Annotated in this window: 435 protein-coding genes, 4 tRNA genes, 2 pseudogenes and 1 riboswitch (2 of these 442 only partly in view); of the genes and pseudogenes, 225 read left to right on the plus strand and 216 right to left on the minus strand. The window is 67.5% G+C overall.

All coding sequences use genetic code 11. The features are described from left to right. Positions 1-270, plus strand: the 3' portion of a protein-coding gene (locus tag AB0M15_RS07600) for a DUF892 family protein (RefSeq protein WP_363815037.1). The gene continues 219 nt to the left of window position 1, outside the view; the window shows 270 of its 489 coding nt (coding positions 220-489); its start codon lies beyond the left edge, outside the window; it ends in the stop codon at positions 268-270. A 106-nt stretch (positions 271-376) separates the two neighbouring features. On the opposite strand, the gene AB0M15_RS07605 is transcribed toward AB0M15_RS07600, so the two are convergent. Further along, a complete protein-coding gene (locus AB0M15_RS07605; RefSeq protein WP_203590735.1) occupies positions 377-520 on the minus strand; it encodes a GPGG-motif small membrane protein in 144 nt (47 codons plus the stop codon). Positions 521-745: 225 nt separating this feature from the next. On the opposite strand from AB0M15_RS07605, the gene AB0M15_RS07610 reads away from it, so the two are divergent. Further along, positions 746-1534: a sigma-70 family RNA polymerase sigma factor gene (locus AB0M15_RS07610; protein WP_363815039.1), complete on the plus strand. Its 789-nt coding sequence runs from the start codon at positions 746-748 to the stop codon at positions 1532-1534. Here AB0M15_RS07610 and AB0M15_RS07615 read toward each other — a convergent pair. Beyond that, complete coding sequence (locus tag AB0M15_RS07615; RefSeq protein WP_363815041.1) at positions 1515-3614, minus strand: alpha/beta hydrolase-fold protein; 2100 nt, start codon at positions 3612-3614, stop codon at positions 1515-1517. The genes AB0M15_RS07610 and AB0M15_RS07615 overlap by 20 nt on opposite strands. A 109-nt stretch (positions 3615-3723) precedes the next feature. Here AB0M15_RS07615 and AB0M15_RS07620 point away from each other — a divergent pair, with 109 nt between their 5' ends. The 5 genes from AB0M15_RS07620 (at position 3724) to AB0M15_RS07640 (ending at position 6869) form a co-directional block, all read left to right on the plus strand. Then, complete coding sequence (locus AB0M15_RS07620; RefSeq protein WP_343970160.1) at positions 3724-3897, plus strand: CsbD family protein; 174 nt, start codon at positions 3724-3726, stop codon at positions 3895-3897. A gap of 21 nt (positions 3898-3918) precedes the next feature. After that, positions 3919-4797, plus strand: coding sequence for a hypothetical protein (locus AB0M15_RS07625; protein ID WP_363815043.1), 879 nt, complete (start codon positions 3919-3921; stop codon positions 4795-4797). Between the two features lie 43 nt (positions 4798-4840). Further along, the gene (locus AB0M15_RS07630) at positions 4841-5743 is read left to right on the plus strand and encodes a Ku protein (protein ID WP_363815044.1); all 903 of its coding nucleotides are present in this window, start codon (positions 4841-4843) and stop codon (positions 5741-5743) included. Positions 5744-5812: 69 nt separating this feature from the next. After that, positions 5813-6352 carry a hypothetical protein gene (locus tag AB0M15_RS07635; RefSeq protein WP_363815046.1) on the plus strand — a complete coding sequence of 180 codons (540 nt, stop codon included), beginning with the start codon at positions 5813-5815 and terminating at the stop codon, positions 6350-6352. Then, the gene (locus AB0M15_RS07640) at positions 6336-6869 is read left to right on the plus strand and encodes a hypothetical protein (protein WP_363815048.1); all 534 of its coding nucleotides are present in this window, start codon (positions 6336-6338) and stop codon (positions 6867-6869) included. Before AB0M15_RS07635 ends, AB0M15_RS07640 begins: the two co-directional genes overlap by 17 nt. Here AB0M15_RS07640 and AB0M15_RS07645 read toward each other — a convergent pair. Further along, entirely contained in the window at positions 6837-7712 is an 876-nt protein-coding gene (locus AB0M15_RS07645; RefSeq protein WP_363815050.1) for a LysR family transcriptional regulator, read from the minus strand. The genes AB0M15_RS07640 and AB0M15_RS07645 overlap by 33 nt on opposite strands. A gap of 73 nt (positions 7713-7785) precedes the next feature. Here AB0M15_RS07645 and AB0M15_RS07650 point away from each other — a divergent pair, with 73 nt between their 5' ends. Next, complete coding sequence (locus tag AB0M15_RS07650; protein ID WP_363815052.1) at positions 7786-8448, plus strand: type 1 glutamine amidotransferase domain-containing protein; 663 nt, start codon at positions 7786-7788, stop codon at positions 8446-8448. Here AB0M15_RS07650 and AB0M15_RS07655 read toward each other — a convergent pair. Further along, positions 8445-9146 (minus strand): hypothetical protein, encoded by a 702-nt coding sequence (locus AB0M15_RS07655; protein ID WP_363815054.1) that lies wholly within the window; start codon positions 9144-9146, stop codon positions 8445-8447. The genes AB0M15_RS07650 and AB0M15_RS07655 overlap by 4 nt on opposite strands. An 85-nt stretch (positions 9147-9231) precedes the next feature. Here AB0M15_RS07655 and AB0M15_RS07660 point away from each other — a divergent pair, with 85 nt between their 5' ends. Together AB0M15_RS07660 and AB0M15_RS07665 are read left to right on the plus strand one after the other, a co-directional pair. After that, positions 9232-9699, plus strand: a complete 468-nt coding sequence (locus AB0M15_RS07660; RefSeq protein WP_363815056.1) for a GNAT family N-acetyltransferase — start codon at positions 9232-9234, stop codon at positions 9697-9699. A 73-nt stretch (positions 9700-9772) separates the two neighbouring features. Next, positions 9773-11878, plus strand: coding sequence for a thiamine pyrophosphate-dependent enzyme (locus tag AB0M15_RS07665; protein WP_363815058.1), 2106 nt, complete (start codon positions 9773-9775; stop codon positions 11876-11878). Positions 11879-11977: 99 nt separating this feature from the next. Here the strand turns inward: AB0M15_RS07665 and AB0M15_RS07670 are convergent, their stop codons facing one another. Both AB0M15_RS07670 and AB0M15_RS07675 read right to left on the minus strand, forming a co-directional pair. Continuing rightward, the gene (locus AB0M15_RS07670) at positions 11978-12466 is read right to left on the minus strand and encodes a DUF1992 domain-containing protein (protein ID WP_363815060.1); all 489 of its coding nucleotides are present in this window, start codon (positions 12464-12466) and stop codon (positions 11978-11980) included. A 73-nt stretch (positions 12467-12539) separates the two neighbouring features. Further along, the gene (locus tag AB0M15_RS07675; protein WP_363815062.1) at positions 12540-13118 is read right to left on the minus strand and encodes a hypothetical protein; all 579 of its coding nucleotides are present in this window, start codon (positions 13116-13118) and stop codon (positions 12540-12542) included. A 119-nt stretch (positions 13119-13237) separates the two neighbouring features. Here AB0M15_RS07675 and AB0M15_RS07680 point away from each other — a divergent pair, with 119 nt between their 5' ends. Both AB0M15_RS07680 and AB0M15_RS07685 read left to right on the plus strand, forming a co-directional pair. Beyond that, on the plus strand, positions 13238-14782 hold the full coding sequence (locus AB0M15_RS07680; RefSeq protein WP_363815064.1) for an aldehyde dehydrogenase family protein: 1545 nt from the start codon (positions 13238-13240) through the stop codon (positions 14780-14782). Next, positions 14782-15930 (plus strand): FAD-binding oxidoreductase, encoded by a 1149-nt coding sequence (locus tag AB0M15_RS07685; RefSeq protein ID WP_363815066.1) that lies wholly within the window; start codon positions 14782-14784, stop codon positions 15928-15930. The genes AB0M15_RS07680 and AB0M15_RS07685 overlap by 1 nt, the downstream gene beginning before the upstream one ends. On the opposite strand, the gene AB0M15_RS07690 is transcribed toward AB0M15_RS07685, so the two are convergent. From AB0M15_RS07690 to AB0M15_RS07710, 5 genes are all read right to left on the minus strand, one after another. Continuing rightward, complete coding sequence (locus AB0M15_RS07690; protein ID WP_363815068.1) at positions 15931-16488, minus strand: dihydrofolate reductase family protein; 558 nt, start codon at positions 16486-16488, stop codon at positions 15931-15933. A 195-nt stretch (positions 16489-16683) separates the two neighbouring features. Beyond that, the gene (locus tag AB0M15_RS07695; RefSeq protein WP_363815070.1) at positions 16684-17328 is read right to left on the minus strand and encodes a hypothetical protein; all 645 of its coding nucleotides are present in this window, start codon (positions 17326-17328) and stop codon (positions 16684-16686) included. 150 nt (positions 17329-17478) lie between these two features. After that, positions 17479-18105 carry an FMN-binding negative transcriptional regulator gene (locus AB0M15_RS07700; protein WP_363815072.1) on the minus strand — a complete coding sequence of 209 codons (627 nt, stop codon included), beginning with the start codon at positions 18103-18105 and terminating at the stop codon, positions 17479-17481. An 11-nt stretch (positions 18106-18116) separates the two neighbouring features. After that, positions 18117-18431 carry a hypothetical protein gene (locus AB0M15_RS07705; protein ID WP_363815074.1) on the minus strand — a complete coding sequence of 105 codons (315 nt, stop codon included), beginning with the start codon at positions 18429-18431 and terminating at the stop codon, positions 18117-18119. A 4-nt stretch (positions 18432-18435) separates the two neighbouring features. Beyond that, positions 18436-19449 carry a LacI family DNA-binding transcriptional regulator gene (locus AB0M15_RS07710; RefSeq protein ID WP_363815076.1) on the minus strand — a complete coding sequence of 338 codons (1014 nt, stop codon included), beginning with the start codon at positions 19447-19449 and terminating at the stop codon, positions 18436-18438. 155 nt (positions 19450-19604) lie between these two features. Here AB0M15_RS07710 and AB0M15_RS07715 point away from each other — a divergent pair, with 155 nt between their 5' ends. Genes AB0M15_RS07715 through AB0M15_RS07740 form a run of 6 tightly spaced genes read left to right on the plus strand, consistent with a single transcriptional unit; the run spans position 19605 to position 25631 of the window. After that, on the plus strand, positions 19605-20483 hold the full coding sequence (locus AB0M15_RS07715; protein ID WP_363815078.1) for a 5-dehydro-4-deoxyglucarate dehydratase: 879 nt from the start codon (positions 19605-19607) through the stop codon (positions 20481-20483). Then, the gene (locus AB0M15_RS07720; protein WP_363815080.1) at positions 20480-21745 is read left to right on the plus strand and encodes a glucarate dehydratase family protein; all 1266 of its coding nucleotides are present in this window, start codon (positions 20480-20482) and stop codon (positions 21743-21745) included. The genes AB0M15_RS07715 and AB0M15_RS07720 overlap by 4 nt, the downstream gene beginning before the upstream one ends. Beyond that, positions 21739-22869, plus strand: a complete 1131-nt coding sequence (locus tag AB0M15_RS07725) for a hypothetical protein (protein ID WP_363815082.1) — start codon at positions 21739-21741, stop codon at positions 22867-22869. The genes AB0M15_RS07720 and AB0M15_RS07725 overlap by 7 nt, the downstream gene beginning before the upstream one ends. Then, positions 22869-23858: a hydroxyacid dehydrogenase gene (locus tag AB0M15_RS07730; protein WP_363815084.1), complete on the plus strand. Its 990-nt coding sequence runs from the start codon at positions 22869-22871 to the stop codon at positions 23856-23858. The genes AB0M15_RS07725 and AB0M15_RS07730 overlap by 1 nt, the downstream gene beginning before the upstream one ends. Next, the gene (locus AB0M15_RS07735; RefSeq protein ID WP_363815087.1) at positions 23855-24817 is read left to right on the plus strand and encodes a D-2-hydroxyacid dehydrogenase; all 963 of its coding nucleotides are present in this window, start codon (positions 23855-23857) and stop codon (positions 24815-24817) included. The genes AB0M15_RS07730 and AB0M15_RS07735 overlap by 4 nt, the downstream gene beginning before the upstream one ends. 46 nt (positions 24818-24863) lie before the next feature. Next, positions 24864-25631, plus strand: coding sequence for a polysaccharide lyase family 7 protein (locus AB0M15_RS07740; RefSeq protein WP_363815089.1), 768 nt, complete (start codon positions 24864-24866; stop codon positions 25629-25631). A gap of 54 nt (positions 25632-25685) precedes the next feature. Here AB0M15_RS07740 and AB0M15_RS07745 read toward each other — a convergent pair whose 3' ends face one another. From AB0M15_RS07745 to AB0M15_RS07755, 3 genes are all read right to left on the minus strand, one after another. Continuing rightward, positions 25686-26411, minus strand: a complete 726-nt coding sequence (locus tag AB0M15_RS07745; protein WP_363815091.1) for a YsnF/AvaK domain-containing protein — start codon at positions 26409-26411, stop codon at positions 25686-25688. A gap of 85 nt (positions 26412-26496) precedes the next feature. Next, positions 26497-27900: an aromatic amino acid lyase gene (locus AB0M15_RS07750; protein WP_363815093.1), complete on the minus strand. Its 1404-nt coding sequence runs from the start codon at positions 27898-27900 to the stop codon at positions 26497-26499. A 1-nt stretch (position 27901) separates the two neighbouring features. Continuing rightward, positions 27902-28915 carry an ornithine cyclodeaminase family protein gene (locus AB0M15_RS07755; RefSeq protein WP_363815095.1) on the minus strand — a complete coding sequence of 338 codons (1014 nt, stop codon included), beginning with the start codon at positions 28913-28915 and terminating at the stop codon, positions 27902-27904. A gap of 134 nt (positions 28916-29049) precedes the next feature. Here AB0M15_RS07755 and AB0M15_RS07760 point away from each other — a divergent pair, with 134 nt between their 5' ends. Next, entirely contained in the window at positions 29050-29772 is a 723-nt protein-coding gene (locus AB0M15_RS07760) for a hypothetical protein (protein ID WP_363815097.1), read from the plus strand. A 30-nt stretch (positions 29773-29802) separates the two neighbouring features. Further along, complete coding sequence (locus AB0M15_RS07765; protein ID WP_343970236.1) at positions 29803-30189, plus strand: pilus assembly protein CpaE; 387 nt, start codon at positions 29803-29805, stop codon at positions 30187-30189. Between the two features lie 83 nt (positions 30190-30272). Here the strand turns inward: AB0M15_RS07765 and AB0M15_RS07770 are convergent, their stop codons facing one another. Both AB0M15_RS07770 and AB0M15_RS07775 read right to left on the minus strand, forming a co-directional pair. Then, a complete protein-coding gene (locus tag AB0M15_RS07770) occupies positions 30273-30644 on the minus strand; it encodes a hypothetical protein (protein ID WP_363815099.1) in 372 nt (123 codons plus the stop codon). Positions 30645-30670: 26 nt separating this feature from the next. Then, on the minus strand, positions 30671-31372 hold the full coding sequence (locus AB0M15_RS07775; RefSeq protein ID WP_363815101.1) for a M15 family metallopeptidase: 702 nt from the start codon (positions 31370-31372) through the stop codon (positions 30671-30673). 175 nt (positions 31373-31547) lie between these two features. Between AB0M15_RS07775 and AB0M15_RS07780 the strand changes: the two genes are divergently transcribed. Both AB0M15_RS07780 and AB0M15_RS07785 read left to right on the plus strand, forming a co-directional pair. Beyond that, complete coding sequence (locus tag AB0M15_RS07780; protein ID WP_363815103.1) at positions 31548-32888, plus strand: histidine kinase; 1341 nt, start codon at positions 31548-31550, stop codon at positions 32886-32888. Further along, positions 32885-33622, plus strand: a complete 738-nt coding sequence (locus tag AB0M15_RS07785; protein WP_363816571.1) for a response regulator transcription factor — start codon at positions 32885-32887, stop codon at positions 33620-33622. Before AB0M15_RS07780 ends, AB0M15_RS07785 begins: the two co-directional genes overlap by 4 nt. A 286-nt stretch (positions 33623-33908) precedes the next feature. Here AB0M15_RS07785 and AB0M15_RS07790 read toward each other — a convergent pair whose 3' ends face one another. Next, on the minus strand, positions 33909-34250 hold the full coding sequence (locus AB0M15_RS07790; protein ID WP_363815105.1) for an MmcQ/YjbR family DNA-binding protein: 342 nt from the start codon (positions 34248-34250) through the stop codon (positions 33909-33911). Positions 34251-34485: 235 nt separating this feature from the next. After that, on the minus strand, positions 34486-35001 hold the full coding sequence (locus tag AB0M15_RS07795; protein ID WP_363815107.1) for an ester cyclase: 516 nt from the start codon (positions 34999-35001) through the stop codon (positions 34486-34488). 145 nt (positions 35002-35146) lie between these two features. On the opposite strand from AB0M15_RS07795, the gene AB0M15_RS07800 reads away from it, so the two are divergent. From AB0M15_RS07800 to AB0M15_RS07810, 3 genes are all read left to right on the plus strand, one after another. Next, complete coding sequence (locus AB0M15_RS07800) at positions 35147-36184, plus strand: alpha/beta hydrolase-fold protein (protein ID WP_363815109.1); 1038 nt, start codon at positions 35147-35149, stop codon at positions 36182-36184. Positions 36185-36440: 256 nt separating this feature from the next. Beyond that, positions 36441-37187 (plus strand): alpha/beta hydrolase-fold protein, encoded by a 747-nt coding sequence (locus AB0M15_RS07805; RefSeq protein WP_363815111.1) that lies wholly within the window; start codon positions 36441-36443, stop codon positions 37185-37187. An 11-nt stretch (positions 37188-37198) separates the two neighbouring features. Continuing rightward, the gene (locus tag AB0M15_RS07810; protein WP_363815113.1) at positions 37199-38431 is read left to right on the plus strand and encodes a hypothetical protein; all 1233 of its coding nucleotides are present in this window, start codon (positions 37199-37201) and stop codon (positions 38429-38431) included. On the opposite strand, the gene AB0M15_RS07815 is transcribed toward AB0M15_RS07810, so the two are convergent. The 3 genes from AB0M15_RS07815 to AB0M15_RS07825 are packed head-to-tail and all read right to left on the minus strand — an operon-like array spanning position 38428 to position 40365. Beyond that, positions 38428-38760, minus strand: a complete 333-nt coding sequence (locus AB0M15_RS07815) for a hypothetical protein (RefSeq protein ID WP_363815115.1) — start codon at positions 38758-38760, stop codon at positions 38428-38430. The two genes, AB0M15_RS07810 and AB0M15_RS07815, sit on opposite strands and share 4 nt — an antisense overlap. Further along, complete coding sequence (locus AB0M15_RS07820; RefSeq protein WP_363815117.1) at positions 38757-39788, minus strand: serine hydrolase domain-containing protein; 1032 nt, start codon at positions 39786-39788, stop codon at positions 38757-38759. The genes AB0M15_RS07815 and AB0M15_RS07820 overlap by 4 nt, the downstream gene beginning before the upstream one ends. A 10-nt stretch (positions 39789-39798) precedes the next feature. Continuing rightward, positions 39799-40365, minus strand: a complete 567-nt coding sequence (locus AB0M15_RS07825) for an ArsR family transcriptional regulator (RefSeq protein WP_363815119.1) — start codon at positions 40363-40365, stop codon at positions 39799-39801. A 61-nt stretch (positions 40366-40426) separates the two neighbouring features. On the opposite strand from AB0M15_RS07825, the gene AB0M15_RS07830 reads away from it, so the two are divergent. Next, on the plus strand, positions 40427-41296 hold the full coding sequence (locus AB0M15_RS07830) for an amidohydrolase family protein (RefSeq protein WP_363815121.1): 870 nt from the start codon (positions 40427-40429) through the stop codon (positions 41294-41296). Here the strand turns inward: AB0M15_RS07830 and AB0M15_RS07835 are convergent. Beyond that, positions 41282-42067 carry an epoxide hydrolase N-terminal domain-containing protein gene (locus AB0M15_RS07835; protein WP_363815124.1) on the minus strand — a complete coding sequence of 262 codons (786 nt, stop codon included), beginning with the start codon at positions 42065-42067 and terminating at the stop codon, positions 41282-41284. The genes AB0M15_RS07830 and AB0M15_RS07835 overlap by 15 nt on opposite strands. A 198-nt stretch (positions 42068-42265) precedes the next feature. Here AB0M15_RS07835 and AB0M15_RS07840 point away from each other — a divergent pair, with 198 nt between their 5' ends. Continuing rightward, entirely contained in the window at positions 42266-44071 is a 1806-nt protein-coding gene (locus tag AB0M15_RS07840) for a sugar-binding domain-containing protein (protein WP_363815126.1), read from the plus strand. Positions 44072-44075: 4 nt separating this feature from the next. On the opposite strand, the gene pqqB is transcribed toward AB0M15_RS07840, so the two are convergent. The 6 genes from pqqB to AB0M15_RS07870 all read right to left on the minus strand — a co-directional run bounded on the left by pqqB (position 44076) and on the right by AB0M15_RS07870 (position 48434). Next, complete coding sequence (gene pqqB / locus AB0M15_RS07845; protein ID WP_363815128.1) at positions 44076-44945, minus strand: pyrroloquinoline quinone biosynthesis protein PqqB; 870 nt, start codon at positions 44943-44945, stop codon at positions 44076-44078. After that, positions 44942-46006, minus strand: a complete 1065-nt coding sequence (gene pqqE / locus AB0M15_RS07850) for a pyrroloquinoline quinone biosynthesis protein PqqE (RefSeq protein WP_363815130.1) — start codon at positions 46004-46006, stop codon at positions 44942-44944. The genes pqqB and pqqE overlap by 4 nt, the downstream gene beginning before the upstream one ends. Next, positions 46003-46254, minus strand: coding sequence for a pyrroloquinoline quinone biosynthesis peptide chaperone PqqD (gene pqqD, locus AB0M15_RS07855; protein WP_363815133.1), 252 nt, complete (start codon positions 46252-46254; stop codon positions 46003-46005). Before pqqD ends, pqqE begins: the two co-directional genes overlap by 4 nt. Then, positions 46251-46940, minus strand: coding sequence for a pyrroloquinoline-quinone synthase PqqC (gene pqqC / locus AB0M15_RS07860; RefSeq protein ID WP_363815135.1), 690 nt, complete (start codon positions 46938-46940; stop codon positions 46251-46253). The genes pqqD and pqqC overlap by 4 nt, the downstream gene beginning before the upstream one ends. 130 nt (positions 46941-47070) lie before the next feature. Then, the gene (pqqA, locus tag AB0M15_RS07865; RefSeq protein ID WP_343970293.1) at positions 47071-47169 is read right to left on the minus strand and encodes a pyrroloquinoline quinone precursor peptide PqqA; all 99 of its coding nucleotides are present in this window, start codon (positions 47167-47169) and stop codon (positions 47071-47073) included. Between the two features lie 110 nt (positions 47170-47279). Further along, on the minus strand, positions 47280-48434 hold the full coding sequence (locus tag AB0M15_RS07870; protein ID WP_363815137.1) for a putative sulfate exporter family transporter: 1155 nt from the start codon (positions 48432-48434) through the stop codon (positions 47280-47282). Positions 48435-48521: 87 nt separating this feature from the next. Between AB0M15_RS07870 and AB0M15_RS07875 the strand changes: the two genes are divergently transcribed. Together AB0M15_RS07875 and AB0M15_RS07880 are read left to right on the plus strand one after the other, a co-directional pair. Then, positions 48522-49298, plus strand: a complete 777-nt coding sequence (locus AB0M15_RS07875) for a GntR family transcriptional regulator (RefSeq protein ID WP_363815139.1) — start codon at positions 48522-48524, stop codon at positions 49296-49298. A 64-nt stretch (positions 49299-49362) separates the two neighbouring features. Beyond that, complete coding sequence (locus AB0M15_RS07880) at positions 49363-50229, plus strand: oxidoreductase (protein ID WP_363815141.1); 867 nt, start codon at positions 49363-49365, stop codon at positions 50227-50229. 58 nt (positions 50230-50287) lie between these two features. Here the strand turns inward: AB0M15_RS07880 and AB0M15_RS07885 are convergent, their stop codons facing one another. Further along, positions 50288-51211: an MBL fold metallo-hydrolase gene (locus AB0M15_RS07885; RefSeq protein WP_363815144.1), complete on the minus strand. Its 924-nt coding sequence runs from the start codon at positions 51209-51211 to the stop codon at positions 50288-50290. A 117-nt stretch (positions 51212-51328) separates the two neighbouring features. Here AB0M15_RS07885 and AB0M15_RS07890 point away from each other — a divergent pair, with 117 nt between their 5' ends. Further along, on the plus strand, positions 51329-52210 hold the full coding sequence (locus AB0M15_RS07890) for a LysR family transcriptional regulator (RefSeq protein ID WP_363815146.1): 882 nt from the start codon (positions 51329-51331) through the stop codon (positions 52208-52210). Then, a complete protein-coding gene (locus AB0M15_RS07895) occupies positions 52207-53079 on the plus strand; it encodes a serine hydrolase (RefSeq protein ID WP_363815148.1) in 873 nt (290 codons plus the stop codon). Before AB0M15_RS07890 ends, AB0M15_RS07895 begins: the two co-directional genes overlap by 4 nt. Here the strand turns inward: AB0M15_RS07895 and AB0M15_RS07900 are convergent, their stop codons facing one another. The 3 genes from AB0M15_RS07900 to AB0M15_RS07910 form a co-directional block, all read right to left on the minus strand. Further along, a complete protein-coding gene (locus AB0M15_RS07900; RefSeq protein WP_363815150.1) occupies positions 53080-53475 on the minus strand; it encodes a RidA family protein in 396 nt (131 codons plus the stop codon). It lies immediately after the preceding gene. Between the two features lie 8 nt (positions 53476-53483). Beyond that, positions 53484-54620 carry a hypothetical protein gene (locus tag AB0M15_RS07905; protein WP_363815152.1) on the minus strand — a complete coding sequence of 379 codons (1137 nt, stop codon included), beginning with the start codon at positions 54618-54620 and terminating at the stop codon, positions 53484-53486. A gap of 141 nt (positions 54621-54761) precedes the next feature. Then, positions 54762-55418, minus strand: coding sequence for a flavin reductase family protein (locus tag AB0M15_RS07910; protein WP_363815154.1), 657 nt, complete (start codon positions 55416-55418; stop codon positions 54762-54764). A gap of 65 nt (positions 55419-55483) precedes the next feature. On the opposite strand from AB0M15_RS07910, the gene AB0M15_RS07915 reads away from it, so the two are divergent. Then, the gene (locus tag AB0M15_RS07915; protein ID WP_363815156.1) at positions 55484-56191 is read left to right on the plus strand and encodes a helix-turn-helix domain-containing protein; all 708 of its coding nucleotides are present in this window, start codon (positions 55484-55486) and stop codon (positions 56189-56191) included. A gap of 62 nt (positions 56192-56253) precedes the next feature. Next, positions 56254-56493, plus strand: coding sequence for a hypothetical protein (locus tag AB0M15_RS07920; RefSeq protein ID WP_363815158.1), 240 nt, complete (start codon positions 56254-56256; stop codon positions 56491-56493). A gap of 186 nt (positions 56494-56679) precedes the next feature. Here AB0M15_RS07920 and AB0M15_RS07925 read toward each other — a convergent pair whose 3' ends face one another. The 4 genes from AB0M15_RS07925 to AB0M15_RS07940 all read right to left on the minus strand — a co-directional run bounded on the left by AB0M15_RS07925 (position 56680) and on the right by AB0M15_RS07940 (position 59175). After that, positions 56680-57222: an ANTAR domain-containing protein gene (locus tag AB0M15_RS07925; protein ID WP_363815160.1), complete on the minus strand. Its 543-nt coding sequence runs from the start codon at positions 57220-57222 to the stop codon at positions 56680-56682. Positions 57223-57533: 311 nt separating this feature from the next. Next, positions 57534-58196 (minus strand): zf-HC2 domain-containing protein, encoded by a 663-nt coding sequence (locus tag AB0M15_RS07930; RefSeq protein ID WP_363815162.1) that lies wholly within the window; start codon positions 58194-58196, stop codon positions 57534-57536. Next, a complete protein-coding gene (locus AB0M15_RS07935) occupies positions 58193-58702 on the minus strand; it encodes a sigma-70 family RNA polymerase sigma factor (protein ID WP_164600137.1) in 510 nt (169 codons plus the stop codon). The genes AB0M15_RS07930 and AB0M15_RS07935 overlap by 4 nt, the downstream gene beginning before the upstream one ends. A 50-nt stretch (positions 58703-58752) precedes the next feature. Beyond that, positions 58753-59175 (minus strand): DoxX family protein, encoded by a 423-nt coding sequence (locus AB0M15_RS07940; RefSeq protein WP_363815164.1) that lies wholly within the window; start codon positions 59173-59175, stop codon positions 58753-58755. 215 nt (positions 59176-59390) lie between these two features. Between AB0M15_RS07940 and AB0M15_RS07945 the strand changes: the two genes are divergently transcribed. The 4 genes from AB0M15_RS07945 to AB0M15_RS07960 all read left to right on the plus strand — a co-directional run bounded on the left by AB0M15_RS07945 (position 59391) and on the right by AB0M15_RS07960 (position 62421). Further along, a tRNA-Lys gene (locus AB0M15_RS07945) sits at positions 59391-59463 on the plus strand. A 968-nt stretch (positions 59464-60431) separates the two neighbouring features. Further along, positions 60432-61019: a tetratricopeptide repeat protein gene (locus AB0M15_RS07950; protein WP_363815166.1), complete on the plus strand. Its 588-nt coding sequence runs from the start codon at positions 60432-60434 to the stop codon at positions 61017-61019. Next, positions 61012-61395, plus strand: a complete 384-nt coding sequence (locus AB0M15_RS07955; protein ID WP_363815168.1) for a hypothetical protein — start codon at positions 61012-61014, stop codon at positions 61393-61395. The genes AB0M15_RS07950 and AB0M15_RS07955 overlap by 8 nt, the downstream gene beginning before the upstream one ends. A 168-nt stretch (positions 61396-61563) precedes the next feature. Then, positions 61564-62421, plus strand: a complete 858-nt coding sequence (locus AB0M15_RS07960) for a hypothetical protein (RefSeq protein WP_363815170.1) — start codon at positions 61564-61566, stop codon at positions 62419-62421. Positions 62422-62480: 59 nt separating this feature from the next. Here the strand turns inward: AB0M15_RS07960 and AB0M15_RS07965 are convergent, their stop codons facing one another. After that, positions 62481-65267: a LuxR C-terminal-related transcriptional regulator gene (locus tag AB0M15_RS07965; protein ID WP_363815172.1), complete on the minus strand. Its 2787-nt coding sequence runs from the start codon at positions 65265-65267 to the stop codon at positions 62481-62483. 179 nt (positions 65268-65446) lie between these two features. Between AB0M15_RS07965 and AB0M15_RS07970 the strand changes: the two genes are divergently transcribed. From AB0M15_RS07970 to AB0M15_RS07980, 3 genes are all read left to right on the plus strand, one after another. Beyond that, positions 65447-65746, plus strand: a complete 300-nt coding sequence (locus tag AB0M15_RS07970) for a hypothetical protein (RefSeq protein ID WP_363815174.1) — start codon at positions 65447-65449, stop codon at positions 65744-65746. Between the two features lie 492 nt (positions 65747-66238). Further along, positions 66239-67462: a hypothetical protein gene (locus AB0M15_RS07975; protein ID WP_363815176.1), complete on the plus strand. Its 1224-nt coding sequence runs from the start codon at positions 66239-66241 to the stop codon at positions 67460-67462. Positions 67463-67525: 63 nt separating this feature from the next. After that, positions 67526-68506 carry a serine hydrolase domain-containing protein gene (locus tag AB0M15_RS07980; RefSeq protein WP_363815178.1) on the plus strand — a complete coding sequence of 327 codons (981 nt, stop codon included), beginning with the start codon at positions 67526-67528 and terminating at the stop codon, positions 68504-68506. Here the strand turns inward: AB0M15_RS07980 and AB0M15_RS07985 are convergent. After that, positions 68503-69165 (minus strand): hypothetical protein, encoded by a 663-nt coding sequence (locus AB0M15_RS07985; protein WP_363815180.1) that lies wholly within the window; start codon positions 69163-69165, stop codon positions 68503-68505. The two genes, AB0M15_RS07980 and AB0M15_RS07985, sit on opposite strands and share 4 nt — an antisense overlap. Positions 69166-69296: 131 nt before the next feature. On the opposite strand from AB0M15_RS07985, the gene AB0M15_RS07990 reads away from it, so the two are divergent. The 3 genes from AB0M15_RS07990 to AB0M15_RS08000 all read left to right on the plus strand — a co-directional run bounded on the left by AB0M15_RS07990 (position 69297) and on the right by AB0M15_RS08000 (position 72624). Then, a complete protein-coding gene (locus AB0M15_RS07990; protein WP_363815182.1) occupies positions 69297-71231 on the plus strand; it encodes a histidine kinase in 1935 nt (644 codons plus the stop codon). Next, on the plus strand, positions 71222-71872 hold the full coding sequence (locus AB0M15_RS07995; RefSeq protein ID WP_363815184.1) for a response regulator transcription factor: 651 nt from the start codon (positions 71222-71224) through the stop codon (positions 71870-71872). The genes AB0M15_RS07990 and AB0M15_RS07995 overlap by 10 nt, the downstream gene beginning before the upstream one ends. A 62-nt stretch (positions 71873-71934) precedes the next feature. Continuing rightward, positions 71935-72624, plus strand: a complete 690-nt coding sequence (locus AB0M15_RS08000) for a hypothetical protein (protein ID WP_363815186.1) — start codon at positions 71935-71937, stop codon at positions 72622-72624. A gap of 49 nt (positions 72625-72673) precedes the next feature. Here AB0M15_RS08000 and AB0M15_RS08005 read toward each other — a convergent pair whose 3' ends face one another. The 3 genes from AB0M15_RS08005 to AB0M15_RS08015 form a co-directional block, all read right to left on the minus strand. After that, positions 72674-73591, minus strand: a complete 918-nt coding sequence (locus AB0M15_RS08005) for a hypothetical protein (protein WP_363815188.1) — start codon at positions 73589-73591, stop codon at positions 72674-72676. Between the two features lie 86 nt (positions 73592-73677). Beyond that, on the minus strand, positions 73678-74841 hold the full coding sequence (locus AB0M15_RS08010; protein ID WP_363815190.1) for a hypothetical protein: 1164 nt from the start codon (positions 74839-74841) through the stop codon (positions 73678-73680). Positions 74842-75007: 166 nt separating this feature from the next. Next, positions 75008-75580: a TetR/AcrR family transcriptional regulator gene (locus AB0M15_RS08015; RefSeq protein WP_363815192.1), complete on the minus strand. Its 573-nt coding sequence runs from the start codon at positions 75578-75580 to the stop codon at positions 75008-75010. A 78-nt stretch (positions 75581-75658) separates the two neighbouring features. Between AB0M15_RS08015 and AB0M15_RS08020 the strand changes: the two genes are divergently transcribed. The 3 genes from AB0M15_RS08020 to AB0M15_RS08030 are packed head-to-tail and all read left to right on the plus strand — an operon-like array spanning position 75659 to position 78168. Continuing rightward, positions 75659-76639, plus strand: coding sequence for a saccharopine dehydrogenase (locus tag AB0M15_RS08020; protein ID WP_363815194.1), 981 nt, complete (start codon positions 75659-75661; stop codon positions 76637-76639). Then, entirely contained in the window at positions 76639-77139 is a 501-nt protein-coding gene (locus AB0M15_RS08025) for a hypothetical protein (protein WP_363815196.1), read from the plus strand. The genes AB0M15_RS08020 and AB0M15_RS08025 overlap by 1 nt, the downstream gene beginning before the upstream one ends. Positions 77140-77175: 36 nt before the next feature. Beyond that, complete coding sequence (locus AB0M15_RS08030; RefSeq protein ID WP_363815198.1) at positions 77176-78168, plus strand: cation diffusion facilitator family transporter; 993 nt, start codon at positions 77176-77178, stop codon at positions 78166-78168. 10 nt (positions 78169-78178) lie between these two features. Here the strand turns inward: AB0M15_RS08030 and AB0M15_RS08035 are convergent, their stop codons facing one another. Further along, the gene (locus AB0M15_RS08035; RefSeq protein ID WP_363815201.1) at positions 78179-79096 is read right to left on the minus strand and encodes a LysR family transcriptional regulator; all 918 of its coding nucleotides are present in this window, start codon (positions 79094-79096) and stop codon (positions 78179-78181) included. 129 nt (positions 79097-79225) lie between these two features. Between AB0M15_RS08035 and AB0M15_RS08040 the strand changes: the two genes are divergently transcribed. The 3 genes from AB0M15_RS08040 (at position 79226) to AB0M15_RS08050 (ending at position 80765) form a co-directional block, all read left to right on the plus strand. After that, positions 79226-79936, plus strand: coding sequence for an SDR family oxidoreductase (locus AB0M15_RS08040; RefSeq protein WP_363815203.1), 711 nt, complete (start codon positions 79226-79228; stop codon positions 79934-79936). A gap of 19 nt (positions 79937-79955) precedes the next feature. Next, complete coding sequence (locus AB0M15_RS08045; RefSeq protein WP_363815205.1) at positions 79956-80315, plus strand: hypothetical protein; 360 nt, start codon at positions 79956-79958, stop codon at positions 80313-80315. A gap of 69 nt (positions 80316-80384) precedes the next feature. After that, on the plus strand, positions 80385-80765 hold the full coding sequence (locus tag AB0M15_RS08050; protein ID WP_363815207.1) for an ester cyclase: 381 nt from the start codon (positions 80385-80387) through the stop codon (positions 80763-80765). On the opposite strand, the gene AB0M15_RS08055 is transcribed toward AB0M15_RS08050, so the two are convergent. From AB0M15_RS08055 to AB0M15_RS08065, 3 genes are read right to left on the minus strand one after another with little or no spacing between them, the layout of a single operon-like run. Further along, the gene (locus AB0M15_RS08055) at positions 80766-81170 is read right to left on the minus strand and encodes a VOC family protein (protein WP_363815209.1); all 405 of its coding nucleotides are present in this window, start codon (positions 81168-81170) and stop codon (positions 80766-80768) included. Between the two features lie 11 nt (positions 81171-81181). Then, entirely contained in the window at positions 81182-81895 is a 714-nt protein-coding gene (locus AB0M15_RS08060) for an SDR family oxidoreductase (RefSeq protein WP_363815211.1), read from the minus strand. A 12-nt stretch (positions 81896-81907) separates the two neighbouring features. After that, positions 81908-82771 (minus strand): DUF427 domain-containing protein, encoded by an 864-nt coding sequence (locus AB0M15_RS08065; protein ID WP_363815213.1) that lies wholly within the window; start codon positions 82769-82771, stop codon positions 81908-81910. A gap of 120 nt (positions 82772-82891) precedes the next feature. Here AB0M15_RS08065 and AB0M15_RS08070 point away from each other — a divergent pair, with 120 nt between their 5' ends. The 4 genes from AB0M15_RS08070 to AB0M15_RS08085 all read left to right on the plus strand — a co-directional run bounded on the left by AB0M15_RS08070 (position 82892) and on the right by AB0M15_RS08085 (position 86578). After that, positions 82892-83485 carry an ABATE domain-containing protein gene (locus tag AB0M15_RS08070; protein WP_363815215.1) on the plus strand — a complete coding sequence of 198 codons (594 nt, stop codon included), beginning with the start codon at positions 82892-82894 and terminating at the stop codon, positions 83483-83485. After that, positions 83482-84303, plus strand: coding sequence for a pyridoxamine 5'-phosphate oxidase family protein (locus AB0M15_RS08075; RefSeq protein WP_363815217.1), 822 nt, complete (start codon positions 83482-83484; stop codon positions 84301-84303). Before AB0M15_RS08070 ends, AB0M15_RS08075 begins: the two co-directional genes overlap by 4 nt. Before the next feature lie 2 nt (positions 84304-84305). After that, complete coding sequence (locus tag AB0M15_RS08080; RefSeq protein ID WP_363815219.1) at positions 84306-86009, plus strand: MOSC and FAD-binding oxidoreductase domain-containing protein; 1704 nt, start codon at positions 84306-84308, stop codon at positions 86007-86009. A 65-nt stretch (positions 86010-86074) separates the two neighbouring features. Beyond that, positions 86075-86578 (plus strand): tetratricopeptide repeat protein, encoded by a 504-nt coding sequence (locus AB0M15_RS08085; RefSeq protein ID WP_363815221.1) that lies wholly within the window; start codon positions 86075-86077, stop codon positions 86576-86578. A 30-nt stretch (positions 86579-86608) separates the two neighbouring features. On the opposite strand, the gene AB0M15_RS08090 is transcribed toward AB0M15_RS08085, so the two are convergent. The 3 genes from AB0M15_RS08090 to AB0M15_RS08100 all read right to left on the minus strand — a co-directional run bounded on the left by AB0M15_RS08090 (position 86609) and on the right by AB0M15_RS08100 (position 89722). After that, positions 86609-87064: a rhodanese-like domain-containing protein gene (locus tag AB0M15_RS08090; protein WP_363815223.1), complete on the minus strand. Its 456-nt coding sequence runs from the start codon at positions 87062-87064 to the stop codon at positions 86609-86611. Positions 87065-87159: 95 nt separating this feature from the next. Next, positions 87160-89082 (minus strand): Na+/H+ antiporter NhaA, encoded by a 1923-nt coding sequence (nhaA, locus tag AB0M15_RS08095; protein ID WP_363815225.1) that lies wholly within the window; start codon positions 89080-89082, stop codon positions 87160-87162. Beyond that, a complete protein-coding gene (locus tag AB0M15_RS08100) occupies positions 89075-89722 on the minus strand; it encodes a TetR/AcrR family transcriptional regulator (protein ID WP_363815227.1) in 648 nt (215 codons plus the stop codon). Before AB0M15_RS08100 ends, nhaA (AB0M15_RS08095) begins: the two co-directional genes overlap by 8 nt. Positions 89723-89787: 65 nt before the next feature. Between AB0M15_RS08100 and AB0M15_RS08105 the strand changes: the two genes are divergently transcribed. From AB0M15_RS08105 to AB0M15_RS08120, 4 genes are all read left to right on the plus strand, one after another. Next, the gene (locus AB0M15_RS08105) at positions 89788-90108 is read left to right on the plus strand and encodes a hypothetical protein (protein ID WP_363815229.1); all 321 of its coding nucleotides are present in this window, start codon (positions 89788-89790) and stop codon (positions 90106-90108) included. Positions 90109-90231: 123 nt separating this feature from the next. Continuing rightward, the gene (locus tag AB0M15_RS08110; protein ID WP_363815231.1) at positions 90232-90936 is read left to right on the plus strand and encodes a GAF and ANTAR domain-containing protein; all 705 of its coding nucleotides are present in this window, start codon (positions 90232-90234) and stop codon (positions 90934-90936) included. Between the two features lie 129 nt (positions 90937-91065). After that, positions 91066-92145: an ROK family protein gene (locus AB0M15_RS08115; protein WP_363815233.1), complete on the plus strand. Its 1080-nt coding sequence runs from the start codon at positions 91066-91068 to the stop codon at positions 92143-92145. Between the two features lie 39 nt (positions 92146-92184). Beyond that, positions 92185-92817 carry a GNAT family N-acetyltransferase gene (locus AB0M15_RS08120; protein WP_363815235.1) on the plus strand — a complete coding sequence of 211 codons (633 nt, stop codon included), beginning with the start codon at positions 92185-92187 and terminating at the stop codon, positions 92815-92817. Here the strand turns inward: AB0M15_RS08120 and AB0M15_RS08125 are convergent. After that, the gene (locus tag AB0M15_RS08125) at positions 92810-93280 is read right to left on the minus strand and encodes a carboxymuconolactone decarboxylase family protein (protein ID WP_363815237.1); all 471 of its coding nucleotides are present in this window, start codon (positions 93278-93280) and stop codon (positions 92810-92812) included. The two genes, AB0M15_RS08120 and AB0M15_RS08125, sit on opposite strands and share 8 nt — an antisense overlap. A gap of 83 nt (positions 93281-93363) precedes the next feature. Then, a complete protein-coding gene (locus AB0M15_RS08130) occupies positions 93364-93933 on the minus strand; it encodes a CGNR zinc finger domain-containing protein (protein WP_363815239.1) in 570 nt (189 codons plus the stop codon). A gap of 203 nt (positions 93934-94136) precedes the next feature. On the opposite strand from AB0M15_RS08130, the gene alr reads away from it, so the two are divergent. The 8 genes from alr to AB0M15_RS08170 all read left to right on the plus strand — a co-directional run bounded on the left by alr (position 94137) and on the right by AB0M15_RS08170 (position 103427). Next, a complete protein-coding gene (gene alr, locus AB0M15_RS08135; protein WP_363815241.1) occupies positions 94137-95264 on the plus strand; it encodes an alanine racemase in 1128 nt (375 codons plus the stop codon). Beyond that, positions 95261-96232, plus strand: a complete 972-nt coding sequence (locus tag AB0M15_RS08140) for a D-alanine--D-alanine ligase family protein (RefSeq protein WP_363815243.1) — start codon at positions 95261-95263, stop codon at positions 96230-96232. Before alr ends, AB0M15_RS08140 begins: the two co-directional genes overlap by 4 nt. After that, positions 96229-96882 (plus strand): M15 family metallopeptidase, encoded by a 654-nt coding sequence (locus tag AB0M15_RS08145; RefSeq protein WP_363815245.1) that lies wholly within the window; start codon positions 96229-96231, stop codon positions 96880-96882. Before AB0M15_RS08140 ends, AB0M15_RS08145 begins: the two co-directional genes overlap by 4 nt. Positions 96883-97009: 127 nt before the next feature. Beyond that, positions 97010-97447 (plus strand): NAD(P)H-dependent oxidoreductase subunit E, encoded by a 438-nt coding sequence (locus AB0M15_RS08150; RefSeq protein ID WP_344845361.1) that lies wholly within the window; start codon positions 97010-97012, stop codon positions 97445-97447. Next, positions 97444-99021, plus strand: a complete 1578-nt coding sequence (locus AB0M15_RS08155; protein ID WP_363815247.1) for an NADH-ubiquinone oxidoreductase-F iron-sulfur binding region domain-containing protein — start codon at positions 97444-97446, stop codon at positions 99019-99021. The genes AB0M15_RS08150 and AB0M15_RS08155 overlap by 4 nt, the downstream gene beginning before the upstream one ends. 76 nt (positions 99022-99097) lie before the next feature. Further along, positions 99098-101911 carry a formate dehydrogenase subunit alpha gene (fdhF, locus tag AB0M15_RS08160; protein WP_363815249.1) on the plus strand — a complete coding sequence of 938 codons (2814 nt, stop codon included), beginning with the start codon at positions 99098-99100 and terminating at the stop codon, positions 101909-101911. Then, on the plus strand, positions 101908-102132 hold the full coding sequence (locus AB0M15_RS08165) for a formate dehydrogenase subunit delta (RefSeq protein WP_363815251.1): 225 nt from the start codon (positions 101908-101910) through the stop codon (positions 102130-102132). Before fdhF ends, AB0M15_RS08165 begins: the two co-directional genes overlap by 4 nt. Then, on the plus strand, positions 102129-103427 hold the full coding sequence (locus tag AB0M15_RS08170) for a molybdopterin molybdotransferase MoeA (protein ID WP_363815254.1): 1299 nt from the start codon (positions 102129-102131) through the stop codon (positions 103425-103427). Before AB0M15_RS08165 ends, AB0M15_RS08170 begins: the two co-directional genes overlap by 4 nt. Here the strand turns inward: AB0M15_RS08170 and AB0M15_RS08175 are convergent. From AB0M15_RS08175 to AB0M15_RS08200, 6 genes are all read right to left on the minus strand, one after another. Beyond that, on the minus strand, positions 103424-103903 hold the full coding sequence (locus AB0M15_RS08175; RefSeq protein WP_363815256.1) for an SRPBCC family protein: 480 nt from the start codon (positions 103901-103903) through the stop codon (positions 103424-103426). The genes AB0M15_RS08170 and AB0M15_RS08175 overlap by 4 nt on opposite strands. Beyond that, positions 103900-104421 (minus strand): hypothetical protein, encoded by a 522-nt coding sequence (locus tag AB0M15_RS08180; protein ID WP_363815258.1) that lies wholly within the window; start codon positions 104419-104421, stop codon positions 103900-103902. Before AB0M15_RS08180 ends, AB0M15_RS08175 begins: the two co-directional genes overlap by 4 nt. 38 nt (positions 104422-104459) lie before the next feature. Further along, entirely contained in the window at positions 104460-104633 is a 174-nt protein-coding gene (locus AB0M15_RS08185) for a hypothetical protein (protein WP_363815260.1), read from the minus strand. Between the two features lie 104 nt (positions 104634-104737). Then, positions 104738-105754 (minus strand): hypothetical protein, encoded by a 1017-nt coding sequence (locus AB0M15_RS08190; protein ID WP_363815262.1) that lies wholly within the window; start codon positions 105752-105754, stop codon positions 104738-104740. Between the two features lie 58 nt (positions 105755-105812). Beyond that, positions 105813-106250, minus strand: a complete 438-nt coding sequence (locus tag AB0M15_RS08195; protein ID WP_343970451.1) for a MerR family transcriptional regulator — start codon at positions 106248-106250, stop codon at positions 105813-105815. 22 nt (positions 106251-106272) lie between these two features. Continuing rightward, positions 106273-107319 carry an aminotransferase class V-fold PLP-dependent enzyme gene (locus AB0M15_RS08200; RefSeq protein ID WP_363815264.1) on the minus strand — a complete coding sequence of 349 codons (1047 nt, stop codon included), beginning with the start codon at positions 107317-107319 and terminating at the stop codon, positions 106273-106275. A 42-nt stretch (positions 107320-107361) separates the two neighbouring features. Between AB0M15_RS08200 and AB0M15_RS08205 the strand changes: the two genes are divergently transcribed. Then, positions 107362-107667 (plus strand): GNAT family protein, encoded by a 306-nt coding sequence (locus tag AB0M15_RS08205; protein WP_363815266.1) that lies wholly within the window; start codon positions 107362-107364, stop codon positions 107665-107667. Here AB0M15_RS08205 and AB0M15_RS08210 read toward each other — a convergent pair. The 3 genes from AB0M15_RS08210 to AB0M15_RS08220 are packed head-to-tail and all read right to left on the minus strand — an operon-like array spanning position 107651 to position 109278. Continuing rightward, positions 107651-108211 carry a hypothetical protein gene (locus tag AB0M15_RS08210; RefSeq protein ID WP_363815268.1) on the minus strand — a complete coding sequence of 187 codons (561 nt, stop codon included), beginning with the start codon at positions 108209-108211 and terminating at the stop codon, positions 107651-107653. The two genes, AB0M15_RS08205 and AB0M15_RS08210, sit on opposite strands and share 17 nt — an antisense overlap. A gap of 9 nt (positions 108212-108220) precedes the next feature. After that, complete coding sequence (locus AB0M15_RS08215; RefSeq protein WP_363815270.1) at positions 108221-108679, minus strand: Rieske (2Fe-2S) protein; 459 nt, start codon at positions 108677-108679, stop codon at positions 108221-108223. 14 nt (positions 108680-108693) lie between these two features. Beyond that, positions 108694-109278, minus strand: a complete 585-nt coding sequence (locus AB0M15_RS08220; RefSeq protein WP_363815272.1) for a DUF6529 family protein — start codon at positions 109276-109278, stop codon at positions 108694-108696. A 130-nt stretch (positions 109279-109408) separates the two neighbouring features. Between AB0M15_RS08220 and AB0M15_RS08225 the strand changes: the two genes are divergently transcribed. Then, complete coding sequence (locus tag AB0M15_RS08225; RefSeq protein ID WP_363815274.1) at positions 109409-110464, plus strand: aldo/keto reductase; 1056 nt, start codon at positions 109409-109411, stop codon at positions 110462-110464. Between the two features lie 150 nt (positions 110465-110614). Here the strand turns inward: AB0M15_RS08225 and AB0M15_RS08230 are convergent, their stop codons facing one another. After that, the gene (locus AB0M15_RS08230; protein ID WP_363815276.1) at positions 110615-111682 is read right to left on the minus strand and encodes a peptidoglycan-binding protein; all 1068 of its coding nucleotides are present in this window, start codon (positions 111680-111682) and stop codon (positions 110615-110617) included. A gap of 162 nt (positions 111683-111844) precedes the next feature. Then, positions 111845-112270, minus strand: coding sequence for a MarR family winged helix-turn-helix transcriptional regulator (locus tag AB0M15_RS08235; RefSeq protein ID WP_363815278.1), 426 nt, complete (start codon positions 112268-112270; stop codon positions 111845-111847). Between the two features lie 62 nt (positions 112271-112332). On the opposite strand from AB0M15_RS08235, the gene AB0M15_RS08240 reads away from it, so the two are divergent. Continuing rightward, a complete protein-coding gene (locus AB0M15_RS08240) occupies positions 112333-112737 on the plus strand; it encodes a VOC family protein (RefSeq protein ID WP_363815280.1) in 405 nt (134 codons plus the stop codon). A gap of 5 nt (positions 112738-112742) precedes the next feature. On the opposite strand, the gene AB0M15_RS08245 is transcribed toward AB0M15_RS08240, so the two are convergent. Genes AB0M15_RS08245 through AB0M15_RS08255 form a run of 3 tightly spaced genes read right to left on the minus strand, consistent with a single transcriptional unit; the run spans position 112743 to position 115116 of the window. Further along, positions 112743-113126, minus strand: coding sequence for a hypothetical protein (locus AB0M15_RS08245; RefSeq protein ID WP_363815282.1), 384 nt, complete (start codon positions 113124-113126; stop codon positions 112743-112745). Between the two features lie 56 nt (positions 113127-113182). Next, positions 113183-113809 carry a response regulator transcription factor gene (locus AB0M15_RS08250; RefSeq protein ID WP_363815284.1) on the minus strand — a complete coding sequence of 209 codons (627 nt, stop codon included), beginning with the start codon at positions 113807-113809 and terminating at the stop codon, positions 113183-113185. Further along, positions 113806-115116, minus strand: a complete 1311-nt coding sequence (locus AB0M15_RS08255) for an ATP-binding protein (RefSeq protein WP_363815286.1) — start codon at positions 115114-115116, stop codon at positions 113806-113808. Before AB0M15_RS08255 ends, AB0M15_RS08250 begins: the two co-directional genes overlap by 4 nt. Before the next feature lie 85 nt (positions 115117-115201). Here AB0M15_RS08255 and AB0M15_RS08260 point away from each other — a divergent pair, with 85 nt between their 5' ends. Beyond that, the gene (locus AB0M15_RS08260) at positions 115202-115819 is read left to right on the plus strand and encodes a TMEM175 family protein (RefSeq protein ID WP_363815288.1); all 618 of its coding nucleotides are present in this window, start codon (positions 115202-115204) and stop codon (positions 115817-115819) included. 1 nt (position 115820) lies between these two features. Here AB0M15_RS08260 and AB0M15_RS08265 read toward each other — a convergent pair whose 3' ends face one another. The 3 genes from AB0M15_RS08265 to AB0M15_RS08275 are packed head-to-tail and all read right to left on the minus strand — an operon-like array spanning position 115821 to position 117978. After that, positions 115821-116705 carry a hypothetical protein gene (locus AB0M15_RS08265; protein ID WP_363815290.1) on the minus strand — a complete coding sequence of 295 codons (885 nt, stop codon included), beginning with the start codon at positions 116703-116705 and terminating at the stop codon, positions 115821-115823. Between the two features lie 36 nt (positions 116706-116741). Next, positions 116742-117218: a GNAT family N-acetyltransferase gene (locus tag AB0M15_RS08270; protein ID WP_363815292.1), complete on the minus strand. Its 477-nt coding sequence runs from the start codon at positions 117216-117218 to the stop codon at positions 116742-116744. A 40-nt stretch (positions 117219-117258) separates the two neighbouring features. Further along, on the minus strand, positions 117259-117978 hold the full coding sequence (locus AB0M15_RS08275; RefSeq protein ID WP_363815294.1) for a siderophore-interacting protein: 720 nt from the start codon (positions 117976-117978) through the stop codon (positions 117259-117261). A 101-nt stretch (positions 117979-118079) separates the two neighbouring features. Between AB0M15_RS08275 and AB0M15_RS08280 the strand changes: the two genes are divergently transcribed. Both AB0M15_RS08280 and AB0M15_RS08285 read left to right on the plus strand, forming a co-directional pair. After that, the gene (locus tag AB0M15_RS08280) at positions 118080-120680 is read left to right on the plus strand and encodes a GNAT family N-acetyltransferase (RefSeq protein WP_363815296.1); all 2601 of its coding nucleotides are present in this window, start codon (positions 118080-118082) and stop codon (positions 120678-120680) included. Between the two features lie 133 nt (positions 120681-120813). Continuing rightward, positions 120814-121461, plus strand: coding sequence for a helix-turn-helix transcriptional regulator (locus AB0M15_RS08285; RefSeq protein ID WP_363815298.1), 648 nt, complete (start codon positions 120814-120816; stop codon positions 121459-121461). Between the two features lie 471 nt (positions 121462-121932). Here the strand turns inward: AB0M15_RS08285 and treZ are convergent, their stop codons facing one another. The 8 genes from treZ to AB0M15_RS08325 form a co-directional block, all read right to left on the minus strand. Then, on the minus strand, positions 121933-123651 hold the full coding sequence (gene treZ, locus AB0M15_RS08290) for a malto-oligosyltrehalose trehalohydrolase (protein WP_363815300.1): 1719 nt from the start codon (positions 123649-123651) through the stop codon (positions 121933-121935). Between the two features lie 4 nt (positions 123652-123655). After that, positions 123656-126061 (minus strand): malto-oligosyltrehalose synthase, encoded by a 2406-nt coding sequence (treY, locus tag AB0M15_RS08295; RefSeq protein WP_363815302.1) that lies wholly within the window; start codon positions 126059-126061, stop codon positions 123656-123658. Next, complete coding sequence (gene glgX / locus AB0M15_RS08300; RefSeq protein WP_363815304.1) at positions 126058-128175, minus strand: glycogen debranching protein GlgX; 2118 nt, start codon at positions 128173-128175, stop codon at positions 126058-126060. Before glgX ends, treY begins: the two co-directional genes overlap by 4 nt. 63 nt (positions 128176-128238) lie before the next feature. Continuing rightward, complete coding sequence (locus AB0M15_RS08305) at positions 128239-128985, minus strand: hypothetical protein (protein WP_363815306.1); 747 nt, start codon at positions 128983-128985, stop codon at positions 128239-128241. Beyond that, entirely contained in the window at positions 128982-138041 is a 9060-nt protein-coding gene (locus AB0M15_RS08310) for an RHS repeat-associated core domain-containing protein (protein WP_363815308.1), read from the minus strand. The genes AB0M15_RS08305 and AB0M15_RS08310 overlap by 4 nt, the downstream gene beginning before the upstream one ends. Before the next feature lie 190 nt (positions 138042-138231). Further along, positions 138232-139905 carry an alpha-amylase family protein gene (locus AB0M15_RS08315; RefSeq protein WP_363815310.1) on the minus strand — a complete coding sequence of 558 codons (1674 nt, stop codon included), beginning with the start codon at positions 139903-139905 and terminating at the stop codon, positions 138232-138234. Continuing rightward, on the minus strand, positions 139902-140870 hold the full coding sequence (locus tag AB0M15_RS08320; RefSeq protein WP_363815312.1) for a TIGR03885 family FMN-dependent LLM class oxidoreductase: 969 nt from the start codon (positions 140868-140870) through the stop codon (positions 139902-139904). The genes AB0M15_RS08315 and AB0M15_RS08320 overlap by 4 nt, the downstream gene beginning before the upstream one ends. Positions 140871-140906: 36 nt before the next feature. Beyond that, the gene (locus tag AB0M15_RS08325; protein ID WP_363815314.1) at positions 140907-141611 is read right to left on the minus strand and encodes a GAF and ANTAR domain-containing protein; all 705 of its coding nucleotides are present in this window, start codon (positions 141609-141611) and stop codon (positions 140907-140909) included. Positions 141612-141880: 269 nt separating this feature from the next. Between AB0M15_RS08325 and AB0M15_RS08330 the strand changes: the two genes are divergently transcribed. The 8 genes from AB0M15_RS08330 (at position 141881) to AB0M15_RS08365 (ending at position 151033) form a co-directional block, all read left to right on the plus strand. After that, positions 141881-142666, plus strand: a complete 786-nt coding sequence (locus AB0M15_RS08330; RefSeq protein WP_363815316.1) for a serine protease — start codon at positions 141881-141883, stop codon at positions 142664-142666. 148 nt (positions 142667-142814) lie between these two features. Continuing rightward, on the plus strand, positions 142815-144395 hold the full coding sequence (locus tag AB0M15_RS08335) for an FAD-dependent oxidoreductase (protein ID WP_363815318.1): 1581 nt from the start codon (positions 142815-142817) through the stop codon (positions 144393-144395). Further along, on the plus strand, positions 144392-145045 hold the full coding sequence (locus tag AB0M15_RS08340) for a Rid family hydrolase (protein ID WP_363815320.1): 654 nt from the start codon (positions 144392-144394) through the stop codon (positions 145043-145045). Before AB0M15_RS08335 ends, AB0M15_RS08340 begins: the two co-directional genes overlap by 4 nt. Positions 145046-145076: 31 nt before the next feature. Further along, positions 145077-145829 carry a MerR family transcriptional regulator gene (locus tag AB0M15_RS08345; RefSeq protein WP_363815322.1) on the plus strand — a complete coding sequence of 251 codons (753 nt, stop codon included), beginning with the start codon at positions 145077-145079 and terminating at the stop codon, positions 145827-145829. After that, entirely contained in the window at positions 145826-148261 is a 2436-nt protein-coding gene (locus tag AB0M15_RS08350) for a VIT domain-containing protein (RefSeq protein WP_363815324.1), read from the plus strand. Before AB0M15_RS08345 ends, AB0M15_RS08350 begins: the two co-directional genes overlap by 4 nt. 39 nt (positions 148262-148300) lie before the next feature. Beyond that, positions 148301-149752 carry an amino acid permease gene (locus AB0M15_RS08355; protein WP_363815326.1) on the plus strand — a complete coding sequence of 484 codons (1452 nt, stop codon included), beginning with the start codon at positions 148301-148303 and terminating at the stop codon, positions 149750-149752. Further along, positions 149749-150651: a universal stress protein gene (locus AB0M15_RS08360; protein WP_363815328.1), complete on the plus strand. Its 903-nt coding sequence runs from the start codon at positions 149749-149751 to the stop codon at positions 150649-150651. The genes AB0M15_RS08355 and AB0M15_RS08360 overlap by 4 nt, the downstream gene beginning before the upstream one ends. 4 nt (positions 150652-150655) lie before the next feature. Continuing rightward, positions 150656-151033: a cupin domain-containing protein gene (locus tag AB0M15_RS08365; RefSeq protein WP_363815330.1), complete on the plus strand. Its 378-nt coding sequence runs from the start codon at positions 150656-150658 to the stop codon at positions 151031-151033. On the opposite strand, the gene aceB is transcribed toward AB0M15_RS08365, so the two are convergent. From aceB to AB0M15_RS08380, 3 genes are read right to left on the minus strand one after another with little or no spacing between them, the layout of a single operon-like run. Beyond that, entirely contained in the window at positions 151015-152583 is a 1569-nt protein-coding gene (gene aceB / locus AB0M15_RS08370; protein WP_363815332.1) for a malate synthase A, read from the minus strand. The genes AB0M15_RS08365 and aceB overlap by 19 nt on opposite strands. A gap of 13 nt (positions 152584-152596) precedes the next feature. Then, positions 152597-153460 (minus strand): LLM class F420-dependent oxidoreductase, encoded by an 864-nt coding sequence (locus AB0M15_RS08375; protein WP_363815334.1) that lies wholly within the window; start codon positions 153458-153460, stop codon positions 152597-152599. Then, positions 153457-154053 carry a TetR/AcrR family transcriptional regulator gene (locus AB0M15_RS08380; protein ID WP_363815336.1) on the minus strand — a complete coding sequence of 199 codons (597 nt, stop codon included), beginning with the start codon at positions 154051-154053 and terminating at the stop codon, positions 153457-153459. Before AB0M15_RS08380 ends, AB0M15_RS08375 begins: the two co-directional genes overlap by 4 nt. A 103-nt stretch (positions 154054-154156) precedes the next feature. On the opposite strand from AB0M15_RS08380, the gene AB0M15_RS08385 reads away from it, so the two are divergent. Together AB0M15_RS08385 and AB0M15_RS08390 are read left to right on the plus strand one after the other, a co-directional pair. Then, positions 154157-155206: a glycosyltransferase gene (locus AB0M15_RS08385; protein WP_363815338.1), complete on the plus strand. Its 1050-nt coding sequence runs from the start codon at positions 154157-154159 to the stop codon at positions 155204-155206. Then, positions 155190-156371: a hypothetical protein gene (locus AB0M15_RS08390; RefSeq protein WP_363816573.1), complete on the plus strand. Its 1182-nt coding sequence runs from the start codon at positions 155190-155192 to the stop codon at positions 156369-156371. Before AB0M15_RS08385 ends, AB0M15_RS08390 begins: the two co-directional genes overlap by 17 nt. Here AB0M15_RS08390 and AB0M15_RS08395 read toward each other — a convergent pair. Beyond that, entirely contained in the window at positions 156368-156943 is a 576-nt protein-coding gene (locus tag AB0M15_RS08395; protein ID WP_363815340.1) for a TIGR03086 family metal-binding protein, read from the minus strand. The genes AB0M15_RS08390 and AB0M15_RS08395 overlap by 4 nt on opposite strands. Before the next feature lie 127 nt (positions 156944-157070). On the opposite strand from AB0M15_RS08395, the gene AB0M15_RS08400 reads away from it, so the two are divergent. Both AB0M15_RS08400 and AB0M15_RS08405 read left to right on the plus strand, forming a co-directional pair. Further along, positions 157071-157700, plus strand: a complete 630-nt coding sequence (locus tag AB0M15_RS08400) for a hypothetical protein (protein ID WP_363815342.1) — start codon at positions 157071-157073, stop codon at positions 157698-157700. A gap of 117 nt (positions 157701-157817) precedes the next feature. Beyond that, on the plus strand, positions 157818-158438 hold the full coding sequence (locus tag AB0M15_RS08405; protein ID WP_363815344.1) for a hypothetical protein: 621 nt from the start codon (positions 157818-157820) through the stop codon (positions 158436-158438). Positions 158439-158513: 75 nt separating this feature from the next. Here AB0M15_RS08405 and AB0M15_RS08410 read toward each other — a convergent pair whose 3' ends face one another. From AB0M15_RS08410 to AB0M15_RS08460, 11 genes are all read right to left on the minus strand, one after another. Continuing rightward, the gene (locus tag AB0M15_RS08410) at positions 158514-159509 is read right to left on the minus strand and encodes an NADPH:quinone reductase (RefSeq protein WP_363815346.1); all 996 of its coding nucleotides are present in this window, start codon (positions 159507-159509) and stop codon (positions 158514-158516) included. Then, the gene (locus tag AB0M15_RS08415; RefSeq protein WP_363815348.1) at positions 159509-159787 is read right to left on the minus strand and encodes a hypothetical protein; all 279 of its coding nucleotides are present in this window, start codon (positions 159785-159787) and stop codon (positions 159509-159511) included. The genes AB0M15_RS08410 and AB0M15_RS08415 overlap by 1 nt, the downstream gene beginning before the upstream one ends. Before the next feature lie 162 nt (positions 159788-159949). Then, positions 159950-160318, minus strand: coding sequence for a GNAT family N-acetyltransferase (locus AB0M15_RS08420; RefSeq protein ID WP_363815350.1), 369 nt, complete (start codon positions 160316-160318; stop codon positions 159950-159952). Beyond that, on the minus strand, positions 160315-161160 hold the full coding sequence (locus AB0M15_RS08425; protein WP_363815352.1) for a formyltransferase family protein: 846 nt from the start codon (positions 161158-161160) through the stop codon (positions 160315-160317). The genes AB0M15_RS08420 and AB0M15_RS08425 overlap by 4 nt, the downstream gene beginning before the upstream one ends. 23 nt (positions 161161-161183) lie before the next feature. Beyond that, positions 161184-162341 carry a VWA domain-containing protein gene (locus AB0M15_RS08430; protein WP_363815354.1) on the minus strand — a complete coding sequence of 386 codons (1158 nt, stop codon included), beginning with the start codon at positions 162339-162341 and terminating at the stop codon, positions 161184-161186. Beyond that, complete coding sequence (locus AB0M15_RS08435; protein ID WP_363815356.1) at positions 162338-164515, minus strand: DUF5682 family protein; 2178 nt, start codon at positions 164513-164515, stop codon at positions 162338-162340. The genes AB0M15_RS08430 and AB0M15_RS08435 overlap by 4 nt, the downstream gene beginning before the upstream one ends. After that, the gene (locus tag AB0M15_RS08440) at positions 164512-165591 is read right to left on the minus strand and encodes an AAA family ATPase (RefSeq protein ID WP_363815358.1); all 1080 of its coding nucleotides are present in this window, start codon (positions 165589-165591) and stop codon (positions 164512-164514) included. The genes AB0M15_RS08435 and AB0M15_RS08440 overlap by 4 nt, the downstream gene beginning before the upstream one ends. Further along, positions 165588-166982: a DUF5691 domain-containing protein gene (locus tag AB0M15_RS08445; protein WP_363815360.1), complete on the minus strand. Its 1395-nt coding sequence runs from the start codon at positions 166980-166982 to the stop codon at positions 165588-165590. Before AB0M15_RS08445 ends, AB0M15_RS08440 begins: the two co-directional genes overlap by 4 nt. Then, positions 166979-168331, minus strand: coding sequence for an SWIM zinc finger family protein (locus AB0M15_RS08450; protein WP_363815362.1), 1353 nt, complete (start codon positions 168329-168331; stop codon positions 166979-166981). The genes AB0M15_RS08445 and AB0M15_RS08450 overlap by 4 nt, the downstream gene beginning before the upstream one ends. 282 nt (positions 168332-168613) lie before the next feature. Then, a complete protein-coding gene (locus tag AB0M15_RS08455; RefSeq protein ID WP_363815364.1) occupies positions 168614-170977 on the minus strand; it encodes an MFS transporter in 2364 nt (787 codons plus the stop codon). A 279-nt stretch (positions 170978-171256) separates the two neighbouring features. Continuing rightward, positions 171257-172123 (minus strand): LysR substrate-binding domain-containing protein, encoded by an 867-nt coding sequence (locus AB0M15_RS08460; protein WP_363815366.1) that lies wholly within the window; start codon positions 172121-172123, stop codon positions 171257-171259. 75 nt (positions 172124-172198) lie between these two features. Here AB0M15_RS08460 and AB0M15_RS08465 point away from each other — a divergent pair, with 75 nt between their 5' ends. After that, positions 172199-173101 (plus strand): TIGR03564 family F420-dependent LLM class oxidoreductase, encoded by a 903-nt coding sequence (locus AB0M15_RS08465; RefSeq protein WP_363815368.1) that lies wholly within the window; start codon positions 172199-172201, stop codon positions 173099-173101. On the opposite strand, the gene AB0M15_RS08470 is transcribed toward AB0M15_RS08465, so the two are convergent. The 5 genes from AB0M15_RS08470 to AB0M15_RS08490 all read right to left on the minus strand — a co-directional run bounded on the left by AB0M15_RS08470 (position 173075) and on the right by AB0M15_RS08490 (position 177561). Further along, positions 173075-173977, minus strand: a complete 903-nt coding sequence (locus AB0M15_RS08470) for an amidohydrolase family protein (RefSeq protein ID WP_363815370.1) — start codon at positions 173975-173977, stop codon at positions 173075-173077. The genes AB0M15_RS08465 and AB0M15_RS08470 overlap by 27 nt on opposite strands. A gap of 2 nt (positions 173978-173979) precedes the next feature. Further along, on the minus strand, positions 173980-174870 hold the full coding sequence (locus AB0M15_RS08475; protein ID WP_363815372.1) for an SDR family oxidoreductase: 891 nt from the start codon (positions 174868-174870) through the stop codon (positions 173980-173982). Then, complete coding sequence (locus tag AB0M15_RS08480) at positions 174867-175616, minus strand: SDR family oxidoreductase (protein WP_363815374.1); 750 nt, start codon at positions 175614-175616, stop codon at positions 174867-174869. Before AB0M15_RS08480 ends, AB0M15_RS08475 begins: the two co-directional genes overlap by 4 nt. Positions 175617-175718: 102 nt before the next feature. After that, positions 175719-176648, minus strand: coding sequence for a LysR family transcriptional regulator (locus tag AB0M15_RS08485; protein WP_363815376.1), 930 nt, complete (start codon positions 176646-176648; stop codon positions 175719-175721). A gap of 43 nt (positions 176649-176691) precedes the next feature. Beyond that, positions 176692-177561, minus strand: a complete 870-nt coding sequence (locus AB0M15_RS08490) for an alpha/beta hydrolase (protein ID WP_363815378.1) — start codon at positions 177559-177561, stop codon at positions 176692-176694. A gap of 71 nt (positions 177562-177632) precedes the next feature. Here AB0M15_RS08490 and AB0M15_RS08495 point away from each other — a divergent pair, with 71 nt between their 5' ends. Further along, positions 177633-179387 carry a BTAD domain-containing putative transcriptional regulator gene (locus tag AB0M15_RS08495; RefSeq protein WP_363815380.1) on the plus strand — a complete coding sequence of 585 codons (1755 nt, stop codon included), beginning with the start codon at positions 177633-177635 and terminating at the stop codon, positions 179385-179387. 4 nt (positions 179388-179391) lie between these two features. Continuing rightward, a complete protein-coding gene (locus AB0M15_RS08500) occupies positions 179392-180483 on the plus strand; it encodes a serine hydrolase domain-containing protein (RefSeq protein ID WP_363815382.1) in 1092 nt (363 codons plus the stop codon). On the opposite strand, the gene AB0M15_RS08505 is transcribed toward AB0M15_RS08500, so the two are convergent. Both AB0M15_RS08505 and AB0M15_RS08510 read right to left on the minus strand, forming a co-directional pair. Next, complete coding sequence (locus tag AB0M15_RS08505; protein ID WP_363815384.1) at positions 180484-180657, minus strand: hypothetical protein; 174 nt, start codon at positions 180655-180657, stop codon at positions 180484-180486. It lies immediately after the preceding gene. Between the two features lie 291 nt (positions 180658-180948). Beyond that, a complete protein-coding gene (locus AB0M15_RS08510) occupies positions 180949-181320 on the minus strand; it encodes a VOC family protein (protein ID WP_363815386.1) in 372 nt (123 codons plus the stop codon). A gap of 114 nt (positions 181321-181434) precedes the next feature. Between AB0M15_RS08510 and AB0M15_RS08515 the strand changes: the two genes are divergently transcribed. The 6 genes from AB0M15_RS08515 (at position 181435) to AB0M15_RS08540 (ending at position 185171) form a co-directional block, all read left to right on the plus strand. Further along, a complete protein-coding gene (locus AB0M15_RS08515; RefSeq protein WP_363815388.1) occupies positions 181435-181869 on the plus strand; it encodes a phage holin family protein in 435 nt (144 codons plus the stop codon). Then, positions 181866-182237: a DUF3618 domain-containing protein gene (locus tag AB0M15_RS08520; protein ID WP_363815390.1), complete on the plus strand. Its 372-nt coding sequence runs from the start codon at positions 181866-181868 to the stop codon at positions 182235-182237. Before AB0M15_RS08515 ends, AB0M15_RS08520 begins: the two co-directional genes overlap by 4 nt. After that, complete coding sequence (locus tag AB0M15_RS08525; RefSeq protein ID WP_363815392.1) at positions 182234-182506, plus strand: DUF4235 domain-containing protein; 273 nt, start codon at positions 182234-182236, stop codon at positions 182504-182506. Before AB0M15_RS08520 ends, AB0M15_RS08525 begins: the two co-directional genes overlap by 4 nt. 256 nt (positions 182507-182762) lie before the next feature. Further along, a complete protein-coding gene (locus tag AB0M15_RS08530; protein WP_363815394.1) occupies positions 182763-183626 on the plus strand; it encodes a LysR family transcriptional regulator in 864 nt (287 codons plus the stop codon). Positions 183627-183771: 145 nt separating this feature from the next. Beyond that, positions 183772-184584, plus strand: coding sequence for a SigB/SigF/SigG family RNA polymerase sigma factor (locus AB0M15_RS08535; RefSeq protein ID WP_363815396.1), 813 nt, complete (start codon positions 183772-183774; stop codon positions 184582-184584). An 83-nt stretch (positions 184585-184667) separates the two neighbouring features. Continuing rightward, positions 184668-185171: a DNA polymerase ligase N-terminal domain-containing protein gene (locus tag AB0M15_RS08540; protein ID WP_363815398.1), complete on the plus strand. Its 504-nt coding sequence runs from the start codon at positions 184668-184670 to the stop codon at positions 185169-185171. Here the strand turns inward: AB0M15_RS08540 and AB0M15_RS08545 are convergent. Genes AB0M15_RS08545 through AB0M15_RS08555 form a run of 3 tightly spaced genes read right to left on the minus strand, consistent with a single transcriptional unit; the run spans position 185152 to position 186736 of the window. Continuing rightward, on the minus strand, positions 185152-185460 hold the full coding sequence (locus tag AB0M15_RS08545; protein ID WP_363815400.1) for an AzlD domain-containing protein: 309 nt from the start codon (positions 185458-185460) through the stop codon (positions 185152-185154). The two genes, AB0M15_RS08540 and AB0M15_RS08545, sit on opposite strands and share 20 nt — an antisense overlap. Continuing rightward, a complete protein-coding gene (locus AB0M15_RS08550; RefSeq protein WP_363815402.1) occupies positions 185457-186143 on the minus strand; it encodes an AzlC family ABC transporter permease in 687 nt (228 codons plus the stop codon). Before AB0M15_RS08550 ends, AB0M15_RS08545 begins: the two co-directional genes overlap by 4 nt. Then, on the minus strand, positions 186140-186736 hold the full coding sequence (locus AB0M15_RS08555; protein ID WP_363815404.1) for a CGNR zinc finger domain-containing protein: 597 nt from the start codon (positions 186734-186736) through the stop codon (positions 186140-186142). Before AB0M15_RS08555 ends, AB0M15_RS08550 begins: the two co-directional genes overlap by 4 nt. A 159-nt stretch (positions 186737-186895) precedes the next feature. Here AB0M15_RS08555 and AB0M15_RS08560 point away from each other — a divergent pair, with 159 nt between their 5' ends. After that, on the plus strand, positions 186896-190054 hold the full coding sequence (locus tag AB0M15_RS08560) for a glycoside hydrolase domain-containing protein (protein WP_363815406.1): 3159 nt from the start codon (positions 186896-186898) through the stop codon (positions 190052-190054). A 1-nt stretch (position 190055) separates the two neighbouring features. Here the strand turns inward: AB0M15_RS08560 and AB0M15_RS08565 are convergent, their stop codons facing one another. The 6 genes from AB0M15_RS08565 to AB0M15_RS08590 form a co-directional block, all read right to left on the minus strand. Next, a complete protein-coding gene (locus tag AB0M15_RS08565) occupies positions 190056-190700 on the minus strand; it encodes a nitroreductase family protein (protein ID WP_363815408.1) in 645 nt (214 codons plus the stop codon). A gap of 12 nt (positions 190701-190712) precedes the next feature. After that, positions 190713-191684 carry a penicillin-insensitive murein endopeptidase gene (locus tag AB0M15_RS08570; protein WP_363815410.1) on the minus strand — a complete coding sequence of 324 codons (972 nt, stop codon included), beginning with the start codon at positions 191682-191684 and terminating at the stop codon, positions 190713-190715. A gap of 288 nt (positions 191685-191972) precedes the next feature. Further along, entirely contained in the window at positions 191973-192593 is a 621-nt protein-coding gene (locus tag AB0M15_RS08575) for an L-threonylcarbamoyladenylate synthase (protein WP_363815412.1), read from the minus strand. Positions 192594-192788: 195 nt separating this feature from the next. After that, a complete protein-coding gene (locus AB0M15_RS08580; protein WP_363815414.1) occupies positions 192789-194156 on the minus strand; it encodes a S41 family peptidase in 1368 nt (455 codons plus the stop codon). A gap of 70 nt (positions 194157-194226) precedes the next feature. After that, on the minus strand, positions 194227-194802 hold the full coding sequence (locus AB0M15_RS08585; RefSeq protein WP_363815416.1) for a class F sortase: 576 nt from the start codon (positions 194800-194802) through the stop codon (positions 194227-194229). 62 nt (positions 194803-194864) lie between these two features. Next, positions 194865-195698: a DUF4397 domain-containing protein gene (locus AB0M15_RS08590; protein ID WP_363815417.1), complete on the minus strand. Its 834-nt coding sequence runs from the start codon at positions 195696-195698 to the stop codon at positions 194865-194867. 198 nt (positions 195699-195896) lie between these two features. Between AB0M15_RS08590 and AB0M15_RS08595 the strand changes: the two genes are divergently transcribed. Then, the gene (locus tag AB0M15_RS08595; RefSeq protein ID WP_363815419.1) at positions 195897-196628 is read left to right on the plus strand and encodes a hypothetical protein; all 732 of its coding nucleotides are present in this window, start codon (positions 195897-195899) and stop codon (positions 196626-196628) included. Positions 196629-196659: 31 nt separating this feature from the next. Next, the gene (locus tag AB0M15_RS08600) at positions 196660-198156 is read left to right on the plus strand and encodes a DHA2 family efflux MFS transporter permease subunit (RefSeq protein WP_363815421.1); all 1497 of its coding nucleotides are present in this window, start codon (positions 196660-196662) and stop codon (positions 198154-198156) included. Here the strand turns inward: AB0M15_RS08600 and AB0M15_RS08605 are convergent. The 3 genes from AB0M15_RS08605 to AB0M15_RS08615 all read right to left on the minus strand — a co-directional run bounded on the left by AB0M15_RS08605 (position 198143) and on the right by AB0M15_RS08615 (position 201612). After that, entirely contained in the window at positions 198143-200155 is a 2013-nt protein-coding gene (locus AB0M15_RS08605; protein WP_363815423.1) for a neutral/alkaline ceramidase, read from the minus strand. The two genes, AB0M15_RS08600 and AB0M15_RS08605, sit on opposite strands and share 14 nt — an antisense overlap. Before the next feature lie 84 nt (positions 200156-200239). Beyond that, a complete protein-coding gene (locus AB0M15_RS08610; RefSeq protein WP_363815424.1) occupies positions 200240-200971 on the minus strand; it encodes a DNA alkylation repair protein in 732 nt (243 codons plus the stop codon). Continuing rightward, positions 200971-201612: a DUF305 domain-containing protein gene (locus AB0M15_RS08615; protein ID WP_363815426.1), complete on the minus strand. Its 642-nt coding sequence runs from the start codon at positions 201610-201612 to the stop codon at positions 200971-200973. The genes AB0M15_RS08610 and AB0M15_RS08615 overlap by 1 nt, the downstream gene beginning before the upstream one ends. Positions 201613-201705: 93 nt before the next feature. On the opposite strand from AB0M15_RS08615, the gene AB0M15_RS08620 reads away from it, so the two are divergent. From AB0M15_RS08620 to AB0M15_RS08645, 6 genes are all read left to right on the plus strand, one after another. Further along, positions 201706-203073, plus strand: a complete 1368-nt coding sequence (locus AB0M15_RS08620; RefSeq protein ID WP_363815428.1) for a hypothetical protein — start codon at positions 201706-201708, stop codon at positions 203071-203073. 140 nt (positions 203074-203213) lie between these two features. Beyond that, positions 203214-203603, plus strand: a complete 390-nt coding sequence (locus AB0M15_RS08625; protein ID WP_363815430.1) for an STAS domain-containing protein — start codon at positions 203214-203216, stop codon at positions 203601-203603. 175 nt (positions 203604-203778) lie between these two features. Next, a complete protein-coding gene (locus AB0M15_RS08630; protein ID WP_363815432.1) occupies positions 203779-204567 on the plus strand; it encodes an ATP-binding protein in 789 nt (262 codons plus the stop codon). Positions 204568-204701: 134 nt separating this feature from the next. Continuing rightward, positions 204702-205739: a LacI family DNA-binding transcriptional regulator gene (locus tag AB0M15_RS08635; protein WP_363815434.1), complete on the plus strand. Its 1038-nt coding sequence runs from the start codon at positions 204702-204704 to the stop codon at positions 205737-205739. Positions 205740-205761: 22 nt separating this feature from the next. Next, positions 205762-206346, plus strand: a complete 585-nt coding sequence (locus AB0M15_RS08640; protein WP_343970708.1) for an SIS domain-containing protein — start codon at positions 205762-205764, stop codon at positions 206344-206346. 190 nt (positions 206347-206536) lie between these two features. Further along, entirely contained in the window at positions 206537-207265 is a 729-nt protein-coding gene (locus AB0M15_RS08645) for a polyprenol monophosphomannose synthase (RefSeq protein WP_363815436.1), read from the plus strand. A gap of 13 nt (positions 207266-207278) precedes the next feature. On the opposite strand, the gene AB0M15_RS08650 is transcribed toward AB0M15_RS08645, so the two are convergent. Further along, complete coding sequence (locus AB0M15_RS08650; protein ID WP_363815438.1) at positions 207279-207629, minus strand: metallopeptidase family protein; 351 nt, start codon at positions 207627-207629, stop codon at positions 207279-207281. A 147-nt stretch (positions 207630-207776) separates the two neighbouring features. Here AB0M15_RS08650 and AB0M15_RS08655 point away from each other — a divergent pair, with 147 nt between their 5' ends. The 5 genes from AB0M15_RS08655 (at position 207777) to AB0M15_RS08675 (ending at position 209483) form a co-directional block, all read left to right on the plus strand. Continuing rightward, positions 207777-208025: a hypothetical protein gene (locus AB0M15_RS08655; protein WP_363815440.1), complete on the plus strand. Its 249-nt coding sequence runs from the start codon at positions 207777-207779 to the stop codon at positions 208023-208025. Positions 208026-208087: 62 nt separating this feature from the next. After that, complete coding sequence (locus AB0M15_RS08660) at positions 208088-208969, plus strand: hypothetical protein (RefSeq protein ID WP_363815442.1); 882 nt, start codon at positions 208088-208090, stop codon at positions 208967-208969. 185 nt (positions 208970-209154) lie between these two features. Next, positions 209155-209227: transfer RNA gene (locus AB0M15_RS08665), tRNA-Glu, on the plus strand. Between the two features lie 59 nt (positions 209228-209286). Continuing rightward, a tRNA-Asp gene (locus AB0M15_RS08670) sits at positions 209287-209363 on the plus strand. Positions 209364-209410: 47 nt separating this feature from the next. Further along, a tRNA-Phe gene (locus AB0M15_RS08675) sits at positions 209411-209483 on the plus strand. 304 nt (positions 209484-209787) lie between these two features. Here the strand turns inward: AB0M15_RS08675 and AB0M15_RS08680 are convergent. From AB0M15_RS08680 to AB0M15_RS08690, 3 genes are read right to left on the minus strand one after another with little or no spacing between them, the layout of a single operon-like run. Then, on the minus strand, positions 209788-210891 hold the full coding sequence (locus tag AB0M15_RS08680) for a methyltransferase domain-containing protein (RefSeq protein ID WP_363815444.1): 1104 nt from the start codon (positions 210889-210891) through the stop codon (positions 209788-209790). Beyond that, a complete protein-coding gene (locus tag AB0M15_RS08685) occupies positions 210888-211862 on the minus strand; it encodes an MvdC/MvdD family ATP grasp protein (protein WP_363815446.1) in 975 nt (324 codons plus the stop codon). Before AB0M15_RS08685 ends, AB0M15_RS08680 begins: the two co-directional genes overlap by 4 nt. A 14-nt stretch (positions 211863-211876) precedes the next feature. Continuing rightward, entirely contained in the window at positions 211877-212275 is a 399-nt protein-coding gene (locus AB0M15_RS08690) for a hypothetical protein (RefSeq protein WP_363815448.1), read from the minus strand. Between the two features lie 497 nt (positions 212276-212772). Between AB0M15_RS08690 and AB0M15_RS08695 the strand changes: the two genes are divergently transcribed. The 6 genes from AB0M15_RS08695 (at position 212773) to AB0M15_RS08720 (ending at position 217622) form a co-directional block, all read left to right on the plus strand. After that, positions 212773-213834 (plus strand): hypothetical protein, encoded by a 1062-nt coding sequence (locus AB0M15_RS08695; RefSeq protein WP_363815450.1) that lies wholly within the window; start codon positions 212773-212775, stop codon positions 213832-213834. A 25-nt stretch (positions 213835-213859) separates the two neighbouring features. Further along, positions 213860-214345, plus strand: a complete 486-nt coding sequence (locus tag AB0M15_RS08700; RefSeq protein ID WP_363815452.1) for an SAM-dependent methyltransferase — start codon at positions 213860-213862, stop codon at positions 214343-214345. Between the two features lie 88 nt (positions 214346-214433). Then, positions 214434-215030: a GntR family transcriptional regulator gene (locus tag AB0M15_RS08705; RefSeq protein ID WP_363815454.1), complete on the plus strand. Its 597-nt coding sequence runs from the start codon at positions 214434-214436 to the stop codon at positions 215028-215030. A gap of 26 nt (positions 215031-215056) precedes the next feature. Continuing rightward, a complete protein-coding gene (locus AB0M15_RS08710; RefSeq protein WP_363815456.1) occupies positions 215057-215734 on the plus strand; it encodes an HAD hydrolase-like protein in 678 nt (225 codons plus the stop codon). A gap of 55 nt (positions 215735-215789) precedes the next feature. After that, on the plus strand, positions 215790-216653 hold the full coding sequence (locus AB0M15_RS08715; protein WP_363815458.1) for a hypothetical protein: 864 nt from the start codon (positions 215790-215792) through the stop codon (positions 216651-216653). A gap of 42 nt (positions 216654-216695) precedes the next feature. Next, on the plus strand, positions 216696-217622 hold the full coding sequence (locus AB0M15_RS08720; protein ID WP_363815460.1) for a hypothetical protein: 927 nt from the start codon (positions 216696-216698) through the stop codon (positions 217620-217622). Positions 217623-218003: 381 nt separating this feature from the next. Here the strand turns inward: AB0M15_RS08720 and AB0M15_RS08725 are convergent, their stop codons facing one another. Further along, positions 218004-218702 (minus strand): SDR family oxidoreductase, encoded by a 699-nt coding sequence (locus AB0M15_RS08725; RefSeq protein ID WP_363815462.1) that lies wholly within the window; start codon positions 218700-218702, stop codon positions 218004-218006. A 281-nt stretch (positions 218703-218983) separates the two neighbouring features. Next, positions 218984-219850, minus strand: coding sequence for a phosphotransferase (locus AB0M15_RS08730; protein WP_363815464.1), 867 nt, complete (start codon positions 219848-219850; stop codon positions 218984-218986). Between the two features lie 89 nt (positions 219851-219939). Here AB0M15_RS08730 and AB0M15_RS08735 point away from each other — a divergent pair, with 89 nt between their 5' ends. The 4 genes from AB0M15_RS08735 (at position 219940) to AB0M15_RS08750 (ending at position 222693) form a co-directional block, all read left to right on the plus strand. Then, positions 219940-220437 carry an SAM-dependent methyltransferase gene (locus AB0M15_RS08735; protein ID WP_363815466.1) on the plus strand — a complete coding sequence of 166 codons (498 nt, stop codon included), beginning with the start codon at positions 219940-219942 and terminating at the stop codon, positions 220435-220437. Between the two features lie 37 nt (positions 220438-220474). Next, a complete protein-coding gene (locus AB0M15_RS08740; protein ID WP_363815468.1) occupies positions 220475-221116 on the plus strand; it encodes an HAD family hydrolase in 642 nt (213 codons plus the stop codon). A gap of 85 nt (positions 221117-221201) precedes the next feature. Next, positions 221202-221960, plus strand: a complete 759-nt coding sequence (locus AB0M15_RS08745) for an aminoglycoside phosphotransferase family protein (protein WP_363815470.1) — start codon at positions 221202-221204, stop codon at positions 221958-221960. Between the two features lie 67 nt (positions 221961-222027). Then, positions 222028-222693 carry a hypothetical protein gene (locus AB0M15_RS08750; protein WP_363815472.1) on the plus strand — a complete coding sequence of 222 codons (666 nt, stop codon included), beginning with the start codon at positions 222028-222030 and terminating at the stop codon, positions 222691-222693. A gap of 187 nt (positions 222694-222880) precedes the next feature. Here AB0M15_RS08750 and AB0M15_RS08755 read toward each other — a convergent pair whose 3' ends face one another. After that, on the minus strand, positions 222881-224476 hold the full coding sequence (locus AB0M15_RS08755; protein ID WP_363815474.1) for an alpha/beta fold hydrolase: 1596 nt from the start codon (positions 224474-224476) through the stop codon (positions 222881-222883). Positions 224477-224701: 225 nt separating this feature from the next. Here AB0M15_RS08755 and AB0M15_RS08760 point away from each other — a divergent pair, with 225 nt between their 5' ends. From AB0M15_RS08760 to AB0M15_RS08770, 3 genes are all read left to right on the plus strand, one after another. Then, a complete protein-coding gene (locus AB0M15_RS08760; protein WP_363815476.1) occupies positions 224702-226375 on the plus strand; it encodes an esterase-like activity of phytase family protein in 1674 nt (557 codons plus the stop codon). A 48-nt stretch (positions 226376-226423) separates the two neighbouring features. Next, positions 226424-227011, plus strand: a complete 588-nt coding sequence (locus AB0M15_RS08765) for a DinB family protein (protein ID WP_363815478.1) — start codon at positions 226424-226426, stop codon at positions 227009-227011. 77 nt (positions 227012-227088) lie between these two features. Next, a complete protein-coding gene (locus tag AB0M15_RS08770; protein ID WP_363815480.1) occupies positions 227089-227400 on the plus strand; it encodes a hypothetical protein in 312 nt (103 codons plus the stop codon). Here AB0M15_RS08770 and AB0M15_RS08775 read toward each other — a convergent pair. Then, positions 227381-227968, minus strand: a complete 588-nt coding sequence (locus tag AB0M15_RS08775) for a GNAT family N-acetyltransferase (RefSeq protein ID WP_363815482.1) — start codon at positions 227966-227968, stop codon at positions 227381-227383. The two genes, AB0M15_RS08770 and AB0M15_RS08775, sit on opposite strands and share 20 nt — an antisense overlap. Positions 227969-228238: 270 nt before the next feature. Here AB0M15_RS08775 and AB0M15_RS08780 point away from each other — a divergent pair, with 270 nt between their 5' ends. The 3 genes from AB0M15_RS08780 to AB0M15_RS08790 all read left to right on the plus strand — a co-directional run bounded on the left by AB0M15_RS08780 (position 228239) and on the right by AB0M15_RS08790 (position 230667). Further along, positions 228239-229198, plus strand: a complete 960-nt coding sequence (locus AB0M15_RS08780) for a carbon-nitrogen hydrolase family protein (protein WP_363815484.1) — start codon at positions 228239-228241, stop codon at positions 229196-229198. Between the two features lie 144 nt (positions 229199-229342). Then, entirely contained in the window at positions 229343-229945 is a 603-nt protein-coding gene (locus tag AB0M15_RS08785) for a dihydrofolate reductase family protein (RefSeq protein ID WP_363815486.1), read from the plus strand. Next, positions 229942-230667, plus strand: a complete 726-nt coding sequence (locus tag AB0M15_RS08790) for an aspartate/glutamate racemase family protein (RefSeq protein ID WP_363815488.1) — start codon at positions 229942-229944, stop codon at positions 230665-230667. Before AB0M15_RS08785 ends, AB0M15_RS08790 begins: the two co-directional genes overlap by 4 nt. On the opposite strand, the gene AB0M15_RS08795 is transcribed toward AB0M15_RS08790, so the two are convergent. Beyond that, positions 230642-231772, minus strand: coding sequence for a serine hydrolase domain-containing protein (locus AB0M15_RS08795; protein ID WP_363815490.1), 1131 nt, complete (start codon positions 231770-231772; stop codon positions 230642-230644). The two genes, AB0M15_RS08790 and AB0M15_RS08795, sit on opposite strands and share 26 nt — an antisense overlap. Before the next feature lie 130 nt (positions 231773-231902). Here AB0M15_RS08795 and AB0M15_RS08800 point away from each other — a divergent pair, with 130 nt between their 5' ends. Then, complete coding sequence (locus AB0M15_RS08800; protein ID WP_363815492.1) at positions 231903-232466, plus strand: NUDIX domain-containing protein; 564 nt, start codon at positions 231903-231905, stop codon at positions 232464-232466. Positions 232467-232941: 475 nt separating this feature from the next. Here the strand turns inward: AB0M15_RS08800 and AB0M15_RS08805 are convergent, their stop codons facing one another. Together AB0M15_RS08805 and AB0M15_RS08810 are read right to left on the minus strand one after the other, a co-directional pair. Further along, entirely contained in the window at positions 232942-234261 is a 1320-nt protein-coding gene (locus tag AB0M15_RS08805) for a hypothetical protein (protein ID WP_363815494.1), read from the minus strand. A 92-nt stretch (positions 234262-234353) separates the two neighbouring features. Beyond that, a complete protein-coding gene (locus tag AB0M15_RS08810) occupies positions 234354-235160 on the minus strand; it encodes a hypothetical protein (protein ID WP_363815496.1) in 807 nt (268 codons plus the stop codon). Positions 235161-235418: 258 nt separating this feature from the next. Between AB0M15_RS08810 and AB0M15_RS08815 the strand changes: the two genes are divergently transcribed. Both AB0M15_RS08815 and AB0M15_RS08820 read left to right on the plus strand, forming a co-directional pair. Further along, positions 235419-236507 (plus strand): hypothetical protein, encoded by a 1089-nt coding sequence (locus AB0M15_RS08815; protein WP_363815498.1) that lies wholly within the window; start codon positions 235419-235421, stop codon positions 236505-236507. Further along, on the plus strand, positions 236504-237682 hold the full coding sequence (locus AB0M15_RS08820) for a hypothetical protein (RefSeq protein ID WP_363815500.1): 1179 nt from the start codon (positions 236504-236506) through the stop codon (positions 237680-237682). Before AB0M15_RS08815 ends, AB0M15_RS08820 begins: the two co-directional genes overlap by 4 nt. Here the strand turns inward: AB0M15_RS08820 and AB0M15_RS08825 are convergent. Further along, positions 237672-238157 (minus strand): GNAT family N-acetyltransferase, encoded by a 486-nt coding sequence (locus AB0M15_RS08825; RefSeq protein ID WP_363815502.1) that lies wholly within the window; start codon positions 238155-238157, stop codon positions 237672-237674. The two genes, AB0M15_RS08820 and AB0M15_RS08825, sit on opposite strands and share 11 nt — an antisense overlap. Positions 238158-238303: 146 nt before the next feature. Here AB0M15_RS08825 and AB0M15_RS08830 point away from each other — a divergent pair, with 146 nt between their 5' ends. Beyond that, entirely contained in the window at positions 238304-239149 is an 846-nt protein-coding gene (locus AB0M15_RS08830; RefSeq protein WP_363815504.1) for a biopolymer transporter Tol, read from the plus strand. Here AB0M15_RS08830 and AB0M15_RS08835 read toward each other — a convergent pair. Beyond that, positions 239142-239987: a helix-turn-helix domain-containing protein gene (locus AB0M15_RS08835; RefSeq protein ID WP_363815506.1), complete on the minus strand. Its 846-nt coding sequence runs from the start codon at positions 239985-239987 to the stop codon at positions 239142-239144. The two genes, AB0M15_RS08830 and AB0M15_RS08835, sit on opposite strands and share 8 nt — an antisense overlap. A 70-nt stretch (positions 239988-240057) precedes the next feature. Here AB0M15_RS08835 and AB0M15_RS08840 point away from each other — a divergent pair, with 70 nt between their 5' ends. Further along, entirely contained in the window at positions 240058-240801 is a 744-nt protein-coding gene (locus tag AB0M15_RS08840) for a phytanoyl-CoA dioxygenase family protein (RefSeq protein ID WP_363815508.1), read from the plus strand. A gap of 48 nt (positions 240802-240849) precedes the next feature. Here the strand turns inward: AB0M15_RS08840 and AB0M15_RS08845 are convergent, their stop codons facing one another. Further along, complete coding sequence (locus AB0M15_RS08845) at positions 240850-242277, minus strand: MFS transporter (protein WP_363815510.1); 1428 nt, start codon at positions 242275-242277, stop codon at positions 240850-240852. 91 nt (positions 242278-242368) lie between these two features. Between AB0M15_RS08845 and AB0M15_RS08850 the strand changes: the two genes are divergently transcribed. Both AB0M15_RS08850 and AB0M15_RS08855 read left to right on the plus strand, forming a co-directional pair. Next, positions 242369-243049 carry a TetR/AcrR family transcriptional regulator gene (locus tag AB0M15_RS08850; RefSeq protein ID WP_363815512.1) on the plus strand — a complete coding sequence of 227 codons (681 nt, stop codon included), beginning with the start codon at positions 242369-242371 and terminating at the stop codon, positions 243047-243049. Between the two features lie 91 nt (positions 243050-243140). Next, positions 243141-243323 (plus strand): YegP family protein, encoded by a 183-nt coding sequence (locus AB0M15_RS08855; protein WP_363815514.1) that lies wholly within the window; start codon positions 243141-243143, stop codon positions 243321-243323. A gap of 63 nt (positions 243324-243386) precedes the next feature. Here the strand turns inward: AB0M15_RS08855 and AB0M15_RS08860 are convergent, their stop codons facing one another. Beyond that, positions 243387-243749 (minus strand): YciI family protein, encoded by a 363-nt coding sequence (locus AB0M15_RS08860; RefSeq protein ID WP_363815516.1) that lies wholly within the window; start codon positions 243747-243749, stop codon positions 243387-243389. Positions 243750-243836: 87 nt separating this feature from the next. On the opposite strand from AB0M15_RS08860, the gene AB0M15_RS08865 reads away from it, so the two are divergent. Both AB0M15_RS08865 and AB0M15_RS08870 read left to right on the plus strand, forming a co-directional pair. Further along, a complete protein-coding gene (locus tag AB0M15_RS08865; RefSeq protein WP_363815517.1) occupies positions 243837-244799 on the plus strand; it encodes a threo-3-hydroxy-L-aspartate ammonia-lyase in 963 nt (320 codons plus the stop codon). A 260-nt stretch (positions 244800-245059) separates the two neighbouring features. Further along, a riboswitch (cyclic di-AMP (ydaO/yuaA leader) is annotated at positions 245060-245253 on the plus strand. Further along, positions 245253-246116, plus strand: a complete 864-nt coding sequence (locus AB0M15_RS08870) for an NlpC/P60 family protein (protein ID WP_363815519.1) — start codon at positions 245253-245255, stop codon at positions 246114-246116. Its footprint overlaps the riboswitch before it by 1 nt. Before the next feature lie 124 nt (positions 246117-246240). Here the strand turns inward: AB0M15_RS08870 and AB0M15_RS08875 are convergent, their stop codons facing one another. Beyond that, positions 246241-246897 carry a response regulator transcription factor gene (locus AB0M15_RS08875; RefSeq protein WP_328332927.1) on the minus strand — a complete coding sequence of 219 codons (657 nt, stop codon included), beginning with the start codon at positions 246895-246897 and terminating at the stop codon, positions 246241-246243. Continuing rightward, complete coding sequence (locus AB0M15_RS08880; RefSeq protein WP_363815521.1) at positions 246894-248057, minus strand: histidine kinase; 1164 nt, start codon at positions 248055-248057, stop codon at positions 246894-246896. Before AB0M15_RS08880 ends, AB0M15_RS08875 begins: the two co-directional genes overlap by 4 nt. 167 nt (positions 248058-248224) lie before the next feature. Between AB0M15_RS08880 and AB0M15_RS08885 the strand changes: the two genes are divergently transcribed. The 3 genes from AB0M15_RS08885 to AB0M15_RS08895 all read left to right on the plus strand — a co-directional run bounded on the left by AB0M15_RS08885 (position 248225) and on the right by AB0M15_RS08895 (position 250368). After that, complete coding sequence (locus AB0M15_RS08885) at positions 248225-249112, plus strand: ABC transporter ATP-binding protein (protein WP_343970813.1); 888 nt, start codon at positions 248225-248227, stop codon at positions 249110-249112. 37 nt (positions 249113-249149) lie between these two features. Further along, a complete protein-coding gene (locus AB0M15_RS08890; RefSeq protein ID WP_363815524.1) occupies positions 249150-249965 on the plus strand; it encodes an ABC transporter permease in 816 nt (271 codons plus the stop codon). 214 nt (positions 249966-250179) lie between these two features. After that, positions 250180-250368, plus strand: coding sequence for a DUF3073 domain-containing protein (locus AB0M15_RS08895; RefSeq protein ID WP_020389018.1), 189 nt, complete (start codon positions 250180-250182; stop codon positions 250366-250368). Positions 250369-250663: 295 nt separating this feature from the next. On the opposite strand, the gene purM is transcribed toward AB0M15_RS08895, so the two are convergent. Genes purM through AB0M15_RS08910 form a run of 3 tightly spaced genes read right to left on the minus strand, consistent with a single transcriptional unit; the run spans position 250664 to position 253519 of the window. Beyond that, positions 250664-251743, minus strand: a complete 1080-nt coding sequence (gene purM / locus AB0M15_RS08900) for a phosphoribosylformylglycinamidine cyclo-ligase (RefSeq protein WP_363815526.1) — start codon at positions 251741-251743, stop codon at positions 250664-250666. A gap of 31 nt (positions 251744-251774) precedes the next feature. After that, a complete protein-coding gene (gene purF, locus AB0M15_RS08905) occupies positions 251775-253337 on the minus strand; it encodes an amidophosphoribosyltransferase (protein WP_363815528.1) in 1563 nt (520 codons plus the stop codon). A 29-nt stretch (positions 253338-253366) separates the two neighbouring features. Next, complete coding sequence (locus tag AB0M15_RS08910; protein WP_363815530.1) at positions 253367-253519, minus strand: hypothetical protein; 153 nt, start codon at positions 253517-253519, stop codon at positions 253367-253369. A gap of 100 nt (positions 253520-253619) precedes the next feature. Here AB0M15_RS08910 and AB0M15_RS08915 point away from each other — a divergent pair, with 100 nt between their 5' ends. Then, a complete protein-coding gene (locus tag AB0M15_RS08915) occupies positions 253620-254606 on the plus strand; it encodes a LuxR C-terminal-related transcriptional regulator (protein ID WP_363815532.1) in 987 nt (328 codons plus the stop codon). Positions 254607-254608: 2 nt separating this feature from the next. Continuing rightward, complete coding sequence (locus tag AB0M15_RS08920; protein WP_363815534.1) at positions 254609-255586, plus strand: hypothetical protein; 978 nt, start codon at positions 254609-254611, stop codon at positions 255584-255586. 63 nt (positions 255587-255649) lie between these two features. On the opposite strand, the gene AB0M15_RS08925 is transcribed toward AB0M15_RS08920, so the two are convergent. The 5 genes from AB0M15_RS08925 to AB0M15_RS08945 all read right to left on the minus strand — a co-directional run bounded on the left by AB0M15_RS08925 (position 255650) and on the right by AB0M15_RS08945 (position 260222). Continuing rightward, on the minus strand, positions 255650-255835 hold the full coding sequence (locus AB0M15_RS08925) for a hypothetical protein (RefSeq protein WP_363815536.1): 186 nt from the start codon (positions 255833-255835) through the stop codon (positions 255650-255652). Between the two features lie 215 nt (positions 255836-256050). Continuing rightward, a complete protein-coding gene (locus AB0M15_RS08930) occupies positions 256051-257421 on the minus strand; it encodes an NAD(P)(+) transhydrogenase (Re/Si-specific) subunit beta (protein WP_363815538.1) in 1371 nt (456 codons plus the stop codon). Continuing rightward, on the minus strand, positions 257418-257723 hold the full coding sequence (locus AB0M15_RS08935) for an NAD(P) transhydrogenase subunit alpha (RefSeq protein ID WP_328332908.1): 306 nt from the start codon (positions 257721-257723) through the stop codon (positions 257418-257420). Before AB0M15_RS08935 ends, AB0M15_RS08930 begins: the two co-directional genes overlap by 4 nt. Next, a complete protein-coding gene (locus AB0M15_RS08940) occupies positions 257720-258844 on the minus strand; it encodes an NAD(P) transhydrogenase subunit alpha (RefSeq protein ID WP_363815540.1) in 1125 nt (374 codons plus the stop codon). The genes AB0M15_RS08935 and AB0M15_RS08940 overlap by 4 nt, the downstream gene beginning before the upstream one ends. Positions 258845-258896: 52 nt before the next feature. Then, the gene (locus tag AB0M15_RS08945) at positions 258897-260222 is read right to left on the minus strand and encodes a dipeptidase (RefSeq protein ID WP_328332904.1); all 1326 of its coding nucleotides are present in this window, start codon (positions 260220-260222) and stop codon (positions 258897-258899) included. Positions 260223-260305: 83 nt separating this feature from the next. Here AB0M15_RS08945 and AB0M15_RS08950 point away from each other — a divergent pair, with 83 nt between their 5' ends. Beyond that, positions 260306-261247 carry a hypothetical protein gene (locus tag AB0M15_RS08950; RefSeq protein ID WP_363815542.1) on the plus strand — a complete coding sequence of 314 codons (942 nt, stop codon included), beginning with the start codon at positions 260306-260308 and terminating at the stop codon, positions 261245-261247. A gap of 2 nt (positions 261248-261249) precedes the next feature. On the opposite strand, the gene AB0M15_RS08955 is transcribed toward AB0M15_RS08950, so the two are convergent. Beyond that, a complete protein-coding gene (locus tag AB0M15_RS08955; RefSeq protein ID WP_363815544.1) occupies positions 261250-262731 on the minus strand; it encodes a serine/threonine-protein kinase in 1482 nt (493 codons plus the stop codon). 93 nt (positions 262732-262824) lie between these two features. Between AB0M15_RS08955 and AB0M15_RS08960 the strand changes: the two genes are divergently transcribed. From AB0M15_RS08960 to AB0M15_RS09020, 13 genes are all read left to right on the plus strand, one after another. Then, positions 262825-263910: a hypothetical protein gene (locus AB0M15_RS08960; RefSeq protein WP_363815546.1), complete on the plus strand. Its 1086-nt coding sequence runs from the start codon at positions 262825-262827 to the stop codon at positions 263908-263910. A gap of 64 nt (positions 263911-263974) precedes the next feature. Continuing rightward, a complete protein-coding gene (locus AB0M15_RS08965) occupies positions 263975-265174 on the plus strand; it encodes a hypothetical protein (RefSeq protein ID WP_363815548.1) in 1200 nt (399 codons plus the stop codon). Further along, on the plus strand, positions 265171-266358 hold the full coding sequence (locus AB0M15_RS08970) for a hypothetical protein (RefSeq protein WP_363815550.1): 1188 nt from the start codon (positions 265171-265173) through the stop codon (positions 266356-266358). The genes AB0M15_RS08965 and AB0M15_RS08970 overlap by 4 nt, the downstream gene beginning before the upstream one ends. Next, positions 266358-267500: a hypothetical protein gene (locus AB0M15_RS08975; protein WP_363815552.1), complete on the plus strand. Its 1143-nt coding sequence runs from the start codon at positions 266358-266360 to the stop codon at positions 267498-267500. The genes AB0M15_RS08970 and AB0M15_RS08975 overlap by 1 nt, the downstream gene beginning before the upstream one ends. A gap of 13 nt (positions 267501-267513) precedes the next feature. Next, positions 267514-268752: a hypothetical protein gene (locus AB0M15_RS08980; RefSeq protein ID WP_363815553.1), complete on the plus strand. Its 1239-nt coding sequence runs from the start codon at positions 267514-267516 to the stop codon at positions 268750-268752. Positions 268753-268788: 36 nt separating this feature from the next. Beyond that, positions 268789-269967 (plus strand): hypothetical protein, encoded by a 1179-nt coding sequence (locus AB0M15_RS08985; RefSeq protein ID WP_363815555.1) that lies wholly within the window; start codon positions 268789-268791, stop codon positions 269965-269967. Positions 269968-270027: 60 nt separating this feature from the next. Next, positions 270028-270762, plus strand: coding sequence for a metallophosphoesterase family protein (locus AB0M15_RS08990; RefSeq protein ID WP_363815557.1), 735 nt, complete (start codon positions 270028-270030; stop codon positions 270760-270762). Positions 270763-270779: 17 nt separating this feature from the next. After that, on the plus strand, positions 270780-271910 hold the full coding sequence (locus AB0M15_RS08995; RefSeq protein ID WP_363815558.1) for a histidine kinase: 1131 nt from the start codon (positions 270780-270782) through the stop codon (positions 271908-271910). 10 nt (positions 271911-271920) lie between these two features. Further along, a complete protein-coding gene (locus tag AB0M15_RS09000; protein WP_363815559.1) occupies positions 271921-272670 on the plus strand; it encodes a LytTR family DNA-binding domain-containing protein in 750 nt (249 codons plus the stop codon). 39 nt (positions 272671-272709) lie between these two features. Then, complete coding sequence (locus AB0M15_RS09005; RefSeq protein WP_363815561.1) at positions 272710-273090, plus strand: hypothetical protein; 381 nt, start codon at positions 272710-272712, stop codon at positions 273088-273090. Positions 273091-273102: 12 nt separating this feature from the next. Next, positions 273103-274638 (plus strand): cation acetate symporter, encoded by a 1536-nt coding sequence (locus tag AB0M15_RS09010; RefSeq protein WP_363815563.1) that lies wholly within the window; start codon positions 273103-273105, stop codon positions 274636-274638. Between the two features lie 183 nt (positions 274639-274821). After that, positions 274822-275166 carry a DUF485 domain-containing protein gene (locus AB0M15_RS09015; RefSeq protein ID WP_363815565.1) on the plus strand — a complete coding sequence of 115 codons (345 nt, stop codon included), beginning with the start codon at positions 274822-274824 and terminating at the stop codon, positions 275164-275166. Beyond that, complete coding sequence (locus AB0M15_RS09020) at positions 275163-276809, plus strand: cation acetate symporter (protein ID WP_363815567.1); 1647 nt, start codon at positions 275163-275165, stop codon at positions 276807-276809. The genes AB0M15_RS09015 and AB0M15_RS09020 overlap by 4 nt, the downstream gene beginning before the upstream one ends. 107 nt (positions 276810-276916) lie before the next feature. Here the strand turns inward: AB0M15_RS09020 and AB0M15_RS09025 are convergent, their stop codons facing one another. After that, the gene (locus tag AB0M15_RS09025) at positions 276917-278401 is read right to left on the minus strand and encodes a CYTH and CHAD domain-containing protein (protein WP_363815569.1); all 1485 of its coding nucleotides are present in this window, start codon (positions 278399-278401) and stop codon (positions 276917-276919) included. Positions 278402-278448: 47 nt separating this feature from the next. Then, on the minus strand, positions 278449-278616 hold the full coding sequence (locus AB0M15_RS09030) for a hypothetical protein (protein WP_363815571.1): 168 nt from the start codon (positions 278614-278616) through the stop codon (positions 278449-278451). Between the two features lie 57 nt (positions 278617-278673). Here AB0M15_RS09030 and AB0M15_RS09035 point away from each other — a divergent pair, with 57 nt between their 5' ends. Beyond that, complete coding sequence (locus AB0M15_RS09035) at positions 278674-280335, plus strand: PLP-dependent aminotransferase family protein (protein ID WP_363815573.1); 1662 nt, start codon at positions 278674-278676, stop codon at positions 280333-280335. A 799-nt stretch (positions 280336-281134) separates the two neighbouring features. Here the strand turns inward: AB0M15_RS09035 and AB0M15_RS09040 are convergent. Then, a complete protein-coding gene (locus tag AB0M15_RS09040) occupies positions 281135-281917 on the minus strand; it encodes an ABC transporter ATP-binding protein (RefSeq protein ID WP_363815575.1) in 783 nt (260 codons plus the stop codon). 3 nt (positions 281918-281920) lie between these two features. After that, positions 281921-282793, minus strand: coding sequence for an iron chelate uptake ABC transporter family permease subunit (locus AB0M15_RS09045; protein ID WP_363815577.1), 873 nt, complete (start codon positions 282791-282793; stop codon positions 281921-281923). Positions 282794-282849: 56 nt separating this feature from the next. On the opposite strand from AB0M15_RS09045, the gene AB0M15_RS09050 reads away from it, so the two are divergent. After that, positions 282850-283167 (plus strand): CopG family transcriptional regulator, encoded by a 318-nt coding sequence (locus tag AB0M15_RS09050; protein WP_363815579.1) that lies wholly within the window; start codon positions 282850-282852, stop codon positions 283165-283167. A gap of 7 nt (positions 283168-283174) precedes the next feature. Here AB0M15_RS09050 and AB0M15_RS09055 read toward each other — a convergent pair whose 3' ends face one another. The 4 genes from AB0M15_RS09055 to AB0M15_RS09070 are packed head-to-tail and all read right to left on the minus strand — an operon-like array spanning position 283175 to position 288724. Then, complete coding sequence (locus tag AB0M15_RS09055; RefSeq protein ID WP_363815581.1) at positions 283175-284149, minus strand: hypothetical protein; 975 nt, start codon at positions 284147-284149, stop codon at positions 283175-283177. A gap of 11 nt (positions 284150-284160) precedes the next feature. Beyond that, positions 284161-285885 (minus strand): thiamine pyrophosphate-dependent enzyme, encoded by a 1725-nt coding sequence (locus AB0M15_RS09060; protein ID WP_363815583.1) that lies wholly within the window; start codon positions 285883-285885, stop codon positions 284161-284163. Positions 285886-285897: 12 nt separating this feature from the next. Next, on the minus strand, positions 285898-287415 hold the full coding sequence (locus tag AB0M15_RS09065) for an FMN-binding glutamate synthase family protein (protein ID WP_363815585.1): 1518 nt from the start codon (positions 287413-287415) through the stop codon (positions 285898-285900). Positions 287416-287425: 10 nt separating this feature from the next. Then, positions 287426-288724 (minus strand): MFS transporter, encoded by a 1299-nt coding sequence (locus AB0M15_RS09070; RefSeq protein WP_363815587.1) that lies wholly within the window; start codon positions 288722-288724, stop codon positions 287426-287428. A gap of 62 nt (positions 288725-288786) precedes the next feature. Between AB0M15_RS09070 and AB0M15_RS09075 the strand changes: the two genes are divergently transcribed. The 4 genes from AB0M15_RS09075 (at position 288787) to AB0M15_RS09090 (ending at position 292179) form a co-directional block, all read left to right on the plus strand. After that, positions 288787-289590, plus strand: coding sequence for a hypothetical protein (locus AB0M15_RS09075; RefSeq protein ID WP_363815589.1), 804 nt, complete (start codon positions 288787-288789; stop codon positions 289588-289590). Positions 289591-289672: 82 nt separating this feature from the next. Next, positions 289673-290446 (plus strand): hypothetical protein, encoded by a 774-nt coding sequence (locus AB0M15_RS09080; RefSeq protein WP_363815591.1) that lies wholly within the window; start codon positions 289673-289675, stop codon positions 290444-290446. Between the two features lie 106 nt (positions 290447-290552). Further along, positions 290553-291326: a hypothetical protein gene (locus AB0M15_RS09085; protein WP_363815593.1), complete on the plus strand. Its 774-nt coding sequence runs from the start codon at positions 290553-290555 to the stop codon at positions 291324-291326. A 67-nt stretch (positions 291327-291393) separates the two neighbouring features. After that, on the plus strand, positions 291394-292179 hold the full coding sequence (locus AB0M15_RS09090) for a hypothetical protein (RefSeq protein WP_363815595.1): 786 nt from the start codon (positions 291394-291396) through the stop codon (positions 292177-292179). A gap of 77 nt (positions 292180-292256) precedes the next feature. Here AB0M15_RS09090 and AB0M15_RS09095 read toward each other — a convergent pair whose 3' ends face one another. Continuing rightward, positions 292257-292586 (minus strand): sterol carrier family protein, encoded by a 330-nt coding sequence (locus AB0M15_RS09095; RefSeq protein WP_363816575.1) that lies wholly within the window; start codon positions 292584-292586, stop codon positions 292257-292259. Between the two features lie 136 nt (positions 292587-292722). Here AB0M15_RS09095 and AB0M15_RS09100 point away from each other — a divergent pair, with 136 nt between their 5' ends. Further along, a complete protein-coding gene (locus AB0M15_RS09100; RefSeq protein WP_363815597.1) occupies positions 292723-293301 on the plus strand; it encodes a hypothetical protein in 579 nt (192 codons plus the stop codon). A 5-nt stretch (positions 293302-293306) separates the two neighbouring features. Here AB0M15_RS09100 and AB0M15_RS09105 read toward each other — a convergent pair whose 3' ends face one another. The 8 genes from AB0M15_RS09105 to AB0M15_RS09140 all read right to left on the minus strand — a co-directional run bounded on the left by AB0M15_RS09105 (position 293307) and on the right by AB0M15_RS09140 (position 305143). Further along, a complete protein-coding gene (locus AB0M15_RS09105; protein WP_363815599.1) occupies positions 293307-294701 on the minus strand; it encodes an alpha/beta hydrolase in 1395 nt (464 codons plus the stop codon). A 134-nt stretch (positions 294702-294835) separates the two neighbouring features. Further along, positions 294836-295870: a regulatory iron-sulfur-containing complex subunit RicT gene (ricT, locus tag AB0M15_RS09110; protein ID WP_363816577.1), complete on the minus strand. Its 1035-nt coding sequence runs from the start codon at positions 295868-295870 to the stop codon at positions 294836-294838. Between the two features lie 91 nt (positions 295871-295961). Beyond that, positions 295962-296702 (minus strand): DUF4190 domain-containing protein, encoded by a 741-nt coding sequence (locus AB0M15_RS09115; protein WP_363815601.1) that lies wholly within the window; start codon positions 296700-296702, stop codon positions 295962-295964. An 11-nt stretch (positions 296703-296713) separates the two neighbouring features. Further along, positions 296714-297397, minus strand: coding sequence for a DUF4190 domain-containing protein (locus AB0M15_RS09120; RefSeq protein WP_363815602.1), 684 nt, complete (start codon positions 297395-297397; stop codon positions 296714-296716). 114 nt (positions 297398-297511) lie between these two features. Further along, the gene (locus tag AB0M15_RS09125; RefSeq protein WP_363815604.1) at positions 297512-298681 is read right to left on the minus strand and encodes a DNA polymerase III subunit delta'; all 1170 of its coding nucleotides are present in this window, start codon (positions 298679-298681) and stop codon (positions 297512-297514) included. Then, complete coding sequence (gene tmk, locus AB0M15_RS09130; protein WP_363815606.1) at positions 298678-300714, minus strand: dTMP kinase; 2037 nt, start codon at positions 300712-300714, stop codon at positions 298678-298680. Before tmk ends, AB0M15_RS09125 begins: the two co-directional genes overlap by 4 nt. A gap of 165 nt (positions 300715-300879) precedes the next feature. After that, the gene (locus AB0M15_RS09135) at positions 300880-303828 is read right to left on the minus strand and encodes a glycoside hydrolase family 2 TIM barrel-domain containing protein (RefSeq protein WP_363815608.1); all 2949 of its coding nucleotides are present in this window, start codon (positions 303826-303828) and stop codon (positions 300880-300882) included. A gap of 70 nt (positions 303829-303898) precedes the next feature. Further along, entirely contained in the window at positions 303899-305143 is a 1245-nt protein-coding gene (locus tag AB0M15_RS09140; RefSeq protein ID WP_363815610.1) for a crosslink repair DNA glycosylase YcaQ family protein, read from the minus strand. Between the two features lie 161 nt (positions 305144-305304). Between AB0M15_RS09140 and AB0M15_RS09145 the strand changes: the two genes are divergently transcribed. After that, positions 305305-305766 (plus strand): group II truncated hemoglobin, encoded by a 462-nt coding sequence (locus AB0M15_RS09145; protein WP_363815612.1) that lies wholly within the window; start codon positions 305305-305307, stop codon positions 305764-305766. Positions 305767-306359: 593 nt separating this feature from the next. Here the strand turns inward: AB0M15_RS09145 and AB0M15_RS09150 are convergent. The 4 genes from AB0M15_RS09150 to AB0M15_RS09165 all read right to left on the minus strand — a co-directional run bounded on the left by AB0M15_RS09150 (position 306360) and on the right by AB0M15_RS09165 (position 312302). Continuing rightward, positions 306360-306803 carry a Fur family transcriptional regulator gene (locus AB0M15_RS09150; protein WP_363815614.1) on the minus strand — a complete coding sequence of 148 codons (444 nt, stop codon included), beginning with the start codon at positions 306801-306803 and terminating at the stop codon, positions 306360-306362. Beyond that, on the minus strand, positions 306803-309502 hold the full coding sequence (gene topA, locus AB0M15_RS09155; RefSeq protein WP_363816579.1) for a type I DNA topoisomerase: 2700 nt from the start codon (positions 309500-309502) through the stop codon (positions 306803-306805). Before topA ends, AB0M15_RS09150 begins: the two co-directional genes overlap by 1 nt. Positions 309503-309733: 231 nt before the next feature. Beyond that, positions 309734-310879: a hypothetical protein gene (locus AB0M15_RS09160; protein WP_363815616.1), complete on the minus strand. Its 1146-nt coding sequence runs from the start codon at positions 310877-310879 to the stop codon at positions 309734-309736. 88 nt (positions 310880-310967) lie between these two features. Next, the gene (locus AB0M15_RS09165; RefSeq protein WP_363815618.1) at positions 310968-312302 is read right to left on the minus strand and encodes a hypothetical protein; all 1335 of its coding nucleotides are present in this window, start codon (positions 312300-312302) and stop codon (positions 310968-310970) included. Positions 312303-312606: 304 nt separating this feature from the next. On the opposite strand from AB0M15_RS09165, the gene AB0M15_RS09170 reads away from it, so the two are divergent. The 4 genes from AB0M15_RS09170 (at position 312607) to AB0M15_RS09185 (ending at position 321086) form a co-directional block, all read left to right on the plus strand. Next, positions 312607-316224 carry an NPCBM/NEW2 domain-containing protein gene (locus AB0M15_RS09170; protein ID WP_363815620.1) on the plus strand — a complete coding sequence of 1206 codons (3618 nt, stop codon included), beginning with the start codon at positions 312607-312609 and terminating at the stop codon, positions 316222-316224. A gap of 387 nt (positions 316225-316611) precedes the next feature. Further along, positions 316612-317832, plus strand: coding sequence for a cytochrome P450 (locus AB0M15_RS09175; protein ID WP_363816581.1), 1221 nt, complete (start codon positions 316612-316614; stop codon positions 317830-317832). A 103-nt stretch (positions 317833-317935) separates the two neighbouring features. Next, positions 317936-319489, plus strand: a complete 1554-nt coding sequence (locus AB0M15_RS09180) for a GGDEF domain-containing protein (RefSeq protein ID WP_363815622.1) — start codon at positions 317936-317938, stop codon at positions 319487-319489. A gap of 28 nt (positions 319490-319517) precedes the next feature. After that, a complete protein-coding gene (locus AB0M15_RS09185; protein WP_363815624.1) occupies positions 319518-321086 on the plus strand; it encodes a GGDEF domain-containing protein in 1569 nt (522 codons plus the stop codon). A gap of 244 nt (positions 321087-321330) precedes the next feature. On the opposite strand, the gene AB0M15_RS09190 is transcribed toward AB0M15_RS09185, so the two are convergent. Beyond that, positions 321331-322785, minus strand: a complete 1455-nt coding sequence (locus tag AB0M15_RS09190) for a class I SAM-dependent methyltransferase (RefSeq protein WP_363815626.1) — start codon at positions 322783-322785, stop codon at positions 321331-321333. Positions 322786-322929: 144 nt separating this feature from the next. Here AB0M15_RS09190 and AB0M15_RS09195 point away from each other — a divergent pair, with 144 nt between their 5' ends. Beyond that, on the plus strand, positions 322930-324300 hold the full coding sequence (locus AB0M15_RS09195) for a hypothetical protein (protein WP_363815628.1): 1371 nt from the start codon (positions 322930-322932) through the stop codon (positions 324298-324300). Here the strand turns inward: AB0M15_RS09195 and AB0M15_RS09200 are convergent, their stop codons facing one another. Next, the gene (locus AB0M15_RS09200; protein ID WP_363815631.1) at positions 324301-325176 is read right to left on the minus strand and encodes a class I SAM-dependent methyltransferase; all 876 of its coding nucleotides are present in this window, start codon (positions 325174-325176) and stop codon (positions 324301-324303) included. 14 nt (positions 325177-325190) lie between these two features. Next, positions 325191-325985 carry a DUF2785 domain-containing protein gene (locus tag AB0M15_RS09205; RefSeq protein ID WP_363815633.1) on the minus strand — a complete coding sequence of 265 codons (795 nt, stop codon included), beginning with the start codon at positions 325983-325985 and terminating at the stop codon, positions 325191-325193. Positions 325986-326187: 202 nt separating this feature from the next. Here AB0M15_RS09205 and AB0M15_RS09210 point away from each other — a divergent pair, with 202 nt between their 5' ends. Further along, a complete protein-coding gene (locus AB0M15_RS09210; protein ID WP_363815635.1) occupies positions 326188-327021 on the plus strand; it encodes a hypothetical protein in 834 nt (277 codons plus the stop codon). A 167-nt stretch (positions 327022-327188) separates the two neighbouring features. Here the strand turns inward: AB0M15_RS09210 and AB0M15_RS09215 are convergent, their stop codons facing one another. The 4 genes from AB0M15_RS09215 to AB0M15_RS09230 all read right to left on the minus strand — a co-directional run bounded on the left by AB0M15_RS09215 (position 327189) and on the right by AB0M15_RS09230 (position 332153). Further along, complete coding sequence (locus tag AB0M15_RS09215; RefSeq protein ID WP_363815636.1) at positions 327189-327938, minus strand: ABC transporter permease; 750 nt, start codon at positions 327936-327938, stop codon at positions 327189-327191. After that, a complete protein-coding gene (locus tag AB0M15_RS09220; protein ID WP_363815638.1) occupies positions 327938-328918 on the minus strand; it encodes an ABC transporter ATP-binding protein in 981 nt (326 codons plus the stop codon). Before AB0M15_RS09220 ends, AB0M15_RS09215 begins: the two co-directional genes overlap by 1 nt. 363 nt (positions 328919-329281) lie before the next feature. After that, positions 329282-331585 carry a sodium-translocating pyrophosphatase gene (locus tag AB0M15_RS09225; RefSeq protein ID WP_363815640.1) on the minus strand — a complete coding sequence of 768 codons (2304 nt, stop codon included), beginning with the start codon at positions 331583-331585 and terminating at the stop codon, positions 329282-329284. Positions 331586-331823: 238 nt separating this feature from the next. Then, positions 331824-332153, minus strand: a complete 330-nt coding sequence (locus AB0M15_RS09230) for an STAS domain-containing protein (RefSeq protein WP_343967641.1) — start codon at positions 332151-332153, stop codon at positions 331824-331826. A gap of 206 nt (positions 332154-332359) precedes the next feature. Here AB0M15_RS09230 and AB0M15_RS09235 point away from each other — a divergent pair, with 206 nt between their 5' ends. From AB0M15_RS09235 to AB0M15_RS09275, 9 genes are all read left to right on the plus strand, one after another. Then, a complete protein-coding gene (locus AB0M15_RS09235; protein WP_363815642.1) occupies positions 332360-334666 on the plus strand; it encodes a DEAD/DEAH box helicase in 2307 nt (768 codons plus the stop codon). Between the two features lie 39 nt (positions 334667-334705). Further along, positions 334706-335143 carry a hypothetical protein gene (locus tag AB0M15_RS09240; RefSeq protein ID WP_363815644.1) on the plus strand — a complete coding sequence of 146 codons (438 nt, stop codon included), beginning with the start codon at positions 334706-334708 and terminating at the stop codon, positions 335141-335143. 458 nt (positions 335144-335601) lie between these two features. Beyond that, a complete protein-coding gene (locus tag AB0M15_RS09245; RefSeq protein ID WP_363815646.1) occupies positions 335602-336348 on the plus strand; it encodes a ricin-type beta-trefoil lectin domain protein in 747 nt (248 codons plus the stop codon). Positions 336349-336879: 531 nt separating this feature from the next. Then, positions 336880-338307 carry an extracellular solute-binding protein gene (locus tag AB0M15_RS09250; RefSeq protein ID WP_363815648.1) on the plus strand — a complete coding sequence of 476 codons (1428 nt, stop codon included), beginning with the start codon at positions 336880-336882 and terminating at the stop codon, positions 338305-338307. After that, positions 338307-339230, plus strand: coding sequence for a sugar ABC transporter permease (locus AB0M15_RS09255; protein ID WP_363815650.1), 924 nt, complete (start codon positions 338307-338309; stop codon positions 339228-339230). Before AB0M15_RS09250 ends, AB0M15_RS09255 begins: the two co-directional genes overlap by 1 nt. After that, entirely contained in the window at positions 339227-340048 is an 822-nt protein-coding gene (locus AB0M15_RS09260; protein ID WP_344844384.1) for a carbohydrate ABC transporter permease, read from the plus strand. The genes AB0M15_RS09255 and AB0M15_RS09260 overlap by 4 nt, the downstream gene beginning before the upstream one ends. Beyond that, positions 340048-341139: an ABC transporter ATP-binding protein gene (locus AB0M15_RS09265; protein ID WP_363815652.1), complete on the plus strand. Its 1092-nt coding sequence runs from the start codon at positions 340048-340050 to the stop codon at positions 341137-341139. Before AB0M15_RS09260 ends, AB0M15_RS09265 begins: the two co-directional genes overlap by 1 nt. Beyond that, positions 341139-342386 (plus strand): CehA/McbA family metallohydrolase, encoded by a 1248-nt coding sequence (locus AB0M15_RS09270; protein WP_363815654.1) that lies wholly within the window; start codon positions 341139-341141, stop codon positions 342384-342386. The genes AB0M15_RS09265 and AB0M15_RS09270 overlap by 1 nt, the downstream gene beginning before the upstream one ends. A gap of 218 nt (positions 342387-342604) precedes the next feature. After that, positions 342605-343225 carry a response regulator transcription factor gene (locus tag AB0M15_RS09275; protein ID WP_328332779.1) on the plus strand — a complete coding sequence of 207 codons (621 nt, stop codon included), beginning with the start codon at positions 342605-342607 and terminating at the stop codon, positions 343223-343225. A gap of 60 nt (positions 343226-343285) precedes the next feature. Here AB0M15_RS09275 and AB0M15_RS09280 read toward each other — a convergent pair whose 3' ends face one another. After that, positions 343286-344140, minus strand: coding sequence for a helix-turn-helix transcriptional regulator (locus AB0M15_RS09280; protein WP_363815657.1), 855 nt, complete (start codon positions 344138-344140; stop codon positions 343286-343288). An 85-nt stretch (positions 344141-344225) separates the two neighbouring features. On the opposite strand from AB0M15_RS09280, the gene AB0M15_RS09285 reads away from it, so the two are divergent. Beyond that, positions 344226-345011 carry an SDR family oxidoreductase gene (locus tag AB0M15_RS09285; protein WP_363815659.1) on the plus strand — a complete coding sequence of 262 codons (786 nt, stop codon included), beginning with the start codon at positions 344226-344228 and terminating at the stop codon, positions 345009-345011. Positions 345012-345062: 51 nt separating this feature from the next. On the opposite strand, the gene AB0M15_RS09290 is transcribed toward AB0M15_RS09285, so the two are convergent. The 5 genes from AB0M15_RS09290 to AB0M15_RS09310 all read right to left on the minus strand — a co-directional run bounded on the left by AB0M15_RS09290 (position 345063) and on the right by AB0M15_RS09310 (position 347431). Continuing rightward, the gene (locus AB0M15_RS09290; RefSeq protein WP_363815661.1) at positions 345063-345473 is read right to left on the minus strand and encodes a hypothetical protein; all 411 of its coding nucleotides are present in this window, start codon (positions 345471-345473) and stop codon (positions 345063-345065) included. After that, a complete protein-coding gene (locus AB0M15_RS09295; RefSeq protein WP_363815663.1) occupies positions 345463-345861 on the minus strand; it encodes an Rv3654c family TadE-like protein in 399 nt (132 codons plus the stop codon). The genes AB0M15_RS09290 and AB0M15_RS09295 overlap by 11 nt, the downstream gene beginning before the upstream one ends. Then, positions 345854-346222, minus strand: a complete 369-nt coding sequence (locus AB0M15_RS09300) for a TadE family type IV pilus minor pilin (protein WP_363815665.1) — start codon at positions 346220-346222, stop codon at positions 345854-345856. The genes AB0M15_RS09295 and AB0M15_RS09300 overlap by 8 nt, the downstream gene beginning before the upstream one ends. 78 nt (positions 346223-346300) lie before the next feature. Then, positions 346301-346510, minus strand: coding sequence for a DUF4244 domain-containing protein (locus AB0M15_RS09305; protein WP_363815667.1), 210 nt, complete (start codon positions 346508-346510; stop codon positions 346301-346303). A gap of 102 nt (positions 346511-346612) precedes the next feature. Then, positions 346613-347431: an aldo/keto reductase gene (locus AB0M15_RS09310; protein ID WP_363815669.1), complete on the minus strand. Its 819-nt coding sequence runs from the start codon at positions 347429-347431 to the stop codon at positions 346613-346615. Positions 347432-347540: 109 nt separating this feature from the next. Here AB0M15_RS09310 and AB0M15_RS09315 point away from each other — a divergent pair, with 109 nt between their 5' ends. Continuing rightward, positions 347541-348641 (plus strand): winged helix-turn-helix domain-containing protein, encoded by a 1101-nt coding sequence (locus tag AB0M15_RS09315; RefSeq protein ID WP_363815671.1) that lies wholly within the window; start codon positions 347541-347543, stop codon positions 348639-348641. A 35-nt stretch (positions 348642-348676) separates the two neighbouring features. Next, positions 348677-348976 carry a YciI family protein gene (locus AB0M15_RS09320; RefSeq protein ID WP_363815673.1) on the plus strand — a complete coding sequence of 100 codons (300 nt, stop codon included), beginning with the start codon at positions 348677-348679 and terminating at the stop codon, positions 348974-348976. Here AB0M15_RS09320 and AB0M15_RS09325 read toward each other — a convergent pair. The 4 genes from AB0M15_RS09325 to ssd form a co-directional block, all read right to left on the minus strand. Then, positions 348968-349726, minus strand: coding sequence for a type II secretion system F family protein (locus AB0M15_RS09325; protein WP_363815675.1), 759 nt, complete (start codon positions 349724-349726; stop codon positions 348968-348970). The genes AB0M15_RS09320 and AB0M15_RS09325 overlap by 9 nt on opposite strands. After that, a complete protein-coding gene (locus AB0M15_RS09330) occupies positions 349723-350388 on the minus strand; it encodes a type II secretion system F family protein (RefSeq protein ID WP_363815677.1) in 666 nt (221 codons plus the stop codon). The genes AB0M15_RS09325 and AB0M15_RS09330 overlap by 4 nt, the downstream gene beginning before the upstream one ends. A gap of 176 nt (positions 350389-350564) precedes the next feature. Then, complete coding sequence (locus tag AB0M15_RS09335; RefSeq protein ID WP_363815679.1) at positions 350565-351722, minus strand: TadA family conjugal transfer-associated ATPase; 1158 nt, start codon at positions 351720-351722, stop codon at positions 350565-350567. Then, entirely contained in the window at positions 351719-352930 is a 1212-nt protein-coding gene (gene ssd, locus AB0M15_RS09340) for a septum site-determining protein Ssd (protein ID WP_363815681.1), read from the minus strand. Before ssd ends, AB0M15_RS09335 begins: the two co-directional genes overlap by 4 nt. Positions 352931-353316: 386 nt before the next feature. Here ssd and AB0M15_RS09345 point away from each other — a divergent pair, with 386 nt between their 5' ends. Continuing rightward, the gene (locus AB0M15_RS09345) at positions 353317-355068 is read left to right on the plus strand and encodes a glycosyl hydrolase family 18 protein (protein ID WP_363815683.1); all 1752 of its coding nucleotides are present in this window, start codon (positions 353317-353319) and stop codon (positions 355066-355068) included. Positions 355069-355093: 25 nt separating this feature from the next. After that, positions 355094-356647 carry a cellulose binding domain-containing protein gene (locus AB0M15_RS09350; RefSeq protein ID WP_363815685.1) on the plus strand — a complete coding sequence of 518 codons (1554 nt, stop codon included), beginning with the start codon at positions 355094-355096 and terminating at the stop codon, positions 356645-356647. 51 nt (positions 356648-356698) lie between these two features. Here AB0M15_RS09350 and AB0M15_RS09355 read toward each other — a convergent pair whose 3' ends face one another. Beyond that, positions 356699-357391: a hypothetical protein gene (locus AB0M15_RS09355; protein WP_363815687.1), complete on the minus strand. Its 693-nt coding sequence runs from the start codon at positions 357389-357391 to the stop codon at positions 356699-356701. Between the two features lie 78 nt (positions 357392-357469). Continuing rightward, positions 357470-358360, minus strand: a complete 891-nt coding sequence (locus tag AB0M15_RS09360; RefSeq protein ID WP_363815689.1) for a LysR family transcriptional regulator — start codon at positions 358358-358360, stop codon at positions 357470-357472. Positions 358361-358431: 71 nt separating this feature from the next. On the opposite strand from AB0M15_RS09360, the gene AB0M15_RS09365 reads away from it, so the two are divergent. Together AB0M15_RS09365 and AB0M15_RS09370 are read left to right on the plus strand one after the other, a co-directional pair. Next, positions 358432-359631 carry an MFS transporter gene (locus AB0M15_RS09365; protein ID WP_363815691.1) on the plus strand — a complete coding sequence of 400 codons (1200 nt, stop codon included), beginning with the start codon at positions 358432-358434 and terminating at the stop codon, positions 359629-359631. Further along, the gene (locus AB0M15_RS09370) at positions 359628-360077 is read left to right on the plus strand and encodes a YbaK/EbsC family protein (protein WP_363815693.1); all 450 of its coding nucleotides are present in this window, start codon (positions 359628-359630) and stop codon (positions 360075-360077) included. The genes AB0M15_RS09365 and AB0M15_RS09370 overlap by 4 nt, the downstream gene beginning before the upstream one ends. On the opposite strand, the gene AB0M15_RS09375 is transcribed toward AB0M15_RS09370, so the two are convergent. Together AB0M15_RS09375 and AB0M15_RS09380 are read right to left on the minus strand one after the other, a co-directional pair. Continuing rightward, positions 360074-361000: a helix-turn-helix domain-containing protein gene (locus tag AB0M15_RS09375; RefSeq protein WP_363815695.1), complete on the minus strand. Its 927-nt coding sequence runs from the start codon at positions 360998-361000 to the stop codon at positions 360074-360076. The genes AB0M15_RS09370 and AB0M15_RS09375 overlap by 4 nt on opposite strands. Then, positions 361000-362703: a glycoside hydrolase family 18 protein gene (locus AB0M15_RS09380; protein ID WP_363815697.1), complete on the minus strand. Its 1704-nt coding sequence runs from the start codon at positions 362701-362703 to the stop codon at positions 361000-361002. Before AB0M15_RS09380 ends, AB0M15_RS09375 begins: the two co-directional genes overlap by 1 nt. A 509-nt stretch (positions 362704-363212) precedes the next feature. Between AB0M15_RS09380 and AB0M15_RS09385 the strand changes: the two genes are divergently transcribed. Then, entirely contained in the window at positions 363213-364031 is an 819-nt protein-coding gene (locus AB0M15_RS09385; protein ID WP_363815699.1) for an HAD family hydrolase, read from the plus strand. Between the two features lie 281 nt (positions 364032-364312). Here the strand turns inward: AB0M15_RS09385 and AB0M15_RS09390 are convergent, their stop codons facing one another. Then, complete coding sequence (locus tag AB0M15_RS09390; protein WP_363815701.1) at positions 364313-365095, minus strand: cell filamentation protein Fic; 783 nt, start codon at positions 365093-365095, stop codon at positions 364313-364315. Positions 365096-365120: 25 nt separating this feature from the next. Here AB0M15_RS09390 and AB0M15_RS09395 point away from each other — a divergent pair, with 25 nt between their 5' ends. The 4 genes from AB0M15_RS09395 to AB0M15_RS09410 all read left to right on the plus strand — a co-directional run bounded on the left by AB0M15_RS09395 (position 365121) and on the right by AB0M15_RS09410 (position 371265). Next, a complete protein-coding gene (locus tag AB0M15_RS09395) occupies positions 365121-367352 on the plus strand; it encodes a CDP-glycerol glycerophosphotransferase family protein (RefSeq protein WP_363815703.1) in 2232 nt (743 codons plus the stop codon). Between the two features lie 128 nt (positions 367353-367480). Beyond that, a complete protein-coding gene (gene argS, locus AB0M15_RS09400; RefSeq protein WP_363815705.1) occupies positions 367481-369184 on the plus strand; it encodes an arginine--tRNA ligase in 1704 nt (567 codons plus the stop codon). Between the two features lie 18 nt (positions 369185-369202). Beyond that, entirely contained in the window at positions 369203-370237 is a 1035-nt protein-coding gene (locus AB0M15_RS09405; RefSeq protein WP_363815707.1) for an alpha/beta hydrolase-fold protein, read from the plus strand. A 50-nt stretch (positions 370238-370287) separates the two neighbouring features. Further along, the gene (locus AB0M15_RS09410) at positions 370288-371265 is read left to right on the plus strand and encodes a GNAT family N-acetyltransferase (RefSeq protein WP_363815709.1); all 978 of its coding nucleotides are present in this window, start codon (positions 370288-370290) and stop codon (positions 371263-371265) included. Between the two features lies 1 nt (position 371266). Here the strand turns inward: AB0M15_RS09410 and AB0M15_RS09415 are convergent, their stop codons facing one another. Both AB0M15_RS09415 and AB0M15_RS09420 read right to left on the minus strand, forming a co-directional pair. Further along, positions 371267-371599 carry a hypothetical protein gene (locus tag AB0M15_RS09415; RefSeq protein WP_363815711.1) on the minus strand — a complete coding sequence of 111 codons (333 nt, stop codon included), beginning with the start codon at positions 371597-371599 and terminating at the stop codon, positions 371267-371269. A gap of 10 nt (positions 371600-371609) precedes the next feature. Further along, positions 371610-373106: an MFS transporter gene (locus AB0M15_RS09420; protein ID WP_363815713.1), complete on the minus strand. Its 1497-nt coding sequence runs from the start codon at positions 373104-373106 to the stop codon at positions 371610-371612. A gap of 160 nt (positions 373107-373266) precedes the next feature. On the opposite strand from AB0M15_RS09420, the gene AB0M15_RS09425 reads away from it, so the two are divergent. Next, positions 373267-373836, plus strand: a complete 570-nt coding sequence (locus AB0M15_RS09425; protein ID WP_363815715.1) for a helix-turn-helix domain-containing protein — start codon at positions 373267-373269, stop codon at positions 373834-373836. Here AB0M15_RS09425 and AB0M15_RS09430 read toward each other — a convergent pair. Genes AB0M15_RS09430 through AB0M15_RS09445 form a run of 4 tightly spaced genes read right to left on the minus strand, consistent with a single transcriptional unit; the run spans position 373826 to position 377993 of the window. After that, complete coding sequence (locus AB0M15_RS09430) at positions 373826-374368, minus strand: dTDP-4-dehydrorhamnose 3,5-epimerase family protein (protein WP_363815717.1); 543 nt, start codon at positions 374366-374368, stop codon at positions 373826-373828. The two genes, AB0M15_RS09425 and AB0M15_RS09430, sit on opposite strands and share 11 nt — an antisense overlap. Before the next feature lie 10 nt (positions 374369-374378). Then, on the minus strand, positions 374379-375587 hold the full coding sequence (locus AB0M15_RS09435; protein ID WP_363815719.1) for a DUF2786 domain-containing protein: 1209 nt from the start codon (positions 375585-375587) through the stop codon (positions 374379-374381). 46 nt (positions 375588-375633) lie between these two features. Next, positions 375634-376587 (minus strand): sigma-70 family RNA polymerase sigma factor, encoded by a 954-nt coding sequence (locus AB0M15_RS09440; protein WP_363815721.1) that lies wholly within the window; start codon positions 376585-376587, stop codon positions 375634-375636. Continuing rightward, a complete protein-coding gene (locus tag AB0M15_RS09445; RefSeq protein ID WP_363815723.1) occupies positions 376584-377993 on the minus strand; it encodes a DHA2 family efflux MFS transporter permease subunit in 1410 nt (469 codons plus the stop codon). The genes AB0M15_RS09440 and AB0M15_RS09445 overlap by 4 nt, the downstream gene beginning before the upstream one ends. Before the next feature lie 122 nt (positions 377994-378115). On the opposite strand from AB0M15_RS09445, the gene AB0M15_RS09450 reads away from it, so the two are divergent. The 3 genes and pseudogenes from AB0M15_RS09450 (at position 378116) to AB0M15_RS09460 (ending at position 379926) form a co-directional block, all read left to right on the plus strand. Beyond that, the gene (locus AB0M15_RS09450; RefSeq protein WP_363815725.1) at positions 378116-378397 is read left to right on the plus strand and encodes a hypothetical protein; all 282 of its coding nucleotides are present in this window, start codon (positions 378116-378118) and stop codon (positions 378395-378397) included. A 135-nt stretch (positions 378398-378532) separates the two neighbouring features. Next, positions 378533-379003, plus strand: a pseudogene (locus tag AB0M15_RS09455) (FAD-dependent oxidoreductase); the annotation flags it as partial. Positions 379004-379728: 725 nt separating this feature from the next. Further along, complete coding sequence (locus tag AB0M15_RS09460; RefSeq protein WP_363815727.1) at positions 379729-379926, plus strand: BBE domain-containing protein; 198 nt, start codon at positions 379729-379731, stop codon at positions 379924-379926. 8 nt (positions 379927-379934) lie between these two features. Here the strand turns inward: AB0M15_RS09460 and AB0M15_RS09465 are convergent, their stop codons facing one another. From AB0M15_RS09465 to AB0M15_RS09480, 4 genes are read right to left on the minus strand one after another with little or no spacing between them, the layout of a single operon-like run. Continuing rightward, positions 379935-380681 (minus strand): SDR family NAD(P)-dependent oxidoreductase, encoded by a 747-nt coding sequence (locus AB0M15_RS09465; protein WP_363815729.1) that lies wholly within the window; start codon positions 380679-380681, stop codon positions 379935-379937. Further along, entirely contained in the window at positions 380674-381924 is a 1251-nt protein-coding gene (locus AB0M15_RS09470) for a class I adenylate-forming enzyme family protein (protein WP_363815731.1), read from the minus strand. Before AB0M15_RS09470 ends, AB0M15_RS09465 begins: the two co-directional genes overlap by 8 nt. Then, a complete protein-coding gene (locus tag AB0M15_RS09475; RefSeq protein ID WP_328332703.1) occupies positions 381921-382172 on the minus strand; it encodes an acyl carrier protein in 252 nt (83 codons plus the stop codon). Before AB0M15_RS09475 ends, AB0M15_RS09470 begins: the two co-directional genes overlap by 4 nt. A 42-nt stretch (positions 382173-382214) precedes the next feature. Then, on the minus strand, positions 382215-382409 hold the full coding sequence (locus AB0M15_RS09480) for a hypothetical protein (protein WP_363815733.1): 195 nt from the start codon (positions 382407-382409) through the stop codon (positions 382215-382217). Between the two features lie 201 nt (positions 382410-382610). Here AB0M15_RS09480 and AB0M15_RS09485 point away from each other — a divergent pair, with 201 nt between their 5' ends. Next, complete coding sequence (locus tag AB0M15_RS09485) at positions 382611-385457, plus strand: hypothetical protein (protein WP_363815735.1); 2847 nt, start codon at positions 382611-382613, stop codon at positions 385455-385457. Here AB0M15_RS09485 and AB0M15_RS09490 read toward each other — a convergent pair. After that, complete coding sequence (locus tag AB0M15_RS09490; RefSeq protein WP_363815737.1) at positions 385454-387010, minus strand: family 10 glycosylhydrolase; 1557 nt, start codon at positions 387008-387010, stop codon at positions 385454-385456. The genes AB0M15_RS09485 and AB0M15_RS09490 overlap by 4 nt on opposite strands. An 86-nt stretch (positions 387011-387096) precedes the next feature. Between AB0M15_RS09490 and AB0M15_RS09495 the strand changes: the two genes are divergently transcribed. After that, complete coding sequence (locus AB0M15_RS09495; RefSeq protein WP_363815739.1) at positions 387097-387609, plus strand: GNAT family N-acetyltransferase; 513 nt, start codon at positions 387097-387099, stop codon at positions 387607-387609. Next, on the plus strand, positions 387606-388664 hold the full coding sequence (gene pseI, locus AB0M15_RS09500; RefSeq protein ID WP_363815741.1) for a pseudaminic acid synthase: 1059 nt from the start codon (positions 387606-387608) through the stop codon (positions 388662-388664). Before AB0M15_RS09495 ends, pseI begins: the two co-directional genes overlap by 4 nt. Here the strand turns inward: pseI and AB0M15_RS09505 are convergent. Both AB0M15_RS09505 and AB0M15_RS09510 read right to left on the minus strand, forming a co-directional pair. After that, entirely contained in the window at positions 388645-388959 is a 315-nt protein-coding gene (locus tag AB0M15_RS09505) for a hypothetical protein (RefSeq protein WP_363815743.1), read from the minus strand. The two genes, pseI and AB0M15_RS09505, sit on opposite strands and share 20 nt — an antisense overlap. A gap of 2 nt (positions 388960-388961) precedes the next feature. Beyond that, entirely contained in the window at positions 388962-389459 is a 498-nt protein-coding gene (locus AB0M15_RS09510; RefSeq protein ID WP_363815745.1) for a MarR family winged helix-turn-helix transcriptional regulator, read from the minus strand. Positions 389460-389498: 39 nt separating this feature from the next. Between AB0M15_RS09510 and AB0M15_RS09515 the strand changes: the two genes are divergently transcribed. Both AB0M15_RS09515 and AB0M15_RS09520 read left to right on the plus strand, forming a co-directional pair. Continuing rightward, a complete protein-coding gene (locus tag AB0M15_RS09515; RefSeq protein WP_363815747.1) occupies positions 389499-390452 on the plus strand; it encodes a glycosyltransferase family 2 protein in 954 nt (317 codons plus the stop codon). Between the two features lie 2 nt (positions 390453-390454). Further along, complete coding sequence (locus AB0M15_RS09520) at positions 390455-391939, plus strand: class I SAM-dependent methyltransferase (protein WP_363815749.1); 1485 nt, start codon at positions 390455-390457, stop codon at positions 391937-391939. On the opposite strand, the gene AB0M15_RS09525 is transcribed toward AB0M15_RS09520, so the two are convergent. The 6 genes from AB0M15_RS09525 to AB0M15_RS09550 form a co-directional block, all read right to left on the minus strand. After that, a complete protein-coding gene (locus AB0M15_RS09525; protein WP_363815751.1) occupies positions 391936-393621 on the minus strand; it encodes a hypothetical protein in 1686 nt (561 codons plus the stop codon). The genes AB0M15_RS09520 and AB0M15_RS09525 overlap by 4 nt on opposite strands. Continuing rightward, a complete protein-coding gene (locus AB0M15_RS09530) occupies positions 393614-394444 on the minus strand; it encodes a hypothetical protein (RefSeq protein WP_363815753.1) in 831 nt (276 codons plus the stop codon). Before AB0M15_RS09530 ends, AB0M15_RS09525 begins: the two co-directional genes overlap by 8 nt. Then, positions 394444-396768 carry a glycosyltransferase gene (locus tag AB0M15_RS09535; RefSeq protein ID WP_363815755.1) on the minus strand — a complete coding sequence of 775 codons (2325 nt, stop codon included), beginning with the start codon at positions 396766-396768 and terminating at the stop codon, positions 394444-394446. Before AB0M15_RS09535 ends, AB0M15_RS09530 begins: the two co-directional genes overlap by 1 nt. A 145-nt stretch (positions 396769-396913) precedes the next feature. Further along, a complete protein-coding gene (locus AB0M15_RS09540) occupies positions 396914-397735 on the minus strand; it encodes an N-acetyltransferase (protein WP_363815757.1) in 822 nt (273 codons plus the stop codon). Beyond that, complete coding sequence (gene rffA, locus AB0M15_RS09545; RefSeq protein WP_363815759.1) at positions 397732-398886, minus strand: dTDP-4-amino-4,6-dideoxygalactose transaminase; 1155 nt, start codon at positions 398884-398886, stop codon at positions 397732-397734. The genes AB0M15_RS09540 and rffA overlap by 4 nt, the downstream gene beginning before the upstream one ends. Positions 398887-398897: 11 nt before the next feature. Further along, positions 398898-399887: a glycosyltransferase family 2 protein gene (locus AB0M15_RS09550; RefSeq protein WP_363815761.1), complete on the minus strand. Its 990-nt coding sequence runs from the start codon at positions 399885-399887 to the stop codon at positions 398898-398900. 54 nt (positions 399888-399941) lie between these two features. On the opposite strand from AB0M15_RS09550, the gene AB0M15_RS09555 reads away from it, so the two are divergent. Together AB0M15_RS09555 and AB0M15_RS09560 are read left to right on the plus strand one after the other, a co-directional pair. Further along, positions 399942-402422: a hypothetical protein gene (locus AB0M15_RS09555; RefSeq protein ID WP_363815763.1), complete on the plus strand. Its 2481-nt coding sequence runs from the start codon at positions 399942-399944 to the stop codon at positions 402420-402422. A 49-nt stretch (positions 402423-402471) separates the two neighbouring features. Beyond that, positions 402472-404685, plus strand: a complete 2214-nt coding sequence (locus AB0M15_RS09560) for a hypothetical protein (RefSeq protein WP_363815765.1) — start codon at positions 402472-402474, stop codon at positions 404683-404685. Here the strand turns inward: AB0M15_RS09560 and AB0M15_RS09565 are convergent. After that, complete coding sequence (locus tag AB0M15_RS09565) at positions 404670-405704, minus strand: spore coat protein (RefSeq protein WP_363815767.1); 1035 nt, start codon at positions 405702-405704, stop codon at positions 404670-404672. The two genes, AB0M15_RS09560 and AB0M15_RS09565, sit on opposite strands and share 16 nt — an antisense overlap. Positions 405705-405800: 96 nt before the next feature. On the opposite strand from AB0M15_RS09565, the gene pseB reads away from it, so the two are divergent. The 8 genes from pseB to AB0M15_RS09605 all read left to right on the plus strand — a co-directional run bounded on the left by pseB (position 405801) and on the right by AB0M15_RS09605 (position 413716). Beyond that, positions 405801-406781 carry a UDP-N-acetylglucosamine 4,6-dehydratase (inverting) gene (pseB, locus tag AB0M15_RS09570; RefSeq protein WP_363815769.1) on the plus strand — a complete coding sequence of 327 codons (981 nt, stop codon included), beginning with the start codon at positions 405801-405803 and terminating at the stop codon, positions 406779-406781. 4 nt (positions 406782-406785) lie between these two features. Further along, positions 406786-407910, plus strand: a complete 1125-nt coding sequence (locus tag AB0M15_RS09575; protein ID WP_363815771.1) for a DegT/DnrJ/EryC1/StrS family aminotransferase — start codon at positions 406786-406788, stop codon at positions 407908-407910. Between the two features lie 22 nt (positions 407911-407932). Next, complete coding sequence (locus AB0M15_RS09580) at positions 407933-409285, plus strand: hypothetical protein (RefSeq protein ID WP_363815773.1); 1353 nt, start codon at positions 407933-407935, stop codon at positions 409283-409285. Next, the gene (locus AB0M15_RS09585; protein ID WP_363815775.1) at positions 409285-410115 is read left to right on the plus strand and encodes a hypothetical protein; all 831 of its coding nucleotides are present in this window, start codon (positions 409285-409287) and stop codon (positions 410113-410115) included. The genes AB0M15_RS09580 and AB0M15_RS09585 overlap by 1 nt, the downstream gene beginning before the upstream one ends. Further along, positions 410112-410840 (plus strand): glycosyltransferase family protein, encoded by a 729-nt coding sequence (locus tag AB0M15_RS09590; protein WP_363815777.1) that lies wholly within the window; start codon positions 410112-410114, stop codon positions 410838-410840. Before AB0M15_RS09585 ends, AB0M15_RS09590 begins: the two co-directional genes overlap by 4 nt. 38 nt (positions 410841-410878) lie before the next feature. Beyond that, complete coding sequence (locus tag AB0M15_RS09595; protein ID WP_363815778.1) at positions 410879-411652, plus strand: methyltransferase domain-containing protein; 774 nt, start codon at positions 410879-410881, stop codon at positions 411650-411652. A gap of 82 nt (positions 411653-411734) precedes the next feature. Then, entirely contained in the window at positions 411735-412079 is a 345-nt protein-coding gene (locus tag AB0M15_RS09600; RefSeq protein WP_363815780.1) for a DUF485 domain-containing protein, read from the plus strand. Next, on the plus strand, positions 412076-413716 hold the full coding sequence (locus tag AB0M15_RS09605; protein ID WP_363815782.1) for a cation acetate symporter: 1641 nt from the start codon (positions 412076-412078) through the stop codon (positions 413714-413716). The genes AB0M15_RS09600 and AB0M15_RS09605 overlap by 4 nt, the downstream gene beginning before the upstream one ends. A gap of 142 nt (positions 413717-413858) precedes the next feature. Here AB0M15_RS09605 and AB0M15_RS09610 read toward each other — a convergent pair whose 3' ends face one another. After that, positions 413859-414515 (minus strand): helix-turn-helix domain-containing protein, encoded by a 657-nt coding sequence (locus AB0M15_RS09610; RefSeq protein WP_363815784.1) that lies wholly within the window; start codon positions 414513-414515, stop codon positions 413859-413861. Positions 414516-414579: 64 nt separating this feature from the next. Between AB0M15_RS09610 and AB0M15_RS09615 the strand changes: the two genes are divergently transcribed. From AB0M15_RS09615 to AB0M15_RS09625, 3 genes are all read left to right on the plus strand, one after another. Continuing rightward, positions 414580-415008 carry a pyridoxamine 5'-phosphate oxidase gene (locus AB0M15_RS09615; protein WP_363815786.1) on the plus strand — a complete coding sequence of 143 codons (429 nt, stop codon included), beginning with the start codon at positions 414580-414582 and terminating at the stop codon, positions 415006-415008. Positions 415009-415034: 26 nt separating this feature from the next. After that, positions 415035-416384 carry a hypothetical protein gene (locus AB0M15_RS09620; protein WP_363815788.1) on the plus strand — a complete coding sequence of 450 codons (1350 nt, stop codon included), beginning with the start codon at positions 415035-415037 and terminating at the stop codon, positions 416382-416384. Positions 416385-416608: 224 nt separating this feature from the next. Then, the gene (locus tag AB0M15_RS09625; RefSeq protein WP_363815790.1) at positions 416609-420214 is read left to right on the plus strand and encodes a discoidin domain-containing protein; all 3606 of its coding nucleotides are present in this window, start codon (positions 416609-416611) and stop codon (positions 420212-420214) included. 867 nt (positions 420215-421081) lie between these two features. Here AB0M15_RS09625 and AB0M15_RS09630 read toward each other — a convergent pair. Continuing rightward, on the minus strand, positions 421082-422077 hold the full coding sequence (locus AB0M15_RS09630) for a winged helix-turn-helix domain-containing protein (protein ID WP_363815792.1): 996 nt from the start codon (positions 422075-422077) through the stop codon (positions 421082-421084). 98 nt (positions 422078-422175) lie between these two features. On the opposite strand from AB0M15_RS09630, the gene AB0M15_RS09635 reads away from it, so the two are divergent. Next, positions 422176-423117 carry a superoxide dismutase gene (locus AB0M15_RS09635; protein WP_363815794.1) on the plus strand — a complete coding sequence of 314 codons (942 nt, stop codon included), beginning with the start codon at positions 422176-422178 and terminating at the stop codon, positions 423115-423117. Positions 423118-423125: 8 nt separating this feature from the next. On the opposite strand, the gene AB0M15_RS09640 is transcribed toward AB0M15_RS09635, so the two are convergent. Next, positions 423126-423560, minus strand: a complete 435-nt coding sequence (locus AB0M15_RS09640) for a MarR family transcriptional regulator (protein WP_343967482.1) — start codon at positions 423558-423560, stop codon at positions 423126-423128. A 112-nt stretch (positions 423561-423672) separates the two neighbouring features. Here AB0M15_RS09640 and AB0M15_RS09645 point away from each other — a divergent pair, with 112 nt between their 5' ends. The 4 genes from AB0M15_RS09645 (at position 423673) to AB0M15_RS09660 (ending at position 427213) form a co-directional block, all read left to right on the plus strand. Beyond that, entirely contained in the window at positions 423673-424134 is a 462-nt protein-coding gene (locus AB0M15_RS09645) for a MarR family winged helix-turn-helix transcriptional regulator (protein ID WP_363815797.1), read from the plus strand. Between the two features lie 379 nt (positions 424135-424513). Continuing rightward, entirely contained in the window at positions 424514-426448 is a 1935-nt protein-coding gene (acs, locus tag AB0M15_RS09650) for an acetate--CoA ligase (RefSeq protein WP_363816583.1), read from the plus strand. 97 nt (positions 426449-426545) lie between these two features. After that, on the plus strand, positions 426546-426776 hold the full coding sequence (locus AB0M15_RS09655) for a hypothetical protein (protein WP_363815798.1): 231 nt from the start codon (positions 426546-426548) through the stop codon (positions 426774-426776). Next, a complete protein-coding gene (locus tag AB0M15_RS09660) occupies positions 426773-427213 on the plus strand; it encodes a hypothetical protein (RefSeq protein ID WP_363815800.1) in 441 nt (146 codons plus the stop codon). Before AB0M15_RS09655 ends, AB0M15_RS09660 begins: the two co-directional genes overlap by 4 nt. Before the next feature lie 30 nt (positions 427214-427243). On the opposite strand, the gene AB0M15_RS09665 is transcribed toward AB0M15_RS09660, so the two are convergent. Then, positions 427244-428002 (minus strand): GntR family transcriptional regulator, encoded by a 759-nt coding sequence (locus tag AB0M15_RS09665; RefSeq protein WP_363815802.1) that lies wholly within the window; start codon positions 428000-428002, stop codon positions 427244-427246. Positions 428003-428299: 297 nt separating this feature from the next. On the opposite strand from AB0M15_RS09665, the gene nhaA (AB0M15_RS09670) reads away from it, so the two are divergent. The 3 genes from nhaA (AB0M15_RS09670) to AB0M15_RS09680 are packed head-to-tail and all read left to right on the plus strand — an operon-like array spanning position 428300 to position 430865. Then, entirely contained in the window at positions 428300-429505 is a 1206-nt protein-coding gene (gene nhaA, locus AB0M15_RS09670; protein ID WP_363815804.1) for a Na+/H+ antiporter NhaA, read from the plus strand. A gap of 53 nt (positions 429506-429558) precedes the next feature. After that, positions 429559-429963, plus strand: coding sequence for a phage holin family protein (locus AB0M15_RS09675; RefSeq protein ID WP_363815806.1), 405 nt, complete (start codon positions 429559-429561; stop codon positions 429961-429963). A gap of 53 nt (positions 429964-430016) precedes the next feature. Beyond that, positions 430017-430865, plus strand: a complete 849-nt coding sequence (locus AB0M15_RS09680; RefSeq protein WP_363815808.1) for an alpha/beta hydrolase — start codon at positions 430017-430019, stop codon at positions 430863-430865. Here AB0M15_RS09680 and AB0M15_RS09685 read toward each other — a convergent pair. From AB0M15_RS09685 to AB0M15_RS09715, 7 genes are all read right to left on the minus strand, one after another. Beyond that, on the minus strand, positions 430860-431588 hold the full coding sequence (locus tag AB0M15_RS09685) for a hypothetical protein (RefSeq protein ID WP_363815810.1): 729 nt from the start codon (positions 431586-431588) through the stop codon (positions 430860-430862). The two genes, AB0M15_RS09680 and AB0M15_RS09685, sit on opposite strands and share 6 nt — an antisense overlap. Position 431589: 1 nt before the next feature. After that, complete coding sequence (locus AB0M15_RS09690; RefSeq protein WP_363815812.1) at positions 431590-432105, minus strand: SigE family RNA polymerase sigma factor; 516 nt, start codon at positions 432103-432105, stop codon at positions 431590-431592. A 39-nt stretch (positions 432106-432144) separates the two neighbouring features. Beyond that, positions 432145-433317, minus strand: a complete 1173-nt coding sequence (locus tag AB0M15_RS09695) for a MarP family serine protease (protein WP_363815814.1) — start codon at positions 433315-433317, stop codon at positions 432145-432147. Beyond that, positions 433314-434087: a CoA pyrophosphatase gene (locus AB0M15_RS09700; protein WP_363815816.1), complete on the minus strand. Its 774-nt coding sequence runs from the start codon at positions 434085-434087 to the stop codon at positions 433314-433316. Before AB0M15_RS09700 ends, AB0M15_RS09695 begins: the two co-directional genes overlap by 4 nt. Beyond that, positions 434084-434692 (minus strand): TlpA disulfide reductase family protein, encoded by a 609-nt coding sequence (locus tag AB0M15_RS09705; protein WP_363815818.1) that lies wholly within the window; start codon positions 434690-434692, stop codon positions 434084-434086. Before AB0M15_RS09705 ends, AB0M15_RS09700 begins: the two co-directional genes overlap by 4 nt. Then, complete coding sequence (nth, locus tag AB0M15_RS09710) at positions 434689-435339, minus strand: endonuclease III (RefSeq protein ID WP_363816585.1); 651 nt, start codon at positions 435337-435339, stop codon at positions 434689-434691. Before nth ends, AB0M15_RS09705 begins: the two co-directional genes overlap by 4 nt. A 155-nt stretch (positions 435340-435494) precedes the next feature. After that, entirely contained in the window at positions 435495-436013 is a 519-nt protein-coding gene (locus AB0M15_RS09715; RefSeq protein ID WP_363815820.1) for a PadR family transcriptional regulator, read from the minus strand. Positions 436014-436109: 96 nt separating this feature from the next. Here AB0M15_RS09715 and AB0M15_RS09720 point away from each other — a divergent pair, with 96 nt between their 5' ends. From AB0M15_RS09720 to AB0M15_RS09735, 4 genes and pseudogenes are all read left to right on the plus strand, one after another. Then, entirely contained in the window at positions 436110-436664 is a 555-nt protein-coding gene (locus tag AB0M15_RS09720) for a hypothetical protein (RefSeq protein WP_363815822.1), read from the plus strand. Continuing rightward, positions 436664-438013 (plus strand): annotated as a pseudogene (locus tag AB0M15_RS09725) (carotenoid oxygenase family protein). Before AB0M15_RS09720 ends, AB0M15_RS09725 begins: the two are co-directional and overlap by 1 nt. Continuing rightward, on the plus strand, positions 438006-438473 hold the full coding sequence (locus AB0M15_RS09730; protein ID WP_363815824.1) for a TIGR03618 family F420-dependent PPOX class oxidoreductase: 468 nt from the start codon (positions 438006-438008) through the stop codon (positions 438471-438473). Before AB0M15_RS09725 ends, AB0M15_RS09730 begins: the two are co-directional and overlap by 8 nt. A gap of 170 nt (positions 438474-438643) precedes the next feature. Further along, entirely contained in the window at positions 438644-439321 is a 678-nt protein-coding gene (locus AB0M15_RS09735) for a Crp/Fnr family transcriptional regulator (protein WP_328332586.1), read from the plus strand. A gap of 115 nt (positions 439322-439436) precedes the next feature. On the opposite strand, the gene AB0M15_RS09740 is transcribed toward AB0M15_RS09735, so the two are convergent. The 6 genes from AB0M15_RS09740 to AB0M15_RS09765 all read right to left on the minus strand — a co-directional run bounded on the left by AB0M15_RS09740 (position 439437) and on the right by AB0M15_RS09765 (position 443209). Beyond that, the gene (locus AB0M15_RS09740; protein WP_363815827.1) at positions 439437-440366 is read right to left on the minus strand and encodes a type IV toxin-antitoxin system AbiEi family antitoxin domain-containing protein; all 930 of its coding nucleotides are present in this window, start codon (positions 440364-440366) and stop codon (positions 439437-439439) included. Between the two features lie 179 nt (positions 440367-440545). Next, the gene (gene cynS / locus AB0M15_RS09745; protein ID WP_363816587.1) at positions 440546-440953 is read right to left on the minus strand and encodes a cyanase; all 408 of its coding nucleotides are present in this window, start codon (positions 440951-440953) and stop codon (positions 440546-440548) included. A gap of 3 nt (positions 440954-440956) precedes the next feature. After that, complete coding sequence (locus tag AB0M15_RS09750) at positions 440957-441745, minus strand: MBL fold metallo-hydrolase (RefSeq protein WP_363815829.1); 789 nt, start codon at positions 441743-441745, stop codon at positions 440957-440959. Then, positions 441742-442536 carry an NUDIX hydrolase gene (locus AB0M15_RS09755; protein ID WP_363815831.1) on the minus strand — a complete coding sequence of 265 codons (795 nt, stop codon included), beginning with the start codon at positions 442534-442536 and terminating at the stop codon, positions 441742-441744. The genes AB0M15_RS09750 and AB0M15_RS09755 overlap by 4 nt, the downstream gene beginning before the upstream one ends. Positions 442537-442589: 53 nt before the next feature. Beyond that, entirely contained in the window at positions 442590-443051 is a 462-nt protein-coding gene (locus AB0M15_RS09760; RefSeq protein ID WP_363815833.1) for a RidA family protein, read from the minus strand. Then, entirely contained in the window at positions 443048-443209 is a 162-nt protein-coding gene (locus AB0M15_RS09765) for a DUF4177 domain-containing protein (protein WP_363815835.1), read from the minus strand. The genes AB0M15_RS09760 and AB0M15_RS09765 overlap by 4 nt, the downstream gene beginning before the upstream one ends. Before the next feature lie 62 nt (positions 443210-443271). On the opposite strand from AB0M15_RS09765, the gene AB0M15_RS09770 reads away from it, so the two are divergent. From AB0M15_RS09770 to AB0M15_RS09785, 4 genes are all read left to right on the plus strand, one after another. After that, complete coding sequence (locus AB0M15_RS09770; RefSeq protein ID WP_363815837.1) at positions 443272-444222, plus strand: ArsA-related P-loop ATPase; 951 nt, start codon at positions 443272-443274, stop codon at positions 444220-444222. Next, positions 444219-445340 (plus strand): ArsA family ATPase, encoded by a 1122-nt coding sequence (locus AB0M15_RS09775; protein WP_363815839.1) that lies wholly within the window; start codon positions 444219-444221, stop codon positions 445338-445340. Before AB0M15_RS09770 ends, AB0M15_RS09775 begins: the two co-directional genes overlap by 4 nt. 106 nt (positions 445341-445446) lie before the next feature. Then, positions 445447-447798: an endopeptidase La gene (gene lon / locus AB0M15_RS09780; protein WP_363815841.1), complete on the plus strand. Its 2352-nt coding sequence runs from the start codon at positions 445447-445449 to the stop codon at positions 447796-447798. Positions 447799-447949: 151 nt separating this feature from the next. Further along, entirely contained in the window at positions 447950-450376 is a 2427-nt protein-coding gene (locus AB0M15_RS09785; RefSeq protein WP_363815843.1) for a transglycosylase domain-containing protein, read from the plus strand. Positions 450377-450668: 292 nt separating this feature from the next. Here AB0M15_RS09785 and AB0M15_RS09790 read toward each other — a convergent pair whose 3' ends face one another. Continuing rightward, the gene (locus tag AB0M15_RS09790; protein WP_363815845.1) at positions 450669-450869 is read right to left on the minus strand and encodes a hypothetical protein; all 201 of its coding nucleotides are present in this window, start codon (positions 450867-450869) and stop codon (positions 450669-450671) included. A 182-nt stretch (positions 450870-451051) separates the two neighbouring features. Here AB0M15_RS09790 and AB0M15_RS09795 point away from each other — a divergent pair, with 182 nt between their 5' ends. Together AB0M15_RS09795 and AB0M15_RS09800 are read left to right on the plus strand one after the other, a co-directional pair. Then, the gene (locus AB0M15_RS09795; protein ID WP_363815847.1) at positions 451052-453436 is read left to right on the plus strand and encodes a glycoside hydrolase domain-containing protein; all 2385 of its coding nucleotides are present in this window, start codon (positions 451052-451054) and stop codon (positions 453434-453436) included. A 42-nt stretch (positions 453437-453478) separates the two neighbouring features. Beyond that, on the plus strand, positions 453479-453799 hold the 5' portion of the coding sequence (locus AB0M15_RS09800; protein ID WP_363815849.1) for a hypothetical protein. Its footprint extends 315 nt past the window's final position; only the first 321 of its 636 coding nucleotides appear in the window; it begins with the start codon at positions 453479-453481; its stop codon lies off the right edge, out of view.

Consider the following 453799-nt stretch of genomic DNA (forward strand, 5'->3'; position numbering starts at 1 on the left):
GCCTGGATGGCCGAGAAGCTCTCCCGCCTCAAGCCCAACGGCGAACTACTCCGGCGCTCCCCACTGAGCGACCTGGTCGAGCTGGAGACCCTCCGCATCGCCGTCGAGGGCAAGGCAGCCGGCTTCCGCACCCTGCGCGCCCTGGCCGACGACGAACCCCACTTCGACGCCGCCGAACTGGACAGCCTGCTGACCCAGGTCGCCCAGCAGATCGAAGACCTGGAAGCCCTCCGGATGGCCACCGCCCAGCGGGTCCTCCGCCACCCCTGACACCCGCCAATGGTGGGCTTGAACACCAAGCGGTGACCTTGAACACGTTATTCCTTGTCCAAGGTCACCGCTGAGTGTTCGAGGTCGCCAGTTCTGGCGGCCGGGGTCAGGTGAAGATGCTCACACCGCCGGGGCCCACCAACAGGCCGACGACGATGAGGGCGGCGCCCATCAGGAGCTGACCTCGGACGAGGGAGACGATCCCGGAAATGACGAGGATCGCCGCGATGATCCAGAGAATCAGGAGCATGGTCGTTCCTTCCTCTACGAGCCGGAGCCATCGAGGCGTCCGGCGGCTGATACCCCGTGCGACTACGCACATCAGGTGCCCGCGCCGAACCACCCCAAACGGTGCGAGATTCAAACAGCTGTAACACGAGAGGGGTTGCGTGTGGCCGGTCAGTTTGATCTGGTGGAGGGAGTGGTTCAGCAATGACGCCACCACCGCAGGACCGACACGACGAGGTTTCTCACCGTGACGATCGCACCTGTCCGTAGTACCGACTCGCAGACTCTGATCGCGGACTCCACCCACCAGTTGCTCGCCGAGGCGGACGGCATCGCCGACCCGCGGCGCCAAGAGCTGCTCGACGAGGTGGTCATCCTGAACGCGCCGGTCGCGCGTTCGATCGCCTCCCGCTACCGCCGCAAGGGTGTCGACAGCGACGACCTCGACCAGGTCGCCTACCTGGGCCTGGTCAAGGCCGCCAACGGCTATCGTCCCGACGCGTCGACCGCCTTTCTCTCCTACGCCGTACCGACGATCCGCGGTGAGCTGAAGCGCTACTTCCGTGACTGTGCCTGGGTTGTCCGCCCGCCGCGCCGGGTCCAGGAGATGCAGGGTTCCATCGCCGCCGCCGAGCCCGAGCTGACCCAGCAACTCGGCCATCTCCCGACCGACGAGGAGACGGCCGAAGCGTTGGGCACCGACCCCGGCGAGGTCGCTGAGGCGGCCTCCGTCCGCGGCTGCTTCAACACGCTCTCACTCGACGCGCCCGCCGCGACCGACACCGGCGCACGCCTGGTGGACACCGTCGCCGACGCAGAGGAGGGCTACGAGCTGGTCGAAAACGTCCATACCCTCACCCCGGCTGTCTCCGACCTCGACGACCGGGACCGCCAGATTCTTGCCCTCCGCTTCTGCGGCGGCCTGACCCAGGAAGAGATCGGCAACGAACTCGGCGTCAGCCAGATGCAGGTCTCCCGGCTCCTCCGCAACATCCTCGACCGCCTCCGCACCGAACTCACTGTCCCGCGAGATTGATCCGGAACACGTCGCCGTTGCCGATCGCCTGCTGGTCGGCCGTATCGCCTGCCGTCAGACCGGACACATAAGCCTTGCCATGCTGGGTCGCCACGAACAGGTTGGCCTCGGCAAACGCGTCGGCGCCATCGTCCTCGGTGGTGCCGAACTGCTCCCCCGACGCACGCGTCAGATCGCCTTTGTACCTGACCAGGACCGCATCGAACTTCCCCACCACAGCCCGCAACGCCCCATCCGTGAACCCTGCAACGACAAACCCGGTCTCGTCGCGCGCGATCGCGGCGCCCTTGTCGTTCCCTGTCGTGCCGACTTGGTCCTTCCACACCACCACTCCCGCAGCATCGACTCGCGCAACGATGAGGTCCTTGTCCCCAGCCAAGGCGCCCGCGAAGTCACCTGCCGAATAACCTGTAAGCAGCACACCGCCTGCTCCGTCAGCCGTCATCGCCCAGAACTCGTCCGCCTGCGGAGTCCCCAACTGCTCCACCCACACGCGATTCCCGTCGCGATCGAACCGCGCGACGAACCCATCGACATCCCCGACAGGTGAGCCCAGCGCCCCCGCCGTCATCCCCGCGAGGTACACACCGTCCCCGCTCACCGCCAGCGCCATCCCCTTCTCCTCACCGGCGCTGCCGAACTGCCGCAGCCAAACCTGCTTGCCCTCAGCATCCAACTTGGCGAGGAACACGTCCTTGTCCCCCGCATTCACCCCACCCAGCTCACCCTTCGTATACCCACCCACATAGACCGCACCATCGGCATCCGCAGCCACCGCATACCCGCGATCAGCAGCCGCCGTCCCCAACTTGGTGAACCACCGCTGATTCCCCTGTACGTCGTACTGCGCCACGAACGCATCATCCGACCCACTGCCGGTCGTGTAACCCACCACAGCCGGCCGCCCCAACGCATCCAGCACCACCCCATACGCGCGCTCAGTCCCCGCCGTCCCGAACTCCCGCGTCCACACCCGCGCGCCGTCCGGCCCGTACTTCGTCAGCGCGACGTCCTTGCCCCCGGCGTACGGCTGCCCCTCGATCGATCCCTCGGCGGCGATCGCCTCATAACTGTTGCCCGCCTCGTCGACAGCGACGCCACCCGCGCGGTCCTCCCCCGGCGTACCGGACAGTGCGGCCTTCATCAGCGTCACGGGTGGTTTGCCGATGAACCGGAATACGTACTTCGCCCCTTCGGCGAACGTCGGCCCCCAGACGTCCCAGTCATGGCCGCCGTCGACCACCCGGAACTCACTCGTCAGGCCCGGCACCCGAACCGCCTGGTTGAACACCACATGCGCCTCGAAGTCGAGGTCATGCTGATAGTCCTTCGGCTTCGGGTTCTTGTACTCGTCGTCACCCACGGCGATGAACAGGTGCGACGGCAATCCCTTGGCTGCAAAGGTCTTGAACGCCGCGGGGTAGTTCAGCTTGCGATAGACCGCCTCACTGAAGGCATCCTTTCCCTTGCCATAGGCACCGAACTCCCGTGCACTGGAGTCCTTCGGCGGCTGCGGTGAGTACACCGCCGGACTGAGCACGATCGCGGCGCCGAACAGTTCCGGATAGACCATTGAGTAGCGCAAGGCGCCTGATCCACCCATCGAGTACCCGGCGATGGCGCGCCCGGTCCGGTCGGTGATCGTCCGGTAGGTCGCATCCACCTGCGGCACCAGGTCATGGATCAGCGCCGTCTCGACGGGCCGACCGGGATCCTTGCCCTTGTAGGCCGAGTCGACGTAATAGCTTGCCCGGCTGCTCCAGGGCGCGTCGGGCATGATCGCGATCGTCGGCGGGATGTCACCGGCCGCGATCATCGCGTCGAGTTGCCCCTTCATCTGGGTCCACGCGGCCATTGAGTCGCCGCGGCCGTGCAGTAGGTAGAGAACTGGGTAACGCGCGGTCGAAGCGGCGTACCCGGCGGGCAGATACACGTTGTAGGCGATGTCTTCACCCAGCGTGCTCGAACGGAAGCTCGCGGCGGTGACAGTGCCTGGTTCAGGCGCCTTCGCGGGGCCGGCTGAGGGCAGCAGGAAGTTGACCAGGAGGGCGGCCGCGAGGGCCGGGACAGTGACGCGCATAGCTGTTTTGTAATCGCTTACGTAAACGATTACAAGAGGTCGACGGTTAGCTCTCGGATCGCGGGGCACCGGGGGTGGGTCCGATTCGCAGCGACAAGAGGAGAACCCGATGGGTATCGGAGACAAGCTCAAGAACTCCGCCGAGGAAGCCAAGGGCAAGATCAAGGAGAAGACCGGCGACGCGACGGACAACGAGGACCTGCAGGCCGAGGGCCAGGCGGACAAGTCCGTCGCGGATCTGAAGCAGGCCGGCGAGAAGGTCAAGGACGCGTTCAAGGACTGACCCATCCGGTAACGTCTGGGTGTGGACTTCGACGAAGCGGCCGACGCGCTCTACGCAGCGCCGTCGGCCGACTTCATCTCCCGGCGCAACGAGCTGGCCAAGCAGCTGAAGGCCGATGGCGACCAGCTCGGTTCGACCCGGCTGAAGGCGCTGCGCAAGCCGACCGTCGCCGCCTGGCTGGCCAACCTGCTCGCCCGGGAACTGCCGGACGACATCGACGATCTACTGGCGTTGGGTGACGAGTTCCGGCAGGCGACGGCTGATCTCGACGGTGAGAAGCTGCGGGAGCTGACGCCGAGGCGACACAAGCTCCTCGATCAGCTGTCCAAGTCGGCGGCCGGGCTGGCCGAGCGCGAGGGACAGAAGGTCAGCGCCGATGTCGGGCAGAAGCTCCGCGAGACGCTCGACGCAGGCTTGGTCGACCCGGCCGCCGGTGAGGCAGTCCGCGAGGCTCGACTCAGCAGCGCGCTGCGGCACGTCGGGTTCGGGGTCGTCGACGAGAGCGGCGAGCCGTCCAACGTCACGCCGCTGACCGACGAGCGGCGCCAGCGCGCTCAAGACCGCCGCCGTGCGCGGGCCGAAGTACCGGAGCCTGAGAAGGAGACGGAGTCGGCCGCCGCGAAGGCGAAGCGGGAGAAGGCCGAGCAGGAGCAGGAAGAGCGCGAGGCTGCGGAGAAGGCGGCCGCCAAGAAGGAGCTCGACGACGCGGTCGCGGCGGCTGAGGCAGCCGAAGCTGTTGTCGCGGACCTCGACACCCAGCTCAGCGATGCCCGGGATGCGCTGGTCGAGGCGCAGGAGGCCGTGCACCGGGTCGGCGAAGAGCTGGACGAAGCCCGAAAGGCCGCCCGCGCGGCGCAGAAGGACAGCCGCGAGGCGAAGAAGCGATACAACCGGCTCTGATCGGGTACCTGGCACCCAACTGGGTGTTGCGAGAAGGGAACCGATGATGGCGCGCGCGATCTGGAGTGGGTTCATCAGCTTCGGTCTGGTCTCGGTACCGGTCGGGTTGTACTCCGCGACCGAGGAGCATCATCTCGACTTCCACCAGTTCCAGCGGGGTACGTCGGACCGGATCCGGAACAAGCGGGTGAACGAGCGCACCGGGCGAGAGGTCGACTACGAGAAGATCGTGAAGGGCCATGACGTCGGCGGTGGCGAGTACGTGATCGTCGAGCAGGAGGAACTGGCCGACATCGCGCCCGGGCGGTCGCGCTCGCTGGAGATCACCCGGTTCGTCGACCTGGACGAGATCGATCCGATCCACTTCCAGAAGAGCTACTACCTGGCACCCTCGGATGCCGAGAACGCTTCGTCGTACGGACTGTTGCGCGACGCCCTGGCCAAGACGAACCGGGCCGGCATCGCGTCGTTCGTGATGCGCAGCAAGGAGTACCTCGCCGCGATCCGCGCCGACGGCAAGGTGATCGTGCTGGAGACGATGTTCTTCGCCGACGAGATCCGCGACCCCGCCAAGGAAATCGGCGACCTGCCCGCCAAGTCCTCCACCGGCAAGCAACTCAAGATGGCCGTCGACCTGGTCGAGGCGATGAGCGGCAACTGGCGCGCGAGCGACTACAAGGACAGCTACACCGAACGCGTCAAGAAACTCGTCGCCGACAAACGCAAGGGCAAGGAGATCGTCATCAGCGACGAGGCCCCCGAGGCAACCACCACCACCGACCTGGTCACCGCCCTCCGAGCCAGCGTCGAAGCCGCCAAGTCCCGCCGCGCCGCCGGCAAGAAGACCCCGGCCAAGAAGTCCACGGCAAAGAAGGCCGCAACGAAGAATACTGCGGCCAAGAAGACCACCGCCAAGAAGACCGCAGCGAAGAAGAAAGCCGCCTGACCGCTGCAACAACCTGCAATCTCAGGCACGTCGCGCCCTCGAATCGAGCGTGGTGGGTGATCCTTGGGTGTGCGTGAACGACTGGGGAGAATCCCCACCTGGGCGTTGGTTCCGCTGATGGGCGTGCCGGTCGGGGCCGCGATGGGGATCTCCGTCACGAAGGACGGGGGAAGTACCGGGTCCGCGATGCTCTCCGGGATCCTGCTCGGCCTGTTCTTCGGCCTGGCGATGACCTTCGCGCTGAATCGACAGCGCCCTCTCGTGCGCCAGGCTCTGGGCACGAACACCTCACCGGCTTTGCGCCGCGCCGCGATTCGCGCCGTACGGTGGGGGCCGGTCCCCGCCGATCCGGAGGTCCGTGCGGCAGCGATCCGCTTGGCGGAGTACCAGCTGAATCTCCTGCGGGGCCAGCGCAGGGTGTTGCTGATCGTCTGGCCGCTGCTGCTGGCCGCCACCATCGCCAGTACCCTCGCCTACGACAACGCACCCTGGCCGATTGCGCTGGTCGCAATCTACCTGTCCCTGATCGGCTACCAACTCCTCCGCCCGAAGATCCTGCGCGCCCGCATCGAGGAGCTGACGAAGGGTTCCGATGAGAACGTTTCTTAGCAAGCCGCCGGCCTGGGCTGTCGGTCTGGTGTCCGGTGTTCCGTTCGGGATCGGGATGGGGTTCTTCATCAAGAGCGACGGGGACAGTCTCAGGGCCAGCATGATCTCCGGCACAGTCCTCGGGGTGGCCTTCGGGGTCGCGATGGCCTTCACCCTGCGGCGGCAGCTGCACCTACTGGTACGGACCGTGGGCTCGGAAATCTCGCCTGCCGACCGGCGGGCCGCAGGGCGCGCTCTGCGGCGCGGACCGGTTCCGGCCGATCCCAGGATCCGCGCGGCCGCGATCCGGCTGGCCAGGAACCAACTGGAGCTCCTCCAACGCTGGCGGCTGCGGTCACTGGTCATCTTTGGCCTTCTCCTGGCCGTCAGCATCACCGGCGTCTTCGCCGGCTCGCACTGGGGCATCACGCTGGTCGCGCTTTATTTGTTCGGCCTCGGCTATCAGCTCGTCCGGCCGCGGATGCTGCGGTCGCGGCTCGACGAGTTAACCCAGGGATTCGAGGAGCACGGTTCTTAGCAGGCTGGCTGGGCTGCGGGGGCCGGCGTCGGAGCGGATGGCTAGGTAGCCGGTGTTGAGGGGTGGGAGTTCGGGGTCGGCTAGTAGGCGGAGGCGGCCGGCAGCTAGGTCTTTCTCGCAGAGGTACAGCGGTAGGACGCTTGCTCCGGCGCCGGCTAGTACGGCGGTGAGGACGCCTCGGAGGTCGGGGACTACGAGGCCGACGTTTCTTGTCAGGCGTACTCCGAAGATGCTGCGCCAGTAGCGGCGGAGGATTGGAGCCTCCTCGGCATAGGCGACCAGGGGGATGTGGCGCAGTTGGTCGGGGGTGGTGACCGGCGTACCGGAGTACCAGCGGGGTGCGGCTACTAGCGCGAAGGTTTCGTCGTAGAGCGGTGTGACCTGTACGCCGGGGCGGCGCGGCCGGGTCGAGCTGATGACGACGTCCAGGGAGCGATCCAGCAGGCCGGCGATCAGCTCGTCCGGGAGGCCGAAGCGGGTGCGGAGTTGGAGGCCGTCGGCCAGGCGGCCGGCCAAAGCGGGTAGGACCTGATGGCTGATGTAGTCGGCCGGGCCGCCGAGGTGGACCGTGGCCGCGACCGGCTCATCCAGTTCGTCGACGACCAGGCCCTGGAGCGTGTCGATCGGGTCGGCGATCCGGCGGGCCAACTCGTCACCCGCGGCGGTCGCCAGTACGCCGCGCGCCCGCCGCTCGAACAGCGGTCGCCCGACCGCCGCCTCCAGCGCCTTGAGATGCGCCGTCACGGTCGGCTGCGACAACCCCAGTTGCTCCGCGCCGGCCGTGATCGACCCGGCGCGGTGGACCGCCAGGAAGCTGCGCAGCAGGTCGAGCGAGATCGTCACATCAGGAATCCTATGCCTCGCCCAACGAATGCCTATTGGTCCCCGATGGGTCGACCTGGTCATGATGGACCACATGACACGCGTACTGATTGCCCTCACCAGCCACTCCCAGCTCGGCGACACCGGCCGGAGTACTGGTTTCTATGCCGGCGAGGCCGCCGAGCCGTGGACCGTCTTCAAGAACGCCGGCTATGACGTCGAGCTCGTCTCGGTCGCCGGTGGCAAGCCGCCGGTGGACGGCGTCGACGACGCCGACCCGGACCAGAAGCAGTTCTTCGCCGAGGCCGACCTCGATCACACCAAGACGGCCGCCGAGCTGACCGCCGGCGACTACGACGCGATCTTCTACGCGGGCGGGCACGGCGCGATGTGGGACTTCCCCGGTGCCAAGGACCTCGCCTCGCTCGCGGCCGGGATCTACGAGAACGGCGGCGTCGTCGCGGCCGTCTGCCACGGTCCGGCCGGGCTGGTCGAGCTCAAGCTCTCCGACGGCAAGTACCTGGTCGACGGCAAGAACGTCGCCGGATTCACCAACTCCGAGGAGAACGCGGTCGGCCTCACCGAGGTCGTCCCGTTCCTGCTGGCCGACGAGCTGACCGCCCGCGGCGCGATCCACCACCCGGCCGCCGACTTCACCGACCAGGTCGTCACCGACGGCCGACTCGTCACCGGACAGAACCCGGCGTCAGCCCGTAGTACCGCGACTGCTGTGACTGCAGTACTCGACAAGAACTAAGGCAGTAGGTAGACGCCGGGGTCCGCGGGCGCCCCGGCGTCGAGCCAGCGCTGGAAGCCGTCGGGGTTGCGCCGCTCGAACTCGTCCAGGCAGATCCGTCGCACCTCCGCGACCGCCTGCCGATCCCGCGGCCCGGCACCTTGCGCGAGCGTCGTGGTCGTCTCGCCCCAGACCCCGCAGAGCTCCTCGATCGTGAGCGGGCACTGGAGTGAGGCGATCAGCTTCTCGTCCTCGAGGTGGTCCGCGTGGGTCGGCTCCATCAGTCCGCCGTACTCCGCGTCCCGCCGCCGGCGACCCGACAGCCGTCCACCCGGCCGACCGCGACCCGACCGCCGGCGCCGCGGCCGTCGCTCGCGACGGGTGTCCGGCAGCGCCAGGTCGACCAGCACGAAGATGACCGCCGCGATCATCGCGATCACGAACCCGAGCGCTCCCCAGCTGAGCAGCCGGATCAGGCCCGGCACCGCGAGGACGGCCCCGGCAGCCGCGGCCGCGACGATGAGCGGGGACTGGTACGGCGTCTCGTCGGCGAGGTACTTGATCACCGCCGCCAACGGCCAGATCAGCGCGAGCACGACGGCGAGCAGGATCGACGCGGCCAGCGGGCCGAGCATGATCACACCGGCCAGCAGTCCGGACGTGCCGATCCCGACGCCGGCGGCCACCGCCGTACGCCGAAGCCAGAGGGGTACGCGCATCTCGCCTCACACGGAGAAAACAACCTGTCTTCTCAACGATTTACCGCGTGGATCGGTTCCGGTCCAGCATGAAAGCATGCTCAAAATGACGAGCACTCTGATCCGCGCCCGCACCGCGGCCGACCTCGACGACTGCGTCCGGCTCCTCGCGGAGGTCCACAAGATGGCCGGCTATCCGGTGAACTGGCCGGCCGATCCGGCCGGCTGGCTGTCACCCGAGGGAGCGCTCGGTTGCTGGGTGCTCACCCTCGACAGCGAACTCGCGGGCCACCTGATCATCACCGCAGAACCCCCGGGGGAGGCGTTGGTGGAGCGGTTGTTTGTGGATCCTCGGCGGACTCGGGCGGGGCTTGGGCGGCGGTTGCTGGAGCATGCGATCGACTTTGCCGCGGAGCAAGGTCTGCGTTTGATGCTCGACGTCGTCGACAAGCCCGACGGCGCGGTCGACTTCTACCGGCGTACCGGCTGGCGCGAGGCCGGGCGGATTCCGATCGACTGGGGAGGCGCCGAGGCGTCGGAGATGCTCCGGTTCGAGGCGCCGGCCAGGGCCTGAACGCGCCCGGTCCGTGGGCAAGGCTGTGGATTCGGCCGACTTCGCGGATCATGTTGCGGGTGAGGATCAACCTGTGACCGCCGTCGACGAGCTCTTCGCCGACCGGGTCCGCGCGCTCAAACCGGTCCCCTCCGATCACCCGGCCGACGTCCTGCTCAGCCTGTACGACGCTCAGCTCGGCAGCCGGCACGCCGACCTGGCCGCCCGCTGGCTCCAGTCGCAGGGGCACGGGTACTACACGATCGGCTCGGCCGGACACGAGGGAAACGCGGCCGTTGCGGCGGCACTCGAGCCGACTGACCCCGCGCTGCTGCATTACCGGTCGGGCGCGTTCTACCTGGCGCGCGCGGCGCAGTACCGGGACAAGGACGGGCTGCGGGACATCCTGCTCGGCGTCGCGGCGGCGACCAGTGAGCCGATCTCGGGCGGCCGGCACAAGGTGTTCGGGCGGCACGACCTGGCGATCATCCCGCAGACCTCGACGATCGCGTCGCACTTGCCGCGCGCCATGGGGGTCGCCTTCTCGATCGCCCGGGCCGCGAAGCTCGGCGTACCGTCCCCGTGGCCGGCCGATGCGGTGGTGGTGGCCAGCTTCGGCGACGCCTCGGCGAACCACTCGACCGCGACGGGCGCGATCAACGCGGCGCTGCACGCGTCGTACCAGGGCATCCCGATGCCGTTGCTGCTGGTCTGCGAGGACAACGGGATCGGCATCAGCGTGCGCACGCCGGACGGCTGGATCAAGCAGGCCTACGGGCAACGCCACGGTCTGCGGTACTTCGATGCCGATGGCACCGATCTGGCCGCGACGTTGACGATGGCGACCGAGGCGGCGACCTTCGTACGCCGGAACCGCCGGCCCGCGTTCCTGCGGCTGCGGACGGTCCGGCTGATGGGCCACGCGGGATCGGACGTCGAAGCGGCGTACCGGACTCCGGCCGAACTGCTCGCCGACGAGGAACTCGATCCACTGCTCGGTACTGCGCGCTTGCTGCTGGCAACCGGTTACGACGCCGACGACGTGATCGAGCTCTACGAGAACAAGCGAGCCGAGGTGCTCGGAATCGCCCACGAAGTGGCCGGCCTCCCGCAACTGTCCTCGGCCGCCGCCGTGGCCGCGCCGTTGGCCCTTCCGGACCAGGCGATCGTCGAGGAGTCGTTGCCTCGTCGCTCTACCGGCGCTGAGCTGCTGACGCTGAGCCAGTCGATCAATCGGGGGTTGGGTGATGTGCTTGCGGCGTACCCGGAGGCGCTGGCGTTCGGTGAGGACATCGCACGTAAGGGCGGGGTCTACGGGGTGACTCGGGGGCTGCAGAAGTCGTTCGGGGCGGCTCGGGTGTTCGATACGTTGCTTGACGAGCAGTCGATTCTCGGGCTCGCGCTGGGGGCCGGCGTCTCGGGGTTGCTGCCGTTGCCGGAGATCCAGTACTTGGCGTATCTGCACAATGCCGAGGATCAGTTGCGGGGGGAGGCGGCGTCGCTGAAGTTCTTCTCGCAGGGGCAGTACCGCAATCCGATGGTGCTGCGGATCGCGGGCTATGGGTATCAGAAAGGTTTTGGCGGGCACTTCCACAACGACGATGCGATCGGGGTGCTGCGGGATATCCCGGGGCTGGTGATCGCGTCGCCGTCGCGGCCGGACGATGCCGCGGCGATGTTGCACACGTGCGCGGCGGCAGCTCGGGCGGAGGGCACGGTGTCGGTGTTCCTGGAGCCGATCGCCCTGTATCACCGGCGGGATCTGCATGCGGACGGCGACGACCAGTGGCTGGCGCCGTATCCGACGGGTCATGTGCCGATCGGGCGCGGGCGGACGTACGGCGAAGGTCGCGACCTCACCATCGTCACCTTCGGCAACGGCCTCCCGATGAGCCTCCGCGTCGCCGCCCGCTTGCCCGGCGTCCGCGTCCTCGACCTCCGCTGGCTGGCGCCCCTCCCCGTGGAAGATCTGTTGCGCGAAGCAACAACCACCGGCCGGGTCCTGGTCGTCGACGAAACCCGCCGCTCCGGCGGCGTCTCCGAAGGCGTCCTGGCCACCCTCATCGACGCCGGCTACACCGGCACTCTGTACCGAGTAACCAGCGAAGACTCCTTCGTCCCCCTAGGCAACGCCGCCCGCGCGGTCCTCCTCAGCGAGGAGACGATTGAAACAGCCGCCCGCAAACTCCTCCAGAAGTAGCGCGTCGTCCAGCGCCTCCGGCGCTGGACGATGCGGATGGGAGGCGGCGAGCACCGCAGGTGCGGGGTGGGTGCGCACCGCAGGTGCGTGGTGCGGTGGTCAGCTGAAGAGGCGTTGCCAGATGCTGCGCTTCGGCTTCGGGACTGGTTCGGACTCGCGGAGGCGGGCTCGGGCTGCTTGGCGGGCTTCGTGGGCTTCTCGCCAGGTGGTGAGCATTCCTTCTTCGTCGACGGGGCCGACGGGGACGACCACGCCGGTGGCGTCGCGGATCTGGATGAGGATTCGGCGGTTGAGGTCCTGGAGGTAGTCGCGGGCCTCGGTCTCGGTACGGAGTACCGACAGCTTGTCCTGCAGCGCCTGCTTCTCCTTGCGGAGTTGCACCGACGGGGGCAGCAGCGCGTCGGTCTCGATCTTCTCGCGGCGGATGAAGTCCTTCACCCACCAGTCCGGATCGTGCGGGTCCGCCAGCTTGGCCAGCGGTTTGCCCTCGCCGGCCAGATCGTCGAACTCACCCCGCGCCTGCGCCTGCTTGATCTGCGCCTCGACCCAGTCCTCGGTCTTCATCCCGGGCGGCTTGCGCTGCGTCATGTACGCCTCCAGTCAACTCCGACTTGGTTGCTGTACGACGCAGTTTACCGGCTTGTGATTGCATTCACAAGCCTCACCGCTTCGGCACCGTCCGATCCGCCCACAGCTCCGGCAACGGGATCGGCACCCGCCACATCCGGGTGCCCGGCTCGACCAGCCCGTGCCGGGTGGCGACGATCCGCATCAACCGCAGCGGCCCGGCGATGAACACGATCGCGAGCGGCAGTTCGATGATCAGCGCGCTGAGCACCGCCTGCATCAGGTCACCGCCCGGCTGACTCGTCATCACGTCGAACCAGGCGTCGCAGATCAGCAGTACGCCGGACGCGAACGCCGTCGGGAACACCAGCTGCCGGCGCCGCCACCCCGCGATCGCGGTCGCCGTCAGCATCACCATCAGCAAAATGTCGAACCCGACCCAGGTCGCGACCCAGTGCCGGGCGACGTACCGGCTCGGCAGGGTCACCGCGAGGTAGACCGTCCACGGCACCAGCACCGCGACACAGAGCACCAGCAGCAACATCCGCCACTTCCGAAGCCGCTGAAGCGTCCGCCGCTGCGGCCCCACCGGCGACTCAGGCAGCAACCGCCGAATCAACTCCTGCCGCTCCGCCCGCGACATCCCCGCGATCTCTTCATCACTCAAACTCACCCCAGCACTCTCACACACCAGCCGCTTACGCGGGTCGGGCGCGCGGAGTGGGGTTGGCAACGAAGGTGGGATGGCTGAGGGTGGGAGGCACCGAAGCGTTCGAGCGAGAGGACCCACCTGTGTCGTCTGTCATCTTGTCCGTGGTCAACGGGGAGCGGGTTACGGATCCGGTACGGACCGCGCCGTCGACCAACCCGGCGGACACCGCCGACGTGGTCGGCACCATCGGCGTCGCCGGGCCTGACGTCTTCGTAGGGGCCGCTCAGGCAGCCAAGGACGCGCAACCAGGCTGGGCCGCCCTGCCCGCTCCGCAGCGCGGTCAGGTGATCGCCAACGTCGGCCGGCTGATGACTGCCAACAAGGAGCGGCTCGCCGCGCTCGTCACCCGCGAGATCGGCAAGCCGCTGGCGGAGGCGCTGGGCGAGGTACAGGAGATCATCGACACCTGCGACTTCTTCATCGGCGAGGGTCGCCGGCTCTACGGCCAGACCGTGCCGTCGGAGATGCCCGACAAGCAGCTGTTCACCTTCCGCCGGCCGGTCGGCGCGGTCGCGGTGATCTCGGCCGGCAACTTCCCGGTCGCGGTCCCGTCCTGGTACATCGTGCCCGCGCTGCTGTGCGGCAACACGGTGGTCTGGAAGCCGGCGGAGTACTCGGCGGTCGTCTCGGAGGCGTTCTACGAGATCTTCGCGCATTCCGGCGTACCGGCCGGGGTCTTCAATCTCGTGTACGCCGATGGCCCCGACACCTTCGCTGGGCTGGAGCAGGCGTTGCAGGCCGGGCTGATCGACAAGGTCGGCTTCACCGGGTCGAGCGAGGTCGGCACCCGGATCGGCGAGCTGTGCGGCCGCCACCTGCAAACCCCGTGTCTGGAGCTCGGCGGCAAGAACCCGATGGTGATCACCGAGGACGCCGAGCTCGCGCTGGCCGTCGAAGGCGCCCTCTTCTCCGGCTTCGGTACTGCGGGTCAGCGCTGCACTTCACTGGGAACGGTGATCGTGCACGAGTCGGTGCACGACGAGTTCGTGGCCCGCTTCAGTCAAGCCGTCCGCGAGGCTGCGATGGGCGATCCGACCCAGGACGTGTTGTTCGGGCCGTTGCTGGACGAGAAGTTCGCAGCCGGGTTCGAGAAGTCGCTCGGCTGGATCAGCGCCCACCACACCGTGATCGGCCCCACCGGCCGGGTCGGCGCGGACAACCCGCGCAAGGGCTTCGTCGGCGATCCCGCCAAGGGCCTGTTCTATCACCCGGTGATCGTCGACAAGGTCCAGCCGGACGACGAGTTGTTCCTGAACGAGACGTTCGGCCCGATCGTCGGCATCACGACGTACCGGACGCTGGACGAAGCGATTGCTCTGGGCAACAAATCTGGCTACGGCCTGTCCAGCTCGATCTACACCACCGATCCGAACAAGGCGTTCCGGTTCGCGCAGGGCATCTCGGCGGGCATGGTCAGCGTCAACAACTCGACCTCCGGCGCCGAGGCGCATCTGCCGTTCGGCGGCAACGGCAAGTCCGGCAACGGCTCGCGGCAGAGCGGGATCTGGGTGCTCGACCAGTTCACCCGCTGGCAGTCGATGAACTGGGACTACTCGGGCAAGCTGCAGAAGGCCCAGATGGATACCGTCACCGTTGAGGCGGACTACGACTTCCGTCTGCCGTGATGCTGCCCGCCAAAGCCGAGGTGGTGATCGTCGGCGGCGGGGTGATGGGCACGAGTATCGCCTTCCACCTCGCCGAAGCCGGCGTCGCCGACGTGCTGCTGCTGGAGCAGAACGAGCTCGGTTCGGGTTCGACCTCGAAGGCGGCCGGTGGCATCCGGGCGAACTTCTCCGACGAGCTGAACATCGCGCTCGGCGCGCGCAGCCTGGAGGCGTTCGCCCGGTTCGGCGAGCGTCCGGGGCAGGAGATCGATCTGCATCGCGTCGGCTACCTGTTCCTGCTGTCGACGGCCGAGCAGATCGAACTGTTCGAGGAGAGCACCCGGCTGCAGAACGCGGCCGGTCAGCCGACCCGGATGCTCGACGTCGCCGAGGCGGTCCGGCTCGCGCCGATCCTCTCACCCGACGGTCTGGTCGCCGCCTGCTTCTCCCCCAACGACGGTCACTGTACGCCGGAGTCGGTCGTGCTCGGCTACGCCACAGCTGCCCGCAAGCTGGGCGCGAAGCTCGTCACCGGCTGCGAAGTCATCGGCATCGATGCCATTGGCAACGAGATCCGGGCGGTCCGGACGAGCCGCGGCACGGTCGCCACCTCGACCGTCATCTGCGCGGCCGGTGCCTGGTCCGAACCACTCGCGGCGATGGTCGGCGTCGACCTCCCGGTGACACCGTTGAGGCGTCAGATCGTCGTGACAGAACCGATTCCCGGTCTGCCGCGCGACATGCCGATGACGATCGACTTCAGCAGCACCTTCTACTTCCATGGCGAAGGCCCCGGCCTCCTGGTCGGCATGTCCGATCCCGAGGAGGAACCCGGGTACAACCTCACCAACTCACAAGCCTGGCTCCCACGGCTCACCGAAGCGATGGAGCAACGAGCCCCTTCACTCCTGGAGGTCGGCCTGGCCAGCGGCTGGGCCGGCCTCTACGAGAACACCCCCGACCACAACGCCCTGATCGGCGAGTCCCCTGACATCAGCCGTTTCCTCTACGCCACCGGATTCTCCGGCCACGGCTTTCTGCAGGGCCCGGCCATCGGCGAGATACTCCGAGACCTGTACCTCACCCGCCAACCCTTCGTCGACATCTCCCCTCTCGACGCCAACCGCTTCCAGACCTCGGGCCTGCGCGCCGAACAGAACATCGTCTGACTAGAGCCGCTCCCCGACGCGGTAGTCGAGCAGGACCAGGCGGTCGTCGACGGTTTCGGTGCCGACCAGGTCCAGCTTCACGTCGGGGAGGCCGGCGAAGACGGGGCCTTCGCCGGTGCTGCCGTGCAGCGTCGGGAAGACCATCACCCGGACGCGGTCGACCAGGTCGTGCTGGAAGAGGCTGCGGACCAGCGTGGCACTGCCCATCGTCCGCATCGGCAGGTCGTCGAGCGCCTTCAACTCGGGGATCGCGGTCTCGATCGGCTCGCTGATCACCGTCGTGTTCGGCCAGCTGAGCGGTGGGGTGAGCGTCTTGGAGAAGACGAGCTTGGGCAGCTCGGCCATCCGCGCGAAGCTCGGATCGTCGTCCTGCTGAACGATCTCGGCCATCGTCCGGTACGTCGTGGCGCCCATCACCGTGACGTGCTCGACGGCGAGTTGCCGCTCGATCCACGCGTCCAGCCCCGGGCCGCCATAACCCCAGTACGGCGCCGACTGCGGCCCACCGCCGCCGTACCCGTCCAGCGTGCTGAACATGTCGACCGTCAATTCCCGCACCACAGACCTCCTAGCTGACCCACCGCCCATCCCGGCACGGCACTTCAGCCCATGCTTACGCCTCCCGCCAACACGGTCACGCCAAGGCGAGTCGCCCCGAGCGAAACGAGCGCCGCCTGGCGAGCGGAGCGGAGCTAGCCGGAGCGGGGCTGGGCGGAGCGGGCGGGGCGGAGCGAGGAGCGGCGGGGCGAGGGGTTAGGGGCCGTCGGAGTCGGGCCAGTTGTCTGGGTCGCACCAGGCGGGGTCGTAGCCCTGGGCGGCGCAGTACGCCTGGATCATCTCTTCGCGGGTCAGCCGGTGAGTCGGCGTGGGCCGGGTCGGCTTGGCTGTCGTCGGCTTCGTGGTCGACGGTTTGGTCGTCGGCGTCGGGTCGCGGTCCTCGCGCTGACGCTTCTTCGTGGTCGTCTTCGTCTTGGTCGGCGTCGGGGTGGCCGGCCGGGTCGTCTTCGCGACCGGCGGCGGCGCGGACGTCTCGGCGGTGGTGGTCTTCGGCACCTGCGGCGGTGTCACCGTGGCCGATGGCGTGCCGCTGCGATCGTCGACCGGCGGCATGGCCTGCGAGTCCGACGGTCCACCGTCGAACAACCCGATCGCGGACAACGCCCAGAAGTTCACGGCCAGGAACAGCACCAGGCCGACCGAACCGAGCGCCACCACCCGCTGCGAGGGACCGCCATACCGGCCGACGGGCCCGCGCACCGCGTTGCCCTTGCCGTCGACCCAGAACTTCCAGTCCTCGGGCGCGGCCGGCCAGGAGGGGTCGGGGCGCCACGTCTTCGGTGGCATCCAGCTACGGCGGGGCGGCGTCGGCCAGTTCGGCGGTACTACGAACCGCTTCACGCAATCCTCCACGTCGCCGACTGAAAACCCGCCCCAGGCTAGACGATCGCCGGGCTCAACCAACAGCCCGGTCCGCGATCCGCCTCGGCCCGTACGTTTCCCCAACGACACAACCCATCGACAAGCTACTACCCGATCGGCGTGTCGCCTTTATTTCTCGGGCTTCGCCGCCCGAACCGCCTCGGCCGACGCCAGGTCACCCCGCGCGTCGAGCGACTCGACCACCCCGTCGATGTCGGCGCCGGACCGGTTCTGGCTGAGCTTCGCCTTCACCTCGATCCGGCTGATCACCAGCTCGACCCCGACGATCGCGCGCAACTGCCCGGCCACATAAGCCTCCGGCGCATCGTCCACCGACCACTGCTCGGCGAACGGAGCCTCATGCTTGTCCGTCAACCGCCGCACGAGCCCGTCCAGCCACGCCGGATCGTCGTGAATCACCAGCTCGCCATAGACGTGGGCTATCACGTAGTTCCAGGTCGGTACGACCCGCCCGTTCTCCTGCTTCGAGGCGTACGCCGACGGGGAGATGTACGCGTCCGGCCCGGTGATGATGGCCAGCGCCTCCCCTAGTACCGGCGTCTTCCACTGCGGGTTGTTGCGCGCGAGGTGCCCGAGCAACGCACCCTGCTCGCCGACGGAAGGGTCGTAGATGAACGGCAACAGGGTCGCGAGCAGACCGTCGGCCGTGCTGGTGACCAGGTCGCCGGCGCCATGCACCACCAACAGATCCCGTACGACGGACTCGTCCGCCGCGAAGTGCTTGGGAACGTACATCTACTTGGCAATCAGCAACCGCCGACCACCTCGCTGCAGTAGTACTCCTTCTCGATCCCGCCATGCGCCTCACTGAACTTCTGCGACAGCGCCGGGATCAGCCAGTTACCCGCGTCGCAGGCCAGCTGATCGGTCGACGCCGCGAGTTGATGCGCCTGGACGAGATGCCGGAAGGTCGCCGGCCCGTTGGTGGCCGCCTGGTAGAGGTCCGGATACCGCGCGGCCGACTCCTCACCGGCGGCATTCGTCGGTACGGACGCCAGCGCGGGTGCGGTCTCCTGAAAGGCCTCAGGCGCAGGCAGCGGCTCGGGCGGCAGCGAGTTCATGCGCCTACCGTACGGCGGGCAGACCGCTCGTGTCGCGAACTTGCAGCGTCATCGGCAGGTACAACGGCTCCTCGCTGTAGTCGTTGACCAGCAGCCGTTCGAGCATCTCGCCGGCCCGTCGGCCGAGCTCGTCGCGCGGTACCGACACCGTGGTCAGGTCGGAGTGCGCGACCCGATCCAGCGAGATGTCGTCGAAGCCGATCACCGACAGCTCGTCCGGTACGCCGACGCCCAGCTCGCGCAGCCGCGCGATCGCCCCGAGCGCGACGAGATCGTTGTACGCCAGCACCGCGGTCGCATCCGATGCGAGCACGGCCGCGACAGCGTCGTACCCAGCCTGGCTGGTGGAGCCGCCGCACTCGACCACCGTCACCTCGAGCCCGAACGCCCGAGCCGCCTCGAAGGCGCGGACGCGTTCATCGTTGCCCCATGAGGCCGGCGGTCCGCCCAGGTACGCCGCCCGCCGGTGGCCGAGCTGCGCGAGATGCCCGCAGACCTGCGTCATCCCACCGGTGAAGTCGACCGAGATGGACGGTACCCGGGCGCCGGCGACCACGCGGTTGAACAACACCATCGGATGGTCGCGCCCGAGCAGATCGACCAGCTCGGCGCGTGGCATCCGTGGCGAGGCGAGCAGGACACCGTCGCAGCACCGCATCAGGTCCTCGACCAGCTCGTACTCCAGTGCGGGATCCTCGTCGGATTCCATCACCATCATCCGGCGGCCGTGGGCGCGGGCGACGGCCGAGACCGCTTTGAGCACCTCGGGGAAGTACGGATTGGCCAGGTCGGGTACGAGGACGCCGATGGTGCCCCACTCGCCGCGGGCGAGGCCTTGGGCGGCGGCGTTCGGGCGGTAGCCGAGTTCGCGGACGGCGTCGTGCACGCGGTCGACGAGCTGCGGGTCGACCTTGGCGGTGCCGTTCAGGACGCGCGAGACCGTCGCGGCCGACACCTTGGCCGCCGTACTGACGTCGCTGATCGTGATCCGCGGCGACCGGCCCGGGCGGTTCTGCACGCAGCTCCTCCATCCTGAGAAAACGCTTGCACAGCGTCGCGCAGTACGGTCCATTCCGCAACCACAGGCTGAGAAACCGCTTTCAAGCGAACTCTTGCCAGTGCCTCGAAGCCGGACTAAGGTCCGATGGCAAACGCTTACCGAGAGGCCTTCCCATGCAGCTCGACCGACTCTCGTCGTTCCCCGTCACCGCCTTCGACGCCGACGGAGCGCTCGCGCTCGGCGCGTACCGCGAGCACCTGCGGCACCAGATCGACGCGCGGCCGGCCGCCCTCTTCGCGGCCTGCGGGACCGGTGAGTTCTTCTCGCTCACCCTCGACGAGTACGCCGCCGCGGTCCGCGCCGCGGTCGAGGAGGCGGCCGGCGCGCTCCCCGTCTTCGCCGGCACCGGCTACGGAACCGCAGTGGCCAAGCAGTACGCCGCTGCCGCCCGCGAGGCCGGCGCGGACGGCCTGCTCGTGTTGCCGCCGTACCTGATCAAGCCGTCACAGCAAGGCCTGCTCGATCACTTCCGCGCTCTCGCCGCGACGGCCGGCCTGCCGTTGATCGCCTATCAGCGCGACAACGCGATCTTCACCGCGGACAGCGCCGCCGAGCTGGCGCAGATCCCTGGCGTGATCGGCTTCAAGGACGGCTTCGGCGATCTCGACCTGCTCCAGCGGATCATGGCGGTCGCCCCGAACCTGACCTATTTCAACGGACTTCCCACCGCCGAGGTCACCGCGCGCTCGTATGCCGCAATCGGAGTGCGGGCCTACTCCTCAGCCGTGCACTGCTTCGCCCCCGAGATCGCGCACGCGTACGAAGCCGGCCTCGACGAATTGCTGCCCGTCTTCTACCTCCCGCTCGTCAAGCTGCGCGACAAAGGCGCCGGGTACGCCGTTTCGCTGGTCAAGGCAGCCGTGCGGAGACGCTTGACCGATGTCGGCTCGGTCCGCTCGCCACTCACCGATCCGCTGCCCGAGCACCTGGAAGAGTTGGATCACCTGCTGGAACAAGGTCTGACCCTCGTCCGGAAGAAGGCTGCCGCATGAAGATCACCGAGATCGTCATCACCCCGATCGCGATGAAGGACCCGCCGCTGCGCAACATCCAGGGCCTGCACCAGCCCTACGCGCTGCGCTCGATCCTGCAGGTCCGGACCGACGAGGGCCTGACCGGGCTCGGCGAGACGTACGGCGATCTGGCGGTACTGACCAAGCTGCGGCAGGTTGCGCCCCGACTGGCCGGGCTCGACCCGTTCGACCTCAACGGGCTGGAGCGGATCGCCACCGAGACGCTCGGTTCGGCGGCCGGGCTGGCGAACCACGGGCTGGTCGGCGAAGCGAGTGACGAGAAGACGCTCGCGACGGTGCTGTCCGCCTTCGAGATCCCCTGCTGGGACCTTCAGGGCAAGGCGCTCGGGCGACCGCTGGTCGAGTTGCTCGGCGGCAAGGTGCGCGACACCGTACCGTACAGCGGCTATCTGTTCTTCAAGCCCGCCACGCACACGCCGCCGCCGGACTACGAGCCGGACAGCTGGGGCGAGGCGATGGACGCCGACGGCATCGTCGCGCAGGCCCGCCGGCTGGTCTCGGAGTACGGCTTCAAGTCTCTGAAGCTGAAGGGCGGGGTGCTTCCGCCGTTCGGCGAGGTCGACGTCATCCTCGCCCTGCGCGAAGCGTTCCCGGACCATCCGCTGCGGCTCGATCCCAACGCGGGCTGGACCGTCGAGACCAGTGTCGCCGTCGGCAGGAAGCTCGATGGGGTGCTGGAGTATCTGGAGGATCCGACCGCGACGATCGACGGGATGGCCGCGGTGGCGCGGGAGGTTTCGATGCCGCTGGCAACCAATATGGCAGTGACCGCCTTCAGCCATCTGCCGCCGTCGATCCGGGTCGACGCGGTCCAGGTGATTCTGTCCGATCATCACTTCTGGGGTGGACTGCGCCGGTCGCGCGAGCTGGCGGCGATCTGCCGGACCTTCGGCATCGGTTTGTCGATGCACTCGAACTCGCACCTCGGCATCAGCCTCGCCGCGATGACCCACCTGGCCGGCGCGACGCCGGAGCTGACCTACGACTGCGACACGCACTATCCGTATCTGGTCGAGGACATCGTCGTGCCCGGTGTGCTGAACTTCGCCGACGGCGCGGTGAAGGTGCCTGACGGCCCGGGTCTTGGGGTTGAGCTGGATCTCGATTCGCTGGCGCGGTTGGGCGAGCAGTACGAGAAGTGTGGGTTCGACACCCGCGACGACATCACACCGATGCGGGCAATCGAGCCTGACTGGGATCCAGTGATTCCGCGATGGTGAGGCATGGCGCCTTCGCTTATACGTGGGATCTGGTCGGCGATCCGTCCGCGGCTGCTCGCTTCGCCGACCTCGGCATCGACACGGTGACGCTGCAGGCCGCGTATCACTCGGTGCGCGCGACGACGGCCTGGCATCCGGCGCATCGGGTCGTCCACGCCGACCACGCGGCGGCGTACTTCCGGATCCGGCCCTCGCGGTGGCGCGGATTACGCCCACTGGCGCCTAGTTGGGGAGTCGACGACGAGGACCGCTTCGGTACTGCGTCCGCCGCGCTCGCCGCCGCTGGTCTCCGCACCGAGGCCTGGGTGGTGCTCACGCACTCGTCGGCGCTCGGACGTTCTGCGCCGTCGTTGGCGGTGCGCAACGCGTACGACGAGGTGTTCAGCTATGCGCTCTGTCCTGCGCAGCCGGCTGTCCACGACTACGCGTTGACGATCGTGCAGGAGCTGTGCGAGCAGTACGACGTGCCTGCGCTGATGTTGGAGGCTTGTGGGTGGCTCGGGTTCGAGCATGCGAGTCAGCATGAGAAGACCTCGGGTGCGGATCTCTCCGCCTGCGCCCGGGATCTCCTCTCGATCTGCCTCTGCTCTGCTTGTGCGGCTCGTCTTTCGCTGGATGTTCCACAGCTTGCCGCCGACATCAGGTCGGTCGTCGATCGTGAGTTGCAGCAGGGGATCAGCGCGGGATCGAACCTGGCCGACGCGCTTGGCGCTGAGCGGGCGAGCGCTGTCTATCGGCATCGCCAGGAGGTGATCGCCGGACTTGTGCATGAGGCTGCCGGGTTGGCCGGGTCGCGGGAGTTGTTGCTGATGGCGACGGATGATCCGCAGGTGACCGGGCCGGATGTGGGGGTCGACCTGGCTGGCGTCGACGCAGCGGCCTTCGTGTTGAAGTGTTGGGACGATGAGGAGGCGGCCATCGCTCGGGTGAAGGGGGCTGCCGGGCGTACCGGCGTACCGTTGGTTGCCAATGTCAACGCTCTCGGCGAACGGCCGTCGGAGTTGCCTGCTCTTGCGGCGCGACTCGTCGCGGCGGGTGCGTCGGAGGTGCGGTACTACCATGCGGGGCTCGCGTCGCCCGCGCGTCTGGCAGCCATCCGCGCAGCCGTTCAGGAGGTGGCCTGATGCTCAACGGGCTCTACGTCATGGACCTCGACCGCTTCCCTGATGTGTACGGCGAACAGGAACGTCTCGCGATCGAGAAGCACCTTCGGATCACGGCGCCGCCGCTCACACCGACTGAGCTGACGCCGTCGCTGCTGGCCGACGTCGACGTGCTGGTGACCGCGTGGGGCGGGCCGCAGCTCACGCCCGAGTTGCTGGAATCCGCGCCACGGCTGGCGCTGATTCTGTATGGCGCTGGTTCGGTGCGGTCGATCGTCACGCCGTCGTCGTGGGCGCGGGGCTTGCGGGTGACGACTGCGAACTCAGTCATCGCCGCGTCGGTGGCCGAGTTCACGCTGGCTCAGGTGCTCTATGCGTTGAAGCATGGTTGGCGGTATGTGCTGGGTGCTCGGTTCGGCGCCAAGTCATTGCCCAGGGCTTCGAATGAGCCGGGCGCGGCGGGGTCGGTGGTCGGGCTGATGTCGCTCGGGGCGACCGGGCAGGCGACCGCGCGATTGCTTGCCCGGCATGATCTTGTTTTGCAGGCTTATGACCCGTACGTCGATCCCGCTGTGGCATCCGCGCTGGGGGTTCGGCTGGTCTCGTTGGAGGAGTTGTTCGCGACCTCCGATGTCGTCTCGCTGCATGCGCCGGTGCTGGATGAGACGCGCAAGGTGGTCAGTACAAGGCTGCTGTCGTCGATGAAGCACGATGCGACGTTGATCAACACCGCGCGGGGAGCGCTGATCGACGAGGACGCGTTGGTAAGTGTGTTGCGGGAGCGGGCGGATCTGTTCGCAGTACTGGATGTGACGGATCCGGAGCCGCCGTTGCCGGGGTCGCCGTTGTTCTCGGCGGCGAACATCGTGGTGACGCCTCACCTGGCCGGCACACTGAACGTCGAGCGACGGCGGCAGGGGCAGTTGATGGCCTCGGAGTTGGCGCGCTATGTCGCCGGGGAGCCGTTGGAGCATGAGATCTTCGAGTCGGGGCAGGCGAAGTCCGCATGAGCCCGACCTTGGTGATGGTGCCGCCGCAGCGGAACAGTACTGCGAACTGGGCCGAGCGGTTGATGACTTCGGTGCCTGGACTGACGGTGTTGCGACCTGGCTTGGACGGTGCGGCTGAGGCGCTGCGGTCGGCGGATGCGGCGTACGGAGTACTACCGGTGGAGTTGCTGGCGGCAACTACTCGACTGCGGTGGTTGCAGGCGCAGCAGGCTGGGCCGCCGCCTGGGTTCTACTATCCGGAGCTTGTTGAGCATCCGGTTGTCGTCACCAACATGCGGGACACGTACACCGACCACGTCGCGTCGCACACGCTGGCGTTGGTACTGGCGTTGTGTCGCGGGTTGCCGCGCTATGTCCGCGATCAGCAGGACGCCTTGTGGAATCCGGACTGGGATCCGGAGGCGATCGTCTCCTTGTCTGAGGCGACGGCTCTGGTGGTCGGCGTCGGCGCGCTGGGCACCGAGATCGGGCGGCTGCTGCGTGCCTTCGGGACTCGGGTGACGGGGGTCGATGTTCATCCTGGGGATCGGCCTGGGTTTGCTGAGGTGTTGCCGGTCGAGGCGTTGGACGAGCAGCTGCCTGGTGCCGATCTGGTGATCCTGACCGTGCCGCATACGCCGGACACGGAAGGGATGATCGACGCGCGACGGCTGAAGCTGCTCAAGGCGTCGGCGTTCTTCGTCAACGTCGGCCGTGGTCCGACGGTCCAGCTCGACGCGCTCGAGGCGGCGTTGTCTGCTGGACAGTTGCGTGGGGCGGCGCTCGATGTGTTCGAGACCGAGCCGTTGCCGCCGGGGCATCCGTTGTGGCGGCGTCCCGAAGCACTGATCACTCCGCATGTCGCAGGAGTCGGGCCTCACGAGGCGGAGCGGCGATTCGCCGTCCTGCTGGAGAACGCCCGGCGATTTGTTGCCGGCGACCCCTTGATCAACGTCGTCGACAAGTCGAAATGGTTCTGAGAGGAACACCAGATAGCTCTACTTCCGCCCCCGAAGGAGTTCGACCATGCGTGGTATCCGCCCCCTTGCTCTTTTGTCGACTGTTGTCGCGAGCGCTGCCCTGCTGACTGCCGGCGCCGCGTCCGCAGTACACGCTGCTTGTACTTATCCGGCGCAGGTTCTGGACCTCACCCGGTGGAAAGTCCAGCTGCCGATCGACGACCCGGCGCAGTCGGGCACCCAGATCTTGCAGGTGACCCGGCCGCGGCTGAACACGTACGTCCTGTCGCCGTGGTTCAAGCCGACGACGTCGTGTGACGGCGTGCAGTTCCGCAACGCGGTGAACGGTGTGAAGACGCCCAACACCACCTACGCACGCTCCGAACTACGCGAGATGAAGACCGACGGCACCACCGAGGCCATCTGGTCATCGAACGTCGGCACCCACACGATGGTGATCGACCAGGCGATCAACCACCTGCCGAACACCAAGCCCCAGGTGGTCGCCGGCCAGATCCACGACGGCAACGACCGCTCGACGTTCCGCCTCGACGGCAAGGCCCTCTACATCACCCGGGACAACGACACCCACTACAAACTCGTCAACAGCAACTACGTCCTCGGCACCCGCTTCCAAGCCAAGTTCGTCGTCAGCAACGGCTCGATCAAGGCCTACTACAACGGCGTCCTGCAGACCACGATCCCGGTCATCTTCACCACCGGCTACTTCAAGGCCGGCGTCTACACCCAAGCCAACTGCGACAACTCCTCCCCCTGCGACACCACCAACTACGGCCAAACCACCATCTACGGCCTATCCGTCAGCCACAGCTAGTCCGGATGCCGGCGCCGCAGCACCTCGGTGGGTGCTGCGGCGCCGGCCGCTCTGTCAGTGCTTGCGGCGCTTGGTGGTGTCGTCCACGTCGACCCGTTCCTTGCGGACGGTGTCCTTGATCTGCTGTTCCTCGTGGACTGTCTCGGTCTCCAGGCCGACGCGCTCGACGGCGATCGTCTCCTTGGCGACGACCGGGCGTTCCTCGTGGAGAACCACCTCGCGCTCGTCCTCCTGGATCTTGCCGGTGCCGGGATCCGTACCGGTGACAGGCTCACGGACGACGCGAACCTCCTCGTGGCTGACGGGAACGGTGATCTGTTGCTCCTCGGTCACCACGTGCTTCTGCAACCGCACCCGACCCGTCTCGACCGTCTCGGTGCCCGCCCGCAACTGCTCCTCCGACCGAACCATCGACTCCTGACCGGCCATGCCCTGCTCCATACCCGGCTGGGCCATGCCCGGCGTACCGGCCTGCAGGTTGTAGTGGCGGTAGAGCTCGGCCGCCTCCGCCTCGGTCAGGTGGCCGTTGTCGTCGATCCGCGGCGCGTCCTTGATCACGTCCTTGTGCGCGCCGACGTGCAACCCGTCCTGCTCGGTGTGCGCACCCGTCAACGGGACAAAGGATTCCTTGCCGCCGAACAGTCCGGTCTTCACCGTCACCCACTCCGGCGCCCCGGACACATCGGAGGCGTAGAGGTGGGACGCCGTACCGACCTTGTGGCCCTCGACGTCGTACACGTCCTGGCCCATCGCCCGTTCCAGCTCCTGCGTGGTGCTCATCGGAAACCATCCCCGTTCTCGTTGTCTACGGCAACTGCCTTCGACCGCCGAGTACCCGGAGCGACGTTCGGCAAACAAAGAGTAGTCAGACGACGTGTTCGAGCAACCGCGCCAGATCCACTCCGAAGGGGCGGTCGGCAACTATCGGCGGTACCACGTCCGCAACCTCACCGAGAAGCTCTTGTAACCCTTCCGGGACAGGCCGTTTCGACAAAGCGAAGGCCTGATGCACGGCGAGCAACTCACACGCCACCACCTCGCGCGCCAGCCGAATCGCCTCACCCAGAACTCCCACCGCCTCCCAGCTGAAGCTCTGCACATCCTCTTGTCCGTTGGAAGTCTCCATCACCCCCACCGCCGAAGGGACTGCCAACCGCCGGAGGTAGTGGCAAGTAGCAACGGCCCTCTTGTGGACAGTCACCAACCCGGCTTGCGGGCCTGGCTCGGCCGCCAACTGCGCCGGCAACCCCGTCACCGCTGGATCCAGCAACCGATGGATCCGAGCCGTCGACACCTCCGCCGCGTGCGTCAACGCAGCCACCAGCTGATCGCAATGCGCCGCCAGATCAATCCCATGAAACCCCGCAGTACCAACAAACTCCCCTGCCAAGAACGCCGGCGAGTCCGTCACCCCGCTGAACGCCCGCTCCACAGCCTCCTCAAGCCGCCCCACCGCCCGCCGCACCTGCGCATTGACCTGCCCCACCACCCGAAACGAAACCGGCGCCTGCAACCCACGCGGCTCCACCTCAGGACCAGCCACCGCCAAAATCCGCCCAAGCTCCTCGGCCAGCACCTCATCACCCCTTCCACACAAGGGGTTGTACGGATCACGGTTAGCCCCCACCACCGCAACCGCCCCAGCCCCAGCCAAAGTCAGCTTCTCCACCAACCGCCGAGCATTCCCCACCTGCAACCAGGCCCGCCCAGTAGCCCCAGGAATCCCAGCCAGCAAAGAGATCCCTTCCTTCGGCCCGAGCTCGAACGGAGGCAGTTTTCCTTCTGCTTGCACCGTGGTGCCGTCCACGAGGAGGGAGCCGATGCCGACGAGCGGACCGAACGCGTGGGCCAGGGGGATGATCTCGCCTGCTGAACCGGCACCGGCTGCCGGGATTGCGGGAACCATGCCGCTGTCAAGGACAGCAACGAGTTGCAGGCAGAGCTCGGGTGATACGCCGGCATCTCCCGTGAGGAACGTCTTCAGACGGGCGACGACGACGGCGCGCGCCTCGGCGGGTGGGAGCCAGGGGGCGCCGCCGGCGGCTCGGGCTTGGAGGAGGTTGTGTTGGTGGGTGCGTTGTTCGGAGTCTGTCAGGCGGACTTTGCTCAGGGCGCCCATGCCGGTGTTGACGCCGTAGACGGGGGCGCCGGTGGCCAAGGTTGAGAGGACAGCCTCGCGGGTTACGCGTAGGCGTTCCAGCAAGGCGGGTGAGAGTTCCAAGGGGTCGGGGCTGGCTAGGTCGAGGTCTGCGGCGGAGTTGATGAGCATGTCAGTGGAATCTCAGCATCGTGCCGACATCGGCTGACTCGGCTCGGCGGAGGATCAGGTGGGCTATGGCTACGTCCAGCAGGGAGAGACCTCGGTGCCAGAAGAGGGTGCGTTCGGCATCCGATTCGCGGCCGGGTTTTTGGCCGGAGACGATTTGGCCGAGTTCGGCGTACAGGGTTTCTGGGGAGAGGCGGCCGGTGTCTACGTGGCGGCGGAGGGAGCCGAAGCGGCCGGATTGGGCCTCGCGCCAGTCGTCGACGACCACCTTGTCCATTACGTCTAGGAGGTCCAGTTCGACGGCGCTGACGGTGCCGTAGGGGACGACGAAGGCACCAGGACGCACCGCGGCCGTACGGAGGAGGGGCTCGGGCTCCGTCAGTCGGGTGGCTTCGACGATGACGTCGGCGCCGTCGAAAGCTTCCTCGGCGGTCGCGAAGACGCGTACCGGCGTGGAGAGCTCCGCGGACAGGTCAGCGGCAAACTTCTCCCGGGACTCCGGTCGCCGTGAGGTCACCCGGATCTCGTCCAGGTCGAAGAGGTCGTCGAGCATGGTGACGTTCCACCACGCAGTACCGCGGGCGCCGGCATGCGCCAGCACCTTGCTGTCCCGCCGGGCCAGGTACCGCGCCCCCACCGTCGTCATCGCGCCCGTCCGCGCCGCCGTGATCATCGTCGCGTCCAGCACAGCCAGCGGTACGCCGGTAGCCGGATCGAACAGCGTCGCCATCGCCAGCTCGCTCGGCAGCCCGACCTGGTAGTTCGGGACGAAGTCGCCGACCACCTTCACCCCGCTGATGCCGTGCTCACCCAGCCGGTTGAGATGCCCGCGCAACACGTTGAAATGCCCGATCCCACCGTTGTCCGGCATCAGGTGTACCCGCGGCTCGAAGCTCGTCTCGCCCTCGCCGTGATCGCGCACGGCCGCCTCGACCGCGTCGACGATCTCCAGCCTGGTCAGCCCGAGGGAGTCGATCTCGGGACCGGACAGGAAGCGCAACCAGATGCCGTCAGTCATGTCCAGCATCGTGTCATCCGGGCCTGAACCCGCCGGAAAACGACCAAGGAACGGGCAACCGGCTACCAAAGTCACCCCGTACCAGGCTCCCGCGCTGCTAATTTCGGGGCCATGCGGCCGGAACGGAGCGGGAGATGAGCACGGATTCGTCCACCAAGACGGTGATCGGGCACTCCGCCGCCGACAAGCTCCTGCTGTACGGCGGCCTGCCGCTGGTCGGGCTGGTACTCGGCTTCTTCCTGCCCCGGATCGCGGACTGGGCGGCCGACCTGGAGTGGGTGCCGTTCCAGGGGCCGCTCGAACTCATCTCGCGCTGGGACGGCTGGTGGGTGGTCGCGATCTGCCTCGCGCTCGGCCTGATCGGCGGCGTCCTGCTCGCCGCGATGGCGCTGGAGGACACGCTCAAGACGACGGTCGGCACCACCGAGGTCGAGTTCCTGAAGAACCAGCGGACCACCCGGGTACCGCGGGAGAAGGTCGCGCTCGCGTTCCTCGACGGCAAGGAGATCGTGCTGCAGGACAGCCGGTCGGCCGAGCTCGCCCGGGAGAAGCACGACGAGCTGGGCGCCGCCGCGAGGACGAAGATCCAGGCCGCCTTCCGCGCTCACGGCTACCCGTGGTCCGACGCCGGTGATCCGCACGAGGGCGAGTTCCGCCGCTGGGTCGAGGACGACCCGGACCTGTCGCCCGCGGCCAACGCAGTACTGAAGGCCCGTTCGAAGGCGTTCGACCAGGGCGACAAGGGCAAGGCCGACCTCCGAGAGCTCCGCCAGGAACTCGGCAAACTCGGCTACGTGGTCCGCGATCGCGACAAGAAGCAGTACTGGCGGTCCGTCAGCAGACACCCCCAGATTTGATCCCTCGGCATCCAGAGGGACGATGGAAGCGTGATCACGGTTGAGCAGGCGCGGAGGTTGCGGAAGGCCGGGGCGATGTGGGTGCCCGGTGCCGGCGACCGGTTCGTCGTACCGGACCGGGAGATGGACGACGACGTGTTCGTCGTCAGCGACATGACCGTCGAGGTGCACGACTACCCCGGCGGCAAGGTGATCGGCTTCAACGGGACGACCGAGTGGGCGCTCGACAGCATCGAGCAGCGCGAGGTGATCTGGCTGCCCCGTGAGGAGCAGCTGCGCGCGTTGCTCGGCCCGCATTTCCAGCGCCTCGAGGCGGTACCGGGTGGTTATGCCGTCGTACTGACCGACGGCCGCTACCCCTCCGACGATGCCGAGCAGGCGTACGCCGAAGCGCTACTGGCCCTCCTCAACGGCTGAGGGGGTTGCGCCACGACGGTGCACGGCGGCACAACCCCCTCCTTTCAGTGATTTCGTTGCGGTACCTACCTGGGAGAAAAGTCTCAGCGGGCCAGTGCCGTCCGCAGTTCGGCTGCGCGGTGGGCGACCCGGTCGCGCGAGGCGATGCTGAAGCCCTGCGTCTGCAGCTCGAGGATCGCCGTCGCCTGCAACTGGCTGACGCCCAGCAGCTGGCGGACCCGGAACGCGGCGGTCAGCCGGTCGGAGGCGCCCTCGATCGTCCGCAGTACCTCGGTACGCCGCTCGAACGCGGTCAGCACGCCCTCGTAGATCTCCAGCTGGGTGTGCGCCGACCGGTCCGGCTCGACCTGCTCGTCCTTCGCGGCGCCCCGGACCACCTGACGCCACAGCGTCGGTACGGTGTGGCGGTTGCGGTTGGCTCGCCGGGTGATCGGCAGTGCATATGTCATCGTCATCAGTTGCGCTCCTGATTCGGTGGTGGTCAGCCGCGCTCGGCGGGTGAGCTGTCTTGGAGTGGTGGGCACTTCTTGCCCGGCGACCGCAGTGCCTCGAAGTGCCAGGGCTCGTTGTCGTAGATGCGGCAGATCCCGTACTTCCAGCCGACCCGCTCCAGCCACGCCATCGCCGACTGCGGGGCGATGTCGACCGCCCGGCCCTGCACGTGCTCCGACTTGTCCGGCGGCAGCACCCAGCGGGTGGCCTCCTTGTACGAGCCGTACTTCTTGATGGCCGCGTCGAACAGCCGTTGCTGCTTGGCGGCGCTGCGACGGCCGGAGTTGATCCGCATCGGTACTCCGGCGGCGTGCGCGTCGGCCATCGCCTCGCGCAGCCGGCCGCGGAGCACCGGGGCCAGGCCCTCGATGCTCTCCTCGGAGTACTTCTTCTTCTCGTCGGTGGACTTGGTCGCCTTGGGCGACGGCGTCTTTTTCGGCTTGGACTCTTCCGACGGCGTCTCGACCGGCGCCGAGGTCTTGCGCACCGGCTTGCGGGCCGGCGGCGGTGGCGGCGAACCGTTGGGTCCGCTCACGACCACGGGCTGCTTGTCGCCGCTGGAGTCGAAGGACAGCAGGTCGATCACCTGGGCGTGCCAGATCAGCAGCGAAGCGACGACGACCACCCCGGTGACAGACAGCAACCGGACCCGCACCGAGAACGGGCGGCGCGGCGGCAGGTCGTTGGTCATGGGGTACAGCCTCTCGGGTCGGCGGGTTCGCCACATCGGTCCCAGGGACCGTCTCGGACCGCCTTAAGTCGGACCTGGGTATCAGGTCCGACGCCCGGTCTCATCCAAAAGTTGGAGAAAACCACCCCTCCTGGCGCAGGAGCCGAAAATTGTCACCCACGACTACGCTCAGCAAGTGAGCTCATGGCGACGGATGGCGGCGTGGCAGCAGGACATCCTGTTGGCCGCGCTGGTCGGCGTTGTCTGGTTCGGGGGACTCGCTGTGATCAACAGCAGCGATCTGCGGCCGAAGAATCCGAGTGTCTCCGTGGTCACCGGGATGTTCCTGGTGATGACGATCGCGATCGCCCGGATGGTGCCGCGGCTGACGCTGCTGCTGGTGTCGATCTGCTATCCGCTCGTCTACGCGGCGGCGGAGACCGGGCTGGCCGAGCAGATCGGGCTCAGCATCTTCCGGGCGCCCGCGATCAGCGACGCGGCATTGCAGTCCGAGCTTCACCTCGCGCCGCTGCTGGTGATCGGGTATCTCGCGGCAGCGAGCGGAGTACGGCGGTTCACCTGTCTGTTCTTCACCATGGGCAGCCTGGCGGCGCTGATGATCGGTCTGCCGGCCGTCGTCGCGATCGTGATGAGCCATGCCCCGCCGAGCGTCTACCGCTACGGCGAGCGCTACGCGAACCTCCCCCGCGACCCGTACAGCCTCTACGGCTACATCGACCTGTCCCTGTTCGTCTTCGCCGAAGCCCTGATCTGCGGCATGGTCCTGCTCGGCGCCAACGCACTGCGCCGCCGCAAGAGCCTGCTTGTGCTGGAGCAACGCAACACAGCCCTGGTACGGCTCCAGGCCATCGAGGCTGAGCGCGCGGCGGCGGCCGAGCGGACCAGGATCGCCCGCGACCTGCACGACGTCGTCTCGCACCACATGAGCGCCGTGGTGATCCGTGCCCAAGCAGCCGACCGAGTCGCCGACCAGAAGCCCGAGGTACTACGGGAAGCCGTGCGCTGGATCGCCGCCAGCGGCCGTGAAGCGCTGACCGCGATGCGGGAGACCGTGCGAGTACTGAACACCGCGGCCCCGGGCGCGAGCGCGTTGACCGCGCCGGTGCCCGACCTGGCTGACGTCGCGCGGATGGGCGACCGGCTCAAGGCCGTCGGTATCGACGTGACGATGCAACTGCCGACCCGCAGCCGGCAACTCACCTCGGCCACCGACCTGACGGCAGTACGGATCATCCAGGAAGCGCTGACCAATGTGATGGTGCATGCGAAGGCCACCGCCGCGCATGTGAGCTGGCAGAGTGGACCGCAGGGTGAGTTGCTCACGATCGACGACAACGGCAGCGGCGGGCCACCGCCGGTGAACGTGCTGGAGACCGCACGGCGGCAGGAGAGCGGCCGCGGGAACGGACTGATCGGAATGCGCGAACGCGCGCACGCGAGCGGCGGCACACTGACCGTCGCCGCCGGACCACTGGGTGGATGGAGAGTGCAGGCATGGTTGCCGCCGCAGAGGTGACGGAGAAGATCAGGATCCTGGTCGCCGACGACCAGGGCGTGATCCGGATGGGCCTGGCGATGATCCTCGACCACGAGCCCGACCTGACCACGGTGGCGCAGGCCGGCGACGGCGAGGAGGCGATCCGGATGATCGCGCAGTACGACCCCGACGTCGTGCTGATGGACATCCGGATGCCGGTGATGGACGGGCTCGAGGCGACCGAGCGGATCACCAAGGCCGCCAAGGAGTCCGGGCGGGATCGGCCGGCAGTGCTCGTGCTGACGACCTTCGACGACGAGGCGTACGTGCTGAGCGCAGTACGGGCTGGTGCTTCGGGCTTCCTGCTCAAGGACACCGATCCGGATCTACTGGTATCGGCGGTGCGGGCGGTGCATCGGGGCGACTCGTTGGTCGACCCGGCGTCGACGCGGGTGCTGCTCGAGCGATGTGTGGAGCTGGAGCGGCAGGTCGGCAGCGGTCCTGCCGACTCGGCGCCGGCTGCCGCGGGGCGCTGGACCGGACCGCTCGCGCAGTTGAGTGAGCGCGAGCGGGAGATCCTCGTGTGGATGGCGCGCGGGCTGTCCAACCGCGATCTGGCGACGAAGCTCTTCGTCAGCGAGACGACGGTGAAGACCCACGTCAGCAGCGTGCTGTCCAAGCTCGGGCTGTCCAGCCGGGTCCAGGCGGTCGTCGTCGCCTACGAGGCCGGCGTCGTCCGCCCCGGCGAAGCCGAAGTCCGCTGGGAGGGCTGAGCCGGCTAGGCCCAGCTCGGCGGTCGCTGGGCTCAGCTCAGCAAGTACCAGCCGCCGATGGCGGCGGCGATCAGCGCGATGATGGTGAGCAGTTGAGCTAGTAGTGACGCCTGGCGGCGTTGTGGCAAGAAGTCCCCGGTCATACCTTCAAGACTGCCTGGGAAGCCCGCCGGTTCCATCCTCCCCGGGAACGGTTCGGAGGTGACACAAGTCGCCCCCTGGGAGCCCCGGAATCATCCCCAGGGATGACAACCCGTCCGCATTGTTGCCGTAGGCCCCTGTCTGGTCACTCGCCGAAGTATTCGGCGGCCACCTTCTTGGGCACGCACATCCGCCAGGCCTCCAGGACGAGCTCGCGCAACTCCTCCTCGTCGAGCACCGCGAGGTTGACCTCGATCCACTTGTACCGCTCGTCGGCCTTGCTCGGCGGCAGGAACTTCTCCGGGTACGCCGCGATCGCCGCCGCCCGCTCCTCCTTGGGGAACCCGATCCCCATCGTCTTCTCGTCCCGCGACAGCGCGAGATAGACGATCTGCCCGACCCGGAACTTGATCCGGTCGCGCACGATGACCTCATAACTGCGCGGCAACCCCTCGGTCACCGCCCGGATATCCGACAGATCCACCATGGTCCGAGCTTATCGGGCTCCCCCGCCGGTTTCCGTCAGTGTTTCCGGCAGAACTCCGGCCGACGGTACGGACGGCGAGGAGGTGGTCGTGCGGACGGTGGTGATTCGGGTACTGGACATGGTGGTCTCCAGTCGAGGTGTGGGGGTCAGGCGGTCGGCCGGGTGCCGTACGACGAGCGTCGCCGTTCTGCCCCTCAGCCGTCGTCGTCAGATCTGGTGAGATCCCGGTCCGGGCTCAGGCGCGGCGGGCCTTGCGGAGGGCGAGCAGCATCCTGACCAGGAAGACCGGGGTCGGTGGGATCCAGCCCAGCTGCATCGCCTGGCCGAGGTCGTCACGGTTGGCCCAGTGCTCGATGACCTTGCCGTCCGCCAGCCGGAACCAGTGCGACTGGGTCACGGCGAAGGTCTTCCCGGTGGGCGGGAACGCCTGCGCCGCCCGCCCGTTCTCGTCGTAGGTGACGAAGGGGCCCGTGTGCCGGCCCGACATCGTTGCGTGCAGGACGACCAGGTCGCCCTCCACCACGGAGTCCTCGACCGTCCAGCCGAGGTCGGCGTACGCGCTGCGCAGCCACACAGCGGTCGCGTAGTAGGCGTCCGGGCCGGTGCCACGGCAGGCGAGTGGCTCGTCCACAGCCATCCGATTGGTCGCCTCGGGGTGGAACAGCGAACGGAAGTCCTCCAGCGAGCCGGTCGCCATCACCATGAGTGACTCGATGGCGACCTCCTTGGGTGCCAGATCGGTCGATGTCATGGTCGTCCCCCTCCAGGTCAGATGTTGTCAGCATCACTTTCCCGCCCCTGCGCCAGCGTGCACAACGGTGCTGAGGTGCCTATATCGGACCTGTCTGCTGCCCATACCGGACGGTTCCGGCGCCAGGAGGCCGTACCGTGGTCTGATGCCCGAAGCAATCGTGAGCGCGGTCGAAGGCGCTGAGGTGGTGTTCCGCCTCGGCGACTCCGAGCATGCGTTCACCGGTGTCCGGTTGTGGGAAGAGCTCGGGCTGGCCGCCGAGCAACTCGAGTTCAAGCCGGTCGACTACGGCTGGGAGCTGCGGCTGCCGCGGCCCTCGGTGCACCGGATGGAGTACCTCTTCGACATCGCCGGCAGCGGGATGCGGACCGACCCGACCAACCCCCGAGTCGTCGGCGGCGCGTTCGGCGAGCACTCCTGGCTGCCCCTGCCCGGGTACGTCGAGCCCGACTGGATCACGATCGAGCCGATCGCGTCGAGCCTGACTCCGCTGAGTATCGACCCGACCCCGGTGGGCCCGATCGACGTGACGGTCTGGTCGCCGGACGGGATCGCGCCAGGCTTCGAGCTGCCGTTGCTGCTGGCCCACGACGGACCCGAGTTCGCCGCGTACGCCGGGCTGACCCACTACGTCGGCGCCATGATTGCCGACGGCACGCTGCCACCGTTGCGGCTCGCGCTGATCCGGCCGGGATCACGCAACCTCTGGTACGCCGCCAACCCGGAGTACGCCGAAGCCCTCACCCAGCACGTGCTGCCGACGGTCACGGCGTCGTACCGCAGCAGGAAGCCGGTCCTGATGGGCGCGAGCCTCGGCGCCCTCGCCGCCCTGTACGCCGAGTGGCACCACCCCGGCACCTTCGCCGGCCTCTTCCTCCAGTCCGGCTCCTTCTTCACCCTCGACACCGACCCCCAGGAATCCAGGTTCGAGTACTACGCCGAGGTCACCGAGTTCGTCCACGAAGTACTCGAGGCCACCGCCTTCCCGAGCAACCCAGCCATCTCGATGACGGCCGGGACGCCTGAGGAGAACGTGCACAACAACCGCGTGATGGCCGCCCGTCTCGCCAAGCTCGGGCTGCAGGTCGCCTTCGACGAGACGCCTGACATGCACAACTTCACCGCTTGGCGCGATGTGCTGGATCCCTGTCTGACCGAGCTGCTCAACCGCATCTGGGCCTGAGCGTTCGGCCTGTTCTGGGCAGCGTGGGGCGCAGTGCTGCCTGCAATGAAGGCCGAGGCGGGCGTCACCGACGCACAGCTCGGCCCGGCCGCCGTCGGTGCGGTGTCCAGCGCATGGTCGTTGCCCACGGCATTGGGTGGGGTCGCAGTACTCGCTGTAGTCGTCGCCGTTCTCGGCCCGGCGGCGGGACGCGCTGGGACGAGCAGACGAGGTAAAGACATGGCAAGGTGGCGACACGAGGACAGGGGTGAGGCGCATGGAGCGTGAGCAGGTTGAGCTGGATGCACCAGGGCTGGACCGGCCCGGCACGCTGATCCGCTACGGGCATTACGGTCGCCCGGTGCTGGTGTTCCCCAGTGAGCAGGGTCGGGCCTGGGACTACGAGAGCAACGGGATGGTCGGGGCGGTGGCCGACCTGATCGACGCCGGCCGGGTCAAGCTGTACTGCGTCGATTCGTACGACCACGTGAGCTGGTCGGATCGCAGCATCCCGCTGGAGGAGCGGGCGCGACGGCATGGGCTCTACGAGTCATGGATCCTCGACCACGTCGTACCAGCGATCGGCAGCGATACTCCAGGCGCCAGCGACATCATCACCACCGGGTGCAGCCTCGGGGCCTTCCATGCGCTCAACTTCGCGGTGAAGCGAGCCGACCTGTTCCCGATCGCGATCTGCCAGTCGGGCAACTACGACGCGGCCAGCTGGCACCCCTGGGGCGAGCGCGGCGAGGCGATGTACTTCAACAACCCGGCCGACTACCTGCCCAACCTGGAGGGCGACCACCTCGAGTGGCTGCGCCAGCGGCTCTTCCTGGTGCTCACAGTCGGCCAGGGCGACTGGGAGACCCACCCGACCGGTTCGCTGCCGTCTGCGCTCGCCACTGCCGAAGTACTGGCTGCCAAAGGCATCCCGCACGAGCTGGACCTCTGGGGACACGATGTAGCCCACGACTGGCCTTGGTGGCGCAAGCAGCTCGCCCACCACCTGCCCCGATTCGTCTAAGGAGCTTGAAGATGGCTGACCGCTCTCAGCACTTGATCGGGTTGTTGCTCGGGGCCGAGGAGGACTGGCCGCAGGCGTTCGAGGCGCTGTTGCAGCGCGTCGGGCCGGTCAAGACCGGCGACCGGACGCACGAGTTCAGCACTGACCGGCTGACCATCGAGCCGTTCGACCTGAACGATCCGGTCCGGGTCGAGCTGGTGATCGACCGGCTCGCCTACTGGTACTACCACCCGCGCGAGTGGCTGAAGAAGGCCGCGCTGATGAACGGCACCTACCTGCTCAACTCGCCGTTCACCTTCCAGGCGATGGAGAAGCACAGCGCGTACTGCGCGATGCTGCGCCTCGGCCTGAAGATCCCGCGGACCGTGCTGGTGCCGTTCAAGAACCCGGTCGACAACGTGCGCTGGGCGTACACGTCGGAGAAGTACAACAAGCCGTTCGACCTGGACGCGATCGCCGACGACCTCGGCTACCCGATGTACATGAAGCCCTTCGACGGCGGCGGCTGGCGTGGTGTCTCCCGGATCAACAACCGCGAGGACCTGCACACCGCCTACGACGAGTCCGGCGAGATGCTGATGCACCTGCAGGCCACGGTCGAGTACGAGAAGTTCGCCCGGGCGCTGTCGATCGGCGCCGAGACGATGGTGATGGACTTCCGCCCGGACGAGCCGATGCACAACCGGTACGCCGTGTCGCACGACTTCCTCAGCCCGTCGGCCGGTCATCAGGCGGTCGCGATCAGCCGGATCGTGAACGCCTTCTTCGGCTGGGAGTTCAACTCCTGCGAGATGCTGGTGGCCGGCGACTCGGTGCACCCGATCGACTATGCGAACGCCTGCCCCGACGTCGCGATCACCTCCCTGCACTACTACTTCCCCTGGGCGATCAGTGCGCTGGTGAAATGGTCGGTGTTCTCGCTGGCGACCGGCCGGCGGACCAAGGTCGACTTGCACACCGAGCGGTACTTCGCGATCGCGGACGACGACTCACTCGACTACGACGCCAAGCTGGAGGGCTACCTCGCGCTGGCCGACGAGTACTTCGAGACCGCGAAGTACCACGAGTGGTGTGCCGAGAACCTGACCGACTTCGACGCGAAGCTGGTCGACTGGGTCGCCGGCGACGACTTCGACCGCATCCTGCGCGAGACCGTCGCCGCCACCTACCCAGCCCACGAGCAGGAGAAGTTCCTAGCCCACTTCCGCGGCCTGACCGGCCTCTGGGTGACCGACCAGTCTTAGACAAGCAGTGCGACCAGTGCCGCGGCGACGAGTAGTTGGAGGGCCGCGGAGACTGCTCTGCGGCGGGGGCGGGCGGGTCTGAGCCAGGGGAGGTCTGGCCAGGCCCAGCCGGAGTACGCCGTGACTCCGGCCAACAGGGCAAGGCCGACGAGCCAGAGCCAGGGTGGGAGGTCTTGCCAGTTGGTGATGGTCCGGGAGAGCAGCAGGAAGAGGATGCCGGCCGCTAGGACGATGAGCAGGTCCAGGCGGTCGCGGAGCTTCCTGGTGTGGACCTGCCAGAGGGCGAGCAGTGGGTAGCCGACGGCCAGCGCGATAGCGAAGTACTTCACGACTGGTCCGCCAAGAGCTTGGTGGCGAACTCGTCGACATCCGCGGCCACATCCGACAGCACCACGACCGCTCGCTTCTTCTCCAGGTCGAGGCCGACGAACGAGCGGTAACCGCCGGTACCACCGTTGTGCCAGACCATGTTGCGATCAGTGCCGGTCAGCGGACTCGTGAGCCAGAAGTAGCCGATGCGGTCGCCCTCCTCGAAGTCGCGTCTCGGCGCCAGAGCTTCGACTCCGTTGCCTCGAAGCAACGACTGGGCTAGCAATGAGAGGTTGCCAGCACTGGAGACGATGCCGCCGGCCGGCGCGTAGCCGTCCTGGATCCACGGATCTTCCTTGCGTCCGCCGGAGCTGTAGCCGGGTGGGGCCGCGTCGTCGATTGTCGTGGGCACATGGGTCTCCGCCAGGTCGAGTGGCTTCAGGAGGCGCTCGCGGAGGAAGTCCGGGTAGCTCATACCGGCTTTGCGAGCGAGGGCTTGGCCCAGCAGGGCTGCGCCGACATTCGAGTACGCCGGTTCGCCGCGGCCACCCGCGTCGGCCTTCGCCTGGCTGATCACGTCGTCGACGGTGTACGGGTAGGGGTTGCCCGCGTCGAGGGTGGTGAGCAGGCCGCGCGCTACGTCGAGGGGTTTGGTCGACGTTCGCGGGAGACCGGAGTAGTGGGTGGCGAGGTCTTCGAGCGTCGCGGTGGAGACCTCGGCGCCTTTCAGTGGGAGGAGGGTGCCGACCTGGTCGTCGAGGTTCACCTCACCGTGGTGGATCGAGTTCGCCAGCAGCAGTCCGGTGAAGCACTTACTGAGCGAACCGATCTCGAACTCGCTGTGCTCGTTGGCACCGCGGCCGGCGAAGGTCAGCGAGTTGTCGCCGATGACAACTACCTCGAGGCGATGCCCGGCGCCCTGGTAGTGCTGGTCGATGTAGGTCTGGAGCTTGTTGTCACCCGTTCGCGCCGACTCCAACTCAATCGTCCGCGGCCGAACCAACCAGCCTCCGGCCACGACGGCAAGCGCGACCACTATGGCGATCACTTTCAAGGCTTTACCTCTGCAGGGCTTCCAGGATTGCCAGAAGGGCGACCACACGTGGTGGTGGGACCGAGAAGGTACCGCGACTAGGACTGTGGAGCCAGCCTTCAGCAGTCAGTTGCCTTAGATGGTGATAGATCTGCCCACTCGTCCCCAACCCCTCCACCTCGCTGAGTGCGCTGACAGTCCTCCTCCCCCGGACGATCTCCTGCAGCAGCATCAACCGCACCGGACTCCCCAGAGCACCCAAAACCCCAGCAAGCTCAGCCCACCCGCCGACCTCCCCCAAAGCAGCAAGCTCCCCGCCGCCCCTGGCGGCGGCAGGCGGGGAGGTCGAGTGGCCCCGGCCTCCGGCGGGGTCGGGCGGGGAGGTCGAGTGGCCCCGGCCTCCGGCGGCGTCGGGCGGGAAGGTCGGGGCATGGCCCACAGCCTCAGCGGCTGCTTCGTCCGACTTGGCGCCGCCCGGCGCCCGCAGGGTGCCGGGCGGCGCTTGTTCTTGGGCTGTGGACAACGCGGCGGATTCCAGCGCGGCTATCCGCGCCTCCAGCTCTGTGAGCCGGTTATCCACAGGGTTCTCCACATTGTGGATAGTACGTAGTTACGTAGCTATTGCAAGTACCGCGCGGACGTAAGGTGGCGGCGTGCGTGATGACGAGGTGCCTGGGTGGTGGCAGCGGCTGGGGCTCGACGGGCTGGTGGACGTGCATGTGCACTTCCTGCCGGATCGCGTGATGGACGCCGTCTGGAGCTACTTCGACCAAGCGGCAACCCACTACGGCACCCCCTGGCCGGTCACCTACCGCACGCCGGTCGCCGAGCGACTCCAGACGCTCCAGGACCTCGGCGTACGCCGGTTCCCCGCACTCGTCTACCCGCACAAGCCCGACATGGCCGCGTCACTCAACACCTGGGCACGCGACTTCGCAGCGACCACACCCGGCTGCGTCTCAAGCGGCACCTTCTACCCCGAGCCCGGCGCAGCGCGGTACGTGAAGGAAGCCCTCGACGAAGGCACCCAGATCTTCAAGGTGCATGTCCAGGTAGGCGACTACGACCCACGTGACGACGAGCTAGACGCGGTATGGGGCCAGCTGGCCGAGTCCGGCGTACCAGTGGTCGTCCACTGTGGCTCCGGCCCGATCCCCGGCCGCCACACCGGCCCCGGCCCGATGGGCGACGTACTACGCAAGCACCCCCGCCTCACCGCCGTCATCGCGCACCTGGGCATGCCGGAGTACGCCGAGCACCTACAGCTCGCGGAGACGTACCCCAACGTCCACCTGGACACCACGATGGCCTGCACTCCGTTCACCGAGGCACTGGCGCCCTTCCCCCGCGACCTGCTCCCCCGCTACGCAGCACTCCAGGACCGGGTAGTGCTCGGCTCCGACTTCCCCAACATCCCGTACCAGTACGCAGTACAACTGGAAGCCCTGGAGAAGCTGGACCTAGGCGACGACTGGCTACGAGCCGTCTGCTGGGAGAACGGCAACCGCCTACTCGGTGGGTAAGTGAGCAGCGAACCAAGCCAGCGTCAGCCCAGTCAGGATCTCGTCCCGGTCGACCAGCAGGTCGACCAACTGGGCATGCCAGGCATGCAGGGCGGTACTGAGCACCAGCGACGAGATCTGCTGCCGTTCACTGAACGCGGTGAGGTTCTCGTTGAACCACCGCACCTCAGCCAGCTCCAACGGATCCAGCCCACGCTGCTCGGCCCGCGTCTCGGTGACCTCCGTGTACGCCGGTGTCGCGGTCAACCCATCACGGTCGTCACCCACGCGGTAGTCGTGGTACCCGAGCCGGCACATCAGCTCATCCCACCCCGCGGCCGTACGCCGGCTAGCGGACCCCTCACCGAAGCCGGCCAGCGCCGTCCACGCGATCGACGGGATGACCAGGTGATAGCGCCCCTGCGCCTCGTAGGGGAGTGCAGTGGAGAGTGCATCCATCACCCCACTAGGCCAGGCGTGCGTCAGCAGCACCGGCTCGGCATCCGGGTCGGCCGACCGCAGGTGCAGGAAGTGGACGAACTGCCCGGCGATCTCGGTCGTGTAGTGGTCGTAGGTGTTGAGCCTGTTCTCGTGAGCGCGCCAGTCGTAGCCGTTGACCCAGTAGTCGACCAGGTCGTCGGCATAGGTGGCCGGCACGATCCGGTCGAACCCGGCGGCGATGTAGTCCCCGCTGTCCCGGAACGTCCGCAACCGCCGGTACAGCGAGTCGAGGTCTGCCTGCGGCACCCGCACCCGCAGCCGCCGCACCTCGGCTGTGCGCTCAGTCGTCACTCATCTCCTCCGCCATCTCCCCCACGCCGCTTCCACCAGCATGATGCTTAAGGCCCCCAAATAGTTCGATGCGGTCAACCTTTCAACCACGATTGCAGCTTGTTGCACATCTGAGCGCCCTCCGCGTCCGTTGCCGCGCCCATTACAACGTTGTACGCTCGTCAGCGACCGCATCCCCTCCAGCCCCGGGAGCCCTCGATGCCCACTGCCCAGCAACCCCGCCCCGAGCACCCGCGGCCGCAGTTCACCCGCCCGGACTGGCTCAATCTCAACGGCGAGTGGCAGTTCGAGCTCGACCGGTCCGACTCCGGGCTGGAGCGCGGGGTCCGCGAGCGCGAGTTGCTGCAGCGGATCACCGTCCCGTTCGCGCCCGAGTCGCAGCTGTCCGGGATCGAGAACGTCGACTTCCTCGAGGCCGTCTGGTACCGGACGACGGTGACGATCCCCGCCGACTGGACCGGCAAGGACGCGGTCCTGCACTTCCAAGCCGTCGACCACGACGCGACCGTCTGGGTCAACGGCGTCGAGGTGGTCCGGCACCGCGGCGGCTTCACTCCGTTCAGCGCCTCGCTCAGCACCGTCGCCGCTCCCGGCGAGGAGGCGACGATCATCGTCCGCGCGCGCGACAGCCGGTACGGCGTACAGGCGCGTGGCAAGCAGTCCCAGCCGTACTTCAACGCCGACTGCCACTACACCCGGACCACCGGCATCTGGCAGACCGTCTGGCTGGAGGCCGTCCCGTCGATCCATCTGAACCGGCCGCGGATCACCCCCGACGTCGCGGGCTCCTGCTTCCACATCTCGGTCCCGCTCTCCGCCAACAAGCCGGGCTGGAAGGTCCGCGCCGTACTGTCCGACGCCGCGGGCGAAGTCGCGACGGCCGAGGTGCGCGCGGATCTCGATCTCGCCCCGCGACTCGTCCTCGCAGTACCGGCCGATCGCGTCCGCCTCTGGGACACCACGGACCCACACCTGTACGGCGTTCGCCTGGAACTGATCGATGCCGACGGCAACCTCGTCGACGCGGCCGACAGCTACGCCGGATTGCGGTCCGTCTCGATCAACGGCCAAGCCGTCCTGATCAACGGCAAGCACGTCTTCCAGCGACTCGTGCTGGACCAGGGCTACTGGCCCGAGAGCCTGATGACGGCGCCTTCCGAGGAAGCGCTGATCGCCGACATCGAGCTGAGCCTGGCCGCCGGGTTCAACGGCGCACGCCTGCACCAGAAGGTGTTCGAGGAGCGGTTCCTGTACCACGCGGACCGGCTCGGCTACCTCGTCTGGGGCGAGTTCGGCGACTGGGGTGCGGGCATCGCCGGCACCGGCGACGACAACCAGCAGCCGACCGCGTCGTTCGTGACGCAGTGGCTGGAGGCCGTCGAGCGCGACTACAACCACCCGTCGATCGTCGGCTGGTGCCCGCTCAACGAGACGCACCAACTGCTGCACGACAAGATCACCCAGCTCGACGACGTGATGCGCGCGATGTTCCTGGCCACCAAGGCGGCCGACTCGACCCGGCCGGTGCTCGACACGTCGGGCTACTCGCATCGCGTGCCGGAGACGGAGGTCTGGGACTCGCACAACTACGAGCAGGACCCGGTCGAGTTCGGCAAGCAGATGGCCGGGCTCGCCGACGGAGCGCCGTACGGGAACACCGGTCCGGAGGGGCGGCCGCTCTCGCAGGAGTACAACGGGCAGCCGTACTTCTGCAGCGAGTTCGGCGGGATCTGGTGGAACCCTTCGGCCGCTACTGCTTCCGGCAACGACCCCGAGTCGTGGGGTTACGGCCAGCGGGTCAAGGACGAGGCCGAGTTCTACGAACGGTTTGCCGGACTGATCGGCGTACTGCTCGACAACCCGTTGATGTTCGGCTACTGCTACACGCAGCTGACCGACGTCTTCCAGGAAGAGAACGGCATCTACCGGTTCGACCGCAGCACGAAGCTGGACGTCCCCCGCATCAAGGCCGTCCAGGTCCGCGCCGCGGCGTTCGAAGGTTAGATCCCTACAGCACAAGGACAGTCCCGTCGGGTGGGACCTTCACACCTGCCGCCCGGATTCCGGCGTACTGCGAAGTCGCCGGATCCAGGGCCGGGTTGGTGTTGTTGAGATGCGTGTAGGCCCAGGCCGTGCCGGGCTGGGCCGCGCTGAGTTTGCGGATGCGTTCGAGGCTGGCCTCGATCGGCAGGTGCCCCATCACGCTCTGCGCCTTGTCCGTGGCATCGGCCTTGTCCGACATCTCCCCACCATCATGAAAAGTGCCATCCAGTGCTACGTACCCGGCACCGTCCACGAATTCGTCGAACCCATCCGGCCAGGTCGCCAGGCACGGCGCGTAGACGAGGCCCCCGCCGGTCGCGGGATCCTCGAACCGGTACGCGACCACCCACGGATCGCCCGTCGCACTGGTCACATACTTGGGCCGCTTGTTGCTGACAGCAAGCACCTTGACGCGGAACCCGGCCAGGTACTGATCGGACCCGACCGTCGACCACGTCCAGGAGCCGTACTTACCCAATGTCGACCTGACGTCTTTCAGTGCCTGAAGGACAGCAGGCGGGGCATAGACGTTGAGGCCGGCGCCCTCCCGCAGCATCGTCAGGCCGAGCGTGTGATCCAGCTCGGCATCGGTCAGGAAGACACCCTTGATCGGCGTCTCCCGGGGACCGGGCCCGGCTCGAAGCTCTTTGGTGGCGAGGATCTGGGCACGGATGTCCGGCGACGCGTTCACCAGATACCAGTCGTTGCCATCAGCGCTGATCGCGAGGCCGTCCTGCGTCCGCGGCAGGAGGCCCGGGTCGGAGCAGGTCGGGCAGGCGCAGTTCCACTGTGGGAAGCCGCCACCGGCGGCCGTGCCGAGCAGGATCGCTTTCATCCGCGCATCTCGAACTCGGCCGCTTTGACCGGCGTCTTGAGGATCAGGTCGACCAGCCCGCGGTCGGGTGACTTCTTGCAGACCGGGTCGGTCGCGGCGCCGTCGCCGGTCAGCAGGAATGCTTGACAACGGCAACCACCATGATCGAGTCCACGCCGGTCACAGCTGCGGCAGGTGTCGCTCATCCAGTCCTCGCCGCGATACGCATTGAACGACTCCGAGCCGTACCAGATCTCCTGCAGCGACTTGGTGGTCGCGTTGTCGAGGTCGAGGGTCTCGATCGCGCTCGCGGCCGGGCACGGAAGTACCGTCCCATCCGGAGCGATCGTCAGCTGCCGGGCACCCCAGCCGTACATGCACGGCTTCGGATACTCCTCGTAGTAGTCGGCGACGACATAGATGACCTGCATCTTGCCCTTCAACCGATCGATGGCCGCCCGTACCACGGGCTGCGCCGCGTCCAGCTGCTCGCGCGTCGGCATCAGCTGGTCGCGGTTGCGCAACGCCCAGCCGTAGTACTGGGTGTTGGCCAGCTCCAGCCGGTCGGCGCCCATCTGCTCGGCGAGCGCGATGATGCCTTCGAGCTGGTCGTGGTTGGCACGATGGAGCACGACATTGACGCTGAGCGGGAGGCCGGTGCGCTTGATCAGCTCGGCGGCGACGATCTTGTGGTGATGGGCGCGGGTGCCGGCGATCTTGTTCGCCCGCTCGGCATCGGCCGCCTGGACCGAGAGCTGAATGTGCGACAGACCTTTGTCGACGAGGGTGTCGAGGCGGCTCCCGGTGAGGCCGAGGCCGCTGGTGACGAGGTTGACGTAGGCGCCAAGATCGGCAGTGTGCTCGATGAGTTCGGGGAGGTCCGGGCGGCCTAGTGGTTCGCCGCCGGAGAAGTGGACCTGGAGGACGCCGAGTTCACGCGCTTGGGTGAGAATCTCCTTCCATTGCCCGGTTTTGAGCTCCTGGTCGCGCTGGAGGAGTTCGAGCGGATTGGAGCAGTACGGGCAATGGAGTGGGCAGCGGTGGGTCAGCTCCGCCGTGAGCCCGAGGGGTGCCTCCGTCATGACCACTCCACCACCTGTCGATCGGCGAGCCGGGTGAGGACATCGACCACTTGCTCGGCTTTCACGCCGTCGTACTGGTTGCTCAGGGCAAGGGTGATCTGCTGGACGTCGGCCTCGCCGTCGCAGAGCTGGAGGATCGCGGTCGCCGTCGGGTTGGGGACGAGGACGCCTTCGGGGTACAGGAGGACCTGAATGTCCCTGGTGTGGTCGTAGGTCAGCCGGACGCCTCGCTTGAGGCGCGGTTTCACTGCCTCGCCGCCGCTCGTTCGATCGCGTCGAGCATGGACCAGAGGACGTCGCATTTGAAGGAGAGTGCGGCGATCGCCTTGTCCTGCTGCTCGCGGGTCGTGCAGTACTCGACGACCAGGTCGAGCGTCACCTGACCTTCGCCGGAGACCGCGTCGATGCGATTGGTGAAGTAGGCGAAGTCCTCGGCGCGGATCCACTCGTACGCCGTGAGCATGTCGACGACGCGCTGCTTCATCAGGTGGCCGGAGAACATCTCGGTCAGGCCGGACGCGACGGCCTCCACCCAGGGCTTGGTGCGGGCGAAGCTGACGTAGGCGTCGACGGCGAACCGTACGCCCGGGGCGAGGTGGCGCTCGTCGAGCACCTCCTCGCGGGTGAGGCCGACCGCTTCGCAGAGCCGCAGCCAGCGCTCCAGTCCACCGTCGATTCCGGTCTTGCCGTCGTGGTAGGTGATGCGGTCGATCCACTGGCGGCGGACCTGCGGCAGCGGGCAGTTGCTGATGATCGCCGCGTCCTTCTGCGGGATCATGCTCTGGTAGTACCAGCGGTTGGCGGCCCACAGCCGCAGCTCCCGCTCGTCCAGGTCGCCGGCGTGCAGCCGCCGGTGGAAGGGGTGCGTTCCCCAGTACCGGTAGGACAGCCCGCGTAATGCGGTGGTGAATTCCTCAGCATTCAACAGGGACATGACGCCGCCACCTCACAATTGAACGTCACAAACGGAACTCAGGCACCCGGAAATGCCTTGTGACGGAACTTGTTCAGGGGAAATCACGGAAAACGGGGGCCTGCGGCGCAGGCCCCCGTTCGGCGGTCTGTCAGTCGATCCGTGCCGCGTAGGAGGTGACTTCGGTCGGAGTCTCGAACTCGAGGAAGTCCGGGGCGATCCAGGTTTCGCGCTGCGTTGTTTCCACCATGGCTGGCTCCTTGCGTTCAGGACGGGGGGCGCCGTCTTTCTGCAAGATAAGACTTAGGAAGGGACATTTACTACCCCTGTCCCGAGATTTGGTATTTCAGGTTTCTTATTTCACAACGTGCCGGTGAGCAGTTGCAGCCCCAAGCTGCTCAGTGCTACAGAAGCCCACAACAACGCCCCCAGCGCCAACGGCCGCCAGCCGGCCTTCCGTAACTCACTCGGCCGCATCGACAGCCCGATCGCCACCAGCGCCGAGGTGATCAGGAACGTCCCGACCAGAGACAACGTCTCCTGCCAGGCTGCCGGCACCACACCCGCACTCCGCAGCCCGGCGGCCACGATGAACCCGATCAGAAAGAGCGGAACCATCCGCCGCCACGGCAACCTGCCTGCGGCAGGCGCTGGCGCGGGCAGCACGCCCTCACCTGGGGCGGCGGCCCCCGCCCCCACTCCGCCTGTTGTGCCCATGGAGTTCGCCTTGCCGACCGCAGTGGCAGTGCGTGCTTCTCGCCGCGACTTCAGGATGACCAGGCCGATGACGATGGGGATGAGCATCAAGGAACGGGTGAGTTTGACGACCAGCGCTTGGTCGCCGGCCGCCTGGGAGTAGGTGTAGCCGGCGGCAACCACCGATGAGGTGTCGTTGATGGCGGTACCGGCCCAGAGGCCGAAGGCTCGGGCGTCGAGGCCGAGGAGGTGGCCGAGCGGCGGGAACGCGAGCACCGCGACGACGTTGAAGGTGAAGATCGTCGCCAGCGCATAGGCGACCGACGAGCGCTTCGCCCCGATCGCGGCGGTGGCGGCGGCGATCGCCGAGGCGCCGCAGATCGCAGTACCGACTCCGATCAGCGTCTGGGTATCACCGCGCACCCCGAGCAGCCGCCCGAACAACCAGGCGCCACCCAAAGCGACCGTCAACGTCCCCAGCATCACCGGCAGCGACTCACCGCCGACCTTCAGAACCTGCTGGAGCGACAGCCCGGTGCCGAGCACGACGATCGACAACTGCAGCAACGTCTTCGACGCGAACTCATATCCCGGCCGAGCCCACGAGCCCCGCAGCGCCGGCACGAGCACGCCGGCAAGGACGCCGAGCACGATCCCGAAGACCGGCCCGCCGATCACCGGCACCAGCCGACCCAGCGGCACTGCTGCGGCGGCCAGCGCGAGCGCCACCAACAGCCCGGGAACCCGCTCGATGAAGTGTGGCTTCGCGCCGGGTCCGGTCTCGACGACAGCCGGTGACCTAACCTCGACGTGCACCACGAGCGGGCCTCCTGACAGAAATGTGCGTACATTTAAGTTAGGAGATGACCGGACATTTGGCAAGACGGCATCGACGGAGAGGTCCGGATGAGCGAGCGCAAGCTGGATCGCAGCGGTGGACAACCGCTGTGGAAGCAGCTGCAGCAGGAACTGGTACGCCGCCTGCGGGCCGGCGAGTTCGACGACCTGTTCCCCGGCGAGCTCGCGCTGGTGGAGGAGTACCAGGTGAGCCGGCACACCGTCCGCCAGGCGCTCGGCAAGCTCCGGGCCGACGGGCTGATCGTGGCCGAGCGGGGGCGCCAGCCGCGGGTCGCCACCTCCCCGGAGATCCGGCAGCCGATGGGTGCGCTCTACAGCCTCTTCTCCTCGGTCGAGGCGTCCGGGCTGCCGCAGCACAGCGTCGTACGGGCTCTGGACGTCCGGGCGGACGGGGTGATCGCCAGTCGGTTGGATCTGGAGGCGTCGATCCCGCTGGTCTACCTGGAGCGGGTGCGGTTCGCAGGGGACGAGCCGCTGGCGTTGGACCGCGTCTGGTTGCCTGCGTCGCTGGCTGAGGGGCTACTGGACGCCGACTTCGGCCATACGAGCCTCTACAACGAGTTGGCCGAGCGGACCGGGCTACGGCTCGACCACGGCCGGGAGGACATCCGTGCGGTCAACCCGACGCCCGCGGAGCGAGCACTGCTGCACTGCCCAGCTGACGCGGCTGCCTTCTCGATCAACCGGCTAGGGCACGCCCAGGGACGCAAGATCGAGTGGCGGCACACCGTAGTACGGGGTGATCGCTTTGCTCTGGCTGCGGAGTTCTCGGCGCACGCTGGGTATCGCCTGGCGCCGGCTGCCGCCGGTACTGCGCTTTCCTAGCCCTGGGAGTCCCAGGACAACTGGGGCATCCCGTGTTGGGTCTCTGGCGAGCGAGAGTCGGAGTATGACTACAAACCTTCCCGGCGGGGCTCTCACGCTTGCGGACGATCTCACCATCAGCCGGATGGGCTACGGCGCCATGCAGTTGGCCGGGCCCGGCGTCTTCGGTCCCCCGAAGAACCATGACGAGGCGATCGCCGTACTGCGTACTGCCGTCGAGCTGGGCATCAACCACATCGACACGAGCGACTTCTACGGACCAGTGGTGACCAATGAGCTGATTCGCGAGGCGCTGCAGCCGTACGTCGCGGACCTCCACATCGTCACCAAGGTAGGGGCCCGGCGCGGCGCCGACGGGAGCTGGAACCCGTCGCAGGAGCCCGAGGACCTCAAGGCCCAGGTCCGCGAGAACCTCGAGCACCTCGGGCTCGACGCACTCGACGTCGTCAACCTCCGCGCACCCGGGCACGAGGAGGTCAGCGACGGGTCGATCGCCGCGGCGTTCACGGCGTTGGCCGAACTGCAGCAGGAGGGGCTGATCCGGCACCTCGGGCTGAGCGGTGTCTCCGACGCGCAGCTCACCGAGGCGCAGGCGATCGCGCCGGTCGTCACGGTCCAGAACCTCTACAACCTGGCCAAGCGTGCCGACGACGCACTGGTCGACCGCTGCGCTGCCGAGGGCATTGCTTACGCCTCCTTCTTCCCGCTCGGCGGCTTCAGCCCGCTGGAGTCGGAGACGTTGACGAAGGTCGCCGCTCGCGTCGGCGCGACTGCCCAGCAGGTCGCTCTGGCTTGGCTGCTGCAGCGCTCGTCGACGATGGTGCTCATCCCCGGTACGTCGTCGGTGGCGCACCTCCGCGAGAACGTCGCCGCCGCCTCCCTCGTCCTACCCGAGGACGCGATCACCGAGCTCAACACCATCGGCCAGTAGCCCCAGCGCCCGAGCCCGGCGCCCGGCGGCCGGCGGCCGGCGCTCGGCGCTCGGCGTTTCAGAGGGTGATCGACTTCAGATGGTCGACGGTGACGAAGGTTGAGCCGGCGGTCTCGACGGAGGTGCGGAGTTTGGTCAGGCCGCCCCAGTCGACCGCCGGCTTGTCCAGCGGCTGATCGAAGTCGTCCCAGTGGGTGGCGATCACCGTCTTCACCGGCTTGATCGCCTGCAACAGCCGATCGGTCACCCCCGGCTCACCACCCGGCGCCGCGAGCACGACATCGACCTGCAGATCCCTTAGTTCGTTGGCATCGAAGCCCGCGGTGCTGAGGCTGAGGATCCGCAACCCACCGATCGTGATCACGTAGGCGAGCGTCCCGCCTTCGACCAGGTCCGCGATCGTCCGCGGCCTTGGCGGCACAGCACCCGGCCGCGTCCCCGGGAACGCGAACTGATGCCGCTTCCCACCACACGAATGCACCGACCGGAACACCTCGATGGTGAACCCGTCGAACGGCAGATACTCCCCACCACTCACCTGCGACAGCTGATCGGCCGGTGCCCGCATCGCCCGCAGCAGGTTCAGATGCGACTCGTTCCCCAGCACCGTCGCCCCGGTCTTGCGTGCGACGTACGGTACGTCGGGGATGTGGTCGTAGTGCCCGTGATGCACCAGCACTGCATCCGCCGTACTCACGTACCGATCAACCACCTCCGGCTGGCTGACCACCCGGGTGCCCGGGTCGGCCCCCTCGGCGCTGTAGGTGCCGGTCTTGAACCTGGTCAACCAGGGGTCGGTCAGTACGACCCGCTGCCCACACCTGATCTCCCACGCGTGATTGCCCCACCAGGTGAGCGTCACCGGCTCGCGTGGTCCTACTGCCGCCTCGACACCGCTGGTACTACGCCAGCCGACCACGCCTGCGGCACCCACCGCGGCCGCTGCCGTACCCGTCAACACACCTCTGCGACTCAACGTCACGCCGTCTCCCTCACTCGAAACCGGACCTTCAGTCAAGGCGAGGGCTTCCGGGGATGTCGAATATGCTCTTACATATGCGGCAAGTTGCTGGGGCTATCAGTGCAGCTCAGGCGGGTCATGCTGACTGAGCGATATCTGCAGATTTTTGTGGCGCTGGCCGAGGAGCAACACTTCGGCGATGCGGCCCGAGTCGTGGGGATCACCCAGCCGCCGCTCTCGCAGGGACTTCGGCGGCTCGAGGCGATGGTCGGGGCCAAGCTGTTCGAGCGCGGGCTCGGGCGGGTCGAGCTGACGGCCGCAGGGGCGGCTCTGCTGCCGTATGCCCGGCGGGCGTTGGGGGCGATCGACGAGTTCCACCATGCGGCTGTCGCCCAGGATCCGGAGGGGCCGGAGATTCGGCTCGGGCTGGCTCCTGAGGTGCCTGCGTCGGTGGGCGCGGCGGTTGCCGCGGCATGTGGTGAGGCGGTGCCCGGGAGCCGGGTGACAGCCGTCTCCGCGCCGACCAGCGCTCTGGTCAGCCAGGTAGCGTCCGGCCGGCTCGGGCTTGCCGTAGTACTGCATCCGGCTGTCCTCGACGGGCTCCAGGCAGGACCGGTGACACTCCTCAGGACCTGGGCGCTGGTACCAACCTCCCTCCACCCGGACGACGGTCAGCCGCTACCGCTCCGCAAGCTAGACGGACTACCGATCGCAGTACGACCGCGTGCCGAGGCGCCTGCAGCCAGAGACCTCTTCCTAGACACCCTCGGCCTGCACCGGCCCGGTGGCGGCGCAGTGGTCGTCACCGACGACCGAGCAGCCCTAGCAATGGCCGCAGCCGCCCAAGCTATCCTCATCACCCCAGACGACTCCCTCCAGGCCACCGGCGTAGGCAGACACCGTCTGGTCGACGACCCGCTCCCAGTCCGCCTCCGGCTCGTCTGGTCTCACGCCGGTACGCCGAACGCCCTCCCACCGGAAGCAATACCCCACCTAGCCCAAGCCCTGGCCACACCATGACTGCGCGCATTCGAGCGACCTTCGAGGACGCCGGGGCACGCGGCTGGTTGCATGCGGTCTCGATCGACCATCCGGACCAGACGGTCGACCTGGACCCGGATGTCGTCGTACCGATCGCCTCGGTCTACAAGCTCCCGCTACTGGTCGCCTTCTGCCATCTGGTCGACACCGGCGAGCTCGACCCGCGTGAACAGCTGACACTCCAGCCGGCTGGCCGCATCCCCGGCGCCACCGGCCTGTCGATCCTCCGCGACCCAGTGACCATGTCGCTGCGCGATCTGGCCGTCATGATGATGGCCGTCTCCGACAACGCCGCCGCCGACGCCCTGCTCAACCAGGTCGGTGTGGATCGCCTGGCTCGGCTCCTGCAGTCCTTCGGCTTACAGCACACTCAGGTACGCCGCGGCGCCGCCGGCAACCTCAGTGAGCTGCGGCGACGGACCGGTGCTCCTGACGTCGACGCCGCGTTCGCAGTACTGGCTGACAACGACCAGACAGACCCAGTGGGCGTCTACGACGCCGCTGGGATGGCAGCGAGCTCTGCCAGGGACATGACGACGCTACTGGCAGACCTGTGGTCCGGACGGCTGCTATCCGACGCGCAGACGGCATTCGCCCAAACGCTCATGCAGCAACAGGTCTTCTCCCAACGCCTGGCCGCCGGCTTCCCGTACGACGGCGTACGGGTGGCCGGCAAAACAGGAACCTTCGGCGCCCTGCGCCACGAGGTGGGCGTGATCGTGATGCCGGCCGGTGACGCCTACGCCATCGCCGTCTTCACCCACGCAGCCCGCGGCGACCACCGCCTCCCCCGAGTCGACGCAGCCATCGGCGAAGCAGCCCGGCTAGCCATCGACCAACTGCGCTAGCTACTCAGCGACGACGGCGTAAGCCTCGACCTCGATCAGTACGTCCGGACGGAACAACGCAACCACCTGCACCGCAGTGCTGGCCGGCGGGTTGGCCGTGTCGATGTGGGCGTCCCGCGCAACCCGGATCGCCGGCAGACAAGCGACATCCGTGACGAAGAAGTTGAGCTTCACCACATCAGCGAACGTCGCACCCGCCGCCGCCAGACAGCGCTCCAGATTGGCAAATACCTGCTGCGCCTGCGCCCCGGCATCCCCCTCACCAACAAGGTTGCCCTCAGCATCAAATGCGACCTGCCCCGAGATCGCGACCCACCGCCCCGGCCCGCTGACGACATGGCTGTACCCGTTCCCCGGCGCGACACCCTCAGGATTCACATGACTGAGCTGACTCAAGACCTGTCCTAACTATGTTTGAGATCGGCGAACAGCTGCTGCTCGGTCCGCCCCAGGTGGGCGACCATGATCCGATCCCGCTGATTCTGGTCCGAACCCCGCAGAGCCAGCCCTTGGTAGAGCCCGATGACCTTGTCCTCACCGTACTTGCGAACAAGGTAATCGACAGTCAGCCAGCCGATCTCGTACGAGCTCTCCGGTCTCTTGAAGAAGGTCTCGTCCGACGGCAGCGTATTCACCGCGGCCAGGTAGTCCGAGCGGACCACCCGGCGATGCTTGTCGAGCTCACGTTCACCGGCGATCGTCTGCCAGTCGACGTATCTGGCCGCGCCCTCGATGAGCCAGTGCGGCGCGTAGAGTCCGTACTCCGCGCAGGCGACGTGAGTGAACTCGTGGGCAAGGATCCGGGTGCTGAGGTCGTAGCGATCGACCGGGTTCACCACCACATAGGCGCCACCGGCCACGCCCCGCTTGTCGGCCTCGGTCGGCAAGGTCCGGTACACACGCGACGCCTGCGCAAGGGACTCCTGCTGCGGATTGCTGAAGTCGACGTTACGTACCTGCTGGTCGTTCATGGTCAGGGCGATCACCAGACCGCCACCTCGCCAATTGGCCGACCACGTCTTGTTCACCGCCTTCACGGCAGCCTCCGCAGAGGCCAGGGTCGATGCGGCGAGCTTCGTGTTGCCCGGCTCGACGACGACCAGCGCCCGCGCTCCCCGGCGTACCAGCACCGGCCCCAGATCCCAGGCTTCCCTGTGCGACCCGTTCGGCAGGCCGGGATCCAGATCGGTGTCGTTGACCAGCACGTACCGGCCGCCGCGCTGAGCGAACGTGTAACCAAGCGCGGCCTTCACCAACTGATCGTCGATCCCACCGATCTGGTATGCCATCACCACCCTCGTCGAGTAGCTCGTCGGCCCGTACTCGTCGATCACCCACTGTTTGACCTGCGGCTCACCCCGCAGATAACTCAGCTTCGCGAACCCGAACTGCACCAGGTTCCCGAACAACACCTTCTGCTCGGCCACCAGCTTCTTGTTCGCCGGATCCACATCGGCCAGAAACTGCGCCCGATCCTTCCGCAGCACCGCGGAAGCCCGGCGCTTCAGAATCGCATCGACAGCAGCACGCTGAGTGCCCACATCAAGCTCTACCGCGGTACCCACCACCGGCGCGGCCTTCTCGCCCCCACGCCCTCGCCAAAGCACTCCACCAGTGACCCCACCGGCCAGAACCACCACCGCAAGGCCCAGAACCCATCCCCGCCGAACCCCATTCACGCGCTAAGCATGCACCAGTTCAGCCCACCCCCCCCCCGAGACGCTGTTGCAGCTTGCTGCAGTGGGCGTCTCGGTGCGGAAGCTTTCGCCGAGTTGCTGGGCCAGGCCGAAGTAGTGACGGAAGTTGTAGATCAGCGGGGACCACCGTCGCGGGTCGACGTACGAAGTGCCCGGTATGACGATGCGCTGGTCGGCGTGGACTCTCAGCACTCGCGCCTCAACGATGAAGAAGTTGCTACTGGCATCCAAGCGGATGTCGTCGGCGACGGCCTCGAACTGAAGCGGGCATTCGGCGACCCGTGGTGGTCCGACCAGCTCGGACGGTACCGGCGTCAACCCGGCCGACTCGAACTTCGCCGGCTCGTAGCGGAATCGCTCGCGCTTCTCCTCCGGTACCGGGTACCGACCGGTCATCCCCGCGATGCTCTCGACCGCCGTCCACAGCTCCGGCGACGGGAAGTTGATCACCATCTCCGGCCGCCGGCGCAGGTTGTGCGCGGTCTGGCCGTCTGTACCGATGCCGAGGACAACGACGTCGCCGAGTGCCCAGGCCGATGACATCGGGGCGAGGTTGAAGGTGCCGTCGCCGTTGTCCGTGCTGATCAGCTCGACCGGCGTACCGACGTACAGGATGGACGGTTCGATCGTCAGATGCGTCATGGTGCCGACGCTAGGAGCCGGTCGGTTCGGTGGGCGCCGAAGCATCGGCGAGGCAGGATGGGTGCGTGAACACGTCGACGGAAGGCCAGGAGCTCGCGGCTTGGGCGAAGATGCTCGCCGACTCCACCCGGGCGACGGTGTGCCTCGCCTTGCTCGACGAGCGGGCGTGGACGGCGACCGAGCTGGCCAAGCTGGCGGGGGTTTCGCGGCCGACGATCAGCGAGCACCTCAACGTGCTGGTCGACGGCGGGCTGCTCAGCGAAGTACGGCAAGGACGGCATCGGTACGTCAAACTCGCCGGCCCGGAGACGGCCGAGTTGCTGGAAGGCCTTGCGGCGTTGGCTCCCCGGCGTACCGAGCAGGCGATGAGCCTGTCGGCCGCGTCGAAACGAGACGCTTTCGCCCGGGCTCGCACGTGTTACGACCACTTCGCCGGGCGACTTGGCGTCGCATTGACCGACGCGATGACAGAACGTGGTCTGCTCGACTGGTCGGAAGGCGTTGCGCTGACCACGGAGGGCAACGCGTGGCTTGCCGAACTCGGCATCGTCGTCGAACCGCGGCGCGGGCGTCCCGCAGTACGGTCCTGTCTCGATGTCACCGAGCGTCGACCGCATCTGGCTGGCGCCGTGGGCGCCGCTATGTGCGCACATGCATTGCGGCAAGGGTGGGTGACACGCATCCCCGGCGGCCGCGCACTGAAGGTGACCGGCTCGGTGGAGACGCTCGGTCTGCCCGTCAGTGTGGTGCGAGAACTGCTCACCAGATCGTGAGCACTGTGACAGAGAACACGCCTCAATGGGCAATTGTCGGCGGAACCGCCTAGCCTTCGGGCATGACTGAGTTCGAGCCCGACACCGAGCTGGTGTCCCGTCTCTCGTTGCCCAGCCACGTGATCGTCCAGGTGGGCGACCAGTGGCGGCCCGGCTGGCTGATCGGCCGCGAGCACGAGGACACGGGATGGATCGGCGTGGTGCAGTACGAGGGCGACGACGGTATCGAGCAGACGGACCGCCTGCCGGCGGACCGGATCGCGCTACCGGAGTCGGACCGACCGACTGAGCGAGCCTCGTAGCTTGCTGGAGTTTTGAGGAGGAAACACAGGAAGGCCCCCGGGAGCATCCGGGGGCTTTCGTGTGTAACGACGTCGGGGCGCCTCGAGCGACAGACGAGAACCCCGCCCCGGGCCTTCGGGCGGTTAACCCGGGGCAGGATCCTCAGTGGCGTTACACACGGTGTATCGCTCGTCACGGTCGCGGTGTTACACGTTTTCGCCAAGATTCCTGGTGGAGATCAGTTTCCGGGCCAGGTCGCGCAGCTTGACGTTGGAGTCCTGGGAGTAACGACGCAGTACGGCGAACGCCTGGTCGCCGGTCAGCTCGAATCGTTCCATCAGGATCCCTTGCGCCTGGCCGATCACCTTGCGCGCCTCGATCGCTTCCCACAGGGTCGACTCGGTCCGTATCCGGGCGAGGGCGATGGCGGCGTGGTCGGCGTACAGCTGAGCCGTCGAGGCGTCCTGCTCGGTGAACCGGTTCGGCGATTCGTCGTACAGGGTGAGGGTGCCGAGGGTGCTGGTCGACGTGCGGAGGCTGATGCTCAGGGTGCTGGCGAACTGCAGCCCGATCTCTCCGGTGGCAGTCAGCGACCGGCCACCGCGATGAATCAGCTCTACGGTCGCGTGGCTGACGCCGATCGCGGCCTGCACGTACTCCAGGAACCACTTGGCGGTTTGCTCGGCGTCGGACTGCTCATGGAGGTCCAGCGCCATCCGAGTCAGCTCCTGGGCCAACTCTTCGTTCACTCGGGGACTACCGCGTACGGCAGGGATGTTCTCACCGGGAGTCGTCCTCGGGGTCGGTACCGTCGCAACGGGCGGCATGCTGCGCCGCCGGCTGACTTCCCAACCGGGAGGAACCCTACCTGTTGGGGGCGGGCGTACCGAAGTACCGGGCGGTGACGGTCGGCAGCCCCGGCGCACGCCTCTGAACGCCGGGGCCTGGAATGACCAATCTCTCGAGCGACCAGTCGCTCCTAGCTCACTGGTGCCCTTTCGAACCGTGGTCAATCAACTACGGGGTGGCTGATGGCAACCAGTTGTCCGGAATGCCCGGTTCAGAAGGCGACGGCGAGCAGCACGCGGCCCGACTCGGCGCCGCGGATGTCGAGTCCCTTGATCTGGTTGCGGCGCAGTTTGGTCGTGGTGGCCGGCTTCACCGTCGTACCGGGTGCAGCGGTCCAGCTCGCCAGCAGTGTCGCCTTGCCGGTGTCGTCGGTGACGTACAGCTCGTAGCCGCGAGCGCGCTCGCTCGGCGTCGCCAGCTCCTCGTATCGGCAGCTGATCTCGATCGTGGTCCCCCAGGGCTCGTCCACCAGCCTCGCGTCGGCAGTGAGCCTGCTGGCGACCGTCTGCGCGAGCACCACGGTGTCACTGGTGGGCTCGTTCCTGTTGAGCGTCCCCTGGAACACCACGCCGGCCACGGCCGCGGTGGCGGCTGTCGCAGCCACCACCGCAGCCAGCCGGTACCGCTTGCGCCGCCGCTCCCGTTGCACACTGCGCACCAGGCCCGGCAACAGGTTCGGCGGTGGAGCGGTGAGCGTGGCCAGCGCCCGGTCGTCCGGCAGTACCGCCAGAGTCCCCGGTACGCCGGCCAGCTCCTTGATCGCCGCTGAACACTCCTGGCAGTCGGCCAGGTGTCCCTCGTAGGCCCGACGGTCCTTCGCCGACAACGCCCCGAGCAGGTACGCCGCGTCCCACTCCCGGTACGGGTCGTTCACTCCTTCGTCACCCCCCTCTCTTGCAGCGCCAGCTTCAGCGCCCGCAGCCCGTAGTGCAGCCGCGACTTCACCGTGCCGGCCGGTATGTCGAGTTCCTTGGCGATGTCGGTGACCGTGCGCCGGCCGTAGTACGCGCGCACGATCACCTGCCGATGGTCGTCCGACAACTGGGCCAGCGAGTCCGACACCAGCCACGCGTCCAGTACCGCGTTCGCGTGATCGGCGCTGGGTCTCTCCGGCAGGTCGTCACTGGCCACCTCCCGGGTGACCCGGGCGCTGCGCCGGTCGTCGATGACGAGATTGCGCGCCACCGTGAACAGCCACGCCCGGGCACCCGCCTCGTCCTCGGTCAGGATCTGCGGCCGCCGCCACGCCCGCAGCAGGGTCTCCTGAACGACATCCTCGGCGAACCGGTCGTCCCCGGTCAGCCGGACGACGAACCGCCACAACGAGGGCGCGTGCACGTCGTGCAGCTCCCGCAGCAGCGCCGCGCGGTCGTCGGCCATCGGCACTCCCGTCCAATCGTCGTGCGGCTCATCGTCCGGCCTTCCCGGGGTCACTCAGTCGCAGCTGCCCGCTGCCGCGCCTCCTGCTGCTTGAACACCGGCAGCTGCTCCAGTGCCCAGACACCGGAGCCGAAGAACGCGATCAACAGGAACGCGAACGCGAACAACGCCGGCTTCTCGCCACCGTTCTCCACCGGGAACAGCCCGCCAGGCTGGTGCACGGTGAAGTACGCGTACGCCATCGAACCAGAGCACAGCAAAGCGGCGTACCGGGTGCCCAACCCCACCATCACCAGCGCCCCCGCGACAACCTGGATCGCCGCGGCCCACCACCCCGGCCACACCAGCGCCGCCACCTGCTTCGACCCCAGGATCCCGAAGATCGACGCGATCCCATGGGTGGCGAACAAGAACCCCACCACAATCCGGAAAACAGCCAGTACCTGGTCCTGCCAGCGCTCCAGCACACTCATCACTTGCTCCTCACGGTGAACGGACGGGTCCACGCACCCCCCACCACTGGTCAGGCCCTGGGGGATGCCCTCACCCCCAGAACGGCCCACCACCCCATCCGGTTCAACCGCTCGTGATCTTTCAACTACCCTCCGAAACCACCAGACGCGCTGGTCTACCTCAACCCCATTCGCGATCCACCCCCCACACCTGACAGACTGTCCCTCAACACCCAGGGCCTCTAGCTCAATTGGCAGAGCAGCGGACTTTTAATCCGCGGGTTGTCGGTTCGAGTCCGACGGGGCCCACAAGTACTCCCCACGCGCCCGCCGCTTCCGTTCCTCCGTCACTCCAGCTCTGGGACGCTCCCACCCACCCTTGTTTTCGCTCCTCCGTCGCGCGAAGGCGAGAACCCCCGCCCCGGACCCGCGTTGAGCCGCACTCCCCACGCGTGCTCCTCCGTCGCTCGTCCCACCGCCACGACCACCAACCTCGTCGCGAACTGGCCGACACCTATCCCTGCAGGCATCACGTCGACTCGCAAGCCATCGCACCAGGCCGTAGGCAGTCCCTGACCGCCTCATCAACATGCTCGCCGTTCATCTGCAGGTCTCCCGATCCTGCCAGCAGGATTGGCACATGAAGCCGAAGATCTGATCGGGGCTGCTGTGACCGTCGTCGGCCTCCTGGTAGACCAATGGCGCACCGACAAGCGCCAGGTAGACGGTGGAAGAAGGAAGTTGCCCGCGACGAGTTCAAGTAGCAGCGTGAGCGGGACGAACGGCAGGAGCGGTGGAGTCGTGAGGATCAAGCTCGCATCGCGCATTGGAAGCGTGATGACCGTCGACGCTGTATCGCCGAGCAGCGCGCACTCTATACATCGTCGCTCAAACGGGGCGAGCTCTAGACGAGCTCTCGGGCTTAAGCCCCTGCTCGAATTCGATGATGAGCCCGACGCAATCAACAGCCGGACCCTCTCATAACCGACTCTCTCGACGCGCTCGATGACGCGTTGGAGCTGGCGAGGTCGTCATTGTCGCAAGCGACCCCGTTCTCCGTACGGTCAAAATGCATTCCGTACGGTGCGTGAGATGCCTACTATCACGTCTCAGAGATCATCGTTTACCAGATGGTTTTGAACGGAAAGCGATGGGATCTGTCGGGGGCGGCGGACCACAAGCCTGATCTGGCCTATATGCAGGCCAGAGGGCAGGTCGGGAACCTACGGGCATAGCGGTAGGGCATCCGGGGCATCCTTGGAGTCCGGTTCGAAACGGTGCAATGGGGGATTTTGTGGATCGTCTGCTGGTCGATCTGGAAGCCGACGCGCCCAGGTTTGGCCCGCTGCTATCGCCAGCTAGGGCTCATCGCATGGCAACAAGGAGATGCTGAGCACGCCGTGGCGTGGATCCTCAAATGTCTGCCACTCTTCGAGGCCCTCCAGGACTACTCCAGTGTGGCGACGGTCTTCCGTGATCTCGGATCTATCGCCCACAGTCGTCAAGATCTGGAAGAAGCCGCTGACTGGCAGTTCAAGTCGATTGCCATCAGCGAACGTCTGGAGGACTGGGCAGGCCTTGCCTCGGCTTATCAGGAAGTCGCGCTGATCGCCGAGGCGTACGGCCAAGCCGAGGAAGCTCTCGACTGGATTGTGCGGAGCCTCGCGATCGCCTTCCGGTCCAGTGGGCCCCCACCAGAGGGGACGCTGTACGAGTTCGGGCGCCTCGGTTCGAAGTTCGGTGATCGGTTGCTCGAACAGGTGTGGATGAACGTTCTGGGAGAGGCCCTTCCCGGTGAAGTCCGCTCCATAGTGCATCAATATCGCGAACTAGAAGACACCGAACAGGATTCTTCCCATGACTGACAACCAGCAGACCATTGCCCGCGCTGCCGCGCTTCGCCTGTCCCAGGAGCATGCGTTGGACCCGCGACTCGTGACCGAAGTCGAGCAATACCTGGCAAACGGCGGCCGCTCGTCTTCACCCGACCAGTACATCGACCCGGTATCCATCGGTGCCCTGATCGTCAGCGTCGTAAGTCTCGGGTGGACCATCTACACCGATCTGCGGAAGAAGTCCGCCGCTCCTTCAGCGGAGGTCGTCGCCCGGACCATTCGGGTGAAGTACGAACTGGCCCCTGATCTCGACCCCGAACTGAGAGGACGGATCATCGAGGTCGTCGCCGAAGAGACTGTGCGGATCGGCGCCGCGGACTCTGTCTCACCACCCCTCGAGAAGTAACCCATTCGACGAGGCGGAAACCGTCGTTCGCGAGCCCCCAGCGCTTGATTGACCAGCCAGCATCGTTGTGTTCGGCGGACGGTTGCAGGAAGGTGCAATTCGGGTAGTGGGGCGAACTTCGGCCAGTGAGTGGGCATCTACGGAGCGAGTCCAACCTTGGGAGGAATCGTGAAGTACATCCGTGTGTCTGCGTTGGTGGCTGGTGTTGTCGGGTTGGTTGGTGGGTTGCTTGTCGGGAGTCCGGCTTCGGCTGCCGGGACGTCGTTTCATGCGTGGATCACTTGTGATCCGGTGACGAACAAGGTTGCGACGGGGGTCACCGGGCAGTATGGGGTGGCGGCCAATACGGCCGTGAAGGTGGAGTTCAAGGTTGAGTCGGGGTACTACGCGACTGCTACTACGTCGGCGAAGATTCCGGCTGTGGGGAGTACGACCACGGTTGCTGGGAAGTCGACTGCTAGTGGGGATCTGACGGTCAAGGGGTATAGCCGGGATTTTCCGATCAGTGGGTACATCTTTTATACCGAGAAGGTGACTGCGACGGTGAAGAACACGGCCGGCGGGATCATCACCAGTCGGACGGCCAGTTGCGACTACGACCGGCATACCAACGTCACTCTGACGTGTGATCACGAAACGCAGACCATTACTGCTCGGGTCGACGGGGTGCAGTTCAACGAGCCGCTGCCGATGGGGCTGGAGATCAAGTGGGAGCGCAGCACCACCTCGCAGGAAACGGCCAGTGATCTTGTCTGGACGATGCAGCGGTTCGTTTGGAAGACGCATGGCGTCACGCCTGTGAACGGCACCATCAGCGATGTCGGGTTCTCGGACCCGGCGACTGATCGGTACTACCAGTCGCAGACTGTCTGGGCGACGGTCAGTTCGCCGTACAACGGCCGGACCATCGGCAGTGGCACCGCCACTTGCGTCTACTCCGACCACCGCAGCCCGGCCAAAGCGGTCGCGAGTGGTCAACCGGCGGTCAAGGGGTACAGCGTTGACTTCCCGATGAGTGGGTACTGACCTGCGATCAACCGCATCACCACCCACCCGACACGGACGAGGACTGGATTTCGTAGACGTCAGGTGGGTGGCGGGACGTCTGCGAGGCCGATACGGGTTGCTTTGGCGGCGGCTTGGACTCGGGTTTGCACGGCGAGCTTTTCGAGGATGTGGGTTACGTGGACGCTGGCGGTTTTGGGGCTTATGTAGAGGGTTGCGCCGATCTCGCGGTTGGTGTGACCAGCTGTTAGTAGGGCTAGGACCTGGCGTTCACGGTCGGTCAGTGGCGGGTGTGGGGATGTGGTGGTTGTGGGGTGTTCATGGTGTTCGGTTGCGGAGTCGTCGAGGTGGATTCGAGCGATCTTTGCCAGCGACTGAATCTGGCTCAGTAGGGGTACGGCACCGAGGTGTTCGGCGATTTGGTGTGCAGCTGCCAGTTCGGCGGTCGCCTGGCCTCGGGCGCCGGGTTGTCTGCGCTGAGACAGCAGGGCCTCGGCGGCCCTCAGCCGGGCTTGTGCCTCCCAGTACGGCCGGTCGAGTGATGCCCATTCCTGTGCGGCGGTGAGCCACGGGGTCGGGTCGGGTGTGCCGCGGATCCGGGACCGTTCACCCTCGACTATCGCAGCCAGCGCTGCGGCCTCGACCCCGGACACAGCGCGCGGAAGTAGCGCCACTAGCCGGTCGAAGTCGTCGGGTGCCTGGGTCGCGACCGCTGCTTCTAGACCGATACGCAGCAGGCCGCCGCATACCAGCTCGTCGTCCGTATCGTGGCTGACCTCGGCGGCGTCTAGTGCAAGGACCATGGCATCGAGTGGATGCTGCTGAAGGAGACGAAGCTGACCCATGACCTCTGCGTAGTCGCGCTTGTACTGGGGTTGGTCGCCGACCGCGAGCAACTGGTGTCCGCGCATCAGTTCGACGGCCATCTGCAGATTCCCCCGCGCCATATGAATCAGCGCGAGCGCGGAGTCCTTGAACGCCGGTCCCGATGGGGGCCGACCTTTGTCCTCCCTGTTCAGCGCCTCATCCCATCGGCCGGCGAAATAGAGCTCGCAGACGGCATTGTTCTCGATGATGCCCTCGAGCCAATGCTCGTTGACCATCAGGCGCCGCAGCTCGACCTGGACCGTGTCCGCGAGCGCTACCACCTGGTCGGTGTCGCCGCGCAGCCCGTGCACATAGGTCAGCATCATCGCCGCCGTGGCCAAATCCTCCGGCTCGGCGAGGTCGCGAGCAATCTCCAGCGCTGCCAGCGTCTCTTCCAACGCTACGCCGATACGGCCCTCGTCTGCGGCGACCGCTCCCAGCTCCGCCCGAGCCTGGCCGATTGTTCGGGTGTCGCGAGCGAGGACCGCGTGCTGCAGCGCCGCCTGGGCGGCCTCGGCCCGCTCCGCCGAGCGGGCGTAGAAACTCAGCATCACAGCGTGAGAGAGGCAGACGCGGCCTAGCCTTCGGTCGTCTCCGGCAGGTACCAGGCGCCGTGCTCGCTCGACGTCATCCATCGCGCCTGCGATGTCATCGACCAGCGCGCGCAGCTTGCCGCGCGTAAGCAAGGCATCAAGGGTTTCCACGGCAGCGTCGGAGTCGTCCAGCGCCGCCTCGAGCAAGGCAAGGGCCTCTGCATGACGGCCGGTACCGCCCAGTAGGGAGGCCGCTCGCTCGGCGAGTACCAAGCGTTGCGGCGTACGGTCATCGGCCAGGTCCGATGGCTGCCAGAGCGACGAGGCAACGGAGTACCAGTGGCCGGCCTCCGCGAACGCGCACTCAGTTTCGGCGGCTCTGGCTGCGACAAGTGCCCAACTGAACCCCGCATCTCGGTCGCTGGCGCGATGAAACTGCTCAGCAACCTCGGCGACCTCCGTTGCGGTGGCCCCACCGTCAATGCGGCCCGCCAAGTGGTTCGCAAGTCGCGCATGCAGGTCGCGGCGTTCCGAAGACAGCAACTGCTCGTACGCGACCTCGGCAATCACCGGGTGCCGCGCGATGCAGCCGGATGCATGGTCCCGGATCACCAGACCGGCGTCGCAGGCCTCTCGTACGGCGTCGGCAGTACCACCTGCTGCCGCCAGCAACTCATCATCATCGAGAGCGCGAGCAAGCGTGCCGGTGGCCGCGACGACTAGACGGGATGCTGGCGAGAGCGTCTGCAGGCGGGCGAGCAGAAGTTGGCGCAACGATGCCGGGACGGACAGGTCGCCGCGGACCAGTTCCACGTTCAGATACGGGTTGCCTGCGCTGCGTCCGTAGACGGCAGCCACCGTCTCTGCCGTACAGGACGGTTGGAGGTCGAGTAGTTGGTGCGACGTCTCCTGCTCGGTCAGCCGACGCAACGGCAGGTCGACGACGGCCGGAGTACGAAGCAATTCACCGAGCCAGGTCAGGCTGTCGGGATGGGCAGTCTCGTCCCGCCAGGTCAGCAGGACTAGCAGCCGACGCTCCGGCAGGTTTCGCGTCGAATGGGCAAGGAAGTCGAGCGTGGACCAATCCGCCCAGTGAACGTCCTCGACCATGAGGACGGTGCCCTGAGCGGCGTCGCTGTCCAGTACGCCGGTGAGGGTCTGTATCGACCATGCTCGGGCTGCCGCAGCCGACGGGAACTGGCCGGATGCTTTGGATTGGCTAAGCGCTGCCGTCATCGTGGCGCCGAGGCCGCTGTACGCAGTCGCACCGGACATCGGAGCGCAGGCGCCGCGAAGGATCCGCAGTCCACCGCCGGCGTACTCGTCGAGAACCGATCGGATGAGCATCGTCTTGCCGATGCCCGCCTCGCCCCGAACCACCACAGCTGCCGAGCGCTCCGGCATACCCGCAATCAGTTCTCGCAGTACCGCAGCCTCGGTCTCGCGTCCGACCAGCAAGCCGGCCATACCTCATCATGCGCTCGCCATCGCTGCGTGGCCATAGACCGCAACTAAGACACGTCCGGTCCGAGTAACAGCGGTATAAGGCTAACGACGGCCCATGTGCGCGCAAGTGTCCGATGTCGGCGGCACTCCTTATCCCGAACAGTCATTGGCATGTCCAACCAACGAAGGAGTGGACTCCAATGACCATCAAGGCCATCAGCAGAATCGGCGTCATCGCCGCAACCGTCGGAGTCGTCGGCCTACCGCTGACCATCAGCGCACCGGCCAACGCCATCAACAAACCCGAACCCGGTGGCAGCGCCGCCTTCACAGAAGCAGATCCCCTTCCCGCCGACGGTGAACGCCCTCTGGACCTGACACAGCTCGGCGCCGGCACACTCGGCGGGATCGCCATTACCGTAGCCGGATACACCGCGGCTCGGCGGCGGTACAGGCCGTTCACCAACCCGACCAGCGTGAGAACTCCTAACGCGTACTGAGTGGAGTAGCCCGGCCAGGGCGGTTGTAGCTTCGCGGTCAGAACGACTAGAGGGTGTTCGCGATGAGTCCGGCCCAGGTGGCATCGCGGCGGGCAGGACGCCCTCACGGGATCGCTCAGTCGCCATCTTTGCTGTGAAGCGACTGCTGAAGTAAGACCCGCCGACTTTGGCACCGATTTTCTGCCTTGGACAACGTGCCGACTGAGTCACCTTCGGGGACCAGTGAGCGCAGGAATCGTTCTTCTCAAGCGCCAACGTGCCACCGAGCGACGAGCCGCCATAGGCGACGCCGAGCTACACACGACACCGATCCGAATGAGCACAAGTGGGAGTACCCGCCGCCAGTTGGCGAACCCCATGACGAACTGGAACCAGTGGCAGGGGCTCAGGAACAGGTGACGCCCAGCAGCGGTTGACGCCGAAGGATTTCTGGTGCGCTGCTGGTCCTTGATCGCGACCATTCAACTGCAGCGACAACCCGGGAGGCACCAAATGACACCACCCAAGGACCGTATCGTCGTCGACAACCCGCGCACGTGGGTCGAGATGTTGCACCAGATCCAGGAGGCGGATGCCGCTCTCGCGGCTAAGTCCGAGGACGGAACAGTCAAGCCACTACTGGGGCAAGTGACGGGGCAAGACCGTCCACTCGCAGGGGACGGGTGGGTCCGCCCATATGACGGCCTCGACATCTACTGGACCCACGCGACCGGGGCTCATGAGGTCCATGGGGAGATTCGAGCAAAGTACAACGCTCTAGGCGGAGCGAGTGGCCCCCTCGGCTACCCGCTTACCGATGAGACAGGTACCCCGGATCAGGTCGGTCGCTACAACCACTTCCAGAACGGGTCGATCTACTGGACGGATCACACTGGCCCGTTCCACGTTTCGGGTCCCGTCCGGGACACCTGGGCGGAGCAGGGCTGGGAACGCGGAGCCCTCGGATACCCGGTGACAGACCAGCACACGCCAAACGGCCTGACGCCCGCTGACCACCCCAGGCTCTCGTGGGCGGTGTTCGAGAACGGAGCGATACTGAGCACGTCGGACGGACGGTCCGTTGCCGGTGCCGCAAAGATCTCTAGTGACGACATGCGCCGTGTCGTTCGCCGATTCTTCGACGAGGCGTTCCACACCTCGCCGGACAACGTCGGGCTTCATCCACCAGTGGAGCTTGTCGATGTCTCGAAGTGGTCGTACGGATTCTGGAATGCGTCACCCCGCGTGACGACGTTCGCCTTGCATGGATTCCACGACAACGGGCTCTGGGCCGACACCGATTTCAAGATCCTCGTCGGGCTGACGTTCCGGCTCGTCTGGACGGACTCCTTTACCGAGCCCACGGCCAAGTCCCTCGTCGTTGCTCTGGAGTTCCTTCGCGTTGTCGGCGAGGGGAACAGCCCGTTCGGTGGAGGTTTCCCTCTGGTCGCAGCCGAGGTAATCGCCGGTGTCACATCGGCCGTGCATGCTCGGTTCTTTCGCGGCGGCCCTGACCCAGCCCAGCCAGAAGTCCCGGATGGTTCGATCTTCCTCGCCTCCTTGCCCACCGGAATCAGCCAGCACGGCGACGGCAACGTCGACGTCCTTGACGTCATGACCACTGCGGCCGGAGGGCTCGTCGTTCTGGTCAACCCGCTCCCAACAGCACCCGTCGACTTGGGGCTGTTCCGCGTCAATCAAGCCCAGGCGGCGCTGAACGCATTCGTCAATCCGTGATTGCGTTCGACGTTGGACATAAAGGGGTTTGAAGGCGGCGGGGACTGGGGTTAATCTGCCGCCATGGTGGGGGCGGAAGTTGACAGGGTTGCTGGGGAGAGCGGGTTCTCCGGGGTTGCCTGGGTTGATCGGGGCGGGCGGGTTGAGTTTGCGAAGGCTTATGGGCTGGCCCATCGCGCCTATCGGGTTCCCAACACCGTGGAGACCAGGTTTGGGATTGCCAGTGGGAGCAAGGGGTTTACTGCGTTGGCGGTGGTTTCGCTGGTGCGGGAGGGCTTGCTGGGGCTGGGGACTACTGCTCGATCGCTCCTGGGTGAGGATCTGCCGTTGATTGCGGATGATGTCACCGTTGAGCATTTGCTTACGCATACTTCGGGGATCGGGGATTACCTGGATGAGGATGCCGGCGGCGAGATCACTGACTACTTTGTTGGCGCGGCGCATGAGTTGACTACGACCGAGGCCTTTTTGCCGTTGCTGGGTGGGCATCCGGCCAAGTTTCGGGCCGGGGAGCGGTTCTCGTACTGCAATGGTGGGTTTGTGGTGTTGGCGTTGTTGGCGGAGCGGGCCAGTGGGGTGGGGTATCACGAGCTGGTGCGGGAGCGGGTGTTGAGGCCGGCGGGGATGGGGCGGACTGATTTTCTGAGGGGGGATGAGTTGCCGGGGGATGCGGCGGTGGGGTATCTGCCGATCGATGGGGTGGATCGGTCCAACGTGTTTCATCTGCCGGTGATGGCCAGTGGGGATGGGGGGATCCACAGCACGGCGGAGGACATCTCCAAGTTTTGGCGGGCGTTGTTTGCCGGCGAGATCGTGGGGGCGGTTGACGAGGTTGTGCGGCCGCGAGTGGAGCTACCGGAGCAAGGCAGGCGGTACGGGCTCGGGTTCTGGCTGGACGAGAAGACCGACACGGTGATGCTGGTCGGATCCGATGCCGGCGTTTCGTTCAAGTCGACGCACGATCCGCGGACGGGGACGACCCGGACCGTGCTGTCGAACACCTCTCCTGGCGCCTGGCCGATCGCTCGGGCGCTCGTCTCCTAGGAAGACTGCCTGCGCCAGCTGGCGACTGCCAGGGACAGGGTCCAGATGAGGGACAGGATGATGGTGAAGGCACCGATCATCGCCAGGCTTGCGAGCAGGATGATCGCGGAGCAGATCAGGCCGACGTAGGCGAACCACTTGGCCAGGATTGCCGTTCGCAGGACGACGATCGAGACGGCGAGGATCGTCAGGCCGAGGGCCAGCATCGTGACGCTGTTGATCAGGTTGTAGTTGAGGGCGGTGGAGTAGCGGAGTACTTCGAGGCCCGGTAGGGGTTCTCCGTCTACCTTGACCATGTGGCCGATCACTCCGCGCAGGGCCGCGGAGACGAGAAGGGTGGTGCTGAAGATCAGGCCCATGGAGCGGGCGAACGCGGTCCACTGGACGGCCTTGGTGCCTGCGGTGAGGGTCTTGAAGTAGTTCATGAGTACTACGAACAGCACGGCCGCGGCGATTGCGCAGTACTGCGAAACGAGGCCGGCCAGTTGGCTGTTGCTCTGTTGCCACCAGGCGAGCAACTCAGCGTCGGAAGCCTGGTGGGGGACGTCGACGCTGGCGACGGTCCAGAAGAAGGCGACGGCGAAGAGTACGGACGCGGCCGCCGCGACCTTGGCCGCTGAGGTCCTGGTGGTACGCCTGGTGGCGGTGATGGTTGCCATGACGGAACTCCTAAGTTCGAGGTAGCTCCAGCGTCGGACGGCCGGTCCGGGCGAACGACCGAGCAGGCACCCGACTTCGCGTCAGGGCTGTCCCTGAGTACTCCGGGCGGTTTTGCTGCCACTATGACGAGATGGGCACGACAGCGCGGATGCTGGCACGGGTGGTCACCTGGCCGCTCGCGCCTGCGCTGTTCGCCGGGCAGTTCGCGATCGACGGCCGGCCCGGCGGTGACTCCGGCTTCGCCCCTTCGGATGCCGTATATCTCGTCGCCATGCTGGTCTGCTGGGCGGTCGGCGTCATGCTCACCTGGCGAGTCTTCGATCAGCCCGCCGGCTGGGCCTTTCTCGGGCTCGGTACGTCGCTGACGTGGAGCGCCTTCACCGAGCTCTCCACCGACCGCGCGCTCGCGGCGGGGCACGGACAGCTGATGGCGACCTTGAGCGACACGAGCTTCGTCTGGTGGTTCCTGTTCCTTGCCCTGGGCATCCAGTTCACGCCGGCTGTCCGGTCGCCGTCGCGGGTGCTGCCGGTGCTGACGGTCGTCTCCGGCGTGGTGTTCCAGATCGCCGCGTTGTTCCGCTCCACACACTTGGACCGCCCGCACGAAGACATCGTCAGCCCGTGGGCCGTCGCGGGGATCGCCGGGCCGATCGCGTTGGTGGCGGCGATCTCGGTGATCGTGCTCGGCCTTTGCCTGATCGCTAGCGTCTACGTCCTCGTGGCGGCCTTCCGCCGGGCCAGGGGTGAGGCCCGCCGGCGACTGCTGTGGCTGGTGGCCGGAGCGACCCCACTGGCACCGGCTGTGGTCGCATCGTTCGCGGTCTCGTACGCCGGATTCGAGGAGGCGGCCGGATGGATTCTGAGCGTCTGCGTCATCACCCTGGCAGTGGGCGCTGCCATGTCCGTGGTGAAGTACCGGCTGTACGACGTCGAGCGGATCGTCACCGACTCGGCGGCGTACGCGATCTCGACCGGCGCTGTCATCGCCGTCTTCAGCATCGTCGTCGTGGTCATCACCAAGAGCCTCCCCGTGCGGCCCGACGCGCAATTGCTGACGATCCTGGCGACGCTGGCTGCGGTGGGGGTCGCGCGGCCGGCGTACACGTGGGCTCGCCGGGTGGTCGATCGGCGCTTCAACCGTCGTCGTTTCGACGCTGTCCAGGTGGTGCGGGCCGGGCTCAAGCAGTCTTCCGAGCTTGGCGGGCTTCTTGTTGAGGCGACTGGCGATCCGGGAGTGCGCGCACTCTTCCCGGCCGACGGCGGGTGGGTCACGTCGGACGGTCGCCTTGCCGTACCGGGCACCGATTTCGTCGAGGTACTGCGTCGGGACCGGGTGAGTGCGCGGATCGAGTTCGACCCGTCGCGGGTCGATCGCGGGGTCGTACAGGCCGTCGTGCACGAGGCTTCGGCCGAGATCGACAACCTCGGGCTGCGGGCCGAACTCGCCAAGCAGGTCGAGCAGATCACCGAGTCGCGGGCTCGCCTGGCCGGCGCGCATCTGGACGAGCGCCGCAGGATGGAGCGCGATCTCCACGACGGCGCTCAGCAGCGGATCCTCGCGATCGCCCTCCAGCTCCGGTCCGCCCGCGTCAACGGAGCAGAGCCGGTACTGCGGGCCGAGGTCGATCGCGCCATCACGGATCTCGCCCTGACCGTGCAGGAGCTCCGCGACCTCGCCAGTGGGCTGCAACCGGCCGCGTTGGCCGGAGGTGGTCTGCGGGCGGCGACCGATGAGCTGGCCAGCCGGATCCCGGTGCGGATGAAGCTCGATGTGGTCGATCGACGGTTTCCGGTGGGTGTGGAGAGCGCGGCGTGGTTCGTCATCGCGGAGGCGGTCTCGAATGCGGTCAAGCATGCGGGGGTGGATGAGGTGGAGATCCGGGTCCTGGCTGAGGCGGGGCGGTTGCAGGTCGTAGTACTCGATGAAGGTGTGGGTGGGGTCGATCCACGGGGACGTGGGCTGCAAGGTCTTGCTGATCGGGTGGCGGCGTTGGGTGGCGTTCTGTCTGCTGGTGACCGGGCTGGCGGAGGTACCGAGGTCAAGGCGGTGTTGCCATGCGGATAGTCATCGCGGACGACTCCGCCCTGCTGCGAGAAGGCCTTGCCCGGCTGCTGGCCGAGTCCGGCGTCGAGGTCTGCGAGACGGTTGCCGACGCCACCGCGTTGATCGCTGCGGTCGACCGGCATCAGCCGGATGTCGCGATCGTGGACATCCGGATGCCCCCGACGTACACGCATGAAGGCGCCGTAGCGGCGATCGCCCTGCGCGAACGGATCCCGACCCTCGGAGTACTCCTCCTCTCCCAAGCAGTCGAGACCCACTTCGCCTCCCAACTCCTGAAACGCCACGCCGCCCGCTTCGGCTACCTACTCAAAGACCGGGTCGTCGACGTCGAAACCCTGATGGGCTCCCTCCGTACGATCGCCGCCGGCGGCACCGCCCTGGACCCCGAAATCGTCCGCCACCTGATGCGCGCAGACTCCGCCGGCGACCCGCTCGCAACCCTGACCGAACGCGAACGCGACGTCCTGGCCCTGATGGCCGAAGGCCGCTCCAACTCCGCCATCGCCGACCGCCTGACCGTCAGCCCCAAAACGGTAGAAAGCCACATAGCCAACATCTTCAGCAAACTAGGCCTCCACGGCACCCAGGACGACCACCGCCGAGTCCTAGCAGTCCTAACCGCCCTCCAGGGCTCGCAATAGCCGGCCAAGAAGGCAGCAGTGTCGGCTTTGTGGCGGCCTGGCGGTCGGCTAGCTTGAGCCGGGTGAGCATGCGGCGGGCGGTTGTGGGCGGGATGATGTGCCTTGCGTTGGTCGGATGTGCGCAGGAGAAGGCCGAGCCCGTGCCTTTGCCTCGGAGCAGCGTTTCGGGGGTTGATCCGGCGGTGGACAAGGCTGCGGTGACGCAGGCGTTCACGACGTACCAGAAGGCCTTGGTGGCCAAGGACGGCAAGACTGCGGCGTCGATGTTGACCGCCGATACGATCGCGTACTACACGGCACTCAAGAAGCTGGCCTTGACGGCGAAGGAGCCGTATCTGCGGCGGGCCCGGGTCAGTGATCAGCTGGCGGTGCTCTACCTGCGCGCAAGCGTTGAGGCCGCCGACCTCCGGCGGTGGTCGGCGACCGACCTGGCGGCCGATGCCGTCCGGCGGGGTGAGGTCAACACCAGCACGATCGGGCGGATGACCGTCGGTGAGGTGGGCATCTCGGGCGATACCGGGAGCGTGACGGTGATCCTGGATGGCAAGCCGAACCCGTTCTCCCTCACCTTCTGGCGTGAGGGCGGGCGGTGGAAGTTCCGGATGATCCCACTGCTCGAAGCGATCGAGACCGCAACGCGGGCACAGGTGAAGCAACTACACCTCACCGACCGCCAATACGTCGACAAGACATTGGCGCTCAGACTGACCACCCCCGAAGAGGTCACCGCCGCCTGGCTCCCCGCCGACTGAGGCTGACCGACGGTCCCGGGCCGGTGGATCGACCCGGGACTCGCCGCGTCTATTCGCCGTACGGCGGCGGGTTGAATTGGGTGGGGAGGGACCAGTTGAAGAGGACTGCGTCGGGGAAGGTGGCTTTGGACTTGCCTAGGTTTTTGATGACTGTTTTGGTGCCGTTGGCGTGGCCTACGGCGTACAGGTAGCCGGACTTGGTGTTCTTGTCGATGGCGAGCAGGACTACGCCGGTGTTGCCGCAGCGGGTGGCTTGGAGGGATTCGAAGGTTTGCCAGCTGGAGCCGCGGACGATCTTGAGGATCGGCTTCAGGGCTGCGGTGGTGGGGATGTGGATGGTGTAGAGGCGGCCGTTGGTCGTGTTGGCCAGGAAGGTGTCGTAGGTCTTGGTCTGGCTGATCAGGGCTAGCGACTTGAAGCTGGCGTAGCCCTTCGCGGTGCCGGTCTTGTGCCAGACCTGCTTGCTGTCCACGGACCAGCGCGCGAGCGTGCCGTCGTTGTGGATGGCGTACTGAGTCGTGCGCCGGTAGCTGCCCAGCCAAAGGTCCGAGCTCTCGAAGATCCGGTACTTCGCCCAGCCGCTGCCGACCTTGCCGATGTAGGAGCCGTCGGGGTTGCCCTCGAGGTCCGTGGAGTACTTGACCTGCTGCATGTCGTTGCCGAAGACCATGTACCCGAAGCGGCCCGAGCCGTCCTCATAGTCGCCGTCGTAGTTCATCGACACGAGCCGGACGTTCTTGCCGGCAAAGAGTTTGTTCGACTCGAGCCGGTTGACATCGAGCCCGGGCGGCTTCGTCGCGACATGGTTCTGCACGCGAACCGCGCCGGTCGACGTGATCGCGCCGGACCTCAGCTCGCACGCTTCGGTAGTACCGGTTTGTGCTGCGGTCGTCGCGCCGCTCGGCAGCGACGCGACGGCCGTCAGTGCAACGGCTCCCAGCAAAGTCGGCAGGAGTTTCTTCACCATAGTTCCCCCAAAAGAATCGGCGTTCAGTACTCACCTTGACGCGGCGACGGAGGTACCGGATGCCGAATTCCCTAAAGGGACGGGAATTATGCGTCGGTGGCCGCGAGCAGTTCTTCCAGGCCTGCTCGGGTCATCGGGTGGGTGAGGAGGTCAAGGGTGCCGCGTTCGGTGGTGTCTGCCTGGTCCGCGTCGGAGGGATCGATGGATTCGCAGATGCAGTTGTAGGTCCAGTTGAGCCAGCCGCTGACGGCTACCGCGAAGGAGGCGAGGTCGAGTTTCGGCCAGGTGCCGGCGGATTCGACGTAACCGTCGCGGAAGGCGATTGCTGCCTTTTCGTTGAAGGTCGGGCGGAGGGTCCATTGGCCCAGGGCGGCGCCGATTTCCAGGGCTGGGGTGAGGGAGCCGGCAAAGTCCCATTCGGTGACGATCAGTTCGTCGTGGTGGCCGATGCGGACGTGTTCGGGGATCAGGTTGCTGTTGCAGAGAATGAAGTCGGCGGGGTCGGCGTCCAGCTCGATACGGTTGAGATCCGCTATGGCTGGAAGGGATTCGGCCAGCAGGTCGGCCCATGGCTTCTGAACGGCTCGGGCGCGATCGAGGAGGTTCGACCAGTCGGCGCTGGACTTGCGGGTGGTCAGGTACCAGCTCATCGGCGACTCGCTCGGGATGGCCAGCGAGTGCAGGATTCCGTACGTCGTACCGACCTGGCGCGCGACCGCCGACGGCGTCGGGAGCACTGGCGCCGGGCCGACCTCGAGCCACTCGTGGACTCGCCAGTTCTGTCCTTGCACCGGTTCGATCAAGGAGCCGCCTGGGCTGCGTACCGGTGTCGGAGCGGAGACTCCCGCGGCGACGGCAGCCTCGCGCAGACGGGAACCCACCTCAGCTTGCGAGGCGGTGATCCAGTCGTAGACGGTGACCGCGAGCCAGCGGCCGCGGTCAGTGGTGATCGACCAGCAGCGACCCATCGGCGTGAACGACACCGGCGACGGCTGGCCGAGCACGGTTCCCAGGCTGAAGGCGCCGGCGAGCGCCTCTGCAAGACCTGCAGGAGCAACCGGTACTGCGGCCGCCCGGCGCTCGACCTCGGACTTCAGTTCGACCCAGTCCCGCATCCCGTACTCCGCGGCGAGCGCCCGCTGAGCGTCGGTGAGCGACGCCTCCGGACTCGACTCACGGAGCGCGGCCAAGAGGTCTTTCGCCTCTTTGCGCAGGAATCCCAGGCTCGGCTTGTCAGGCAGAAATCTCACAACGCGTCCTCTCGCGCCCGGACTCGCACAGGCCACAAGGAGCACGATGCGCCCTAGCCAATGAGTGAAGAACGGGGTGGCTTCCAGCCTTCCGGCGAGTCTCGACGCGGCCCCAGCCACGCTGATCACGACGCTAGCCGAACCCGTCCGGCCCGGTCAACGCGCGTCAGCGGGTCGTGAACTGCCCGGTGATCAAGTCGGTCAAGGCGTTGATCGCTTCGGAGGCGGTCGCCCGGTTGTGGGTCAGCTCGGTGGCCAGGGCTTCCGCGGCGCCGAGGAGGGCGGTGCAGCGGAGGTGGAGTGCTTCCTCGGTCAGGGCGGAGTACGGGGTGAGCGCGGTCGCCATCGTGGCGGTGTAGGCGGTGAGCAGCTCGTGTTGGGTCGGTTCGAGCTCGGGGTTGCCCTTGAGCGCGGCGGAGAGCGGGGCGAACTCGGGGAGGTCCAGCGTGCAGGCGAAGTACGAGGCACTGATCACGGACGCGATCGCGTCGATCGTCGCGGGGGCGTCGCGGATCGCCTCTTCGAGAGCCAGGCGGTGGCGTTCGTCGAGGTCGCGGTAGAGAGCCAGCAGCAGGCCCGCGCGGGTGCCGAAGTGGTCGTAGACGATCGGGCGGCTGACGTCGGCGGCCTCCGCGAGGGTGACCAGGGTCAGCCCCTCGACGCCGCGCGTGCGCACGAGCCCGAGTGCCACGTCTAGCAGTTGCTCCCGCCTGGCCGTCTTGGTCAACCGCGTGTTCAAAAGCCCTCCTTGCGTCCGGCCCCCACTCTAGGCTACAAAGTGTAGGTTACAAAATGTAGCTACGAGTGGAGGCAACAGATGAAACCGGTACTCATCCTCGGCGGCTCAGGTCAGGCAGGAGCCGGCACGGCCAGACTGCTCCGGCAATGGCACCCCGACCTGCCACTGACCATCGCCGGCCGGGATCTCGCCCGCGCCCAACGCGTCGCCGACGAACTCGGCACTGCGACCGCCCTCAGCGTCGACCTGCACAACCTGGAGCTCGCGACCGAGCACTCCGCGGTGGTCGCCCTGCTGCGCGACGATCGCTTCAACGGCCTCCGGTACGCCCAGGACAACGCGATCCCGTACTTCAGCATCTCCAGCGGCCCGATGGAGATCGCCCCGGAAGTCGCCGCCGTGGCCCACCGTCCGAACGCCTCGGCCGTCATGCTCGCCAGCCACTTCTTCGCCGGCACCGTCGCGCTGGCAACGCTCCAGGCAGCCAAGAGCTTCGGACAGCTGGACAGCATCCACATCCGCGCGATCCAGGACGAGCAGGACATCGGCGGCCCCGCGGCCCTGGCCGATCTGGAGCGCTGGGCAACAGCCAGCTCGGCCGGACTCGTACGCCGCGACGGCGTCTTCACCTGGCTGGCCGACGAGCCCCCGGTCGAGATCCAGCGCGCCGACGGCACCACGATCCCCGCCCAGACCGTCGCCGGCCTCGACATCCCCGGCCTCGCCTTCGCAACCGGCGCGCCCAACGTCCAGGTCGACTTCGCCGTCAGCAAAGAGCCCGGTCAGCCGCTCACCGAAGTACGCATAACCCTCGAAGGCACCGACCCAGCCGGTACGCCGCTCCGCACCACCCACTCCCTCATCAACCAGTCCGGCCAACGCCCCCTGACCGCCCTCGGCATAGCCCTGGGCGTAGAACGCCTACTAGGCCTCCAAGGCACCCCCGCCCACCCAGGCATCCACACCCCCGAGTCCCTGATAGACCCGACCTACGCGATGGAACGGCTTGCGGAGGTTGGCGCCACCTTCGCCGAACTGGAGTGTGCTACGACTATTTGATGGCGGACGAGGAGCGCGGCGGCAAGATCCCGCGAGAGCCGGAAGTGCCGCTTCCGGACGGCTGGATCACGCCGCCGCCGACACCGGCACAGCTGGCAAGCAGGGTGCTGATGGACTGGATCAGGGCCCACTTCGGCGACACCGCCGGCGCCGTTGACGGTCGCCGTGATCGCGAGGCCTTGGTGGTCTATTGGAAGGGCGAAGCCCCGGCCGAGTTGCGTCGGCTGGCAGACGAGCAGCCGGTGCCGGTGACGTTCGAGCAGGCTGCCTTCTCGCTGGGCGAGTTGATGCCCATCGCCAAGCGGTTGATCGGGGACCACGGGGCGATCGTGGAATCGACCGGGCCGGCCAAGGACTTCTCGGGGGTGAGCGTCTGGTTGAAGGATGACGCGCCGACGGCGGCGGTGGAGGCGTTGATTGCGGATGCCGGGGTGCCGGTGGTTTTCGATCGGCCGGCGTCGCGGGGCGGTGGTGGTACCGGGTCGTTCTCCGCGCGTTAGTACCAGCCGTCTGTTCTGCTGTGCTACGACTGCCTCATGGTGGATGGCGAGGGTGACGGGCGGCACTTGCTGGCGGATGTGCCGGGTTCTGGGGCGGGTGGGGGTGGGGGCGAGAGTCTGACGACTGTGTTGGTCGCGTTCGGGGCCAATGTGCTGATCGCGATCGCCAAGTCGGTGGCTGCGTTGGCTACTGGGTCGGCTTCGATTCTGGCGGAGGCGGCGCACTCGTGGGCTGATGCGGGGAACGAGGTCTTTCTGCTGATCGCCAATCGGCGGGCGCACCGGCCGGCTGATGAGTTGCATCCGTTGGGGCATGGGCGTGAGGCGTATGTGTGGTCGTTGTTCGCCGCCCTCGGGTTGTTCGTGGCGGGGGCGGCGGTGTCGATCACGCACGGGATCCAGGAGTTGATCACGCCGGAGCCGGCGGGACATTTCGTCATCGGGTACGTCGTACTGGCGGTCTCCTTCGTTCTCGAAGGCATTTCGTTCGCGCAGTCGGCCCGGCAGGCCAAGGGTGAGGCCGCCACGCTCGATCGCGACCTGATCGAGCACGTACTCGCCACCTCCGACCCGACCCTGCGCGCGGTGTTCGTCGAGGACGCCGCCGCGCTGGGCGGATTGCTCATCGCGGCCGCCGGCCTCTTCGCCCACCAACTGACCGGCTCAGCGATCCCTGACGCCATCGGCTCGATCCTCGTCGGCCTGCTGCTGGCCTGGGTCGCCCTGCTCCTGATCAACCGCAACCGCAGATTCCTGGTCGGCCAGGAGGCCGACCCGAAGGTCCGCCAAGCCGCCCTGCAAGCCATCCTCGCCGCCCCGGAAGTTGCCCGAGTCACCTATCTCCGCCTCGAGATCGTCGGCCCCCGGATGATCTCGGTCATCGGCGACGTAGATCTCACCGGCGACGACACCGAATCCCACGTAGCCGTCCGCCTCCGAGCCCTGGAAGCCAAAATCAGCGCCTCCCCCGCCGTAGCCGGCGCAGTCCTCAGCCTCTCCGCCCCTGACGAACCAACCCTGACCGCCTGACTCCGCACCGCTAGCCGGTTCTGTACGGGTCCTCGGCTGGGAGCCAGCAGGCGGAGAGGTCTGCGCAGAGGGGTGGGACGTCGTCGGTTAGGGCGTGGATGGTGGATTGGACTGCGGCGCGGGGGTCGGACTGGCGGGATAGGAGGGACCAGGTCCAGTACGGGGCCGGGTCGGTGACTGGGCGCTCGGTCAGGTCCGGTGGGGTTGGGGTGGTGGTGCGCTTCGGGTTGTTGAGGACGGGGCGGCGGAGGCGGCGGACGTGTTCGTGGAACGCGGGGCCGGTCATTCCGCCGTCGTCGACATACTCGAGGCGGGCGCCGGTCGCCCGGGCGAGTTCCTCCGCGTACTCGTTCCAGGAGGACCAGGTGGCGATGTCGGAGTCGACCAGGATGATGACGTCCTTGGCGAGTACCGGCGAATCGTCGGGGCCGGGCGCTACGGCGTACAGGCGGTCGGCGCCGAGGAAGCGGGCCTCGAGTTTGAGCTCGTCGATGGCCGAGGTCTTGATCCACGCGATCGCGAGGTCGACGCTGCCGTCCGCGACCCGGGCGGCCTGGGTATGTGACGGCAGTACCCACGCGTCGAGGCGGAGGCGCGCGATGCCGGAGACGCGGGTGATCAGGTCCGGCGGGTGCCAGCTGACGTAACCGAGGCGTACCGGTTCGGCCTTCGAGAGGCCGGCTGCCGAGCGGCGGAACTCGTCGGCCTGGTTCAGCAGGTCGCGGGCGGGCGCGAGCAGGGCCTCGCCGGAGGTGGTCAATGTGACCGAGCGGCGGTCGCGGTCGAACAGCCGGATGCCGAGGTCGCGTTCGAGCGCCTTGATCTGCTGCGACAGCGACGGGCCGGCGATGTGCAGGGTGGCGGCAGCGCGGCCGAAGTTCAGCTCTTCGGCCACCGCGACGAAGTACCGCAGCTGTCGCAGTTCCATTCCCCGATCGTAGGCGCAACCTCCCAGCAGGGAGGCAACAAGTCGTGGAACCGCCGTCGGCGCCGAGCCACTATCGAGGCACGGAGAACGATCGCTCTCCCACCTAGAACACAGAGAGAAGAGCAAGCTGTGAGTACCCAGAAAGTCGCAGTCGTCACCGGCGCATCGCAGGGCTTCGGCGCGGGGCTGGTGACCGCCTATCGCAAGCTCGGGTACGCCGTGGTCGCGAACTCGCGCTCCATCCAGCCCTCCGACGACCCGCTGGTACTGACCGTGGCCGGCGACATCGCCACCCCGGGCGTCGGGAACCGGATCATCGAGCAGGGGCTGGCCGAGTTCGGCCGGATCGACACCGTGATCAACAACGCGGGCGTCTTCGTCGCCAAGCCGTTCACCGACTACACCGACGAGGAGTTCGACCTCGTCACCGGCGTGAACCTGCGCGGCTTCTTCGAGCTGACCCGGCGTGCGGTCGAGGCGATGCTCGCGACCGGTGAGGGCGGCCACATCGTCAACATCTCGACCGCCCTGGTCGACCACGCCAACTCGAACGTACCGTCGGCGCTCGCCTCGCTGACCAAGGGCGGCCTGAACGCCGTCACCAAGTCGCTGGCGATCGAGTACGCCGGTCGCGGTATCCGGGTCAACACGGTCAGCCCCGGCATCATGCGGACGCCGATGCACCCGGAGGAGACTCACGAAGTACTGGCGAGCCTGCACCCGGTCGGCCGGATGGGTGAGATCTCCGACGTCGTCGGCGCCGTCACCTACCTCGAAGAGGCACCGTTCGTCACCGGCGAGATCCTCCACGTCGACGGCGGCCAGAGCGCCGGCCACTGAACTTCAAGGAGCTCCAAGCATGAACACCACCACTATCCTCACCACAGTCCTGGACGCGTGGAAGGCCGGTGTCGACGCCCACGACCCGGAAGCGGTCGCCAAGGTCTTCACCACTGACGCCATCTTCCAAGGCCTGCACCCCTACAGCATCGGCCCAGCCGGCGTAGCCGAGTACTACGCCTCCCAACCTCTGGGCATGAAGGCCGACTACGAAATCCTCCAGAGCCGCCAACTCAGCGACGATCTGGTCCTCGGCTACCTCAAGGTCGCCTTCTCCTTCGTCGACCGCCCCACCCTCGAGGTCTTCCTCAGCATCCTTGCCCGTAGCAACGACAACACCTGGAAGATCGACCACTACCAAGTCTCGAAGCTGTCCTGACCCGGGGGAAGTGCCTTACTTCAAAGTGGGCACTTCCCGCGAGCAACTCCGGTGGCTACCGTCGATCGCATGGCCGATCTCGAACAGAACAAGCAGGTTGTCGTCAGCTACTACCAGACCGCCTTCGACGGAGAGCCGGAGAAGGCGGTCGAGTTGTATGTCGGCGACCGCTACATCCAGCACAACCCGATGGCCGCCGACGGCACCGACGCGTTCATCGGTTTCGTGAAGTGGATCCGTGGCGAGAACCCCCAGCTCAAGCTGGAGATCAAGCGCGTCTTCGCCGAGGACGACATCGTCATCACCCACTCCCACCTCACCCTCAAACCAGGCGAGCCAGGCCAGGCGCTGGCCGACTTCTTCCGCGTCGAGAACGGCAAGGTCGTCGAACACTGGGACGTCATCCAGGACATCCCCAGCACCTCCGCCAACGACAACACGATGTTCTAGCTATTTGCGCCAGGGCAGGTGCTGGAGGGTCCAGGTGTTGCCGTCCGGGTCGGTGAAGTAGGCGAAGTAGACGCCCCGGACTTCTTCGACGGGTTTGACGTCGACGCCCCGGGCGATCAGAGCGTCTCGGGTTGCTTCGATGTCGGAGACGATCAGGTGGAGGCCTCGCAGGGAGCCGGGCGGCATCTCCAGCTCGGGGATGCCGGTGGAGAGTTTGATCGAGCAGTACGAGCCGGGCGGGGTGAACTGGACGATTCGTACGCCGTCCACAGGGGTGACGTCGACGTCCATTTCGAAGCCGAGTTGCTCGCCGTAGAACGCTTTGGCGCGATCGATGTCCGTCACCGGCAACGGGACCAGCTCGAAGAGCATCTCGCCCGGGACGACCGCAGGTTCGTGTGACATGACGGGACTCCTCAGACGATTGGTTCGCCGCCGTCGACGGCGATCGACGTACCGGTGACGAAGGTGCTGGTGAGGGCGAAGATGACGCCGTCGGCGACGTCTTCAGCGGTGCCGAGGCGGCCGGCCGGGTTCTCGGCGACGCGGCGGGCGAAGAGGTCGGCCTTGGCTGCCTCGCCGAGGCCGTCGTACGCGCCGGTGTCGATCGTTCCGGGCGAGACGGCGTTCACGCGGAGCGGCGCCAGCTCGACCGCGAGCGACCGGGCGACCGCATCCACAGCCGCGTTGGTCGCGCCGACCGCGAGCATCCCGGGATGCGACTTGCGGGCCGAGTGCCCGGAGAAGAAGACGAACGAGCCGTCCGCCGGCAGCCGCGGCGCGAAGTGCTTGGCGAGCAGGATCGGGCCGATCACCTTGGTCTGGAACGACCCCAGCATCGCCGCCGGCGTCAGCTCCGCGACGAGCCCGCGCGCTCGCGCCGAGGCCGTCGACACGACATGATCCACCTCGATCGACCCAGCGAGCGCCGCGATCGACGCCTCGTCGTTCAGGTCGACCGTCGCCGTCTCGACAGCAGTTCCCTTGTACGCCGCCGCCAGCGCCTCCTGATCGCGACCAGCAGCCACAACCTTGGCGCCTGCGGCAAGCAGCGCGTTCACAGTCGCCCGCGCGATCCCGCTGCCGCGGCCCACGACCAGAACAGTTCGGTTCTCCAGTGATGCAGACATCAGACAGCCCTTTCAGTCGATCGAGATGAGTTCGTCGGTGTCGAGTCCGCGGTCGATGCCGTGCGGCTTCACTTGTTGCCCCGGCTCCGGCAGCAGCCGTACGCCGTCCAGCGTGACCTCGACCTTGTCGGCCTCGAAGGAGACGAGATCCGACACCCGCCCGACCTCGTCGTACGCCTCGCGATACGACCAGGCCGCGCGCTTCGCAGGACCGATGTCGTAGTAGTCAGCCAGCCCCTTGTACGGGCAGAAGGTCTGACCGTCGACCGGCGCGAGCTCGCCGTCCACGATGTCCTCCCGCGGCACGTACCACCGCGGCGCGAACCCGGACTCGTACAGCGCCACCGGCCGCCGCGTCTCAGCGATCACCCGATCCCCATCCCGTACTACGAGATGCCGCGAAGTGCTCCGAATGTCGATCCGGTGATAGGCGTCCGCAGCGTGCCCCAGAATCCGCTCGTCCTCCTCGTAGAACGCATCCATCGCCCGCCACGCGAAGGCGACCCGCCCGGCCAGCTCCCCCGCGTACGCGGGCAGATCGATGTGCTCCCAAGCAGCCCGCTGCGCATCACGCCCGAAGCCGCCGACCGTGTACCAGGCCGTCGTCCCCAGGTCGCGGTGCTGCGTCGTCCGCTCACCACCCGAGAGCACATCCGCCCGGATGTCCCCGCGCGGGAAGTACGCGACCGGATAGCGCCCCGGCTCATGGAGCAGGATCACGTCCTCGCTGTCCGCGATCCACTCGCCACCGAACCGGACCCGCATCCGGCGCCGCAGGCGCTCGGCGTACAGCAGCCGCTCGGGCAGCGGCTCCGGGGTCAGGAAGCGGCCTACCGCGCCGCCGCCGAGTGGCCCTTGTTGCCAGGACAGTCCCATGATTCCTCTCCACTTCCGCTCGCTTGTAATGTTGAAATGAAGCTAGAACCATTAGATCAATCTGCGCAAGACCCCGTCAGCATGTTGATTTGAGACGTAACTAATGCGTAAGGTGGTGGCATGAGCATGAGCCCGAGCGTTGAGGACCTGCTGGCCGCGGGGTTCGCCATGGGCGGTGAGCGACTGGCTGCGCTCGACCTGGTGGACACGCAGCTCCTGGCTGTCACTCCGCCGGTCGACCTGATCGAGACGCCCGAGCAGCTGGCGAACTGGTGGTCGCTGCAGTCGGGCAGGCTGCCGGCCGGACCGGTCCCGGACGGTGCTGCGGTGCGGCGGTTGCGGGCGGCAATACGGGAAGTGCTCGATGCACACTTGACCAATCGGTTGCCGTCAGCAACTTCTGTGGACGACCTCAACGCCGCCGTTGCCGGGGCGCCGCAGAGCCTGCGGATGGTGGTTTCGGACGACGGATTGCAGGCGGAGATCCGCTGGCATCCGGAGTACGGCGGGAACGCGGCGCTGGCGATGATGGCGCGCGAGACGATCGAGCTGATGGCCGACCCGGCCCGGCTCGAGACGCTGAAACGCTGCGCGAACCCGAACTGCTCGATGCTGTTCCTCGCGGAGCACAAGCGGCGGCAGTGGTGCATCGGCAGCCGCTGCGGCAACCGCACCCGGGTCGCCAGGCACTACGAGAAGACGAGGCAGTCATGACCGGCTTCCACGAGGGCGAGCTGGCGGTCCAGGAGAAGGCGGGAGTCGCTTTCGACGCGGCCCGGCTGGAGGGGATGCTGCGGCCGGCGTCGCTCGAGGGTGGCGCGCAGAAGTTCCTGGCGCAGCGCGACTTCGTGGCGATCACGGCGCGCGACAGTGACGGGCGGTTATGGACGACGGGGATGTCCGGGACGCCTGGCTTCCTGTCGTCGAGTGGCAGCACGTTGACGATCGGTACTGCGCCGGCGCCGGGTGACCCGTTGCACGGCGTACCGGCGTGGCAGCCGGTCGGCGTACTGGTGATCGACCTGGTGTTGCGGCGACGGGTGCGGATCAATGGGGAGCTGGTTCGGAGTACCGACGGTGAGCTGGAGATCGCGGCGGAGCAGGCCTATGGCAACTGCCCGCAGTACATCCATCCCCACGAGGTCACGCAGCCGGCGTCGACGCTGCCGATCGTGACTGACGGGTCGCTCGGTGAGGCGGCGACGGCGCTGGTCGAGGGCGCGGACACCTTCTTCCTCGGTACCGCGCATCCCACTCGCGGCGCTGACACCTCGCACAAAGGCGGCGAGCCCGGGTTCGTGCGGATCGACGGCGGGGACCTGTGGTGGCCGGACTTCCCGGGCAACAACATGTTCAACAGTCTGGGCAACATCGCGGTCGACCCGACCGCCTCCTTACTGTTCCTCGACTTCTCGACCGGCACGGCCCTGCACCTGTCCGGTACGGCGACAATCGACTGGAATGCCGGAGGCGAGACGGGCCGGGCGGTGCGTTTCCATCCGACTCGATCAGTACTCAACAGCTGGAGCTGATGATGGCCACGCTGCGGTCCCTGAACGTCGGCCTGCCGAAGGACGTGTCCTGGCACGACCGGACGGTCTACACGGGTGTCTTCAAGTCACCTGTCGACGGACCGCGGATGGTCCGGCGACTGAACGTCGACGGTGACGGCCAGGGCGACCTGGGCGGACACGGTGGTGAGCAGCGCGCGGTGCTGGTCTACCAACTGGAGTCCTACGCGCACTGGCAGGAGCACTTCGGGCGGAACGACCTCACGTACGGGATGTTCGGCGAGAACTTCACCGTGGACGGGTTGCCGGACGACGAGGTCTGTATCGGCGATCGGTACCAGATCGGCGAGGCGGAGTTCGAGGTCACGCAGCCGCGGGTGACCTGCTACCGCGTCGGCATGCGCATGGGCGAACCCGAACTGCCGTCCCTGCTCGTCGCCCACCACCGCCCCGGCTTCTACCTCCGCGTGATCAAGGAGGGCTTGGTCGAAGCAGGCGACGAAATCATCCGCACCCGAGTCGGCCCGCAGGCCCTGAGCGTCGCAGACATCGACGCCCTTCTCTACCTCCCCAACCGCGACCAGCAGAAGCTCCGCCGCTCCCTGGACATCCCCGCCCTGAGTCCCGGCTGGCAACAGTCCTTCCAAGAGCTAGTCGAGCAGTACTCCGCCCTGCCTGCGGCCAACGTCACTGCGCCGGTGCTAGCTGGTTGGCCAGGCTTTCGGCCGCTGAAGGTGACAGCGGTGGTACCGGAGAGCAGTTCGATCTTGTCGGTCTGCTTCCGGCCGGAGGACGGTACTGGTGAGTTGCCGGTCGCACAGGCCGGTCAGTACTTGACTCTGCGGATCGCGGCCGCCGCCGACACTCCACCGGCTGTCCGGAGCTACTCGCTGTCGTCGGCGCCGGGCGCGGCGGAGTACCGGATCAGCGTGAAGCGCGACGGTCTGGTCAGCACCTACATCCACGACCACCTGAAGGCCGGGATGGAGATCGACGTCGCGGCACCCCGCGGCGACTTCGTACTGACCGACGACACCGGCCCGGTGGTACTGGTCTCCGCCGGAGTCGGCATCACCCCAGTACTCGCCATGCTGCATGCAATCGCAGACCAGCCGGCTCGACCGGTGTGGTGGATTCATGTCGTCCGCAACCAAGCCCAGCAGGCCTTCGCGTCCGAGGCGGGCGACCTACTGAAGGCTCTTCCACTGGCCCACCAGCAGATCTTCTACACCGCGGATGGCAAGCGGCCGACCGCAGACCAGTTCGAGGCGCTCGGGTTGCCGGCGGACGCGTCGGCCTACATCTGCGGCCCGGCCGGTTTCATGAGTGAGATGACGGAAACGCTTGCAGGGTTGGGGATCGCGCGGGGTCGGATCCACACCGAGCTGTTCGGCACGCCGGCATCGATCAACCCCGGTATCACCGACCACCGGTCAGTACCGCCTCACCCGCCTGAGGGCGAGCCCGGTACCGGCCCGTTGGTCACCTTTGCCCGCAGCGGCCTTTCAGTGCCGTGGTCGGACCAGCAGCCGTCGCTGCTCGACCTGGCCGACGCGTGCGACGTACCGACCCGCTGGTCGTGCCGTACCGGGGTCTGCCACACCTGCGTCACCCCACTGATCTCCGGCGAGGTCACCTACTCACCGGAGCCTCTGGAGCCTGCCCCGGCCGGCCAGATCCTGCCCTGCTGCGCACGACCGGCCGGCGAGGTCGTCCTCGACCTCTGACCCGACTGCACCCGCCCCGGAGCGGCCGCGCGGGGTTCGACAAATCGACGCGGCATGATGGAAGCGTGACCGAAGACCTGACGCCGGAACTGGCCGCGACCATCGACGAGGCGTTCGCCCGGCGCGACCGGGAGAACATGCAGCCGACGATCGACTTCTTCGAGGACCTGCTGACCAAGCACCCGGGCAACCCCTATGTGCTCTACGAGGTCGGCGGCGCCTACGACACGGCCGGCCAGGAGGAGAAGGCCCTGCCGTACTACGAGCAGGCCCTTCCCGGTCTCAGCGGCGACATCAAACGCCGCTGCCTGCTCCAGTACGGCAGCACCCTGCGCAATCTCGACCGCTTCGACGAGTCGCTGGCCGTCTTCAAAGCCGCCAGCCAGGAGTTCCCCGAATCAGACTCCCTCCGAGTCTTCAAGGCCCTGACCCACCACGCCGCCGGCCACCACGACAAAGCCCTGGCGACGCTCCTCCTGGTCATCGCCGACCGCATCGACACCCCCGAACTCAAGCGCTACGAAGCAGCCATCCGGGGCAACGCCGAGTACCTGGCCAACCCCCACTGACGTCGCGCACTCACCTGCCTGACAGCGCCGTCAGCAGGCGCAGGCGATCCCGGTAGGAGCAGTCAACGGATCCGACGGCCGGCGAGTGATGCCGTCAGCCGTCTCCACCGGCAGACCTTCACGCGTCCAGTACTCGAACCCGCCGATCATCTCCTTGACCGGATACCCGAGCTTGGCGAACTCCAGCGCCGCCTTCGTACCACCGTTGCAAGCCGGTCCCCAGCAATAGGTGATCACCGGAAGCCCAGCCGGCACTACGTCCGCCGCGCGAGCCGCGATCTCCCTCGTCGGCAGATGAATCGCCCCCGGCACATGCCCCTGATCCCAGCTCTCCTGACTCCGGCTGTCGATCAGCACCCAACCAGTCACGCCGGCTCCGATATCGGCCGCCACATCGGACGGATCCGTCTCGAACCTGAGCTTCCCGGCGAAGTGCGCAACAGCCTCGTCCTGCACGGCGGGCGGAGTCTCCCACACTGTCGACATCCTCGAATCCCTTCTTCTACGGAGCCCCCAGCGTCGCCGACACCGACCCCCTCAGAACAGTGGCAGAAATGACCTACTGAAGCCAATTACTGCCACTAGCTGGTGCGCGCTCGGCGGCGGCGAACCAGCGGCGGGAGTTCGGTATCGCGGATCTTGGCCCGGACCCGCGCCGTCTTGATCGCGGTCTTCAGAGTCTCGACGTCGTACGCGCCGTAGTGGCGTTGTCCGTTGACGAAGAAGGTGGGAGTGCCGGACACGCCACTCAGATCGGCGGACTCGACGTCCTGGGCTACTCGCGCGGCGGCGACGTGCCGTTTGACCTCGTCGTGGATCCGGTCGTTGTCCAGCCCGAGCTGCACGGCGTATGACATCAGGTCGGCCGGCTTGAGGTTCTCCTGGTTCGCCAACAGCAGGTCGTGCATCTCCCAGAACGCGCCCTGAGCCGCCGCCGCCTCCGCCACCTCAGCGGCGATCTGAGCGCGCGGGTGCACATCGGTCAACGGCAGATGACGCCAGACATACCGCAGATCGTCATCCTTCAGCAGGTCCCGGACGACCGGCTCCGCCAGCCCGCAGTACGGACATTCGAAGTCGCCGTACTCGACCAAGGTCACCGAGGCTGTCTCCGGCCCGCGAATGTGGTCGCGCTCTGGATCGACCGGGTCCATCAAGTCGACCAGCTCATCCACGTCACCGAGCAACGCGACCGCCTTGCGGGCCGGCGACAACAGGTGCGCCGCCTGGAAAACCAGCCAGGTGACCGCCGAGGCGACGACCACCGCGGACAACAGCCCGAGCTTCGCCTCCGTCAGCGCCCGTCCCTCGAACGCCAACGTTGCTATCAGCAACGACACGGTGAAACCCATCCCGGCGATCGTCCCGCTGCCCGCCACCGCCGCCCAGCCGACCTGCGGTCGCAACCGGCCACCGGTGAAGCGGGTCAGCGCCCACGATGCGGTCATCACCGCGACCGGCTTGCCGATCACGTAGCCGAACAGGATGCCCAGCGTGATCGGTGACCGGAACGCCTGCGCCAGGAAGTCGCCGTCGATCGTGATGCCCGCGTTGGCGAGGCCGAAGATCGGAACGATCAGATAGCTCGTCCACGGGTGGTAGAAGTGCTGGAGCCGCGCGTTCGGCGAGAGCGTCGAGGTCAGCCCGAGCGTTGCGTTGCGCGCCAACTCCGGCGTCGGCTGCTCGCGGAACAACCGGAACAACCCGCTCGCCTGCTCCAGCTCATCACGCCCCGGCGAGTACGCCGATGCGGTCAACCCGATCGCCAGCCCTGCGACCACCGGGTCGACACCACTGGTCAGCAAGGCGGCCCAAGTGACCACACCCAGCGCCACGTACACACCGACCTGGCGGACCCGGAGCAGGCTCGCGGTCAAGAGCACGCCGAAGGCAACGATCGCGATCAGCAGCGGCATCAGCGAGATGTTCTCGCTGTAGACGATCGCGATCACCAGCAGTGCGATCAGATCGTCGACGACGAACACGGTCAGCAGGAACACCCGGACCCGATCCGGCACGCCCCGCCCGACCAGCGCGAGCAGACCGAGCGCGAGCGCGGTGTCCGTCGACATCGCGACGCCCCAGCCGTGAGCGCCCTCGCCGCCGTGGTTGAAGGCCAGGTAGATGAGCACCGGCGCGACCATCCCCGCCACCCCGGCCACCACCGGAAGTACGAAGCGGCTGCGGTCGCGCAGGTCACCGAGGTCGAACTCGCGTCGCGCCTCCAACCCGACCACCAGGAAGAACAGCGTCATCAGCCCGCTGTTGACCCACTCCTGCAGCGACATGTTCAGCTCGCGGCCGCCGAGCGCCAGCGAGAAGTCGGTGTGCCAGAAATCCGCATACGAGCCGGGCGCGATGTTCGCCCAGGCCAACGCGAGCAGGATCGCCACGGCGAGCACGCCCGAACTGCCCGATTCGGTGCGGAGGAAGTCCCGGATCGGCGCGGCGAACTCTCTGGTCCAGTTCGTCCGCCCGCTCAGTACTCCCGAGAAGTCAGCCATCGTGCCCTCTCCGTGCAACGGCCGCCGGGTCGGTCGCGAACGACTCGACGTAGGTCAGCATGGCATCGAGCGCCGCCTCCAGTGGAGCGGCATCCCGTTGGGTCTGGGTGAGCAGCGTGCCGCCCTGCAGCGCGGCCAGCAGGGCCATCGCCAGCTTCTCCGGGTCGGCGTCGGATCGCAGGTCGCCGCGTTCGGACATCGACTGCAGGCCCTCGCGCAGCTTGCGCTCCCACTCGGCGAAGCCGATGGCGAGCCGGGCACGCGCATACAGATCGGTCTCGACCACTTCGCCGGCCAGTGAGCCGAGTCGGCAGCCGCCCTCGCACTGCTTGTCGACCTGGCGTTGCACGTTGATCGCGGCCCACTCGCGCAGCGCCTCGAAGCTGTCGAGCACACCCACCGCCGGGCTGCGCTCGAACTCGATCACGACCCTCGCCTGATGGTCGACCACATCGGCCACCAGGCTGCGCTTGTCCTGGAAGTAGTGCGTCATCTGCGACCCGCTCACCCCGGCCGCCGCCCGGACGTCCTCGATGCTCGTGCCCGCGACCCCGTGCTCGTAGATCAGGTCGGCGGCCACGGAGACGATGCGCTCCTTGGTCGCGCGGCCCTTCCGCGTCAGCTTCGCCGTTCCGGTCATGCGCACACCGTACCTGATTTTCTGGGATTTGCATCCCAGAATCCAGCAGGTCTACTGTCGGCCACATGACTACCGACAGCTATGTGGCGCGGATCGTGGACGTGCCGGATCACGGCATCCGGCTCGAGCCGGCCGACGGCACCGACCGCCCGGACGAGCCGAACGCGACCAACCTGCTCGCGATGTCCGTCGCACTCGCCCTCGGCGCGGCCGGATATCGTCACCATCCGGAGCCGCGCGACCCCGAATTGCAAACCCTCGATGCCTTGCTGGCCGGCGAATCGGTGATGCCCTGGGTCAGCGACACCTCGGCCGGCGACAACACATATGTGGTCTGCACCCCAGCCTCCACCGGCCTGCCACAATGCAAGATCGAGCACCGCTGAAATCCCGCTCGACCAATCTCGTCCTCCGGCTACCACTTCGGGCGGAGCAGGCTGCATGATGTCCGCTGAGGAACACTCCAGCCACGGGGTGACCCCCGACGATCATTCATGTCTGGAGCCCGGATGGCTGACTTCGAGGTAGCTGCGCCGACGTCTGCGGACGCGTTCGCGCGGCTGGCCATCGAACTGCACGACGCCCCCAGCGTCGAGGAGACGGTCGACGCCGTCGTCCAGTTCGCGCTACAGGCGCTGAACTGCATGTACGCCGGGGTGATCCTCTCCACCCGCGGACAGCAGCCAGAGGTCGCGGCGGTCACCGATCCGGTCGTCACGGACGCGTACGGCCTGCAGATCAGTTCGGACAACGGGCCGCTGATCACCGCGTTGCGCAATCGCACCACCGTCCTGATCCGCGACACCAGCACGGACGACCGCTGGCCCGAATGGGCGGCGAAGATGACGGCACTCGGGATCCGTAGCGTGCTGGACGTCCCGCTGGCCACCGGCTACTCGAGTCGCGCGACCGTCGGCGTACTAGGCCTGTACTCCGCCCAGCCCGACGCCTTCACCGCCGACGACGAGGCGATCGCACACATCCTCGCCCGGCACGCCTCCGTCGCCGTCGCCTCGGCCCGCCACGAAGAAACCATGACCCAAGCCGTCGACGCCCGAAAACTCGTCGGCCAAGCCATGGGCATCCTGATGGAACGCTTCGACGTCGACGCAGACCGCGCCTTCGCCATCCTCAAGCGCTACTCCCAAGACACCAACACCAAACTCCGCGACGTCGCCCAGCAACTCATCGACACCCGCAAACTCCCACACTGATCGAGACTGCGAACCACCGTGGCCGGGCATGCTCCGACGGTAAGGTCTGGTGGGGTGGGAGGGATTTCGGCGGGAGCGGGGAGTTGGCGGCCGTTGAGCGGGCCGTCCCATCGGCTTGCACTGGAGATCTTGCTGGACGGACCCCTGTCCCGGGCTGAGCTCGCGAGGCGGGTGGAACTGTCCGCGGGCAGTCTGACCCGGTTGACCAAGCCGATGCTGGAGTCGGGGTTGCTGGTCGAAGTACCGGGCGGGCCGACGGATCCCAGGGTCGGGCGGCCTTCGCAGCCGTTGGACATCGTGCCTACCTCCCATCACTTCGTCGGGGTGAAGTTGACCTCCGACACCGCGCTAGGTGTGCTGACCACGCTCAGAGCCGAGGTGATCGCCAGCGAGGAGCGGCCGCTGCCCAGCCACTCTCCCGAGGAAGTCGCCGACCTGGTGGTCGAGCTGGCGCGGTCGCTGAGCGAAGGCCGGCCGGGAATCACCGGTATCGGCGTCAGCGTCGGCGGGCATGTCGCCGGTTCCGGAGACGTGATCCACGGCGACTTCCTGGACTGGGAGGACGTGAGCTTCCAGCAACTCCTTGCCGAGCGCACCGACGCACAGGTCGTCGTCTCGAACGACGTGACCGCGGTGACCGAGGCGATCCACTGGTTCGGCGCCGGGCGCGGGATCAGCCGGTTCTGCCTGCTCACCATCGGCGCCGGGATCGGCTACGGCCTGGTCGTGCACGACAAACTGGTCCACACCACCGAGGCCGGGCTCGGCCTGATCGGCCACTACCCGCTCGATCCCAACGGCCCGCTCTGCGACCGCGGCCACCACGGCTGCGCCAGCGCGATGCTCACCACCGACGCGATCACCAGTCAGATCAGCACCGCGCTCGGCCGCCCGGTCCGGTACGACGAATGCCTCGACCTGGCCAAGAACGGCGACCCCGAAGCCCGCCGGATCGTCGGCGCCGCGGGCCACGCCCTGGGCCGGCTGATCGCGGCGGCGAGCAACTTCACCATGCCCGAGGCGGTGATGCTCGGCGGCGAGGGCGTTCAGCTCGCAATAATCGCCCAGGACGAGCTCCACGCCGGCCTCCAGCAGGACCGCCACCCGGCCGCCGTCCCGCCGCCACTCATCCTGCAGGACCCGTCGTTCACCCAATGGGCCCGCGGCGCCGCGGTGATCGCCATCCAGACCTTCGTCCTCGGCAGATAAGTAACCGACTAATCCGGGATAAGCAGTTACGATCGGATCATGGACGAGCTCGTACGCCGCTGGGCGCACGGCTGGACCCTCTGCCGGGGACTGGCCGCGCCGCTGAACCGACCCGCCGCGCTGGAGGTGACGCTCGGACTCCCCGGCCGCGACCGTGAGCTGTTCGCGCTGACCGACCACGCCGAGACCGTGAACGACCTCGCGATCGACGCCGCGAGGACCACCGCGACCTGGCTGACCGTGACCACCGAGCAGCCGGCCGCCAAAGCCGCAGTACTGGAGCAGGCCGGCCTCGAGCTCCTCGACGAGCCCTGCCTCCTGATGACCATCGACCTGACCAAGCACCCCATCAAAGCGGCTCCCCCGGAGTACACGCTGCAGACCAGCAGCGATGGGCCACTGGAGTACGCGAAGGTCAAAGATGCCCAAGGCAACGTCGCGGCCCACGGAATGGCTGCCATCGTCGGCCACGATGCCGTCCTGCACGACATCCAGACCGACCCGGCCCATCGCCGTCGCGGGCTGGGCAGTGTCGTGATGAGCCGGCTCAGCCGGCGAGCGATGGACCGCGGCGCCGCCACCGGTCTGCTGATGGCCACGACCGATGGCGGGTACCTCTACACGAAACTCGGTTGGTCGACCGAGGCAACGATGATTACTGCTGTCAGTTGAACTGCCCGGCCACGTAGTCGCCGGCGGGCTGCCGGGTGATCACGTTGAGCCGGTTGAAGGTGTTGATCAGCGCGATCTGCGCGACCAGGGCGAAGAGCTGCTCCTCGTCGTAGTGCTTGGCCGCGTTCTCCCAGACCTCGTCGCTGACGCCGCCGGCGCCATCCGCGATCCGGGTGCCCTCCTCGGCCAGCTCCAGGGCAGCGCGCTCCGCCTCGGTGAAGCAGGTCGCCTCGCGCCAGACGGCGACCAGGTTGAGCCGCTGCTGCGACTCACCGGCGGCGACGGCGTCCTTGATGTGCATGTCGGTGCAGAAGCCACAGCCGTTGATCTGGCTGGAGCGCAGGTTCACCAGCTCCAGCGTCGTGTAGGGCAGCGCCGGCGCGATGGCGCGGCCGGCGCCGACCAGGTGCTTCACGAGCTTGTCGGCGGTGGGCTGGCCGAACATGTTCAAACGGGCATCCATGACTGGACTCCTCTGTCGTGTTTTTTCGTCTACACCCCTTACGACACGACAGCCCGGCGGACTGTGACCTCACGGAATGTGAGCTAGCTCTCGCGGGCCCGGAACGCCGCGACCTTCGTCCGGTTCTGGCAGGCGGTGGAGCAGAACCGCTGGGTGTGGTTGCGGGTGGCATCCAGAAAGAGCAGGTCACAGCGCTCCGCCCCGCAGCGCTTCAACAGCTCGTACTCCGTACTGCCCAGCAGCATCGCAGCCGCCGTCGCAAACTCAGCCAGCCAACCATTCGCCAGCGAAACGCCAGACGAAGCAAAGTGCAGATGCCAGGGCGTTTCCCCGTGCTCACCGGCAGGTCGGGTGAGGCGTGGGGCCGCTTGGGTGGCCTCCAGGAGGGCGTTGAGTTGACCGGCGCTGGCGTCGATCGAGCCGTCGGCGAGGAGGGCCAGGGCGGCGTACAGGCGGGCGCCTCCGGACGTGAATTCGGCCAGTGCCCGGTCATCCACGTCTTGAGACAATTTGGTGGACAGGCGTAGTACGGCTTCTACTGATTCGATGTCACCAGCGCTCTGCGGCCGCCCGCGGCTCCACTGTGCGCCCAGTCGGTTACCCAGAGCGACCGCCGCGCCGAGCGAGTCCCTCAGATGATCGGTTGCGTCCACCCGGTCAGCCTACGAAACGTTAAGACGGCACCGAGGCGTGAACCGGAAGGATCGCGGCGGCGTCGGACAAGAGTAGGTAAAACTCCGAGCGAAAGGACGAGCCGAACCATGGTCGTGTCGTACCACGGTCGTATGCTCGCCACGCTGAACCTCCTACCCCGAGCCGATGTGCCGGCTCGTTGCCGGACACAACAATGACGGATATGAACCTGGCCCCAGCCCCGGCCCGCCCCTGCGTGGGCCTGGCCGAGACGGTCATCGACCTGTCTGCGGTCCGGGACAACGTGAAGACCCTGGCCAAGCGGATCCGGCCGGGCACCGAGGTGATGGCCATCGTCAAGGCCGACGCCTTCAACCACGGCGCGGTCCAGGTCGCCACCGCCGCGATCGAGGCCGGCGCCACCTGGCTCGGTGTCGCCCGCGCCGACGAGGCGCTGCAGCTGCGCGCCGCCGGGATCACCGAGCCGATCATGATCTGGCTGTACGACGCCTCCGAGCTGCTGCTGCTCACGGACATCGACCTGAGCGTCTCCACCGTCGCCGAGCTCCAGCAGATCGCCTCGACGCCGAACGTGCACAACGTGCACCTCAAGCTCGATACCGGTATGCACCGCGGCGGCAGCGCCCCCGACCAGTGGATCGAGCTGACTCGCGCGGCCGCCCACTACGAGTCGCTCGGCGCGCTCAAGGTCCGCGGCATCTGGTCGCACCTGTCCCACGGCGACGAGCTGGACGGGTCGCACAGCAAGAAGCAGCACCAACTCCTGCGCACCGGTGTCGCCCTGGCCCGCCGGGCCGGTCTCGACCCCGAGTACGTGCACCTGGCGAACTCGTCCGGCGCGCTCACCCTGGACGCCCCGGACTGCAACATGGTCCGGATCGGCGCCGGCGTGTTCGGCATCGACGAGGTCGACGCCGGTCTGCGGCAGCCGATGCAGTTCGTCACCAAGGTCATCCAGGTCCGCCGGATCAAGGCCGGCGAGGGCGTCTCGTACGGGCATGACTTCATCGCCGAGCGTGACACCACGGTCGCGCTGGTCCCGGTCGGGTATGCCGACGGCATCCCGCGCAACACCGGCGGCCGGGCCAGTGTGCTGGTTCGGGGTGTGCTGATGCCGATCATCGGCCGGGTCACGATGGACCAGTTCGTGATCGACGCGGGCGATCTCGCGCTCGAGCCCGGTACGCCGGTGCTCGTCTTCGGCAACGGTGACTCCGGCGAGCCGACGGCCGACGACTGGGCCCGGTGGGCCGGAACCATTCCACATGAAATCTACTGCGGGCTCGGCAACCGGGTTCCGCGTCGTTACGTCGAGGGAGCCCAGCGGTGAAGGTAGTCGTGATCAGTGGCGGAGCCAGCCCGGAGCACGAGGTGTCCCTCGCGAGTGGGCGTGGCATCGCCGAGGCGGCGGAGCAGTCCGGCCACGAGGTCGTCCGGCTGGTCCTCGACCCCGAGGGCTACTGGCAGGGCGGCCAGGCCGAGGCGATCGCGCTGCTGCAGGACTGCGACGTGGTGATCCCGGCACTGCACGGCGAGGGTGGCGAGGACGGCGTCATCCAGGGCTTCCTGGACCAACTGCACGTCCCGTACGTCGGTAGCGGAGTGGCCGCGAGCGCTGTCGGGCTCGACAAGCACCTGACCAAGGGCATCCTGCGCGCCCAGGGCATCCCGGTGACGCCGGGCATCACCGTGCGTGGCGCCGACCTCAAGGACGCCGAGGCGGTCATCCAGCGGTTGAAGGCGGCCGACATCGAGTTCCCCGTCTTCGTGAAGCCGGGCAGCGGCGGGTCGAGCTTCGGGGTCACTCGGGCCACCGATCTGCAGACGCTCGAGGCTGCACTGGCCGTGGCGGCCGAGCTGGACCCGCATGTGCTGGTCGAGCAGGAGATCAACGGCCGCGAGATCGATCTGTCCGTGATGGAGTTCCCGGACGGGCGCGTGGACGTCGCCCCGGCGCTGGAGATCCACGCCGACCCCGATCAGCCGTTCTTCAACGCGGCCGCCAAGTACGACAGCGGCGCGACCAAGTTTGTCGTACCGGCTCCGACCGATCCTGAATTGACCGAGCAGCTCCGGCGTACGGCGCTGGAGGTCTTCGACGCGCTCGGCTGCCAGGGGCTGGCCCGGGTCGACTTCTTCGTCCCGGCCGACGGCAAGCCGCTGGTCAACGAGATCAACACCTTCCCCGGCTTCACCGCGATGTCGCAGTTCCCGCGGATGTGGGCGGCAGCTGGGCTGACCTACGCCCAGGTCGTCGACAACCTGGTCCGCACGGCCGCGGTCAAGCAGACCGCATGACCGAGCCTGTCCTGCTGAGCGACGAGCGGATCACCCGAATTCCGGCCATCGACAGTGGTGAGCCGCTCGTCGATCTCTTCAGCCGGGGGATCTCGGCCGAGGGACGTCAGTACGTCCGGGAGAGCGTGGCGGACAAGCTCGCGGTCGCCGACACCTTCCTGCCCACCGGCGTTCGTCTGCACGTGGTCGAAGGGCTGCGCGCGATCGAGAGCCAGCGGGAGATCTACGACGGCTACAAGGCTGAGCTGAAGGTCCTCAACCCCGGTATCTCCGACGACGAGGCGCACGTCCTCGCGAGCCGGTTCGTATCGCCGGTCGAGGTCGCTCCGCACGTCGCCGGCGCGGCTGTCGACCTGACGCTGGTCGGCGAACACGGCCCGTTCGATCTCGGCACGCCGATCGACGCGACACCCGAGCAGAGCGACGGCGCCTGCTTCTTCGCCGCCACCAGCATCGGCCGCGAGGCGCGCACCAACCGCACCCTGCTGGCCGATGTGCTCACGTCGGCAGGCCTGGTGAACTACCCGACCGAGTGGTGGCACTGGTCCTACGGCGACCGCTATTGGGCTTTCGTCGAGGAGCGCGAACACGCCATCTACGGGCCTGCGAAGTACGATGAGTCAGCGGCGCTGGAAGCTAGCAATAGTTGATAGTTGGGGCCTATCGCGTGATAGGTAAGTTTGCTTTGACCGCGGGGTAACCGCCGGGGACAGTCGTTGTATGACGGCTGAAGTCACGTCCCCGCCCCCTGTCCCGGTTCCCGGGCGTGCCGATCGTGTGCGTGAGATCGCCACGGAGTTGCGCGGTCTGCGGGGTGCGCTGATACCGATCCTGCACGCGGTCCAGGAAGAACTCGGGTACGTCGATCAGCTCGATGTGCCGGTGATCGCGGATGTGCTCAACTTCTCGGTCGCCGAGGTGCACGGTGTCGTCACGTTCTACCGCGACTTCCGGCGTGAGCCGGCGGGGCGGACGACGTTGCGGATCTGCCAGGCCGAGGCTTGCCGGTCGGTCGGGGCGGAGGAGCTCGCGGCGCATGCGAAGCGGCGTACCGGGGTCGGGTTCGGGGAGACGACGTACGACGGGAAGCTGACCGTCGATGAGGTGTTCTGCCTGGGCAACTGCGCGCTCGGACCGGCTGTTCAGGTCGGCGAGAAGTTGCATGGGCGGGTCACGCCGGCCCGGCTGGACGCGTTGCTCGGGGAGGTCCGATGAAGATCTTCGTACCCCGCGACGCAGCCGCCCGATCCGTCGGCGCGGACGAGGTCGCCGAACGAATCGCCGCAGCCGTCGCGGCTAGCGGGCGGGACATCGATGTGGTCCGCAACGGTTCACGAGGCATGCTCTGGCTCGAGCCGCTCGTCGAGGTGGAGACCTCCGAAGGACGGATCGGCTACGGCCCGGTCGCTCCGGAGGACGTCGATGGCCTCGTCGCGGGCGGCCTGCTGGACGGCGGCACGGCGCAGCCTGACGGCAGCGCAGAGCTTGGTAGCGGGCCGGAGCTCGGTGGCGGAGGTTCGTACCTTGGGCTGGTTGAGGAGTTGCCGTGGATGCGGCGGCAGCAGCGGTTGACGTTTGCTCGGGTGGGGGTGGTTGATCCGCGGTCGGGGGATGATCATGCGGAATACCAAGGAAATAAGGGGCTTCGGGCTGCTCTTGCGTTGACTTCGGCTGAGGTGGTCGAGGAGGTCGTCGCGAGTGGGTTGCGTGGGCGTGGTGGTGCGGGCTTTCCGACGGGGATCAAGTGGCGGACAGTGCTCGGGGCGGAGTCCGACCTCAAGTTCGTCTGCTGCAACGCGGACGAGGGCGACTCCGGCACCTTCGCCGACCGGATGCTGATCGAGGGCGACCCGTTCACCCTCATCGAAGGCATGACGATCGCCGCGTACGCCGTCGGTGCCACCGAGGGCTACGTCTACCTGCGTTCGGAGTACCCCGACGCCGTTGAAGCGCTGAACGCGGCGATCCGGACCGCCCGTGAGCGCGGCTGGCTGGGCAGCAACATCCTCGGTTCGGAGCTGACCTTCGACCTGCACGTTCGGGTCGGCGCCGGCGCCTACATCTGCGGCGAGGAAACCTCGATGCTGGAGAGCCTCGAAGGCAAGCGCGGAATGGTCCGCGCCAAGCCCCCGATCCCCGCCCTGGAAGGGCTCTTCGGCCGTCCGACGGTCGTCAACAACGTGTTGTCCTTGGCAACGATCCCGACAATCCTGGCCAACGGCGCCAAGACCTACGCGGCGTACGGGATGGGCCGTTCGCTCGGTACCAACGTCTTCCAGCTCGGCGGCAACGTCGCCCGCGGCGGCATCGTCGAGACCGCGTTCGGCATCACCCTCGGCGAGCTGGTCAACGACCTCGGCGGCGGTACTGCGTCACAACGGCCGGTACGAGCAGTACAGGTGGGTGGGCCGCTGGGGGCTTACCTGCCGGTCGAGCAGTTCGATCTGCCGATGGACTACGAGTCGTTCGCGGCGGCCGGCGCGATGGTCGGGCACGGCGGCATCGTCGTCTTCGACGAGACCGTCGACATGTCCGCGATGGCGCGATTCGCCTTCGAGTTCTGCGCGGAGGAGTCCTGCGGCAAGTGCACGCCGTGCCGGGTCGGCGCGGTCCGCGGGGTCGAGACGATCGACCGGATCCGCCGCGGTGAGGACCGCAAGAAGAATCTCGTCCTGCTCGACGACCTGTGCGACCTGATGACCGACGGCTCGCTCTGCGCGATGGGCGGCCTCACCCCGCTGCCCGTCCGCAGCGCGGTCCGCCACTTCGGAGAGGACTTCATTTCATGAACGAGCGCAGCGAGTTCATCATTCAACACAGCCGCCATCGTGTCTCATCCGCGCCCGGAGCGAAGCGAGGACGTGGATGAGCATGCTCAAGGAACCGGACTTCGGTACGCCGGCGCGCAAGGGCGAGGCGACCGTCGAGCTGACCATCGACGGAGTGAGCGTCGCCGTCCCACCCGGTACGTCGGTGATGCGCGCCGCCAAGCAGGCCGGCCTCGACATCCCCAAGCTCTGCGCCACCGACAACCTGGAGGCGTTCGGGTCCTGCCGGCTCTGCATCGTCGAGATCGACGGCGCCCGTGGCACCCCGGCCTCCTGTACTACGCCCGTCGCCCCCGGCATGGTCGTGCGGACCCAGAACGAGAAGCTGGGCAAGCTGCGACGGGGCGTAATGGAGCTCTACATCTCCGATCACCCGCTGGACTGCCTGACCTGCTCGGCCAACGGCGACTGCGAATTGCAGGACATGGCCGGAGTCACCGGCCTCCGCGAAGTACGGTACGGCTCTGGGGTCGACGCCGGTGCCAACCACCTGGACGCCCCGACCGACACCTCCAACCCGTACTTCGATTTCGACGCCTCCAAGTGCATCGCGTGCTCGCGTTGCGTTCGGGCGTGTGACGAAGTACAGGGCACGATCGCCCTCACGATCGAAGGGCGCGGCTTCGACTCCAAGGTCGCCGCGGGTGCGGGCGTCTCCTTCATGGAGTCGGACTGCGTCTCGTGTGGCGCGTGCGTGCAGGCGTGCCCGACGGCAACCCTGCAAGAGAAATCGGTCATCGAGCTCGGCATGCCGACCCGATCCGTCGTGACCACTTGCGCGTACTGCGGGGTCGGGTGCTCCTTCAAGGCCGAGCTGCGCGGCGACGAGCTGGTCCGGATGGTGCCGTACAAGGACGGCGGCGCGAACGAGGGTCACTCGTGCGTGAAGGGCCGGTTCGCCTTCGGGTACGCCAGCCACCCCGACCGCGTGATGGAGCCGATGGTCCGGGACGCGATCACGGATCCGTGGCGGAAGGTCTCCTGGGAAGAGGCGATCGGGTTCACGGCCCGGCGGTTGCGCGAGATCCAGGCTGCTCACGGGCAGGGCTCGATCGGCGCGATCACGTCGTCGCGGACCACCAACGAAGAGGTGTACGTCGTCCAGAAGATGGTGCGAGCCGTCTTCGGCAACAACAACGTCGACACCTGCGCGCGGGTGTGCCACTCACCTACGGGCTATGGGCTGAAGCAGACGTTCGGCGAATCGGCCGGCACCCAGGACTTCAGCTCGGTGGACGACGCCGACGTCATCCTGGTGATCGGGGCGAACCCGACAGACGCGCATCCGGTGTTCGGGTCGCGGATGAAGAAGCGGCTGCGGCAGGGCGCGAAGCTGATCGTGGTCGATCCGCGGCGGACGGACCTGGTGCGGTCGCCGCACATCGAGGCGGCTCATCACCTGGCGCTGGCGCCGGGCACGAACGTCGCCGTGGTCAACGCGTTCTCACACGTGATCGTGACGGAGGGGCTGGTCGACCAGGCATTCGTGGACGAGCGGTGTGAGGACTTCGAGCAGTGGGCGACGTTCATCGCGGGGCCTGAGCACAGCCCCGAGGCGGTTGCTGAGCTCACCGGCGTACCGGCGGCTGAGATCCGGGCTGCTGCGCGGTTGTATGCGACTGGTGGCAATGGCGCGATCTACTACGGGCTCGGGGTGACCGAGCACAGCCAGGGGTCGACGACCGTGATGGGGATGGCGAACCTGGCGATGGCGACCGGCAACATCGGGCGGTCGGGTGTCGGGGTGAATCCGCTGCGCGGGCAGAACAACGTGCAGGGGTCATGCGACATGGGGTCGTTCCCGCACGAGCTGCCCGGGTATCGGCATGTGTCGGACGACGATGTGCGGGACGTGTACGAGAAGTTGTGGGGTACGCCGCTGCTGAACGAACCAGGGCTGCGGATCCCCAACATGTTCGACTCAGCGATCGACGGGTCGTTCCGGGCGCTGTTCGTTCAGGGTGAGGACATTGCGCAATCGGACCCGAACACGGCCCACGTGTTGGCGGCGCTGGGGGCGATGGAGCTGGTCGTCGTACAGGATCTCTTCGAGAACGAGACCGCGAAGTGGGCGCATGTGCTGCTGCCGGGGACCTCGTTCCTCGAGAAGGACGGGACGTTCACGAACGCGGAGCGGCGGATCAACCGGGTCCGGCCGGTGATGGCGCCGAAGACCGGCAAGCACGAGTGGCAGATCATCTGCGAGATCTCGCAGGCGATGGGGTATCCGATGCACTACGAGTCGTCCGCGCAGATCATGGACGAGATCGCGATCACCACGCCGACCTTCGCGGGGGTGTCGTTCGCGCACCTGGACGAGGTCGGGTCGGTGCAGTGGCCGTGCAATCTCGATGCGCCGAACGGGACGCCGATCATGCATGCCTCCGAGTTCACCCGGGGGAAGGGGCGGTTCATGGAGACCGTCTACGTGCCGACGACGGAGCGGTCGACACGGAAGTACCCGTTGATTCTGACGACGGGGCGGATTCTCTCGCAGTACAACGTGGGGGCGCAGACCCGGCGGACGGCGAACGTCGCTTGGCATCCGGAGGACATTCTCGAGTTGCATCCGCATGACGCCGAGGTGCGCGGGATCGAGGACGGGTCGACGGTCGCGCTGACGAGTCGGGTCGGGCGGACGACGTTGCGGGCCAGGTTGTCGGAGCGGATGCCGGTCGGGGTTTGCTACACGACGTTCCATCACCCGGTGACCGGGGCGAATGTGATCACGACGGACAACTCGGACTGGGCCACCAACTGTCCGGAGTACAAGGTGACCGCCGTGCAGGTGGATCTGCTGGTGGAGCCTTCTGCTCCTGGTGTCGTGCGTGAGGCGGTGCCGGTGCTGTGAGCGGGTCTTTTCCGCCGTCGGCGCGGCTGGCGAACGAGATCGCGCGGCAGTTCGGGCACAAGCCGCCGGCCGATGCGGCGACCGCCATCGCAAATCACATCAAAGCGGTCTGGGATCCGCGGATGAAACGGGCGCTGGTCGACTATGTTGATGCGGGCGCCGACGACCTCGATCCCGTGGCCGTGCTGGCCGCCAACCAGGTCCGGGCGACATTGAAGTGACGCAGGTCGAAGGCGAGGTGGCGGCGGTCGTCAGACGTCATGCCGCGGCGGCACTGCCCTGGGACGCCGCCCGGGAGCTGGCGCACGCGGTCGCCACCCCACTCCCACCGCGCGGCCTCCCACTGGCCGACGCGGCCGGCTGCGTCCTGTCCACGCCGCTGGTCTCGCCTGCCCTGGTACCGCCGGTAGACCGCGCCGCCATGGACGGGTACGCCGTACGCGGCCCCGGACCGTGGAAGGTCGTGGGAACTCTCCTGGCCGGCTCTGCTCTCGCTGGGCCACTAGCTGACGGCCAGGCCTACTCGATAGTTACTGGCGCTGCCGTCCCCACCGGTACCACCGCAGTACTCCCCGAAGAGCAGGCAACCCGCTCAGTCGACAAGGTGGACGGCCCTGCAGACCCCGGCAGCCACATCCGCCGAGCCGGCGAAGAATGCACCCCCGGCGAACTCCTACTCCCCGCAGGCACCCTGATCACCCCCCAAGCCCTAGGCCTAGCCGCCAGCCTGGGCCTGGATCGCCTCTCGGTCATCCCTCGACCCCGAGTCCTGGCCTTGATCACCGGCGACGAACTCACCCACCGAGGCCCCTCGGCCCCAGGCCGAACCCGAGACGCCATCGGCCCCATGCTCCCCACCCTCATCACCCAAGCCGGCGCAGCGCTCGCCGCACCTCCGCCCTCTGCCAGCACGCCTCTCGCCTGCTCTGGGGCGCCTTCGCTGTCAACCACCGCCGCGGCCCCCAGGGCCGCGGCGGTGCACCTGCCGGACTCGCGCGATGCGCTCGTGACTGCTCTTGCCGGTGCTGAGGCTGAGGTGATCCTGGTGTCCGGCTCGTCTGCCTCCGGGCCTGCTGATCATCTGCGGGGTGCGCTTGCCAGTCTGGGGGCTGAGTTGGTGATTGATGGGGTGGCTTGTCGGCCGGGGCATCCGCAGGCGTTGGCTCGGTTTGCGGATGGGCGGGTAGTGGTGGGTTTGCCGGGGAATCCGTTGGCGGCGTTGACTGCGTTTCTCACGCTCGGGGTTGCGGTGATCCGGGGGCTTCGGGGTGAGCAGTTGGACAAGTTGGCGGTGGCAGCTGTGGTTGGTGGGGTGGATTGCCATCCGACGAGCACCCGGCTGGTACCGGTGCGGTTGAGCCCGCAGGGCGTAGTACCGGTTGGGCACGGTGGATCGGCGATGTTGCGGGGTGCTGCGGCGGCGGATGCGTTTGCTGTGGTCGACCCGGGACCAGCGGAAGCCATCGCCGCCCGCCTGCTACCGATGGACCCGGGCACCCGCCCGTGGGGCATCTAAACGGATTTCACCATCGCCGCGATCGTCAACTCCATGTTCCGCCCCAGCTCGTCCAGCCGCCGCTGCTTGGTCTCCTCGGCCCGACCAGGGTCGGCCAGCACACCGAAACGCATCCCGCTGTCGCCCGGCCCATGCGTGAACCACTGCCGGATCAACGTCTCCTCGCCGCGCGCCACCAACTCGTACTCCCAATGCGCGAACGGCAACTCCTCCCCACCGAACACATCCCACCCAAACCGGCTAGGCTCCTCCGCCACCGTCACCCGGCACTGCACCTCGGTCTTGAACCCATCCGCAAACTCGTTCCGCGCCTCGAACCAGGCCCCCTCCGCCGGCCCATCAGCACCATCCACCCACGCCCCGTACACACACTCAGGACTCCACCGCCCATACCCCGCCACATCAGTGATCGCCCGCCAAACCTCCGCGACCCGCACCCCCACCAGCACCTGAACCTCGACCGTAGCTCCGGTCACTCCATAGTCATCCATACCAGCGACGTCGGCCCAGCATCCCCCACCTCGACATTTCGCCGCTTTCGCCGCCGCCCACCCACCGCCGGCGCCACGATCGACACATCGATGGCCATCACACCAACCGCAAACGCGACACTGCCGAGCCGCCAGTCACCCAGCCCGAGCAAGGCGAGAGCGCCGGCCAGGACCGAGAGCAGATACGCCCTCACCGGCTCGCTCCCAGGCCGCCGATACGTCTTCAACAACGTCGGTACGGCGGCAGCCGTATCAGCCAGCACACTGAAGAAGAGCGCCCAGTGCGGCCCCAGGATCACGGCTGGTCCGAGTGCGTACGACATCGTCAGCCATGCCGCCGCGCCCCGTCCGTCGAGATGCTGGGCGGCACCAGCGATCAACGGTGTCGACGTCCAGAAGCACCAGCTCACAAGACTCGGACGGGCCGTCCGCCGGTACGTCGCGATGGTGTAGGCGACGCTGCCGAGCAGTCGGACCGTCAGGGCCAGCACCAGCAGCGTCATGCACCTCGATACGCCGGCCCTCAACCGATCGGATCAGTTCAGTTCGAGCGGCGGAACTGTCCGCGCACCACGCGCGACAGAATCTTCGGGGCCAGCAACGACTCCGGCCCCGCGAGAAGATTTGCCACTCGGAGGAACTGCAGGCCGACTACCGGATCCACCTCGGCCGCACGATGCAGATAGCTGATGTAGCCGTTGAGCACCTTCTGCATTGCCGACCGCTTCCCCTCCACGTGCGGGAATCGGAGGTCAGCGCTTGTCGAGAGTTCCCAGGCCGGGCCGACCAGTTTTGCTGCGCCTCGGAAGTAGCGCTTGGTCAGGTTGTCCGAGCTCTTTTCGAGGCACTCGCCGAGCATTGCGCGGTCAGTGCCGCGATCGTCATGCCCTGGCCGTAGGCGGGATTGAAACAGCACAACGAGTCGCCCGTTGCGATGAACCCCTCGGGTAGGCGGTCGCAGTTCTCATAGCGGCGCCGGACGCTCGGGCCGATCCGGAATCGGACCGGGTCACCGAGCGGCTCGGCCTTGCTGACCATTCGATGCAGTTCAGGCCCATCGAGTCTGGCCGCATAGTCCTCGAAGGCTCCCGGCAGCGCCGGCGGCGGATCGTCGGTGAACCCGACCAGCGTCACCAACCACGTGTTGTTCTCGTTGGCGCCGACACCGCACCCGACCGGGTTGGCCGGGTAGTGCCCGCTGATCACGCCCGTGAAGTCCTGCGCCTCCGGATCATGCCGGTACTGCCGGGTGCTGTACATGAGGCCCGCCTTGACCACATCCTCCGGCGCCGCCGCATACCCGAGCTCCGCCAGCCAAGCCTCCCCGCGATTGCTCCGCCCGCTCGCATCCACGACGAGACCGGCCGCATACTCCCCGTCCTCGGTCCGTACGCCGGTGAGCCGATCCCCCTCGGCCACCAGCCCGGTCACGGCGACCCCATCGAGCACCTTCACCTCGGGCTGCCCGGTGACGAGGTCACGCAGCGTCGACTCGATCAGCGGACGGCTGGCCATCAGCCCATCGAGATCCGAAGGACCCCGGCGTACCAGGTGCCCGTCGTTGTACCAGAGCACGTCCCCCAGGAGATCGGCGCTGACCGCACCCCGGGCGATCAACTCGGCGCTGTACCCAGGTACCAGCTCCTCGATCACCTTCAACCCACGAGCGAGCAACCCATGGGCGTGCCTGCTCTGCGGAGTCCCCTTGCGATGCGTGGCCGGCCCGGACAGCTGGTCGCGATCGATGATCAGAACCTCGCCGAACCACCTGCGCAGGACCTGCGCGGTGAGCAGTCCGGCAATGCTTCCCCCGATGACGATCGCGCGATTCTCCATTGCTCCAGCTTGTTCCGCCGGAGCGTGCCTGGGCCCGCGCTTTAGGGCACTCCCAGGGTCAGACCGCCTGGTCCGCCTGGTCCTGGGGCTGGTGGGACGGCGAGACCCAGAGGCTGTCGGCGGTGCCCCGATCGAGGTGCTCGGTGTAGATGTCGACCTTGTAGGTGATCACCCGCAGGCACTCGGTGAGTTCCTCGATCTGGGCCGCGACGGCCTCCTGGTGGCTCTTGAGCAGCGCGAGCCGATCCGCCTCGTTGCCGGTGCCCTGGCGGACCAGGTCCGTGTACCGGCGGATGGTGTCGAGCGGCATCCCCGACGAGCGGAACTTGATGCACATGTCCAGCCAGTCGACGTCGTCCTCGGAGTACACGCGCCGGCCGTTGCCCTCCCGGCGTACCGGCTCGGCGAGGATGCCTTCCCGCTCGTAGAACCGCAGCGCGTGCACGCTCAACCCGGTCCGCTCGGAGACCTGCCCGATGCTCAATCCGTCCGTCATGCCCACCACCCTAGAGTCAGCTCTAGGTCTTCACCAGTCCTTTGAGAGCGTCCAGCGCGAGCTGTACGTCCGCCCGCGTCGAGTAGACATGGAACGACGCGCGCAAGTTGCCACCACGAACCGCAGCCCGTACGCCGGCCGCCGCGAACGCCTCCTCCGCGCCCGGGATCGACGCGCTGACGATCGCCGAATCGCCCGGCGGCAGCCCGATCCCGGCGCGGAACTCGTTGGCCAGCGCGAGGTTGTGCGCGTGGATCGTCTCGACCCCGATCTGCTCGATCAACTCGAGCGCCGGAGCGGCCCCGACGAAGCTGAACCAGGCCGGCGACTGGTCGAACCGGCGAGCATCCGGCGCGAGCTCCATCTGCGGCCCGTAGTACGAGCCATGGACGTTGCGACCGGCATACCAGCCCGCCTGCAACGGGCGGCAGCGCTCCTGCAGCCGACGCGACAGATATCCCAGAGTCGCGCCCCGCGGAGACATCAACCACTTGTACGTATGGGTGATCAGCGCATCGACGCCCTCCACCGTCAAGGGCAGCCATCCCAGCGCCTGACTCGCGTCGATCACCAGCAACGCGTCGATTTCCTTGCAGGCGGCAACAACTTGAGTCAGGTCGAGCACCGTCCCGGTGGCGGACTGAACCGCACTGACCGCCACCACATCGACACCCGGCTGGATCGCATCGACGAACTTGTCCGTACTGGCCGCCACCACCTCGACGCCACGATCCGCATGCACCATCCACGGATAGACGTTCGAGGTGAACTCGATGTCGTCGACCAGCACCCGAGCCCCATCCGGCAACCCAGCCGCGATCGGCGCCACCGCCGCCGACACCGTGCTCCCCACGAACACATCGCCCACCTCGGCCCCCACCAGCCGCGCGAACGACTCCCGAGCGCGAGTGGTCGACCCATCCCACGGCTCCCAGGTCGTCCTCCCCACCTGCCAGTCATGCAGGACCGCCTGCAACGCCTCCCATGCGGGCCGCGGCGGCAACCCGTACGAAGCAGTGTTCAACCAACCCGGCTGCGGCTCCCACAGCCCTGCGAATTCCGAACTCATCCGGTGCTCTCCTGTGCTGCGTAGTGTCGTCGTCAGCTCTATGTGAGCACATCCTCGAGGAGGAGGGCCTGTGAGATCGGATACTGCGCTCATCCTGCCGCGCGTGGTCGTGGGCTGATCACGGGCGCTGTCGGGCGGGTGATCGAGCAGGCGTTCCTGTCGGTCGACCAGGGCGGGCTCGGGCGGCGCCGGCTGGAACTCGTCGCCGCCCGAGGGAATCTGGCTTCCATCAACGTTGCCCTGCGCAACGCGTTTACGCAGACCGGAGTCCGGCGCGCGGCGGACCGGCGCCGGGACGGTAGCTACGAGGACCTGTTGACGTTCGACCTGCTCAGCGAGGAGCGTTGAGGCGTTTGCCTGCTGGGCTGAGGACGTGCCAGGTGCCTTTCAGGCCTTCGCCCAGGACGTCGCCGGGATTCTTGTCCTTGGCGAAGCGGTAGAGCGGCCAGCCGTTGAGGGTGGCCTGGATGCCATTGTCGGGGCGGACCAAGGTGCCCAGCTTGGCTTGGCTGACGCCGGCTCCGGCGAGGATGCCGGCCTTCTTGACGTAGACGGGTTTCCAGGCGGCGAGGCAGGGCGCGCTCTTGCAGACCGACTTCGAGGGATCCCGGCTGTCCAGCACGGACATGTAGAGGGTGAAGCCTTCGGCGTCTACGGCGACCTGGCCGAGTTTCGTAGTACCGGCTTTGATCACCACTGGTTCTTCGACGGGCTTGGATGGAATGGCTTTTGCGGGCGGTTTGCTGGCAGCAGCCGGTGGTGCCTGTTGTGGCGGCGGGGCGACGGCAGGAGCCGGCGCGGTGGTGGCGACGTTGCCGACGGCGGGGCTGAGGGCCGCTACCGCTATGGTCGCGCCGATCACCCACACCATCGTCGGCAGACTCTTCAACATGATGAACCCCTACGCCTGGAAGATCGCGCCGTCGCGCTGCTCGACGGCGACCGCCGGCAGCGGGGACTTGGCCGGTCCGGCGACCCGTTCGCCCGTACTGGCGTCGAACTTGCTGCCGTGGCACGGGCAGTTGATCGTGCCGTCGCCGACCTCGGTCACCACACAGCCCTGATGGGTGCAGATCGCCGAGAACGCGCAGACCTTGCCGCTCGCGTCCTTGGTCAGTACAAGGCTCTGGTCCTTGAGGATCACGCCGCCACCGGCCGGGATGTCGGCCACCTTGGCCAGCGCCGCCGGACCCGGCGCGGCACCAGTCGTCCCCTGTGAGACTGGCGCCGAGCTGGCCGGCTTCCCTGCAGTAGAAGGCTGACCCGCGGTCTGCGGAGGAGCTTGTTGCACGACGCAACCAGTGAGTACTGCGGTGGTCGCGGCGCCTCCCGCGATCAGTACCGCCCTGCGTTCGATCATCTTCTTTTCTCCTGTCAACGCAGTGGGACGCCGGATTGAGTGAAGTACCAAAGAGCCGCGGAAGCCCAGGCCCCGATCAGCAAGGCGAACAACAGCCCGCCCGAGATCGGCAGTGCCCAGCTCGGCATCTTGTTGGCCCGCAAGGCGAGCATCTTGGTGGTGAACGCGCCGTAGAAGGCGCACCCGAACAGCGAATGCAGTGCCGTTCTGGTGTCGAACGTGCTGAACCCGAGACTCCACAGGCAGTGGTACGCGACCGGCAACGTCGCGACGAACGCCACCGCTCCACTCCACCGATGCAGCTGCGACAGCACCGCCGGCGCCTTGCGCTTGACCGGCAGCCGCCCGTACATCCACATCGCCGACACCACCTGGAACACGGCCAGTACGACCGCCGCCGTGGCCAGCCAGGCCTTCATCGGCGTGAGATTCGTGAACCCCACGATCAACGCCAGCGGCCGCCCGGTCGGCGTATGCGTCTTCCCGTAGAACCCCAGGGACACCGCGACCAACGCACCGACGACGGCAAACCCCAGCAACACAACGGTTCCCCGCTTCGCCGGCGTCTTGTCCGGCGGCGCAACCACGTCCGTACTCATGTCCCCTCCAACGGGCTCGTCTGCGGTCTATACGTCGGCATCCACGAACCGGTTCAACGGGAATGGCTTGACCTAGAGAAGGCTCTAGCTCCTAGGTTCTGCGCTAGACCACAGAAGCGAGGAGTTGGACATGCGCTACCGCACACTCGGCGGAACCGGTATCGAGGTGAGCGTGCACTGCCTCGGCACGATGATGTTCGGCTCGGTCGGCAACCCCGACCACGCCGACTGCGCCCGGATCCTGCACACCGCCCTCGACCAGGGCATCAACTTCGTCGACACCGCCGACATGTACTCCAGCGGTGAGTCCGAGGAGATCGTCGGGAAGGCGCTGAAGGGGCGCCGCGAGGACGTCGTACTGGCGACCAAGGTGCATTTCCCGATGGGCGAGGGCCCCAACCGCGGTGGCAACTCGCGGCGGTGGATCACGTTTGAGGTCGAGGAGAGTCTGCGACGGCTGGGCACGGACCGGATCGATCTGTACCAGGTGCATCGGCCGGATCCGGCGACGGACATCGAGGAGACGTTGTCGGTACTGACCGACCTGGTCAGGGCCGGCAAGATCCGCGCCTTCGGGTGCTCGACGTTCCCGGCCGAGGAGCTGGTCGACGCGTTCCACGTGTCCGAGCGACGTGGGTACGGCAAGTTCCGTACCGAGCAGCCGCCGTACTCGCTCGTCACCCGTGGGATCGAGCGGTCGGTGCTGCCGACGACGCAGCGGTTGAACATGGGCGTACTGACCTGGAGCCCGCTCGCCTCCGGCTTCCTGTCCGGCAAGATCCGCAAGAACCAGCCGGTGGACCTGGGATCGGGTCGGGCAGCGCTGACTCCGCACCGCTTCGACCCTTCACTACCGGCCAATGCGTCAAAGTTCGAGGCCGTAGAGCAGCTTGCTGAGCTCGCCGACCAACTCGGCCGAACGCTGCCCGAGCTCGCGCTGGCGTTCGTCACGTCGCACCCGGCGGTGACGTCGGTGATCATCGGCCCGCGCACGATGGACCAACTAACCGGCCTCCTGAAGGGCGCCGACCTCACCCTCGACGACGCCACCCTGGACCGCATCGACGAGATCGTCCCACCCGGCACCGACCTCCACCACTACCAGTCCGACGGCCTCTGGCAATCCCCCGCCCTAACCGACCCCCTAAAACGCCGCCGCCCGCCAACCGACCGCGCCGCCGCCTGACCCGCCCCCACCCGTCCCACCCGCCCGTCCGCCCCGCCCGCCCCCGCCTCGGCCTGCCGACATCTCAGGGGTTAACCCCTGAGATGTCGGGTTGCCCAGCCGGATTCTCGCTAGGCAACCCACCAACTGCGGGGTTAACCCCTGAGACGGTTAGCGGCCGGATTGGAGGGCGGTCCAGGTGGCGGGGCCGACTACGCCGTCGACTATTAGTTGGCGGGTGCGCTGGTAGTCGCGGGCGGCGGTGTCGGTGGCTGGGCCGAACTGGCCGTCGATGACTACTGTGCGGCCGAGGGCTGCTGTCAAGGAACGCTGTAGTTGGCTGACCGTGGTGCCGGTTGAGCCGTTGCGGACTGTCGTCTTGTCACCGGCGGCGAGCAATGCGGTCCAAGTAGATGCGCCGACGACTCCGTCCGACGTGAGTCCGACCCTGGTCTGGAATGCCTTCACTGCATCGGTTGTGGCCGCGTCGAAGGTCCCGCTCGGCTCGTTGACGCCACCGGCCAAGCACTGCGCCGCCTTGACCGCAGCGCCCGTCGAACCTTCCTGCACCGTCGGGTAGCTGGTGAAGTCCAGGTTGGTGGCGCCGCACGTCTGCGCCCCGTTGACGAACGACGTCGCCGCCGCCTGTCCCTTGCTCAAGGCATCGGTCTGGCTCTCTATCGGCACCGACTTCACCCCGGGGAACAGGATGTACGTGACGACCGCGCCCGAAACGCCTCCACTCGACGGGTTCGGGTTGATGCCGAGCTGCTGGGCGAGCTTGTACGAGCCCTCACCGATGATCCCCGTCGGACCCTGGTCGCCGACGACGGCGTACGCGACCTTGTCCTGGTAGACGACCGCGGCAACCGTCCCGCCGGCGATACCGGCCGTCGAGTAGTTCCAGATCGAGCTCGACAACGGGACGACGATGAACGGCAGCCCGGCGGAGTTCAGCGGCTGGCCGTTCGACTGGTTCCACGAGGTGGCCGGCTGGAACGACGGATCGGTGTTCTCGTTGCACTGGGTCGTGCGCTGACCGTCGCAGTCGACGTCGAAATCGGCCGTCCAGTGCACGGCCCCACCGGTCTTGCAGACCGCGACGGTCCGCGAACCGCCGGAGTCGTGCGCGTACTTGCCGTTCGACAGCTGGGTCTCGCAGCCCGCCGTCTTGTCCTTCAGCTGCTGGGCGGTCGGCCCGGCCAGTTCTGCTGCCTGCGCCGGCGCGATGGTCGTCAAGCTTGCGATGAGGGCCGCGAGCAAGGTTGCGAGAAGCAACAGGCGGCGGGGGTTCGGTTTCGTTGCTGAGCGGGGCGGCTGCATCGGATCCTCCAGAGTTGAAGCCCGAAGACGAAACTTTCTGGCCAGAGAGTACCGATGCCCGTTAGATTTTGACAGAGGTTACTTCTTTTGACGGTGGATCTTCACCGCGAGATCGCGCAGCGTTGCCCGTTCGGCCGCCGTCAACGGCGCCAGCGTCGCCTTCTCGACCTCCCGTACTACGCTCCGCCCTGCCCCCAGCGTCTTGCGCCCACCGGCCGTCAGCGTCACCCGGTAGCGCCGCCGATCGGCCGGGTCGCGATCCCGCGCCACCAGCCGCCGGTCGATCAGCTCGTCCATCAGCCGGACCATGTCACTCGGGTCCATCCCCAGCGCCGCCGCCAGCGCGTTCTGCGCGACCGGCCCGCGCTCGTCGAGCTCCGCCAGCGCGGCGAACTGCCACAGCGTGAGCCCGGGCTTCTCGCCCAGCCGGTCCGCGATCGCCCGGCGGCTCGCCACCGCCACCTTGTGCAGCACGAAGGTGGTCGTTCCCAGCAGCGTCTCCATCGGCATATTGTAGGCTTCGACCAATAATTGGTATTAACCCACTAATCTTCGGAGAGTCGACGATGGATGCGCTCTACCCCCGGCTGCTGGTCCGCGATTTCCCTGCCACCGTGGAGTTCTATCGCGGTGTCCTCGCCGACCTGTTCGGCGTGCAGCCGGTGAAGGTCGTGCCCGAGGCGAGCTATGCGAACTGGGATCTCGACGGCCAGGCCGGGCTGGTGCTCTTCGGCCGCGCGATGATCGCCGGCACGGTCGGCACGACCGGGTTCGCCGCCGAAGTACCGGCGCAGGACCGGTCGATGCTCGTCTTCAAGGTGGACGAGGTCGACGCAGCGGTGAAGGTCTTCACGCAGTACGGCGGCACGGTGGTCGCCGAGGCGCAGGACCGGCCGCAGTGGGGCCCGAACCTCCGCACCGCCCACCTCCGCGACCCCGAAGGCAACCTGCTGGAACTGCAGTCCTACTGATCGACCTACCCGTGCCCTTTGGAGCCGTGCTCCGAGGACTCGCCTTTGCCGCCGCCCTTGTCGTCGCCGGGCTCCGTGGTGCGGGTGGTGGAGCTGGGGGTCGTTGTCGGCTCGTCCCGGCGGCCGCCGTGGTCGTCCGGGGTAGTGGTGACGGCGGCTGGCTTGGGGTGAACAGTCGCGGGTGGCGGGAACCAGAGAGGCGCGGGCGACTGGCCCGGTGTGCCGGGGTCGAAGGCTGACCAGACTGCCGTAGTACCGGCGACCAGGCCGGCAGCCGCGATGAGGCCGAGCAAGCCGGTACCGACCCAGGCGAGGTAGCGGGTCGACCGTGCGGACTCCGTGTCCGGCCGCTGGGTCTGCAGCACTATCGGGCGGTCCTCGGGGTCCATACGTCGATAGTGCGCCGAGCTGTCGCGTCTAGACCATCGGACCTTGGTACTAGTACCTACTGCTCGGGCCGGCGCTGGCGCTGCGCCCAGAGCGCCGCCTGGGTGCGGTCTGTGACGCCCAGCCGCTGGTAGATGTTGGTGAGGTGCGCTTTGACCGTGCGCTCACTGATACCCATCTGGCGAGCGATCAGCCTGTTGGGCAAGCCGTCGGCGATCATGTCGAGCACCTCCTGCTCGCGCCCGGTCAGCTTCAGCTCCGGCCCGGGGCTGCGCCGGTTGGTCAGGAGTACGCGCGCAGCCTTCGGATCCAGCGGCGAACCTCCCGCAACCACTTCGCGGATACCGGCCAGGATCACCTCTGGCTCGCTGTGCTTCAGCAGATACCCCTCGGCGCCGGCCTGGAGCGCATCAAGGATCCGTGCCTGATCACTGAACGAGGTCAGCACCAGTACATGCGCAGCCGGGTCCTGCGCCACGATCCGCGCAGTAGCGGTCAGCCCGTCCATCCCAGGCATCGACAGGTCCATCAGTACGACGTCCGGCTTCAACTCGGCCGCCAGCGCCACTGCCTCGTCGCCGTCGCCAGTAGCGCCCGCCAACTCCAGGTCGTCGGTGGTACCGAGCAACTGAGCCAGGCCGGTCCGTACGATCGCGTGGTCGTCGACGATGAGTACCCGGATCATCTGACCGGCACCTCGACTTCCACTCGCGTCCCCTGGCCTGGCGCGGCCCGTACGGTCAGCATGCCACCTGACTCCGCCAGCAGGTCGCCGATCGACCGCAGCCCGAGGTGTCCGTCGCTACTCCGCTCATCCAACCTGGTCTCGTCGAACCCGCGGCCGTTGTCGTCAACCACGAGAGTCGCCTTGCCAGTAGTACGCCCTGCCTGGATGAGCACCTCCTGAGCGCCACTGTGCGCAGCAACGTTCCGCACGATCTCCTGCGCCGCCCGGAAGAGCAGCGCCGCTACAGCAGGCGGCAGATCCTCCGCCCCTTCGGTTTCAAGCCGTACTGCGGCACCAGTGCGCTCCAGGCCCGCCGCAAGCTCAGCCAGTGCGGACGCGAGCCCCTCCTCGGCCAGGTTGGGCGGGTAGATGTCGACGAGCAGGGTGCGCAGCGAGCCGATACTGCCCCTCAGCCTGGCCGCGCTGTCGGCGATCAGGTCGGCCCGCTGGCCCTCCGTCGGCTTGCCCAGCCGCATGGCATCCAGTGCGTAGTTCAAGCCGGTCAGCTCTTGCACTACGCCGTCATGGAGCTCCCCTGCAATCCGCCGTCGCTCTGCGTCGGAGGCATCCACCGCGTGCTGCAGGAGTCGCTCCCGGTCACGCTGCTGGCGCTGCACCCGGCGGGCCAGCGACCAGGCGAAGGGGATCTGCACCAGCTCCAGCAGGAGCAGCGCACCCAAGGACGGCGGCGCGAACCGCTTCCAGGCGGCCTGCCCTGCCTCGGTGACCGCTTGGTACCGGAAGTACGCCTCGAAGAGCATCGGTTCGCCACCAGGGCCGCGCACCCCGACGTACACCTCGAGCAGTTTCTTGTAGGGGATCTCGAACTGGTTCTCCGGCCGGCTGAGGTCGCTGACCTCGGACTCGCTGCTCCCCTGGATGCGGAGCGCCTCGGTCTCGTCCGGATCCAGCGGGAACGTCTGGCCGATCAGGCGCCGCTCGTCGGAGTACACGATCTTCCCGTCGGCACTCCACAGCTTCACCCGGACCAGTGAGCCCTGCAGTACGTACTGGCGCATGGCAGTGTCGAATGCCTGGAGCGCTGCTGGTTGCCCAGCGACCACATCGGCGTCCAGCCGCGGCTCCACGACGCCGCGGGCAGTCACATAGGTCACCTCGCGTGCCGATTCGCTCGCCTGCTCGGTACCGGCCTGGCGAGCTACGTAGGCGATCAGTGCAGCCAGTGACAGCAGCACGATCACCCCGGCCGCGGTGAAGCGCACCAGCAACCCGACCGTGGACACCGGCGCGCGCTCATCGACCATCCTGGGATCGTATGCGCAGCGTCACTGTTCGGGCAGCCGGACAAATGTGCTAGTACCACCGCCGCCCAGGTGTCAGACTCACCGCGTGAATGCACAGCCGGACCTCGCGGAGACCTCCAGGATCGAGGCCTTCAGCGACGGCATCTTCGCCATCGCCATCACCCTGCTCGTCCTCGAACTGCACATCCCCGAGCTGGAGCCGGGCGAGCGGCTCTGGCCCGCGCTGGTCGACGAGTGGCCGCAGTTCGGGGCGTACCTGACCAGCTTCGCGATCCTCGGCATCATGTGGGTCAACCATCACTCGATGTTCCGGCAGATCCAGCGCGCCGACCGCGGGCTGATGTTCCTCAACCTCGGACTGCTGCTCTGGGCCGCACTGCTGCCGTTCCCGACCAACCTGTTCGCGGAGTTCCTGCAGGACGAGGGCAGCAACGCGCACGTCGCGGCCGCCGTCTACAGCACCAACCTCACGCTGGCCGCGATCTTCTTCAGCGCGATCTGGTGGCATGCCCTGCGCAACCACCTCGTCGACCACCAGATGACGCCGGCCGAGCAACGCAGCTCCGTCCTGCGCTACTCGGTCGGCACACTCCTCTACGCGGCCGCGATCGGCCTGTCCTTCATCTCAGCGCCGATCACGCTGCTCGTCCTGTTCCTGCTCGCCGTCTACTACGGCTTCGAACAGCTCCGCACTCGCGGCTGAGTCACTCGCCGAACGGGATGGCGGCGGGGATGCCGGTCCAGTGGTAGTAGACGGGGTCAGCGTAGGTCTTGGGGATCTTGCCGAGGTTCTGGATCGGGGTGGTGGCGCCGGTGGCGTGGCCGATGGCGTAGAGGTAGGCCGACTGGGTGTCCTTGTCGATGGCGACCAGCAGGGTGCCTTGTCTGCCGCAGCCGTTGGCGGCAAGGAAATCGAAGGCCTGCCAGGTCGAGGCGCGGACCTTGCGGACGACCGGCTTCAGCGTCGCGGTGGTCGGGATATGGATCGTGTAGAGGGCACCGCCCCGCGTGGTCGCGAGGAAGGTCTCGTACGTCGCAGTCTGACTGATCAGCGCGATCGCCTTCACCGCGGCGAATCCCGGGGCGCTCTGGCGATTCGTCCAGACCGTGCCCTTCATCGTCCAGCGCCACAGGGTGCCGTCGTTGCGCAGGGCATATTGCATGGTGCGAGGCGTGGCGCCACCGAAGTACCGGGTGGTTTCGAAGGCTGTGTACGGAGCCCAACCGCTGCCGACCTTGGTGACCGTCGGCGAGGTGTTGTCCACACCGAGGTCGAACTTGCCGAGGTACATGCTGTCGCCCTGGATGACGTACTGCGACACCCGCGATCCCTTCGGACCGTAGAAGTCGTTCACCGCCGTCCCGGCGAGCCGCACCGCTCCGTCGGCGTACAGGCCGGTCGCCTGGACCACCCGCGGGCGCGCCGACATCGGCTTGGTCGAGTAGGTGATCTGGCCACCCGTGTCCCCACCAGCACTGATGAATCCCAGCGGCACCCCGCACGGCGGGTTCGCGGCATGTGCCGGAACAACCGGCGCCAGCGCCAGCGCCCCCACTGAGGCCGCCACCAGCATTCTCGCGATCTTCATCGATCCAACCTCTCCCCAGAGCAGCACCCCTACATCTCAATCGATGCGGCGAACCGGGCGAAGGTTGCGGGAGAATTGGGTGATGGTGATTCCGGGAGCGATCTCGACCTCGGCGCCGGCGCTGTAGCCACGGGAGAGGTAAAGCCTGACCGCCGGTGTATTGGCAGTGCCGGTGGAGACAAGGCTGACCGGCCGGGGCTCCAGCGAATCGAGCTGATCGAGCAACGCCCGCCCATGCCCACGCCGAGCGTGCGCCGGATCGACGACCAGCCGGCTGATCTCGACCGTCTCCGGATCCGGCAGCTCATAGGCGACCGCGGCAACCAGCTCGCCGTCATCGGAGTAGAGCCCGAGCCAGTGCTCCGTCGACGCCATCAGCCCGGCAAGGTCCTCGTGCAGCGGCGGAATCCCGTCGAACCCGATCAACGAGGCCTCCACCGCGTAGGCCAGCCGTTGCACCACCAGCACCCGCTCAGCAGTCGCCGCGTCGGTCAGGTCCAGAGCACGAATCACCCCGTCACGCTAGCGGCGCACGCCCACGACCGCGCGTCAATTACGCCGCGCGCCAGTACCCCAGTGCCTTCACGCGATCCTTCGGGAGCGACAGCTCCTTCAACAGGTACGACGTCAGCGTGCGCGTCGTCTTCGTGTCGCACGCCACCCACACGAACGTACTCGCCGGATCGTCGATCAGTCCCGGCAGACTCGCCTTCACCTCGGCCACCAACTGGTCACCCTTGCGCGGCACCGTCCGCAGCTCGTGGCGCTCCGGATCTATCCGCAGCGGCAGCTCGGCGTCGGAGTCGTGCGTCGTCTCGAAGAAGATCGTCGCCGGCAGCTTCGGCGCCACCGCGAGCAGCGAGTTGATGGCCGGCAGCGAGGCCGGGTCGCCGATCACCAGCATCCGCGGCGGCAGCGGATCCGGTACCGCGAAGTCCGTCCCCTGCAACGTCGCCTCGATCGTGTCGCCCGCCTTCGCGGACAGCGACCAGTCGCTCGCGATCCCCTCGTGCAGCGCGAACTCCATGCTGAAGGTCCCCGCCTCGACATCAGGATCGACCAGCGTGTACGCCCGCTGATGCGGCTTGCCGGCGTGCTGGAACCACAGCCGCACCCACATCGTCGGGTGCACCCCGACTGCCCCGAGCAGCCCGCCGTCGGTGAAGTGCACCCGGCGATAGCGCTCGGTGACCTGTTCGGCACCCGTCACGGTGAATACGAAGTCCTTGCCCCGGAACAGCTTGAGGACGACACCCTCCCAGCCATGCCCCACGACGCACGTCCCTTCCGATCCAGCGAGAATAAGGCGGTTGCAACCCAAGAACCTGACTTGTAAGTTAGCGCAGCCTAACCTAATTAGCGCGAGGATGACGAGTGAACGCCAAGGTCGACCGGGACACCTGGGGTGTACCGCATCTGAGAGCCGGCGACCCGCTCGCACTCGCCTACCTGCAGGGCCGCAACGCCGCGACCGACCGGGCCTGGCAGCTCGAGCTCGAACACCGCCGCGCGCTCGGTACCAGCGCGGCCTTCCTCGGCCCCGAAGCGCTCAGCTGGGACACCTTCGCCCGCCAGGCCCGCCTCGCCGACACCGCCCAGCACTGCTGGGAGAACCTCGACGACGACACTCGCGAATGGGTCGCGGCCTACGTCGACGGCGTCAACCACAGCCTGTCGAGTGCGGCCCTGCGCGCACCCGAGTTCGCCGAGACCGGACTCACTCCGCAGAAGTGGCAGCCGTGGGCGCCGCTCGCCATCTGGATGGCGATCCACATCCTGTTCGCCGGCTTCCCCACCAAGCTCTGGCGCGAGCACGTGGCCCACCATCTCGGCGACGACTACCTCGACCTCTTCAACGCCGAAGGCCCCGACACCGCCGGCAGCAACGGCTGGCTGATCCCCGGCCACCGGACAGCAGCCGGTACGCCGATCATCGCGGGCGACCCCCATCGCTACATCGAGAGCCCCGGCGTCTACCAGCAGATCGGCCTCGCCTGCCCCGAGTACGACGTCATCGGCCTCGCGGTCCCCGGCATCCCCGGCCTCGCCCACTTCGGCCACACCGGCGGCGTCGCCTGGGCGATCACCAACGCGATGTCCGACTACCAGGACCTGTACTCCGAACAGCTCCGCCGCACGACTACCGGGGTCGAAGCGCTAGGCCCCGACGGCTGGCAAGCCGCAACGAAGCACACCGAAATCGTCGAGGTCGCCGGCGCTGACCCCGTCGAGATCGAGGTCATCGAGACGGCTCGCGGGCCGGTCATCATCGGCGGACCGGACGCGTCGCAGGCGATCAGCTTGCGCTACCCGCCTCGAGTCACCCACCGGATCGGGTTCGAGGTCCTCCCCAAGTTGCTGAAGGCGACCACGGTCGCGGACATCGACTCAGCCGTCGACCGCTGGGTCGAGCCGGTCAACGTCGTGATGGCCGCTGACACCGCAGGCGGGCTGCTGCACCGGACGGCGGGTCTGGTTCCGATTCGGCATGAGGACAACCGCCTGCGCGTAGTACCGGCGTGGGAAGCGGAGCATCAGTGGCAGGGCTGGCACGAGTCGATGCCGCGGGCAACCGTCGAGGATGCCGTGGCGATGGCCAACACGCGCCATCTCGCCGAGCCGCTCGGCGTCGACTACGCCGCCCCGCATCGCTACAACAGAATCACCCAGCTCCTCCACGAGCGGACCGACTGGACCGTCGAGACGGGGCCGGTCATCCATCGCGACACCTTCCTGGGCTCCGCGGACTCGCTGCTCGGACTCCTCGAAGACCACGAGGACCTGTCGCCCGAGGCAACCGCTTTGCGAGAAAAGCTCTTTGCCTGGGACAAGCGAATGGACGCCTCCAGCACCGTCGCCTCCAGCTACGCGGCCCTCCGCAGAGCGCTGGTCCGCCGCCTCGCCGAGCACCCGACCCTCGCCGTGCTCGACCAGGACGTCGACCTCCCCGAGATCTTCACTCCCTATCTCGACACGACCGCGCACACCTACTTCGCCCTGGAAAGCCTGCTCGTCGCCAACCTTCCCGACGTCAACGTCAGCTGGCTGGCGCGAGAAGCCCTCGAAGAAGTCGCCCACCACAAGCCGCGCGGCCCTTGGGGTGAGACTCATCAACTGACCCCACTGCACGCCCTGCGGGGACCGGTCTTCGCGGACGGCGAAGAGCACTACGAGTTCGCGCTCTCCGGCGACCACCACTGCGTGATGTCCACCTCGAGCCTGCCCGGCCTGACCGACGTCTGCATCCGCGCGTCCGCCGCCCGCTATGCCTGGGATGTCTCCGACCGCGACAACAGCGCGTGGATCGTCCCGCTCGGCGCTTCCGGCGTACTCGGCGACGCCCACCACCACGACCAGCTCCCGCTCTGGCTCCGCGGCGACCTCGCACCCGTCAACAGCGACCTGACTGCCGAGGACCAAAGCTACGAGCAACACGTCGAAAGCTTCGGCCTGGTGCGGATCCGCCCGGTGATACCCACGGAAGACCTGGACCTCATCCACGAATGGGTCACCGCCGATCGCGCCTCCTTCTGGGGCATGACCGGCCAGACCCGCGAGCAAATCCTCGCCACGTACGAGTTCCTGGACTCCGTCCCCACCCACCAGGCCTACATCGCGGAACTGGACGGCGCACCCGTCGCCCTCTTCCACACCTACGACCCACAAGCCGATCCAGTCGGAACGGCCTACGAGGTCGAACCCGGCGACCTGGGCATGCACTTCCTCGTCGCAGCCGGCGACAACCGCCCGAACTTCACCGGCAACCTGTTCGTGGCCCTAGGCAACTTCATCTTCACCCACCACGGTCACCCCCGCCTGATCGCCGACCCCGACGCCGCCAACACCCCAGCCATCACGCGGATGACTCGCACCGGCTTCACCCTCGGCCCGATCACCACCTACACCCAACACGACAACACCCCCAAGACGGCCCAGCTGGCCTTCCTCTCCCGCGCAACCTTCCTCGGCAGCTGACGTCGCCGGGGCCGCTGGCCTCGCGTTTCATCGAAATGTCATCGCCGCCCCGGATCGTAGGCGCCATGTTCGGTCACTCAGCGCATCCGCCGCCCCGGACCGTCTTGCATGCCATCTCTGGGGGTTCCATCTCATGACTGTCACACTGCTGAACCGCCCCTCGGGCTTCCACCAGGTCCCGGCCCAGGACGGCGTCGCCACCCTGCTGGCCGCCGCCCGGGACTCGGTGCTCGCGATGAGCAACCTCTCTCCGAGCGGGCCCGCCTTCGGCCCACGAGAGGTCCGCCCGGGCATCCGCTACCGCGCGATCTACCCCGACACTGCCCGTACCGCGCCGACCCTGTGCAGGCACCTCGGTGCGATGTCCCTGGCGGGTGTGGCCGTCCGTACCGTCCCGATGGTGCCGATGAACGCACTGGTCATCGACAACTCGATCGCGGTCCTCCCGGCCGACACGACGAACGGCAGCGTCGCAGTACTCCGCTTGAGCAGCGTCGTGACAACTGCGACCGAGCTGTTCGAGCGGGTGTGGCCTGACGCCGTACCGCTGGCAGATTGCGACGCCCCGGTCGGCACGGACCTGTCCGGGCGCGAGCAGGAGATGCTGCGGCTACTGGCGCTCGGCGCGACGGACGAGTTCGCCGCTGCCCAGCTGGGCATCTCGGTCCGGACGGTACGCCGGATGGTCGCGCAACTCATGAAGCGCCTCGGCGCCCGCAGCCGCTTCCAGGCCGGCGTGAAAGCAGCCGACCGCGGCTGGCTATTGGACCGCGCAAGCTGACTCAGTTGATGGCGGGCGGACGGCTGCACCGGTCGGGGTGAGGGCTGCGACCGGTGCGGCAGCGCCAGAGGTCAGGCGCTGGGTCCGTCAGGCGTGGACTTTGTCGTCCTTGGTGTGGTGGTCCCGGGTAGCGGCTCGGCGGTCCGCCGGAGGATGGTCCACAGTGCGTGGTGCTGGGCAGACCGGGCCGCGGGCAATGGGGCCGCCACCTAGCCTCCTGCTCTTCCACTGCTTCTCTTCGTAGTCGTAGTAGGTGTCAACGCCTCCGACAGTCATAGGTGTCCTCCCGGTCGTTCCCCCCGGTCACGGCTCCTGCTGGCCTCCTCTACAGTCCGTCACCACGGAGCCGAATACAAGCGATTCTTGAACTACCCACGAAATACGGACAAATTCTCAGCTTTGTCCAGACTTTCCAACGAGCAAAGGCGTTACGGCCACATTTCGTAAACACTTTCTTCACGGAAAAATCTTTCAGTTCGCGAAGATGGCAACGCTCTCACCCGCGATTCGAACACCGTCCGTGACAATGGTGGCCGCACCGAAAGACATCACCCGGTACGCCGGTACGCCGCCCGCCGGCACCACCGCCTCCTCGGCCGCCAGGTTCACCACCACGCACACCCCACCGCGCCGAATCACCAGCCAGGAATCCCCGGACGAGACCTCCACCGAGGACAACCGATCATCACGCAGCTCCGCGCTCCCGGCCCGAAACGCCAGCAACTCCCGGTACCACCCCAGCAACTCGCGATGCGGCGACTCATCGGCTTCACTCCACGACAGCACCGACTTCCGCCAGGTCGCCGGATCCTGCGGGTCCGGGATCTCCTCCGCATCCCACCCGTACGCCGCGAACTCCCGCCGCCGCCCGACCCGCACCGCGTCGGCCAGCGCCGGCTCGGTGTGATCGCTGAAGTACAGGAAAGGCGTCGACGCGCCCCACTCCTCGCCCATGAAAAGCATCGGCGTGTACGGCGAGGTGATCACCAAAGCGGCCGAGATCGCCATCTGCCCCGGCGTCAACGCCGGCCGATCGCCGAGCGCGCGATTCCCGACCTGGTCGTGGTTCGACGAATAGGCGAGGAACGCCCCTCCCCGCTGCCTCGAAGGATCCACCGGCCGCCCCCAGTTCTTGCCACGAAAGGTCGAGTACGACCCGTCATGGAAGAACACCTGGGTCAGCGTCTTGGCAAATGCCCCCGGCTCGGCGAAGTCCTCGTAATAGCCGGTCTTCTCTCCGGTCAGCAACACATGCAATGCATGGTGGAAGTCATCACTCCACTGCGCCGTCATCCCCAACCCGCCGTCGCTCACCGGCTCGACCGTGCGCGGATCGTTCAGATCCGACTCGGCCACCAACCCCAGCGGCCGCCCCAACTCGACCGACAGCGCAGCGGTCTCCACGGACAACTGCTGCAGCAGATGCTGAGGACTGTCATCGACGAACGCATGGACCGCATCCAGCCGCAACGCGTCGAGATGGAACTCCCGGTACCACCGCAGCGCGTTGTCGCAGATCCACCGGCGCACCTCGGAACTGCCGACGTCATCGAGATTGACCGCCGGCCCCCACGGCGTCGTGTGCTTAGACGTGAAGTACGGCCCGAAGGATCCGAGGTAGTTCCCACTCGGCCCAAGATGGTTGTAGACAACGTCCAGGCACACGGCCAAACCGACCGCATGACACCGATCCACGAACCGCTGCAACTCACCCGGCCCGCCGTACGGCTCGTGCACCGCATACAGGTCGACCCCGTCGTACCCCCAGCCATGCCGCCCAGGGAACGCAGCGACCGGCATCAGCGAGACAACCTCGACCCCCAACGCCACAAGGTGATCCAGGCGCTCCGCAGCCGCCGCCAGCGTCCCCTCCAGCGTGAACGTCCCCAGGTGCAGCTCATAGAACACAGCACCCCGTACGTCCCGCCCGGCCCAACCAGCGTCGCTCCAGGCATGAAGCCCCGCGTCAAAGACCTGACTAGGCCCATGCACTCCGGAAGGCTGCCAAGCACTCCGCGGATCAGGCATCGGCTCACTACCGTCGACAGAGAACGCATAAGGCGTCCCATGCCCGGCATCAGCAACCTCTAGCTCCCACCATCCACCGGAGCCGGGCCGCATCTCCAACGCCGAGTCGAGAACCAAAGAGACGGTAGAAGCAGTGGGAGCCCAGACGGTGAAGGTATGCAAGCCATCAGCTCCTAGTGAGTAGTGCCACCGGTAGTTCTTCCAGCAGCTCGTGAATGCGAGCCGAACCACTACCCACCGCGCGACCGGTCAACACGTCCTGCCAGTCCCCGTCGGGTAGTACGACCATGCTGTCGCCCCAACCGCCGAGCCGATGCAGTGCGACCGGCAGACGGGTAGCGATCGTCACCACCGAGTCACCCCGGCAGAAGGCGACCGCATGTCCGCTGGACGTGGGAAGGGGCTTGTAGCTGCCGGCGAACGCCTCAGGGTTCTGGCGGCGTAGTCGCAGAGCCTTCGCTGTGACGAGGAGCTTCTCTTCGGACAGGCCGTGCGGACGGGCGCCGGCGTCAAGGCGAGCAAGACGATCAAGGCGCACCGAGTAGTCCACTGGCCGGCGGTTGTCCGGGTCGACCAGGGAGAGGTCGACCAGCTCGGTGCCCTGGTAGACGTCGGGCACCCCCGGCATGGTCAGCTGCACCAGCTTCTGCCCGAGGGTCGCCGCCCGTACGTACTCCGCCTGCCCAGCAGCAAAGTGCTCGATAGCCGCCAGCACGCTTGAGTCCGCCAACACCCCAGTGATGAAGGCGGCCACCTGCGACTCGTACTCCGCGTCCGACGACGTCCAGCTCGTATGCCGCTTCGCCTCCCGGACAGCCTTCAACACGTAAGCCTGCAAGCGTTCCTCGGCGATCGGCCCATCGGCCCAAGTACCGAAGAGCGTCTGCCAGACCAGGTACTCCGTACTCCCGTCCAGCCCCGAATCGCGATACGGCTCCGACAACGTCCGCCACGACCGCACCGCCTCCGTCCAGGCCTCCGGTTGCTCGGACAGCACCCCCAACCGCGCCCGGACATCCTCCGACCGCTTGGTGTCGTGCGTGGACAGCGTCGTCATCGTCCGCGGCCAGCGGTCGTTCAGCCGCGCAGCGAACGCATGGAACTCCTCGGGCGACACCCCGAAGTGCGACGGATCCCCACCCACCTCGTTCAGCGACGTCAGCCGAAACCAGCGGTAGAAGGCGGTGTCCTCGATCCCCTTGGCCATCACCGGCCCACACGTCTGCTGGAACCGCACGATCAGCTCGTGGCGAGCATGCTCGTCGATGCGACTCGCAGTACCGGCCTCACGCCCCAGCAGCAGGTCCCGCACGAGCTCCAGCGTCTCCTGCTGGTCCTCGTCCAGGTTGCGCCGAGCCAACTCGGTCGCGTGCTCCATCGCATGGACAGCAGTCTGATCAGGCTGCTCACCCGGTACAACGTAAGCCCGGTACCGATCGAAGTTGACCAGCAGCTCGACAACCACCTCGTGGAACGCGCGGCGAGTGTGGTCGCGCAGGCGCACGTCGTCCTGGCAGATGCGCGCCAGTAGCTCCACGAGTCGGTGCACCTCGGCGTACTGGCCGTGCTTCACCACCTCGCGCTTCGCCTGCTCCACTACCTGAGCGAAGTCGGCAGGCTCGCCGGTGAGCTCCGAGTGGAACGCAGAGAGCGGTGCTGCTCCAGCAGGGTCGACGAAGAGCCCACCGACGCGCAGCAGTGCGTCGTAGCCGGTAGTGCCTGCACAGGGCCAGTCCCCAGGCAGTTCTTCAGAGCCCTCGAGGATCTTCTCGACTACTACCCAAGCACCGCCAGTACGCTCGGCCAGGCGGCGCAGGTAGCCGCGCGGGTCGGCCAGGCCGTCCGGGTGGTCGATCCGGAAGCCGGTGAGCTTCCCCTCGTGCAGTAGCGAGAACAGCAATTCGTGGGTGGCCTCGAAGACCTCCTGGTTCTCCACGCGGATGGCGGCCAGGGTGTCGACGTCGAAGAACCGCCGGTAGTTCAGCTCCTCGTCAGCGACCTTCCAATGCGCCAGCCGGTACCACTGCTCGGTCACCAGCTCGGCGATCGGCAGGTTCTCGGTGCCGGGGCGCAGCGGGTACTCGTGGTCGTAGTACCGGAGGACGTCGCCGTCGACTGACAGCTCACCGTCGGCGAGCACCTTGCCGATCCGCTGGCCGAGCACTGCCATCAGGAGCGGCTGGTTGCCCGACCCCCAGTCGACGTCGAACCACTCGGCGTAGGGCGAACCCGGGCCATCCCGTAGTACCGACCACAGAGCAGCGTTGAGCCGCGCAGGGGTCGGCACCGCCACATGGTTCGGTACTACGTCCGCGATCGCCCCCATGCGATGGTCGGCCAGCCGGACCGCGAGCCGGTCGAAGGCTGGTCGTCCACCGGCCGGCTCGGACAACCTGCTGTGGTCCACGACGTCGTACCCGTGGGTGGAGCCCGGCGCGGCCTGCAGGATCGGGGACAGGTAGATGTGCGAGATCCCGAGGCTGTGCAGGTACGGGACGACCTCGGCAGCGGCGTCGAAGCCGAACTCTGCGCGGATCTGCACTCGATAGGTAGCCTGCGGGACCGCACTCACTGCGCTGCCTGTCGCGGCCTCGTCAGCACGAGCATGCCGTGGTCCTCGAGCCGGACAGTGGTCCCAGCGGCGTGTTCCAGCTCCTGCGCACGACCTGTCGGCCTGACAGTGTCCACGACCACCGACCAGGACTCGCCGTACTCCTTGGCGGGCAGCAGGAAGTCCTCGGCCTCGTGGTTGCTGTTCAGCAGGATCAGGAACGAGTCGTCGACCACCGGCTCGCCGCGGGGGTCCGGCTCGGAGATCGCGTCGCCGTTGAGGAACACCGCTACCGCACGGGCGTCGTCGCGGCTCCAGTCGGCGTCCTGCATCTCCTGGCCCTCAGGGGTGAACCAGACCAGGTCGCCCAGCCCGTCGACGCCTTGGTCGCCGTGGAAGAACCGGCGGCGCCGGAACACCGGGTGCTCGTTGCGCAACCGGACCAGCTGACCGGTGAACTCCAGCAGATCCTGCTGCTCCTCGTCGAGGTCCCAGTTCACCCAGGCGAGCTCGTTGTCCTGGCAGTAGACGTTGTTGTTGCCCGACTGGGTCCGGCCCTGCTCGTCGCCGTGTGCCAGCATCGGCACACCCTGCGAGATCAGCAAGGTGGCGAGGAAGTTGCGCTGCTGCTTGGCCCGCAACTGCCGGACCGCCGGGTCGTCGGTCTCGCCCTCGACCCCGCAGTTCCAGGACCGGTTGTGGCTCTCGCCGTCGTTGCCGCCCTCGCCGTTGGCCTCGTTGTGCTTGTCGTTGTACGAGACCAGGTCGCGCAGCGTGAAGCCGTCGTGCGCGGTGATGAAGTTGATGCTCGCCAGCGGCCGGCGGCTGTCGTCGCGGTACAGGTCGGACGAGCCGGTCAGCCGGGAGCCGAACTCGGCCAGTGTGTACTTCTCCCCGCGCCAGAAGTCCCGCACGGTGTCGCGGTACTTCCCGTTCCACTCGGTCCACAGCGGCGGGAAGTTGCCCACCTGGTAGCCGCCGTCGCCGACGTCCCACGGCTCGGCGATCAGCTTGACCTGGCTGACCACCGGGTCCTGCTGGACCAGGTCGAAGAAGGCCGACAGCCGGTCCACTTCGTGGAACTGGCGGGCCAGCGTCGACGCGAGGTCGAACCGGAAGCCGTCCACGTGCATCTCGGTGACCCAGTAGCGCAGCGAGTCCATGATGAGCTGCAGCACGTGCGGGTGCCGCATCAGCAGGCTGTTCCCGGTGCCGGTGGTGTCGTAGTAGTGCGTCTTGTCCGAGTCCACCAACCGGTAGTACGCGGCGTTGTCGATGCCCTTGAAGGACAGCGTCGGGCCGAACTCGTTGCCCTCGGCGGTGTGGTTGTAGACGACGTCGAGGATCACCTCGATGTCAGCCTCGTGCAGCGCCTGCACCATCGTCTTGAACTCGGTCACCTGCTGGCCGCGGCCGCCGAGCGACGAGTAGGCGTTGTGCGGGGCGAAGAAGCCGATCGTGTTGTAGCCCCAGTAGTTCGACAGGTTCCGCTCCTGCAGATGCCCGTCCTGGGCGAACTGGTGCACCGGCATCAGCTCGATCGCGGTCACCCCGAGCTCCTTGAGGTGCTCGATGATCGCCGGGTGGCCGATCGCGGCGTACGTGCCGCGGATCTCCTCCGGCAGCCCCGGGTGGGTCTTGGTCAGGCCCTTGACGTGCGCCTCGTAGATCACCGTCTCGTGGTACGCGTGCCCCGGCGGCCGGTCGTTGCCCCAGTCGAAGAACGGGTTGGTGACGACCGACAGCATGGTGTGACCGCGGTTGTCCATCGTGTTCAGCTCGTCGGGCTTGGCGAACCGGTAGCTGAACAGTGACTCGTCGGTGTCCACCTGCCCGTCGATGGCCTTCGCGTACGGATCGAGCAGCAGCTTGGACGGGTTGCACCGGTGCCCGTTGGCCGGCTCGTACGGCCCGTGGACGCGGTACCCGTACCGCTGGCCGGGCTGCACCGCGGGCAGGTAGGCGTGCCAGACGAACCCGTCCACCTCGGTGAGCTGGACCAACTGCTCCGACCCGTCGTCGCCGATCAATGCCAGGTCAACTTGCTGAGCAACCTCCGAGAACAACGCGAAGTTCGTACCGGAGCCGTCGTACGTGGCTCCGAGGGGATAGGGACGACCAGGCCATTTCTGCACCCGATGACGGTACCCACCCCTACCCCCAAGTGCGGAGCCATGGTGCGTTTCCGTACCGTGAATTCACTCGGCGGACCCGGAAAGCGCCTCTCCGAGCGCGACCGAGGCAGCGGCCAGCGCCTTCCGGTCGACCGGGGCCGGCGACTCGGCGAACGGGTGCCAGCCCGGAAAGAACTCGCCCGCCGGCCACTGCACCCCCGGCAGAGCCGCCTTGAACCGGGCCTGTACGCCGTCCGGCAGCGCCGACCCGACGAACACGACGCTCCCGACCGGAGCACCCGCCCGCAATGCGCTTGGGGTCGGCAGCGTCTCCTCGACCCCGATCGCTCCGTACATGGCTCCAGTACTGACCGTGAGCTCCCGCAGTACGCCGGTCGCCCACGCCGCGAGCCGGCGAGCCGCCTTCCGGTCGCTCGCCTTCCAGGTGGAGTCCGGAAGTCCGAGCCGGTCGGCGGCCAGCGACACCGCCACCGGGTGGGTCTCCCCCTCCGTACCGAAGAGGTGCTCCACGACGACCGTGCCCCAGCCCTTGACCCGGTAGCCCGCCTTGAGCGGCCGCAGGATCGGATCACCGCCGTGCACAGCCGTCTCGAAGGCGCTCGCGCCGAGCTGTGCCGTCGAGCGGTCGTCCAGGTCCTGCAGCATCGCGTACTGCTGCCCGCGGGGCGCCGACTCGACCACCCCGGCCGGTACGCAGCCCGCAGCCACCACGACGTCGCAGGCTCGCCCGAAGACCGACTCCTCGTCCTCGGGCGACCACACTGCGACAGTCAGGTGCGGTGGTTCCGGATAGAGCGCGTCCTTGCTCACTTGCCCAATAGTCGCAGCATCGCGGACACCTGCTTGTTGTTGGGTACGAAGGCCGTCACCAGGTCACCGGTGGTCCGGTCGAACTGGGCGACGAACCACTTGCCGTCGATCCGGGCCAGGTGCGCCTGGGTAAGGGTCGAGCCGCTCGACCAGGGGAACACCTTGCCGCTCTGCGACGCCCGCTGGATCAGCGCGCTCCACTCGCCCATCTTGCTCGCTCCGACCTCACGGCCGAACCACTGCTCCGCATGCCGCCCGAACGAGTGCTGCAGGCCGCGCGGGGTGATCCTCGGGATCACGCACGCGTTGTGCACCAGCAGTTCGTCCGGACCCACGTGGTAGGTGTGGATGCCCTCGACGCTGAGGTTGTACGCCGTCGCCTGCCGCGCGCCGGCGGTCCTCAGCCCACCGATCGTGAAGCGCCTGCCATCGGCCGACTGGACCTGGTCGCCCCGGTCCAGTTCGGCGGCCGGCTCGAACCGCTGGTCGGTGGCGTCCCAGAACGGGTGGTTCGCGGTCGTCGTGACCACATCGCCGGCCACTTCGAGATCGATCACCTGGTCGGAGTGCTCGAAGACCTGGGTGACCTTGTGCGGCCCCTGCTCGCCGGTCTCCGGATCCGTCGCCAGCACCTCGTCGCCGACCTCCACCTGCGAGATGGGCTTCTTGGAGCCGTCGGCCATCAGTACCAGCGTCTCGCCGGTGAAGCTGCAGGCCTTGGCCGCCGTCTCGGCCGCCTCGTCGAGGTACCGGGCGAACGGCCGGGCCGAGCGCAGTCCCACGCTGAGGAACCTGCCGACCCCGAACATCAGCACGCCGTCGACACAGCCCTTGGCCAGCCCGCGCAGGTAGTCGCCCGCGGAGTGCTTGCGGCCGAGCAGCGCGCCCGCGACGGTGTTGATGATCGCGCCACCAGCACAGGCCGCGACGATCTGCGGTACTGCGCCACTGGGGTCCGTGGCGTCGACCGGGTCGCCGTCGACGTACGAGTAGAGGTTGGGCCCCGCTCCTTCGAACCCGGCCGGGTCCTCGGACAGGAAGCGGCCGGTACCCGGCTCGTACCACCTGGCACGGTTGAACTGCAGACCTGCCGGCGTACCCGGCCCGGACTCGCGCCCTGTGTAGCGAACAGGGTTGGCGTCGCCCGCAAGGCTGGAACGCGCCTTGCCATACAGGTCGTACGTGTACTCCGCGGCCACTGTCCCAGTGCCGGGGGCCGTCCTCGCCACCACCGATCCCTGCCGGTCGGTGAGCAGTGCCGAGGCGCTGCCCGTCCCGTCCAGCCCGTCGACCCGGGCAGCCGCCGAGTCGGTGGAGAGCCCGGACAGGTACGTCGCGTCGGCAGCACCCGGGCCGTCCTCGACCAGAACGTTGTCGCCGTCGTACCGGAGGTTCCAGGTCTCGCCGCCGACAGTGGCCCCGATGCGACGCCCCAGTGGGTCGTAGCGCATCTGTGAGGCCCCCACTGCGCCCGTGGTCGACGTCATCTCGCCCCGGGCGTTCCATGCGTACGTCGAGGTGCCGTCGTCGGTCAGGTTGCCTTCCGGGTCATAGGTGCGGGTGACACCGTCCAGCGACGTCAGCCGGTTGGCCGGATCGAACACTGCGGACCCGACCGGCGACGGCAGGTCGGCACGAGCCCACGAGCCGCCAGTACGGTCCAGCTGGCCGGCAGCGTCGTAGTGATAGGTCAGGTCACCAAGCACTTGCGCGCCGGACGTGAACGTCAACCCGGTAAGGCCTCCAGCGAGGTCGTACGAGGAGGTACGCACGACCCCACCCGGCAGCGTCTGCGTCTTGAGCCGCCCGGTCGAGTCGTACCCGTACGACGCCACGACTGCCCCACGCGTGACCTTGGTCAGCCGATCCGACTTGTCGTACTCGTAGCCCGTGTCGGGCAACCCCGGCACCTTGAGTGTCTTCAACCGGCCCGTGTCGTCCCACTCGCGCGTGATCGTGCCCTGCGGAGTCGTCTCGGTGGCGACCCGGTCCTTGCCGTCGTACGTGTAGGCGACCGCTCCGGCACCAGCAGTGGAGTCGGTGACCGACTCGAGCCGGCCCTTGTCGTCGTACGCCGAGACGAGCGTCGACTGGTACTGGTACGCACCCGGCGCACCGGTGCGGCCGTACCCGGTGAACACCTCCCGCTGCAGCTCGTCGTACCGGTACTCGGTCGTGAGCCCACGCCGGTCGGTGATCGTCTCCGGTCGCCCGAGCGCGTTGTAGGTGTAGGTCGTCTTCTTGCCGACCTGGTCCGTCAGTTCGTGCACCCGGTCCATCAGGTCGTACGACCAGCCGGTGATCCCGCCCCGGGCGTCCTTCAGCGACTCCAGGTTGCCGTTCTTGTCGTACGTGTACGTCGTGACCGCGCCGAGCGGGTCCTTGGTCGACAGCACCTGGTTGGCGGCGTCGTACTGCACGGTGGAGACGCTGCCGTCGGGCCCGACCGTCTCCTGCACCCGCCCGGCCGGGTCGACCCCGTACGTCGTCTTGCGGCCGAGCGGATCGGTCACCTCCGACGTCATGCCGTCCAGGTACTCGTACGTCGTCGAGCCGGCGCCGTCCGGGGTCTGCTTGGTCATCAGCCCGTCGTCGTTCCACTCGTAGGTGGTCTTGCGGCCCTCCCCGTCGGTCGTCGTCTCGACGTTGCCCTTGGCATCGAACGTGTAGCGGGTGGTGTTGCCCAGCGCGTCGGTGGTCGAGTCCATCGCGCCCTCGGGCCCGTTGTAGGTCGCTGTCTCCTGCTGTTGCTCCGACCCCAGCGTCACCGTGGTCGAGGTGGCCTGCTGGTTCGCGTTGTAGGTGCTGACCATCGACCGGCCATCGGTGTCGGTCGTCTTGGTCGGCACGTGGCTCGCCGGGTCGCGCTCCAGGCTGTAGCCCTGCTCGTTCGCGGTACCGGAGGCGCTGGTGTCCTTGACCAGGTATCCGGCCGCGTCGTACTCGACCACCCGCACGGCGCCGGCCGGGTCGGTGACGGTGGTCTTCACCACTTTCTTGCCGGTGCTGTCCAGCACGTAGTCGAACTTGTACAGCCCGCCATCGGCCAGCTTCTGCTGGATCACCCGGTTGTTGGTGTCGTACGTGTTCGTCAGGAACAACTGGTTCTTCGCGTCCGTGATCGTGGTCAGCCGCTTGGCCGTGTCCCACCCGTACGTCGTGACGCCGCCGTTCACGTCCGTCACGGTCTTCAGCAGTCCGGTGTCGTACGTGTACGAGACGGTGCGCCCGGCGTTGTCGTGGATCGCCAGAACCTGCCCGGCCGTGTCGTAGTCGTAGGTCAGCCAGAACCCCTCCGAGGAGGTGATCGAGACGATCGCGCCGATCTGGCTGCCGTACACGTTCTTCGCGATCCGCCGGATCGTCACGGTGTGGCCGAAGCGGTCCCGGATCCCTTGCAGCGGGGCCTCGTCGCCGTAGATCAGCACGGTGCCGTCGCGCAGCCGCAGATCCCAGCCGCGACCGTTCCACGCCATCGTGGCCCCGGCGAACTGCCCGGTGGTCCCGCGCGCTTCGAAAGCCGCGTCGGTGAAACTGGTCCCGGGCGAGGTCCGGGCGAAGTGCACCTGACTGCCGTCGATCAGGTTGAGATCGGCTTCCTGCCACTGCTTCTTGGAGGTCAGGAAGGTGTCGTACGTCCCGATCGTGCCCATCCCGAACGGCCGGGCCCGGCCGTCGCCCGAGCTGTAGGCACGCTCGGCCTCGATCGGGACGAAGCCACCCAGCGTCAGGTCGGTCTGCGTGTAGGTGAACCGCCCGGTGCCCAGGTCGACCGGGTCACCGGCCGAGCCGAGCGCCTCGAGGATGCCCTTGGTCAGGCCCTCCAGCCAGCCCGAGACGTTGATCATCGCGCCGTCGAAGTTCTCGATCGCGGTGTCGTAGTCGGGCCGGACCTGGGTTCCGTCGGCAGTGACCGTCCCGATCCCGTAGACCTCCCAGCCCTCGGCGTACTTCTCGTGGCTCCAGAAGTTGAGCCGGGTGCCGGGCTTCTGGTCGAGGTAGTTCGGGTAGTAGATCTTCGCCGTGCCGCCGTGCAGTTCACCGCCGGCGGGCTGGACCGTGAAGTACACCGGCACCTGGACGCCCTTGGGCATCGGGATCGGCGTCCGGTCGACCGGGATCGGCGTGATCCCGACCCGGGTGACCTTCTTGCCGTCGGCATCGGTGATCGTCACCCCGGCCGGGATGTGCACCTCCAAGCCCTTCACCTTGGGGGTTTTCAGCACCACCGCTTCCGTTGTCGGGCCCGCGATGCTGATCTCGTTCGCGGTGTCGAGAATCGGCAGGTACGGCTGGTAGAACAGCTTGTTCGCACCCTTGCGCAGGTTGACCTGCACATCGAAGTACCCGTACTTCGTCCGCCTGGTCGACGCCGTCCTGCCGTCCATCACGAACAGGAACGTGCCCTGCGGAAGACGCGTCAGGACGAACGAACCATCCGCCTTCGTCTTCAGCGCGCGATCGGCGACCCGGACCGTCACTCCTGCCAGCGGCTTGCCGTCGGTGCGCAGGATCCGCCCGGTCAGCGACGCGTCCCGCCTCCGCGGATAGACCGGTGGCGGTGGCGGCTCTTCCTCCTCCTCGACCGTCTTGGCAGCGCGAGTGGGAGCCACCGCCGGCTTGGCGCGCGGGAAGTCGCGCCTGTCCTCGAGGTTGGCGGCAGCCGCCGTCGGATTGTTGGCGACCGCGATCGTCGCAGTACCGGCGCTGAGCTCCGCCGGATCGACGAACAGCGTGTAGGTGCCCGCGGACGGCAGCGTGTAGGTCAGGTAGCTAGCGGCCGTCAGACAGGTCGAGGTGAGGTTGGTACCCGCCGAGTTGCGCAGCCGCAGGTAGCCGCCGCACGCCGGGTAGCTCGACGAGCTCACGGTGGCCTTGATCTTCTGGCTGGCCGTACCGGTGAACGTGATGGTGCCTGACTGGCCGACCACGGTCGTCATACTCACCCCGGCGCCGCCGACGGTCGTGGTCTTGGCGACATCGGCCGGTACGGAGTACACGCGGACAGTGGTCCGGGTGGTCACCATGTAGTCCGGGTCGACGAACAGTTGCCAGGTCCCCGCCTGGGCGAGGGCGAGCGTGTCGACCAGCATGCCGCCGTTGGACTCGTAGCAACTGGCCGTCTTCTCCGTGGTGCCGTCCGGCCGCAGCAGCTTGAAGGAGACGTCGTACTGCTTGGCGGCCCAGTCCACGAGGCTGCAACCGATCAGCACGCGCTGCCCGGCGGTCGCGGTGAACGAGACCGTCGCGTTCTGGCCGACCACGGTGTCGAAGGTGACCGCCGCCCCACCGATCGTCGCCGTCGGGGCAGCGTCGGCCGGTACGGCGTACAGGCCGATCGTCGCACCGGCGTTCGCGTTGAGCTTCGGATCCATCCGCACTGTCCAGTTGCCGCCGGCCGCGGCGGTGACGGTGTCGAAGAGCTCACCCTTGAAGGACGTGTAGCAACTGCCGCTGTCGGCCTTGGTACCGTCCGGGCGCAGCAACTCGAAGGAGATGTCGTACTGCTGGTCCGGAACGCTCAGCGTGCAGCCGACGTAGATCCGCTGGCCTGCCGTGACGGGGAAGACGACTGTGCCGTTCTGGCCCGGCAGCAGGTTCACCACCGGGCTGGAGCCGAGCGTCGAGTTGACCACCGGGTCCGCCGCGACCGAGACGGCCCGCAGGGTGGAGGTGAGCAGGAGTGCCCGGTTCGGGTCGGCCAGGACGGTCCAGGTGCCGGCCGTCAGCGCCCGGGTGTCGAACAGGATGCCCTTGTCCGACGAGGCGCAGTTGCCGGTCTCGACCTTCGTCCCGGCCGGGTTCAGCAACTGGTAGCTGACGTCGTAGTCGTGCCCGGTGATCGCGACGCAGGTGATCATCACCCGCTGGCCGGCCGTGGCCGGGAAGGTCATCCGGGCCAGCTGCCCCGGCTTACTGTTGCTGACGGCAACCGCCGCGGCGTCGACCGTGGTGGCGACGACGGCATCCGCTGGGATCGTGTTGACCGCGACGTCGATCGTGCCCGTCTGCGCGCCGGCCGGCTCGACCAGCAACAGGTACTCACCCGTCTGCGGCAGCGTGTAGCGGTCGGCCAGGTAGTCCATGAAGTAGGTCCAGGTCTGGTCCCTGAACAGGAACGAGCCGTCCGGACCGCGCAGGTCGACCTTGCCTGTCGCTGTCGACGTCAGCTGGGTGGCGACGTCGACATGGACCAGTTGCCCCTGCGTACCGGTGAACGTGACCGAGCCGGTCTGCCCTGGCTTGGTGATGGTCAGTCGCGCGGCTGCTCCGTCGAGCGTCGTGGTCGCGGAGATCGGCGCCGGGACCAGGTTGACCTGGGCGGTGTAGGTCCCGAGCTCGAAGTTGTAGGGATCCACGTCGACGGTGTAGACGCCGTCCTCGGGCAGCAGGACCGAGGCGAGGAAGCCGCTCGTACTGCCGTAGTACGAGTTGGTGGTGACCAGCTTCTGGCCGTGCGGACCCCAGAGCACGGCCCCGGAGGCCAGGTTGCTGGGCGCGGTCAGCGTGGTGAAGACGAGCTGGCCCTTGGTGCCGGTGAAGGTGAAGGTCGCGTGCGCGGGGGCGACGGTCGTCGTCAGGCTCGCGACCGGGCCGTCGATCGTCAGCGGCGCGGTGAGGTCGGCGCTCTGCCTGGCCACCACGGTGAAGGTGCCGGTCTCGGGGTTCCGCGGATCGAGCTCGACCAGGTAGGTGCCGTTGACGGCCGGCCGCGGCAGCTCGAGGTAGTCCTTGCCGCAGATCGTCTCCTCGGCGTACGCAGCGGTGCGGTCCGGCGCCCAGATGTGCGCTTCGTAGCAACCGCTGATCGTCTCGTCGACCTGGAACCCGAGTCGCTGCCCGGCGGTACCGTCGATGCTGAACAACGCGAGCTGGTTGGAGGTCGCCATCGTGATGGTCGCGGGGGCGTCGGGGGTGAGGTGCACCGAGGCCGCGACGTCGACGGCGAGGAACGGTGACGGCGGAACGGTCACCTGTCCGGGCGAGGTGACAGTGCCGGCACGGGTCCGGACCATCAGCTTGCCGGCCACGCCGAAGCCGGGCGCCCGGACGGTTAGCGTCGTCGCGGTCGCCGAGAGCACCTGCACCTTGGTGCCGTTGACCGACACGGTGTTGGCGGTGGTCGCCGGGGCGAAGTTGCTGCCGGAGACGGTCAGCGTCGCGCCACGGTCGACGATCGCAGGGCTGACACTCGTGACCTGCGGCGCGGCCAGCAGGGTGACCGAGCCGGCGGTGACCGTCGTACCGCCGACCTTCACCAGTGCCTGGCCGGTGGTCGCCCCCGCGGGCACGGTGACGACCAGGTGGTTGCGTCGCAACGAGGTGATCGGCGCGGTCGCGCCGCCGATGGTCACCACCACCTGCTCGGGGTCGAGTCCGAAGCCGGTACCGTAGATCTCGTAGGAGTCGCCGACGACAGCGGTCGCCGGGCCGGCCTGCGCGACGGACAGCTGGTTGGCAGGCAGTGCCTGGGTGGCGGTGATGTTGCCGACAGCGTCGTACTGGTAGGCGACACCAGCGCCGTCGGAGGTGAAGACAGCCTTGACCCGGCCTGCGGCGTCATGGGCGTAGAGGACCTCGCCACCCATCGGCACGACGGGCTTGGAGGCGGCAGACGCGCTACTGGTGCCCGCAGCGTTGATTGCCTGTACTGCGAAGGTGTACGGCGTGCCGTTGGTCAGACCGGTGACAGTGGCAGTACCGGTCGCGCCGACGGTGGTCTTGAGGTTGCCCGGGTTGGCTGTGACCGTGTAGCCGGTGATTGCGGCGCCACCGTCCTTCGGGACGGTCCAGCCGATCGTCGCCCGGCCGTCCGCGGCTGCAGCGGTGATTCCGGTCGGGGCCAGTGGAGCAGTGGCCTTCTTATAGTAGCCGCGCAGGCGCAGGATCAGCTTGGTCGCGCCGCTGGCGTAGAAGGTGGTCTGGCCGGCCGACGAGATCTTGAGGGTGTCGTGGGCAGCCGTGTTGGTGGCGTTGGCGTAGTACACCGAGGCGTCGGTCGGGCGGGTAGTACCGGCTGCGTAGCCGGTGAGGAAGCCTGCGGCGGTCGGGGCGGATGCGACCACGTTGGCGTCGACGGCGGCGACGGTCGCGGCGGCCGGTACTCCGTTGGCGCCCGCGAGGGTTGCGGTCGTGGTACCGGCTGCTGCCAGGGCGACGTTGTTCACGACGGTTGCTGGAGCGACCGGGACGTACGAGGCAGCTGCTGTGGTTGCGGTCGGCTTGGAGTAATAGCCGCGGAGGCGGACGGTCAGCTTGGTGGCGCCGCTGGCCGAGAAGGTCACCTGCCCGGCTGAGGACAGCCTGACCGTCTCGTAGTTGGTCTGGGCCTGAGTGACCGGGTAGTTCACGGCAGCGTCGGCCGGTGCGGCTTCGCCGGTCGGATAGGCCTTGAGGACGCCTGCTGCGGTCGGTGCGGCCGAGGTGACCTCGAGTGCGACAGCGGCGACGTCAGCGGCCGCGGGGATGCCGTTGGCGCCGGCGAAGGTGTAGTTGGTGGTCCCGTTGGCTGCCAGCGCGACGTTGTTGATCACCGTCGTCTGCGCGAGCGGGACGAAGGTCGAGCCGGCCGTCACGGCCGACGACGAGGTGAAGTACCCGCGGAGCCTGACCCAGACCTTCGACGCAGCGCTGGAGTAGACGCTGATCTGACCCGACGCGGACACCGGTACCACGTCATAGCTGGCCGTGTTGCGACCGGTGACGAAGTTGTTGGTGCTGTCGGTGGGGCGCGTAGTACCGGCGGCGTAGGTCTGGACGTAGCCGGCCGCGGTGGTCCCGATCGCGGTGACCTGGACGGCTACCGCGCTGACCTGCGCGGCGGCCGGGATGCCGTTGGCGCCGGCGACCGTGACCGTCGAGACGCCGGCCGCGGCCACCGCGACTCCGTTGATCACCGATGCGGGCGCGACCGGTACGAACTGACCAGCGGCCGGCTGCAGCTCAGGAGCCGCCACAGCCTGGGTGGTGCTCGCTGGAACCTCGGCGGCGGCCGGCCTGGCCGTGGCCTCCGGGACTACCAGAGACGAGGTGAGAAGCGAGGCGGAAACGAGCATGACGATGCTTCGACGCAGCACAGACAACCCCCAGCAGAGACCTGCATGCGAACAGAGAACCCCCGGCGGCCGATCCACGGCCGCCGGGAATTCTATGCAGGTAATTCGCTGCCGGGACACCTCTGCCCACAATCGGCACCGACCTGCCCAGAACCTCCCAAACTGCTCTTGTTGTCCTGTTGGACAACGCTCAGACGAGGTACCTGTCGCCAGGGCGTAGGACCCGGAGCCAGCAGCAGCCGTAGGCCGCTACTTGGTGGCGGAGGGTGCCGTCGTTCTCGACCTCCGAGATCACCCCGGTGAGGAGGTCGGCGACCCGTACGCCGACGCCGGCCCCGGCGACAGCGAGGGTGAGCTCGGCGGGTTCGGCCGAGAAGTTGTGCAGGGCGATCACCGTGCCGTCCTCGTAGTCCGAGCGATGGGCGACCACCGACGGCGCATCGTGTTCGAGGATCGTGCACTCGCCCCAGGACAGCTCGGGACACTCGCGATAGCGCTGAGCGAGCAGCTTGATCCAGCTCAGCAGCGAGTCCGGGTCCTTGCGTTGGGCAGCCACGTTGACGTGCTCGGGCGACAGGTCACCCTCCACCACCGGGCCGGCCAGGTCGTCGGGGTCGGCCGTGGAGAAGCCGCCGGTCGGGCCGGTCGTCCACTGCATCGGCGTGCGGACGGCGTTCCGCCCTTCCGCGGCCAGATTCTCACCCATGCCGATCTCTTCGCCGTAGAACAGCACCGGCGTACCGGGCAGCGAGAAGAGCAGGCTGTAGACCATCTTGATCCGGGCCTGGTCGTTGCCGAGCATCGGCGGCAGCCGGCGGCGCAGTCCGCGGCCGTAGAGCTGCATGTCCTCGTCCGGCCCGAAGGCGTCGAAGACCTCCTGCCGCTCGTCCTTGGTCAACTTGTCCAGGGTCAGCTCGTCATGATTGCGGACGAACGTCCCCCACTGCGCCTCCTCCGGCGACGCCGGCCGCTCACGCAGCGCCTTGACCAGCTCGGCAGGGTCCTGGCGCGCCAGCGACAGGTACATCTTCTGCATGCCGATGAAGTCGAAGCACATGTTCAGCTCGTCGCCGTCCTCGTCGCCGAAGAAGGTCCGGGTGTCCTTGTACGACAGGTTGACCTCGCCGAGCAGAATGGCCTGGCCGTCGCGCCGGCTCAGGAAAGCTCGCAGGTCACGCAGGTAGTCGTGCGGATCGGCCAGGTTCGCGGCGTCCGTCGCGCCCGCGGTGTCCAGCAGGAACGGCACGGCGTCGACCCGGAATCCGGACAACCCCAGCCGCAGCCAGAACCCGATGATCTTCAGGATCTCCTCGCGCACCGCGGGATTCGCGATGTCGAGATCGGGCTGATGCTTGTAGAACTGGTGCAGGTAGTACTGCCCGGCCTCCTCGTCGTACTCCCAGAGGCTGTCCTCCTGGTCCGGGAACACGATGCCCTCGTGCTGGTTCGCCGGCGGCTCGTCCCGCCAGACATACCAGTCCCGGTACGGCGAAGTGCGCGACGCCCGGGCGCTCTTGAACCACGGGTGCTGGTCCGACGTGTGGTTCACCACGAGGTCGGCGATCACCCGGATCCCCCGGTCCTGGGCCAGCGTGATCAGCTCGACCAGATCTCCGTGCGTGCCGAGTCGCGGGTCGACGCCGTAGAAGTCGGTGATGTCGTACCCGTCGTCGCGGTCAGGCGTCGGGTAGAACGGCATCAGCCACAGGCACGTCACGCCCAGCTCGGCCAGGTGGTCGATCCGCTGCGACAGCCCGCGGATGTCCCCGCGCCCGTCACCGTCGGTGTCGAAGAAGGTCTCGATGTCCAGGCAGTAGACGACGGCGTTCTTCCACCAGACGTCAGCGGTCTCGGTCAGCCTCACGGGCGGGTCACCTCCAGTTGGGGCAGTACTTTCTCGCCGAACACGTCGATGAACTCCGACTGCTCCTGCCCGACGTGATGCAGATAGATCGCGTCGAACCCCAACCCGGCGTACGAGTTGAGCCAGTCCGCGTGCTGCCCCGGATCGGACGAGATCCGCACAGCCTGGTGCATCGCCTCGGGCCGGACATGCTCAGCCGCCTGGTCGAACGCCTCGGCGGTATCGGTGTCCCAGCAGAACGGTGGCGAGAACACGTTGGTCCGCCACTGCTCGTGTGCGATCCGCGTCGCCTCGGCCTCGTCCGGGTGGTAGCTCACGTGCACCTGCAGACAGATCTTCCCGCGACCACCGTTGTCTCTGTACGCCGAGATCATCCGGCGCAACTGGTCGTCTTCCGCGGGAATCGTGATCATTCCGTCGGCCCACTTGGCGCATCTCTCAGCCGTCGCCGTCGACACCGCCGCACCGAGCAAGGCCGGGGGCTCGGCCGGCAGCGTCCAGAGCCGGGCCCGGTCGACCGTGACGAGCCCGTCGTGGCTCACTTCCTCACCCTGCAAGAGTTTCCGCATCACCTCGACGGATTCCTCCAGCCGCTGCTGGCGGACTGCCTTCCGCGGCCAGCCGTCGCCGGTGATGTGCTCGTTGCTCGCCTCGCCGGTGCCGAGCGCAGCCCAGAACCGGCCCGGATACATCGACCCGAGCGTGCCGATCGCCTGCGCGATGATCGCGGGGTGGTAGCGCTGACCTGGCGCGTTGACGACGCCGAAGGACAGCTGGGTGGCCTGGAGCGCGGCGCCGAGCCACGACCACGCGAAGCCGGACTCACCCTGGCGGGTGCTCCAGGGGCTGAAGTGGTCGGAGCACATCGCCGCGGTGAACCCAGCCTGCTCGGCCCGCATCACCGCCGTCAGCAGGTCGGCGGGCGGGACCTGTTCGTGCGAGGCATGGAAGCCGTAGACAGTCATGCCTTCTCGTGCCCATGCAGCGCAGGGCTACACGGTTTACTGCTGGGAGAGCTCGTTCGTCTGCTGGACCAAGGCCTTGGCGATGGCGTTGAGTTTGATGTTGCGGGTCTGGGACAGGCGGGTCAGGAAGGCGAAGGCGCGCTCGGAGTCGAGCTTGTAGCGCTCCATCACGATGCCGACCGCCTGGCCGATCATGTTGCGGGTGGCGAGCGCCTCGGTCAGAGTCTGGTCCTGCCGGGCCCAGCCCATCGCGACGGCGACCTGGCCGGCGAACATGCTGCCGAGCTGGACCGAGTCCTGGTCGATCGCGTTCGGCTCCAGCGCATACAGGTTGAGCGCGCCGCGGACGTGCGGCTCGGCCCGGAACTGGAACGCGACCTGCGAGCCGAACCCGAGCGCCGCCGCCTTCGGTCCGAAGTCGGGCCAGCGCGGATCGTTGGCGAGGTCGTTGACGGCGACCACCGGATCCTCGATGGCCGCGTCCAGGCATGGCCCCTCGCCCAGCTCGTACTGCAGATGGTCGGCCCGGGTGACCAGCGGCCCGGTCGGCGCCAGCGTCTTGATCTGACCGTCCTTGGTGGTGATCGAGATACTGGCCTCGACGATGCCAGGGATGGTGTCGACGGTGCAGCGGGTGATCACCAGCAACGTCTCGTCCAGGTCGGTCGGCCCGGTCATCGCGGCCGCCACCTCGGTCATCGCGTCGGCGATCTCCAGGTGTGGTGCCTTCTCTTCGATCATTCGACAGCTCCTCGCCAGAAGCCGATCTTCCCCCCGGGGAACTCGGCGCTCTCCCCCAGTGTGCGTCATGGAGGTTGTGCAGGGGACGGCCCCGGCGCTGGTTTGCTCAACGTCGGGGCCTGGAGGTTGTGGGACCTCGAGTTCCGGCAACCTCTTGACCGACCTGTGCCCCTACACCGCAGACCTAAGCATCGTCCGGGGCGTGTCGGCTGGGCGACGTACCGATGACCTACCGCGTTCGAGTGAACACGTGCAGTAGGTTCGCTCGCATGTTGAAGCGTGCTGCCGCCATCGCCGGAGTCCTGCTGCTCGCCACGGCCGGCGCCGCGGCTGCTTCGGATGGCCACGACCACGAGCTGATCGTGGGCGGCACACTCGCCAGTACTACGGAAGCGCCGTGGGCGATCGCCCTGACGAACTCCAACTCCGCCGAGGCGACCGGCCGGTACTGCGGCGCCGCCCTGGTCAGCGCGAACAAGATCATCACCGCCGCCCACTGCATGATCCAGCCCGCGTCGACCTACACCGCGATCCAGGGCCGTCCCGACCTGGCGGACACCAGCGTCGGCCGTACCTCCGGAATCAAGTCGATCTGGGTCCATCCGGGTTACAACCACGACCAGAACCGGTACGACTTCGCCGTCCTCACCCTGAGCCGCCCGCTCACCGGCGTACCGGTCCTGCCGCTGGAGACGAATCCGAAGGCCGACCGCAAGGGCGCAGTACCGACGGTCTACGGCTGGGGCGACACGCAGGACACCGGCCCCGCCGACACCCTCGAGAAGCTGGCCGTACCCGACCTGGGCGACGTCGTCTGCCTGGCCAACGAGGAGTACACCGCCAACGGCTACTCCGCCGCCACGAACATCTGCGCCGGCTACCCCGAAGGCGGCCGCGACGCCTGTCAAGGCGACTCCGGCGGCCCACTCGTCCTCAACGGCCGTCTCCTCGGCACCGTCTCCTGGGGCAAGGGCTGCGCCGAACCCGGTTACCCCGGCGTCTACGCGCAGATCTCATCGGCGGCGAAAACCCTCCAGGCGCAGCTCGCCAAGTAACACGGCAGAACCGCCGCGGCCACAGGGTCGTTAATACGAAACATTACTGTCGCGATCGGCGCCAAATTCTCACAGCGCGGATACGGGCGGGAAACACTTTGTCCTTACCTTTCTAGGCAACCCCACCCGCCTAGTGAGGAGTTGACACATGCCCCAGACCCGACGGCAGTTTCTGCAACAGGTCGGCATCACCGGTGGTGCCGGTGTCTTGTACTCGACGATGGGCGCGCTCGGCCTCACCACCGCCGCGGAGACCCCGGCCTTCGCGGCGCCGACGCGCACCGACCTGAACGGACGCGGCAAGAAGCACATCGTCATCCTCGGCGCCGGGATCGCCGGCCTGACCTCGGCATACGAACTCGGCAAGGCCGGCTACAAGGTGACCCTGCTGGAGGCCCGGCAGCGGCCGGGTGGACGGAACTGGACCGTCCGCGGCGGCACCGAGGAGAAGGATCTGCACGGCAACACGCAACGGGCCAAGTTCTCCAAGGGCCAGTACATGAACGCCGGGCCCGGCCGGATCCCGCAGCATCACGTGACGCTGGACTACTGCCGCGAGCTCGGTGTCGCGATCGAGCCGTTCGTGAACCAGAACGCGGACGCCTACCTCTATCGCGAGGGCAGTACCTCCCTTTCGAACAAGGCGATCCGGCATCGGACCGCGAAGGCCGATGTCTACGGGTACGTCTCCGAGTTGCTGGCCAAGGCGACCGACCAGGGTGCGCTCGACAGCCTGCTGACGCCGACCGACAAGGAGGCGCTGATCGGCTTCCTCAGCAGTTTCGGTGCCATCGGCAACAAAGCCGCCGGCTTCGGGTACACGGGGGCCGATGGGAGGCGTGGGTACGAGGTCGAACCCGGCGCCGGATTGGAGGGTGGGCGGACCGCTTCGCCGTACGGGCTGAGTGACGTGCTGGCCAGCGGGGTCGGGAACTACTTCTCGTTCGAGTTCGGCTGGGACCAGGCGATGATGATGTTCCAGCCGGTCGGCGGGATGGACCGGATCCCGTACGCGTTCGAGCGGGCGATCGGCCGGGAGAAGTTCGTGTACGGCGCGAAGGTGCTCGGGTTGCGCAACACGTCGACGGGCGTCTCGGTGATCTACAGCAGCGGCGGCAAGCCCCGCGAGATCAAGGCCGACTATGCGATCTGCGCGCTGCCGCCACACATCGCGGCGACCGTGCAGTCGAACCTGCCGGCCGAGATCATCAGCGCCTTGCAGTACGCGAAGCCGACCAACGCGGGCAAGATCGGGATCGAGTACGGGCGGCGCTGGTGGGAGCTCGACCACCGGATCTACGGCGGGATCACGAACAGCAATCTCGATCTGGTGAACATGTGGTACCCGTCGACGGGCTTCCACGGCGAGCGCGGGACAATGATCGGTTACTACAACACGGGCGCCAACGCTACGGCGTACGGGGCACTCAGTCCGGCCGCGCGACTGGAGCGAGCGATTGCCCAGGGCATCAAAATCCATGGCGACGGCTACGGCAAGGACGTGAAGGCGTCGTTCTCGGTGGACTGGGCGGGGACGGAGTACTCGCGCGGTTCATGGGTCGGCTGGCCGTCGCAGACCGACGGCGTCTACGCGAAGCTGCTCGACCCGACCGGCAACATCTACTTCGCCGGCGACCACCTCACCCACACCATCGCCTGGCAGCACGGCGCGATGGTCTCCGCCCGGGCGACCGTGACCGCCCTGCACAGCAAGGTGATGAGCCGATGAGAAAGCGTCTCGTTGTTGGAGTTGCCGTCGTTGCGTTGTCTTTCACTGCCGGTACTGCGACCGCCGACGGCTGGTGGGATCACCCGAAACCACCGCGGCCCGGCACCGTCGTACCGGCGCTTCCCGCAGGTCAGGCGAATCCGCTGATCGCCACCGGTGTGGGGATCGGCGCCGACACACCGATCTATAAGACGAGCGGGCTGGGGCCGACTGCATTGAACACCGATGCTCCAGCGGGGAGTGAGGCGTCGTACGTCGACACTGTCATCTTCCCGGGTGGCGTCTTGCCCGTGGGTGTCACCATCACCGAAGCCCAGGGGATCAACGCTCTGCGCCGGATCGGCGAGAACCTCAAGGCGGTCGGTCTCTCGTACTCCGACGTCTACACGATGCGCGTCTTCCTGCAGAACCCAGCGGGCGCCCCAGCCGCCGACTTCGCCGGCTGGAACCGGGCATACCGCCAGTACTTCGCCAACACCGACCTCACCACCGGCAAGTTCGTCCCCGTCCCCCTCGGCACCGCCGCCCCTGCCCAGCCCTTCGTCATCAACAAGTCCCGCCCGTCCCGCTTCGCCCTGGAAATCGAGAACCTCCCCGTCGCCGGCTGGCTCGTCGAGGTCGAGGTGGATGCCGCTTATCCCAAACGTTGACACTGTCATATAACAGTGTCATGATCCCTCCATGGAACTGTGGACCCTCGGTGAGCTGGCGGAACGGGTAGAAGCGGCACTGGCCGACTACCCGGGCCAAGCCAACGGCCGGGTCCGCCCAGTCCCCGACCAGCGGACGATCCGCTGGTACACGACAACCGGCCTGGTCGACCGCCCGGCCGAAATGCGCGGCCGCACAGCTCTCTACAACCGCCGCCACCTCCTCCAACTGGTAGCCATCAAACGCCGCCAGTCCCAAGGCCGAACCATCGCCCAAATCCAATCCGAACTAGCCGGCGCCACGACCCAATCCCTCGAACCCATCGCAGCCCTCCCCACCCCACTCCCACCCACTCCACAGAAGACGGAAGCAACACGCCCGGCGCCGCACGCGGCAAGCGATGCGGCAGCCGAGCCGGGCACGGCACCCGGTCCGGGCGCGGCGCCGGCCGAGCCGGACGCGTCTGCGCCAGCAAGCCGGCCCGCCTTGCCGCGAGCCCGCTTCTGGGCCGACCGCTCACCCGAGCCCACCCCCACCGACGTCGCCCCCGGCGACGCTCCTCGGCTTGCTGCTTCGGCTCGCGAGCTTTCCGCGACCTCCGGCGCGATAGCGCCGGGGATTGCGGTGGTTAGTGCTGTGCGGATTGCTGGTGGGGTGACGGTGGTGCTGGATCAGGGTGGGGTTGTGGTGGATGCCGAGCGGCTTGCTGTTGCGGCTGGGCCGTTCGTGGCTGAGTTGCGGCGGCAGGGGCTTCTTTCTCGATCGTCAGGAGACGAGTCATGACTGTTCTGCCTACCCTCCGACCCGACGAGCTGGAGACCGCCCCCGACGCAGGTCTCGGGAGTTTGAGTACTGAGCGGGGGAATCTTCCGCTGGAGAGCATCGACGCGCACACCACCATCACAGGGCTGGTCGCGCGGACCGTGTTGACGCAGGGGTTCCAGAATCCGCATGAGGTCGCGTTGGAGGCGACCTACATTTTCCCGTTGCCGCCGCGGGCCGCAGTGACCGGATTGCGGATGACTGCTGACGGGCGGACCGTCGAGGCCGAGTTGCAGGAGCGCGCTCAGGCGCGGGAGACCTACGACCAAGCACTCGCCGCCGGGCAGCGCGCGTCGATTGCCGAGGAAGAGCGGCCGGACATCTTCACGCTGCGAGTCGGCAACATCGTCCCGGGCGAGCGGGTGTCGGTCGAGCTCACCCTGGTCGGCCCCCTCCCCTACGAGGACGGCGAAGCGACGTACCGGCTCCCGCTCGTCGTAGCCCCGCGCTACATCCCCGGTACGCCGATCAGCGGGCAGTCCGTCGGCGACGGAGTAGTCCCCGACACGGACGCAGTACCGGATGCCTCCCGTATCACCCCGCCGATCCTGCTCCCCGGCTTCCCCAACCCCGTGCGGCTGAGCATCACCGCCGACATCGACGCAGCCGGCCTGCCCCTCAACGGCATCCGCTCCAGCCTGCACGCGATCGCCACCGAGCAAGGCGATCGCCAGACCACCGTCGCCATCAACCCCGGCGAGCGCGTCGACCGTGACTTCATCCTCAGACTCGCGTACGGCGAAACCGAGGCCACCGCCACCGCCTTCACCACTCAACCCGACCAGCTCACCGACGAGGGAACTTTCGAGCTGACCGTCCTGCCGCCGGTCAACGACACAGCTACCCGACCCCGCGATGTCGTCCTGGTCCTGGACCGATCCGGCAGCATGAGCGGCTGGAAAATGGTCGCGGCCCGACGAGCAGCAGCCCGGATCGTCGACACCCTGACAGCGACCGACCGCTTCGCCGTACTGAGCTTCGACACTGTCATCGAGCGCCCCACCGGCCTGCCGGACAACGCATTGGCCGAAGGCACCGACCGCAACCGCTTCCGCGCGGTCGAGCACCTCGCCGGCCTCACTGCCCGCGGCGGCACCGAAATGTTCACCCCGCTCCAAGAAGCCGCCCGGCTCCTCGGCGAAAACAACAGCACCCGCGACCGCGTCCTCGTCCTGGTGACGGATGGACAGGTCGGCAACGAGGACCAGCTCCTCGCCGGACTGGCCACCCCGCTGGCCGGCGTACGGATTCACACCGTCGGCATCGACCAGGCCGTCAACGCCGGCTTCCTCGGTCGCCTGGCCGGGCTCGGCGGCGGCCGCTGCGAACTCGTCGAGAGCGAGAACCGCCTCGACGAAGCGCTCGACCGCATCCACCTCAGGATCGGTACGCCGCTGCTCACCAATCTCACCCTCACCGCCGACGGCCTGACCCTGCTCGACGACACCATCAGCCCGGCCCGGATGCCGAACGCCTTCGCCGGCGTCCCGCTCGTACTCCGCGGTCGCTACCGCGGCACCCCCGAGAACGCGACAGCTCACCTCCACGGCCTGACCCCCGCAGGCGAGCCGTGGCAGGTGACCATCCCAGCAGTCCAGACCGAAGGCGCCGCAGCCGCCGTCTGGGCCCGTGGACACCTGCGCGACCTCGAAGACCAGTACGTCACCGCAAGCGACACCTTCGGCGGCGCTTCGGTCGACCTCGAAAAACTGGAACACCAGATCGTCGCCGTCTCCCTGAAGCACCACGTCCTCTGCCGCTTCACCGCCCTCGTCGCCGTCGACTCCCGCGTCGTCGCCGAAGGCCGCCCCAAGCACCGCGTCACCCAGCCCGTAGAACTCCCCGCCGGCTGGGACTCCCGCCAACTCGCCATGCCCGCCGCACCGTCCATGGGATTCGCCGCAGCAGCCCCCCAAGCGTTGAACGCAATGGGCGCAGCCCCCGGAGGCGCAGCACCCGCAGGTGCTGGAGGCGCTCCGCTCTCGGCTCGCCGCGCCCGGAGCTTCGGCGACGGACCCGGCATCTTCTCCCGCGGCGCGAAACGCGCAGCACCAAGCCTCGTCACCGAGCATTCCGCGACGGAGCCAATCGCCGAGGCCCGTGCTCAGGCCGCCGCCGAAGCACAACTCCTCCGCTCGGCCGGTACACCGACCGCCGCGCAACGCCGCATCATCCTGTCCGACCTGGCTACCCGCCTGGAAGCCATACTCCGCAACATCCAGTTCCCCAAGCTCCAGGCCCTCATCACCACCCTGAAGTCCCTCGACACCACCCCAGTGGACGACGCCCGGCTCGACGCGCTCTGGGCAGAAACCCTGCAAGCCCTCGACGAGTTCGCCGGCACCACCGCCCCCGCGAAGGCACCGACCAGGGACTTCTGGAAACGCAGTTAACCTGTCACGCTGGCCCGACCGATCCGGTCGGAGGCCACCATGAGCAGAGCCACTCGTCCGCCGTCACCGTCACACCCGCTGCTGCGCAAGAAGAGCATCGACGACATGCTCGCCGCGAGCCGGGGTGAGCACGGGTCGGAGCATCTCGAGCGATCGATGACGACGTTCCAGCTGATGATGTTCGGCGTCGGCGCCACCATCGGTACCGGGATCTTCTTCGTGCTCGCGGTGACGGTGCCCAAGGCCGGTCCGGCCGTGATGATCACCTTCCTGCTGGTCGGTGGCATCGCGGCGATGACCGCGCTCTGCTACGCCGAGGTCGCCTCGACGATCCCGGTCTCGGGTTCGGCGTACTCGTACTCGTTCGCCTCGCTGGGTGAGCTGCCCGCGTACATCGTCGGCTGGTGCCTGATCCTCGAGTACGGCGTGGCCGGCGCCGCCACCTCGGTCGGCTGGGCGGAGTACTTCAACGCCTTGCTGGACGACGTTTTCGGCTTCCGGATCCCCGAATCGCTGAGCTCGGGGCTGCTGGCCGAAGGTCCCGGCATCATCAACCTGCCCGCCGTCGTCCTGGTCGGCCTGTGCTGCCTGTTGCTGTTGCGCGGCGCGAAGGAGTCGGCCCGGGCCAACGCGATCATGGTCGTCATCAAGCTGGCGGTGCTGGCGCTGTTCGTCGTCCTCGCGCTGACCGGATTCAAGTCCGGCAACCTGAAACCGTTCGCGCCCGAGGGGATCAACGGGATCTCCGCCGCCATCCCCGCGATCTTCTTCACCTTCCTCGGCATCGACGCCGTCTCCACCGCGGGCGAGGAGGTCAAGAACCCCGGCCGGACCATCCCGCGGGCGGTCTTCGGCGCGGTCGCGATCGTCACGGTCTTCTACCTGCTGGTCGCGTTCGCCGCCGTCAGCGCTCAGCCGAGCGCGAAGTTCGAGGGTCAGGACGCCGGCCTGGAAGCAATCCTCAACGACGTCACCGGCGTCGCGTTGCCCGGCATCATCATCGCCGCGGGCGCGGTGATCTCGATCTTCTCGGTCACCCTGATCACGGTCTACGGCCAGACCCGGATCCTGTTCGCGATGGGTCGCGACGGGATGCTGCCGCCGCTGTTCAAGGAGGTGAACAGCAACACCCTCTCGCCGAACAAGAACGTGCTCGTCACCAGCACCTTCATCGCGATACTGGCGGCGGTGGTACCGATCGACAAGCTGTTCGACCTGGTCAGCATCGGCACACTGGCCGCGTTCATGGTCGTCTCGGCAACCGTGATCGTCCTGCGTCGGACCCGGCCCGACCTGAAACGCGGCTTCCGGGTGCCGTTCGGCCCGGTGATCCCGATCCTGTCGATCATCTCCTGCGCGTACGCCGCGAGCACGATCGCCGCCGTCACCTGGATCTCGGTCGGGTTGTGGCTGATCCTGGCGCTGGCCGTCTACTTCCTCTACAGCCACAAGCATTCCGTCCTCCACGACACCGAGGCAGGTGAACTGTGAAGGCCGTAGTCGCCTACCGCGGCGGCGACGACACCCCCGAGGCCCTGGAGCTCGCCGCGACAGTACGCCGTACTACGGGAGCCGAACTGCTAGTCGTCGCCGTCCTACCGCCCGGTTCCGACCCCGGCACGGAACGGGTCGACCTCGAATACCGCCAGTGGCTCGACTCCGTCGCCGACCAGGCGCACCGCAACGCGGTCGAGGCGTTGTCACCCGGCTACCCGGACGGGCTGGAGTTCCGCCGGGTCGCCTCGAACTCCGTCGCCGACGGGCTGGTCCGCGTAGCCGAGGAGTCCGGCGCCGACCTGCTCGTCCTCGGCTCCGCACGAGCGGCGACCGAAGGCTCGCTCCTCGTCGGCAGCGTCAGCTCGCGACTGCTGCACTCGTCGCCGGTACCGATCCTGCTCGCTCCCCAGGGCTACGGCGGCGACCCCCTTGCCACCTTCGGCTCCTTGACCTGCGCGTACGCCGGTACCGACCGTTCCCGCGAAGCGCTCGCCGCGGCCTGCGCCCTGGTCAAGCGCTACGACGGCCATCTCCGGGTCGCCACCTTCGTCCCACGTGCCAACACGATGTACCCGCCCGAGGTCGGCCTCGACGCGGAGGACATGGTCGCCGCCCAATGGGCCGAGCAAGCAGTCGAACTCCACGAGGACGCCCTCGAGTTCTGCAAGAACCACGGCGTCACCGACGTCGAGACGGTAGTAGCGCGCGGCCGAGGCTGGGCCGGCGCCCTCACTGCCATCTCCTGGTCCCCCGACGACGTCCTGGTCCTGGGATCCAGCCGGCTCGGCCAGCTGGCCCGAGTCTTCCTCGGCTCGACTGCCACCAAGATCCTCCGCCACACGCCCGTACCGGCCCTCGTAGTACCGGCCGGCACCTACACCTGGTCAGACTGATCCCATGAGCGAGCCAGTGCGTGTGATCCGGGAAGTCGAGCTGGTGGCCAGCGACCCGACGAGCGGGATGCTCCGCAAGAAGGCGTTCGAACTGCCGATCTTGTGGGCCGGCCGGGTCGAGACCCAGCCCGGCGCCGTCTCCGGCTGGCATCACCACGACCGCAACGAGACCAGCCTGTACGTCGTATCGGGGATCCTCCGGCTGGAGTTCGACGGCGGGGAGGGCTATCTGGACGCGGAGGCCGGGGACTTCATCTACGTGCCGGCGTTCACCATCCACCGCGAGAGCAATCCCACCGACGAGGTGTCCGTCGCTGTGATCGCCCGCGCGGGTGGCGGCATTCCGACCGTGAACGTCGAGGACTACTTGAAGCGCTCGTAGGCGGGCAGCGTCAGGAAGTCGATGTACTCGTCGTCCAGGGCGACGGCGAGGAAGGTCTCGCGGGCAGTGGCATAGCGCGAGGGGTCGTCCAGTTTGGCGATTTCTTCGTCGGCTAGTTGGGTGACGAGGTCGGTGGTGACGGTCGCGCCGGTGTCGAGGACGACGTCGTTCTTGCGCCACTGCCAGATCTGGGAGCGGGAGATCTCGGCGGTGGCGGCGTCCTCCATCAGGTTGAAGATGCCGACCGCGCCGGTGCCTTCGAGCCAGGCGGCGAGGTACTGGATCGCCACGCTGATGTTGTTTCGCAGGCCGGCCTCGGTCACCTCGCCCGGCGTTGCCGCTACATCGAGGAGTTGTTCGGCCGTGACGTGCACGTCTGAGCGCAGTACGTCGAGCTGGTTCGGCCGGTCACCAAGCACCGAACTGAAAACCGCCTTGCACGTCTCGACCATGCCCGGGTGCGCGACCCACGACCCGTCGAAGCCGTCGCCGGCCTCCCGCGTCTTGTCCGCCTCGACCTTCGCGAACGCCTGCTCGTTGACCGCCGGGTCCTTGCTCGGGATGAACGCCGCCATCCCGCCGATCGCGTGCGCGCCGCGCTTGTGGCAGGTACTGACGAGCAACTCCGTGTACGCCCGCATGAACGGCACCGTCATCGTCACCGAGTTGCGGTCCGGCAGCTGGAAGTCCGCGCCCCGGGTCCGGTACGTCTTGATCACCGAGAACATGAAGTCCCAGCGCCCCGCGTTCAGCCCGGCCGAGTGCTCGCGCAGCTCGTACAGGATCTCCTCCATCTCGAAGGCCGCCGGGTACGTCTCGATCAGGACGGTCGCCCGGATCGTGCCGCGCGGCAGCCCGAGGAAGTCCTGGGCCAGGACGAACGCGTCGTTCCACAGCCGTGCCTCGAGGTGCGACTCCATCTTCGGCAGGTAGTAGTACGGCCCGGCGCCGCGGTCGAGCTGCAGTTGTCCACAGGCCACGAGGTAGAGCGCGAAGTCGACCAAAGACCCAGAGGTCCGCTCGCCGTCGACCAGGAGATGCTTCTCCGGCAGATGCCAGCCGCGTGGCCGGACCACGATCGTCGCCAGCTCCTCGTCGGGCTTCAGCGCATAGGACTTGCCCGCCTCGGACGTGAAGTCGATCTTCCGCGTCACCGCGTCGAGCAGGTTGAGCTGCCCGCCGACCACGTTCTCCCAGGTCGGGGTGTTCGCGTCCTCCTGGTCGGCCAGCCAGACCTTCGCACCCGAGTTCAGCGCGTTGATCGTCATCTTCCGGTCGGTCGGCCCGGTGATCTCCACCCGCCGGTCCACCAGCCCGGGAGCCGCGTCGGCCACCCGCCATGAGGGGTCCTCGCGGACAGCCTTCGTCTCGTCCAGGAACCCGAGCGATCCACCGGCCGCGATCTCCTCCTGCCGTGCCTGCCGCCGCTCCAGCAACTCCAGCCGGCGCGGGTTCAGCTCCCGGTGCAGGAGCCCGATCAGCTCCAGCGCCCGCTCGCTCAAGATCTCGTCGTACCGCTCACCCATCGGCCCGGTGACGTCCACAGACACAGCGGATCTCCCATCAGCCCCGCAACAGCGGCAGGACGTCTCGTAGTACGGCGGCATGCTCCTCGGGTTTCCCGAGACCCATGTTCATCGTATTCACCCCGAGATGCGTCGCCCCCAGCTCCCGCCATCCCTCGACGAAATCGGGCCACTCCTTCTCCGGTACCTGCCCCAGCGACAGTCTCGCCTCGAACCCGATCTCCGCTGGATCGCGGCCCGCCTCGACCGCGGCTGACCTGACCAGCTCGACCTGTCGGCGCGCCTCGGCGGTCGGCGGGCTCTGCGGCATCCAACCGTCACCGATCCGGCCGGTACGGCGTAGTACGGCGTCCGCCCCACCGCCGAACCAGACCGGGATCCGCCGGCGCGGCGGCAGCGGGTTGAGCCCTGCCTCGACCACCTTCTCGTGCCGGCCCTCAGCCGAGATGACCGGCTCGGCCCAGAGCTTGCGCAGCAACTCGACCTGCTCGGTCAACCGGGCGCCACGCTGCTCGAAGGGCACTCCGAGCGCCTCGTACTCGACCGCGTTCCACCCGATGCCCACGCCCAGCCGCAGCCGCCCGCCACTCAGCACGTCGACCTCGGCCGCCTGCTTCGCGGCCAGCGCGGTCTGCCGTTGCGGCAGGACCAGTACGCCGGTGACGAGCTCCAGCGTCGTCGTGATGGCCGCCATGTACCCGAAGAGCACGAAGACCTCGTGGAACAGCGACTTGTCCGTGTACCCCGTCCAGCCCGGTCGATTGGCCGGGTCGGCCCCGAGCACGTGGTCGTAGGCGAGCGCATGCGTGTAGCCGGCCGTCTCGACGGTCTCGGTCCAGTCCCGGACGACGCCCGGATCGGCGCCGATCTCCAGCTGCGGAAAGATGGCACCGATTCTCACGAAGCAACTCCTTCGAGCAAATCAACCAAGCCCTGAACAGCCAGTTCGAACGGCTCGTCCGACCCGTCCGCCCGGGCCAACACGTACCCGCCCTGCAACACCGCCGCGATCGTGGCGGCGGTCCGGTCCGGATCCAGGCCGGGCGGATACTCACCCGATTCCTTGCCCTCAGCAACTATCTCGGCCAGCCGGGCGCGGAGCCAGGTGAAGGTCTCGGCGACCGGCGCACGCAGTACCGGGTCGGCGATCACGTCCGGGTCCGCGGTCAGGCGGCCCATCCTGCAGCCCTTGAGGACCTCACGGTCCCGTTGCAAATACCCAGCAATCCGCGCAGTCGCCGTCCCGGCGGTCGCCGTGCCACTCCCTGGACCCGTGGCGGCCCCGGAGAACTGCTCATCTGCGGCGGCGCGCAGTTCTGCGCCGGACCGCTCGATGGCCGCTTTGGCGAGCTCCGCCTTGCCGCTGAAGTGGTGGTACATGCTGCCCTGACCTGCCTCGGCGGCGAGCTGGATCGCCTTCGGGCTGGTACCGACATAGCCCCGTTCCCAGAGCAATTCCTGGGTACTGCGGATCAACCGTTCCACTGTCTCCACGCCGCCACTGTACCCACGCGTAGGTACAGGCGCTGTTACCAGCAAGTTTCACGACACAGCCGACCTCACGTGTGGTGCCCATGTACAGATATTGTCTGGCGGCATGGGCACCAGGGTCGCGATCGCCGTCATCACCTTTCGGCGACCCGCCCTGCTGGAAGCGCTGCTCGACAGCCTGCTCGCCCAGGAGCTTCCGGAGGAGGAGGACTACACCGTCCGGATCATCGTCGTCGACAACGACGACGAGGGCAGCGCGACCGAGGTGATCGAGCGCGCGGCCAAGGACTCCCGCTACCCGCTCGAGGCAGCGATGGAACCGGAGCCCGGAATCCCGTTCGCCCGGGAGAAGTCGGTACTGCTCGCCTGGGACGACGACGCGCTGATCTTCGTCGACGACGACGAGGTCGCGCCGCCCGGTTGGCTGAGCACCCTGCTCCGTGCCTGGCGCTCGACCGGCGCCGACGTGGTCACCGGGCCGGTCCGGGGCATCCTGCCGCCCGGCGCCCCCGCCTGGAACCGACACAGCGACGTCCACGACTCCACCGGCCGGCACGAGACCGGCGATCCGCGGAACAAGGCGTACACGAACAACACCCTGGTCGCCCAGCACGTCTACCACTCGGTGACGCCCAGCTTCCATCCTGCCTTCCGCTACACCGGCTCCAGCGACCTGCACTTCTTCCTCCGCGTGCACCGGGCCGGCTACCGGATCGTCTGGTGCGAGGAAGCCCAGATCCACGAACACGTGCCACCGTCCCGGACGACCCTGTCCTGGCTGGTCCGCCGCGCCTTCCGCTCCGGCAGCGGCGACACGATCAGCCGGCTGCTGATCCGGCCGGGCGTGCGCGGCTACGTCCTGGTACTGGCCTATTCTTTGGCCCGGATCGTGTCGGCCCTGGGGTTCGGCCTCGGCGGTCTGGTGCTCTTCCGGAAGGCCTACCTGCTGAAGGCTGTCCGCCGGTTCTTCTCGGGCATCGGGAGCCTCGCGGGGATAGTAGGGATCAACCATGACGAGTACCGGGAGCGGCACCATCCTGACGGTGACGACGGTCTGCCAGGCGATCTGGAAGGCGGAGCGGGAGCTGGATCTGCTGAGCTGGCAGATCGACGGCGTTCGGCCGTGGCCGATCATCCGGATGCGCATCTTCCATGAGCTGACCCGACGCAGCGGCCTGCACGGCGACCCCCACCCCGTACGCCGGACCCGCGCCGACCAGGTCCGCCTCGTCGGCAAGCACGTCGCCGGCACCGTCACCCGCAACCCGTTCCTGGCCCGCGGCTCGTACGACGCTCTAGTGGTCCCTCATCCGCGCAAACCCGGCGGCATCGAGATCTACACCGACTCGTTGCGCTCAACGCTGGGCAGCTCGGCGCTGGTGCTGGACTCGGGCATCAACGGGACGCCGCTGCCGGGGAGCGTCAACCTCGACTTCTTCACCTCGGCGGCGGGCGCTGTTCGCAGTCGGCTCGTGCATGCCCGCTGCGCTGAGATCGCGGCCGCGCTGGAGAGCGAGACGGGCGTCAAGGTGCCGGTCGCCGCTCTGGTCGCTCGCGAGGTGCCGAAACACGCTCGGCTGCGGGCGATCTATCGCACGCTGCTCAAGCGCCGCCGGATCAAGACCGTGTACGTCGTGGTCGCGTACTTCCACCAGCACATCGTCGGGGCCGCTCGCGACCTCGGCATCCGGGTCGTGGAACTGCAGCACGGCGCCATCAGCCCGTACCACCTCGGCTACAGCTATCCCGGCCGTCCCGACGTGGCCGACCAGCCCGACGAGCTGTGGTGCTTCGGCTCCTACTGGACCGACGTGGCCGAGCTGCCCGCGGGGATGAAGGCCGAGGTAGCCGGCGCCTCCTTCATCTCCCCACTGTCGCCGGGTGAGTTGGCGGCCAAGGACCCGCGCCTGGTCGTCTTCCTCTCGCAGGGCACGACTGGCCCGGCGCTGCTCTCCTATGCGGCGGCGCTGGCCGCAGCCCGGCCGGACCTCGACGTGGCCTTCCACCTGCACCCGAGCGAGCGCAGTACGGACTATGTCCTTCCTGAGGGCGTCCGGCTGTCTGCGGGCAACACGCTGTCCGTACTGGCCGCCGCGACCTATCAGGTGGGCGTGTCCACCACTGCTCTCTTCGAGGGCATGGTGCTCGGCTGCCGGACCGCGGTCGCCAACCTGCCCGGCCACGAGTACCTGGACCCAACCATCGCTCGAGGTGACTCAGTCCTCATCCCTTCGCCAGACGCCTTGGCCTCCGCCCTGGACAGCTTGCCCAGCGCATCGAGCCCCAGCAGCTACTACGCTCCAGCGCGCCCGCTGCTCTAGGGCTGCCGGCCGATGTAGCCGAGCAGCCTGTCCTGCAGGGGCGCACTCTCGGGTACGGAGACCTCTGGGCCGAAGACCTCGATACCGGGTCCGAAGGCGCCCGGAGTCCGGTACTGCTCGATCACCTCGGGCGGAATCGCGGAGTTGCTCGCCCACAACCGCTCCACGTCGACCGGGTCCATCGTCTCGTCCTGCCCGGTCGCGCGGGCCAGATCCCACCCGTGCAGGACCAGGTCGTCGCTCACCACCCGATCGATCTGGTCCGCTGCCGTCATCCGCCCGGCCGGCGTCTCGCAGTCCTGGGCGGCCAACTCCGGATCGTCCAGTACCGCCTCCACTGCCGTCCGCGCCGCCCGAAACGCGGCCAGCGGATCATCCTGCACCGAGGTCTCGAGTACCCGCCCAGCGGGCCTCAGCATGACGCCGTGCATCACCACGACGTGCTCGACGACGTCGCGTGCCGACCATTTCTCGCACGGCGACTGGTTCTCCCACTGCTCCGGCCGCACGCCCGCGACCTTCTGCTCGAACGCGTCCGCCCGGCGGCGGTACCGCTCCGCGATCTGGTCCATCACGCGCCTCCATCGCTCGCCGAAAGAAAATCCTCCACCCGGCCAACCTTTCGGGCAATAGCGCCGTCTCAGTGGGTGCAGGACCGAGGGGGTGCTGCCGACACAGACACAAAGGGGTTTGGGGACCATGAACAAGAAGATCAAGCTGGCCGTTTCCGCTGCTACTGCAGGGATTGCGGCCGTCGGCGCCGCCGGAGCGGTGCTGCTCGGCGCGCTGCCGAGCAACGCGGCCACCACGCACACTGTTGCCGCCAGCAACGCCACCGGCCTGAAGCCGTCCAGCCTGAGCTTCGTCAACGCCCGCTGGTACTGCATGAGCGGGAACTGGTTCGGCGGCAAGAACTGCCACGTCGGCGCGATCGTGCCGAAGGGCTGGAAGGTGACGTCGCTGAACCACAGCGACGCGAAGTTCACCCCCAAGTCCGGATCCTACTTCCTGCGGATCGCCGAGGGTCCGTACGACCTGACCACCAAGCAGGCCGTCGCGCAGAAGCAGAAGTCGCTCAAGGGCACCAAGAACCTCAAGGTGCAGGGCGTGGCCACTGCCCGTTCGGGCGGGATCGTGTACTCCACGATCGTCTACACCTACACCGACTCGGCCAAGCACACCCGCTGGGTCGCGACCCGTTACCAGGACGCGTACGGCCGGGGCAGCTCCGCCGGACTCGAGATCACCGTCGGCGGCACCGTCGCGGACAAGGCGGGGCTGACCACCGTGCTGGCGCGCGCGACCACGTCGGCGTACCTGGCCGGCTGATCGGCAGTTGCACCAAGGGGCAGAGGTTCGCGGGGGAGGAGAACCTCTGCCCCTGGTGCGTCGTCAGAAGGGGTGCAGGTCCACGGGGGCCCTGCATCTGAACGGGGGAACGCAATGATGAACAAGAAGCTCGTTGCCGGGATCGGGGCGCTCGGGGCAGCCGGTGGGGTGCTGTTCGGAGCGCTGCCGAGCGACGCGGCAACCAGTGCCACCGCAAGCACGCCTGGGCCGCTGCACTCCAGCCAGCTCGAGTACGTCACGCACACCTGGGCCTGCGGTGCCGACGCCGGGCTGGACGGCCGGGCCTGCCAGGTGGGCGCGGAGGTTCCGAAGGGGTGGACGTGGACCAAGGTGGATCGCTACCAGGCGCGGTTCGACAAGTCGAACCTCTGGATGGTGCGCATCGACGGCTACCTGCCGAACGCGAGCAGCACCGCGGCGATGGCCAAGGCCAAGCAGAAGGCGCTCCGCGGTACCGCCGGGCTGAAGATCCTGTCGGTGAAGTCCAGCAGCCTGCCCAACACGGTGACCAAGTCGCGGATCTACTTCATCACGGTGACCTACACCTACCGTGACGCCACCCGCGGCACCCGCTGGGTAGCCACCCGGTACGCCGACCCGATGGACCACGGCGCCGGCACCCAGGAAGAACTCACAGTCAGCGGCCGCCCCCAGGACGCAGGCGCCCTCGGCGTAGTCCTGAACCGCGCCACCCAAACAGTCGCACTAGCCGGCTGACCCGCTCACGGGTGAGTCGGAGGGGCCGACCGCTCGCGGTTGGGGTGAGTCGCACCCGGCCGGTCGATCCCGCACTCACGGGGTGATGAGCACTCGGTGGCCGGCTGGGGTGGTCTCGGCCAGGTCGTGGGCGGTGGCGATCTGGTCTAGCGGGAGCCGGGCGGCGATCGGATAACGCAGGTCACCGGACTGCACGGCGGCGGTGAGGTCAGCCGCCGCCGTACGGTTCGCTTCCTCGGGGAAGTCGTCGTTGCTGAGGAAGCGCAAGGTCAGGTTCTTGAAGGCCAACTCCCAGTACGGCACCGTCGGCTGGGTCTCGCGGGTCGCATAGGTCGTGATGGTGCCGCCGTAGCGCAACAGCTCGACATCAACACTCAGACCGGTGTCGAAGGCAACCTCCGCGACGAGGTCCACACCGTCCGGGCCAACCAACTCGTTGACCTGAGCAACGAGTCCACTGTCGGCGTCGAGCGTGTGGTCGGCCGCGAGCGTGTGGTCGGCGCCGAGTTCGCGCGCAGCCGGGAGGTCGGCACTCCGGCGTACGACGGCGATCGTCTTGGCTCCTCCTCGCTTGGCGACCGCCAGCGCAGCTCGCCCGACAGCACCCAAAGCGCCGGTCACCACAATCGTCCGGCCCTCGACCGGACCAGCCGCGAAGACCGCCCGATGCCCGGTGATTCCTGGAATGCCGAGGCCTGCGACGTCGTCGAAGGAGAGCTCGGCGGGGATGGCGACGGCGTGCTCAGCGGGGACCACGACGAACTCGGCCGCAGTGCCGAACGGCCGGTACGACTGCGCCAGATAGACCCACACCCGCTCACCGACGCGGGCAGCGTCCACCCCGGCGCCGACGCGGCCGATGATGCCGGCACCGTCGCCATGCGGGATCACCCGCGGGTAGGTCATCGTCGAACCCCACCAGCCCTGGCGCTTGCCGAGGTCACCGACGTGTACCGCCGACACGGCGATGCTGACCCGGACCTCACCCGGCCCGGGCTCCGGATCGGGCAACTCCCCGACCTGGAGAACCTTCGCGGCCGGGCCCTGTTCGTCGTACCAGGCCGCCCGCATTACTCCGCCACACCTTCCTCGGCGCTGACCAGAGCGTCGATCGCCGCGAAGAAGCGGGCGATGCCGGGGAGATTGCCGCCCTTCTCCCGGGAAGCGGCGAAGTCCTCGGGCGTCTCCCACTCGACGATGTCGAGCCATTCGTCGTTGGGGAGCTTGACCAGCTGGGCCCGGACGAAGCCGGTCCGGTCGGTCGCGAAGTCGGCCAGCATCTCGGGCCGCGCGGCCAGCACCTCTGCTTCGCGGGCGGCCTTGAAGCGGGTCAGTTCGATCGTGTTCATCGTCATCCCTCTGATTGATCACTGATTTTGATCGTCACTAATCCTTACTATAATCTCGAACCAGTCGCCATGCCCAGATATTCCCGGGCGCTCAGCCTGCCGTGTAGGTCAGGTGCAGGAGTGGGTAGGGCTTGCCCATGCCGTCGAGGTCCGAGCGGCCGGTCACCTCGAGCCGTTGTGCAGGTAGAAGCCGATCGCCTGTGGATTCTGCTCGTTGACGTCCAGCGTCCGGGCGCCGAAGGCGGTCAGGGCATGACGGAGTAGTAGCTTGCCGCCGCCTTGGCCGCGGGCGGTTGGGTGGAGGAAGAGCATCTCCAGTTTCTCGTTCTCGACGCCGGCGAACCCGACCAGCAGGCCGTCGTCGTCGCGTAGGCCGGCCAGGTGCTCGATCTGGGCGAAGCCTTGGCGGACCAGCGGGCGGAAGATGTCGATGTCCGAGTCGGCGACGAAGTTGTGTGTTGCCCGGATGGACGCCTCCCACACCTCGGTCGCCCGGCCGTACTCGTCCGGGCGGATCTCCGACACGATCATGTCGTGTACAGCCTCACGACGCCGTCGGCGGAGCGGACCGTCCAGCCATCCGTGTGGTAGGTGATGATCTCGCCGGCCTGCGACGACTCTTCACCGGCCGAGACGAGCTCGATCCGCCGGACGGACTGCTTCGTCCCCGCCACGATCACCTTGCTCCTGGCCTCGAGCACGTTCAGCGCGGCCGACTTCCGGACCAGCGCCGCACCCGGATCGCTCAGCTTGAGCACCAGCTCCTCCGGCGTGAACATCGGCGCCTCCGAAGCCAGCGCCGGATCCTGCGGCGCTCCCGGCTCACCCGCGAACGCCCGCGCCGCTCCCTCTTCCAGTACTTCGCGCAGCATCTCGCGCCAGGCCTGGAAGATCGCCGCGCCGGTGAGATTCTCGGGCAGCGGCCGCTCACGCTGACTCAGGATCGCGCCGGTGTCGAACTCCGCCTCGGTCCGGTGCAGCGTCGCGCCCACCGTGGTCGCGCCTTCGAAGACCAGCCGGACCGGGTTCGGCCCTCGCCCGGCCGGTAGCGGCGACGGGTGCAGGTTCACCGCGCCGTACGTCGGGATCTTCAGGATCTCGGCTGGGATGAGCCGTGGGAACGCGGCCGAGATGACCAGATCGGGCTCCAGCGCCGCGATCGCCGGCGCGGCCACGGTGCGGAGCTTGCTGGTGATCAGGACGTCGGCGGTCCGCGGCAATCCGAGCACGAACGGCGGCGCAGCCGCGTCGTACCGGTCGCCGGCGCCGGCGGGAGGCGTCACCACCAGCACGATCTCGTGGCCGTTCTCCTCGGCCCACCCGGCGATGTTGTGGTAGCCGGGCAAGAACGCGTTCATCGTGACGATCCGCATGGGGCCTAGTCAATCACTGCTGTTCAATCGATATTCGACGCTGCCCAGGCGGAGAGGTCGTCGCGGCGGATCGCGGCCGCCATCAGGTCGGGGAAGAGCTCGGGAGTGCACGCGAAGGTCGGTACGCCGAGGTCGGCGAGGGCGGCCGCGTTCTCCGCGTCGTACGACGGGGTGCCCGAGTCCGAGAGCGCGAGCAAGGCGATCAGCTGGACGCCGGACTCGACCAGGTTGCGAGCCCTGCGCAGGAGTTCCTCGCGGATGCCGCCTTCGTACAGGTCGCTGATCAGGACCATCACCGTTTCGCCTGGCCTGGTGATGAGCTGTTCGCAGTACGCGACGGCGCGGTTGATGTCGGTGCCACCGCCGAGTTGGGTGCCGAAGAGGACGTCGACCGGGTCGTCCAGCTCCTCGGTGAGGTCGACGACGGCCGTGTCGAAGACGACGAGGCTCGTCCGCAGCGCGCGCATCGACCCCAGTACTGCGCCGAAGAGGCTCGCGTAGACGACGGATTCGGCCATCGACCCCGACTGGTCGATCGCCAGTACGACGTCCCGCTGCACGCTGTGATTGCGCCGGGCGTAGCCGACCAACCGGTCCGGGACGATCGTGCCGAGCGTCGGCGAGAAGTGCTTGAGGTTGGCGCGGATCGTCCGGTCCCAGTCGATGTCCGAGTGCCGTGGCCGACCGGTCCGGCCGGCGCGGTCCAGTGCGCCCGTCACCGCCGCCCGGGTGCGCTCGGCGAGGCGGGCCTCCAACTCGGCGACGACTCGGCCGACTACCTCGCGGGCAGTCTGCTTGGTCTCCTCGGGCATCACCTCGTTGAGCGCGAGCAGGGTGCTGACCAGGTGGACGTCGGGCTCGACCGCATTGAGCAGCTCGGGTTCCATCAGCATCCGGGTGATGCCGAGGCGCTCGACCGCGTCACGCTGCATCACCTGGACGACGGTGCTCGGGAAGTACTGCCGGATGTCGCCCAGCCAGCGGGCGACTCTTGGCGCACTCGACCCCAAACCAGCGGATCTCTTGGTGCCCGGTTCGCCGCGTTCGGCGTCGTACAGGGCCGCCAGGGCCGCGTCGACGGAACGATCGGCGGAGGACAGCTCTGAGCCGGTCTCGGGGTCGGCCTCGCTGCCGAGCACCATTCGCCACCGGCGCATGCGTTCGTCGTCCGGCATCGTCACACCCCCAGCAATCGCTTGACGACGGGGAGAACCGATGCCGCCAACAACGAATCCAGCTCGTTGTCGTCGGCGATGACGGCGGCTGCTGGGTCCGCGAGTGCGCGGGCACGGTCGCCGATCGAGCGGCGTTCTGGTGAGGCGAAGGTGCCGAAGGTCCTGCGGAGCAAGGGCAACGCCTCCAGGAACGCATCGTCGGGGATCGCCGCGAGCCAGGTATCGACCAGGGCTAGCAGGCGTTCGTCGTGGACCAGGAGGAGTCCACCACCGGCCAGGAAGCCCTCGACGTAGCCGGCCGCGTCGGCTGTCGGCGTACCGGGCGACAACGCTCGGCCCAGCCTCAGGGCGACCTCCGTCGCTTCCAGTCGGGAGGTGTCGAGCATCAGGCGGGTGAGGCGGCCGGCGATCAGAGGCGGTACGGAGGCGCGGTCGCTCAAGCCCTGCAGGGTTGCGAGCCATTCTTCGCGGATGGCCTCATCCAGCAGGGCCGTCGCGTCTTGGACGTCGTCGATGAGTTCGAGGACCTTGGCGGCTGCTTCGGGGTCGAGGCCGTGGACGGTTCGGCCGAGGCCAGCGCAGACGCGCGAGACCATGCGTCCGGCGACCAGGCCGAGGCCTTCGGCTGATGAGCCGCGTACGTCGCCGTACCGGGCGGATCGTGCGAGGGCGGGTAGTGCTGCCATCAGGTGGCCGACGTCGGCGTCCTTGGCGGCGCGGGTGTCGACACCTTGGAGGAGCGTCGGCAGCGCGTCTGCGAGGTCGGCCAGCAGGGAACGCTCCAATGCTGAGGTCACCTCGGCCAGGGTCGCCGAATCCTCGGCGGCTTTGAGCATCGTCGTTGTGGCGGCGCCGAGCACCGTAGTGCCATGGGCGCCGGCGGCAACGAGATCGACCTCCAGACCGGGATCCCAGGCGAGCTTCCAGCTCTCCCGGAAGGTGCCTTGGTTGCGGCGCTCATCCGCGGTCGGCAGGCCCCAGTCGATGCCGAGGATCCTGAGTCGGTGCAGCAGGCGCGATTTCGCCAGGTCGTTCGGCTTGCGCAGGTCCAGCTCGATCACCCGCTCGGCGGCGTCTCGCTTCAACCTGAGGGTTTTGGCCTGCGCGGCAAGGTCAGCCGCGACCGGTGCTTGCGGAGTCTCGGCCGGTACTTCGCCCAGCAACTCGCCGACGACGGCCTCGCGGGTGACCAGGTTGAGCAGTACCTCGTTGCCGCCACACATCACCGCTCGAGTGGCTTCGGTGACCTCGCTCAACCCGGCGAGGGGGCGTTCCCTCAACGCAGCAAGGGCATCTGCGAGGCGTACGGCCTCGATGATGTGCGCGCTCGACACGGGGAGGTCTTCTTTGCGGAGTACCTGGGCGACCTTCGTCAGCCACCGGGTGGTGATCTGGTCGGGGGCGGTGAAGAGATGGTGGTACCAGCCTGGTGAGGTGACGCCGGCGCCGTACCCGCTGGCGGTGGCTAGGCGGCCATGCGTCCACGGCACCCAGGTACAGGCGACCTTGCGCTTCGGCAGGCCCCTCAGGATCTGCTGGTCATGTGTTGCCGTGGGCAAGGGGATTTGCAGGGCCGGGACATGCCAGGCGCCGCAGACGACGGCGATCCGCTCGAATCCTTCCTTGATCGCCTTGCGCAAGGTCGTGCGCATGTACGCCTCGCGCTGCGCCTCCCGCCCGGTCGCTTGCTCGCCACGGCGCAGCTCGGTCATCGCCTCGGCGATGACCGTGAACGGCTCGGCGCCGTCACGCCGGTGCTCGATCACGTCGTCCCACCAGCGCTCGGGATCGTCGTACCCACCCGCCGCGGCCAGCGTCGCCAGCGGATCCGCCGATGCTCCCCTGCGCTCTTCCTTCCCCGAGCTACCGAACTGGTAGGCGGCCGGCAGATCACAGAACCGCACCGGTACGCCGGCCGCCAACGCGTGCTTGATCGCCTGCCACTCCGGACTGAAGACGGCGAACGGCCAGAAGGCGGCCCGGGTCGAGTCGTCCGCCGCGTAGGCGAGCAGTGCCACCGGCGGCACCATCTCCTCGGAGGCGGCGAGCTCGACCACCTTGTCGGCCTCGGGCGGTCCCTCGATCAGCACGATGTCCGGCTGCAACTCCGTCAGGGCAGCCGCCAGCGCCCGGGCGGACCCGGGACCGTGGTGCCTGATGCCGAACAGGTGAACGGTCATCCCGAGATGTCCCGGCATGCCCGGTAGAAGTCGGCCCAGCCGTCGCGCTCGCGCACCACGGTTTCGAGGTACTCCGACCAGACCACCCGGTCCGCTGACGGGTCCTTCACCACGGCTCCGAGGATGCCGCCGGCGACGTCGTTCGACCGCAGTACGCCGTCGCCGAAGTGCGCCGCCAAGGCGAGTCCGCCGGTGACGACGCTGATCGCCTCGGCCGTCGAGAGCGTGCCCGACGGCGACTTGACGGCGGTACGGCCGTCTTCTGTCCGGCCGGACCTCAGCTCGCGGAACACGGTGACGACGCGGCGGATCTCCTCCAACGCGTCATCCTGCTGCGGCAGCTCGAGCGACGAGCCGAGTTGGGCGACCCGGCGCGAGACGATCCCGACCTCGTCCTCGGCATCGTCGGGCAGCGGAAGTACGACGGTGTTGAACCGTCGTCTGAGCGCACTGGACAGTTCGTTGACGCCCTTGTCGCGATCGTTGGCGGTCGCGATGACGTTGAATCCCTTGCGGGCCTGGACTTCCGTACCCAGCTCCGAGATCGGCAGCGCCTTCTCGGACAGGATCGTGATCAGCGCGTCCTGGACGTCGGACGGCATCCGGGTCAGCTCTTCGATCCGGGCGATCTTCGCGTCGGCCATCGCGCGGAACACCGGACTCGGCACCAGCGCCTGCTCACTGGGGCCTTGGGCAATCAATTGCGCGTAGTTCCAGCCGTACCGGATCGACTCCTCGGCGGTGCCGGCCGTCCCCTGCACGAGCAGGGTCGAATCGCCGCTGATCGCCGCGGCCAGGTGCTCGCTGACCCACGTCTTCGCAGTACCCGGTACGCCGAGCAGTAGCAGTGCGCGGTCCGTCGCAAGGGTGGCGACGGCGACCTCGACGAGTCGCCGCGGGCCGACGTACTTGGGGGTGATCTCGAGGTCTCCCGCCTTGCCACCCAGGAGGTAGGTGACCACTGCGGCCGGCGAAAGCTTCCACGAGGGTGGCCGGGTGCGGTCGTCGGTGGCTGCCAGGGCGGCCAGCTCGACGGCGTACTCGTCCTCGGCGTGCGGGCGCATTACCTCGGTCATGACAGCTCCTCGTACATTTCACGACGGAAATTCAGGGTCTCGACCAGGCGCCGCCGCCAGGTGTCTTCGTCACCGGTCTGCTCGCGGGTAATCGGATGGTCCAGTACCTCGGCTGGTACTGCGCGCGCTGCGATGCTCGCTAGTCGTGCATGCCGGCGATCGGAGCCGAGGCTGGCCAGCTGGTCAAGTACCGCCTTGCCCAGCTGGGGCGGCCAGGGCACCGGCAGGCCACCGACCAGGTCGGCGATGTCGACCCGAGCGCGTAGTAGCTCGATGGCCGGCACCCATTCCTCGGGCGGCAGGATTTTCAGCAACTCCGCGACCCGGCCGCCGGTCCTGGTGTTCGCCAGCAGGATCGCGCGGGCCCAGTCGGCGTTGCCTTCACGGACGGTCGCTTGTGCCCAGGCGACTTGGAGCACCTCAGGCGAGCAGCCTTCGACCGGCAGCTTGAGGTAGTCGAGCTCGTACGTCGTCAGTGGGGCGGCGGCAAGGATCTGGCTGAACCACCAAGCCCGCTTGCCGAAACCGTCCTGCGGCTCGGGCTCGATACCGTCACGCTCCATCGCCTTGGTCAACCTGGTCGGGAGGTCGACGGCGAGAACGCCCTGGCTGACGGTGAGATGCGACCAGACCCGCTCTGCCATGCGTACGCCGTACTGCGAACCCGGGACGCGCTGCAGGAGACCCGCCGCCGCCCGTCGAACCTCCTTCGAGCGATCGTCCAGCGCCCGCTCCAGAAACGACTCGTCCGCATCAGTCAGGTCGGCTGCCAGCAACCCGAGGAAGTCAAGCCGGACAGCGGCCGGCTCGGCGGGCCAGACCTCTTCCAGCGCCTCCAACGCTGCCGGCGGATCACTCTTGCGCAACGCGCGCAGCCAGCTGCGACGCTGGGTCGGGTTGCCGTGGGTCCAGTGATCGTTGCCTTCGACAACTGCTTCGTGCAGGAATCGCCAGTCCGGGTTGAGATCCGCCAGCCAGCTTGCTCTGCGGCCAGCTGCTTTCACGACCAGTGGCCGGTACTCCGCTCGGTTGCGCGCGTAGTCGGCCAGGGCGGGGAGGAGCTCCGGCGGGACGCCCCAGCCCTTGGCGTCGGCGGCTCTGAGCCACTCACCCAAAGCGGTGCTTTGGAAGCCGGTGAGCATGGCGGACAGGCGGCGGATGGCGGCTGGTCGTGGAAGCGGGCTGTCATCGCCCTGGGTTGCGGGCAGAGGAGTCAGGCCTTCGAGGGGTACGCGGCCGGCTCGCTTGTAGAGGGTCGCGAGTGCGGCGGCGTCGAGTAGGCCGCCGTCGCCGAGTTGCTCCTGGATCTTCGGCGGGAGTTCCTCGAAGCGGGGTGGTCTGCGGTCGGTACCGAGCAGTGCTGAGCTGACCAGGCCGTCCCAGCCCCTCATGACAGGATCACCGGGCGGTCGCCGTGCCAGCAGGTCATCGGCTTGAAGCCTGCTCGGTTCCACTCGCCGGCGACGGTCACTGGGTCGCCTGCGGAGACGGCTAGCAGCTTCCAGAGGTCTACGCCGGGTAGGACTTCCAGTGCGTCTTGGTTGGCGTCTATGAGGGCCCAGTTGTCGCCATTGGGGGTTGGACGGACGTCTGCGAGGACCAGGGGCCAGCGCTCGTTCCAGGGGTCGGCCGCTAGCGATTCGACGTAGGAGGCGAGGGCTTGCTTGGCGGTGAGGCCGCCTGGGCGTGGGGCTGGTAGGCGTGGGGCGGTTTGGGTTAGCAGGGCTCGCATGGGGAGGGCGCCTGGGTAGTAGGAGAGGACTGCTGGGACCAGTTCGCCGGGGCGGGCTGGGAGTGGGTCTAGCTGGCGGCCGCCGGCTGCGAAGGTGAGGATGAGGGCTAGGCGTCCAGTGGTGGAGCCGCGCAGCCACAGGCGTCGTACGGTCAGGTGGTCGTCTGGTTCGATTACGCGACCTAGGACCAGCCAGTCGTCTTCTACTTTCTCGCCTTCTGCGAGGACGCGGGCGGTTTCGACGGTCCAGCCGATGCGGGACTGGACGGTGTCGGCGAGGCTGGGTGGGAGCTCGGGGAGCCGCTTGTGGGCCGAGACGATGAGGTGGATGAGGGAGAGCTCCTCGAGGAGTTCGCCCGGCCAGCCGTGGGTGCGGCCGACTACGGCGGCGGCTCGGCGTACGGCGCCTGCTACGCCCGGGGCCTGTGCGTCGACCATGCGGGCGGCTAGACGGCTCAGCTCGGAGTACCCACGCTGCTCGAACCCGCCGAGGCCGCGGCGTACCTGATCATCGAGCCAGCTCTCCAGCTCGGCCATCCCGGCCGAGACCCGATCAGCCCGCCGAGCCACCCGCTGCTGCGCCGCCAACGGATCCGCTACCTCACCCGGCTTCTTCTCGGCCTTCTCAGCAGCCTTCTCCGCCCGGCCCGCCCGCTCCTCGATCCAACTGGCGACCCACTCCGGCTCGGCCGACTCCGTCAGCTGCCCAGCCGCCGACAGCAACATGATCCCGAGCGCGTGCTTACACGGAAACTTCCGACTAGGACACGAGCACTTGAACGCAGGCCCCGCCAGGTCGACCACCGTCTGATATGGCTTCTTCCCACTCCCCTGACACAGCCCCCACAACGCCCGCTCCGAGGCCCCACTCCCCGACCACTTCTCCACCCGAGCCAGCCCCTGAGCAGCCTTAGCCGAAGCAGCATCCGGCGCCAGAGCCACCACCCGCTCCACATCCCAGCCCGCCACCACACCCCCCGCCGCTAAACCACCCACCCCGCAGAGCATGCCACCCTCCCCCGACACCCCCACCAACCGACCACACACCCCCACGCTCGACACAACCAGCGGCCTTGAACACCAAACGGCGGCCTTGAACACGAAATAACTTGTCCAAGGTCCCCACATGGTGTTCAAGGTGCCCAGTTCCATACGCGCGGTCCGGACATCAGGTGGGCCGTTGAGCTCGCTCGACCGGTACGCCGGTGAGCCGAGCCGGTCGGCAGGTATCTCGGGTGGGGTGGCTAGTTCGACGGTGGGCGGAGGGGCGTCGGCGTACTGGGTGTGGGGTTAACCGAAGGCTTGGCGGTCCTGGTCGTGTTGGGCCGGGTAGCCGTTGGTGGCGGGGGCATGGGGTGGGTGGACCGCGTGGTCGGAGTGCTCGTGGGACGGGCGCGCGGCATGGCCGGAGTCGCCGGGCGATGGGTGGGCGGCGTGGTCGGAGTCGGCGCCGTGGGGGTTGGTGATGGCTGGGGGTGGGGCGGCGGGCGGGGTGGGGGTGTTGGAGAGGCCGTCTCGGATTGTGCCTAGGAGGCGGTGCTCGACCGCTTCCAGTTCGGCTATCCGGTGGCGGATGGCTTCTTCTTCCTCGCGGGCGGTGGCTAGTAGTTCGTCGGCTTCGGTGCGGGCTGTTTCGCGGAGGTGGTCGGCGGTGCGTTGGCTGGCGGAGAGGACGCTCAGTTCGTAGCGGCGGAGTTCGTCGACCAGGTCGTCGTTGGGGCGTTGGGCGTTCAGGAGGGCGGCAGCCGGGTTGGACGGGTCGACAGGTGCCGGGAGGGTCGACTCGAGGTCGGCGATCTGCTGGTCGACTCGGGTGAAGAGGTCGGCTACGTCTGTGCGCATCTGGCGGATGACGGTCGCGGCAGCTTGTACGCGCTCGCTGGCCTCACGTTCGCGTTCACGCGCGGTCCGCTCGGCCGAGGTGATCACGTCGAGAGCCACCACAGCAGCCCGCTGCGCCGGATCATCCGGTGCGCTCACCTCACCCGATCCCCCGACCCCAGCAGCACCAGCTCCGGCAGAACCAGCGCCGGCACCAGCGGCGTCCGTGTTGTCCGTTATTCCGACTGTGCGGCGAAGGGGGACCTCGCGGATGAACAACACCGCGAGCAGGCTGACCACGGCTGAGCAGGCTGCGATCAGGAAGATCCGGCCGGTGGCGTCGCCGTATGCGTGCCGCACGATCTCACCCAGCTGGGGTGGGAGCGAGCCGACGTCGAGGACGCTTGTTCCGGAGCCGTCTTGCAGGGCTCGGCCGGCGGCGGCGCCGTCGGGGCCGAGGGCCTGGAGGTTTTCGGTGATGAGGTCCTTGACCCGCGTCGCCAGGACCGCTCCGAGGACCGAGACGCCGACGGCACCGCCGAGGCTGCGGAAGAACGTCACCGACGCACTGGCCGCGCCGACCTCGCTGACGTCGACCGTGTTCTGCACGGCGAGTACGAGGTTCTGCATCATCATGCCCATCCCGATGCCCATGCCGAGCATGCCGAGGCCGATGTACCAGTACGGGCTGGTGTGGTCGATCGTGCCGAGTACTCCGAGCCCCGCCGCCAGGAACAACCCGCCGAGAACCAGGTACCGCTTCCACTTGCCGAATCGCGTGATCAGCTGCCCGGCGCCGACCGACCCGAGGAACGAGCCGAACATCATCGGGATCGTCAGCAACCCGGCCTCGGTCGCGCTGTAACCGCGAGCCAACTGGAAGTACTGGCCGAGAAACACCGCACTACCGAACATCGCGACCCCGACCGCGAGGCTCGCCACGATCGCCAGCGCGGTGGTCCGTTCGCGCACCACACCCATCGGTACGAGCGGCTCACTCGCCTTGGTCTCCACGACGACCGCCAGCAGCGCAAGCACCAGGGCACCGCCCAGATACGCGCCCGTCTCCCACGACCACCACGGAAAGTGCGAGCCGGCGAACGACACCCAGATCAACGGCAGACTGGCCGCGCCACTGATCAAGACAGCGCCGAGGTAATCGATCCGCACCCGGCGCTTGACCAGCGGCAGATGCAGGTAGCGCTGCAACACGACCAGGCTGATCACGGCCAGCGGGACGCAGACGTAGAAGCACCAACGCCACCCCAGCCAAGACGTGTCGACGATGACCCCACCGATGAGCGGGCCGCTGACGGTCGCCAACGCCATCGTGGCACCCATGTACCCGGAGTACCGGCCGCGGTCGCGCGGCGGGATCGCCGCCCCGATGATCGCCTGGGCCAGCGCCATCAGCCCACCCATCGCGAGCCCCTGCAGGACCCGCGCGCCGATCAGGAACGGCACGTTGTGCGCCATCCCGGCCAGCACTGACCCGATCACGAACAACGTGATCGCGAGCTGCACGAGCAGCTTCTTGCTCATCAGGTCGGAGAGCTTGCCCCAGACCGGCGTCGACACGGTCATCGCGAGCAAGCTGGCGGTGATCACCCAGGTGTACTGCGTCTGCGACCCCTCGAGGTCGGCGATGATCGTCGGCAACGCGTTGCTGACGATGGTCGAGCTGAGGATCGCGGTGAACAACGCGGCCAGCAGCCCGGCCAGGATCTCGAGGATCTCCCGATGCGTCAGCGCCGGATCCCCCACGGCGGCCGGTGGCGCCGGCAGCGCGGTGGGTCGTGCGTCGGGCGGTGCCAAGGTCTCGGTGGCAGACATCGTGTGTCCGTTCTCCTGCGCGCTGGGTCGATCAGGCCGGCGCAGCTGATCGAGCTGCCCCGGGGCGGAGGAGTACGGCCGGCACTTCGCGGTACGGCGAAGCCTCACCCGACAGTGAACGTATTTGGTTGCAGGACCCAACGATAAGCCCGGTCGCCAGGAGAGGCCCCGGCGGGCCCTGACAGCACCACCGGGGCTTCTTGTTGATTACTCAACGGGTCTGAACTGTACGCCTGGAAACGCTTCCCCAGGCAGTCTCGTCTCAGGAATCGGGCAGGGTCAGGCGAAGGCCCGGACCAGCACGTCGAGGCAGGGCGGCGCCGGGCTTTCCCGTACTACGAGCTGCCCGCTGACCGTCATCGGCGGGTCGAACGGGCCCATCCACAGCGGCTCCTCGCCCGATTCGCAGGCGTTGCCGTAGACGACGGTCCAGGCCGGCGACCCGTTGGTCATCTCGACGACGGTGTCCTCGAAGTTGGTCACCGGGCGTCCCGTCAACGGCTCGAATCCAGCCTCCCGGCAAGCAGCCAACAGACGATCAGCCAACGTCGGATCGTCCGGCGGCAGCCGCAACGGCAACGCTGCCAGATCGACGAGCTTCACCCCGGCATCGCTCCCGTACGACGACGGCAGCAGCACCGACAGCGGCTCCTCCCACAACGGGATCGCCCGTACTCCGGCCGCAGTCACCGGGCCCCGGACGAAGGCCATGTCGAGCTCCCCGCTGCGTACCGCCTCCACCTGCTCGCCCGGTGGCCGGGAGTTGAGTTTTATCTCGATCCCCGGCGCCGCCTTCCGCAGGGCGGACAGCCCGCGATCCAGCCGCTCCCGCAATCCGGCGCTCGAACCGATCCGGATTACGCCGGCCTGGCCGGCCGCCAGTTCCGCCGCCACCTCGGTGGCACGGTCCGCCGCGGCCAGAACCGCACGGGCCTCCCGGAGCATCCGCTCGCCATCGCCGGTCAGAGTGACCCGTCGCGACGACCGGTCGAGCAGGCGCAGGCCGAGTTCGCGTTCGAGCCGGGCGACCTGTTGACTCACGGCCGGCTGGACGATGGCGAGCCGCTCGGCGGCCTTGCCGAAGTGCAGTTCCTCGGCCACGGTCACGAAGTACCGGAGTTGCCGTAGCTCCATGGACGCCCCCATCAATCACGGATCCTTATCGCTGAACAGCGTAATCGGGTCTTGGTCCCGAGCCCCAGCACTCGTTGACTGGTGGACATGAGAATCGGACTCTGGATCGAAGACGCCGCCCGCCGCCTCGACGAGATCGCTGCGGATACCCAGGCCGCGCAGGAGCACGGGATCAGCCGGATCTGGTTCAGTCAGCGCGACGGCTGGGACTCACTCTCGCTGATCACCGCCCTCGCGCCACTCGTGCCGGAGATCCGGTTCGGCGTCGGCGTCGTACCGATCTATCCGCGGCATCCGCTCGCGCTGGCCGCGCAGGCGCTCAGCGTGCAGGCCGCGACGGGCAATCGGCTGACGCTCGGCATCGGCTCGAGCCATCCGGTGATCGTCGAGGGACAGTACGGGCTGTCGATGGACCAGCCGGCGAAGTACATGCGCTCGTACGTCGAAGTACTGGCTCCCCTGCTCGCCGGCCGGCCGGTCGACCACGAAGGCCTGCTCACCGCCAGAGGCAAGGTGGCGATCGACGGCGCCGAGGCGCCCGAGCTGCTGATCGCGGCGCTCGGCCCACGCATGCTCCGGATCGCCGGCGAGCTGACCGACGGCACGATCACCAGCTGGGCAGGCCCTGAGGTGATCGCCGACTACATCCGCCCGACCCTCGACAAAGCTTTACCCGGTAAGGAAATCGTCGCCTGCGTCTGCGTCGCCGTCACCAGCGATCCGATCGCCGCTCGGCAATGGATCAAGGATCACTACGGGCTGGCCGGCTCCCTGCCGGCCTACCGCGCGATCCTCGACCGGGGCGCCGCCATGGGACCGGAGGACACCGCAGTACTAGGCGACGAGGCCGAGGTCTACCGCCAGCTCCAGCGGTTCGCCGACGCGGGCACTACCGAGTTCATGATCGCCCCGGTCGGTACTGCGGAAGACCGGGCCCGGACGATCGCCTTCGCCCACTCACTCTCACACGCTGACGCGTTCCCCCAGTAGCTGTACTGCGTTCGCTGTCGTGCGGGTCCGCCAGTTGGCGGCAATGGGTGATTGGTCGAGGGCAGCGATTTGCGCGGCAACCGCCGAAGCCGGAGTGAAGCAGTGGTCGCTGCCGTAGAGGAGATGGTCGATATCGGCCACCGGGGTACCGGCGAGGTCGTACCAGAGCCCCTGCAGTTCAGAGGAGACGCTGGGCAGGTCACCGGAGGTAGGTCGGTAGGGATCGAGGCGGTCGCCTAGTAGCGGTAGAACTCCGCCGGTGTGGGTGACGATGAACTGGACCTTCGGGAAGCGGCTGAAGACCCCGGTCAATGCCAAGTCGGCGACTGCGCGCGCACTGTCGAACAGGAACTCGATCATCGGCCGCGGCCGGTCCAGCGCAACCTGTCGCCACTGCGGCGGCGAGGTGGGATGCAGGAACACCACCGCCGCCCGCGCATCCAACTCCCGCCACAGCTGATCCCACGACGGGTCTCCCGGGTACTGCCCGCCAGCATTGCTGGTCAGTACGACGCCATCCGCCTGCAACACATCCAGCGCGTACTGCGCTTCCACCAACGCCCCATCGACATCCGGCAACGGCAGGCTCGCGAAGAACCCGAACCGACCCGGGTGCTGCCTGCCCAGCTCGGCCGCTGCTTCGTTGACCCGCCGCGCGAGCACCTGCGCCCGGAAGTCGTCTCCGAAGTGGACCCCTGGCGACGACACCGAGAGCACCGACTTGGCGATCCCGGTGTTGTCCATCAGGTCCAGGTGCCGCTGCGCACTCCACTCCGGCCAGGCCGGCAGCCCGTCGGGCCGGACATGCCCGGCCCGCTCGGCTGCTGCGACGTAGTCCGGAAGCAGGAAGTGCGCGTGGACGTCGATGAGTCCCATGATCAGACCGCTGGGTGCAGCAGGTCTTCGAGCCCGATCCGGCGCAGGAGCTCGGCGCGGACCCGATCGGCGACCGGGTTGACCACGGAGGCACCGTCCTCGGACGGATCGATGTGCACCCGGAACGGACGACGGCCCTTCTCGGTATCGACGACAGTGACGATCGCCTTGGCCACCTCGGCCACATCCGCCCACTCGGGCTCGAGTTCGGCCAGCTTCTCCGAGACCTGGTCCATCAGGCCGGCGTACTTCTCGTCGTACGCGGCGGCCACCTCTGCGTCGTACGGCCTGCCGCTGTGGGCGAAGTGGTTGGTACCGCTGGTGAAAGCACCCGGCACGATGATGGTGGTCTCGATACCGAACCTGGCCAGCTCCAGCGCGTAGCTGGCGGCCAGTGCGTCCATACCGGCCTTGGCTGCGAAGTACGGAGCCAGGTACGGCGGGGTGCCGCCGCGGGTACTCGAGCTGCCGACCCAGACCACCAGCCCGTCGCGCTGCTCGCGCAGATGCGGCAGGGCCGCTCGGTTGAGTCGCTGCGTGCCGATGACGTTGGTGTCGTAGATGTCGGCCAGCTGCTCCGGGGTGAACGCCTCGGCGGGACCGAGGACCATGTGACCAGCGTTGTGGATCAGTACGTCGAGCTTGCCCTGCTCGGCGATGACCGTCTGGACGGCCTGCTCGACCGACTCCTCGGTACTGACGTCAAGCTCGACAGCGCGGAGGTCGACGTGATGCTGGTCGGAGTACTGCTTGGCCTCGGCCGCGGCTGAGGCGTTGTGACCGGCGAGGCCACGCATTCCGGCGTACACGATGTGGCCTGCGTCGGCGAGCGCGTGGGCGGCTAGGGCGCCGAAACCGCTCGACGCACCGCTGATCAGGATCGTCTTGGTCATGCCGCCGAGCCGCCGTTCGCGTAGATGACCTGGCCGTTGATCCAGCGAGCGGGACCGGCCAGGAAGTGGACGATCTCAGCGATGTCCTCGGGCTGGCCGAGGCGCTCCAGCGGGGGCTCGGCGGTGATCCGGTCGATGATCTCCTGCGGCTTGCCGTCGAAGAACATGGCGGTCGCGGTCGGGCCGGGGGCGACGGCGTTGACGGTGATGTCGCGGCCGCGGAGTTCGCGGGCGAGGATCAGCGTGATCGCCTCGACGCCACCCTTGGACGCGGCGTACGCCGAGTAGCCCGGGCGGGCCAGCCTGGTGAGCGAGCTGGAGAGGTTGATGATCGCGCCGCCGCTGCGGACCCGGCGAGCAGCCTGCTGGTCGACGACGAAGGTGCCGCGGAGGTTGGTCCGGATGACCTGGTCGAACACGTCGAGGTCGAGGTCGCTCAGCGGCGACAGCGGCATGATGCCGGCCGCGTGGACGACGACGTCGACGCCACCGAACGCTTCCTCGGCCCGGTCGAAGAGGGCGCTCACGGCCTTCTCGTCGGCGACGTCGGCCTGGACCGCGATCGCCCGGCCGCCGGCCTGCTCGACCTCCTTGACGGCCTGGTCGGCCTCGGCGGGGCTACCGCTGTAGGTCACCACCACGGCGTATCCGTCCCGCCCGAGGCGGCCGGCGGTCTCCCGCCCGATTCCCCGCGAGCCGCCGGTCACGATCGCGACCCGCTCGGTGGTGGTTGTGTTCTCAGTCATCGTCCTGCTCCAGATCTAGGTGTCGTGGTTTTTGCTGACACTTAGATCTTGCTGCGGAGGATGGATCAAGTCCAACGACTCATCTCGATGGACAGATCAGTTTCATTGATCCATCAGATCCCGACCGACCTCGGTTCCGGCGGGGTGCTGCAGGTGGGCGGTGACCAGACCGAGCAGCGCCCGGAGCGCGGCGGACGGCTTCCGCTTCCGGAGGGTGGCCATGTAGAGCGACCACTGGAAGGTCTCGCCGACGATCGGGATCGAGCGGATCTTCTCGTCGCCGGCGACGGCATAGCCGGGCAGGATGCCGAGCCCTACACCGTGCCGGACGAACTGGACGCCGTTGTCGATGCCGAGCGCCTCCACCACGACGTGCCGCTCGAGACCCGCCGCCTCGAACTTCTGGTCGATCAGCGTCCGGGTGCCGAAGCCCGGCGGGAAGTCCACGAAGGCCTCGTCGGCGAGGTCGGTCAGCACCACGGACCGGCGCCGTGCCAGCCGGTGACCGACGGGTACGGCGAGCACCTGCGGCACCTTCAGCAGCTCCCACGCGGTCAGCTCCCGCGGCACACTGCCCGCACCGACACCGAGGAAGCCGACGTCGATGTCCCCGTTGCGCAGCCCGACGACCACCCCGGCCGACCCCTCGGGCTCGACCCGCAACTGCAGTTCGACGTTCTGGTACCGCCGCCTGAACTCACCAGCCGCGGCAGGCAGGTCGATCAACCCGAGCCCAGGCAACAGCCCGACCCGCACGCTCCCGCGCATCCCCGCGCCCAGCTCGTCCACCACATCCCGGGCCCCTTGCACCGCATCCATCACGGCCAGCGCCTCGGGTAGCAACGCAGTACCAGCCTCAGTCAGTACGACGCGCTGCGCGTTCCGCTCGAACAGCGTGACCTTGAGGTCCTTCTCCAGCGACGCGATCGCCGCACTGACCGCACTCTGCACCACATGCAGCCGTCGCGCCGCCAGCGTGAAACTCCGCTCATGCGCCACCGCCACGAAGTACTCCAACTGCCGCAACTCCATGCCAGAGGTTAGCCCCGCCCAGCCCACATCGCGTGACCACCGGCTAGTCGGTGAGGGATCTGATTGTCTTGGTGATTTCGTCCGGGGACTCCTCGGCCATGAAGTGGCCGGCGGTGGTGGTGGAGTGGTGGAGGTTGGGGGCCCAGGCGGACCAGAGGGCTGCCGCGTCGAAGCCGAGGGCGGAGCCCCAGTCCTGCTGGATCACCGCGACGGGCATCGTCAGCTTGTTGCCGGCAGCAAGGTCTTCGCGGTCGTGGGTGATGTCGATGCCGGCGCTGGCTCGGTAGTCGGCGACGATCGAGGGGATCGCCTCGCGGGAGGCCTTCAGGTAGGTGGCGCGGATGCCGGCGGGGATCGCGGCCGGGTCCTTGATCCACAGGTCCAGGAAGTAGCCGAAGAAGGCGTCGGGAGCTGAGGCGATCAGTTGCTCGGGGAGGCCGGGCGGCTGGGCCATCAGGTACAGGTGGAAGGCGACGGCCGCGTTGACGCCGTGCATCGCGTCCCACATGTCCAGGGTCGGCAGTACGTCGAGGCAGGCCAGGTGAGTGATCTTGTCCGGGTGGTCGAGCCCGGCCCGGAACGCCACCAGGGCACCGCGGTCATGCCCGACCAACGCAAAGCGCTCATGACCCAGAGCTTTGGCCAGGGCCACGATGTCGGCGCCCATCGTGCGCTTCGAGTACGTCGTACCGTCGGCCTCGACCGGCTTGTCGCTGTCGCCGTACCCGCGCAGATCGGGGCAGATCACGGTGTGATCGGTGGCCAGCGAAGCGGCGACGTGCCGCCAGATCAGGTGGGTCTGCGGGAAGCCGTGCAGGAGCACGATCGGGCTGCCTTGGCCGCCGACGGCCGCGTTGAGTGAGACACCTTCGGCGACCTCGATGCGCTGGTAGCCGAATCCAGGGATAGTCATTTCGTCTGTCACACCCCGAAGCCTGCCGCGCGCCGATGAGCATCCGATGAGCAGCGCTATACGGTGACCGAGTGGTGGCTTTCGGCGTACTCGGACCGGTCACGGCCTGGCGGGACGGTGTGGAGCTCGCACTCAAGGGCCCGCGCCACCGCGCAGTACTCGCCCGCCTGATCATCGCCCGCGGCCGCGTCGTCCCCGTCGACTCGCTGGTCGCCGACCTGTGGACGGTCCCGCCGGACGGCGCCACCAGTGCGGTCCGCACCTTCGTCGCGGCACTGCGACGAGCATTGGAACCCGACCGCCCACCGCGTTCAAAACCCACGCTGCTCATCACCGATGGCCCCGGCTATGCCCTGAAAGCAACAGACGTCGACGCCTGGCGCTTCGAGCAGCTGATGGCCCGGCAGCCAACACTAGAAGAGCTACAAGAAGCACTGGACTGGTGGCGGGGCCCCGCCTACGCGGAGTTCGCCGACGCCCCCTGGGCCCACGCCGAGCGCTCCAAACTCGCCGAGCTCCGGCTGACCGCCATCGAACGCCAAGCCGAAGCCCAACTCGCCTTGGGCCTCGCAGCGGACGCAGTACCGACCCTGGACGCGCATGTGGCCGAGCACCCGTGGCGCGAGGATGCCTGGCGCCTGCTAGCGCTGGCCCTGTACCGCTCCGACCGCCAGGGCGACGCTCTAGCCGTACTACGAAACGCCCGGACCCTCCTGATCCAACAACTCGGCATCGACCCCACCCCAGCCCTCCAGCAACTCGAGACCGACATCCTCAACCAGTCCGAGCACCTGAACCCCCAAGCGGCCGGACAGGTCTGGGCCAAAGCCACTGCCGCCTATGACCGAGCTGTGGCCTCCACCGCACGCGCACGGCTCGAGTCGACCGTCGGACTCCTCCGCAACCTCGCGGTGACCGGCGGAACCGGCCTGGAAGCGGCCCGCGAACACAGACTGGCCGCCATCACAGCGGCCGAGGAACTGGGCGACCCCGAGCTGACAGCCCGGGTCATCGGCCTGTACGACGTACCGGCGATCTGGACGCGTTCCGACGACCAGCAGCAGGCCGATGCGATCGTTGCCGCCTCAGAGCGGGCTCTGACAGCCGCGACCCAGCCGGCAGCCCGAGCCCGTCTCCTGGCGACAGTGGCGATCGAATCGCGCGGCAGCAACAGCACCCGAGCACTAGCCGCAGCGCAGGAAGCAGTAGAACTCGCCAGACAGCTAGAGGACCCGGCCCTGCTCGCCTTCGCCCTCAACGGCCTGTTCATGCAGACCTTCTACCGAGCCGGCCTGGCCCCAGAACGCGACCAGATCGGCGCCGAGCTGATCACCTTGGCCAGTCGCCACGACCTGACCACCTACGAAGTACTGGGCCACCTCATCCGCGTGCAAGCCCGAAGCGCCCTACAGGACTTCGCCACTGCCGACACCCACGCAGCAGCCGCCGATGCCCTAGCCGCAAAGCGAGAGCTGCCGCTAGTAGCCGTCTTCACCACCTTGTACCGAGCCATGCGGGCAGGCGACGAAGCCGCGTACCAGCTGGTCGACGCCTCAAGCATGCCTGGCCTGGTGGCGGACCTGCAGCAGGCGACCCCGCAGACAGAACCACGCAACGACCTCCTGCTAGAGGCCCATTGGTGCCAACTCGCCAAGACAGCCATCGAGCAAGGGGATCAGCCAACCATGCGGCGCGCCCTGGACGTACTGACTCCTGCGGCCGGCCAACTGGCAGCAGGTAGCGGCCTGGTCAACCTCGGCCCCATCGACCAGTACCTGGAAGAGCTCAAGGCCCATGTACAGAACGACAAGCCGACTCCGACCTAGGCACATGGACCTCCAGACGCTGGTACAGGACAAGATCGACAACCTGGTCTCCTCTGGAGCCGATACCGGCATACAGGTGGCGGTCTACCGCAAGGGTGAGCTGCTCGTAGACGCCGTGGCGGGCGTGGCCGACCTCGCGACCGGACGACCGGTCGCCAAGGACACGCTCTTTTACAGCGCCTCGACCGCCAAGGCAGCCACCGCGACGATCGCGAACGTCCTGGTCGACCGCGGTCTGCTCGCCTACGACCAGCCGATCGTCGAGCTGTGGCCGGAGTTCGGTGTACCGGGCGGCGGCAAGGAGAAGGCGACGCTGCGGCACGTGCTCACGCATTCGGTCGGCCTCCCGGCCTTACCGGCGTGGACCACGGTCGAGGACCTGACCGACTGGTCCACCATGACGACTGCGCTCGCCGAGGCCGAACTGTGGTGGGAGCCCGGCGCCAAGACGACCTACCACGCCCTGACCTTCGGCTTCCTGATCGGCGAGCTGATCCGCCGGGCCACCGGCAAACCGATCTCCGAGGTACTCCGCGAGTTCGTCACCGAGCCACTCGGCATCGCCGACGACCTGTACTTCGGAGTCCCGGCGACCGAGTTGCCCCGGGTAGCCAAGCTCGACGGAAGCGAGACGCTGCCGCCTGGCCCGTTCGGCAAGCTGATGCCGGCGGCCGTGATGGCGACCGCCAGGTTCGCCAACCGCGCCGACGTACTGACGGCGGACATCCCCTCGGCCGGCACGCTCACGGCGCGCGGGATCGCGAAGCTGTACGCCGGAATGCTCGGTGAAGTGGATGGAGTGCGACTGTTCAGCCCAGCGCGCACGAAGGAGATCACCAGCCCAGCCCTGACCGGGGTCGACGAACTGATGGGGAATCCAGCGACCTGGACGCTGGGACTGCCGCTCGGCCGCCTCGGATCTTCAGCGACACAGGCTCGGACAACGTTCGGCATGCCGGGGACCGGTGGCAGCGCGGCCTGGGCAGATACCGCCAGCGGTGTGAGCTTCGGGCTGACCAAGAACCGGTTCGACCCGAGCGGGGCCGAGGCCGCCGTGGCGATCGGCAACCTGGTGGCCGGAACTACTGCTGTGTAGTTAGGACTTGCGGACGGACTGCTGGTCCACCCAGACCAAGTGGCCGTGGTGGCTGACCAGCACTTCGCCGCTGCGGTGGGCCAGCGCCTGGCCGGCGATCCATCGACCGCCCAGCTGGACCTGGACTTCTTCCGGCCGCGGGCTGGTGGGGCGCACGGAGGTGGCAACAGGCATGGCACCAGACTTCTGAACAGGGGCGGAGACGGTTTTACGGCGTCGAACAGCAGGGATCGGGTGGTGATGCAGATCGGTCATAGTCGTCCTCGGCAGGGACCGCAGTCGTCGACGCATCCAACGCCGGCTGGCTGCTCAACCAAAGGCCACCTTACAACCGGTCACCACCGCGAACCCAGCGGTATCTCGAACTGTCCGAACACCGGAAACCCGGCGTTCATTCCCAACCAGGTAAGGACTTTTCGAACCGTCCGTCCCTAAATCCGTCCCGCCCCGCCCCGCACGATCGGGTCAGCCGCGGTCCGGGAGTTGCTGCAGCGCCCAGCCGTTGCCGTCGGGGTCGTCGAAGAAGACGAAGCTGCCCCAGGCGAAGTCCTGCACCTCGCTGACCTCGACTCCGCGATCGACCAGCTCGGCCCGCGCGGCGGCGACGTCCGCGACCACCACCTGCAGGCCGCGCACGGACCCCGGCTCGGCCTGCGGCATCCCGGTGCCGATGGCGATCGAGCACGCCGAGCCGGGCGGGGTCAGCTGGACGAACCGCAGTTCGTCGGTGACCTGGTAGTCGTGGTCGGCGTTGAAGCCGATCTTCTCGGTGTAGAACGCCTTGGCCCGGTCCACGTCCGCGACCGGCACCGAGACCAGCTCCAGCTTCCAGTCCATCTGAGTTCCCTCCCACTCGCTGATGAGACTCAGAACGTATCGCGGGTAGCGGTCACCTTCTGGCCGCTACTCGATCGCTTGCTTGCTGTCACGGAGCGTGGGTACCGGGCTGTCATGACCACGCACCCGGAAACCATCCACGAGGACCATCAGGAGCAGCATGTCGGCGCTCTGGTCGCTCAGCTCAGCAACGACGTGAGCCGGCTGGTTCGCGACGAGTTGCAGCTGGCCAAGGCCGAGCTCAAGGACAAGGGCAAGGAGGCCGGGATCGGCATCGGCTTGTTCGGTGGTGCCGGAACGGTCGCCGTGTACGGCGTCGGCGCGCTGGTCGCCGCGGCGATTCTCGGGCTGGCTGCGGCCGTACCGGCCTGGTTGTCGGCGTTGATCGTCGCGCTGGTGCTGTTCGCGGTCGCCGGCGTCGCGGCGTTGCTCGGCAAGCGGCATGTCGGCCACGCCACTCCGCCGCTGCCGGAACACGCCGTCGAAGGCGTGCACGAGGATCTCGAGGCCCTCAAGGGCCACCAGCCGGAAGGAAAGGTCAGCGCATGACCACCACCAAGGACACCAAGATGACCGAGGCCGAAGCCCTCCGGGCCGACCTCGAACTGACCCGCCGGCACCTGGCCGACACGGTCCAGGAACTGACCCGCCAGCTGAACGTCCCCCGCCGCATCAAGGAATCCGCGGCAACCGCCGGCCACCGCGCAGTACAAGCAGCCGGTACCGCCGGTGGGCGCGCCGTGCAGATGGCCGGTACTGCGGGCGAGCGCGCCAAGGACGGCGCCAAGAACCTGCCGACTCGGGCCAAGCAGATGCCCGCGACTGCGCGGGAGCACCCGAAGGCGGCTGCTGCCGTCGGCGGCGCCGTGGCGTTGGGTGTCGGGGCTGCTGCTTGGATCGTGGGGCGGGGCCGGTGAGTAAGGCGGCCAAGATCGCTTACCGGCCGTTCGGGCTGTTGTCGGGGATCGCGGGCGGGCTGGTCGCGGGTGCCGTGTTCAAGCAGGTCTGGCGACGGATCAGCGACGAGGACGACGCACCCGACGCGCTGCAGTCCGAGTACCCGTGGCGCCAGGTCCTGCTCGCCGCCGCACTGCAGGGCGCCCTGTACGCCGTGGTCAAGGCGGCGATCGACCGCGGTGGCGCGAAGGCGTTCGAGCGCTGGACCGGGGAGTGGCCCGGGAACTGAAGGATGTGACCCAGACCTCGATTGAGGACCGGATCGAAGGGCACTGGAAGGTAGCAAGACAACGGTTGCCATCGGCCCCGGCGTTGAGCAGACAGCGCCGGGGCCGTCCCCTGCGTTGTCGGGTAAACAGCCGACACTTTCTTCGTTCTGTGTAAGGGATTCGTGTTCTCCGCGCCGAACCCTCGACGGGTGACGGTCGGTAGCACTAGCGTCGCAGGCTTCTGGCGGTCGAGTGTGTGGAGAAGGTCCGACAGGCATGGACGTCGATTTACGGTTGGTGCGCTACTTCCTGGTGATGTCGGAGGAACTGCACTTCACCGCCGCGGCACGCCGGCTGTACGTCTCTCAACCAGCCCTGAGCAACCAGATCCGCCGGCTCGAGACCCAGCTCGGCGCGCAACTGTTCGACCGCTCGCCCCGCGGCGTGACGCTGACCGCCGCCGGTGACGCGTTCCTCCCGCACGCGCGCGGCGCGCTCGAAGCGATCAGGTCGGGAGTCGCCGACGCGACCGCTGCCGCCCAGCGCGATCAGGTACTCCGGATCGACGTGCTGCACACCAATCTCGCCACCCCGCGCGCCGTGCTCGCCCGGCTGCGCGACCGGCTGCCCTCGTTCCGGCTCGAGATCACCAGCCGCGGCACCCGCGAGCAACAGCAGCGCCTGCTCGCCGGTGAACTCGACCTGGCCCTCTGCGGCTCCACCGCCCGCTGCCCCGACGGAGTCATGCAGCGGATCATCCGCCGCGAGGCCCTCGGGGTCGCCCTCCCCGCACGACACCCACTCGCGGCGGCCGAGTCGGTCGCAGTGCGTGAGCTGACCGACGAACTGCACTACCTCCCCCAGGACGACCTCGCACCGGAGTGGAACGAGTTCGTCCTCGCCTGCTGCCGTACTGCGGGATTCGCCCCGCGCCGCCATCCCGCGACCGGCAGTTCGGCCGCCGAACTGGTCAAGGCCGGCGAGTGCGTCGCGCTCGGTCTCCTGTCGACGCCCTACCCACCCGGTGTAGTCGTCCGGCCACTCGCGGCCGGCGTACCGCCGTACGGCTGGTCACTGCGCTGGCGTGACTCACCCCGCACGCCGGCAGCCGCGCTGGCCGTGTTGCGAAGTCTCGACTGAACGTTGAGGGCAGCCTGCGAGTTCGTGTAATTCGACCCTCGGGTGCATAACTTCGCGATTCATGGGGTAGGAATGACTCACACAGATATTGACCGCGGTCCAGACATGTGCCGCGCCGTGACTCAAAGTCGCGAGGTCAAGAATCATGGTTACCGTACTTGCCGAACCGAAGAAGCACAGCGATCCGAAGCAGCAGCGCGATCTGACCACCCGGGACCTTCTCACCCGGCGCGCGCAGTCCACCGACGAAGCAGTCCGGCAGCTCCTGCTGGACGAAGCGATCGAGTTGAACCTCGGAATCGCCCACAGTATCGCCGGCCGTTTCCGCGGCCGGGGCGTCGAATCCGACGATCTCGACCAGGTCGCGTACCTGGGGCTGGTGAAGGCCGCCCGCAGCTACCGCCCGGACACCGAGACACCGTTCCTCGCCTACGCCGTACCGACCATCCGCGGTGAGGTGAAGCGCTACTTCCGGGACTGTTCCTGGACCGTGCGGATCCCGCGCAGACTGCAGGAACTGCAGGGCTCGATCGCCTCCGTGCGACCGCAGCTGGTGCAGGACCTGCAGCGTGATCCCACCCTGGAGGAGCTCGCCGAGCGAGTCGGCACGACGGTCGCCGAGGTCGAGGCGGCGCTCGCGGCCGACGGCTGCTTCTCCGTACTGTCGCTGGACCGCCCGCTCGACGGGGAGTCCACGGCCAGCCTGGCCGACACGATCGCGGACGAGGAGGACAGCGCGTTCGAGCGGACCGAGGCGGTCGCCATGCTCGAGCCGGTGCTGAACGACCTCAACCCGCGCGAACGCAAGATCCTCGAACTGCGCTTCATCGAGGGTCACACCCAGGCCGACATCGGCGCCGAGATCGGCGTCAGCCAGATGCAGGTCTCCCGCTTGCTGCGCGGCATCCTGGACCGCCTGCGCGAGCAGATCGAGCCACCCGCCGCTGCCGCCGCCTGACCCTCCCGTCAGACCTGGCAGCGCGCTCCCCGCGGTGGTCCGCCGTAAACTTGTCTGCGCGGCGGACCACTAGCGGAGGGTTCATGCCTGTCTTCGTGGTTCAGCAGCATGATGCGCGGCGGATGCACTATGACGTACGCCTGGAAGTGGATGGCGTCCTCAAGTCGTGGGCGGTTCCGCGTGGGCCTTCGCTTGATCCTGTGGTGAAGAGGTTGGCGGTGCCGACCGACGATCACGCGATGGAGTATGCGACGTACGAGGGTGTGCATGAGGGCGCCCGGTATGGAAGCGGCGCGGTGATCGTGTGGGATGCAGGCGACTATCAGAACCAGACGCGGGACAAGGACCGCAAGCTGGTCAAGCCGGCGCTGGCGATCGAGCGCGGGCACTTCCGTTTCGCCTTGCAGGGCGTGAAGTTGACCGGTTCGTGGGCGTTCACGCGGACCGGGCGTGACGGCGACTGGCTGCTGGTGAAGGTCCGCGACGAGGCCGCTGATCCTTCGCTGGATCTGACGGTGGCCGAGCCGCGGTCGATCCTGAGTGGGCTGACCATCGAGGAGATGGCGGCTACCGCAGGCTCAGCCTGATCACCGCGGTGATGATGATGCCGCCGGCAACAGCCAGCAGCATCGGCACCTTGGCCAGGCACAGTCCGCCGGCAGTCGCCGTACCGACGATCTTCGTCCAGTCCAGGGCCTGCCAGTGCTCGCCGCCCAGCTCGGTGACGATCAGGCCGGCCAGCAGGACCGGAGCGGTCAGCGCGGTCATTCTGATCACGCTCGGTGGGAGTTTGTGGTGGCCGATGACGAGCGGTGCGCTGGCCTTCATCAGCCAGCTTATCACGGTCACCGCGAGGACGGACAGCCAGAGCTTCATGCGAGATCGCCTTCCTTCTGCGGCAGTACGCCGAGGAGTGCTGCCGCGATCGCGCCGAGCAGGGCGTAGCTCGGGGTAGTGACGAAGAGCAGTCCCGCGGCGATCGTGGCGCCGAGCAGGGCTGCTGTCAGGGCTCGTTTGGAGCGGCGCAGTTCGTCGAGGGCGAGGATCAGGAAGAACGCCGGGAAGGCGACATCGAGCCCGAGCTGGTGCATCAGGTCGAGTGACGGCGAGGTCAACGCGCCGACCGCCGTACCGGAACTCCACAGCAGCCACTGCGGGACGCTCGCACCGATCAGCCGGACGACGTCATAGCCGCCGTTGTTGCGATGGGCAACCACAAACGACGCGTCGCACAAAGCCTGCGCCTGGATCGCCCGGCTGATCCGGCCGCCCTCCAGGCTGTTGTTGAGCGCGACGCTCATCACCAGGTACCGCGCGTTGATCAACACCGCCGAGATCACTGCCGCGACCGCCGACCCGCCGGCCAGCGTCGTCAGCAGGGTGAACTGAGCCGACCCCGAGAACGCGAACATCGAGAACAACACCGGCAACCCGAAGCCCCAGCCCCGCGCAGTCGCCTCCGCCCCGAAACTCAACGCCAGCACGAACGCAGCCGCGCCTGGTCCCACCCCCATCCGCATCCCCGCAACAAACTCCCGCCTTCGCGTCAGGCTCTTCATGACGGACTCCCAGTACCTGGGTGAAGCCGCTGGTAGTGCCTCTTCGCCCGGGCGCGATTCCCGCAGTCCCCCGAACTGCACCACCGCCGAGACCCGTTCTTGCTCCGATCCAGGAAGAGCCACCCACACCCCGAGTCCTGGCACTCCCGCAACCGCCCCAGATCCTCCCGCTCCACCAACCGCCCAGCCGCCAGCACCAACTCATCCACCAGCCCAGCCCCCCGCCAATCCAACGGCCGCACGCCGCTGGGCGTGGCCCGCTCGATGGCCCCCGCCAGCAATCGCTGCAGTTCCCCCAAATCCGCCGCCTCCATCCCGCGCGCCACCGGAAGCACAGCGCCGTAGACCACCTCGCGCACCGCAGCAACGCGCTCGAGCAACCCTCCGGCCGCCTCCGCCCCGGCGCTCTCCGGCGCCGCTCCCTCCCCGCCCCCGCTCGGCAGGTCGGCGAAGCCGACCGCTGCGCACCAGGTGGCCAGTGCTTCTGGGGTTGCGATTCGGTCGATCGTGCGGCTGGGGTCCAAGCGCCAGGAGATGGTGTTGAGCAGGTCGAGGGCTCCGTGGCCGCCGATGAGTTCGGGCTGGTAGGTCATGCAAGATCACCTCACCTAACAAGCTAAATGAGTTTTGATTGTTAGGCAACGCGTGGCCGGTTTCGGACGCGACGGTCACGGCTCACGGGGTTGACCGGCGCGGAGGGTGATCACAGAATCGTGCACACTTCTGACTCCTTTGCCGCCCGGAGGACAGCAATGCGCACAATCGCAGGTATCGCCGCTGGGGTGCTGATTGCCGCACTGGTCCCCTTGCCCGCCCACGCCGCACCCCCACCGGTGTGGACCCACAGCGCCGCCGACCGGCTGTTCGCCGGTACGACGAGACCCGCCGGCGCTCCGACCGCGATCGACCTCTACGCAGCCCGCAACGAGACCGAGGCGGCGCAGATCGCAGTACGGCCGACTGCTGCGATCACCGGAGTATCAGTCGCGCCGAGCGCACTGACCGGCCCCGGCGGAGCGACCATCGCCGCAAGCGAGATCACCGTCCGGCGCGAGTACCTGCACCCCAACGTCATCCTGCTAGGCGATGCCGAAGTGGAAGCAGCGCCAGGTGGCGGTACGGCGTACTACGACGCGCTCGTCGAAAACACCCCGCGCGCTCTGGCCGCCAACCTCACCCAGCCGTACCACTACAGCGTCCACGTCCCCACCAATCAGCCACCCGGCGTCTACACCGGCACAGCCACCGTCCAGAGCAGTGCGGGCAACGTCGCAGTACCGGTCCGGCTGACCGTCTACCCGACGACCATCCCACCGACCAACCAGTCCACCTTCAAGCTCAACAACTGGACCACCTCGGCCGGCTGGGACTACGACGGCACGATCAAGTCGATCCCGATCCAGTACGGCGTCCAGATGTACGACGCCAACTGGTGGAAGGTGATCGAGGCGATGGCCCGCAACCACGCCAAGCATCGCAACAACGTGGTCTTCGCCGACTTCCAGGCGCTGCTCATTCCCGACACCGTCATCGATGCTGCAGGCAACTACACGTTCGGGTGGGGCACCTTCGACCGTTTCATCCAGACGTACGCCGACGCAGGCGCGCTGCAGTGGATCCACACACCCCACCTGCTCAACGGCGGTACCAGCCCGACCCTGGAGATGCTCAAGCGCGGCCCCGACGGCAAGACCCAGATGGTCGCCGTCGCCACCAACACCGCGGAGTCGAACGCCTATCTGGACAAGGTGTTCCCGGCGCTCAAGCAGCACCTCGACGCCAAGGGCTGGACCGACAAGTTCTACATGAGCGCCAACGACGAGTCGAGCCACCCGCAGGAGATCACCGCGGCCAACTGGCTCTACGCGAAGTACCGGCAGTCGTTCCCGAACCCGAAACTCAACGAGGCCGAGCTCGCCATCAACAACCCGCCCGCGACGGTCACGTCTAACACCCCGATCCTCAATCTGTACGAGGACAACGTCGGCTACTTCCAGACCAAGCGGCTGAACGGCAACGAGCTCTGGCTCTACAACTGCATCGGCCCGCGCGGCCCGTACCTCAACCGTTTCATCGGCTCGCACCTCGACAAGACCCGCCTCACCCCGCTGCTCGCCTGGAAGGCCAACGCGGTCGGCTACCTGCACTGGGGCTGGAACTACTGGTTCCAGAACGTCGGCGGTCCGTACGTCCAGTTCGACACCTTCGACGGCCCGCAGACCGGTGACAACTTCCTGGTACGCCCGAATCGAACGGCCTACGACCTGTACGACAGCGTCCGCAGCGAGACGCAACTCGACGGAGTCGAGGACTACGAGCTCTTCACCAAGCTCGCCGCGACCAAGCCGGTACTGGCCAAGGCCCTCGCCAACTCCCTCATCACCAACTCCTACACGATCGACCACTCCGGTACTGCGATCGACGACGTCCACCGCCAAGTCCTCGACGCCCTCGCCAGCGGCGGCCCCGACCAGACCTTCCCGTACTCCGACGACTTCACCGCCGGCGCCTCTGCGTGGCAAGCAGGCAAGGGCACCTGGACATCGACGAGCGGCGTACTCAGCCAGACCGACACCTCCCGCTGGGACTTCGTCAGCGGACTCGAGGGCCGCGCGTACGCCGACCTGACCGCGAGCGTCGACCTGAAGATCACCGGCGTGAACAGCAACGACGGCAACAACAACTGGGCCGGCCTCGTCGTCCGCAACCTCAACACCACCGACTTCGAGAGCGGCTACCTGGTCGCCCAGCGCAACAACGGCGAGGTGTTCGTCTATCGCAGCGGCACCAACCTCGCACATGCCCAAGCAACCGGCTACGCACCCGGCCAGTTCAATCGCCTTCGAGTGGTTGCGCGCGGCAACACGATCGCCGTCTACGCCGGATCGGGACAAGCACCTGTACTGACCGTCACCGACAACGCGTTCAGCGCCGGTGGCGTCGGACTGGCCAGCGGTGGCGTCAGCGTGCAGTTCGACAACGTCCGGCTCAACCCGGAGACCAACCCGGCGGAGGCCCGGCCGGTCACCGTCAGCTCGACGTACGACGGCGATGACTGGAACCCACGGGCGGCGGTGGACGGACGGCGTACCTCGGTGACCGGCTCGATGGGCTGGACGAGCGCCGCGGCAGCATCAGCGACCGACGCGCAATCCATCCAGCTCGACCTCGGCTCGGCCAAGCCCGTGAGCCGAGTGGATCTCTACCCGCGCAGCGACGGCGCCAACGCGGGGACCGGATTCCCGATCGACTTCACCGTGCAGGTCTCGGCCGATGGCTCTTCCTGGTCGACGGTGGCCACCAAGACCAACTACCCGAAGCCGACAGCGACCGCCCAGACCCTCCCCTTCGCGACCCAGAACGTCCGCTACGTCAAGGTTGTCGGCAACAAGCTCAGCCAGGACAACTTCGGCACCTACCGCCTGCAGTTCGCGGAAGTAGAAGTTGCTGGCGGCAACCTCGCGGCGGGACGGGCGGTCAGCTCGTCGACCTCGTCGGAGTTCACCGCCGAGGGCTGGTTGCGTTCCAACCTCACCGACGGCTCCCGCCAATCCAGGCTGTGGAACTCAATGGGCTGGACCAGCGCGTCCGTCGCCGCCGGCAGCCCGCAGTACGCGAGAGTCGACCTCGGCGGCCCCAGCCTGATCAGCCGCGTCGACCTGTACGCCCGTTCCGATGGCGCCAACACGGGGAACGGGTTCCCGATCGACTTCACCGTCGAGACCTCCCTCGACGGCACGACCTGGACCCCGGTGGCCACGGTCAACGACCTGCCGCAGCCCGGCTCCGGCGTACAGGCCTACACGTTCCCCGCGACCACTGCGAGGTATGTGCAGGTACGCGGGACCGAGCTGCGCCCGGACGGAGAGAGCGGCTACCGGATGCAGCTGTCCGAGCTGGAGGTCAGGTGACTCACCAGCCGTCGATGTGCAGTACTTCCTCGACAGGCTGGCGTGGAGCCGGCTTGAAGGTGTCGCCGGTGTAGTACGCGGTCGGGAGCAGCACGGACTGCCGGATGTCCTCCGGTAGTCCGAGCAGCTCCGAGATCTCCTGCTCATAGGTCATGTGCAGCGTGGTCCACGCCGTACCGAGGCCGCGGGCACGAGCAGCGAGGCAGTACTGCCAAGCGGCCGGCAGGATCGAGCCCCAGATGCCGGCCTGGTTACCCGCACCCAGCGACTTCACCTGCAGGCAGGGGATGACCAGGACAGGCACCTGGCCCATCTTCTCGCCCAGGTAGGCGACACTCGACCCGACTCGTTGCTGCACAGGCGCCCTGTCCGGGTCGTCGGCGTGCAGGCGGCCGGCCGCACCCGGGGACTCCAGGTACGACTCGACGGAACGCCGGTAGTACTCCCCGATCGCTGCCCGCTTGTCCGCATCGGTGATCACCAGCCAGTGCCACGTCTGCCGGTTGCTCCCGGACGGTGCCTGGAGCGCAATCTCGATGCACTCGCGGATCAGCTCCATCGGCACCGCCCGCTCGAGGTCGAGCCGCTTGCGGACGGTCCGGGTGGTGGTGAGCAGTTCGTCTGGGGTCAGGTCGAGTGTTGTCACCGCATCAGTTTGTCAGCACACGTAAGTGCTGTTGGGGTGGACCTTCTCGCAGTAGCGGATGTGGAGGTGGTTGTCGTGGGCGGGCCAGTTGGCGGTCAGGCCATCGTTGATGAGGGTCGGGTCGTTGAACCAGATGAACTTCACGTGCCCGGGAGCCGCCGCCCGGACGGCTTGGACGAGTTGGCGGGTCGCGGCGCGGTCGTACGTCGTTGACTGCCAGGTGATCCGTCCGGCGGTGCACTGCGCGTTGTCGGTACGGATCGGCCAGATGTCGATGTCCATGCCGTTGTCGTGGCTCGCGTGGCCGGGGATGTCGCCGCCGTGCTCGAAGCCGGCGTCGCCGTACCCGACCTTGCCCTGGTTGGTGCTCGCGAAGGAGCGGGTCGCCGCCTCCAGTTGGGCGACAGCGGCCGCGGCGGCCCAGTTGGCGGCCGTGCCGTTGCCGTCGGGGTCCTGGTCGCAGAGGTTGGCGGTGAAGTCGGGGTAGTCGTAGTGCCAGGTGAGGTTGCGCCAGGTGATCGGGCCGACGATGCCGTCAGCGCCGATCCCGGCGTGCGACTGGAACGCGACGACGGCGTCGCGGACCGCAGTACTGAAGACTCCGTCGACGGCGAGGCTGAGCCGGCGTTTGGCGTTCAGCTCGACCTGGAGCGCCTTCACGGCCGCGTTGTTGTCGCCGAGCCGGATCGTGGGCACCAGCGCACCCCAGGTCTGCGGGCCGACGATGCCGTCGGAGCCGAGGCCCTTGGCGCTCTGGAAGGCCTTGGCAGCGGTCACGGTGGTCGCGCCGAAGACGCCGTCGGCAGTCACCGACTGACCGTTGTGCTGCAGCAGGTACTGGATCGCCTGCACGTCGGCGCCGCGGTTGCCGGAGTTCTGGGTCGGGAAGAACGCGTTCGCATACGCCTGGGCGCTGCCGGGGATCCCGCCGATCAGCAGGATCACGGCGAGCAGAGCTAGACCTGTTCTTTTGAGCGAGGGCACGGTGGTCTCCATTCGGGGCGGTCGAGTCCGTGAATCAGTAACCTCTGCTGGCCACTTTCGGACACAATTTTCCACACCGCAAGAGGTCGGGGTGCTCCAGTCCCGCCTGCGACCGGAGCTACCCGGCGGACCGCCCATGCACGCACAACCCCCGCCACTCACCCCGACACACCAGGGGCAACCGCTTGCCAGCCGAGTTAGGCATGCACGGAGGACCAACCGTTGCTGCTAGCAACCAAACCGGCCTGCCGGTTCTCTCCGCCCGTACGACCCAAGCGGTCCGGCCCTCTACTCGAACGGGGCCGGGTCTCCTGCGCCGACCCGGACGACCTCGGGGGTGTCCTCGGAGAAGTCGACCACCGTGGTGGGCTCGGTGCCGCAGTCGCCGGAGTCGATGACCGCGTCGATCTGGTGGTCCAGGAGTTCCTTGATCTCCCAGCCCTGGGTCATCGGCTCCTCCTGGTCGGGCAGCAGCAGGGTGCTCGACAGGAGCGGCTCGCCGAGCTCCTCCAGCAGCGCCTGCGTCACCACGTGGTCGGGGATCCGGACACCGACCGTCTTCTTCTTCGGGTGCAGCAGCCGGCGCGGGACCTCTTTGGTGGCCGGCAGGATGAAGGTGTAGCTGCCCGGGGTCGCCGCCTTGATCGAGCGGAAGACCGCGTTGCTGATGTGCACGAACTGGCCGAGCTGGGCGAAGTCCTGGCAGACCAGGGTGAAGTGGTGCCGGTCGTCCAGGTGCCGGATGGTCCGGATCCGGTCGAGGCCGTCCTTGTTGCCGAGCTGGCAGCCGAGCGCGAAACAGGAGTCAGTCGGGTAGGCGATCAACCCGTCGTTGCGGATCAGGTCCACCACCTGACCGATCGCTCGCTTCTGCGGATTCTCCGGGTGCACATCGAAATACCTCGCCATGTGCCGACCCTAGCGGTACGCCTTCGGCTAGAGCAGAAGGGTCAGGGCCAGCGTCGTCAGGGCGAGGACGGTGGTGAGGATCGGCCGGGCGAACCGGGGCGGGGTGGTCATGACACTGATTCTCCAAGCCGTTCCCTGGCGATGGGAACGGCTTGGAGTCTAGATCAGGGTCGGATCCGGGCGGCCCTCGGTGAGCTACCTGACCAGGACCTTCAGGGCCGCGGCGAAGGCGCTGTCGCGGTGACCGTTGATTTCGGCGGCAGTGAAGACCGGAGTGTGGAGATCCGGTGGGATGCCGGGGCCGTCGAAGGACTTCCAGTCGCGGGTGCGGAACTCCTCGTTCGGCAGGATGTACTCCCAGCCGTTCGGCAGGGTCCGTTGCAGGGTGTCGGAGAAGACGCCCTGGGTGTTCTCGCCGATCCTGACCGGCCGCGGGACGCGGTTGATCATCGCCTGGGTGAAGGTCTCCCCAGCGCTCATCTGCGAGCCACCGGTCAGCATCGCGATCGGTCCGGTGTACTTCGTCCGCCCGGACGGCTGCACGAACAGCGGCTGCGGCGTCGTGAAGGCGGTCGCGTCGACCGGGTTGTTGCGGGCGCGCTTGGCATACGCGAAGAACGGCTTGCCGGTCAGCCGCGATGCCAGATCGAGAGCGAGCTGGTCGGAACCACCGCCATTGATCCGCAGGTCGACGATCAGCCCGCGCAGCTTGGCCGGACCGCTGGTGCGTTGTTTCGTGAGGATCTGGTCCAGCGTGGCGTTCAAGGTGTCCCGCTCGGCGTTGTAGTCGGGCACGTCGCCGTAGCCGAGGAACGCGATCACCCGGAGATAGCCGATCCGGCCGGGCAGGTCGGCGTACCCGATCCGGTCGTTCGCGTACGACGTGTACTTCACGCCCTTCAGCGCGGTCTGCTCGATGTAGGGCCGCAGCTTCGCCTCGAGTTCGAGCGTCGGCAGCGTCGTCCCCGGCCGGGCGCCGGCGTACAGCTTGCCGTCGGGAGTACGGATCGCGGTGTGCGCGTCGCCGAGCGGCTTGATCATGTTGCTCAGCAGGGTGAACAGCGCTTCGTCCGACATGTCCGGCGTGACCAGCGGGCGGCTGGTGGCGCGGACCTTGTTCCAATCGATGCCCTTGGCCTGGAAGAACGGGTAGTTCTCGGCGTACGTCGTCCAGAACTGGTCGAAGACGGCCAGCGGACCGGTCGCCCCGGGGACCGTGCAGAGCTTGGGCAGTTTCGCCAACCTGCGCAGGTGTTTGTCGCCGACGTTGCCCTCGACGTGCAGCACCGCGCGGTCACGCCGGCCTCGCACGGTGAAGGCCTGCTCCTCCTCGGCGGTGAAGCGATCGCCGTTCTGCGTGTACTCGCCCGCGGGCGTGCAACTGATCGAAGTAGTTGAGAACAGCTTGGCTTTTCCGTTGTCAATGGCAACGATCGTGCCGTAGCCGTCCATCTGCCAGACGCCATCGGTCGAAGTCGCCGCACTGGCCGCGAGCGGCGCAGACAGGGGCGCTGAGACGAGTCCGGCGACGATCCCGACGATCGGCAGCAGTTTGAGCTTCATGCAGCCAACTCTTGTCGGTCCGCACGGCCTCAGACAGGGAGCGACCACCCCATCGGGGGTAGACCTAGACCTACTTCGCCAGTCCCAGCGGCGTCGCGCTGACCACGAGGTTCTTCTCGTAGCCGCCCCGCCCGCGGTCGTAGGCACCCGTGCACGTGATCAGCACCAGCCGATGATCACCCGTCTGGTCGAAAGCACCGCTCTTCGTCGCCAGCGCGTCCTTGGGCACCGACGTCACCGAATCCACCCGGTACGACGCACTGTGGCCGTCACCGCGCAGTACGACAGTCTCGCCCGACTTGATCCGCTCGAGCCGCACGAAGAAGCCGATCCCCTCCTTGGCGGAGTCGATATGCCCCGCGATCACCACCGAGCCGAACGGATCACCGGCCTCGGCTCCCCCGTCCCACCAGCCGACCCGCTGCACATGCTCCGGTACTACGAGTTGCCCCGCGACCGTCGACGCCGGCAACACGGTCGCCTTGGCCCCACCGGGCATCATGATCTCGGTCGGTACGAATCGCACCCGCTGGCTGGGCGCCGGCGTACCGACCCGCCCGGGCAGCACGGCTGACGACGGCTCCGGCTGCCCCACCGCCGGAGTACCGCCGCCCGCCGTACCAGGACTCGGGACTGCTTCGTCCACCTGCGCGGCGCACCCCTCCAGGGCCACACAGGTGAACAGCAGCAATCCGAGTATGAGCCGCCTCAGCGACGTACCGCCTTTCTGACCACGACCGTCAGCGCCAGTGCACCCACCAGGATCAGCAGGGGCAGCGTCGAACCCTGGTGCTCCTCGGTGAGGCCGAGCGCTGCCGCCTGTCCACCGGTGCCGGTGTTGACGAGGCCGGGCTTCTCACTCCCGGCGCCGGGCAGCTTCAGCGTCGCGACCGCGACGTTCATCGTCTTCGAGGTCGGTTCGCCGACGGCGAAGACCCGGGTCAGGTAACCGGCCCGGACAGGCAATTTCAACGGACCGAGAACAACCGGCGTGGTAGATCCGGCAGGCACGATCTCGACCGAGTAAGTTCCGGCCGGAACGACTACGTCGAGTGATTCTCCGTTCGCCACGTTGGCAAAAAGCACCTTTCCGTTCACCCGGATGTCAGCCGGCCCGACCGCGGCCGTGTGTGCGACCCGGACCGCGCCTTTGTCCCGCGGTACGGCGGTCAGCTTGTTGACGTAGGTGGTGATCACCGGAGCCGCCGTCGGCGAGGCCGGCCGGTGGATGACGACGTCGAGGTTGCTGTCCGCGGCCACCGTGACCTGCCGCTCGATCACCAGCTTCCCGCCGTCCTTCGCGGTGATCTTCCGCGCCCCGGCGGCGACCGTGAGCGGACCGACCACCTCGGTCGCCTTCACCCCGGTGGCCACCGTCTTGCCGTCCACGGCGATGTCGAGCGTCCGGCCCGGCAGGCCCTGGATCACGTGCAGCACCCCGTTGCCGGCCGCCTGCGCCGGTACCGCGATCAGGGCCCCCAGCCCGAGCACGGTCACCGCCAGCAGCCCGGACAACATCCGGGCAAATTGCGGACCTGTCATTCTCGATAACATCGTCCTGATTTTCCGTCCCCCCGGGATAACTGTTGGAGATTGCCCGGATACGCTGTGTCCCCGCATTTTCCCACCCCTTCGGAAATGCATAAGTATTTGCCTGGCCAGGCTAATTCCGGCGTATCGTATGCGGAAGTCGATCCGGCCACCAGAGGAAGTGGCCGGGTCCATTGGGGGCGATGTCGCATGTCCGCACGAAGCTCGTTGAGGACCTCCGTGCTGGCGGTGGTCGCGCTGACGCTGGGGGTCAGCACGACTGTTGCTTGTTCGGCGCAGGAGCAGGCCGGGAGTCCGGTCGCGCCCAGCCCTGGCCCGTTGGCCAACGGGGGCGGCGCAGCACCGGTCCAGCCGCCACCGACGGCGGAGGGACCGGGTTTGACCGCGCCCGGGATCCACCTGGCCGCGATACCGCGCGGCGATGGCAGTTTCGACATCACCGAGGACGTCGTACTGCGTTCCGAGGTCGCGCTGATCCGGCTGCAGTTGCCGCAGTCCGGCGCGAAGCTGGTCGGGATGATGCGGCCGACCAAGCCGATGGCGACGAGCCTGAAGGTCACCGCCGACGACCAGGCGGTCCCGATGGAGACGACCAAGCTGGCCGCTGCCCGCGACCTGCCGCTGACCGTCGCCGCGACCAAGCTCCGGCTGGTCTATCGACTGTCCGGTTCGACGGTACGAAGCCTGCCGTCCGAGACCGGTCGCGCCTCGGCGGCGATCAGTCCGCTGACGGCCGGCGTCGATCCGACGCTGCCGACCAACTACCAGATCTCCGGCGGCAGTCTGCTCAACGCGGTCTGCCCGGAGATGACCGAAACCCGTTGTGCCGTTGGCGAACCGCCCGGCCTGGGCATCCAGCAGGGCATCCCCGCCGACCAGTCCCTCGCCGTCCTCCAGCTGGACCTGCCGATGCAGCCGTGAGCTAGCTATTTGAAGCGCTTAAGCTGGTTGCATGGTCAACACACAGGCCGCGGGGCCCATCGCCCTCGGTACCGCGCGGGGCCGCTGGGTGCTGGCCGCCACCGCGCTCGGCTCCGGGATGGCCTTCCTGGACGGCACGGTGGTGAACGTTGCTCTGCCCGCGATGGGCGAGGATCTGAACGCCGAGATCTCCGGTCTGCAGTGGATCGTCAACGGCTACATGTTGATGCTCGCGTCGCTGATCCTGCTGAGCGGTTCGCTCGGTGACCGGCTCGGCCGCCGCAAGACCTTTCTGACCGGCGTCATCTGGTTCGCGGTCGCCTCGCTCATCTGTGCGGTCGCGCCGAATCTCGAGGTGATGATCGCCGGGCGGGTGCTGCAAGGGATCGGCGGCGCGCTGCTCACGCCGGGCAGCCTCGCGATCCTGCAGACCAGCTTCCGGCAGTCGGACCGCGCCAAAGCGGTCGGCACCTGGTCCGGGCTCACCTCCGTCGCCGCGGCGGTCGGCCCGTTCGTCGGCGGGACGCTGGTGGACAGCGGTTCGTGGCGATGGATCTTCGTGCTCAACCTGCCGCTCGCGGCGGCCACGGTGCTGGTCACGCTGAGGCACGTACCGGAGACGCGCGACGAGACGATGGCCGGCAAGCTCGACGTGGCCGGCGCCGTGCTCGCGACGGTCGGCCTGGCCGGGGTGACGTTCGGCCTGATCAGTGCGGGCGATCGCGGCTTCGGCGACGCCCTGGTGCTGACGACGCTGCTGATCGGCGTACTCGGCCTCGCGGCCTTCGTCGAGGTCGAGCGGCGCAGCTCGCACCCGATCCTGCCGCCGGGCATCTTCAAGAACCTGCGCTTCACCGGCGCCAACCTGGTCACCGTCGCCGTCTACGGCGCGTTGGGCACGGCCACCTTCCTGCTGGTGGTCTTCCTGCAGACGGCACTCGGCTACGGAGCACTCGAGGCCGGCGCGGCGCTACTGCCGATGACCCTGCTCATGCTGACCTTGTCGGGCTACGCGGGCGCCCTGTCGGAGATCATCGGTGCCCGGATCCACATGACGGTCGGGCCGCTCTTCATGGCCGCCGGCTTCCTGCTGATGATGCGGGTCAAGCCCGGCGCGAGCTACCTCACCGCCGTACTGCCGTCAGTGATCGTCCTGGGGATCGGCCTGGTGTGCACGGTGGCTCCGCTGACCTCCACCGTGCTGAACGCGGTCGAGGACCACCACGCCGGCGTCGCCTCCGGAGTCAACAACGCCATCGCGCGGACCGCCCAACTGATGGCGGTCGCCGCGATCCCGCTGGCGGCCGGGATCACCGGCGACTCCTACCGGGATCCCGCCGCCTTCAGTGATGGCTTCCGGATGGCAATGTGGATCTCGTCCGGCCTGGCCGTCCTGGGCGCAGCACTGGCCTGGGTGACGCTTGCTCCAGGGAAGGCCTCGAAGCCGCCGGCAGCGGAGGAGCAGCACTACACGCATTGCCCCTTGGTGTCTCCGCCGCCGGCTACTCCGGAAACTACGAGACCGTAAAGGTTCGGGACGTCCCGGTAAACGGAGTGATGGTGCCGTTCAGCGCCTTCGAGTCGCCGTGGTGGACGATCCGGTAGGTGCCGGGCTCGGTCGCCTTCCACGTGATGGTCGCCTTCGAGTCGGCCAGGCCGCCGCGCTCCCAGCGATACGTGGTGTCCCAGTCGCCGTCGTCGGCAACTCGTTGCCATTGGCCACCGACTTGGCGCTGCACCTCGAGGAACGTGCCGTTGCGGTGCAGGTTGTTCTTGGGATGCCCGGTCACGAACGCCACCGAGACAGTCGCACCACGCTGGTACTGCGGGGCGGCATCCGTCAGTACCTGGCCGAACGACTTGAACGGCGGCGGGGCGTCGAACACCACCCCCGCCTGCAGGTTGAGCTCGGCCGAGATCGGCTTCGGCGGATGAGTTCCGGCGGCTACCGGCGTACCGGCCTTCAGTGCTCTGGCGAGTCCGGCGAACTCCTGCTGGTACGCCGGCAGCGTGTACTTCCCGAACAGCGTCGAGCCGCCTTCGTACTGCTGCAGTTGGTATTCCTCCGGCGTCGTCACGTACGAGCTGTAGGCGTTGGAGTAGCCCGAGACCAGCACGTTCTCGATCGGTACGCCGAGCTCCGCCGCGACCGTCCGCCGAAGTCGCAGGCCGGCGACGATCGTGACCTCACCGGGCATCGCGACAAGGTAGAACTGGCCGAGCTTGACCAGCTGGATCGGCACGATGTCCGGCGTCGCCTGCAGCAGCCCGGTCGGTACCGCGGCCAGCTTCGGTGACTGGCAACTGATCAGCCACGGCGCGACATCCACCTTGAACGGCTTGAGGGCTTCGAAGAACGGGTTCGTCACCCCCTCGGGGATGATCGGGATGGCCGGCCCGTCCTCGACACTGCCGGCCAGCGTGGAGGCGCCGACGACACCCGTGCAGGTGCGATGCGCTTCACCGTCGGGGGTGTACTGCGGGTCCACCTGAACAGCCGACATGTCGACATAACGCATCCGCGCGTCGAGGCTGCCGGTGATCGTTGCCCGCGGCCCGTTGTACGCCTGCTCGGCGGCCTGCTGCTGGCGCTCGCCGAGGATCTGTTCGTTGAGCAACGGGTCCTCGGTCGGCCCGGAGCCGGGCTTGAGGTTGAGGTTGGGCGACATGTCGCCGGCGTTCGTGTTCGGGAACGCGGCGACGAAGCCCTGACTCTCGTCGAGGTAGCGAACGCCCTTCTCGTCGTGCTCCCAGCGGTACGCCGCATAGCCCTTGTTGTCCGGGCTGATCAGCGTGTTCTCGTTGGTGATCGAGGTCGCGTGGGTGGCGAACCAGCTGATCGCGCCGATGTCGGAACCGCCTTGCTGGAACCGCAGTACGGTCACCGCTGGGTCGATCGCCTGCGGGAACGCGGCCTTGTCGGCGGCAGGGTTCTGATCGAAGGCGATCCGCGATCGGTTGACACTGGCGTTGGTGAGCGTCGACCTGCCGAGGCTGATGGTGCCGGGCGCGAGATTCTGGTGCGCCTTGGCGATCGCCTCGACGATGCCGTCGACGGTCGCGTCGAAGGCCTGCTTCTGGAACCCGTAGATCGACAGGTTGTACGCCAGGTTGTGCGACTGCCCACCCGGCCCGCTGTGCGTGTGCGTTGCCGAGAGCAGCACGTTGCGCTCGGAGTACAAGGCTCCGTACTTCGCCTGCAGCTTCACCAGCACGGCATCTCGCTGAGCCTGGAAGATCATCCCCAGATCCGAGTTGACGTAGGCGACCCGCTGCCCCGTCGCCTGCTCGACGGCGATGAACGCCCGGGCCCGCAGCCGCTGGTGGATCCCGGTCGTGTTCTGCCCGAACTTCGAGTACCCCATCATCCCGTTCTCGGCGGCCGGTCCGGTGATGTCGGAGATCCCCCGGCCCACCAGATATGCCGAGTCAACAGCTTGCGCGGGAGTAGTCCGATGGACGCTCACTCCGGTGGCGACCAGCGCCAGGGCGAGCACGGCAACAAGCGAGCGGGGGCGGCGGCGCATGAAGTCTCCTCAGTCCGATCAAAGCTGAGCCAATTTCATCTTTACCGGAGAGTACCGGGTTGCTCGCAGACTGTGAAGGGTTCGTCACTTACCGAGGTAGTGCCTCCGGGTATCGGCGGGGAGACGTTCGATGGCATAGCGGAGCATCGTCCGAGGCATCCGGGTGGCGTGCTGATCGAGGAAGGCCAGGAGTTCGGCGGGAGCAGTGTGTTTGCCGGCTTCGCGGAGCATCCAGCCGGAGGCCTTGTGGATGAGATCCTCCCGGTCGTCGAGGACCTTGGCCGCCAGCGCGAAGGTGTCTTCGGTTTCACCGGCCCGGATCAGCTTGTAGGTGGCGACCAGGGCGATGCGGCGTTCCCAGAGGTTGCTGGAGGCAATCAACTTGTAGAGCGGGTCGCGCGGGTGGTCGAGGAGCTGGGCGCCGACGATCTGTGGGGCGCTGCAGTCGACCAGGTCCCAGTTGTCGATGTACTTCGTGTTGCGCAGGTACAGGTCGTAGATGGCGGTCAGGTCCACGGGGTCCGCCGTCCGGGGCTTGCCGGCTCGGGACGCGCGGTCGGCCAGGAGGCAGAGGATCGCCAGCCGGTGTTCGTGGATCGGGCTGGTCAGCGCCTCCTCGATCGCCGGCAACGGGAGGTCGGCACGGAGGTACGGCTTGAGAATCAGGCGCAGGGTGGAGAGCTTGACGCCGATCATCTGATCGCCCTCGCCGTAGCCACCCGGCTTGACCTGGAAGTAGCGCGCGAGCGTCTCGGCGGTCGCGGGATCGGCCGCCGCGTCGATCTCGCGGAGCAGATCGTCGACCTCTTGGGTCACTAGAGCTCCTTCTGCAGCGCCTTCATCGTGCTGATCTCCTTCGTCTGGGTGACGCTGACCTCTTGGGCCAGCTCGCCGACCCGGATGTTCGAGCCGTTCTCGAGCTGCTCGGAGCTCATCGTCACCGCGCCCTCATGATGCTTGATCATCAGAGTCAGGAACAGTTCGTCGAAGGCCTTGCCGCGAGCCCGCTGCAAGGTGGTCAGCTCGGCCTGAGTGGCCATCCCGGGCATCTTGCTGTGGTCCATGTGCTGCACGTGCTCGAGGTCGGGCGGGGTCTGGCCGGCCGCGGTGAGGAGCTGGCGCATCGACTCGATTTCGGGCTTCTGGCCGACGCGGATCCGGTCGGCCAGCGCTTTGACCCGCGCGTTCGATGCCGTCGTACGGGCCCATTCGGCCATCTGCAGGGCCTGGGTGTGGTGGATCATCATGTCGCTCAGGAAGGTGACGTCGTCCGGGTCGACCGTCTGGGCTGTGCTGGGCAGGGCCGTGACGGTTTTGTTCGGGCCGCCCGGCGTACCGGGCACGATCACCGGTGGGCCGGTCGGCGCGGCCTGCGGCTTCGGATCGGAGCTGCACCCGGTCACTGTGACGGCGGCCAGCAGCACGGCAATCCAGCTCCTTCGGGCAGAAAACGTCACGCGAGCCTCACTCCCTGTGGCAAATCGCTTCCGGACAGTGTCTATCACGCCTAGGCTGAAGAACCGCCCGACAATTCCTGAAGGGACCACAGCATGCGCGCAGGCCGCCCCCGCACGCTCGCCAGCCTCACCTTCGCCCTCGCTCTCGTCGCCGGATCAGCCGGTATCGCGAGTGCCGAGGCGCCCGCGCCACCGGAGACCGGCGCGGCCAAGAGCGACAACATCACCCACCTGGCCAGCGCGCCGATGAGCGGACCGCTGGCCGACGGGATCAACACCGACATCGCGTTCGCCGGCAAGCTCGCGTATGTCGGCAACTACTCCGGCTTCGCGATCTATGACATCGCCAACCCGGCCGAGCCGACTCTGGTGAGCCAGGTGTACTGCCCCGGCAGCCAGAACGACATCAGCATCTCGAACGGGCTGCTGTTCCTCAGTACCGATTCCTCCCGCAGCGACAACTCCTGCCAGAGCGTCGCGCAGTCGGCGACGATCAAGGAGTCGTGGGAGGGGATCAAGATCTTCGACGTCAAGGACCCGGCGAACCCCCGGTACGTCGCGGCCGTCGAGACCCATTGCGGCTCGCACACGCACACGCTGATCCCGGCCAAGTCGAAGCGCGACATCTACATCTACAACTCGTCCTACAGCCCGAACGCGGCGTATCCGGACTGCCAGCCGCCGAACGACCTGATCGACATCATCAAGGTCCCGGTGCAGCACCCTGAGCAGGCGGCCGTGGTCGCCTCGCCCGTCCTGTTCCCCGACGGCGGATTCCCCGGCAGCCCGACCGGTCGCGCGACAAGTGGTTGCCACGACATCACCGCCTTCCCCGCTCGCGACATCGCTGCGGCGGCGTGCATGGGTGACGGCATCCTGCTGGACATCTCCAAGCCCGAGCGGCCGAAGGTGATCGACCGGGTCCAGGACGCTGCGAACTTCTCGTTCTGGCACGGCGCCACCTTCAACGGTGACGGCACCAAGGTCGTCTTCATGGACGAGCTCGGTGGCGGTGGCGGCGCGGAGTGCAGCGCCGAGGTCGGCCCGAACAAGGGCGCCACCGCGGTCTTCGACCTCAAGCACAAGAAGTTCGTCTTCCGCAGCTACTTCAAGATCCCCCGGCACCAGGCCGCCGAGGAGAACTGCGTCTCGCACAACGGTTCGCTGATCCCGGTCCGCGGCCGCGACATCATGGTGCAGGCCTGGTACCAGGGTGGCTTCTCGGTCTGGGACTTCACCGACTCGGCCCATCCGACCGAGATCGGGTACTTCGACCGGCCGCCGATCGAGCCGGCCGACTTCGGCGGGTACTGGTCCGTGTACTACTACAACGGCGCGATCTACGGCACCGAGTCGGTCAAGGCTTTCGATGTCTTCCGGATCGATGACAAGCGCACCGATCCGGCGAAACGGGTGAAGCTGAAGGAGCTCAACGTCCAGACCCAGCCCGCATCCAAGTAAACGATTCCGCAATCCTCCGGGGTCACGGGCAAAACAACCGTTGTGACCCCGGAGTGTTCGGGCATACGGTGATACCAGGGCTGTTGTCCACCGCGCCAGGACCGACCGGCGTCGCGGGAACACCCGGGGGAGAAGACAGCGTGACGAGCCAGCCCGATCACGGTGACGGCGAGATGATCCGGACCACGTTCGGCGCCGTCACCGAGGAACTTCAGCCCGGCATCCTGCTGGTCCGGCTGTCCGGAGAGATCGACATCGCCACCACCGACTTCGCCGCCGAAGCGATCCGCGCGGCGATCGCGCCACCGGCCAGGCTGGTAATGATCGAGGTGTCCGCGGTGACGTTCTGCAGCTCGGCCGGGCTGGGGAATCTGGTCGAGGCCCGCCAATTGGCCGGGCAACATGGCATCGATCTCGCATTGGTCGGTGTCGGCCGTCCGGTCGACCGTCCGCTGACCATCACCGGCCTCGGCCGGGACTTCAGCATCTTCGCCTCGGTCGAGGACGCACTGCTGCACCGGCCGTCCTGAGCGGCCGGACCGGAGTACCGGAAGTAACTGTGTGATACCGGGCCGCCCGGAAATGATTGACTCGCGCCGAGGGCGGGAACGCTGAGTTACTGCCGGGCCCGGACCGGGTGATGGCAACGTTGCCGCACCGGCCGACGGGGGAACGTTGCGCGGCTGCCTGGGGAGGGGGATGCTGATGGGTCGAAGGACTTCATTGGCGATCGGCGTCCGGACCGTCGGGGAGGCGGTCGTGGTCAGCCCGTCGGGAACTCTCGAACTGACTACCGCTCCACAGTTGCGGACCTTCCTGGCCCGTCGGCTGGCCGACCAGCCCGCCGCGGTGATCGTGATGTTGCAGGACCTCGTCCTCGCCCGGGCGTACTCGCTCAGCGTCTTCACCAATCTCGCCCGGCAGGTGGCGGACTGGTCCGGCACCCCGTTCGTACTCGTCACCGGCCGCAACCGCAGCCACGAACTGCAACGGCACTCGGAGCTGATCTCCCGCTTCATCCCCGTCTTCCCCGACCTCGCCTCCGCGCTGGCGTCCATCCGCAACCCGCCGGCCCGGCAGCTCACCAAGCTCAGACTGGCTCCCGAGCCGCACAGCGCCTCGACCGCCCGCCGGTTCGTCGCCTCCGTCTGCGAGCTGTGGCACTGCGAGGAGGTCTCCGAGGACGCGGTCGCGATCACCTCGGAGCTGGTGGCCAACGTGGTCCGGCACGCCCACACGGACGCCGACCTCCGCCTGGAGCTACGCCGGCAGGTGCTGACCGTCGCAGTCTCCGACGGCAGCCCAGACCTGCCTGTACGCCGCCCGCTGGGCGTCCGCGAGGGTGGGATGGGGCTCGGCATAGTCGCGACGCTGGCCACCTCCTGGGGTGCCAATCCGACCTCGAGCGGTGGCAAGCTCGTCTGGGCGACGATCCGGCTGCGGTCGCCGAACGCCCGGATGGCGATCAACAACAGCTGGCGCAACGGTCTGTAGCCGGATGTGGACGCTGAGCGGGCAATCGACATCCCCGCGCGGGGGCGCGGAATACGCAGTACCGGCGCTCACCTGTGCGGCGCTTTGCTCACGATGGAGCCAAAGAGGCACTAATTGACGGTAGTGGCCCTAACATGACGCGTGTGACCGGGGATTCCAGGAAGCAGCAGAGCCGGCCGACCGTGCAGGACGTCGCCCGGGAGGCAGGCGTCTCGCCGTCGACTGTGTCGCGTGCCCTGCATACCCGGGGCTACGCCTCACCAGAGGTCCGCGAACGTGTCCAGGCGGCCGCCCAGCGGCTCGGCTACGTGCCGAACCACATGGCCCGCAACCTGCGCAGCCGCACGTCGACCGCGATCGGGGTGCTGATCTCCGATCTGCGCAACCCGTTCTACGCCGATCTGGCCGCCGGGATCGAGGAGGTGCTCCGGTTCGAGGGGCACCAGATGATCTTGGTGAACGACAACGGCGACCCGGAAGAGGAGATGCACGCCGCGGAGACACTGCTGGCGATGCAGGTCGCCGGGGTGATCGTGACGCCGGTCGCGGCCGCCTGCCCGAAGATGCTGCAGGACAACGGGATCCACGTGGTCTCTGCCGACCGGCAGCTCGGGCGCGGCGGTGACGCGGTGCTGAGCGACAACAAGGCCGGCGCGCGGGAGCTGACCGAGCACCTGCTCGGGCTCGGCCACGAGCGGATCGGCCTGCTGATCGACGAGACCAAGTGGTCGACCGGGGCGGGCCGGCTGGCCGGGTTCCGGGCGGCGTACGAGGACGCCGGTCTGGAGCTGGACGAGGACCTGATCGTCTTCACCAGCTTCGACGCCGAGGCGGCCAAGCAGACCACCCGGGAGCTGCTCGACCAGCAGCACGTGACCGCGATCCTGTCGGCCAACAACGTGCTCGCGCAGGGCGCGCTGGCCGAATTGAAGCGCCGGAGACTCCGGATACCGAACAAAATCAGCCTCGCCGCATATGACGACGTGCCGTGGATGTCGTTGGTCCAACCCGCGATTACCACGGTGGATCAGCACACTGTGGATCTGGGTCGTAGCTCTGCGCAACTATTACTGGCCAGAATCAGGGACGAACTGCCCGCCCGGCGGCGAATTGTGCGAGTTGCGCCACGTCTTGTTGTCCGTGGATCCACCGGACCCGCTCCCAGAAACTGAATTTCTGGCGTACCACCGGCACATGACACAACTCTATGTAGACCGGGTCATCGCCAGGCAGCTCGAGCGCCACACCGAGGTCGCCGAGGCGATGCACAGCCAGCTGGACGCGATCCAGGCGATCGCCGACGAGCTCATCCGCCGACTGGACACCGGCGGAGTGCTCTACACCTACGGCAACGGTGGATCCGCTGCCGACGCACAGCACCTGGTCGGTGAACTCATCGGCCGCTACCTCAGGGAACGGCGGCCGCTGCCCGCCGTAGCCCTGGTCGGGGACGCGGCCGTGACCAGTTGCATCGCGAACGACTACGGCTACGACGACGTGTTCTCCCGTCAGGTCCAGGCGCTCGTCCGGCCGGGAGACATGGTCGTCGGCTTCAGCACCTCCGGTACCTCACCGACCGTGGTCAAGGGGCTGGAGGCGGCCCGAAACGCCGGAGCCTGCTCGGTGGCCTTCACCTCCCGGCGTGGGATCGGCCTGGCAGCGGCGGCTGACCTGGCTCTCGTTGTACCGGCCGAGGAGACGGCCAGGATCCAGGAGATGCACCTGCTGGCCCTGCACATGGTCAGCGAACTCGTCGACCAGTGGGCCGCCGCCTACTGACCGACGCTGTCCACCCACCCGCCAACTCGCCAGCGCCTTCGCGGCGGCCTGCTCGCCCAGGCCACCGCGAAGGCGCCGGCCCGACCCGCGTACGCAGTACTGCAACCTTTGATCACGTCACCATTGCGAGGTTCGAACAGTTGATGCGATAGCGTCCTGTGTCCGGTGAAGCTTTGACGAAGGAATGAGAATGGCTGAGAGCGCCAAGATCATCGTGGTGGTGCCGACCTACAACGAGCGGGAGAACCTGCCCGTGCTGGCGGCGCTGCTGTCCGACCTGAAGCTGCCCGGGCTGCAGATGCTGGTGGTCGACGACAACTCCCCCGACGGCACCGGTGACGTCGCCGACGAGCTGGCCAAGGCCGCGCCGACGGAGGTCTCCGTCCTGCACCGGACCGAGAAGGACGGCCTCGGCCGCGCCTACATTGCCGGGATCAGCCGCGCGCTGGACGAGAACGCCGACATCGTGATCCAGATGGACGCCGACCTGTCCCACCCCGCGTCGGTGATCCCGACGATGGTGGAGATCCTGCAGACCACCGACGCCGCCGTGGTGATCGGTTCGCGGTACGTCGAGGGTGGCGAGGCCGCGGCCGAGTGGGCCTGGCACCGGCGGCTGCTGTCGGCGTTCGCGAACGTCTACGTGAACACGATCCTGCGCCTGCACGTGAAGGACGCCACGGCCGGCTTCAAGGCCTGGAAGGCGGACACGCTGCGGGCGATCGACGTGTCGACGATCCAGAGCAACGGGTACTCGTTCCAGGTCGAGATGAACTACCGCACGGTGCGGCAGGGCCGGCGGATCGCCGAGACGCCGATCCGGTTCGAGGAGCGTACGGTCGGCGCCTCGAAGATGAGCCTGAAGGTGCAGCTGGAGTCGGCGCTGATGCCCTGGAAGCTGCTGTTCAAGCGCTCCTAGGCTGCTGGGAGCCTCAGCCGTAGCCGAGTTGGTGGAGACGGGCGTCGTCGATGCCGAAGTGGTGCGCGATCTCGTGCACCACGGTGATGTGCACCTCCTCGACGACGTCCTCGACCGTCTCGCAGATCCGCAGCGTCGGGTTGCGGTAGACGGTGATCCGGTCGGGTAGTACGCCGCCGTAGTAGTGCCCGCGCTCGGTCAGCGGGATGCCCTCGTAGATCCCGAGCAGGTCCGGGTCGCTGCTCGGCGCGTCGTCCTCGACGAACACCGCCACGTTGTCGATCAACGCCGCCAGCTCGGTCGGCACCTGATCCAGCGCCTCGGACACCAGCAACTCGAAATCGGCCCGGCTCATCTCGATCACGTGGCCAGCGTAGTGAGCCGCCCCAGTGAGCGGTGGCCGACAGATTCCTGACATGCCGGTTTCAGACACCACTCGCTCTCGTAGCGACCGCTACCTCCTGCGGATACTGACGGACATCCCGTCCCCCGCTTCCAGGAGAGATCCAGTATGAGAAAGCCCACAATCTGGGCAGCGGTCATCGCCACCGCCGCGCTGAGCTTCACAGCCGCCCCCGCCCTCGCCGACCCCGTCGCCACCACAGCGCCGGTGGCCGGCATCAAGAAGCTCGCCATTCCGGACAACCTGTCTCCCGACCCGAGGAGCAGTACCTCCTGGACCAGCTGCCAGCGGCCCGGGAGCGGGCCGAGGCGGTCAACGCCAAGCTGGGCATCGACGACAGCCTGCAGCGCTCCCTGATCGACGCGATCGACCCCACGCAGTACGAGTGCTCCAACGCCACGCCGCCGGTACTCGCGGCCGTGCTGGCTCCGGCCGCGAACTGGAACTTCGACCAGCTCCTCGCGGCACTGCACGTGCTGATCTACAACATGGCGCTGGTCGACGCGGCCTACCTGCCTCAGACCGGGCCGTACACCTTCGGCTCGCAGGGCCAGTACACGAATGCCGCCACCCACACCTTCCGCGACCTGAAGAAATTCTGGGACATCCCGTCCGGCGATATCCAGCTGGTCCCCGCGCACGGTCGCGCGATGCTCGATCCCGAGCTCAACTACCGGGTCTTCACGAAGATCTACGGGCTGCCGGACGCCCCGTCCAGGTTCTCGGCGGACTTCGTCGCCGAGCAGCTGAACTCCGCCGCGATGGGGTACGGCGACCTGCCGATCTTCACCTTCAACGCGTACGCCGCTCCCGGTGAGTTCCTCCCCGGTGTTGGCCAGACGCCCAAGCGGATCGCCTTCGGCGACGGCGTACTGGAGGGCTTCGACCAGGTCGGTCTCGGCGACGTGGCACCGCAGGCGATCCTCGCGCACGAGTTCGGCCACCACATCCAGTACGCCGACAACCTGATGCGGGCCGACCTGCCGGCACCGGAGGCGTCACGCTGGGCCGAACTGTCTGCGGACACGTTCAGCGCGTACTTCCTGACCCACGCCCGCGGCGCCGCGATGCAGTGGAAGCGGGTCCAGCTGTTCAGCCAGATGTTCTACCAGATCGGCGACTGCGGCTTCGCCGGTGAAGGCCACCACGGCACTCCGAACCAACGCATGAGGTCAGCCCTCTGGGCGTACGGCGTCGCCGACTCCGCCCGCCCTCAGGGCCACATTCTCCCGGCCTTGAGCTTCTTCAGCCTCTTCAAGGCGCAGTACCCCCAGCTGATCGCCCCAGACGCCGTCAACTGACCGCCCACCGGCCGCGTGGGGTGCCCGTCCCTTTCCCCCGGCACCTCACGCGGCCCCTCCCCACTTCGCCTGTCCAGCAGCCGCTTCCCGCCGTCTTCCACCGCCCCCGAGAACTCGTTTTGGACCTCGGCGAAGTCTCCTCTATGCTTACCGATGTCCCCGGAGCTTCGGCTCCCGCGGTCCGAGTCCCCATCGTCTAGTGGCCTAGGACGCTGCCCTTTCAAGGCGGTAACGCGGGTTCGAATCCCGTTGGGGATACGGTCAAAAGACCGTTGTCAGTAAGGCTCGAATGATGGTGTAGCATCATCGAGTTGCTAGGCCCAGTAGCGCAGTTGGTTAGCGTGCCGCCCTGTCACGGCGGAGGTCGCGGGTTCGAGTCCCGTCTGGGTCGCCAGGAGAGTGGCGGCGGGTGTCCACACACCGCCGCCATTTATCTCTCCCGGTCAGGTAGCTCAGCTGGTAGAGCGTCCGCCTGAAAAGCGGAAGGTCGGCGGTTCGAGACCGCCCCTGACCACACTTGCTCCTCAATCCCTCTCCACCACCCGGAGAGGGATTTTTCTTTCCTACGCGACCTCCGCAGGCACCTTCCGTCGCTCCGCTCCTCCAGCCGCCCGCTACGCCCGCTCCCGCCCACCCTCCGGCTATCGCCGGCCTCTGCGGCTGACGCCGAGGTCTCCGGCTTCGCCGATCGTGGCGGCTGCCGCCGCGTACTAGGCGCTGCCGCGCGACTCGACCACCGTCGCCGTCGTGTGCTCACTCTCATCGGCCCGGCAACCCAAGTCCGGTAGTAGCCCCAGCCCCGGGGCTCCCCGACGAGCTCAGCCAGGCAAAGGCCTCAACCGGTGCACCGGGCCAGGACGACCAGCCAGAAATACATCCTGCCCGGCGTCCGTGATCCTCATCCGGTATTGCTCGCGTGAAGGTCGACCAGCAGCGAGCCAATCGTCGTGCGCGGCCTCGACGTCATCCCAGACCGCACCAGGACCGCCCTGGACTGCCAGACCGTCAGCGAGGCGAGCCCATGAGCCGTCCGAGCGGAAGACCACCGACACACCGTCCACGGTCATCGCACGGACATCCGGGTTGGTCAGGTCCAGCCAGAATCGCGCCTCGTTGTCGCGATAGATCGATGTGTCGAAGCGGTGCGGCTGACTCGCACCAGTCCCGTTGAGAGCGATCTGGATCAGCTCGCCGATGGCCGACGGTTCCGGCTGATGACGCAACGGCATGAAGTAGGCCGAGTTGGCCAGGAAGTGGCCCGCCGCCTCATCACCAGTTGAGGCCTTCCGAAGTACAGCGACCCCCGCACCCATTGGAGTGACGATGACCCCGCCAGGCCGAACCTGCTGAAGCCAAGCCGACGGTACGTAGTCGAGCCGACAGGTCGCGATGACAGCGTCATAGGGCTCGGCATCCGGGTAGCCGTTCGCCCCATCGGCGGCCGCAACCAGCGGGCTATAGCCCGCCAGCTCGAGCCGCTCTCGGGCCTGGGCGATCAGATCAGGATCGATGTCGACGCTCACCACCTGGCCGGCCCCCAGCCTCTCCGAAAGGAGCGCCGCGTTGTAGCCGGTCCCGGTGCCGATCTCGAGAACCCGCTCGTCGCCGGTCAGCTCCAGCGCCTCGAGCATGCTCGCCATCAAACTGGGCGCCGTCGAAGACGACCTGACATCCTCGGACGTGACCAGATGAATATCCGAGTAGACAGCCGACAACCACTCGTCTCTGGATTCCGAATCCACGATCGAGTTGCCGTTCTGATCGCTGCGATAGAACCGCGGCACGAACAGGTGGCGCGGTACTGCTCTGAAGGCCTCTTCCCAATGCGGATCAGTGATGTTGCCATTCGCAACGAGTTCGCCGACCATCTTGCCCAGGTCTTCCGCCGCCTGGCCCTCGAAACTCCATGTCGGCTCGCTCATCGGCAACTGCTCTCCAGGAAGTCGGCGATCGCCTGAGCGATCGAATCTCGCAGCTCAGGGATGAAGGCCCATTGTCCATTGGGATTGGCTTCGAGAAAGATCCAGCCACGCCCAGAAACGACCCTGAAGTCGAGGGCAGCGAAGGCCAGCCGTAGTTCGCGGAGCAAGTCGATCACTCCCCTGCGCACGTCGTCAGGCACCTCGACAACCCGATAGTTGACATTCTCGTGGTGGGCTCTGATGTCGACCGGTCCCTCGAGATCCGAAGGGTGGATTTCGGCAGCGAAGAACTCGCCGGCGACGACGGTCAGTCGGATGTCGACACCCTCGATCAGTTCCTGGAACAGATGCGCGGTGGCGGCGATACTCGGGTCTGCCCACAGATCCTCGGCAACCTCAGCCGTGTACAGAACGCCACTGCCGCGTACGTCGTCCACCGTCACCATCGTGGCCAGCGACTTAGTGACAATCCGGCCGCCGGCCGACCGCGCGAAATCGCTGACCATCTCCGGCTCGTTGGTGATGAGGGTCGCTGGCACTTGCAGACCACACCGCGCCGCAACGGCGAGCTGATGCGGCTTGACTCGTGCGTCCGCCATGGCCGCCGGGTTGTTGAGCCAGACCGCCTCGGGAAGGCTGCTCAGAACCCCCGAGAACCCGTGCCTGGCCTGAGAGCGAGCAAAAGCCTCCTCGCTCGGCGATCCACCGCCGAAGACCCTGAAATCCGATGGCCTGCGGTAGTAGACGGCCCGCACTGACTGCAGGTCGATCTCCCGAGGTGCTCCAGAGAATTGACCGTCCCAGGCTGTCGCTCCGGGATCGAGCCTTGCCGTCAGACAGAGGTCGGCTGGAAAGCTTCCCGGGTCACAGCGCACGAACGGCGTCCCTCTCGCATTGAGGTGGTGCAGAACGACATCTGCCGTCGGGTCGTCGTCATGAGTCAGCACCAGGATCCGGGCAGGTTCGGTCATCGGGATCGTCTCCGCTACTTGTCGTCGACCATCCAGTCCACGGCGAGCACATCCTTGCCGTCGGACTCCGTCTGCGTCATGGTCGCCGCAACCGGCACCACCTCCGTCGCCGCGCGCCCATCCACGAGCCCGATCTGCCGATCCCTGCAGAGCGTCACCTCCGGGCGGCTGAAGCGCGGTCGGCCAGGCGAGTAGTCGACGAATCGCAACCCGAACGGGCGAACGAACTCATCGGCGGTGGTCTCGGCAACCTGAGTGCTGCTGAGCGGAAAGCGATCCTGGTCTTGCCACATGGTGTTCTCCTGGTGAGCTGGGTTCAGGGCACGGTCAACGGCCAGAGCCATTGCTCGGACGGAATCGTCGAGTGGTCCGGGTTTGTGCGCGAGGCTCAACTCGCGCCTCTGCGTGCTCACGTCAGCTCCCACCATTTCTCCACCCGACCGACGATCGCCGGATTCCCGACACGACGAGCGAACCATCAGTTACGGTTAGTTGCTATCCGTGACAGTGGTCCGGTGTGGTGAAAGCGGTGAACGGTGAACCTTGATCAGCCGCTCACCGAGGGGAGGCATCTGTCGTGTCCAGGACCCGGCAACGAAATGAGAAACTCGCGGCAGCGATCTCGGAGGCCGGCTGGTCGCATGCGCAACTGGCGCTCGCCTTCGGACGCGTCGCAGCTGAACGACGATCTGCAGACCGGACCGGTGTCGGCCGATCACATGTCTCTCACTGGGTGGCCGGCGCCAGGCCATCTGGCTCTGCACCCGGCATCCTCGTCGAGACGCTTTCACGACGCCTTGGGCGCGCGGTCACAGCCGATGAGATCGGCCTCACAACGGCGGGCTCGTCGCCGATACTCGACTGGAATGCGGATACGCTGACGGCGCTGGTCGATCTCGGGAGAAGTACCTTGGATGTCGAGCGCAGGTCGGTACTGCGGGCAGCCGGCTACTCGGTGGCCGCGCTAACGCTGCCGGACCAAGCCTGGTGGGATCAGCTGACTGAGCGATCCGCCCGGCACCGCAACCTCAAGAGTGGGCGACTGGTCGGAGCAGGCGATCTCGACGCCGTCCGGGAGACAGTCCAGCTGTTCACCCGTATCGACCAACGCCGAGGCGGAGGACACGCTCGCGCCGCTGTCGTCCAGTATCTGACTTCAGACGTCACCGGATACCTTCGTGCTTCCTACACCGACGACGGCGTACGCCAAGGGATGTTCTCCACTGCCGGAGAGCTCGCCTATCTCGTCGGTTGGATGGCGTTCGACAACTCCGAGCACGCGATCGCTCAGCGGTACTTCGCTGTCGCGGTAAAACTGGCCGCAGAAGCCAACGACGCTCCACTCGCTGCCCACATCCTCCGAGCCATGGCACACCAGGCCGTGGATCTCGGACACCACCGGCATGCGGTCCGAATAGCTGAGGCCTCGCTAGACGGACGTCGCTATCGGGACGCGAGTCCCCGCGAACGGTCGCTGATAGGCGTCGTGCACGCGCGGGCACTCGCCGTCGACGGTCAGCGAGCAGCTGCTTCACGGGCACTTCTTCGCGCCGAAACAGACCTCGCGGCCGCTACCGCCGGCGATGACGAACCAGGACGCGTGTTCTTCTTCGGTGAAGCCAGCCTGGCCCATGAGACCGCGTGCACGTTGCGGGACATGGGCGACCTCACGTCGGCAACCAAGGAGTTCCAGCGCAGCGTCCGTACTCGCAAGGCAGCAACATTCACTCGCACCCACGTGGTGACCCTTGGCTACCTCGGCGCAGTACAGGCTCGCAGCGGAAACATCGAGGAAGCCTGCGGCACCTGGTCCGAAGCCCTGGACACGATGGACGGCATCCACTCGGGCCGAGCTCGCCAAGCCGTGCGCGACATGCGCTCCAGCCTCTCGGTCTACCGCGCCAAAGGAATCCGCTCGGTCGCCGAACTCGACAATCGAGCAGCCAGATACCTCGCCGCGGTCGACCGCTGACGGCGCCTTACTCCCAAGGGAACCAATGACTGACGAGTCGATCACCCTGCACCCCGTCGCCCACGTCGTCGGCGGCCGCATCGAACCCACCGACGACTACTGGGGCGGCACCCAAGCCATCATCCGCATCGACGACCCGCGCCTAGACGCCGACTCCACCAAAGGCCTCGAAGACTTCTCCCACCTAGAGATCGTCTTCCACTTCCACCTGACCGACCAATCAGACCTACACCTCGGTGCCCGCCCAGCACGCAACAACCCAGACTGGCCCGCAGCAGGCACCTTCGCCCACCGCAACATGCGCCGCCTCAACTGGCTAGGCGTCTCCCGCTGCCGCCTCCTGAAGGTCGACGGCCTAGACCTCCACGTAGAAGACCTAGACGCCGTAGACGGCACCCCCGTCCTAGACATCAAACCCTGGTTCACCGACTTCGCCCCCCGAGGCCCCATCCACCAACCCTCCTGGCCCACCGAAATGCTCACCAACTACTTCGCCCCGGCCGCCGACTGACGTGCTGCACGCGGCAGCCCACAGGCGCATCCAGCAGTCCTGCGAGTCCTCGAGACGAAGGCTGATCGTGTTGCGTACCGGCCGCCGTGTGTACGTCCGCGAGCAGCCCGACCAGGCGGTCGGCCTCCGCCCCCACATCGAGAAGGCTTTCGAGCGCGACTCGGTAACCATCGACCTTGCCGGCCTAACCAACGAGACGCTCCTAGGCGCTCTCGAAGAGCCCATCGACCGCATCCGACGCGGCCGCCTCACTCCCCAAGCCATCACAATCCGGGTGCTCCTACCGGACCTCTCCCAGCCAATGGCCGTACCGTCCCGCGCTGGCAAGGACCCTGGAGATGACCCCGCTGTCAGAGGTCGCATCGAGAAGATCGCCCACCGGTCAGCCGGAGAGATCCTCCACCAGATCCGCGGGCGAACTCGGCCTGTCTCCAAGGTCTCTGCGGAACTGCGTGTCGTCGGCTTACCGATGATGTTCAAGCTCTATGCCCTGAACGAAGAAGAAGTGTTCTTTGGCTTCTACCCGGTCGTAGAGCGAGATGTCGAGATCGACGGGAGACCCGTCTCAACGTTCGATGCCGTCGGCAAGGACACCGTCCTCTTCCACCACTCGATCAGCGACGACGACCGCGCGACAGGCTCGCAATACGTCGACCAGGCGCGCCGCTGGTTCGACAGCCTCTGAGGAACACTCGGACAGGTCCGCGACCTGTGAACCCCGATCCCCTGGCGCAGACCCTCAACTCCGCAGAAGCTGTCCTCTTCGACTTCGACGGCCCCATCTGGTCAGTCTTCGACGGCTACCCAGCACCTCAGATCACTCGTGAGCTCTTAGGACTTGCGCGTCGGATACGCGGTGAGTTGGCGCCCGCGCGAGAGGAGGCGTCTAGCCCACACGAACTGCTTCTCGCGGCAGCCCCTGATTTGGAGCTAGCCCAACGGTTAGAAGCCGCACTCCAAAGGGCAGAACTAGAAGCAATCGAAACGGCTAAACCAACGCTAGGCGCGGCCGAGTCCGTCGCGGCATGCACAGCTAGCGGACGGCTAGTTGCCGTCGTAAGCAACAACTACGCATTAGCCGTCAACGAATACCTTGCACGAACTGGCCTCGCCAAGAGCGTGACATACGTAGAGGGACGCAACCCGGCCGATCCGAAACTGATGAAGCCCGATCCTCACCTTCCGCAAAGGGCGATCAGCGTCATCGGCATTCGCGCGTCTTCATGCGTCTTCGTCGGTGACCAGACTACCGATATTGGGGCGGGGCAGGCCGCAGGCATCCCAACGATCGGCTATGCCAACAAGCCTGGCAAAGTCGAGTCACTCAAGGGTGCAGGTGCTGATGCAGTTCTGACCACGATGCTCGACTTGGCCAGCGCACTCTGCTGAGTCTCAGATGTTACGGGGGTTCCCGTGGTCGGCGGCGTCCTCTAGTCTGAACAACATGGATGCCAACGAGACCAATACCGCAGTGCAATTGGTCCAGGCGTTAGTCTGGCCAGCGCTTATCTTAGTGGCATTGGTTGTCTACCGTAAGCCGCTCCGGGCATTCGCAAAACGCTTGACCCATGTTCGTGTTGGCGGACAGGAATTCATCGCGAACACCGTGCGCAGTTCAGATATTCTTCTGCGATCACTGCCACTCACTGCATCTCACCCTGAAGCTGTCCCGAAAGATTTCGAAACCGAAATCATGCAACTCGCTTCCACTGATCCGCGGGCGGCACTTATACGCCTCCGAAAAGAGACTGATCGGCGCGTACGTCTTATTTCTCTGGTCGGAAACTGGCTGAATGATTACGAGAGCCGAACAGAGCGATGGCTCCAGATGAACTGGCTTGCAGGTCAGTTGAGTTGGGAACCTGACGTGCGCGCTTCGGTCATGGTCCACGCGATCATTGAGGACGCTGCACTCAAGGAACCTGACGGCATCTCAGAACAATTGCTTCTCGGTCTCGTTGACCAAAGTCTTACAGTGCTGGGGTTGGTACGTTCACATAAATTCGAACGCCACATCGTCATTGCAAGCGATTTGGAGATATTCAGCGATCAAAGTCTGACACAGATAGTACCGGATCGTAGAGCCGTCCTCCTAAATTCAATTAGCATTGAAGGAATAGAGAACACAAGAGCTCTTCTTACCTCGCGGCCCAGGTATTATAAGTCTGGGATGCAAGTGGGCTGGGAGTGGCGCGCCGACCCTCCATTCGAGGAATGCCAGGGATTCGTAGCTGACCCCTCAGGAGGGCCAGCCATTACTCTTATTGGCTGGGATTTTCGCGGCCGAGACTTAGCGGACTTCTATTAAGCGAAATCTGCGCAGACACACCTAAAGCCACGTGGGGGGGATATGACGCTGCACATTGGGATAGCGACGCATGCTCGGGCGATACAGGCAGGCGACCGGCTACTCACCTTGGGGAAGGAGCCATGGGATCCGGTTGCCAACCAGACGATCATTCTGATTGCAGATAATGCGACTGCGACTATTTCCTATTCCGGACTTTCGTTCATCGGAAAAGATCAGACTGATCACTGGCTAGCTGAAAAGATTGCTGGGGAAGTCTTCGACGAACACCACGGCTCTCCTCCCATCACCATCGGAGGCGACCGGAAAATTACGCTGGGCAGCGCCGCCAATGCCATAGCTACCGGAATAGCAACAGAGTTCCGCTCATTGCCGAAGGAACTTCGGAAGCAGAACATTCAAGTTCTATTCTCGGGATTCACATGGAAGCGGATACGCAAGGCAACCGCATTCAGGCCGAGACCGTTTCTTTGGTATTGCGAATATGACGAGAAGCGGACGAGTCACATCAAGGGATGGAGATCTCCGCGATGGTGGGGCCACAACGACCCATACTATACTAAGACCGTAGGGGCATCGATCCAGGAACGCGTAGTCAATGCCGTGGGCCAGATTAGCTCGAGCGCCATGACAATGGCCGAGGTGGAGCTAGGTATTAGAGATCTAATCCGCGACATCTCAGAAGGACGCCCGACCGTTGGGGATGAATGTTACGTCACCACGATTGAGCGAGATCAACGAGTCCGCGTATGCTTTATGCGAGCCAATGAAAGCAAGACGCCAGAGAATTCAATCTACACGCCTTGGATTCTTGGCTCATCGATAAATATGCCGCCGCAACTTCTAGCGGGCATGATCGGGGTAGGCGTCGAATCCAGAGGCCGGTCGGTTGATTTCTTTAGTATTCCAGAACTCAAACAGGCAGCGCGAAGGTCATTGACAGGGCAGGTCAGAAAGACGTGGCCGTGATGCCCGTAGCCAACGGACGCTCGCGCCAGCCGACTTTGGCACATCCACTATAGCCAGGCAGGACACAAGGGCACTCACAGACTGACTGTGCGGTGGCTAGACAAACAGTCGTCGACTCAGGTTAAGAGTAGCGGCCTCGCTACTACACCTAGGCTAATCGTCCACGCGGTTTCTAGAACAGCACTTCCGAACAACCTTGCGTTTTCAACAATCACACTTGGCTCCTTTCGCCTCGCGGCTTTGCCGGGCGGGCAGCTGCCGCCGCGTGGTGTGCGCTGGCGCGCGACTCGACCGCCGTCGCGGCCCAGGGTCGCTGTCGTGTGCTCACTCGGCAGGCGGTGGCCCGAGTCGGTCCTGGGCCTGTCCGTAGTGTGGTTGAGATCAGTTGAGCTGGCCGGTGGGGCGTATGACGAGGTGGTTGATGTCTACGCCTTCGGGTTGGGTGACGGCGAACAGGATTGTCTCGGCGACCTGCTCGGCGGTCAGGGTCGGCGCTGCTGCGGGTGATCCACCGCGGTCGTCCCAGAATGGGGTGTCCACAACTCCTGGGGCGACGAGAGTGACGCTGACGCGGTCATTGGCTACCAGGAGTCGGACGTTCTCGGCCAGGGCGTGCGCGGCCCACTTGGTGACGGAGTACAGGTTGCCGGGCGTGTTCCTGGTGCCGGCGACCGAACCGACGATCACGATCCTGCCCTTGGACTCCCTCAGGTGTGGCAGTACCTCGCGTACCAGCAGAGCCGGGCCGAGGATGTTGGTGAGAACCATGGCACGCATGTCCGCAGGATCGTGGTCCTCGAGCGTGCCGGGTAGGGAGAACGCGGCGTTCGCGATCACTGTGTCCAATCGGCCCCACAAGCCGACGACTTGACCGACGGCAGCGGCGACATGGCTCTCGTCGCTGGCGTCACCGGTGATGGTCAGCAGCCGCTCGCCTGCTCCGGTGGAGGTGGCGAACGCGGCGAGGCGATCGGCGTCGCGGCCGGTCATCGCCACACGGTGGCCTTGCTTGAGCAGGGCACGGGCAGTGGCCGCACCGATCCCGCTCGAACCGCCGGTGATCAACGTGACGGGTTCCATGGCATGGCCTCCTTGGTGACGGCGGTATCGACACTGCGCCAGGCTTCACTAGTCGACGAACACTCTGAGTTGGCGGACGCAGGCTACCCGATGAGCATGATGGCAGTGGCGTATTCCGATCCCGGTTTCGATCAGGCGCTGCAAGCCACTTGCGAGGGTCGAGCTGACGAGTTCGTGCCGGCCGAGCAAGCGATACCGGGCTGGTCCGACGGACAGTGAGCTACCGCGTGGAGTTCCTGGCCGCTTGGTTGCTTGCCGCTTCGGGTGGTCTTCGGCGGGTTTTACAGGGTGTCCAGTTGCCTTGTTACTGCGTCGAGGGTCGGTGCGGGTGTGGGCTCTCGTAGTAGGCGGAGGAGTTCTTGTCCGAATTGTCTGCCGTTGGGGAACTGGTCTTCGCGGTCCCAGCGCCAGGCTGCGACCATTGCGAGCACTAGGTGTCGGCAGTCGGTCAGTAGGGCTTGGTCGGCGTTTGGGTAGTGGGCGCTGACCTCTTCGGGGGCGTGGGCCAGGTCGAACTCGATTGGGCCGCGGCAGGATGTTTCGACGTCGATGAACAGCGGGCCGGCCTTGGTGCTGAGGACGTTGCCTGGGTGTGGCTCGCCGTGTAGTAGCTGCTCTGGGGCGTTGCGGGCCTCGATGGCTTGGCGGAGGCTGGTCAGTTTGGTGCTGAGAAAGATGCGGTCTGCGTCGGTGAGTTCTGGGGAGCGATTCGGGTTGGCGACGATTTCCTGCGCCTCTGCGATTCGATCTGTGAACCTTGGGGTTGGGACATCGACCTTGCGCATGCCGGCGTGCAGCTGCTCCAGGGCCTTGGCGTAGTCGGCTGGTACGACCTGAGGTGTCGCGGGCTCGTAGTAGGTCCACAGGGTTATCGCGAAGCCATCACGCGTGTACACAAGCGGGTCTACCCGCGGCTCCAAGATGCCCACTGGGCTTCCGACCTCGGCGAGCCGTAGAGCGAGCTCGATTTCGAGCTGTGCGACCTCTTGGCCCACATGGGCAACCCGGGCGAAGACGTCGCATGGCGTCAGCCGCAGCGCCAGCTTGTTCGAGTCGTGGAGGACTGTTGCGTCGGCGGTTGGCAGGTTGAGCGATGTGGCGAGCGAAGTCGCAGCCGCGATCGCACGGGTGACGTCGGGTAGCTCCATGATCTGGCGAGGCTACCTTCCTGAGCTTGTTCGGTCCCCTTAATATTCGACGGAGCTCCGTTGACGGCGCCTTACTCCCAAGGGAATCCATGACTGAACAGTCGATCAATCTGCAGCCCGTTGCCCATGTTGTCGGTGGACGGGTCGAGCCCACTGACGACTACTGGGGCGGTACCAAGGCCATCATCCGCATCGATGATCCGCGGCTGGATGCCGAATCCACCAAGGGGCTTGAGGAGTTCTCGCATCTGGAGGTGGTGTTTCACTTCCATCTGACCGATCAGTCGGACCTTCCTCTCCACGCTCGTTCGGCTCGCAACAACCCTGACTGGCCGGTGGCGGGGATCTTTGCTCATCGGAATATGCGCAGGCCGAACTGGTTGGGGGTGTCTCGGTGTCGGCTTCTTGAGGTCGATGGGCTGGATCTGCATGTTGAAGATCTGGATGCGGTTGATGGCACGCCGGTCCTCGACATCAAGCCATGGTTTGCCGACTTCGGTCCTCGTGGGCCTATCCGCCAGCCCAGTTGGCCTAGCGAGATGCTTGCCGAGTACTTCGCGCCGGCAGTTGGGCGGGGCGATCGCTGATGGGTGGCGAGGGTCGCTGACGCAGATCCTCGGGTCGGTGGAAGTCGTGCTCTTCGACTTTGATGGGCCGATTTGCTCGGTGTTCGGGGGCCATCCCGCGCCACAGATCACCTTGGAACTCCTCGCGTTGGCGCGCCAGGTTCGCGGGGATTTGGAGCCCGTACTAGAGCGGGCTGCTAGCCCGCACGGGCTGCTTTTGGCTGCGGCTGGTGATCCTGAGCTTGCTGGGGAGTTGGAAGCCGCGCTCCAGAAGGCTGAGTTGACTGCGATCGGGACCGCGCGGCCAACAGTCGGCGCGGCGGAATCGATCGCGGCGTGCATCGCCAGCGGGCGCCTTGTGGGAGTTGTGAGCAACAACTACGCGGGGGCGATCACGGCGTACCTCAGCAGAGTCGACTTGTCAGGATGCGTGGCGCATGTGGAGGGCCGCGACCCGGTCGATCCGACCTTGATGAAGCCGGATCCTCACCTCATCGAGAGAGCCCTCAGCACGCTTGGCGCTAGTCCAGCATCATGCGTGTTCGTCGGTGATCAGACGACTGATGTGGAAGCCGGCCGGGCAGCCGGCGTGCGGACGGTTGGCTATGCCAATAAGCCTGGCAAGGTCGAAGCGCTCAGCGGTGCTGGTGCCGGTGTGATCTTGACGAGCATGCTCGACCTGGCGGAAGCCCTCGCGTGAGGCTCTTTGTGGACTACGCCCAAGGTCGGCGGCTTGGCGTGAAACCCTGGTGCGGTTGGTGAATGGTCGTGGTTATGGTCCGTTCATGGCAGATGGCATCGGTGGGTTGCGGGCGATCTCGATCAAAGATGGTGTTGTCACTAGGCCTGCGTCTGTCTGGACGCCTGCTGTGCATGGGTTTTTGCGGTACTTGCGGAGGCAGGGGTTGACGTGTGTTCCGGAGCCGATCGCTGTTGATGGGGATGTTGAGCGGCTGGTGGTTATTGAGGGGGACGCGGGCGGCGATTGCTGGGGGCATCAGCATTCTGAGGCCGGGGTGCGGTCTGCGGCGCGGTTGTTGCGGAGGATTCATGATGCGTCTGTTGGGTGGGTGCCGCCGGAGGATGCGATCTTTTGTGCGCCTGATGTGGTGGCTGAGGGGGAGATGGTGTGGTCCCACGGGGATGTTGGGCCGTGGAACATGGTGTGGCACGGGGATGAGGCTGTGGGGTTGTTCGATTGGGACTTTTTGCATCGTGGGCCGCGGGTTGATGATGTCGCCTATGCGCTGCAGTGGTTCGGGCCGGCTCGTAGTGATGAAAATGCGTTGAACTGGCATCACTTTCCGGTCGTGCCCGATCGGGCTGCGCGGATACGGGCCTTCTTGCAGGCCTATGGAGGATTGCCGTCCTTCGATGTTGCTGAGGCGATCGCCGTCAGGATGGAGACGACTATGGCCATGGAGTTGTCGTTGGCTGAGGCGGGGGTTGAGCCGCAGCGGACTTGGGTCGCTGAGGGGAGTCAGGAGCGGGGCGCTGCCGAGGTGCGGTGGGTGCGCGAGAACGCCGGGTTGTTGGAGGGCTGAGGGCACTCGCCTCTTGCTGGTTGGTTTCAGTGGGCGCGCAGACTCGGGGTGACCGTGGGGAGGCGGTGTGGACGAGTCAGGAGCGCTTCGGCGGGCGGGGTGGGCGGGCGCGGCTTCGGTGGTGTTGCTCGTTGCGGCGGTGGCGCTTTGCTATCTGGTCGGCGTCGACGATCCGAGCATGTCGGACTCGGACATCCTCGAGAGGCTCAATGACGACGGGCGGCAGGCTGCCGCGGGGATCGGGGTGCCCGTACTTGCTGCGGGGGTTGCGCTGCTGTTGTGGTTCGCCACCGGTTTGCGGCGAGTGCTGGATCGGTTGTCCGGCGGCGACCCGCTCGCGCATGCGGTCGTACCGGGCGCGGCGCTGTTCGGTGGGCTGATGATCACCGGGGTCTCGCTCGACGTGGGCAGCGCGTTCGCGGCGTGGTCGGACGAGTTCACCGCTGACCCGAACACCGTTCGCGCGCTCGGTATGGCGGGGCAGGTCCTCGCGCTCACCGGGCTGGCCGGCTGCGCTGTGGTGGTCGCCGTGACGACGCGGATCGCCCACCAGGCGCATGCCCTTCCGACGTGGGCTATCTGGGTGTCCTATGCCGTCGCCGTGCTGTGCATGACTGGCTTCTGGAGCGGGGGCATGGCGTCTGCGGCCTTCGCGCTGCGGCTCATCGGCGCCGTTGTCGCTGTACTTCGCATGGCGCGACAGACGCCGCCGGTGCCTCGGGCAACTCCCTGAGGTTCACCTGGTCGGCGGGACGGCTGCGGGTTCTGTGGCTCGTCGCGGGTGGGCGACCACCGCGACGGAGGAGCGGCATTTCGCGCGACGAAGGAGCGGAGAAAGGGTGGGTGGGAGCGCTCGGAGCTGGGAGTGACGTAGGAGCGGACGGCGAAGGGCGCGTGGGCGTCCTTCGCCGTCCGGTGGGTTAGTGGAACGCCGGTAGGGCGGGGCGGAGGGTTGCCCTTGTGTTGGCGGACTTGGCCTTGGCGGTTGCTGCGGCGGGTTCCGGGGCGGGGACTGGGTCGCATTGGAGGTCGGAGCGGTTGCCGGGCTTGCGGGTGGGTAGGGCTCCGGTTTGTAGGTAGGCGACGATTCGGTCGTCGGTGCAGGTGACGCCGGAGAGGGAGCCTGCGTGGGTGGTGCCGCCTACGCCTTCGATGAGGGCGGAGTGCGGGAAGATCTTGCGGGTTTGCAGGGCTCCGGAGTACGGGGTGGCCGCGTCGAGGGTTTCGTTGATCAGGAGGAGGCTCTTGACCTTGCTGCCGTCGATCTTGACCGGGCGGCCGGCCTTTGCCTTCCAGTAGGCGCAGGGGGCGTTGAACCAGGCGTTGCCCCAGGTCAGGAACGGTGCCTGGGCGTAGGTGCGCCAGTTGTCGATCCAGACCTTCCTCGCGTTGGTGGGCCACTGGGTGTCGGTGCACTGCACGCCGAGGTAGACGGCGTAGCCGTTGTCGTCGAAGGGCGGGCCGCCGTAGAGCTCTACCAGCGGTGCGGCGTTACGGTCGTGGACCCAGGCAGCGAAGGCGTCGGCGACGTCGACCCAGCCGTACACGTAGTACCCGGCCTGCGTGAAGATGTCGTTCCACTCGTCCGGGCCGATCTTGCCGTCGGCGGGGTGGCCGATGAGCTTGTGCAGTTCGGAGTAGTAGCGGCGCTCGACGACGGCCTCGGTCTTGCCGAGGTGCCAGGTCGAGTCGTGCGCGGCGACGTACGCGAAGAACACCTTGATGCTCTTGTTGAAGGCGATGTCCTGGTCGAGGTTGGCCTGGTACCAGACCCGCCGCGCGTCGACGACGCCGTCGAAGATGACCCGGCGCAGGCGGGACGGGTAGAGCGTTCCGTACACCTGGCCGAGGTACGTGCCGTACGAGAATCCGTAGTAGTTGATCTGCGGGGCGCCGAGCACCTTGCGGATGCTCTCCATGTCGCGCGCCGAGTCGATGGTCTTCAGGTGACCGAGCAGCGCGTGCTGGTTGGCGTCGCAGGCCTTCGCGTAGGCCTTGGAACGGTTGATCCAGGTCTGCGTGAGCTTCGGGGTGATCGGCACGTAGTACGGACGGTTGTACCCGGCAACATCCGGGATGCAGGTCAGCGCGGGCTTGCTGGCGCCGACGCCGCGGGGGTCGAAGCCGATCCAGTCGTAGGCGTCACCGGCGCCGGCCGGGACGAAGTCGCCGAAGATCGCGTAGATCAGGCCGGAGCCGCCCGGGCCACCCGGGTTCACCAGCATCGGGCCCTGCGCCTGGGCGTCGGGCGTCTTGTGCTTGACCCGGGACACCGCGAGCTGGATCTTCGTGCCGTTCGGGCGGTCGTAGTCGAGCGGTACGGTGACGAAACCGCATTGCGCGCCGGCATTCACCAGGCGGGGAATCGTGCAGGCTCCCCACTGAACAGGTGGCGGCGAATAACCGGCCGAGGCGGGTGGCGACGTCGGCACAGCGGTCGCGGCGGGGATCGATACCACCCCGGCGATCAGTGCGGACGAGACTGTGGCAGCAACAACCAGACGACGGATTCTCATGAATTCCTCCCGAGAGGCATCCTGAACCCGTATCGCCGGAAGAAACAAGGGGGCTCGCCTATCAGCCCGCTCAACCAAGGGTAATCATTGACGGCCTCCCGTCGAACACCCAGCGCGTTGTACCCGGCATCCTGCGTGACGACCGGTTCGGGGCCGGTCATTCTCGTTCTGAGAGTTCACCGAAGGTCGGCTCGAAATTCACCGCTGAAGGACAAGTTCAGGGGTATGACTTCACGACTCTTCTTCCGCCGGCGCACCCGGATCGCCGTGGCGATCGGCGCCGCCGCTGCCGTGGTGGGCACGGGCACCGTCGCGACCCAGGCCGCCGGGTGGCTGGCCAACTCGTCGCATGACTTCCGCTTGGTCGCCGACGGGTTCTCCGGGCACGGCCGGGTGAACGGCAACGTGCTGCGGAACGACCACGGCGCGACGGCGGTCGTGCGGCATACCGATCCGGCCAACGGCACGGTGACGGTGGACGCGGACGGGACGTTCGCGTACGTGCCCAAGGATGGGTTCAAGGGTGTGGACACCTTTACCTACACGGCTTCCGACGCGGTGCAGCTGTTCAAGAACGCCGCGTCGAACGGGGAGCCGTTGGCGCCGCTCGCCGAGGTGGCCGGGCCTGGCGGGACGACGACCGAGATCTCCGGAGCGGGCTACGGCTCGGCCCTTACCCCGGTACCGGGCAAGACCGGCTCGTTCTACGGGCTGACCGACCGTGGGCCGAACGCGGATGCGCCCGACGGGAACAAGTCGGAGATGCTGCTCGACTTCGTCCCGCAGATCGGCAAGTTCAAACTCGTCGACGGAAAGGCTCGGCTGCAGAGCGTCGTCACGTTGAAGGGGCCGAAGAGCCTGGGCGGGGTGAAGTACAGCGGGCGGCCGCCGCACGACACCAGCGAGGTGATCGACGACGTCAACGCGACCAACGCGAACGGCGGTACGCCGGTACCGGTCGAGCGCGATCCTTACGGGTATGACTCCGAAGGGCTCGTCGCGCTGCCGGACGGGACCTTCTGGGTGTCGGACGAGTACGGGCCGTATGTCACGCATTTCGATGCCAAGGGCTACGAGTTGGGGCGGCTCACGCCGTACCGGAACAGCCCGGACAACGCGTTCCACAAGGTCATCGGGTACCTGCCGGCCGAGCTCGCGTTTCGCGCCAAGAACAAGGGGATGGAGGGGCTGACGGTCACTCCCGATGGGTCGACGCTCGTCGGGGTGATGCAGTCCGCGCTGCAGCAGCCGGACCTCGGCACGGTCAAGCCGGGCAACGTCTCGCCGAGTCGCATCGTGACGATCAACCTGCGGACGTACGAGACCAAGCAGTACCTGTACCTGCTCGACGACCCGAAGTCGACGGGTGGGGCGAACAGCGAGATCACCGCGCTGACGAACACCAAGTTCTTGGTGGACGAGCGGGACGGGAACTTCGAGCCGTTCGCGCTGAAGAGCCTCAATGCTGTGGATATCAACGGTGCTACGGATGTCAGCGGGCTGACGATCGGCGGGAAGTCGCCTGAGGCGTTTGTCGGACAGGCCGGTACGAATGCCGCGCTCGCGGCGCTGACCGGGGCCGGTGTGCAGGTTGCGCTGAAGCAGCCGGTGGTCAATGTCGGGACGCTGGTCAGCCAACTCGACCCGACAGGCAAGTTCTTCGCGCACGACAAGGTCGAGGGCGTGGCGACCACTGACGGCGGTCGGACTCTGTACCTGTCCAACGACGACGACTTCGGCATCGACACCATCGCCGTCGACCCGGACGGCAAGTGGACGGTGCACCAGAAGACGCTTCCGCCGACGGGCAAGGCCGACAACGCGGAGATCCTGAAGGTCGACACCACCAAGCTCCCGGCCGTTCTGAAAACCGTCACGGTCACGATCCACGTTCGCTGACTCGCCGCCGGGCCTGTTCGCGCAGGCCCGGCATGGCAGCCTTTGCGCATGATCGATGACGACGCGAAGGTGGTTCTGCACGATGACCTGCGTGATCTGCGGGCGGCGGTGGTGTGGAAGCTGGACGGCTTGCCGGAGTACGACGTACGCCGGCCGCTGACGACGACCGGGACGAACCTGCTCGGACTGGTCAAGCATCTGGCCCTCTACGAGGCCCGGTACTTCGGTGAGGTCTTCGACCGTCCGTTCCCGGAACCGTTGCCCCGGTGGGACGACCTGGACGCCCGTGGAACTGACATGTGGGCGACCTCGGAGGAGACGCGTGAGGAGATCGTCGGGCGATACCGGCGTACCTGGGAGCACTCGGACGCGACGATCGTTGCCCTTGCCATCGATGCTCCCGGCCACGTGCCCTGGTGGCCGAGGCCTGAGGTGACACTGTTCAACATCCTGGTGCACATGCTCGCCGAGACCAGCCGGCATGCCGGGCACGCAGACATCCTGCGCGAGCAGCTCGACGGGTCGATCGGGACGATCCCCGCGCGAGCGAAATCGCAGCCCGATGCCGCCTTCTGGGAAAATCGGCGGTCGGAGATCGAGCGGGTCGCCAAGGCAGCCTCGGCCGGGGCGGAATGACAAAAGCTGCAATTTGGTGGTTGGCGAGGGGTGCGGGCACGTAGCGTTCGGGCGTTGAGGTGGGGTTTTCACTAGGGGTGGGGATCGTCGTGAATCTGGATTTCGGGCTGGACCCGGTGTTCTCGTGGTACGTCGTGCTGCTGTGCATCAGCGGTGTGGTGATGGTCGGAATGGCGGCGGTGAAGACGGCTGATCAGTCGGCCGGGTCGCGGGCCCTGAGTGCGCTGGCCGGGCTGGCCTTTCTCGGATACGGGATCTATCTCGGCTTCATTTTCGACGGCGGCAGCTACATGATGTTCTTCCAGGCATTCATCCTGCCGGCGCTGCTCGTCTTCAACTTCATCCGCGCAGTAGTCGCCAAGCCGACGACTAAATCGTTTTCGTCATGATGCAGTGGTTTTTGCCTTTGGGGCGGACGTAGGTGAAGCCTTCGGCTTCGAAGAGGGTGCGGGTGACGCTGTAGAGGAAGGACGCGGTGATTTGTTTGCCGCCGGTGTCCTGGGGATAGGCCTCGACGACTCCGCCGCCGGCTTGGGCGATCAGGTCCAGCGCGCCGCGGAGTGCGACACCCGCGACACCCTGTTTGCGGTATCTGCGGTCGACGAAGAAACAGGTCAGGCGATAGTCGGGTGGCGTGCCGAGTTTCGCGTCGTACTCCTTGCGGTGGTTGATGTTCGGCAGCTCCGCCGGTGGGCCGTACTCGCACCAGCCGACCGCCTCGTCACCGTCGAAGACCAGCGCCGCATGCGCCCGGCCCTCTTCGACGAGGCGTTGTTTGAGGGCGCGGTTGTTGTCCGCGTCATAGGTCTTCTCGTCTTTCATCGTGTGGAAGAACGTGCACCAGCACCCGCCCCACACCCCGTTGTGCCGCTCCGCGAGATCCGCGAACGCGTCCCACGTCTCGGGCGTCAGCGCCCGCGTCGTGAGCTCCGCCGGCACCACCACGATCTTCGCCATGCTCCAGCGTAGGACGCTTCACGGACGATCTCCGTCCGCATTCGACCGGTACGCCGGTGAGCCACGCCGCCCCTCGGCGGGGTGATTGACCGGGGGCCCGGACGTCGGCGAGGATGTGAGCCCGGCGCGGCCCGCGCCTCACCTTCGTCGACCGGCCCCAGCCTGGTCCGCTGAGAAGGCAAAGGGATCTCTGGTCTCGGGCCGCTCGTCCTGGTCTCTTGCCTCGGGCGGGATCGCTGGGGGATCGCGTGCGAGTGCGTGGAAGGCCAGATGACAGCGCACAGGAACTTCAAGCGACGGGTCCGCGCCCGCGCCGCCAAAACGGGCGAGTCCTACACGGCTGCCCTCCGGCACTTCCGTCCGACTCCTTCAGGAGACAAGATGCCGGAACCCACCCCCACCAGCCTGCGGATCGCCGTCGCCCAGTCGACGGTCCGGGTCGATCCCACCGACGCCGACGGGCTGCGCGCGAGCGCTGCCGAAGTACGCGGCCTGATGAAGGAGGCGGCCCACAACGGGGCTCGTCTGGTGCACTTCACCGAGGGAGCGCTCTGCTTCCCCAGCAAGGTGATCATGTCCGAACTCGGCCCCGACGAGATCGGCTCGTCCGACTGGAGCAAGGCCGAGTGGGCCGTCCTGCAGTCCGAGCTCGACAGTATCGCCAAGCTGGCGGGCGAGCTGGGGATCTGGACGGTCCTCCCGTCGGTACACCGGTTGCCCGAGCCGGCGCGGCCGTACAGCAGCATGTACGTCGTGTCCGACCAGGGCCAGATCGTCGGCCGGTACGACGAACGCATGCTGTCGACGACGAAGGTCACCTGGATGTACACCCCCGGCGACAAGCCGGTCACCTTCGAGGTCGACGGCTACCGCTTCGGGCTCGCTTGCGGGCTCGACGTGCTGTTCGCCGAACTCTTCACGGAGTACGACCGGCTCGAGGTCGACGGCGTACTGGTCTCGTACGCGAGCACCGGCGTCGACCACAACGAGCACATCGGCGTCCAGGCGCGCGGCCACGCCGTCAACAACACCTACTGGATCAGCCTCGCCGTCCCCGCCAACCCAGGCGCCGGTATCAACTCAGGCATCTCCGACCCCACCGGCAACTGGACAGCCCAGGGCCCTGCGGACAGTACGCCGGGAATCGCCCTCACCGACCTCCACCAAGCCGACGTAACCCAGATCGGCCGAGCCTTCCGCCGCAAGACCCGAGACCGCATCAACTCCTAGCCGGCTCCACCGCCCCACCCGCACTCACAGTGCGGGTGGGGCGCCCCCTAGTCCGCGATGTCATCAGATGTGGTGACGACCGCGGCGGTGACGGTCGGACAGAGTGAGGAGGACAGACCGGGGAACAGCTGAGAGGACGAGGTCATGGGCAAAGTAGTGGCGCAGGCGAACATGTCGTTGGACGGGTATGTCGCCAAGCAGGACAACAGCATCGGGCGATTGTTCGACTGGCTGCAGAAGGGCGAGGTCGAGATGCCGACGCCCGCTGAGGATTTCGCCCTCCATGTCTCCCCGACGAGCGCGGAGCACCTGCGGCAGTGGACGTCCTCGCTCGGCGCGCTGGTTTGTGGGCGGACGCTGTTCGACGTGGCTGAGGGGTGGCGGGGGCGGCACACGCTGGATGTGCCTGTCGTGGTGGTGACGCATCGGGTGCCCACAGAGTGGGTCGAGGCTCACCCGGACGCACCGTTCTCCTTTGTCACCGATGGGGTGGAGGCGGCGATCGCACGAGCGCAGGAGCTCGCCGGCGACCAGGTCGTCGCGGTGACCGGCGGGACTATCGCCAAACAGTGTCTAGAGCTCGGTCTGCTCGACGAAGTGGCCGTCGACCTGGTGCCGGTGGTGATGGGCGAGGGCAACCGCCCCTTCTTCGGCGACCTCGCCACAGGAGAGGCCGTCCTCGGCAACCCGACGACCTGCGTCCAGGGCGACCGGGTCATCCATCTCGTCTTCCCAGTATCGCGGTGAGGCTCACGGTCGGGGTGCTGACGCCGCATGCCGCTCCAGGACCTGAAGTCGAGATCCCTGAGATGGCGTCGGCCCGTCTCGAGGTCGTCGTAGCGCAACTCGCTGAGGAGCCTCCGTCGGCGGCCGCGGACCTCCGGACGCTGGCGACACCTTCAGCTCTGCGGCCGCTGGTCGGCTCACTCGTCGAGGCGTCGGCCGATGTCATCGCCTATGCCTCGACCACCTCCGGATACGCGATCGGGTACGCGGCCGAGGTCGAGTTGCTCGAACGCCTCCGGCAGCTGGCCGGCGTACCGGTCGTGAGCAGCGGGGTCGCCGCCGTGCAGGCGTTGAAGGCGTTCGGGGTACGCCGGGTCGCGCTGATCCATCCACCGTGGTTCGAGGACGAGATGGCGGACCTCGGCGCCAACTACTTCCGCGAGCAACAGATCGACGCCGTCACCCTGACAGCGACATCGCTCCCCAACGACCCGAAACAGGTCCAGCCCGAGCAGGTGGTCGACTACGTCAGTACTCACGCAGACGCCTCCATCGAAGCGATCTTCATCGCCGGTAACGGCTTCCGTGCTGCACGGGCGATCGGAGAGCTCGAACGTAGGACCGGCCAGCTGGTCCTGGAAGCGAACCAGGTACTGCTCTGGGCGCTGCTGGCCGCCACCGGTTCGAGTCTCCGGATCGACGGTTACGGGAGGCTGTTCAGCCGCAGATTGCCTTGTTTATGAAGGTGTTTACTGCGGTGTCTGGGTCGCCGTGGAAGTTGGGGGTCAGGGCGATGGTTACCTGGTGGCGGCCGTCGGTGGTGGAGAAGGACCAGGCGTTGTAGGCGAGGGCATCGCCGTCGTTGCCGTAGACGCGGATGCCGCAGGTGGTGGTTTTCCAGGACAGGCCCAGGCCGTAGTTGCGGGTCGGCGTGCCGGGCGTCTTCATCTCCTTCAGCAAGTGCTTCGGGAGCAGGCGGCCGCCGAGTAGGGCGGCGAAGAAGCGGTTGAGGTCCTTCGTGGTCGAGATCATGTTGCCGCTCGCGCCGAACAACGTCGGGTTCAGTTCCGTGTAGTCGACGTAGTGCGTCAAAGTCAGGTCGGTCGGCACGTAGCCGTGCGGATGCGGTCCAGGAATCCAGGGAGAAGTCCCCGGTACTACGGTCCCGCGCAACCCCAGCGGCCGGATCACCGGGCGTTCGATCTCCTGCCGGTACGTCCGCCCCGTCACCTTCTGGATGACCTGGCCGAGCAGCAGATAACCCGTATTCGAGTACGAGTACTCCGAACCCGGCACCTCCGACGTCGGCGGGTGGGCCAGCGCCTGACTGATCTGCTCGGAAGCGGTCCACGTCCGCCACCGCCCGGCGAAGAACTCCGGCGAAGGCGGCATCGCAAGAGTCCGAACGTAGTCGTACAACCCGCTGGTGTGGTTGAGCAACTGCCGCAAGGTGATGTTCCGCCCGTTGGGTACGACCCCAGGCAACCACCTCTCGACCGAGTCATCCAGCCGCACCCGCCCCTCGTCGACGAGCTGCAGCAGCACGGTGGCGACGAACGTCTTGGTGATACTCCCCGCCCGGAACGACCCATCAACCGGCACCGCCCGCGATGTCCCCATCACCGCAACCCCACTAGTCCCCCGCCACACCCCCTCCTTAGCCCGTACCTCCGCCAAGGCCCCCACCGCCGTACCAGCCGCCACCCCATCCAACGCCGGCTGCAACCCACCCCGGTCGACCCCGCCAGCACCACCCCGAGTCCCAAGACCAGCACTAGCAACAGCCGGCACCGCACTCACAGCCAAGACCGCAACCCCAGCCACCACCATCCGAAGCGTCCGCTTCATCCCGACCTCCTCAGTCAGCTCCCACCCTCCGTTCGCGGACCTGAATCGCACATCAGGGAACGCCCCGGTTCTCACCGCTGCACCGGGGTAGGGGATTCTCTAGGGCCGGAACAAGAAGGAGTTGCTGACGGTGCGAGCAAGAGTGATGCGACTGGGGCATCGAGCCAGGCGGCTGTGGTGGCGGCTGCGGAAGCCGACGACGTACGGCGTCAAAGCCTTGCTGAAGCATCCCGACGACCCGGCCAAGTGCCTCGTTGTCCGGCATTCGTACGTGGATCAGCAGTGGTGGGCGTTGCCCGGCGGCGGGTACGACCCGCGCAAGGAGACCGCCGAGGCCGCCGCGGTTCGCGAGGTCTCCGAAGAGCTGTCCCTGGAAGCAAAGCACGCCACTGTCCTGAAGACCTTGACGACCGAGCTCGAAGGCAAGGTCGACCACCTCGCGATCGTCACCGCGACGGCGACGTCGGCCGACTTCCGGCTGAACGCGGAGCTCGCCGAGGCCCGATGGGTGTCCATCGACCTCGGCGAACTGCCGGCGGATGCGCTGATCTCCCGCTGGCTGCGGCTAGCTGTGGTCGGCGAAGAAGGCGCAGCAGACGGTCACGGCGAGGATCGCGACCAGCATGATCAACGCCGACGCGACGAACACGGCGAGCACGCCGGCGATCGCCGCGAAGGTCAGACCGGCCGCTGAAACCGTTACCCACAAGGCATTTCCGCCCAGCCGGGTAAAGCCTCTGGTGAAGGCCGCCGTCGCGAGCAACACAGTCGTTCCGGCAGCGGCGAGCAGCAGCATGAGCATCGGGTGCCCGCCGTACGTCGCCACCGAGCAGGCCAATCCGCTGCAGGCCTTGGTACTCCGAACGACGGTCAGGAGTTCGACGCAACTCGCGAGCCCGAAAGCGACGAGCAGCCACAGCACGATCGTCGTACGCCGGGACACGTCCCAGGCCCGCCGACTGTAGACGAAGTCCGACAAGGCTTCCTGTGGCAGCTGATCGACGACGGGCAGAGGTGCTGCGGGCAGTCGCGGCGGCAGCAGGTCGAGGGTGGAGAGTTGTTCGGCCATGGCGCGCTCCTAGGTCGAGGGAGCCGGCACAGACACCGCCCCTGATCCCTATTACGCACTACCTACTGCCCTGCGTGCGACCAACGATGCCGCGAGGGCATCATCGCGAGTGCGCGGCGGCGAGCTCGGCAACGAGAAGGTCGCCGGCGCCTTGTGTACTTGACCATTCCGGCCGCGCGGCCAGCCGGCTCCGTGCCTCCAGATCACCGGTGAGGCGGGCTTCGGCGACCGTCGACCTCCACTCGGACAGGAGCGAAACCGACCGCAAGGTGCGCAGCAACTCAGCGTCCGTGTCGGCGCTCACCGGCGCCCGGTCGCTGTCCGCCAGGAAGACATCGGCGCGCACGTTCTCTGGCGACGCACCGTGCAGCGGCACGACCCGCGCGAACACCGGAGCATCGGCACCGAGCTGATCGGCCTCGTCTCCGGTCACCAGATTCAGCAGCGCGGTCTGCCGGACCTCCCCCGAGCAACGATCCACCAGCCGCACCAGCAACCGATCCGTCACCACAGCCGAAGGCAGAGGCGAACAGAACGCGGGCACCGTGACGAGAACCGCCGGTTCCTGATCCTCGTAGACCGTTTCCATCCGGATCTCGGTGACCGAAACACCGTCGCCGACGATCCGCGCGGGCACCTGCCGGGGATCCACCGTGCTGGTGAACACCACCTTGCCCGCGGCAACTTCACTCCTCAACCCGTACTGCGCGGCTGCGCCGACGTAGGCCTCACCGACCCGATTGCCGACCGGCACCCGGGACTTGAGCCCCGCCCAGGCCCTGGCCACCCGCGCCAGCTCCTTCTCCGGCCCGTCGACGCCCTCCCGACGCAGCGCCGCATACCCGTTCGCGATCCGGCGCAACCCGCAGTACAGGTCCGAAGGCAACGGGGCGGCCGATTCGCCGAGTGAGGAAAGCTTGTCGGCCAATCCATTCGCGGCGAATCGAGCGGCCGTCAGAGCCTCGCCGATGAAGCGTTCCCGCAACGGTCCCGGCCGGAAGGTCTTGGCCGCTCGGGCCCGGGCCACCGCGCGCTCCGCGTTCACCAGCGTCTGATCGAGGTCGAGATGCAGCCAGCGATCCAGCGCGTCGATCACGGCGACCCGTAGCCACGGGCTGGTCGGCGAGAGCGCAACGGTCACTTCGTCCTCACCCGACGACGGGTCCGACGCGAGCAGCGCCGCCAGGCGCCGGCGTGCGTCCGAACCGATCAACGCGGCCAGCAGGACCGGATCCGCCTCGGCCCAATCGGCGACGGAGACGGAATGCCAGCGCTGCGGCCGCGCCAGATCGACCGCGACGGTGATCCCCGTCCCGAGACTGGTCGGCCAGCACAGCTCGCCGGGATCGTGAGCGGTGACCCGGACCTCGGGTGAGGCGGCCCGGATCGTGCTCTCCGGCGCGGTCACGAAGGCGAACATGTCGACCTCACTTTCGCGCCGCCGGCTCAGGATGCCTACCGGGGGATGTCTTCCACTGGGAATGGAAAGTGGATGTCCGAAAAGCTTAGGACTCAAACACTTGCCCCGGCAAGGCCGTCGTGCACCGGCCTTCGCGCCATCTGCCAGGCGTTCTGGGCCCAGGTCCGGACCGGCACGCGACCCGCGAGAGCCGGTTCGGTCCACGGCGGTTCGCACCGGCCGGCCAGTTCGCTCAGGGCGAGCCAGCGCACTCCGGAGTACTGGTCCGCGCGATCCCAGACCGACTTGGTCATCGCGCCGGCCGTCGGGCGAGCCAGCCGCCGCAGGTTGGAGGCGCTGCGCAGGAAGGCGTCGCGGCGACGATCCGCCAGCTCGGCGATGTGCCGCTCGAGCACCGCGACGTCGTCGTTCGGCGGGTTCTTCGGTGCCCAGGCGTCGAGGTCGAACTCGACCCAACAGACCGCTTCGATGAAGGCGAGCACCAGGATGCGACGGTCTTCCGTGAGGCCGGCCTTGCCCTCGCTGACCTGACGCCGCAGATGCCGCAGCTCGCCCTGCTCGCGGCAGATCAGCCGGATCGTCCGGTACGCCGCGCGTCCCGCGCTGTCCGGCGCCGGCTCGGGCGGCAACGCGAGCTGGATGGCATCGTTGCCGTTCGACCGGAGTACAGGCAGCCAGGAGAAGCGGCGATGGAGGTTCGCGGCGGCGATCGCCAGGGTCGACCAGGCCTTGCCGTGTTCACCGGCGGCGCGGTAGGCCATCGCCAGCGCGATGGTCCGCAACTCGGCCGCCAGGATCGCGTCGTACCGCCGATCGGAGCGCAGCAAGAGCTGAGCTGACCGCCACTGCCCGATCTCGAGCGCGTGGATCGGGTCGGTCACGCCTCTTGCGGTGTCCATGGCGCACCTGCTCTCGTCCAGCCAACCGCCGCGATGGGCTCCGAACGCCTCACTCAGGTGCTCAGTGCCCCCCAAGCCCGACCGTCTTTACCGCTCTGACCGCCCAGCTTTACTTGGCAACACTGTGATTCTAATGCACAAGGTGTACTTCGGGTAGAGCTTGAGTACACCTAGCGAGCCAAATGGTGAAATCAGCTGGATTCAGGTGTACGGTGACGCCATGCCCGCCTTCCGGTGGGCCGTAAACATCTTTCGGGAGTGACTTTGGCCCCCTCACCAGAGGCCGTACGACTCGCCAGAAGGCTGCGAGGCCTGCGCGAGTCCCACGAGTCCGGACTGACCCAGCAGGCGTTGGCGCGTGCGCTGAGCGACGACGTCCGGGTCGCCGTGCCCACGATCAGCTCCTGGGAATCGGTCAGCAACCCGAAGCTGCCGCCGGCCGAGCGGCTCCGCTCCTACGCTCTGTTCTTCAGTACCAACCGAGCCGTCGACGGCACTCCGCACCTGATCCGCGAGCGTGAACTGACCGCCGCGGAGAAGGAACGCTTCGAGACGCTGCACGAGGAGCTGCTCGCCCTGCGCGACGCGGCCCGCAATCTCGGCGCGGCGAGCGGGCCGTCCGGCAGTGGCTCCTACACCTGGGATTTCGACAGCGGTGACGTCACGATCATCTGCCCGGAGGCGCCCGAGGAGGGCCGTTCGGTGCTCGCCGATGAACTTCAGCCGAACTACACCCGAATGTACCGATACGCCGATCTCGACGCTCTGATCGAGCTGTGGGGACACGTCCGAGCCTCCAACCCGGAGCTCAAGGTGGTGCACCGGCTTCCGTCGGAGGTCACCGCCGACCACATGTCGAGTCACGTGGTCGTGCTCGGCGGCGTCGCCTGGAACCAGGTGACCAAGCGGCTGCTGAAGCTGCTGAGCGATCTGCCGGTGTCCCAGGTCGAGGTCTCCGACCTGGAGACCGGTGAGATCTTCCGGGTGAGCAGGGCCGGCGGCAAGGAATACCGCCCACTGTGGGAGCCGACCGACGACGGCGGCCGCGAGCTGGTCGAGGACGTCGCCCTGCTGGCCCGGCTGCGGAACCCTTTCAATCACAGCCGCACGATCACCATCTGCAACGGCATTCACAGCCGCGGGGTGCTCGGATCCGTGCGGACCCTGACCGACATCGCCGTTCGCGACCGCAACGAGGCGTTCCTGTCCAAGCGCTTTCCGGGCGGGGAGTTCGCCCTGCTGCTGAAGGTGCAGGTCGTGAACGGCGAGGCGATGTCACCCGACCTCGAGATCGCCGACAGCCGGCTCTACGAGTGGTCGCCGAACGAGAAAGTTGACGCCCCGTGAGCCGTCATTTCAAGCACCAGCAGTCGCACGCATCGCTGCTGCGTGACGTATCGGCGTCGTCGGTCCCGCTGACCCGCAGCGGCCTGGACGCGATCGTCGTCCCGGCGGCCCGGGCGTCGCTGCCGCAACACCTGATCACACTGTCCGCCGCGCTGTCGGTGCCGCTCGTCGTGCTGTGCAGCCGGCAGGCGCAGATCGAGCGGGTCGCCGACCGGATCTCGGCCACCTTCGGCGCTCGCGGCCTGGTCGTCGACGTGCCCGAGGGCTACCCGCAGACCTGGACCCCGAGGACCTCCGGCGAGGCCTACCGCGAGGTCAGCGCTGGGCGGTCGAGCGACCTGAGCGTGAAGCGCAACATCGGTCTGCGGCTCGCCCGCAGCCGCGGCTGGAAGAAGATCCTCTTCGTCGACGACGACATCTACAAGCTGAACGCCCAGCAGGTCGAGCGACTGGCCGCCAGCCTCGACCGCCACCCGGTCGCGTCGATGGCCAGCCGGTACTTCCCGGACAACTCGGTGGTCTGCCACGCCCGCCGGCTGGCCGGCTTCCGGCAGGACGTCTTCGTCAGCGGCGCGGTGCTCGGCGTCAACACCCAGCACCCGGCGATGTCGTTCTTCCCCGACGTCTACAACGAGGACTGGTTCTTCTTCGCCCGGCACGCGGCGGCGCGCTCGCTGCCCAAGATCGGCGAGGTCCGGCAGGACGAGTACGACCCGTTCGCCGACCCGCTGCGGGCCAGGCGCGAGGAGTTCGGCGATCTGCTCGCCGAAGGCATGTACAACCTGTTCGAGGGCAGGCCGGGCGTCGACTTCAACGAACAGCTGCGGAGCGCGGCGAACCCGCGGTTCTGGCAGGACATGATGGAAAGCCGCGGGTCATTGATCGCGGAGACCTCGGATCGCCTGAAGACAGTGATGAACAAGCAGGGCATCGGCGACTCCTGGAAGATGACCGAAGCGCTGATCTCACTCGAAGCGGCCGAGGAGCAGCTGCAGCAGATCAAGCCGGAGCTGTGTGTCGAGTTCATCGACAACTGGCGCGAGGACGAGAACCGCTGGCAGCAGGAACTGCGCGGCGACGGCATCGGCCTGGCCGAACAGGACGCGCTCGACCAGCTCGACCTGAAGTCCTGGATCGCCTGCGGTTATGGCGTGGACAGCCGCATCACGGCGTAGACAGCGCGTTACGCCTGAACCGGACTTCCGTTCTGCCGGAGCTGTCGGTGAGCAGCTGACGTTCTCCGGTGGGTTCGAAGCCCAGGCGTTCATAGGCTTCGAGGGCCTCGGCGTTGTGGTCGAGGACCCAGAGGAGCCAGTCGTGGACGTCCGGTTCGAGCTCGGTCAGGTGCAGCAGCAGTGCTCGCATCACGCCGGTACGCCGATGGCGCGGCTCGACCCAGACGGCTTCGAGATGGCGTTCGTCGGGTGGGCGGCCGTCGACCCGCAGCGAGCGGGCCAGGCCGATGATGCGGCGGCCGTTGCGGAGTACGACCCAGAGGGCGTCCGCGAAGGAGCGGCGCCAGGACGCCTCGGTCCAGGTGGCCTCGGTCTCGTAGCTGGAGATGTAGGCGCCAGGTGAGTCCTTGAGGGCTTGCAGCCGGACGTCCCGCAAAAGCTTCCAGTCGTCCGCGGCGAGCACCTGGAACTCCAAGGCCGACCCCCTCCGTGCGTCTCCGCACCGTCGACAGCGCATGACAAAACTGTGACAGCACCGCAGTGAGTGTGTCCGCGATCGCGGAGTGTCAAACGGCCGTGACGGAAATCTAACGTTTGTCGAACACCGCCTACTCTGGCAACGTGCCCAGAAAACTTCGTGCGGATCAGCAGGCCGAGCTTTACGTCGTGGATGTCGTGACATTTGAGTCGAGGTTGGTGTTTGCCTCCTCGACGTTGTTGTTCGAGGCGCCCAACTGGGTCGGCGATCGGCTGATCGTCAACGGGGACGGCGGGTTGTTCGCGGTACCGGCCGGTGGTGGCGAGCTCGAGCCGATCGAGCTCGGCGGCGTACCGGAGATCAACAACGATCATGTCGTCAGCCCGGATGGATCCACCGTCTATGTGTCGGCGGAGGACGGGCATCTGTACGCCGTGCCGCTGGCCGGTGGAGTGGGCCGGCGGGTGAGCAACGACCACGGCGTTCACCATTATCTGCATGGGATTTCACCTGATGGCGAGCGGCTCGCCTATGTCGGGTTGGAGAACCGTGACGGGCGCCGGATCACCAACGTTTACACGGTTCCGGTGGCCGGTGGGGTCGATGTGCAGCTCACCGACGACGAGTTCGCCGACGACGGCGCGGAGTACGGGCCGGATGGGGAGTGGATCTATTTCAACTCCGAGCGGGCCGGGCAGGCGCAGTTGTTCCGGATCAACGGTGAGGTCGTCGAGCAGCTGACGTTCGACGAGCGGGTGAACTGGTTCCCGCATCCGTCGCCGGACGGTTCGCTGGTCGCGTACGTGAGCTTTCCGCCGGGCACCGAAGGACATCCCGCCGATGTGGAGGACGTGCGAGTGCGGTTGCTCGAAGCGAGCGGACGGACCCGCGAGGTGGCAACGGTCTTCGGCGGCCAGGGGACGATGAACGTCCCCAGTTGGTCGCCGGACGGCCAGTACTTCGCTTACGTCGCCTACCCGATCAACTAGACCGCTGCCGGTACTCCGTTGGCGTGAGGCCGGACAACGCGCGGAAGCGGCGGGCGAAGTACGTGGGATCGGGCCAGCCGACTTCGGCACCGATGCGGGCGATCGGGAGCTCCGAGTTGGCGAGCAGAGCTGCTGCGCGTTCTGCTCGCAGGCGGGCCAGGTAGTCGAGTGGTGAGAGGCCGGTCGACTTCCGGAAGATCCGGCCGAGGTACGCGGCGTCGAGCGCCACGGCAGCGGCCAGATCGTCCAAGCGCCAAGCGTGCGCTGGATCGTCTTCGACAAGGGCAAGGCAGGTCGCCACTGCTGGATGGCGTTTGAATGTTGCCATCGGCGTGCGTGCATCGGCGAGGATCCCCAGCACAGTTGCCAGGTGACCCAATAGCCGGCCGAATGCAACAGTCCCGGTCCTCAAATGCCCTTCTAGGGCAGCGATTGCGGCGATCGCGTCACTGGCCGCCACTGCGTCGACAGTAGCGACATGTACGCCGTACGAGCCGGGCGCAGACGGATCCGTCCAGAGCAAACGCCGGTACTCCGGGAACTCGCGAAGCCCGGCCAATTCGGCGTGCAGTGCCCGAGTAGAGACGCAGCAGTTGGCCACTGTGAGGTCAGTGCAATCGAGGAAGGCGTGCCAAGCGCCGGGGCGGAGCACGATGACATTGCCGTGCTGGAGCGGGCGTTCGCCACTACTGGTGAGATGCCGGCCCTCCCCCGGGCCGACGACGGCTAGCTCGACGAAGTCGTGAGTATGGGCCGGTACTGCGTCGCTCAACGTGTGTACTGCGCCCAGGACCGAGTTGCCGGCGAACAGCGCGTGCTCGTGGAGAGTCTCGGGCATGTCGGGATCGTACGAGCGTTGGCCGGGATTCGCCTAGGCGTCGGGGCGACCGGCTGGCCAGGCTGGAGTCATGAGTGAGCTGAGCGGTGAGGTTGTTGCGGAGTACCGGCAGAACGGGTTCGTCCGAGTTCCGGGAATCCTGAGTCCGGTGGAGGTCGAGCGCTTCCGGGAGGCGGCGACGGCGTACCTGGCGAAGCATCGGAGCGAGAGTCTGGAGAAGGGCGGGGTTTTCGCGCAGCTGGTGAACGTCTGGCAGCAGGACGCGATCGGACGGGAGCTGACGCTGCATCCAGGGGTGGCTCGGGTGGCGGAGCAGCTGGCCGGCGTACCGGTCCGGGTATGGCATGACCAGCTGTTGGTGAAGGAGCCGCACAACAATGCGGCGACGGAGTTCCACCAGGACAGGCCTTACTGGCCGCACGTGAACGACAGGCACTCTCTGTCGGCGTGGATCGCTCTTGTGGATGTACCACCTGAGCGCGGCTGTATGACCTTCCTCCCCGGCAGTCATCACCAGACCACGCTGCAACCGCAGAACCTGCACGACGAGGACGACCTCTTCCAGCTGGCTCCTGCGCTGCGCTGGAGCCCTCGCGTCACCGTCCCTTTGCGGGCAGGCGATTGCACGTTCCACAACAGCTACACCGGCCACATGGCACTCCCCAACCGCACCGACCTGGCGCGCCTGGCCCACGTCACCATCTATATGGACGCGGCCACCCAGTACAACGGGCATCCCCACCCGGTCACCGACCCTCTCTCCCTCAAGCCCGGCGACCCGCTCGACGGCGACACCTTTCCTCAGCCGCATTGAATGCCTTTGGCCCCCATCTCGTCGATGGGGGGCCAAAGGCAATGAACCTCAGGCGGCGGCTGCTGCCTCCGTGAGCTGTTCAGCGGTCGGCTGGAGTTGCGGCGATGCCAGCGTCAGCAAGACATTCGCCACTGCGAACCCGGCGGCAACCAACAGTCCGCGCTGGAATCCGTCGACCAAGGCCTGCTGCTGCGGGACTCCGTTGGCCAGCGCATCCGTAGTACGGGTGATGGACAGCGTGGTCACGATCGCCAGACCCAGCGCGCCACCGACCTGGTACATCGCGCTCACCACGCCCGACGCGGCGCCGGCCTCGTGGTGCTCGACCTCGGAGACCGCCGTGATCTGTCCCGGTACGCCGACCCCGAGAATGCCGAAGCCGAAGATGATGAAACCAGGCAGCAGGTGGCCGGCGTAGCTGTCGGTCGCGCCGGCCTGCGAGAGCAACAGAAGCCCGGCCACGCTGAGTACTGCTCCGCTCAGCTGCACAGTGCGGGTGCCGAGCTTCTGGACGAGCTGCGAGGCGAGCACCGCGCCGACGATCGCCGCGCCACCCATCGGCAGGAAGTGCAGGCCGGCCTCGAGCGCGGAGTCGCCACGGACCTGCTGCAGGTAGATGGCGGTCAGGAAGAACATCGACAGGAAGCCCGCGCCGTTCAGCGCCAGTGCACCGCTCGAGACGCTCAGTGCCCGCGACCGGAACAGTCGCAGCGGTACCAGCGGCGCCTTCGACCGGCGCTCGACCATCACGAAGGCGGCGAGCAGGACGACACCGGCGACGAGGAAGGTGACGACCTCGCCCGAACCCCAACCCTTCGGCTCGGACCGTACGACCGCATAGACAACTGAGAGGAGACCAGCAGTACCCAGCACAGCGCCCGCAGTGTCGAACGCTCGGTTGCCGTTCTCGTTGTGGCGGGTGTCGCGGATGTAGACGGGGATCAGCGCGACGAGTCCGACCACGATCGGCACGTTCACGAAGAACACCCACTGCCAGCTCAGCGAGTCGACCAGCAGACCGCCGGCCACCACCCCGAGCGTGCCGCCGAGGCCGGCCAGGCCGCCCCAGACGCCCATCGCGATGTTGCGATCCCGGCCGTGCGCGAAGGTGACGGTCAGGATCGCGAGCGCCGCGGGTGACAGCAGCGCACCACCCAGACCCTGGACGGCGCGGGCACCGATCAGGAACTCAGGCGAGTTGGACAGCCCCGCTACCAGCGAGGCGGCGCCGAAGAGCACCAGGCCACCGACGAAGACGCGACGCGGGCCGAGGATGTCCGCCATCCGGCCGCCGAGCAGCAGGAAGCCCCCGAACAGCAGCGTGTAGGCGTTGATGACCCATTGCAGTGAGTCGGCGGAGAACTTCAGGTCCGCCTGGATGTCGGGCAGCGCGACGTTCACGATCGTCACGTCGAGCACCACGATGAACTGCGCCAGCGCCAGGACCGCCAGCGTCGACCAGGGACTGCGTCGCATTGCGTACCTCACAGGAGAGTCTGTCTACGTTGTATGTATACGTTGTATGCGTACTTCGTAAACGGTAGGTCTACGTTGTAAACTTGTCAACGTGCCCCCCACCAGCAGCCCGACCACCAAGCGGCTCGACCCGCATACGCTCGCGACCAGTGCGCTGGAGATCGCCGACGCCGAAGGGCTGGACGCGCTCACCATCCGCCGGCTCGCCCAGCTGCACGACGTCACGCCGATGGCGCTCTACCGGCACTTCAGCGACAAGGACGATCTGCTCGCCGCGGTCGGCGACCGGATCCTGGCCGACATCGCGCTGCCCGAGCCGACCGACGAGCCGTGGGACGTCCAGCTCCGCGCAGTACTAGCTGCGCTGGTGAAGGCACTTCGGCCGCATCCCAAGGCGGCGGGCCTGACGTTGTACCGGATCCTGGTCTCGCCGGACGGGCTCGCGCTCGCCGAGCGGACGATGGAGCTGCTGGTCGAGGGCGGCTTCTCCACCGACAACGCGGCGGAGGTCGGGCGGCAGTCGGTCTGCTCACTGATCACCCTGGTGACCGCGGAGCCCGGCGCGACCGAGGACACCGACCCGGTCGCCCGCGAAGACGGCCTGCGCGCCAAGCGCGCTTCACTCGCCGCCCTCTCCCCGCACCGCTACCCACTGATCACTGCGGCCGCAGACACCCTGATCTGCCCGGCCTCACACGACCTGTACTACCGCCTCGGCATCGACCTCGTCGTCGCCGGCATCCGCGGCGTCCGCGCGGGCCTGCAGGCCTGACCCCGACACACACCTGCTTGCCTCCCGCCACAAGTCAACTGCGGGGTCTACGCTCCGAAGCGGAGTCAGACCATCACACGGAGGTTTTGTCATGGCGGGCAAGTTCGAGCTGTACGAAGACAAGTCGGGCGGGTTCCGGTTCCGCCTCAAGGCCGGCAACGGCGAGATCATCGCCGTCAGCGAGAGCTACAAGAGCAAGGACGGCGCCCTGAACGGCATCGAGTCCGTCAAGAAGAACGCCGGCGACGCGAAGGTCGACGACCAGACCTCTTGATCAACCGACGACAACGGCAGGAACTCCCCGAAGCGGAGCTCCTGCCGTTGTCTCGTTCCAGGGTTACAGTCCCAGCTCGTGGATGACCTCGCGGATCTCGACCCCGAGCCCCTCGACCGACGCGTCCGGGATCATCGCGGCCAGCTCCTCGACCCGTTCCCGGGTGGCACAGTCCAAGAGGTAGTAGCCGGCGAGGAACTCCTTCGCCTCCAGGAACGGCCCGTCCGTCACGGCCGGCACCCCGTCGCGCACCTTGACCACCGAGGTCTTGGCCGGCTCGGCCAGCGCGACCGTGCTGTGGAACTCGCCGGAGGCCTGCACGGTCTCGAGGAACTTCTCGTGCCCGCTGAAGATCGCCTGCTGCTCGGCCTCGGTCAACGCGTTCAGCACGTCCGGATTGATGTTCAGCACAACGAGATATTTCACGATCTCTCCTTCGCGATCGGCTCCCCAGCGGGAACCTCTTGTCATCAGTACGGAGCGGCCTCCGCCACTTTGACATAGCGTCTGGTCATGACTGAGCTGACTCTCGCGGACATCCAGGCGGCGGCAGGCCGGATCAAGGGATTCGCGCATCGGACACCGGTACTGACCTCGCGCACCCTGAACGAGCGGGTGGGCGCGGAGGTGTTCCTCAAGGCGGAGAACTTCCAGCGGATCGGCGCGTTCAAGTTCCGCGGCGCCTTCAACGCGATCAGCCGGCTCTCGCCCGAGCAGCTCGCCCGAGGCGTCGTGGCGTACTCGTCGGGCAACCACGCGCAAGCCGTCGCACTGGCCGCGCGGTTGGCCGGGACCACAGCGGTCAACCTGATGCCGAAGGACGCGCCGCCGACCAAGATGGCCGCCACCCGCGGGTACGGCGCCGAGGTGGTGACGTACGACCGGTACGGGCAGGACCGGGCAGCCCTGGCCAGGCAGCTGTCCGAGGAGCGCGGGCTGACCTTGATTCCGCCGTACGACCACTACGACGTGATGGCCGGGCAGGGCACGGTCGCCCTGGAGTTGATCGAGGAGGTCGGCCCGCTCGGCGCCCTGCTGGTACCGATCGGAGGCGGCGGCCTGATCTCCGGGTGTGCGACGGCCGCGACCGAGTTGTCGCCGGGCATACGAGTAATAGGTGTGGAGCCGGCGGCGGGTGACGACACCGCCCGCTCGCTGGCGGCCGGCGAGCGGGTCGAGATCGAAGTACCGCGGACGATCGCCGACGGGCAGGCCATCTCCACGCCGGGTGAACTGACCTTCCCGATCGTGCAGCGGTTGGTGGACAGCGTGACACTGGTCAGCGACGACGAGATCAGGGCCGCGATGACGTTCCTGTTCGAGCGGCTGAAGGTGGTCGTCGAGCCGAGTGGTGCCTGCGCGCTGGCAGCGTTGCTGGCCGGACGGATCCAGAACGTCCCCGAGCGCGTTGGAGTGGTGGTTTCAGGCGGAAATGTGGGCCTGGAGCGATGGTTCGAGGTGCTCGGAAAGCACTGAGCCAAGGGCGGCCTGAGTACGCACTGTGCTCGTTGTCACAGAAAGCGACTTCATGATGTGGCCGGGGTCACATGAATTCGCTGTGCGGGCGCCTGAGACACGCTCAGACGCGCTCAGGACACCTGGTGTTCATCCTGGATCGTTGAGCCGTCAGAGAGCCGCTCAGGGCCTTTCCGGAGGGTCTCTGTGGATCTGAGGGTTTGCGTCGTGATCGTTCTGTTATACAGTCGTCGGCGGTTCGACAAATGCGCCGAACTGCGAGTGTGTCAACGCCGAGTCCTGCCAGGCACACCCGCTCCCCTCGAACACCACATGGCAGGAGTGGGGGACCCAGGAAGTTGGGTTCCGACCGTGAGTGGTCGGATCCCTGGGGTGAAGTCCGCGGGAGCGGACCGGGCTATTGACTCTCAGCCCGAACCCGACAGCTAACTTCACAGGCGTCGGGAGACAACCATGCCCGTCACTGCCCGACGGACAGCGCTTCATGGCGCCGTCAGTCAGTCCAGCGATGCCAGTACCCGGCCCACCGGCCGCGGGTTGGCAAAGCACCGCAAGTCCAGCAAGTCCGCGGCCGCCCCTCGGGCCGCAGCAGCCGTCCTCTCGGTCGGCCTCGCCGTCGGTGGTGGAGCCGCGATCAGCGTGGTCAGCGCTCCGCAGACCGCCTCGGCAGCAACCACCGCGAAGCTCACCGCCGGCCAGATCCGCGGTAACGCGAGCATCGCCAGTCGCCCCCTGATTCGCTTCCGCGACTCGGGCAAAACCGTCAAGTACGTCCAGAAGACGCTGCGTCTGCGTCAGGACGGCTGGTTCGGTAACAGCACCGTCGGCGCGCTGAAGAAGTTCCAGCGCTCCTGGGGCCTCAGCGCCACCGGCTACATGAACAAGCCGACCTGGGGCCGGCTGACCTGGGCCGCCAACCACGGCGTGCTCTACGGCAAGGTCGGTACCAAGGCCGCCACCACCACGACCTTCCGTGCGAAGGTCCTGCGCGAGGCCGCGAAGCTCAAGGGCACGCCGTACCGCTACGGCGGCACGACCACCAAGGGCTTCGACTGCTCCGGCTACACCGGCTACGTCTACAAGAAGGCCGGCAAGAAGCTGCCCCGCACCTCGCGTCAGCAGTACAGCGCGACGAAGCACATCAGCCGCGCGACGGCGAAGGCCGGCGACCTGGTGTTCTTCAAGAGCGGTGGCGGCGGCGTCTACCACGTCGGCATCTACGCCGGTGGCGGCATGCTGTGGCACGCCTCGAAGCCGGGCAAGCCGATCGGCAAGGCGAAGATCTGGACCAGCAGCGTGGCCTTCGGCCGTGTCTGAGGATCCGACCCGTCAGCGGCACTGACTCCCCCCTCGGGCCGCTGACCTGACAACCGGTCGTGGCGTCGTCACCCCCACCCCTCCGACGACGCCCGGCCGGTTGTCCATCTCCGGACGCAAGGCACTAGGTGTCCAGCAATCCTGCGTCGTGGGCCAGGATCGCCACCTGGACCCGGTTGGTGGCGTCCAGCTTCACCAGCACCCGCGAGACGTGCGCCTTCACGGTCGCCTCGCTCATGAACAGCTCCCGGCCGATGTCGGCGTTCGACAGCCCGCGGGCCACCGCCGCCAGGACTTCGCGCTCCCGATCGGTGAGTGCGGTCAGCCGTTCCCGCGCGGTCCGCTGCCGGTCCGTCCGCGGATCCGCCGCGAAGTGCCCGATCAGCCGCTTCGTCACCGCCGGCGAGAGCATCGCGTCGCCGGCCGCCACCACCCGGACCGCCTGGACCAGCTCACGCGGCGGGGTGTCCTTGAGCAGGAACCCACTCGCCCCGGCCTGCAGCGCCCGGAACACGTAGTCGTCCAGGTCGAACGTGGTCAGTACGACGACCTTCGGCGGATCCGGCAGCGCCTGGACCTCCCGGGTCGCGGCCAGCCCGTCCAGCCGTGGCATCCGGATGTCCATCAGCACGACGTCCGGCTTGTGCTCGCGAACCATCCGGGCCGCATCGGCACCGTCGTCGGCCTCCGCGACCACCTCGAGATCGTCAGCGGACTCCAGGATCATCTTCAGTCCGGCCCGGACCAATGCCTCGTCGTCCACGATCAACAGCCGCGTCATCGCTCTCCTTCTTTGCCATCAGACCAGGGCAACCAGGCCTCAACCCGCCACCCGCCGTCTTGTGTAGGTCCGGCGTCGAGACGCCCACCGGATAGCGTCACGCGCTCGCGCAGCCCAACGAGGCCTGCGCCGGAGCCGGGCAACAGTGAATCAGCCGCCACCGGCCGGACGTTCGTCACCCGCACATTGACCCCGGTCCCGGGCGCGCCTTCGACCAGTACCTCGGTATGGACCCCGCGCGCATGCTTGTGCACATTGGTCAGCGCTTCCTGGACGACCCGGTAGACCGTCCGCCCGACCAGGGCCGGCACGTCGTCCGGCAGGTTGAACGAGCTCGTCACCTGGACGCCGGCCGCGCGCGACGCCTCCACCAACCGTTCCAGATCGGCGGCACGTGGTACCGGAGCGAGGTCGGCGCCGTTCTGGCTCAGGTCGGTCCGTAGTACGCCGAGGACCTCGCGCAGATCCTCCATGGCCTGCCGGGCCGTCTCCCGGATCAGGCCGGCCGAGCTCTCCACCTTGTCGGGGCCGACGGCCGGGTTCACCTCGAGCCCACCGGCGTGCAGCGCGATCAAGGAGACCTTGTGGGCCAGTACGTCGTGCATCTCCTGCGCGATCCGGGCCCGCTCGCCCAGCCGGGCCTGCTCGGCTCTCAGCTCGCGCTCGGCCTCCGCACGCTCGGCCCGGTCCCGCAGCGAAGCCATCAGGTCCCGCCGGGCACCGATGTAGGCGCCGACCGCCACCCAGGCGCCGATCACGAAGGGGCCGGTGAAGATGGGCACCCAGAGGTCGCCGTTGGACGGACGGTTCTGGAGCACGTAGGCGACGTACGCCGCCAAGGTCAGGACTCCCATGGCGAGGTCGCGCCGGCGGATCGCCAGGGTCAGCAGGGCGAGGCCGACCGGCATGAAGACCCCGACCGAGCCGAGCGCGACCACCGCGATGATCGTGACGGTGACTGGGTACTTCCGGCGCCACCACAGGGCCAGCGACGCGACGATGCCGACACCGAGCACCGCCCAGTCGCTGGTGTGCCAGCCCGGTTTGCCGGAGGACGCCTGCGCGACGATCGTCAGCAGGCTGAATGCGACGTACAGGACATCCCGGATGCGCGGGGCGCGCCGGATGAACCAGGCGTACCAGCGCCGCAACCGTTGCATTGAGTCAGCGTAGTCGCGGCACATCACGACTTACGTCCCTCTTCCGTTGATGCCTGGTGTCCCCCATCGGGTGGGGGTCCGGCAGGGTTTCCGGCGACTTAAGTAGGGGGTCACCGGAGACGGTCGGTCGATGTGCCGAGGGGGTCGTGGCCGGAAGAGTAAGGGCCATGATCACAGTCGAGAACCTCAGCAAGCGCTACGGCCACCACGCGGCGGTCAGCGACGTCTCCTTCACGGTCGAGCCGGGCAGCATCACCGGCTTCCTCGGCCCGAACGGCGCCGGCAAGTCGACCACGCTGCGCATGCTGACGGGGCTCACCCCGCCCAGCTCCGGCCGCGCCACCATCGCCGGCAAGAAGTACGCCGACCTCCCGAACCCCGGGCGGGTCGTCGGGGTCATGCTCGACGCGGCGGCCCAGCACCCGGGCCGGACCGGTCGCGAGACGCTGCTGCTCAACGCGTCGCTGCTCGGCGTACCGAACAGCCGGGCGGACGAGATGCTGGAGGCGGTCGGGCTCACGGGGGCCGCGAAGCGCCGGGTCGGTCAGTACTCGCTGGGGATGCGCCAGCGGCTCGGTATCGCCGCAGCGCTGCTGGGCGACCCCGCCGCGCTGATCCTGGACGAGCCGGCCAACGGTATGGACCCCGAGGGCATCCGCTGGATGCGTGGACTGCTGCAGGACTTCGCCTCCCGCGGCGGCACGGTGATCCTGTCCAGCCACCTGCTGGGCGAGGTCCAGGCGACCGTCGACCGGCTGGTCGTCATCGGCGGCGGCAAGATCGTCGCGAACGGCTCGCTGGAGGAGCTGCTGGCCGGTAGCGGCACGCTCGTCCGCGGCCTCGACCCGATCGGCCTGAACGAGGCCCTCACCGCCGCCGGACTCAACCTCGAGCCGCTGTACGACGGCGCGCTGCGCGTCGACGCCACCGCCGAGCAGGTCGGCCGCGCCGCGGCTGCCGCCGGCCAGGTCCTGATCGAACTGCGCGAGAGCGACGGCGCCGGCCTGGAGGAGCTGTTCTTCCAGCTCACCAGCCCCACCGCCGCAGCTGCCTGATCACCCCGAACCTTCCAGCTCCAGGAGTACAAACATCATGGCTGTCACCGAAATCTCTTCTCCGGCTCTCGCGGCCGCTCCGGGCAAGCACCGGGCCGCCGTCGCCACCTCCCTGCCGCCCGCACGCGGCCAGTCCTTCCTCAAGCTCGTCGCGATCGAGCTGCGCAAGTCGGTCAACACCCGCAGCGGCCGGTTCCTGATCCTGGGCATCCTGGCACTGGCGGTCGCCGCGCTGACCTGGCAGCTCACCCACCTGAACGACGGCGTACAGCGCTTCGACGGCTACCTGGCCGCCGCGTCGACCGGGGTCATGCTGATCCTGCCGGTGATCGGCGTGATGGCGATGACGAGTGAGTGGACCCAGCGGACCGCGCTGACCACGTTCACGCTGTCGCCGCGCCGGATCCGGGTCCAGTTCGCCAAGTTCGTCTCCGCGATCCTGCTGAGCGCCGTGGTCCTGAGCGTGACCGCGCTGATGGCACTGGCCGCCACGGCGATCGGTGGCGCCATCGACGGCGGCGGAGCCTCGTACGCCGGAATCGGCGGCGCGCTGGCCGGCGCCTACCTGTCGACCGCGCTGAACGTCGTGATGGGTGCCGCCTTCGGCGCGGTGATCGCCCAGACCGCCGTCGCCATCCTGGTCTTCTTCGTCGCCCCGACCGCCTGGGCCCTGGCCGGACCTGCCCTGTTCAAGGACAACGCGAACTGGCTGGACGTGTTCGGCGCCTTCGGCCGGATCGCCGAGCGTGACCTGCACGGGATGCTGCCCGAGACGCTCACCGCGATCGGGGTCTGGGTGGTCCTGCCGACCATCGTCGGACTGTGGGCAAGCTCACGTCGCGAGGTGAAGTAGCCCCGCTGAGGGGCCCAGAACGCGGGAGGCCTGGCCGGTTTGAGGGGACCGGACAGGCCTCCCGGCACGTGATCGGACCTCTTCGGAGGTCCAGTCAGGGGGCGGTGCGTGTGTCGGACACCGGCTCCGGGTAACCTGTAACCACGATTACTGACGACTGATCCGTGGGCGCCACGCTGCGTACCCGGTTGACTTGTGCGAGGGGGTCGACGCTATGGGGCGCGGCCGTGCAAAGGCCAAGCAGACGAAGGTCGCACGCGACCTGAAGTACCGCACCTGGGACACCGACTTGGACCAGCTCAAGAAAGAGCTGTCCGGCGGGGACGAGGGTGGTACCTCTGCGAACGGCAACAACGACACAGACGTCGGCGATGACGCCGACGACTACCACCCCCGTCGGTAAAGCCGCAGCAGCACTCTGACCTGTCCAGCGTCCTCAGGGCGCTCGGACAGGTCGACTGTGCTTGGCCGACGTAGTTCCACCACACGGCAGGACAGGTCCTTCTAGCCTGCCCTGTCGACGCGTTGAGGTCCGGGGCGTTTCTGCGGTGCCCGCTGAGCGGTTTCTGGGCGCAGGCGAAGCGTCTCGGCTCGAGCCGTCCGCGCTGCACGACGCCCGTGCTGCTGCCGCGCCTGTCCTGCTGCTGCGTCCTTGCGCTGCGGCGCCCCCTTGGACGCCACAGCGGCTTGACGGTGCTTCAGCTCGCGTAGTCACCCTGTAGTTCGACGCCTGCCTTGGCGTCGGTGGCTGCGCTGACCTCGCCGCACACCCAGGCGTTGATGTCGCGCTCGGCCAGCGCCGCGATCGCGCGATCCGCCGCGGCCGGGTCCAGGACGGCGACCATGCCGACGCCCATGTTCAGCGTCTTCTCCAGCTCGAGCTGCGGGACGCCGCCCAGCTGACCGACCAGCCCGAAGATCGGCGCCGGCGTCCAGCTCGACCGGTCGATCCGGACCGCGAGGTCGTCGGGGATGACCCGGGCCAGGTTGGCTGCGAAACCACCGCCGGTGATGTGCGACATCGCGTGCAGCGGCTTCTCGTCGGAAGCGTTGAGCTCCTGGATCACCTCGAGGCAGTGCTTCGCGTACACCCGCGTCGGGATCAGCAGCGTGTCACCCAGCGTGCCGCCCAGCTCGGGCACCTCGCGGTCGAGTTGCCAGCCGGCCCGGTCGAAGAACACGTGCCGGACCAGGCTGTAGCCGTTCGAGTGCAGGCCGGAGGATGCCATCGCGACCACCACGTCGCCCGCCCGGACCCGGTCGGCGCCGATCACCTCGTCGGCCTCGACTACCCCGGTCGCAGCGCCGGCGACGTCGTACTCGTCGGCCTCCAGCAGTCCGGGGTGCTCGGCCGTCTCGCCGCCGACGAGCGCAGTACCGGCCTCGACGCAGGCCTCGGCGATGCCCTTGACGATCTGCGCGATCGTCTCCGGGACCACCTTGCCGGTGCAGATGTAGTCGGTCATGAACAGCGGCTCGGCGCCGCAGACGACCAGGTCGTCGACGACCATGCCGACCAGGTCGAAGCCGATCGTGTCGTGCCGGTCCATCTTCTGCGCGATCGCGACCTTGGTGCCGACGCCGTCGGTCGAGGTCGCCAGCAACGGCCGCCGGTACGCCGTCAGCGCAGTCGCGTCGAACAGCCCGGCGAAGCCGCCGAGCCCGCCGACGACCTCCGGACGGGTCGCCTTGGCCACCCATTCCTTCATCAGCTCGACGGCCCGGTCACCGGCCTCGATGTCGACGCCGGCGGCCGCGTAGCTCGCGCCCTCGCTCACTGTGGTTCTCGCTTTCTTGGGGGGCTCTTTGCTACGGCCGGGACAGCGCGTCGGCAGCGCCGGCGCCACCGGACACCGTGGCGAGGCCGTCGATGTCGGTGCTCACCGGTACTTCGAGCAGGTGCTTGCCGAGGTGCTCCGGCTCCGGCAGCGCGACCGGATAGATCCCGTCGAAGCAGGCGCGGCAGAGCTTGTCCTTGGGCACCGAGGTGGCCTCGATCAAGCCGTCGAGGCTGACGTACCCGAGGGAGTCGGCGCCGATCGAACGGCAGATCTCCTCGGTGTTCAGCCCGTTGGCGATCAGCTCGGCCCGGCTGGCGAAGTCGATGCCGTAGAAACACGGCCACTTGACCGGCGGCGACGAGATCCGGACGTGGATCTCCTTCGCCCCGGACTCGCGCAGCATCTTGATCACCGCGCGCTGGGTGTTGCCGCGGACGATCGAGTCGTCGACGACGACCAGGCGCTTGCCCTCGATCACCTCGCGCAGCGGGTTCAGCTTCAGCCGGATGCCCAGCTGGCGAATGGTCTGGCTCGGCTGGATGAAGGTCCGGCCGACGTAGGCGTTCTTGACCAGCCCGGAGCCGTAGGGGATACCCGACTCCTCGGCGTACCCGATGGCGCCCGGCGTACCGGACTCCGGGGTGGCGATCACCAGATCCGCCTCGACCGGGTGCTCACGGGCCAGCTGACGGCCGACCTCGACCCGGGTGGTGTGGATCCGCTGACCGGAGATCTGGGTGTCCGGGCGGGCCAGGTAGACGAACTCGAACAGGCAGCCCTTGGGCTCGGCCTCGGCGAACCGGGTCGAGCGGAGGCCGTCCTCGTCGATCGCGACGATCTCGCCCGGCTCGACCTCACGGATGAAGCTCGCGCCGACGATGTCGAGCGCGGCGGTCTCGCTGGCGATCACCCAGCCCCGCTCCAGCCGGCCGAGCACCAGCGGGCGGATGCCCTGCGGGTCGCGGGCGGCGTACAGGGTGGATTCGTCCATGAAGATCAGGCTGTAGGCACCCTTGACCTTCGGCAGCACCTTGGCGGCCGCCTGCTCGATGGTCAGGTCCGGGTAGCCGGCCAGCATCGAGGTCAGGATGTCGGTGTCCGAGGACGCGCCGTGCTTGGCGTTGGCCTTCGCGTGCTCGACGTCCAGGTCCAGCCCCAGGTCGAGGTCGTCGCGGCCGCCGAGCGTCGCGGCCAGCTCACCGGTGTTGGTGAGGTTGCCGTTGTGCCCGAGCGCGATCGAGCCGGTGGCCGTCGACCGGAACGTCGGCTGGGCGTTCGCCCAGACGCTCGATCCGGTCGTCGAGTACCGGCAGTGCCCGACCGCGATGTACCCCTTCAGCGAAGCGAGCGTCGCCTCGTCGAAGGCCTGGCTGACCAGCCCCATGTCCTTGTAGACCAGGATCTGACTGCCGTTGCTGACCGCGATGCCAGCCGACTCCTGCCCCCGGTGCTGCAGAGCGTAGAGCCCGAAATAGGTGAGTTTGGCGACCTCTTCCCCCGGTGCCCAGACCCCGAAGACGCCACAAGCGTCCTGCGGGCCTAGATCCTGCGGGTCAAGATCATGAGTGAGCCGACCATCGCCACGAGCCACGCAGAGCAGTCTACGGGACGCCGGACGGGCTAGTGCTCACCCCAGCAGAGCTGCTGCTGACCACACTGCGGGTGGTCCGGCTCGCCGGCGCTCTGCACCCCGGCGCCCGATCCGCTGGTCAAAAGCGCCAATCCCAGCACAGCGGCGGCAGTCGCGACTACAGTTGGCAACTTCTTGCTCACGGCATGTCCTCCGAAATAATGTGAACCGGCAAACAAGCGCTCAATGTCGACGCTCTCTGTATATGGTCGGTTCCAAACAAGTGTTGAAGGAGTGAACGACGTGCTGGAACCGCTCGGTGTGGACGAACCCACCTTTGCGGTCTATCACGCCCTGCTGAGCAATCCGGACAGCTCTCCTGAGCAGATTGCCTCGCTGGTAAATCTTCCATTGTCAGAGGTTCACCGGATGCTGGACGAGCTGCGAAAGCTCGATCTGCTGGTACCGACCTGGCTGGACCCGTCGACCGAGCACCCGGTGCACCCGCGGGTCGGCCTGTCCGGACTGGTCGAGCGCCGCCGCGGCGAGCTGAACCGGATGGCCGACGAGCTGCGCCTGGCCGAGTCGTCGGCCGACGTGATCTCCGAGCAGTACAACGAGCTGCTGACCGCTCGCAGCAGCGGCGACGTCGAGGTACTCAAGGGCCGGGAGAACGCCTCGCGGCGGATCGAGGAGCTCGGCCTCCGGGCGCAGACCAGCTTCTGGGGAATGATCCCGGCACACATCGACGACACCCTGGGGGTGGAGCCGGAGAAGTCGCCCGACATGGATCTGCTCAACCGCGGCCTCCGGATGCGCACCATCTACCTGCAGAGCATGACCGTCTCGAAGCCCGGTATCGACTACGCGGCCACCCTGCACCGGCTGGGTGGCGAGGTGCGGGCGACGCCGACCCTGCCGATGCGGCTGCTGATCCTCGACCAGGAGATCGCCATCATGGCGATGGACCCGGAGAACCCGACCGCCGGCGCGCTGATCCACCGCAGCCCGGCCGTACTTTTCCTCGCGATGGCGCTCTTCGACGCCTACTGGGCCCGCGCCAGCGAACTCTTCTCCCCCGAGGACCGCGACGACAACAACCCCCTCACCCCGCACGAGGCCGAGGTCCTCCGCCTGCTGGCCGGCGGCGCCAAGGACGAGCAGGTGGCCCGCCTCCTGGGCATCTCGCTCCGCACCGCCCGCCGCATCACCGCCAACCTCTCCGAACGCCTCGATGCCACCTCCCGCTTCGAGCTAGGAGTAGCCGCCGCCAAACGCGGCTGGGTCTGACGGTGTTCGAGTCAGTCGGCTTCGACGACGCCACTCTGCAGACCTACCAGGCGCTGCTGAACGAGCCCCGCCTGTCCACCGAGGAGCTGGCCGCTCGCACCAACCTGTCCACAGCGGAGGTCGAGGCGAGCCTGGCGGTCCTGCGCGAACTCAAACTCGTCGTGCCGGGCTGGTCGGACGACCACGAGTTCGCGCTCCACCCCAACCTCGGGTTCTCCATCCTCAGCCAGCATCGGCGCCGGCAGCTCGAGCAGCTGACCGAGCAACTGCACCGGGACGAGTTGCAGGCCGAATTGATCACCCAGCAGTACAACGATTCGATGCTTCGCCGCGACGAACGCGAAATCGAGATCGTGGAAGGCCGGGAGCGCGCCAACCAACGGATCGGGCAATTCCGTCCGGAGAAGTCGATCTGGGTCTTCAACCCGGCCGAAAGAAACGACATTCCGCGAACCACCGGCGACGATTCACCGGACGCCCGTTATCTGAAAAGCGGTTTGGATTTCCGGATGATTTGCCTGGTCGCGGCCACGGCCGGCAAATCCACCCTCGACTATCTCCGCTGGATGACCGACCAGGGCGGCCGAATTCGGGCCACCCCGAGCCTGCCGATGAAAATGCTGCTGTTCGACGGCAGTGCCCTCGTCCTGCCGCTCGACCCCGACGAACACACGGCGGGCCTGATCGTCCATCACGGAAAGGCCGTCGTCACGATGGCCAGGACGATGTTCGAGCACCACTGGCAGCACGCTGCGGACGTCTTCAGCCCTGAACCGGATCGAGCCGACGAGATCACCCCGCAGGAGCGGGAGCTCCTGTATCTGCTGGTGCAGGGAGCTACCGACGATCAAGCAGGGCGGAAGCTGGGACTGTCCCTGCGGACCATCCGGCGGATGGCGGCCAAGCTCGGTGAGCAGGCCGGGGCTTCGGGGCGGTTCGAGCTGGGCGTTCGAGCGGCTCAGCGGGGGTGGGTTCGGTGAGTTGTGGGCTAGACCAATCGAAGAATAGCCGAAACATTTGATTCAAGAGCGGACTGGACCGGTTCAGATGCACCAGCCGGGTTTGTGGCCGGAAGCTGCCATGGCCTTGTTTTCGCGGCAGAACGGTGCGTAGTGCGGCCAGTCGTCGAGCTCCGTCGAAAGGGAGCGGGCCGCGCCGAGTAGCGGGATCGCGAGCAGCGCGAGCGCGGCGAGAACGGCCGGTGAATACACCCTACCTGCTGTGATCATGGGCATCGACTGCTTTCGGGCATGGCAATGAGACCGCAATAGCGGCGGCATTGACCGGGGCGGAATTCCTCGCGGGTCAATCACCGCGAGCGCGCGAAGTGGTCCACTTCGCTCACTTCCGAACCTATTTCCCGGCCGGCCCAGGGGTCAACGCGGCCGAGCGGCCGCATGGTGCAGTGGCACCAGGCGGCCGCTCGGCCGGAGTACGGGGTGGGTCAGACGTTCTTGACGGCTGCCAGGAGCTTGGTGAGGGACTCTCGGGCGTCGCCGAAGAGGAGGGTGGTCTTGGGGTCGTAGAGGAGTTCGTTCTCGATGCCGGCGAAGCCCGGGCGCATCGAGCGTTTGAGGAAGATGACTCGCTGGGCCTCGTCGGCGTTGAGGATGGGCATGCCGTAGATGGGGGCGCTGGGGGTGTTGCGGGCCGCCGGGTTGACGACGTCGTTGGCGCCTACGACCAGTACGACGTCCGTCGACTTGAAGTCGCCGTTGATCTCGTCCATCTCGCGGAGCTGCTCGTACGGAACCTGGGCCTCGGCGAGCAGCACGTTCATGTGGCCGGGCATCCGGCCGGCCACCGGGTGGATGGCGTAGTCGACCTTGACCCCGCGGCTCTGCAGCTCCTCCACGAGGTCGCGCAGGGTGTGCTGGGCCTGGGCGACGGCCAGTCCGTACCCGGGCACGATGACGACCCGTTGCGCGTACCCGAGCAGGATCGCCACGTCGGTCGGAGTACCGGAGATGACCGGCCGTTCGGACGCCGTACCGCCGCCGAGGGTCGAGCCGCCCTTGACCGCGCCGAAGAGGATGTTGAAGACCGAGCGGCCCATCGCGTCGGCCATCAGCTTGGTCAGCAACGTACCGGCCGCGCCGACCAGCGTTCCCGCGATCAGCAGCAGCGCGTTGCCGAGCACGTATCCGCCCGCGGCCACGGTCAGACCGGTGAACGCGTTCAGCAGCGAGATGACGATCGGTACGTCGGCACCGCCAACCGGCAGTACCAGCATGATGCCGAGCGCCAGCCCGACCAGGCAGAGCAGCACGCCGACCCAGACCCGCGGATCCGTGACCAGCCAGACCGACAGTGCGAGCCCGCCGAGGATGCCGGCCACGAACAGCACCGGCAGACCCGGGAAGGTCACCGGCCGGCTCGTCATCAGCTCCTGCAGCTTGGCGAACGTCACCACCGAGCCGGAGAAGCTGATCGCGCCGACCAGGATCGTGAAGGCGGTCGCGATCGCGGCGATCGTCTCGCCGTCGCGAACCTCACCCAGCTCCATCAGCGCGACGAGTGCTGCCGCGCCGCCACCAACGCCGTTGAACAGCGCCACCAGCTGCGGCATGTGCGTCATCTGCACCCGGCGCGAGCCGACCACACCCGCGATCGTGCCGATCACCAGCGCCACCAGGATCGCGCCCAGGTGGTCGGGCTTGTACGCGACGAAGGTGATGATCACCGCGAGCACCGCACCCGCGGCACCGAGCAGGTTGCCGGTCCGCGCCGACTTCGGCGACGAGAGGGCCTTCAGCGCGACGATGAAGCAAACCGCCGAGATCAGGTACCCGATCTGGGCCCAGGTGTCGATCACTTCTGCAGCTCCTTCTTGCGCGCCGCCGGACCGCGGAACATCTGCAGCATCCGGTCGGTGACGACGAACCCGCCGACCATGTTCACCGTGGCCAGTACGACCGCCAGCAGCCCGACGATCACCACCAGGGTGGAGTCGGCCTGGCCGGTGACGATGATCGCGCCGACCAGGATGACGCCGTGGATCGCGTTCGCTCCCGACATCAGCGGGGTGTGCAGGGTCGAGGAGACCTTGCTGATCACCTCGACGCCGACGAACGCCGCGAGCACGAAGATGGTCAGCAAAGCGATGGTTTCGGTCATACCGTCGGTCCTTCCAGAAGCTCGCGGGTCGGCTCGTGCAGGACCGTGCCGTCGTGGGTGAGGCAGCAGCCGGCCACGATCTCGTCGTCGAAGTCCGGGTTGAACTCCGCGTCCCGGGTCATCAGCGCGATCAGGTTGGCGATGTTCTGGCCGTACAGCCGGCTGGCCGGTCCGGCCATCTGGCTGGGTACGTTCGCGCCGCCCCAGACCAGCGCGTTGCCGATCATCAGCTCCGTACCGGCCACCGAGCCCTCGACGTTGCCGCCGGACTCCGAGGCCAGGTCGACGACGACCGAGCCGGGCTTCATCTGCTCGACCATCGACCGCGACACCAGCATCGGAGCGGTCCGCCCCGGTACCGCGGCGGTCGTGATCAGCGCATCGGCGCCCGCGATGTACGGCGCGAGCAGGTCACGTTGCAACTGCGCGCGCTCCTCGGTCATCTCGCGGGCATAGCCGCCCGGCCCGTCGAGCGTGCCGAGCTCCAGCTCGATCGGCTGCGCGCCCATCGAGGCGATCTCCTCGGCAGCGGCCGTCCGGACGTCGTACGCCTTGACGACCGCACCGAGACGCTTCGCGGTCGCGATCGCCTGCAGTCCGGCGACGCCGGCCCCCAGCACGAGGACCTGGGCCGGCGGCACCGTACCGGCTGCCGTCATGTTCAGCGGGAAGAACCGGGGCAGCCGTTCCGCCGCGACGATGGCCGCCCGGTAGCCGGCCACCAGCGCCTGCGAGGAGAGCGCGTCCATCGACTGCGCCCGGGAGATCCGCGGGATCATCTCCATCGCGAACGCGGTCAGCTTGGCCCGGGTCGCGGCCCGGATCACGTCCGGCGGGTTCGTCGGCAGGAACGACATCAGCGCCGTACCGGCGTGCAGCCGCTGCAGTCGCTCGCGTTCGAGCGGCTGCACCGACACCACCACCGTCGCCGCGTGGTCGGCTCCCCAGGCCACCTCTGCCCCGGCGTCGCGATAGGCGTCGTCGGAGTACAGGGCGCGCTCGCCGGCCGCGGGTTCGACCGCGACCTCGTAGCCGAGCTGGACGAGTTTGACGATTTGCTCCGGCACCAGGGCCACCCGGCGCTCGGCCGGTCTGGTCTCTCGCACTACTGCGATCTTCACTCGCCGAAACCTATGCCAAACACACGGTGCCCGGAAAGCCCGGTCCCGCCAATCAGGCCAAGTTCTGAAGAAGCTGTGCCTCGGCCAGACAGACCTTGGTGAACTCCTCCAGGTGCAGGCCTTCGTCGATACCGTGGGCCCGGGTGTCCGGATCCTCCACGCCGGTGACCAGGACGGCCGCGTTCGGGAAGGCCTGCTGGAACTCCGCGATGAACGGAATCGACCCACCCATACCGGTGTCGACCGGCTCCACACCCCACGCCGTGGCGAAGGCCGAACGGGCCGCGTCGTACGCCGTACCGCGCGCGTTGATCGAGCACGGCTGGCCGAGATCGCCTTCTGTCACAGTGACCTGGGCACCCCACGGCGCGTTCTGCTCGAGGTGGTTGCGCAGGGCTTCCATCGCCTTCACCGCGTCGTCACCGGGAGCGACCCGGAGGCTGACCTTGGCCCGCGCGACCGGTACCAACGTGTTGCTCGCGTCGGCCACCCGCGGCGCGTCGATCGCCAGTACCGCGATCGCCGGGCGGGTCCACAGCCGGTCGACCAGGGTGCCCGAGCCGATCAGCTTCACCGAGTCCAGCACGCTCGACTCCGCCCGGAACCGGTCCTCGGGGTAGTCCAGCTCGGCCGCGCGTGTCGCGTGCAGTCCGTCGACCGCGACGTCACCGTTGTCGGTGTGCAAGGTGGCGAGCAACCGGCACAGGGCGGACAGCGCATCCGGTACGGCGCCGCCGAACAGGCCCGAGTGGACGGCGTGCTTCAGCGTCCGGACCTCGACGAAGCAGTCGACCAGGCCGCGCAGCGAGACGGTCAGGGCGGGCTGGCCGATCGCCCAGTTGCCCGAGTCGGCGATCACGATCGCGTCGGCGGTGAGCTCGTCGGCGTACTCGTCGAGCAGTTGCAGCAGGGTCGGCGAACCGATCTCCTCCTCGCCCTCGACGAAGACCGTCACGCCCACCGGCAGGTCGTTGCCGAAGGCACGGACGGCGGCCAGGTGCGCCGCGATCCCGGCCTTGTCGTCGGCCGCGCCGCGGGCGAACAGCCGGCCGTCCCGCTCGGTCGGCTCGAACGGCTCCGACGTCCACTCCTCGACGTTGCCGGTCGGCTGGACGTCGTGGTGCGCGTACAGCAGTACGGTCGGCTTGCCCGCCGGCGCCGGCTTCTTGGCGATCACCGCGGGCGCGCCGTCACCCGCCCGGACGATCTGGATCTCGAAGCCTTCGGCCTCGAACAGAGCGGCGGTGGCCTCCGCCGATCGCTGGACGTCGGCCGCACGGGCCGGGTCCGCACTGACCGAGGGAATCCGGATGAGGTCCTCGAGGTCGGCACGAACGGAGGGCAGAACGCGGTCGATCGCCGCACGCAGGTCGGTCATGCGCCCTACCGTACTGCGGGTCATTCATTTACCTTCTACGGAGAACATCTCGAAGGTTACCGCCCAAACCTGCAGAGGACCTGATGACTCGTCGCTTCGCCATCCTGACTGCCTTCATCACCACCGCCACCGCCCTCACCGCGTTCAGTGCGCCGGCCAGTGCCGCCATCACCTGCGACACCGCGACCACCGGTGGCGCCACCTTCTACGACGGGCCGTCGGCGTCCAAGAAGTACGACGCCCGGTTCAGCAACAGCGCCAGCATCCCCAACCTGAGCACGCACACCCCGCAAGGCGCGGGGACTTGGTACAACTGGGACGGCTCCGGCAAGAACCTCCTGCTGGTCGCCTCGTACCGCGCGGGCGCCGACTCGCAGATCTACGGCATCGACCCGGCTACCGGCTCCACGGTCGGTGTGGTCGCCATCGCCGAGTCGCATGTCGGCGGGATCACCACCAGCAAGGGCTGGGCCTTCGTGGCCGGTGCAGGCAGCTCGATCCGGAAGTACCGGCTGACAGAGCTCCGCGACGCGATGAAGGCGGCCGGTACGCCGTACCTGGCCCAGGTTGGCACTGCGCGCGACGTCGCCGGCTCCTCGTTCCTGACCAGCTACGGCGACTCCATCTTCTCCGGCACCTTCAACGAGACCGGCCGCGGCACCATGTACGAGTACAAGATCGCCGACGACGGCACCCTCACCACGCTGGCCGGCGCCTGGGAGGTACCGACCAAGACGCAAGGCCTGATGGTCACCGCCAACCACTTCGTCTACAGCACGTCGTACGGGCGGGGTAACCGCAGCAACCTGTACGTCGTCCGCCGGGGCCAGAAGGATCTGGACGCGGCCGCGCTGAGCTGCTTCCGGGCGCCGAGCATGACCGAGGGCATCACGGAGTACAACGGCACGGCGTACCTGGTCTACGAGTCGGGCTCATACCTCTACAGCGGCGACTCGGCCACCCTCAACGTCATCCCCCGCATGCACAAGGCCACTGTGTCGTCCCTGACCTCACTGGTGGGGTAGAGCTACGGGATCAGGGTCGCCGAGTCGAGGACACGCTGGACCTCGGCATTGTCGGTGTCACGGGCCTGGGTCCGTAACACCGTCCCGGCGATGGCCGTCTGGTAGCGCTCGCCCACAGTGCTGGTCACCTTCGTCGCCTGGTCCTGGCACTGGTAGTAGAAGGTCACCATGTTGTTGCCCGGGACGGCAGGCCCGGTCGAGGTGCAGCCGACGGGCACCTTGCCGGTCTTGGGCAGCTCGCCGGTCAGCTTCTCCAGATAGACGCCCGGCACCGTGCTGTTGGTCACCCAATTCGCGGTGTCCGGGCTGACCAGCAGCTTGGTCTTGTCCTCGGCCGACTTCTGGTCCCAGGAACGCGGCACCTTCACCGACATGTTGTCCTGCTCCACGGTGACCGGGCGGCTCATTACCAGCCGATAGCCGCCATAGCCGCCGCCGGCGGCCAGGATGAGGGCCAGGACGACAGTGATCACCCATGCGCGGGCTGACCGCTTCGAAGCCTTCGCCGGAGTCGCCAGCAAGGCAGCGGGTGCTGTTGTGGCATCCACATCGGCAGCGGGCGTGACAGTGGATGCGTTGGCTGCCGACAGAGCTGTCTCCTGGTCGACGCCGGCCGGGCCCGTCGGTACGGAGAGGACCTCGGCGGGGACCAGGCCGGCCGGGATCTTGCCTGTTTTGTGGGCTTCTTGGAGGGCGTCGAGGAAGCTGTCGAGGTCCGGCCAGCGCTTGTCACGGTCCGGCTCGAGAGCGCGGCGTACGACGGCGTCGATCGCATCCGACACGTCGTCGCGCAAGGTGCTCATCGACGGCGGCGGCGACTCGATCCGCATCACCGCGCCCAGGCTGATCACGCCATGGGGTGCCTGGCCGGTGAAGGCCGCGTACGCGACGGCACCCAGCGAGTAGAGGTCGGCGCGGTGGTCGAGCCGGTCGCCCATCACCTGCTCGGGGGCGACGTAGGCCGGCGTACCGCCCGGCATCGTCAACTGGGACACGGTTTCCAGCGACTTGCCCAGGCCGAGGTCGCCGAGCATCGCGCGGTCGCCGGACTCGTCGAGCCGGAACAGCACGTTGGCCGGTTTCACGTCGCGGTGCAGCACTCCACGCGCGTGCAGCTGCTTGAGTCCGCTGCCGACCTGGGTGATGACATCGACGACGTCGGCGATCTCCATCAGCCCGGCCTTGATCCGGTCCGCGAGCGATCCGCCGTCGGCGTAGGTCAGGACGAGATACGGCCGGCCGTCCTCGGTCTCGCCGACGTCGTGGACGCCGACCACGTGCGGCGAGTCGACCCGGCGCAGGAACCGGCCCTCGGCCAGGAAGCGGCGCCGGACATCCTCTTCGTCGATCCAGTTGTCGGACAGGATCTTGACGGCGACGTCCGCGTCGAGCTCTTCGTCCCTGGCCAGCCAGACGGTCGCGAAACCCCCGGCACCCACCCGGCGGACCAGGGAGTACCGGCCGATCCGCTGGGGCTGGTCCATCCCCGCATTATGCTCGATCCCTCCTGCGACTTGGTCGCCGGAGCGTGTGTTCGAGACCGAAACGGGGCCTAAGGAGTGCAAAACGTCCGGGTTGTGACCGTCACGGTCGTCGCGGTGGCGGCGGTTGCGGTCGGTGGGTTCGTCGCATCCCGGCGTACGCCGGAGTCGCAGGTCGGGTCGGCGGCGCCGCTGGTCGCACCGGTGCAGACTCCTTCGCCGCTGAAGTTCACCGGGCCCGAGGTCGTCCCGATCGACGTGCGCAAGCTGCCCGTCGGGGCGGGTCCGCAGGTCACCTACCTACGCGATCGGACCGTCTACGGCGGCGCCGGTACGCCGGTCAAGGTCCCCGGCCGGGTCGAGATCGACGCCGTCGCCCGCCTCCACGACGCCGTCCTGACCGTCCAGCTGAAGACCGTCCGGGATCCCCTCCTCGTCATACTCGATGCCTCCGGCAAGCAAATCGAGCAGGTACCGGGCGTCGACTCGGTCGTCACCAGCACCGACGGCGAGGCCGCCGCCTATGCCTCCGGCGGCCGGTACGCCCCGGAAGAGCACGTCGGCGGCACCGTCTACTACCGCCGGTCTGCCACCGGACCCGTGAAGCGGCTGGCCCAGCCCGGTGTGCACGACGTCCGCGTCCTCGGTGTGACCAACGACACCGTCTACTTCCAGTCCAGCGACGACCTGACCGGCCCCTGGAACTTCTACCGCTGGCAAGTGGACCAGCCGAAGCCGACCCGGCTCACTACCGTCCGGTCCCCGATCGCCGTCTCCGGCGACGGCACCCTGGTCGCCGGACTGGCCTCACAGAACGACAGCGGCATGTGCACGACGCTGATGACCGCCACCACCGGCACCCAGCGCTGGCGCAGCTGCCAGTACCAGCTCACCCGCTTCGGCCCCGGCAACACCTTCACCATCGGCATCCCGGCCGGCAGCGACCCGTACGGCGATCTGGAGAACGTCGCGCTCGACCCGAAGACCGGCAACCAGCTCCGCAAGTGGACCGGCCCGTCCCTGCGCGACGCGAGGCCCGAGGACGGCGATCACGTAGTACTGGCCTGGCACGACCGGCCCGAACCCGGGTCCAGATCGGCCCTGGTCCGCTGCACGGTCAGCTCCGGCAGGTGCGAGCTGGCGACCCCGCTGGCGTCCGGAACACTTCTTCTCGGCTCATGACGAACAAAACCGCGTCGACCCGCGTCCTATCCCGGACGGGGACGAACCGATTGGACGACCGAACGTGAAAACGGGCAACGGCCCGCTGGCCATGGGGGTGGCGGCGGTCGCGGTACTGGCTGTGGTCAGCGGTGGAGCCCTCGCGGCCCGCCGCGGCCCGGCCACGTCCCCGTCGGCCGCAGCTCAGCCGCTGACCGCGAGCGCGACGCCCACGGCCAAGCAGTCGACGCCCAAGCCTCCAGCCACGCCTCCGACGACCCCGAAACCATCGGCGACCCCGGTGACGACGCCCTCCGGTCCGGCGATCCCGACGGTCAAGGTCGACCTCACGAAGCTGCCGGTCGGCCGTGAACCACAGGTCGCCTACCTCGACGGCCGGGTGTTCAAGGGCGGCCTCGGTGGCGACATCACCATCCCCGGCAACCAGGAGATCCTCCGCGCGGTCCGGTACGACGGTGACGCGATGGTGGTCCGCGAAGTCGGCCTGGGCGGCTCCGAGCTGGTCCGGGTCAGTCTCGACGGTGTCCTCCCCGAGCGCACTCCCGACGTCGCGAGCCTGGTGACCTCGGTGAACGAGGACGCCATCGCGTACGGCACGGCCCGATCCAATGCGGACCACACCCGCCGCAAGGGCAACGCCGTCTACTGGCGCAACGCCTTCGCCGACAACAAGCTGGACCGCCCGAACGACTGGTACTCGACTGTCCTGGCCGTGGTCGACACGACCGTCTACTTCGCCGCCGGTACCGATCCGAACGAGCCCGACGCGACACTCAACGTCTGGCACACCCAGACCGGCAAGGTCGAGGTGCTGAAGTCCTTCAAAACCCCAGCGGGCGTGGATTTCCAGGGCACCAACGGTGTCGACCAGCTCGAGGGCGCCGAGCAGACCTTCTGCTCTGCGGTGCGGGCGCTGGCCGACGGCGCGCAGCTGTGGCGGACCTGTGAGTACTCGCTCGACGGCTTCACCCCGGACGGCCAGACGGTCTACGCGACCCCGGACTTCCACAACGGCGGCTCCAACCCGTCCACCACCGCCATCGACAGCAGGTCAGGCACGGTACGCCGGCAGTGGACCGGAGTGGACTTCCTCACCACGACCGCCGAGGACGACGACCACCTGCTGATGGCCGTCGACACCGGCGAGAACACGGCGAGCGCGATCATTCGCTGCAGCATCGGCTCCGGCGCCTGCGAGCTGGCGACGAAGCCCGCCAAGACGCCTCGGCGCGACGCGCTCCGGGTGATGGGTGGCTGGTCATGAAGCGGCAGAACGGCGCACTGGTCGCGCTGGTCGCCGCCGTGACGGTCGCTGCCGTCGTACTGGGCGCGACCATCGCGTCTCGCCAGGTCCCGCAGCGCCAGAGCGCTGCCTACGCCGCTCCGCTGCCTGCCCCGACAAGCACGACCACGACGCCGTCCAAGGGCACCCAGACACCGAAGCCCCCGGCGACCACGCCGTCCCTGCAGCCGTCGAGTGCACCGGCGGTCCCGACCGACACACCGACGCTGACCGGCCCGACGAAGATCACCCTGGCCGTGGCGAAACTCAGCACCGGAAGGCAGCCGCAGATCCCGTACCTGGACGGCCGCCAGGTCCGTGGCGGTGCCGGGAGCACGGTCACCATCCCCGGCAAGGACGACGTCCTCCAGATCGCCCGGGTGAACAGTTCGGTCCTCGCCCTGACCACCAACGGAAACGGCTCGCAGGTACTGCGGTTCGACGCCAACGGCGCTGCCAGCGTCGCGAACGTCAACCACCTGGAGGCCAAGGCCGACCAGAGCGGCGTCGCGTACGCCGCCCTCGGTGCCGACGGACCGGTCGAGGGCGGCACCATCTACGCCGACACCGGCACGTCGCTGACCGCCTTGAAGCTGACCAAGCGCTGGAACTTCAAGGTGCTCTCCTTCGTGGGAGACAAGGTCTACTTCGAGTCCTCGGACGTACTGGGCAGCGGCGCCAGCTGGAGCACCTACGTCTGGTCGCCGGGTGAGCCGGAAGCCAAGCTGGTGAAGGCGCTCGCGTCCATGACGAAGATGTCCGCCGACGGCAAGGCTGCGGCCACGGCCCTGCTCGTCAGCAACACCGGCTCGTGTTCCGCGGTCACCACCGTCGAGACCGGCCAGCGCGTGTGGAAGACCTGCGACTACTACCTCAACGACTTCAGCCCCAGCGGTGCGACTGTGTTCGGGGTGCCGTCCGGTGACGACGGCTACTGCTCCTCGGCGGAGGCCGCCCTCGACGCGAAGACCGGCAAGCTGCTCCGCGAGTGGAAGGGCTGCCTGCAGAGCATCACCCCCGAGGACGACGAGCACCTGCTGATGGTCGCGACCGCGTCGGGTGAGGGCGACAACGCTAAGACGGCGATCATCCGCTGCACCATCAGTACCGGCGACTGTGAACTGGCCACGCCCGTGGCCTCCAACCGACTCCTTCTGAGCGCCTGATGGCCACGCCGCTACAGAAGGTCAAGAACGGTCCGCTGCCGGGTACGAGCAGCACGCCGTCGACGACTCCCTCGACGACGCCGACGCTGAAGCCGACTCCCACACCGCAGCCGACCCCCACGCCTAAGCCGACCCCGACGATGCCGCCGGTGCTCCCGCCGAAGCCGTCGACTGCCCCGCCACCCAGCAGCGCGACCACCTCCACCGGCCCGACCACCGTCGAACCGAACGTCAGCAAGCTGCCCGGCGGTCGGGCGCCACAGATCCCGTACCAGGTCGGGGGCGAGGTCCGTGGCGGTGCAGGCCAGGCGCGGAAGATCCCCGAGGGTGCCGTGCTGGTCGGCCGGATGAACACCGACGTACTGGCCGTCGTCCGGACCGACAAGGGCAGCGACTGCAGAAGCTCAGCTACGGTGCCCCGCGCCCGGACGCCGGGTGTCTCGTCCCTGGCGATCACCGCCGATCAGTCCGCGGCCGCGTACGCCGTCGGGACGCTCCACCAGCGCGGCCCGATCAGCAAGGGCGGAGCCGTGTACTCCAAGACCGGCTCGATCCGGAAGCTCGACCTGCCGAACAGCTGGGAGGTCGAAGTACTGGCCTATCGGGGCGGCAAGGTCTACTTCCGGGCCGGCACCACCGAGAAGGGCGATCGGCTGCTCTACGAGTGGACGCCGGGCGCAGCCAAGGCCACCGTGATTCCGGCGGTCAACTTCCCGACCGCGGTCTCTCTCGACGGCACCGTCGCGGCCTCGATGCAGTTGCTCACCGACGCCGGCACCTGCTCGACCATCACTGGGATCGCCTCCGGCAAGCAGCTCTGGCGGACCTGCGAGAACCAGCTCAGGGGATTCACCCCGGACAGCCGGACGGTGATCGGTTCGGATGCCTACGCCGACGGATTCTGCATCCGCGAGATCGCCGCACTGGACGCTGGTACCGGGCGGCTGATCCGCAAGTGGAAGGGCTGTTTCCAGGACTTCGCTGCCGAGGACGATCAGCACGTGCTGATCGTCGCGGTCGCCGAAGGGGGTGGCGGGGATCCCGGGACCAAGAGCGCCATCATCCGCTGCGACATCAGCACCGGACGGTGCGAGCGGGCCACACCGATCACGGTGGACGTACCGCTCGGACTGGGCAGATGAGGGGAGCTGGAGCGTGAAGAGATTCGACCTGGTGCGGAAGAACGGGCCGCTGGCCGCCGGGCTTGCTTCTGTGGCGGTTGCCGCAGTGGTGGCCGGTGGTGTGTTCGCCTCCCAGCAGGCGCCGGCCGACAGGGCCTCCGGCGCGACACCGCTGCCGGGGCCGAGCAGTACGCCGTCAACGACTCCCAAGCCTTCATCACCCACCACGGCCACGCCTCCGCCGACGCCACCGCCCAGCAGCACTCCTGGGAGCACCCTGCCGAGCACTGGGACGACCACTGGCTCCAACACCGGCCCGGCTACGGTCGACGTGGTGGTGGGCAAGCTTGGCGACGGCCGGGCGCCGCAGTTGCCTTACCTGGCAGGCCGAGAGGTCCGGGGAGGTCCCGGCAGCCCGGTGAAGATCCCTGGTACCGGGATCATTCTGGGCATCGCCCGGCTGAACACCGCCGCGCTGGCCGTGGTCGAGCGGGTCAGCGCGGACAAGGACAAGCTCCCGTTCGGCAGTGACCTGATCCAGGTCCGGTACGGAGAAGTGCGGAAGACGCCTGACGTCTCGTCCCTCGTGGGCCGGGAGGACCAGTCAGCGGTCGCGTACTCCACCACCCGATTCGACGCGAAGGGCGGCGGGATCAAGGGCAGCGACCTGTACGCCGAGGTCGACGGCTCGGTCCAGCAGCTCGAACTCGCGAACAGCTGGAACGTCGAAGTACTGGCCTATCGAGGCTCGTCGGTCTACTTCCGGGCGGCAGCGACCAGCGGAGGCCAGCAAACGCTCTACCAATGGAAGCCGGGCGCCTCGAAGGCGACTTCGCTGAAGACCGTCACGTCGCCCGTCACGGTTGCGAACGACGGCGCCATCGCCGCCTCGCTGAAGCAGCTCAACGACGGTAGCTGCGCCACCGTCACCGCGATCGAATCCGGCACGCAACTCTGGCGTACCTGTGACAGCCGACTGGTCGGATTCACCCCTGACAGCCGGATCGCAGTCGGTGTCGGCGCCTCCTTCGAGGGCAGCTCCGAGACTCTCACCGCGCACGAGGCCAGGACGGGCAAGCTGATCCGGACCTGGAAGGGCCAGTTCTACGACGCCGTCGCCGAGGACGACCAGCACCTGCTCGCCGTCACCGTCGTGTCCGGCAATCCGGTGGCCGGCACCCTCAAGCTGGCGATCATCCGGTGCAGCATCCCGACTGGCCAGTGCGAGCGCTCGACGCCGGACGCCCTCGATCAGAGCGTGATCCTGCGATGATCGGTCTGGACCCTTCAGCGCGTTAGGAACGTCGTCATGTTGCAGAAGAACGGCCGGCTGGTCGTGCTCGTCGCCGCCGTGGCAGTCGCCGCGGTGGTGATCGGCGGCGTCGTCGCGTATCAGCAGGGCCCGCGCTCCGAGGGTGGGACGGCGGCACCGCTGTCCGCACCGACGACCCCGAGCACCAAGACCTCGCCTGCCACTCCGACGCTGAAGCCCAGCACGCCCAGCGCGCCCAGTACGACGCCGGACAAGCCCTCCGGGCCGGTCAAGATCACCCTGAACCTGGCCAAACTGCCCCGCGGCCGCGATCCCCAGGTGCCGTACCTCATCGGCCGGGTGGTCAGCGGCGGTGCGGGCGGGCCGGAGACGATCCCCGGCAAGGCGGACATCCAGCAGATCGCCCGGGTCAACGGCCGCGTGCTCGCCGTCGTCACCAGGCGCCTGGGGACGGAGTTGCTCAAGCTCGGGCCGACGACCGGCACCGTCGAGCGGGTTCCGGACGTCACGACGGTGGTGACGAGCGCCGACGCGACCGTCGCGGCGTACTCCTCGACCCGGACCGGCAGCCAGAGCGAGGCCCTCAAGGGCGGCACCGTGTACTCCGACAACGGCGGCCTGGACAACCAGAAGCTCGACCTGCCGAACGCGTGGGGACTGCGCGTCCTCTCCGTCGTGGACGGCAAGGTCTACTTCGAGTACGCCGCCACCGAAGGCGGCCGCTCGCAGCTCTACTCCTGGACGCCCGGCGCGGCAAAGGCCACCCAGCTCGACGTCACCTCGCCCACCGGCATCTCCTCGGACGGCCGGCTCGTCGTCTCGATGGGGCTGATCTCCGACAGCGGATCCTGCTCGGACGTCAAGGAGATCGCGACCGGCAAGCGACTCTGGAAGACCTGCGAGAGCGCGATCGAGGGGTTCACCCCGGACGCCCGGACCGCGTTCGGCGGCGACGCGTACGCCGACGGCTACTGCTCCGGGACCGCCACCGCGCTCGACGCCCAGACGGGAGTGATCCTCCGGCAGTGGAAGAGCTGCTTCTTCCAGACCGTGCCCGAGGACGACCAGCACCTGCTCATCGTCGTCGACGCCCTGGACGGCGGCGGCGAGGACGGCTACGGCCAGCGCGGGATCATCCGCTGCACCGTCAGTACCGGCGCTTGCGAGCTGGCGACCCCACTGAAGCCGCACAGCGAAGTACACCTCGGCTCCTGACCTGTCTGCCGGCAGCTAACGGGCGCCCTGGCGGGGACGGATCGGCGGCAGACTAGTCAGATGGACCGGATCGTGGTGCTGGCCGACATTCACGGCGTATTACCTGCTCTGGAGGCCGTACTGGCCGAGCCGGACGTAGCTGCCGCTGATGTGATCGTGCTGGCCGGGGACATCGCCAGCGGGCCGCAGCCGGTGGAGACGCTGGATCTCCTGGTGGGGTTGGGCGAGCGGGCCGTGTGGGTGCGCGGCAATGCGGACCGGGAGCTGGTGGAGATGGCTCGTGGGTCGTTCAAGGGCGATCCGCCGGACCCGGTCAGTCCCTGGGCCGCCTCACAGCTCCGGGACGACCAGGTCGAGCTGCTGGCCGCATTGCCGACCACGGTGACCCTTGGCGACACGTTGTTCTGCCACGCGACGCCCCGGGATGACGAGGAGATGGTGCTGGTCGACAGCCCTATCGCAAGGTGGGCGACGGTGCTCGGCGGCGTACCGGAGGAGGTCAGGACGGTTGTGTGCGGGCATACGCACATGCCTTTCGCCCGGCAGGTCGACCGGCGGCTGGTGGTCAACGCAGGCAGTATCGGCATGCCGTACGGCGCACCGGGTGCCAGCTGGGCTCTCCTGACTCCAGCGGGTGTCCAGCTCCGTCGTACTGCGCTCCCGGACACCGCTGCGGACCAGCTGGCCAAGGACTCGTCGTACCCGGGGATCGAGGAGTGGCTGGACGCGTACCTGCGCTCCAACTACTCCGACACCGAGGCGCTTGAGGCGTTCAGGCCGCGCTCGGAGGTCTGAGCGGCTACCGTCAGGGCATGTTTGCGCGGCGACGGAAGCACTTCGGCACCCCGGCCGACAAGGCGACGTACGCGACGCTGCACACCGCCTCGCTCGCTACCCCCAGCCTGCGCGAGGGGCTGACCCCGGCGGCGGCCGGTAAGGCCAGCAAGCATCTGCGCGACCTCCTCGGCACTGCGGCCATCGCCATCTGCGACTCGTCGGGTGTACTCGCCTGGGACGGGGTAGGTGGTCCGTACGAGAGCAACCACCGTGGGGACGTCAAGGGGCTCGCGGCGGCGACGCTGCGGACCGGGCGTACCGCAGTACTGGGTATCCATGACGTGGCGTGCGGCGACCCGCAGTGCCCGATCCGTACTGCGGTAGTGGCGCCCATCGTCACCGAGGACCGAGTAGTAGCCGTTCTGGTCGCCTACAGCCCCCGCTCGTCGGCAGCACTCGTCCGAGCCACCGAAGAGGTCGCCAGGTGGGTCTCCGGCCAGGTGGAGCTCGCCGAGCTCAACAAGGAGCGGACCCGGGCGATGGAGGCGGAGCTGCGGGCGCTCAGAGCCCAGATCAGCCCGCATTTCATCTACAACGCGCTGGCCGCCATCGCATCCTTCGTCCGGACGGATCCTGAGCGCGCCCGGGAGCTGCTGCTCGAGTTCGCCGACTTCTCCCGGTACGCGCTGCGCCGCGGCGGTGAGTTCACCACGCTGTCCGACGAGCTGCGCAACGTGGAGCGGTACCTCGTCCTGGAGCAGGCCCGGTTCGGCGAGCGGCTCAAGGTCTCGCTGCTGATCGCGCCCGAGGTGCTTTCCGTGGCGATCCCGTTCCTGGTCGTCCAGCCGCTCGTCGAGAACGCCGTCCGGCACGGCCTGGACGGGACCTCGGGCGTCGGGCGGATCACCATCCGGGCCCAGGACCGCGGGCTCGAGGCCGAGATCAGCGTCGAGGACGACGGCTCCGGCAGCGATCCCGACGTCATCCGCGCCGCCCTGGCGGGCGAGTCGAGCGGCGACTCGGTCGGTCTCGGCAACGTCGACGCCCGGCTACGCCAGGTCTACGGCGACGCCTACGGCCTGGTGGTCGAGACCGCCCCGGAGGCCGGAACAAAGGTCAGCTTCCGGGTGCCCAAATACTCCTCAGGGGTGCATGCATCCGCTTAGTCTGTGGGCCATGACCGACTCTCCACTGCGTGCCCTCGTTGCTGATGACGAGGAGCCGGCGCTCAATGAGCTGGTCTACCTGCTGCGCCAGGACTCCCGGATCGGCGAGATCAAGACCGCCTCGAACGGCACCGACGCGCTGAAGATCCTCCAGGACGGTGACCTGGACGTGGTGTTCTGCGACATCAAGATGCCCGGCCTCGACGGGATCGAAGTAGCGAAGATCCTGTCCAGGTTCAAGAGCCGGCCGCAGATCGTCTTCGTCACCGCGTACGACGAACACGCGGTCGACGCCTTCGCGCTGGACGCGGCCGACTACGTGATGAAGCCGGTCCGGGCCGAGCGGCTGAGCGACGCGGTGCGCCGGGTGGTCAACCTCGGTACGCCCACCGCCGTGCCGCCGCAGGACGACACCACCGACGACGAGACGATCCCGGTCGAGCTGGCCGGCGTCACGCGGTTCGTCCAGCGCTCCACTGTCCGGTACGTCGAAGCGCAAGGCGACTACGCCAGGCTTCATACCGGCCAGAACTCGCACCTGGTCCGGATCCCGCTCAGCACCCTGGAGGAGCGCTGGCACGACGCCGGCTTCACCCGGATCCACCGCAGCACGCTGGTCGCCCTCGCCCACGTAGACGAGATGCGAGTAGACGGCGGCCGCTGCGCCGTCCGGGTAGGCGACGACTGGCTCCCCGTCAGCCGCCGCCACACCCGAGAACTCCGCGACCTCCTGGTCCGCTCAACCTCGTTGAGAGGCTGACATGCGGCACGAGCCGATGCGGAACGAGCCGGTGCGGCGATGAGCGGTGTCGAGCCGCCCCGGCGGGTCCGGGTGACTAGCCCTCGCACCTCCGCTGCGCGCCGGATGACCGCGCACACCGGCACCCGCGAGATCGACGAGCAGACCCGCGTCGGCGAGGTCTACATGAGCTCGCTGATCCAGTCGCAGCTCCGACTCGCGCTCGCCGTCATCGCCGGTGCCGCCGTCACCCTCGGCGGCCTGCCGCTGCTCTTCCTCCTCGTCCCCGCCACCCGCACCCTGCCGATCTTCGGCATCCCGCTCCCCTGGCTGCTGCTCGGCGTGATCGTCTACCCCGTCGTCTACATCGCCGCCCGCATCTACGTCCGGCACGCCGAACGCATCGAAGCCGAGTTCACCGAGTTCGTCGGGCGTAAGTAGATGAACCCGGCAATGAGTTTGACCGCGATCGGATTGGTGATCGCGACAACGATCGGGATCGGGCTGTTCGGGCTGCGGATCTCCCGAACCACCAGCGACTTCTACGTCGCCAGCCGGGCGGTAACGCCACGCTGGAACGCGTCCGCGATCAGTGGCGAATACTTGTCGGCGGCATCTTTCCTCGGCGTGGCAGGCCTGGTGCTGGTGAACGGCGCCGACATGCTCTGGTTCTCGGTCGGCTACACCGTCGGCTACCTGATGCTGCTCGTCCTGATCGCGGCTCCACTCCGGCGCTCAGGTGCGTACACCCTCCCCGACTTCGCCGAGACACGCTTCGAGTCCGCGGTCGTACGCCGGATCTGCTCCTGCCTCGTGGTCGGCATCGGCACCCTCTACCTCCTTCCCCAACTCCGCGGCGCCGGCCTGACCGTCCATACGGTGACCGGTGCACCGCCGGCCGTCGGAGCAGCCCTCGTCGCGCTCATCGTGGTGATCAACGTCGCCGCTGGCGGCATGCGCTCGATTACGTTCGTACAAGCCTTCCAGTACTGGCTCAAGCTCACCGCCCTGGCCGCGCCGATCTTCATCATCTTCATCGCCTGGCGATCGGGCGACCACCCCGTCGGCGTCCTGCACTCCCTGCAAGGAGCCGGCGCCGAATGGGCCGAGCCACTCTCCAGAGCAGGCGGCCGCAACCACCCGCTCTACGCGACCTACTCGTTGCTCCTGGCCCTTTGTTTCGGAACGATGGGCCTTCCCCACGTCCTGGTCCGCTTCTACACCAACCCCGACGGCCGCGCGGCCCGCCGTACGACGGTCGTCGTGCTGGCCCTGCTCGGCGCCTTCTACCTCTTCCCGCCCCTGTACGCCATCCTCGGCCGGACCTTCGCGCCAGACCTGATCGGCGGCGGCGCCGACACCGTCGTCCTCGAGCTCCCCGGCCGCATTTTCCCTGGTACAGCAGGAGATCTGCTCGGTGCACTCGTCGCCGCCGGAGCCTTCGCCGCGTTCCTGTCGACGTCATCCGGACTGACCGTCGCCATCGCCGGAGTCATCGACCAGGACCTCCTGCGCAATCGCCTCCACCGGCTGACCGGCGGCGACTACCTGGCCGTCAACAGCTTCCGGATCGCGGCCCTGCTGGCGATCGCGCTTCCCTACGCCGCCTTCAACATCACCGGCGCGCTCAGCCTCGCCGACACCGTCGGCCTGGCGTTCGCCGTCGCCGCCTCGACCTTCTGTCCCCTGCTGGTACTGGGCATCTGGTGGCGCAAGATGTCCATCGTCGGCGCCGCGGCCGGCCTGATCGTCGGCGGGGTCGCCGCGATCACCGCAGTACTGGTCAACGTCATCGGCCCACCCAGCGCCGGCTGGCCAAAGGCCCTGATCGCCCAGCCCGCCGCCTGGACGATGCCGCTGGCCTTCATCACCGTCATCACGGTCTCCAAGCTCACCCCCCACAAGATCCCCCGCGGCACCGCCCGCAGCATGGTCCGCCTCCACACCCCCGAAGCAGTAGACGTCGACCGAGGCCTCCCACCCGCCTGACCGTTCGTCGTACCGTTCCGACCGCTCATCGCAGTCGCCTCCACCGCCGGTCGAAGGGTGCCCGCCACTGGGCGCTCGGTGCGGTTCGGTGCTGTTGGGTGGGAGTGAGCTGGACCACAGTACGAGCAGCAACCCTGCGCGCCGGTCTTTCCGCCCGGCCTGATCCCGTCTGGAGGTCCCGCGATGAGCGATACGCGCCGCGCGGCCGGCGATCCGGAACTGACGACGTACCGAGATGTCCAGCTGTCGCCGGACTTCTCCGAACTGCGTCGCCGGTTCCGGCGCTTCGTGTTCCCGATGACCGGGCTGTTCCTGGTCTGGTACTTCGTCTACGTCCTGCTCGCCGACTACGCGCACGGTTTCATGTCGCACAAGGTCGGCGGCAACATCACCGTCGGGCTCTTGTTCGGCTTCGGCCAGTTCGTCTCCACCTTCGCGATCACGCTGCTGTACGTCCGCTGGGCCGACCAGAAGTTCGACCCGGACGCCAAGCACCTGCGTGACCAGATCGAGGGAGACGACAAGTGAGCGCGCCCCTGCTGTTGCCGCTGGCAACCACTGTCGGGAACCCGACGGTCAATATCGCGATCTTTGCGGCGTTCGTGGTGGCCACCCTGGCGATCGTCATCCGGGCCTCCCGCAACAACAAGAGCGCGGCCGACTTCTATGCCGGCGGCCGGTCGTTCACCGGCCCGCAGAACGGCATCGCGATCGCCGGTGACTACTTGTCCGCCGCGTCGTTCCTCGGCATCGCCGGCGCCATCGCCCTGAACGGGTACGACGGCTTCCTGTACTCGATCGGCTTCCTGGTCGCCTGGTTGGTGGCCCTGCTGCTGGTCGCCGAGCTGCTCCGGAACACTGGCCGGTTCACGATGGCCGATGTGCTGTCCTTCCGGCTCAAGCAGCGTCCGGTCCGGATGGCCGCGGCCATCTCGACCCTGGGTGTCTGCTTCTTCTACCTGCTGGCCCAGATGGCCGGCGCCGGCGGCCTGGTCGCGCTGCTGCTCGGTGTCTCGAGCAAGGCCGGGCAGAACATCGTCATCGCGGTCGTCGGCGCGATCATGATCACGTACGTGCTCGTCGGCGGCATGAAGGGCACCACCTGGGTGCAGATCGTCAAGGCGGTCCTGCTGGTGATCGGCGCCGGCATCATGACGATCTGGGTGCTGGCGAAGTACACGTTCAACCTGTCCGGCCTGCTGGGCGCCGCCGTGGACAAGAGTCCCGCCGCCGGGGAGAAACTCCTCAGCCCGGGTCTTCAGTACGGCGCAACGGGGATCAGCAAGCTCGACTTCATCTCGCTCGGGCTGGCGCTAGTGCTCGGTACGGCCGGCCTTCCGCACGTACTGATGCGCTTCTACACGGTGCCGAACTCGCGTGAGGCCCGCCGCAGCGTGAGCTGGGCGATCTGGATCATCGGCATCTTCTACCTGTTCACCCTCGTCCTCGGGTACGGCGCAGCTGCGCTGGTCGGGCCGGACAAGATCCGCGCGGCTCCCGGTAAGGCCAACTCGGCCGCGCCGCTGCTGGCGTACGAACTGGGCGGGGAGATCCTGCTGGGCGTGATCTCGGCCGTCGCCTTCGCCACCATCCTGGCGGTCGTGGCCGGGCTGACCATCACGGCCAGCGCGTCCTTCGCCCACGACATCTACGGCTCGGTGATCAAGAAGGGCCAGGTCAGCGGCGACGGCGAGATCCGGGTCGCCCGGATCACCGTGGTCGTGATCGGCGCGGTCGCGATCGTCGGCGGCATCTTCGCCAACGGCCAGAACATCGCCTTCCTGGTGGCACTGGCCTTCGCGGTCGCGGCGTCGGCCAACCTGCCGACGATCCTCTACTCGCTGTTCTGGCGGCGCTTCAACACCAGGGGCGCGCTCTGGAGCATCTACGGCGGTCTGGGCTCGGCGATCTTCCTGATCATCTTCAGCCCGGTCGTCTCCGGCAAGGTGGACAAGAAGACCGGCGCGAGCCTGTCGATGATCACCGACACCGGGATCGACTTCCACTGGTTCCCGCTCGACAACCCGGGCATCGTCTCGATCCCGCTGGCCTTCGTGCTCGGCATCATCGGCACGCTGACCAGCCGGGAGGGCACCAACGTCGACAAGTTCGCCGAGATGGAGGTCCGCTCGCTCACCGGGGCGGGTGCCGAGAAGGCAACCACCCACTAGACCTGTCAGGCAGGCCCTGCTGATTCCTCGCGAACCTGCCTGACAGCTTCAACCCCGAGACCCGGGGGACCACGCACCCAGCTTGGCTCCCCGGGTTTTTCGCGTTCTCAGTGCTTCAGCGACGGCCAGAGCTCAAGGAAGGCCACTCGCGATGCCTCACCACGCTGCTCCTCGGCGGCATGCAAACGCCCGAAGGTGAAGGCGTTCCCGCCATCCAGATAGGTCTGTACTGCGAGCTGCCGCAGCAACTCACGGGCCACCACGCTGTCCTGGTGGTCGCCGAGCACCTCCTGGACCTCCTTGGCCCGCGACACCAGGCCGGCCGCCTCGTCACCGAGGACCGGGAGGGCCGACTCGGCGGCGTACCGGAGTCGTTTCGAGGCCTTGCGAACTTCATGCAGCTCGTGATCCTGCTCGGCCGTGTCCTCGGCCTCTTCCATCCGGCGGACGGCCTTGCTCATCCGCTTCCAGTCGTGCTCCAGCAATTCGGGCAGCTGCTTGGACGCTTTGCGGGTCTCGCCGATCAGCGGCGGGTTCGCGACCAGTTCGTCCAATGCGTCGAGCAGGCGGAAGTACCGCTCGCTCTCCAGCGCGGCCAGCGCCTCGACCCGGGCGGCCTTGTAGACCGAGCTCAGGTGGGTGTCGATGTAGGCGCCGACCCTGCCCATCACCAGTTCGGACGGCTGCGCGTCGATCGCGGTGCTGAAGTGCTCACGCAGTACTTCGGCGTCGCGCGCGCCACCCAGCTCGCCCGCGAACCACTTCAGCTCGTCGCGCAACTGGTCGCCGACCTCGCGATCGATGACCGGCCGGTACGTCGCCAGAGCGGATCGCAGCCGTCGTGTCGCGACCCGCATCTTGTGGACCGAGTCGGGCACGTCACGGCGTACGCCGGGGTCTCGCGCGTGAATCGCCTGGACCTGCGCTGTCGCGTAGGCGCGGAAGAGGTCGGCCGTGGTCGGCTTCTCCGGCAGCTCCCAGGCGTCCCGCTTCGGCACCCGGTCGCCAAGCGCTCGGGCCAGCTTGCTCGGCCCGGACGCGGGCTTGGCGCCGACTGACCGCAGGAGCGGCTCGGCTGCCTCGAGGAGCTCGGTCTCGCCGTTGACGAGTTCCACCTCCCACTCACGCCAGCTCTCCGACTCACCGTCGACGGTCGAGGTCACCTCGTCGTCCGCGATCTCGGCGAGCACCTCGCCCTCGGCGTCCAGCAGGCGGTGGACGATCCGCCGGGTGCTCAGCGTCACCACCGGGACCAGCTCGTGGTCGCGGGCGTGCACGCGGACGATCCGGACGACCTGGATCGGCACCTTCCGCACCGCCCGGCCGAGCGGGTGCCGGATCTCCAGGCGCTCACCTGCGGCCATCGGCAGCTTCACGTGCCAGCCGTCGTCCTCGCCGCCGGTGCGGCGTCTGAGCGTCACCTTGTTGGCGGCCAGGTCGAAGCCTGCCGTGTCGAAGTACACGGCCTCCAGGTTCAGCTCGACGGGCTGCGCGACGCTCACGACTCCCGGCAGCTCCAGCAGCACCGGCAGGATCGCGTGCTCGTCGACGTCGTACTTGGTCTCGATCTCAAGCTGTTCGGTCGGCGACATGCACCTTGTCTACCAGTCGGCCCCAATCCGGCACACCCGGTTCAGCGTCAAGATTCCCGGTCGGCCAGCACTCGGAGCTCGGCCCTCAACCGCTCCAGATCCCGATCCTGTACGCCGCTCCGCCCGGCCCCCAGCTCCTGCGGCCCGGCCTGCCGTCGCCGACTCCACTCCAACCCGGCCACCAGCGCGACGATGACGACAAGCATCACTCCCATGACCCACCTCCGCATTTCGTAGTTCCCCCAACTCCAAAGTGCGCCCAGAATGGTCCGGTGGACAGGTCCAATCAGCGTGGAATCGGTAGGTCCAAAGCGGGCGCCGACTTCCTCCAACTACGCCCCGAGGAAGCCCCGCCCGGCGGCCTGGCCGAGTGGCTCGCCAACGAACTCCGCACCGCAATCGCCGACGGCCGCCTCACCATCGGCAGCCGCCTCCCCGCCACCCGCCAACTCGCAGCCGAACTCCAAGTCTCCCGAGGCGTAGTAACCGAGGCCTACCAACGCCTAACCGAAGACGGCCACACCACCGCCCGAGGCCGAGCCGGCACCACCGTCGTAGCCACCCCCATCAGCACCGCCGCAGCTGCCGGCGAGCGTGGAGTCGGCTCCGCTGGCGCGGTCGGCGCGCGTGGGATCGGCACCACCGGCGCGGTCGGCATGCGTGGGGTCGGCGCGGCCGGCGCGCGTGGGGTCGGCCCTGTCGGCGCACACAGCGCGCGTGGTGGCGGCGGCGCCGGCAGCCGTGGTGCTCGGGCGGGTGAGCGCGGGGTCGCTCCCGCTTCCTCCACCCGGCGGAGGGCGGGGGCACTGCCGGGGGATCCTGGGGATGAGATTTTCGAGGCGATGCGGGCGGTGCCTGCGCGGTTTGATCTGACGCCGGGGGTGCCGGATTTGGCGGCGTTTCCGCGGGCTGCCTGGTTGAAGGCGGAGCGGGCTGTACTGAGTGAGATGTCCGCGTCGGCTTTTGGGTACGGCGACGCGGCCGGTGCGCCGGCCCTGCGGCTGGCGGTGGCGAACTGGATCGCTCGCAATCGCGGGATCAAGGCCGATCCGGCCGACCTGATCATCGTCGCCGGGGTCTCCCAGGCACTCGCGCTGATCTGCCAGGTACTCGGCAGCGAGGGCATCACCGAGCTGGCCGTCGAGGATCCAGGCTCACTCGGCTCCCGCCAGCATCTGCAGATCTGGGGGATGCGCACCCCACCCGTCCCGGTCGACGACGGCGGGCTCCGCGTCGACGTACTGCGCGAGACCGGCGCCCCAGCCGTCCTCATCACACCGGCCCACCAGTTCCCAACGGGCGTAGTGCTGGACGGCGAACGCCGACGGGAACTGATGCAGTGGGCCATCGACGGCGGCCTGATCATCGAGGACGACTACGACGCCGAACACCGGTACGACCGGCCGCCCGTCCCCGCAGTACGGGCGATGCTCGCCGAACAGGTCATCTACACCGGCAGCGTCTCCAAGATCCTCGCCCCCGCCCTCCGCATCGGCTGGATGCTCCCACCCCCGCGCTACCGCGACCAGTTGATCGCCGCCAAACGCCACGCGGACCTAGGCAACGCCGGCCTCCCCCAACTGACCCTCGCCCACCTGATGGAATCCGGCGACCTAGAACGCCAACTCCGCTTCGTCCGCCGCCGCCACCGCACCCGCCGCGACGCCATGATCACCGCCATCGAAACCCACTTGCCCACAGCAACAGTCCACGGCGCCGCCGCCGGCCTCCACCTCACCATCACGTTCCCCGACAACCTGGACGACATCGCCCTGGCAACCGCCGCCCTGGCCCTAGGCGTAAAAACCCAACCCCTCTCCTGGCACACCCAACACCCCAGCCCACCTGGCTTGGTCCTCTGCTACGCCGCCCGAACCCCCGCCGAAATCACCACCGCCATAACCCTCATAGCCACCGCCCTGACCCAAACCTGACCCCCACCCCGACCAACCACCCGCCAACAGCCCCACACCGAACCGACACCACAACCAGCCACTACGGCGGCCTCCGGACTGCACCCTCGACAAGCTCGCCCTCCACCCACACGGCAGCCAGCGAACTGCACCATCACCGACCTCAGCCCCCACCGACGCAGAGCCCGCCGTACACCGCCCAGCCGGCCGCATAGCCACCGAGGCTCGACAACCAGTCACCACGAAAGCCACCCCTGCAGAGACCAGCCAGCACGGCGGTCAGCCGGCACGGCGGTCAGCGGCGAACCGTCGCCAGGCTCGCTGAGGGGCTGTGGTGGGCGGGCTCCCGCGCAGGAGTCTGGCCCCGAGGCCATTTGGGTAGGGCAGGTCGTTTCGCGGGGTTAACGACGGCAAGGTCGGTCGGTTTGCGGGGTAACGACGGCAAAGTTGGCCGGTTGCGGGGTGCGGGCGGCAAGGCCGGTCGGATTGACGGGATGGTGGCAAAACCCCTCAGGGAAAGGGGATTGGGGTGGCTATCACCCCCGATACGGCAGAAAAGGCTCCCCGAACTCCGGAAAATCCTCCCAACCTCCAATCGGGGGGCTGGCGGCCTGGGTTTGGTTGCTGGCGGCAATGGCCGGATCGCCGCGCATACGTAAGTCGACAGGCAAGCGCTTGCTTCGGCGTGTCGGGGTGGTACGCGAGGGTTATGCGTGCGTGGCGGGGTCGGGCAGATCCAGAGGCCCGCCGGTGATGCAACCGGTGGACGGGGTTGGTTGCCAGCCAGCGCAGCGAGTGCAACCGGTGGACGGGTTGGTTGCTAGTGGGTGCGGCGGGGGCGGGGTAGGACCAGGGGGGTGCCGGTGAGGGGGTCTTCGATGATTTGGCAGGGGAGGCTGAAGACGTGCTCGACCAGGGCTGCGGTGATGATGTCGGAGGGGCTGCCTTGGGCAACTATTTCGCCGGACTTCAGAGCGATCAGGTGGTCGGCGTAGCGGGCGGCTAGGTTCAGGTCGTGGAGGACCAGGACGATGGTTTTGCCGCGGTCGCGGTTGAGGTCTTGGACCAGGTCGAGGATCTCTAGTTGGTGGGCTAGGTCTAGGAAGGTTGTCGGCTCATCCAGGAGCATGGTCTCGGCGTCCTGCGCTAGGGCGATCCACATCCGTTGGCGTTGGCCGCCGGATAGTTCGTCCAGGGAACGGGTCGCCAAGTCCGACGTACCGGTTGCTTCTAGCGCGGCGGCGACTACGCGTTCGTCCTCTGCCGACCATTGGCGGAACCAGCGTTGATGTGGGTGACGGCCGCGGCCGACTAGGTCGGAGACGGTGATTCCATCCGGTGCCACCGGTTGTTGCGGCAGCATGCCGAGCTTCGTCGCCAGGGTGCTCCCGGACAACCCGGCTAGGTCGGCGTCGTCCAGATAGACGGCGCCATCCTTCGGCGCCAGCAGCCTGGCCAGGCCGCGCAACAGCGTCGACTTCCCACAGGCGTTGGCTCCGACGATCACCGTGATCCTTCCGGCGGGAATCTCGACGGACAGCTCCGTCACGACCGGCGTCGCGTCGTACGCGAGAGTCAGCTTTTCGGTGCGCAGTACCGCCATCGGTCAGCCTCCTTGCCCGACGCGGTTCGCGCGGGCCATCAGAATCAGCAGGTACGGCGCACCGAGGAACGCGGTGACGACCCCCACCGGCAGCGCGGTCGGCGCGAAGAGCTCCCGCGCGAGCAGATCGGAAGCGACTACCAGCAACGCGCCGATCGCCCCCGCGGCAAGCAGTCCGGCGACACGTTCGGCGACCAGGCGACGGGCGAGTTGCGGCGCGACGAGCGCCACGAAACCGATCGGTCCGGCCGCCGCCGTCGCCAGCCCGGCCAAGCCGACCCCAACAGCGATCAGCAATCCTCGGGACAGCTCGACCCGACCCGCGAGAGTGCGAGCGAGGTCGTCACCCAGCTCGAGAAGTCTCAGCTGTCGCGAGCCGGCCATCGCGGCCGGGACCAAGACCAGCAAGGTGATCCCGATCAGCGTCACGTGCGGCCAAGACCGTCCGGCGAGACTGCCCGCGAGCCACATGGAGGCGCTTTTCGCGGTGTAGATGTCGGCCAGCGTGAGCAGGTACGCCGTGATCGAGCCGACGATCGCGGTGACACCGATCCCGACCAGCACGAGCCGATAGCCGGCAATCCCTTGCCTAAAAGCGAGCAGGTAAATAGCTGTTGCTGTCAGCAAAGATCCAACGAGCGCTCCGGCCGGGATCCATCCGATCGCCGTACCGAAGACCGTGATCATCAGTACTGCGGCCAGCGCGGCACCCGCGTTGATCCCGATCAAATCCGGGCTGACCAACGGATTGCGAGCCAGCCGCTGGAAGATGGCACCCGAGATCGCCGGCCGACGTTGTTCATCGGACCGCCACGGCAGCTCGGCGGGGAGTTGCTGGAGGTCATGGTCGAGATCAGTCCACCGCGTGACCTGCATGTGTTTCACGTGATGGTTGCTCGGTCCAAGCATCTTGAGCGGATGGAGGAGGAGAGATGAGCGAGAAGGACTACGACGCGGCGGCTGAGTGGGCCGAGCACGAGATGGCCCCGACACGTGATTCGAAGACCCGTTTGCGGGGGCAGGAAGTCGCGGCGTTCGGCCGGGAGCTGATCGAGCACTCGCAGGGCGGTCGGCCGTCGATCGACCCCGACGCCGCTCCGGGCGAGAAATCTCCGGTCCGGCAGGTTCGGCTCCCCCGCGCTCTCAACGCGGACCTCGACGCGTTCGCCAAGAATCATCACCGCAATGCCAGCGACGTCGCACGAGAGGCCTTGAGCGAATACCTGGCAGCTCACAAAGACGCCAGCTGACCGTCCGTCAGCGGGTGTAGAGGCCGGACATGGCTAGGACGAAGCTGGCCATGTCGTCCTTGTCGGTGGTGCCGGCGGGGAGGGGGACCAGGTCGACGATCTTGTCGGTGCCTACCCGGATGATGGAGCGGCCGGTGACGGTGTCTACGTAGGCCTCGTCGCCCAGGGGCATGGGGAACGAGGTCGTGGCCTTGCTGATGGGGGCCGTGACGGCTTCGGCGTCCTTGACCCGGCGGGCGCTGGAGTAGAGGACGCGGGTCTTGGTGAGCCAGGCGCAGACGATGTCGCCGGCGTCGGTTTCGCTGTCGCGGCGGACCGAGGCTTCGATGCCCATCACCTTGGTGGCGGCCGACGTGCCGCGCTCGCACTCCGGGCGGGTGATGTAGGGCGCGGGGTCTGGCAGCCCCTCGGTCTGTTGGGCGGCGTCCTGGGCCAGTACTACGTACTTCGCCAGCGTCGCGGGCGGCCCACTGATCTTGCGCAGCTTGCCGCCGACCAGGAACACGACGAAGCGACTGGTGCCGAATCCACCCTGCCCGACAGTCACCGGCTTGGCCGGCTCGCCCTTGGTGGCGTCGTAGGCCTTCCGGACAGCCGCCAGATCCACAGCCGTCGCATAGAAGACGGACGTGCCAACTCGTAGTACCGGACCGGACGAGTCGGTGCTCAACCCCAGTTGGCACTGGTCGTACGTCGGGAAGCCGAGCTCCGGCAGCACCGGCTTGGGCTGGATGCGCACCGCCGGCACACCAAGCGTCGACTGCACGAGCGTCTGGTTCATCCGCACGCACAAGGTGTCCGCCACCTTGGAGGTAGGCGGCGTACTCGGCGTCTCAGTCGGGGTCGGGGTAGGCGTCTCGGTAGGCGTAGTGCTCACCGACACCAGCGGCGGCACACTGGGCGCCGTCTCGCCCCCAGGACCGCCACACCCGGCCAGCAACGCGGTACTGCCGAGCAGAGCGACCACCAACCGAGTACGCATGGTCACAGAGACTACTCGTGACTCTCGATGAACTCCTTGGTCTTGGCGATCGCGAACCCCCACCCCTGATGCACCGTCGGCGCCGGCGGGACCGCGATCTCGTCCGGATTCGTCAGTACGTCGATCAGCACCGGCCCAGCAGTCTCCAACCCACGCGAGACCGCCTCCTCCACGTCGCCAGGCCGCTCGACCCGAATCCCGGTCAGCCCGATCGCCCTGGCCACCTCCGCGAAATCCGGGTTGGCCAGCTTCGTCCCGTACTCCGGAAGCCCGACCTGCTCCATCTCCAGCTTCACCATCCCGAGCCGCCCGTTGTTGAACACCACCAACTTGACCGGCAACTCGTACGCCACCGCCGTGATCAGATCCCCCAACAGCATCGACAACCCGCCGTCACCGCAGAACGCCACCACCTGGCGCGACCGATCCACCGCCGACAACCCCAGCGCATGCGGCATCGCATTGGCCATCGACCCCAGGTTGTACGACCCGATCAACCGCCGCTCGCCCCGCATCCGTACGAACCGCGCCAGCCACACCGTCGACATCCCGGTGTCGCTGGTAAAGAGCGCATCAGAGGCCGCATGCCGATCCACAGCCGCCGCCAGCAACTCAGGCCGGATCCGAGCCTCCGGGTTGTCCACCTTGCGCCGCAGCAACCCCTTGGGCTTCCGGTCGAACGCAGGATCCGTGAACTGCACCTGCCGCTCCCGCCACGCGCCATACGACTTCAGCGCCTTGTCCAGATGCCCAGTGGACGTCTTCTGGTGAAGCAATGGCAACAACGAAGCCAGCGTCGGCTGCGCATGCCCCACCAGCCCGTGGTCGACCAGCACCCGCCGCCCGATGTGCGCACCCCGTACATCCAGCTGTACGACGGTCTTCCCCGCCGGCAGGAACTCCCGGTAAGGGAAGTCGGTCCCCACCAGGAACAGCACGTCACACCCGTCGAAAGCCACCTTGCTCGCGTGATTGCCCAGCAGCCCCGACTGCCCGACCTCCTGCGGCAGGTTTTCCTCGAACCGCTCCTTGGCCTTCAGTGTGAGCACAGCGGGCGCCGCCAACACCTCAGCGAGCTGCTGCACCTCAGCCAGCGCCTCCCGAGCGCCCATGCCGACCAGCAGCGTCACGTTTTCGGCCGCATTCAAAACAGCCGCGACCTTCTGCAACTCGGCCGCCTCGGGCACTGTCGCAGACGCAGGCTCGAGGAACTGCGGCACGCGCGTACCGTGCGGCACTTCCAGACCGCCAACGTCACCAGGGATCGACAGTACGGCGACACCGCGCTCCGCCAGCGCCGCATTGACCGCCTGCTCGATCAGCCCGGGCGCCTGCTCGGCAGTGGACACCGTCGCAGTGAAGACGGCGACATCCGCGAACAGCACATCGTTGTTGACCTCCTGGAAGAAGTCACTGCCGATCTCCTCCCGCGGCACCTGCCCACAGATCGCCAGCACCGGCACCCGCGACTTGGCCGCGTCGTACAGGCCGTTGAGCAGATGGATCGCCCCCGGCCCGACCGTCCCCATGCACACGCCCAGACGACCAGTGAGCGACGCCTGCGCCCCAGCGGCGAAGGCACCCGCCTCCTCATGCCGTACGCCGATCCAGTCGACCCGATCCTCGCGCCGGATCGCATCGGTGACCGGGTTGAGCGCATCGCCGACGACACCCCAGACCGACCTCACGCCATGCGAGGCCAGCGACTCCACCAGCAGCTCAGCGACAGTGCTCACAGCAGTAGCTCCCTATGGTCTGAATACGTCCGGATCCGCCTGTACCCAATCCCGGGCCCAGGCCTTCGACACGTCATGAATGCCGCCCAGCAGCTGCCCCGGCGCAAGGTGCTCGAACAGGTCGGCATAGCTCTCGGTCCGGGTGTGGTCGATCCGCCGGAGCAACATCCGCGGCTCGAGCTGGTCCGGGCTCTCGAGCCCCATCGACGCGATCACCTGCATCGCCGACGCGACCGTCTCGCGCTGGTAGTTCGCCACCCGGTTGGTCTTGTCGGTGACGTCGAGCGCACGCATCCGGCGCGGGTTCTGGGTCGCGACGCCGACCGGGCAGGTGTTGGTGTGGCAGGTCTGCGCCTGGATGCAGCCGGTCGCCATCATCATCGCGCGGGCCGCGTTGGTGTAGTCGGCGCCCTGCAGGATCCGCTTGACGATGTCGACGCCGGTGGCGACCTTCCCGCTGGCCCCGATCTTCACCCGGTCCCGCAGGCCGACGCCGGTCAGCGCGTTGTGGACGGTCAGCAGTCCCTCGGTCAGCGGCGTACCGATGTGGTCCTCGTACTCCTGCGGCGCCGCGCCGGTCCCGCCCTCCGCGCCGTCGACCACGATGAAGTCCGGAGTGATGCCCTCGGCAACCATCGCCTTGCAGATCGCCAGTACGTCGGTACGCGAGCCGACGCAGAGCTTGAAACCGGTCGGTTTGCCGCCGGCCAGCTCGCGCATCCGGGCGATGAACAGGACCAGTTCGCGCGGCGTCGAGAACACCTGGTGGTACGGCGGCGAGACGACCTTCTTGCCGACCGGAACGCCGCGGACGGCCGCGATCTCGGGCGTTACCTTGGCGCCGGGCAGCACCCCACCGAGGCCAGGTTTCGCACCCTGGCTGAGCTTGAGCGAGACGAGTTTGACCTGGTCGTCGGCGGCCTTGTCGCGGAACTGCTCCGGGTCGAATCCGCCGTCGGCGTCGCGCGTCCCGAAGTACCCGCTGCCGATCTCCCAGACCAGGTCGCCGCCGTTGCGGTGGTACTTGCTGATCCCGCCCTCACCGGTGTCGTGCGCGAACCCGCCCCGGGCGGCACCCCGGTTGAGCGCCTCGATCGCGTTGGCGCTGATCGCGCCGAAGCTCATCGCCGAGACGTTCAGCAGCGCCATCTCGTACGGCGAGGTGCAGTCGGGCCCACCGATCCTGACCCGCGGGAACTCCTGGGCGACCGGCTTGGGCGCGGTCGAGTGGACCAGGTACTCGTACCCGACCTCGTTGACATCCCGCTCGGTCCCGAACGGCTGCTCCTCGTTCGTGCCCTTGGCCCGGGAGTAGATCGTCGAGCGAGTGTCGCGGTCGTACGGACGGCCGTCGTAGTTGCGCTCGATGAAGTACTGCTGCAGCTCCGGCCGGATCTTCTCCAGCAGGAAGCGCAGATGCCCGATCACCGGATAGTTCCGCAGGATCGAGTGCTTCTTCTGGACCAGGTCATGAATGCCGACCACGACCAACAGGACCACGATGCCGAGCAGGACGAGGAGCAGCACCATGCTCCCGAAGCTACTCCGTGGGTTGTACTCGACCACGGAGGTCACGCTCGCGGATCGCGTGTTCGTCGGTACGGGAGTCGTAGCGCCAGAACTCTCGCAGCCAGACCGCGGTACCGACGACTCCGACGACACAGAGCGCGCCACCGCTGACGATCGCGGTCCGTACGGTCGTCAGGTCGGCCGCCAGCCCCGACCGCGCCTGCCCACCGAGCGGGCCGAGCGAGTAGCCGAGCATCTCGATCCCGGCCAGCCGGCCGCGCATCTCGTCCGGGATGGTCTGGTTCCAGATCACCGACCGGAACAGCACCGACACCATGTCCGCGCCACCCGCGATCGCGAAGAAACCGATCGCGAACCAGATGTTCGGCGCCAGCCCGGCGATCCCCACCGACGCGCCCCAGACGATCGTCGCGCAGACGACGGCCCGGCCCTGGTGATGGACCCGCTTGGCCCAGCCGCTCGTCAGGCTCGCGCACATCGCGCCGATCGCCTCCGCGCTGTAGAGCAGACCGAGCAGTTTCGGCTCCTTCAGGATGTCGGTCGCGAACGCCGGGAACAACACGATCGGCATCGCCAGGAACATCCCGACCATGTCGACCAGATAGGTGGCGAGCAGGTCTTTACGCCGGTAGGCGTAGACGATGCCCTCGCCGATCCCGCGCAGGCTCGGCGGTTTGCTGTGCTCACTCGTCTTGTACGACCCGAGCCCGGCGTACAGGCTGGTGGCGATCACCAGGCCGGTCAGCTCGATCGCGAAGGCCCAGCTCACCCCGGCCGTGCCGACCAGTACGCCGCCCAGCGCGGGACCTGCGAGCTGGCCGACCTGCATGGTCAGCGACATCAGCGCGACGCCCGCGGCCATCTCCTCGTGCTTCACCACTCGCGGGAAGAGCGCCTCCCGGCTCGGCCGCTGCAACGAGGTGGCGATCGCGTTCAGCCCGCCGCAGACGTAGATGAGCCAGATCTGCGGATGTGCCAGCAGCGAGTTGGTCAGCATCAGCGCGCAGATCAGCGCCTGGCCGATTCCGGTCGCGACCAGCATCTTGCGCCGGTCGACGTGATCGGCCAGCGCACCGCCGTACAGGCCGAAGACGACCAGCGGGACGATCGTCACCAGGCCCATCGCGCCGACGGCGAAGTTGGAGCCGGTCAACTGGTAGAGCTGGAACGGCAACGCCACGTAACCGACCATGCCGCCGAGGAAGAACACCGAGCCGGAGATCACCAGGATCCGGAAGTCCCGCGACCCCCGCCACGGCGTCAGATCGATCTTCAGGCGGGCCAGCCGGGTCCGGAAACTTGTTGCCACTGGCACATAGTGACAGTTGCACCGGCCCGGGATGAACCCATTTCCGTCCTACTGTCGGCCGCATGATCTCGAATCTCAAAGCCCATGCCCGGGCGTTGGCCGTTCTCGCCACCGGTGCGGCAGTCGCCGGCACCGCGCTGCTTGTCCCTGCCGCGGCTCAGGCGACCACCACTCAGGTCTCGAGCGCCACCACCACAGCCGCCGTGAGCGACCTGCTGAAGCCCGGCCAGATCCTGAAGCCGGGGCAGTACCGTCGCTCGAAGAACGGCGTCTACACCTTCATCATGCAGGCCGACGGCAACGCGGTGCTCTACAAGAACGGCAAGACCCCGGTCTGGAGCACGGCGACGAACAAGAAGTCGTCGGCGATCGTGATGCAGAAGGACGGCAACCTGGTCGTCGTCTCCGGTCGTACGCCGGTCTGGGCCAGCGGCACGCACGGCAGCACCAACGCGACCCTGGCCGTGCAGAACGACAGCAACCTGGTGATCTACAACTCCCGCGGCAAGGCGGCCTGGTCGCGCTGGATGGTGATGGTCACCCTCGGCGCCGGCCGGGTGCTGCCGACCGGCCAGATGCTGTACTCGCACAACCGGATCTTCCGGCTGCAGATGCAGTCCGACGGCAACGCGGTGATCGTGAAGAACGGCAAGACGCCGATCTGGAGCACCCGGACGATCAGCAAGGGCGCGTTCGCGACGATGCAGACCGACGGCAACTTCGTCGTCTACACCGCCAAGAAGAAGGCCCTGTGGTCCAGCCGGACGACCCGCAAGGGCTCGGTCCTGCAGATGCAGGACGACGGCAACCTGGTCGTCGTCTACGGACGTACGCCGGTCTGGGCCAGCGGCACCGGCGGTCGCTGAGCTTTACCCCTGGACGGCTGTTGCAGCTTGCTGCAACAGCCGTTCGGCGTTTTGGCCCGGCCGCTCCCCTACCGTCGAACGCATGAAGGCATTCACCGCACTGCTCACCGCCACGCTGGCAACCGCAGCCGCCCTGGTGGTCACCCCCGCCGCCCAGGCAGCCCCCACGTCGGCCACGGCGGTCGCCGACCAGCTCCTCCCCGGCCAACGGCTGAAGTCGGGCCAGTTCATCCGCTCCAGAAACGGTGTCTACACGCTCCGGATGGCGAACACCGGCACGGTCCAGCTGCTCAAGAACGGGGGACAGGAGCCGCTGTGGTCCTCGTGGACCTATCGGCCGGGATCTGTTCTGGTACTGAGCAAGACCGGCACCCTGGACGTCATCTACGGCCGGACGAAGATCTCCTCGATCGGTCCGAAGAACGCACCGAACGCCAAGCTGGTGCTGCCGGACACCGGCAACCTGACGCTCCTGAACACCGCCGGCAAGGCGGTCTGGAACCGGCACATGGTGATCGAGACGCTCTGGCCGAGCTTCATGATCCACTCGGCGGACGCGGCCGGCCGGGACCTGGTGATGTACTCGCAGAACCGCATCTACACCCTGCAGATGCGTACCGACGGCAACCTGGTGCTGCTGAAGAACGGCAAGACCGTGCTGTGGAGCACCAATACCAAGAGCGGGCCTGGCTCGGCTGCCTGGCTGCTGTCGGACGGAACTTTCGAGACGCTCAACCTCGGCGGTGACCCCGTCTGGCGGCTCGAGACCCGCAGCCCGGGCACCATCCTGCAGCTCAGCAACACCGGCGGGCTGCGACTGATCTACGGGCGCACGGTGGTCGAAGTCCTGCACTGAGTTCGGCGAACTACTTGGGCGGCGGTGTACCCCGCGGACGGCTGTTGCAGCTTGCTGCAACAGCCGTTCGGCGTTTTGGCCCGGCTGCTCCCCTACCGTCTGACGAATGAAGGCATTCACCGCAGTTCTCGCTGCCACGCTGGCGACGGCAGCCGCCTTGGTGACCACACCCGCCCGGGCAGCCCCGACCACGACGACCGCGATCGCCGACCAGTTGCTGCCCGGCCAGCGGCTGACGGCCGGTCAGTACATCCGCTCCAAGGACCACCAGTGGATCCTCGTGATGCGAGCCACCGGCCGGCTGGAGCTGGTCAGATCAGGCACCGTCCAGCCCGAGTGGTACATCGCCACCGAGCGCAAGGGCTCCGTCCTGCGGATGGAGACCGACGGCACCCTGAGCATCATCTACGGCCGGACCAAGATCTGGGGCGCCGGCGCCAAGGCGAACCCGAACGCCAAGCTCGTCCTGCCCAACGACGGGCTGCTGAAGATCCTCACCCCGCAGGGCAAGTCGGTCTGGAACCGGCACATGGTGATCGAGACCCTGTGGGCGGGCAGCGAGCTGTTCGCGGCCGGCCCGCGCAACATCGCGGTCTCGCTGTTCTCGCCGTCGAAGGTCTACACCCTGCAGATGCGGCCGAACGGCGATCTCGAGCTGATGAAGAACAACAAGACGCTGCTCTGGCGGGCGCCCGACCCCAGCAAGACCCCGGACTCGATCGCCAGGCTGACGCCGGACGGCGTCTTCGCCGTCTACAACAACTTCAACCTCCCGACCTGGACGGCCGGCAGCAAGAAGCCAGGCACCGTCGTACAGGTCCGCGACGACGGCTCGCTGGTGCTGATCTGGGGACGCACCCTGGTGAAGAAGCTGCACTGAGCGAACTACTTGGGCGGCGGTGGCGTCTCTTGGGGTGGAAGCATCTGACCTAGGGGGATCCACTCGCGTGAGGAACAAACTGCGCGCCACCGTCGCTCTGGCCGCGTCTGCCGCGGCACTGCTGGCCGGTACTGCGGTACTGGCCGCCGCACCGGCTTCCGCCGCCACCACGTCCACGACCCAGGCCTCGTATGTCTCCGACACGCTGAAGGCAGGGCAGTCGCTGAAGGTCGGCCAGTACCTCCGGGCGAACGGCGGCAAGTACGTACTCAGGATGGACGCCCAGGGCTACGCCGAGCTGACCCGTGGTCCCGGCTACAACGCGACCTGGACGACGCCGGTGTCCAAGCCGGGTGCGGTCCTGCGGCTGCAGACGGACGGCAACCTGGTCCTCATCTACGGCCGGACCACGATCTGGAAGCTGGGCACGAACGCTCCCAACGCCAACCTGATCCTGCACAACGACGGCGTCCTGTCGCTCTACAACGCCAAGGGCATCGCGATCTGGAACCACCACATGATCCTCGGCCGGATGGGTCAGCTGGAGGCGCTCCGGACGGACAACGTGCTGATCTCGCGGAACCACGTCTACTCGGTCAAGATGCAGAAGACCGGCGACCTCCAGCTGCTGAAGAACGGCAAGACGATCCTGTGGCACAGCAACACCGCCGGCCACCCCGGCTCCTACGCCCTCGTCCAGGGCGGCGACCTAGGCGGCTTCGCAGTCCTCTCCGCCGGCAAGCAAACCCTCTGGTCCGCCAAAGCCACCCCGCACGACGCAGTCCTGACCCTCTCCAACACCGGCGCCCTGAGCCTCATCTGGGGCCGCACCACGGTCTGGACCGCCAAGTAACCCAGCCAGCCCTGCCACCAGCAGCACGTGGCGCCCTCAACATAGTCCGCCGCGGCGCGCAGCGCCGCGGCGGACTATCAGTTGGTGAGGAGAGGGAGGAGGTGGGTGAGATCGGTGCGTTCTCCGGAGGCTCGGACTTTGCCGGTCAGACGAGCTTCTGGCCAAGTGGTCCGACCGAGGGCGAGGTCTATCCAGATGTCGGCGGGCATTTCGATGACGGCGCCGGGGGTGCCTCGGGTGTGGCGGGGGCCTTCGATGCACTGGACGGCGCCGTACGGCGGTACGCGCACCTCCACCGCGTGGCCGGGCGCCTTGGCGACGAGGAGCTTCAGCAGCTCCTTCACCAGCAGTTTGAGTTCGGCCCGACCGGCGTCGCCGGCGTCGTACCGGCGCAGTGCTTCGTCCATCTCCACAGGCGCTTACGGTACGCGGTTTCGCTCACGCCCCCTTCGTACCCGATAATCGAGAAGCGCACCGAGACGCGGAAGTGAGGTCGGGATGCTCACGCCCAGGCACCAGGCGCTAGTGGCGACGCTTGCGGGGATGACCGTAGGAGTCGCCGTCTTCGGCACCGTTCTGGCGATCAACTCACGCGGCGGCGACAACCCGTCGAGCCAGGTGGTGACGAGTCAGCCGACCCAGACGCCGAAGACCGGCGACGGGTTGCAGGCCGACTCGCTCCAGTTCACGTCGCAGGCGTTCGGCGCCGACGACGCACCGGCGACCGCGGACATCCCCACCGGCTGGAAGAGCGCGACCGGCGGCACCAGACCGAAGTATGTGGATCCGACCGGCGTCTGGCAGATCCGCTTCGACACCCGCGGCAGCAAGCAGACGCCGGACGAGATGGTGGCGGCCCGCGAGAAGAGCATCGACGAGAAGGACCTCAACGTCATCAGCCGCGACGACGGCACGCTGATCTACACCTACACCGATCAGACCCGCGGCCCGCGAATGGGCCTGTCCAGCTTCCGCCCGACCGCCAACGGCGAGCGCACGCTGGTCGAGATCACCGTCGGCGGCCGCCCGCAGGACGAAGCCGGCCTGCGCGCCGTGCTGGCGAAGGCCACCGACAGCCTGCAGATCTCCGGCACCGACGTCGGCGACACCCGCCCGAACTAGCTACCTCAGCACTTGATGTCGCTGGTCGGCGGCGTGCCCTTCAGCAGGTAGGTCTCGACCGCGTCGTCGACACACTGGTTGCCCTCGTTGTAGCCGGTGTGCCCGTCGCCGTCCCGGGTGATCAGTACGCCGTTCTCCAGCTGCCCGGCGAGCCCGACCGCCCAGTCGTACGGCGTCGCCGGGTCGCGCGTCGTACCGACGACGACGATCGGCTTCGAGCCGGCCGCGGTGATCTTGTGCGGCTTGTCCTCCGGCTTCACCGGCCAGTTCGCGCACGGCAGCGAGCCCCAGAGCAGGAACGAGCCGAACCGCGGCGACGCGGCCTTGAACTTCGCCGCCTCCGCCTTGCCCTGCGCGACCGAGGTGAGATCCGGGCGGTCGATGCAGTTGACCGCGTAGATCACCTCGTTCTGGTTGTTGCCGTAGCCCTTCGGCGTACGGTCGGTGTACTCGTCGGCCAGCGCCAGCAACCGCGCGCCCTTGCCCGCGAGACCGTCGACCACCGCGTCCTCGAGCCGCGGCCAGTAGTCCTTCACGTACAGCGGGAAGATCACGCCCAGCACGACCAGCGCCTGCGTCACCTGGCGGTCGCCGTCGCCCGGCAGCGGGGTCGCGTCGCTGTCGTTGATCAGCTTGTCGACGTTCGCCAGCACTTCGGCCTTGGTACCCCCGAGCCGGCAGGACCGTTGTGCGCAGTCCTCGGCGAAGGCGTCGAGCGCGGTGTCGAAGCCCTTCGCCTGGGCCATGTTGTTCTCCTCGGACGACTTCGACGGGTCGACCGCGCCGTCGAGCACCAGCCGGCCGACGTTCTTCGGGAACAGCTCCGCGTAGGTCGCGCCGAGCAGCGTCCCGTACGACATGCCGAGGTAGTACAGCTCCTGGTCGCCGACGATTCCGCGCAGTACGTCGATGTCGCGGGCGGCGTCCTTCGTGGACACGTGCGGCAGCAGGTCGCCGGAGCGCTGCTGGCAACCGTCCGCGAGGGCCTTGGCCTGGGTGTTCAGCGCGTCGATCTCGGCGTCGTCGTCCGGGCTGCCGTCGGTGGCGATGAACTTGTCCAGCTGCTCGGTGTCCAGACACCGCACCGGCGTCGAGTCGGCGACCCCGCGCGGATCCCAGCCGATGACGTCGAACTTCCGCAGCAGCGGCGCCCCCAGCACGAACCCGGCCGAAGCCGCGAACTCCTGCCCGGACGCCCCCGGCCCGCCCGGGTTGATGAACAACGTCCCGATCCGTCCGGACCGATCCCGCGCAGGCACCTTCCGCGCCCGCAGCTCGATCGTCTTCCCGTCAGGCTTGCTGTAGTCGAGCGGCACGCTGATCGTCGCGCACTGGTTCCCCGACCCACAACGCTCCCAATCCGGCTGCTGCCCATAAAACTTCTCCAGCCCCGCCGGCACCGGCCCAGCAGGCCCCTTAGGCGCACTACTCGGCTCGCTCCCCCCACCCCCGTCAGCATCCTGCGCCCGACTAGCCACCCCACACCCCGCCACCAGCCCCGCAACCACCAACACCACAGCAGCCCGACGAATCATCACAGCGAACTATCTCCCGTACTTCCGTCCGATTCCGGCCCCGCGTTGTCACCTTCACCCTGGCTCAACCTGCGCCGCCGCCGCGGCTTACGACGGGGCCGACCGCTCTCTGGCTCCGTTTGTACCTCGGGCTCCGGCTCAGTCGTCGTCGGGCGCTCGATCAGCTCCACCGACTGCACGGGCTCGACTGCGGGAGCGTCGGGGGTGGTGGTGTCTGAGGCTTCGTACTGTTGGCGGGGGGAGCAGACGTCTGCTCGGCTGCAGGCGCAGCGGCGGCCGGAGGCGGCTAGGCGGACTACTACCGTGTCCGACGGGACGTTGTGGCCGACTACGACACCGTCGCCCGCAGGGGTTTCCACCTGCGTCCCGGTGGCTGGGGCTTTGGCGTTGAACTCCTGGTACAGCGGGTGCTCATACTTCAAGCAGCACATCAGCCGCCCACAGGCACCCGAGATCTTCAGCGGGTTCAGCGGCAGGTCCTGGTCCTTCGCCATCCGCACACTGACCGGCTCGAAGTCCTTCAGGAACGTCGCGCAACACAGATCCCGCCCACACGGCCCGATCCCACCCTGCAGCCGCGCCTCATCCCGCGCACCCACCTGGCGCAACTCGATCCGCGCCCGCAACCCACGGGCGAGATCGCGGACCAACTCCCGGAAGTCCACCCGGTGCGGCGCGGAGAAGTACACGATCACCAACTGATCGACATCCGCCCGCCGGTCCACGAAGTCGATGCCGACCACCTTCATCGGCAACCCGTGCTCCCGGATCAGCCGCTTGGCGGTCAACCGCGCATCGGCCCGCCGTTGCCGGTTCTGCTCGTCCCGGTCGAGGTCCGCAGCAGTAGCGACGCCCTCACACAGCGGCAGCCCACCGATCTCCTCGGTGACGTACTGCGGTGCCCAGACGCACTCGGCGACCTCGGGCCCGTCGTCGGTCGGGACCAGCACTTTGTCCCCGACCCGCGGTCTGTGCGAGCCGGGGTCCAGGTAGTACAGCCGCCCGTACCGCTCGAACGACACCGCCATCACCATGCCCACCGCGCCAGACTACGTGCCAAACCGCCAACTGGTGGACGCTATGGCTTCTGGCGTGCGGTTTCGTTGGAACTCCGAGGTGTCTTCGCTAGAAGTCGTTGGCGTCGCCGAAGGCCACGAAGGCCAGGATGAGCACGATGCCGAACAGGGTGATCAGGCCGCCGACGATCATGCCCACGACGGCCATCGCCGTACCGGACTCCTTCTTGGCCTTGATCTGCACCAGCGCGATGATGCCCAGGATCACGCCGATCGGCGCGGTGATCCCGACCACCAGGCCGCCCAGCCCACACACCAGCGAAGCGATCGCCAGCGCATTGGTCTTGTCCCCGCGCGCCCCCGGATACCCATACCCGTACGCCGCCGGCGCCTGCCCCGGATACTGCCCCTGCCCGTACTGCGGCTGCCCGTACTGTCCCTGGCCGTACTGCCCTTGCCCGTACTGCGGCTGCCCATACCCCGGCCCCTGCCCCAACTGCGGCGCCTGCCCGTACTGCGGCCCATACCCAGGCTGCTGCGGCTGCCCATACCCCGGCTGCCCGTACTGCGGCGCCTGCCCGTAAGGCGGCTGCTGCGCCTGCTCCGACTGCCCATACGGCGACGACTGCCCGTACTGCGGCGGCTGGCCATACTGCGATTGCTCGGGTTGCCCGTATTGAGGCTGCTCGGGTTGCCCGTACCGAGGCGGCTCGGACTGCGGTGGTTGCCCGTAGGTCGGCGGCTGCTGCGGATACTCCGCCGTCGGCGGGTCGCCGTACGTCGGCACCGGCCGCGTCACGTCGTCCTGCGGCCGGTCCGAATCCCGGTCCGGCTCGGATGGATTGCTCATTCGCTGACCCCCTAGCGCTGAGAATTGCGCATGGAGCCGGTCAACTGTTCGCCGGGCTTACCGACCATGCACAGCACGTTGCCGTCAGCAACGGCACGATCCTCCAGTACGACGTAGTAGATGTCCAGTTCGGACTGCTCGTACGCCTTGCCGACGAAGCTCTGGAAAGCGGTCGCGCACTGCTGCGTCGCCGCCGACGTCCGCTGGTCCGCGGACAGCCCGGTCAGCGTCGCCCGGACCTTCGCGTACCCCTCACCCGTGTGCGGCACCGCACAGTCCGCGATCTTCACCTGGCGCAGGGTCGCCACCTCGAGGTCGGCGTCGAAGCACTGCCGCACCTCCACCTGCGAGATGCCGGTGGTACGCCCGATGCCGGCCCGGCGTTCGCCGTACAGGTTGAGCGCGGCAGCGACCCCGAACGCGATCATCCAGCACCCACAGATCACCAGCGCGCCGATCGCCAGCCCCCGCCCGCGCCCACCCGACTTGCTGATCCGCCGGATTCCGACCAGCCCCAGCACCGCCGCGATCGGCACCAGCCCCGGCAGGCTGGTCGCGAACGCCGCGACGGCATAACGATCCAGCCGACGTTGCGCGGGTGTCGGCACGCCCTCCAGCCAGGACTCGGCCGACGGAAGCGGAGCCCGCCCGTGCTGGACCGGCCCGTGCTGGATCGGCGGGGGCGGCTGGGTCAAAGAGCATCCTTCGGGGGGTTAACGACACTGGCGGGTCCAGGTCAGCCTGGCCACCCCAACATCGCGCACACCCTCGCCTTCGTTACACGCGCGTCCGCCGCTCAGACGCGCGTCTCAGCCCTCGAACAGGGCGATCGTCATCGCTTCGAGCGCGAGCAACGGCGCGACGTTGCCCTCGATCGCCTCCCGGCAACCGGTCAGCGCGTCGATCCGGCGGACGGTCTGTTCGGGGCTGGTCCGGCCGGCCAGCCGCTGGATGTCCTGGCTCAGCTCGGCGTTGATCAGTTCTGCTCCCGCACCGGTCTGAACGACCAGAACATCGCGGTACAAGGCCATCAGGTCGACCAGCGACCGATCGAGCACGTCGCGTTCCCAGCGTTTGGCGCGCGCTTTCTGCCCGTCCTCGAGCTCCTTCAGCGCCGCGCCCGCCTCGCGCGGTTTCGCACCCTTCGTACCGACGCCGAGTGCTTGCTCTAGCTCGGTGCGCTCCTGCTCGTCGACCTTCGCGGCGCTCGCCTTGGACTCTTCCTTCGCAGCGTCGACGAGGCGCTGGGCCGCGTTCAGGCAGGCGCCGATGTCGTGCAGCTCGAACGGAACCTCGAGCACCTTGTTACGCCGGCCGCGGACGACTTCGTCCCGCGCCAGCGCCTTCGCGCGCCCAATGTGCCCCTGCGCCGCCCTCGCCGCGAAGCTGGCCAGCTCCGGCTCGATCCCGGACTTCCGGGTCAGCATCTCGGCGACCGCGGCCACCGGCGGGGTGCGCAGTACGAGCAACCGGCAGCGCGAGCGGATCGTCGGTACGACGTCCTCGACGGTCGGTGCGCAGAGCACCCAGACGGTCCGCGGGGCCGGCTCCTCGATGCTCTTCAGCAACGCGTCGGCGGCCTGGTCGGTCAGCCGGTCGGCGTCCTCGATCAACATCACCTGCCAGCGACCCTGCGTCGGGCTCATCGCGGCCCGGCGTACCAGCTCGCGGATCTCACTGACCCGGATCGACAGCATCTCGGTGCGAATCAGCGTGACGTCGGGGTGGGCGCCGTTGAGCGCCGTACGGCAAACGGCGCACTCCCCACACCCACCGTCCAAACATTGCAGCGCAGCAGCAAAAGCCCGCCCCGCGTTAGACCGCCCAGACCCTGGCGGCCCCGTGATCAGCCACGCATGAGTCATCCCAGCCGTCGCCTTACCGCCCTCACCCCGCAACCGAGCCGAAGCACCAGCAACAGCCCGCTGCAACACCTCAACAGCAGGCTCCTGCCCCACCAAGTCATCCCAAACACTCACTGCCCCACCTCCGACTGCCGCCCCGCCTCAGCCCGCGTCCCATCAGCCTCAGCCGCGGCCTGCCCCGCCGGCGCCTGCAGCATGAGGAGTAGGCGGGCCTGGATCTGGGTGGCTAGTGCGGCGCGGTCCTGGGTTGCGTCGAGTACCAGGTAGTGCTGTGGCTCGGCGGCAGCTAGCTCCAGGAATGCTGTCCGGACGCGCTCGTGGAAGTCGGCCGACTGCGCCTCGATCCGGTCCCGCTCCTCGAACCGGCCGAGCCCGCTCTTCGGCGGCAGATCCAGCAGAATCGTCAGGTTGGGCCGCAGATCATCGGTCGCCCAGCGATTCACCCGCTCGACATCGCTCAGATCCAGATCACGCCCGGACCCTTGATAAGCGAGCGCCGAATCGACGTACCGGTCAGTGATCACCACCGCACCCGACTTCAGCGCCGGCTTGATCACCGAATCGACATGCTCAGCCTTGTCCGCGGCATACAGCAGCGCCTCGGCCCGATGCGAGATCTCCCCAGTCGCCGGATCGAGCACGATCTGCCGCAACTTCTTGCCGAGATCGGTCGCCCCAGGCTCACGAGTCAGCAGCACCTGTTGCCCCTGCTCCTTCAGCCACTCGACCAGCAGCGCGGACTGCGTCGACTTACCCGCGCCCTCACCGCCCTCGAGGGCGATGAACAGCCCGGTCGTCGGGTACACCCCCGGCGTCTTCCCGAAACTGCGCCGCAGATCGCGCCAGAACGGCACCCCAGGCCGGTCATCCATCTGCTTCCAGGCAACCAGCCCGATCACCCCGGCCAGGATCGCCGCGATCAGCATCGTCATCGACGCGCCGTTGTAAGTGACCGACCCATCCCCCGGCAGATTGACCGTACGCCGACCGATCGCACCGGCCACGAACGGCGCAACCGCCAGCGTCACGGCCAGTACCGTCCGTACCGCCGACTGAACGAACGCGAACGTCCGCCCCCGCACATTGTCCGGCACCTCCAGCCCGAGCAGCGTGTATCCGGACACCCACGACGCACCAGCGCAGAAGCCAAGCACGATCGCGATCATGGTCGCGATCTCAAGCTGCTGGATCAACGCCAGCCCGGCCAGCCCGATCCCGGACCCGACCAGCCCCGCCGCGAACAACCTCCGCCGCGACAACCCGGAGAACACCCGCGGCGCAAACCCCATCCCCAGCGCCAGCCCACCGAAAACAGCGCCGAACAACACGCCGTACCCCGGATCGCCCGCGTCCAGATCCTCCACGTACGTCCGCCCGAGCCCGATCACCACAGCGCCGGCCGCAAAGGCGCCGGAGATACCGACGACGAGCCCGCGGACCACCGGCGTACCGGTCACATAGGACCAGCCCTCGACCATCGTGCGCCACAGCGTCGGGTGCTCTTCGTGGTCGTGTTGACCCGTCCGGCCGATCTCCGCGACCGAGACGATCGCCAGGCCGGAGATCAGGAAGGTGGCCGCGTTCACGTAGACGGCCAGGTTGATCGAGAAGAACTCGCCGAGACCGCGGGTGACCAGGGTGATCGCGGTGAAGATCGCGGCCGCCGGCAACGCCGTCCCGTACGTCGTGACGAGGCTGAGCTGGTTGGCCGCCTCGAGCCGGTGCCGGGGCACCAGGTTGGGGACGCTGGCGTCCTTGGCCGGCCCCCAGATCAGGCTGACGATCTCGATCAGCACGGTCGCCACCAGCACCCAGGTGAGCGTGCCGACGATCGGGATGCTGACGAAGAACGCCGCCCGGATCAGATCCCCCAGGATCATCGTCCAGCGCCGATCGAGCCGATCCGCCACCCAACCGGCCACCGGACCCATCACCAACGCCGGCAGCACCCGGAGAAACAGCACCCCACCGATCGCGAAGTTGGCCGCCTGATAATCATCCCCCGCGAACGCCTTAGCCATCGCCGTCAGCGCAAGCAACCCGATCCAGTCGCCCAGACTCGACAACCCGAACGCGATCCACAGTCGCCGGAACGCCCGGATCCGCAACACCGCGCGCAGGTCATGCGCCGGTGCAGGATCAGTCACTGGGTCATACACCTCCGGCACGCCACGAAGCCTAGTCGCCCCCGCCGACACCCTCCCACCTGCGTACACAACGACAGGAAGTCCGCGCCTTACGGGCCGGCCTCCAGGCGTGAACCTGAGCCCGGAGGCGGCCCGTCATGCACTACTTCCTGTCGTTGTGCACGGTCACCTGCTGAATTTCAGCGACAGCGAAGCTGGAGCCGTGTGCAGGGTGTAGCGATCTGGCAGGTCCGGCCCGCAGGAGTTGGAGCCGATACCTGCCTGGGCCAGGTCGATGGTGACGTAGGTGGTGTCACCGGCGACCAGGTCCGGAGCGTGCTTCGCGTTGGCCAGGTCTGCTGTCGTCCAGTCGCGCACGGTCAGGCCGAACAGGTCGGGGGCCGCCTCCACCCGCAGGGAGTCCAGCTGGGCCCACCGGGTGTCGATCCGGTGACCGTTCTCCTGGGGCCGGATGTACGGCGTCTGTAGCTGTTCGACGGTGCCGGAGTACTTGCCGACCGCCGCAGCCGCACGCGTGTCCACGTACGCCTCACTCGGCCCCGTGCCGAACCACTCAACCCGCCCAACCTTCGGCAACTCAAAGGTGATCCCCAGCCGAGGCAGAGTCGCCGGGTACTGCCCATCAGGCTCCACCGACAGATCCAGTACCACCGACCCGTCCTGCCCATGAGTCCAGCGCCAGGTAGCAACCAGCCCCCACTGCAGAGCCGGCGGCGCTGTCCGGGTAACCACTTCCCAAGCCCCATCAACCACCCCAGCAGAAACCACCCGCTGCTGCACCCGATGCAGCCCCGCCTCCTTCCACCTGTCCGCCACCCCCGGAATCACATCGTTATCAATAGGAGCCCGCCACACATCCAGCCGCAGCCCGGTGACCCCCAACGAAGCAACATCAATCCCACGCACTCCAGCAACAACATCCTCCCCAGCATCCCCCCGCGCGTGCCGCGCCTCGTCGCCTCCGGCGACCTCGGCGGAGCTAGCGGAAGAGGCAGAGCCGCCCCCAACCGCTGCGCTAACGCTTGCCGACCCGCTCGCGCTGCCAGCCCCGCTTGCACTCTGCTCACCGGCCCCCGCTACCGCCTCCTCCGGCGCCTTGGCGCCGGCGTGGCGGGCGCCGATCGGCTGGTCCAGGCGGATCTGGCCCCAGGCGATCCGGTGGCCGGCTTCGGCCCAGGGGGTGTTCTCGGTCAGCTCCGCCGTGACGGTCACCCAAGTCTCCGGCTGTACGTCGATACCGGCAGGCAGCTCGAGGGTCGCGGTCCTGCCGGCGGCGATCGGCGGTACAGAAAGCACGTCAGCGGCGACGCGCTCGCCTTCGACCTCGGTGACGGCGTGGAAGGTGAGGTGGCTGGTGTCGAGGACCTCGTGGCGGTTGGTGATGGTGATACCGGTGGAGTCGCCGGTGATGACGAGCGGCTCGATCACCTTGATGTATTCGAGCATGCCGGGCGACGGCGTACGGTCCGGGAACAGCAGGCCGTCGCAGACGAAGTTGCCGTCGTGGATCTCCTCGCCGAAGTCACCGCCGTACGCGTAGAACTCGCGCCCGTCGACCGTCGTTCGCAGCCCGTGGTCGATGAACTCCCAGATGAACCCGCCCTGACACCGCGGGTACTTCTCGAACAGCGCATGATAGTCCGACAGCCCACCCGGCCCGTTCCCCATCGCATGCCCGTACTCACACAGGATGAACGGCAGCCCCCGGTACGACGTACTGTCCGCCCCGATCCGCTCGACATCCTCCGGCGACGTGTACATCTGCGAGTAGATGTCGACGAACTCCGCATGCGTGTCCCGCTCGTAGTGCACCGGCCGCGACGGATCCCGGTCATGCGCGAACGCGTACATCGACTTGAGGTTGTCGCCCATCCCGCACTCGTTGCCCAGCGACCAGATGACGATGCTCGGGTGGTTCTTGTCCCGCTCGACCATCCGGCGCATCCGCTCGACCAGGTCGGCCTCGAAGCGCGGATCCATCACCGGGTTCGGCAGGTTCGGCGGCTGCGGTTCGTACCCGAAACCGTGCGTCTCGAGATCGCATTCGTCCACGACGTACAGGCCGTACTGGTCGCAGAGGTCGAGGAAGTGCGGGTGCGGCGGGTAGTGGCTGGTGCGGACCGCGTTGATGCCGGCCCGCTTCATGATCAGTACATCGTCGAGCATGTCCTGCTCGGTCAGCGCGCGCCCGCGATCCGGGTGGAACTCGTGCCGGTTGACGCCGTTGAAGAGCACGCGATTGCCGTTGACGGTCAGCACGCCGTCGACGATCGCCACCGTGCGGAACCCGAGCTTGAGCCGGACCACGCCGCCCGCGGTCCGGAGTACGGCGTCATAGAGACGGGGGCTCTCGGCGCTCCACGGCTCGACGCTCGGTACCGGCGTCTCGAACCCGGTCGGGAACTCGAGGCCCAGCTCCTCCACCACGACAGTGCCCGGTACGTCGGAATCGACCTTCACCGTGCCGGCGCCATCAGCGTACGTGGCGTGCACGAACACGTCGGTCGGCGCCTCCGGCCGGAGCGCGAGCAGGTTGACCTCGCGGAAGATCCCGGACAGCCACCACATGTCCTGGTCCTCGACATAACTCCCCGCCGACCACTGGTGCACCCGGACCGCGACGGTGAATTCATTGCCCGGAGCAACCAACTCGGTCAGGTCGAACTCACTCGGCAATCGCGACCCCGACGACCAGCCGACCGGCTTCCCGTCCACGAACACCGCGAACCGCGAGTCGACCCCCTCGAACCGCAGCACGATGCGGGAACCGTCCCAGTCGCCAGGAACACGCACGGTACGCACGTAGTCGCCGGTCGGATTGGCCGTCGGCGCATGCGGCGGGTCGACCGGGAACGGGTAGTCGATATTCGTGTACGCCGGTTTGCCATACCCGGCGAGCTGCCAGTGCCCCGGCACCACGATGGTGTCCCAGCCGGACACGTCCGGATCCTTCAGGTCGTCCGGCGCCTCGGCCACGCTCGGCGAGAGCCGGAAACTCCACTCCCCACCGAGCCCCACCCGCGCGGAATCGTCATCCAGCCAGGCTCGCGGAGCCAACACACCCGCACCCGAGGCAAAGTCTTCGACATAACTGTGGTCGTAGGTCACAGACATCGACCCTACGACCGATCTGTTCACAAATCCACACCGATGAACAGATATGGACAGACATTCACCGACTTTGTCAGGGCAAGCGAACCGGCTCCAGCCCCAGCCAGCGGGCCATCAGCTCCAGCTCCGCGACCAGCGGCTCGATGAAATCGGGTGCACCGGGCTCGGCGGTGATGGTGGGGACGAGCAAGGTGGAGGTCTTACGATCCGCCTTCAGATCGACCCGAGCGACGAGGCGGTCACCGAGGAGGAACGGGAGCACGTAGTACCCGTGGATGCGCTGGGCGGCCGGCGTGTAGATGCTGATCCGGTAGAAGAAGTCGAACAGCTGCTGGGTGCGGTCGCGGTTCCAGATCAGCGTGTCGAACGGCGAGAGCAGCGCGCGTGCATCCACCGGCCGGTCGTCGGCAGCCTGGGACAGGTAACTCTGCTGCTTGACTCCTTCGACGCTCACCGGAATGAGCTCACCGGCCTCCACCAACTCGGCGACAATCCGCTTGGCAGTTGCTGCAGGCAACGGATAATGCCCACCCGTCTTGCCACACAGCTCCCGCGCCGTCGCCACCCCGAGCGATCGCGCCGAGATCCGCACCAACTCACGCTGCGCCTCATCGACGGCGAGCTCGGGCGCACGCAGTACCGCATCAGGCAGCACCCGCTCAGTGAGGTCATACACCCGCTCGAAATTCCGCCGCCCAGCGATCATCACCTGCCCGGACGCAAACAAGTACTCAACCGCAATCTTCGCGTCCTGCCAATTCCACATCGACCCCGTCGACGGATCCGGATCCGGATCGGCCTTCTTCCGCCGTACCTCCCCCGCGCCCACCTCCCCCGCCGTCATCCCCCCTTCATCCGCGATCCGCGCCAACACCTCCCCCACCAACCCCGGCCGCTCCTTCCGCAGCCGCTCCATCCCCACCACCACCGCCCACGGCACCGACACCCCCGCCGCCAGCGCCTCCCCCCAAACCTGCCCCTCAGCCGCCCGCATCCGCCACCGCACCAACGGATAGCTGCTGACCGGCAACAAGCTCGCCTTGTGCCCCCAGAAGCACTCGAACAGCTCCGGCTCATCCCCCCAGGCCATCCGATCCAGCGTCGGCCGCTCGTACCGCCCCAGCCGACTGAACACCGGCAGATAGTGCGACCGACACAACACATTGACCGAGTCGAGCTGCAGCACACCGACCCGCCCCACCACCCGCCGAACCTGCCGCACATCAACCCGCCGCGGCCGCGCCTCCCCAAACCCCTGCGCAACCAGCGCAATCCGCCGCGCACTGTGGCGTGAGACCGAATCCCCAACCACCACCATCAGCCGAGCCTATCGTCCCGCCCTGCCGCGCTCTCTCAACCACCGAAGAGATACCCGTAGCGAACCCCTTCATCACCCGCTAGCGTCTGCGCCAAGGAGCACTGCGGCGTCGTACGGGACGGCCTACGGCGACCAGCGGTACTCCTGGCCGGAGGACGCTGATGCCCACACTCTTCGAATTCGCCGGCGGCCTCGAGGCCCTCCACCGCCTGGAGCAGACCTTCTACGACAGCGTCCTCCGCGACCCCCTCCTGCAACCGCTGTTCGGCACCGGCCAGCCCCAGCACGTCGACCACCTGACCGCCTTCACCGCCGAATCCTTCGGCGGCCCGGACCGCTTCTCCCGCGAACTAGGTTTCGCCCACCTGATCGCAATCCACCGCGGCCTACACATCACCGAGCAACAACGCCAACGCTTCGTAGACCTCTACATGACCGCCCTGGACACAGCCGAAATGCCCCAAGACCCAGCCGTCCGCCAAGCAGTCCGCGAACACGTCGATTTCGGCTCCCAAGTAGCCCTACAAAACTCCAACGCCACAACAGAAGCCGACCTACACCCCCTCCACGAAGTCCCCCACTGGACCTGGCCCGGCGACAACAGCCCCACCCCTGACAACTGACAGGCGCCAACGGCAGCCCTCAACCGAGGATCAACCGCTCCCGCGCGTGACGGTGGCGGATACCCCCATCCCCAGGCACGAGGTGACGCCCAGCGTCACGAGCTGACGACACGCCTCTCCTGCAACGGATCTGCCGGTACGCCGGTACGCCCGAAGTACCCGCGCTGGGCCACTGGCCTCTACGGACGCTCCGCTTGTAGCCCCGCGAGTAGCCACCTGTAGCACGCGACGGGGAGTCTCCGACAGTCCGTAGCCCTCCAGGCCGGTCCCCAGCTAACGCCGGCTACCCACCACCATCCCTGGGTGCGAGGTGACGCGAAGCGTCACGAGCCGGGCGCGATCTGCTGGCAACTGAAGGAATCGGCGGACCGCCACGCATACCTAACCAGCGCGAACCGTCCCGACACGCCGGGGTAACCGCTTGCCTGTGAAGTTTGGCATGCGCCTACGAACCGGCCATTGCCCTCGGCAACCAACCGGGCGCCATCCCGGAGGTGGGGTGCGCCGCGGGCAGCTCGGCCGTCAGCCAACGGCGGGGCTACCCCGCCACCTTCTCGGGGCGCGAGGTGACGCCAAGCGTCACGAGCCCGAAGTTAGCTGCTGCAGTCCTTGCAGAGGCCGACTAGTGCGACCTGTTCGGGGGCTAGGTGGAAGCCGAGTTCTCGGAGGAGTTTGCGGCGGACTGGGTCGAGGATGTCGCCGGCTACGTCCAGGACCGTGCCGCATTCGCTGCAGCGGAGGTGTAGGTGGCGGGGCGCGAGGTCCCCGGCCAGGTGGTACGTGGTGCCGGCTCGGCCCAGGTGTACGTGGGTGACCAGGCCGAACTCGCCGAGGGCGTCTAGCGCGCGGTAGACCGTCGCCCGGTGGATGCCGGGGCGCAGCTGCTCGGCCCGTTCGCCGATCTGCTCTGCGCTGAGGTGTTCGTCAGTGCCGGCGAGTACTTCGACTACGGCGAGCCGGGCCGGGGTCACGCGTTCGCCTCGTTCACGGAGGCGTGCCGCGGTGACCTCGGCCGGGCCCTTCGCAGTACTGGGCATCAGGCCTTCTTAGCGGCCGTCTTCTTGGCAGCAGTGGTCTTCTTGGCTGCAGTCTTCTTAGCCGCTGTCTTCTTGGCTGCAGTCTTCTTAGCCGCTGTCTTCTTAGCAGCAGTCTTCTTCGCCGGAGCCTTCTTGGCGGTCTTCTTCACCGGCCCACGCGCCCGCTTGTCGGCGAGCAGCTCAGCCGCCCGCAGCAGCGAGATCGTGTCGACCGAGTCGTCCTTGCGCAGGGTCGCGTTGGTCTCGCCATCGGTCACGTACGGCCCGAAGCGACCCTCCTTGACCACCACCGGCTGCCCCGACTCCGGGTCCGCCCCCAGCTCCTTCAGCGGCGGCGCGGCAGCACGCCGTCCACGCTGCTTCGGCTCGGAGTAGATCTTCAGCGCTTCCTCGAGGGTGATGTCGAACATCTGGTCCTCGGTCTGCAGCGACCGCGAGTCCGTCCCCTTCTTCAGGTACGGCCCGTAGCGCCCGTTCTGCGCGGTGATCTCATCCCCGGACTCCGGGTCCTTGCCGACGACCCGGGGCAGCGACAGCAGCTTCAGCGCATCCGCCAGCGTCACCGTGTCCAGCGCCATCGTCGACAGCAGCGACCCGGTTCGCGGCTTCGCGCTCTTCGGCGCGTCCTCCGGCAGTACCTCGGTCACGTACGGCCCGAAGCGCCCGGCCTTGGCCACAACTTTCAGCCCGGTATCCGGCGTCGTACCAAGCTCCAGCTCGACACCCGAAGGCTGCGACAGCAACTCCCGCGCCTTCTCGACCGTCAGCTCATCCGGCGGCAGGTCCTCGGGCACGTTGGCCCGCGTCTCCTCCGGCCCCTCGACATACGGCCCATAACGACCGACCCGTACGACGATCCCGCTGTCCGCGTCGCCGACCGGGAACGTCGACATCTCTCTGGCATCGATGTCGCCCAGATCGCTGACCATGGACTGCAGGCCTTCGATCCCGTCGTCACCGAAGTAGAAGCGCCCGAGCACGCCCTCGCGCTGCAGGTTCCCGGCGGCGACGTCGTCCAGCACGTCCTCCATCGAGGCCGTGAACGCATAGTCGACGAGCCGCGTGAAGTGCTGCTCGAGCAACCGCACGACAGCAAACGCCAGCCAGGCCGGCACCAGCGCCGTGCCCTTCTTGTACACATAACCTCGCGCCTGGATCGTCCCCAGGATCGACGCGTACGTCGACGGCCGGCCGATCTCGCGGTCTTCCAGCTGCGCGATCAGCGTCGCTTCGGTGAACCGCGCCGGCGGCTTCGTCTCGTGCCCCGAAGCGAGCACCTCGGTGGCCGGCAGCACGTCGCCCTCGGACACGTCCGGGATCTGCGTCTCGCGGTCGTCGGTCTCGGCGGACGGGTCGTCCGCGCCCTCGACGTACGCCTTCAGGAAGCCGTGGAAGGTGATCACCCGGCCGGACGAGGTGAATTCGCAGTTCTCGCCCGACGACGCGCGAGCGTCGATCTTGATCGAGACGCTGTTCCCGGCCGCGTCCTTCATCTGCGACGCGATCGTCCGCATCCAGATCAGTTCGTACAGCCGGTACTCCGCGCCGCTCAGCCCCGTCTGGGCCGGCGTCTGGAAGTGCTCGCCGGCCGGCCGGATCGCCTCGTGCGCCTCCTGCGCGTTCTTCACCTTGGAGGTGTAGACGCGCGGCTTGTCCGGCAGGTACGACGCGCCGTACAGCTCGCGGACCTGCGCCCGGGCCGCCGTGATCGCGGTGTCCGACAGCGTCACGCTGTCGGTACGCATATAGGTGATGTTGCCGTTCTCGTACAGCCGCTGCGCGATCTGCATCGTCTGCGAGGCGGACATGTTGAGCTTGCGCCCGGCCTCCTGCTGCAGCGTGGTGGTCCGGAACGGCGCGTACGGCTTGCGGGTGTACGGCTTGGACTCGATCGAGCGGACCGTGAAGTTCGAGTCCCGCAGCGCCGCGGCCAGCGCGGTGGCGGTCGACTCGTCCAGGTGGACCGTGTTCTGGCTCTTCAGCTCACCCGTCGGGGCGAAGTCGCGGCCCTGGGCCACCCGCCGGCTGTCCACCGAGACGAGCCGGGAGGGGAAGATCCGCGGGGTCTTGCCCTCGCCCGCGTCGAGCTTGGCGTCCAGGTCCCAGTACGACGCGCTGCGGAACGCGATGCGCTCCCGCTCGCGGTCGACCACCATCCGGATCGCCACCGACTGGACCCGGCCCGCCGACAGCTTCGGCATGACCTTCTTCCAGAGCACCGGCGAGACCTCGTAGCCGTACAGCCGGTCCAGGATCCGCCGGGCCTCCTGGGCGTCGACGAGCGCGTCGTTGATCTGCCGCGCGCTGCCGACCGCGTCCTGAATCGCCTTCGGCGTGATCTCGTGGAAGACCATCCGCTTGACCGGGATCTTCGGCTTCAGCTCGTCCAGCAGGTGCCACGCGATGGCCTCGCCCTCGCGGTCCTCATCGGTGGCCAGGTAGAGCTCGTCGGCGTCCTTCAGCAGGTCCTTCAGCTTGCGGATCTGCGCCTTCTTGTCCGCCGGTACGACGTACAGCGGGTCGAAGTGGTCCTCGATGTTGACCCCGAGGCGCGCCCACGGCAGGCCCTTGTACTTCGCCGGGATCTCGTCGGCGCCCTTGGGCAGGTCGCGGATGTGGCCGAAGCTCGACTCCACCACGTATCCGGCGCCCAGGAAGCCGGCGATCATCCGCGCCTTCTTCGGCGACTCGACGATCACCAGGCGGCGCTGACCACCGGCAGCCGTCGACGACTTGCCGGACGATGTCTTCGTGCCTGTTGCCCCTGCCACTGCGCTCCTTGCCTGTCAACGCTCCACTTGTGCCCTCAAACGCCTGCGGCCGGACAACTTGTTCCCCCGAACACAAACCGACCCGTCCACGGACAGAGTACGGCCGACAGCAACGCATTTCTCAACGCACGGTAACCGCTCGGGGCGCCATCGGCCTCATCAGGGTTTCAGAAACCGACCGAAAAACCCGGCTAGCGCATGTCGCGTGAAGGCGACGGACACCTCGGGAGAGACCGTACCGAGGTCCTCCGACAGTACGGACGGGTCGATACCTGACGCGCGCGCGAGGCCGGGCATGGTGAACTGATAGTCACCGAACGATCCATGCCCGCCGTCAGGCAGCCGCAACTCCTGCTTCCAGCCGCGCTGAACCGTCCAGAAGCTGGACCAGGTCGGGTCCGTACTCCGGGAATGCGCCCCACCGCCGACCAGCAGGAACGGCCGGTCGAGCCCCCGCCGGCTCACCTCGCTCGACCGCTCCCCGTCCCGCATCCCACCGTCCAGGTTCACCCCGGCGTCGATCCGGCGGTCCACCAGCATCGCCGAGGCAGCCGTCGAGCCGCCCATCGAGTACCCGTACATCCCGATCCGGCTCAGGTCCATCGCGTGGCTCAGCCGGCGCGGCAGCCCCGGCAGCGAGTCGAGGACGAATCTCACATCCGCCACCCGCGTGTCCGTGGCCTTCTTCACAGCTCCGGGCGCGGTCCACGGCAGCAGCGCACCCACCACCCGGCCGCCCGGGAACTCGACCGGCGCCTCCCCGGTGTGGTCGATGGTCACCACTATGTAGCCCCGGCTGGCCAGCTCCTCAGCCTGGTTCGTACCGATCACCCGGGAGACGGCCGACGGGGGTGAATAGAGCAGTACCGGGTGCCGGCCGCAGGGCTTGGCGTGGCGCCGGGCGTGCGTAGTACTGCCGCCCAGGTCGACGGTGTCGCCGGGCAGCCGCAGAAGAGAGGCCATCTCGGCGCCGAGAGCCGGGGCGACGGCCGGCTCGGCGTACGGGGCGAACTGCCGGTGGATGCCTCGAGTCGGGTACCAGACGCTGACCATCAACTCCCGCCGCTTCCCCGGCCGCCACGGGTCCGCCCGCCGGGCATCCACCAGGTGCACCTCCCTGGTGCCGATCCCGTACGGCCCGGTCGGCTCCGGCAGTACCGCCCTGTACGGCGCGACTGCCCCGGCCACCGGAGCCGCAGCAGCCACCGGCGGGCTGATGCGGGTGGCTAGGGGTACTGCGAGGGGTACGGCGAGCGCTGCGAAGGTGGTCGCAAGGACGGTTGCGATGATTCGGCGCTGGATCATGCCCTCCAGCCAATCCCAGCAACCGCCTCAGCGAATCGTCCTTAGGCGTGATCTCCAGGTCATCCCTAGGTAGCACCCGGCTGCCCGATCAGGACACGAACTGAACCTCCGGGAACGCCTGCGACTGCTTCTGCAGCAGCGGTTGCGGCTGTCCGCGCAGGAACTGGTCGAAGAACGCGGTCAGGTACGTCCGCTGGGAGAGCAGCATCCGGTGCCGGTCGAGGATGCCGCCGACGTTGGCCTGGACCTGGACAGCCCCGTCGTCGTCCCCGGTGAGCCCGTAGAAGATGTCGTAGAAGAAGAACTGGTAGTCGGAGAAGCCGAGGTGGTTCGTGCCCGGCAGCTGCAGGTTGACCTTCCACCCCTTCTGCTGCTGCCAGAACGTCGCCCACGAGATGTCGAACGTGTCCGGCTTGCCCGGATCCGTCCGCTGGCTGCCGTCCGAGCCGAAGAGCATGAACGGACGGTCCAGACCGTGCAGTGCGGCCGGCCCGAGCGGACCCTTCTGCATGTCGTAGGCCAGCGTGCCGTCGAGATCCACCCCTGCTTTGATCCGCGGGTCGGCCAGCATCGCGTTGGCCGTCGTGTGCCCGCCGGCCGAGAAGCCGAACATCCCGACGCTGTTGATGTCGATCGCCTGCCGCAGACCGCGCGGCAACTTGCGCCGCTCGGCATCCGGGTTGAGGCCGAACGCGAGCAACGAGATCTTGTCGAGCACGAACCGCGCATCCGCCACCCGAGCGTCGACAGCCGCCTTCGTCTCGTCCGCAGTCGGCAGCAGTACGTCAGTACCCGGTACGAACCGCCCGCCCGGGAACTCGACCGGCCCCTCGTGCGTGTGGTCCATCGTCACCACGATGTACCCGCGGCTGACCAGCTCCTCCACCTGAGCAGTCCCGTAGAACCGGCTCAGCGGATAGCCCGGCGAGTACAGCACGACGGGATGCCGGCCGAGCTGCGCCGGTACCCCGACCTGGGCATGCGTGTCGCTCCCCGCAAAGTCGAAGACCGGGTCATCGAGGCCGAACGCGGCCTTGGCCAGGCTGTGGCTCAGCACGTCCGCCGTCTTCGGCGGCATGTACTTGGCCAGTGGACCCTCCGTACGAGGCCGCGCCGGGTACCAGACGCTGACCATCAGCTCGCGCTTGCCGCCCGGCGCGCTCGCGTCGTCACGGGCCTGGTCGATCAGGTGCAGCTCGATCGTGCCGATCTTGTCCGGCCCGGTCGGATCGGGCACGTGGATCTTCGTCGGCGGGTACGTCGCCGTGGCGCCGGGCGTCGCGAGGGCGCCGCTGACGGTCGGCCCGCTGTCGCGCTCGCCGATCGGGTACGCCTGAGCGAGCGCGGGGACCGACAAAAAGACGCTCGCCGCCAGGCCGGCACCAACGACCCGGCGGCGGCTGAAGCTTCGATTGTTCGTCATGCGAATCATCAAAGCCCTCACGACCGCCGGCCCGGGGCCAACACCGGATCGAGTCCCCGTCTCAACTTCATGACAACAGCTGCGCCCGAGCTAGTGACAACCGATGGGCTGGTGGGTTATCAATAGCGCAATCCTGTTCATAGATGCGTGAAGTGAGGCACTCGTGAGCATCTTTGTCCGCGTTAAACGTTCAGCAGTCATCGCCGGGGCATCCCTGGCCTTAGTAGCGGGTGCCTTGGCCAATGCCGTCGGCCCCGCCAGCGCAGAACCGGCCGCAGCCGCGGCGGGCACGTCACTGGGCGCAGTGACCGACTTCGCCGCCGACGGCGCGCAGTACACGCTGTCCGCCGGTACTGCGAAGGTGCGGGTCGTCTTCGTCAAGGACGACGTGTTCCGGATCTGGCTGGCCCCGGACGGCATGTTCACCGATCCGGCGAACACCCCACCGACGGACCCGACCGCCCCGGCGTCGAACATCGTCACCAAGACCGACTACGCCAAGCCCGCGACGAGCTGGACCGACAAGGGCAGCTACTACTCGCTGACGACCGGCAAGGTCGAAGTACGGGCGAACAAGTCGCCGCTGCGCTTCTCGCTCTACCGGGCGAACGGGCAGCAGGTCTGGTCCGAGACGGCACCCCTGTCCTGGACCGACAGCTCCACCAGGCAGTCGCTGAGCCGCGGCGCCAACGAGCAGTTCTTCGGCGGCGGCATGCAGAACGGCCGCTTCTCCCATCGCGACCAGACCATCACGGTCGCCAGGGACTTCAACTGGGAGGACGGCGGCAACCCCAACGCCTCTCCGTACTACATGAGCACTGCCGGGTACGGCGTACTGCGGAACACGTTCGCGCCGGGTAGCTACAGCTTCACGAGTCCCGTCGTCACCAAGCACGACGAGAAGCGGTTCGACGCCTACTACTTCGTCGGCGACCTCAAGACCTCGCTCGACCGCTACACCGAGCTCACCGGCCGGCCGTTCATGCCGCCGATCTACGGGCTCGAGTACGGCGACTCGGACTGCTACAACCGCGGCCACTACGCGACCGACCCGGACCCCAGCAACGACTGGAAGGTCAACCCGGAGAAGACGACGACGCTGGACGCAGTGAAGGTCGCACAGAAGTTCCAGGACAACGACATGCCTGGCGGCTGGATGCTCGTCAACGACGACTACGGCTGCGGCTACTCGGCCAACACCGAATCGGAGCAGGTCGCCGGCACCTGGTGGGGCAAGCGAGACATCCCCGCGCTCAAGCAGACCGGCGACGAGCTGCGCAAGCGGAACATCCAGATGGGCCTGTGGACCCAGTCCTCGCTCGACCGCCAGCCGGCTGAGGTAGGCGAAGCAGGAGTCCGCGTACGCAAGCTGGACGTCGCCTGGGTCGGCCCGGGCTATCGGTACGCGCTGAGCGCCTGCGACACCGCACACGACGGCATCGAGCAGTACAGCAACGCCCGTGGCTACGCCTGGATGGTCGAGGGCTGGGCAGGTGCGCAGCGGTGTGCAGTGCAGTGGACCGGCGACCACAGCGGCTCGCTGGACGCCATCAAGTGGCAAATCCCGGCTATCACCGGTTCCGGCAACTCCGGAATCGCTTACAGCGCAGGGGATGTCGACGGAATCTTCGGCGGCTCCCCGGTCAGCTACACGCGGGACCTGCAGTGGAAGACCTTCAACCCTGCCTTCATGACGATGTCCGGCTGGGCGACCCCGGCGTTCAAGCAGCCGTGGACGTACGGCGAGCCCTACACCTCGATCAACCGCAAGTACCTGAAGCTGCGCGAGCGCCTGCTCCCCTACTTCTACTCGTACGCCGCTGAGGCCCACGCGACCGGTGCTCCGCTGGACCGCTCGCTGGTGCTCGAGTACCCGGACGACCCGAACACCTGGGGCGACGCCGCGAAGTACGAGTTCCTGGCCGGCAAGGAGTTCCTGGTCGCACCGTCCTGGAGCGCCGACGACGTCAAGAGCGGCATCTACCTGCCCAAGGGCAACTGGGTCGACTACTGGACCGGCAAGGTCTACACCGGCCCGACCACGGTCAACGGCTACCACGCACCGCTCGACACCTTGCCGCTGTTCGTCAAGGCGGGCGCCGTCGTACCGATGTGGAAGAGCGGCATCAACAGCGCCGCCGAGCAGGGCTTCGGTGACCGGCTCACCGTTGACGTCTACCCCGAGGGCAAGTCGTCGTTCAGCCTCTACGAGGACGACCGCGTCACCCGCGACTACAAGCAGGACAAGTCGGCCTCGCAGCTGCTGGAGGTCACCGCACCCGTCGCGGCCCGCGGCGACGTCACCGTCAAGATCGGCGCCAGCAAGGGCTCGTACGCCGGCAAGCCGAGCGCACGTCCGTACGAGCTGACCGTCCACACCGGCACCGCCCCGCGCGACGTCTCGGTGGACAACGTCCAGCTCAACAAGCAGGCCAGCAAGGACGCGCACCTCGCAGCCAGCACCGGCTGGTACTACGAGAACGGCGTCGTGCTCGTGAAGACCGCCTCCATCTCGACGGCAACGACCGCCACTGTCCGCCTGGCCGGCACCACCTCCGTCGGCGGCGGCAAGGCAGTCCTGGAGTCCACCGGTACACCGGAACTCTCCTCGCCGGCTCTGTGGAACGCACCCGGCCAGGCCACCGAGCTGACGGCCAGCTTCACCAACCCGAGCGACGCGACCATGCGCGAGGTGAAGCTCGCGCTGGACCTGCCGGCCGGCTGGACCTCGACCGGGACGAGCACCTTCGCCAAGGTCGACCCGGGCAAGACTGTCACCACCAAGCTCGCGGTGACGCCCGCGGCCTCGGTCAAACCGGCGAGCTTCACCTTGCGGCTCGATGCGACGTACCAAGTGCATGATGACACCTACAGCAACAGCACGGTGGCGACCGCACAGTTGCCTTATGCATCGTTGTCGCAGGCGGCGACTGTGGTCGGCATCAGCGACGCGAAGACCTTTGTCCAGGGCAACTTCGACGGCTCGGGCAACAGCTTCAACGGTGAAGCACTGGCCGCGGCCGGCTACACCCCGGGCGCCAAGGTCACCGTGCAGGGCGCCGACTTCACCTGGCCGACCGGAGCACCCGGTACGCCGAACCTGGTGAAGAACCAGTCCGCGCCGATCCTCGTCTCGGGCACCGGATCGTCGCTGGCCCTGCTGGGTGCCGGCGCGAGCCTGAACGCCAAGGGCGACGTGACGATCATCTACTCCGACGGCACCGAGTCGAAGTCGGCACTGCAACTACCGAACTGGTGCTGCCAGGACCCGGCGACCGGTGGCGCGAAACTCGCCGTCTCGATGAAGGGCCGGTATACACAATCCGGTCTGGCCAACACCACCACGGACTACCGGGTCTTCTACACCGCCGTACCGGTCACCCCGGGCAAGACGGTGAAGGCGATCAAGCTGCCCGGCGGCGGACTCGGCTTCTTCGCGGCGACCCTGGCGGACAAGCCGTTGCCTCCGGCGCCGACCGGACAGCCCTGGGTCAGCGATCTGGAGTTCGTCGACTCGAGCAACGGCTGGGGTCCGGTCGAGCGGGACAAGAGCAACGGGGAGGACGCGGCCGGTGACGGCGCGACCCTGACGCTCGACGGAACGCAGTACGCGAAGGGACTGGGTACGCACGCACCGTCGTCGGTGACCGTGCGGCTCGGCGGCAACTGCACCGGCTTCACCGCCAAGGTCGGGGTGGACGACGAGATGGAGGACCGGGGCAAGGTCAGCTTCAAGGTGCTCGTCGACGGTGTGGCGAAGTACACATCGGATCTGCTCACCGGAACCTCGCCCACGGTGCCCGTCAGCGTCGACACGACCGGTGGCCAGCTCCTCACGTTGCAGGTGACCGACGCGGGTGACGGCGTCACCAGCGACCATGCAGACTGGGCGGAGGCGCGGCTGACCTGCAAGAACGCCTGACCCGGCAGCCGGCCGGAGTCCGCGCAACCGACTTTCGGCTGGACTTTCCCTGAGCTACCCCGGAACCCACCTGTCACTCGTCCCAGGGGACGGTACAGGTGGGTTCCGGTGGTATCTCGGCCCTCGTCCATGACAAGGTCTGACCTGGCACCACGAAGCAGCGCCATGGCCCCCTCCCATGGTGGTGCCAACGCCACCGCGAAAGTGGTGCCAACACCATCAGATCTGGTCCCCGATACGACTACTTTCGAAGTAGACGAAAGCCGTCGGGGGCAGTGGTTTCAGAGAGGGCGCGTGGGAGTCATGGTTGCGACATACCTGAAGAGATGGGTCGGCAGCCGAGTCTTGAGCCGAACCACTCGCAAGGGTGGTCTGAACTTGTCGAAGATGCGGGTCTTCCCGCGCCAGGTCTCGATGCCGCTGCGGCGCGCCGGCCTCGACCCGGTGCCCGAGCTGGCCGCGATCCGCGAGATCGAGCCGATGCACAAGCTCGCCAACCTGTTCGGGCTGAACGTCTGGATGGTCTCCGGCCACGCCGAGGCCAAGGTCGTGCTGGCCGACTCCGTCAACTTCAGCAACGACATCCGGCCGATGATCGGCTCGGACCCGAACAAGCCGTCCGAGGGCATCGGCGGCCTGGGCTTCACCGACCCGCCGGACCACACCCGGCTGCGCAAACTGCTCACCCCCGAGTTCACCAAGCGCCGGCTGGCCCGGCTGGAACCGATGATCGAGAAGATCGTCAACGACCAGCTCGACCTGATGGAGGCCAAGGGCCCGGTCGTCGACATCGTCACCGACTTCGCCTTCAACGTGCCGTTCCTGCTGATCGCCGACCTGCTCGGCGTCGAGGAGCAGGATCGCGATCGCTTCCGCGCGCTCGGCCCGGCCCGGTTCGACCTGTCCGGCGGCGGGATCGGCGTGTTCGGCTCGGCCAGCGAGTCGCGCGAGTTCCTCTTCGAGATCGTCGGCAAGCAGCGCAAGAACCCCGGCGACGGCCTGATCGGCTCGATCATCCGCGAGCACGGCGACGGGATCGACGACATCGAGCTCGGTGGGCTCGCCGACGGCGTCTTCCTCGGCGGCTACGAGACCTCGGCCAGCATGCTCGCGCTCGGCACCCTGGTACTGCTCCGCGACCCGGAGATCTTCGCCCAGCTGCGGACCGAGCCCGAGTCGGTCGACGCGATCGTCGAGGAGCTGCTGCGTTACTTGACAGTCGTCCAGGTCGCCTTCCCGCGGTTCGCCAAGCACGACCAGGAACTGTTCGGCCAGCAGGTCAAGAAGGGTGACCTGGTCGCCGTCTCGCTGTCCGGCGCCGACCGGGACAGGGCCGTTTTCGGCGACGACTCCGAGGATTTCTGGCCTCGCCGCGCCCCGGCCGCCCACCTCGCCTTCGGCCACGGCATGCACCGCTGCGTCGGCGCCGAGCTGGCCCGGATGGAGCTCCGCGCCGCCTTCCTCGCGCTGGCCAACCGCTTCCCGGACCTCTCCCTCGCGGTCTCCGAGGACCAGCTCCGGTTCCGCGACTTCTCCATCGTCTACGGCGTCGAATCCCTCCCGGTCCAGCTTCACTCGGTGGCCGGTACACAGCAGGCGGCCGGCTGAACCGGACCGACCGGAACCTGCCAGCTCGTGACAGCGGCCCCCTACGCCGCCACAATGGGCGGTCTCACCTGGACGGTGGGTGACGACAAGGGGAGGGCGGGCGATGAAGGCGGGGCAGTTGTCCGCACAGATCGCGGGAGCGATGACGCTTGCCCAGTCCGGCGGGCATGTCGTCGCCGCTGCCCAGATCGACGCCATCCGCGCCGCGCTCGCCGGCGTACCGAGTTATGAACTGGCCGCGGCGGAGTACGTGCGCGGAGTGACCGCGCACCACGCCAGCGATGCCGACGAGTCCCTGGCGGCGGTGGACGAGTGCCTCGCCGTCGCGCGGGCGATCGACGAGCCGGGCTGGGAGGCCAACGCGCTCGCCATCCGGATCATCACGCTGGCCCGGAGCGGTCGTGGTGGCGACACGATCAACGACCTGGTCGCCGCCGAACATGCGTTGGACCGGACGACGGATCCGGGGCTTCGCGGCTGGGCGCATACCGGGCTCGGTTACGCGTACGACGTACTGCGGCTGTTCGAACTCTGTATCCCGCACTACGAGATCGCCGTGGGAATCGAGGACGACGCGCTACCGCTGCCCGAGTCGCCGGCGATCGACCGGCTCAATCTGGCCGAGACGCAACTGCGCTGGGCGCATGAGCTCGAGCGCCTCGGCGACCCGTCGTACCGGGCCGAGATCGAGGTACGGCTCGCCTCGGCCGCGCACTGGGCCCGCGAGGCGGAGACGGTGATCGTCGAGGACGAGAGCCAGGAGTTCTGGCGATTGAGTGCGCGGCTGTGGCTGGCCGCGGCAGCAACTTCGACCGACCCAGCCGCCGCGATCAAGGACCTGACGGAGTGCCGCGACGAGATCAGCAAGCTCGGCGAGACCGAGCGGCTGGCGATCGCGAGTTCCTACCTGGCAAGGGCTTTCGCCGAGCAGGGCGACTTCGAGCAGGCGCGGATCGCGGCCGATCGCGCGATCGAGGATCTGATTCCGCTGTCCGATCCGTCGACCGAGTTGCTGGTGCTGCAGACCCGGTCCGAGCTCGCGGTCCGGCTGGGTGAACGCGGTGCGGAGTCCGCTCTCGACTACGCCCAGTCCGTGGCTCGCGCTTGGTGGAAAGAACGTCGGCGGGGGTTGAACGCAGTACGGCAGGCCCTGATCGCGCATGACCTCTCGGCCCGCCACGATGCCGAGTGGCACGCCGCTCGGCAGGACGCGCTGACGGGGATCGGCAACCGGCGTGCGATGGACGAGCGGCTGACCGCGGCCCGCGACTCGCAGCGCGCGGTGACGTTGCTGGCCATCGACGTGGACGACCTCAAGATCGTGAACGACACCTTCGGGCATGCCTGTGGGGACGAATTGCTGCAACTTGTGGCGGATCTGCTGGTAGAACAGGCACGTGCCACCGATGCCGTGATTCGATCGGGAGGGGACGAGTTCTTCGTGGTACTGGACCAGCCGGACGCCAAGGGTGGCGCGCAGCTGGCCGAGCGGATCCGCGCCGCGGTGGCCCTGGTGGCCGCCACGACGGCCAAGCCGTGGCTCAGCAAGCTGAGCCTGAGCATCGGGTACGCCGCGACCGCGGAAGGTGTGCCCGTCGAGCTGCTGATCCCGATGGCGGACAGCCGGCTGTACGAGGACAAGCGCCGTTCCAGGTAGCCAGAGCGACATTCGAGCGGGAGGTTGGGTGCGGGAGACGTCGGGGGTGACCGCGCGGATCGCGGCTGCGATGACGCGGGCCCAGTCGGGCAACCCGGCCGGAGCAGCGACCGAGATCCGGCTGCTGCTCACCGAGCTCGGTCCCGAGCCGAGTAGCGAGCGCGCGGCCGCGGAGTACGTCCGCGCCGTCGCCGCCCACTACACCGCCGACGCCGAGACCGCGCTGGACGCCGTCGACGGCTGCATCCGGGTGTCCCGCGCGATCGAGGAGCCAGGCTGGGAAGCCAATGCGCTGGCGGTCCGGATCGTCACCCTGATCCGCACGGGGCAGGGCGGTGACTCGGTGGCCGACCTGGTCGCGGCCGAGAACGCCTTGGCCAGGACGAAGGATCTGGGGCTGGCGAGCTGGGCGCATACGGGGCTGGGTTACGCGTACGACCTGCTGCGGTTGTTCGAGTTGTGCATCCCGCATTTCGAGTTCGCCGCCGCGGCAGGGGTGGATCCGCTCGGATTGCCCGAGTCGCCTGCGATCAACCGGATGAACCTGGCCGAGTCGAACATGCGGTGGGCACACGAGATGGAGCGGCTGGGCGATCCGGAGTACGACGCGGAAATCGTCCGCCGGCGCCATGCAGCCAAGCACTGGGCGGCGGAGGCCAATGAGGTGATCGTCCGCGCCAACCTGATCGGCTACTGGCCGATCGCCGGGCGGATGTGGCTCGCGGCCAGCGATTTCGAGGCGGATCCGGCGGAGGCCGCGGTCATTCTCAAGGACTGTCGCGACCAGTTGGTCAAGCTGGGTTCGCCCGAAATGGCTGCGATCGCCGGCGCTTACCTGGCCCAGGCCTATGCGTCGATGGGCCGGCTCGACGAGGCGATGGAGGCGGCCGAGCGGGCTGCGACCGATCTGCCGCCGACCTCTGATCCGCCGGTCGAGGCGCTGGTGCGGCATACCGCCGTACGGATCGTGGCTGACTCCGGGGACGGCGGCGCGTCGTCAGGTCTGCAGTACGCACGAGCGATCACGCGTGGCTGGTGGGCCGAGCGGTTGCGTGGCCTGTACGCCGTACGCAGCGCGCTCGCGACGCATGAGCTCTCCATCCGGCACGACGCCGAGTGGCGGGCCGCACGCGAAGATCCGTTGACCGGCGTCGGCAACCGCCGGGCGCTGGACGAGCGGATGGGCGCGGCGCTCGACTCGGGACGCTCGATCGCCGTGCTCGCGATCGACGTCGACAACCTGAAGGTCATCAACGACAGCCACGGCCACGCCTGCGGCGACGAGGTACTACGCCGCGTCGCCCAGCTCCTGACCGAGCAATGCCGCGCCGACGACGTCGTCGCCCGAGCCGGCGGCGACGAGTTCGTCATCGTCCTCGACAACCCCGACGGACGAGGCGCCGGCGAGTTGGTCGAACGCATCAAAGCAGCCGCCGACCTGGTGGCCCGAGGCGCCGCCCAACCCTGGTTCGCCATGCTCCGCCTGAGCGTCGGCCAGGCCAGCAGCACCGACGGCACCTCGATCACCGAACTCCTCACCATCGCCGACCGCCGAATGTACGAAGAAAAACGCCGCCGCCGCACCTCCCTGAGCTGACCAGCCCACCCCGCGGCGACACCTGCCCGCACACCGGCTCGTGGCGCTGCGCGCCACCTCGCCTCCGCCCGGACGCTGACGGCACCGACCTCCCCGACCCCGATCAGCCTCACCTGTAGCCCGCCTCACCACCAGCTCGAACCGACCGGCCCTCACGACCAGCTCAGTCGACCCGTTACTCACCACCAGCTCGAGCCGGCCCCGCCCTCACCGCCCCGCTCGCGGCGCGTAGCGCCGCGAGCGGTCATGTTGTGAGAAAACCTTCTCTGATGAGGTTTGCGATTTTCGGGAGGTAGTCGGCGTGCAGGTCCTCACGTTCCAGCAGGCTGGCAAGGGCGTCCAGGATCTGGCCGACGGTGAGTTCGCCGTCGCAGGCACCGACGAAGCCGGCCAGGACCGTGTCCACCTGCTCGGCCCGGCGCATTCCGCGTTGTCGGCGGAGCACGATCGTCGCCGGATCCTCGGCGCCGGGCTGACCCGCCGTCTCCTGCACGATGTCGTCGGCCATCGTCAGGTACAGGCCAGTCAGGTCCGCCGGCAATCCTTCGACCCGCTCGAACCGATCACGCACATGCGGACCGATCGGCTGCTCGATCTCGTACGGCCACTCCTCCGCGTCCATGCTGCCCGCAACGTTGTGCAGGTTGATCCATCCCATCCCGATCGCCTCGACCTGTTGCTCGTCGAGCCACCGCAACCAGGCGTCGTACCGACTCGTGTACTCCGGACGCCCCTGCAAACCCGCATCGCGCAACCACAACTCCACGTACTCCGCTGGATCGAGCTGCTCGCGTTGCACCGCCCACCCAGACCGATCACCAGTCCATCCCGCGATGCGCTCCCGCCAGTCCTGCCCGCGAACGCAAGTCCAGTTGGCGAGCAACTGACACCAGCCGCCTTCGGTCAGGTGCTGCGGAGCCTGCCGAACCAACTGCTCGACAACGGCATCCCCCGCGAACCCCGTCTCGCGATAAGTCAGCCGCGCATCGGCCGCCGGAGGTGCGATCACGTACGGCGGGTTGCTCACGATCAGATCGAATTGCTCGCCCGCAACCGGCTCGTAAAGACTTCCATCGCGTACATCGAGCTCGACCCGGTTGAGCGCCGCCGTCCATCGGGTCAACTGCAGCGCCCGCGGATTGACATCGGTGGCAACGATCTGGCCGACCCGATCAGCCAGATGCAGCGCCTGGATGCCACACCCCGTCCCGATGTCGAGCGCCCTCTCCGCCTTGATCGGCACGGTCAGCTTCACCAGGCTCAGACTCGCCGGCGCGATCCCCAGCACGTAGTCCGGCCGCATCGGCTCACGCCGGCCATCCAGCCCCGGCGTGAGATCCGCGATCACCCACCAATGCCGGTCGTCCTCGGCATACGGCCGGACGTCGAGCGCCGCGGCGACCTGATGCCCCGCTTCCCGTAAGATGCCCAGGGCAAGCAGTTCGGTCGTATCGCCCGGGAATGCTTTCTCCACAAGGTCTCTGGGCACCGCCCGTTGGAGCAGGAACAGCCGGATCATCGTGTCGAGCGAGTCGCCGGTAGCCGTGTGCCGGAAAGCGAGGGTGGTCTCATTGCGCGCCAATGCATTGTCGGCCGATGCACCCAACCGCGCCGCAACGCCTTCCACCGTGTACGCCGCGGCCTCGAAGGCGGCACGCAGCCGATCGACCAGACCCGCAGGCAACTCTTGCTCTTCCATGTCGCTATCCTCGCAGGCCGTCGCCGGCACACCGGCGGTTATCCACAGGTTTGCGAATGCCCGGTCCGGAGGCCCTGCGAACTGGCAGGATTTCAGGTGTCGGAGGTCAGCACAATCAATGCTTGTCGAACGAGGGGAAACGCGATGAAGACGCGAGTGGGTGTCGCCCTGGCCGCGGGACTGGTGGTCCTGGCCGGTTGCGGGGCGTCGGGTCTGGAGACAGGCGCCGGCACGGTCGAGAAGAAGACCGCCTCGGCATTCCTGACCACCACCGAGGGCGACTGGCACAAGGAGGTCGACGCCGAGTCCAACAAGAACCTCGACCAGTCGGCGCGCTGCTACTTCGTGACCGGTGCCGATGGCAAGCAATCGCTCGGCACGCTGGCCTGCGGCCCGATCCGCCGGCTCGGCACCCCCGAGCGCCAGGTGTGGGACGTGCTGCCGATCCAGACCACCGGCGGCGACAAGCCCGGCTTCGAGCCGGCCGACACCGACCAGTGGCAGAAGTCCCAGGTGCGGCCGGGCAGCAGCACCTTCTGGCGACCGGACGACAAGAAGGCCGACGACAACGCGGACGCGCTGGCCGCGCCGCCGGCACCGGCCGCCCAAGCCGGGCTCACCACGGTCAGCGACAAGAGCGAGAAGCTCGATCTCAAGCCGGCCACCGGCAAGCTGATCGTCCCCGACGGCACCCTCACCCTGAAGGGCCTCGCGACACCGGAAACCATCGGCGCGGGCACCGAGGTCAAGGCACCGGCCAGCGGCGAGAAGTTCGTCGTGGCCGTCTTCAGCACCACGCCGACCCTCGACCCGCTGACCGGCAGCTCGGCGGTCAACTCGGGCACCTCCAAGGCCGCCTTGACCAAGTGGACCGTCACGGTCGGCAGCGAGCAACGCCCGGTGGAGGTGTTCCCCGCCGACGGGTCGGAAGCGGCCGCCGCCGAGCGGACCCTGGTCGCGTCGGTTCCGAAGGACGCCTCCGACCTGACGCTGACCGCGACCAACGCCGGCGTGGTCCAGAAGCTCTCACTCACCACCGGCGAGCGCACGACGACCGATGTCGCGGCGGCGTACTACCGCACCGGCGTCTCCGTCGACCTGAACAAGTCGTTCCCGCTCACCGTCCGGAACATCGGGGTGTACTACAAGAGCTCCTACCTGCTCTCGCTCAAGAAGGCAGCGTTGACCCCCTGGGATCCGACCAAGGGCTGGGCCCCGGCCGGCAAGGCCTGGTTGCGGGTCCAGACAGACTCGAAGCTGGACTTCAACTACATCCTCTACAAGACCAGCTGGGTACCGCCCTTCCTCACGGTCACGGCCGATGGCGCCCCGATCCCGCCAGTCCCAGGCGCCGAGACCCTTGACGTGATCCCGATCCCGGTCCCGGCCGCCACCAAGGTCGTCCAGCTGACCGCGAAGAGCGTCCTCTCGTTCACCGCCATCGACTCCGGCGCCACCCCGGCCTCGGGCACGGTGACGTTCCCCACCCTGACCGCTACCGCAACCTTCCAGTAGTCAGCCGGCTCTGGCGGTCGCGTAGAGAACTGTGCCGGACTCGATGAACGCATCGGGGTCCAACCGGCTCAGCTCCTGCTCCGCGGCCGCCAGGCAGGCTGTACGGCGGTCTGCCGGCAGCTGCTCGATCCGCCGGGCCATCGCGCCGATCACCTGCGAATGTGCCAGGAACTCACGCGCGGTCGGCTGGTGCCGGAACCGCTCGACGCTGATCTCCACCTCACCGAACCCCGCCGTCTGCAAGGCGATCCGGAGCTTCGCAGGATCGGAGGTGATGTCGTTCGAAGGCATCTGCGGCGACGGATCCGGCGGCGCACCATGCTCGTCGATCACCCGCACCCACACGTCGTACGCCGGATGCGGATCATGCCCCGCCCAGGTGACGGCCCCGAACGCCCCACCCTCAACCAGCACCCGTCGCACCTCGGAAAGCGCCACCGCCAACTCAGGCAGATGAAACAACACAAACGGCATCACCAAAACATCAACCACCCCGGCCCTGAACGGCAACGCCTGAGCATCACCAGCCACCCGCCCGAACTGCGCCGGCGCCAGCCGCAACATCTCCTCAGTCAGATCGACCCCCACCACCCGAGCCCCCGGATTCCCCTCAGCCAAATGCCGAAGCACCAACCCCGGCCCACACCCCACCTCCACAACCCAAGCCCCAACCCCACCCACAACATTGCCGCTTGGGGGTTGTGGGGTGAGTCGTAGGCGGTTGGCTAGGGCTCGGCCGTGGGCTGCGAGGGTTTCTGCCCAGGGGCCTGCGTATGTTGTGGCGACTCGGGCGTAGTTTGCGCGGATGGCCGCGGTGGTCGGGTCGGACGCCGTGGTTGGGTCGGGCCGCGTGGTTGGGTCGGGGGGCGGGGGCACGGCGGCGGGTGGGGTCAGAAGTAGTACGGGGTGGCGGTGCGGAAGAGGTCGAGGAGTTTGGACTTGACCTGGTCGCGGTGTGGGAGCTGGACGTTCGGGTGGTCCTCGTCGAGGCGGACGCCGTGGTCGGCCAGCAGGTAGACGACGCGCAGGGTGCGGAGGGTGTTCGTCTGCTCGGGGCGGAAGCCGGCGGCCGGTAGTGTGCCGAAGGCGCGGATCGCCGGATCGAGCCAGCCGACCGCGTCCTCCTCGGACAGATCCTGCCGGGTCAGCGCCACGGCGAGGGCAAACCCCAGCCGATCGTCCTCGAGATCGCGCAGCACGTACTCAGTCGGTGTCAGGAGCCGTCCGATGCCGAGCCGGAGCATCTGCACCGGCTCGACGGCCTGGACCCGCGCCAGCGCCCCCAGGAGATCGCTCCCGTGTGCCACGGCGTGCAGCCACCCGAGCTTGGGGTCGAAGCCGCGCAGATCCTCCTCAGCCACGTACCAGCGCTCGAACGGCGGCACCCAGGACGGCTCGAAGACGCCCTGCGAGACGATCGAGTCGAGGATCAGCGGCGCGAACGTACGCGCCTGGATCTCCGAGTCGGCGAACCGGCCGATCATGTCGTCGCCGAGCGCCCGCAGCTCGGCCGGCCCGAGCACGCCGTTGCCGATCCAGGTGGCCAGGGTCGAGTACGCCTGCGCGTCGCGGATCTGCGGATCGGGCGACCGGAGCATCGCCGAGAGTTCGGTGACCAGCTCATCGACCGGACGACCAGCCGGTACGGCGAACCCGTCCGCGCGCACCTGCGCCCAATCGGTCATGCCCCGCAGGCTAACAAAGCCCGAGGCCGCCCGGCAGCCCCGTTCGGTGAACAGTCGTGACGACCGCAAGCCCGGCCACATTGCGGTTCCGATTCGATCGATGCACTCGGCGCCGAATATCTGCAGCTTGCTGCAGAAAGGGTTGCCACCGGATGCGGCATTCTCCTTAGTCTCCGAATATCACCACGACAAAGGAGAAGAAATGAAATTCATTCGGGGGATGGTTTCGATTGCGGTGACCTTCGGTGTCATTCTGGCCGGCAGCCAGGTGGCCAATGCGAGCCCGGACACCGCGGCGGTCGTCGGCAAGGCGCTGGCGGCCCGCGGCCCGGAAGCGACCGGAGCGGCCCGGCCGGGAGTCGAGGTCCGCGACGCCACCAAGAGCGTGACGGTCTCGTCGGCCGGTGTCTCGCACACGATCAGCGCCAAGGACCGACGCAACTCGGTCGTCCGGCAGCTCCCGGACGGCGGCCAGGTCATCACCGTCCTGCGCAGCGGCGACACCGCACGGTACGAACTGGGCCTCGCGCCCGGCTGGCGGCTCGAACAGGCCGGGGCGGGCTACCAGCTGACGAAGCCCGGAACGGACCTGGTAGGCGTCGTGGAGGCCCCCTGGGCGGTGGATGCCACCGGACGCACGCTCAAGACCTGGTACGAGGCGTCCGCAGGCAGTGAGCTCGTGCAACGCGTCGACACGGCCGGCGCCCAGTACCCGATCACGATGGACCCGAAGCTGACCTACGGCCGCGGCATCTACCTGAACATGCTCGGAGCCGAGGTCCAGTTGACGCTCGGCGCGCTGATCGCCGCCGGTGGCGCCGGCGCCTACATCGCCTGCAAGGGCATCGCCAAGCTGCCCGGAACGGTCCAGAAGATCGTCAAGGTGATCTGCGACGTCGCGCCGAAGATCTCGCTCATCGGTATCTTCAAGACGATCAAGAGCCTGGGCGAGATCCAGGCGAATGCCTGCTACCAGCATCGCATCGTGCCGAACACCGGCAACTGGAAGATCGTCGGCCAGAAGAACTGCCGCTGACCGATTGAATTCCGGCGGCCACCCGAAGAATGGCGGCCGCCGGAAAAGGAACCGGCTCGTGAAATATCCGGATCACTCCGGATATTTCACGAGCCGTGGCGGCCAGGACCCCTCAGCCCGGCCGGGCCTCGCACCGCCGGGCGGGAAACCCACCCGGCGGCCGTCTGTCAGGCGTCGCGCTTCTTCGCGACCGCCAGGGCGATCACCAGCAGTCCGATCGCCCAGCCGGCGAAGTAGACCAGCGACCACCCCGGCGACATCAGCGCGTCGGTGCCGGTGGTGCCCGGGCCCTGGTCGCCGTTGATGAACCAGCTGGCCCGGCTGAACGGACCCCAGTCGTTGATGAACTCGCCGACCTTCGGGATCGTCTGCGCGATGCCCTCGATCAGCAGCGGCCAGCAGATCACGATTGCGATCGCGCCGGCGCTCTGCCGAACCAGGATGCCGACCGCGACCGCGATCAGCGCGGCCAGGAAGTAGACGACGCCGATCCCCAGCACGGCCCGCCAGTCGGCGCCGCGCGACAGCGCGAAGTCAGCCTTCGGGACCAGCACGGTGCCCAGGCCCAGGGCGACGAAAGCGCTGACCAGGCCGATGACGGCGCAGAGCGTTGCGGCGACCAGTGTCTTCGCCAGCAGGACCGGGGTCCGCTTGGGCACCGAGAGGAAGCTGGTCCGGATGGTTCCGAACCGGTACTCCGTGGTGACCGAGAGGGTCGCCATCACCATCATCACCATCAGGCCGAACAGGTAGAAGCCGACCGCGTCGGCGGGCCGCCAGGTGCTGGTGGTCTCGTCCGGTCCGAAGATGAATCCGAGGGTGATGAACCCGTCGGCCAGCACCAGGGCGAGCACCATGCACCACCACGGTGAGCGGGTGCTGAAGAGCTTGATCCGCTCCACGGTGATCAGGGACATCAGTTCTTCTCCTCTTCGGCCACGACGACCTCGGCCGCCGCCAGCGGCGGTGCCAGCTCCGAGTCGTGCGCGTGGTACTGGACCGAGTCACCGGTCATCTGCATGAAGGCGGCCTCCAGCGAACCGCGCTGCAGGCTCAGCTCGTGCAGCACGATGCCCTGCGCGGCGGCCGCCTCGCCGATCGAGTCGGTGGTCACCTCGCCGTCGACGAACAGCACCTTGCCCTCGTCCTCGACGTCCTCGATCCGGGTGATCAGATCGCTTTGCTGCAGCAGGCTCTGCAGCTGGTCCAGCTGCGGGCTGCGGACCTTGATGCTGCTGCCGCTGGCGTTGTCGACGAAGTTCTTGGTGCTGGTCTGCGAGATCAGCCGTCCACGGCCGATCACCACCAGTTCCTCGGCGGTCAGCGCCATCTCCGACAGCAGGTGGCTGGAGACGAAGACTGTCCGGCCCTCGTCGGCCAGCCGGTGCATGAACTTCCGGATCCAGACGATGCCCTCGGGGTCGAGGCCGTTGACCGGCTCGTCGAAGAGCAGGATCTCCGGGTCGCCCAGCAGTGCGCCGGCGATGCCGAGCCGCTGGGACATACCGAGCGAGAAGGCACCGGCGCGCTTGCCGGCCACCTCGGTCAGGCCGACTGCCTCGAGCACCTGGTCCACTCGCGTCTTGGGCAGCTTGTTGGAGGCCGCCATCCAGGCGAGGTGGGCCCGGGCCGACCGGTTCGGGTGGACCCACTTGGCGTCCAGCAGCGCGCCGACCTTGCTGAGCGGCTGCTTGAGGTCGCTGTAGTGCTGGCCGTCGATCCGGACGTCGCCGGAGGTCGGGGTGTCCAGGCCCAGGATCATCCGCATGGTGGTCGACTTGCCGGCCCCGTTCGGGCCCAGGAAGCCGGTCACCTTCCCCGGCTTCACCTCGAATGAAAGGTTGTCAACGGCAACGGTAGCGCCGTATCGCTTGGTGAGGCCTTTTGCCTCGATCATCCCGTACTCCTCGTTCGGTGGCGCGCCAGTGTGTTCATGGGCGGGCAGTTCGTCCACCTCAGTATCGAGGTCCGGCCGGGTCATCACATCGGACCCCGGGCGGATCCGGTGTGTCCACCCTTAGGTGGATTCTGCCGCCCGCCGGACCCGGGATGCCATCGGTTGACCCCCTGACCCGACCCCGACGATCCCGTACTCCGGCGCGCCGCACATCCGACCAAAGTCGACGACTGATGGCCGAACGTCTTGTCCGGCAAGCAAATGAACGTGACTTCCGGCTGATGGTCGACCCCGGAAGAAGCGGCCCGTGCAAACGAAAGGCCCGCCGGAGCGAACTCCGGCGGGCCTGTTCGGCGTACTACGTCAGGCGGCGATCGTCGCCTCGGCGGGGGTGTCGGAGATGACCGACTCCCGGCGCTTGGAGACCACCACGGCCGCGACGATGATGACGAACGCGACGACGGCGATGATGATCCGCAGCGCCGTGTTCTTGTCCTCACCGATCGACGACATCCCGACGACGGCCGGCGCGATCAGCACCGAGACCAGGTTCATCACCTTGATCAGCGGGTTGATGGCCGGGCCGGCGGTGTCCTTGAACGGGTCGCCCACGGTGTCACCGATGATGGTGGCCTCGTGTGCCGGCGAGCCCTTGCCGCCGTGGTTGCCGTCCTCGACCAGCTTCTTCGCGTTGTCCCAGGCGCCACCGGAGTTGGCCAGGAAGACGGCCATCAGGGTGCCGCTGGCGATCGCGCCGGCCAGGTAACCGGCCAGCGCCGAGGCGCCCAGCCCGAAACCGACGGCGATCGGGGCCGCGATCGCGAGCAGACCAGGAGTGGCCAGCTCACGCAGCGAGTCGCGGGTGCAGATGTCGACGACCTTGCCGTACTCCGGCTTGCCGGTGCCTTCCATGATCCCGGGGATGTCGCGGAACTGGCGACGTACCTCGTAGACGACCGCACCGGCGGCGCGGCCGACGGCGTTGATCAGCAGTCCGGAGAACATGAACACGACGGCCGCACCGATGATCAGGCCGACCAGCGTTGACGGGTCGAAGACGAGCGCGTCCATGTTGAACGCGGCGTCGCCGGCGTCGTTCAGCACGGCGTAGATCGAGTCCGTGTACGACCCGAACAGCGCGGTCGCCGCGAGTACCGCGGTGGCGATCGCGATGCCCTTGGTGATCGCCTTGGTGGTGTTGCCGACGGCGTCCAGCTCGGTCAGGATCTGGGCCGCCTCGCCGTCCACGTCACCGGACATCTCGGCGATGCCCTGCGCGTTGTCGGAGACCGGACCGAAGGTGTCCATCGCGACGATGACGCCGACGGTGGTCAGCAGACCGCCACCGGCCAGTGCGATCGCGAACAGCGCGAGCACACCGGAGCCACCGACCAGGAAGGCGCCGTAGACAGCGGCGGCGATCACCAGGGCGGTGTAGACGGCGGACTCGAAGCCGACCGAGATACCGGACAGGATGACGGTGGCCGCACCGGTCAGCGAGGTCCGGCCGACGTCCTGGACCGGCTTGTCCTCGGTACCGGTGAAGTACCCGGTCAGGGCCAGGATGATCGCGGCCAGCACGATGCCGATGATCACCGAGACGGTGGCGATGACCCGGGGGTCGCCGTCCTGCGCCGCGATCGCCGCGGTCGCGCCGGTCAGGTCGGCGAACTTGCTCGGCAGGTAGGCGAACGCCGCCACCGCACACAGCACGGCCGAGATCGCCGCGGAGATGTAGAAGGCCCGGTTGATCGTCCGCAGACCGTTCTCGCCGGCCCGCGGCTTGGTCAGGAAGACGCCGATGACCGCGGTGACGGCGCCGATGGCCGGCACGATCAGCGGGAAGATCAGGCCCTGCTCGCCGAAGGCGGCCTTGCCCAGGATCAGCGAGGCGACCAGCATGACGGCGTACGACTCGAACAGGTCGGCGGCCATACCGGCGCAGTCACCGACGTTGTCGCCCACGTTGTCGGCGATCGTCGCGGCGTTGCGCGGGTCGTCCTCGGGGATGTTCTGCTCGACCTTGCCGACCAGGTCCGCGCCGACGTCGGCGGCCTTGGTGAAGATGCCACCGCCGACCCGCATGAACATGGCGAGCATGGCGGCACCGAAGCCGAAGCCCTCGAGCACCGTCGGGGCGTCACCCTTGAAGAGCAGCACCACCAGCGCGGCGCCGAACAGGCCGAGGCCCACGGTCGCCATGCCGACGGTTCCACCGGTCCGGAACGCCACCCGCATGGCGGGCTCGCGGCCTTCGTCGCGGGCAGCCGCGGCGACCCGGACGTTGGCGCGGGTCGCGAGCCACATCCCCAGGTAGCCGATGGCGGCCGAGAAGCCGGCCCCGATCAGGAAGAACACCGAGCGGAAGATCTTCAGCGTGGTCTCGTTGCCGCCGTCACTGTGCACAGGCAACAGGAACAGCAGCAGGAACGCCACCACGGCGAAGATCGACAACGTCCTGAACTGCCGGGACAGATAGGCTGCAGCGCCTTCCTGTACCGCCTGGGCGATGACCTTCATGTTCTCGGTGCCATCGTTCGCGGCAAGCACCTGACGACGGAACACCAGAGCGATGGCGACCGCGAGGATCGCGATCACTCCGACAACGGCGACCAGCGTGGTGTTGCTCGACGAAAGATCCACCGCTTGTACAGCAAGCGACGACATCCGTCCTCCTTGTAGGCAACCCCTCAGGGCTGAACGGCCCCCGTACTGCCGCACACCGAAGGGTTGAGAATTACGACACAGCGCCAAAGGCCTGGCGCGGTGGGTCACTCTAACGGGTCAACTACCAGACCTGATGACAGGGTGGTCTACGTCATACCCGCCACCGACGGCCGACAGCTCACCGTCTGTGATCGCGGGGACACCTTTTCCCTTGCCCCGCGATCGGACCGGGTCCGCCTCAGATGGCCGAGGCGACGTCCGGATGGATCTCGAAAGCCTTGTCCAGATGCGTGATCCGGAAGATCTTCAGCAGCCGCTCGCGGGTGCAGACCAGCGACAGCGAGCCGTCGTGGGCCTCCATCTTCCGCAGCGCGCCGACCAGTACACCGAGCGCGGCGGAGTCCATGAACTCCACCCTTTCCAGGTCGACGACCAGCTGGTGGTTGCCCGCCTCGATCAGCTGGTCGAGTTTGTCGCGGAGCTTCGGCGCGGCGAACGCGTCGATCTCCCCACCCACCTCGACGACAATGCGCGCGCCTTCCGCGCGCGTCGCCAGCGACAGATCCACTTCGGCCTCCGATCCCGTGAACTGTTGCATTCAACCATGTACGGACCGTGAGTAGGGCCGTGTGCGAAAACTCTTTCATTTCGGTGCATCCCGCGTCGAGCCGACTGTCCAAACTGACGCGTGCATCCGCATTTGCACACTCGTTGCGCATTCGCTCGTGCACTCTCGGATCGCAACCTGTCGATGGTCCTGACTAAGGTCGCAGCGTGAGTGAGGCAGCCGAGATTCTGAAGCGGCTCGCCGCGGGACCGGGCCGCGCCGAGCGGCTGACGCATGTCGAATCGGTGCCACCTCGACTAGGTCAAACGAGTGAATGGCCGCGCTGGTCCCCACCCGAAGTGCTCAGCCAGCTTGCCGATGCCGGCATCACCGCGCCCTGGAGTCATCAGGTCGCGACGGCCGAAGCGGCGTACAGCGGCAAGCATGTCGTGGTCGCCACCGGTACTGCGTCCGGCAAGTCGCTCGGCTACTTGCTGCCGGCACTCGCCACCTTGAGCATCGCGCACGCGGCGTCACCACATCGGCGGACGGCGTCCGTTCTGTACTTGTCCCCCACCAAGGCTTTGGCCCATGACCAGCTGCGCGCGGTATCGGCGTACGACGTCGCCGGGTTGCGTGCGACGACCCTCGACGGCGACTCGGAGCGGACCGAGCGGGACTGGGCCCGCGACCACGCGACCTATGTACTGAGCAACCCGGACATGCTGCACCGGTCCGTCCTGCCGAACCACCAGCGCTGGGCACGGTTCCTCGGATCACTGCAGTACGTGGTGGTCGACGAGTGCCATCACTACCGAGGTGTGTTCGGCGCACACGTCGCTGGAGTCCTGCGCCGGCTGCGGCGGGTCTGTGCGCAGTATGGGGCGCACCCGATCTTCGTCTGCGCTTCGGCGACAGTGGCCGAGCCTGCTGTCTCCGGGGAGCGGTTGACCGGCCTGCCGATGGTCGAGGTCGTGCAGGACGGCTCCCCCCGGGGCGGCATCTCGTTCGGCCTCTGGGAGCCGCCCCTGACCTCCCTCCGTGGCGAGAACGGAGCGCCGGTACGCCGCTCCGCCCCGGCCGAGGTGGCCGACCTACTGACCGACCTGGTGGTGTCGGGCGTCCGAACCGTCGCATTCGTCAGATCTCGCCGGGGAGCCGAGTCCGTCGCGATGACTGCTCGGGCGAACCTCGCTGAGGTCGACCCGGCATTGAGTGAGCAGGTGTCGGCGTACCGGGCGGGCTATCTGCCCGAGGAGCGGCGGCGGCTCGAGAGCATGCTGCAGAGCGGCGAGCTGACTGGAGTGGCCGCGACCAACGCATTGGAGCTCGGCATAGATATAGCCGGGCTGGACGCAGTACTACTGTCCGGCTGGCCGGGGACGCGCGCATCCCTCTGGCAGCAGGCCGGGCGTGCTGGCCGGTCAGGCGGCGACGCACTGGCGCTTCTGGTCGCTAGGGACGACCCACTGGACACCTATCTGGTCCGGCACCCGGCTGCCATCTTCGGGAGGCCGGTCGAGGCGACTGTCTTCAACCCGGAGAACCCGTACATCCTCGGCCCGCAGCTCTGCGCCGCCGCCCAGGAGGTGCCGCTGACTCCGGACGACTACGAGATCTTCGGCGCCACCACCGAGACCGTCATCAAGCAACTCGTCAAACAGGGCCTGCTCCGGGAACGGCCGCACGGCTGGTTCTGGACCCGGCGCGACCGGGCGGTCGACGCGATCGACATCCGCTCGGCGGGCGGCAAGACGGTGCAGATCGTGGAGGACCAGACCGGCCGGCTGCTCGGTACCGTCGACGGCGGCTCGGCACACGCCAGCGTCCACGCCGGCGCGGTCTACGTGCACGCGGGAGAGTCATACCTGGTGCGCACGCTCGACCTGGAGAACCACGCTGCGATCGTCGAGGCTGCGTCGCCGGACTACACGACGTTCGCTCGCGACGTCACCGAGATCAGCATCCTGGCCACGGAGGAGACGCGGCAGTGGGGTGCGGCCGAGCTGTCCCGGGGTTGGGTCCAGGTGACCAACCAGGTGATCTCGTTCCAGCGCAAGCAGCTCGTCACCGGTGATGTGCTCGACGAGCAACCTCTGGATCTGCCCGAGCGGACACTGCGCACCAAGGCGGTGTGGTGGACCATGCCCGACCAGCTCGTCGAGGAGCTCGGGCTGAGCGACGTACCGGGGGCTGCTCATGCGGCCGAGCACGCCTCGATCGGGCTGCTGCCGCTGTTCGCCACCTGCGACCGCTGGGACATCGGCGGCGTCTCGACCGCCAAGCACGCCGACACCGGCCGGCTCACGGTCTTCGTCTACGACGGGCACCCGGGCGGGGCGGGTTTCGCCGAGCACGGGTACGCCGCGGCGCGCGAGTGGTTGACCGCGACACGGGAGGCGATAGCACACTGTGAGTGTGTGGACGGCTGCCCGTCATGCGTACAGTCACCCAAATGTGGGAACGGGAACAACCCGCTCGACAAAGGCGGCGCTGTGGCGCTGCTTACCGCACTTCTTCGCAGTGAGGCCTGAAACCTCCAGCACCAGGCTGCTGGAAGAAAGGCAGCGATCATGCTGGCTCTCGGAATCGTCCTGATCGTCCTTGCCGTCCTCTTCGGCCTGGGCGTCTCGGTCTCGTCCGGCGACTCGACCACGATGTCGGTGTTCGGCGTCGACTTCGGACTCGCCGTCCCCACCCTGTTCTTCCTCGGTGCCGCCGCCGGCATCGCCGTCACCCTCGGCCTGTGGCTGACGAAGAAGGGACTCGGTCGCGGCTACCGCCGGCACCGCGAGGTCCGGCAGCTTCGCCAGCAGGTCGCGACCGTCGAACCTGACACCTCAGCTTCCCCGCAGGCCGACGAAGAGCCGGCCACACCGGTCGGCCGGCACGCCGCGGACCCGGCCGACGACGACCCGGACAGCCGGACCGTCGACGTCGCCGACGGCGAGCGGCTGGCCGCCGAACGGCACATCGTTGCCGACGGCACTGATTCGAAGCAACCGCACTGAGCTGGGCCGCAATGAGCCGGTTTCACCTTTCCCAGAAGGTGAAACCGGCTCAGCCAGGGAACGTGCCCCGAAACGGTTTTCGTTGTAATATCTCGATCCCGGCACAGCCGCCACTCAGCCGCGGCACGGTGCTCACCCAGCCACATATCGATGCCTGATGCAACAATTCCTCGGTGGCAGTTAGTTGCCATTGGCATCAAGTTTCTGCTGATCTCGATAGCCACCTCCAACGGTCCTGTGCACTACTGGTCGTGGCGTCAACGTCGCGTTGAGTCACCGCCGGCCTTCCGGGCCACACCGCCTCCTCATCGGGGGATCGACCCGCAGCTCGCCCCACGCGCAATGGGGTGTCCGTCGCGGTTCCCGGAACCAGGCTCGGCCGCTCTCGCTTCGAGGTCCCGACGACCCGACGCCGCGAGATAGCACGACCTCTGGAGGTTGTCTTGATCATCCGTAGAATGTTGAGTCGCACCGGCGTGGCAGTCCTCGCCGTCAGCGTCGCCCTGGCCACCGCGATCCCCGCTCAGGCGGCGGCTCCGGCCCCGGCCACCCCACCCGGCGTCGAGGTCGGCGTGGTGAAGCAGATCGCGAACCGGGCGGACACCCGGTACTGCCTCACCTTCGTCACGTCGAACAAGGTCCCGATGGCGGTGATGATGGCTTGCGCTCCGGGCAAGGAGGGCAAGACCCAGCAATGGGTGCTCACCGACTCCGGCCAGCTGCAGGTCGCGATGAGCAAGAGCGTCGGTGGCGCCCTTGCGAAGACCGGCGCCTGCCTGGACACCGGTGCCGACCTGGTTACCACGCCGAAGAACGCACCGGTCCTGGTGCTGCCCTGCCGCACCGGTGACGGCCAGAAGTGGAACTACGACGAGTCGTCCGGCTCGTTCGTCAACGCGGCGAACGGAATGGCACTCAGTTCGCTGCTCGGCAAGGGCGTGAAGAAGCAGGCCCAGCCGACCGGTATCCAGTCGGCCAGCGGGGCGAAGTACCAGGGCTGGAGCGCACTGCCGCTGCCGGGTCTGGACATCCTCGGCGCTGTCCTGGCACTCGTGAACGCACTGCTGGCATCGCTGGGCCTGGCCCTGCCGCTGCCGATCGCGAACGCCGCGTCGAGCCTGTTCAGCCTGCTGCAGGCGAAGACCCCGGTACCGGCCCAGATGACGACTCTGCCCAAGCAGATGATGCAGCTGGCCCAGAAGTAACGAGGAGGATCCTCAGCCACACAGAGGAGGGCCGGTCCCGAGATACTCGGGACCGGCCCCTTCCTTTCGGTTCATGAACCGCGGTGGTCAGATTCTCAGTGATAGGCGATCCGCTGCTTGCGCGTCAGCGGAGGAGCCCGGTCAGCGGTTCACCACCAACAGCCGTGGTGGCAGTGCCAGTAGTAGTAGCAGTCATCCAGCAGGCCGTGGAGAAGTCCGAGCAACATGTTCTTCACCTCCGCTTCCGTTGATCCGATCGGTGCTGACGCTACCTCGCGATCTCACGTTCTGTATCTACCTCGCTACCCTTTGTCATTCAACCGCGAGGGCACTTTAACTCTTCCGCAATGCGCGCCGCCCGGATCGGACTTGACAGCCGCCGGCCGCCGCTGGATGTGGCCGAGGGCAACAGTCCGGAGGTTGGAAAGTTACAAAGTTTCGCTTCGGGTCGTAGAAAAGTCTTCACAAAGTTCCCGCCGAGTGCCAAGGTGAACCGGCACCGGCTGCACCGACCCCCGCAAGGAGCCCCTGATGCGACGTATCCCGCGTATGTTCCGGCTGGCCGTCCTCGGAACGGCCGCCACCGTGCTGCTGACCGGCTGCCTCGGCTCGTCGGACTCCGGCAGCGGCGACCAGGACGCGAACCGCAACTCCGACGCCAAGAAGGTCGAGCTGGTGATCGGCTCGAACTCCGTGAAGGGCGGCAAAAGCAGCGCCGGCGCCGAGTTCACCGAGGACGTGCTGATCCCCAAGTTCGTCGAGGCGCAGAAGGCCAAGGGCGTCGACGTCACGGTGAAGTTCCAGGGCGACGGCTCCGACGACGAGGTCTACAAGCAGAAGCTCGCGCTCAGCCTGTCGAACAAGGCCGGCCCGGACCTGTTCAGCATCGACGGCATCTGGGTCGGCGAGTTCGCCCAGGCCGGCTACATCAAGCCGCTCACCGACACGGTCGGCGACGCCGCCAAGGTCGACGGCTGGGACGGCTGGAAGCAGATCCCCGATTCGGTCCAGCAGCTCGGCAGCTTCGACGGCGAGCGGTACGGCGTACCGGGTGGAACCGACGGGCGGGTCCTGTACTTCAACAAGAAGCTCTTCGCGCAGGCCGGGCTGCCGGCCGACTGGCAGCCAAAGTCGTGGGACGACATCACCGCGGCCGGCCAGGCGCTGAAGAAGCTGCCCGGGGTGACACCGATCCAGATCAACGCCGGTACCGCGATGGGCGAGGCGACCACGATGCAGGGCACCCTGCCGCTCCTGGTGGGCACCGGCGCGACCATCAACACCGACGGCAAGTGGCTGGGCAACACCCCGCAGATCCGCCAGGTGCTCGACTTCTACAAGTCGATCTACAGCACCGGTCTGGGCGATCCGATCCTGCAGCGCGAGGCCAAGGGCCGGGACAAGTCGTTCGCCGAGTTCGCCGCCAACAAGATCGGCATCCTGCTCGAGGGCGACTACTTCTGGCGCAGCGTCGTCGAGCCCAAGGCCGGCGTCGCGAAGATGGCTGACCGCGACAGCGCCGTCGGCTACGCGCTGATCCCAGCCAGCAAGCCCGGTGCCGGCGTCAAGGGCCAGGACTTCGTCTCGATGTCCGGTGGTGGCGCGACCGCGATCAACCCGAACACCAAGTTCCCCCAGCAGGCCTGGGAGCTACTGCAGTTCATGAACTCGGCCGAGATGGTCAAGGCGTCACTGGCCGGGGCTGCCAAGATCACCCAGCGGACGGACGTCAACACCGAGGTACTGGCCAGCGACCCGATGCTGACCTTCGTCGCCACGAAGGTGCTGCCGCTGACGCAGTACCGGCCGGGCCTGGCGGAGTACCCGAAGATCTCGGCCGCGCTGCAGCAGGCGACCGCGGACGTGGTCGGCGGCAAAACCACCGACGCGGCGGCGAAGAGCTACCAGACGGCAGTCGAGGCCGCCGCGGGTAGCAAGGACAAGGTCACCAGCAACTAATGGCTTCCGTCACCGAACCCGTGCCGGGCCGCCCGGCGCGGGTCCGCGGTCCGGCCCAGGACGTGGCGGGGCTCGGCATCGGCCGGGCCCTTGGCTTCGTGGCGCCGGCGCTGCTGCTGATCGGGGCCTTCCTGGTCTTCCCGGCGATCTGGACGATCTACATCGGCATCACGAACTACCGGCTGACCGGTGTCGAGGCCGTGTCGCCGTCGATCGTCGGGCTGTCGAACTACACCAAGGCGCTCAACGACGCCCTGTTCCACAACGCGTTGTGGCTGACGCTGCTGTTCGTGCTCGGCTCGGCGATCATCGGGCAGAACATCCTCGGCTTTGCGCTCGCCTGGACGATGCGCCGGGCCCGCCCGGCTGTACGGCGTACCGTGGAAGGCCTTGTTCTGCTGGCCTGGATCCTGCCATCCACCGTCGTCGCGTACTTGTGGATCGCGTTCTTCGACCGGGACACCGGCACGTTGAACAGCATCCTCGGGACGCAGGGCACGGCCTGGCTGATCGACTACCCGATGGTCTGCCTGGTGCTGTTCAACACCTGGCGCGGTACGGCGTTCTCGATGATGCTCTACTCGTCCGCGCTGCAAGCGGTACCACCGTCGCAGCTCGAGTCGGCGCGGATGGTCGGGGCGTCGGGCTGGCAGACGCTGCGGGACATCGTGTTCCCGCACATCCGCGGGCACGTGCTGACCAACACGCTGCTGATCTCGCTGTGGACCGCGAACGACTTCTCGCCGTTCCTGCTCACCAAGGGCGGACCGAACCACGAGTCGGAGACCGTGCCGGTCTACATCTACAACGTCGCGCTGCAAGGCGGTGAGCTCGGCTACTCGTCGGCGATCTCGTTCCTGCTGCTGATCGCGAACCTGCTCGTCGCCTTGCTCTACCTGCGACTGCTGCGGAGGCGCTCATGAACCCCGCCTACGTCGTCCGCCGGATCGGCTTCTACGTGATGATCTGCGTCATCACGCTGTTCTTCGCCGTACCGATGCTGTGGATCGCCTCGGCGCCGTTCGACTCGTCGCCGGGACTCGGGGTGCACTGGCCGGACTGGACGCTCGACAACGTCCGCAAGACGTTCGAGCATCCGTATGCGCTGCACTCGATGGTCAACTCGCTGCTGATCTGCGGTACTACGGCTGTTGCGGTGACTGTGTTCGCGGCGCTGGCGAGCTATGCGCTGTCGCGGGTGCGGATCCCGGGCCGGGACGCCTTGCTGTACGGGCTTCTGCTGCTGTCGTCCGTGGTCACCGGGACCGCGGCGATGGTGCCGATCTTCGTGATGATGTTCCAGCTCGGGCTGATCGACTCGCGGTTCGGGGTCGCGCTGGTGATGACCGGCGGGTTGTTGCCTGCGGCCATCTTCATCCTGAAGGACTTCGTCGACGCGGTGCCGAAGTCGTACGAGGAGTCCGCCCGGGTCTTCGGTGCGTCGCCGCTGCAGATCCTGCGGGACGTGGTGCTGCCGGTGGCCCGGCCGGGGCTGGCGACCATCCTGGTCTGGGCGTTCGTGAACTCGTGGGGCAACTTCCTGGTGCCCTTCCTGCTGATCCGGTCGATCGAGCTGCAGCCGGGGCCGGTACTGATGCAGACCTTCACCGACGAAGGTGGCAGCGTCAATCTGCAGGTTCTGCCGGTGTTCTCGCTGCTGTTCTCGATCCCGGTCGTCGTGCTGTATCTGCTGGTGAACTCGCGCTATGGGTTCCGCTTCCATGGAGGGATCAAGAGCTGATGGCCGGTATCGACATCGAAGGCCTGGCGACCGTCTACCCGAACGGCGTCCGCGCCGTCGACGGACTCGACCTGACCGTCGCCGACGGCGAGTTCTTCGCACTGCTCGGTCCGTCGGGGTGCGGCAAGACGACGCTGCTGCGGACCATCGCCGGGCTTGAGTCCGCGACCGAGGGGTCGGTCCGGATCGACGCGGCCGACGTGACGCGACTCGAGCCAGGCAAGCGCGGGGTGGCGATGGTCTTCCAGGACTACGCGCTCTTCCCGCACATGAGCGTCTCGGAGAACATCACCTATCCCTTGAAGGTACGCCGGGTCGCCGCCGCTACTCGTTCTGCGGTTGCTTCGCGCACAGCGGGCGAGCTGTCGTTGCAGGGGTTGCTCGAGCGGCGCCCCGGGCAGCTGTCGGGTGGTCAGCAGCAGCGGGTCGCGCTGGCTCGCGCGATTGCCTCCGAAGGCAAGGTGTTGTTGCTTGACGAACCGTTGTCCAATCTGGATGCACGGCTACGGCTCGAGGCTCGTACGTTCCTGAAGAAGCTGCAGCGGGATCTGGGCATCACCACCGTCTTCGTCACCCACGACCAGGCCGAGGCGCTGGCGCTCGCCGACCGGATCGCGGTGATGCAGTCCGGCAAGCTCCGGCAACTCGGCACCCCACGCGAAGTCTTCGCCCGTCCCGCCAACACCTTCGTCGCGAACTTCATCGGCTCGACACCGATGAACTTGCTTCCGGGAGTGGTTTCGGCCGGCGGTTCGGTCTCGCTGGCGGGCGGGTCGTTGCCTGCAGCAACATCGGCCGTGCCGACGGGTGCCGAGGTGACCGTTGGCATCCGGCCGGAATACCTGACCTTGTCCACTGGCGATGTGTCCGGCCCATCCATCCGTGGGTCGGTGGTGGTGGCGGAGAACCTCGGCACCATGTCTCTGGTCAGCGTCGAGTGCGACGGGGTCCTCATCGGGGTGACGGTGCCGGAGGAGGATGAGCCTGCGCCGGATACTCCCGTAGTACTGACTGCTCCCGCACAGCGGGTTCTCCTGTACGACCGTGAGTCCGGCGAACTGCTGGCTCGGCAACCGGCTGTCGTCGGCTGATGGCGATCACGACGTACCGGCAGCGCTGGACGCTGGACGACCGGGCCGCCTCGGTCTGGCACTCGCTGCCAGTCGACATCCCTGCTGGCTGCCCCGGGCTACTGGTCACTCTGACCGTCCCCGATGTAGAGGGCGCGGTGATCGACCTTGGTTGTGAGGGAGCCGGCGGATGGCGCGGGTGGTCCGGTGGCGCACGGCAGACCTTTGCCATCACCCCCACTGCCGCCACACCTGGCTATGTGGCCGGTGAGCTGGAGGAGGGCACCTGGTTCGTGGTGATCGGGCTGCATCGGGTTCCGGTCGATGGGGTCGAGTTGGTGGTCGAGGCGGTCACTGGGCCTGTCTCGGTGATCCCGGGACTGGACGAGTACGTGGCGTTGACGGGTGCTGTCGGCGTACCGGCTCGTCCGCCGCGGCGGGTGCTGCCTGCTGCCGACGGGCTTCGGTGGGTGGCGGGTGACTTCCATGCGCACTCACTGCACTCGGACGGCTCGACACCGATCGCCAACCTCGCCTCCCTCGGGGTGTCGGCCGGGCTGGACGTCATGGCGATCACCGACCACAACACCGAGGCGCACCACGCGGAGCTGGCAGGGTTGAGCCGGCAGTTCGGCATCGGGCTGATCCCCGGCCAAGAGGTCACCACAGACACCGGCCACGCGAACGCCTTCGGAGCTATCGGCGTCATCGACTTCCGCCAACCGGCGTCAACCTGGGTGACAGGGGTAGCCCGCCGCGGCGGGCTACTCTCCATCAACCACCCTCTAGGCGGCGACTGCTCCTGGCGCCAGCCCCTCCCGGAACACCCGCCACTGGCCGAGATCTGGCACTCCTCCTGGCTAGACCATCGCTGGGGCGGCCCAGTCGCCTGGTGGCAGGCCTGGGGCCTCGGCACCACGCCCATCGGCGGCAGCGACTATCACAACCCGTCGTCACTGACCACGCCCGGAATCCCCACCACCTGGATCGCCATCGACGCCTCAGCCGAAGGCCCCGACGAACTGGTCCCCGCCGTCCTCGAAGGCCTAGCCGCCGGCCGCACCGCAATCTCCGCCGGCTACGACGCCCCGCTAGTCCTCCACAACGGCAACGAACTAGTAGTAGTCGACGCCCCCAACACCCTCCTACTAACCCCCGACGGCACCCCCCACCCCATCCGCTCCCCCTACGAGTCCATCCCCGCCCCCACCGACCCCGGCACAGCCCTCCTCACCCACGACAACCGCTTCCTCTCGCTGACCAGCTGATACCGGAAGTGCCTCTGCCGTACTGCCGTGGGTCGGCGCTGGGGCTGGGGTTGGTGGAGGCGGGGACCGTGTGGTCGCGATCTGGTCGCAATCTGGTAGAGATGTCGCGTTGATGTGGACGCGCTGAGTTTCAGGGCTCCATGATCTGGAACCGACGTCATGCTCATCTCCTCCCGGACACACTTCCCCGGTGCCCGGACGGTCCCCCGGAGGCTCGTTTGCAAGACCGCATCCGGCTGTTGCTGGTCGACGACCAGATCCTCAGCCGAGGCGTGCTCAGAAGCGGTCTGGAACGCGAGCAGGACCTGGAGGTGGTCGCCGAGCTCCGCCGCTCCGACGACGTGGTCGGCGCCGCGAAACAGCACCGCGCCAACGTCGCCCTGCTCGACGCCGCCGGCCCTGGCGCCAACAGCCTCAGCGTCACCAGCCGGCTGCGCACCTCGATGCCGGAGTGCCGCGTCGTCATCCTCACCACGTACGGCCGACCCGGCCACCTCCGCCGCGGCCTGGAAGCCGGCGCCAAAGGCTTCGCCCTCAAAGGCAGCCCCGCACCCCAACTCGCCGACGCCGTCCGCCGGGTCCACCTCGGCCTGCGCGTCGTCGACGCCAACCTCGCCGCCGAAACCCTCCGGTACGCCGACAGCCCCCTCAACGACGGCGAAACCGAAACCCTCCGTGCGGCCCGCGAAGGCGGCACCATCGCCCTGATGGCCCGCAACCTCCAGGTCTCCGAACGCGTGGTCCGCACCCGCCTCTGGTCCGCCATCGGCAAAACCGGCGCCCGCACCCGAGCCGACGCCATCCAAACCGCCGAACAAAACGGCTGGCTCCTCGACTGACCACCCCGCAACCACCACGACTGCCTCGCGTGGGCCGGCTCGGTGATGTCGGTGGGTGGGTTATTGACGGTAGGTGTTGGTCTCGGTGCCTAGGACGTTGAGGAGGGCCAAGGCTTCGGCGTCGCGGGAGCCGGCTGGGGCGCTGTAGAGGACCAGGTGCTGGTCGCGGTCGGTCAGGGCGAGTGAGTCGCAGTCGACGGTGATGGCGCCGACGACCGGGTGGTGGAAGGTCTTCGTGAGCATCTGGGTGGCTTGTACGTCGTGCCGCTCCCAGAGCCGGGCGAACTCGGAACTGCCGGCCCGCAACTCCTCGACCAGCCCGGTCACCGCGGGGTCGGCCGGATAGCGGGCGAAGGCGGACCGTAGTTCCATCACGACGTTCTGCCGGAACTCCACCACGTCGGAGACGCCGTAGAGCATCACACCGTCGTCGTGGGTCGGCGTGAGGAAGGCGCGGCGGGCGAGATTGCGGTCGTGGGGAGACCGCTCGGCGAAGTCCTCCATCAGCGCTGCGGCGAGGTCGTTCCACGCAAGTACCTCGAACAGGGCGGACGTCACGAACCCCGCCGTCTGCGGGAGGCGTTCCAGGAGCGTGAGGATGCTTGGGCGGACATCGCGTCGGTGCAGTCCGGTGCGACTGGGCGCAGTACCGGCGAGCACGTGAAGGTGATCGGACTCGGCGTCCGTGAGCCGCAACGCGCCCGCGATCCCAGCAAGTACCTCGCCGGACGGACGCGGCGCCCGGCCCTGCTCGAGTCGCACGTAGTACTCGGTGGAGATGTGCGCGAGAACCGCAACCTCCTCCCGGCGAAGGCCAGGCGTCCGACGCCGCGCCCCCGACGGCAGCCCCACATCCTCCGGCCGGAGGCGCTCGCGGCGACTCCGGAGGAACGCTCCGAGCTCCTGCTTGTCCATACCCCCAGTCTGCCCGCTGTCCCGGGGCGGATCCTGGTACAGCCTGTGCCTGTATCCGGATCGGCTAACGCCCGACGCTGGCGATATGACCACGAATTTCGACAACACACCCATCGGCCTCCTCAACGGCAAGGTCGTGTTCATCACGGGAGCCAGCCGCGGCATCGGGGCGGCCGCGGCGCGGCTGTTCGCGTCGGAGGGGGCTGCCGTCGTGCTTGCGTCCCGCAGTACCGACGTCCTCCAGAAGATCGTCGGTGAGATCCGCGCTGACGGCGGCGTCGCGGATGCCGTGACCGTGGACCTCGCCGACCGGGCCAGCATTCGCGCGGCGATCGACCGGGTCGACGAGTTGCACGGACGGCTCGACGGCGCGTTCAACAACGGCGCGGCGATCCAGCACCGGCCCGGCCCGCTCGACACGACCACCGACGAGGACATCGAGGAACAGTTCGAGGTGAACTTCCGGGCGCATTGGGCCGCGATGAACGCCGAGTACGCGCTGATGCGACGAGGCGGTGGCGGAGCGATCGTCAACACCTCCAGCATCGGCAGCCGCCGCGCGAACCCAGCCCTCCCCGCGTACGGCGCGATGAAGCGCGCACTCAACAGCATCACCGAGACAGCCGCCGTAACCTGGGCCCCGCAGGGTATCCGCGTCAACGGCATCACTCCCGGCGGCACGGCGACAGAGATGATCGACACCTGGGAAGCAGCCACCCCAGGAGTCATCGACCGCATCAACGCAAGCACCCCACTCGGCCGGATGGCCGACCCCCGCGAGATCGCCGAACTAGCCGCCTGGCTACTCAGCGACCGCGCCTCAGTGGTAACCGGCGCCATCATCCCCATAGACGGCGCCGCCGGCGCCTGACCGAGTTCCCCGGGCCGGCCATGGCCAGGACGGCGGCCGGGGCAGAGTGGGTCAGGACGGGAGTTGGGACCAGAGCCAGGTTGGGCCGGTGGAGTGGGCGCCTAGGGGGTCTAGGCGGGTGCGGAGGCCTCGGTCGGCGGTTACTACGGTGATGGGGCGGTTGTTGTTTTGGGCAACGGCTTTGGTTACTAGGTCGACTATGGCGTCGTCGCCTGAGGCTGGGGCTAGGACTATTTGTAGGTCGGGGAAGAGTGGGTCGGGGGTGGATTCGACGGCGGCTTTGGCTGCTCCCTCCAGGACTACGACTATCTCGGTCGGGGTGTCGAGTTGGGATGGGAGGGTTTGCAGTTTGGTGAGGAGGCGGCGGGCTGCGCCTGGGCGGTCGCGCCACCAGCCGTCAGGGCGGGAGCCGACCACGTTCGCGGCGTCCACCACCAGCAGTTCAGTCGAGTCATCCGTCACCCGGCCAGTCTCCTCCTCCGATCGGTCCGGCGCCTCCTCCTCCGATCGGTCCGGCGCGGGCTTCGCTGGTCAGTAGCGGCATGCTGAGGGCCCCTAGGTGGAGTCTCACTGTGACTGCCACCGTGACCGTGTCTCCGTCGGCATGGCAGTACTTCAACGTGGCTCCTTGGGTGTTGGCGATTCGGGTGGCGGTGGTGCATGCGTGGTCGGGGGTGGATTGGTGGGCTTGGGCTGCGCTGAGGGCTGCCAGGTCAGCGGCGGTGTCGGCTCGGTGGTGGCCGATTGATACCGCTGACCAGAGAACTCCCATCATGGAGGCGCCGAGTAGGACGGCTGCGATGCCGAGGGACAGGAGGGTGGCGCTACCGCGGTCTGTTCTGTCAGTCATCGGACTGGGCTGGTTCGGCTTGGATGATGGCGGTGGCTTTGGGGTTTGGGTGGGGTAGGGCGGCGAGGAGGCCGCGCGGTTTGGAGGGGGTGGCGGCGACTTCGACGTGGATGGTGACGTCTTGTCGGGTGATGGTGATGGTTGCGCCTGGTGGAGCTGCGCGTTCACCCAAGCGGCGGGCCGACTCGACGGACTCGCCGCGGGCGACGGCTCGGGCCGTGTCTCGGGCTGCGTCGATGCAACGGACATTGGTGATCACCGTGCCGACCAGCCAGAGGCCGAGGGCAAGGACAGCAAGTAGTACAGGGAAAACGAAGGCGGCTTCGGCTGTGACGGAGCCGTGTTCGTCTCGGGTTCGCATGCGGCGGGTCCTTCCAGGCGGTGGGCCGGCCGCGGCGGTGAGGGGAGGCGCCGCGGCCGGAGGGGCTACTGCATCGCGTCAGAGTTGCACGCCGTCCACACCCGCAGCCTTCAGCGCGTAGTTGATGATTGCCTTGAGCAACGTCAGCATCGCCGGCGACTTGAAGAGCGCGATGAGGATGCCGCCGATCCCGCAGGCCGCGACCATCGTCACGGCGTACTCCGCGGTGGCGGCGCCGCGCTCGGTGCGCTTGCGGGATCGGCGAGCGGGTACCAGCGCCTTGGACATGTCGAACCTCCTGATCTGCCGTCCGGCTGCTCCGGCGCGGCTTACTGACAACATGCCGTCGCCGGAAGCCTTGCAGAAAAGGAGTTTTCAGCCTGGGGACAACTACCGGCCGTCGACCGCAGCCAGGTGGGTGAGGTGCTCGGCGGTCAGTTGGATCCGGGCCGCCGCCACGTTCTCTTCGAGGTGTTCGGCCGACTTCGTTCCAGGTATCGGGACCACCACGGGCGAGCGATGCAGCAACCATGCAAGAGAGATCTGGGTCGGCGTAGCATCCAGTTCGGTGGCGATATCGGCCAGTGTCCGCGAGGAGGCATGGTCGCCGTTCGCGACTGGGAGCCAGGGGATGAAGGCTATTGATTGCTCTGAGCAATGAGCTAGGACGGCGTCGTGTTCGCGGTCGGTCAGGTTGTACCGGTTCTGCACGCTGACCACGTCGATCACCCGGCGCGCCTCCTCCAATTGCGCGACCGTCACCTCGGACAGGCCGACGTGCCTGACCTTGCCTTCGGCCTGGAGTTGCGCCATAGCCCCCAGTTGATCCTCGAAAGGCACGGTCGGATCGATCCGGTGCAGTTGCAGCAGATCGATCCGCTCCACCTTCAACCGCCGAAGCGACAGTTCAGCCGCCTGGCGCAGGTACTCCGGGCGCCCCAAGGGCGTCCACTCGTTCGGCGAGGGTCGCGTCCGTCCGACCTTCGTGGCGATCACCAGACCGTCGGCATACGGATACAGGGCCTCGGCCAGCAGCTCCTCGTTGGCGCCGACGCCGTAGGAGTCTGCGGTGTCGATGAAGTTCACGCCCAGCTCGACGGCACGCCGCGCCACCCTGATCGCATCGGTACGGTCCGCGGCCGGCCGGAACCCGGTCAGCCGCATCGCGCCGAACCCGAGCCTGCGTACCTCCAACTCGCCGATCCTCATCGTTGACTGAACTGATCGCGCTGATTCCAGAGTCATGCCGACAGACTCGCCGCGATCAGGCGCTCTTCTGCAATGATTTAGCCACCACTAAATCGACAAGGCGACAGAGATGCTGACGATCACCTTCACCGTCGAGGACCTCGCCCGCACGCGGCTCGCGGTCTCGCCGCTGTGGGAGGTCGTCGCGAGCATCCGGTTGCTGAAGACTCCGCGTTCGCAGACGTTCCATCGGCGCTGGGCCGAGACGACGACCGAGCGGATCAACCGATCAGGTGTTGACCTCGGGCTGCTCTTCGAGCTGATCGATCCGCGCGTCTGGTACCTCGCCGACTTCCTCACTCCACCGCCGCGGACTCCCGTACCCGACCTGGCCACGGATCTGAGCGCCTTGCGCCGAGTCCCCACCGACCAGCTCCGCGCCGATCTCGACGTCCTCGCCTACGCCTGGAAGAACCCGATCGGCTCTCTCGACGAGGTCACCCTCCCCCGCAGGAGCAGGAGGACGAGTGTGCGCGGTAGGGCGAGCGCCATGCCGACGGCTGCGATCGCGGAGCTGTACGTCGATCCGCGGGGTGGCGTCGAGCGGCTTGCCGGGCAGGTACAGGCGTACTGGGAGATGGCGATCGCTCCGCATTGGGGGCGGATCCGGGCGCTGCTCGAAGGCGATCTGCTCTATCGCGGGCGGAAGCTCGGTCAGGCGGGGCATGCCGGACTGTTCGACGATCTCGCCGACACCGTGAAGTGGCGTGATGGGTCGCTGCAGATCAAGCACCGGCGCTTCAAGGGTGTGCGGCAGCTGGCCGGTGAGGGGCTGCTGATGACGCCGTCCGCCTTCGTCTGGCCGACCGTGTACTCGAGCACGATCCCGCCATGGCAGCCGACGCTGACCTATCCGGCACGTGGAGTGGCGACGCTCTGGAGCGACCCGGTACGCAGTACGTCGGGGAACGCGCCGGTACGCAGCACCTCGGCCGGGGTGGCTGCGGTACTGGGTCGGTCTCGTGCTGAGTTGCTGGCGTTGCTCGGCTCGCCGCGGTCGACGACCGAACTTGCCGCGCGCATCGGGTTGACCGCCGGTGGCGTCTCGCAGCACTTGAGCGCGTTGCGGGCAGGAGGGCTCGTCACCCCGCATCGGGTGGGACGGGTTGTTCTGTATGCGCGGACGTCGGCGGCGGAGGCTCTGCTCGAGGCAGCCGAACAGGGCGACTGAGGAACGGCCGGTACGCGCGGGTTAGCGTGATCGGCATGTTTGTCCTGGAGCTGACCTATACCGTGCCGCTCGACCGCGTCGATGGGTTCATGGCGGATCACCTGAGCTGGGTGAAGGCGCAGTACGACGCGGGTGTGTTTCTGGCGTCGGGGCGTAAGGAGCCGCGAGATGGTGGGGTGATCCTGGCCGTTGGCGATGATCGGGCTGCGATGGAGGAACTGGTGGCCGGCGATCCGTTCTCGGTTGCGGGGGTCTGTGAGTACAGGGTCACCCAGTTTCTTGCGACGAATGTCGCCGCGGCGCTGGAGCCATACCGGGAGAAGCCGTCAGCCTAGGAAGCTGAGCAGGCCGGACAGCGAGCTGGCGATGGTGGGGACGATGCCCAGCAGCATGAACGCTGGGAGGAAGCACAGGCCGAGCGGGACGACCGAGCGGGATTCGACCGCACGGGCATGGGCTTCGGCGGACCAGCGGCGGGATTGACGGACGTCGTCAGCTTGGTGTTCGAGGATCTTTGCGAGTGGGGCGCCGGAGCGGAGGGCTCGTTGGGTGGCGCGGGCGAAGGCTGCGCAGGACGGCTCTTTGAGGAGGGTGGACCACGCGTCGATCGGGTCGGCGCCTAGGTTCATGCGGCCCTCGACCTCGGTAAGGAGGTCGGCCAGTGGGCCGCCGAGGGATTTGGCGACGACGCTGATCGCGGCTTGGGGCGGTCGACCGGCTCTTAGGCAGGCGGCTAGTAGGTCGACCGCTAGAGGGAGGTCGGCGGTTAGGCGCGCCGCTCGTTGGCGGGTAGCTGCGGGTTCCAGTCGGCTGAGGGCTATCGGGGTCGCGAAGAACGCGACGGCTGCTGGGACTACGCCAGTTGGGATGCCGAGCAGGAGGAGCAGGGCGGCTGCGGCGATGGTGGCGGTCGTGAGGTGGAGCCGTCGGGTGGCTGGCGGTACCTCGTTTGTTTTTGCGAGATTGAAGGGCCAGCGGGTGCCGAGCGGACGATGTCTCGCGAGTCGGCGGCGACACGGTGGGCTTGGTAGGAGCAGTACTGCTGCAAGAGCTGCTGCGAGGGCGGGGAGAACAGGTTCGGTCATCGCATTCCAAGGCTGGGTGGTTTGGTTTGGGTGTTGGTCCAGTGCAGGCCGAGGGTGGAGAGGGTCAGACCTAGGGCTAGGCAGAGCCAGCCGGGTGGGGTCTGGGTCAGGAAGGCCAGGGGGTTGGCGCCTAGGGCATAGCCGAGAGCTGTGCCGAAGAGGGGCAGGACGGCCAGCAGGCGGGCGGTGGCTCGAGGGCCGGCCATGCCGGTCAGGATTTGATGGCGGATGGATTCGTCGGCGCGGAGGGAGTCGGCCAGGCGTTCGGTGATGACGGCGAAGGCTGCGCCGGATTCATCGGCTACTCGCCAGGCTGCGGCCAGCGCTCGGAGGCCTTCTGCTCCTGGGGTTTCGGCGATCAGTTCCAGGAGCGAAGGGACGTCGCCGCCTAGCTTGGCGGCTGCTGAGGCGACCTGGAGGTCTGGGCAGACTGTGGCGGCGCCTTCCAGCGCTGCTGCTGGTGGGCGGCCGGCGGTCAGTTCGGCTGAGAGGACGTCGCAGGCTTCGATCACGGTGGCTCGGCGGGCCGTTGCCATCCGGGCTTTGGCGGATCGGGTGCGTTGGCTGGCTACTACCAAAGCGACGACGCCGATGGTCAGCGCAGTCACCACTATCGACGGGTCGGTCGATAGTGCGAGCAAGATGCTGAGGGCAACGATCACTGCCAGCGCCCCAAGTCGGCGAGTGCTTGATTGGGCGAAAGCCCCACCGCCGCCAGACAGCTGTGACTGACTGCGTGGTCGCGGGGGTGGTGCGCTGAGACGGTGGAGAGCTCGGCTTGGGGTCGGGAGCAGTGTGAGGACGGTGACCGAAGCGAGCAGAGCTGTCAGGGTTCGCATCAGGCTGCTCCGGCTAGGTGGTGGGTGAGGAGAGTGGCGGCTTGGTGGAGCTTGGGTGGGCCGGCGGGGAGGAACTCGATGGCGGGGACGGCTATGGCTTGACCGGTGGGGGTGCGGGTGATTGCCCGGATTTCGGTGATTCGGCGGGTGCCGTTGAGGGTGCGGGTCAGGTGGATTACGGCGTGCAGGGCTGAGGAGATTTGGCTGTGGATGGCTTCGCGGGTCAGGCCGGCCATGGCGCCGAGGGCTTCGAGACGGGCGGGGACGTCGGCGGCGGAGTTGGCGTGGACTGTGCCGCAGCCACCTTCGTGGCCGGTGTTGAGGGCGCTCAGGAGGTCTACTACTTCGGCGCCTCGGACTTCGCCTACGACCAGGCGGTCTGGGCGCATTCGGAGGGCTTGGCCGACCAGGTCGCGGAGGGAGATCTCGCCGGCGCCTTCCACGTTGGGTGGGCGAGCCTCGAGGCGGACGACGTGGGGATGGTCGGGGTAGAGCTCGGACGCGTCCTCGACCAGGACCAGGCGTTCGGATGGATCTACCAGTGAGAGCAGGGAATTGAGAAGTGTGGTCTTTCCTGTGCCGGTGCCGCCGCTGATCAGGAAGGCGACGCGGGCGTCGAGGAGGTCTCGGAGTACGGAGGCGCCGCTTGCGGGGACGGAGCCTGCGGTGACCAGGTCGTCGAGGGTGAAGACCTTTCGGGAGGGGACTCGGAGGGAGAGGCAGGTGCCGGGGGCGGCGATCGGTGAGAGGACGGCGTGGAAGCGGGTGCCGTCGGGAAGGCGGACGTCGACGTACGGGGTGGCGTCGTCGAGGCGGCGGCCGGCAGCGGCGGCCAGGCGGGTTGCCAGGCGACGTACGGCTGTTTCGTCACCTGTTCGCAGGTGGATGCGTTCGAGGCCCGAACCGCGGTCGACGTAGACCTCGTTGGGGCCGTTCACGAGGATGTCGGTGATGCCGGACTCGGACAGCAAGCCGTCGAGCGGGCCGGCGCCCATCGCCTCGCGATGGAGGGCGGCGACGACGGCCAGCACGATCGAGTCGCCGACCAGGGCGCCGTCGACACGGAGGGCAGCAGCCACTAGAGCCGGGGTTGGCTCAGATCCCTTCTCTGCAAGGGTTCTGCGGACGCGCTCGAGGAGTTCGGGTGAGACGGTCATGCGGCGAGCAAGTCGTAGAGGCCGAACAGGTCGAGTACTTCGTTTGCCGCTCGGCCCAACGCGCTTCGAGGTCGTGGGTCGAAGCGGCCGTCGTCGAGTGCTGTCGCCAGGTCTCGCTCGAATCCGAGCTTGGCGGCCAGGGGCAACGACAGATGGTCGGCGACATCGAGGGCGGAGAGACCATTGAGTCCAGGCTCGCGGGCGACCACTCGCAGGTCGTGGGCGACCTCCCTCAACGGAGCCACTAGTCGAGCTGCGGCGGCGCAGGAACGCACGTCGCGTGGGACGACCACTAGCGTCGAGGTTGCTCGGACGAAGGCTTCTTCTGCTGCCGGGTCAGGGCGGCGCGGGAGGTCGACGACGACCAGGTCGCTGCTGCGTTGGGCGGCGCCGAGCACTGAGCGCATCGCCTCTGGTGGCAGGGCTGTCACGTCGGAGCGGTCCCAGGACAAGACGGCTAGGCCGTCGACCGAGGGGAGGGCGGCTCGTAGGGCGCTGGCGCTGACGCGGCCGGCGGCGTTGAGGAGGGCGGGCCAGCGGGAGCCTTCGTAGTGTTCGGTGCCGAGGACCAATTCGATCCCGCCGCCCAGGGGGTCGCCGTCGATGAGGATGCTGCGCAGACCTCGGCGGCCGGCGGTGATGGCGAGAGCTGCCGCCAGAGTGGTGGCGCCTGCGCCGCCACAGCCGCCGACGATGGCGAGGGTGATGGCTGTTCGGGTGCTGCCGTCCAGTGCGTCGGAGAGTTTGGCGCTGAGCTCGCCTTCGTCGGTCGGTAGGACGAAGGCGCCTTCGGCGCCGATCGCGAGCGCGAGGCGATAGGCGTCGGGGGCGTCTGCTGGGAGCCGGGCTGGGTTGGTGGGTGGGCGGGTGGCGAGCAGGACGGCTGGGCGGCGGGGAGGTTGGGTGCGGGCGAGGGGCTCGGCCAGGTCGTCGCCTACTACGACGAGGACGGCTGTCTGCCAGTTGCGGCGGAGGCCGAGGAGGTCGCGCTCGACCTGCGGGACCACCTCGGCGGCGGCGGCGAGGCGGAGCAGGTCGTCGAGCAGGAACTCGTCGGCGGTGGCGAGCAGAACGGTTGGCCGGGGCGTCGACGAGAGCGTCGGCTGGGGCGTCGGCGAGCGCGTCAGCGATGGCGTCGATGAGCGGCTCGGCTGAGGCGTCGACGAGCGGGTCGGCTGGAGCGTCGACGAGTGCGTCGGCTGAGGCATCGATGAGTGCGTCGGCTGAGGCATCGACGAGCGTCTCGGCTGGGGTGTCGGCGAGTGGGTCGGCGGTGGCGTTGATGCGGGTGTGCTTGCGGGCGTCAGTACGGGGGACGGGGTGCGGGTTGGGAGGAGGTTGTTCATGCCTTAGAAGGTGCCGTCGTTCGGGCGTGCGGCCCGAAGAAAAACCAAGGCTGTGGAGAACTGTCGGATATCCGTCAGGTGCGGCAATCCGCCATCGTGACCCGGCGACCTGCGGGCGGTGAAGAGCTACGGTTCCTTTCGAAGCGTCCTTAACTAAGTTTCTCTCAGAACGCTCGGCAAGCGTCCATTCGTGGACACCTGCTGGACACCCGTGCACTCCTCACAGCTCCTTGATGGAGGTCCGCCCCATGAGTCGAATGCGCAGCGTCGCTGCCGCGTCCACAGTGGCCGCAACCGCCCTGATCGCCGTTGCCGGCATCTCGGTCGCCACCGCCCAGACCCGCTCCCCCGATGCCCAACCGCAGGCGCTGGCCGCCAGCAGCGGTGGGGTGAAGACGGCCTACTTCACCCAGTGGGGCATCTACCAGAACGCCTTCTATCCCAAGAATCTGATCACCACCGGGGTCGCGAGCAAGCTCGACTTCCTCAACTACGCGTTCGCGAACATCCACCCGACCAGCCACACCTGCTTCATGGCCAACCAGGCCGCCTCGCAGGACGAGAGCAACCCGAACGCGGGTGACGGCGCGGGCGACGCGTTCGCGGACTACGGCAAGTCGTACGGCGCGGACATCAGCGTCGACGGTGTCGGCGACGTCTGGAACCAGCCGATCCAGGGCAACTTCAACCAGCTGAAGAAGCTGAAGGCCAAGCAGCCGAACCTGAAGATCCTGATCTCGATCGGCGGCTGGACCTACTCGAAGTACTTCTCCGACGCAGCCTCGACGGACGCCAAGCGCAAGGCCCTGGTCACCTCCTGCGTGAACATGTTCATCAAGGGCGACCTGCCGATGGTGGACGGCTTCGGCGGTCCCGGCAGCGCTGCGGGCATCTTCGACGGCGTCGACATCGACTGGGAGTACCCCGGCTCGCCGAACGGTCACACCGGCAACCACTACAGCGCAGCCGACAAGCAGAACTTCACCCTCCTGCTCGCCGAGTTCCGCCGCCAGCTCGACGCCTTCGGTGCCGCCAACGGCGGCAAGAAGATGTGGCTGACCGCCGCGACGCCTGCCGGGCAGGACAAGATCAAGACGATCGAGACCGACAAGATCGGTCAGTACCTCGACTACAACAACGTGATGACGTACGACATGCACGGCGGCTGGGAGGCGACCGGTCCGACGAACTTCCAGGACCCGCTGTACCAGGCCCCGGCCGACCCGAGCAACCCGATCCCGCCGGGCACCAAGAAGTACTCGATCGACGGCGCGATCCAGGCCTGGACCACCGGCGACTCGGCCTACGGGATCCCCGGCGGCTTCCCGGCGAACAAGCTGACGATCGGATATCCCTTCTACTACAGGGGATGGAAGGGTGTGCCGGCCACTGCCAACGGCAAGTATCAGACGGCCACCGGCCCCGCCGACGGTCACGCCCTGAGTGGCAACGTGCCTGGCGTCTCCTTCTACAAGGAGCTGACCGGCTTCGTCGACAGTCCGGGCTCGACGTACTTCGATGACGCGACCAAGGCCTCCTGGTTCTACAGCAACGGCACCTTCTGGACCGGCGACAACGCCCGGTCGATCAAGGAGAAGGCCGACTACGGCCACTGCAAGGGCCTGGCCGGCGCCATGATGTACAGCCTCGAAGCGCTCGACCCGGGCGTCACGTTGTTCAACAACGTCGTCAACTCGGTCAACGCGGACACCCCTGGCTGCAGCGGCCCGCCGACCACTCCCCCGACCACTCCGCCCACCACACCTCCGACGACCCCGCCGACGACGCCTCCCACGACGCCGCCGACCACTCCCCCGACGACACCTCCCACCACGCCGCCGACCACCCCTCCGACGGCAACCCCGTGGGCCCCGAACACGGCGTACGCGACCGGCTCGCTGGTGTCCTACAACGGCATTACCTATCGGTGCATCCAGGGCCACACCTCGCTGACCGGATGGGAACCGCCGAACGTCCCCGCACTCTGGGGCCGGGTCTGATCACGTACCGCCCACTGATCGGAGCATGATGAAACGCAAGCGCATTTCGGTCGCCATCGCGGCGATAGCAGCAGTGGTGATGTCCGTCCTCTTCATCCCCGCGGCCTCGGCCGCACCGGTGAGCGCGGCCTTCACGAAGGTGTCCGACTGGGGTAGCGGATTCGAGGGCAAGGTGACCGTCACGAACGGCACCACTGCCTCGATCAGCACCTGGTCGGTCGCCCTGGACTTCCCGTCCGGCTACACCATCAGCAGTTCGTGGGACGCCACCCGTGTCAGCAGCGGGCAGACCCACACCTTCACACCGCCCAGCTGGGCCGGACCGCTCGCGCCCGGCGCCAGTGTCACCTTCGGCTTCAACGGGAGCCCGGGCAACTTCCCCGGTATCTCCGCCTGCCGACTGAACGGCGGCTCCTGCACGGGCGGTGGCGGCGGCACAGTGCCGGGTGCACCGTCAGGATTGGCCGGTACCTCCACAGCCAACTCGGTGAGCCTCACCTGGTCGGCGGCTAGCGGCGCCACCAGCTACAACGTCTACCGCAACGGCACCAAGGTCGGTACGCCGACCGGCACGTCCTACACGGACTCCGGGCTGTCCGCCAGCACGGCGTACAGCTACCAGGTCAGCGGCTCGAACAGCGCCGGTGAAGGACCCAAGACGGGCTCCGTGTCGGTGACGACCAAGCCCGGTGGCACTGACCCGGCTCCTGGTCGCACCGCGGCGCCGTACCTGTGGCTGGGCTGGGGTGACCCGCCAAGCCCGACCACGGTCATGAACGCGACCGGCATCAAGTGGTTCACGATGGCCTTCATCCTCTCGTCCGGCGGCTGCAACGCGGCATGGGACGGCAACCGGCCGCTCCAGGGCGGCGTCGACGCCAACGCGATCTCGCAGATCCGGGCGGCCGGCGGGGACATCGTCCCGTCGATCGGCGGCTGGCAGGGCAACAAGCTGGGCCCGAACTGCAGCACGCCGGAGGCACTCGCCGGCGCGTACCAGCAGGTGATCAGCGCCTACAACCTGAAGGCGATCGACATCGACATCGAGAACACCGACGAGTTCGAGAACGAGGCCGTCCAGGACCGGATCCTGAACGCGCTGAAGATCGTCAAGCAGAACAACCCCGGGATCAAGACGATCCTGACCTTCGGCACCTCGACCACCGGCCCGAACTACTACGGCAACCGGCTGATCGAGCGGTCGCAGGCACTGGGCGCGAACATCGACATCTTCACCCTGATGCCGTTCGACTTCGGCAGCAGCAACATCTACAACGACACGGTCGGCGCTTCCACCGGCCTGAACAACAAGCTGAAGGCCGTCTTCGGCTGGACCACCGCGCAGGCCTACGCCCACCAGGGCATCTCCGGGATGAACGGTCTGTCCGACCAGCAGGAGATGACCACCACGGCGACCTGGCAGAACATCACCACCTGGGCCAAGAACAACGGCCTGGCCCGGCTGGCGTTCTGGGGCGTGAACCGTGACCGCGGTTGCGCGGGCGGCGGCGTCGTCTCCAACTGCAGTGGTATCGCCCAGGGCGACTGGGACTTCACCCGCATCACCGCAGGGTTCTGACCGGTACTGCGGCGGGCTGGTACTCCGGCCCGCCGCAGTACTCAGTACAGGTCAGCCGGCCTTGATCTCCTGGACGATGAGCTCGTTCCGGGCATCCTGGCCGTAGGGGACCGAAGTGTGGATCCCCTTGCGCAGATAGGTGTTGAGCCGCGACGGCTTGGCCGCCAGCCACTCGGCCCAGCGGACGATGCGCAGGTTGGAGTGCCGTCGCTGTGCGTCGGCCAACTGCAGGTTGACCCAGGCGCTGTTGCGCTGGTCTGCCAGCAGCATCGTGGTCCCCAGACCAGTGCGGGCCACCTGGGTGTTCACCCAGAACACAGTGGTCCGCTGGCCGACCAGGCTCATCGCCCGGTCGATCTGCGCGGCCATCACGGGCGGGTTGAAGATGTCGTTGGTGCCGCACGCCATCACGATCCGGCGCGGCAGCCCGTAGTTCGACCTCCAGTCGGCCAGCGCGTCGACGGTGTCCTTGGTCGGCCGCCCCGACCAGTTGTTCACGGCAAGCTCCAGGCCCAGCTTGCTCTTCAGGCGCACGGCGAGTGCCTTGCCGTCCTGTACGCCGAGGCTGTCGCCGAACATGAACACCCCGTTCACCGACAGCACCCGCTCGATCGTCGCCTCGGTCGCGACAGCCTTGGAAAGGCCCCTCCACTCGCCGAGACTCCCCGATCCGTACGCACCGGCGGCCGCGGCAGCCGTACCGGTGGTCGCCACCGTCGACGCCGCCGCTACCGCCCCTGCCACGAACACCTGTCGCCTATTCGGCCTGACCCCACTCAATAGCTTCCTCACGGGAGGAACTTTAACGATGCCGAGAGTCTTTCAGGTTTCAGACGGTCGTCCGACCTGTGCAACGAAAGCCTGAAACCGTAGGGCCGCCGGCGACAGCTCCCGGCCCGACCGCCAGGTCAAGCCGATGTCCCGACGAGCCTCGACCCCGGCCAGCGGCACAGGAGTCGCTCCACTGTCAGTGCCGCGAACCGCACCGGCAGGCAGTACTGCGACCCCCAGACCGGCGCCGACCAGGCGGTCGATGGTCGAGAGGTCGGTGGACTCGAAGGCTGCCACCGGGGTGAAGCCGGCCGCCCGGCACAGCTCGTCCACGACACGACGGAAGCCGAAGCCGGGACGAAGGCCGATGAACGGCTCGGCAGCGGCCTCCGCCAGCTCGACCTGTTTCCGGCCGGCCAGCGGGTGATCTGGTGGTACATAGAGACAGAGCCGCTGGCGTTCGAGCAGATGCCAGCCGAAGGCATCCGGGTCCGGACGAGGGCCGGTGACAGCGAGCTCGGCTTCGCCCGACTCGAGGTCGCGGATGATCTCGTGCGACGGCTCCTCCCGCAGGGCGAAACGGATCCGGGGAGCCGTTGCCCGGAAGGCCTTCAGCAGGTCGGGCACCAAACCGGTGGCGACCGAATGCAGGAAGGCCAGCCGGACCGTGCCGGACTCCGGGTCCTGCAGCGCCTCGATCCGCGACCTGGCAGCATCCACCGCCGTCGTCCCCGTCCGGGCCGCTTCGAGGACCAGGCGGCCGGCGGGGTTGAGCCGCAGGCCCCGATGCTCGCGTTCGAACAGTCGCGCGCCAAAGGCGGCCTCGACCCGGCGTAGCGATCGGGACAGCGTCGGCTGGCTCGTCCCGAGGACAGCGGCCGCGTCGGTCAGATGCTCGGTCTCCGCCAGCACGACGAACCAGCGCAGATCTTCGACATGCATACGGATAGCGTATCGATCTCCGCTGATCGTGACATTTTACGCATGTCAGAACATCTGGCACCGTCGACAGCATGCAGACCGTCACCGTCCGCGGCTACCTCCCTGGCGAGGCTGGCTATCGCCGCCTGTCGGCGGCATTGTTCGCGGCCGGGCTGGCGACTTTCGCCATGCTCTACAGCACCCAGGCGCTGCTGCCAGAGCTGAGCCGCGTCTTCCGGATCTCCCCCAGCCAGAGCGCTTTCAGTGTGTCCTTGGCCACTCTCGGCCTCGGCGTAGCGATCCTGATCGCAGGACCGGCCTCTGAAATCCTCGGCCGCACGAAGTTGATGCGCTGGTCAGTAGCGACCGCCGCGGCGATCGCTGTTCTCTGTGCGATCGCCCCGAACTGGCAGACCCTGCTGGCACTCAGGGGCCTGCAGGGCATCGCGCTGGCCGGGCTACCTGCTGTCGCCATCGCCTACCTGCGCGAGGAGGTCCACGAGGACAGCCACGCCAGGGCAAGCGGCCTGTACGTCGCCGGCACCGCCGTCGGCGGGATGACTGGTCGCTTGGTAGCTGGCGGTCTCGCCGACATCGGCGGTTGGCGGGCTGGCCTGGCCGGCGTCGCTGTGCTCGGCGTCGTCTGCGCGGTACTGGTCGCCGTACTGTTGCCGGAGTCGCAGAACTTCGTCCGCACGACAGGCAGCCGCCAAACCTTGCGGGTGCTCAAGGACCCAGCACTACTCGCGCTTTACGGAACCGCTGCGACAGCGATGGGCGCCTTCGTCGCCGTCTACAACGCGACCGGGTTCAGGCTCGCCGCAGCGCCGTACGAGCTGGGGCCCGGGTTGGCCAGCCTGGTGTTCACGGTCTATCTGGTCGGGTCCGCAGCATCAGCGGTGGCAGGCAGATTGGCTGATACCTATGGCCGCCGTGCGGTGGTGCCCGTCGGCTGTCTGGTGGCATTAGTCGGCATAGCACTCACGCTCGCCGGGCCGCTGCCACTGGTTGTCGCTGGGCTCGCGGTGATGACCGCGGGGTTCTTCGCCGTGCATGGGGTCGCTAGCGGCTGGGTTGCAGTACGTGCGCATGCAGGCGGCGGTGGTACGGGTCAGGCGGCCAGCTTCTATCTCTTCGCGTACTACCTGGGCTCCTCGGTCTTCGGCGGCCTCGCCGGTACCGCGTGGACGCACGCCGCCTGGCCCGGAGTGGCAGCCGAGGCCGGTGGCCTGCTCCTCATCACCTTGGTCCTGGCTCTCCTGTTGAGGCGCAGTGCCAAACTGACGACATGACGCGAGCTACCGATGCGGCCACCGAGATCGGCCTGGCCTACGAGGTCACCAAGCACGGCAGGGTCAACTCACTGGAGGAGGCGGCGGCCGCCCGTGGCATCGAGCCGGCCAAGCTGATCAAGACGATCGTCGTGCGGCTCTCCGACGACGACTACCGGTTCATCCTGGTCCCCGGTGACCGGGAGATCGCCTGGCCGAAGCTGCGCGCACTGCTGGGCATCAACCGCATCTCGATGCCCAGCGCCGACACAGCCCTCGAGGTGACCGGCTACGTCCGCGGCACGATCACCCCGCTCGGCAGCACCAACCCCTGGCCGGTGATCGCCGACGAGCGGATCACCGGGACGATCTCGATCGGTGGCGGCGACCACGGCGTCGGCATGACAGTGAGCGCCGAGGACTTGCTCAAGGCCCTCGACGCCACGGTCGCTGACGTAACTGACTAGGTCAGCAGACCTCGCTGACCAGCTCGTAAGCCCGCCTGGAAGCGAGTGGTTGCGTCCAAGGCTTTCAAAATCCGCTGCATTCGTCGCTCGACCGTTCGCTGGGCGACGCCGAGGCGGCGAGCAATCGCCTGGTCGGTGAGTCCAGCTGCCGCCAGGGCCAGCAGTTGCTGGTCCTCGAAGGTCAGCGGCCCGTCCGAGGCCGACGGTGAGAGCGGAGTCGCCTGCTGCCACAGCAGCTCGAACAGTCGCACCAACGCGTCCAGCAAGGTGGACGGTCCGATCTCGACGAGCTCCTGCCCGGCCTGCAGCAGCCCGATCCGCTGATCGGCGACCAGCAGCTTCAGCGGTACGTCGCGCAGCATCCGGCAGCTAGGCCCCGCACTACGAGCAGCAGCGATCTCGGCAGGCTCCACGAGCGCAGCCATGTCGTAGACCGTTCGGTAGGCGACTCCATGAGCCCGTCGCGGCTCAATCGGCAGTACGACGAAAGGCGGCTTGTCGAGTATCAGCACTTCGGTCTGCGCACTCTGCTGCGCTTGGTAGAAGCGCTGCGCCATCGCCTGCTGTCCACGGATCACCGTGAACGGCCCGGCGTCGCCGCGAGCCCGGAACTCCGAGGTCAGCGCAGCCGCACCGAGACGCGCCTGCACGATGGCCGCCTGCTTGCGGAGCGCCAGGAGCTCCACAGCGGCCTCGGGTACCGCAGGGGTGTAGCGGGCCGGGCGCCCCGGAGTACGGGACGCCAGACCCAGCGACAGGAGTGACCGGAGGTGCCGGGCCACCCGTGCGGTGGCCCAGCCTGTGTCAGTGACCAGTTCGGTCGTAGTTGCTTCCGGCCGGGCCAGAAGCGCCCGGTAGAGCTGCTCGTCCTCCGAGCAGACACCGAGTGCTTCCAGCACCGGAGCGGGTCGGTAGTTATGCATTACGGCAACGCGTGGACGTGAGAGCCGACCTGGTTCGCGAACCCGCCCCCGTTGAGCGCATCCCAGTTGGTCGACCAGGTCATCGCGCCGCGCAGCGTGGGCCACGTGGTGCTCGGCTTGAAGCTTCCGCAGTTGGTTCCCCGGGCCAGGCAGTCCAGTGCGTTGTTGACGATCGTCGGCGACACGTAGCCGCCACCGGCCGCCCGGCTCGAGGCCGGCAGGCCCAGACCGACCTGGTCGGGCCGGAGCCCGCCCTGCAGCATGATGCAGGCCTGCGCGGTGATGAAGTCGACCGTGCCCTGCGAGTACACCTGCCCGTTGCAACCGTTCATCGAGCCCGAGTTGTAGTACTGCACGTTGACGATGGTCAGGATGTCCTTGATCGCCAGCGCCAGCTTGAAGTACTCGAACGTGGTCGCCTGCATGTCGATCGTCTGCGGCGCCATGGTGATGATCAGGCCACTGCCGAAGCTGTTCCGAAGGCTCTGCAGTGCCTGACCCATGTACTGCGCGTTGACACCGTTCTCCAGGTCGATGTCGATCCCGTCGAAGCCGTACTCACGCAGCAGCGACAGCGCACTCGACGCGAAGTTGGCGGCCGCGGTCGCGTTGGCCACCGAGACGGTGCCGTTCTGACCACCCACGGACAGGATGACCTTCTTGCCGGCCGTGTGCTTGGCGGCGATGTCCGCCTTGAACTGCGCGACGGTGTAGCCACCCAGACCGGCGCTGTCGAGGTTGAAGGTGATCGCGCCCTGCTGGGCACCGGTGTCGGCGAAGGCCACAGCGATGAGGTCATAGGCCGCCGGGACGTCGGAGATCCTCTGCACGGTCGCGCCGTTGTTGAAGTTCTGCCAGTAGCCGGTCAGGACGTGCTTCGGCAGGGGCCCCGGCGGCGGGTTCGTCGGCCCGCTGGACGTCGTACCGGAGACGGTCGCGCCGTACGCCGAGCAGTTGCCGGCCGCGTCACAGGCACGGACCTTGAAGCTGTACGTCGTACTCGGGTTGAGCCCCGACGCTGTCCAGCTGGTGACGTTGCCCACGCTCTGCGGGGCGTCGGTGCCGCGGACCACGTCGTACCGGCTGACGCCGTTGGCGTCCGAGGAGGCCGACCAGTTCAGCTGCAACGAGCTAGAGGTCGGGCTGCCGACCGTGAGTCCACCCGGGACGGTCGGCGGCGTGGTGTCCGGCGGCGGACCGGTACCGCCCGGGCCGTCCAGTACGACGTCGTCGGCCTGATACGCCGGCAGGCCGTACCACCCGTGCGTGTAGACCACGACACTGCTGGTCGACGCGCTGGTGGTGAACGTCGTGCTCAGCTGGGCCCAGCCGGTGCTCGACGTCCAGGTGCTGGTGCCGCCGTCGGCACCGAGGTACACGTTCGAGCCCTTCACCCAGGCCGACAGCGTGTACGTCGAGCTCGGCTTGACCGAGACGGTCTGGCTGCAGCGGGCGATGTCGTTCGAACTGGGACTGCCCTGCAGCGCATAGGTGCCGGTGTGGGCCGAGCCACTGACCGCGGCGCCGGAGCCGGCAGTACAGGACCAGCCGGCGAGCGTGCCGGTCTCGAAGGTCCCGTTGGTGACGAGGTTGGTCGCGGCGGAGCTGGTTTGGGTGATCAGGACCAGACCGGTGATCGCGAGGAGCAGGGCTGACAGGACTGAGATGACCGCGGCGTGGGGGCGGTTCGTACGCGGGTTCATGTGACACAAAGTGTGACCAGTCAACTACATTGTCAAGACCCTGCATAAAGTGGGAACGCTCTCACGCTCAACAAAAATGAAAACTATATGGCTTTTTGAGGTTCGGCGGCCGACATCTGCCCGACAGCGGGCAGATCGGGCTATTTCGGTAAGCGCTTGCAGCCAGCGAAAGAGGGAGCCCGGAAGGGCTCTACCTGTAAAGGAAAGGCGACGGCCCCCGGCGGGGGGGTGACCGGGGGCCGTCTTCGGCCACGGGCTCGGGGGGAGGAGCCGGGGGCCGATCAGGAGGCGACAGTCTGCCACTGTCGAGAAGTATGTACCCCCCGAATCCGGATCTCACACATCTCAGTTCAATTTCAACTGAGCGCCTGAAGAACCGGCGCCTGGACCTCGATCAGAGGCGTTCAGGCCAGTGTCACTGTCACACTGCTCAACAGTCTAACGGGAGACCCGGCCACACGAAAGGCCGGGCCCCTCGGCGTTTCGCCGGGTTCTCTATCCTCGACCTCATGGAGCACCCGGTGACGCCCCGATCGGCCGCCTTCTTCGACCTCGACAAGACGATCATCGCGCGCTCCAGCACGCTGGCCTTCTCCCGCCCGTTCTACGCCGGCGGTCTGATCAACCGGCGGACCGTACTGCGTAGCGCCTACGCACAGTTCGTCTACCTGCTCGGCGGCGCCGATCACGACATGATGGAGAAGATGCGGGAGTACCTGTCCGCTATGTGCACAGGTTGGGACGTCCAGACGGTCCGCGAAATCGTCGCCGACACCCTGCACCACATCGTCGAGCCGATGATCTACGACGAGGCGGTGGCGCTGATCGCGGAGCACCACGCGGCCGGCCGGGACGTGGTGATCGTCTCCTCGTCCGGGGCCGAGGTGGTCGAGCCGATCGGCGCCATGCTCGGCGCCGACAAGGTGATCGCCACCCGGATGGTAGTTGCCGATGGCAAGTACACCGGTGAGATCTCGGTCTACGCCTACGGCCCGCACAAGGCGACCGCGATCACCGAGCTCGCCGCCGCGGAAGGCTATGACCTGAAGGCTTCCTACGGCTATTCGGACTCGATCACCGACGAGCCGATGCTGGCCGCGGTCGGCCATCCGTTCGCGGTGAATCCCGACAAGGCGCTGCGCAAGCTCGCCGTCTCGCGCGACTGGCCGGTGCTCGACTTCAGCAGGCCGGTGGCACTCGAGGAGCGCAAGCGGCTGGCCGAGGCGCGCCGGACGACCGTTGCCGCGAGCCTGCTCGGCGTCGCCCTGGCCGCCGCCGGCGTCCTGCTGTACACCGCCCGCCGGCGCTCGAAACTCACCGAAAGTTGAGGCGGGCTCCGTTCTTCTCAGCTTCATGAAGGTGGCGTTAGCCCTTCCCCTGAAGGGATCTGAAGAGTACAAAGGAAGCACAAAGGATCTTCGGATCCGGTAGAGAATCGCACGGCAACCAGGCACCCACGCGGCGACCAGCCCATCCCAACCGGGCAGCACGACCCCAGACTTCGGCCAACGCCGAAACCATGGGGCGGCAGACAAGGTGCACGCTTGGTAACCAGGATGTTGTGCTCGCGACGGCGCTCTCCCCGGAGAGCGCCGTTCGCAATTTCCCCCTACTGAGTAGAGAGATTGAGCGGCGAACGCTCCGCCGACAGCGCCATCACTTCACAACTCCTCAGTAACCAGGCCTGTACGCCGACCAGCCCACCGTCGGCATAATCCCGCAAACCCTGTGCGTACGACCCGCCGAGCTCCAGGTGCCCGACCTCAGGCACCGTCACCGACAACGGGTCGATGCCACGGGCAACCAACACGGCGTGCTCGGCGGCCCGCGCAACCAGCCCGTTGGCGACCGGAAAAGGCCGGAGTACCGCGAGTTCCGCGTGCACGATCGCCGCCACCACCAGCCCCGGCGCCTTGGTCGGGACGGTCAGCGCCCGCGCCAGACCGTGCAACCGCTCCCACATCTCGTCGGCGGGCGGCGCCGGCGAGAGCCCCGGGATGTCGTCCGGGATCGGCTCCCGACTGGTCCGCAGGTGACCCAACTGGTCTTCACTGCCGAGTTCGACAGCCGCCAACTGGTGCAGTCTGGTCCAGACCTGTACCGGCGCGGTGTCCACGCGTGGCGCCAGGCTCATCAGCTCGCCCGTCATCCGGACCGCCCCCGCGGTCCACGCGTCGCCCGCTCCCCGGCGTACCTCCTCCAAGGAGACCGAACTGCCGGCCAAAGCCGCGGACGCGTGGGCGCCCCGGAGCAGCGCCTCGGCGGTCATATCCGCGCCGACCTTCCGCAGCCCCCGGTCGCGCAGCAGCACGTCGACCGCATCCCTGGCCGCCCGGGCCGCCGAACCGACCCCTTCGAGGCCGGCCAGTGGTTCGAAGACGTCTGTGCTCATGGTCAGCACCCTAGGATGCAGACCTATGGCCGCCAGCACCGACTCCGCCGGGGTCCCCAGGTTCAGCATCGTGGTCCCGTGTCATGCGTCCCGGGCCTGGCTGCGGCCGTGCCTGGATTCGGTGCTGAGCCAGTCGTGCGCGGACTTCGAGATCATCGGGGTGGACGACGCCAGTCCGGACGGCAGCGGCCGGATCCTGGAGGAGTACGCCGCGGCCGACCCGCGGGTCCGGGTGCTGCACCTGAGCGAGAACGTCGGGCTCGGGCTGGCCCGGAACGCCGGTCTGAAGGAGTGCCGCGGCGACTACGTGCTGTTCCTCGACGCCGACGACGTCTACCGGCCCGGCTCGCTGGCCGCGATTGCCGCCCGGATCGACGACACCAACCGGCCGGACATCGTCATGTTCGACTACGAGCGGATCCACTGGGACGGCCAGGTGGTCCGCAACCAGCGGCACGACGCGTTCGCCCGGGAAGGCGCCGGCGTCTTCACCGCGGCCGAGCGGCCGGTCTTCCTGACCTTTCTAGAGGTGGTCTGGAACAAGGCCATCCGGCGCGACTTCCTCACCCTGCACGGCTTCGTCTTCACCGCCGGCTTCTACGAGGACGCGCCCTGGACCTACTCGACGATGCTCACCGCGCAGCGGATCGCGACGCTGGACCAGGTCGTCGTGCACTACCGGCAGCACCGCACCGGCGGCAACATCCACGCCACCGCGACCCGGCAGCAGTTCGACATCTTCGACCAGTACGACCGGGTGCACGCGTTCATCACCTCCGATCCGGAGCTGGCCGGCTGGCGGCGGTTCGCCTTCGACCGGTCGCTGGACCACATCCTCGCGGTGATCGACAAGCCCGAGCGACTCGCTCCGGAGGATCGGGCCGAGTTCTTCCACGCGGCCGCGGCCTTCGCCAAGCGCTGGAAGCCCGAGGGCTACGTGGTCGACAAGACCCGGCGCGGCTTCCGCCGGTGGCAGATCGTGCACGACGACTACGCGACGTACACGACCCTCAAGCTCAGCGCCAAGATGCTCGCCGTACCGAGCCCGCGGAAGGCGGTCGACAAGCTGCTGCACCGCGGTGACCTCGACCCGAACCTGGCCCTCTACGGCGCCTACTGGTTCAAGCAGTACGCGTGCAACCCGCGAGCCATCTACGAGAAGGCCGCCGAGCTGGCTCCCCAGTTACGCGGGGTCTGGGTGGTCGACGCGGAGCATGTCGCGGCGATCCCGGAGGGCGTCGAGTACGTGGTGGCGGGCTCACCGGCGTACCAGAAGCTGGTCGCGAAGGCGACGTACTTCGTCAGCAACATGAACCTGCCGAATGAGCTGGACAAGCGCGACGGGCAGATCCATCTGCAGACCCAGCACGGTACTCCGCTGAAGACGATGGGTACCGATCTGCGCCACTACCCGGCAGCGGCGAAGGACCTCGACCTCGAGGAACTCATGCGCCAGGTCGACCGGTGGGACTTCAACCTGTCGTCGAACCGGTACTCGTCGGAGATCTGGGAACGCACCTACCCGGCCCACTTCGAGGAACTCGAGTACGGGTTCCCCCGCAACGACCGGCTGCTCAACGCGACCGTGGACGACGTCCGGGCGATCCGGGCCTCGTTCGGCTTCGACGACTCGCATCTGGTGGTGCTGTACGCGCCGACGTTCCGCGACGGGGTCGACTCGGTCCGGACGCCGTCCGGCCTGGTCGATCTGGGTGGCGACGGGATCCATCTCGACCTGGACCAACTGGCCGCGGCGGCCGGCGACCACGGGCGGGTGCTCGTCCGGACGCACTACTCGCTGTCGAAGCATCCGACCGCGCACTCCGACCGGGTGGTGGACGCATCGAGCCATCCGCGGGTCGAGGACCTGATGCTGGCGGCCGACGTACTGATCTCGGACTACTCGTCGATCAGCTTCGACTACGCCAACCTCGATCGGCCGATCGTGCTGCTGGTCGACGACCTCGGCGCCTACGACAGCACCCGCGGGACGTACTTCGACATCACCGCGTTTCCGCCGGGGCTGGTGGCCAGATCGCCGGAGGAGTTGCTGTCGGCGCTGCAGACCGGTGCCTTCGCGAAGGCCGAGGCGGCCAAGCATCGGCAGCTGTTCCGGGAGAAGTTCTGCGAGTTCGACGACGGGCGGGCGGCGGAGCGGGTGGTCCGGCGGATCTTCCTCGGCGAGACCGAGCTGCCACCGATCACCCCGTTGGCCGAACGACACCCGGCACCGTCACCGCATCAGCTCTCGTCCTGAGTCGTGCATAATGGTCGTCATGTCGACCAGCCCGGTGATCGCGCGCGATCGCTTCGGCCTGCGACGACGAAGCACTGTCTGAACACCTCAATCCTGTTCCAGTTGCTTCTCTTCTCAAGGACTCTGCCATGTCCGCAGTGCTGTCTGCCCTTGCCACCCAGCTGTCCACCGCCGTCTCGGCCGCCTTCGGCGCGGAGTACGGCGTACTCGATCCTGAACTCCGGGCCGCCACCAGACCCGAGTTCGGTCACTACCAGACCAACCTGGCGCTCAGGCTCGCCAATGAGCTCAAGCAATCGCCGCGCGCCGTCGCAGCGCAGTTGGTGGACGCGCTCGACCTGAGTCAGTTGTGCGAACAACCGCAGATCGCCGGGCCCGGGTTCATCAACCTCACGCTGCTGCCGGCAACCCTCGCGGCCGGCGTCAACGAGCCTGTCGTCTTCGCACCGCGCGGTGAGCGGGTGGTGGTCGACTACTCGCAGCCCAACGTGGCCAAGCAGATGCATGTCGGCCACCTGCGGTCGACGGTGATCGGCGACGCCTTGTGCAACGTACTCCGGTCCGTCGGCTACCAGGTGATCCGGCAGAACCACGTCGGCGACTGGGGCACGCAGTTCGGCATGCTGGTCGAGCAGGTGCTGTTCGAGGACCTTGCGGTGGAAACCCTTGATATCGAGGGATTGCAGCAGCTCTACCAACGGGCCCGGAAACATTTCGACACCGATGGCAACTTCGTCGACCTGTCCCGGGCAAGGGTCGTACTGCTGCAGTCGGGTGATGCCGAGACGCTGGCGATCTGGCGGCAGATGGTCGAGGTGTCGCTGACCGAGTTCGACCGGATCTATGCGCAGCTCGGGTCGCCGTTGACGCGGGCCGACGTGGTCGGCGAGAGCGCCTACAACGACCGGCTGCAAGGCGTTGTCGACGATCTGACGACCGCGGGATTGCTGACGGAGTCGGGTGGGGCGTTGTGCGCTTTCCTGCCCGGCTTCGCGGGACGGGACGGTTCGCCGTTGCCGGTGATCGTGCGGAAGTCGGATGGCGGGTTCGGGTACAGCGCGACGGATCTCGCGGCGGTACGGCATCGGATCGACGAGCTGCACGCCGATCGGATCGTCTACGTGGTCGATCATCGGCAGGGCCTGCATTTCCAGCAGATCTTCGCGCTCTGCCGGGCGGCCGGCTGGTTGCCCGCCGACGTTCCGGCCGAGCATGTTGCCTTCGGCACCGTTCTGGGGAAGGACGGGAAGCCCTTCAAGACCAGGGACGGCGGCACGGTCCGGCTGGCTTCGCTGCTGGACGGAGCGACGGCGCGGGCGCGGGCGTTGCTGGACGAGCGGGATGCGCTGGACGACGACGCGAGGGCGAGTGTCGCGGCGGCGGTCGGCATCGGGGCGATCAAGTACGCGGATCTGTCGAGCGACCGGATCAACGACTACGTGTTCGACCTCGACCGGATGGTCGCGATGACCGGGAACACCGGGCCGTATCTCCAGTACGCACAAGCCCGCTTGACCCGGTTGCTGGACAAGGCCGGCGAGGCTCCGACAAAGGTGACCGTGCTGGACCAGCCGGCGGAGCAACGGTTGGCGTTGTTGCTCGGTGGGTTCGGCGATTGTGTGGAACAGGTTGCTGAGACGCTGCAGCCGCATCGGTTGTGTACTTATCTGTTCGAGGTCGCCAGCGCGTTGTCCGCGTTCTACGAGACGTGCCCGGTGCTGAGCAGTGCGGGCGAGGTGCGGGCCAGTCGGCTGGCTCTGTGCGCGGCGACCCGGCAGGTGTTGCAGGATGGCTTGGGGCTGCTGGGGATCAGCGCGCCTGACTCGATGTGAGCTGAGAGGGGTTCGCCGATGTTGCCGTGGTCCGCGGAGCTTGCCGGACGGTTCGACCAGACGATCTTCGACAGCGCGTTCCTGCGCGGCAACCCGCTGGGCGATCCGCATGAGCGGCCGGTGCTCGTCTACCTGCCACCGGGGTATGACGAATCGGACCAGCGCTACCCGTCGATCTACGTGGCGATGGGCTACACCGGTCACCTCGGGATGTGGTTCAACCGTTCGCCGTTCCGCCAGCCTTACCCGGAGTTGCTGGACGCGCTGTTCGCGACCGGTGACGTGCCGCCGGCGATCGTGGTGTTCGTCGACGCGTGGACGAAGCTCGGCGGCAGTCAGTACCTCGATTCGCCGGGCACCGGCCAGTACCACTCGTATCTCTGCGACGACCTCGTGCCCTGGGTCGATGAGCGGTACCGGACGATCGCGGATCGCGACCATCGCGCGATCACCGGCAAGTCGAGCGGTGGCTACGCGGCGATGGTGACTCCGCTGCTCCGGCCGGACGTGTTCGGCGCGCTGGCGACGCATGCGGGTGATGCGGCGTTCGAGGTCTGCTACCAGCCGGAGTTCCCGCTGGCCGCACGGATGCTGCGGGATCAGTACGACGGGTCGTACCCGAAGTTCTTCGCCGACTTCGAGAGTCGCGCGGGCCGGACGACCGGGCAGGATCTGGAGTTCCTCGAGATGTACGGGTACGCCGCGGCCTACTCGGCCGAGCCGGACGGGACCGTGCTGCTGCCCTATGACGAGCTCGGCCGGACCATCCCGGAGATCTGGGAACGCTGGCTGAGTCGCGATCCGGTGCACATGGTCGCGACGGAGACCCGGTACGCCGAAGCGCTCGGGTCGATGCGAGCCGTGTGGATCGATGCGGGCAAGCAGGACGAGTACTACCTCGACTTCGGCGCGACAGCGTTCCATCGGGCGGCGCTGCAGGCCGGCGTACCGGAAGAGCGCTTGTATTTCGAGCTTTTCGAGGGCAAGCACGGCGGCATCGAGTATCGCTACCCGCTCGCCGTCGAGTGGCTCTGCCGGAAGCTGACTGCCTGATCGGGTAAATGAGGTGCCGGGCCGTCGGCTCGGCACCTACCGTTCTCGGCATGGGGACGTTTCCGGAGTGGGTCGAGGCCCGGCCGATCGAGAAGACCGACGCCGACGAGTGGGCGGCGTTGATGAACGACGTGCAGGTGACCGACCAGAACGGCGAGAACTACAGCGCCGGGGATCTGGTCGAGGAGCTCGGCGATCCGAAGATGAACGCCGCCCGGGACACAGTCGGCCTCTGGGTCGACGGGGTGATGGTGGCGTACGGCGTCGTCTACTGGCGCAAGAACCTGGTCGACGTCGACCGGCTCAACACCGACTCCGCGGTCCGGGGGCAGTGGCGTCGCCGCGGGCTCGGGCAAGCGCTGCTGACCTGGGAGATCGGCCGGGCTCGTGAACTGCACGAGGAGCACCACCCGGACGTTGCCGAGGCCGAGCTCAACTCGACCGTGATCAGCACGAACGTCGGGGCGGCCGCGCTCTTCACCGGGCTGGGCTTCGAGGAGTGCCGGTACTCCTTCACCTTGCAGCGCCCGCTCGACGTGCCGGTTCCGGCGGTCAGCTTGCCGGACGGGCTGCGGGTGGTGCCGTTCGAACCGGCGTACGACGAGGCGCTGCGGCTGGTCCACAACGAGGTCTTCATGGACCACTGGGGTTCGACTCCGAAGGACGAGGAGACCTGGCGGGTCTGGTTCACCGGGTCGCGTGCATTCCGGGCCGGGCTGTCGTTCCTGGTCCTCGACGGCGACCAGATCGTCGCCTACGCGAACGGCTACGAGTACGACGCCGACACCGCGGCGACCGGAATCCGCGAGGTCTACGTCGGCCAGGTCGGTACCGTCCGATCGCACCGCGGCCGCGGATTGGCCGCCGTGGCGCTGACCGCCCTGATGACCCAGGCCGCCGAAACCGGCTTCAAACGCGCATCCCTGGGCGTCGACACCCAGAACCCGACCGGCGCCCTCAGCCTCTACGAGCGTCTCGGCTTCCAGCAGCACACCCAGTGGACGACGTACCGACTGCCGTTGACCTGAGTCAGCAGTAGGGGACGGCCCAGTCGTCGGTTTCGTAGTAGGCGGCGCTGACGTAGCCGGAGACGCTGATGGTGTGGTCGGTGATGTAGTACCAGATGCTGGTTGCGACGCCGCCGACCACGACGAGCGGGCCGTTGACCTTGCAGTTCGCGGTGGTTGTGTGGGTCGGCTGGCAGATCCCTTTGCCCTGCCCGCCCGTGCTTGCCGCTGTGCGGATGAGGACCGGAGAGGTACACCGGCCCGGTGCTGACTCGACGGAAGCCGAAGCCGGCACGGCGGTCAGTACCGCCGCGCCGGCTCCCGCGATGAACATGACTGCGAGTGTCTTGGTCATGCACTCACTGTCATAGCTCGACGGGGACTTCTTCAATCCTTTCGACCGCCGGTGAAGGGTTGCCGCGGCGGTTCCACGGACGGACGCCGAGCACGATGACCGTCAGCGTGAGCGCTGCGTAGATCGCGGAACCGACGAAGGCCGCATGCACGCCGTCGGTCAGGATCTCGCGCACCCGCTCGGCCGGGATCCTCGAGGCCGCGTCCGAGTTGCGGCTCGCGGTACCGAAGATGGTGACCAGGATGCCGAGGCCCAGGGCCCCGCCGACCTGCTGCAACACGTTCAGCATGCCGGAGGCAGCACCCGCATCCTGCGGCTGTACGCCGGCCAGCGCGCGGCCGGTGTTCGGGATGAACAGCATCCCGGCGCCGAACCCGAACAGGACGAGCGGGCCGACGACGCCGCCGAGGTAGGTACTGTCCTCGGTGAGCCGGGTCAGCCAGAGCGTGCCGGCCAGGACCAGCAGCGAACCGCCGATCATCAGCCTGCCGCCGTCGACCCGGCCGAGCAGCCTCGGCACGATCCGGGACGAGGCGAACAGCAGCCCGGTCAGTGGCAGGAAGGCCAGGCCGGCCTGCAGCGGGCTGAACTCCAGCACTCCCTGCAGGTACTGGGTGAGGAAGAAGAACATCCCGAACATCGTGCCGACCACCAGCAACATGGTCGCGTACGCCGCCACCCGGTCGGGATTGCCGAACAGCCGCAACGGCACGATCGGGTGGCTCACCCGGCGCTCGATCAGAACGAACGAGGTGAGCAGGACCAGACCGATCGCGAAGGCGCCGAGCACCTCGGGCGACGTCCAGCCGACCTCGGCGACCCGGATGAAACCGAAGACGACCGAAGTGATGCCGAGCGTCGAGGTGAGTGCGCCGGCGACGTCGAACTTGCCCTTCTCGGGCGGCGTCTCGGACAGGACCTGCCGGGCCGCGAAGACCAGGCCGATACCGATCGGGACGTTGATGAACAGGCCCCACCGCCAGGAGACCCAGTCGGTCAGCATGCCGCCGAGGACCAGGCCGACGCTCGCGCCGCCGGACGAGACCAAACTGTAGAGACCGAGGGCCTTGAGTCGCTCGGGACCTTCGCGGAAGGTGAGCATCAGCAGGGTCAGGGCCGCCGGAGCCGCGATGGCACCACCGATGCCCTGCAGGACCCGGGCCGCCAGCAGCAGTTCGGCGGACGGGGCGAGTCCACCGAGCAGCGAGGCGGCGCTGAAGACGCTGACGCCGGTGATGAACACCCGCCGGCGACCGAGCAGGTCACCGGCCCGGGCGCCGAGTAGTAGCAACCCGCCGAAGGCGAGGGCGTACGCGTTCTGCACCCAGGACAGGCTGGCGGGACTGAAATCGAGTGCGTGCTGGATCTTGGGCATCGCGATGTTCACCACGGTGCCGTCGAGGATCACCATCAACTGGGTGACCAGGATGACTGCGAGGACTACCCCCGGCCGCCGCGCGGGCGTACCGGTTCGGGCGCCGGCCGGTCCTGCGGAAGTTACCGCCATAGTGTGACTTGCTCCTTACCCGGGAAGGGCTAGAGTTGGTTTCAGATGAAGTGGAGAGCTCCTCCGGATTCCACCATACGGAGGCTCCCTCCGCTTTATCAAGGGATTTGTGGCGCGACTTTGCGTGCGCTGTCCACTACGCCTCGGCAAGGAGGGCCGGATGACCTCGACACCACTCCCGACGACCCGGCCTGCCCGCGCCGACGCCGCCCGGAACTACGACCTGCTGGTCACCGCCGCGCGGGAGGCCTTCGCCGAGCACGGGACCGACACCTCGCTGGAGGAGATCGCCCGCCGGGCCGGCGTCGGGATCGGCACCTTGTACCGGCGCTTCCCGAACCGGACGGCACTGCTCGAGGCGGTCTACGTCGACGAGATCCAGCAGGTCTGCAACCGCGCCTACGGCTTCGCCGAGAAGCTCGGGCCGTATGACGCGCTCGCCGCCTGGCTGCGCAGCTTCGTGGGTTACAGCATCTCGAAGAAGAGCCTGGCCGGTGAGCTGACGGTGGCGCTGGGCAAGAACTCGGAGTTCTTCACGGCCTGCAAGGTGAACGTCCGCCAGGCCGGTGACCTGCTGCTCGACGCGGCGAAGGCGGACGGCTCGGTCCGCCAGGATCTCCAGTTGATGGACGTCCTGCGGCTGGTCGGCGGGATCACGATGGGCCGCGACATGTCCCCCGAACAGGCCAACCGCCTGCTCGACATCGTCCTGGCCGGCCTCAAAGCCTGATCGGCGTCACGGCGTCCAGATAGGGAGCCGTTGCGTCAGCCTCCACGAACTGCAACTGGTCCTTGGGCAGCGGCCACGGCACTGCGAGTTGCGGGTCGAACAGGTTGACCATCGTCCGCGGTGCATCCGGCGTCCAGTGCGCGGCGAGCAGGTAGGTGTAGACCGTGTTCGGCTCCAGTGTGCAGAACGAGTGCCCGCAACCCTCGGGCAGGAAGATCGCCTGCCCCGGCGTCAGCTCGAACGTCTCCAGCCGACCGAAGGTCGCTCCCTCGCGGAGATCCACGATCGCGGTGAACAGCCGCCCGAGCGCCGGCGAGATGTAGCGATCCCAGGCCTCCGCGTGGATGCCGCGGGTGATGCCGACCTCGGTCGTGTAGGCCATGTTGTTCTGCACGAACTCGACCTGCGGGAACCCCTGGTCGACCAGCTTCGCCTGCTGGAAGCTCTCCTTGAACCACCCTTGCGGGGTCTCGATCAAGTCCAGCTCGATCTGCAGGAGTCCTGGGATGCTGGTCTGCTTGACGCTCGGCATGGCCCGCAGCCTATCGACGTACCTGGGGACGGGCTTGCAGTTGGGCCTGGTCGGCGGCGCTCAACCCAGCAGCCCAGCCCGCGCCGTTCGTGATCCTCGTGCGCCGGGTGACCGTGTCCGGGAACAACTTCGTGAACAGCGCCTCGACCTGCGCTTCACGCTTGGTCAGCACCGGCAACAGCCGATCGGCATCGGCAGCCGCCACGGCGGCCTGCGTCGCGTCCGTCGTCTTCTGGAGCCGCTCGCCGATGCGCTGCGCATACGCCATCAGGAACGATTGCCGGAACGACCGGGTCCGCGACTCGCCCCGGTGACCGATGTGCTTGCCAGCAGCAAGCATCGCGCGATTCGCCTGCACCAGCAGCGAAGTACTGAGCAGCTCGGTCAGTTGGAGATCGAGCTCGGCGCCGACGATCGTGACCACGGCGAGTTGCTCCATCGAGACCGTGCGACAGCGGTTGGCAGAGGCGACGGCCCCGACGAGTTGCGCCTTCGCTGATACATAAGGGGTCTCGACCCAGATCCGCCGGGCGCCGGAGTCGTCGGGCAGGTCGAGTCCGGGATCCGCGTCCACCAGCGCCTGGTCGAGCGAGAACTTGGCCATCAACTCCTGCGCCTTGCCCGACAACGCCTCGGCCTCGTCCGGGAAGTCCGTCGCCTCCGCCTTGGCCAGCAGGGCCCTGATCCGCCCGAGCATCTTGTCGTTCGGTACGCCGGTGGCCGCCGCGCGGGCCTGCACCGGCGTCCCCGGCAAGGGGAACAGCCTGGCGAGCCCGGGCAACGACTGGAGGAAGCCGGCGATCGTGAGAGCCGTGTGGAGAGCGAGGTAGCGACCGAGCCGTTGCCCCGAAGCCCAGGTGGTCAATTGCAACTCGGAGTACGGCGCCGCGATCCCGAGGTCGAGCAGCTGGTCCAGCCAGCGCGGATCGACCTCGGGATAGGCCCGATGCTCGGAGGCGATGACCGCCACCAGCAACGGCTCCACCCCCGGCTCCAACCGCCGTCGAGCATGCTGAACCACGTCGCCCGGCGTCCACCCACGCTCCCAGGCGGACCGGATCAGCTTCCGCAGGAACTCCTGCAGAACCCTGTCGACCTGCGCTTGGTCGCGCTCGTCATAACCACCGAGGCGGGCCAGGAACGCGTCAGCCTCCTCGTGGTTGAGCACGACGGCAGCGGCCGCCGAGGGCAGCAGGTGCAGGATCTCGGAATCACTCACGCGGACGAGTTTGTCACCCGAAGCCAACCTCCCGCCCGGCGCTCCATCACTCCTGTGGATAACGGTCGATCGGCAATCCGAAAGCAGGGAACAGCGACGGGTTGTGGAAAGCCATCACCGCGGACACCCCGGCCTTGGTCAGGGTCAGCACCTTGAGCGAGTGCGCATGGAAGATCCCGTCGTCGCCACGCACGTACATGGCAAAGGCGGGCTGCCCGTTGGCCGAAGTCTCCACCAGGATCCGCCGTCCTTCCCCAGGCAGGACCTTCGTCGCCAGCAAGCCCAGTACGTCGTCCCGTCCGCTGAACCACGTCGGGATCGGCGGCATCTCCCACCGGGTGTCCTGGGTCAGCAGGCCCTTCAGCGCAACCAGGTCGGCCTTCTCGAACGCCTTGGCGTATTGGTCGAGCAGCGCACGGCGTACCGGTTCGTCTGGCTCGCTGAAGTCGTCCTCGGCAGGGGCGAGCTTGGCCATCTCCGCACGCGCCCGCTGGAGCGAGCTATTGACCGCAGCGGTCGTCGTCTCGAGCAGCCCGGCCACCTCGGACGCCTGCCAGGCAAGGACATCCCGCAGGATCAGTACTGCGCGCTGCCGCGCCGGCAAATGCTGTAGCGCCGCCACCATGGCCAGCCGGAGACTCTGCCGAGTCCCCACAACCTGTGCGGGGTCAGTGCTCAGCAGTAGATCCGGGAACGGCTCCAGCCAACTGGTCTCCAGCGACTGCGTCTCCAGATCGTGCGGGTCGATGCCTGGAGCCCCTAACGCCGACGGGACCATCCGGCGGCTACTGTGCTGCAAGGCGTTCAGGCATACCCGGGTAGCGATCCGGTAGAGCCACGTCTTGACCGACGAGCGCTCCTCGAAGTCGGCGAACCCTCGCCACGCGCGCAGGTACGTCTCCTGGACCGCATCCTCCGCATCATGCAGCGACCCGAGCATCCGGTAGCAGTGGGCGACCAGCTGACCCCGGTACTGCGCGAACTCGTCCTCCAGGTTCATCCCAACTCCTCCGCCGGCTCCAGCACCACAACGCCGGTACTACGTCGCACGGCGATCCCTAGGCCGGCCAATGCTCCCAGCAACGACAGTACGCCGCAGACCGCCAGCGCACGGGCGAACCCAGTCTCGAACGACTCGTATCCCCCGGCAGCCGCGAACACGGCTGCCAGCACCGCGACACCGACGACCCCACCCAGCTGCCGCATCATGGCGTAGATACCGGACGCCATTCCGACCGCTTCCGGGGGTAGCGATCCGATGCTGGCGCTCTGCGTCGCAGGCATGGCTAGGGAGACCCCACAGCCGGCGACGATCAGGGCGGGCACCAGGTCGGCGTACTGGACTGTGCCCTTGCTGGCCTGGCTGATCCAGAACATGCCGACCGCTTGCAGGAGGAGACCGGTGAAGACCAAGGGACGTTCGCCGATCTTGTCGACCAGGCGTCCGGCGATCGGGGCGACCAGGAAGAGCGTGGCCGTCCACGGCAGGAGTTGCAGCCCTGCTTCGAGTGGGCCGGAGCCGAAGGTCGCCTGCATGAACTGGGCGAGGAAGAAGACCGCACCGAACAGCGCGGCGGTCAGGAAGAAGCCGGCCGCGTTGCCCGCCGAGAACGCGCGCGAACGGAAGTACCGCAACGGCAGCATCGGCTGCGCGGCGCGTCCTTCCCAGACCAGGAACCCCAGCAAAAGAAGGGCTCCGACGACGAACGATCCGAGAACCTCCGGACTCGACCAGCCTGCCACCGCGCCGCGGACGACGCCCCAGACGATGCCGAGGACGGCAAGGGTGATCAGCGCCGCCCCGCGCAGATCCAGTCGGCGGACGGCGCCGTGGCTCTCGGGGATCTTCGCCAGGACGAGCGGGATCGCGACGGCACCGATCGGCACGTTGATCCAGAAGATCCACTGCCAGGCCAGACCTTCGGTGACCGCGCCACCGATCATCGGACCGCCGAGCACGGCCAGGCCGGTCAGCCCGCTGAAGATGCCGATCGCCCAGCCCCGGCGTTCGGGTGGGAACGCGGCGCCGAGCAGGCTCATCGACAACGGCATCACGACGGCCGCACCGACGCCTTGAACCGTACGGGCCGCGATCAGCAGCGGCACCGACGGGGCGAGTGCGCAGGCGATCGAGGCGACGGAGAAGAGAGCCAGGCCCGCTGCGAAGGTACGGCGCCGACCCCAGCGGTCGCCGATCGCCGCGGCTGTCATCAGCAGCATCGCGAAGCTCAGGCTGTAGGCGTTGACCGTCCATTCGAGCTGCTCGACGGTCGCGCCGAGGTCCTGCCGGATGGTGGTCAGGGCGGCCGCCACCACGAGTACGTCGAGCGCCACCACCACCGAGCCGATCGAGGTCAGCCCCAGGACCCAGCGCTGCTCGCCGGTCGTACCGATCTTGCTGTTCATGTGTCCTCCAGGAATCCGCTGTCACCGGTACTGACAACCCAGCAGGCCCGAACTCATCGGTGCGATGAGTTCGGGCCTCGGCCGCTGTCTGTACCGGTGACAACCTCTGAAGGAGAGCAACCATGGCTACAGCAGTGTTCCGCTACCAGACGAAGCCGGAAGCAGCCGACGAGAACCTGATCCTGATCGAGAAGGTCTTCGCCGAGCTGACGGCCGTCGCCCCGGCCAACCTGACTTACGCGAGCTTCCGCCTCGACGACGGCGTCACCTTCGTCCACGTGGTCGACGGCGAGGGCCTCACCGATCTGGCCGCCTTCCAGAAGTTCCAGCGCGACCTCGCCGACCGCTTCGACGGCGACCTCGTCCGCGAGGAGGCCACCCGGATCGGCTCCTATTCGGCATAGTCCGGTCGCCGCGGGCTGCCGATGGGCAGTCCGCGGCGACGGGTAACCAGGCGCGTTGTGTTGCCCGATAGGACCGCGTAACGACTGCTCGAGCATCTATCGTTACGGGGAGTGATGACTTCGGGGAGGTAGGGGATGACGCAGACGGCCAGCAGTGGGATCGATGAGTTGCGGGCGGCCATCGGTGGGGTGGTGGTCGAGCCTGGCGATTCGGCGTACGACGAGGCGCGGCGGGTGTGGAACGCGGATATCGATCGGCGGCCGGCTGTGGTGGCGCAGTGTTTGAGTGCCGAGGACGTGCGGGCGGCGGTGCTGTTCGGCGTACGGAACGGGCTGGAGATCGCGGTGCGTGGTGGGGCGCACAGTATGTCCGGGGCGTCGACGGTCGACGACGGGCTGATGATCGATGTCAGCCGGCTCAATGCGGTGACGGTTGATCCGTCGACGAAGCGTGCCGTGGCTGGTGGGGGTGCCAAGCTGGCTGAGCTGGATGCGGCTGGGCAGGAGCATGGGCTCGCGACACCGGCGGGGGCTATCAGTCATACCGGTATCGCTGGGCTGACCCTCGGCGGTGGGATGGGGTGGCTGTCGCGCAAGCACGGGCTGACGCTCGACAATCTGCTGTCGGTGGAGATCGTGACGGCCGATGGCCAGATCCTGCGGGCGGCCGCGGACGAGAACCCTGAGCTGTTCTGGGCTGTTCGCGGGGGCGGCGGCAACTTCGGCGTGGTGACGCAGTTCGAGTTCCAGTTGCACGACGTCGGGCCGATCGTTCAGTACGGCATCCAGTTCTGGTGTCTGGACCAGGGCGTCGAGGTACTTCGGTACGCCCGCGACCTGATCCCGTCCCTGCCCGTCGATTTCAACGTCGTGATCGGTGCGGTCAACGCGCCGCCTGCGCCGTTCGTACCGGAGGAACTGCATCACCAGCCTGGCTACGCGTTGATCGTGGTCGGGTTCGGCTCCCCCGAGGAGCACGCGGAGGTGCTCGCGCAGATCCGGGCGGCCATCCCGCCGGCCTTCGAGTTCGCGACGCCGATGCCCTACACGGCCTTGCAGCAGTCGATCGACGAGCCGAACAGTTGGGGCAACCACTGCTACGACAAGGGCAGCTATCTCGAAACCCTGTCGGACGAGGCGATCGACGTGATCACCCAGCACGTGCCGCTCAAGTCGTCACCGTTGTCGAACGTGCTGTTCTACCGGCTCGACGGCGCCTACTCAGAGATCGGCGAGGACGAGACCGCCTTCGCGGGCGGCCGCTCGCCGCGGTACGCGGTCTTCCTCGTCGCGATCGCGCCGGTGCCCGAGCTCCTGCCGGGTGATCGCGCGTGGGTCCGGGCGTTCTGGGATGCGCTGCAGCCGCACGCGCTCGGCATCGGCAGCTACGTCAACGCGATGGCGGAGAACGACTACGACCGGGTCAAGGCGTCGTACGGGAAGCGAAGTACGCGCGACTGGCGAAGATCAAGGCGCAGTACGACCCCGGCAACGTCTTCCACCGCAACATGAACATCCTGCCGGGCTAAGACCGAGGCTAGATGGAGGCTGCTCCGTCGATGACCAGGACCTGGCCGTTGATGTTGGTCTGGTCGAGCAGGAGCATCCGGACGACCGGTACGACCTCCTCCGGCTCGGTCAGATGACCGGTGGGGGTCCGCCGGACGATCTGGTCGAGCTGGGTCTGGCCGAGCACCGCGGACATCTCCGAGGCGAAGAAGCCGGGTGCGACGGAGTTGACGAGCACCCGGCCGCCCAGTTCGCGAGCCATCGACCGGGTCGCCGCGTCCAGGCCGCCCTTCGTCGCGGAGTACGCGACCAGACCCGGGTAACCGCGCTGTGCGCAGATCGAGGTCACGTTGACGATCCGGCCCTTCAAGCCCTTGGCGAGCAGCCGGCGCAGGACGAACCGGGTGAGCACGAGCGGCGAGGTCAGGTTGGTCTGGATGATGCCCGCGAGCTGCTCGGCCGACGTGTGCACATGCAGCGAGTCCTGGCCGACGGCGGCGTTGTTCACCAGGCCGTCGATCGGGCCGAGCTTCTCCTCGACCTCCTTGACGAACGCCTGCGTCGCCTTGGCGTCGTTCACGTCCACCGAGCCGACGTGCAGTTCCTCCGGGTACTTCGTCGCCAGCGCCGTCAGCTCGGCGGTCACGGTCCGGGCGAACGCGGCCACCTTCACCCTGGACGCCAGCAGTTCGGTGACGATCGCCAGGCCGAGCCCACGCGAACCACCGGAGACCAGCACCACCGAGGACGGCGGCACTGCAGTCGGGTCAGACATCGCTTTTCAACGTCTCCTTCTGCGGGATCTCATCGAGCAACTTGATCCGCCGCGGTACGCCGTAGTCCGGCAACCGATGCGAGCACCACTGGACCAGGTCGTCGGCCGTGATCGGCCCGAGGTTCGGGTTGGCCACCACCTCGGCGGCGACCATCCTGCCGACCAACGGCGCCTTGCGGGCGAAGACCCGTGCCCACGCGACGCCCGGGTGGGCCAGCAACACGCTGCGGACCACACCTGCCGAGACCTTCGAACCACCGACGTTGATCTCGTCGCTGTCGAGCCGGCCGGTGATCAGTACCCGGTCGCCGGCGAACTCGACCCGGTCGCCGGTGTGGACCGCGCCGTCCATTCCGGCGCCGTGGTGCGGGGAGGCGATGACGAGTTCGTCGCCGACGACGGACAGCGTCGGACGCTCGTCGTTCGGCTCGCGATCCAGCCAGGCCTTGGGGAAACCGGCCTTGCCGTCGTGGACGACGATGGAGGCGCCGACCTCGGACGAGGCGTAGATCCAGGAGATCCGGGCCTGCGGGAAGAGTTCGCGCAAGCGGTCGAGGATCGTCTGGTCGACCGGCTCGCCGCCGAGGGTGATCTGCTCGAGTGGCACCTTGGTGAGAGCGTCGGTGTCGCGGTAGATGGTCTGGCGCCAGAAGGTCGGCGTACCGGAGGCTGCGGTGACGCCGTGTGCGGCGGCGATCGACGGCCAGATCTCGAGCTCGGACGGCTCGATCACGACCAGGCCCTGGTCGGCCTGGGTCAGCGAGATCGTTACCACCTGCCACCAGGCGTAGGTGCCGGGCGAGTACGGAAGCAGCCAGGTGCGGGGCTGTTGCTGGGTGGTGACGGTGGTCAGCGACTCGAGCGTGTGGCCGATCCGGGTCGGGCGGCCGGTCGAGCCGGAGGTGAGCAGCCAGGCGCGGCCGGATTCCTCCACCCGCTTGAGTTTCGCGGGCTCGACGGAGTGCTCGTCGCCCTTCGCGATCACGATCGCGAAGCCGGAGTCGGCGAGTTCCTCGCGCATGCTCAGGTCGACCCGCGAGGTGGTAGCGACCAGCAGCTCGGTGCCGTGTACGGCGTGATGCCGTACCGCGGCCAGCGCGTCGGCGCCGTTGTCGACCAGAACCGCGGCCGGCGAGGGCAGCTGCGGCAGTTTGTGCAGGGTCCGCCAGGTCACCGTCTTGCCACCGGCGACGACGGTGTTGTCGTCCCCGATCAGGGCAGTGGACCGGCGCCGCGTGGTCACGCCGACTGGAGCTGCTCGATGAAGTCCAGCACGTCGCCGACCTTGGCGATCTGGCGCAGGCCGGGCGCGTCGAAGTTCAGCTCGTCGCCGATCTCGTCCTCGACCCGCAGCGCCAGCTCGGAGAAGTCCAGCGACCGGAAGCCGATCTCCCGCAGATCCGCGCTGTCGTCGGCCGGCAACGTCTTGCCCTGCGCCGTCAGCACCGCTCCCATCAGGTCCCGGATCTGCTCCCGCGTCAGCTCAGCCATGACCACAGAGCCTAGCTGCTGTGGACTCGGCTTTGACACGGTCTACTGCACCTCCGGAGCTGGATCGGCAGTTCGGTCTTGGACGACGTCCACGGGCGTACGGGAGAGTTTTCTGCGCAACCGCCGGAGGCGGTCCCGGATCTCCCAGCCGATCAGCGCGATCATCGGAGTGGCTGCCGCGAGCGCGGCGAACAGGATCTCCTCGACCGGCATCCCCGCGATGTGCTGGGCAGGCATGAACGTGACCTCCCGTGCGCTGTGTGACGGACCAGGGGGCGTTCGCCTACTCAGTGTAGGCGCGCGCCGTCGCCTGGTAAACGACTCATACACTGTTGACCGTTTGTCAGGCGTTGTTGTGACAGCAGTTGTGAAGTGCAGGGAACTTTTCGTCGTCCGGGGCTCTCTTCCGTGTGCGAGGACGCGACCGAGAGGACACGTATGACGAGACCAGGACGGGCGATGGGGCTTGCCTCGCTGGCGAGCCTGCCGGTACTACCGCTCGCTTGGTTCATCGCGCTGCAGGACCACAAGCCGTGGAGTTCGGGTGCCTATCTCGGCTACCTGCTGCTCGTGATCGCCGTCCCCGGCACGCTGTTCTGGCGCCGGCTGACCGGTGGTACCGGCTGGTTCGCGGTCGACGCCGTGCTCGGCACCTCGTTCGGCCTGGCCGTCGAGGCACTGATCTATCCGATCGGCCGGTACTTCGACATCCCGCTCGCGGCCCTGCTGATGCCGTCCCTCGCCTTCGGTGTCTACCGGGCCGTGCCGCGGAGCAAGCTGCCGGTGAAGCTGACGCCCTGGTGGGCGATGGCCGGTGTGATGGTCGCAGTCGGCGTGGTCGCGGCGTGGTTTGTCCGGGTCGGCTCACAGCTCATCCCGATCGACGGGCCGGCGGCACTGCGGTCGGATTCGGACGCAGCCCGCAACCTGTCGCTGGCCGGTGAGTTGGCCCATCACTTCCCACCACAGATCCCTTACGCGTCCGGACGGCCGCTGACGAGTCACTTCGGGGTGTACGACCACCTGGCGTCGGCGCACTGGATCACCAGCGTCGAGCTCGACGTACTGACGCAGCGGATGGCGCCCTTCGCCTTCCTCCTCCTGACGGTGCTCGGCGCGGCCGCGGTCGGCGTAGTACTGACCAGCCGCTCGGTGGCTGGTCCGATCGGCGCCGGGCTGACAGTGGCCGCCGGCGATCTCGCTGCCTGGCCGCGGGCGGTCGACGCGCGGCTGTTCAACGACAGCCCGTTCTCGATGGGCTGGCTGACCAACCCTTCGCAGTCGTTCTCCACTGTGCTGATGCTGCCGCTGATAGCCGTTACTGCGTTGCTGCTGCGGCGCAAGCCCACGCAGACGCGGGCACAGGTCATCGGCATGCTGGTGGCGGCCGCAGTACTGATCGCGGCGATCTCTGTGACCAAGGCGTCCGCACTACCCGTGTACGCCGCTGGGCTGGCCGCCGCGTGGATCTACCTCACCGTGCGAGCCCGCCGCGTCAACCTGCGCGCTCTGGTGCTCGGGGTGGGCGTTGCGGCCTGCTACGGCTTCACCTTCCTCGTCGTACTGCGCGGCAAGCCGTCCGGTATCGAGTTCCATCCGGCGCGGACCTTCCGGCACATGATGGACGTGATGACCGCACAGCACTCGACTGCTGCCTTGGTGGTGATCGCAGTGGTTGTGGTGCTCGGCTGGCTGTTGCCCGCTGTGGGTGCGGTGCTGATTCGGCGGCCGGTGCCTCGCGATCCATTGATGCTGTTGCTGCTGGTCGGTCTGGTCAGCTCGGTCGTCGCGACTGGCCTGCTGTACGACAGTGGCCAGACGCAGGTGTTCTTCGTGCGTACCGGCTTCATCTTCGGCGTCCTGCTCGCGACCTGGGGGCTGGGGTCGCTCGAGCGGAAGCAGTACTACGTTGCCGCGCCGGCGTTGCTGATCGGAGCAGCGGCGATCTACTGGGGTCGGTACCGGTCGGAGGACTCGTGCACCAGCGCGAACTGCTTCGGGCAGCCGCTGGTGGTCGCGCTGGTCATCGCTGTCATCGGGGTCGGCGTTCTTTGCTTGCTGTTCCGGTTGAAGAGGCAGCTGTGGGCTGTGGTTGCGGTGGCGGTCGTGCTGGGGATGACGGTGTCACCGACGCTGGGGTCGCTGAAGGAGTTCGCGTCGCCTGCGCTCACGGCCTACGAGTCGATCGCACCGGGCGGGATCGAGGCGGCTCGCTTCATCCGGCGCAACTCGGGGCCGGGCGATCTGATCGCTACCAACGTCCACTGCCGCGAGGCGGGGGTCGATCGCTGCCTGACCGGGTCGTACTGGATCGCTGGGTACTCCGAGAGGCGGGTGCTGGTCGAGGGCTGGGCGTACACCCAGCGCGTCGACGACAGCTATGCGGCCGATGAGAAGGTCCAGGGCGGGTTCTGGAATCCGGAACGCCTGCGGCTCAACGACGAGGCGTTCACGGCGCCGACGCGGGAGATCCTGGAGACGCTGCGCACGCAGTACGGCGTGCAATGGCTACTGGTAGACGAACGCCTTGCAACCCCGCCGGTAGCTCTCGAACGCCTGGCAGAACTCCGCTTCCACTACGGCACAGTCCGCGTCTACCAGCTCTACCCCCGCCGCACCACCCCCGCCCCCTGCCCCACCCAAACCCCCTTCCCCACCGGCACCCAAACCCCCGGTGCCTTCCCTTCCACCCCCGGGTTCCCGCCCTCCCAGCCCTCCGGCAACCCGTCCTCCCAGCCCCCGACCGGCCCACCTTCATCGCAACCCCCGGGCACCTTCCCCACTTCGCAGCCGACCGGCGGCCTCCCGACGTCCCCGCCCTCCAAGCCAGCCGGCGGCGCCGCCCCGGCGGCCTCATCCAGCGCTGCCCCCTCGCAACCAGCCAATGGCGCGGCTCCGGCAGCACCCGCGAGCACTGCTCCCTCGCAACCAGCAGGCTCGCAGACGCCCGGCTTCCCGCTGTCCCCGACGACCGGCGGCCTTCCGTCGTCGCAGACGCCGGGCTTCCCCGCTGGGACGCAGACGCCGGGTGGAACGCCGTCGCCCAATCCGTGCGCGTCTCAGCCGACGGGAGGCTTCCCAAGCCAGCCGCCGACCCAGACCCCCAGTGGCTTCCCGTCGCAGACACCGGGCGGTTACCCGTCGTCGCAGCCGACTGGCTTCCCCAGCTCGCAACCGACCGGTGGGGTGCCCAGCGGGACGCCCGGTGGGTTCCCGTCTCAGCCGCCCACCGGATCTCCGTCGTCCAGCTCTACGCCGCCTACTCCTCCGACCAGCGGGCGCTAGCCAATCGTCGGGAGCGGGAGGCTTTGGTTGGCGGCTCGGTCTAGGGCTGTTACGGAGTAGAGGTAGTGGTGGCCCTTCAGGGCTGTGGTGTCTACGTAGGTGGTGCCGCGCAGGGTGGTTAGCAGGTTGCGGGCGTCTGTGTCGGCGCACCAGTCGCCGGCTGTCAGGTCGCGGCGGTAGATCGCGTATGACGTGCTGTCGGGCGAGGTCGCCTTCCAGTGCAGGGAAACGCCTGCCGGAGTACGGGACGAGCGCAGTGCGTGCACCGGCAGTGGGGGCCGTGAGTCGAGGGATGGCATCGCGGGGATTAGGGCCGGGCGGGTGTACCAGGTGGTGTTGAGGAGTGTGGTCGCGCCGAGTCGATCCGCCCGTACGTCCTTCGCCGAGAAGTAGATGTCGCCCTTCACCTCCGGCACCGTGCTGTTGAACGCCAGGTGGTCGCTCAACTCAGCCGGGTCCGACCAGTCGGGTGACTGCGTCGACGTACCGACCTTGTACGTCGCCTGCCCGATGTACAGATGCACGTCAGTACCGCGCACCTGCTCGGCCCACCACGGCACGATCTTGTTGTAGTCGGCCGGCGCGAACCCACCCGCCCAGTAGACCTGCGGAACGATGTAGTCGATCCACTCCTCCCGCACCCACCGCCGAGTGTCAGCAGCCAGATCGTCATACGTCTGTACGCCCGCAGTGGTGTCCGACCCCAGCGGATCCGTCCCCTTGTTCCGCCAGACCGCGAACGGCGAGATACCGAACTTCACCCACGGCTTGACCGCCTTGATCCGGTGCTGGATCTCCTGGATCAACAGGTTGATGTTGTTCCGCCGCCACTCGGCCACAGTCGGGAAGCCCGCCCCGTACTGCGCATAGGTCGCCGCATCGTCGAACACCTGACCAGCAACCGGATACGGGTAGAAGTAGTCGTCGAAGTGCACCCCATCGAGGTCGTAGTTCGAGACCGCGTCCATGATCGCGTCCTCGACCAGCTTGCGCGCAGCGGGGATGCCCGGGTTGTAGTAGAGCTTCCCGCCGTACGTCACCACCCAGTCCGGGTGCAGCCGAGCGGGATGCGTCGGGATCAGCGCGTTGAGGTTCGTGCCCATCGAGAGCCGGTACGGGTTGAACCACCCATGCAGCTCCAGGTTCCGCTTGTGCGCCTCGGCGACCGCAAACGCCAGCGGGTCGTAGCCAGGGTCTCCACCCTGCGTACCGGTCAGGTACTGCGACCACGGCTCGACCTTCGACGGCCAGAAGGCGTCAGCGGTCGGGCGGATCTGCAGGATGACCGCGTTGTGGTGCTGCCGGACGGCATCGTCGAACCAGCCGAGCAGTTCGGCCTTCTGCTGGTCAGGGGTCAGCCCCGTCCGCGACGGCCAGTCGATGTTCACCACGGACGACACCCAACTCGCCCGGAACTGGCGAAGGGGCGTGGCCGGGTTCGGAGTACAGGTGCTGTCCGGAGCCGGCGGCGCGGCTGTCGCGGTACCGGTGAGGGCGCCGGCCAGCAGGCAGGCTGAGGCGCCGAGAAGGCCAACGATCCGCCAGACTCTCATGTCACTCTCCGACCAATTGTCCAAAAGAAGTCGAAAGATAGTTACACAGTTGGGCCGGGTGCAGAAGAGGTCGGTACGGTTGGGCCATGCTGCGCCAGGCCACGGACGAGGACGTCGATACCATCCGGGCACTGCGCAACCAGCAGGCCAACCGGGACGTCAGCATCACCACGCACGAGATCTCCGCCGCGGAGCACGCTGGCTGGTGGGCCAAGGCGAGCGTCGACCCGAGCCGCCGGGTGCTGATCTACGAGCGCGACGGCCGGACCGCCGGCGTGGTCAACTTCTTCGACCTCCAGCAGGGCACCGGCACTTGGGGATTCTTCCTCGACGCCGACGGGCTGGCCGAGACCGGCGAGACGCTGCCCGCCTGGATCGAGGTGATGAAGGAGGCCACCGGGTACGCCTTCGACACCCTCGGCCTCGACGAGCTGACCGGCGAGGTGCTCGAGCACAACACCGTCGTCCGGCAGATGAACCGCCGGTTCCGCTTCACCGAGGGCGAGCCGGAGCTCCGGTACGCCGACGGCCGCGAGCTCACTGTGATCCCGATCAAGCTGTCCAGAGACGACCGGCGCAAGCCGAAGGAGACCCGATGAGCGCCACCCGCACGATCGACTTCGGCGGCGTCCCGATCGGCCCGGAGCACCGGCCGTTCGTGATCGCGGAGATGTCCGGCAACCACAACGGCGACTTCGAGCGAGCCAAGGAGATCGTCCGCGCGATGGGCGACACCGGCGTCCAGGCGCTGAAGCTGCAGGCCTACACCGCGGACACGATGACGCTCGACGTCGACCTGCCCGCGTTCCGGCTGCCGGGCGACCACAAGCTGTGGGCGGACCGCCACCTACACGAGCTGTACGAAGAGGCGCACACGCCTTGGTCATGGTTCGAGCCGCTGTTCGAGCTGGCGAACTCGCTCGGCATGGTCGCGTTCGCGTCGCCGTTCGACCTGACCGCGATCGAACTGCTGGAGAAGCTGGACGTCCCCGGCTACAAGGTCGCCTCGAACGAGATCGGCGACCTGCCGCTGGTCCGGGCGATGGCTGCGACCGGGAAGCCGATCATCATCTCCACCGGCTCGGCGACGCTCACCGACATCGACGCGGCCGTCCGCGCCGCCCGCTCGACCGGGAACGAGCAGATCGTCGTCCTGTCCTGCACGGCGAGCTACCCGGCCCCTGCCGACCAGTCGAACCTGCGGGGGATACCGGTACTCCGTGACGCGCTCGGCGTCCAGGTCGGCCTGTCGGACCACACGATGGGCATCGGCGCCTCGATCGCCGCGGTGGCCCTCGGCGCCACCGTCATCGAGAAGCACGTCACCCTGTCCCGCGACGACGGCGGCGTCGACTCCGCATTCTCACTGGAGCCCCACGAGGTGCGAGCCTTGGTCGAAGGCACCACGATCGCCCACGAGGCCCTCGGCGAGCCGGTGATCGGTCCCAAGCAGGCCGAGCAGAACGTCCTTCGCTTCCGCCGGTCCCTCTACGTCACCCGCGACGTCAAGGCCGGCGAGCGGGTCTCGCCCGACAACGTCCGCTCGGTCCGCCCCGCCGGCGGGTTGCAGCCCGACGCCTACTCCACCGTCGACGGCCGGCCGTTCCGCATCGACGTACCGGCCGGGACGCCGCTCACCTGGGACGTGCTGTAAACCAGGCTTTCGAGTCATCGGTTGCCCAGAGCAACCACAACGCCGAGACCTCGAACACCAGCGACACTGCCTGCACCGCGATCACCGCACCGCCGTAGCCCGGCAACTCGTGCAGCGTGATCGGCAAGCTCGCATGCGCAAGCAACTGGATCCCCAGCAACACCGTGAGGAAGATCCGCTTGTGAGCCTTCAGCGTCCTGAGCCGGAACGCGAGCAGCAACGGAATCAGCGCTACCACGTGGACCAAGATCACCCCACCGACAGCACGCCGGGCGAGCTTCAGGCTCCGGGGCATCATCAGTCCTTCGGTTGGCTTGGCACCGGGTGGCGCCAGCGCGGCCGGCGATCGGGCGGGGGTTTCGTCCGAGCCTGTTCGCCGCGCTCCGCCCAGTCCGCGACAAGCCGTTGCAAGAGGCTGGACAAGGTGACGATGTCCTTCTGCGACCAGTCCGCGACCACCTCACCCAGAACAGTCCCGCCGACCGCCTGCAGGCTGTCCAGCTCACCCCGCCCGGCTTCGGTCGCCTCGAGCAGACAGGTCCGGTGGTCCTCGGGATCGGGCTCGACGGTCAACTGTCCGGCATCTTCCAGCGCCTGGATGTGCCGGGTGACCGACGACGGCGCCATCCCGAGCCGCTTGCCGACCTCCCGCGGCCGGAGTGGCCCATCGGCGGCCACGGCGCTCAGCACCGACACCCTGGCCAGGTCGAAGTTGGCCACCATCCCCCGCTGGGCCGCGCCGACGAAACCGACCACCACCCCGGCCAGCTCCTCCGCCACCTTCGTTCGTTCCATGAAGGAACGATATCACTGCTGATGGATTAGGGTTGGGCAGTGCTCGTTTCTGTTGTCGTGCCGTGTTATCGGTCGGGTGCGACCCTTCCGCGACTTGTCGAGGACCTCACTCAGGTGCTGCCCGGCGCGACCACCGGGTTCGAGATCGTGCTGGTGGTGGACGGGAGTCCGGACGACACCTGGCAGGTCGCCAGCGAGTTGGCCAACAAGTACGACGAAGTGCGGGCGATGCGGCTGGCCCGCAACTACGGGCAGCACAATGCGTTGATCGCGGGCGTTCGGAACGCTCGGTACGAAGTCGTCGTGACGATGGATGACGATCTGCAGCATCCTGCCGATCAGGTGCCGGTGTTGCTGCGGGCGCTGACGGATGATGTCGACCTCGTGTACGGCGTACCGACCGAGGAAGAGCATGGGTTTGCGCGGAGCTTCTCGTCGCGGTTGGTGAAGGGGGCGCTAGCGTCCGCGATGGCGGTGCGGGATGCGCGGTCGATCAGCGCGTTCCGGGCGTTCCGTACCTTCCTGCGCGACGGGTTCGACGGGCTGGACGGGCCGCACGCCTCGGTGGATGTCGCGTTGTCGTGGTCGACGACGCGGATCGCGCAGACGACGGTACGGATGGAGCCGCGCGCGGCCGGCCAGTCGAACTACACGACCTGGATGCTGATGAAGCACTCGCTGACGCTGATCACCGGGTACTCCGTGGAGCCGCTGCGGCTGGTCGGGTACCTCGGGTTCATCTGCGCGGTGTTCGGCGTCGGGCTGTTCGGCGTGATCATCGTCAAGTACATCACCGGCGCGACGACGGTCGCCGGGTTCACCACGATCGCGTCGATGGTCGCGCTGTTCTCCGGCGCGCAGATGCTCGCGCTCGGCGTACTGGGTGAGTACGTCGGCCGCCTGCACTCGGGGTCGATGGGCCGGCCGACGTACGTGATCCGCGAGCGCACCGACGTGGACGCCCATCCGGACATCAAGCGTGAGGCTGACTGACCATGGAGTACCTGCTGTTCCCCGGCCGGCATCACGTCCTGACGCGCTACCAGGCGGAGTTCCTGCGCCGGTACGACGCGACGATCGTCTGGGCGGTGACGTCGGCCAACCACCACACCACCAAGCGCAACCCGGTGCCGTTCGACCGGCGCGAGGCCGCGATCGAGCGGCTCAGCGTGGCCGTCGGGATCCGGTCGCTGGTGATCGGCGTGGTCGACACCCCACCGACGGACGACTTCGCCGACGTGACGATCAAGGCAGTCGAGGCCGGTACCGACGACGAGGTCCAGCTGGACCCGACGAACACGGTGGTCGCCTGCTCGACGGCTGAGGTCGCCAAACTGTACGAACACCTCGGGTACCAGGTGATCGGCGTCGAGCCCGAGGATCAGCCGCGACCCTGGGACGTCCTGCTGATGATTGCCGCTGGCAATGATGACTGGCGCAAGCTGGCGCATCCGGCGACGGTTGACGTCTTCGACCGCTATCGCCTCGACGCGCAGATCCAGCGCTGCGTCAACGACCCGGTGGTCGGGGATGACGGCGGGCTGACCACGACGCGCGATTACAAGACCTACGCGGACGCCTTCGAGACGGCGGCCGACCGGAAATGGCAGCAGATCAAGGACTTCGTCCGGCCCGGACGCATCCTCGACATCGGCTGCGCGACCGGCGCGACACTGCAGCTCATCGACGGGGATCCGCGGTTCCACGAGTCGGATCTGATCGGGGTCGAGGTCGCGCGGCACCTGTACGCCGAATGCGTGCACAAGAAGGAGCAAGGGCTCTTCCACAACCCGAACGTCTACTTCTACCAGCGCAACATGCTCGGCTCGGCCGTCTTCCCGGCACGCTCGATCGACACGACGCTCACGTTGGCGTTGACCCACGAGATCTGGTCGTACGCCGATGGGTCGCGCCCGGCGACCGTGCAGCGCTTCGCCGACGCGCTCTACGCGCACACTGCGCCGGGTGGGGTGTGGGTCAACTCCGATGTGTGCGGACCTGGTGAGCCGGAGCGGAGCGTAGTACTGGCTCTGGATGACAGCGATGGGTCCAATCCGGGTCAGCCTGCTGAGTTGGAGGCGCTGCTCGATCCGGCTGCCTACATCTCCGGGTTGTCGACGCGGGCGCGGTTCTTCCAGTTCGCGCAGGACTTCCGGCGGAATGCTTCGGTGCCTTTCGAGTACGTCGAGCGGGACGGGAAGCTGGTACTGCGGTTGGCGGACGCGATGGACTTCCTGACGCGCAAGGACTATGTGGACAACTGGTTGAGCGAGACGCACGAGCAGTTCTGCGGGCTGAACTTCGCCGGCTGGTCGGCGGTCGCCAAGCAGGCGGGGTTCACGATCGACCCGGCGTCGAAGGCGTGGCGCAACGACTGGGTGATCGACAACCGGATCGCTCCGGTCGCCTCACTCAGCACCGTCACCGGCGAGGCCGTCGACTGGCCGGACACTCATCAACTGTTGATAGCCAGGCGTTAGAACCTGTTGCCGAGCTTCTTCTTCAGGCGGCGCTTGACCTTGTAGGCGAACTTGCGCGGGTTGCGGATGAGCGCCGCCTTGCGGATCAGCGTGGCGGCGGCGAAGGCGCGAGAGTTGCGGAAGCGAGTGCGCTCGGCATTAGTCTTCTGAACCTGAAGCCGCATCTCCCGAAGCCGCGTCTCGCGAGTCTTGAGCGCCTTGTCCCGGAACCCGATCGTCCGCTCCAGCCCGAACACGTGCCCCTGCAGCTCGAACAACTCATGCTTGGCCCGCTCGGCATCAGCCAAAGCAGTCCGTACGTCGGGAGCCGCCGACTCAACCCGGCCCAGCGCAGCCGACAACGCCCGGGCCAACTCCTTGCCCCGAGCAACATCATCCGCAGACCCACCCGACATCGCCAGCCAGGTGCTGACGAGGTCGTCCCCCACCATCCACGGCGGCCACGGGTGACGTCGATGCCCACCGATCAACCGCTCATGGAACCGCACCCAAGCAGCCGCCAGCACCTCACTACGCCCAGCCTCAGCAACCCACCCGGAGACCCCAAACGCAAACGAGTCCCCGTCGATGGTGACGTCATCCCACCGGAGAACGACCTGGCCGGTCTGCGCCAACGCCCACTCACCAAGCCGACCGGCCAGCTCGCGGAACGCCGGTACGTCCTCAGCCGCCGCCAGTCGGAGCAGCACGGTCTCGACGCTGCTCCCCGCCGACACGGTGGGCGGAACCACCGACGAGTCGTACCGCACCTCCGTCGAGCGCTCCGAAGGCACGGCCGACGCGGTCCCGTCGTCTGCTTCAGCAGCAACGGCGGCGATCGACCAGCGGTCCTCAGCTCGGTCGGCCGTCAGCCTGTCGGTGTAGATGGCGTGCTTCGCAGCAGCAGTGACTGCCAGCCAACCCGTCGAGGTCGACGCGAGCAGACCGGCTCGAGCTGCTGTCTCCGCGCCCTCGGCGATCGGAGCGAGCAGGGGAACGTCGCTGGACTCCAGAGCCTCGACAGCCAGCCGGGTGGGGAGGGTGCCGGGGCGGGCGGCTGCGGCGACGTCCACTGCCACCAAGGTGCCGTTGAAGGACGAATAGACGGACTGCAAGGGCAGACCGACGCGAGCCAGCTCGGCGGCTAGCTGGACTGCGGAGACCGGGCGCGCGGGGTCCTCGTGGAGGGGGCTCCAGTCGTCGTCGCCGTGGCGGTTGGCGGGGAGACGGCTGTCCAGGAGGTTGGTCAGGGAGAACTCGTTCTCGAGGCCCAGGACCAAGACAGTGGAGGGAGTGCAGAGGGTGGCCAGCGCGTCTAGCCGCTGCGGCCAGGTGAGGTCCGGGCTGTCGTAGCCCAGCACCCGGTCCAGGCCGTCGACGGCGACGACCGCGTCGTAGGCGGTACCGGTCAGGCCGTCGAGGGCACCCGCGATGACCTGCAAGTCCGGGAACTGCTCAGACAAGGCGGCAGCGTCGGAGACCGAGCGGACGAGCATGGTGGCAGCGGAGGACTTGCCCACCACCACAGAGACGAGGTCGGCCGCGTGGGGGCCGAGGATGAGGGTGCGTGCCCCAGCAGGCAGTACGTCGTTCAGCAGGGTCCGGAGTACCGGGCCCCCGACAGCCCCACGCTTGCCGTTGTAGTCGCTCCACGGCTGCATCTCACCGCGAACCACCTCGACGGCCAGCTGGTTGTCAGACACGCTCTCTCCAATCGAACAACATCCGTAGTTCGGCGGGCGGCATCATCCACGGCACGCCCAGTTCCAGCTCGGTGGTCGCCCGCGCGGCCGCCAGATCGATCTCCTTGCCCAGCATCTCGGGCCAGAGCCGGGCGATCCGCGCCTCGCCGCCGAACAGCGGGTTCTCGCCCGCCATCTGCATCGGATCGCCGTAGACGGCCGGCTCGCAGCCCGCCGCGATCCCGTAGAAGACTGCGGTGGACAGCCGGTTCGCCGCCACCCGCTTGTGCTTGCGCAGCTCCGCGAGCTGCTTGTAGAGGAACCGCGGATCCGTGCCCTCGTAGGAGAAACCTCGCCGTCCGAAGGACACCACGCGGAAGCCCGCATCCTCGTACGACTTACGGATCTCCGGCCGGTCGTACTCCGTGTAGTACAGGCTGAACGTCACCGGCCCCGGCTCGGTCTCCCGGATCTCGTCGATCAGGCGCTTGTGATCACCCTCGATCTTGCCGCCCTCCCAACCGTGGAAAAGGAACCACAAGGTCCCCTCCCGTTCCTCCTCCGGTACGACCCCCAGCGAAGGCTCGAGATCCAGCAGGTAAAGGAAAGGCGCGCCGATGCTGTGATAGTTCCGACGCCCCAGCGCATGCCCGCGGCGACGCACCGCGTCACTCCAGGTGAAGCGCCACGCACCGTCATAGAACTCGTGCACCGGATTCCAGCCGTCGCCGATGTTCCAGCCGTGCTGCAGGTAGCCGCGCAGGCGAGGCGGATACGCGTCATCGAGCCCGGCGTACCGCGCCAGGATGTGCGCCTGCCCGTAGTAATGATTGTGGTGATGCATCAGCGAACCTCGACGTGAAGAGTGCCTGCGTGCGGCCGCACACCCAGCAAGTGACCATTCTGCTCGACCACCAACGGCAACCGGCTGGCCAGGAACGGCTCACACTGCACAGCCTGCGCCGAACCATCGGCGGCGACCGCGAAGAGCACCCAGTCCGCCAAGCTGGCCAGCGGATCGACGGCGTGCGCGACCGGATTCTCCGGGACCAACGCCGGCAGCTTCACCGAAGCTGTCCACTGTCCGTCTGACAACGCGCTCCGGCACGCCACGTCCAGGTGGTCGTCCGAGTCATCGATGTACCGCCGCCAGCTGAAGCTGTGAGTGACATCGGTCAACGGCCCGCTGATCCGCAACTCATTGCTCTCAGCAACGATCAACGCCCGCTCGGCGACCAGCCGGGCCGGTCCCTCGTGCAGGTTGACGTAACCGCCGGTCGACCGGGTCAGCGAGACCAGCCGGCCCTGCTCCAGGTGATTGACCGCCTGGTCCTCGGCCGTCCACAGCAACAGCTTCTCGGCTCCGTCGCTACCCACCATCCGGAACGCCCAGGTGGTCCGCTGCGTGAACGGGTCGTCCGGGTTCGTCTCCGCGATGATCGGCGCATAAGGGATCCGGACGCTGAACCGACGGTCGCTCGACAGTTCGACCGACAGCACCTGGTCCTGTCCCGACAGCGGCCGGGTCAGCTGCAGTTGCGGATTGTCGAGAGCCGCGGGCACGCGACCCCGTAGTACCAGGGCGTCTTCGAACTGCTCGACGGACGTCAACCGGCAGGGGTCGACCATCCGGCGCAGTACGAACGCTCCATCGGCCCCGGGGCCGGGCTGGACCCAGCTGTTCGCGCAGATCCAGTTGCCGGGCGGCCACCCCGGGCTGCCCGCCTTCTGCCCACGGAGCTTGCCTTCCCGCCGCGCCTTCCCGGCCCGCATCCGTACGGCGAAATGCCCCGGCGCCCCCGACGCGGACAGCCTGGCCAGCAACGGCTTGTCGAGGTGCACCTCAAACCCGACGAGAGCCGTATCCCCGTGCGAGTCAGTTGCCTCGTGCCGCCGTACCGCCAACGGCGTCTCGGCCCCGTCGACCACGAGCGCGATCCGCAACGCCGACGACGCGGCATCCGTCGCCAGGTGCCGGATCTCGGCGGTGCCGTTGATCGCCAGCCCGCCATCTCGCCAGCTGACGTCCTGAACCGTGGTCGCGAGCGTCAGCTCCCGGGCCGGCAGCTGGTAGAGCGACCGTGGGATCGCCGTGTTCGCCTCGTGGACACCCGGATAGTTGTGCTCGAACTGCCGCCGCCGACCCGGCTTGGGCAGCGCCCGGGCACCGCCACGCAGACCACCCTCATTGCGGAAGTGCGCCAACCGCCGAAGCAGCTCGACATCCCCGGCCCGCAGCGCAGCATGCTGCAGCCGGTCGTACCCGTGGGCACGCGTGAGCACCGAACGATCGAGCCGCTCCAAGAACCTGGAGGCGAGCAGCACCAGCTCCTGCTCCTCCGACTCCGGCACGGCGCCGAAGGCCATCATCAGCGTCAGCATGTCGATCTGGGTGAAGTGCGAGTGCACCCGTCGCCGGATCTCGCCCAGGCCCGGGCCGCCGGAGTCGATCAGGTCCAGCACGAGCTCAGCAGACGTCACCCGGTCGGCCAGGTTGCCGAACTGGAACTTCTGTTGCGTGATCGATTCCCCAGACTCCCGCTCGCGCCAGTAGTAGACCGGTGCGGCGATCGCGTCGACGGTGACCGCGTCCAGGTGCGCCTGCAGGGTGACCGGGTAGTCCTCGTACCTGATCGCGGGGAACTCGTACCCGTGCTCGTCCCAGAAGGACCGCCGGTAGACCTTGTTCCAGATCATCCGGTCGAGGATCAGGTCGGGCGTCTCGATCACGTGGGTCGCGATCCGGTCCTTGGCGAACGGCAGCCGGTGGATCCACGACGGCCGGACGCCGGCGCTGTTGTTGAACCGCCGCGCGTTACCGCCGGCCAGGCAGGAGCCGGTCTCGTCGAGCGTCCGGATCAGCCACTCGAACCCGTGCCGGCTGACCAGGTCGTCGCTGTCGACGAAGGTCAGGTAGTCGCCCTGAGCCTCCCGGACGCCGGTGTTCCGCGCCGGTCCCAGCCCCTGGTTGTGCTGCTCGACGATCCGGAACCGGGAGTCACGGCCGCAGAAGTCCTTCGCGATCGCCGCGCTGTCGTCCGGCGACCCGTCGTCGACCAGGATCGCCTCGAAGTCGGCGAAGGTCTGCCGGGCGATCGACTCGAGGCAGTCCCCGATGTACTCCCCGACGTTGTAGAACGGCACAACCACGCTCAGCCGCGGCGTCACAACTGCTTCTGTCTCCTCGGCTCAGTTCAATCGATTCGTCATGCTAACGCCTCGTGTCGGCGGTTGTTTGAGTGATTGTGGTGTTCAGGTGCGTGCATCGCGGTGCTTGAGGAGCGTCCTCGATGCGGAGCATCGTGGATGCTCGTCAAGTGCCGCGAGGTGCGTGCCTGGGCGCCGCAAGCGCCAAACAACCGTCGACACGAGGCGTTAAGAGTAACCGATCGGCTACTAAGTGCACTGTCAGCAGGGTGTGGACAGGCTCAAAACCGTAGCGCGCCCAAGCGCGCTGGACACCGGTGTTATGCCCCTGGGTGGAGATCACCAACCGTCGGGTGGTGCTCGCATCCTCTACAGCGGCCAACAGATGCCCGTACCGCCCGCGCCCCTGCTCAGCCGGTACTACGCCAGCAAGCTGGACCTCGGTCCACGACCTCTCCTGGTCGATGGTCGCCAGTGCGAGCACCCGCCGGTCGGGCCCACGCAGCACGACCGCACCCGCGTCGGCCACGCTGCGCCGGGCCCACTCCTGATACCCGGCGAGCGCCTCGGAGCGCTTGAACAGCGGATTGGCACAGTAGTGGTTCCCGTAGTCGCCGAAGATGTCGCCCACCAGGTCGTCCACGAGCGTGTCGTCGACCACCTTCTCCAGGCTCGCGCTGAACCCGGCCAGTGGCGCCGGGCGACGACCCTTGCCGACCGGGAGCGACCAGTAGACGAGGCTGTCGGCCAGCAGTGCGGTTCGCGTCCCAGTGGCGAGCGCCGCGAACCAGGTCACCTCACGCGCGGGGTAGCGCAGGATGACGACATCCGCCGAGGACTTGTCGACAGCGGTGAGCACCTCGTCCACCGGCGTACCGGCGGAGGCCGACACCGAGATGCGGTCGACGGAGACGCCGAACCGCTTCGCCTCGTACTCACCCGGCGTGCTGGTCAGCTCGCCGGACTCCAGGGCGTCGTACCAGCTCATGCGGCAACCAGGTCGTAGGAGATGACACCGTCGATCACACGGGCCTGCTCGTCGGACGTGAGCTGGCTGTAGAGCGGCAAGCGGACGAGCCGGTCGCTCACTCGCTCGGTGACCTCGCAACCGCCAGGTGCGACCCGGCCGTAGCGTTCACCGGCCGGTGACGAGTGCAGCGGCAGGTAGTGGAAGGGCGCGCTGATGTTGAGCTCCCGCAGGTGCGCGATGAGACCCTGCTGGTCCTCGTGCGACGGCATGAGCAGGTAGTACAGGTGAGCCGGATGGACACACTCGGCCGGCACGGTCGGTACGCCGACCCCGCGCGACGCAGCCCAGACGGCGAGCTCCTCGTCGTACCGCTGCCAGATCGCGTGCCGCGGCGCCTGGATCCGGTCGAACTGCTCCAGCTGCGCCGTCAGGAAGGCAGCAAGCGGATCAGCCGGGAGATAGCTGGAGCCGACGTCGACCCAGCGGTACTTGTCCACCTGCCCGCGGAAGAACTGACTCCGGTTGGTGCCCTTCTCCCGGATCACCTCGGCATGCGCGAGCAGGTCGGCGTCGTTGAGCACCAGCGCACCGCCTTCGCCACAGTGCACGTTCTTGGTCCCGTGGAACGACTGCGTCGCCATCACCCCGAAGGAACCTAGCGGCCGACCCCGGTACGTCCCACCGAGCCCGTGCGCGTTGTCCTCGATCACCGCCAGCCCGTACTTCGCAGCGACGACCAGTACCTCGTCCATGGCGGCCGCGACGCCGGCGTAGTGCACGACCACGATCGCCTTGGTCCGGTCGGTGACTGCGGCTTCGAGCTGGGTCTCGTCGAGGTTGAGGGTGTCCGGGCGGATGTCCACGAAGACGGGCACCGCGCCGCGCAGTACATAGGCGTTGGCCGTCGAGACGAAGGTGAACGACGGCATGATCACCTCGTCGCCCGGAGCGAGGTCGAGCAGCAGCGCGGTCATCTCCAGCGCATGCGTGCACGACGTGGTCAGCAACGATGCCAGCCCGCCGGTGAGCTTGGTGATCAGCTCGGTCGCCCGGGCGGTGAAGGGACCGTCTCCGGTGACCGCGGCGGAGGTGAACGACCGGCTCACATACGCGAGCTCGTCACCCGCCAGGTACGCCTTGACGAACGGGATCGGCGACAGCTCCGGCATAGAGCAGAAGACTAGTCCTTCTCCTGCGCTTCGATCGCCTCGGCATAGCTGTGGTGGCCCGGATCCTCGAGGCTGTCGTAGCCGACCAGGAACTGCGGCCGCCGCTGGCTCGATTGAAACAAGCGAGCGACGTACTCACCGAGCAGGCCGAGGCAGAGCAACTGGATCGCGCCGATCACGCCCACTGCGAGCACTGTCGACGTCCAGCCGGGGATGCTGTTGCCGGACAGCTTGATGATCAGCGCACCGATCACCATCGCGAAGGACAGCAGCCCACCGAGCAACCCGAGCCAGGTGGCCAGCCGCAGCGGCGCGGCCGAGAACGCGGTCACACTGTCGAACGCCAGCCGGAACATCTTCGTCCAGTTGTACTTCGTGACGCCTGCCGCCCGTACCGCGCGGACATACGGGACCTCTGCGCTCGGGAAGCCCAGCCACGGGATCACCAGCCGGAACACCCGGCCGTCCTCGGGCAACCCGTTCACTGCGTCCACTACTCGTCGCGAGACGAGCCGGAAGTCACCGGCGTCAAACGGGATCTCCTTGCCGACCAGACGGCACATCAGCCGGTAGTACATCCGGGCGGTCGTCCGCTTCGGCCAGGAGTCGCTCGAGCGGTCGGAACGCACGCCGTACACGACGTCGACGTCCTTGTCCCGGGCAGTGGCCAGCAACTCGGCGATGACCTCGGGCGGGTCCTGCAGGTCGGCATCGATCGTGACGAGGTACTCCCCGCGCGCCCTGCGGAAGCCGGCCGACAGAGCGGCCTGGTGACCGGAGTTGCGAAGCAGCCGGACCAGGCGGAGCTGCGGCCAACGGGCCGTGGCATCGGTGACCAGGGCGGCCGTCTTGTCCCGGCTGCCGTCGTCGACGACCAGGACCTCGTAGGAGATCCCCAGACCGTCCAGCAGGGGGTGCATTCGCTCGAAGAAGATCGGCAGCACCTCTTCCTCGTCGTACATCGGTACGACGACGGACAGAACCGGCTGGCTGGATGCCATACAGACCTCCTTGCCGGGGAGGTTACTAGCCGCCAGCGGCACTAGGCTGCTCTGGTGTCAATCGTGACGGGCGATCCGCCCGGCAGCCTCGCCGAACGCAGGCGCGAGGCGGCCCAGCTGCGCGAGACCGCTCGCCAGCTGGAACGAGCCCGGGAGATCGAGGAGAACCGGCTCCGGGAAGCGGCCCGGCTGCGGGCCACGTCGCGGATGCGGCGGGCGTCGGCACGGAAACTGCGGGCCGTCCTCCGCCCTCCCCAGCCAGCGGCACGCCAGGCTCCGGAGACGCTGACCGCGCGCCTGGTGAAGGCCGGTGCCGGGGTTGCTCTGGCCGTGCTGGCGATCTGGTTGATGGCCGGGCATGCGTCCGGCGACAGCATCGTGGCGCTACTGCGGTTCTGGGTCTTCGGGCTGACGCTGCCGGGCTTCATCCTCTGGCGGCTGGCCAGCCCGTTCCGGCACAACCTGATCGAGGATGTCGCCGCCGGGTCGCTGGTCGGCGTGGCCATCCTGCTGCTCGTCTACATGGGCGTTGCACCGCTGGGGCTGCAGCAGTGGGCTTGGCTGTGGGCCGCGCCGGTACTGATGGCCGGGGTGTCGGTGCCGAGGTGGCGCCGGCGTGTGCTGAGCAAGGTGGAGCGCCCGATCAATCCGGTGACCGCCTGGCTGATCGTCGCCGCCTGTGCGCTGCCGCTGTACGGCACTGGGCGATACCGGAACCTGCTGCCGGCGCCCTACACGGATGCCCGCTCCAACTCGCCTGACATGGCGTTCCACCAAGCACTGTCGGCCAGCGCGAAGTACGACTTCCCGCTGCAGGCGCCGTACGTCAACGGCGAGCAGATGGACTACCACTACTTCTGGCACCAGTTCACTGCCGCCACTTCGTGGGCGACCGGGATCGACCTCACCGACCTCGTCTACACGATCGGCTGGGTGCCGCTGCTGATCGCCGGGACCGCACTGATCTTCGCCCTCACCGACCGGCTGGCCCCGAGCTCACGCTGGGCGGGTCCGCTGGCGATCGCAGTCGCCTCGATCGGCGGCACGGTCAGCGCTTATCCACAGGGCGCGCTGCTGTCCGAAGGCCTGATGAACTACGTCTGGGGCAGCCCGACGCAGAACCTCGGCGGTGCGCTGATCACGCTGCTGGCCCTCATCGGCGTCGATCTGCTGCGCGGCCGGAGTTCGCCCGGTACCTGGGTGATGTTCGTCGTGATCGCGGCGGCCGGGTCCGGGTCCAAGGCGACTGTGCTGCCTCTGATCATCTGCGGGCTCGCCCTGGTCGTCTTCGTCCGGCTTTGCTATGGCCGGCTGGCCCGGTCCGCAGTACTCATCGCGGTGGCGCTCGGCGGCATCTTCGCGGCCTCGATCGTCGTGGTCTTCGGCATGCATTCGTCCGGGCTCGCGGTGAAGCCCTGGGTGACCTTCGCCAAGATCGGCATCTACCCGCTGATCGCCGATCCGCTGCCATCGGGCCAGTTCGATCACAGTGCGATTTGGATCAGCGGGATCACGGCCTGCCTCGGCCTGGTACTCGGCACCGCCGGACTGATCATCCTCACCGGTACGGCGGCCCGCTGGTTCCGCGATCCGGGGATGATCTTCCTGGTCGGCATCTCGATCGCCGGCTTCTGCGCGATGATCCTGACCGACCAGCCGGGGACCAGCCAGCTGTACTTCCACCGCACCGCGGTACCGGTGATCGCTGCGCTGGCTGCGGCCGGCGTATGGATGCTGGTGTTCTGGTTCGCGGACAGGTGGTCCGATCTCGTCGTGCTCGCGTCCGTCCTCGGCGGTATCGGGGCGACGGCGGCTGCGCGGGCGATCGTGAAGGCGGATGCCAAGCCGTTCCGGCAGGCCGACGGATCGCTCCACGGGCTGATCACGCCCTGGCTGTGGACGATCGGCTTGCTGCTCCTGGTCGCCGTCGTCCTCACGGTCCTGTGGAAGCGCGGCGGGCATCGGCGGGGCCGACCGACCCGGATCGCGATGGCCTCCTTCGCGCTCGCCGGAATGGGGGCCGGCCTGTTCCTCCCGATTCAGGCCATGGCGGAGTACAAGCCGGTCGTACTGGCTCCCCAGACCGACAAACAACTGCTCGGGCCTTCGAGGAGCCAGGCGGCCGCGGCGATCTGGCTGCGCGACCACGCCGCTCCCGGCGAACTGATCGCGACCAACGCGCACTGCGCGAGCAAGAACACGCTGGGCTGCGACGCCCGGCACTTCTGGATCTCGGCGCTGTCCGAACGGCACGTGCTGATCGAGGGCTGGGGCTACACGAACACGCTCAACGACCTCGTTGCAGGGACCGGAATGGGCCCGAACTCGCTGCCGTTCTGGGACCAGCCGAGACTGCAGGAGAACGACATCGTCTTCGTCGCCCCGACCAGGGACAACCTGCGGGTGCTGCGGGAGAAGTACGGCGTCCGCTGGCTGTACGCGGATCCGACTCAGACGATCGTCTCAAGCACTCTGAACAGTCTTGCCACCTTGCGCTTCAAGGCCTCGGACGCACTCGTCTACGAACTCCCCTGAGTGATGGCACGCCTACGCATCGGAGCCGTTCCGGCATTAGGGTGACGGCATGCACTCCAGGGCTCGGCGGCGCGGGCCGAAGGACACCGGCTCCGGAACGCTCGCCGGCCGGATGGCGGCCCTGCCAGTGCTGTTGCTGGTCCTGGTCCTGCTGATCTCGCGAGCACCGGTTCTCGACGTCGCGAAGTTCGGCCTGTTCCTGGTCGTCGGGGTGACCTTGCCAGGCGTGGTGATCTGGCGGTTGATCGGCGCTTATCGCGGCAGCCTGGTCGAGGACTTCGCGGCCGGCTTCGCGATCGGTACGGCCGCGCAGTTGATCGTGTACCTGGCCAGTGCATCCGTCGGGCTGCAACGCTGGTCGTGGGGCTGGGCGCCGATCGTGCTCGTCCTGGGCGTGCTGGACCACGACGTGCGCAATCGCATCTGGCGCCGGGTCGCCATGCCTTTGACGCCATGGACGGCTTGGTTGCTGTCGTTGTCGACGTCGCTCGTGCTGTTCGCGATCTACCGCTCGGGGCCGGGACGGTATGCACCGGCGTACACGGATCCGTTGGTGAGTGATCCGGGGATGGCGTTCCACCAGGCGCTCGCGGCCAGCGCGAAGGCCGACGTACCGGTGGTGCCGTTGTGGGTCGGTGGCGAGCCGATGAAGTTCCATACGTTCTTCCACCAGGTCACCGCGGCGACGTCGTGGGCGACCGGGGTGGATCTCACTCAGTTGATCTATGCGCTGAGTTGGTTGCCGTTCGCGTTGGCCGGGTGTGCGCTGGTCTTCGCGGTGATGCAGCGGTTCGTGCAGCCGGGTGAGAGCGCCGCCGCTGTCTGGGCCGGGCCGCTTGCTGTTCTCGTTGCGGGGCTCGGCGGGTCGTTGGAGCCGCTGCATGACCTGTCGGTCGGCGGGGTCTCGATGGTGGCGGGGGCGTACCTGAGTCCGACGCAGAACCTGGGGTTGATGTTCGCGCTGGTACTGGCTGTCATCGCGATCGACCTGCTGCGCAAACAGCCGCCACGGAGTCGATGGATCTTGTTGCTGCTGGTGGCGCTGGCTGCGGCCGGCGCCAAGGCCAGTGTGCTGCCGATGGCCGTCTGCGGGTTCTTGCTGGTCTTCCTCTTCCGGCGGTCGACGCGGAATGCGTTCTTCGGGGTGCTGATCGCGCTCGGGTTGTTCGTCGGGTCGGCGATCGTCGTGTTCGGTGGCGAGTCGTCGGGGTTGCAGGTGAAGTTCGGCGGGCTGTTCGAGGAGCTGCCGCCGTACGCGGCGATCAAGGCTTCCGCGGGTGACCGGGCCGGGTTGATCAGCGCGGTGGTGATCCTGGTGGCCTGGGGGCTCGCCGTCGTCGGGGTGCTGTTCCTGCGGCGGTTCTGGCGGGATCCGGGTGGGATCTACGTGGCCGGCTTTGCGATCGGCGGGTTCGTGGCCGCGCTGGTGACGAATCAGCCGTTGTCGTTCTACCGGATGGCGTTTCCGTTCTTGGCGGTGCTGTCGTGTGTCGGGTTGGCTCGGTTGGTCGAGCGGCTCGACGATCGGCGGAGCGTAGTACTGGTTGCCGGCGCTGCTGGGCTGGGGTTGGCGGCTTGTGGGTTTGCTCGGTGGAGTGCAGCCGATCTGCGTGGGGTCAAGGAGCCTTTGATCTGGACGGTTGCGGCTGTGCTGGCGGTTGCACTGGTGGTCGCGATCGGATGGAAGGCCGGCCGGCGAGGTGGCGGTGTGCCGACGGCGTTCTTTGCTGCTCTGGTTGCCGCGTGCATGGTCGGGGCGTTGGCACTGCCGCTGGTGGGATTGGTATCCGCCTCGGCAAGCGACGTTGCCTATGGGCGGCCGGGCCGGGATGGGCCGACCGAGGCGGAGGCGGATGCTGCTCGGTGGCTGAAGGAGAACTCGGCCGGCGAAGACCTGATCGCCACGAACGCGCACTGCATCGCTCTGCGCGGCGAGACGTGCGACAGCCGGCACTTCTGGATCGCTGCGCTGTCCGAGCGACAGGTACTGATCGAGGGCTGGGTACGGACCAACAGGTCGAGCCGGATCTCGGCCACGTCCGGCGTGGAGCCGAGCAAGGTGCCGTACTGGAACAAGGAGCAGCTCGCCGCGAACGACGCGACCTTCACCTCGCCGTCGCCGGCCATCATCGAGCGGCTGCGCAAGCTCGGCGTGCGCTGGCTGTACGCCGACCACCGGGCCGGGCAGATCTCACCGCAACTGAAGCAGTACGTGCGACTGCGGCACGCGACGCTGGACGCGACGATCTACGAGATCAGGTGAATGAGCGCGTCCGCGACGCGTGCTCTCCCCTGCCCGTCTACGAGCTTCCAACCGGCTTGGGCGAGTTGCAGGCGCTCTTGCGGGTTGGTGAGCAGCTTGCGGAGTACGGCGGCAGCGTCTGACGGATCTGCCTTCAAACTGGCCAGCGTGCCGACCCCTGCGGCCGCACCGGTGGCTACTGCTCGCTCGTAGCCCATCTCCTGGTTGTCCACGACACAGACGAGACCAGCGGTGGCTCCTAGGCACAGCAACTCCCAGGTCGACGTACCGGAAGCACTGACGACCAGATCAGACTCCACAACCGCCTTGGCCAGCTCTGACGTCGGCCCGATCACCTGCACCTGCTGGCCCGGCTGAAGCTCCACTGCGGCGATCTGGTCGGCCAGGTCTTCACCAGGCGCGACCACTGTCGCCTCAAACGCCACCCCAGTCGCTGCCAACGCCTGTACGACGTACGGCCCGGCTCCATAGGCATCCGTCCCGCCGAAGAACGCAAACACCCGAGGCACACCCGCTGCCCGTAGTACCGGCGCCTCCGCCGGCCTCAGCCCAAGCACCTCATCCCGCAACATCACATACTCAAGCCCCGCCAGCCTCACACTCCCCGCAGGCAGTACCGGCTGGTCGAACTCGGCACCGAGATTCTGATCGACCAACACATCAGCGTCGGCCCCCCGCAGCTCCCCATCCACGATCGCCAGCGTCGGCACCCCCGACCGCCGCACCGCCGTGAACACCTCACCCGGCAGGTCATACGAGTCGAACACCACCGCATCCAGCCCCAACCGCCCCACCGACGCCACATGCTCCTCGGCCGTCCACACTGCAGCCTCGACCGCGATCCCCCGCGACCGGATCTGCTCATCCGCCCACGGCACGCTCGGACTGTCGCAAACGAACACCACCTCAACCCCGCGCCCCCGCAACTCCTCGGCCAGCGCCAGGCTCCGCATCACATGCCCAACCCCCCGCCGAACCCCCACATCACACCGAACCCCAACCCGCAGCACCTGATCCACGCCCAGACGGTATCCGGTCCGTTGAGCGGGCCAGCTAAGGTACGGACTTGCGTGGTGTGATCGCGTGGTTCGGAATTGTGGCTAGAAGGGGCTTACGTGTCCATCCTCACCGGGTCTGACATTCTCGTCACCGGAGGCACCGGGTCCTTCGGCCGGGCGTTCATCGGGCATGCGCTGGAGCAGCTCGATCCGCGGCGGATCATCGTGTTCAGCCGGGACGAGTTGAAGCAGTGGGAAGTACGGGCGGCGTTCGGGGACGACCCGAGGTTGCGGTTCTTTCTGGGAGACGTGCGGGATCGAGCCCGGTTGATGCGGGCGATGCACCGGGTCGACTACGTGGTGCACGCGGCGGCGTTGAAGCAGGTTGACAGCGGTGAGTACAACCCGTGGGAGTTCGTCCAGACCAACGTGATCGGCTCGCAGAACGTGATCGAGGCGGCGATCGACTCGGGCGTGAAGCGGGTCGTCGCGCTGTCCACCGACAAGGCGTCCAGCCCGATCAACCTGTACGGCGCGACGAAGCTGACCGCGGACAAGCTCTTCATCAACGGCAACCACTACGCGGCGGCGTACGAGACCAGGTTCAGCGTGGTCAGGTACGGCAACGTGATGGGCAGCCGCGGCTCGATCATCCCCAAGTTCCGCGCGCTGCACGAGGCCGGCCAGTCGCTGCCGATCACCGACCTGCGCTGTACCCGGTTCCTGATCACGCTGCCCGAGGCGGTCAAGTTCGTCGTCGACTCGTTCGAGCTGATGACCGGCGGCGAGCTGTACGTCCCGCGGATCCCGTCGATGAAGGTGACCGACCTGGCCGAGGCGATCGCGCCCGGCGCGACCATGCACGACATCGGCCTGCGCCCGGGCGAGAAGCTGCACGAGGAGATGATCAGCCCGGAGGAAGGCCGCCGCGCCCTCACCCTCGGCAACCGGTTCGTCCTGCAGCCCGACCTGGCCAGCTGGGGCTACGTCGCACCGGCCGAAGGCACCCCGGTCGTCGAAGGCTTCCACTACGCCTCGGACACCAACGACCAGTGGTACTCGATCGACGAGATCCGCAAGATCCTGCTCGAGGACTGACCCGATGCTTCCGTACGGACGTCAATCGATCTCAGAAGAAGACATCGAAGCCGTCACCGCCGTCCTACGCGGTGACTGGCTCACCACCGGCCCAGCCGTCACCGCCTTCGAGACCGCCATCTCCGAACTGACCGGCGGCCACCGCGCAGTCAGCTGTACTTCGGGCACGGCCGCCCTCCACATGGCGTACGCCGGCCTGGGCGTCGGCCCCGGCGACGAGGTCGTCACCACCCCCATGACCTTCGTCGCGACCGCCTCGACCGCCGCCATCCTCGGCGCCAAGATCGTCTTCGCCGACGTCGAGGAGGACACCGCCCTACTCGACCCGGCCGCCGTCGAGGCCGTCACCACCGACCGCACGAAGGTCATCGCCGGCGTCGACTATGCCGGCCACCCGGCGGACTACGACGCCCTCCAGCCCATCGCGGACCGTGTCGGCGCCAAGACCCTCGACGACGCGGCCCACTCCGTCGGCGGATTCTCCAACGGCCGCCCGGTCGGCGACCTCGCCGACGTGACCACGCTGTCGTTCTTCCCCACCAAGAACCTCACGACCGGCGAGGGCGGCGCCGTCGTCGCCAAGGACCCGGCCGTCGCCCAGCGGGTGCACGAGTTCCACTTCATCGGCCTGGTCCGCGACCCCTCACGGTTCGCCATCACCGATGAAGGCCCGTGGCACCAAGAGGTCCACGAGTTCGGCGTCAACTACCGCCTGACCGACCTTGCCTGCGCCCTCGGCCTGTCCCAGCTGCGCCGCCTCGCGGCCTTCAAGCAACGCAGAGCCGAGATCACCGCGAAGTACAACGCCGCCCTGTCCGGGATCGACGGACTCCGTACGCTGGTGCAGCGCCCCGGCGTCGATCCCGCCTGGCACCTCTACCCCGTGCGAGTGCTCGGCGATCGCCGCCGCGAGGTGTTCGAGGGCATGCGTGCTGCCGGGATCGGCGTCCAGGTGAACTACATTCCTGTCTACTGGCACCCGGTCTTCGCCGAACTGGGCTACCAGCGCGGCCTGTGCCCCAACGCGGAGCAGTTCTACCGCGAGGAGCTCTCGCTGCCGATGTTCCCCGACCTGACCGACGCCGACGTCGACCGGGTGATCGAGACTCTCACGAAACTGGTGGCCTAGTTTGTTGATGGTTGGGGCGGAGATGCTCAACTGGTCCGATCTGCGCCCCGCTGACGGCCGGCCGGCGACTGGCGGCTCGGCGACGGCCGCTCTGCTCGATGCTGTCCTCAGACCTACAGACAAGGTGTTCGTCGCAGGGCCGCATTCGCTGGAACTACTGGACCTGATCGCCAACAAGGTCTCCACGGTCGACGTGCTTGTCCGGTCCGCACCCGATGCCGAGCAGATCGCCCGAGTGATCAGCGGCAAGGTGTACTGCGGCGCCCTCGACCGCTTCACCGGCACCAACCTGTACGACGTAGTCGTAGCCCTCGACGGCTTGCCTCGACTGGTCGGCCCCGACACCCCGGCGATGACCTGGACCGAAGGCCTCGCCCTCCTGAAGGCCCGGATGGCCCCCCGCGGCCGACTCCTGCTGGCCGCCGAGAACACCTTCGGAATCGAGCGCCTGCTCCAGCCCGACGTCACCGCGACCGTCCCCCGCAACGCGGACTGGCCCGGCGTCGTCGGCGGCACCCTCGAAGCACCGGTCGGTCTGGCCGCGATCCGCACCGCACTCGGCGCACTCGCCTCGTCGACGACCGTCTACGCCGTCTACCCCGATCTGGTCGCGGCCGATCTCGCGATGCTCACCCCCACCGGCCCGCTCACCGCAGTCGCCATCGGCCGGTCCGTCGCCGCCCGGCACAGCGGATCGACGCTGATGGACCCGTACCGTCTGGTCCAGGATGCGATCGCCGCCGGACTCGGTCGCGAGCTGGCGCCGGTCTGGTACTTCGTGATCGGCGACAAGGCCCCGGAAACCCTTCCTGCACAGTCGATTCCGAGCGGCGAAGGCATCCTGCTGGAAGAACAGTTGCTGGCGGCATTGAAAGTCGACGACCAGGCAGCCCTCAGGCGCGCTGTTCCCGCTTATGTCACCTGGCTGCACTCGCTTGCGTCGGAGTCCGCGGCGATCGCCTCCCCGGACAACGTGATCGTGGACGGCACGAAGTACCGGCTGTTCGGCTCTGGTGTTGTGGTGTCCGGTGGTGCGGTCGAGCATCTGGCGCGGTTCGTCCGGCGGGCGCAGGAAGCCGGCTCGCGGCAACCATGGTCAGGTGACACGCAAGCCTTGACCGCGCGGCTGGCTTCAATGGCCGGACTGACCGTCGACGGCGAGCTGACCGTTGCCCTCGACAACCTTCGGCCGCAGGGGCAGGCCGAGCAACTCGCGACCATCGCGCGGTTGTCCCAGGAGCTGGCCGACGCGAACGAGCAGGCGACCTGGTTCGAGAGCCAGCTGGACGGGATCCGGCGCTCCCGGCCGTACCGGATCGGGCATGCGGTGCTCAATCCGGCCCGGGTGGTCGTGAAGCGGCTGCGGCGGCTCTGATGCACCACGCCAACCACTTCTACGGCCACGCGCACGTGATGGCAGAGTACGCCGGGCTGCACGGCTCGCCACGGATCTGGGGTTATCTCCAGCACGGCTGGAACATTCTCGACGGGTTCGCGTACAACACGGCCTTCGTCGCCGGGATGCCCAAGTTCGTCTGGTCGGACAGTGTCCGGCGCCGGGGCTTCTTGATGGGGCTGCGCAACCAGTCGGTGATCGGCGCGCCCTGGCTCTATCTGCTGCGAAACCACCCTGAGCTGGCGGCCCCCACCACTGATGCCCAGGGCACCATTTTCTACCCGTTCCACGGTTGGGAAGGGCAGCACGTCCTGGGCGATCACGGCCGAATCGTTGCCTCGATCAACGAGCACGAGCAGGGCCCGGTGACGGTCTGCCTGTACTGGAACGAGTACCAGAACGAGGCGATCCGGCAGGTCTACGAACAGGCCGGCTTCCGGGTCATCACCCACGGGTACCGAGGCCTGCACTGGCGCAAGACCGACAAGGACTTCCTGCTCAAGCAGCTCAAGGAGATCCGCAAACACCGCCGGGTCGCCTCCAACCGGCTCAGCTCCGCGGTCCTGTACGGCGCGTCGCTCGGATTGCAGCCGGGCGTCTACGGAGACCCTATGCTGCTGGAGAACGAGCACCCGTCGTTCGGCGGACAGGCGCGGATCAAGCGGATGTGGCCCGAGATGGACCAGCCGTACGTACCGTTGCCGCAGGCCCGCGAGTTCACCGACACCGAACTTGGCGTCGAGAATCTCGCCCACCCGGCGGAGATCCGCGAGATGTTCCAGTGGACCACCAAGAAAGCGTTTCAATGAATATCGGCATCATCACCCAGGCTCGCGCGACCAGCACCCGGCTCCCTGCCAAGGTGCTGCTGACGGCGGCCGGGCGAAGCTATCTCGAGTACCACCTGGAGCGGCTGACCCGGACCGGGCTGCCGGTGATCGTGGCGACCACCACGAACGTGGACGACGACCCGATCGTGATCCTCACCGAGAAGCTCGGCCTGCCGGTCTTCCGGGGTAGCGAGGAGGACGTGCTGTCCCGGTTCGCCGGCGCGGCCTCGCAGTACGGGCTGGATGCGGTCGTACGGGTCACCTCCGACTGCCCGTTGATCGATCCCGAGGTCGTTGCCGCGGGCGTCGACCGCTGGCGGGCCGAGGGCGACGAGGGGCTGTACCTGTCGAACTGTCTCGAGCGGACGTACCCGCGCGGAATGGACTACGAGGTGTTCTCGACCGCCCGGCTGCTGGAAGCCGACGCGAAGGCGACGTTGCAGGCCGACCGCGAGCACGTGACGTCGTACTTGCACCAGAATCGCGCCGGGGATGTCCGCTTGCTGAACCTGCCGTGGAGCGGTGGCGGAGCGCAGTACCGGCTCACGCTGGACACCGAGGACGACCGGCAGCTGCTCACGGCGCTGTACGAGGAGTACGACGCGGGCGACCGGAACTGCGCGGATCTGGTCGCCATTCTGGACCAACATCCGGCGCTGGCCGCGCTCAACGCGCACATCGAGCAGAAGAAGCTCGGCGAGTAACACCCCGCGAGGCGGTGGCTACGGCATGATTTGCGGTGATGACCACCGATGACTCAGCACGCGCGCACTCGTTCGGCGCCGTCGCGGCCGCGTACGACGCGGGCCGGCCGACGTTCCCTGCCGACGCGCTGACCTGGATCCTCGGTCCGGGACGGCTGCAGATCCTCGATCTCGGGGCCGGTACCGGCAAGCTCGCCCAGGTCGCCGCGGCGCTCGGGCACGACGTCGTCGCGGTCGATCCGTCCGAGGAGATGCTCGCCGTCTGCCGCAAGCTGGCCGGCGTGGACACGATGGTCGGCGCGGCCGAGTCGATCCCGCTCGCGCACGCCTCGGTCGACGCGGTGATCGTCGGACAAGCGTTTCATTGGTTCGACCACGCCCGCGCACTGCCGGAGATCGCCCGGGTGCTCCGCCCGCACGGCGTCCTCGGGCTGCTCTGGAACAACTACGACACGGTCGTACCGTGGGTGCGGCGGCTGCATCGCGCGATGATCGGCGAGGACTTCCTGGCCGGCAACGACGAGTTCGACCCGATGCCGACGCTGCTCCAGTCCGACCTCTTCTCGATGGTCGAGACGGCCCGGTTCCGGCACTGGCACGACCTCGACCGGACCGGCCTGAAGCAACTCGCCATGTCGCACTCGCGGGTCGCCGTACTGACCGAGTCCCGCCGCGAGTCGGTGCTGGACCAGATAGACGCCATCTACGACAGCACCGCCCGCCCCCCGGAGCCGCTGCGGATGCCGTACTTCACCAACTGCTACCGCACCCGCCCGAGCGACCTGGCCAACTACCGCCGGACGATGGCCTGAAAACGATTTTGTTGCTTTCGGACACATTTCCTCGACAAACCGCTAGCGTGCCTTTGTTCGCGTTCCGGACTAAGGGGTGCAGATGTCTGAGGAAACTGTGCACGAGCGGGAAGCTCGTGCGTATGAGGTCGTGTACGAGGCGAAGGACTTCCAGGAGCTGAAACGCCGGTACAAGAACTTCGTCGTGCCGTGGACGGCCGCGTTCATGATCTGGTACCTGGCCTACGTCGCCTGTAACAACTGGGCCCGCGACTTCATGAGTCACCGGATCGGCGGTACCCACATCAACGTGGCGCTGGTCTTCGGCCTGCTCCAGTTCGTCTCGACCTTCGTCATCGCCGCGGTCTACGGCCGGTTCGCGAACCGCAAGCTGGACCCGCTGGCCAGTGGCCTGAACGCCAAGTACAAGAGGGAGCGCCGCCGGTGAACACCCTGCTCGTCCCACTCGCCGACGCCGAACCCGGCAACCAGGCGCTGACCATCTCGCTGTTCACCGCGGTCGTCGCCGTGACGCTGTACATCACCTGGTGGGCGTCCCGGCAGAACAAGACCACCGCCGACTACTACGCCGGTGGCCGCTCCTTCAGCGGCGCCCAGAACGGCCTCGCCGTTGCCGGTGACTACATGTCCGCGGCCTCCTTCCTCGGCATCTCCGGCCAGATCGCGCTGTACGGGTACGACGGCTTCCTGTACTCGATCGGCTTCCTGGTGGCCTGGCTGGTCGCGTTGCTGCTGGTCGCCGAACTCCTCCGCAACTCTGGTCGCTTCACGATGGCCGACCAGCTCGCCTTCCGGATGAAGCAGCGCCCGGTCCGTACCGCGGCCGCTTCGTCGACGATCGTCGTGTCGATCTTCTACCTGCTGGCCCAGATGGTCGGCGCGGGTTCGCTGGTCGGGCTGCTGCTCGGGGTGAAGAGCGAAGGCCTGAAGGCCGGCGTGATCGTCCTGGTCGGCGCGCTGATGATCATCTACGTGACGATCGGCGGCATGCGCGGCACGACCTGGGTACAGATCGTCAAGGCCGTGCTGCTGATGACCGGCACCTTGCTGATCACCTTCCTGGTGCTGCTGAAGTTCGACTTCAATCCGTCGAAGCTGCTCGGTGCGGCGGCGGCGCACTCGGGCAAGGGCGAGGCGTTCCTGCAGCCCGGTCTGCTGTACGGCAAGGACCTGACCGGCCAGATCGACTTCCTGTCGCTCGGACTCGCGCTGGTGCTCGGTACCGCCGGTCTGCCGCACATCCTGATCCGCTTCTACACCGTCCCCGACTCGCGGTCGGCGCGGAAGTCGGTCCAGTGGGCCATCGGGCTGATCGGCGCGTTCTACCTGATGACCCTGGCGCTCGGTTTCGGTGCGGCAGCGTTGCTCGATACCGGCAAGAACAGCGCTGTCGCCGCATCCAAGGGCAACACTGCGTCGGTACTGCTGGCAGAGGTCGTCGGCGGTGGAGCTGACTCGATCGGCGGCGCCATCCTGCTCGCACTGATCGCCGCAGTCGCCTTCGCCACCATCCTCGCGGTGGTCGCCGGGTTGACGCTGACCTCGGCATCGTCGTTCGCGCACGACCTCTACGTGAACGTGATCGCCAAGGGCAAGGTCACCGAGAAGAACGAGATCCGGGTCGCCCGCTTCGCAGCCATCGGCATCGGCGCGGTCGCGATCGGCCTGGCGATCCCGGCCCAGAAGCTGAACATCGCCTTCCTCGTCGCGCTCGCGTTCGCAGTGGCTGCATCGGCCAACCTGCCGGCGTTGCTCTTCAACCTGTTCTGGCGTCGGTTCAACACGTCAGGCGCGGTGTGGAGCATCTACGGCGGCCTGATCTCCGCCGTAGTCCTGGTGATCTTCTCGCCGGTCGTCTCCGGCCGCCCGACGTCGATGATCACCGGCGCCGACTTCCAGTGGTTCCCGCTGTCCAACCCAGGAATCATCTCCATCCCCCTGGGCTTCCTGCTAGGCGTCATCGGCACCTACGTAGGCAAGGACAAAACAGCAGCCAACCGCTACAACGAACTCTCCGTCCGCTCCCTCACCGGAGCCGGCGCCGAGGGCCCCGGCAAGCACTAGCGGTCCCCTGGACTACGTACGCCCGCGGCACCCCAGGTGTCGCGGGCGTACTGGCCGTGTACCGAAGGACAGGAAGTAGTCGACGGCACCCAGTGCACTTTGAGCGTGAACAGCGGTTCCGCGTACGCCGTACCGCGCTGCACTACCTGTCGACCGGCACGCAAACTGGACCGATGGGGAAGGCTGCGGCGAAGCGATCTATGTCCTTTGCTGTGCCTGAGGTTTTGAGCAGGCCGGATTTGAGGGCCGCTGCGCCGTCCAGCTCGCCGGTGAGGAGCGGGGCGATGGGGGCGAACGCCTCCAGGACGACTGCGCCTTCGAGGGGGCCGGTGTCGACGGTGAGGTCGTCGTGGTCGATGGTCGCGTGGATGGTGATTTCACCGAAGTGAAGTTCGTACTTCGCCTTCAGCTTGCCTGGGTGGAAGGTGGAGCGGAGGGCCATCACCAGGATGTCGGCTGTGATGATGTCGTCGGGGCGGAGCTCACCCAGCGAGCGGGCGCCCCACCGGCCCAGTGCGAGGACGACGCCCTCCAGGTCGGCGCCATACGCAGTCAGCTCGTAGACGATCGCACCCGACGGGCGCGGCAGGATGCGGCGTTCGACGAGGCCTGCCTGCTCGAGTTCCTTCAGCCGGGTGGCGAGCACGTTGGTGGGGATCTTCGGCAGGCCGGCACGGAGGTCCGTGTAGCGCTTGGGGCCGACCAGGAGGTCGCGGACGATCAGCAGCGCCCAGCGCTCGCCGACCAGTTCCAGCGCGCGGGCGACACCGCAGTACTGGCCGTAGGTCTTCGTCGTCATATCGACCACCCTACTCCCCTTGACAAAGCTTACTTGTTTTTATGAAGCTTAGTGCATGGCAACCATGAGCAAGCAACAGCGCGAAGAGTTCCTGGCCGGCACCCACGTAGGCGTGCTGAGCGTGACCGGCGAGCCCGGGCACCCACCGACGAGCGTCCCGACGTTCTACGCGTACGAGCCGGGCGGCGACCTCACGATGTTCACCGGCACGCAGCGCCGGGCACCGAAGCGGATCGACTTGATCAAGAACGCCGGCGTCGTGAGCCTCGTCGTGCAACGCGAAGAAATGCCCCCGGCGTACGTCACCGTCGAGGCCGAACTCGTCGAGGTCTCCAGGCCGACCCCCGAGCAGATGCTCGCCATCGCCCGCCGCTACATGCCCGAAGACCACGCCCAGGGCTACGTCCAGACCGAACTCGGCGACCCGGAGAACATCGTCACCCTCTTCACCTTCCGCCCAACCCGCTGGCTGACCTCCGACACCTCCCGCTGACCCGGCGCCGCACTACGGTGCGGTTCGTGCATCGCTTGCTGGCAGCCACCGCCGCTCTGTCCCTCCTCGTCAGCGGATGCTCAGCGACCCGCACCGATTCAGCATCAGCAGACCACCCGGACCCGGCCGGACAGCCGAGCAGCGCACAACCGAGTACTGCGCAGCCGAGTGAGCCGCAGCCGAGCAGTGAACAGCCACCCGAGAGCACGAACCCCCAGGTCGCGCCGCGGTTCGAGATCGTTGCCGGCGGCGGTACCGATGCCAACGCGACCCAAGCACTCGGCGCGAAAATCGGCGGAGCAGTCTGGGACATCGAGTTCGCGCGGGACGGTACGGCGAACCTGCTGATCAACTCCCTCGACCACAAGCGGCTGGAGCGGATCCGGCCGGACGGCACCCGCACCGTGGTGCCACTGGACCAGGCGTGGCGGATGGGCACCGAGATCGCGGTCGGGCCGGACGGGTCGGCCTACATCGATCTCCGGATCGGCACGAAGAAGAACACCGTCTACCGGATCAAGCCCGCCGGCAGCCTGGAACCAGTGATCGATTACGACACCGCCATCTCCGGCCTCGACGACAGCGCCAGCCTGCAAGCCGCCCCGTCGAACGGCGAGCAGAGTGGCCAGGCGCCAAGCGACTTCACTGCCTTCACCGTCGACCCGGCCGGCCGGCTCGTTTTCGCCGTGAACGTCAACGGGAAAGCTCAGGCTGGCGCAGTGGTTCGCCGCGTCGAGGCGGACGGGACGGTACGGACGATCGCGGGCAAGCCGGCCAAGTTCACCACCGTTGACGCCGCCAAGGCGGCGACGCCGGCCGCGATCTGGCCACCGGCCGGTACCCGAGCCTTGGACTGGACCACGACCGCCACGATGCGCATCACACAACTGGAGTCCCAGCCCGACGGCACGATCACGCTGGGGACCGACGGCGTCATCAGCGGCGCCGTCGACTTCTCGGTCCTGGCCATCACGTCGTCGGGAACAGTCAACCGGCTCGCGGCGTCCCAACTCACCGGCTCCGCGAGCTTCGGCGCCCAGGTGGCGGAGGCGCCGTTCACCCGGGAGGGCCACATCCAGGCCATCGGCGTCCTCAGCAACGGCATGTCGGCCGCAGCCGGGCTGCTTGCGGTAGGCACCACGCAGCCGCCACCGCAGGACACCAGTCGGTACTACAACGGCAAGTACACCCCCGGGCAGCGGGCGATTCTCGGCAAGGCTCGCGGTCGGGCCATCCGGCTGATCCGGCCCGACGGCTCCTTCTCGACCGCCGCCTTGGGCGAGAACTTCGTGCTGCACGGTGGCTATCTGTACGTCGTCGAGCGCAACTCCCTCGCCGACGAACTCGTGCTCGGCCGGGTGAAGATCCCCGCCTGAGCTCGGGCCGGATTCCCACCTCAGCCACCCCTCGGCCGGTTCGGTCGAGCAAAGCGTGCGGTCATGAACCGTTGACGCTCGCGTAGCGCTGCCGTAACAATGAGCCAGCGCTGTGCAAGAAATCAGCAAACTTACGAAACTTCCGTAGGCATCGTGCAATTTTCTTGGCAGCCGTAATCCCTTGTGCCCTCACACTCCCGCCCATCGGAGAGGCCCCGGATGCCATGAGAACCACACGTGCACGATGGCGGCTGCTGGCCGCCACGGTCGTCGGCAGTCTGCTGCTGACGGCCGGACCGATGTTCGCCGCGGCCGGGCTGCACAGCAGCGGCTCGACCGCCTCGGCCGCGGTACTGGCCGGTCCCAACCTCGCGGCCGGCAAGACCGCGACCGCCAGCAGCAACACCCAGAACTACGTCGCCTCGAACGTCACCGACGGCAACCAGGGCAGCTACTGGGAGAGCGCCAACAACGCGTTCCCGCAGTGGGTCCAGGTCGACCTCGGCTCATCGGTCAGCACCAACCAGGTCGTACTCAAGCTGCCGTCGGGCTGGGGTTCGCGCAACCAGACCCTCGCCGTCCAGGGCAGTACCGACGGCCAGAACTTCAACGATCTGTCCGCGTCCGCGTCGCGCGCGTTCAACGCACCGGGCAACACGCTCACGATCGACTACGGCAACTCGACCGCCCGGTACGTCCGGATCCTGATCACCGCGAACACCGGCTGGCCCGCGGGACAGGTCTCCGAACTCGAGGTCTACGGCCCGGCGACCGGTGACACCCAGGCTCCCACCGCCCCGGGCAGCCTGGCCTTCACCGAACCCGCCGCCGGCCAGATCCGGCTCACCTGGACCGCCTCGACCGACAACGTCGGCGTCACCGGGTACGACCTGTACGCCAACGGCGCGCTGCGTACCAGCGTGGCCGGCAACGTGCTGACCTACACCGACACCCAGCCGGCCAGCGCCTCGGTCAGCTACTTCGTCCGCGCGAAGGATGCCGTCGGCAACCAGTCGCCGAACAGCAACACCGTCACCCGCGGCGGCAGCACCGGCCCGGGCACCAACCTGGCGCTCGGCAAGCCGATCACCGCGTCCGGCTCGGTCTTCACCTTCGTCGCGACCAACGCGAACGACGACAACGTGCAGACCTACTGGGAAGGCAACGCCAACCCGGCCACGCTGACCACCCAGCTCGGCTCGAACGCGGACATCAGCTCGATCGTGATCCGGCTCAACCCGGACAGCGCCTGGGGCAACCGCACCCAGACGTTCTCGATCCTCGGCCGTGAGCAGAGCGCGTCCGGTTTCAGCACCATCGTCGGCTCCGCGTCGTACAACTTCAGCCCGTCGTCCGGCAACACCGTCACGATCCCGGTGAGCGCGCGGATCGCCGACGTCCGGCTGAACTTCACCGCCAACACCGGCGCCCCCGCCGGCCAGGTCGCCGAGCTCCAGGTGATGGGCGTCCCGGCCCCCAACCCGGATCTCACCGTCTCCAACGTGACGTGGGCCCCCGCGGCACCGGTCGAGACCGACTCGATCACGCTGTCCGCCCGGGTCAACAACACCGGCACGGCGGCCTCCGGCGCGACGGACCTCAACTTCTACCTCGGTACGACGAAGGTCGGTACCGTCGCCGTCGGTGCCATCGCCGCCGGAGCATCCGCCACGGTGACCGCCTCGATCGGCGCACGTGACGCCGGCAGCTACCCGCTGAGCGCCAAGGTGGACGAGTCGAACACGATCATCGAGCAGAACGACGCCAACAACACCGGCAACAGCTCGAGCCCGCTGGTCGTCACCCCGGTCGCGAGCTCCGACCTGGTCGCCTCCTCTGTCAACTGGTCCCCGGGCAACCCGGCGGCCGGCAACACGGTGACGTTCTCGGTCGCGATCAAGAACCAGGGCACCATCGCCTCGGCGGCCGGCGCCCACGGCATCACCTTGACGCTGCTGAGCGGAAGTACCGTCGTGAAGACCCTGACGGCCTCGTACTCCGGTGCGATTGCCGCCGGCGCCACCACTGCCCCGGTCAACCTGGGCACCTGGGTAGCGGCCAACGGCCGGTACTCCGTCCGCGTCGTGCTCGCCGACGATGCGAACGAACTGCCCGTCAAGCGCACCAACAACACCAGCGAGCGGCCGTTCTTCGTGGGCCGCGGCGCGAACATGCCGTACGACCACCTGGAGGCCGAAGACGCCTCGACAGGTGGCGGCGCGGTCGTGGTCGGCCCGAACCGCACCATCGGCGACCTCGCCGGTGAGGCGTCCGGCCGCAAGTCGGTCACCCTGAACTCGAACGGCGCCTTCGTCGAGTTCACCACCAAGGCGAGCACCAACACGCTCGTCACCCGGTTCTCCATCCCGGACTCGGCCGGCGGTGGCGGGATCAACTCGACCATCAACGTCTACGTCAACGGCACCTTCCACAAGGCGCTGCCGCTGACCTCGAAGTACGCGTGGCTGTACGGCGCGGAGGCCGGCCCGGGCAACTCGCCGGGTGCGGGACCGGCCCGGCACATCTACGACGAGGCGAACATCATGCTGGACGGGACCTTCCCGGCCGGTACGAAGATCAAGCTGCAGAAGGACCCGGCCAACACCACCACCTATGCGATCGACTTCATCGACACCGAGCAGGTGTCGCCGATCGCCAACCCGGGTTCGGGGTACGTAGTACCGGCCGGATTCAGCCAGCAGGACGTGCAGAACGCGCTCAACACGGCGCAGCAGAGCTCGACCTCGCTGGGCGTCTACCTGCCGGCCGGTGACTACCAGACCTCGGGCAAGTTCAACGTGAACAGCCGGGCGATCAAGGTCGTCGGCGCCGGTCCCTGGTACACCCGGTTCATCGCTCCGACCGGCCAGACCAACACCGACGTCGGGTTCGACGCCGCCTCGTCGGCGAACGGGTCGACGTTCAGCGGGTTCTCGTACTTCGGCAACTACGACAGCCGCAACGACGGTCCGGGCAAGGTGTTCAACTTCAACGGCACCTCGAACATGACCATCGACAACATCTGGATCGAACACCAGATGTGCCTGTACTGGGGTGCGAACACCGACAACTCCACGATCAAGAACTCGCGGATCCGCGACACCTTCGCCGACGGCATCAACATGACCAACGGCTCGGCCGGCAACCTGGTCAGCAACAACGACGCCCGCAGCACCGGTGACGACAGCTTCGCGCTCTTCAACGCCGTCGACGGCGGCGGGGGCGAGGTCCGGGACAACGTCTTCGAGAACCTCTCGGCGACGCTGACCTGGCGGGCGGCCGGCTTCGCGGTCTACGGCGGCACCAACAACATCTTCCGCAACCTGTACGTCGCGGACATGCTGGTGTACTCCGGGATCACGATCAGCTCGCTCGACTTCGGCATCCCGATGAACGGCTTCGGCGCGACCCCGCCGACGCTGTGGCAGAACATCTCGGTGGTCAGATCCGGCGGCCATTTCTGGGGAGCGCAGACCTTCCCCGGGATCTGGATCTTCTCGGCCTCGAAGGTGTTCCAGGGCATCCGGGTCAGTGATGTGGACATCGTCGATCCCACCTACAGCGGGATCATGTTCCAGACGAACTACGTCGGCGGGCAACCACAGTTCCCGGTCGCCGACACCATCCTGACCAACATCAACATCTCCGGCGCCCGCAAGTCCGGCGACGCTTTCGACGCCAAGTCCGGCTTCGGCATCTGGGCCAACGAACTCCCAGAACCAGGCCAGGGCCCCGCCGTAGGCACGGTCACCTTCAACAACCTAACCCTCTCCAACAACGCAGTAGACATCCGCAACACCACGACAACCTTCACCATCACCCGCAACTAGCAGCCATCACGTAAGACGGGCCGCCGGGAGTCCGAACCTCCCGGCGGCTCCGTTGCGCTCGGGAGGGGGTGGTTGCCGGTGGCAAGGGTGCTGCTGGATTCTGGGTTGGCGCGGTAAAGGGGCTGTGGATCGCGTCGCCGGGCTGCTTGAGTGTCCTAGTCGAGCCGCTGACAAGACCGGCCACAATGGATCGGCTAGCCCCCCGCCCGGCGGACCCGTCAACCGGCCCGGGACGAGCAAGGCTGGCCCTGATGGGTAGGCCACCACCGGGTTGTCGGTCCGATGAGTCGGGGGCTCCAGTTTGCGGGCCCACTGGTGGGTTCTCGGGCCGCTGGCGTGAAACATCACGCCAGCGGCACCAAAACCCGCCAGCCAACCCGGTTCACCGACTTGGGTATGCGCTGGCAACCGACCGGATCGCCAGCCCATCAATCGGCCCTCCAATCACCCGACACGCCGAGCAGGACGCTGCCCCCATGGACGGTTGATGGTCCGCCCGTTGCCCTCGGCAACCAAATCCGGCCGCTCCGGCACCGTTTCCCCGCAGACCGGCCCACTTTGCGATCGCCACCCCCGCAGCCCGACCAGCCTTGCCATCGGCGCCCCGCATCTCGACCGGCCTTGCGATCGGCACCCCGGCTCACGATCCGCCTTGCCAAGGCGACCCTCTGGCTCAGACCCCTCCGCGGGATCCCGATAGCTGCGTCCTTCCCTGGTCGAGAGGGTGTGGGTCAAGAGTCGAACTTGTTCGATCCCGAAGGGACGCGAAGCGCTCTTGACGCACACCCTCTCGACCAGGACACTCCCCGCAGCGGAGACCGCGGACCACAGTCCCTTACGAGCGAGCACCCCGCATCCACAGCACCCCTACGCGCCCGACCCCGTATCCAGGAGTCCTGGGCGGTGGAGTTCGCCGGTCAACAGGCGGTGGGCCGTTTGGGTTAGGGAGTGGTGGGCGGTGCCGGCGGTTCGGTGGGTGGTTAGGAGGCCGGCGTTTCGTAGTACTCGGGCGTGTTCGCTTGCCGAGGCTAGGGAGATGCCTGTGCGGCGGGCTAATTGGGTGGTGGTGGCGCTGGTGGTTAGGGCTCGTAGGACTAGGGCTCGGGTGCGGCCTACTAGGTCGGCTAGGGCGTCTACGGCCTGGTCGTCGGGCAGGGGGAGGTCGACGGTGGGGTAGATGAGGACGGGGCGGCGGCCGGGGACGTCTAGGGCTAGGGCCTCGGAGGTGAGGGAGGAGGGGTAGAGCTCCAGGCCTCGGCCTTCGAGGTAGATGTCGTAGGTGGCACCGGGGCCTAGGCCGTGGGTGGTGAGGATGGGGGCGTTCCACTCGATGTCGGGGTGGAGGGTGGTGAGCAAGCCCTCGACTCCGCCTTGCAGTAGGGCGCGCGAGCGGAGGGCTAGGTCGGCGCCGTAGCGGCGTTCGAGTTCTACGCCGGAAGGGACTAGTACGTCGTCGTGGAATTCGCGGACGGCGTTGCCGAGGGCACGGCGCGACTCTGCGGTGCCGGCGAGTAGGCCCTTCATGAAGATGTCGACCTCGGGTGGGAGGTACGGGCCGAGCTGGTCCTGGACGACGTCTGCGGGGGTGTCCATCAGGATTTCCAGGGCAGGTTCCAGGCCGGGCGCCGGTACTTCCGGAGTGAGGAAGTCGGGGAGACGTCCGGTCGGACTGACCAGTTTGAAGAGCGGGCGCATCGACGGCCGGAGCAGCGGTGCCGCCTCGCGTCGCCAGCGGCGGCCGGCCGGTGGCATCGGGCGCGAGCCGAGTGCTCGCGCGGCCAGCGCAGCCTCCCAGAGCGGCTCGGGCTCAGCCGGGAACGTCACCCGACCCAAGTCGGCCGGACTGAAATGAAGCCGCATCATGCCCCGATTGTGCCGCCACAGGAGCCCAACGAGACATGGTTTCGGGGAGAACCGAAACCGGTCGAGGCGGGCGGGAGCCGGAGATCAGGCTGGCGGGCATGATTCGTCGACGTACTGCGACCACCGTCCTGCTGGCTGCTCCGCTTCTCGCGGCCGGCGTCCAGCCCCTTGCCGAGGCTCAGCGCGAGCACCACCAGCGTCCGGAGACGTATGTCGTCTCGACCACTCCAGGCGACACCCCGGAAGGCATCGAGGTGACTCGCGACGGGACGATCTACGTCACCAGCGTCGGCACCGGCGCCGTCTACCGCGGTACGGTCCGCGACCCGAAGCTCAGGCCGTTCCTCCCCGCCGGCAGCGACGGCCGGACGACCGCCACCGGCGTCCACGTCGACCGCTGGGGTCGCGTCCTCGTCGCCGGCGCCAGCACCTCGAAGCTCTACATGTACGACGCCCGCGGCCGCCTGCTGGCGATCCGGCCGGCCGCCGAGGGCTCGTTCCTCAACGACTTCGCCTTCACCGACGACGCCGTCTACGTCACCGACTCGGCCCACAACCAGATCTGGCGCGCCACCCTCACCGAGGACGGTCTCGGCCGCCTCAAGCCCTGGCTGACCCGCGACAAGATCCAGCCGACGCCGTACTTCCTCAACGGCATCGTCACCGACGGCCACCGGCTGCTGGTGGGCGAGCAAGGCCAGGACGTCACCTACCGCATCAATCTGCGCACCAAAGCGGTCACCACGCTGGAGATCACCGGCGCGAACGGCATCCTCTCCGGCGACGGCTACCTCCTCGAAGGCCACCGCCTGTACGCCGTCTACAACGCCGGCGGCGGCAAGTACGTCACCAGACTCGCCCTGCTCAACCGCGACTGGACCAAAGCCCAGGTGCTCGCAGATTCATTGCCCGGAGCAACCAACTCCACCCCGACCACGATCGCCCGCGACGGTCACCGGCTGCTCTGGGTCAACAGCCAGCTCGACGCCAAGCCCGGCACCCCGCCGTACACGGTGTCGGTGGTCCCCGGCCTCGACTAATAACTCGACTAGAGCTCGTCGGCCATCCGGGACAGCACCGCGCCGGCCGACAGTACGAGCGCCCGCTCGTCATCCGACAGGCGGTCGAGCAGCTTGGTGAGGTCGTCGACCGCATGCTGCCCGGCCGCCTTCACCATGTCGTCGCCGCGCGGGGTCAGTACGACGGCAGTAGCGCGCCCATCAAGTACGTCGGGCTGACGCCGAGCCAGCCCCGCCGCCTCGAGCCCAGCAACAGTCGTCGTCGCGGTCGGCTGCGAACACGGCACCCGCGCCGCGATCTCACCGATCCGGATCGGTTGCTCGTCCCCGATCAGCCGCAGCGCGATGAACTGCGTCGGATGCAACGCCCTGGTCTCACCGGTCCGGCGCAGATGGCGCACCACGCGGTGCATGCCGACCAGCAACCGCAGCGTCTCTTCCTCCATCGCGACCACCTCCCCCATGTCCGGCATCGTGACACGGGCTCAGGCTCAATCCGAGACTGTTGGCGGCCAATTGCATCAACCTGCAAAAGGCCGCTGCTCGTTGGTCAGCCCAACGGAATAGACTCGCGCTGTGACGACCAGTGACGAAGCAGGGCCGAGTGAGCTGGCGGGGATGCCCAGCTGGTTGCTCACGCAGAGTGCGATGCACGCGCAGCGAATCATCGGCGAGACGTTCGCCGCGGCGAACGCCCGCGGGTACCACTACCGGCTGCTGGCGACGCTGGCGGAGTACGGGCCGGCCAGTCAGGCGTCGCTCGGCCGGCGTACCGGGATCGACCGCAGTGACGTGGTGGCCGCGATCAACGAGCTGGCCGACCTCGGGTACGTCGTACGGTCGCCTGACCCCGACGACGGGCGGCGCAACATCATCACCCTGACCGCCACTGGCGAAGTACAGCGGGAACGGCTCGAAACCCTGGTCCGGGCCGCTCAGGACGAGCTGTTCGCCCCGCTCTCCCCCTCAGAGCGGGGCCAGCTTGCTGCCCTGCTGGCCAAAGTCCTCAGTCACCACCAAGGACTAGCGGACCGGTAGCAGGGCGCGAGCCGAGGCCTGGGTACGCCGTACGCGGCGCTCCCGGGCGTGGACCCGACGACGCGCTGCCCGGGACAAGCGGCGCTTCGGGGCCTCGACCGTCACTTCACCCTGCTGCGACATCGCGACTCCTCCTTCGATCGGCACATCAGCTCAGATGCGCCGGGCCACGATCCGGTTCCCCACCGGTCGTCGTGTTTCTGGCCCGTTCGGCGCAGATCGGGGGCGGCTGGGCGAGGCACCAGTACCGCGGGTGGTCCGGCGTTGGTAGAAAGGTGCAGTAGCGCGCAGTTTCGCGCTGAAGACTTGCAGCTCTCAACGAGGAGTCCGCGACGTGACCAGTTCCGAGTCCAACCCGTCCGATGCGCTGTCGAACCTGATGCACGAGGAGCGCCGGTTCGAGCCGCCCGCAGAACTCGCCGCGAACGCCAACGTCAAAGCCGACGCCTACGCCGCGGCCGAGGAAGATTTCGAGGGCTTCTGGGCCGAGCAGGCCAAGCGGATCAGCTGGGCCGTCGAGCCCACCGAGACGCTCGACTGGAGCAACGCGCCGTTCGCCAAGTGGTACGCCGACGGCAAGCTCAACGCTGCGTACAACTGCGTCGACCGGCACGTCGAGAACGGTCTCGGCGACAAGGTGGCCTACTACTTCGAGGGTGAGCCCGGCGACACCCGGGAGATCACCTACGGCCAGCTCAAGGACGAGGTCAGCAAGGCGGCCAACGCGCTGCTCGAGCTGGAGGTCAAGGCCGGCGACATCGTCGCGATCTACATGCCGATGATCCCCGAGACCGTGGTCGCGATGCTCGCCTGCGCCCGGATCGGCGCCCCACACACGGTCATCTTCGGCGGCTTCTCCTCCGAGGCGCTCAAGGACCGGATCCTGGACTGCGACGCCCGCGTCGTGATCACCTCCGACGGCGGCTACCGCCGTGGCGCCCCGGCGGCGCTGAAGCCGGCCGTCGACGCCGCGCTGGTCGACTGCCCGGACGTCCGCAACGTCCTGGTCGTCAACCGGACCGGCCAGGAGACCGCGATGGTCGCCAACCGCGACCTGTGGTGGGAGGACTTCGTCGGCAAGCAGTCGACCGAGCACACCCCGGAGGCGTTCGACGCCGAGCACCCGCTGTACGTGATGTACACGTCCGGTAGTACCGGCAAGCCCAAGGGCATCCTGCACACGACCGGCGGCTACCTGGTGGGCACGTCGTACACCCAGTGGGCCGTGTTCGACCTCAAGCCGGAGACCGACGTCTACTGGACCGCGGCCGACATCGGCTGGGTCACCGGGCACAGCTACATCGTGTACGGCGCGCTGGCCAACGCCACCACCTCCGTGCTCTACGAGGGCACGCCGGACACCCCGCACCAGGGACGCTGGTGGGAGATCGTTCAGAAGTACAAGGTCTCCATCCTGTACTGCGCGCCGACCGCGATCCGCACGTTCATGAAGTGGGGCAAGCAGGTCCCGGAGAAGTTCGACCTCTCCTCTCTGCGTGTGCTCGGCTCCGTGGGTGAGCCGATCAACCCCGAGGCCTACATCTGGTACCGGGAGAACATCGGCGGCAACAAGACGCCGGTCGTCGACACCTGGTGGCAGACCGAGACCGGCATGCACATGATCTCCCCGCTGCCTGGCGTGACCGCAGGCAAACCGGGCGCTGCGATGAAGGCGATCCCGGGCGTGAGTGTCGATGTCGTCGACGACGCGGGCAAGTCGGTGCCGAACGGCTCCGGTGGTTACCTGATCATCAACAAGCCCTGGCCGGCCATGCTGCGCACGCTGTGGGGCGACGACGAGCGCTTCAAGGACACGTACTGGTCCCGCTGGCCGGGTGTGTACTTCGCGGGTGACGGCGCCAAGAAGGACGAGGACGGCGACATCTGGCTGCTCGGCCGGGTCGACGACGTGATGAACGTGTCCGGCCACCGGCTGTCCACGACCGAGATCGAGTCGGCCCTGGTCTCCCACCCGAAGGTCGCCGAGGCGGCCGTCGTGGGCGCCTCCGACCCGACCACCGGCCAGGCGATCGCGGCCTTCGTGATCCTCCGCTCGGAGGCCGGCGACGGCGGTCCGGACGTGGTCCAGGAGCTCCGCAACCACGTCGCCAAGGAGATCGGCCCGATCGCGAAGCCGCGCCAGATCATGGTCGTCGCCGAACTCCCCAAGACCCGCTCCGGCAAGATCATGCGCCGCCTGCTCCGCGACGTCGCCGAGAACCGCGAGGTCGGCGACGTCACCACGCTGGCCGACAGCACGGTGATGGACCTGATCAAGACCAACCTGGAGTCCGGCAAGTCCGACGAGGACTGACCAACTCTTTCCAATCAGCAGCCTGTACGCCGCTTCGGCGTACAGGCTGCTGTTTTATCCGGTTGCCGCCTCGCCCCGCCGCTGCTGGAATGGCGCTGTGCCGGCACCCAATGGATTCGACTACCAAGAGCGTTCCGACGGGACCGTCCGCATCACCCACCACGGCAAGCCCGCCACCGTACTGCGGGCTGCCCGAGCCGCCGAGTTCCTGGCCGAGGTCGACGACGACCCGCAGGAAGTCATGGCCCGCTGGACCGGCAACTACAAACGCGGCAACGAACGGATGGGCAAGAACCATCCCCGCAACCGTGGCAAGATCGGCCCGTGACCGCCCTGGTAGCCATCATTCATGCGGGCCTGGCCGCTGCCTGGGTCGGCGGCATGGCTTACTCGCTCTTCGTCGTGCAGCCGAAGCTGAAGAAGTACTTCGGTCCGCGCGAAGAGGACCGCGAGCACCTCACGGCAGTCATTGCCTCAGGCAACCGTTACAAGGTGCTGGCGCTGATCGGCGTGATCGCCCTGACCGGCGCGATCCTTCTCCTGCTTGACCACCAGCAGTGGTGGATCCACGCGCTCAAGGCCGTACTGCTACTCCTCGCGACCGGCATCTTCTACTACGTCTCCTGGCACCACTGGCCGCGCCGGATCTTCGCCACGGCCGCCGAGCGCCCAGCCCTGCAACGACAACTGATCACGCTGGCCACCCTCATGCTTGCGTTGGCAGGTGGCGCCTTCGCGCTGGGTGTGCTGGCCACTCATCTCTGAGGTGGGGTACCGGAATTGGTCTACTCGGCGTCAGGTGGCGCGGTAGGCGACGGTGATGTCGTAGCGGTCGGAGCGGTAGACGGACCGGCCGAACTCGATCACTTCGCCCGAGGCGGTGCGAGGGGCTGAGGTGATGATCAGGCAGGGGACGGCGGAGTCGATGCCGAGGAGCTCGCAGTCGGCCGGGTCCGGTGGAGCGGCAACGATCGAGGCGGAGACCATGCCCAGGGTGACGCCCCAGTGGGTGGCGAGGGAGTCGTAGAGGGAGACCTCGGCCAGGTCGAGTTCCTCGAGGCCCGGGTACCTCCGCAGGGACAGCGCCGTCCGCTCGATCGCCATCGGGTCGCCGTCGGCGGTACGCAGACGGACCAGGTGCAGTACCGGCGCACCGATCGGCTCTTCGAGCTCGCCGGCCAGTGCCTCGTCCGCAGTACCGACCCTGTGCTCGAGGACCTTGGCGCCGGGGGTGATGCCGCGGGCGCGCATGTCCTGGCTGAACGACGAAGTGAGCATCCGCGCCGGTCGTGGCTCGGTGACGAACGTGCCACCGCCTGGCCGGCGGGCCGCGAGGCCTTCGGCGACGACCCTGTCCACCTCTTGGCGCACCGTCATCCGGGCGACGCCGAAGCGCTCGGCCAGGACGCGCTCCGAGGGCAGCACCGTTCCTGCGGTGAGACTGCGGGTGAGGGTCTTCAGAATCTCGCGGATCTGGTCACCCTTCGGCCGGTCGGTGCGGAGCTCTGTCGGGAGTTCCGCGAGGTCACCGGGGTTGTTCCTTGGGCGGGCCATGACGTCAGTATCCCTGGGAATGTGCCCGGCAAACCGGTTGCCGGGAGTCGCGAGCTTGCGTGCTCCTGAAAGTTTTCTACTAGACCACTAACTACGCCCGACATTACTGTCCGGCACCCCAGGTCGCCAGTAATCATCCTCGCAGGAAGGACATAACTTTGGCGACAACAGAGCGCACAGAGTGTGACGGCGGTTAGAGTGAGGGATGGCGCTCCGCCGCCTGGTGTGCCGGGAAGTCTGGTCGGCGATCGGTCCGACGACGCCCGAACGCTGAGTTGAATTTAAGGGGAGCCCCCCGTGCGGCTGCTGCAGAAACGACGAGCCTTCCCGCGGATCCTCGGGTCCGAACGCGCCTTCCTCGCGGACACGTTGCGCGCCGAGACGACCGGCGGCCTGGTGCTCGTCGCGGCGGCGGTGATCGCACTCGTCTGGGCGAACTCGCCCTGGCAGGACGGCTACCACCACCTGCGGGACGCGCAGCTCGGTCCGTTGACGGTCGAGCAGTGGGCCACCGACGGCGCGCTGACGTTGTTCTTCTACCTGGCCGGCGTCGAGCTCAAGCGCGAACTCGTGGTCGGCACGCTGTCGAAGATCAGCGAGGCGGTCGTACCGGTGGTCGCGGCGTTCTGCGGGATGGCGGTACCGGCGATCATCTACGCGGCGATCAACCTGACCGTTGCCGACGGCAAGCCACACGGCTGGGCGGTGCCGACCGCAACGGACATCGCGTTCGCGCTGGCCGTGCTGGCGATCGTCGGCCGGTCGTTGCCGAGCGCGCTGCGCGCGTTCCTGCTCACCCTCGCGGTGGTCGACGACTTCGGCGCGATCCTGGTGATCGCCGCCTTCTTCTCGCACGGGATCAACCTGCTCTACCTGCTCGCGGCGCTCGTCCTGATCGCGGCGTTCTACTTCCTCCAACGCCGCCGGGTCCGTACGCCGTTGCTGTACGTGCCGATCGTCCTGGCGGCCTGGTGGTTCATGCACGAGTCCGGTATCCACGCCACGATCGCCGGCGTCGCGCTCGGCCTGGTCACTCGCGTTCTGCCCGACGCCGACGAGGAGCGGTCCCCGGCCGAGCGGCTCGAGCACCGGCTGCGGCCGTGGTCGGCGGGCGTCGCAGTACCGGTGTTCGCGCTGTTCGCCGCGGGCGTCACGCTCAGCGGTGACGCGTTGCGTGCGATGCTGACGGATCCGGTCGCGATCGGGGTGGTCGCCGGGTTGATGGCCGGCAAGATCATCGGCGTCTTCGGCGGCTCCTGGCTGACCGCGCGCTTCACCCGGGCCGAGCTGAACTCCGACCTTGCCTGGCGCGACGTGGGCGCGGTCTCGGTACTGGCCGGGATCGGCTTCACCGTCGCGCTGCTGATCGCCCAGCTCGCCTTCGGCGACGACCTCGCCCAGATCGAACGCGCCAAGGCCGCCGTCCTGGTCGCCTCGCTGTTGTCCGCCCTGATCGCCGCAGCACTGCTGTTCCGCCGCAACCGCGCGTATGCCGAGGAATAGCACGGGGGTACCAGCTAGTGTCTTGGTCTAGGACCAGTGTGGAAGGAGCGCCCATGTCGATGGGGCAGACCGAGGATGAGCCCACTGTCGGGCAGCTCGTCGCCAATGCCAGCAAGGATCTGTCCAGCCTGGTGCGCAGCGAGCTCGAGCTCGCCAAGACCGAGCTGAAGTCGACCGCGGTCAAGGCCGGCACCGGCGCGGGCCTGTTCGGCGCCGCCGGCTTCCTGGCGTTGCTGGCGATCATCCTGCTGTCCATCGCCGCGGCGTACGGCGTCAACGCGCTCGGCCTGCACCCGGCGCTGGCCTTCCTGATCGTTGCCGTGCTCTACCTGTTGATCGCGGCCGCGCTGGTACTGGTCGGCAAGCGGCTGCTCGGCAAGGCGAAGGGCCCGCAGCGCGCGATCGAAACCTCGAAGGAGTCCGTCGAGGCCCTCAAGTCGATCGGCAAGGGCGACTGAGTCCCGCTGGGGTATCTGACTTACTCGTCGACGGGCCGTGGTCGCATTCGCTGGTGGCGGCCAACGGGGCGAGGTTCCACGTGGCGGAGTGTGGCGCGGCGGACGATCCCTTGGTGCTCTTCCTGCACGGCTTCCCCGAGTTCTGGTGGGCCTGGCGGCATCAGCTGCCGGTAGTCGCCGCAGCGGGGTACAGGGCGGTTGCGATGGACCTGCGCGGCTATGGGGCCAGCGACAAGACTCCGCGAGGGTATGACCCGTTCACCGTCTCGGCCGACGTGTCAGGCGTCATCAGGTCGCTGGGGGCGACCGATGCGGTGGTGGTCGGGCACGGGTGGGGTGGGTTCGTCGCGTGGTCGGCCGCGGTACTGGCGTCTAAGCAGGTTCGAGCACTGGCGGCGGTGTCGGCTCCACACCCGCTGCAGCTGATGCGGTCGGGGCAGTTGCGGTCGGTGGCGCAGGTGGGCTGGTTCCAGCTGCCGATCCTGCCGGAGCGACGGTTGCTCGCCCACGACGGCATCCACATCGAGCAACTCCTCCGCGCCTGGTCTGCCCCCGGTGGCACCTTCCCCGACGCCGAGGCGTCGCGTCGCTACCGGGCCGCGCTCCAGGTCTGGCCCGCACCGCACTGCGCTCTCGAGTACCACCGCTGGTTCGTACGCTCGCGCCTACGGTCCGACGGACGCCGGTACTCCGCCCGCATGCGCACGCCGGTCGCCATCCCGGTCCTGCAAGTCCACGGCGCCCTTGACGGCGCAGTCAACCCAGCCAGCTCGACCACACCCCCAGAACTACTCGCTGGGCCACTCCAATACGAAGTACTGACCACCGCCGGCCACTTCCCACACGAGGAGACACCGACCCTCTTCAACGAGCTCCTACTGGAGTGGCTGCAGTCCCTATGACACAGCGACGGGCCCAACCGTCCCCGCGACCGCCCACCTATCGCCACTCTCACCGGCCCCGCTGTACTGGGTAGCGTCAGGCACCAGACGGTAGGTCAACCACTGCGCATCCATGCACCCACGCCAGATGCTCATCCCGATGGTGGCGGACGAGCGACTCTTGTTGAAGACCACCGGTCCCAGCGTGACGTATGGCGTCCCGTCCGCCTTGTCGCAGACGTCCGGGCCGGTCGGCCGGCTGTCCACCCATTCGATCGGAACTCCAGCGGACCTCGCGATGGCGGCCTGCTCCTGCTTGCTCAACGGAGTGCCCTTACCTGCCGCCTCCGTCGGAGAGCTCGCCTGGGAGTACGACGCATTGAGCACCTTGACGACCGGCCATCCCCCGTCCGGCCGCTCCCACTTGGCCAGCTCCGCGACCGCAACACCGGCAAGCACCCCAGTGTCAGGTTGGTAGTTCTTGGCCTGCGCCTCGAGCGTCGGCCCCGTCTTTCCCGGGGACGGGCTCTGGGCAACCGGCTGAGCGTCTGGCCCACTCTTCAGACCTGTGGCCACGGCGACGCCGGCCACGAGCACGAGGACGGCTGCTGCAGCTAGCAGGGCAGGGGCTTTGCGGCGTGCCGGTGTACTGGTTGCTTCGGGCAACTGGTCGATGAGGGATTCTTTGTCGGCGAAGGTTTCGCGGAGGAGTTGGCCGACCTCTTCGTCCGTGAGCTTGGGCATTTCAGTGGTCCTTGTCGGAGGTCGGGAGGTTGGCGCGGAGGGTGGCCAGGCCGCGGGAGGCGTTGGAGCGGACGGTGACGGGCGAGCAGCCGAGGATGGCCGCGATCTCGGTGTCCGGGAGGTCTTCGTAGAACCGGAGGACGAGTACTGCGCGTTGCTGGCGCGGGAGGTCCGCAAGGAGGCGCCAGGCGGCGTCTCGCTGGGCGTGCCGGGCGCTGATGTCCTCGCCGGCCGGGGTTTCGGGGAGGTCGGCCAGCGGCAGTTCTTGGTTCTTGAGGCGTCGACGCCAGCTCAGGAACTCGTTGACGACCATCTTGCTCAGGTACGCGTCAGGCTTGTCGAGGACGCTGATCCGGTCCCAGCGGTGATGGGCTCGCGCCAGTACGGTCTGGACGAGGTCTTCGGCGCTGTGCACTCCACCGGACAGCATCAGGGCAAGGCGCAGCAAGCGCCGCTCGCTCGACATCACCAACTCGTCGAACGAGAGCCGCTCGGTGTCCCCGCCCGTGATCGTCACACCCTTCCAACGCCGTGGGTGACCCGATCTGTTGCAGGATCAGGTGCAGCTGTGCGTGGAGACTTCCTGAGTCGCCTTGGCCCCGGCCGCAGCGTCCTCCGAGACCTGTTCAGCCGTCAGCACATACCCGGTGCGGTTGTCCTCCACCGAGGCCGCGAAGACTACGCCGTACACGGTGCCCTTCGAGGAGAGCAGTGGGCCGCCGGAGTTGCCCGGGCGGACCTGGGCCCAGATCGAGAAGGCCTTGCGGGTGACCGTCTTGTCGCCGTAGATGTCCGGCCCGCGCAGCCGCTCCTCGGAACGGATCCTGGCCGGCTCGGAATCGAACGGCCCGTTCTCCGGGTAGCCGAGCACGACCGCGGTCGCGTCGGCCTTGCCGTCGTTGTCGAAGACGAGCGGCTTGGCGTTGAGGTCAGGGACGTAGAGGACGGCGATGTCCACGCTCGAGTCGAACAGCACCACCTTGGCGTCGTACGACTTGCCGTTGACCTCGACCTTCGGGGAACTGACGCCGGCCACCACGTGCGCGTTGGTCATCACCCGCTGCGGGGCGTAGACGAAACCGCTGCCCTCGAGGCCGCGCGAGCAGTTCGCGACACCGGTCACCTTGGCGATCCGGCTGTACGCCAGCCGCACGGTCGGGTTGCGCGCGATCGCGCCGTCCGGCGGCTGCGTCTCGCGGATCCGCTCCGGCACGAACGGGTCGAGGAAGCGCGGGAACAGATCGGTGTTCACCACGTCGTTGAACGCCTGCAGCGCGCGGTCGGCGCCACCCGGCAACGCCTCGTCGACCTTGGCGAGCACCTGCGAGCCACGCACCGCGGACGTCACGCTCGGGATCCGGGCGCCGCTGACGGCCACCCCGAGCACCCAGGAGACGACCAGCACCGACGCGGCGGCCAGTACTGCGCCGCCCAGCGCGTCGACGGCCTTGACCGGCTTCCAGGAGATCTTGTTGCGCAACCTGGAGCCGAGCAGCGCTCCGACGGTCCGCCCGATCGACGCCAGCAGCACGACCAGTACGAGCGCCGCGAAGGACACCTCGACGCTGGGCGAGAAGTTGTCCAGCACCCGCGGTACGCCGTACACGCCGACCGCCGCGCCCGCCAGCAGCCCGAGCGTGGCGCAGGCGCCGAGGACGAAGCCCTCGACGTAACCCGAGATCGCCACCAGCACCGTCACCACCAGCAGCGCGATATCGAGACCGCTCACTCCACACCCTCCGGACGCCCCAGGTCGTGCTCGATGGCTGTCAGCCGTCGAACGTCCTCCGGCCGCCGCCCCTCACTCCGCCAGGCCGCCTCGACCAGTCGGTCGGGCAACGGTACGACGTTGCCGGGGTCCCAGTCGCGCGCCCAGCCGCCGAGCTTGAGTAACTTGTCGAGCAGACCGGCCGTGAAACCCCAGATGAAGAGGTCACCGATCGTAAAGGCCGGGCCGGTGAAACCGGACGGATGCAGGCAGCTGACGCGGTTGGCGGGGTCGGCCAGCGCCGCGAGCGCCACCCGGTGCACCGAGGCGACCTCGGCCGGATCGACCACGGCCACGGGCGAGGGCTCCCGCCACCAACCGACCACCGGCGAGACGGCGAAGTTGCTCACCGGCACCCAGAGTGACGGCCAGACGGCGAACACGTCGATCCCGCTCGGGTCGAGCCCGGTCTCCTCCTCGGCCTCGCGCAGCGCGGTCCGGATCAGTCCCTCGACGCCGTCGCCGTCCTCAGGGTCGATCCGGCCGCCAGGGAAGGACATCTGGCCGGCATGGCTGCGCAACGTCCAGGCACGCTCGGTCAGCAAGACGTCGGGGCCGTCGTCATCGTTGCCGTCGGCAAGCAGGATCAGTACTGCCGAACCGCGCACGCCCGGGTCGTCCTCGGGCGGCAGGAACCGCGACAGCTCCTTGGGGTCGACCGCTTTGGATGCCGACAGCAACGGCTGCAGGAACTCGGGCAGCTCCACGTCGTACGTCGTACTGGTCCTCACCAGGTCACTCCCAGTTTCTCGCGTACCAGCTGATCCAGCTCCTGCTGCGACGTGAACGGCGCGCGGTGCACGTAGACGACCGCACCTTTCGCATCGACGAAGGCGGTCAACGGCGGCCCGCCGATCTTGAGTCCTTGCTGGACCTGCTTGTCGCGGTCGGCGACATGCGGGTAGTCCCACTGCTGGTCGACGGCGAACTTCACCGCCAGGTCCGGCCGGGTGTCGATGTAGTCGATGCCGATCAGCTTGACCTTGTCGCCCGCCTTGACGTGCAGCTCGGCCAGGTACGGCGCTTCCTTGCGGCACGGGCCGCACCACTGCGCCCACACGTTGACAAGCAGCGGGCCGCGCAGGTCGGACAGCCGGATGTCGGGGCCGTCGCCGAGGCAGGGCAGGCTGACGTCCGGCAGTGCGTTGGCCACCGGGGGGCGCGATTCGACGCTCGGGCAGGGCACCAGTTGGCCGGCTGCTTGCGGTTTGCCGTCAGCCGGTGGGGTTGCCGCTTTTTGGTCGCCGCACGCAGCCAACAGCAACCCGCACGCCACCAGCACGCCGATCAGCGCGGCGTGGCGGAACGTAGTACGGGGGCTGGATGGCTTGGTCACGCTGGGATCTTCACCAGTTTCGCGGCCAGGTCGGGGTCGGTCGGGCCGGCGCCGAAGGAGGGGCACCACTGCGCGATCGGACAGGCACCGCAGGCCGGCTTCTTGGCGTGGCAGCGGCGGCGGCCGTGGAAGATCAGCCGGTGTGACAGCATCGTCCAGTCCTTCTTCGGGAACAGTTCGCCGATGATGTGCTCGACCTTGACCGGGTCCTCCTCGGTGGTCCAGCCGAACCGGCGGACCAGCCGGCCGAAGTGCGTGTCGACGGTGATCCCGGGGATGCCGAACGCGTTGCCCAGCACGACGTTCGCCGTCTTGCGGCCGGTACCGGGGAGCTTGACCAGCTCTTCCAGCTTGTTCGGCACGACGCCGTCGTAGTCGTCGACGAGCGCCTGGCCGAGCTTGAGCAGGCTGTTCGTCTTGGCCCGGAAGAAGCCGGTCGGCTTGAGGATCGCCTCCATCTCCTCGCGATCGGCCTCGGCGTACGCGATCGCGTCCGGGTACTTCGCGAACAGCGTCGGGGTCACCTTGTTGACGGTGACGTCGGTGGTCTGGGCCGACAGGATGGTGGCGACCAGCAACTCCAGCGGAGTCGTGAAGTCGAGCTCACAATGCGCGTCCGGATAGGTCTCGGTCAGCACCTTGTGCATCTTGCGCGCCCGCCGGACCAGCTGAGTCGACGTCTCGTCGGTGAAAACAGGCGCCTTCCGCGGCAGCTTGAGCGGGGATTCCACAGAGGCCAGGGCCTCGACACGCTGGATCGGCATGCAGGCCAGCCTACGTCCGCCCACCTACAAGATTTCCGTCACGTACTCCTGACCTGGGTGCGGGCCCATTCGGCCCACTCCTGTTGCATCGCGGTGAAGCGTTGGCCGTATTCCAGGGCGATGCGGCCGTAGACGGAGAGGTCCTCGTCGTCCCATTCGATCGCGGCGTCGAGCGCCTTGAGGTTGGCGTGCAGCTCGGCGGCGTGGACGGCCTGGCTGTCCAGGTAGTCACGAGCCTGCTGGGGGGTGAGGACGCCCAGGAAGAAGACGCGGAGCAGGACGTCGCTGCGGGTGGTGCGCTGCGGCTCGGTCTCGATGAGCCAGCGGCGGAGCTCGGCCAGGCCGGTGTCGGTGAGCGTGTACTCCTTGCGGCCGCGCGGGCCCTGCTCCGAGACGACGATCAGGCCGTTGTCGGCGAGCTTGGTCAGCTCGCCGTAGATCTGGCTCTGGGTCGCGGGCCAGACGTTGGCCAGCGAGGTGTCGAAGGCCTTCAGCAGGTCGTAGCCGCTGGCGGGGTGGTCGACCAGCAGTCCGAGCAGGGCATGTCGCAGGCTCATGTCCCCACTCTACCTTCCACTCTTGACATGTCGATAACTGACCTTCTACTTTTGACATGTCAGATTCGGAAGCTCGTCGATCAGGGAGTACCGCTCATGTCCTACCTCCGGACCTTCGCCCCGTGGATCGTCTACGCGCTCATCCCGTCGGCCCACTGGAACTGGGCCGCGTTGATCGCGCTGGTCCTCTCCGTCGGGCTGATCGCCCAGCAGACCCGGGCCGGCCGCACGCCGGACGCCTTGATCATCGAGATCGGCTCGGCGGTCTTCTTCGCCGTCATCACGGTCGTGGCCTTCACCAACCCGGACAGCGGGCTGCACCCGTACGCCGCGGCGCTGTCGTCCGGCACGCTCGCCCTCATCGCCGGGATCTCGTTGGCCATCCGCAAGCCCTTCACATTGGGTATCGCCAAGCAGACGACGCCCCGGGAGTACTGGGGTCAGCCGCTGTTCGTGCGCGTCAACGTGATCATCACGGCCGTGTGGACCGGGTGCTTCGCCGTGACCGGTTTATGCCTTCTGGCTCTGGCGCATTCCGGGTCGATGGGGCGGACCGTCGTACAGGTCGCGGGGTTCGTCGTACCGATGGTCTTCACCCTTCGCTACGTCGCCCACATCCAGGCCAAGGCCGCTCAGCTCCGGGCCTCGTGATGACGACCGCACCCGCCCCGCACCTGGCCGGCAACTACGCCCCGGTCGAGCGGGAACTCACGGCATATGACCTGCCGGTGACCGGCCAGATCCCGCCCGCACTCACCGGCTGGTACCTCCGCAACGGACCGAATCCACATGATGCGGCCTCGGGTCACTGGTTCTTCGGCGACGGCATGATCCACGGCGTACGACTCGAGGCCGGCCGTGCGGTGTCGTACCGCAACCGCTGGGTCCGTACCTCGACCTTCACCGACGGCGCCACGGTCAACGACGCCGAAGGAAACCTGGATCTGACGGCGGGGGTCGCCAACACGCATGTGGTCCGGCACGCCGGGCGCACGCTGGCGCTGGTCGAGTCCTCCTACCCCTACGAACTCACTTGCGACCTGGAGACGGTCGGGCCTTATGACTTCGATGGCCGGCTCCGGACCGCGATGACCGCGCATCCGAAGACCTGCCCGACCACGGGTGAGCTGCATTTCTTCGGCTACAGCCTGCGGGCGCCGTACCTGACCTATCACCGCGCCGACGCGACCGGCGAGCTGGTGATCAGCCGTCCGATCGACGTTCCGGCGGCGACGATGAACCACGACTTCCACCTGTCGGCCGGTCACGTGATCTTCATGGACCTGCCCGTGGTCTTCGATCTGGACACCGCGCGGTCGGGTGCCGGGATGCCGTTCCGCTGGAACGAGGGGTACGGCGCGCGGCTCGGCGTACTGCGGCGCGACGACCCGCACGGCGCTGTGCGCTGGTTCTCGATCGACCCCTGCTATGTCTTCCACACGCTCAACGCTCACGACCAGGTCGGACCGGACGGGCACGAGCAGATCGTTCTCCATGTCATGCGCTATCCCGAGTTGTTCGGCGGCCAGAACCACGATGCGACGCTGTGGCGCTGGACCATCGACCTGACGACCGGCGTGGTCCGAGAGGAGCAGCTCCACGACCGGGCGGCCGAGTTCCCCCGGATCGACGATCGCCTTGCTGGGTAGGACTCCCGGCATGGGCACGCGACTGTCGCGCATCCGAGCGGACAGAGCGCTTTGCTCCGGTACGACCTGCGGGACGGCGGGGTCAGCTCGCACGAGTTCGGGCCGGGGCGTACTCCTGGGGAGGCGGCCTTCGTACCGGCTGACGGCCGTCCCGGGGGCGACGGGTGGCTGATGACGTACGTCCACGACGCGGCCACCGACACCAGCGACCTCGTCATCATCGACGCAACCGACCTGGCCGCACCACCGGTGGCGACCGTTCACCTGCCGGTTCGGGTCCCGTACGGTTTCCACGGCAACTGGCTCGCTGATCAATCCTCGACCAACGGGAGACTTCCCACTCATGTCTGATGATCAAGGCGGGCCCGCTCCGCGCGTGCTCGCGGATGACGCTTTGTCGGCGTTGCTCGGTGAGCAGCAGTTCGGCGTACTGGCGACCAACACGCGCAGCGGGCACCCGCATCTGACGACGATGCTCTACAACTGGGACCCGGCCGCCCGGATCGTGCGGTTCTCCACCACGGCCGATCGGGTCAAGGTGAAGCAGTTGCGAAACGATCCGCGGGCGGCGCTGCACGTCTCGGCGGCAGACCACTGGTCCTTCGCGGTGGCCGAAGGGGTGGCTGAGATCTCGGACGTCACCACCGTGGCGGGAGACGCGACCGGGCAGGAGCTGCTGGGCATGCTGCCGGCGGACGTACAGGGTGACCTCGGGCAGGCGTTCTTCGACCAGCTGGTGGCCGAGCGGAGGGTCGTCATCAGGCTGAAGGTCAGCCGCCTCTACGGCACCGCTCTGGACGTCAGTGGATAGGACCGCTCAGGGCCGCCAGAACGGTGTTCCGGCGAGTCCCGGCGGGCCTACGTGGCGGTGGGTGGACAGGAGGAGCTACGGTTTTGGGGCGACCGGGTGCGATCCGCCTGGCGCCGAGCGGGCTCAAGGCCTGCTCGTAAGTCGCAGTTCAGGTCCGAGGAGGCCCATTCGTGGACGCCGCAGTGCTCCGACAGGCACCGCTGTTCAGCCAGCTGGACGACGAGGCAGCCGACGCGCTCACCGCGTCGATGACCGAGAGCCGGCTGCGCCGTGGCCAGGTGCTGTTCCACGAAGGCGACTCCGGCGACCGGCTGTTCGTCGTCGTCGAGGGCAAGGTCAAGCTCGGCCGGACGTCGGCCGACGGCCGGGAGAACCTGCTGGCCGTGCTCGGCCCGGGTCAGATGTTCGGCGAGCTGTCGCTGTTCGACCCCGGACCGCGCCAGTCGACCGTCACCGCGGTCACCGACGCGTCGCTGATGGCGCTGACCCACGACGAGCTGCTCCGCTGGCTGGCCGGCCGGCCCGAGGTGGCCCGCGGCCTGCTGCTGCAGCTGGCCTCTCGCCTCCGCAAGGTTTCGGACGTCGTGGCAGACCTGGTGTTCTCCGACGTCCCCGGCCGCGTGGCCAAGGCCCTGCTCGACCTGGCCAGCCGCTTCGGCCGTACCGCCGACGACGGTGTCCACGTCCACCACGACCTCACCCAGGAGGAGCTCGCCCAGCTGGTCGGCGCCTCCCGCGAAACCGTCAACAAGGCCCTCGCCGACTTCGCCTCCCGCGGCTGGGTCCGCCTCGAACCCCGCTCGGTAGTCCTCCTCGACATCGAACGCCTCCAACGCCGCGCCCGCTGACCTACTCACCCGCTGACCCTGCTCACCCGCTGACATCTGAGGGGTTAACCCCTCAGATGGTGGGTTGCACCACCGGAATCTCGGGAGGCAACCCACCAACTCGGGGATCAACTCCTCAGGCGGCGCGGCGGGCGAAGGCGCGTCGGACACGCGTGGCGACGTCGGTCGGCCACTTGAGGTCTGCCCAGACAATCCGAACCACCTCGAGACCGAGCGCCCGCAGACGATCCTCGCGAAGCTTCTCGCGGATCAGCGTCTCCCGATCACCCGCCGCGTACTTCACCAAGCCGTCGAACTCGACGACAGTGCCCTGCTCGGGGAAGTAGAAGTCGACCCGGCCGATGAAGCCGTCGGCGTCACCGAATTCCACCTGGAGTAGCGGCTCCGGGAGACCCTGCTGGTGAAAGAGAACCCGCAACCTCGACTCCCCGACCGACTCCGAGCGTTTGTCGGCGAACGCGAGAGCCGCCTTCGCGGTAGCACTTCCCGGCCAGAACTCGATCCTGGCAAGCATGGCCGCCGGCTCGATCGGATGATCCCGAAGGACCGCGTCCGCGCTCACTACGCCAGCCTCGAAGGACGTCGTACAGGCCATCTCGACGAGCGCTCGCGCCACGGTCGCCACGGTCAGCCCGTCGATCTGGGTAAGCTCGCTAGGCGCAAACCGACCCCGGTGATGACGCACACCAGCAACCGGTCCGCCACGACGTCCATCCAGCCGACTGACCTGTACTTCGGTTAGGTCCACTCCCCACAGCGGTACTTCATGGAAGGTCAAAGCCGTCTGGTGGCTGAGGGCAATCGCTCCGGGTGCGATCGAGTTCGCCACCGCGAAGGCCAACCGTCGATGCAGCCAGGTTTCCCTCTCCCACGGGGTCAGGCTCAGCTCCACCTTTTCGGCGTACTGCCCGTAGCGGACCTTCTCCCAGCGACCGTCAGCCAGACGCTCCCGCAACTGCTCATTGGTATAGCCGGAACTGAGTGCCTGAGCGCGACTGAAAACGCCGCCGTGTTCGACGGCGATCAGCTTCAGCAGAGGATTCATCACCCCAGGATCCCCATTCCCCGTCCCCGCCGCTGGGCCTCCACCTTCCCCTGTGGACAACCCTCTTCAAGGGCTAACCCTGCAACTGGTGGGTTGCCCCCTGAGATTCCGGCAGGGCAACCCACCGGTTGAGGGGTTAACCCCTGAAATGCCGAGGATTGGGGTGCGCTGTGAGTGGGTTAGAACTCTCGGTACTGGAGGTACTTGCCGTTCAGGGTGATGACTACCCGGTCGCCCTCGGGGTCGGGGACGCGGTTGAGTCCGACCTCGAAGTCGATGGCGCTCATGATGCCGTCACCGAACTCCTCGCGGATCAGGTCGTTGATGGCGGTGCCGTAGACCTGCACGATCTCGGTGAGCCGGTAGACGGCCGGCTCGGTGGTGTCGACCACGTGCGCGCCGCGGACGGGTGGGAGTTGCAGGGCTTCGATCACCTCGGCGTCGAGGGTCAGGAGCTTGCCGACCTGCTCTGCCAGTTCCTGGCTGACCGGGTGCTGGCCGAGGAGGGCTGCGGTGAGCCAGACCTTGCCGCGGCCGGTCTCGCGGGCCAGTTCGACCCATCGAGTGGCGTGTATACAGTAGACCAGCGGTTAGGCGTTCAGGTAGTCCAGTTGGGCTCGGACTGAGCGTTCGCCGGCGGGCCAGAGGATGGGGTCTACGTCGGCATAGACGTGCTGGACGATCGCTTCGGCGGTTGTGTAGCCGTCGGCAACTGCCGTGCGGACCTGGTCGAGGCGTTCCTGGCGGTGCTTGAGGTAGTGGGTCAGTACTGCGCCCGGGTCGGTGATGACCGGGCCATGGCCGGGTAGGAGGCGCTCGACGCCGGCTGGGGAGTTGGCGAAGGCGCGGAGGCTCTCGAGCGACTCCAGGTACGGGCCGAGGGCTCCATCCGGGTGGGCGACTACCGACGTACCGCGGCCGAGCACTGTGTCGCCGGTGAGGAGCGAGCCGTCCTGTGGGAGCCAGAAGCAGACCGAGTCCATCGTGTGGCCGGGAGTCGGCAGTACTTCGATCCGCAGGTCGCCTGAGGTGATCACGTCGCCCTCGTTGAGCCCGTGCGCGTGGTCGGTCGGGATGCGGAACGCAGGGTCGACCGAACGCACGGGGGCGTTGGCCTGCGAAGCGAACCACGCGGCACCCTCCGAGTGGTCGAAGTGCCCGTGCGTGAGCAGCACCGCCGAGACAGTGCACCCGTACTCCGCGACTGCGTCGAGCACTGCGCGCAGGTGTTGCTCCAGCATCGGTCCCGGGTCGACCACCACGGCAGTGTCGGCGTCTGGGGCCCGGAGGATCCAGGTGTTGGTGCCCTCCAGGGTCATCGGACCCGGGTTCGCCGCGAGTACCCGGGATGCGTAGGCGGTGACCTGCTCGGCTGTCATGTCGTCGTCTCCAGGTAGGCCTGGTCGTTCTCTACCCGTACCGTCGGCAGGATCGGGCGGATCTCTCGGTCGGTCGACGCGGTCAGTACGTCGGCCACGGCGGCGTACGGGATCAGGTCACGGCAGCAGAGGTAGGTGGGCGGGAGCATGAGCATCTCCCCGGCCTCCACTGCGCGTACTGCCTCGGCAGGGGGCATCCAGGCAACCTGGTCGGACTCGCTGGTCACGTCGCGGGTGACCTGGCCGGCCGGGAGCGCGGCGACGAAGAAGCGGGTGTCGTAGCGTCGGGGCTCGAACTCGGGGGTGATCCAGTGCGCCCAGACGCCGAGCAGGTCGGCGCGGAGTACCAGGCCTCGCCTGTGCAGGAAGTCGGCGAACCCGAGCTCCCGCGACTCCAGTGCGACCCGGTCGGCCTCCCAGTCGTCCCCGCTGGTGTCGCTGACCACGGACTCAGCATCTGGCCCGGCCAGCAGCACCCCGGACTCCTCGAAGGTCTCCCTGACCGCAGCCGCCACATAAGCCGCAGCATCCTCCGCCGAACACCCCATCCGCCCCCCGAACCACTCCGGAGAGGGCCCCGACCACGAGTCCGCGATAGACGAGTCGGTCGCATCGACGCGCCCACCGGGAAAGACGGTCATCCCTGCCGCAAACGCCATCGACTGCTGCCGACGGAGCAGATAGACCTCAGGTCCGGCCGCAGTGTCCCGTGTGAGGATGACAGTCGAGGCCGGCCGGGCCTCGACCGGTGTGCGGCGCTCTCGCAGGTACGAGAGCGCCTCAGCTGCCATCCGGCCGGACATGAGGTGTGACTTCAGATTCCGGACCATTGGAAGACCGGCTGTCAGCCGACCTCGACGATGAGTTCTACCTCTACCGGGGCGTCCAGGGGGAGGACGGGGACGCCTACGGCGGAGCGGGCGTGTTGGCCGGATTCGCCGAAGACCTGGCCGAAGAGTTCGGAGGCTCCGTTGGCGACCTGGGGCTGGCCGGTGAAATCGGGGGTGGAGGCGATGAAGGCGACCGCCTTGACGATCCGCTTGATGTTCGCCAGGTCGCCGATCTCCGCCTTGACCGCGGCCAGCGCGTTCAGTGCGCACTGCTGGGCGCACTCGGCGGCAACCTCGGCAGTGACCTCGGCGCCGACCTTGCCGGTGGCGATCAGGCTGCCCTCGCGCAGCGGCAGCTGGCCGGACGTATAGACCAGATTGCCGGTCCGCACCGCAGGTACGTAGGCGGCGACCGGCTTGGCGACCTCGGGCAGCTTCAGGCCGAGCTCGGCCAGCTTCTCCTCGGGGTGGCTCATGACTGGGTGATCTCCCGCTTCAGGTAGGCGACCAGGTTCTCCGGGTTGAGGCCGGGGACGACCTGGACCAGCTCCCAGCCGTCCTGCCCCCAGTTGTCCAGGATCTCCTTGGTCGCGTGGACCAGGAGCGGCACGGTGGCGTACTCGAACTTCTTCATGGGAGGGACTCTAACGGGCGTCAACGCGAGCGTGCTGTGGCCCACGACCTAGTCTGGGGATCATGGCGAGGCTGCATGTGGTCACGGGCAAAGGCGGGACCGGCAAGACGACGGTCGCCGCCGCCATGGCGCTCGCCCTCGCCGATCAGGGCAAGCGGATCCTGCTGGTCGAGGTGGAGGGCCGCCAGGGACTCGCGCAGCTCTTCGACGTACCACCGCTCCCGTACGTCGAACGCCGGATCGCCGTCGGCCCGGCCGGGGGCGAGGTCTACGCGCTCGCAGTGGACGCCGAGGCGGCCCTGCTCGAGTACTTGGACATGTACTACCACCTCGGCCGCGCCGGGAAGGCACTCGACAAGGTGGGCGCCGTCGACTTCGTCACCACCATCGCGCCGGGCCTCCGCGACGTACTGCTCACCGGCAAGGTCTACGAGGCGACCAGGCGGAAGGCCCACGGACGGCTCGCGTACGACGCCGTAGTACTGGATGCGCCCCCGACCGGCCGGGTCGGGCGCTTCCTCAACGTGAACCACGAGGTCGCCGGGCTCGCCAAGGTCGGCCCGATCCGCAACCAGGCGGACGCCATCATGGGCATGCTCCGCTCGGACGTCACCCGGATCCACCTGGTCACCCTGCTCGAGGAGATGCCGGTCCAGGAGACCCTGGACGCGGTCGAGCAACTCGAATCGCTGGACCTCAAGGTCGGGTCGATCGTCGTCAACATGGTCCGGCACAGCCCGCTCGACGACGACGCGCTCGCCCTTGCGGTGAAGGAGAAACTGCCCGCCGCCGAGCTCACCCGCGGACTCAAGGCGGCCGGCATCCCCGTCACCAAGGAGCTCACGACCGCACTCGCGCAGGAGGCCCACGACCACGCCGTCCGGGTCGGGCTGGAGCGCGAGAACCGCGACCGGATAGATGCCCTGGGCAAGAAAGTGACGGAGCTCGCCTTGCTGCCGGACGGGATCGACCACGGCGCTCTCTTCGACCTGGCTGAGGAGTTGCGTTCATGACGGCCCTGGATCTGGATGCCCTGATCGACGACCCGGGCACGCGCATCATCGTGACCTGCGGCTCCGGCGGCGTGGGCAAGACGACGACGGCTGCTGCCCTGGGCCTGCGCGCCGCCGAGCGCGGGCGGAAGGTCGTCGTACTGACGATCGACCCGGCCCGGCGTCTGGCTCAGTCCCTCGGGCTGACCGAGCTGGACAACACGCCCCGGGCCGTCGCCGAGGTCGACCCCGCGAACGGCGGCCGGCTCGACGCGATGATGCTTGACATGAAGCGCACGTTCGACGAGGTGGTGCTCTCGCACGCGACGCCCGAGAAGGCCGACCAGATCCTCGCGAACCCCTTCTACGTGGCGCTTTCGTCGTCCTTCGCGGGCACCCAGGAATACATGGCGATGGAGAAGCTCGGGCAGCTGTACAAGCAGTCCGAGCGGACCGGCGAGTGGGACCTGATCGTCGTGGACACGCCACCGTCGCGGTCGGCACTCGACTTCCTGGACGCGCCCGAGCGGTTGGCCTCGCTCCTGGAGGGACGGTTCCTGCGACTGCTGCTCGCGCCGGCTCGCGGCCCGTTCAAGTTGATGTCGGCCGGGGTCAACCTGGCCATGTCGGTGATGAACAAGGTGCTCGGCGCGCAGGTGCTTACCGACGTACAGACCTTCGCTGCCGCCTTCGACACCCTCTTCGGCGGGTTCCGGGAGCGGGCCGCCAAGACCGTCGCGCTGCTCCGCGAGCCGCACACGGCGTTCCTGGTGGTGGCCGCTCCGCAGAACGATGCGCTGCGCGAGGCGTCGTACTTCACCGAGCGGCTCCGCGAGGAGAACATGCCACTCGCCGGGGTCGTCCTCAACCGGGTGACGACCACCCACGTACCGGGCGTTTCGGCCGAGCAGGCGCTGGCGGCTGCCGAGCGGCTCGAGGCTGACGACAAGTCGGCGCTGACGGCCGCCGTCCTGCGCTTGCACGCCGACCGCATGCAGCAGGTGGTCAGCGACCGCAAACGCGCCGAGCGGTTCCGGCGCGGCCACCGGTCGATCGCGACCATCGACGTACCGGCACTGCCCGACGACGTGCACGATCTGGCCGGTCTGCGCGCGATCGGTGACCTGCTGACCGCCTGAAGTCACCTTTTTCACCCTCAGCGAACGCCCGGAAGGCCCGGGAATGACCTGGTGGGGACGATGGTTGAGCCTGTCAGACTCAATCTTCAACAGAGGGTGTGACAGCGTGACTGAGACGTTGAATCTTCCTGTACTGCCGCTCGACGACGTCGTGGTCCTGCCGGGAATGGTCGTGCCGGTCCGGTTGGCCGACACGGAGGCACGCGCCGCCATCGATGCCGCACAGGCTTCCGGCACGGACCAGGTACTCCTGGTGCCGCGACTGGACGGAAAATATGCCAAGGCCGGGACGCTCGGTGAGATCGAGCAGATCGGCAGGTTGCCGGGCGGAGCCCAGGCAGCCGTCATCCGGGGTGTCTCCCGGGTCCTGATCGGCGCGGGGACCACTGGTCCCGGTGCGGCCCTGTGGGTCGGCGCGACGGTTCTGGACGAGATCACCGACGCCAAGTCGGGCGAGCTCGCCCGCGACTACAAGGCCCTGGTGACGACCGTGCTGGAGCGCCGCGAGGCGTGGCAGGTCATCAACTCGGTGAAGCAGGTGACCAGCCCGGCGGAGCTGTCCGACCTGGCCGGCTACGCCTCGTACCTGACCAACGAGCAGAAGAGCTGGCTGCTGGAGACGGCTGACGTCTCCGAGCGGCTGACCAAGCTGATCGGCTGGGTCAAGGACCACCTGGCCGAGCTCGAGGTCTCCGAGACGATCCAGAAGGACGTCCAGGAGGGCATGGAGAAGCAGCAGCGGGAGTTCCTGCTGCGCCAGCAGCTGGCCGCGGTCCGGAAGGAACTGGCCGAGCTGGACGGCAAGGCCGAGTCCGAGGAAGAGGACTACCGCGCCCGCGTCGAGGCCGCCGATCTGCCGGAGCACGTCCGCAAGGCCGCGCTCGCCGAGGTCGACAAGCTGGAGCGTACGGCCGAGCAGTCCCCCGAGGTCGGCTGGATCCGGACCTGGCTGGACACCGTGCTCGAGCTGCCGTGGAACGAGCGGACCGAGGACGGCTATGACATCCGTGAGGCCAGGGCGATCCTGGACGCGGACCACGCGGGCCTGGACGACGTCAAGGAGCGCATCACCGAGTACCTGGCCGTACGCCGCCGCAGGGCGGACCGCGGGCTGGGAGTGGTCGGTGGACGCCGCAGTGGCGCAGTACTGGCTCTAGTGGGTCCTCCTGGTGTGGGTAAGACCTCGCTGGGCGAGTCCGTGGCCCGTGCGATGGGCCGTAAGTTCGTCCGGGTCGCACTGGGCGGCGTACGGGACGAGGCTGAGATCCGCGGTCACCGCCGGACGTACGTCGGGGCACTGCCCGGGCGGATCGTCAGGGCGATCACCGAGGCGGGTTCGATGAACCCCGTCGTACTGCTGGACGAGATCGACAAGGTAGGCGCGGACTACCGGGGCGACCCGACCGCTGCTCTGCTCGAGGTGCTGGACCCGGCACAGAACCACACCTTCCGGGACCACTACCTGGAGGTCGAGCTGGACCTGTCCGACGTGGTCTTCCTGGCCACGGCGAACGTGCTCGACTCGATCCCGGCACCGCTGCTCGACCGGATGGAGCTCGTCCAGCTGGACGGCTACACCGAGGACGAGAAGGTCACCATCGCCCGCGACCACCTGCTCCCGCGTCAGCTGGACCGGGCCGGTCTGTCGGTCGAGGAGGTCGCCATCGACGACTCGGCGCTGCGGTTGCTGGCCGGCGAGTACACCAGCGAGGCCGGCGTACGGCAGCTCGAGCGCGCCATTGCCCGAGTACTGCGCAAGGTCACGGCCAAGCTCGCCCTGGGCGAGGAACTGGGTTCGCTGACCATCGGTGCTGCTGACCTCAAGGGCTACCTGGGGTCGCCGAAGTTCACGCCGGACTCGGCGGAGCGCACTGCGCTGCCGGGTGTGGCCACTGGACTGGCAGTGACGGGTGCTGGTGGTGACGTGCTCTTCATCGAGGCGTCGCTGGCGGACAAGGAGACCGGCCCGACCGGGGTCACGTTGACGGGGCAGCTCGGCGATGTGATGAAGGAGTCGGCGCAGATCGCGTTGTCCTACCTGCGGTCGCACGGTGCGGAGCTGGGGCTACCGGTCGGCGATCTGGCCGAGCGGAACACCCACATCCACGTGCCGGCTGGTGCGGTACCGAAGGACGGCCCGTCGGCCGGTGTCACGATGACCACGGCGCTCGCGTCGCTGTTGTCGGGACGGCCGGTACGGTCCGAGGTCGCGATGACCGGTGAGGTGTCGCTGACCGGCCGGGTACTCCCGATCGGTGGCGTGAAGCAGAAGCTGCTCGCCGCCCACCGGGCCGGACTGACCACGATCCTGATCCCGAAGCGCAACGAGCCGGATCTGGAGGACGTGCCGGAGTCGGTGCTCAAGGAGCTGACGGTGCACCCCGTGAGCGATGTCCGCGAGGTACTGGAACTGGCCCTGGAGCCGGCCCAGGTGGACGCGCGGCAGTTCGCCGCCTGAGGTAGGTAATGACCAGCCGGCGAGACCTGTGAAGGGTCTCGCCGGCTGTTTCACGTCTTGCTACAGACGCTTGAAATCACGCTCCGGTTGACGTGACATAAAACACATTCGAGGAATTGGCGTGGCGCTCTGATCCCGTAGGCTCTAGTCCATGCGCGTAAGGGATAAGGACGATCGGGGCGTCGTCCAGTCAGTGGTTCTGTTCCTCGGGGTGAGTGTTCTGTCGGGTGCTCTGGCGGCCGGTCTGGCGATCCCGTTCGCGGGTCTGGCCGGCTTCGGCACCGAGAAGACGGCGGAGACCCTGCAGGACCTGCCACAGGAACTGAAGACCGTCCCGGTCTCGCGCAAGACGACGATCCTCACCGCCGACGGGAAACTGATCGCGACCCTGTACGAGCAGAACCGCGAGCCGGTGACGCTCAAGCAGATCAACCCGATCATGCTGAAGGCGATCGTCGCGATCGAGGACGACCGGTTCTTCGAGCACGGCGCCCTCGACGCCAAGGGCACCTTGCGCGCGCTGATCCGCAACCAGAACAGTGGCGGCGTCCAGCAGGGTGGTTCGAGCATCACCCAGCAGTTCGTCAAGCTGAGCCTGGTGGAGAAGGCGAACGCGAGCGGTGACGAGCAGGCGATCAAAGACGCCACGGCCGACACCTACGAGCGGAAGATCGCGGAACTGCGCTACGCGATCGCGGTCGAGAAGCAGTTCTCCAAGAACGAGATCCTTGAGAAGTATCTGAACCTGGCCAACTTCGGTGACGGCGCGTACGGCGTCGAGGCGGCGGCCATGCACTACTTCCGGGTGCACGCGTCCAGGCTGACGCTGCCGCAGGCAGCGATGCTGGCCGGGCTGGTGAAGAACCCCACCGGTTACGACCCGACGAACAACCCGGCGAAGGCCAAGGAACGCCGCGATGTCGTACTGCGCCGGATGCAGGAGCTCGGCGTCATCACCGCCGCGCAGTCCAGCGCCGCGATCAAGACGCCGGTCCTCCATGGCCCGGTGCTGAAGGTCCCGAACGGCTGCGCCAACTCGCCCTACCCGTTCTTCTGCGAGTACATCGTCTCGAAGCTGCTCGACAACCCCGCCTTCGGCAAGACCGACAAGGCCCGCGAGCACTACATCAAGACCGCCGGTATCACCGTCGTCACCTCACTCGACAGCCGGATCCAGGCGGCCGCGCAGAACTCGATCGACAAGCACAGCAAGCCCACCGACGACGCGATCGCGGCCGTCACCATGGTGGAGCCGGGGACCGGCCTGGTGAAGGCGATGGTGCAGAGCGTGCCGTACGGCGACGGCAAGAACCACACGACGGCGTACAACTACAACGTCGAGAAGTCCTATCAGGGTGGGTACGGCGGGTTCCAGAACGGTTCGACGATGAAGGCGTTCACGATCGCCGCGGCGATCCAGGCAGGATTCCCACTGACGTACCGGATCCCCTCGCCGAGCCCGCTCCCGCTCGGTGGAGTGAAGTTCAAGACCTGCACGGGGACGACGAAGGTCGACGACTACAACCCGAAGAACTCGACCAAGGCCGCACCCGAACCGACCATGATCCAGGCGGCCCAGGCGTCGACCAACACCTACTTCCTGCAACTGTCCCAGCAGGTCGGCCTCTGCCCGATCGCAACCCTCGCGCAGAACCTGGGCCTCACTGACGCGCAGACCGGGCAACCGATGGAGCAGTACGTCTCCTACACGCTCGGCGTCGGCTACACGACGCCCTTGGCGCTCTCCAACGCCTACGCCGCTTTCGCCGCCCGGGGCAAGTACTGCACGCCGCAGCTGATCACCTCGGTGAAGAACTACAACGGCCGCTCGCTCAACACGCCGGGTCCGAGCTGCAAGCAGGTGCTCAAGCCCGAGGTCGCGGACGGCGTCAACGAGGTGCTGCACCAGGTGATGGAGCCACCGGGCACGGGGCAGCACCTGAAGTTCGGCCGGAGTGACCTGGCCGGCAAGACCGGAACGATCCAGGACAACAAGGCCGTCTGGTTCTCCGGCTACTCCAACAAGCTCGCGGCCGCCGCGGTGGTCGCGGACGCGACCCCGAAGTACGAGAACCTGATCAACCAGACTCTCAACGGCAAGACGATGCACGACGCCTCTGGTTCGGGAACCGCCGGTCCGATCTGGGAGACCGCCATGCAAGGCGCCCTGAAGGGCATGCCGACCACAAAGTTCACCGCTCCGACGGACAAGACCCGCCGTGGCAACGTCGTCGACCTGCCGTACGTGAACGGGATGAACCCGGACGAGGCCGCGAACAAGCTGCGCGGGATGGGTTTCGAAGCCAGGATCGCTCCGGGCCAGGTCGACTCCGAAGAGGTCCAGGGCACCGTCGCCTACCTGAGCCCCCGCAGCGAGGACGGCGCCCCCGAAGGCGCCACGGTGACGATCTTCGTCTCCAACGGCAGCAAGATCCAGCAGCCCAACCCGCCGAACCCGCCGAACTCTCCCGGCATCCCGCAGCCGCCGAACCCACCCAACACCGGCAAGCCCGGTGGCGGCGGCAAGCCCGGCGGTGGCGGCTGTCCGGTCTGGAATCCGAACTGCGGCGGCCGCTGAGTCCGGCCGCCTCAGCCGGACACGGTCACAACGTGGTGATCTTGCAGCCGACGTCGCGAACGTTGGAACCGTAGGCGCAGAAACGCTCCCACGCGTAGGACTGGGAGATCATTTTCGTCTGTCGCTCGTTGATGACCCTGTTGCTGGTGTAGACGATCTGCGTGACGGCCTGCCCGTCGTCGCCGTACGTACCGCCGGCGATGTAGCCATAGGCTCCATCGGCGCCCCCGCTGTCGAGCGGCGTGATTCGCGTCCAGAAAGCGTGGCAGCTCGGTGACCATCGGAGTTCTGCTTAGTACCCGCTGTACGTGGTGACCAAGTCCAGCTTGGTGACGGCATCCTTGTCGCAGCCGGCGGTCGCCGGGTTCAGGCCGTTACACGCTGAGTAGGTGCAGGACGCCGCGGCCGCAGGCGCCGCGCTCAGGAACGAGAATGCGCCGACGGCCGCCACAGCGGTGAATACCGCCGTGGCGGACTTCCAGTTTCTCGACATGACTCCCCTTGCCAAAGGTCCGAAGTGACGATGTGCCACCTGGCACCGTAGCCGCCGACGGAGCGGTAGGTGACCGACTTGCAACTTGCTGCAGTTTCGTTGACCCGGTGTTGGGCGGCCAACACAATCGACGGGCCGCCCGGACTCCCGGCTGTGGCTGACCGGACTGGGGGAACGTCTTCGTGGATGTGCAGGTGCTGGCGGCGCAGCAATGGCTCAACGCGACCTATGGTTCGGTCAACGGCTGGGTTCATCTCGATGAGGACGGACAGACCGCCTGGTCCGTGATGTACGGCTTGCGCCGGGGATTGCAGACGGAGCTCGGAATCTCGCCGGTGACGTCCGGATTCGGACCGGCCACCACCGCGGCGTTCATCAGCCAGATCGGCCGGATCGACGGCAGCACGACGAAGGTCAACGTCCTCAAGCTGTTGAGCGCGGCCATGTGGTGCAAGGGCTACCCGGGTTTCTATGCAGGCAACGAGATCACCTTCGCCAACCTGAGCAACGCGGTCGGCTGGATGCGCAACGACCTGGGCCTCGGCCTCGACAATCCGTTCGTCGACGTGAAGCTGATGGCGTCCCTGATGAGCATGGACGCCTATGTGAAGCTCGGCCCCGGTACCAATCAGGTGCGGGAGGTTCAGCGCTGGCTGAACGCGACCTACCTCAGTCGCCGCGACTTCGCACTCGTGCCCTGTGACGGCATCTACTCCCGCTCGGTGCAGACGGCGCTGACGTACGGGTTGCAGTACGAGATCGGGCTGGCCGACGGCGTCGCAACCGGCAACTTCGGGCCGGGCACCCGCGACGGCATCCGTACTCAGGGGATCGTCTCCCAGGGTTCGGTCGACGGCGCCAAGCGGTTCGTCCGGCTCTATCAGGCGGTGCTGCGATTCAACCGGTACGACAGTCCGTTCAACGGTACGTTCGACGGCGACACCGCCCAGTTCACCCGCGACTTCCAGGGGTTCATGGAGCTGCCGGTGAACGGCAACGGCGACTACAGCACCTGGTGCGCGCTGCTGGTGTCGTGCGGTGACACGACCATTGCCACCAAGGGATTCGACACCAACAAGCAGCTCACGGCGGCTCAGGCCAACGGCGCCGTCGCGGCCGGGTACACGACGATCGGCCGCTACACCGTCGGCGCGGGCAAGTTCATCACCGCGCCGGAACTGGACCTGTTGAAGGCGGCCGGCCTCAAACTGTTCCCGATCCATCAGCGGTACAACGACACTCCTGCGGTGATGACTCGCGCCAACGGCAGCTTGCACGGTGTCGAGGCGTTGGAGCGCTGCCGGGTGCTGGGGTTGCCGGCCGGCAGCGTGGTTTTCTTCTCCGTCGACTTCGATGCCGTCGGCGAGGTGATCAACGGTCCGGTCGCCGACTACTTCCGCGGCGTCAACGACTCGATGGACGACAGCGTCACCGGCAAGTACAAGATCGGCGTCTACGGAACCCGGAACGTCTGCAGCATCATCCTCGAGAACGACCTGGCCGAGGCCGCCTTCGTCGCCGGGATGTCGACCGGCTACTCGGGCAATATGGGCTTCCCGATGCCGGAGAACTGGCACTACAACCAGATCGTCGAGATCCAGGCCCAGCTGCCCGGCGTGCCGACCGCCCTCGGCATCGACAAGGACGTGGTCTCCAGCCACGCCACCCCGATCGATCTCGGCCCCGTGGTCTCACCGCCGATCGAACGCGACGGCTCGACCTCCGGCACAGGTTTCGATGCCTTCTTCGAATGGCTCGTCCGGGCCGAAGTGGCCTGCGAGCGCGGCCTGGTGAACGCCAGCACCCTGCTGAAGAACCTGCGGCCGTACGCACCCTTCACCCGATCGTTCGTCGCACACTGGCTGCAGAAGCCCGAGTACTGGAGTGGCAGCTCGGACGGCCAGTGGAATCTCTACACCCCGACGCTGGACACCGGTGATCTGGTACTCGCCCGTGCCGCGGCCGAAGAAGAGCTGAACAGGTTGACGCCGAACAAGCCGGTGTCGAATCGCGACATCGCGCACTTCGCCGCGACGGTTCGCGGTTACGAGGTCTGGGACGTGCCCACCACGCAGAACGACTACGGCTTGGGCGACCTGGGCGGCTGGTGCCTGGATCTGCTCTCCACTTGGGGCGCCTACGAGAAGGCACGCCAGCAGACCCCTACCCTCGATCTGAGGCAGTACCTGGTCGCGCGAATCGGCGTCCGGAACGCCGACGGCAACTTCCCCTGGGCGGACGTCGTCGCCGACTCCGACGGTTATCTGGTGGCGCGGGCGATGAAGGACGGCCACCTGTCGATGTCGGAGGCGCTGCGGGGGTTGCTCAAGCTCACGGACAAGCAGCGGGTCGCGAAGTTCTACCAGGACAGGTTCGGCAGCGTCGAACTCAACGTCGTGACGGCCTTCAAGAAGCTGGCAGACGGAATCGACGTCGGTCCGGTCGAAAACTTCCCGTTGACCAATGCCAAGCTGATTCAGGCAGCCAAGGCCGAGACGTTGCCGAGCCCTGCCGATGCCACCGTCTGCGCTGAGGTCTACGCCCGAATGATGGCCGCCCAAGGATGAGACAGTGGGCGGGTCTCAATCATCGACAGACAAGGCGGACAGGTGACCGGCCACGAACCATCGGGATCCGCCACCGTGACGGACGTCGGTACGTCCGCGCCCCAGGGCCGGTGGCTGTCCCTGTGGGAAACCGGGTTGCTGATCGCGGCCGGCGCCGGCCTGTTGTCGTTCGGCTGGGTCGGAATGGGGCTGAACCAGTATCTCGGCCAGGTCGACCCCAGCCAGGACGCACAAGGCGTGACCTACCACGGTCAGCCCGTCGACAGGACCTGGGTACTACTCGTCGTCTGGATGTCCTTGACACTCGTCGCCGCGACCGGCCTGCCGCGCCGAAACGGCAAAGGATCGCTCACCGGAGCGATC

Origin of the sequence: Kribbella sp. NPDC051718 (assembly GCF_040681515.1) — a bacterium.
Classification (GTDB): Bacteria; Actinomycetota; Actinomycetes; order Propionibacteriales; family Kribbellaceae; genus Kribbella.

Excerpts from the sequence above, each read along its gene's own strand:
- AB0M15_RS07605 (WP_203590735.1), bottom strand. The coding sequence starts at position 520 with ATGCTCCTGATTCTCTGGATCATCGCGGCGATCCTCGTCATTTCCGGG.
- AB0M15_RS07615 (WP_363815041.1), bottom strand. The coding sequence starts at position 3,614 with ATGCGCGTCACTGTCCCGGCCCTCGCGGCCGCCCTCCTGGTCAACTTC.
- AB0M15_RS07620 (WP_343970160.1), top strand. The coding sequence starts at position 3,724 with ATGGGTATCGGAGACAAGCTCAAGAACTCCGCCGAGGAAGCCAAGGGC.
- AB0M15_RS07630 (WP_363815044.1), top strand. The coding sequence starts at position 4,841 with ATGATGGCGCGCGCGATCTGGAGTGGGTTCATCAGCTTCGGTCTGGTC.
- AB0M15_RS07640 (WP_363815048.1), top strand. The coding sequence starts at position 6,336 with ATGAGAACGTTTCTTAGCAAGCCGCCGGCCTGGGCTGTCGGTCTGGTG.
- AB0M15_RS07650 (WP_363815052.1), top strand. The coding sequence starts at position 7,786 with ATGACACGCGTACTGATTGCCCTCACCAGCCACTCCCAGCTCGGCGAC.
- AB0M15_RS07655 (WP_363815054.1), bottom strand. The coding sequence starts at position 9,146 with ATGCGCGTACCCCTCTGGCTTCGGCGTACGGCGGTGGCCGCCGGCGTC.
- AB0M15_RS07660 (WP_363815056.1), top strand. The coding sequence starts at position 9,232 with ATGACGAGCACTCTGATCCGCGCCCGCACCGCGGCCGACCTCGACGAC.
- AB0M15_RS07670 (WP_363815060.1), bottom strand. The coding sequence starts at position 12,466 with ATGACGCAGCGCAAGCCGCCCGGGATGAAGACCGAGGACTGGGTCGAG.
- AB0M15_RS07685 (WP_363815066.1), top strand. The coding sequence starts at position 14,782 with ATGCTGCCCGCCAAAGCCGAGGTGGTGATCGTCGGCGGCGGGGTGATG.
- AB0M15_RS07700 (WP_363815072.1), bottom strand. The coding sequence starts at position 18,105 with ATGTACGTTCCCAAGCACTTCGCGGCGGACGAGTCCGTCGTACGGGAT.
- AB0M15_RS07705 (WP_363815074.1), bottom strand. The coding sequence starts at position 18,431 with ATGAACTCGCTGCCGCCCGAGCCGCTGCCTGCGCCTGAGGCCTTTCAG.
- AB0M15_RS07715 (WP_363815078.1), top strand. The coding sequence starts at position 19,605 with ATGCAGCTCGACCGACTCTCGTCGTTCCCCGTCACCGCCTTCGACGCC.
- AB0M15_RS07720 (WP_363815080.1), top strand. The coding sequence starts at position 20,480 with ATGAAGATCACCGAGATCGTCATCACCCCGATCGCGATGAAGGACCCG.
- AB0M15_RS07725 (WP_363815082.1), top strand. The coding sequence starts at position 21,739 with ATGGTGAGGCATGGCGCCTTCGCTTATACGTGGGATCTGGTCGGCGAT.
- AB0M15_RS07730 (WP_363815084.1), top strand. The coding sequence starts at position 22,869 with ATGCTCAACGGGCTCTACGTCATGGACCTCGACCGCTTCCCTGATGTG.
- AB0M15_RS07735 (WP_363815087.1), top strand. The coding sequence starts at position 23,855 with ATGAGCCCGACCTTGGTGATGGTGCCGCCGCAGCGGAACAGTACTGCG.
- AB0M15_RS07740 (WP_363815089.1), top strand. The coding sequence starts at position 24,864 with ATGCGTGGTATCCGCCCCCTTGCTCTTTTGTCGACTGTTGTCGCGAGC.
- AB0M15_RS07745 (WP_363815091.1), bottom strand. The coding sequence starts at position 26,411 with ATGAGCACCACGCAGGAGCTGGAACGGGCGATGGGCCAGGACGTGTAC.
- AB0M15_RS07750 (WP_363815093.1), bottom strand. The coding sequence starts at position 27,900 with ATGCTCATCAACTCCGCCGCAGACCTCGACCTAGCCAGCCCCGACCCC.
- AB0M15_RS07755 (WP_363815095.1), bottom strand. The coding sequence starts at position 28,915 with ATGACTGACGGCATCTGGTTGCGCTTCCTGTCCGGTCCCGAGATCGAC.
- AB0M15_RS07760 (WP_363815097.1), top strand. The coding sequence starts at position 29,050 with ATGAGCACGGATTCGTCCACCAAGACGGTGATCGGGCACTCCGCCGCC.
- AB0M15_RS07770 (WP_363815099.1), bottom strand. The coding sequence starts at position 30,644 with ATGACGATGACATATGCACTGCCGATCACCCGGCGAGCCAACCGCAAC.
- AB0M15_RS07775 (WP_363815101.1), bottom strand. The coding sequence starts at position 31,372 with ATGACCAACGACCTGCCGCCGCGCCGCCCGTTCTCGGTGCGGGTCCGG.
- AB0M15_RS07790 (WP_363815105.1), bottom strand. The coding sequence starts at position 34,250 with ATGGTGGATCTGTCGGATATCCGGGCGGTGACCGAGGGGTTGCCGCGC.
- AB0M15_RS07795 (WP_363815107.1), bottom strand. The coding sequence starts at position 35,001 with ATGACATCGACCGATCTGGCACCCAAGGAGGTCGCCATCGAGTCACTC.
- AB0M15_RS07800 (WP_363815109.1), top strand. The coding sequence starts at position 35,147 with ATGCCCGAAGCAATCGTGAGCGCGGTCGAAGGCGCTGAGGTGGTGTTC.
- AB0M15_RS07805 (WP_363815111.1), top strand. The coding sequence starts at position 36,441 with ATGGAGCGTGAGCAGGTTGAGCTGGATGCACCAGGGCTGGACCGGCCC.
- AB0M15_RS07810 (WP_363815113.1), top strand. The coding sequence starts at position 37,199 with ATGGCTGACCGCTCTCAGCACTTGATCGGGTTGTTGCTCGGGGCCGAG.
- AB0M15_RS07840 (WP_363815126.1), top strand. The coding sequence starts at position 42,266 with ATGCCCACTGCCCAGCAACCCCGCCCCGAGCACCCGCGGCCGCAGTTC.
- pqqB (WP_363815128.1), bottom strand. The coding sequence starts at position 44,945 with ATGAAAGCGATCCTGCTCGGCACGGCCGCCGGTGGCGGCTTCCCACAG.
- pqqE (WP_363815130.1), bottom strand. The coding sequence starts at position 46,006 with ATGACGGAGGCACCCCTCGGGCTCACGGCGGAGCTGACCCACCGCTGC.
- pqqC (WP_363815135.1), bottom strand. The coding sequence starts at position 46,940 with ATGTCCCTGTTGAATGCTGAGGAATTCACCACCGCATTACGCGGGCTG.
- pqqA (WP_343970293.1), bottom strand. The coding sequence starts at position 47,169 with ATGGTGGAAACAACGCAGCGCGAAACCTGGATCGCCCCGGACTTCCTC.
- AB0M15_RS07875 (WP_363815139.1), top strand. The coding sequence starts at position 48,522 with ATGAGCGAGCGCAAGCTGGATCGCAGCGGTGGACAACCGCTGTGGAAG.
- AB0M15_RS07880 (WP_363815141.1), top strand. The coding sequence starts at position 49,363 with ATGACTACAAACCTTCCCGGCGGGGCTCTCACGCTTGCGGACGATCTC.
- AB0M15_RS07890 (WP_363815146.1), top strand. The coding sequence starts at position 51,329 with ATGCTGACTGAGCGATATCTGCAGATTTTTGTGGCGCTGGCCGAGGAG.
- AB0M15_RS07895 (WP_363815148.1), top strand. The coding sequence starts at position 52,207 with ATGACTGCGCGCATTCGAGCGACCTTCGAGGACGCCGGGGCACGCGGC.
- AB0M15_RS07910 (WP_363815154.1), bottom strand. The coding sequence starts at position 55,418 with ATGACGCATCTGACGATCGAACCGTCCATCCTGTACGTCGGTACGCCG.
- AB0M15_RS07920 (WP_363815158.1), top strand. The coding sequence starts at position 56,254 with ATGACTGAGTTCGAGCCCGACACCGAGCTGGTGTCCCGTCTCTCGTTG.
- AB0M15_RS07935 (WP_164600137.1), bottom strand. The coding sequence starts at position 58,702 with ATGGCCGACGACCGCGCGGCGCTGCTGCGGGAGCTGCACGACGTGCAC.
- AB0M15_RS07940 (WP_363815164.1), bottom strand. The coding sequence starts at position 59,175 with ATGAGTGTGCTGGAGCGCTGGCAGGACCAGGTACTGGCTGTTTTCCGG.
- AB0M15_RS07955 (WP_363815168.1), top strand. The coding sequence starts at position 61,012 with ATGACTGACAACCAGCAGACCATTGCCCGCGCTGCCGCGCTTCGCCTG.
- AB0M15_RS07965 (WP_363815172.1), bottom strand. The coding sequence starts at position 65,267 with ATGGCCGGCTTGCTGGTCGGACGCGAGACCGAGGCTGCGGTACTGCGA.
- AB0M15_RS07970 (WP_363815174.1), top strand. The coding sequence starts at position 65,447 with ATGACCATCAAGGCCATCAGCAGAATCGGCGTCATCGCCGCAACCGTC.
- AB0M15_RS07975 (WP_363815176.1), top strand. The coding sequence starts at position 66,239 with ATGACACCACCCAAGGACCGTATCGTCGTCGACAACCCGCGCACGTGG.
- AB0M15_RS07980 (WP_363815178.1), top strand. The coding sequence starts at position 67,526 with ATGGTGGGGGCGGAAGTTGACAGGGTTGCTGGGGAGAGCGGGTTCTCC.
- AB0M15_RS07985 (WP_363815180.1), bottom strand. The coding sequence starts at position 69,165 with ATGGCAACCATCACCGCCACCAGGCGTACCACCAGGACCTCAGCGGCC.
- AB0M15_RS07990 (WP_363815182.1), top strand. The coding sequence starts at position 69,297 with ATGGGCACGACAGCGCGGATGCTGGCACGGGTGGTCACCTGGCCGCTC.
- AB0M15_RS07995 (WP_363815184.1), top strand. The coding sequence starts at position 71,222 with ATGCGGATAGTCATCGCGGACGACTCCGCCCTGCTGCGAGAAGGCCTT.
- AB0M15_RS08005 (WP_363815188.1), bottom strand. The coding sequence starts at position 73,591 with ATGGTGAAGAAACTCCTGCCGACTTTGCTGGGAGCCGTTGCACTGACG.
- AB0M15_RS08020 (WP_363815194.1), top strand. The coding sequence starts at position 75,659 with ATGAAACCGGTACTCATCCTCGGCGGCTCAGGTCAGGCAGGAGCCGGC.
- AB0M15_RS08025 (WP_363815196.1), top strand. The coding sequence starts at position 76,639 with ATGGCGGACGAGGAGCGCGGCGGCAAGATCCCGCGAGAGCCGGAAGTG.
- AB0M15_RS08030 (WP_363815198.1), top strand. The coding sequence starts at position 77,176 with ATGGTGGATGGCGAGGGTGACGGGCGGCACTTGCTGGCGGATGTGCCG.
- AB0M15_RS08035 (WP_363815201.1), bottom strand. The coding sequence starts at position 79,096 with ATGGAACTGCGACAGCTGCGGTACTTCGTCGCGGTGGCCGAAGAGCTG.
- AB0M15_RS08045 (WP_363815205.1), top strand. The coding sequence starts at position 79,956 with ATGAACACCACCACTATCCTCACCACAGTCCTGGACGCGTGGAAGGCC.
- AB0M15_RS08050 (WP_363815207.1), top strand. The coding sequence starts at position 80,385 with ATGGCCGATCTCGAACAGAACAAGCAGGTTGTCGTCAGCTACTACCAG.
- AB0M15_RS08055 (WP_363815209.1), bottom strand. The coding sequence starts at position 81,170 with ATGTCACACGAACCTGCGGTCGTCCCGGGCGAGATGCTCTTCGAGCTG.
- AB0M15_RS08060 (WP_363815211.1), bottom strand. The coding sequence starts at position 81,895 with ATGTCTGCATCACTGGAGAACCGAACTGTTCTGGTCGTGGGCCGCGGC.
- AB0M15_RS08065 (WP_363815213.1), bottom strand. The coding sequence starts at position 82,771 with ATGGGACTGTCCTGGCAACAAGGGCCACTCGGCGGCGGCGCGGTAGGC.
- AB0M15_RS08070 (WP_363815215.1), top strand. The coding sequence starts at position 82,892 with ATGAGCATGAGCCCGAGCGTTGAGGACCTGCTGGCCGCGGGGTTCGCC.
- AB0M15_RS08075 (WP_363815217.1), top strand. The coding sequence starts at position 83,482 with ATGACCGGCTTCCACGAGGGCGAGCTGGCGGTCCAGGAGAAGGCGGGA.
- AB0M15_RS08080 (WP_363815219.1), top strand. The coding sequence starts at position 84,306 with ATGGCCACGCTGCGGTCCCTGAACGTCGGCCTGCCGAAGGACGTGTCC.
- AB0M15_RS08090 (WP_363815223.1), bottom strand. The coding sequence starts at position 87,064 with ATGTCGACAGTGTGGGAGACTCCGCCCGCCGTGCAGGACGAGGCTGTT.
- nhaA (WP_363815225.1), bottom strand. The coding sequence starts at position 89,082 with ATGGCTGACTTCTCGGGAGTACTGAGCGGGCGGACGAACTGGACCAGA.
- AB0M15_RS08100 (WP_363815227.1), bottom strand. The coding sequence starts at position 89,722 with ATGACCGGAACGGCGAAGCTGACGCGGAAGGGCCGCGCGACCAAGGAG.
- AB0M15_RS08105 (WP_363815229.1), top strand. The coding sequence starts at position 89,788 with ATGACTACCGACAGCTATGTGGCGCGGATCGTGGACGTGCCGGATCAC.
- AB0M15_RS08110 (WP_363815231.1), top strand. The coding sequence starts at position 90,232 with ATGGCTGACTTCGAGGTAGCTGCGCCGACGTCTGCGGACGCGTTCGCG.
- AB0M15_RS08120 (WP_363815235.1), top strand. The coding sequence starts at position 92,185 with ATGGACGAGCTCGTACGCCGCTGGGCGCACGGCTGGACCCTCTGCCGG.
- AB0M15_RS08125 (WP_363815237.1), bottom strand. The coding sequence starts at position 93,280 with ATGGATGCCCGTTTGAACATGTTCGGCCAGCCCACCGCCGACAAGCTC.
- alr (WP_363815241.1), top strand. The coding sequence starts at position 94,137 with ATGAACCTGGCCCCAGCCCCGGCCCGCCCCTGCGTGGGCCTGGCCGAG.
- AB0M15_RS08145 (WP_363815245.1), top strand. The coding sequence starts at position 96,229 with ATGACCGAGCCTGTCCTGCTGAGCGACGAGCGGATCACCCGAATTCCG.
- AB0M15_RS08155 (WP_363815247.1), top strand. The coding sequence starts at position 97,444 with ATGAAGATCTTCGTACCCCGCGACGCAGCCGCCCGATCCGTCGGCGCG.
- fdhF (WP_363815249.1), top strand. The coding sequence starts at position 99,098 with ATGAGCATGCTCAAGGAACCGGACTTCGGTACGCCGGCGCGCAAGGGC.
- AB0M15_RS08180 (WP_363815258.1), bottom strand. The coding sequence starts at position 104,421 with ATGACGCTGCTGGTGCTGGCCCTGACGGTCCGACTGCTCGGCAGCGTC.
- AB0M15_RS08185 (WP_363815260.1), bottom strand. The coding sequence starts at position 104,633 with ATGCAGAAGGTGCTCAACGGCTACATCAGCTATCTGCATCGTGCGGCC.
- AB0M15_RS08190 (WP_363815262.1), bottom strand. The coding sequence starts at position 105,754 with ATGGAGAATCGCGCGATCGTCATCGGGGGAAGCATTGCCGGACTGCTC.
- AB0M15_RS08195 (WP_343970451.1), bottom strand. The coding sequence starts at position 106,250 with ATGACGGACGGATTGAGCATCGGGCAGGTCTCCGAGCGGACCGGGTTG.
- AB0M15_RS08200 (WP_363815264.1), bottom strand. The coding sequence starts at position 107,319 with ATGAGTTCGGAATTCGCAGGGCTGTGGGAGCCGCAGCCGGGTTGGTTG.
- AB0M15_RS08210 (WP_363815268.1), bottom strand. The coding sequence starts at position 108,211 with ATGTTGAAGAGTCTGCCGACGATGGTGTGGGTGATCGGCGCGACCATA.
- AB0M15_RS08215 (WP_363815270.1), bottom strand. The coding sequence starts at position 108,679 with ATGATCGAACGCAGGGCGGTACTGATCGCGGGAGGCGCCGCGACCACC.
- AB0M15_RS08220 (WP_363815272.1), bottom strand. The coding sequence starts at position 109,278 with ATGAGTACGGACGTGGTTGCGCCGCCGGACAAGACGCCGGCGAAGCGG.
- AB0M15_RS08225 (WP_363815274.1), top strand. The coding sequence starts at position 109,409 with ATGCGCTACCGCACACTCGGCGGAACCGGTATCGAGGTGAGCGTGCAC.
- AB0M15_RS08235 (WP_363815278.1), bottom strand. The coding sequence starts at position 112,270 with ATGGAGACGCTGCTGGGAACGACCACCTTCGTGCTGCACAAGGTGGCG.
- AB0M15_RS08240 (WP_363815280.1), top strand. The coding sequence starts at position 112,333 with ATGGATGCGCTCTACCCCCGGCTGCTGGTCCGCGATTTCCCTGCCACC.
- AB0M15_RS08245 (WP_363815282.1), bottom strand. The coding sequence starts at position 113,126 with ATGGACCCCGAGGACCGCCCGATAGTGCTGCAGACCCAGCGGCCGGAC.
- AB0M15_RS08250 (WP_363815284.1), bottom strand. The coding sequence starts at position 113,809 with ATGATCCGGGTACTCATCGTCGACGACCACGCGATCGTACGGACCGGC.
- AB0M15_RS08255 (WP_363815286.1), bottom strand. The coding sequence starts at position 115,116 with ATGGTCGATGAGCGCGCGCCGGTGTCCACGGTCGGGTTGCTGGTGCGC.
- AB0M15_RS08265 (WP_363815290.1), bottom strand. The coding sequence starts at position 116,705 with ATGAAGATCGCGAGAATGCTGGTGGCGGCCTCAGTGGGGGCGCTGGCG.
- AB0M15_RS08285 (WP_363815298.1), top strand. The coding sequence starts at position 120,814 with ATGACTGTCACACTGCTGAACCGCCCCTCGGGCTTCCACCAGGTCCCG.
- AB0M15_RS08310 (WP_363815308.1), bottom strand. The coding sequence starts at position 138,041 with ATGCTCGTTTCCGCCTCGCTTCTCACCTCGTCTCTGGTAGTCCCGGAG.
- AB0M15_RS08320 (WP_363815312.1), bottom strand. The coding sequence starts at position 140,870 with ATGACTGTCTACGGCTTCCATGCCTCGCACGAACAGGTCCCGCCCGCC.
- AB0M15_RS08325 (WP_363815314.1), bottom strand. The coding sequence starts at position 141,611 with ATGATCGAAGAGAAGGCACCACACCTGGAGATCGCCGACGCGATGACC.
- AB0M15_RS08330 (WP_363815316.1), top strand. The coding sequence starts at position 141,881 with ATGTTGAAGCGTGCTGCCGCCATCGCCGGAGTCCTGCTGCTCGCCACG.
- AB0M15_RS08335 (WP_363815318.1), top strand. The coding sequence starts at position 142,815 with ATGCCCCAGACCCGACGGCAGTTTCTGCAACAGGTCGGCATCACCGGT.
- AB0M15_RS08340 (WP_363815320.1), top strand. The coding sequence starts at position 144,392 with ATGAGAAAGCGTCTCGTTGTTGGAGTTGCCGTCGTTGCGTTGTCTTTC.
- AB0M15_RS08345 (WP_363815322.1), top strand. The coding sequence starts at position 145,077 with ATGGAACTGTGGACCCTCGGTGAGCTGGCGGAACGGGTAGAAGCGGCA.
- AB0M15_RS08350 (WP_363815324.1), top strand. The coding sequence starts at position 145,826 with ATGACTGTTCTGCCTACCCTCCGACCCGACGAGCTGGAGACCGCCCCC.
- AB0M15_RS08355 (WP_363815326.1), top strand. The coding sequence starts at position 148,301 with ATGAGCAGAGCCACTCGTCCGCCGTCACCGTCACACCCGCTGCTGCGC.
- AB0M15_RS08365 (WP_363815330.1), top strand. The coding sequence starts at position 150,656 with ATGAGCGAGCCAGTGCGTGTGATCCGGGAAGTCGAGCTGGTGGCCAGC.
- AB0M15_RS08385 (WP_363815338.1), top strand. The coding sequence starts at position 154,157 with ATGGGCACCAGGGTCGCGATCGCCGTCATCACCTTTCGGCGACCCGCC.
- AB0M15_RS08390 (WP_363816573.1), top strand. The coding sequence starts at position 155,190 with ATGCGCATCTTCCATGAGCTGACCCGACGCAGCGGCCTGCACGGCGAC.
- AB0M15_RS08395 (WP_363815340.1), bottom strand. The coding sequence starts at position 156,943 with ATGGACCAGATCGCGGAGCGGTACCGCCGCCGGGCGGACGCGTTCGAG.
- AB0M15_RS08400 (WP_363815342.1), top strand. The coding sequence starts at position 157,071 with ATGAACAAGAAGATCAAGCTGGCCGTTTCCGCTGCTACTGCAGGGATT.
- AB0M15_RS08405 (WP_363815344.1), top strand. The coding sequence starts at position 157,818 with ATGAACAAGAAGCTCGTTGCCGGGATCGGGGCGCTCGGGGCAGCCGGT.
- AB0M15_RS08410 (WP_363815346.1), bottom strand. The coding sequence starts at position 159,509 with ATGCGGGCGGCCTGGTACGACGAACAGGGCCCGGCCGCGAAGGTTCTC.
- AB0M15_RS08415 (WP_363815348.1), bottom strand. The coding sequence starts at position 159,787 with ATGAACACGATCGAACTGACCCGCTTCAAGGCCGCCCGCGAAGCAGAG.
- AB0M15_RS08420 (WP_363815350.1), bottom strand. The coding sequence starts at position 160,318 with ATGATCGTGTCGGAGATCCGCCCGGACGAGTACGGCCGGGCGACCGAG.
- AB0M15_RS08425 (WP_363815352.1), bottom strand. The coding sequence starts at position 161,160 with ATGCGGATCGTCACGATGAACGCGTTCTTGCCCGGCTACCACAACATC.
- AB0M15_RS08435 (WP_363815356.1), bottom strand. The coding sequence starts at position 164,515 with ATGACCGTTCACCTGTTCGGCATCAGGCACCACGGTCCCGGGTCCGCC.
- AB0M15_RS08440 (WP_363815358.1), bottom strand. The coding sequence starts at position 165,591 with ATGACCGAGGTAATGCGCCCGCACGCCGAGGACGAGTACGCCGTCGAG.
- AB0M15_RS08445 (WP_363815360.1), bottom strand. The coding sequence starts at position 166,982 with ATGAGGGGCTGGGACGGCCTGGTCAGCTCAGCACTGCTCGGTACCGAC.
- AB0M15_RS08450 (WP_363815362.1), bottom strand. The coding sequence starts at position 168,331 with ATGCTCTGCGGGGTGGGTGGTTTAGCGGCGGGGGGTGTGGTGGCGGGC.
- AB0M15_RS08455 (WP_363815364.1), bottom strand. The coding sequence starts at position 170,977 with ATGTCTGCCACCGAGACCTTGGCACCGCCCGACGCACGACCCACCGCG.
- AB0M15_RS08460 (WP_363815366.1), bottom strand. The coding sequence starts at position 172,123 with ATGGGGGCGTCCATGGAGCTACGGCAACTCCGGTACTTCGTGACCGTG.
- AB0M15_RS08465 (WP_363815368.1), top strand. The coding sequence starts at position 172,199 with ATGAGAATCGGACTCTGGATCGAAGACGCCGCCCGCCGCCTCGACGAG.
- AB0M15_RS08470 (WP_363815370.1), bottom strand. The coding sequence starts at position 173,977 with ATGGGACTCATCGACGTCCACGCGCACTTCCTGCTTCCGGACTACGTC.
- AB0M15_RS08475 (WP_363815372.1), bottom strand. The coding sequence starts at position 174,870 with ATGACCAAGACGATCCTGATCAGCGGTGCGTCGAGCGGTTTCGGCGCC.
- AB0M15_RS08480 (WP_363815374.1), bottom strand. The coding sequence starts at position 175,616 with ATGACTGAGAACACAACCACCACCGAGCGGGTCGCGATCGTGACCGGC.
- AB0M15_RS08485 (WP_363815376.1), bottom strand. The coding sequence starts at position 176,648 with ATGGAGTTGCGGCAGTTGGAGTACTTCGTGGCGGTGGCGCATGAGCGG.
- AB0M15_RS08490 (WP_363815378.1), bottom strand. The coding sequence starts at position 177,561 with ATGACTATCCCTGGATTCGGCTACCAGCGCATCGAGGTCGCCGAAGGT.
- AB0M15_RS08500 (WP_363815382.1), top strand. The coding sequence starts at position 179,392 with ATGGACCTCCAGACGCTGGTACAGGACAAGATCGACAACCTGGTCTCC.
- AB0M15_RS08505 (WP_363815384.1), bottom strand. The coding sequence starts at position 180,657 with ATGCCTGTTGCCACCTCCGTGCGCCCCACCAGCCCGCGGCCGGAAGAA.
- AB0M15_RS08510 (WP_363815386.1), bottom strand. The coding sequence starts at position 181,320 with ATGGACTGGAAGCTGGAGCTGGTCTCGGTGCCGGTCGCGGACGTGGAC.
- AB0M15_RS08515 (WP_363815388.1), top strand. The coding sequence starts at position 181,435 with ATGACCACGCACCCGGAAACCATCCACGAGGACCATCAGGAGCAGCAT.
- AB0M15_RS08520 (WP_363815390.1), top strand. The coding sequence starts at position 181,866 with ATGACCACCACCAAGGACACCAAGATGACCGAGGCCGAAGCCCTCCGG.
- AB0M15_RS08530 (WP_363815394.1), top strand. The coding sequence starts at position 182,763 with ATGGACGTCGATTTACGGTTGGTGCGCTACTTCCTGGTGATGTCGGAG.
- AB0M15_RS08535 (WP_363815396.1), top strand. The coding sequence starts at position 183,772 with ATGGTTACCGTACTTGCCGAACCGAAGAAGCACAGCGATCCGAAGCAG.
- AB0M15_RS08540 (WP_363815398.1), top strand. The coding sequence starts at position 184,668 with ATGCCTGTCTTCGTGGTTCAGCAGCATGATGCGCGGCGGATGCACTAT.
- AB0M15_RS08545 (WP_363815400.1), bottom strand. The coding sequence starts at position 185,460 with ATGAAGCTCTGGCTGTCCGTCCTCGCGGTGACCGTGATAAGCTGGCTG.
- AB0M15_RS08550 (WP_363815402.1), bottom strand. The coding sequence starts at position 186,143 with ATGAAGAGCCTGACGCGAAGGCGGGAGTTTGTTGCGGGGATGCGGATG.
- AB0M15_RS08555 (WP_363815404.1), bottom strand. The coding sequence starts at position 186,736 with ATGACCTACCAGCCCGAACTCATCGGCGGCCACGGAGCCCTCGACCTG.
- AB0M15_RS08560 (WP_363815406.1), top strand. The coding sequence starts at position 186,896 with ATGCGCACAATCGCAGGTATCGCCGCTGGGGTGCTGATTGCCGCACTG.
- AB0M15_RS08575 (WP_363815412.1), bottom strand. The coding sequence starts at position 192,593 with ATGGCGAGGTATTTCGATGTGCACCCGGAGAATCCGCAGAAGCGAGCG.
- AB0M15_RS08580 (WP_363815414.1), bottom strand. The coding sequence starts at position 194,156 with ATGAAGCTCAAACTGCTGCCGATCGTCGGGATCGTCGCCGGACTCGTC.
- AB0M15_RS08590 (WP_363815417.1), bottom strand. The coding sequence starts at position 195,698 with ATGACAGGTCCGCAATTTGCCCGGATGTTGTCCGGGCTGCTGGCGGTG.
- AB0M15_RS08595 (WP_363815419.1), top strand. The coding sequence starts at position 195,897 with ATGTCCGCACGAAGCTCGTTGAGGACCTCCGTGCTGGCGGTGGTCGCG.
- AB0M15_RS08600 (WP_363815421.1), top strand. The coding sequence starts at position 196,660 with ATGGTCAACACACAGGCCGCGGGGCCCATCGCCCTCGGTACCGCGCGG.
- AB0M15_RS08605 (WP_363815423.1), bottom strand. The coding sequence starts at position 200,155 with ATGCGCCGCCGCCCCCGCTCGCTTGTTGCCGTGCTCGCCCTGGCGCTG.
- AB0M15_RS08620 (WP_363815428.1), top strand. The coding sequence starts at position 201,706 with ATGCGCGCAGGCCGCCCCCGCACGCTCGCCAGCCTCACCTTCGCCCTC.
- AB0M15_RS08630 (WP_363815432.1), top strand. The coding sequence starts at position 203,779 with ATGGGTCGAAGGACTTCATTGGCGATCGGCGTCCGGACCGTCGGGGAG.
- AB0M15_RS08635 (WP_363815434.1), top strand. The coding sequence starts at position 204,702 with ATGACGCGTGTGACCGGGGATTCCAGGAAGCAGCAGAGCCGGCCGACC.
- AB0M15_RS08640 (WP_343970708.1), top strand. The coding sequence starts at position 205,762 with ATGACACAACTCTATGTAGACCGGGTCATCGCCAGGCAGCTCGAGCGC.
- AB0M15_RS08645 (WP_363815436.1), top strand. The coding sequence starts at position 206,537 with ATGGCTGAGAGCGCCAAGATCATCGTGGTGGTGCCGACCTACAACGAG.
- AB0M15_RS08655 (WP_363815440.1), top strand. The coding sequence starts at position 207,777 with ATGAGAAAGCCCACAATCTGGGCAGCGGTCATCGCCACCGCCGCGCTG.
- AB0M15_RS08680 (WP_363815444.1), bottom strand. The coding sequence starts at position 210,891 with ATGAGCGAGCCGACATGGAGTTTCGAGGGCCAGGCGGCGGAAGACCTG.
- AB0M15_RS08685 (WP_363815446.1), bottom strand. The coding sequence starts at position 211,862 with ATGACCGAACCTGCCCGGATCCTGGTGCTGACTCATGACGACGACCCG.
- AB0M15_RS08700 (WP_363815452.1), top strand. The coding sequence starts at position 213,860 with ATGACTGACGAGTCGATCACCCTGCACCCCGTCGCCCACGTCGTCGGC.
- AB0M15_RS08715 (WP_363815458.1), top strand. The coding sequence starts at position 215,790 with ATGGATGCCAACGAGACCAATACCGCAGTGCAATTGGTCCAGGCGTTA.
- AB0M15_RS08720 (WP_363815460.1), top strand. The coding sequence starts at position 216,696 with ATGACGCTGCACATTGGGATAGCGACGCATGCTCGGGCGATACAGGCA.
- AB0M15_RS08725 (WP_363815462.1), bottom strand. The coding sequence starts at position 218,702 with ATGGAACCCGTCACGTTGATCACCGGCGGTTCGAGCGGGATCGGTGCG.
- AB0M15_RS08730 (WP_363815464.1), bottom strand. The coding sequence starts at position 219,850 with ATGGAGCTACCCGACGTCACCCGTGCGATCGCGGCTGCGACTTCGCTC.
- AB0M15_RS08735 (WP_363815466.1), top strand. The coding sequence starts at position 219,940 with ATGACTGAACAGTCGATCAATCTGCAGCCCGTTGCCCATGTTGTCGGT.
- AB0M15_RS08745 (WP_363815470.1), top strand. The coding sequence starts at position 221,202 with ATGGCAGATGGCATCGGTGGGTTGCGGGCGATCTCGATCAAAGATGGT.
- AB0M15_RS08755 (WP_363815474.1), bottom strand. The coding sequence starts at position 224,476 with ATGAGAATCCGTCGTCTGGTTGTTGCTGCCACAGTCTCGTCCGCACTG.
- AB0M15_RS08760 (WP_363815476.1), top strand. The coding sequence starts at position 224,702 with ATGACTTCACGACTCTTCTTCCGCCGGCGCACCCGGATCGCCGTGGCG.
- AB0M15_RS08765 (WP_363815478.1), top strand. The coding sequence starts at position 226,424 with ATGATCGATGACGACGCGAAGGTGGTTCTGCACGATGACCTGCGTGAT.
- AB0M15_RS08775 (WP_363815482.1), bottom strand. The coding sequence starts at position 227,968 with ATGGCGAAGATCGTGGTGGTGCCGGCGGAGCTCACGACGCGGGCGCTG.
- AB0M15_RS08780 (WP_363815484.1), top strand. The coding sequence starts at position 228,239 with ATGACAGCGCACAGGAACTTCAAGCGACGGGTCCGCGCCCGCGCCGCC.
- AB0M15_RS08785 (WP_363815486.1), top strand. The coding sequence starts at position 229,343 with ATGGGCAAAGTAGTGGCGCAGGCGAACATGTCGTTGGACGGGTATGTC.
- AB0M15_RS08795 (WP_363815490.1), bottom strand. The coding sequence starts at position 231,772 with ATGAAGCGGACGCTTCGGATGGTGGTGGCTGGGGTTGCGGTCTTGGCT.
- AB0M15_RS08805 (WP_363815494.1), bottom strand. The coding sequence starts at position 234,261 with ATGTTCGCCTTCGTGACCGCGCCGGAGAGCACGATCCGGGCCGCCTCA.
- AB0M15_RS08810 (WP_363815496.1), bottom strand. The coding sequence starts at position 235,160 with ATGGACACCGCAAGAGGCGTGACCGACCCGATCCACGCGCTCGAGATC.
- AB0M15_RS08835 (WP_363815506.1), bottom strand. The coding sequence starts at position 239,987 with ATGCCCGAGACTCTCCACGAGCACGCGCTGTTCGCCGGCAACTCGGTC.
- AB0M15_RS08840 (WP_363815508.1), top strand. The coding sequence starts at position 240,058 with ATGAGTGAGCTGAGCGGTGAGGTTGTTGCGGAGTACCGGCAGAACGGG.
- AB0M15_RS08845 (WP_363815510.1), bottom strand. The coding sequence starts at position 242,277 with ATGCGACGCAGTCCCTGGTCGACGCTGGCGGTCCTGGCGCTGGCGCAG.
- AB0M15_RS08855 (WP_363815514.1), top strand. The coding sequence starts at position 243,141 with ATGGCGGGCAAGTTCGAGCTGTACGAAGACAAGTCGGGCGGGTTCCGG.
- AB0M15_RS08865 (WP_363815517.1), top strand. The coding sequence starts at position 243,837 with ATGACTGAGCTGACTCTCGCGGACATCCAGGCGGCGGCAGGCCGGATC.
- AB0M15_RS08870 (WP_363815519.1), top strand. The coding sequence starts at position 245,253 with ATGCCCGTCACTGCCCGACGGACAGCGCTTCATGGCGCCGTCAGTCAG.
- AB0M15_RS08875 (WP_328332927.1), bottom strand. The coding sequence starts at position 246,897 with ATGACGCGGCTGTTGATCGTGGACGACGAGGCATTGGTCCGGGCCGGA.
- AB0M15_RS08880 (WP_363815521.1), bottom strand. The coding sequence starts at position 248,057 with ATGCAACGGTTGCGGCGCTGGTACGCCTGGTTCATCCGGCGCGCCCCG.
- AB0M15_RS08885 (WP_343970813.1), top strand. The coding sequence starts at position 248,225 with ATGATCACAGTCGAGAACCTCAGCAAGCGCTACGGCCACCACGCGGCG.
- AB0M15_RS08890 (WP_363815524.1), top strand. The coding sequence starts at position 249,150 with ATGGCTGTCACCGAAATCTCTTCTCCGGCTCTCGCGGCCGCTCCGGGC.
- AB0M15_RS08895 (WP_020389018.1), top strand. The coding sequence starts at position 250,180 with ATGGGGCGCGGCCGTGCAAAGGCCAAGCAGACGAAGGTCGCACGCGAC.
- AB0M15_RS08925 (WP_363815536.1), bottom strand. The coding sequence starts at position 255,835 with ATGATCACAGCAGGTAGGGTGTATTCACCGGCCGTTCTCGCCGCGCTC.
- AB0M15_RS08935 (WP_328332908.1), bottom strand. The coding sequence starts at position 257,723 with ATGACCGAAACCATCGCTTTGCTGACCATCTTCGTGCTCGCGGCGTTC.
- AB0M15_RS08945 (WP_328332904.1), bottom strand. The coding sequence starts at position 260,222 with ATGACCGACCTGCGTGCGGCGATCGACCGCGTTCTGCCCTCCGTTCGT.
- AB0M15_RS08950 (WP_363815542.1), top strand. The coding sequence starts at position 260,306 with ATGACTCGTCGCTTCGCCATCCTGACTGCCTTCATCACCACCGCCACC.
- AB0M15_RS08955 (WP_363815544.1), bottom strand. The coding sequence starts at position 262,731 with ATGGACCAGCCCCAGCGGATCGGCCGGTACTCCCTGGTCCGCCGGGTG.
- AB0M15_RS08970 (WP_363815550.1), top strand. The coding sequence starts at position 265,171 with ATGAAGCGGCAGAACGGCGCACTGGTCGCGCTGGTCGCCGCCGTGACG.
- AB0M15_RS08975 (WP_363815552.1), top strand. The coding sequence starts at position 266,358 with ATGGCCACGCCGCTACAGAAGGTCAAGAACGGTCCGCTGCCGGGTACG.
- AB0M15_RS08985 (WP_363815555.1), top strand. The coding sequence starts at position 268,789 with ATGTTGCAGAAGAACGGCCGGCTGGTCGTGCTCGTCGCCGCCGTGGCA.
- AB0M15_RS08990 (WP_363815557.1), top strand. The coding sequence starts at position 270,028 with ATGGACCGGATCGTGGTGCTGGCCGACATTCACGGCGTATTACCTGCT.
- AB0M15_RS08995 (WP_363815558.1), top strand. The coding sequence starts at position 270,780 with ATGTTTGCGCGGCGACGGAAGCACTTCGGCACCCCGGCCGACAAGGCG.
- AB0M15_RS09000 (WP_363815559.1), top strand. The coding sequence starts at position 271,921 with ATGACCGACTCTCCACTGCGTGCCCTCGTTGCTGATGACGAGGAGCCG.
- AB0M15_RS09005 (WP_363815561.1), top strand. The coding sequence starts at position 272,710 with ATGAGCGGTGTCGAGCCGCCCCGGCGGGTCCGGGTGACTAGCCCTCGC.
- AB0M15_RS09010 (WP_363815563.1), top strand. The coding sequence starts at position 273,103 with ATGAGTTTGACCGCGATCGGATTGGTGATCGCGACAACGATCGGGATC.
- AB0M15_RS09015 (WP_363815565.1), top strand. The coding sequence starts at position 274,822 with ATGAGCGATACGCGCCGCGCGGCCGGCGATCCGGAACTGACGACGTAC.
- AB0M15_RS09025 (WP_363815569.1), bottom strand. The coding sequence starts at position 278,401 with ATGTCGCCGACCGAACAGCTTGAGATCGAGACCAAGTACGACGTCGAC.
- AB0M15_RS09030 (WP_363815571.1), bottom strand. The coding sequence starts at position 278,616 with ATGGGAGTGATGCTTGTCGTCATCGTCGCGCTGGTGGCCGGGTTGGAG.
- AB0M15_RS09040 (WP_363815575.1), bottom strand. The coding sequence starts at position 281,917 with ATGGCGGTACTGCGCACCGAAAAGCTGACTCTCGCGTACGACGCGACG.
- AB0M15_RS09045 (WP_363815577.1), bottom strand. The coding sequence starts at position 282,793 with ATGCAGGTCACGCGGTGGACTGATCTCGACCATGACCTCCAGCAACTC.
- AB0M15_RS09050 (WP_363815579.1), top strand. The coding sequence starts at position 282,850 with ATGAGCGAGAAGGACTACGACGCGGCGGCTGAGTGGGCCGAGCACGAG.
- AB0M15_RS09055 (WP_363815581.1), bottom strand. The coding sequence starts at position 284,149 with ATGCGTACTCGGTTGGTGGTCGCTCTGCTCGGCAGTACCGCGTTGCTG.
- AB0M15_RS09065 (WP_363815585.1), bottom strand. The coding sequence starts at position 287,415 with ATGGTGCTGCTCCTCGTCCTGCTCGGCATCGTGGTCCTGTTGGTCGTG.
- AB0M15_RS09075 (WP_363815589.1), top strand. The coding sequence starts at position 288,787 with ATGATCTCGAATCTCAAAGCCCATGCCCGGGCGTTGGCCGTTCTCGCC.
- AB0M15_RS09080 (WP_363815591.1), top strand. The coding sequence starts at position 289,673 with ATGAAGGCATTCACCGCACTGCTCACCGCCACGCTGGCAACCGCAGCC.
- AB0M15_RS09085 (WP_363815593.1), top strand. The coding sequence starts at position 290,553 with ATGAAGGCATTCACCGCAGTTCTCGCTGCCACGCTGGCGACGGCAGCC.
- AB0M15_RS09095 (WP_363816575.1), bottom strand. The coding sequence starts at position 292,586 with ATGGACGAAGCACTGCGCCGGTACGACGCCGGCGACGCCGGTCGGGCC.
- AB0M15_RS09100 (WP_363815597.1), top strand. The coding sequence starts at position 292,723 with ATGACCGTAGGAGTCGCCGTCTTCGGCACCGTTCTGGCGATCAACTCA.
- ricT (WP_363816577.1), bottom strand. The coding sequence starts at position 295,870 with ATGGTGATGGCGGTGTCGTTCGAGCGGTACGGGCGGCTGTACTACCTG.
- AB0M15_RS09115 (WP_363815601.1), bottom strand. The coding sequence starts at position 296,702 with ATGAGCAATCCATCCGAGCCGGACCGGGATTCGGACCGGCCGCAGGAC.
- AB0M15_RS09135 (WP_363815608.1), bottom strand. The coding sequence starts at position 303,828 with ATGTCTGTGACCTACGACCACAGTTATGTCGAAGACTTTGCCTCGGGT.
- AB0M15_RS09140 (WP_363815610.1), bottom strand. The coding sequence starts at position 305,143 with ATGGTGGTGGTTGGGGATTCGGTCTCACGCCACAGTGCGCGGCGGATT.
- AB0M15_RS09145 (WP_363815612.1), top strand. The coding sequence starts at position 305,305 with ATGCCCACACTCTTCGAATTCGCCGGCGGCCTCGAGGCCCTCCACCGC.
- AB0M15_RS09150 (WP_363815614.1), bottom strand. The coding sequence starts at position 306,803 with ATGCCCAGTACTGCGAAGGGCCCGGCCGAGGTCACCGCGGCACGCCTC.
- AB0M15_RS09160 (WP_363815616.1), bottom strand. The coding sequence starts at position 310,879 with ATGATCCAGCGCCGAATCATCGCAACCGTCCTTGCGACCACCTTCGCA.
- AB0M15_RS09165 (WP_363815618.1), bottom strand. The coding sequence starts at position 312,302 with ATGACGAACAATCGAAGCTTCAGCCGCCGCCGGGTCGTTGGTGCCGGC.
- AB0M15_RS09175 (WP_363816581.1), top strand. The coding sequence starts at position 316,612 with ATGCGGGTCTTCCCGCGCCAGGTCTCGATGCCGCTGCGGCGCGCCGGC.
- AB0M15_RS09180 (WP_363815622.1), top strand. The coding sequence starts at position 317,936 with ATGAAGGCGGGGCAGTTGTCCGCACAGATCGCGGGAGCGATGACGCTT.
- AB0M15_RS09190 (WP_363815626.1), bottom strand. The coding sequence starts at position 322,785 with ATGGAAGAGCAAGAGTTGCCTGCGGGTCTGGTCGATCGGCTGCGTGCC.
- AB0M15_RS09195 (WP_363815628.1), top strand. The coding sequence starts at position 322,930 with ATGAAGACGCGAGTGGGTGTCGCCCTGGCCGCGGGACTGGTGGTCCTG.
- AB0M15_RS09205 (WP_363815633.1), bottom strand. The coding sequence starts at position 325,985 with ATGACCGATTGGGCGCAGGTGCGCGCGGACGGGTTCGCCGTACCGGCT.
- AB0M15_RS09210 (WP_363815635.1), top strand. The coding sequence starts at position 326,188 with ATGAAATTCATTCGGGGGATGGTTTCGATTGCGGTGACCTTCGGTGTC.
- AB0M15_RS09215 (WP_363815636.1), bottom strand. The coding sequence starts at position 327,938 with ATGTCCCTGATCACCGTGGAGCGGATCAAGCTCTTCAGCACCCGCTCA.
- AB0M15_RS09220 (WP_363815638.1), bottom strand. The coding sequence starts at position 328,918 with ATGATCGAGGCAAAAGGCCTCACCAAGCGATACGGCGCTACCGTTGCC.
- AB0M15_RS09225 (WP_363815640.1), bottom strand. The coding sequence starts at position 331,585 with ATGTCGTCGCTTGCTGTACAAGCGGTGGATCTTTCGTCGAGCAACACC.
- AB0M15_RS09240 (WP_363815644.1), top strand. The coding sequence starts at position 334,706 with ATGCTGGCTCTCGGAATCGTCCTGATCGTCCTTGCCGTCCTCTTCGGC.
- AB0M15_RS09245 (WP_363815646.1), top strand. The coding sequence starts at position 335,602 with ATGTTGAGTCGCACCGGCGTGGCAGTCCTCGCCGTCAGCGTCGCCCTG.
- AB0M15_RS09250 (WP_363815648.1), top strand. The coding sequence starts at position 336,880 with ATGCGACGTATCCCGCGTATGTTCCGGCTGGCCGTCCTCGGAACGGCC.
- AB0M15_RS09255 (WP_363815650.1), top strand. The coding sequence starts at position 338,307 with ATGGCTTCCGTCACCGAACCCGTGCCGGGCCGCCCGGCGCGGGTCCGC.
- AB0M15_RS09260 (WP_344844384.1), top strand. The coding sequence starts at position 339,227 with ATGAACCCCGCCTACGTCGTCCGCCGGATCGGCTTCTACGTGATGATC.
- AB0M15_RS09265 (WP_363815652.1), top strand. The coding sequence starts at position 340,048 with ATGGCCGGTATCGACATCGAAGGCCTGGCGACCGTCTACCCGAACGGC.
- AB0M15_RS09270 (WP_363815654.1), top strand. The coding sequence starts at position 341,139 with ATGGCGATCACGACGTACCGGCAGCGCTGGACGCTGGACGACCGGGCC.
- AB0M15_RS09280 (WP_363815657.1), bottom strand. The coding sequence starts at position 344,140 with ATGGACAAGCAGGAGCTCGGAGCGTTCCTCCGGAGTCGCCGCGAGCGC.
- AB0M15_RS09285 (WP_363815659.1), top strand. The coding sequence starts at position 344,226 with ATGACCACGAATTTCGACAACACACCCATCGGCCTCCTCAACGGCAAG.
- AB0M15_RS09295 (WP_363815663.1), bottom strand. The coding sequence starts at position 345,861 with ATGACTGACAGAACAGACCGCGGTAGCGCCACCCTCCTGTCCCTCGGC.
- AB0M15_RS09300 (WP_363815665.1), bottom strand. The coding sequence starts at position 346,222 with ATGCGAACCCGAGACGAACACGGCTCCGTCACAGCCGAAGCCGCCTTC.
- AB0M15_RS09305 (WP_363815667.1), bottom strand. The coding sequence starts at position 346,510 with ATGTCCAAGGCGCTGGTACCCGCTCGCCGATCCCGCAAGCGCACCGAG.
- AB0M15_RS09310 (WP_363815669.1), bottom strand. The coding sequence starts at position 347,431 with ATGAGGATCGGCGAGTTGGAGGTACGCAGGCTCGGGTTCGGCGCGATG.
- AB0M15_RS09315 (WP_363815671.1), top strand. The coding sequence starts at position 347,541 with ATGCTGACGATCACCTTCACCGTCGAGGACCTCGCCCGCACGCGGCTC.
- AB0M15_RS09320 (WP_363815673.1), top strand. The coding sequence starts at position 348,677 with ATGTTTGTCCTGGAGCTGACCTATACCGTGCCGCTCGACCGCGTCGAT.
- AB0M15_RS09325 (WP_363815675.1), bottom strand. The coding sequence starts at position 349,726 with ATGACCGAACCTGTTCTCCCCGCCCTCGCAGCAGCTCTTGCAGCAGTA.
- AB0M15_RS09335 (WP_363815679.1), bottom strand. The coding sequence starts at position 351,722 with ATGACCGTCTCACCCGAACTCCTCGAGCGCGTCCGCAGAACCCTTGCA.
- ssd (WP_363815681.1), bottom strand. The coding sequence starts at position 352,930 with ATGCCTCAGCCGACGCACTCGTCGACGCTCCAGCCGACCCGCTCGTCG.
- AB0M15_RS09345 (WP_363815683.1), top strand. The coding sequence starts at position 353,317 with ATGAGTCGAATGCGCAGCGTCGCTGCCGCGTCCACAGTGGCCGCAACC.
- AB0M15_RS09350 (WP_363815685.1), top strand. The coding sequence starts at position 355,094 with ATGATGAAACGCAAGCGCATTTCGGTCGCCATCGCGGCGATAGCAGCA.
- AB0M15_RS09360 (WP_363815689.1), bottom strand. The coding sequence starts at position 358,360 with ATGCATGTCGAAGATCTGCGCTGGTTCGTCGTGCTGGCGGAGACCGAG.
- AB0M15_RS09365 (WP_363815691.1), top strand. The coding sequence starts at position 358,432 with ATGCAGACCGTCACCGTCCGCGGCTACCTCCCTGGCGAGGCTGGCTAT.
- AB0M15_RS09370 (WP_363815693.1), top strand. The coding sequence starts at position 359,628 with ATGACGCGAGCTACCGATGCGGCCACCGAGATCGGCCTGGCCTACGAG.
- AB0M15_RS09375 (WP_363815695.1), bottom strand. The coding sequence starts at position 361,000 with ATGCATAACTACCGACCCGCTCCGGTGCTGGAAGCACTCGGTGTCTGC.
- AB0M15_RS09380 (WP_363815697.1), bottom strand. The coding sequence starts at position 362,703 with ATGAACCCGCGTACGAACCGCCCCCACGCCGCGGTCATCTCAGTCCTG.
- AB0M15_RS09385 (WP_363815699.1), top strand. The coding sequence starts at position 363,213 with ATGGAGCACCCGGTGACGCCCCGATCGGCCGCCTTCTTCGACCTCGAC.
- AB0M15_RS09390 (WP_363815701.1), bottom strand. The coding sequence starts at position 365,095 with ATGAGCACAGACGTCTTCGAACCACTGGCCGGCCTCGAAGGGGTCGGT.
- AB0M15_RS09395 (WP_363815703.1), top strand. The coding sequence starts at position 365,121 with ATGGCCGCCAGCACCGACTCCGCCGGGGTCCCCAGGTTCAGCATCGTG.
- argS (WP_363815705.1), top strand. The coding sequence starts at position 367,481 with ATGTCCGCAGTGCTGTCTGCCCTTGCCACCCAGCTGTCCACCGCCGTC.
- AB0M15_RS09405 (WP_363815707.1), top strand. The coding sequence starts at position 369,203 with ATGTTGCCGTGGTCCGCGGAGCTTGCCGGACGGTTCGACCAGACGATC.
- AB0M15_RS09410 (WP_363815709.1), top strand. The coding sequence starts at position 370,288 with ATGGGGACGTTTCCGGAGTGGGTCGAGGCCCGGCCGATCGAGAAGACC.
- AB0M15_RS09415 (WP_363815711.1), bottom strand. The coding sequence starts at position 371,599 with ATGACCAAGACACTCGCAGTCATGTTCATCGCGGGAGCCGGCGCGGCG.
- AB0M15_RS09420 (WP_363815713.1), bottom strand. The coding sequence starts at position 373,106 with ATGGCGGTAACTTCCGCAGGACCGGCCGGCGCCCGAACCGGTACGCCC.
- AB0M15_RS09425 (WP_363815715.1), top strand. The coding sequence starts at position 373,267 with ATGACCTCGACACCACTCCCGACGACCCGGCCTGCCCGCGCCGACGCC.
- AB0M15_RS09430 (WP_363815717.1), bottom strand. The coding sequence starts at position 374,368 with ATGCCGAGCGTCAAGCAGACCAGCATCCCAGGACTCCTGCAGATCGAG.
- AB0M15_RS09440 (WP_363815721.1), bottom strand. The coding sequence starts at position 376,587 with ATGAACCTGGAGGACGAGTTCGCGCAGTACCGGGGTCAGCTGGTCGCC.
- AB0M15_RS09445 (WP_363815723.1), bottom strand. The coding sequence starts at position 377,993 with ATGAACAGCAAGATCGGTACGACCGGCGAGCAGCGCTGGGTCCTGGGG.
- AB0M15_RS09450 (WP_363815725.1), top strand. The coding sequence starts at position 378,116 with ATGGCTACAGCAGTGTTCCGCTACCAGACGAAGCCGGAAGCAGCCGAC.
- AB0M15_RS09465 (WP_363815729.1), bottom strand. The coding sequence starts at position 380,681 with ATGTCTGACCCGACTGCAGTGCCGCCGTCCTCGGTGGTGCTGGTCTCC.
- AB0M15_RS09475 (WP_328332703.1), bottom strand. The coding sequence starts at position 382,172 with ATGGCTGAGCTGACGCGGGAGCAGATCCGGGACCTGATGGGAGCGGTG.
- AB0M15_RS09480 (WP_363815733.1), bottom strand. The coding sequence starts at position 382,409 with ATGCCTGCCCAGCACATCGCGGGGATGCCGGTCGAGGAGATCCTGTTC.
- AB0M15_RS09485 (WP_363815735.1), top strand. The coding sequence starts at position 382,611 with ATGACGAGACCAGGACGGGCGATGGGGCTTGCCTCGCTGGCGAGCCTG.
- AB0M15_RS09490 (WP_363815737.1), bottom strand. The coding sequence starts at position 387,010 with ATGAGAGTCTGGCGGATCGTTGGCCTTCTCGGCGCCTCAGCCTGCCTG.
- AB0M15_RS09495 (WP_363815739.1), top strand. The coding sequence starts at position 387,097 with ATGCTGCGCCAGGCCACGGACGAGGACGTCGATACCATCCGGGCACTG.
- pseI (WP_363815741.1), top strand. The coding sequence starts at position 387,606 with ATGAGCGCCACCCGCACGATCGACTTCGGCGGCGTCCCGATCGGCCCG.
- AB0M15_RS09505 (WP_363815743.1), bottom strand. The coding sequence starts at position 388,959 with ATGCCCCGGAGCCTGAAGCTCGCCCGGCGTGCTGTCGGTGGGGTGATC.
- AB0M15_RS09510 (WP_363815745.1), bottom strand. The coding sequence starts at position 389,459 with ATGGAACGAACGAAGGTGGCGGAGGAGCTGGCCGGGGTGGTGGTCGGT.
- AB0M15_RS09520 (WP_363815749.1), top strand. The coding sequence starts at position 390,455 with ATGGAGTACCTGCTGTTCCCCGGCCGGCATCACGTCCTGACGCGCTAC.
- AB0M15_RS09530 (WP_363815753.1), bottom strand. The coding sequence starts at position 394,444 with ATGCATCACCACAATCATTACTACGGGCAGGCGCACATCCTGGCGCGG.
- AB0M15_RS09540 (WP_363815757.1), bottom strand. The coding sequence starts at position 397,735 with ATGAGCTGGTACGACGCCCTGGAGTCCGGCGAGCTGACCAGCACGCCG.
- rffA (WP_363815759.1), bottom strand. The coding sequence starts at position 398,886 with ATGCCGGAGCTGTCGCCGATCCCGTTCGTCAAGGCGTACCTGGCGGGT.
- AB0M15_RS09550 (WP_363815761.1), bottom strand. The coding sequence starts at position 399,887 with ATGGCATCCAGCCAGCCGGTTCTGTCCGTCGTCGTACCGATGTACGAC.
- AB0M15_RS09560 (WP_363815765.1), top strand. The coding sequence starts at position 402,472 with ATGCACTCCAGGGCTCGGCGGCGCGGGCCGAAGGACACCGGCTCCGGA.
- AB0M15_RS09575 (WP_363815771.1), top strand. The coding sequence starts at position 406,786 with ATGCTTCCGTACGGACGTCAATCGATCTCAGAAGAAGACATCGAAGCC.
- AB0M15_RS09580 (WP_363815773.1), top strand. The coding sequence starts at position 407,933 with ATGCTCAACTGGTCCGATCTGCGCCCCGCTGACGGCCGGCCGGCGACT.
- AB0M15_RS09585 (WP_363815775.1), top strand. The coding sequence starts at position 409,285 with ATGCACCACGCCAACCACTTCTACGGCCACGCGCACGTGATGGCAGAG.
- AB0M15_RS09590 (WP_363815777.1), top strand. The coding sequence starts at position 410,112 with ATGAATATCGGCATCATCACCCAGGCTCGCGCGACCAGCACCCGGCTC.
- AB0M15_RS09595 (WP_363815778.1), top strand. The coding sequence starts at position 410,879 with ATGACCACCGATGACTCAGCACGCGCGCACTCGTTCGGCGCCGTCGCG.
- AB0M15_RS09600 (WP_363815780.1), top strand. The coding sequence starts at position 411,735 with ATGTCTGAGGAAACTGTGCACGAGCGGGAAGCTCGTGCGTATGAGGTC.
- AB0M15_RS09610 (WP_363815784.1), bottom strand. The coding sequence starts at position 414,515 with ATGACGACGAAGACCTACGGCCAGTACTGCGGTGTCGCCCGCGCGCTG.
- AB0M15_RS09615 (WP_363815786.1), top strand. The coding sequence starts at position 414,580 with ATGAGCAAGCAACAGCGCGAAGAGTTCCTGGCCGGCACCCACGTAGGC.
- AB0M15_RS09625 (WP_363815790.1), top strand. The coding sequence starts at position 416,609 with ATGAGAACCACACGTGCACGATGGCGGCTGCTGGCCGCCACGGTCGTC.
- AB0M15_RS09630 (WP_363815792.1), bottom strand. The coding sequence starts at position 422,077 with ATGATGCGGCTTCATTTCAGTCCGGCCGACTTGGGTCGGGTGACGTTC.
- AB0M15_RS09635 (WP_363815794.1), top strand. The coding sequence starts at position 422,176 with ATGATTCGTCGACGTACTGCGACCACCGTCCTGCTGGCTGCTCCGCTT.
- AB0M15_RS09640 (WP_343967482.1), bottom strand. The coding sequence starts at position 423,560 with ATGGGGGAGGTGGTCGCGATGGAGGAAGAGACGCTGCGGTTGCTGGTC.
- acs (WP_363816583.1), top strand. The coding sequence starts at position 424,514 with ATGCACGAGGAGCGCCGGTTCGAGCCGCCCGCAGAACTCGCCGCGAAC.
- AB0M15_RS09665 (WP_363815802.1), bottom strand. The coding sequence starts at position 428,002 with ATGGCCCGCCCAAGGAACAACCCCGGTGACCTCGCGGAACTCCCGACA.
- AB0M15_RS09675 (WP_363815806.1), top strand. The coding sequence starts at position 429,559 with ATGTCGATGGGGCAGACCGAGGATGAGCCCACTGTCGGGCAGCTCGTC.
- AB0M15_RS09685 (WP_363815810.1), bottom strand. The coding sequence starts at position 431,588 with ATGCCCAAGCTCACGGACGAAGAGGTCGGCCAACTCCTCCGCGAAACC.
- nth (WP_363816585.1), bottom strand. The coding sequence starts at position 435,339 with ATGCACAAGGTGCTGACCGAGACCTATCCGGACGCGCATTGTGAGCTC.
- AB0M15_RS09715 (WP_363815820.1), bottom strand. The coding sequence starts at position 436,013 with ATGAGCCTGCGACATGCCCTGCTCGGACTGCTGGTCGACCACCCCGCC.
- AB0M15_RS09720 (WP_363815822.1), top strand. The coding sequence starts at position 436,110 with ATGTCCTACCTCCGGACCTTCGCCCCGTGGATCGTCTACGCGCTCATC.
- AB0M15_RS09730 (WP_363815824.1), top strand. The coding sequence starts at position 438,006 with ATGTCTGATGATCAAGGCGGGCCCGCTCCGCGCGTGCTCGCGGATGAC.
- AB0M15_RS09740 (WP_363815827.1), bottom strand. The coding sequence starts at position 440,366 with ATGAATCCTCTGCTGAAGCTGATCGCCGTCGAACACGGCGGCGTTTTC.
- AB0M15_RS09750 (WP_363815829.1), bottom strand. The coding sequence starts at position 441,745 with ATGACAGCCGAGCAGGTCACCGCCTACGCATCCCGGGTACTCGCGGCG.
- AB0M15_RS09755 (WP_363815831.1), bottom strand. The coding sequence starts at position 442,536 with ATGGCAGCTGAGGCGCTCTCGTACCTGCGAGAGCGCCGCACACCGGTC.
- AB0M15_RS09760 (WP_363815833.1), bottom strand. The coding sequence starts at position 443,051 with ATGAGCCACCCCGAGGAGAAGCTGGCCGAGCTCGGCCTGAAGCTGCCC.
- AB0M15_RS09765 (WP_363815835.1), bottom strand. The coding sequence starts at position 443,209 with ATGAAGAAGTTCGAGTACGCCACCGTGCCGCTCCTGGTCCACGCGACC.
- AB0M15_RS09770 (WP_363815837.1), top strand. The coding sequence starts at position 443,272 with ATGGCGAGGCTGCATGTGGTCACGGGCAAAGGCGGGACCGGCAAGACG.
- AB0M15_RS09775 (WP_363815839.1), top strand. The coding sequence starts at position 444,219 with ATGACGGCCCTGGATCTGGATGCCCTGATCGACGACCCGGGCACGCGC.
- AB0M15_RS09785 (WP_363815843.1), top strand. The coding sequence starts at position 447,950 with ATGCGCGTAAGGGATAAGGACGATCGGGGCGTCGTCCAGTCAGTGGTT.
- AB0M15_RS09790 (WP_363815845.1), bottom strand. The coding sequence starts at position 450,869 with ATGTCGAGAAACTGGAAGTCCGCCACGGCGGTATTCACCGCTGTGGCG.